Source organism: Chitinophaga nivalis (assembly GCF_025989125.1).
Classification (GTDB): Bacteria; Bacteroidota; Bacteroidia; order Chitinophagales; family Chitinophagaceae; genus Chitinophaga; species Chitinophaga nivalis.
In genome coordinates this window covers 7,295,305-7,756,677 of record NZ_JAPDNR010000001.1, presented here as the reverse complement: position 1 = coordinate 7,756,677, position 461,373 = coordinate 7,295,305, and the positions used below count along the sequence as shown (strand labels likewise).

315 protein-coding genes, 4 tRNA genes, 1 pseudogene and 1 riboswitch (1 of these 321 only partly in view) are annotated in these 461,373 nt (G+C 47.3%); of the genes and pseudogenes, 200 read left to right on the top strand and 120 right to left on the bottom strand.

The features are described 5' to 3' along the window. Window positions 1-41 precede the first annotated feature (41 nt). From OL444_RS28300 to OL444_RS28290, 3 genes are all read right to left on the bottom strand, one after another. On the bottom strand, window positions 42-269 hold the full coding sequence (locus OL444_RS28300) for a hypothetical protein (RefSeq protein WP_264727758.1): 228 nt from the start codon (window positions 267-269) through the stop codon (window positions 42-44). Between the two features lie 206 nt (window positions 270-475). Then, window positions 476-1,387: a 3-hydroxyacyl-CoA dehydrogenase family protein gene (locus tag OL444_RS28295; protein WP_264727760.1), complete on the bottom strand. Its 912-nt coding sequence runs from the start codon at window positions 1,385-1,387 to the stop codon at window positions 476-478. Window positions 1,388-1,569: 182 nt separating this feature from the next. Further along, a complete protein-coding gene (locus OL444_RS28290; RefSeq protein WP_264727762.1) occupies window positions 1,570-2,226 on the bottom strand; it encodes a carboxypeptidase-like regulatory domain-containing protein in 657 nt (218 codons plus the stop codon). Between the two features lie 128 nt (window positions 2,227-2,354). Here OL444_RS28290 and OL444_RS28285 point away from each other — a divergent pair, with 128 nt between their 5' ends. From OL444_RS28285 to pyrF, 3 genes are all read left to right on the top strand, one after another. Beyond that, the gene (locus OL444_RS28285; protein ID WP_264727764.1) at window positions 2,355-3,452 is read left to right on the top strand and encodes an Mrp/NBP35 family ATP-binding protein; all 1,098 of its coding nucleotides are present in this window, start codon (window positions 2,355-2,357) and stop codon (window positions 3,450-3,452) included. A 119-nt stretch (window positions 3,453-3,571) separates the two neighbouring features. Further along, window positions 3,572-4,198, top strand: coding sequence for an FMN-binding negative transcriptional regulator (locus OL444_RS28280; RefSeq protein WP_264727765.1), 627 nt, complete (start codon window positions 3,572-3,574; stop codon window positions 4,196-4,198). Window positions 4,199-4,404: 206 nt separating this feature from the next. Continuing rightward, on the top strand, window positions 4,405-5,229 hold the full coding sequence (pyrF, locus tag OL444_RS28275; protein WP_264727767.1) for an orotidine-5'-phosphate decarboxylase: 825 nt from the start codon (window positions 4,405-4,407) through the stop codon (window positions 5,227-5,229). A gap of 82 nt (window positions 5,230-5,311) precedes the next feature. Here pyrF and OL444_RS28270 read toward each other — a convergent pair whose 3' ends face one another. Next, window positions 5,312-5,767 carry a YciI family protein gene (locus OL444_RS28270; protein ID WP_264727770.1) on the bottom strand — a complete coding sequence of 152 codons (456 nt, stop codon included), beginning with the start codon at window positions 5,765-5,767 and terminating at the stop codon, window positions 5,312-5,314. Window positions 5,768-6,041: 274 nt separating this feature from the next. Here OL444_RS28270 and OL444_RS28265 point away from each other — a divergent pair, with 274 nt between their 5' ends. From OL444_RS28265 to OL444_RS28250, 4 genes are all read left to right on the top strand, one after another. After that, window positions 6,042-7,220 (top strand): acyl-CoA dehydrogenase family protein, encoded by a 1,179-nt coding sequence (locus tag OL444_RS28265; protein ID WP_264727772.1) that lies wholly within the window; start codon window positions 6,042-6,044, stop codon window positions 7,218-7,220. A gap of 57 nt (window positions 7,221-7,277) precedes the next feature. Continuing rightward, window positions 7,278-8,297, top strand: a complete 1,020-nt coding sequence (locus OL444_RS28260; protein WP_264727774.1) for an FAD:protein FMN transferase — start codon at window positions 7,278-7,280, stop codon at window positions 8,295-8,297. Between the two features lie 319 nt (window positions 8,298-8,616). Beyond that, window positions 8,617-9,396, top strand: a complete 780-nt coding sequence (locus OL444_RS28255) for a type IV toxin-antitoxin system AbiEi family antitoxin (protein ID WP_264727776.1) — start codon at window positions 8,617-8,619, stop codon at window positions 9,394-9,396. Beyond that, complete coding sequence (locus tag OL444_RS28250) at window positions 9,380-10,288, top strand: nucleotidyl transferase AbiEii/AbiGii toxin family protein (protein WP_264727778.1); 909 nt, start codon at window positions 9,380-9,382, stop codon at window positions 10,286-10,288. Before OL444_RS28255 ends, OL444_RS28250 begins: the two co-directional genes overlap by 17 nt. Before the next feature lie 157 nt (window positions 10,289-10,445). On the opposite strand, the gene OL444_RS28245 is transcribed toward OL444_RS28250, so the two are convergent. From OL444_RS28245 to OL444_RS28225, 5 genes are all read right to left on the bottom strand, one after another. After that, entirely contained in the window at window positions 10,446-11,066 is a 621-nt protein-coding gene (locus tag OL444_RS28245; protein ID WP_264727780.1) for an outer membrane beta-barrel protein, read from the bottom strand. A 32-nt stretch (window positions 11,067-11,098) separates the two neighbouring features. Beyond that, window positions 11,099-11,740, bottom strand: coding sequence for a DUF4136 domain-containing protein (locus tag OL444_RS28240; protein WP_264727782.1), 642 nt, complete (start codon window positions 11,738-11,740; stop codon window positions 11,099-11,101). Window positions 11,741-11,949: 209 nt separating this feature from the next. Continuing rightward, the gene (locus OL444_RS28235; RefSeq protein WP_264727784.1) at window positions 11,950-12,579 is read right to left on the bottom strand and encodes an HAD family hydrolase; all 630 of its coding nucleotides are present in this window, start codon (window positions 12,577-12,579) and stop codon (window positions 11,950-11,952) included. Between the two features lie 37 nt (window positions 12,580-12,616). After that, window positions 12,617-13,909, bottom strand: coding sequence for a DUF2130 domain-containing protein (locus tag OL444_RS28230; protein ID WP_264727786.1), 1,293 nt, complete (start codon window positions 13,907-13,909; stop codon window positions 12,617-12,619). A 492-nt stretch (window positions 13,910-14,401) separates the two neighbouring features. Next, window positions 14,402-14,557, bottom strand: a complete 156-nt coding sequence (locus OL444_RS28225; protein ID WP_264727788.1) for a hypothetical protein — start codon at window positions 14,555-14,557, stop codon at window positions 14,402-14,404. Between the two features lie 271 nt (window positions 14,558-14,828). Between OL444_RS28225 and OL444_RS28220 the strand changes: the two genes are divergently transcribed. Then, entirely contained in the window at window positions 14,829-15,728 is a 900-nt protein-coding gene (locus tag OL444_RS28220) for a hypothetical protein (RefSeq protein ID WP_264727790.1), read from the top strand. A gap of 578 nt (window positions 15,729-16,306) precedes the next feature. Here OL444_RS28220 and OL444_RS28215 read toward each other — a convergent pair. Together OL444_RS28215 and OL444_RS28210 are read right to left on the bottom strand one after the other, a co-directional pair. Continuing rightward, window positions 16,307-16,390, bottom strand: a tRNA-Leu gene (locus OL444_RS28215). An 80-nt stretch (window positions 16,391-16,470) separates the two neighbouring features. Beyond that, on the bottom strand, window positions 16,471-17,619 hold the full coding sequence (locus OL444_RS28210; protein ID WP_264727793.1) for a sensor histidine kinase: 1,149 nt from the start codon (window positions 17,617-17,619) through the stop codon (window positions 16,471-16,473). Between the two features lie 121 nt (window positions 17,620-17,740). Between OL444_RS28210 and OL444_RS28205 the strand changes: the two genes are divergently transcribed. From OL444_RS28205 to OL444_RS28180, 6 genes are all read left to right on the top strand, one after another. Further along, window positions 17,741-18,760 (top strand): glycosyltransferase family 2 protein, encoded by a 1,020-nt coding sequence (locus OL444_RS28205; RefSeq protein ID WP_264727794.1) that lies wholly within the window; start codon window positions 17,741-17,743, stop codon window positions 18,758-18,760. Window positions 18,761-18,867: 107 nt separating this feature from the next. Further along, window positions 18,868-19,068 (top strand): hypothetical protein, encoded by a 201-nt coding sequence (locus OL444_RS28200; protein WP_264727795.1) that lies wholly within the window; start codon window positions 18,868-18,870, stop codon window positions 19,066-19,068. A 165-nt stretch (window positions 19,069-19,233) separates the two neighbouring features. After that, entirely contained in the window at window positions 19,234-20,460 is a 1,227-nt protein-coding gene (locus OL444_RS28195; protein ID WP_264727796.1) for a PepSY-associated TM helix domain-containing protein, read from the top strand. A gap of 221 nt (window positions 20,461-20,681) precedes the next feature. Beyond that, window positions 20,682-20,757: transfer RNA gene (locus OL444_RS28190), tRNA-Gly, on the top strand. A gap of 25 nt (window positions 20,758-20,782) precedes the next feature. Next, a tRNA-Gly gene (locus OL444_RS28185) sits at window positions 20,783-20,858 on the top strand. 26 nt (window positions 20,859-20,884) lie between these two features. Beyond that, window positions 20,885-20,957 (top strand) — tRNA-Gly (locus OL444_RS28180). A 151-nt stretch (window positions 20,958-21,108) separates the two neighbouring features. Here the strand turns inward: OL444_RS28180 and OL444_RS28175 are convergent. Next, window positions 21,109-22,281 carry a hypothetical protein gene (locus OL444_RS28175; protein WP_264727797.1) on the bottom strand — a complete coding sequence of 391 codons (1,173 nt, stop codon included), beginning with the start codon at window positions 22,279-22,281 and terminating at the stop codon, window positions 21,109-21,111. Further along, complete coding sequence (locus OL444_RS28170) at window positions 22,268-23,248, bottom strand: DUF2157 domain-containing protein (protein ID WP_264727798.1); 981 nt, start codon at window positions 23,246-23,248, stop codon at window positions 22,268-22,270. Before OL444_RS28170 ends, OL444_RS28175 begins: the two co-directional genes overlap by 14 nt. A gap of 562 nt (window positions 23,249-23,810) precedes the next feature. On the opposite strand from OL444_RS28170, the gene OL444_RS28165 reads away from it, so the two are divergent. The 6 genes from OL444_RS28165 to OL444_RS28140 all read left to right on the top strand — a co-directional run bounded on the left by OL444_RS28165 (window position 23,811) and on the right by OL444_RS28140 (window position 32,756). Next, window positions 23,811-26,666 carry a glycoside hydrolase family 2 TIM barrel-domain containing protein gene (locus OL444_RS28165; RefSeq protein ID WP_264727799.1) on the top strand — a complete coding sequence of 952 codons (2,856 nt, stop codon included), beginning with the start codon at window positions 23,811-23,813 and terminating at the stop codon, window positions 26,664-26,666. Between the two features lie 404 nt (window positions 26,667-27,070). Beyond that, window positions 27,071-27,364 carry a GNAT family N-acetyltransferase gene (locus OL444_RS28160; RefSeq protein ID WP_264727800.1) on the top strand — a complete coding sequence of 98 codons (294 nt, stop codon included), beginning with the start codon at window positions 27,071-27,073 and terminating at the stop codon, window positions 27,362-27,364. A gap of 458 nt (window positions 27,365-27,822) precedes the next feature. After that, a complete protein-coding gene (locus tag OL444_RS28155; RefSeq protein WP_264727801.1) occupies window positions 27,823-28,401 on the top strand; it encodes an RNA polymerase sigma-70 factor in 579 nt (192 codons plus the stop codon). A gap of 10 nt (window positions 28,402-28,411) precedes the next feature. Beyond that, window positions 28,412-29,392 carry a FecR domain-containing protein gene (locus tag OL444_RS28150; RefSeq protein ID WP_264727803.1) on the top strand — a complete coding sequence of 327 codons (981 nt, stop codon included), beginning with the start codon at window positions 28,412-28,414 and terminating at the stop codon, window positions 29,390-29,392. Between the two features lie 16 nt (window positions 29,393-29,408). Continuing rightward, the gene (locus tag OL444_RS28145; protein ID WP_264727805.1) at window positions 29,409-31,544 is read left to right on the top strand and encodes an STN and carboxypeptidase regulatory-like domain-containing protein; all 2,136 of its coding nucleotides are present in this window, start codon (window positions 29,409-29,411) and stop codon (window positions 31,542-31,544) included. 78 nt (window positions 31,545-31,622) lie between these two features. Next, entirely contained in the window at window positions 31,623-32,756 is a 1,134-nt protein-coding gene (locus OL444_RS28140) for a hypothetical protein (protein ID WP_264727806.1), read from the top strand. A gap of 100 nt (window positions 32,757-32,856) precedes the next feature. On the opposite strand, the gene OL444_RS28135 is transcribed toward OL444_RS28140, so the two are convergent. Together OL444_RS28135 and OL444_RS28130 are read right to left on the bottom strand one after the other, a co-directional pair. Then, on the bottom strand, window positions 32,857-33,732 hold the full coding sequence (locus OL444_RS28135) for a hypothetical protein (protein WP_264727807.1): 876 nt from the start codon (window positions 33,730-33,732) through the stop codon (window positions 32,857-32,859). A 63-nt stretch (window positions 33,733-33,795) separates the two neighbouring features. After that, window positions 33,796-34,668 carry a helix-turn-helix transcriptional regulator gene (locus tag OL444_RS28130; protein ID WP_264727810.1) on the bottom strand — a complete coding sequence of 291 codons (873 nt, stop codon included), beginning with the start codon at window positions 34,666-34,668 and terminating at the stop codon, window positions 33,796-33,798. 287 nt (window positions 34,669-34,955) lie between these two features. Here OL444_RS28130 and OL444_RS28125 point away from each other — a divergent pair, with 287 nt between their 5' ends. From OL444_RS28125 to OL444_RS28115, 3 genes are all read left to right on the top strand, one after another. Next, window positions 34,956-35,369 (top strand): hypothetical protein, encoded by a 414-nt coding sequence (locus OL444_RS28125; protein WP_264727812.1) that lies wholly within the window; start codon window positions 34,956-34,958, stop codon window positions 35,367-35,369. 276 nt (window positions 35,370-35,645) lie between these two features. Then, a complete protein-coding gene (locus OL444_RS28120) occupies window positions 35,646-38,186 on the top strand; it encodes a phosphocholine-specific phospholipase C (protein WP_264727814.1) in 2,541 nt (846 codons plus the stop codon). Window positions 38,187-38,407: 221 nt separating this feature from the next. Continuing rightward, the gene (locus OL444_RS28115) at window positions 38,408-39,994 is read left to right on the top strand and encodes a L,D-transpeptidase family protein (protein ID WP_264727816.1); all 1,587 of its coding nucleotides are present in this window, start codon (window positions 38,408-38,410) and stop codon (window positions 39,992-39,994) included. 2 nt (window positions 39,995-39,996) lie between these two features. Here the strand turns inward: OL444_RS28115 and OL444_RS28110 are convergent, their stop codons facing one another. The 3 genes from OL444_RS28110 to OL444_RS28100 all read right to left on the bottom strand — a co-directional run bounded on the left by OL444_RS28110 (window position 39,997) and on the right by OL444_RS28100 (window position 42,489). Continuing rightward, entirely contained in the window at window positions 39,997-40,749 is a 753-nt protein-coding gene (locus OL444_RS28110) for a murein L,D-transpeptidase catalytic domain family protein (protein WP_264727817.1), read from the bottom strand. A 299-nt stretch (window positions 40,750-41,048) separates the two neighbouring features. Further along, entirely contained in the window at window positions 41,049-42,080 is a 1,032-nt protein-coding gene (locus OL444_RS28105; RefSeq protein ID WP_264727818.1) for a serine hydrolase domain-containing protein, read from the bottom strand. Window positions 42,081-42,165: 85 nt separating this feature from the next. Then, window positions 42,166-42,489 carry a Crp/Fnr family transcriptional regulator gene (locus OL444_RS28100; RefSeq protein ID WP_264727819.1) on the bottom strand — a complete coding sequence of 108 codons (324 nt, stop codon included), beginning with the start codon at window positions 42,487-42,489 and terminating at the stop codon, window positions 42,166-42,168. A 46-nt stretch (window positions 42,490-42,535) separates the two neighbouring features. Here OL444_RS28100 and OL444_RS28095 point away from each other — a divergent pair. Continuing rightward, window positions 42,536-42,745, top strand: a pseudogene (locus OL444_RS28095) (DNA-formamidopyrimidine glycosylase family protein); the annotation flags it as partial. Between the two features lie 63 nt (window positions 42,746-42,808). Further along, window positions 42,809-43,207, top strand: a complete 399-nt coding sequence (locus OL444_RS28090; protein ID WP_264731731.1) for an Fpg/Nei family DNA glycosylase — start codon at window positions 42,809-42,811, stop codon at window positions 43,205-43,207. A 135-nt stretch (window positions 43,208-43,342) separates the two neighbouring features. On the opposite strand, the gene OL444_RS28085 is transcribed toward OL444_RS28090, so the two are convergent. Together OL444_RS28085 and OL444_RS28080 are read right to left on the bottom strand one after the other, a co-directional pair. Beyond that, on the bottom strand, window positions 43,343-44,155 hold the full coding sequence (locus tag OL444_RS28085) for an SDR family NAD(P)-dependent oxidoreductase (RefSeq protein ID WP_264727821.1): 813 nt from the start codon (window positions 44,153-44,155) through the stop codon (window positions 43,343-43,345). A gap of 14 nt (window positions 44,156-44,169) precedes the next feature. Beyond that, window positions 44,170-45,063 carry a phytanoyl-CoA dioxygenase family protein gene (locus tag OL444_RS28080; protein ID WP_264727823.1) on the bottom strand — a complete coding sequence of 298 codons (894 nt, stop codon included), beginning with the start codon at window positions 45,061-45,063 and terminating at the stop codon, window positions 44,170-44,172. 412 nt (window positions 45,064-45,475) lie between these two features. Here OL444_RS28080 and OL444_RS28075 point away from each other — a divergent pair, with 412 nt between their 5' ends. Then, on the top strand, window positions 45,476-46,837 hold the full coding sequence (locus OL444_RS28075) for a sulfatase-like hydrolase/transferase (RefSeq protein WP_264727825.1): 1,362 nt from the start codon (window positions 45,476-45,478) through the stop codon (window positions 46,835-46,837). Window positions 46,838-46,890: 53 nt separating this feature from the next. On the opposite strand, the gene OL444_RS28070 is transcribed toward OL444_RS28075, so the two are convergent. The 3 genes from OL444_RS28070 to OL444_RS28060 all read right to left on the bottom strand — a co-directional run bounded on the left by OL444_RS28070 (window position 46,891) and on the right by OL444_RS28060 (window position 49,774). Beyond that, window positions 46,891-47,466, bottom strand: a complete 576-nt coding sequence (locus OL444_RS28070; RefSeq protein ID WP_264727827.1) for an SMI1/KNR4 family protein — start codon at window positions 47,464-47,466, stop codon at window positions 46,891-46,893. Next, window positions 47,453-48,679, bottom strand: a complete 1,227-nt coding sequence (locus OL444_RS28065; protein ID WP_264727828.1) for a tetratricopeptide repeat protein — start codon at window positions 48,677-48,679, stop codon at window positions 47,453-47,455. The genes OL444_RS28070 and OL444_RS28065 overlap by 14 nt, the downstream gene beginning before the upstream one ends. Window positions 48,680-48,796: 117 nt before the next feature. Next, window positions 48,797-49,774: a sugar phosphate isomerase/epimerase family protein gene (locus OL444_RS28060; RefSeq protein ID WP_264727830.1), complete on the bottom strand. Its 978-nt coding sequence runs from the start codon at window positions 49,772-49,774 to the stop codon at window positions 48,797-48,799. A 326-nt stretch (window positions 49,775-50,100) separates the two neighbouring features. On the opposite strand from OL444_RS28060, the gene lepB reads away from it, so the two are divergent. Continuing rightward, on the top strand, window positions 50,101-51,285 hold the full coding sequence (lepB, locus tag OL444_RS28055) for a signal peptidase I (RefSeq protein WP_264727832.1): 1,185 nt from the start codon (window positions 50,101-50,103) through the stop codon (window positions 51,283-51,285). Here lepB and OL444_RS28050 read toward each other — a convergent pair. Together OL444_RS28050 and OL444_RS28045 are read right to left on the bottom strand one after the other, a co-directional pair. Beyond that, window positions 51,275-51,865: an RNA polymerase sigma factor gene (locus tag OL444_RS28050; protein WP_264727835.1), complete on the bottom strand. Its 591-nt coding sequence runs from the start codon at window positions 51,863-51,865 to the stop codon at window positions 51,275-51,277. The genes lepB and OL444_RS28050 overlap by 11 nt on opposite strands. Before the next feature lie 90 nt (window positions 51,866-51,955). After that, complete coding sequence (locus OL444_RS28045) at window positions 51,956-52,861, bottom strand: YheT family hydrolase (protein WP_264727837.1); 906 nt, start codon at window positions 52,859-52,861, stop codon at window positions 51,956-51,958. A 310-nt stretch (window positions 52,862-53,171) separates the two neighbouring features. Between OL444_RS28045 and OL444_RS28040 the strand changes: the two genes are divergently transcribed. The 11 genes from OL444_RS28040 (at window position 53,172) to OL444_RS27990 (ending at window position 69,651) form a co-directional block, all read left to right on the top strand. Further along, window positions 53,172-54,335: a FecR family protein gene (locus OL444_RS28040; protein WP_264727839.1), complete on the top strand. Its 1,164-nt coding sequence runs from the start codon at window positions 53,172-53,174 to the stop codon at window positions 54,333-54,335. Between the two features lie 282 nt (window positions 54,336-54,617). Further along, on the top strand, window positions 54,618-57,977 hold the full coding sequence (locus tag OL444_RS28035) for a TonB-dependent receptor (protein ID WP_264727841.1): 3,360 nt from the start codon (window positions 54,618-54,620) through the stop codon (window positions 57,975-57,977). A 21-nt stretch (window positions 57,978-57,998) separates the two neighbouring features. Continuing rightward, the gene (locus OL444_RS28030; protein WP_264727843.1) at window positions 57,999-59,549 is read left to right on the top strand and encodes a RagB/SusD family nutrient uptake outer membrane protein; all 1,551 of its coding nucleotides are present in this window, start codon (window positions 57,999-58,001) and stop codon (window positions 59,547-59,549) included. After that, the gene (locus OL444_RS28025) at window positions 59,531-60,964 is read left to right on the top strand and encodes a glycoside hydrolase family 30 protein (RefSeq protein WP_264727845.1); all 1,434 of its coding nucleotides are present in this window, start codon (window positions 59,531-59,533) and stop codon (window positions 60,962-60,964) included. Before OL444_RS28030 ends, OL444_RS28025 begins: the two co-directional genes overlap by 19 nt. Window positions 60,965-61,349: 385 nt before the next feature. Next, the gene (locus OL444_RS28020; protein WP_264727847.1) at window positions 61,350-61,961 is read left to right on the top strand and encodes an HmuY family protein; all 612 of its coding nucleotides are present in this window, start codon (window positions 61,350-61,352) and stop codon (window positions 61,959-61,961) included. 11 nt (window positions 61,962-61,972) lie between these two features. After that, window positions 61,973-63,442: a S8 family serine peptidase gene (locus OL444_RS28015; RefSeq protein ID WP_264727849.1), complete on the top strand. Its 1,470-nt coding sequence runs from the start codon at window positions 61,973-61,975 to the stop codon at window positions 63,440-63,442. A gap of 11 nt (window positions 63,443-63,453) precedes the next feature. Further along, window positions 63,454-64,137: a hypothetical protein gene (locus tag OL444_RS28010; protein ID WP_264727850.1), complete on the top strand. Its 684-nt coding sequence runs from the start codon at window positions 63,454-63,456 to the stop codon at window positions 64,135-64,137. A gap of 10 nt (window positions 64,138-64,147) precedes the next feature. Continuing rightward, window positions 64,148-64,918: a hypothetical protein gene (locus OL444_RS28005; RefSeq protein ID WP_264727852.1), complete on the top strand. Its 771-nt coding sequence runs from the start codon at window positions 64,148-64,150 to the stop codon at window positions 64,916-64,918. 15 nt (window positions 64,919-64,933) lie between these two features. Then, window positions 64,934-68,149 (top strand): TonB-dependent receptor plug domain-containing protein, encoded by a 3,216-nt coding sequence (locus tag OL444_RS28000; protein WP_264727853.1) that lies wholly within the window; start codon window positions 64,934-64,936, stop codon window positions 68,147-68,149. 12 nt (window positions 68,150-68,161) lie between these two features. Further along, window positions 68,162-68,728 (top strand): HmuY family protein, encoded by a 567-nt coding sequence (locus OL444_RS27995; RefSeq protein ID WP_264727855.1) that lies wholly within the window; start codon window positions 68,162-68,164, stop codon window positions 68,726-68,728. Between the two features lie 365 nt (window positions 68,729-69,093). Then, complete coding sequence (locus tag OL444_RS27990; RefSeq protein WP_264727857.1) at window positions 69,094-69,651, top strand: DUF1543 domain-containing protein; 558 nt, start codon at window positions 69,094-69,096, stop codon at window positions 69,649-69,651. 62 nt (window positions 69,652-69,713) lie between these two features. Here the strand turns inward: OL444_RS27990 and OL444_RS27985 are convergent, their stop codons facing one another. The 3 genes from OL444_RS27985 to OL444_RS27975 form a co-directional block, all read right to left on the bottom strand. Continuing rightward, complete coding sequence (locus OL444_RS27985; protein WP_264727859.1) at window positions 69,714-69,971, bottom strand: hypothetical protein; 258 nt, start codon at window positions 69,969-69,971, stop codon at window positions 69,714-69,716. Window positions 69,972-70,138: 167 nt separating this feature from the next. Next, entirely contained in the window at window positions 70,139-71,710 is a 1,572-nt protein-coding gene (locus tag OL444_RS27980) for a PAS domain S-box protein (protein ID WP_264727861.1), read from the bottom strand. 46 nt (window positions 71,711-71,756) lie between these two features. Beyond that, window positions 71,757-72,152, bottom strand: coding sequence for a response regulator (locus OL444_RS27975; RefSeq protein WP_264727863.1), 396 nt, complete (start codon window positions 72,150-72,152; stop codon window positions 71,757-71,759). A 187-nt stretch (window positions 72,153-72,339) separates the two neighbouring features. On the opposite strand from OL444_RS27975, the gene OL444_RS27970 reads away from it, so the two are divergent. Further along, window positions 72,340-72,591, top strand: coding sequence for a hypothetical protein (locus OL444_RS27970; RefSeq protein WP_264727865.1), 252 nt, complete (start codon window positions 72,340-72,342; stop codon window positions 72,589-72,591). Window positions 72,592-72,629: 38 nt separating this feature from the next. Here OL444_RS27970 and OL444_RS27965 read toward each other — a convergent pair whose 3' ends face one another. From OL444_RS27965 to OL444_RS27955, 3 genes are read right to left on the bottom strand one after another with little or no spacing between them, the layout of a single operon-like run. Continuing rightward, a complete protein-coding gene (locus OL444_RS27965) occupies window positions 72,630-75,185 on the bottom strand; it encodes a M14 metallopeptidase family protein (protein ID WP_264727867.1) in 2,556 nt (851 codons plus the stop codon). 23 nt (window positions 75,186-75,208) lie between these two features. Continuing rightward, the gene (locus OL444_RS27960) at window positions 75,209-76,555 is read right to left on the bottom strand and encodes a RagB/SusD family nutrient uptake outer membrane protein (RefSeq protein WP_264727869.1); all 1,347 of its coding nucleotides are present in this window, start codon (window positions 76,553-76,555) and stop codon (window positions 75,209-75,211) included. A gap of 19 nt (window positions 76,556-76,574) precedes the next feature. Further along, window positions 76,575-79,625: a SusC/RagA family TonB-linked outer membrane protein gene (locus OL444_RS27955; protein ID WP_264727871.1), complete on the bottom strand. Its 3,051-nt coding sequence runs from the start codon at window positions 79,623-79,625 to the stop codon at window positions 76,575-76,577. Between the two features lie 336 nt (window positions 79,626-79,961). Here OL444_RS27955 and OL444_RS27950 point away from each other — a divergent pair, with 336 nt between their 5' ends. From OL444_RS27950 to OL444_RS27935, 4 genes are all read left to right on the top strand, one after another. Continuing rightward, window positions 79,962-80,834: an ATP-grasp domain-containing protein gene (locus OL444_RS27950; protein WP_264727873.1), complete on the top strand. Its 873-nt coding sequence runs from the start codon at window positions 79,962-79,964 to the stop codon at window positions 80,832-80,834. A gap of 58 nt (window positions 80,835-80,892) precedes the next feature. Next, the gene (locus tag OL444_RS27945) at window positions 80,893-81,627 is read left to right on the top strand and encodes a helix-turn-helix transcriptional regulator (protein ID WP_264727875.1); all 735 of its coding nucleotides are present in this window, start codon (window positions 80,893-80,895) and stop codon (window positions 81,625-81,627) included. A 72-nt stretch (window positions 81,628-81,699) separates the two neighbouring features. Next, entirely contained in the window at window positions 81,700-82,113 is a 414-nt protein-coding gene (locus OL444_RS27940) for a DUF6463 family protein (protein WP_264727877.1), read from the top strand. A gap of 136 nt (window positions 82,114-82,249) precedes the next feature. Beyond that, a complete protein-coding gene (locus tag OL444_RS27935) occupies window positions 82,250-83,392 on the top strand; it encodes a TlpA disulfide reductase family protein (RefSeq protein ID WP_264727879.1) in 1,143 nt (380 codons plus the stop codon). A gap of 59 nt (window positions 83,393-83,451) precedes the next feature. Here the strand turns inward: OL444_RS27935 and OL444_RS27930 are convergent, their stop codons facing one another. The 10 genes from OL444_RS27930 to OL444_RS27885 all read right to left on the bottom strand — a co-directional run bounded on the left by OL444_RS27930 (window position 83,452) and on the right by OL444_RS27885 (window position 100,195). After that, entirely contained in the window at window positions 83,452-84,714 is a 1,263-nt protein-coding gene (locus OL444_RS27930) for an acetyl-CoA C-acetyltransferase (protein ID WP_264727882.1), read from the bottom strand. Between the two features lie 59 nt (window positions 84,715-84,773). Continuing rightward, window positions 84,774-85,733 (bottom strand): 2-hydroxyacid dehydrogenase, encoded by a 960-nt coding sequence (locus OL444_RS27925; protein ID WP_264727884.1) that lies wholly within the window; start codon window positions 85,731-85,733, stop codon window positions 84,774-84,776. 158 nt (window positions 85,734-85,891) lie between these two features. Continuing rightward, entirely contained in the window at window positions 85,892-86,203 is a 312-nt protein-coding gene (locus OL444_RS27920) for a B3 domain-containing protein (RefSeq protein WP_264727887.1), read from the bottom strand. A gap of 491 nt (window positions 86,204-86,694) precedes the next feature. Next, window positions 86,695-87,243, bottom strand: a complete 549-nt coding sequence (locus tag OL444_RS27915; RefSeq protein WP_264727889.1) for a hypothetical protein — start codon at window positions 87,241-87,243, stop codon at window positions 86,695-86,697. A 68-nt stretch (window positions 87,244-87,311) separates the two neighbouring features. Beyond that, entirely contained in the window at window positions 87,312-87,866 is a 555-nt protein-coding gene (locus OL444_RS27910) for a hypothetical protein (protein ID WP_264727891.1), read from the bottom strand. A 55-nt stretch (window positions 87,867-87,921) separates the two neighbouring features. Beyond that, window positions 87,922-92,385, bottom strand: coding sequence for a DUF6443 domain-containing protein (locus OL444_RS27905; protein ID WP_264727892.1), 4,464 nt, complete (start codon window positions 92,383-92,385; stop codon window positions 87,922-87,924). A gap of 12 nt (window positions 92,386-92,397) precedes the next feature. Continuing rightward, window positions 92,398-95,745: a hypothetical protein gene (locus OL444_RS27900; protein ID WP_264727894.1), complete on the bottom strand. Its 3,348-nt coding sequence runs from the start codon at window positions 95,743-95,745 to the stop codon at window positions 92,398-92,400. Between the two features lie 353 nt (window positions 95,746-96,098). Continuing rightward, entirely contained in the window at window positions 96,099-97,070 is a 972-nt protein-coding gene (locus tag OL444_RS27895; RefSeq protein WP_264727896.1) for a hypothetical protein, read from the bottom strand. 28 nt (window positions 97,071-97,098) lie between these two features. Further along, the gene (locus OL444_RS27890; RefSeq protein WP_264727898.1) at window positions 97,099-98,208 is read right to left on the bottom strand and encodes a DUF5074 domain-containing protein; all 1,110 of its coding nucleotides are present in this window, start codon (window positions 98,206-98,208) and stop codon (window positions 97,099-97,101) included. Between the two features lie 10 nt (window positions 98,209-98,218). After that, a complete protein-coding gene (locus tag OL444_RS27885) occupies window positions 98,219-100,195 on the bottom strand; it encodes a TonB-dependent receptor plug domain-containing protein (RefSeq protein WP_264727899.1) in 1,977 nt (658 codons plus the stop codon). Window positions 100,196-100,320: 125 nt separating this feature from the next. Continuing rightward, a riboswitch (cobalamin riboswitch) is annotated at window positions 100,321-100,540 on the bottom strand. Between the two features lie 261 nt (window positions 100,541-100,801). On the opposite strand from OL444_RS27885, the gene OL444_RS27880 reads away from it, so the two are divergent. Both OL444_RS27880 and OL444_RS27875 read left to right on the top strand, forming a co-directional pair. Continuing rightward, window positions 100,802-102,427, top strand: coding sequence for a PAS domain-containing sensor histidine kinase (locus OL444_RS27880; RefSeq protein WP_264727901.1), 1,626 nt, complete (start codon window positions 100,802-100,804; stop codon window positions 102,425-102,427). 263 nt (window positions 102,428-102,690) lie between these two features. Further along, a complete protein-coding gene (locus tag OL444_RS27875) occupies window positions 102,691-104,067 on the top strand; it encodes a glycosyltransferase family 39 protein (RefSeq protein ID WP_264727904.1) in 1,377 nt (458 codons plus the stop codon). A gap of 73 nt (window positions 104,068-104,140) precedes the next feature. Here the strand turns inward: OL444_RS27875 and OL444_RS27870 are convergent, their stop codons facing one another. From OL444_RS27870 to OL444_RS27860, 3 genes are read right to left on the bottom strand one after another with little or no spacing between them, the layout of a single operon-like run. After that, window positions 104,141-105,412 carry an MFS transporter gene (locus OL444_RS27870; RefSeq protein WP_264727907.1) on the bottom strand — a complete coding sequence of 424 codons (1,272 nt, stop codon included), beginning with the start codon at window positions 105,410-105,412 and terminating at the stop codon, window positions 104,141-104,143. Window positions 105,413-105,466: 54 nt separating this feature from the next. Next, a complete protein-coding gene (locus OL444_RS27865; RefSeq protein WP_264727910.1) occupies window positions 105,467-105,694 on the bottom strand; it encodes a hypothetical protein in 228 nt (75 codons plus the stop codon). Window positions 105,695-105,741: 47 nt separating this feature from the next. Continuing rightward, on the bottom strand, window positions 105,742-106,332 hold the full coding sequence (locus OL444_RS27860; RefSeq protein WP_264727912.1) for a TetR/AcrR family transcriptional regulator: 591 nt from the start codon (window positions 106,330-106,332) through the stop codon (window positions 105,742-105,744). Window positions 106,333-106,585: 253 nt separating this feature from the next. Between OL444_RS27860 and OL444_RS27855 the strand changes: the two genes are divergently transcribed. Both OL444_RS27855 and OL444_RS27850 read left to right on the top strand, forming a co-directional pair. Continuing rightward, window positions 106,586-107,275 carry a hypothetical protein gene (locus OL444_RS27855; RefSeq protein ID WP_264727914.1) on the top strand — a complete coding sequence of 230 codons (690 nt, stop codon included), beginning with the start codon at window positions 106,586-106,588 and terminating at the stop codon, window positions 107,273-107,275. A gap of 6 nt (window positions 107,276-107,281) precedes the next feature. After that, on the top strand, window positions 107,282-107,671 hold the full coding sequence (locus OL444_RS27850; protein WP_264727916.1) for a hypothetical protein: 390 nt from the start codon (window positions 107,282-107,284) through the stop codon (window positions 107,669-107,671). Window positions 107,672-107,673: 2 nt separating this feature from the next. On the opposite strand, the gene OL444_RS27845 is transcribed toward OL444_RS27850, so the two are convergent. From OL444_RS27845 to OL444_RS27795, 11 genes are all read right to left on the bottom strand, one after another. Then, window positions 107,674-108,732, bottom strand: a complete 1,059-nt coding sequence (locus OL444_RS27845; protein WP_264727918.1) for a response regulator — start codon at window positions 108,730-108,732, stop codon at window positions 107,674-107,676. Between the two features lie 6 nt (window positions 108,733-108,738). Next, the gene (locus OL444_RS27840) at window positions 108,739-110,253 is read right to left on the bottom strand and encodes a sensor histidine kinase (protein ID WP_264727921.1); all 1,515 of its coding nucleotides are present in this window, start codon (window positions 110,251-110,253) and stop codon (window positions 108,739-108,741) included. A gap of 180 nt (window positions 110,254-110,433) precedes the next feature. Further along, window positions 110,434-111,147 (bottom strand): pirin family protein, encoded by a 714-nt coding sequence (locus tag OL444_RS27835; RefSeq protein ID WP_264727923.1) that lies wholly within the window; start codon window positions 111,145-111,147, stop codon window positions 110,434-110,436. Between the two features lie 83 nt (window positions 111,148-111,230). After that, window positions 111,231-112,124: a hypothetical protein gene (locus OL444_RS27830; RefSeq protein WP_264727925.1), complete on the bottom strand. Its 894-nt coding sequence runs from the start codon at window positions 112,122-112,124 to the stop codon at window positions 111,231-111,233. Between the two features lie 3 nt (window positions 112,125-112,127). Continuing rightward, window positions 112,128-113,582: a RagB/SusD family nutrient uptake outer membrane protein gene (locus OL444_RS27825; protein WP_264727927.1), complete on the bottom strand. Its 1,455-nt coding sequence runs from the start codon at window positions 113,580-113,582 to the stop codon at window positions 112,128-112,130. A gap of 44 nt (window positions 113,583-113,626) precedes the next feature. Beyond that, a complete protein-coding gene (locus OL444_RS27820) occupies window positions 113,627-117,277 on the bottom strand; it encodes a SusC/RagA family TonB-linked outer membrane protein (RefSeq protein ID WP_264727929.1) in 3,651 nt (1,216 codons plus the stop codon). 235 nt (window positions 117,278-117,512) lie between these two features. Beyond that, window positions 117,513-118,535: a FecR family protein gene (locus OL444_RS27815; protein ID WP_264727931.1), complete on the bottom strand. Its 1,023-nt coding sequence runs from the start codon at window positions 118,533-118,535 to the stop codon at window positions 117,513-117,515. 185 nt (window positions 118,536-118,720) lie between these two features. Continuing rightward, entirely contained in the window at window positions 118,721-119,305 is a 585-nt protein-coding gene (locus OL444_RS27810; protein ID WP_264727932.1) for an RNA polymerase sigma factor, read from the bottom strand. Window positions 119,306-119,534: 229 nt separating this feature from the next. Continuing rightward, on the bottom strand, window positions 119,535-121,136 hold the full coding sequence (locus tag OL444_RS27805) for a DUF6029 family protein (RefSeq protein ID WP_264727934.1): 1,602 nt from the start codon (window positions 121,134-121,136) through the stop codon (window positions 119,535-119,537). A gap of 66 nt (window positions 121,137-121,202) precedes the next feature. Continuing rightward, window positions 121,203-121,730 carry a TlpA family protein disulfide reductase gene (locus OL444_RS27800; protein ID WP_264727936.1) on the bottom strand — a complete coding sequence of 176 codons (528 nt, stop codon included), beginning with the start codon at window positions 121,728-121,730 and terminating at the stop codon, window positions 121,203-121,205. 106 nt (window positions 121,731-121,836) lie between these two features. Further along, window positions 121,837-122,775: an Omp28-related outer membrane protein gene (locus OL444_RS27795; RefSeq protein WP_264727938.1), complete on the bottom strand. Its 939-nt coding sequence runs from the start codon at window positions 122,773-122,775 to the stop codon at window positions 121,837-121,839. 382 nt (window positions 122,776-123,157) lie between these two features. Here OL444_RS27795 and OL444_RS27790 point away from each other — a divergent pair, with 382 nt between their 5' ends. The 3 genes from OL444_RS27790 to OL444_RS27780 are packed head-to-tail and all read left to right on the top strand — an operon-like array spanning window position 123,158 to window position 126,825. Then, window positions 123,158-125,221 (top strand): TonB-dependent receptor plug domain-containing protein, encoded by a 2,064-nt coding sequence (locus OL444_RS27790; RefSeq protein WP_264727940.1) that lies wholly within the window; start codon window positions 123,158-123,160, stop codon window positions 125,219-125,221. Between the two features lie 8 nt (window positions 125,222-125,229). Then, window positions 125,230-125,838, top strand: coding sequence for an HmuY family protein (locus OL444_RS27785; protein WP_264727943.1), 609 nt, complete (start codon window positions 125,230-125,232; stop codon window positions 125,836-125,838). 36 nt (window positions 125,839-125,874) lie between these two features. Then, entirely contained in the window at window positions 125,875-126,825 is a 951-nt protein-coding gene (locus tag OL444_RS27780; protein WP_264727945.1) for a DUF6607 family protein, read from the top strand. Between the two features lie 51 nt (window positions 126,826-126,876). Here OL444_RS27780 and OL444_RS27775 read toward each other — a convergent pair whose 3' ends face one another. Then, window positions 126,877-127,842, bottom strand: coding sequence for a YiiG family protein (locus OL444_RS27775; protein ID WP_264727947.1), 966 nt, complete (start codon window positions 127,840-127,842; stop codon window positions 126,877-126,879). A 189-nt stretch (window positions 127,843-128,031) separates the two neighbouring features. Here OL444_RS27775 and OL444_RS27770 point away from each other — a divergent pair, with 189 nt between their 5' ends. The 4 genes from OL444_RS27770 (at window position 128,032) to OL444_RS27755 (ending at window position 135,738) form a co-directional block, all read left to right on the top strand. Continuing rightward, window positions 128,032-129,579: a sulfatase gene (locus tag OL444_RS27770; RefSeq protein ID WP_264727949.1), complete on the top strand. Its 1,548-nt coding sequence runs from the start codon at window positions 128,032-128,034 to the stop codon at window positions 129,577-129,579. A gap of 194 nt (window positions 129,580-129,773) precedes the next feature. Next, window positions 129,774-130,154 (top strand): hypothetical protein, encoded by a 381-nt coding sequence (locus tag OL444_RS27765; protein WP_264727952.1) that lies wholly within the window; start codon window positions 129,774-129,776, stop codon window positions 130,152-130,154. 93 nt (window positions 130,155-130,247) lie between these two features. Continuing rightward, window positions 130,248-134,609 carry a CusA/CzcA family heavy metal efflux RND transporter gene (locus OL444_RS27760; protein WP_264727954.1) on the top strand — a complete coding sequence of 1,454 codons (4,362 nt, stop codon included), beginning with the start codon at window positions 130,248-130,250 and terminating at the stop codon, window positions 134,607-134,609. A 10-nt stretch (window positions 134,610-134,619) separates the two neighbouring features. Beyond that, window positions 134,620-135,738 carry an efflux RND transporter periplasmic adaptor subunit gene (locus OL444_RS27755; RefSeq protein ID WP_264727957.1) on the top strand — a complete coding sequence of 373 codons (1,119 nt, stop codon included), beginning with the start codon at window positions 134,620-134,622 and terminating at the stop codon, window positions 135,736-135,738. Between the two features lie 57 nt (window positions 135,739-135,795). On the opposite strand, the gene OL444_RS27750 is transcribed toward OL444_RS27755, so the two are convergent. Next, window positions 135,796-136,680, bottom strand: a complete 885-nt coding sequence (locus OL444_RS27750) for a helix-turn-helix domain-containing protein (RefSeq protein WP_264727958.1) — start codon at window positions 136,678-136,680, stop codon at window positions 135,796-135,798. A gap of 115 nt (window positions 136,681-136,795) precedes the next feature. Between OL444_RS27750 and OL444_RS27745 the strand changes: the two genes are divergently transcribed. The 13 genes from OL444_RS27745 (at window position 136,796) to OL444_RS27685 (ending at window position 147,913) form a co-directional block, all read left to right on the top strand. Further along, window positions 136,796-137,212, top strand: coding sequence for a hypothetical protein (locus tag OL444_RS27745; protein ID WP_264727960.1), 417 nt, complete (start codon window positions 136,796-136,798; stop codon window positions 137,210-137,212). A gap of 205 nt (window positions 137,213-137,417) precedes the next feature. Beyond that, entirely contained in the window at window positions 137,418-137,720 is a 303-nt protein-coding gene (ureA, locus tag OL444_RS27740; RefSeq protein WP_264727962.1) for an urease subunit gamma, read from the top strand. A 17-nt stretch (window positions 137,721-137,737) separates the two neighbouring features. Beyond that, window positions 137,738-138,112 carry an urease subunit beta gene (locus OL444_RS27735; protein WP_264727964.1) on the top strand — a complete coding sequence of 125 codons (375 nt, stop codon included), beginning with the start codon at window positions 137,738-137,740 and terminating at the stop codon, window positions 138,110-138,112. Continuing rightward, window positions 138,109-139,830 (top strand): urease subunit alpha, encoded by a 1,722-nt coding sequence (ureC, locus tag OL444_RS27730; RefSeq protein ID WP_264727965.1) that lies wholly within the window; start codon window positions 138,109-138,111, stop codon window positions 139,828-139,830. The genes OL444_RS27735 and ureC overlap by 4 nt, the downstream gene beginning before the upstream one ends. 10 nt (window positions 139,831-139,840) lie before the next feature. Further along, window positions 139,841-140,344: an urease accessory protein UreE gene (gene ureE, locus OL444_RS27725; RefSeq protein WP_264727967.1), complete on the top strand. Its 504-nt coding sequence runs from the start codon at window positions 139,841-139,843 to the stop codon at window positions 140,342-140,344. 8 nt (window positions 140,345-140,352) lie between these two features. Beyond that, window positions 140,353-141,042 (top strand): urease accessory protein UreF, encoded by a 690-nt coding sequence (locus OL444_RS27720; RefSeq protein ID WP_264727970.1) that lies wholly within the window; start codon window positions 140,353-140,355, stop codon window positions 141,040-141,042. Window positions 141,043-141,061: 19 nt separating this feature from the next. Beyond that, window positions 141,062-141,700, top strand: coding sequence for an urease accessory protein UreG (ureG, locus tag OL444_RS27715; RefSeq protein ID WP_264727972.1), 639 nt, complete (start codon window positions 141,062-141,064; stop codon window positions 141,698-141,700). A gap of 24 nt (window positions 141,701-141,724) precedes the next feature. Beyond that, entirely contained in the window at window positions 141,725-142,504 is a 780-nt protein-coding gene (locus OL444_RS27710) for an urease accessory protein UreD (RefSeq protein WP_264727974.1), read from the top strand. A gap of 10 nt (window positions 142,505-142,514) precedes the next feature. After that, window positions 142,515-143,216 carry a hypothetical protein gene (locus tag OL444_RS27705; RefSeq protein ID WP_264727977.1) on the top strand — a complete coding sequence of 234 codons (702 nt, stop codon included), beginning with the start codon at window positions 142,515-142,517 and terminating at the stop codon, window positions 143,214-143,216. Window positions 143,217-143,253: 37 nt separating this feature from the next. Continuing rightward, a complete protein-coding gene (locus OL444_RS27700; protein WP_264727979.1) occupies window positions 143,254-144,117 on the top strand; it encodes an urea transporter in 864 nt (287 codons plus the stop codon). Between the two features lie 28 nt (window positions 144,118-144,145). Continuing rightward, window positions 144,146-146,194: a TonB-dependent receptor gene (locus OL444_RS27695; protein WP_264727981.1), complete on the top strand. Its 2,049-nt coding sequence runs from the start codon at window positions 144,146-144,148 to the stop codon at window positions 146,192-146,194. Between the two features lie 122 nt (window positions 146,195-146,316). Continuing rightward, window positions 146,317-147,018, top strand: coding sequence for an NUDIX hydrolase (locus OL444_RS27690; protein WP_264727983.1), 702 nt, complete (start codon window positions 146,317-146,319; stop codon window positions 147,016-147,018). 163 nt (window positions 147,019-147,181) lie between these two features. After that, a complete protein-coding gene (locus OL444_RS27685) occupies window positions 147,182-147,913 on the top strand; it encodes a metallophosphoesterase family protein (protein ID WP_264727985.1) in 732 nt (243 codons plus the stop codon). A 59-nt stretch (window positions 147,914-147,972) separates the two neighbouring features. Here the strand turns inward: OL444_RS27685 and OL444_RS27680 are convergent, their stop codons facing one another. The 5 genes from OL444_RS27680 to OL444_RS27660 form a co-directional block, all read right to left on the bottom strand. Next, entirely contained in the window at window positions 147,973-150,519 is a 2,547-nt protein-coding gene (locus OL444_RS27680; protein ID WP_264727988.1) for an outer membrane beta-barrel protein, read from the bottom strand. 95 nt (window positions 150,520-150,614) lie between these two features. Next, window positions 150,615-151,325 carry a LytR/AlgR family response regulator transcription factor gene (locus tag OL444_RS27675; protein ID WP_264727990.1) on the bottom strand — a complete coding sequence of 237 codons (711 nt, stop codon included), beginning with the start codon at window positions 151,323-151,325 and terminating at the stop codon, window positions 150,615-150,617. 2 nt (window positions 151,326-151,327) lie between these two features. Next, window positions 151,328-152,365 (bottom strand): sensor histidine kinase, encoded by a 1,038-nt coding sequence (locus OL444_RS27670; RefSeq protein ID WP_264727992.1) that lies wholly within the window; start codon window positions 152,363-152,365, stop codon window positions 151,328-151,330. Window positions 152,366-152,532: 167 nt separating this feature from the next. Beyond that, window positions 152,533-153,825 carry an ABC1 kinase family protein gene (locus tag OL444_RS27665; RefSeq protein WP_264727994.1) on the bottom strand — a complete coding sequence of 431 codons (1,293 nt, stop codon included), beginning with the start codon at window positions 153,823-153,825 and terminating at the stop codon, window positions 152,533-152,535. After that, window positions 153,822-154,457, bottom strand: coding sequence for a TetR/AcrR family transcriptional regulator (locus tag OL444_RS27660; RefSeq protein ID WP_264727995.1), 636 nt, complete (start codon window positions 154,455-154,457; stop codon window positions 153,822-153,824). Before OL444_RS27660 ends, OL444_RS27665 begins: the two co-directional genes overlap by 4 nt. A 548-nt stretch (window positions 154,458-155,005) precedes the next feature. On the opposite strand from OL444_RS27660, the gene OL444_RS27655 reads away from it, so the two are divergent. The 8 genes from OL444_RS27655 (at window position 155,006) to OL444_RS27625 (ending at window position 162,245) form a co-directional block, all read left to right on the top strand. Next, window positions 155,006-156,406 (top strand): RtcB family protein, encoded by a 1,401-nt coding sequence (locus OL444_RS27655; RefSeq protein WP_264727997.1) that lies wholly within the window; start codon window positions 155,006-155,008, stop codon window positions 156,404-156,406. A 3-nt stretch (window positions 156,407-156,409) separates the two neighbouring features. Then, complete coding sequence (gene prfH / locus OL444_RS27650; RefSeq protein ID WP_264728000.1) at window positions 156,410-157,024, top strand: peptide chain release factor H; 615 nt, start codon at window positions 156,410-156,412, stop codon at window positions 157,022-157,024. Window positions 157,025-157,218: 194 nt separating this feature from the next. Then, complete coding sequence (locus OL444_RS32070; protein WP_371878149.1) at window positions 157,219-157,671, top strand: helix-turn-helix domain-containing protein; 453 nt, start codon at window positions 157,219-157,221, stop codon at window positions 157,669-157,671. 123 nt (window positions 157,672-157,794) lie between these two features. Beyond that, the gene (locus OL444_RS27645) at window positions 157,795-159,252 is read left to right on the top strand and encodes a hypothetical protein (protein ID WP_264728002.1); all 1,458 of its coding nucleotides are present in this window, start codon (window positions 157,795-157,797) and stop codon (window positions 159,250-159,252) included. After that, window positions 159,242-160,744, top strand: coding sequence for a hypothetical protein (locus OL444_RS27640; RefSeq protein ID WP_264728005.1), 1,503 nt, complete (start codon window positions 159,242-159,244; stop codon window positions 160,742-160,744). The genes OL444_RS27645 and OL444_RS27640 overlap by 11 nt, the downstream gene beginning before the upstream one ends. Window positions 160,745-160,831: 87 nt before the next feature. Beyond that, a complete protein-coding gene (locus OL444_RS27635; RefSeq protein WP_264728007.1) occupies window positions 160,832-161,104 on the top strand; it encodes a hypothetical protein in 273 nt (90 codons plus the stop codon). A gap of 525 nt (window positions 161,105-161,629) precedes the next feature. Next, complete coding sequence (locus OL444_RS27630) at window positions 161,630-161,902, top strand: hypothetical protein (protein WP_264728009.1); 273 nt, start codon at window positions 161,630-161,632, stop codon at window positions 161,900-161,902. Window positions 161,903-161,975: 73 nt separating this feature from the next. After that, window positions 161,976-162,245 carry a hypothetical protein gene (locus OL444_RS27625; protein WP_264728011.1) on the top strand — a complete coding sequence of 90 codons (270 nt, stop codon included), beginning with the start codon at window positions 161,976-161,978 and terminating at the stop codon, window positions 162,243-162,245. Window positions 162,246-162,339: 94 nt separating this feature from the next. Here the strand turns inward: OL444_RS27625 and OL444_RS27620 are convergent, their stop codons facing one another. The 4 genes from OL444_RS27620 to OL444_RS27605 form a co-directional block, all read right to left on the bottom strand. Then, window positions 162,340-165,021 (bottom strand): alpha/beta hydrolase family protein, encoded by a 2,682-nt coding sequence (locus OL444_RS27620; RefSeq protein WP_264728012.1) that lies wholly within the window; start codon window positions 165,019-165,021, stop codon window positions 162,340-162,342. Window positions 165,022-165,096: 75 nt separating this feature from the next. Then, complete coding sequence (locus OL444_RS27615) at window positions 165,097-167,364, bottom strand: glycoside hydrolase family 2 protein (protein WP_264728014.1); 2,268 nt, start codon at window positions 167,362-167,364, stop codon at window positions 165,097-165,099. Window positions 167,365-167,400: 36 nt separating this feature from the next. Next, the gene (locus OL444_RS27610; RefSeq protein ID WP_264728016.1) at window positions 167,401-168,732 is read right to left on the bottom strand and encodes a RagB/SusD family nutrient uptake outer membrane protein; all 1,332 of its coding nucleotides are present in this window, start codon (window positions 168,730-168,732) and stop codon (window positions 167,401-167,403) included. 112 nt (window positions 168,733-168,844) lie between these two features. After that, window positions 168,845-171,694 (bottom strand): SusC/RagA family TonB-linked outer membrane protein, encoded by a 2,850-nt coding sequence (locus OL444_RS27605; RefSeq protein ID WP_264752055.1) that lies wholly within the window; start codon window positions 171,692-171,694, stop codon window positions 168,845-168,847. Between OL444_RS27605 and OL444_RS32065 the strand changes: the two genes are divergently transcribed. From OL444_RS32065 to OL444_RS27590, 3 genes are all read left to right on the top strand, one after another. Then, window positions 171,638-172,060: a hypothetical protein gene (locus OL444_RS32065; RefSeq protein ID WP_264731748.1), complete on the top strand. Its 423-nt coding sequence runs from the start codon at window positions 171,638-171,640 to the stop codon at window positions 172,058-172,060. The genes OL444_RS27605 and OL444_RS32065 overlap by 57 nt on opposite strands. 214 nt (window positions 172,061-172,274) lie before the next feature. Further along, window positions 172,275-172,817: an RNA polymerase sigma factor gene (locus OL444_RS27595; RefSeq protein WP_264728018.1), complete on the top strand. Its 543-nt coding sequence runs from the start codon at window positions 172,275-172,277 to the stop codon at window positions 172,815-172,817. Between the two features lie 2 nt (window positions 172,818-172,819). Continuing rightward, a complete protein-coding gene (locus OL444_RS27590) occupies window positions 172,820-173,926 on the top strand; it encodes a FecR family protein (RefSeq protein WP_264728020.1) in 1,107 nt (368 codons plus the stop codon). Window positions 173,927-173,940: 14 nt separating this feature from the next. Here OL444_RS27590 and OL444_RS27585 read toward each other — a convergent pair whose 3' ends face one another. Together OL444_RS27585 and OL444_RS27580 are read right to left on the bottom strand one after the other, a co-directional pair. Beyond that, window positions 173,941-175,104: an MFS transporter gene (locus tag OL444_RS27585; RefSeq protein WP_264728022.1), complete on the bottom strand. Its 1,164-nt coding sequence runs from the start codon at window positions 175,102-175,104 to the stop codon at window positions 173,941-173,943. Between the two features lie 67 nt (window positions 175,105-175,171). Then, complete coding sequence (locus OL444_RS27580) at window positions 175,172-176,062, bottom strand: cyclase family protein (protein WP_264728024.1); 891 nt, start codon at window positions 176,060-176,062, stop codon at window positions 175,172-175,174. Between the two features lie 44 nt (window positions 176,063-176,106). On the opposite strand from OL444_RS27580, the gene OL444_RS27575 reads away from it, so the two are divergent. Continuing rightward, entirely contained in the window at window positions 176,107-177,405 is a 1,299-nt protein-coding gene (locus tag OL444_RS27575; RefSeq protein ID WP_264728026.1) for a polymer-forming cytoskeletal protein, read from the top strand. 1 nt (window position 177,406) lies between these two features. On the opposite strand, the gene OL444_RS27570 is transcribed toward OL444_RS27575, so the two are convergent. Then, window positions 177,407-178,003, bottom strand: coding sequence for a Crp/Fnr family transcriptional regulator (locus tag OL444_RS27570; RefSeq protein ID WP_264728030.1), 597 nt, complete (start codon window positions 178,001-178,003; stop codon window positions 177,407-177,409). Window positions 178,004-178,225: 222 nt separating this feature from the next. Here OL444_RS27570 and OL444_RS27565 point away from each other — a divergent pair, with 222 nt between their 5' ends. Then, window positions 178,226-179,998 carry a chloride channel protein gene (locus OL444_RS27565; RefSeq protein WP_264728031.1) on the top strand — a complete coding sequence of 591 codons (1,773 nt, stop codon included), beginning with the start codon at window positions 178,226-178,228 and terminating at the stop codon, window positions 179,996-179,998. A 119-nt stretch (window positions 179,999-180,117) separates the two neighbouring features. After that, window positions 180,118-181,134 (top strand): MBL fold metallo-hydrolase, encoded by a 1,017-nt coding sequence (locus OL444_RS27560; protein WP_264728033.1) that lies wholly within the window; start codon window positions 180,118-180,120, stop codon window positions 181,132-181,134. Here OL444_RS27560 and OL444_RS27555 read toward each other — a convergent pair. After that, window positions 181,125-181,961: a class I SAM-dependent methyltransferase gene (locus OL444_RS27555; protein WP_264728035.1), complete on the bottom strand. Its 837-nt coding sequence runs from the start codon at window positions 181,959-181,961 to the stop codon at window positions 181,125-181,127. The genes OL444_RS27560 and OL444_RS27555 overlap by 10 nt on opposite strands. Window positions 181,962-182,257: 296 nt before the next feature. On the opposite strand from OL444_RS27555, the gene acnA reads away from it, so the two are divergent. Then, window positions 182,258-184,987: an aconitate hydratase AcnA gene (gene acnA, locus OL444_RS27550; protein WP_264728037.1), complete on the top strand. Its 2,730-nt coding sequence runs from the start codon at window positions 182,258-182,260 to the stop codon at window positions 184,985-184,987. Window positions 184,988-185,044: 57 nt separating this feature from the next. Here the strand turns inward: acnA and OL444_RS27545 are convergent, their stop codons facing one another. After that, window positions 185,045-187,288 carry a cation:proton antiporter gene (locus OL444_RS27545; RefSeq protein WP_264728039.1) on the bottom strand — a complete coding sequence of 748 codons (2,244 nt, stop codon included), beginning with the start codon at window positions 187,286-187,288 and terminating at the stop codon, window positions 185,045-185,047. A 308-nt stretch (window positions 187,289-187,596) separates the two neighbouring features. Beyond that, window positions 187,597-188,490 (bottom strand): LysR family transcriptional regulator, encoded by an 894-nt coding sequence (locus tag OL444_RS27540; RefSeq protein ID WP_264728041.1) that lies wholly within the window; start codon window positions 188,488-188,490, stop codon window positions 187,597-187,599. A gap of 91 nt (window positions 188,491-188,581) precedes the next feature. Here OL444_RS27540 and OL444_RS27535 point away from each other — a divergent pair, with 91 nt between their 5' ends. Together OL444_RS27535 and OL444_RS27530 are read left to right on the top strand one after the other, a co-directional pair. After that, entirely contained in the window at window positions 188,582-188,980 is a 399-nt protein-coding gene (locus OL444_RS27535; protein ID WP_264728042.1) for a cupin domain-containing protein, read from the top strand. An 11-nt stretch (window positions 188,981-188,991) separates the two neighbouring features. Beyond that, entirely contained in the window at window positions 188,992-189,375 is a 384-nt protein-coding gene (locus OL444_RS27530; RefSeq protein WP_264728044.1) for a tautomerase family protein, read from the top strand. A 2-nt stretch (window positions 189,376-189,377) separates the two neighbouring features. On the opposite strand, the gene OL444_RS27525 is transcribed toward OL444_RS27530, so the two are convergent. Then, window positions 189,378-189,908 (bottom strand): dihydrofolate reductase family protein, encoded by a 531-nt coding sequence (locus OL444_RS27525; protein ID WP_264728046.1) that lies wholly within the window; start codon window positions 189,906-189,908, stop codon window positions 189,378-189,380. 58 nt (window positions 189,909-189,966) lie between these two features. Further along, window positions 189,967-190,782, bottom strand: coding sequence for a helix-turn-helix domain-containing protein (locus OL444_RS27520; protein WP_264731735.1), 816 nt, complete (start codon window positions 190,780-190,782; stop codon window positions 189,967-189,969). A 238-nt stretch (window positions 190,783-191,020) separates the two neighbouring features. Between OL444_RS27520 and tyrS the strand changes: the two genes are divergently transcribed. From tyrS to OL444_RS27480, 8 genes are all read left to right on the top strand, one after another. Beyond that, a complete protein-coding gene (tyrS, locus tag OL444_RS27515) occupies window positions 191,021-192,226 on the top strand; it encodes a tyrosine--tRNA ligase (RefSeq protein ID WP_264728048.1) in 1,206 nt (401 codons plus the stop codon). Window positions 192,227-192,230: 4 nt separating this feature from the next. Beyond that, the gene (locus OL444_RS27510; RefSeq protein ID WP_264728051.1) at window positions 192,231-193,166 is read left to right on the top strand and encodes a YihY/virulence factor BrkB family protein; all 936 of its coding nucleotides are present in this window, start codon (window positions 192,231-192,233) and stop codon (window positions 193,164-193,166) included. Window positions 193,167-193,353: 187 nt separating this feature from the next. Then, window positions 193,354-195,507, top strand: coding sequence for a TonB-dependent siderophore receptor (locus OL444_RS27505; RefSeq protein WP_264728053.1), 2,154 nt, complete (start codon window positions 193,354-193,356; stop codon window positions 195,505-195,507). A 1-nt stretch (window position 195,508) separates the two neighbouring features. Continuing rightward, the gene (locus tag OL444_RS27500; protein WP_264728056.1) at window positions 195,509-196,303 is read left to right on the top strand and encodes a DUF4198 domain-containing protein; all 795 of its coding nucleotides are present in this window, start codon (window positions 195,509-195,511) and stop codon (window positions 196,301-196,303) included. Window positions 196,304-196,405: 102 nt separating this feature from the next. Continuing rightward, complete coding sequence (locus tag OL444_RS27495; RefSeq protein ID WP_264728057.1) at window positions 196,406-196,948, top strand: TetR/AcrR family transcriptional regulator; 543 nt, start codon at window positions 196,406-196,408, stop codon at window positions 196,946-196,948. A gap of 216 nt (window positions 196,949-197,164) precedes the next feature. After that, window positions 197,165-197,557, top strand: coding sequence for a nuclear transport factor 2 family protein (locus OL444_RS27490; RefSeq protein WP_264728059.1), 393 nt, complete (start codon window positions 197,165-197,167; stop codon window positions 197,555-197,557). 89 nt (window positions 197,558-197,646) lie between these two features. Beyond that, window positions 197,647-198,549 (top strand): helix-turn-helix domain-containing protein, encoded by a 903-nt coding sequence (locus OL444_RS27485; protein WP_264728061.1) that lies wholly within the window; start codon window positions 197,647-197,649, stop codon window positions 198,547-198,549. A gap of 83 nt (window positions 198,550-198,632) precedes the next feature. Beyond that, window positions 198,633-199,472: an oxidoreductase gene (locus OL444_RS27480; protein ID WP_264728063.1), complete on the top strand. Its 840-nt coding sequence runs from the start codon at window positions 198,633-198,635 to the stop codon at window positions 199,470-199,472. A 47-nt stretch (window positions 199,473-199,519) separates the two neighbouring features. On the opposite strand, the gene OL444_RS27475 is transcribed toward OL444_RS27480, so the two are convergent. Both OL444_RS27475 and OL444_RS27470 read right to left on the bottom strand, forming a co-directional pair. Next, complete coding sequence (locus tag OL444_RS27475; RefSeq protein WP_264728065.1) at window positions 199,520-201,616, bottom strand: DNA topoisomerase 3; 2,097 nt, start codon at window positions 201,614-201,616, stop codon at window positions 199,520-199,522. A 118-nt stretch (window positions 201,617-201,734) separates the two neighbouring features. Continuing rightward, on the bottom strand, window positions 201,735-202,592 hold the full coding sequence (locus OL444_RS27470; RefSeq protein WP_264728067.1) for an SDR family oxidoreductase: 858 nt from the start codon (window positions 202,590-202,592) through the stop codon (window positions 201,735-201,737). Window positions 202,593-202,914: 322 nt separating this feature from the next. On the opposite strand from OL444_RS27470, the gene OL444_RS27465 reads away from it, so the two are divergent. The 11 genes from OL444_RS27465 (at window position 202,915) to OL444_RS27415 (ending at window position 221,635) form a co-directional block, all read left to right on the top strand. Continuing rightward, window positions 202,915-203,511, top strand: a complete 597-nt coding sequence (locus OL444_RS27465) for an RNA polymerase sigma-70 factor (RefSeq protein ID WP_264728068.1) — start codon at window positions 202,915-202,917, stop codon at window positions 203,509-203,511. Window positions 203,512-203,839: 328 nt separating this feature from the next. Continuing rightward, window positions 203,840-204,874 (top strand): FecR family protein, encoded by a 1,035-nt coding sequence (locus OL444_RS27460; RefSeq protein ID WP_264728070.1) that lies wholly within the window; start codon window positions 203,840-203,842, stop codon window positions 204,872-204,874. 351 nt (window positions 204,875-205,225) lie between these two features. Then, on the top strand, window positions 205,226-208,663 hold the full coding sequence (locus OL444_RS27455; RefSeq protein WP_264728073.1) for a TonB-dependent receptor: 3,438 nt from the start codon (window positions 205,226-205,228) through the stop codon (window positions 208,661-208,663). A 33-nt stretch (window positions 208,664-208,696) separates the two neighbouring features. Next, the gene (locus OL444_RS27450; protein ID WP_264728075.1) at window positions 208,697-210,421 is read left to right on the top strand and encodes a DUF4397 domain-containing protein; all 1,725 of its coding nucleotides are present in this window, start codon (window positions 208,697-208,699) and stop codon (window positions 210,419-210,421) included. A 35-nt stretch (window positions 210,422-210,456) separates the two neighbouring features. Next, window positions 210,457-211,635: a hypothetical protein gene (locus OL444_RS27445; RefSeq protein WP_264728077.1), complete on the top strand. Its 1,179-nt coding sequence runs from the start codon at window positions 210,457-210,459 to the stop codon at window positions 211,633-211,635. Window positions 211,636-211,671: 36 nt separating this feature from the next. Then, on the top strand, window positions 211,672-212,715 hold the full coding sequence (locus tag OL444_RS27440) for a fasciclin domain-containing protein (RefSeq protein ID WP_264728079.1): 1,044 nt from the start codon (window positions 211,672-211,674) through the stop codon (window positions 212,713-212,715). A 47-nt stretch (window positions 212,716-212,762) separates the two neighbouring features. Continuing rightward, window positions 212,763-214,022: a fasciclin domain-containing protein gene (locus OL444_RS27435; protein ID WP_264728081.1), complete on the top strand. Its 1,260-nt coding sequence runs from the start codon at window positions 212,763-212,765 to the stop codon at window positions 214,020-214,022. Window positions 214,023-214,058: 36 nt separating this feature from the next. Then, window positions 214,059-215,093, top strand: a complete 1,035-nt coding sequence (locus OL444_RS27430) for a fasciclin domain-containing protein (protein ID WP_264728083.1) — start codon at window positions 214,059-214,061, stop codon at window positions 215,091-215,093. A gap of 45 nt (window positions 215,094-215,138) precedes the next feature. Continuing rightward, on the top strand, window positions 215,139-218,423 hold the full coding sequence (locus tag OL444_RS27425; protein WP_264728086.1) for a TonB-dependent receptor: 3,285 nt from the start codon (window positions 215,139-215,141) through the stop codon (window positions 218,421-218,423). A gap of 12 nt (window positions 218,424-218,435) precedes the next feature. Then, entirely contained in the window at window positions 218,436-220,616 is a 2,181-nt protein-coding gene (locus OL444_RS27420) for an IPT/TIG domain-containing protein (RefSeq protein WP_264728088.1), read from the top strand. 122 nt (window positions 220,617-220,738) lie between these two features. Further along, a complete protein-coding gene (locus OL444_RS27415; RefSeq protein WP_264728090.1) occupies window positions 220,739-221,635 on the top strand; it encodes a carbohydrate kinase family protein in 897 nt (298 codons plus the stop codon). A 59-nt stretch (window positions 221,636-221,694) separates the two neighbouring features. On the opposite strand, the gene OL444_RS27410 is transcribed toward OL444_RS27415, so the two are convergent. Then, window positions 221,695-222,267 carry a DUF1579 domain-containing protein gene (locus OL444_RS27410; RefSeq protein ID WP_264728092.1) on the bottom strand — a complete coding sequence of 191 codons (573 nt, stop codon included), beginning with the start codon at window positions 222,265-222,267 and terminating at the stop codon, window positions 221,695-221,697. Between the two features lie 235 nt (window positions 222,268-222,502). On the opposite strand from OL444_RS27410, the gene OL444_RS27405 reads away from it, so the two are divergent. Then, complete coding sequence (locus OL444_RS27405) at window positions 222,503-223,930, top strand: phytoene desaturase family protein (RefSeq protein WP_264728094.1); 1,428 nt, start codon at window positions 222,503-222,505, stop codon at window positions 223,928-223,930. Between the two features lie 88 nt (window positions 223,931-224,018). On the opposite strand, the gene OL444_RS27400 is transcribed toward OL444_RS27405, so the two are convergent. The 3 genes from OL444_RS27400 to OL444_RS27390 are packed head-to-tail and all read right to left on the bottom strand — an operon-like array spanning window position 224,019 to window position 225,698. Next, window positions 224,019-224,738, bottom strand: coding sequence for a T9SS type B sorting domain-containing protein (locus tag OL444_RS27400; RefSeq protein WP_264728096.1), 720 nt, complete (start codon window positions 224,736-224,738; stop codon window positions 224,019-224,021). Between the two features lie 30 nt (window positions 224,739-224,768). Then, window positions 224,769-225,032, bottom strand: a complete 264-nt coding sequence (locus OL444_RS27395; protein WP_264728098.1) for a hypothetical protein — start codon at window positions 225,030-225,032, stop codon at window positions 224,769-224,771. 24 nt (window positions 225,033-225,056) lie between these two features. Next, complete coding sequence (locus OL444_RS27390; protein WP_264728100.1) at window positions 225,057-225,698, bottom strand: IPT/TIG domain-containing protein; 642 nt, start codon at window positions 225,696-225,698, stop codon at window positions 225,057-225,059. Between the two features lie 746 nt (window positions 225,699-226,444). Between OL444_RS27390 and OL444_RS27385 the strand changes: the two genes are divergently transcribed. Then, window positions 226,445-226,891 (top strand): DUF1801 domain-containing protein, encoded by a 447-nt coding sequence (locus OL444_RS27385; RefSeq protein ID WP_264728102.1) that lies wholly within the window; start codon window positions 226,445-226,447, stop codon window positions 226,889-226,891. A 52-nt stretch (window positions 226,892-226,943) separates the two neighbouring features. Here OL444_RS27385 and OL444_RS27380 read toward each other — a convergent pair whose 3' ends face one another. From OL444_RS27380 to OL444_RS27365, 4 genes are all read right to left on the bottom strand, one after another. After that, window positions 226,944-228,479, bottom strand: coding sequence for a calcineurin-like phosphoesterase C-terminal domain-containing protein (locus tag OL444_RS27380; protein WP_264728103.1), 1,536 nt, complete (start codon window positions 228,477-228,479; stop codon window positions 226,944-226,946). A gap of 105 nt (window positions 228,480-228,584) precedes the next feature. Continuing rightward, complete coding sequence (locus OL444_RS27375; protein ID WP_264728105.1) at window positions 228,585-229,622, bottom strand: MlaD family protein; 1,038 nt, start codon at window positions 229,620-229,622, stop codon at window positions 228,585-228,587. Between the two features lie 3 nt (window positions 229,623-229,625). Next, complete coding sequence (locus OL444_RS27370; RefSeq protein WP_264728107.1) at window positions 229,626-230,399, bottom strand: ABC transporter ATP-binding protein; 774 nt, start codon at window positions 230,397-230,399, stop codon at window positions 229,626-229,628. A gap of 1 nt (window position 230,400) precedes the next feature. Beyond that, complete coding sequence (locus tag OL444_RS27365; RefSeq protein WP_264728109.1) at window positions 230,401-231,195, bottom strand: MlaE family ABC transporter permease; 795 nt, start codon at window positions 231,193-231,195, stop codon at window positions 230,401-230,403. Window positions 231,196-231,439: 244 nt separating this feature from the next. Between OL444_RS27365 and OL444_RS27360 the strand changes: the two genes are divergently transcribed. Both OL444_RS27360 and OL444_RS27355 read left to right on the top strand, forming a co-directional pair. Beyond that, window positions 231,440-232,315, top strand: a complete 876-nt coding sequence (locus OL444_RS27360) for a sugar phosphate isomerase/epimerase family protein (RefSeq protein ID WP_264728111.1) — start codon at window positions 231,440-231,442, stop codon at window positions 232,313-232,315. Between the two features lie 31 nt (window positions 232,316-232,346). Further along, a complete protein-coding gene (locus OL444_RS27355; protein ID WP_264728113.1) occupies window positions 232,347-233,708 on the top strand; it encodes a Gfo/Idh/MocA family protein in 1,362 nt (453 codons plus the stop codon). Window positions 233,709-233,844: 136 nt separating this feature from the next. Here OL444_RS27355 and OL444_RS27350 read toward each other — a convergent pair whose 3' ends face one another. Continuing rightward, window positions 233,845-234,828: an aldo/keto reductase gene (locus OL444_RS27350; RefSeq protein ID WP_264728115.1), complete on the bottom strand. Its 984-nt coding sequence runs from the start codon at window positions 234,826-234,828 to the stop codon at window positions 233,845-233,847. A gap of 166 nt (window positions 234,829-234,994) precedes the next feature. Between OL444_RS27350 and OL444_RS27345 the strand changes: the two genes are divergently transcribed. From OL444_RS27345 to OL444_RS27295, 11 genes are all read left to right on the top strand, one after another. Next, window positions 234,995-235,912: a helix-turn-helix domain-containing protein gene (locus OL444_RS27345; protein WP_264728117.1), complete on the top strand. Its 918-nt coding sequence runs from the start codon at window positions 234,995-234,997 to the stop codon at window positions 235,910-235,912. Window positions 235,913-236,044: 132 nt separating this feature from the next. Next, on the top strand, window positions 236,045-238,135 hold the full coding sequence (locus OL444_RS27340; RefSeq protein WP_264728119.1) for a sulfatase-like hydrolase/transferase: 2,091 nt from the start codon (window positions 236,045-236,047) through the stop codon (window positions 238,133-238,135). A 127-nt stretch (window positions 238,136-238,262) separates the two neighbouring features. Further along, window positions 238,263-238,829: a GNAT family N-acetyltransferase gene (locus tag OL444_RS27335; RefSeq protein WP_264728121.1), complete on the top strand. Its 567-nt coding sequence runs from the start codon at window positions 238,263-238,265 to the stop codon at window positions 238,827-238,829. A 29-nt stretch (window positions 238,830-238,858) separates the two neighbouring features. Further along, window positions 238,859-240,028 (top strand): aminotransferase class V-fold PLP-dependent enzyme, encoded by a 1,170-nt coding sequence (locus OL444_RS27330; RefSeq protein ID WP_264728123.1) that lies wholly within the window; start codon window positions 238,859-238,861, stop codon window positions 240,026-240,028. Between the two features lie 600 nt (window positions 240,029-240,628). After that, on the top strand, window positions 240,629-241,255 hold the full coding sequence (locus OL444_RS27325; RefSeq protein WP_264728125.1) for a zinc ribbon domain-containing protein: 627 nt from the start codon (window positions 240,629-240,631) through the stop codon (window positions 241,253-241,255). Window positions 241,256-241,574: 319 nt separating this feature from the next. Further along, a complete protein-coding gene (locus tag OL444_RS27320; protein ID WP_264728127.1) occupies window positions 241,575-242,237 on the top strand; it encodes a sterol desaturase family protein in 663 nt (220 codons plus the stop codon). 22 nt (window positions 242,238-242,259) lie between these two features. Continuing rightward, complete coding sequence (locus tag OL444_RS27315; protein ID WP_264728129.1) at window positions 242,260-242,901, top strand: START domain-containing protein; 642 nt, start codon at window positions 242,260-242,262, stop codon at window positions 242,899-242,901. Beyond that, window positions 242,898-243,701: an SDR family NAD(P)-dependent oxidoreductase gene (locus OL444_RS27310; protein ID WP_264728131.1), complete on the top strand. Its 804-nt coding sequence runs from the start codon at window positions 242,898-242,900 to the stop codon at window positions 243,699-243,701. The genes OL444_RS27315 and OL444_RS27310 overlap by 4 nt, the downstream gene beginning before the upstream one ends. Window positions 243,702-243,710: 9 nt before the next feature. Continuing rightward, window positions 243,711-244,697, top strand: a complete 987-nt coding sequence (locus tag OL444_RS27305; RefSeq protein WP_264728134.1) for an NAD-dependent epimerase/dehydratase family protein — start codon at window positions 243,711-243,713, stop codon at window positions 244,695-244,697. Continuing rightward, a complete protein-coding gene (locus tag OL444_RS27300) occupies window positions 244,697-245,800 on the top strand; it encodes a sensor histidine kinase (RefSeq protein WP_264728136.1) in 1,104 nt (367 codons plus the stop codon). Before OL444_RS27305 ends, OL444_RS27300 begins: the two co-directional genes overlap by 1 nt. Continuing rightward, the gene (locus tag OL444_RS27295; RefSeq protein ID WP_264728138.1) at window positions 245,800-246,564 is read left to right on the top strand and encodes a LytR/AlgR family response regulator transcription factor; all 765 of its coding nucleotides are present in this window, start codon (window positions 245,800-245,802) and stop codon (window positions 246,562-246,564) included. Before OL444_RS27300 ends, OL444_RS27295 begins: the two co-directional genes overlap by 1 nt. A gap of 20 nt (window positions 246,565-246,584) precedes the next feature. On the opposite strand, the gene OL444_RS27290 is transcribed toward OL444_RS27295, so the two are convergent. Beyond that, on the bottom strand, window positions 246,585-247,049 hold the full coding sequence (locus OL444_RS27290) for an Lrp/AsnC family transcriptional regulator (protein WP_264728140.1): 465 nt from the start codon (window positions 247,047-247,049) through the stop codon (window positions 246,585-246,587). A gap of 149 nt (window positions 247,050-247,198) precedes the next feature. Here OL444_RS27290 and OL444_RS27285 point away from each other — a divergent pair, with 149 nt between their 5' ends. The 4 genes from OL444_RS27285 (at window position 247,199) to OL444_RS27270 (ending at window position 250,460) form a co-directional block, all read left to right on the top strand. Beyond that, window positions 247,199-248,347: a histidine decarboxylase gene (locus OL444_RS27285; RefSeq protein WP_264728142.1), complete on the top strand. Its 1,149-nt coding sequence runs from the start codon at window positions 247,199-247,201 to the stop codon at window positions 248,345-248,347. Between the two features lie 148 nt (window positions 248,348-248,495). After that, the gene (locus OL444_RS27280) at window positions 248,496-249,356 is read left to right on the top strand and encodes a class I SAM-dependent methyltransferase (protein ID WP_264728144.1); all 861 of its coding nucleotides are present in this window, start codon (window positions 248,496-248,498) and stop codon (window positions 249,354-249,356) included. A 96-nt stretch (window positions 249,357-249,452) separates the two neighbouring features. Beyond that, window positions 249,453-250,022, top strand: a complete 570-nt coding sequence (locus OL444_RS27275; protein ID WP_264728145.1) for a Crp/Fnr family transcriptional regulator — start codon at window positions 249,453-249,455, stop codon at window positions 250,020-250,022. Between the two features lie 108 nt (window positions 250,023-250,130). After that, window positions 250,131-250,460, top strand: a complete 330-nt coding sequence (locus OL444_RS27270; protein WP_264728147.1) for a DMT family transporter — start codon at window positions 250,131-250,133, stop codon at window positions 250,458-250,460. 70 nt (window positions 250,461-250,530) lie between these two features. Here OL444_RS27270 and OL444_RS27265 read toward each other — a convergent pair whose 3' ends face one another. Genes OL444_RS27265 through OL444_RS27255 form a run of 3 tightly spaced genes read right to left on the bottom strand, consistent with a single transcriptional unit; the run spans window position 250,531 to window position 252,348 of the window. After that, window positions 250,531-251,037 (bottom strand): NUDIX hydrolase, encoded by a 507-nt coding sequence (locus tag OL444_RS27265; RefSeq protein ID WP_264728149.1) that lies wholly within the window; start codon window positions 251,035-251,037, stop codon window positions 250,531-250,533. Continuing rightward, a complete protein-coding gene (locus OL444_RS27260; RefSeq protein WP_264728151.1) occupies window positions 251,030-251,653 on the bottom strand; it encodes a chloramphenicol acetyltransferase in 624 nt (207 codons plus the stop codon). The genes OL444_RS27265 and OL444_RS27260 overlap by 8 nt, the downstream gene beginning before the upstream one ends. Continuing rightward, on the bottom strand, window positions 251,650-252,348 hold the full coding sequence (locus OL444_RS27255; RefSeq protein WP_264728153.1) for an HAD family hydrolase: 699 nt from the start codon (window positions 252,346-252,348) through the stop codon (window positions 251,650-251,652). Before OL444_RS27255 ends, OL444_RS27260 begins: the two co-directional genes overlap by 4 nt. Before the next feature lie 101 nt (window positions 252,349-252,449). Between OL444_RS27255 and OL444_RS27250 the strand changes: the two genes are divergently transcribed. The 5 genes from OL444_RS27250 (at window position 252,450) to OL444_RS27230 (ending at window position 276,848) form a co-directional block, all read left to right on the top strand. Then, window positions 252,450-252,638, top strand: coding sequence for a hypothetical protein (locus OL444_RS27250; RefSeq protein WP_264728156.1), 189 nt, complete (start codon window positions 252,450-252,452; stop codon window positions 252,636-252,638). 885 nt (window positions 252,639-253,523) lie between these two features. Next, window positions 253,524-273,326 (top strand): DUF7927 domain-containing protein, encoded by a 19,803-nt coding sequence (locus OL444_RS27245; RefSeq protein WP_264728157.1) that lies wholly within the window; start codon window positions 253,524-253,526, stop codon window positions 273,324-273,326. Window positions 273,327-273,391: 65 nt separating this feature from the next. Then, window positions 273,392-274,369 (top strand): PorP/SprF family type IX secretion system membrane protein, encoded by a 978-nt coding sequence (locus OL444_RS27240; RefSeq protein WP_264728159.1) that lies wholly within the window; start codon window positions 273,392-273,394, stop codon window positions 274,367-274,369. A gap of 82 nt (window positions 274,370-274,451) precedes the next feature. Then, window positions 274,452-276,422, top strand: a complete 1,971-nt coding sequence (locus tag OL444_RS27235) for an OmpA family protein (RefSeq protein ID WP_264728161.1) — start codon at window positions 274,452-274,454, stop codon at window positions 276,420-276,422. A 114-nt stretch (window positions 276,423-276,536) separates the two neighbouring features. Then, window positions 276,537-276,848 carry a DUF6660 family protein gene (locus OL444_RS27230; RefSeq protein WP_264728163.1) on the top strand — a complete coding sequence of 104 codons (312 nt, stop codon included), beginning with the start codon at window positions 276,537-276,539 and terminating at the stop codon, window positions 276,846-276,848. A 1-nt stretch (window position 276,849) separates the two neighbouring features. Here the strand turns inward: OL444_RS27230 and OL444_RS27225 are convergent, their stop codons facing one another. Next, window positions 276,850-276,996 (bottom strand): hypothetical protein, encoded by a 147-nt coding sequence (locus OL444_RS27225; protein WP_264728165.1) that lies wholly within the window; start codon window positions 276,994-276,996, stop codon window positions 276,850-276,852. A gap of 43 nt (window positions 276,997-277,039) precedes the next feature. On the opposite strand from OL444_RS27225, the gene OL444_RS27220 reads away from it, so the two are divergent. Both OL444_RS27220 and OL444_RS27215 read left to right on the top strand, forming a co-directional pair. Beyond that, window positions 277,040-279,109 carry a heavy metal translocating P-type ATPase gene (locus OL444_RS27220; RefSeq protein WP_264728167.1) on the top strand — a complete coding sequence of 690 codons (2,070 nt, stop codon included), beginning with the start codon at window positions 277,040-277,042 and terminating at the stop codon, window positions 279,107-279,109. Window position 279,110: 1 nt separating this feature from the next. Continuing rightward, window positions 279,111-279,575, top strand: a complete 465-nt coding sequence (locus tag OL444_RS27215) for an MgtC/SapB family protein (protein WP_264728169.1) — start codon at window positions 279,111-279,113, stop codon at window positions 279,573-279,575. Between the two features lie 155 nt (window positions 279,576-279,730). On the opposite strand, the gene OL444_RS27210 is transcribed toward OL444_RS27215, so the two are convergent. From OL444_RS27210 to OL444_RS27195, 4 genes are all read right to left on the bottom strand, one after another. Next, a complete protein-coding gene (locus OL444_RS27210; protein ID WP_264728171.1) occupies window positions 279,731-280,285 on the bottom strand; it encodes an NADPH-dependent FMN reductase in 555 nt (184 codons plus the stop codon). Next, entirely contained in the window at window positions 280,282-280,911 is a 630-nt protein-coding gene (locus OL444_RS27205; RefSeq protein ID WP_264728172.1) for a superoxide dismutase, read from the bottom strand. The genes OL444_RS27210 and OL444_RS27205 overlap by 4 nt, the downstream gene beginning before the upstream one ends. Before the next feature lie 70 nt (window positions 280,912-280,981). Continuing rightward, entirely contained in the window at window positions 280,982-281,902 is a 921-nt protein-coding gene (locus OL444_RS27200) for an AraC family transcriptional regulator (protein WP_264728174.1), read from the bottom strand. A 97-nt stretch (window positions 281,903-281,999) separates the two neighbouring features. Then, a complete protein-coding gene (locus OL444_RS27195; RefSeq protein WP_264728177.1) occupies window positions 282,000-285,161 on the bottom strand; it encodes a TonB-dependent receptor in 3,162 nt (1,053 codons plus the stop codon). A gap of 179 nt (window positions 285,162-285,340) precedes the next feature. Here OL444_RS27195 and OL444_RS27190 point away from each other — a divergent pair, with 179 nt between their 5' ends. Continuing rightward, window positions 285,341-287,353: an amidohydrolase family protein gene (locus tag OL444_RS27190; RefSeq protein WP_264728179.1), complete on the top strand. Its 2,013-nt coding sequence runs from the start codon at window positions 285,341-285,343 to the stop codon at window positions 287,351-287,353. A 57-nt stretch (window positions 287,354-287,410) separates the two neighbouring features. Here the strand turns inward: OL444_RS27190 and OL444_RS27185 are convergent, their stop codons facing one another. Together OL444_RS27185 and OL444_RS27180 are read right to left on the bottom strand one after the other, a co-directional pair. After that, the gene (locus OL444_RS27185; RefSeq protein WP_264728181.1) at window positions 287,411-287,794 is read right to left on the bottom strand and encodes a DUF3037 domain-containing protein; all 384 of its coding nucleotides are present in this window, start codon (window positions 287,792-287,794) and stop codon (window positions 287,411-287,413) included. Continuing rightward, window positions 287,772-288,572, bottom strand: coding sequence for a HipA family kinase (locus OL444_RS27180; protein ID WP_264728182.1), 801 nt, complete (start codon window positions 288,570-288,572; stop codon window positions 287,772-287,774). The genes OL444_RS27185 and OL444_RS27180 overlap by 23 nt, the downstream gene beginning before the upstream one ends. A 268-nt stretch (window positions 288,573-288,840) precedes the next feature. Here OL444_RS27180 and OL444_RS27175 point away from each other — a divergent pair, with 268 nt between their 5' ends. The 6 genes from OL444_RS27175 to OL444_RS27150 all read left to right on the top strand — a co-directional run bounded on the left by OL444_RS27175 (window position 288,841) and on the right by OL444_RS27150 (window position 299,211). Continuing rightward, entirely contained in the window at window positions 288,841-290,034 is a 1,194-nt protein-coding gene (locus OL444_RS27175) for an efflux RND transporter periplasmic adaptor subunit (protein WP_264728184.1), read from the top strand. A gap of 42 nt (window positions 290,035-290,076) precedes the next feature. Continuing rightward, window positions 290,077-293,259: an efflux RND transporter permease subunit gene (locus OL444_RS27170; protein ID WP_264728186.1), complete on the top strand. Its 3,183-nt coding sequence runs from the start codon at window positions 290,077-290,079 to the stop codon at window positions 293,257-293,259. Between the two features lie 19 nt (window positions 293,260-293,278). Beyond that, on the top strand, window positions 293,279-294,697 hold the full coding sequence (locus OL444_RS27165) for an efflux transporter outer membrane subunit (protein ID WP_264728188.1): 1,419 nt from the start codon (window positions 293,279-293,281) through the stop codon (window positions 294,695-294,697). Between the two features lie 130 nt (window positions 294,698-294,827). After that, complete coding sequence (locus tag OL444_RS27160) at window positions 294,828-295,880, top strand: sensor histidine kinase (RefSeq protein WP_264752044.1); 1,053 nt, start codon at window positions 294,828-294,830, stop codon at window positions 295,878-295,880. 4 nt (window positions 295,881-295,884) lie between these two features. Next, entirely contained in the window at window positions 295,885-296,643 is a 759-nt protein-coding gene (locus tag OL444_RS27155) for a LytR/AlgR family response regulator transcription factor (protein ID WP_264728192.1), read from the top strand. 123 nt (window positions 296,644-296,766) lie between these two features. Then, window positions 296,767-299,211 (top strand): TonB dependent receptor, encoded by a 2,445-nt coding sequence (locus OL444_RS27150; protein WP_264728194.1) that lies wholly within the window; start codon window positions 296,767-296,769, stop codon window positions 299,209-299,211. Window positions 299,212-299,371: 160 nt separating this feature from the next. Here the strand turns inward: OL444_RS27150 and OL444_RS27145 are convergent, their stop codons facing one another. From OL444_RS27145 to OL444_RS27125, 5 genes are all read right to left on the bottom strand, one after another. Then, window positions 299,372-300,331 carry an endo-beta-N-acetylglucosaminidase H gene (locus OL444_RS27145; protein ID WP_264728196.1) on the bottom strand — a complete coding sequence of 320 codons (960 nt, stop codon included), beginning with the start codon at window positions 300,329-300,331 and terminating at the stop codon, window positions 299,372-299,374. A gap of 54 nt (window positions 300,332-300,385) precedes the next feature. Further along, on the bottom strand, window positions 300,386-302,023 hold the full coding sequence (locus OL444_RS27140; protein ID WP_264728198.1) for a RagB/SusD family nutrient uptake outer membrane protein: 1,638 nt from the start codon (window positions 302,021-302,023) through the stop codon (window positions 300,386-300,388). Window positions 302,024-302,051: 28 nt separating this feature from the next. Then, window positions 302,052-305,348: a SusC/RagA family TonB-linked outer membrane protein gene (locus OL444_RS27135; RefSeq protein WP_264728200.1), complete on the bottom strand. Its 3,297-nt coding sequence runs from the start codon at window positions 305,346-305,348 to the stop codon at window positions 302,052-302,054. Between the two features lie 245 nt (window positions 305,349-305,593). Then, on the bottom strand, window positions 305,594-306,784 hold the full coding sequence (locus OL444_RS27130) for a FecR domain-containing protein (RefSeq protein WP_264728203.1): 1,191 nt from the start codon (window positions 306,782-306,784) through the stop codon (window positions 305,594-305,596). Between the two features lie 108 nt (window positions 306,785-306,892). Further along, window positions 306,893-307,489, bottom strand: a complete 597-nt coding sequence (locus tag OL444_RS27125; RefSeq protein ID WP_264728205.1) for an RNA polymerase sigma factor — start codon at window positions 307,487-307,489, stop codon at window positions 306,893-306,895. 254 nt (window positions 307,490-307,743) lie between these two features. Between OL444_RS27125 and OL444_RS27120 the strand changes: the two genes are divergently transcribed. The 6 genes from OL444_RS27120 to OL444_RS27095 all read left to right on the top strand — a co-directional run bounded on the left by OL444_RS27120 (window position 307,744) and on the right by OL444_RS27095 (window position 312,086). Continuing rightward, window positions 307,744-308,712 (top strand): hypothetical protein, encoded by a 969-nt coding sequence (locus OL444_RS27120; protein ID WP_264728207.1) that lies wholly within the window; start codon window positions 307,744-307,746, stop codon window positions 308,710-308,712. Window positions 308,713-308,833: 121 nt separating this feature from the next. After that, window positions 308,834-309,415: a Crp/Fnr family transcriptional regulator gene (locus OL444_RS27115; RefSeq protein WP_264728208.1), complete on the top strand. Its 582-nt coding sequence runs from the start codon at window positions 308,834-308,836 to the stop codon at window positions 309,413-309,415. 217 nt (window positions 309,416-309,632) lie between these two features. Further along, complete coding sequence (locus OL444_RS27110; RefSeq protein ID WP_264728210.1) at window positions 309,633-310,082, top strand: MoaF-related domain-containing protein; 450 nt, start codon at window positions 309,633-309,635, stop codon at window positions 310,080-310,082. 3 nt (window positions 310,083-310,085) lie between these two features. Next, window positions 310,086-310,718 carry a DsbA family protein gene (locus OL444_RS27105; protein ID WP_264728212.1) on the top strand — a complete coding sequence of 211 codons (633 nt, stop codon included), beginning with the start codon at window positions 310,086-310,088 and terminating at the stop codon, window positions 310,716-310,718. A gap of 67 nt (window positions 310,719-310,785) precedes the next feature. Beyond that, on the top strand, window positions 310,786-311,625 hold the full coding sequence (locus tag OL444_RS27100) for an MBL fold metallo-hydrolase (RefSeq protein ID WP_264728213.1): 840 nt from the start codon (window positions 310,786-310,788) through the stop codon (window positions 311,623-311,625). Between the two features lie 71 nt (window positions 311,626-311,696). Continuing rightward, a complete protein-coding gene (locus OL444_RS27095) occupies window positions 311,697-312,086 on the top strand; it encodes a nuclear transport factor 2 family protein (protein WP_264728214.1) in 390 nt (129 codons plus the stop codon). Window positions 312,087-312,239: 153 nt separating this feature from the next. Here OL444_RS27095 and OL444_RS27090 read toward each other — a convergent pair whose 3' ends face one another. The 4 genes from OL444_RS27090 to OL444_RS27075 all read right to left on the bottom strand — a co-directional run bounded on the left by OL444_RS27090 (window position 312,240) and on the right by OL444_RS27075 (window position 319,366). After that, entirely contained in the window at window positions 312,240-313,601 is a 1,362-nt protein-coding gene (locus tag OL444_RS27090) for a RagB/SusD family nutrient uptake outer membrane protein (protein ID WP_264728215.1), read from the bottom strand. A gap of 29 nt (window positions 313,602-313,630) precedes the next feature. Next, on the bottom strand, window positions 313,631-316,591 hold the full coding sequence (locus OL444_RS27085) for a SusC/RagA family TonB-linked outer membrane protein (protein ID WP_264728217.1): 2,961 nt from the start codon (window positions 316,589-316,591) through the stop codon (window positions 313,631-313,633). 285 nt (window positions 316,592-316,876) lie between these two features. Beyond that, complete coding sequence (locus OL444_RS27080) at window positions 316,877-318,325, bottom strand: amino acid permease (protein WP_264728220.1); 1,449 nt, start codon at window positions 318,323-318,325, stop codon at window positions 316,877-316,879. Between the two features lie 150 nt (window positions 318,326-318,475). After that, entirely contained in the window at window positions 318,476-319,366 is an 891-nt protein-coding gene (locus OL444_RS27075) for an NAD(P)-dependent oxidoreductase (protein WP_264728221.1), read from the bottom strand. A gap of 388 nt (window positions 319,367-319,754) precedes the next feature. Here OL444_RS27075 and OL444_RS32060 point away from each other — a divergent pair, with 388 nt between their 5' ends. The 3 genes from OL444_RS32060 (at window position 319,755) to OL444_RS27065 (ending at window position 320,794) form a co-directional block, all read left to right on the top strand. After that, window positions 319,755-320,030, top strand: a complete 276-nt coding sequence (locus OL444_RS32060; protein ID WP_371879033.1) for a class I lanthipeptide — start codon at window positions 319,755-319,757, stop codon at window positions 320,028-320,030. A gap of 40 nt (window positions 320,031-320,070) precedes the next feature. Beyond that, a complete protein-coding gene (locus tag OL444_RS27070; protein ID WP_264728222.1) occupies window positions 320,071-320,277 on the top strand; it encodes a class I lanthipeptide in 207 nt (68 codons plus the stop codon). Window positions 320,278-320,569: 292 nt separating this feature from the next. Beyond that, window positions 320,570-320,794, top strand: a complete 225-nt coding sequence (locus OL444_RS27065) for a class I lanthipeptide (RefSeq protein ID WP_264728223.1) — start codon at window positions 320,570-320,572, stop codon at window positions 320,792-320,794. A gap of 67 nt (window positions 320,795-320,861) precedes the next feature. Here OL444_RS27065 and OL444_RS27060 read toward each other — a convergent pair whose 3' ends face one another. After that, a complete protein-coding gene (locus OL444_RS27060; protein WP_264728224.1) occupies window positions 320,862-321,707 on the bottom strand; it encodes a helix-turn-helix domain-containing protein in 846 nt (281 codons plus the stop codon). A 105-nt stretch (window positions 321,708-321,812) separates the two neighbouring features. Between OL444_RS27060 and OL444_RS27055 the strand changes: the two genes are divergently transcribed. From OL444_RS27055 to OL444_RS26995, 13 genes are all read left to right on the top strand, one after another. Next, on the top strand, window positions 321,813-322,418 hold the full coding sequence (locus tag OL444_RS27055) for an NAD(P)H-dependent oxidoreductase (RefSeq protein ID WP_264728226.1): 606 nt from the start codon (window positions 321,813-321,815) through the stop codon (window positions 322,416-322,418). 627 nt (window positions 322,419-323,045) lie between these two features. Beyond that, window positions 323,046-324,260 carry a lanthionine synthetase LanC family protein gene (locus OL444_RS27050; RefSeq protein ID WP_264728228.1) on the top strand — a complete coding sequence of 405 codons (1,215 nt, stop codon included), beginning with the start codon at window positions 323,046-323,048 and terminating at the stop codon, window positions 324,258-324,260. A gap of 318 nt (window positions 324,261-324,578) precedes the next feature. After that, window positions 324,579-324,764, top strand: coding sequence for a class I lanthipeptide (locus tag OL444_RS27045; RefSeq protein ID WP_264728230.1), 186 nt, complete (start codon window positions 324,579-324,581; stop codon window positions 324,762-324,764). A gap of 287 nt (window positions 324,765-325,051) precedes the next feature. Then, window positions 325,052-325,264, top strand: a complete 213-nt coding sequence (locus tag OL444_RS27040; RefSeq protein WP_264728231.1) for a hypothetical protein — start codon at window positions 325,052-325,054, stop codon at window positions 325,262-325,264. 19 nt (window positions 325,265-325,283) lie between these two features. Continuing rightward, the gene (locus tag OL444_RS27035) at window positions 325,284-325,457 is read left to right on the top strand and encodes a class I lanthipeptide (RefSeq protein WP_264728233.1); all 174 of its coding nucleotides are present in this window, start codon (window positions 325,284-325,286) and stop codon (window positions 325,455-325,457) included. A 44-nt stretch (window positions 325,458-325,501) separates the two neighbouring features. After that, a complete protein-coding gene (locus tag OL444_RS27030) occupies window positions 325,502-325,699 on the top strand; it encodes a hypothetical protein (protein WP_264728235.1) in 198 nt (65 codons plus the stop codon). A 77-nt stretch (window positions 325,700-325,776) separates the two neighbouring features. Beyond that, complete coding sequence (locus OL444_RS27025; protein ID WP_264728237.1) at window positions 325,777-325,971, top strand: hypothetical protein; 195 nt, start codon at window positions 325,777-325,779, stop codon at window positions 325,969-325,971. Between the two features lie 80 nt (window positions 325,972-326,051). Next, complete coding sequence (locus OL444_RS27020) at window positions 326,052-326,249, top strand: hypothetical protein (RefSeq protein ID WP_264728239.1); 198 nt, start codon at window positions 326,052-326,054, stop codon at window positions 326,247-326,249. A gap of 105 nt (window positions 326,250-326,354) precedes the next feature. Further along, window positions 326,355-326,540 (top strand): class I lanthipeptide, encoded by a 186-nt coding sequence (locus OL444_RS27015; RefSeq protein ID WP_264728241.1) that lies wholly within the window; start codon window positions 326,355-326,357, stop codon window positions 326,538-326,540. Between the two features lie 133 nt (window positions 326,541-326,673). Then, complete coding sequence (locus tag OL444_RS27010; RefSeq protein WP_264728243.1) at window positions 326,674-328,131, top strand: S41 family peptidase; 1,458 nt, start codon at window positions 326,674-326,676, stop codon at window positions 328,129-328,131. Between the two features lie 38 nt (window positions 328,132-328,169). Further along, complete coding sequence (locus OL444_RS27005) at window positions 328,170-329,327, top strand: sensor histidine kinase (protein WP_264728245.1); 1,158 nt, start codon at window positions 328,170-328,172, stop codon at window positions 329,325-329,327. Window positions 329,328-329,357: 30 nt separating this feature from the next. Further along, entirely contained in the window at window positions 329,358-330,083 is a 726-nt protein-coding gene (locus OL444_RS27000) for a LytR/AlgR family response regulator transcription factor (protein WP_264728248.1), read from the top strand. Window positions 330,084-330,176: 93 nt separating this feature from the next. After that, the gene (locus OL444_RS26995) at window positions 330,177-331,352 is read left to right on the top strand and encodes a lanthionine synthetase C family protein (RefSeq protein WP_264728250.1); all 1,176 of its coding nucleotides are present in this window, start codon (window positions 330,177-330,179) and stop codon (window positions 331,350-331,352) included. A 155-nt stretch (window positions 331,353-331,507) separates the two neighbouring features. Here OL444_RS26995 and OL444_RS26990 read toward each other — a convergent pair whose 3' ends face one another. Then, complete coding sequence (locus tag OL444_RS26990) at window positions 331,508-332,527, bottom strand: T9SS type A sorting domain-containing protein (RefSeq protein WP_264728252.1); 1,020 nt, start codon at window positions 332,525-332,527, stop codon at window positions 331,508-331,510. Between the two features lie 541 nt (window positions 332,528-333,068). Between OL444_RS26990 and OL444_RS26985 the strand changes: the two genes are divergently transcribed. From OL444_RS26985 to OL444_RS26930, 12 genes are all read left to right on the top strand, one after another. After that, the gene (locus OL444_RS26985) at window positions 333,069-333,800 is read left to right on the top strand and encodes a LytR/AlgR family response regulator transcription factor (protein ID WP_264728255.1); all 732 of its coding nucleotides are present in this window, start codon (window positions 333,069-333,071) and stop codon (window positions 333,798-333,800) included. Between the two features lie 96 nt (window positions 333,801-333,896). Next, on the top strand, window positions 333,897-334,349 hold the full coding sequence (locus OL444_RS26980; protein WP_264728257.1) for a GNAT family N-acetyltransferase: 453 nt from the start codon (window positions 333,897-333,899) through the stop codon (window positions 334,347-334,349). Between the two features lie 272 nt (window positions 334,350-334,621). Further along, window positions 334,622-335,146, top strand: a complete 525-nt coding sequence (locus OL444_RS26975; RefSeq protein WP_264728259.1) for an SRPBCC family protein — start codon at window positions 334,622-334,624, stop codon at window positions 335,144-335,146. A gap of 379 nt (window positions 335,147-335,525) precedes the next feature. Beyond that, window positions 335,526-336,239, top strand: a complete 714-nt coding sequence (locus OL444_RS26970; RefSeq protein WP_264728261.1) for a 2OG-Fe(II) oxygenase — start codon at window positions 335,526-335,528, stop codon at window positions 336,237-336,239. After that, the gene (locus tag OL444_RS26965) at window positions 336,223-336,522 is read left to right on the top strand and encodes an Ada metal-binding domain-containing protein (RefSeq protein WP_307735002.1); all 300 of its coding nucleotides are present in this window, start codon (window positions 336,223-336,225) and stop codon (window positions 336,520-336,522) included. The genes OL444_RS26970 and OL444_RS26965 overlap by 17 nt, the downstream gene beginning before the upstream one ends. 1,274 nt (window positions 336,523-337,796) lie before the next feature. Beyond that, window positions 337,797-338,765 (top strand): pyridoxal-phosphate dependent enzyme, encoded by a 969-nt coding sequence (locus OL444_RS26960; protein WP_264728264.1) that lies wholly within the window; start codon window positions 337,797-337,799, stop codon window positions 338,763-338,765. Window positions 338,766-338,788: 23 nt separating this feature from the next. Next, window positions 338,789-339,760 carry a 2,3-diaminopropionate biosynthesis protein SbnB gene (locus tag OL444_RS26955; protein WP_264728266.1) on the top strand — a complete coding sequence of 324 codons (972 nt, stop codon included), beginning with the start codon at window positions 338,789-338,791 and terminating at the stop codon, window positions 339,758-339,760. Window positions 339,761-339,911: 151 nt separating this feature from the next. Next, entirely contained in the window at window positions 339,912-355,511 is a 15,600-nt protein-coding gene (locus tag OL444_RS26950; protein ID WP_264728268.1) for a non-ribosomal peptide synthetase, read from the top strand. A gap of 2 nt (window positions 355,512-355,513) precedes the next feature. After that, window positions 355,514-378,841, top strand: a complete 23,328-nt coding sequence (locus OL444_RS26945) for a non-ribosomal peptide synthase/polyketide synthase (RefSeq protein ID WP_264728270.1) — start codon at window positions 355,514-355,516, stop codon at window positions 378,839-378,841. A 24-nt stretch (window positions 378,842-378,865) separates the two neighbouring features. Beyond that, window positions 378,866-402,040: a non-ribosomal peptide synthase/polyketide synthase gene (locus OL444_RS26940; RefSeq protein ID WP_264728273.1), complete on the top strand. Its 23,175-nt coding sequence runs from the start codon at window positions 378,866-378,868 to the stop codon at window positions 402,038-402,040. Between the two features lie 71 nt (window positions 402,041-402,111). Continuing rightward, the gene (ectB, locus tag OL444_RS26935) at window positions 402,112-403,398 is read left to right on the top strand and encodes a diaminobutyrate--2-oxoglutarate transaminase (RefSeq protein ID WP_264728275.1); all 1,287 of its coding nucleotides are present in this window, start codon (window positions 402,112-402,114) and stop codon (window positions 403,396-403,398) included. A gap of 73 nt (window positions 403,399-403,471) precedes the next feature. Next, window positions 403,472-405,256: an ABC transporter ATP-binding protein gene (locus OL444_RS26930; RefSeq protein WP_264728277.1), complete on the top strand. Its 1,785-nt coding sequence runs from the start codon at window positions 403,472-403,474 to the stop codon at window positions 405,254-405,256. A 91-nt stretch (window positions 405,257-405,347) separates the two neighbouring features. Here the strand turns inward: OL444_RS26930 and OL444_RS26925 are convergent, their stop codons facing one another. From OL444_RS26925 to OL444_RS26910, 4 genes are all read right to left on the bottom strand, one after another. Then, a complete protein-coding gene (locus tag OL444_RS26925) occupies window positions 405,348-406,763 on the bottom strand; it encodes a COG3014 family protein (RefSeq protein WP_264728279.1) in 1,416 nt (471 codons plus the stop codon). An 83-nt stretch (window positions 406,764-406,846) separates the two neighbouring features. After that, complete coding sequence (locus tag OL444_RS26920) at window positions 406,847-407,440, bottom strand: penicillin-binding protein activator LpoB (RefSeq protein WP_264728281.1); 594 nt, start codon at window positions 407,438-407,440, stop codon at window positions 406,847-406,849. Between the two features lie 27 nt (window positions 407,441-407,467). After that, window positions 407,468-407,917, bottom strand: a complete 450-nt coding sequence (locus tag OL444_RS26915) for a hypothetical protein (RefSeq protein ID WP_264728283.1) — start codon at window positions 407,915-407,917, stop codon at window positions 407,468-407,470. A gap of 239 nt (window positions 407,918-408,156) precedes the next feature. Continuing rightward, window positions 408,157-410,652, bottom strand: a complete 2,496-nt coding sequence (locus tag OL444_RS26910) for a DUF5686 family protein (protein WP_264728285.1) — start codon at window positions 410,650-410,652, stop codon at window positions 408,157-408,159. Window positions 410,653-410,936: 284 nt separating this feature from the next. Between OL444_RS26910 and OL444_RS26905 the strand changes: the two genes are divergently transcribed. The 4 genes from OL444_RS26905 to OL444_RS26890 all read left to right on the top strand — a co-directional run bounded on the left by OL444_RS26905 (window position 410,937) and on the right by OL444_RS26890 (window position 415,209). Then, window positions 410,937-412,217 (top strand): OmpA family protein, encoded by a 1,281-nt coding sequence (locus OL444_RS26905; RefSeq protein ID WP_264728287.1) that lies wholly within the window; start codon window positions 410,937-410,939, stop codon window positions 412,215-412,217. Between the two features lie 346 nt (window positions 412,218-412,563). Then, window positions 412,564-414,042 carry a patatin-like phospholipase family protein gene (locus OL444_RS26900; RefSeq protein ID WP_264728289.1) on the top strand — a complete coding sequence of 493 codons (1,479 nt, stop codon included), beginning with the start codon at window positions 412,564-412,566 and terminating at the stop codon, window positions 414,040-414,042. Between the two features lie 20 nt (window positions 414,043-414,062). Beyond that, window positions 414,063-414,608: a hypothetical protein gene (locus OL444_RS26895; RefSeq protein WP_264728291.1), complete on the top strand. Its 546-nt coding sequence runs from the start codon at window positions 414,063-414,065 to the stop codon at window positions 414,606-414,608. Window positions 414,609-414,657: 49 nt separating this feature from the next. Further along, window positions 414,658-415,209 (top strand): RNA polymerase sigma factor, encoded by a 552-nt coding sequence (locus OL444_RS26890; protein WP_264728293.1) that lies wholly within the window; start codon window positions 414,658-414,660, stop codon window positions 415,207-415,209. A gap of 148 nt (window positions 415,210-415,357) precedes the next feature. On the opposite strand, the gene OL444_RS26885 is transcribed toward OL444_RS26890, so the two are convergent. Beyond that, window positions 415,358-415,900 (bottom strand): coiled-coil domain-containing protein, encoded by a 543-nt coding sequence (locus tag OL444_RS26885; RefSeq protein WP_264752043.1) that lies wholly within the window; start codon window positions 415,898-415,900, stop codon window positions 415,358-415,360. 277 nt (window positions 415,901-416,177) lie between these two features. Here OL444_RS26885 and OL444_RS26880 point away from each other — a divergent pair, with 277 nt between their 5' ends. The 8 genes from OL444_RS26880 (at window position 416,178) to gcvH (ending at window position 428,714) form a co-directional block, all read left to right on the top strand. Beyond that, complete coding sequence (locus OL444_RS26880; RefSeq protein ID WP_264728297.1) at window positions 416,178-417,266, top strand: FecR family protein; 1,089 nt, start codon at window positions 416,178-416,180, stop codon at window positions 417,264-417,266. Window positions 417,267-417,441: 175 nt separating this feature from the next. Beyond that, the gene (locus tag OL444_RS26875; protein WP_264728300.1) at window positions 417,442-420,729 is read left to right on the top strand and encodes a SusC/RagA family TonB-linked outer membrane protein; all 3,288 of its coding nucleotides are present in this window, start codon (window positions 417,442-417,444) and stop codon (window positions 420,727-420,729) included. Between the two features lie 11 nt (window positions 420,730-420,740). Beyond that, window positions 420,741-422,150 (top strand): RagB/SusD family nutrient uptake outer membrane protein, encoded by a 1,410-nt coding sequence (locus OL444_RS26870; protein WP_264728303.1) that lies wholly within the window; start codon window positions 420,741-420,743, stop codon window positions 422,148-422,150. Continuing rightward, complete coding sequence (locus tag OL444_RS26865; protein ID WP_264728305.1) at window positions 422,150-423,163, top strand: cyanophycinase; 1,014 nt, start codon at window positions 422,150-422,152, stop codon at window positions 423,161-423,163. The genes OL444_RS26870 and OL444_RS26865 overlap by 1 nt, the downstream gene beginning before the upstream one ends. Then, window positions 423,160-424,179: an isoaspartyl peptidase/L-asparaginase family protein gene (locus tag OL444_RS26860; protein WP_264728306.1), complete on the top strand. Its 1,020-nt coding sequence runs from the start codon at window positions 423,160-423,162 to the stop codon at window positions 424,177-424,179. Before OL444_RS26865 ends, OL444_RS26860 begins: the two co-directional genes overlap by 4 nt. Window positions 424,180-424,400: 221 nt before the next feature. Continuing rightward, on the top strand, window positions 424,401-426,659 hold the full coding sequence (locus tag OL444_RS26855; protein WP_264728308.1) for a CocE/NonD family hydrolase: 2,259 nt from the start codon (window positions 424,401-424,403) through the stop codon (window positions 426,657-426,659). A gap of 462 nt (window positions 426,660-427,121) precedes the next feature. After that, complete coding sequence (locus tag OL444_RS26850) at window positions 427,122-428,015, top strand: M57 family metalloprotease (RefSeq protein ID WP_264728310.1); 894 nt, start codon at window positions 427,122-427,124, stop codon at window positions 428,013-428,015. Window positions 428,016-428,324: 309 nt separating this feature from the next. Then, window positions 428,325-428,714, top strand: a complete 390-nt coding sequence (gcvH, locus tag OL444_RS26845) for a glycine cleavage system protein GcvH (protein ID WP_264728312.1) — start codon at window positions 428,325-428,327, stop codon at window positions 428,712-428,714. A gap of 87 nt (window positions 428,715-428,801) precedes the next feature. Here the strand turns inward: gcvH and OL444_RS26840 are convergent, their stop codons facing one another. Further along, window positions 428,802-429,650, bottom strand: a complete 849-nt coding sequence (locus OL444_RS26840) for an NAD(P)-dependent oxidoreductase (protein WP_264728314.1) — start codon at window positions 429,648-429,650, stop codon at window positions 428,802-428,804. A gap of 388 nt (window positions 429,651-430,038) precedes the next feature. Here OL444_RS26840 and OL444_RS26835 point away from each other — a divergent pair, with 388 nt between their 5' ends. The 4 genes from OL444_RS26835 to OL444_RS26820 all read left to right on the top strand — a co-directional run bounded on the left by OL444_RS26835 (window position 430,039) and on the right by OL444_RS26820 (window position 434,749). Further along, window positions 430,039-430,761, top strand: coding sequence for a PLL family lectin (locus OL444_RS26835; RefSeq protein WP_264728316.1), 723 nt, complete (start codon window positions 430,039-430,041; stop codon window positions 430,759-430,761). A 664-nt stretch (window positions 430,762-431,425) separates the two neighbouring features. Then, window positions 431,426-432,820 carry a M57 family metalloprotease gene (locus OL444_RS26830; protein ID WP_264728340.1) on the top strand — a complete coding sequence of 465 codons (1,395 nt, stop codon included), beginning with the start codon at window positions 431,426-431,428 and terminating at the stop codon, window positions 432,818-432,820. Between the two features lie 673 nt (window positions 432,821-433,493). Continuing rightward, window positions 433,494-433,808 carry a M57 family metalloprotease gene (locus OL444_RS26825; protein WP_264728342.1) on the top strand — a complete coding sequence of 105 codons (315 nt, stop codon included), beginning with the start codon at window positions 433,494-433,496 and terminating at the stop codon, window positions 433,806-433,808. Between the two features lie 47 nt (window positions 433,809-433,855). Beyond that, window positions 433,856-434,749: a M57 family metalloprotease gene (locus OL444_RS26820; protein ID WP_264731737.1), complete on the top strand. Its 894-nt coding sequence runs from the start codon at window positions 433,856-433,858 to the stop codon at window positions 434,747-434,749. 94 nt (window positions 434,750-434,843) lie between these two features. Here OL444_RS26820 and OL444_RS26815 read toward each other — a convergent pair whose 3' ends face one another. Next, on the bottom strand, window positions 434,844-436,076 hold the full coding sequence (locus tag OL444_RS26815; RefSeq protein WP_264728343.1) for a TCR/Tet family MFS transporter: 1,233 nt from the start codon (window positions 436,074-436,076) through the stop codon (window positions 434,844-434,846). A 286-nt stretch (window positions 436,077-436,362) separates the two neighbouring features. Between OL444_RS26815 and OL444_RS26810 the strand changes: the two genes are divergently transcribed. Further along, window positions 436,363-436,941, top strand: a complete 579-nt coding sequence (locus tag OL444_RS26810; protein WP_264728344.1) for a PhnA domain-containing protein — start codon at window positions 436,363-436,365, stop codon at window positions 436,939-436,941. Between the two features lie 68 nt (window positions 436,942-437,009). On the opposite strand, the gene OL444_RS26805 is transcribed toward OL444_RS26810, so the two are convergent. Next, window positions 437,010-438,044: a putative glycoside hydrolase gene (locus OL444_RS26805; protein WP_264728345.1), complete on the bottom strand. Its 1,035-nt coding sequence runs from the start codon at window positions 438,042-438,044 to the stop codon at window positions 437,010-437,012. A gap of 339 nt (window positions 438,045-438,383) precedes the next feature. Here OL444_RS26805 and OL444_RS26800 point away from each other — a divergent pair, with 339 nt between their 5' ends. The 3 genes from OL444_RS26800 to OL444_RS26790 all read left to right on the top strand — a co-directional run bounded on the left by OL444_RS26800 (window position 438,384) and on the right by OL444_RS26790 (window position 443,404). Next, entirely contained in the window at window positions 438,384-441,611 is a 3,228-nt protein-coding gene (locus tag OL444_RS26800) for a TonB-dependent receptor (RefSeq protein WP_264728346.1), read from the top strand. 220 nt (window positions 441,612-441,831) lie between these two features. Beyond that, a complete protein-coding gene (locus OL444_RS26795) occupies window positions 441,832-442,665 on the top strand; it encodes a GNAT family N-acetyltransferase (RefSeq protein WP_264728348.1) in 834 nt (277 codons plus the stop codon). A gap of 175 nt (window positions 442,666-442,840) precedes the next feature. Next, window positions 442,841-443,404, top strand: a complete 564-nt coding sequence (locus OL444_RS26790; protein WP_264728350.1) for a peroxiredoxin — start codon at window positions 442,841-442,843, stop codon at window positions 443,402-443,404. A 54-nt stretch (window positions 443,405-443,458) separates the two neighbouring features. On the opposite strand, the gene OL444_RS26785 is transcribed toward OL444_RS26790, so the two are convergent. Continuing rightward, window positions 443,459-445,825 (bottom strand): TonB-dependent receptor, encoded by a 2,367-nt coding sequence (locus tag OL444_RS26785; protein WP_264728352.1) that lies wholly within the window; start codon window positions 445,823-445,825, stop codon window positions 443,459-443,461. A gap of 203 nt (window positions 445,826-446,028) precedes the next feature. Between OL444_RS26785 and OL444_RS26780 the strand changes: the two genes are divergently transcribed. The 3 genes from OL444_RS26780 to OL444_RS26770 all read left to right on the top strand — a co-directional run bounded on the left by OL444_RS26780 (window position 446,029) and on the right by OL444_RS26770 (window position 450,374). Continuing rightward, the gene (locus OL444_RS26780) at window positions 446,029-447,117 is read left to right on the top strand and encodes a sensor histidine kinase (RefSeq protein ID WP_264728354.1); all 1,089 of its coding nucleotides are present in this window, start codon (window positions 446,029-446,031) and stop codon (window positions 447,115-447,117) included. A gap of 19 nt (window positions 447,118-447,136) precedes the next feature. Beyond that, window positions 447,137-447,844: a LytR/AlgR family response regulator transcription factor gene (locus OL444_RS32055; protein WP_264728356.1), complete on the top strand. Its 708-nt coding sequence runs from the start codon at window positions 447,137-447,139 to the stop codon at window positions 447,842-447,844. A gap of 154 nt (window positions 447,845-447,998) precedes the next feature. Then, complete coding sequence (locus OL444_RS26770) at window positions 447,999-450,374, top strand: ABC transporter permease (RefSeq protein WP_264728359.1); 2,376 nt, start codon at window positions 447,999-448,001, stop codon at window positions 450,372-450,374. Window positions 450,375-450,428: 54 nt separating this feature from the next. Here OL444_RS26770 and OL444_RS26765 read toward each other — a convergent pair whose 3' ends face one another. Next, window positions 450,429-451,184 carry an SDR family oxidoreductase gene (locus OL444_RS26765; RefSeq protein WP_264728361.1) on the bottom strand — a complete coding sequence of 252 codons (756 nt, stop codon included), beginning with the start codon at window positions 451,182-451,184 and terminating at the stop codon, window positions 450,429-450,431. Window positions 451,185-451,240: 56 nt separating this feature from the next. Next, window positions 451,241-451,633 (bottom strand): helix-turn-helix domain-containing protein, encoded by a 393-nt coding sequence (locus tag OL444_RS26760; RefSeq protein ID WP_264728362.1) that lies wholly within the window; start codon window positions 451,631-451,633, stop codon window positions 451,241-451,243. 256 nt (window positions 451,634-451,889) lie between these two features. On the opposite strand from OL444_RS26760, the gene OL444_RS26755 reads away from it, so the two are divergent. From OL444_RS26755 to OL444_RS26745, 3 genes are read left to right on the top strand one after another with little or no spacing between them, the layout of a single operon-like run. Beyond that, window positions 451,890-452,141 carry a hypothetical protein gene (locus tag OL444_RS26755; protein ID WP_264728364.1) on the top strand — a complete coding sequence of 84 codons (252 nt, stop codon included), beginning with the start codon at window positions 451,890-451,892 and terminating at the stop codon, window positions 452,139-452,141. Next, entirely contained in the window at window positions 452,138-452,641 is a 504-nt protein-coding gene (locus OL444_RS26750; protein WP_264728366.1) for an RNA polymerase sigma factor, read from the top strand. Before OL444_RS26755 ends, OL444_RS26750 begins: the two co-directional genes overlap by 4 nt. A 4-nt stretch (window positions 452,642-452,645) precedes the next feature. Further along, window positions 452,646-453,302 (top strand): hypothetical protein, encoded by a 657-nt coding sequence (locus tag OL444_RS26745; RefSeq protein ID WP_264728368.1) that lies wholly within the window; start codon window positions 452,646-452,648, stop codon window positions 453,300-453,302. Window positions 453,303-453,640: 338 nt separating this feature from the next. Here OL444_RS26745 and OL444_RS26740 read toward each other — a convergent pair whose 3' ends face one another. Then, window positions 453,641-456,169: an Ig-like domain-containing protein gene (locus tag OL444_RS26740; RefSeq protein ID WP_264728370.1), complete on the bottom strand. Its 2,529-nt coding sequence runs from the start codon at window positions 456,167-456,169 to the stop codon at window positions 453,641-453,643. 635 nt (window positions 456,170-456,804) lie between these two features. On the opposite strand from OL444_RS26740, the gene OL444_RS26735 reads away from it, so the two are divergent. Continuing rightward, window positions 456,805-457,227: an NUDIX hydrolase gene (locus OL444_RS26735; protein WP_264728372.1), complete on the top strand. Its 423-nt coding sequence runs from the start codon at window positions 456,805-456,807 to the stop codon at window positions 457,225-457,227. Between the two features lie 57 nt (window positions 457,228-457,284). Here OL444_RS26735 and dapB read toward each other — a convergent pair whose 3' ends face one another. Next, on the bottom strand, window positions 457,285-458,100 hold the full coding sequence (dapB, locus tag OL444_RS26730) for a 4-hydroxy-tetrahydrodipicolinate reductase (protein ID WP_264728374.1): 816 nt from the start codon (window positions 458,098-458,100) through the stop codon (window positions 457,285-457,287). Window positions 458,101-458,285: 185 nt separating this feature from the next. Between dapB and OL444_RS26725 the strand changes: the two genes are divergently transcribed. From OL444_RS26725 to OL444_RS26715, 3 genes are all read left to right on the top strand, one after another. Continuing rightward, on the top strand, window positions 458,286-458,837 hold the full coding sequence (locus OL444_RS26725; RefSeq protein ID WP_264728376.1) for a GNAT family N-acetyltransferase: 552 nt from the start codon (window positions 458,286-458,288) through the stop codon (window positions 458,835-458,837). 600 nt (window positions 458,838-459,437) lie between these two features. Next, window positions 459,438-460,268 carry a siderophore-interacting protein gene (locus OL444_RS26720; protein WP_264728377.1) on the top strand — a complete coding sequence of 277 codons (831 nt, stop codon included), beginning with the start codon at window positions 459,438-459,440 and terminating at the stop codon, window positions 460,266-460,268. 196 nt (window positions 460,269-460,464) lie between these two features. Beyond that, window positions 460,465-461,373, top strand: the 5' portion of a protein-coding gene (locus tag OL444_RS26715) for a hypothetical protein (RefSeq protein ID WP_264728379.1). 42 nt of this gene lie beyond the right edge of the window; 909 of the gene's 951 nt are visible here — the first part of the coding sequence; it begins with the start codon at window positions 460,465-460,467; its stop codon lies off the right edge, out of view.

Here is a 461,373-nt window from a genome sequence, read left to right as displayed (position 1 = left end):
CAGCTTTACGCTATCGCCATGTTTCCCCACATCCAAAATACCTAACGCAGGTTTGCTTTGTTAAAAATAGTATGGATAAATGCCAGGGCTTCCAGGGCAGTGAAGTCTTTCGACAGCTGATCGGCCGGATGACAGCGGGAGGTACAAGGTTTTTCCACAGCAGCTGTTGGCGCAGTAGCAGGCCGGTAGTGTTTTGTCAGCAGGCAAACACTGAGTTCAAGCAGCAGGAGACAAACCAGGGGAAGCAATCTTAAATTTTTAGGTGACATGATAAGCACGTTTATGAGCACAAACAAATAGTTACTGAAAATATGCCAACAATAGGAAGTGTTGATTATCTGATGGTTAACGCAATATAGGGGCAGTTAATATGTCCGGTAACGGTGCAGGGTATCCGAAAATGAACAGTGGCAAAGGGAATAAAAGAGCGGAAAGGAGCGATCCGTCTCCGCTCTTTTGTTATTTATGTGGCAGATCAACCAGCTACATATTCCTGTGCCTGCGTGAATCTTTCGCTCACTACCAGGTCTTTGCTGCCTGCTGTGTATTTATAGAATCCTTCTCCGCTTTTCGCGCCCAGATAGCCTGCTGTGACCATGTTAACGAGTAACGGGCAAGGGGCATATTTAGGGTTACCGAATCCGTCGTGGAGTACGCGCAGGATGGAGAGGCAAACATCCAGCCCGATGAAATCGGCCAGCTGTAAGGGACCCATCGGATGCGCCATACCCAGTTTCATCACCGTATCAATTTCTGCTACATTGGCTACGCCTTCAAACAGGGAGTAGATGGCTTCATTGATCATCGGCATCAGGATACGGTTGGCAATAAAGCCGGGATAATCATTTACGACACAAGGTACTTTGCCCAGTTTTTCAGACAGGGTTACAATGGTGTTGGTAACCGCTTTGTCTGTCGCATAACCATTGATAATTTCTACCAGTTTCATGACAGGCACCGGGTTCATGAAGTGCATGCCGATGACTTTAGCCGGCCGTTTGGTGACTGCGGCAATTTTGGTAATGGAGATAGAAGAGGTGTTGGTAGCCAGGATGGCGTCTGCAGGCGCGTGTTGATCGAGGTCCTGAAATATTTTCAGTTTCAGGGCTACGTTTTCGGTGGCTGCTTCCACGACGAGGCCTGCCTCTTTTACACCGGCGGCGAGGTCTGTTTGCAGGCTGATATTAGCCAGCGTTTGGGCTTTTACCGCTTCGGTAATGGTGGCTTTGGACACTTGTCTGTCCAGATTTTTGGTGATCGTTTGCAGGGCTTTCTGCAACGCCGGTTCAGATACATCTATCAGGTTGACGGCGTAGCCATTCTGGGCAAAAACATGTGCGATACCATTTCCCATGGTACCTGCGCCAATTACCGCTATTTTTTGCATGGTGTAGTGATTTTTGGTACTTCTTATGGCAAGTAATAAAAATACAAATTACGAATTACGTGGTAAGAATGATGCATTTTCCGGAAGATATTCACGCAGAAGGGCTGTGCTGCGGGGAAAACAAAGCATAGGTATAAAAAAAGCGTTGGGGGAAGATCCGCACCAACGCTTTTTAAATGTTATTAGAAATCGTCTTTTCGTTTGAAATCACCGCGTTTCCACGCCTGAATAAACTGGGCCCAGGCAAGCGGATTAAAAATATTCTGCGGTGGTGGCTGACCGGCGTAGTACAGTGACTGCGCCTGTTTGTTGAGGTATTGTCCTACGGCTTCCCGTCCGTCTACCGGTGTATAGCGTGCCATGGCGCGGAGCCGGGCATTTTCCGTGTTTTTACGGGCTATTTCGAAAGCATCGTCCGGAACATCCATATTGGCGAAGGCCCGTTCGAATTCTTCTTTGGAAAGATAAGGTTTGATAATGGTGACCGGCAGATAGGTGGTATCTTCCACCATCAGCTGTATCATAGAAAAATTATTGCCTTTGATATCCAAAGGAACTTTGTAGTCTTTGCGTTTAAAGCCTACTGCGCTGAATGACAGGGTATCACCTTTGAATACCACAATGGAAAAAACACCTAACCGGTTGGAAATAGTACCTCTTCCCTGACCCCTTACCTTGATGCTCACAGCCGGGATGGCCCGCAGACTGTCCGCCGTCATGGTGAGACCTGAAATTTGTATAACGCTGTCTTTGAATGCTGTAATCTGTGCTTTCCCCAAAAAGGGAGAGAGGACGAAAATGATAAGCAATGACAGTATGTAGGATCTTTTATGATGCATGCGGCCCCTAAGATATAGAAATTTATTTTACGTGTTCCCGGGCAGTTCATCGCCGCAAAGGAGAAATTGTAAATTAAGTCTCAATTGGGTTAACTTTGCAGGCAGGAATCAAATTTTAACAACAATTTATGATCACGAAAGAGCAGGTTTTACAGGCCCTGAGCAACGTAGAAGAGCCAGATTTAGGGAAGGATCTGGTTACGCTGAACATGGTAAAAGATATAGAGATTGACGGCAATAAAGTTAAGTTCACCGTAGTGCTGACTACACCGGCATGTCCGCTGAAGGACCTGATCCGTAATGCCTGTGTGAATGCGATTCACATGATGGTAAGCAAGGAAGCGCAGGTAGAAGTGGTGATGACAGCTAACGTAAGTACAAAACGAACAGACGGTAAAGGCGTATTGGCCAACGTGAAAAATATCATCGTGGTAGCTTCCGGTAAGGGAGGTGTTGGAAAATCCACGGTAGCCGCCAATCTGGCCCTGGCACTGGGAAGAGACGGTGCCCGCGTAGGTTTGATGGACGCAGATATTTACGGTCCGTCTGTACCTATTATGTTTGGTTTACGGGGCGAAAGACCGCTGATGGTGAATGTAGACGGTAAAGGCATGATTCAGCCGATGGAGAAATTCGGTATCAAAGTGATGTCTATTGGTTTGCTGATCGATGAAAGACAAGCCGTGGTTTGGCGTGGGCCTATGGCCAGCAGCGCATTGCGGCAGTTTATTACCGATGTATACTGGGGCGATCTGGATTATCTGGTAATTGATATGCCGCCAGGTACCGGTGATATTCATCTGACGCTGGTACAAACCGTGCCGGTAACCGGTGCTGTGATTGTGACTACGCCGCAGGATGTAGCGCTGGCAGATGCCAAAAAAGGTATTGCGATGTTCCAGGGACAACAAATCAATGTACCGATCATCGGGCTGGTGGAAAATATGGCCTATTTTACGCCGGCAGAATTACCGGACAATAAATACTACATCTTCGGTAAAGAAGGGGGTAAACAACTGGCGGAAGACCTGGAAATACCATTCCTGGGACAGATTCCACTGGTACAAAGCATCCGCGAAGGTGGTGATGCTGGTGTACCAGCGATGGCCGGTGATGAAAAAATTACCCGCAAAGCATTCCTGGATGTAGCCGGAGCGGCTGCCCGCAGTATTGCGATGCGTAATGCCAACGTGGCACCGTCTAAAATAGTAAACATCGTCGTGTAAAATAATTCTCCCTGCAGGATGCGCTTTCCGGCATCTGCGCGAAAGCGCGTCCTGTAGCGGATCATATGTCTGTAACCCCGGTATTCCTTCGTATTTTCTGTTATTAAAAGAGCCTATTCATGTATATTGCCAAACTCCATCAGGAAACCGATCGCGCAATTATTACCCGCTTAATTGAAGAAAATGGTTTTGGATTATTGATCACTACTGACGATACCGGCACGCCGCATGCTACGCATATCCCCATGGTATTGGAGGAAAAAGCATCCGGAGAGCTGGTGCTGAAAGGGCACATTGCCCGGATAAATCCGCAGTGGCAATGGTTTTCAAAAGGCCTTTCCCTGGCAGTTTTTAATGCAGAACATGCCTATATTTCTGCATCCTGGTATGAAAAAGGTAAAATTCCTACCTGGAATTATATGGCTGTACACCTGCATGGCACGGTTCGTATTCAGGAAGAAGCGGAAGTAATCGCATCATTGGGTGGATTGGTGGATAAATACGAAGCTGCTTCTGCCTGTCCGGTGCATATCAGTGAAATCCCTGCCAAAGAGTTGGATAATAACGTAAAAGCCATTGTAGGATTTGAATTGACCGTTACGGACATCAATGCTACATTCAAACTCAGCCAGAATAAAAATGATGCGGATTATCAGAGCGTCATTACACATTTGCGGGAAATAGGAGATGAAAATGCCATAGGAGTAGTGGCAGCAATGGAAGCGCGCCGGCCGCAGATAAAATAAAAAAATATTTTTGTTTTTATGTAGATTGCATTCAGCGTAAAAAGAAATATCTTTAGTTCAATCCTTCTGAAATATGCCAGGATTGTATACCGGCACTACTAACCACAACGAAACTAAGACCAAATTCAATTACAGGTAATCATAATATGTTTAAACAGCTGCAATGCTTAAGTTTTCCTTAACTTTGCGCCCCAAATTAACCGACTATGAATCGACAGGAATTAGTGAATCTGATTAAGGAAAAACAATCTTACCTGTGTGTAGGATTGGATACAGACATACAAAAGATTCCAAAGCACCTGCTTTCTCATGCAGATCCGGTGTTTGCCTTCAACAAGGCAATTATTGATGCTACCAAAGATTTTTGTGTAGCCTACAAAATTAATACAGCTTTCTACGAAAGCATGGGTATCCGTGGCTGGGAGAGTCTGCAACGTACTATCGACTATATCCCATCCGGTATCTTCACCATTGCAGATGCCAAAAGAGGGGATATTGGTAATACCTCTACCCAATATGCAAAAACCTTTTTTGATACTTACAAATTCGACTCTGTAACCGTAGCGCCTTACATGGGTAAGGACAGTGTTACCCCTTTTCTGCAGTTCTCTGAAAAATGGGCGATCCTCTTGGGACTTACTTCCAATGAAGGCAGCCAGGACTTCCAGATGCAACAGATCGGAGAGGAGTTTTTGTTTGAGAAAGTATTGAAAGCCGGTAAAGAATGGGGGACACCAGATAACCTGATGTTTGTCGTAGGTGCTACCCAGTCTTCCCAACTGGCTTATATCCGTAAACTGGTGCCGGATCATTTCTTCCTGGTACCGGGCGTAGGTGCACAGGGTGGTAGCCTGGAAGAAATTTCCACACAAGCCATGAATAAAGATTGTGGCCTGTTGGTAAATGCCAGCCGTGCGATCATTTATGCCGGCAACGGAGAAGATTTTGCTGCGGATGCCCGTCGGGTAGCCCAGCAGTACCAGCAGGAAATGGCCGGATATCTGCGCCGTATCGTTGTAGAAACGGTATAGGATCATCCTGCTGATAAAAAATTACGCATGCCATCACAGTTTATTGCGCTGTGATGGCATGCGTTTTTTTATGCCTGATAGCTTATTTAAACACGCAGTTCTTTTCTGTCCACCAGGGCTTTACTTCAAATGAAAGTCTGCCGGCTGCTATAGCCGGATCGGTGTTGACCAGTTGTACGGCTTCCAGGCTGTCGGCACAGTCCATGATAAAGATGCCGCGGAGGGGACCATCATCGCCAAAAGGTCCGGCTACAATGATTTTGCCGGCATTGGCCAGTCGGGTGATATTTTGCAGATGCCCTTTTTGTATCTCTGCTGCCTGGGCAGCAGGCTGATTCCGATGCGGCCCTCTCTTCAGTAATACCATCCAGTAACGTTTAAGACCGGAAATAGTATCTGCACTGTGTGAGGTAACCGGTACTGCTGCCAATGCCGAAACATGCAAAGAAACAGCGGGTGATGGGGTGGCGTGAAATGAAAAAATTATAACAACCAAAAACCCCAACAGCAAAAGTGTAGGTATTATTTTGCTTGCCATAGCTCCCGATTTTATACCTAAATTACTAACTTGTTATGAATTGGTTTGTTAACGATTTGGAAATAGCCCGTTTACCCGGCTTCCTGGCCGATTCATAAAAAGATGGGTGAGCTGAATTTTTCCAACAGGCATTTTCTGCTTTTTGATAGCTGAAAACAGCGTATCATCGCGGAGCTGCTGCTTTTTATCTCCTGCTCCGTCGGCTCTTCTTTCAGGGTAATTTGTACTTACCCATATCGGATTAATTGTTATATTAGATCAAAATGTGATCAACATGCTCAAGGACCTGTTTCAGTCACCTGATTATTTTGCTATTGATGATTTATTGACGGAAGAACATCTGCTGGCCCGCGATGCGGTGCGGCAGTGGGTAAAGAAAGAAGTATCACCTGTAATTGAGGACTATTGCCAACGGGCAGCGTTCCCCACACAAATTATTGACAGCCTGGGTCAACTGGGTTGTTTCGGGCCCACCATACCCGTAGAATATGGTGGCGGCGGTATGGATCATATCGCCTACGGCCTCATGATGCAGGAACTGGAGCGCGGCGACAGCGGCATCCGTTCCACAGCCTCTGTACAGGGATCACTGGTGATGTACCCTATTTTTACTTTCGGCAGCGAAGCACAAAAGAAAAAATATCTTCCTAAACTCGCCACCGGAGAGTGGATGGGTTGTTTTGGGCTTACAGAGCCCGACCATGGTTCCAACCCGGCGGGTATGATTACCCATTACCGGGAAGAAGGGGACCATGTAATTCTCAATGGCGCCAAGATGTGGATTTCCAATGCACCTTTTGCAGACATCGCCGTGGTGTGGGCAAAAGATGAGTCGGATACCATCCGCGGCTTAATTGTGGAACGTGGTATGGAAGGCTTTACCACACCGGAAACAAAAGGCAAATGGAGTCTGCGCGCCAGCGCTACCGGCGAACTGGTATTCGACAATGTAAAAGTGCCGAAGGAGAACATCCTGCCCAATGTCAAAGGTTTAAAAGGGCCTTTAAGCTGCCTCTCTTCCGCCCGTTATGGTATTGCCTGGGGGGTGATAGGTGCAGCGATGGATTGTTATGATACTGCCTTGCGTTATGCCAAAGAAAGGGTACAGTTTGGCCGGCCTATTGCCGGTTTCCAGCTCACGCAGCAAAAACTGGCGGAAATGATTACCGAAATCACCAAAGCACAGTTGATGAACTGGCGGCTGGGGGTATTGAAAAATGAAGGTAAAGCTACGCCGGCGCAAATCTCCATGGCTAAACGTAATTCCTGCAGGATAGCCACCAACATTGCCCGCGAAGCCCGTTCCATACTGGGTGGTATGGGTATTACCGGCGAATTCCCTGTGATGCGTCACATGATGAACCTGGAAAGTGTTATTACCTATGAAGGTACCCACGAAATTCACCTGCTCATTACGGGCATGGATGTAACCGGATTGGATGCCTTTAAATAATCATCATTGTTTTATTTTGGCCTTTCGCCGGTTACCGGCGAAAGGCCTGATTTTTTTATGTACCGTTATCTTTTATTACTGATCGTATGGTGTCATACGCAGCCTGTCTCCGCACAATCACCAGCACCGGTGAAGCTCATCACCTGTGAAGGGAAAGCCCAGGGCACTTATTACATTGTTAAATATTTAGCGACAGATACCACATCATTACAAGGCGCTGTGGATTCCATTTTTCAGGTGATCGATCAGTCGTTGTCGTTATACCGGCCAGGTTCTTTGATCAATCAGTTTAATGCCACCGGCCAGGTGCAGCTGGATACTCATATGAAAGCAGTAGTCACTAAAGCACTGTTGACCAGCCGGGCTACTGATGGCTTGTTCGACATCACCGTGAAACCGCTGGTAGACCTGTGGGGGTTTGGGGTGCATAAACGGGCTTTTACCGGGGTGCCGCCGGCAGACAGTATAAAAAAAGCATTGACGTATATTGGTTACCGTTATCTGCGTATAAAAGGAAACCAGCTCCTTGCTACCCGGAGGGGCGTACAAATAGATTGTAATGGTATTGCCCAGGGGTATACCGTGGATGTACTGGGGCAGTTGCTGACGCAACGCGGCATCCGGAATTACCTGGTAGATGTAGGCGGAGAGCTGTGTGCCAGCGGGCACAATGCCCGGGGGGAAAGCTGGGGCGTAGGTATTGAACGGCCTACACCCGGTGATACCAACTATGAACCGGTACAGGGAATGGTGCGGCTGCCGGGTAAAGGCATCGCTACCAGTGGTAATTACCGCCGCTTTTTTGATCAGGGAGGTACCCGTTTTGCGCACACCATTCATCCGCTGACGGGTGAGGCATTGCATAATCATATCATCAGTGTAACGGTGATGGCCAAAGATTGTTTTACGGCGGATGCTTTTGATAATCCGCTGATATTAATGGGCGTGGAAGAAGGATTGCTGTATATCGAGCAGCATCCGGCATACGGACTGGAAGCCATGTATATTTACAAAGCGCCGGATGGAACGGTGAAAGAAGCCTGTAGTAAAGGTTTCAGGCAGTATATGGTGTACTGAAAAAAAGCCCGTTCTGTAGGAGCAGGGCCTGAAAAGATGTTTAACCGATTTGTGCAGGATTGGGTGGGTTGGGGGAATTGTAAAACCTGGCAATTTGCTAAGAAGGATTCCTGCAAATTATTCCGTCATATTTTATAATATGACGTTTATACAGGCAAAGATGGGCATAAATCCCATAACTTATTTGGTTAGGAAAACTTGATAATAACGACATTTATAAGTTTAAGATAGTATGAATAGTCGTACTTTAAGTACTTGAATTATGCTTTTATTAAACTATATACTTGGTAAGGTTTAAATTTTGTACTATATTAGTACTATGAGTACCGAAATGGGAACAAAAATAAACCAGCTATTTCACTTGCAACCACCGGGGGCCATTCTTCAATCTTCCTGGTTAGTTCGGCAGGGATATAGTCATGATTTACAGCAGCGTTACAAGAAAAGTAAATGGTTGCAATCTATCGGTACAGGTGCATTTATTCGCACTGGCGAGTCTGTTAGCTATGAAGGAGCTATCTATGCTCTACAAAAACAAATTGGCTCTAACATACACCCCGGTGGGCGCACTGCTCTATCCCTTTTGGGAAAAGCGCATTATTTAGAATTAGCAACGAAAAGAATTGTGTTATTTGGAGGAAGTAACGATAAACTTCCCGCATGGTTCAAAAATTATGATTGGGGATACAAAATAGCATATTATGAATCATCCTTTTTGCCCCTCGATTTGGGGTTTACCGAAATCGAAACGAAAAATCTTTCTATAAAAATTTCAGGGCCAATACGTGCAATGCTGGAATGCTTATATTTAGCACCCCAAAAACAAGAACTCATTGAATGTTTCGAATTAATGGAAGGTTTGAATAACCTTCCTCCCAAGCAAGTACAAATGCTACTTGAAAACTGTAATTCTATCAAAGTAAAACGCCTATTCCTTTATATGGCTGAAAAAGCAGCTCATAGCTGGTTTAACTATATCGATTTAAAAAATATAGATTTAGGAAGCGGTAAACGTAGCATCGTTAAAAACGGTGTTTATATTGAAAAGTATAAAATCACTATCCCGAAAGAGTTACAAGAATATGGAAGAAACATATAGAAAGCAAGTATCGCTTTTATTGACAGTATTGCCAGAGGTAGCGAAAGAGAAATGCTTTGCTCTTCATGGCGGCACCGCAATTAATCTCTTTGTACGTGATATGCCACGCCTATCTGTGGATATTGATCTTACTTACCTCCTTATAGAAGATAGGAGTAACTCACTTACACACATTGCCGAAGCGCTTGAAAGAATAAAAGCAAACATAGAGAAAGTCCTTCCCAATGCGAAAGTAAGCCACCGGGAGGATAACGCTAAACTTCAGATTTCAGCAAATAAGGTTGATATAAAACTGGAAGTTAATTTGGTTAACCGTGGTTCTTTATCCGAACCTGTGGAAATGGAACTATGCGTAAAGGCACAGAACGATTTCGAAGCTTTCTGCATTATGCCAGTTGTCCCAATTGGTCAGCTCTTTGGTGGTAAAATCATTGCGGCTCTTGATCGGCAACACCCACGGGATCTTTTTGATGTAAAACATTTACTGGAGATAGAAGGTTTTACCCAAGAAATAAAAGAAGGATTTCTACATTACTTGCTCTGTAGTGATAGGCCGATTAATGAAATTATTACGCCTAATTTTCAGGGCCAGCGTGCTGTTATGGAGAATCAGTTTACAGGCATGACAGACGAGGTATTTGACTATACAGAATTTGAAGATGTACGCAAAAAATTAGTTCAAACCATACATGCTAATCTCACCAATAGCGATAAAGCCTTTTTGCTGAGTGTAAAGAATGCCACTCCGGACTGGGAGATTTACGATTTTGAGAAGTTTCCGGCTGTCCGTTGGAAATTACAGAATTTACAAAATCTCAAAGACAAGAACCCTAAAAAGCACCGAGAACTATATGAAGCGCTGGAAAAAAAACTAATGATACCAATGGAATAAAATGATTGTTCAAATTATTATGCGAATGGTGCACTAAGAAAATGTAAATAAAACAAAAAAGGCTTTCAGGCACGTGCCTGAAAGCCTTTTTTCCGTTGTAGATAGAACGGGAGAACGGTTGTGGTTATCTGTTAGATAGAATATGGAAATAAAACAGTTAGTGAAAATGGTATTTTACACCGATATTTCCCTGAATAGTATTGTAACTGGTAATATCATTATACTTGTAAGGTGAGTAGTTATAGCGGATACCTGCATTGAACATCACCGGAGATGCCTGTCCTAGCGGCACATTGATGCCTATTTCAGGACTGATCAGGAATTGCCAGCTGTTATCTTTTTCTACAAATTCTCCCCAGTATTTTTCATAATTCATGTTGGCAGCACCAATGCCCAGATTGGCATATGGAATCACGGCTTTATCCGGTTTGGTAAACGCATAGCCTACGGTTGCCTGGATCGGAATGGTTTGCAGCGTACGGGATTGTACGGCTGATACCGCGCCTGATTTATCAGGGTATACAGCCCGGGGCAGTCTTTCGTAGAAGTCCTGGAACCCGCTGCGGATACCCACAGACAGCTGGTCGTTCAACATGTATTGTAATCCGGCGCTCCAGCCCCGGAAGCTTGTTTTATTGCTATAATCCTTCAATGATCCCAGTGGTTGCGCAATAGAATAATTGATATCCACAGACAAAGGCGGACGATACTGTGCAGATACTGCCTGAGCAGCGAAACATCCTGCAAAAATCATTATCCAGTTTTTTATCTTTTTCATCTTCCTTTCAGTTTTAATTGTCAATAACACCCTTATTTGGTTTTGGTCAGGTAGGGGGATTGTTCAAAAGATGCCTGTACCATCGCATTCACATTATTGATATCCCATACGCCAGAACCACGCCAGAGGGCATTCCATACAGCCGTGAATTTATCATTCTTCGGATTTTTCAGGTCAAATGCATCGATGGCAGTTTGTCTTTCGTTGACCTGATAAATGGTATAGTAAGAAGGCCAGAACCAGCCACCGCCCGGATAACCCCAGTAACCAGTGTCCCAGTACCCGATACCGCCCCACCAGCCCGGGTTCCAGGAGATATTGGTGAAGGAGTTATCAATACGGGTAAGGTTAATACCCAGGTCGGGTTTAGCTGCTTTATCCACCAGGGTATAGCCTCTTGCTTTCATGGAAGCCGTAACAGCTGCAATCAGTTGTTTGTCGTAATCCGTGAGGGCCTTTTTAGCTTTCTCATTTCTGTTGGTTAATACGGCCACGGAATCTACAATGCTGAAAGTATTATAGTTGCTGAATGTTGCGCTGTTGTCATGATTGGTAATGTAGATACGTGATTCTTCATTGGTCATATCTTTTAAAGGGTCTTTACGACAACTGCTAAAAGATAGCATGGCTACGGCCAGGGCGGCAGTGCTGCATAATAATATTGTTCTTTTCATATCCTCGCGTATTAATTTTTAAAAAATCTCCGTGGGAGAATTGGTCATGTAAACAAAAGCCGGCTGTTGGCATGACGGATACTTTCCGCGTTTTCCTTTAACGTTCAACGGATTAGAGAGGGGGATGTTACAAAAGGTTTAGCGACAGATTGTTAATTAATTCTTAAAATGAAATAAAGGTTAACAACAACAGGGAGAAACGATCGCGTTTAAAATAATATACATTTATTTATCAATTCATTTTTTAGTTGATCCGGATTGGTAAAGAGAATACTGTCGATACCACAGTTTTCGGCACCAGCCACATTACGGAGATTATCATCAATAAACAGGGCGGCTGCCGCATCTACCTGATACCGATCCAGTAACAGCTGATAAAAAGCAGGGTCGGGCTTGCGTTGTTTTTCGCGGCCGGATACAACAATGCCATCAAACAGTTGGAGGGAACGATATTGCATCAGGGCCAGGGGAAAGGTTTCGTTGGACCAGTTGGTTAATGCATACAGTTTGTATTTGCCGGTGTTTTTCAGCTGTTGCAGCAACTGTACGGTGCCGGAAATTTCTCCGCCCATCATTTCCTGCCATCTGCCATAGAAAGCGCGGATATTATTGGCTTGTTGCGGATGCGTGGCTATCAGCTGTTCGGTGCCTTCCAGCAGGCTTCTGCCGGCATCCTGTTGTTCATTCCAGTCGGCGGTACAGATGTTACGCAGAAAATCTTCGGTTTCTTCTTCCGAAGAAAAAATTTTCCGGTACAGATAACGTGGATTCCAATCGATCAATACGGCTCCCAGATCGAAGATGATGGCCTGATACTCTTTTTGCTCTTGGTTTTTCATAGGTTTGATATATGGAAAATTGATAGGTGCTTGTTGGCTATTCTGTTATTTCATCGGCTGCATCTTCCAGCAGCTTCAGGTCTACGGAATCACTGCCGGCAATCCCTTCGATAGATCCTTTGATATGGGCGGCATTCAATAATACTTTTTCGAGTTGTTTTTCGCGTGCTTTCCACAGTTTTTCCATGGCATCGCGTTCCCGTTGAATGGAAATCCGCATAGACATAAAGCCCTCCCGGATAGCTTTCCACTGCTCGGCAAATTCGCCACTGGTCAGGTAGGCGTAGAGCATATGCATTTTATCGCCTTTGTTTTCCTGAGAACGTACGGCGCCGGCGATTTTTATAATGCTGTCGCGCAGCACATAGGCAAGTGCTTTTGCTTCTGAGAAGGTACAAATCCAGATGCCCTCTTTTTCACCAAAGCGTTCCATATCTTTCGGCATGGTTTGCGTCACCAGAATGGCTACGTCTACACCCTGACTGCGCATATCGGCCTTGAGTTTTTCCACCCAGTCTTTCGCGAATTCTTTGGTACGCTTGCTTTCATAGATGATGCGGCCACACTCCTGGCCAAACTGGTTGCGGATCTGCTGGATGCAATCGGCGCCGCGTACGCCTTTTCCTACCGGTATGATTTCGTCGAAGGGGAAGGTCTGACGCAGCATTTCTTCCAGTATCAGTTCCTGTACTTCTCCCTGCAGCTGGGTAGAGCCTTGTTCGGCGCGGCGTTTCATTTCTTCTGCCAGCCGGCGTTGGTCTTCCAGTTGCTTTTCCAGCTCCCGTAAACGCAGCTGATGTTCGGTATCCTTCAGCAGGTTGCGGTCTGTTTCTTCCTTACGGATTTGTTCTGCTAGTTCGGAGCGGGCTTCCAGCAATTTTTTGCGGAGACTGATTTCCAGTTCCTGTTCTTTATTTTTTAATTCCTGTTCTTTCCGCAGGAATTCCAGTTCCTGCTGCCGGGCTTCTTTTAATTTCTCTTCCTGTTCCAGGTTGGCTTCTTTCAGTAAAGCCAGCTGGTTATTGAAATCATCGCTGATTGATTTGCGTAATTCTGTCGCCATGCTTTCCCGGAGCAGTTTTTTCTCTGCCTGTACCCGTTTATCCACTTCTTCCTCCTGCTGGCGGATCATCGTTTCCATTTGCTGGCGTTCCTGCGCCATTTTATTTTTTTCTGAGAGCAGGGTATTTTTTTCCGTTTGCAGTGCATCCAGGCGTTTCCGCCATTCAGACTCCATTTTCCCCCGCATCTCTTTTTCAATATCTGCCGCAAAGGCGTCTTCCATGACAAACTGGTGTTTGCAGTTAGGACAGGTGATTGATGTACCCATATTATCCGTAAAAAGGTGTAAAGATAGGGTTTAGCTGATTTTGTTGGAGAGAATAAAAAAAGGAAGGATGACCTGATCCTTCCTGTCAATCAAACATGTAAGCCACAAACAATAGTAAAATAGGTTTTTCAAAATAAGATAGTCATCATTTTCTGGGGTCGGATTCTAAATTCCTGAATTACTGTTACCTGGAGATGAAGGGAAGGTTAGGTAATTGTTAAGAGATACGGAATAGAAAGACAGGTCTGCCAATCTGCGAATGCTGTACCAGGAGACTTTCCTCATCCCGCAAAGCGGGTAGATACAGCAGAGGGCTGCGATCCAGACAACCGGTCAGGCGTATCGGAGGCATTCCTAATTGTTATGTAGATGTTATCCCGTTTTTTGCTGTAGCCCCGAAAGGGTTATTAGCGGCCTTTCCTTTACCTTCGGACTCTCATATAATAAAGGGAGGCTACGGGTGAAAAAGCCAGAACAGCTATAGCTTTGAGGCTAACTGAGGAGGCCATGGATGTGTTGCACATACCACAGGCACGTATGCAGTAAACCTTCGGCCAGACAAGTAATCTCCACCAATACCAGTAACACTTCAATTAATAATCGGAGGAGCTTCGATACAAACTGTGAAAATTGTTTAAGCCAATTCATGTTAAGGGTTTTGTGCTTTTACAAATCCACCTGTCTCTTGCCGGAGGGGGTGGATTTTTTGCGTATCAAAACAATCATATGATTAGTTTTTGGGTGGAAATGATTACATCGATGGAAGGAGTGGGGAGCTGGATTAACTAAGATTTAACGTGTGTAATAAAGCAGACTTATCAATCTATCCGGTTATTTGTTCCTACCCAATCTAGTCAGTTATTTCTGTTATAAATGCTGAATATATTCTGGTAATTTTGCCACCAGAGATACTATACTTATGAAAAAAAATTTGAAAGGGCTGTTATTCGCGCTGCTCCTGTTGCTGGTTGCCTGCGCCAAAAATGATAAAGTAACCCCGGAAACATCAGTCCCCCCTACTGTGGAAAAACAGCGACCTGGCATTTACCCGGAAACGATTATCGGTCAGGGAATCTCCTATAAGTTTATCTATAATCCGGATTACACGGTTAATTATATAGTCTTACAAAAATATTTTGAAAAAAAACATTTAGATTTTATTTATAAAGATGGAAAGTGTGTTTTAGTGAAGACTAGAAAGGAAGACGGATGGAGAGGGCAGATAGATAGTTTTGTTTATCGTGGTAATCAGGTGACACATTATAGATCGTATAGTGAGTTTGGAGTTATCGTGGTGACCGATACCCATTTATTGACCTATGATGACAATGCCCGGCTGGTGCAAGTTGGTACTAAAGATACCCTCTTTAGAGGAGGAAAGGATAATTGGTTATTGAAGTATACTACCTTTACCTATAAAGGCAACAATCTGGTGTACAGCTTTGATAAACATCATTTCAGCGCTCCTATGGAGGTCCCCAGCAATATGGATATGGAGTCAATCAATGAAATAACTTATGAGAATACACCTAATCCTATCTATCCTTTTTTATTGAAAAATCCTATGGCAGTATGGTGTTTAGGTTGGTACCCAACTATTAATACACCTGTATCTTGTTTTCCCACAGAGAATAATCCAGCTGCAGTAAGCCATACTTATTTCAGACAAAAATTCGCTGATTATACCTTTAAAAATGAGTTCGATGTGGAGTATAAAGCGGATAGTCCAACAATAAAAAAGCATGATTTTGTACAATCCGTTAGTTCAGGGAGTGCTGAATCCATTGTTTGGGTCTACAGTTTTCTGAAAGTGAAATAGTGGGTGCTTTACGGAAGCTTTTGTAACCAGGAGAGCTATTGGAGGTACAATTAAAATAATCAGGGGAAATAAAAAAACACCAGAGAGGGGATCTTTTTATCTCCCCCTGAAAGATGTAAATGTTAAAGGATATCCAAATTAGCAAGGATAGCATTAAAGCGCACATAACGCATGGTAACACTACATTTCACTGCGACAGGCTACGTGAGATTTATATGCAGAAATGGCCCGTAGTTTTGTAGAGATTAAGCTATCCGTTGTCCTTAAATTGACATCTATGAAACAGTTATCAAAACATCTTCGCTATTTAAACAGACATGAAATGAAAGCTGTAATAGGCGGCAGTTTGAATTATCAATACTGCATTCGAACCAATCAACCCTGCATTGGACCAATTGAATGTTATATCGGAGGAGATCCAAGATGTAAAAGATGGGAATGCAGGGCTTACAGTTTTTGTGTTGGATATGCATATTAGGCGGGATCTATTAATCAGATGTTGGAGATAATAAACAATCTTCATCCCTTATCCGGGAAAAAAGAAAAACCCGCTCGTCGAGCGGGTTTTAAAATTTCGGTGCGAAGAAGGAGATTCGAACTCCCAAGCCCTTTCAGGCACTACCACCTCAAAGTAGCGCGTCTACCAATTTCGCCATCTTCGCATCTGGTAGATTGGGGTGCAAAAATAATGGCTTTTTCAAAATAAGCAAATTTATTTATTTGTTTTTTCTGAAAATGCGGATTATTTCCGCAATAAAATACGGAAAACAGTGCCTTTGCTGGTGTCGGAAGATTTGATATACAGCCTTCCTTTGTGATATTCTTCGATGATGCGCCGCGCGAGCGAGAGTCCCAGGCCCCATCCGCGCTTTTTCGTGCTGAATCCGGGTTTGAACACTTTTTCGAAGTTCATTTTAGGGATGCCTTTGCCGGTATCTGCCACATCAATGGTGATAAAAGTAGGGTGGTTGTCGATGGTAATATCGATCTTCCCTTTACCTTCCATCGCATCCAATGCATTTTTTAATAAATTTTCCACTACCCAGTCAAAAAGCGGGGGCGAAATCATCGCAGGGAGCTCTGTTTCCTTGCTGTGAACGGCGAATAAAACCTTTTGCGGCGCCCTTTTCCGGATGTAGTTGGTCATGTTTTCAATCTGGAGTACAATATCTTTTTCTTCCAGTTTAGGCACGCTGCCTATTTTGGAAAAGCGGTCGGTGATGAGTTTGAGGCGGTCCACATCTTTGGATAGCTCCGTTACAATCTGGCCATTGGCTTCATTTTCCCGCAGTATTTCCAGCCAGGCTTCCATGGAAGACAGGGGCGTACCCAGCTGGTGGGCCGTTTCTTTGGCCAATCCTACCCATACCTGATTCTGGGTGGCGCGGTTGGTACTGGACAAGGCAAATAAAACAATGCCGATGAAAAGTATCACCACAATCAGCTGTACATAAGGGTAGTAGCGGATCTGTTTCAGGATAAGGGAGTCGCCGTAATAGATGAAGTTGTATTGTTTGCGGTGGGCATCTACTTCCATGATAAAAGGGGGATGTTGCCTTTTGAAGGCCCGTAGCTGTTCCCGGAGATAGTCGGGATGTTGGGCAATCCTGATGGAGTCGAGGTTACGGCTGTCCAGTATGGTCCCGTTTTCATCTGTGAGAATCAGGGGGATGGTGGTGTTGTTGGTAATGATTTCAATGGCCAGGTTCAGATTGGCGTCGGGACTGGCCCGCAGCAATTCGCGATTGGCCGCTACCCAGGTGGCTACTTTTTTTCGCTCTTCTGCCCGGATATTGCTGGATAAATTGCTGACGAACCATATCGTGGTAACGATAATAATCACTGCTATAGCCGCCAGCACAAACTTCCATCCGATATACTGTTTAAACATACTTCTAATTTAAGCCTTATTCCGCTTTGCTGATTCTGTAAGATGATTCGCAAATATTAAAATCCTTTGTTGCATATTTGCATCTCTAAAAATTATTATTCACGCATAAACGTAATATCAGTTGCCCGTATTGCCATCAGTAGCAGTTGTTATTTTAAATTGGAACGGAAAGACCTTCCTGGAGAAGTTTTTACCGTCTGTTTGCCGTTCTGTTTATGGTAATTTACAGTTGGTACTGGCAGATAACGCTTCTTCGGACGACAGTGTTGCCTTTGTAGCGGAACATTATCCACAGGTGCGTATTATCAGAAATGCCACCAACAGCGGATTTACGGGAGGCTACAATGAAGCGTTGCAGCAGGTGCAGGCGGATATTTATGTGTTGCTGAACCAGGATGTGGAAGTAGAACCCAACTGGATAGAGCCGGTGGTGGCGCTGATGGAAGAAGATCCGCGTATCGCCGCCTGTCAGCCTAAGCTGCGGGCATACCATCAGCCGGATGAATTTGAATATGCCGGTGCGGCAGGTGGCTGGATGGATATCCTTGGTTATACTTTTTGCCGGGGCCGTATTCTGTATACCACCGAAAAGGACCGGGGACAGTATGATGATGTGCAGGATATTTTCTGGGCTACCGGTGCAGCCTTGTTTATCAGGTCGGCCTGTTTTCATGAAGTAGGTGGTTTCGATGCCGATTTCTTTGCTCATATGGAAGAAGTAGACCTTTGCTGGCGTTTGCAGCGGGCGGGCTACCGGATCTGCTATTGCCCGGATTCACGGGTTTTTCATGTGGGAGGAGGCAGTTTGCCGCAGGGAAATCCGCGTAAGCTATACCTGAACTTCCGGAATAACCTGATGATGCTGTGGAAAAACCTGCATAGCGAAGACCGGTGGATTGTGTTGTCGCAGCGTTTCTTCCTGGATATCCTGGCGGGAGTCAAAAGTCTGGTGGCCGGAAAACCACGGGACATGACGGCTATTGTTCGCGCTTATAAGGATTACTACCGCTGGCGCCGTAAATATGTGAAAAAAGACCAGCTGCCAGAGAAAAAGCTGTTGAAGATGAAAGGGGTATTCCATGGGATCATGATCTGGCGGTATTATTTTTTAAGGCGGAAAAAATTCTCAGAACTCATCTGAGGGCCCTGGTGCCGGAAAATAAAATCAGGGGGAGAACAAAATATCTGCCTGCTTAAATAAAAAAATTCCAAAATATTAATTAGGTTTGCAACGGAAATAAACTGATTATGGAACAGAATACAGTAGAAAATAAGAATGATATCACCCTGGACAGGGTTTCCCGCTCCCGCTTCCTGTTTTATGTGCAATTATTTTGTTTGGTAGCGTTTATGCTCGGTGGATGCTACAATCTTTACAAGCACAAATATCAAGGCAAGCCGGATGTAAAAGTACAGGAGAGTTCCCTCTACAATCCAAAATATAAATAAGCGAACGCTTCAACATAATTATCCAGCCTCTTCCGTTTCCCGGGAGAGGTTTTTTTTATGCCCATCTTTTCCCTTTTGCGTAAATCAAATTCCGGATTCGAATAAGGGAACCCGTTATTTTCTGTGAATTTTGCAACGCAACACGTTGCAACGACTCAAACTCATATGATCAAACGGAAAGATAAGGCAAAAAAGAAACCGGCAAAATCCCTGTTCCGGACAGTTGTAGATAAGCTTCACCTCTGGCTGGGCCTGGGCTCAGGCATTATTGTACTGATTATCAGTATAACCGGCTGTTTATATGTTTTCCAGAAAGATATTACTGAAATGGTGTATAAACAGACCATGTTTGTTACACCGCAGGAAAAACCGGTATTACCCCTGAGTGTGCTGCAGGCAAAAGCACAGGTAGCCATCGGGGCCGATAAGCCGATTGTCAATATCACCACTTATAAAGATCCGGAGCGTGCCTGGGAGTTTATGACCTATAAAGGCAACGACACCGCACTGACCTATTTCGGGAGCCTGGAGTATTTCGAATCTGCCTTTGTGAATCCTTATACCGGTGTGGTTACCGGTAAGCTGGATTATAAATACAACTTCTTCAATATTGTCAAATTCATTCACTGGAGCTTACTGCTGAATACAGCCTATGGCCAGCCTATCGTTGGCTGGGGCACGTTTATCTTTGTGATCCTGCTGATTACCGGTTTGATTATGTGGTGGCCTAAACGGTGGACGAAAGCCACCCGTGATCAAAGCTTCAAGATAAAATGGAAGGCGAGTTTTAAAAGGGTCAACTACGACCTGCACAACGTACTCGGATTTTACAGTCTGCTGATTGCACTGGTGATAGCGCTTACCGGCATGACATGGGCTTTCACCTGGTTTCAGGCAACCGTATATGTAGTCGCCAATGGCAGCACTACGCCGCCAAAAGAGCTGAAAGTAGAGTCGGTAAAACCCAGTGTGGCGGTTACCGGCAATCCGCTGGATATTGCCTACAGCCAGGCTTTACCGGTATTAAAAGATGCCCGTCGTATTTTCGTATATCCGGCATCGTTTCCTGCAGGCGTGAATACCATCGGCGGATTAAAAGGTAAGGAAACTTACTATGGCGCAGATGAACTGCATTTTGATCAATATACCGGCAAGCTGCTGGGCCGACGGAATGATCAGCATAAGAACCGGGGCGAACGTTTACTGGAAATGAATTATGATATTCATGTAGGAGCTATCGGTGGATGGCCCGGAAAAATCCTTGCTTTTATCATCAGCCTGATTTGTGCTTCTTTACCGGTTACTGGTTTTTATGTTTGGTGGGGTAAACAAAAAAAATCAAAAAATAAGCCGGTGAAGGTACGTTTAACCCACGCAGAAAGCACTTTGTAAATAAAAAATATTACTTATTTTATTTTGCTATAATGCTTTGCCCGTTTGTGTTTCAGCGGATTGCAAAGAGTAGGTATCATGAAAATTTACAGAAAAATCGAAAAAAAAATTTGTGTTTTCAGTCCGTTTCCTATCTTTGCAATCCCAACGAAAAACGCAGCACACTAAAACGGTTCTTTTTTTGTTGGAAGTTCTTAAAATAACGAAGTTCTTAATACCCTGCGGAAGTAGCTCATTTGGTAGAGCACGACCTTGCCAAGGTCGGGGTGGCCGGTTCGAGCCCGGTCTTCCGCTCCATTTTTTATAAAGTTCTTAACACCCTGCGGAAGTAGCTCATTTGGTAGAGCACGACCTTGCCAAGGTCGGGGTGGCCGGTTCGAGCCCGGTCTTCCGCTCCATTTTTTATAAAGTTCTTAATACCTCTGCGGAAGTAGCTCATTTGGTAGAGCACGACCTTGCCAAGGTCGGGGTGGCCGGTTCGAGCCCGGTCTTCCGCTCTTAGAAGCCTGATTGAAGATGATTCAATCAGGCTTTTTTTATTTATACCTTTTTACAACAGCAAAACGCCTTGAACAGCAAATACCAGTGGTCATCATCCGATGCAGGTATCTTTCGTTCAAGGCGTTTTTTTAATTATCAGCAGTTACATTAGTAGCTATCACTCGCACCACCGCCACCACCGGAGCCTCCCCCAAATTTCATATCGTTGCCGGTCGCAGTTGGTGTGCCGGTGCCGAATGTTTGGGTAATGATGAGGGATTCTATTTTTAGCTTATCTGCCAGCGATGGTTCATCCGGTGTCAGATAAGTAAAACCGTTACGTGGTTCCCGCAGGTAACGGATCAGCGCCCAGCTGCCACCGGTAAGTACTATGCCGCCCAGCACCATCGCTGTTTCCAATGGTAATACACTATGATAATACCGGATGGTAAATACAATCATTGCCAGCAACAATAAACCGGTCCGTAACAACACGGCATCTTTTTTCCGTACACCCAGGTAAAGGTATACCAGTGGCACTATCACCGTGAAAGCCCAGAAAAACCAGCCACCGGAAATAGATTGCCCCGGAGCCAGCTCCATATCAAACATGGTATTGCTGACTTCCCGCACCACATAATAGTTGCCGCCCAGGTAAAAAGTAAGCAACGATAATACGGCAACAACGGTCAGGCAGGATTGATAATGTCTCATGGCATGTTTGGCTGCCAGCCTGTTGGCGGCCAGATACAGGAGCAGGGAAAAAAGAATAACTGCAAAAGGTATCACCATACGCGCCATAGTTCCGAGTTGTATCAGCCAGCTGAAAAGCAGGCCAATCAGCGCCAGGAAGGCTACAGCCGTCATGACCATACTGACAAACCGAAGGGCTGCCAGCGCGGAGAGTAGCAGTACGATGCCGCACCAGGTGGTGGTGGAGAAATGGGAGTTAAACGCCAGACCACCTAATAAGAGGCCTACTGCGCCCCATAGCAGGGCTTCATCTACACCGGCGCGGTATAATTTTTTCTCCTTGATAAACAGTTCCAGTGCACCATAACAAGCCAGTCCCATAAACAGGCAGATGCCTGTAATCGCGGATTCATCGGAGTTGCCACTGAGGATAATCAAGGCCACCAAACCGAGGGAAAAAGCGATGATGATCGCGGTAAGGAGGAATAAGCCGGTTTGTATCACCGGATTAGGCGTATAAAAATCAACGGGATGCGCTGCTTCAATCGCCTTGTATGTGGTAGTATTGATACAGTCTTTACGCAGCGCTTTTGCCGCTTCCTGCTGTATTTCCAGGTTGTCGAGAGTTTTGGTATTATACGCGATCATGCCTGATTTTTTTATTGAGATGAACTAACAGCAGAATAACACCGATCGCTGAAAAGATGATATAGAACAACATGGCATAGATGGCCTCTATATTATCCAGGATGATCAGCAGCCGGCCTAGCAGTATGCAACTGGCGAGATAGGTGTATAATACGGCAATCAGGATAAAGTAAAAAGAATGTTCCCTAAAGGCTTTCCGGAAAAGATACCAGGTAATGACCGCTATCGCCAGAAACCATTGCAGATACAGGTGTTCCTGTAAGAGCATACTTGAAACACAGGCAATATAAAAGATGTGTGCACCGAAATTCTGGTAGGTAAAAGCAAAGTGTGCTTTCCATTTTTTTCTGCCAGATAATTCCCCCAGGCATAACAGCAATAATCCTAAAACAAAGCCCGTCTGTATGATAAACAGGTTGCCGAAATCATTGCCGGATAATAATTGCAAGGGAGTGAGGGTGAGTCCCATCCAGGCAGCCAGGTTGGTGATAGCCATCGATAAAACACCCAGGTGATCGAAGTAGTAAGCGCTGAAAGTGAGTAGCAGTAATGGAATAAAGGTGGCCAATCCATATGCCGTACCAAAGGCGGTATACTGAAACTGCAGGTATCCGATGAAAGTAACAAAGGTGAGGCAGCCTAACAGTAACGCATAATCGAAGAAGGCATGTGGCGATTGTACCTGCTCCCACGAAAAAGGAGATTTCTGTTTAAAGCAATAGATAAAACAACCGGCACAGATCAATGCAATCACCAGCAATATTACCTGGTGACCAATGGTGTCAATGTTCTCGTAGACCAGTATCCCCAGCCCTCCGCTTAATAACAATACTCCCAGGTATAGGAGTGTTTTTATTTCCCAGTGCAGGGAAAATAGCCGCTTATCTTCGGCGGCTTTTACTGCAGCCAGGGAGGGATCATCGATCAGTCCTGTTGCATGTAATTGTTCAAATATTTGTTTGTTCATGGCGTAAATAAGTATCGGAAATTAGTACAATTACCCCGGATTATGGCAGTTTCCTTGATTTGTAGGGATGCCTGGCTTTATCATCCGGGTGGAAAGAAGCGGGAAGCAGCTCCGCGGAAAGCCGGGTAATCCTTTATCTGTAGATGCTTGGAGTGTAGCATGGGTGGCTGTGTCCGGCCATTCGCCCCTCATAAAAAAACAGGATATTTTATCGGAGAAGGATTATCTTTAAAAGCGTAAAGAACGTTGTGAAAGCGAGCAAAATTATCAACCTGATTTATTATTAATGCCGGAATGGGCCATACTGTTCATCAGTGGGCCGATCATTGACCGGGTGAACAATGAAAAATAATGCACGTGTAGTCAATAGCCGGGACACCGGTTTGTAGTTGTAATGACTGCTAACACCGATCCGCTTTATTATTGTTGAAGCCATCTATCTCCGGGCTGGGAGGAGATCTCCGTTTTTGTTGTGTATGGTGCACAGCAGGAAGTGTAGTGTGAATACCCATATCTGCCATCAGTGAACAAAAAATATACAAAGCCCTTTATAAAAACTGTTATGAAAAAGAGCATTTTATACGGATGGTTATTATTAACCGGAAATATATTACAGGCGCAGCTGCCTTCCCTTACACCCCGCCCGGTGATGGTGGAAAAAGTAGTACAGCCGCTGGTGTCGCTGAACGGCACGTGGCAATTTTCCAATGGCATGCAGGGGAAAGTAAGTGCCATTCAGGTGCCCGGCGAATGGGAAATGCAGGGGCATGTATTACAGGAAGGAGATACGGCAGTATATACACGTAACTTTACACTGCCGGCAGACTGGAAAGAACAACGCATAAAAATACGTTTTGATGGCATCAGTTCCCGGGGAGAAGTATGGATCAACGGACAACGGGTGACGGTCCATGAAGGCGGTTTTGTGCCTTTTGAAGCAGATATTACCACACAGCTACATGCCGGTGAAAACAAGCTGCAGGTGCTGGTACAGGCCTTGACGATCAGCGACCGGCTGGGATGTGTATCCCAGTATGCCGCGCATACCGTGGGAGGCATCCTCCGTAAAGTAACCTTGCTGGCCGTTCCGGCAACGCATGTCAGCCGGTTGTACATAACACCCCGTTTTTCAGATAGCCGTTACCGTAATGGAGCATTACTGGCAGATATAGCTGTCAATAACCAACATGACTATACGAAATTAAAATTAGTGCTATTGGATCAGCAGGGCAAACCGATTGTGGAAAAAACAACGGTGCCGGGTGCGCCGATATGGCTGAAAGCCCCGGGAATACTGCCCTGGACACCGGAAACGCCTCATTTGTATACCCTGGAGGTAAGCCTGTTGCAACAGGGAACCGTGATAGAAAAACTGCGGCAGCCGGTAGGTTTCCGGGAGGTGAAAATAAAGGAGGGTGTGCTGTTGCTTAATGGCAAACCCATAAAGCTGCATGGCGTTAACCGGCATGAAACGCATCCGTTGCTGGGACGTAGTATTACGCCGGCGCTATGCCGCCAGGATGCGGCCCTTTTCAAGGCTGCCAACTGTAATTATATTCGTACTTCTCATTACCCGCCATCAGAAGAGTTCCTGGAAGCTGCAGACGAGCTGGGGCTGCTGGTAGAGAATGAATCTGCCATCACCTGGATACAGCACGGTGCTTCGCCGGTGTGGCGTTTCTGGAATTACCGGGACGAAAAATTCCTGCCTTATTTTATGCAGGCCAATATTGAAAAGATACAGGCCGGGTACAATCATCCTTCGGTGATCATCTGGTCGCTGGCGAATGAATCGTACTGGAGTCCGCTGTGGGACAAGGTATTGGCGGTCGTAAAAAGTTTGGATAGCTCCCGGGTGACTACCTTCCATGACCAGTGCTGGGGTGGTTTTAATAATGGCGGTAGCCGGGCAGATATAGCCGTGTATCATTATCCGGGCATCGGAGGTGCTGCTGCTACGGATACGATGTCCAGGCCGGTATTGTTCGGGGAGTATGCCCACCTGTCTGATTATAACCGGCGGGAGCTGGCCACGGATCCAGGTATCCGGAGTGCCTACGGTGCGCCACTGGTGACATTTTATGATAGTATGTTTTATCATCACCGTTGTGTCGGTGGCGCTATCTGGAGTGGCATGGATGATATTTTTCACCTGCCGGACGGCCGTATCGTAGGGTATGGTCCCTGGGGGCCGCTGGATGGCTGGAGAAGACCGAAGCCCGAATACTATGGCATGAAAAAGGCCTATGCTCCGGTGGTGGTAAAGAATCTGGCCTCGTTGGAACGTACCAATAATGTAGTGACTTTACTGCTGGAAAACCGATTCGATTTTACCAACCTGGCGCAAACCACTGTTACGGTAGTTGCCGGCGGTAAAACGCAGGTATATCATCCGGATATAGCGCCACATCAACAGGGCAAGTTGTTGGTAAAAGTGCCCACCTCAGCGCCGGATATGCTGGTTACGTTTACAGATGTGGCTGGCCGGCCCGTGAATGAAGAAAGGATCCAACTACTGGATGATACCGATGGGGAGTTGCTGTATGGTCAGCCTTTATCGGTGACGGAGGGAGAAGATGCTTACCAGGTACATCAGGGGGCATATACCTATATTATTTCGCGGCTCACGGGCATGATCCTGTCTGCCCGGCAGGGAGGCCACGAAATCCTGGCGCAGGGGCCTGTTTTCGCCATCGTGCCCGCCAATGAGGAAGACGGTGGAAAACCCCATGTGGCAGGAGAAACCTATCAGAACAATATCTATCCTTTAAAAAACTACCCTTTGTATACCCTGTTTGCAAAGGAGCTGAAGATCCGGCAGGATAAGGAGCAGGTGGCGGTGGATATGGAGGTGACCTATACGGATGCGAAAGGAAAAATAGGCTATCGTTTTATGGCAGAAGGCAAGGTGACCGTGCAGTATGATCTGGTATATACGGGAAAAGATACGCTGCCACGGCAGTATGGCCTGCTGATGCAGTTGCCGGCTGCCTTTGACAAATTATCATGGTCACGTAAGGGTGCTTTTACCTCCTATCCGGCAGATGATATTTCACGGAACGAAGGTACCGCCAGGCTGAATGCCCGTACAATCGGGGCTGTGGAGGAATGGGGCGTACAGCCGGCGGGCGCCTGGAAGGACGATGCCAACGAGTGGGGCAGCAATGATTTCAGGGCTACGCGCCGGCATATTCGACAGGTGGTGTTGGAAGATACCACCGGTCATGGTATCCGGGTAAATGGTAACGGCAATGACCAGGCAGCCCGGTGCTGGTGGCAGGATGGCCGCTTACAGTTATTGATAGCGGATTATAGCAATAACGGATCGGAGCCTTTTTACACGACGCCCCATGCCAATGCACCCTGGAATATCAAAGGCAAAAGATTGCAGGGAGCTGTCTCCTTTAAGTTGTTTTAATGCGTCACTTCCCCACCGGCAGACTACCGGTGGGGAAGTGGTAGCCATACTGTAAAAGCGGAGCTTTTACCGGAATTGCGGCGGGTAAACGGTTTGGCGGGCAGGTAGTAAAAAAGGGAGAATGATAACCGAACTGTTGCGGGAATATCTTAGTGGTAGTATGTTTCACGTAGAGTATCCCTTTAAAGGCCTATCTGTCAATTATTTTAGATATTATGTATTCTTATATATTGATGTTTCACGGTTTTCTACCACATATTTCGTATATTTGCAGCCGGATCGGGCTATTTTAGGGTATTTTAATACCATCTCACTATCTTATCACAACTTCCCTTTTTTGCATAAGATACTTTCCCTTTTAGTACACTCTATGAGAACAACATCGTGTAAAAATAATTATGATCATGAAGGATTTTAAAATTATTGACAACAAGGAAGCCAGGCAGTTTGAAGCGCATATTGCCGGACAAATGGCCAAAGTGATTTATGAAAAAAACGGCAGCCGTATTTTCCTGACAGGTGCAGAAGTGCCTCCAACATTGGAAAAGCAGGGGGTATTACCGGTGATGTTGGGTAAAGTGATGGAAGAGATCTCTGCTCAGAACATCCGTATGGTGCCTTCCAGCAGAAAGGTAGCTGACTACGTGCGCAGTAATCCACAGTGGAAAACACTGCTGGCACACGGTCTGCATATTTAATTTTATTGTTTCTATTGATGATCCGGTTATTCATCTGATTGCGATAATACCCGACGGTATGGCTGCAGCCGGGAATAACCGGATAATAATCAATAACCTGCGATCTTTTCTTCCCGATAACAGTTGGTGATTATCCGCCCATACAGGCGTATAGTCTTTTTCGTTAGTTTTTTTGTATGTTGTACTGATCCGGTCTGTTGCCCGGATTTTTTGTCATTTATACTAAATGACAGGCCGGGCGTGGTGCGTATTGTCACATGTGAAAAAAATAAGTAACGTTTACCCGATAGTACGGCCGATCCGGTAATTTTATAATGGTTTGATTCTGATGTTAATAGCGAATGCGTGTAAAAAAAATAAGCGACGGCATAGGGGTATGTGTTCCATAGCGTGTCGTTTTAAAAAGCATTCAATTGACAGAAGGAATTATATTTGACGTCAGTTATCAATCCCTACGCATGGAGTTTAATCATCCAGGTAATACGACATTACTGGAAATAGAAGATACATTAACCTTTGAACAGGTATTTAAAGCCCATTTTAAAGGTTTGCATGCCTATGCCTACACTTTATTGAAAGATGAAATAATGGCCGAAGAGATGGTACAGAATGTTTTTTGCAAATTGTGGGAGAAGTCTGGTGATATTAAGATCAAACAATCTGTATCCGGTTATCTCTATCGTGCAGTATATCATGAAAGTATCAATTATTTGCGGCATCAAAAGGTAAAAGCAACCCATCAGGCACATACCAGGTATCAAATGACTAATGAACAAAGCAGCAATGGCAATACTTCCGGGAAAGTTATCCTGAAAGAGTTGCAGGAAAAACTAGATAAGGCTTTGCAGGACTTACCCGAGAAATGCAGAACTGTTTTTCAGATGAGCCGTTTTGAAGAACTGAAATACCAGGAAATAGCAGATCGCCTGGACATCTCTATAAAAACGGTGGAAAACCAAATGGGGAAAGCGTTACGGCTACTACGCCTGAATCTTGTTGATTACCTGCCTTTTCTATTAATATTGCTCCATCTGTAAACGCGCACAAGTGAAAAATAATAAGGAACATATAGCAGACGATTTACTGGTAAAATATCTCCTGGATATTACTACGCCCGGTGAAAAGGAAGAAGTGGCGCAATGGCTGACTGCAGACAAGGAGCATCAGCGTTATTTTGATCATTTCCGCCTTATCTGGGAGGAAAGCAGAAAACTGGCTGCAGTGACAACTGTAGATGAAAATGCAGCCTGGCAACGTTTCCAGCAGCGGGTAGGCACCAATGAAAATACCACACCCACCCGGGTTGTGAAAATAGATACCTTTTCCTACCGGCCACTGTTACGCATGGCAGCAGTACTCATCGTATTGCTGGGGGCGGCCGGATTCTGGTACATCTCTACCCAGTCAGCTCCCCTGGTGGTGCAGTCTGCCGGAAATGTCAAGGAAGAAACCTTACCGGATGGTTCCCAGGTGGTGTTAAACCGGCAATCTTCCATTACTTTCTCCCGCTCTTTCAAAAAAGAACGACATGTGGAGCTGGAAGGAGAAGCCTTTTTCAACGTAGCACAGGATCCGGGTAAACCTTTCGTCATTAAAGTAAATGATGTAGAGGTGCGGGTATTGGGTACCTCCTTCAATGTGAAAAGCAGCGCCGGCAAAACAGAAGTAATAGTGGAAACAGGTGCTGTGGAGGTGTCTAAAAACAATAACAGCATCCAGTTGAAACAACACGAAAAAGCGATTGTGGCAGCCGATGCAGCAGCGCCTGAAAAGCTGGATAATACAGATGAACTGTATAACTACTATCGCACCCGTACCTTCAACTGTAACAATACACCGTTATGGAAACTGGTGAACATCCTGAATGAAGCATATGGGGTTAATATCGTTATCGCCAACGAAAGTAAACGTAACATACCTATTAATACTACCTTTACCAACGATTCACTGGACGCGACGCTGAAGGTAATCAGCCTTACTTACGATATTGCCATAGAGCGTAACGGCGCTCAAATAATTTTGAAATAATACCGTTTGTACTATTATGTCGTTATCCAGATTATTCCTGACTTTGCTGGCCATAGGTATTTTTTCCCTGAATGTCACCGCCCAAAGTCTTTTAAATAAAACTGTCACTGTAGAAGTAAAGCAGCGGCCACTTTCCGAGGTATTAAAATTAATCAGCCGGCAGGGCAACTTTTACTTTTCCTACATCAGCACCATTCTGCCACAGGATAGCATCGTGACTGTCAATGCCCGGCAGAAGACCGTGCGACAGGTACTGGACGTTTTATTCAATGGTGATTATCAGTATAAAGAATCCGGCAACTATATCATTCTGTTGAAAAAAGCCGGGCAATCTTATTTCCAGGTGAGCGGCGTCGTCATGGATGTCCGCACAGGACAACGATTACCGAATGTGAGTGTGTATGAACGACAGCAACTCATTTCAACTTTAACGAACAACGATGGCTACTTCAGGCTGCGGTTACGGGATAAAAGTCCCACCGCAGCCATCAGCATTAGTAAAGATCTGTATACCGATACTACTTTGTTGATTCCTGCCAACCATGATCAGGATGTACAGGTAAGTATACGACCGGCTACCTATCAGCTCAAGATAGTAGAAGTAACCAGTCATCAGGTGGAAAAAACCTGGTTGGGCCGTATGATGCTTTCTTCCCGGCAACGGATGCAGAGTTTGAACATCGGTGGTTTTCTGGCCGATAAACCCTACCAGTTATCACTGGCGCCAGGCCTGGGTACACACGGACGAATGGGGGCACAGGTAGTGAATAAGTTTTCATTTAATATTCTGGGCGGATATGCCGCCGGTGTAGATGGGGTAGAGATTGCAGGCGCTTTTAATATTGTGAAGAAGGATATGCGCTACCTGCAGATCGCCGGTTTGTTGAATATGGTGGGCGGAAAAACCAAAGGGGTACAGATCGCGGGATTCCACAATAATGTACTCGATTCCATGTTTGGTGTGCAGATCGCCGGCGTAAGTAATATTACCCGGGGGAACCAGCGGGGGGTGCAGATTGCCGGTGCGCTGGAGACCGTACAGCAGAATATGACCGGCGTACAGCTGGCAGGGCTGCTGGTAGTAACAGAAGGTAATGCCAATGGCTGGCAGATAAGCGGCGCCGCAGCCTATGCCAAAAAAAATATGGAAGGCGTACAGTTTGGAAGCTTATGGAATCACGTGGGTGGTAATATGGGCGGCGTGCAGCTCTCCGGCGGTATCAGCACCATTAAGGGAAATCTGAAAGGGGTACAGTTTGACTTGCTGGCGGGTATCATAGAAGGCAATGCTAATGGCTGGGTTATTTCCGGTGGCGTGAACTACATCGGGAAAGATCAGTATGGAGTGATGGTTTCACCGGTAGGCAGCATCACCAAAGGAACCGGGAACGGCGCGCAGATAAGTTCCTTCCTGCATATCAATGGTGGAATGAAAGGGCTCCAAACGACGGGTGGTGGAAATATTACGCTGGGTAATCAGTCCGGTATACAGGTGGCCGGTGTAACCAACTTTGTAAAAGGAAATGTGCGCGGGTTACAGGTATCGTCCGCCCTCAACTACAGCAAAGATACTTTGCAGGGATTGCAGGTAGGAGGAATACTCAACTATGCCCGTTGTATGAAAGGCTTCCAGATTGGTCTCGTGAATATTGCGGATACCTCCACGGGGTATAGCCTTGGATTGCTGAACATTGTACGTAAGGGATACTTTAAAACTTCCTTGTACAGTACAGAAGTATTACCATTTAACGTAGCCGTAAAAAGCGGTACCAAAAAATTGTATAGCATGCTGTTGTTGGGCTTTAATCCTGATGAAAGCAGAAAAGCTATCTCTTTTGGTTATGGTATGGGACATGTATTTACCTTGAATGAAAAACTATCCATTGCAGCAGAAGTAACCGGACAAAATGTTTTCTGGAGCAACTGGAAATATGATACACAATTATATCGGTTCCAATCATCTTTACAACTACGTCTGGCTAAATGGGTAACGGTATTTGCTGGTCCGTCATTGGTTATTAATGTACACGGTGATATTTCCGATGTGCCGGGCCTGCAGGTACGTGTGCCCGGAAAGCCTTATTCATCCTTTAAATGGGACGATGATGCTTCCAGTTGGTTCGGATGGCAGGCGGGTATCAGTTTATTCTGATGATAGCATTTTTAATTTTACAATAGGGGTAAATATTTCATTAGGTGTCGTTATTCTATACGCATAACAAACACTAATATGAATACATATTCCTTACGTCACAAACTCATTTTATCCCTGATTGCCATCTTTTCAGCCACTGTCGGGACTTTCGCACAAACCGGCCCTGTTAGCCCGGCACACCTGGGATTTATATATCCTATCAGCTCCAACGGTAAAGATGCAGCTAAGTATACCAATCGTTTTTCTTTTCATGCATTGGCCGGACTTTCCAAAGCAGAAACCGGAGCTGCTATTGCCGGTATTTCCAATGTTATCAGAGATAGCGCTACCGGTTTTCAGCTGGCAGGTATCTCCAATCATACCGGTAATACTTACAAGAGTGTACAGGTAGCCGGCATACTTAATCATACTATACATAAAGGTAGTGGCGTACAGTTTGCAGGTATCGCCAACTATGCAGGTAGCTTTCAGGGGCTGCAGTCGGCAGGCTTTATAAATGTAGCCACCAAAGATGCCACGGGCCTGCAACTAGCCGGATTCATGAACCATGCCGGTGATTCCGCTATTCAGATCGGTGGGTTTATCAATACTGCCAAAAACGCAAATGTTCAGATTGCCGGTTTTATAAACGTTGCATCTTCCGCCAATACCCAGATAGCTGGTTTTATTAACGTCGCTAAAAAAGTAAAACACGTACAGATTGGATTTATTAACATCGCCGACAGTGCAGATGTACAGTTAGGAATTGTGAATATTAATAAGCGTGGTGAAAAGCAGATCAGCGCGAGCATAGACGAAAGTGCTACTACGATTGCAGCTTTTAAAACAGGTGGCCGTTATCTCTATGGTATACTGGGGGTAGGTTACAACTGGAAGAACAGCGACGCACTGTATGCCTTGCAGGCTGGTATAGGAGCGCATATCCCGTTACTGTCACACTTTCGTTTAAACGTGGAAGCTACACATACCACCCTGACTAAATTCAAAAAAGGATATTATGGTCGTTCTACTTTAGGAGTGTTCCCTGCCTATCGTTTTGGTAACAGGATAGAAGTATTTGCAGGTCCTACCATCAACTATGTGTTTTATTCTGAGGGGCTTGGTGCAGGACTGAACAATAACTTCATGTGGTCCAGGATAAGAGATAACAATAATTTTCAGGGTGTGTTCATCGGTGCTACCGGTGGCGTACAGGTGAAACTGTTTTAGGACCGGCATCCGGACAAGTTACGAATGACGCAGCAGGTTGCCGCAACAGATGGTTGCGTAAGCCTGCTGCGTCATTCGTAGTCAGTATAATCTTCGTATTTTATTTTACAAATTTCAGGATGTTTCCTTCCATCATCGCAGGGGTAATGATGTTGCCGGCATGATCTACCATGAAATCCGCCGGACCTGCAATAGGCGCCTTGTTGATCGTTGTTGTGGTACCGGTACCGGGATCGATGGACAGGAGGACGCCTTTCTTTTCAAAAGCCACCCAGTCAGATACCAGTAATTTCGTATAGCCATCTACGAGAGCAATCCCATCATAATGCCCCCGACGGCTGGTAACCGGTGTAAATACTTTTTCAGTGGCCTGCATATCAATATAACCTATCTCTCCGTCTGGTTGTTCCAGGTTGCCAAAGCCACATGCATACAGCCGTTTATGAGCCGGATCATAGATTAAGCCATTGGCGCCGGTGATAGGTTGATTTAATGGTAATACTTCCGCACGTGGATGTTTACCCAGATGAACCAGGATGATTTTATGTACATCGGTAGCGGAAATGGCCAGGGTGGAATCATCGATACGTGCAATGTCATTCAGGAAATGGCTGTACTGGGAAAGATCGATGCGGTAGCCGGGTTGTTTACCCGCCAGCGGGAAGCTTTTTACCTGATCAATATCTGTTACAAACAATTGCTGGCCGTGTATCAGCAGGCCTTTCGGCGCATCCAGCCCCTGCACGAAAACGGTGCCATTACCTTTCTTATCCATTTGCCAGATAATGCCATTGGTGTCTTTTTTGGTGGGATTTCCGCCAGCACCCAGGTCTGAAATATAATAGTGGCGACCCGATTCCACAATACTTTCCGGGGCATGGAGAAAAGCGGTGCGGTTAAGTGGTTGCTGTGCAAACGTGTAGCAGGCATTCAACAGGAAAAGGGCGCATAACAGGATTTTGATGAACTGTTTCATAGTGTCATTATTTTATGATATAAAGGTAGCTGGCGACGGCTCCTGCGGGATAGCAAAATCCGTTCAATAAATAGCAGTTTTGGTTCGTTGTGCGTTTTTAGGCGTAGTGCCGTATTGGGCTTTATATTGTTTGATGAAATAGGATACGTGTTCAAAGCCGCATTCGTCGGCAATCTCATTTACATTCAGCGGTGTGTGTTGCAGCAGGTAATGCGCATGTTTCAATCGTTCTTCATTGATCCATTTTTTCGGGGGCGCATTATACAGCCGGGAAAATTCACGTTTAAAGGCAGATAAACTCAGTCCGCACATTTTGGCATATTCTTCCAGGGTAATAGGTTTCAGCAGGTGGGATTTGATCGTTAATACGATACTTTCGGCACTGCTGTCGAACATGTGGTAAAGAAAGGAGAGGATCGGTTGCTGGTAGGAACCGGATAATAGTAACAATAATACTTCCCGTATTTTTAATTCGAGCAGTTTGGTAGTATTACTATGCGGATGTTCGAGATAACTGATCATGGTATCGCGTACCTGCAGGACGGCTGCTGTACAGGGTACAACCATGGGTGCCTGATGCGGTACGGGGGTAATGTTGGTGATGCCTGCATCATCCTGCAGAAAGGAACGGAGCAGGGCATCATCTGCACATACCATGAGCGCCTGGTAATCGGTTTCACCGGTCATGAAGGCCGACATGAAATAGGTGCCTCTTTTCAGGAGGATCAGGTCTCCGGCGTTGGCTGTCAGCTGCCGGTCGTGCAGGTGAATTTGTTTGGTACCCCGGATCACAAATACCAGGGTATTTTCGGTGAGAAAACCTTCGGCTTTTTCCTGCCGGTCCAGTAGTCTAAACCACACCACCACTGAATTGCCGGCATGTTTTAATTTGATGGAAGAAACCCCTTCAAATGCTTTTGGAAAACGATATAACATCCCATGAAAATACAAATTAACAGCTATCTGTTTTGAAAAAAAATTGCCTTATGCTGCTGGCAGCAAACATAATAGGCATCCACCTTGTTATAGGAAACAGTTGGTGGCAATAGAAATAGGGTAACGCTGTAAACAGGCTGTGAAGGCCGGCTGTAGCATCAATGATACCGCTGATTCTAAGTTGCTTAAATAATTTTTTCACATTCATATTTATTTACCCGGCATTGGTCGAACAATTTGCCAATTTATGGCATTGTATTTGGCTTGCATTTCAAAACGTATTTTATATGAAAACATGGTTATACCTGCCGTTCCTGTTACTGGGCTTTCTTTTTGTAGGCTGTACGAAAACCACGAATGAAGTGGTGATCCCCAATCAAACCATCAGCTATGATGTGGCATCATCTGCCTGGGAACAGGTGGGCTCCACGTTTGTGGTAGATTTCGATATACCACCACTGAATAGTAATACCAATCAATCCGATGGTGTTATTGTTTCCATGGCCCGTTATAACAATAGCGGAGTATTGTCCAGCACATTTGAGATGTTACCGGAGGTTTATGAGAATCAGGCCTACAGCGTACTGCATAATAACGGAAGGGTATCGATTGAAGTGAAAGGTGTGAACGGTGCGCCTACTTTGCGTCCTCCCGGTAAAGTAAGATTTAAGGTGGTGATTATTCCATCTGAACGGGTATAAGGCATCGCGCTTTACCATTTACTTCATATACAGGTAATCCTGCAGAGAAGGGTATATTTGTTGCATACAGGCAGCATGCCCCGTCTGCAGGATTACCGCTTTTATACCCCCTTTCCCGCCATGTACAGGATGCCCACTGCGGGCATAACAATCAGATAATACATGGATCTCTTGTGTTTAATTGCACACCACCATAGTTTTTATTATTTTGAACCGCCTTTTGGCAATACCCTGTTATACCAGGGTGCAGCGCGAACATGAAAAAATAAAAAGACGATGGACAACAGAAGAGATTTTATTAAGAAAGCAGCCCTGCTATCCGGCGCTGCCGGTGTTTTCAGTGCCTTGCCCGGCTCTATTCAGCGGGCATTGGCAATAGATCCCCGGCCGGGATCTACTTTCCTGGATGCGGAACATATCGTGATCCTGATGCAGGAGAATCGTTCTTTTGACCATTGTTACGGTACCTTAAAAGGGGTACGCGGATATGATGATCCCCGGGCTATCCGCCTGCCCGACAATAACCTGGTATGGCTGCAAAGCAACGGCCAGGGTGAAACCTACGCCCCTTTCCGCCTGAATATAAAAGATACCAAAGCCACCTGGATGAGCAGCTTGCCGCACTCCTGGACCAACCAGGTAGATGCCCGCAACAACGGCAAATACGATCAGTGGTTGCTGGTGAAACAATCCGGCAACAAAGAATGGGCGCCGATGCCGCTCACCATGGGCTTTTACAACCGGGAGGATATTCCGTTTTATTATTCCCTGGCCGATGCCTTTACGGTGTGCGACCAGAACTTCTGTTCTTCCCTGACAGGTACAACACCTAACCGCTTGTATCTGTGGACAGGTACTCTACGCGATGAACAAACGGCTGCGGCTAAGGCCAACGTCTGGAACGATGATGTGGACTACGGTGCAGAAGCCCACTGGGTAAGCTTTCCGGAACGTCTCGAAGACCACGGTGTTTCCTGGAAAATATACCAGAATGAAATCAGTGCCGCCGGTTTGGAAGGCGAAAAAGATGGTATGCTGGCCAACTTCACCGATAACCCGATAGAGTGGTTTGCCGCCTTCAATGTGCGGTTTGCCACCGGACATATACAATATCTACAACGACAGGTAGCGGCGCTTACTGCTGCTATTCTTGCACTGGAAGATAAATTGAAAACACTTACGCCGGGTAGTGAAGATGCCGTGAAGCTGCAGCGTGATCTGGAGAAAAAGAAAGCCGCACTGGAGAAGCATCAAAAAGATGCCACTACCTTTACGGCAGCCAACTTTGCCAAATTATCACCCCGTGCACAGCAGTTGCACCAGAAGGCATTTACCACCAACATCGGCGACCCGGATTATCATGAGCTGGAAACCCTGCAATACCAGGACGGGGCTACTGCCAGAACGGTGAACGTGCCTAAAGGAGACATCCTGCATCAGTTCCGCAAAGATGTACATAGCGGCCAGCTGCCCACCGTTTCCTGGCTGGTGGCGCCGGGTGAGTTTTCTGATCATCCGGGTGCGCCGTGGTATGGCGCCTGGTATGTATCTGAAGTACTGGATATTCTGACGAAAGAAGAAGCGGTATGGAAAAAGACAATTTTTATCCTTTGTTATGATGAGAACGACGGTTACTTTGATCACGTTCCTCCTTTTGTAGCGCCTCATCAGCCGGGTACCGGTAAAGTGTCTGCTGGTATTGATACAGGGGTGGAATATGTTACCAAAGCCATGGAGCAGGCGAAAAAACACGTAGGTGCTACAGAAGTGCGGGAAAGTCCGGTGGGACTGGGATACCGGGTACCCCTGGTCATCGCTTCTCCCTGGAGCCGTGGTGGATATGTGAATTCACAGGTATTTGACCATACGTCCATCCTGCAGTTTATGGAGCGTTTCCTGCAGCACAAAACCGGCAAACCTATTCAGGAAACCAATATTTCTGCGTGGCGCCGTACGGTTTGTGGGGATCTCACTTCGGTATTCCGTCCGTTTAACGGAGAAAAGATCACCGTACCTTTCCCGGAACGAAATACGTTTATTGAAAGTGTATACAATGCGAAGTTTAAGAAGTTGCCGGATGGTTTCAAGAAACTGACGCCTGCTGAGATTACGGCCATCAATACCGCACCGGCCACCGCGGAATGGATGCCGCGGCAGGAAAAAGGACAGCGTGCTTCCTGCGCCCTACCTTACGAATTATATGCTTCCGGAAAACTGCGTGCAGATAAAACGGCTTTTGATATCAGCTTTTCTGCCGCCAATACTATTTTTGGAAAACAGGCGGCGGGCGCTCCTTTTAACGTGTATGCCCCTGGTAAATATGTACAGGCCGACAGCGGAAAGATGGAAGCCGTGAGAACCTGGTCTTATGCCGTTACTGCCGGTGATCAGCTGAAAGATAGCTGGCCGCTGCAGGCATTTGCTGATAACCGTTACCACCTGTGCGTATATGGTCCCAACGGATTTTTCCGGGAATTTGCCGGTGATGTACACGATCCGCAGGTAGAAATAGTATGCGCTTATCAGCCTACTGCCTTGCACAGTAAAAAACTGACCGGCAATGTAGCCCTGCAGCTGATCAACAAGAGTAATCAGCCGGTAGTGATACAGGTAACGGATATGGCTTACGGAAAAGGTAACTGGAAAAAAACAGTAGCCGCACATGGCACCGTAACGTTGATCATTGACCTGGCTACCAGTCATGGCTGGTACGACTTTGCGGTGCAGGTAGCCGGACAGGCATCCTTCCGGCAGCGCTATGCCGGCCGTGTAGAAACGGGTAAGGAAGGCTTCAGTGATCCGGTGATCGGCGCGTAAATAAGCTTAATTTGATACGACGTGTTACGCATTTCAGCGCAGGAATCCGCATGGTTTCTCTTCTCTGAAATGCGTAATTCTTTTTGCACGAATCGAACCAAACTGCAGGCTTTTTGTTGCTATATATGCACAGTCTGTTCCTGGTGAACCACAACGAAAAAAGCAAGAATAGCTGTAGCAAATGATCTTTAAACCGGCGTTTGATTTGATAAGTTAATCATATGAAAAGGTTCGTTACTGTGATTGGGCTGGTCTGTATACTGATGATTAGCTGCGGTACGGCATCTGCACCAGCGCCCCATACAAACGAGGAAGAGCCACCGCCTTTACCGCTTACCCCGCGGAACCTCTCCATTACCCGCGCACATGCTTTTAATGATTTGTTTATAGACAGCAGCCAGGTGGAACAGTTTATTGTTACACAGGGATTGGATGATACGACCGCCTGGCGGTTGCGTAGCTTTTACAATGCCCGCAATTTTGAATTTGCCTGGATGGACAGTAAAGGTCCTACCGAACAGGCAGCTGCTTTTCGCAGTTTGTATAACTACAACAATGATACTGCCGGTAGTAAAGCACTGGACATCCGGTTGGATATGCTGATGGGGGAAGATGATTTACGGGTATCAGAAAAAGATCCTGCTATGATACAGGTAGAGTTGCAACTGACCCGCCGGTTGATTCAGTATTTTAATAAACGGCCTGCCGGCGTAACAGAGATTGAACATATGATTCCGGTATTAAAATATCCTGTGATGCAGCTGGCAGACTCGATGCTGCAGTTACCCGATAAAAATTATCCGGCAGCGGTAAAGATGAAACCCTGGCTGAAAATATACCGGAACTATGTAGAAAGTGGCGGCTGGCAGCCGGTGGCCATTTCGAAGAACGCATGGCAGAAAGGTCAGTCATCTCCCGAAATCATACCTGTGAAAAAAAGATTGTTGCTGACGGGAGAGTTAACAGATAACGATACGACTCCCTTATTCAATGATGCACTGGAAATAGCCATTAACCGATTTCGTAACAGTAACGGCTATACGGAAAATGGTGTGCTGAACGATACGGTTGTGCGGGCGCTGAATGTATCGGCAGCACAACGTTTACAGCAGGTACTGGTGAATATGGAACGGATAAAGTGGATGCCGGTATCACCTGCAGGTAAATGGATACTGGCAAACATCCCGGCATTTGAATTACATGTGCTGGATGGAGAAGCGAAAGTGTTTGATATGGATATTGTGGTGGGCAAGGAAGGGCATAGCACTACCATGTTTTCCGGCCGGCTGAACCAGATTGTATTCAACCCTTATTGGAATATTCCCCGCAGTATTGTGCGTAAAGAAATATTGCCTGCCATGCAACGGAATAGAAATTACCTGTCGGCCCGGAATATGCAGGTAACGGGGCATGTGGGCGGCATACCGGTGATCCGTCAGCTGCCAGGCCGCAGAAATGCATTGGGCCGGGTGAAATTTCTCTTCCCCAACAGCTATCATATCTACTTTCATGATACGCCGAATAAGCGCTTGTTTAACCGCGATAGCCGTGCCTACAGCCATGGGTGTATTCGTTTGAAAGAGCCCGCAAAATTAGCGAAGTTCCTGTTGGAAGACTCACCCCAATGGACCCACGAAAAGATAGATAGCGCCATGAATGGTGGCAAACAGCGGTATGTAACGCTGCAGCACCCCGTACCGGTTATCATTACCTATTACACTACCTGGCTGGATACCGCCGATCAGCTGCATTTCGCAGCAGACGTGTACGGGCATGATGAGAAAATAAAAGCCAAACTGTTCAGATGAAATCAGGAATCCGTACTGTCTTTCGCTAAGATACGGGTGTGTGCGGAATAGTATTTATCCGGACTGTAAAAGAAAAGACAGGTACCATTTCTGATCCGTTCAATTACTTTACGGTGCATGTTTTCCGGTATGGCGGGGCAGCCCAGGCTGCGGCCAATATATCCCTGACTTTTAATGAGACTTTCATTGACATAACTGGCGCTGTGCATCACAATGCCTCTGCTGAGTGCATTATCGTTGATGCCGGCTTCTTCTCCTTCCAGTCGCAGGGAATAACCGTGTTCGCCGTTGTAGGTATCACCGGTTACATAAAAACCCAGACTGCTTTTAAAGCTGTTGATTTTATTGGAGAAAGTATTGGCACTGGCGGTACCGGAATTTCTGCCGTGTGATACCAATGTATTGAAGAGTACCAGTTTATTTTTGACGTCAATCACGAATAATCGTTTTTTACTGCTGGGCAATGAAAAATCGATAATAGACAGTACATCCGGATTTTTGATTCTGCCGTTGTCTTCGAGATGGGCAAGACCCTGTAATCCATTGTCAAACGCCTCCCGTGATAAGCCGGTTGTATCCAGCCGCATCTGGTCATACAGACTGATTTCCTGTGCGGAATCCGCCGGTAATGAAAGCGGGGAGTGTTGTATCGCTGCAGTGGTTTTTTCTGTAGCTGTAAAGGTAGTGATCAGGAATACGAATAAACTTATAGTAAGTATAAAAATTAACGGCTTGATTATCTGCTTCTTTTCCACGTTCGCTCCGTAATGTTTATAGTTTTAGTAAAAATTGTACAAGCTACGAAGATAACGTTTTTAGGAGGGAGGAGGGGGCAAAACGGACTAGTTGTTGTCATTACAACGGTTTTTTAACAGGATGTTCACATAGAGGAAAAATGGTTATAAGTGCCAACAATCGTTAAATACTGGACAATATCAGCATATCATCTTATCAATAGGTTTTTATCTTTGAATAAACGTTTCATAAAAATAGAAAAGCAGCCATAAAACATGGGCCGGAGCACCACCGGCCCATTCTTCTTTTTAATACGGCCCTATATTTTTTGTAGTAACTGCAGCATCAACCGGAAGGGTAGCGCTGTTGCGCCAGCCTCATTCACGGTACCCGTGAGAAAAGCCTGTTTTTCCGGGCAATAAAAGGCAAAAGCACCAGATAAGCCTGCATGTCCTATCAGCGCCGGCGATGGCCGGAATAAGGTGAATATAGCCGGTAATTTAAACCGGGCAATGCCGGTACCATATGCCAACGGAAAATGGATCATTCGCCATTGTTGCATATCCGGCAGATAGGTCTGTGGAAATAACTGTCCGTTGAAAAATGCCTGGAGAAAAATCATTTGTTCCTGTGCGGTGGAAACGATGCCGCCATCGGCGCCGAAGGAAGCCATCGCCATCGGGATAGCCAGCGGCTTTTGCCGGTAAAAAATGAACGCCGGCCGCGTGTCTGCAGGGTTGGTGTATAAATAGGTGTTTTCGAGGCGGAGCGGCGTGGAAATCATTTTGTCCAGGGCGTGGGCGAGTGGTAGCCCGGTGATGCGCGTAATGATGTGTCCCAGTAGCTGGAAATTGGTATCTGCATAGCTGGCTTTGCGGGGATGTCCCGGTGCAAAAACCGGTTTCATTTTCTTAGCGGCATCGATGGCCATGTCAAAAGTCCAGGCCTGATCCTTACCGGAGAGGAGGTCTTGCAGCAAGGGGTGATGACTGCCGGTCGTTTGCGCGAAATAATCCGGTAATCCGGAAGTATGGGAGAGCAGTTGCCGGATGGTGATATCCTGTGAGTAGTTTTGCTGCCGGTAAATGTGCAGCCCGTTGATAACGGCATCCGGCAGGTAGGCCGCGATGCGATCGTGGAGTTGTAGTTTGCCGGCAGCGCGAAGTTGCATGATGAGGGCGGTGATATATAGTTTGGTCACACTGGCTATAAAGTAAGGGCTTTCGGGGCGCAGGTTGCCGGCAGCGCCGGTCCATTGCCGGCCGTTTGCAGCGATGCTTACCACCATCCCGGATGTTCGTTTATGCCGGACCGTTTTATCGAGCAGGTATTGCCACGTTGTTGTATCCATAGCTGAGGTATTGTTTAACTGACGCAGGTAAAGATCCGGCGACAGCCGGAAGAAAAAGTTACCATAGGGTAAAAAATGCGGGGCGTTACAATTTTTTCTTTCTGATTCTGCTGAAACTTTGTGGGGTAATGCCTAAGTAGGAAGCGAGGTGTTTCTGTGGAATGCGGCGAACAACAGCCGGTTGATGTTGTAGCAGAAAGGCATAACGTTGTGCGGCCGTCAGGGTGAGCAGATCTATTTGCTGTTGCTGTTTGGAGAGAAAAGATAGTTCCGCTGCCACCCGCATGAGTGCGGGGCCATGTGTTGTTTTTAAGAGGCCGAGGTACTGCTCCCTGGGTATTCTCAGCAGGCTGGAAGCTTCCAGCGTCATGGTTTGCAGCGGAGAGGGCCTGCCGGTCAGGATCGACATGTAATCACCGAAAAAATGATGTTCAAAAGCAAAATCGAGGCATACCTCCGCCGCTACGTTACAATCGGTGCTGGAAGGGCAGGAACTGGAACATATCCGGCGGGTGGGAAAAGAGCTGCATTTTGAGTTTTCCGGCGGGCATGTGCTGGGGATGCACCTGATGTTGCATGGGAAATTATATCTCTTTAAAAATACCAACGAAGAAAAATATACCATCCTGGAATTATTATTTGCAGATGGTACAGGACTGGCATTAACAGACTTTCAGGCGCAGGCTGCGGTAACCCTGGACCCGGCGCCTAAAACGGCTCCGGATGCCTTGTCGGATGAACTGACCATCGATTATCTGAAAACACAGCTGGCGAAGAAACGGATCACTATTAAAAAATACCTGATCGATCAGCAGTATGTGCTGGGTATCGGTAACGCCTATGCTGATGAGATTCTGTGGGATGCCCGGATATCGCCTTTTTCTGTCTGCAATAAGATACCGGCCGCCAAAGCAGCTACCCTGCTGAAATCCATTAAACAGGTATTGCAGGATGCCGAACAGAAAATCCTGAAGAATCATCCGGATATCATTAACGGAGAGGTACGGGACTTTATGCGGGTACATAATTCCCGGTTGAAGCAAAGCCCCGGTGGTGCTGAGATTCAGCGGGATACCAGCGGAGGCCGGAAGACTTATTTTACGGATGAACAGGAATTATTTTCCTGATGCCGGTCAAAGGTACAACATAGCGGTTCCTTTGATCCGCCATGCTGCACCTTTGCCGCGAACGATCTGATGACAAACGGGGGGAAACTGAAATTGATACAATGATGAAAGGCATAATGCCTGCATGTGAATACGTTACGATGCGCTAAGCACAGCTGCAGGTGTTTCTTCTTTGGGCTCATAGATGTTACCGGCAATCCTTTCTACAAAAGCTTTCGGGAAAAACTTCGGTAGCCAGGCATTGAGCTTGTTGGTGAATCCCGGAATGATTTCCGCTTTCCCTTTAAATAATCCGTCTACTGCAATTTTGCCAACGCTGGCTGCTGTCATGTTAAACCGGTTCGCAATACTACGGGTATGGGAACCCATGCGCGCGCGGTTGACAAAATCAGTATCGGTGCTACCCGGACTTAATGCACTGACAGATATGGTGGAGTGGCGCAGTTCATGGCGCAATCCACGGGTAAATGACAATGCAAAGGCTTTAGTGGAGGCATATATATTCAGATAGGGCACTGTCTGATAGGCGGTTGTACTGGCCACATTCAGCAGGTATGCTTTGGGGAACTGCCGCAATACCGGAATGTAGGCGTAGGACAATCCTACCTGTGCCTTAATGTTTACATCGATGACGTTGAACTGTTCCGTGAGGGACAGGGTTTCAAAAGCGCCGTTCAGGCCATAGCCGGCATTATTCACTACTACCGTGAGGTGGTCGTGATAGGGCGTACTCCAGGCAAGGACTTGCTGCAACACATCAGGATGCGACAGGTCCTGGTGTAACGTATGTACGTTTACGTGATACTGTGCCGCCAGTTCTGTGGCTGTTTCTCTGAGGTTGTCTGCGTCAATATCTACCAGCAGTAAATGATAATTCTTTTCTGCCAGCCGGGCAGCAATGGCTTTTCCGATTCCTTTTGCTGCCCCGGTTACTAATGCATATGACATACTGTTGCTGTTTTTTAGAGAGATGAACGGTTTACTTCTGCCAGGCTTTCTTCTTTAGCTTTTACATTTACCCATTGTGGTCTTCCTCCGTAGAGGTGTTGTTTCCAATGTGCCAGTTTATGATAGAAAGGTGTTGGACTATGTGCGTTTTTAGGCTGATAGGCGCCGGTGATGATGGGTATGTACATCACCCTGCGGCGGCTCTTTTCACCAATAAACGGTGATTGCTGTACGCGGTGCCACAGGCGGCCATCGTGTACGGTCAGGTCGCCGGCTTCGATGTTGAAGCCCACTTCTTTTTTATCGGGTTCATTGTCGATAAAGTATTTTTTGCGGAACAGCAGTTTTAGCAAACCTTGTTCGTGTGTACCCGGGAGTACGCGCAGACCGCCATTTTCAAGGGGGCAGTCATCCAGGTGGATGCCTACATTGAGCATGGGAAGTATGCGGGTGCCCAGGAACAGATCGCGGGGACTATCGGTATGCCAGCCCAGTTGTTTAAACTGGCTTTCGGCAGCATTTACATAATGATTGATCACCAGCCCGTCTTTTTCATTTTCACCAATACGGCCGGTATAAGGCCCTAGTAACCGGGTGAGTGACTGAAGCCTTTCTTCTTTCAGTAAAGCGCGTAAAACGGGGCTGTAATGAGAGGCAAAGGCGATGCGTTGAATGAGTGGACTGCCATCAATATCAGTACCGAATTTCAGGGGAATACCATTTACTTTTTCGATGTTGTTGCGCAGGAGCCATTCCTGGACCTGCTGTACTTCCTGCAAAATGGCAGCCAGTGTAGGTTTGTCCAGGAAATTTTTAAACTGGATGATCCCATATTGTTTGAAATGGGCAAGGTGTGCTGGGGTTACCGCCTCTTCCAGGCGGAACACGGGTTGGTTGTTCGTATTCATGACGAAAATAGGTTTGTGGCAGTGAAATAATACATTATACAGTTATGGGAAGCCCTATAGCTGTTAGCTGCAGCGGAAATTGGTGGGGTAACCGCAGGGGGGTGATAATGGCGTCAACAACAACAGTATCCGGCGATAGTAGTAACGCTCGATGATACTTTGTACTGGTGCAGGTGATTTTGATACTTTTTCATGGAGGATATTTTATTAGTCTACCATTTCTGTAGACAAATATAATATCTCTCCTTTTATTTACAAAAAAATAATTTTTCGGGAGATGACACAGCAGGCATCTGGGGTAAAATCCTGCTTTTTTAGACTATCTGCGAAGAATTTTGCTATTCCTGCCAATCATTTACTATCTTCCTGTTACTATAACTGTTAATTGATTTTTTGTAAAGTGGATTATTCCATGAAGAGACTGTTGTTCACACTTTTAATGTTGGTGCATACCCATGCCCTTTTCGCAGGCAACGACACTACCCGGCCCAACATTATTATTATTTATGCAGATGACCTGGGCTATGGAGATCTAAGTAGTTACGGTAGCGAGATACCTACCCCCAACATCGATCGTATTGGTAAATCAGGGATCCGGTTCACGGACTTTTATGCTGCGGCCCCTGTTTGTTCACCATCCCGTTACAGTCTGTTGACAGGGGGCTATCCGCAACGCAGCAAACATCATCTCAACACCGCGTTGATGCCGAATGATGAAAGCTATCTGGATACGACAGAAATCACGCTGGCCAACTATCTGCGGGCCAAACACTATCAGACTGCCCTGATCGGGAAGTGGCACCTGGGAGAAAAAGGGGGCGCTAAAATGCCTACAGCACACGGTTTCGACGTATTCACAGGTTTTCGTGGCGGCTGCATCGATTACTTTACCCACAGCTACGGCGGGCTGGAACAGGACTGGTATGTAAATAACCAGCCGGTGAAAGAAAAAGGATATGCCACAGACCTGATCACGCAATATGCCTTGTCTTATATTGGCAAACAAAAGAACCGGCATCCGCAGCAGCCCTTTTTCCTGATGATAGGCTACAATGCGCCGCACTACGGGAAAACAGCGCCGGATAGTATTACCGGATATACGTTGTCGCTCGGAAAAAACACCTACGGAGAGCAGGAAATGCTGAATACTTTACAGGTGCCTGCCCAATATCTGCAGCAATTCAGTTTTATTAAAGATGCCTACCGGCGGGCGTATGCTGCCATGGTATCCAACCTGGATGATAATGTAGGCTTACTGTTGCAGAAGCTGGCAAAAGAAAAGCTATTGCAAAATACCATCATCTGGTTTATGTCTGATAATGGCGGCTATGCGGTTTCCCATCATGGTCATGCCAGTAATGGCCGCCTGCGTGGCGAAAAGGGGGCTTTGCTGGAAGGCGGTATTCGTGTACCCGCACTCGTTATGTGGCCGCAAAGAATTAAGAAAGGACAGGTGATTCACACACCAGTATCAAACCTGGATGTATTACCTACTATCGGCGCGCTGACGCGGTTTACGCCGGTACTACCTACCGATGGAAAAGATATCCGGAATATATTGTTCCAGCAACCGGTGGAAGAACGGGACCTGTATTGGCAATACGGCCAACAAACTGCCGTACGCCGGGGTAACTGGAAACTGGTTAATAATCATGAATTGTATAATCTCAGCACCGATCCCGGTGAATCAGATAATGTAGCCGTGCAGTATCCGGAAAAAGTAAAAGAGCTGCAGGCAGCCTATGAAAAGGAAATGGAGCGGGTGGCACAGTAGTTATTCAGATCGCTGTTTATTGAAATGATGCAGCAGGCTATCTTTCTGCGCTTTTAAGGCATATATTTTTTGCCGGCATGTAGTGTCTCAAATGTTACTATCTCTTGTTGCAGTTGCCGCTTTTGCAGCAGGTAGGTTTTGAGGTCCATCCCTTTACTTTTCTCCGCTTCGAGTTTCTTCAACGCCAGGTGTAATGCCTGCCAGGCTGCTCTCAGCTGCCAGGTGTCTGATTGCCGGAAAGCAAGGATGTCCGGTGATTCACGGATGACATCGAGGGAGTATCCTTGTGCCACCCAGTCGGAAAAGTTATCGCTGAGTACCTGCAGTGAGCCGGTATCGAGGGCGCCATGCCCGGTAATGTATACTGTGGAATCTGTGGCGGCACAGTGCAGGCAGATAGCCTGTCCGCCGCTGTCATCGCCGATGGTGAGGTAGCCGGGGAGGTAGTGTTGTACTTCGTACAACGTGTTTTGTCCGGCCAGTTCGGCCAGGCCATAGAGATATACCAGGTCTGTCATGAGCCGGCCTTCTTCCATCAGCTGTTGTTGCCGGAGGAAGGTAACATAGGCACCTGGCAAAGTGATGCCAAGTGCCTGTTCTATTATTTGTAATGGATTATTGTCCGCCATTTTTCAGGTGTGCCAGCCATTGTTGTGCAAATTCATTATCCGGTTCCAGCGTCAGCAGCTGCTCAAAAGAAGCAATAGCTGCCGGTATCTGGTTCATGTGATAGTACAGGATGGCACGGTTGAGATGTACATAGGCATTGGTGGGTGCAATGGCCAGGGCAGCATCGTAACAAACGAGTGCTTCCGGATATTTTTCCAGCAGCATTAACAATGAACCTTTGTTGACCAGCAGGGCCGGTTCATTGGGCGCCAGTTCCAGTCCTTTGTCGGCGTATTCGATGCCCAGTTGCAGGCGTCCTTCCACGCTTTTTTGTATATCCTCATTAGGGCCGTTTTCTTCCAGGTAGGTGATGGCGTGGTTGATTTCCTGTAAGAGGTTGGCCACTTGCTGTTCATACCAGGCGGCGCTTTTTTCTACCTTTTCACTGAAAGGAACTGCTTCCAGGTCCAGCTTCTCTTCTTCTGCGCTCATTTCTGCTGCTGTTTTCATTTTATCTGCAGCGGGTGCATACCACCAGGTACAGAATTTACCCAGTTCACCTCCTTCGGGCAGCTCATCGGAAGGCGGCAGCACGGCTTCTTCAATGGCATCGTTGGCGGTTACCAGGTCGAGGATCGCTTCCAATGGTTTGTAATGAACGGGTTCACCTGCCTGTTCTGTATTCATCACGATGTAGGGAAGGAGCTGATACCAAAGTCCCAGCAGGCCTTTATCTTTTTGCTGGCCGGCAATTTCCGCTATTTCATGGGCCATGTTGAACACGTTGATGTGTTCCGGCGCCACGGCGTCTTCGCCTTGCAGCGTACCATTTTCCACGAGGCCGGCCCACAGCGTGGAACCTGCATCTGCATAAAGTATATATTGCTGGGTAGTATGGTCAAAGTTGGCGTAACCGGCTACAGGGTTGCTTTCTGCGTCCCATTCCTGGATGGGATTGACATAGATGAAGCTGAATTTTTTGCTGGCAGCCAATGCATCAAAATGGGCGGAATATTGTGTGTAAGCCGGATGTGCGGTTATCGGTAACGGATATACGAAATGATACTTGATCAGGATATCCATGACCCGGAAATGGGTAAATCCGGTATCGAACTGATTTTGCAAAAGATACAGGTTATAAAACAGACTTCTGCGGTCCAGCGGTTCTTCCTGGCTGTTGTCCAGGGCATAAACGGATAATTCCACCAATGATTCTACTTCATGCATCGACATAAGTAACTACGCTTTAATTTGTGGGCAAAGCTACGATGCTGCTGCGAAATATGAACAGGCGGGGCGGGGTAAATGATAGCAGGGTCCTGTTTTAAAGGGCCCTGCTGCCCGTATATTTTATTTCATTAATACATTTTTCAGATAGGTGTAGCTCTTGGTAATGCTTTCGTACGGGTCGATCGTAATTTTGTCCTGTTCTATAAACAAGTGTTTTACGCCGGCCTGTTTCGCTTTGGCAAATATGCTGCGGAAATCGATACTGCCGGTACCTACCTCTGCAAAGGTGACGCCGGTCAGCAGTTCCATCGACTTTTTTCCTTCGGTGCCGGCGGCGGTCAGACTGGCGGTATTGTTTTTATCCATGTCTTTCACGTGCCAGGCTACAAATCTGCCGGGAGCGGCCGCAAACAATTTTACCGGATCGAATCCGGATTTTACCGCCCAGAATAAATCCAGCTCAAAAGATACGAGTGCGGGGTCTGTAGCTTTCAGCAGGGTCTCATAGCCGGTAGTCTGGGTACCTGCCAGTTTTTTAAATTCCCAGTAGTGGTTATGATAGCCGATCTGGATTCCCGCTTTTTTGCAGGCTTCCCCGGCTTTGTTCAACTGGTCTGCCATGAATTTATAGTCATCCGGCGTTAGTGCCTGATCCCATAGATTGGGCGGCAGTACCGGTACGATGAAGTACTGTTGTCCCAGGGCAGCGGCCAGGTCTATCTGGGGTTGCAGGGCAGCTGCATTCCCGTTGCCGGGCGTTAAATATTCATTGAGCTGGTAATGGCCGCTGGGCGTGCTGAGGTGGTGCGATTGCAGCAACGATTGCAGCGCCGCAGGTTTGAGGCCCCAGAAAGTACCTTTGTCCTGTGCGCCCTGGTAGCCATAAAATGTTTCCACTTCATTATAGCCGATGGCCGCTACTTTGGCAATGGTGCCTGCTGCATCCTGTGCCAGCTGGTCGCGGAGGGTGTATAACTGAAGGCCTGTCTTTTTAGGTAAAGCCCCTGCTGCGGGCCGGGCGGACAAACTGCCGGGTAACAGCATACCTGCTGCCAGCAGGCCGGCTTGATGCATAAAGGAACGTCTGGACGTGTGCATACCTGATGATGTTTATAACGTGGATAATTGCATGTGCCGGGATGGCATTTCTGCGGAGTAAATTAATAAACGATTTTATCTTCTCACAAAATTTATCAAAAACAGGAAGCCGTTATCGTGATCATTCGCAGTAATCATCTGCCCGGAAATAACCGGCGGCAGCCGGCATGCATATTATTTTTACTATGCGTTTAATTCGTTGGAATGCTTTGCTGTAGCGAATTGGTGCGATTATGTAGCAGTGCTTTTTCTTTGATGGAATTGAAACAGATATAATTTTATTTAGTTAAATTGTTACGTACTAAATTACCCTAAACCGTATCTAAATGAATTTTGCATTCAGGAGGAAAAAGCAGGAGGAATCAGTACGGAAAAAATCAAGAATACGGGAATGGACAGAAGCGGCGCTTTTCGCAGTAGTGGCAGCCACTTTTATCCGCACTTTTATTTTTGAGGCGTATGTTATCCCCAGTTCTTCAATGGAAAGAACCTTGTTGGTTCACGATTATCTGTTTGTTAGTAAGATCAGCTATGGTCCCCGCATTCCCATGACACCGCTGGCCTGGCCTTTTACCCATCACACCTTGCCCTTTACCAAACAAACCAAAGCCTTTTCCACTGCGGTACAATGGCCGTATATGCGTTTGCCGGGACTAAGTGGCGTGCAACGGAATGACGTGGTGGTGTTTAACTATCCCTGTGGCGATACTGTGCTGAAAGACCAGCAGGGGAACGACGTTGATTATTACCCGAATATCAGGTCAGTAGGAGATTCTGCGCTGAAAAAGATATATCCGCTGCCGCCGGTGGTACGTCCGGTGGATAAACGGGAGAACTGGATTAAACGTTGTGTGGCGGTGCCGGGTGATTCCCTGCAGATTAAAGACGGGATGATTTATATAAACGGGAAAAAAGGATTTATCCCGCCGGCATCGATGGCGGAATACCTGGTGGTCATGCCCAATCATCATCCCATGAATGAGAAAAAGATGCTGGCATTGGATATCCATTCCGATGCCCGGCCAACGGGAGATTCCACCGAATTTATCTATAACCTTACCCAGGCCAATGTAGATACGCTGCGGGGATTGGGTGCGCGTATCAAACGCCGGTTGATGGATTGGTGGGATGGACGGGTATTTCCTTTTGATACGGACCGCTATCCCTGGAATCAGGATCAAATGGGACCGCTGTATATTCCGCAAAAAGGGGTGACCATTCACATTGATACCCTCGTTTTACCACTTTACCAGCGGATCATCGATACGTATGAACAAAATCAGCTGCAGGTAAAAAACGGTAAGATCTTTATCAATCATCAGGAAACCACTACCTACACTTTTAAAATGAATTACTACTGGATGATGGGAGATAACAGGAACGGCTCTACGGACTCCCGTTTCTGGGGCTTTGTGCCGGAAGATCATGTTGTAGGGAAAGCCTGGATTATCTGGCTGAGTTACCAGGAGAACCGGTTGAGATGGAGCCGGTTGTTTACGGTTATCCGATAGCGGTGACCAGGTAAAGCGCCACCATAATATCGCCATGGCGGTAAATATAATCGCGGATAAAACGCATACTGCTGACCATATGTTTTTTAACGGTATGGTGGGAGATGCCCAGTATGGCGGCGGCTTCCTCATAGCTTTTCCCTTCCTGGCGGCAAAGGCGGAATACCTTTAGCTGCTGGGCGGGCATCCGGGAGAGGGCTTCCGCGAAAAGCCGGTCGTATTCCTTGGTGCTGATGACCTGTTCGGTATGTGCAGCACTGGTGGCCTGCAGCTGTAACAACAGTTGTTCACGCATGTGTTCATCTGTTGCCAGCCGGGCAATCGTCTTGAACACATGGTTGCGGGCAATGCGATACAGATAACCACTGAAAGAAAGCTTTGGATTGATACGTTCCCGGATTTCCCAGATTTTAAGGAATACATCATGCACCAGGTCTTCCGCCAGGGACGGTACTTTACAGAAACGCAGCAGGTAAGTATAGAGGGAAGAATGGTAATGCCGGTAGATGCCGGAAAAGGCTGTTTCATCTCCCGCAATCATCCGTAGCAACAGTTCCTCTTCAGATGGCATACGCTCCATGTAAAAAGTTTAAAATACTTCCCGCCGGGGAGTCGTTAAATAAAGCAGTAAATATACAAATTACCCGGTCAAAGCATGGAAGCTTTGCCTTTATACCGACAGCGTAAAAGCCAGTGCCCTTTTCTCCGACCAGTAAAAATCTTCTCCGAATTTTACAAAGCCTACGTGTCCTCCGCTGTAAGGCGTTTCCAGGTGGAAATAAGGACTGTTGCCGGCGATGTCATAAGGAAAACAACCGCTTCCCAGAAACGGATCGTCTTTGGCATTGATCAGGAGGGTAGGGATACGGATATCTGCCAGGTATTTTTTGGAGCTGCAGTGTTCCCAGTAGGTCAGGGCATCCTTGAAACCATGTATAGGCGCGGTATAACGATCATCGAACTGCCGGAAACTTTTTATTTTATCATAATCTGCGAGATCGATGGTACCCGGAAACCGGGTTTGTTTCTGCAGGAGTTTATTACCCAGGTCCCGGATAAAACGCTGCATGTAAATCGTATTATGTCTTTTCTCCAGCTCACCGGAACTGTCTTTCAGATCTACCGGTACAGAGATGGCTACTGCCGACCGGATAACGTTCGACAAGGTATTGCCTTTTTCGCCTACATATTTCAGCGTTACATTGCCTCCCAGCGAAAAACCTACCAGGTGAATGGTTTTGTATTTATTCAGTGAAAGCAGGTATTGTATGACGGTATGCAGGTCGCCGGTTTCTCCGCTGTGATAAAAGCGGAGTTGGTGGTTGGGTTCTCCGCTGCAGCCCCGGAAATTTAATGATACCGTGTCGAATCCGGCATCATTAAAAATATGGACCATCCCCAGTACATATTTGCGGCCGGAATTTCCCTCCAGTCCGTGCAGGATGACTACGGCCCGGTCACTGTCTTTTTCGCTGAAATCCAGGTCCAGGAAGTCGTTGTCCGGGGTAGTAATACGTTGACGTCTATAGCTGGCCGGCCGGATACTCCGGAACAGGGAAGGGTAGATCGTCAGCATGTGGCGATTCTGCAATAAAAAGGGCGCTTGATAATCAGAATGATGTAAAACCGGCATATGGGGCAAAATTACGAATTACGCAGCAGGATTAACAAATGTTGCCGGTTCCGGCGCATGCCTCCTGGTTTGTTTGCGCTGTTGATAATGGCCCGGAAAATTTTTTTTCTGCGGAGGGTACCCTATTGGATCATTTTCGGATAGTATATCATGTGCGGTAGTGGTAAACCATGAAAGGAAAACATTTTGGGAAGATGTGGGCAGCGGAAAGATGCAGCAGACAGGAGGATCTCCCGTAATCCGATATTAACAGATGGAAGAACTTTTGCAAAAGTACCTGGACGGAGATTGTAGTGAAGCAGAGATACGCCTGTTGTATGAACAGCTGCAGGGGAAGGCCGCGTATCGTTCGTTGCTGACCGTGATGCAGGCGGATTTTGAGCGTATCCTGGCACAGCGCCCGGAGGTGCCGGCCGCGCTGAGTGATCGGATGGAAATGCGGTTGTTGCAGGCTATCGGACAAACGGACACAAAACAGCTGGGCGTATGGTATCGCTGGAAATGGATAGCAGCTGCGGCCAGCGTTGCGTTGCTAGTGACAGCAGGTACTTATTTTTTTATAGGCCGTAAACCGGCATCTCCGCTGGCTACCGGTAATATGGCCCTGCACGACATTGCGCCCGGCAGCAACAAGGCGGTACTTACCCTGGCAGATGGTGTGCAGGTAACGCTGGACAGCGCCGGCCATCAGGTGATACAACAAGGTAACACCACGGTGCAGCAAAAGATGGGACAGCTGCAATATGCAGCTGCGGGCAAAACAGCTGCCATTGGCTATAATCTGCTGACGGTACCCAGAGGCGGACAGTTTACCGTAGTACTGCCGGATGGCAGCCAGGTGTGGTTGAATGCCGCTTCCAGCTTACGTTATCCTACCGCCTTTACGGGGAAACAACGGATCGTGGAACTGCAGGGAGAAGGTTACTTTGACATCAAACCACAGGCACAGCAACCGTTTATCGTGCGTATCGTAGGACAGGAGATGGAAGTACAGGTATTGGGTACCCATTTTAATATTATGGCGTATACCGATGAGAAAGAAACGACTACCACGTTGGTACAGGGAGCGGTGAAGGTGAAAAAAGGTGCGGCCGAAAAATACCTGCAACCGGGTCAGCAGGCAGCCATGGATCATCAGACAGGTACTTTTACGGTACAGGAAACAGATGTCGCTGCCGTCACTGCCTGGCAAACCGGTTTCTTTGAATTTGATAATGCGGGCATCAGTGCTATTACCCGGCAACTGGCCCGCTGGTACGATATTGAAATAGATAATAAAACCGGTGACAGCCGGCAACGCTTTGGCGGCCGTATCAACAAAAATCTGCCGTTGTCTGAAATGCTGCATATGCTTGCGGCCAGCGGCGTAACGTATAAACTGGAAGGAAGGAAATTAACTGTTACAGCTACCCGGTAAATATTAAAACTGCTTCCACGGGCAGTCATCCACGTATTATGTATAAACTGAAAAACTGCACCCTTATGATAACAACTGAAACGGGTTAACCGCAGGATACCGGCATCCATAAAAAACCGGAAGTGCTCGCAACACTCCCGGCAATAAGTTGGGTGGCCGTTGATATCATTTGCTTATTAACGATTTCCTGTACTACCCAAACACTACAAAAGTATGCAATTAAACTTTAGTGGCAGGCTTTCCTGTGCCCGGAAACCACTGTCCGTTAAAATGTTCCGCGTTATGAAACTGACAGCCTTTTTGCTCCTCCTGGGATGTCTGCATATCAGCGCAAAAGGATGGACACAACAGATCACGCTATCTGAAAAAAATGTGCCGTTGAAAAAGGTGTTGAAAGAAGTAGCCCGGCAGGCGGGTGTTTCCGTTATCTACGACGAAGCCTTACTGGCAGCCACCCGGCCGGTTACCATCCGGCTGAAAAATGCCACAGTCAAAGAAGCCCTGGACGAATGCCTGAAAGGACAACCCATTACCTACATCATGGAAGGACAACGTATAACCCTTACCGATATTAAACCCGACCGGCTGGCAGCAGATACGGGTATCACCGTCACCGGCAGGATTATCAACGAACAGGGAGAACCGGTACCCGGTGCTACGGTGCGCATACAACATACCAATGCAGGAACCGCAGCAGATGTGAATGGCAGATTCACGCTCCGCGTGCCTGATAGCAAAAGCCTGCTGATCGTTTCTTTTATTGGGTATGACGCCCGTACACTGCCTATTACCGGCAGCACCCTGCAGGTGCAGCTGAAACCGGCGCAGACGGCGCTCACCGAAACGGTGGTAGTAGGATACGGTATTCAGAAAAAAAGTGTGGTCACCGGCGCTATCTCCAGTGTAAGGGCGGCGGATATTGCTTCACAGCCGGTAACCCGCCTGGAGCAGGTATTGCAGGGGCGTACCTCCGGATTAACTGTGGCCGCCAGCTCCGGTCAGCCAGGCTCCAGTGCTTCCGTCAGGGTGAGAGGAATCACTTCTTTCAACAACAACAATCCGTTGTGGGTAATAGATGGGGTAGTGGTAGATAATGGAGGAATCGGTTACCTGAATCAATATGATATTGAATCCGTGGAAGTGTTGAAAGATGCGGCTTCCCAGGCTATTTACGGGGCGCGTGCTGCCGCCGGTGTAATACTGGTGACAACGAAAAAAGGAAAGTCCGGCCGGCTTTCTGTTAACTATAACGGCTACTATGGCGTTTCTGCACCAGCCCGTAAATTGAAATTGCTGAATGCCACGCAATATGCTACACTTATCAACGAAGCGATGAAAGCAGATGGCAAAGCACCGGTGTATGATAATCCGGCTGCATTGGGAGAAGGTACCGACTGGCAGGCACAGATATTTAATCAACATGCTGTGCGGCAGAACCATGAAATCAGTCTCAGTGGCGGTAATGATAAATCCACTTTTTATACTTCCTTCGGATACCTGCAGCAGGAAGGCATTGTAGCGAGTGATATCTCCCGGTATCAGCGGGTAAACTTCCGGTTGAATACCACACATAAAATTACACCCTGGCTCACTTTCGGAGAGAACGTCGGTTATGGTTATGAAAAAACGATCGGTATCGGTAATACCAATAATGAATTCGGCGGACCACTCAGTTCTGCTATCAACCTGGACCCGATAACGCCGGTTGTAGAAACAGACCCGGCGAAAGCTAACGCTCCCCTGTATACGAAAAATCCGGTACGGCGCGATGCTGCCGGCCGGCCCTATGGTATTTCAGGTGTAGTAGGACAGGAGATCACCAATCCACTGGCCTATATTTCCACCCGCCTCGGTAATTACAACTGGTCGCATAATATTGTCGGAAATGCCTACCTGGAGATGGAGCCGGTAAAAGGGCTGAAAGTAAGATCCACCATCGGTGCTAAAATATCTTTCTGGGGAGAAGAAACCTTTACGCCGGTATCCTATCTCAATAGCTCTACGGTGAATTCCCGCTCTTCTTTCAAACGGGGAAATAACCAGGGGTATAACTGGAACCTGGAGAATATTATTTCGTATACCCGTCACGTTGGGTCGCACAGTTTTACCTTGCTGGGGGGCCAGGGCGCTTATATGGAGAACCGTACCAAAGCAACCGCTGTTACCTATTTTGATATTCCGGCGGAAAATTTTAAAGATGCATCACTCAATTTTAAAATAGCGGCAGCCGACAAAGTATCGGAAGGCAGTGAAGGGCTGGATCACAGAGTATCTTCTCTCTTTGGCCGCATCAACTATAATTATGCAGAGAAATATCTGGTGGAAGGTATCATCCGGCGTGATGGCTCCTCCCGTTTCGGACCCAATCACCGGTACGGCGTATTCCCTTCTTTCTCCGCAGGCTGGGTAGCCTCCAAAGAAAATTTCTGGCCGCAGAATAATGTGGTTGGATTCCTGAAATTCCGTGGCGGATATGGTGTTGTGGGTAGTGATGATATCGGGGATCTGGCCTATGTAGCTACCATCGGCAGCGGGCGTAACTATACTTTTGGTACGGAAGATAAACTGAGTGTAGGGTATAGTCCCAATGCGCCCTCCAATCCTGATCTGAAATGGGAATCTACCAGTCAGGCGAATATCGGGTTGGAAGCTACGTTATTACGTAATATCACGATTGCCTTTGACTGGTTTAATAAAACGACGAATGATATCCTGCAAAAGCCCCGTATTCCTTATTATGTAGGGGCTATTGACAATCCCGCGGCAAATATCGGTAGTATGAAAAATACCGGTGTGGAACTGGAAGTAGGCTATCATAATAAATTCGGAGAAGTAAATTTTTCTGTCAACGGTAATGTATCCTATCTTAAAAATACGGTTACCTTCCTGGGTACCGGTGTGACGTTGCTGGGAGATAAACAGGAAAGTTTTCAGGGAATGCCCCCTATTGTAAGAACAGAAGTAGGACAGGCCTTTAACTCTTTTTACGGCTATCGTTCACTCGGCATTTTTCAGACTCAGGCCGAAATTGATAGCTGGGTAGATGCCCGCGGCAAGAAGATACAGCCGGATGCGAAGCCGGGTGATTTCCGTTGGGAAGACATGAACGGCGACGGCGAAATCACGGATAAAGACCGCACTTTTATTGGTAACCCTACCCCTAACTGGACATACGGTATCACTTTCAATGTGGCTTACAAAGGATTTGATCTGATATTTTTCGGACAGGGCGCTGCGGGTAATAAAGTATTCCAGGGATTGCGCCGCCTGGATATTCCCAATTCCAACTGGCAGACCAAAGCGCTGAACCGCTGGACCGGTGAAGGGTCTACGAATGACTATCCCCGGATGACGATGGAAGATAAAAACAAAAACTTCACCAATCCATCCGGCTTTTATCTGGAAGACGGCAGTTATTTCCGGATCAAATCCCTGCAGCTGGGCTATACGATTCCTGCGGCCACCACCAAACGCATCGGATTACAACTGATACGCATATACGTCATGAGTGAAAACCTGTTGACCCTGACCAAATATACCGGCTATGATCCGGAAATCGGCGGTACCAATGCACTGAGCATCGACAGGGGTATTTATCCGCAGGCGCGTTCTTTTATGGCAGGACTGAATGTTACTTTCTGATCTTTTAAAACCGGATTAACAATGAGCAAAAAATACTTTACCTATATCACCGTGATGGCAGGCATGTGGTTGTTCGGCGCCTGCAGCGATAAATTCCTGGAAATAGAACCGAAAGGCAGTTACCTGGAATCCAACTATTACCGCAATCAAACGGAAGCCTTTAACGGCCTGGTAGCCGTGTATGATGTAGTAGGCTGGCAAGGCGGCGGATTCGTGACCAAAGTAGGGGCGTTGAATGCAGCAGCAGATGATCATTATGCGGGTGGCGGCGGATCATCGGATATGATGGCATTGCAGGTGATGTCTAACTGGACACTGACGCCGATTACCGGGCCGCAGGAGGAGTTGTGGAAAAAAGGATTTGCGGGCGTATTCCGTGCGAATATTATGCTGACCAAACTACCCGGTGTACCTATGGAGGAGCATATTAAAAAGCGTTATGAGGCGGAAACAAAATTCCTGCGGGCTTTCTTCTATTTTGACCTGGTACGGTTGTTTAAAAACATTCCGTTATTCACCAAACCGGTTACCACTGCTGAAATGTATGGTGTGGTACAGGCTACACCGGAAGCCGTATATGATCAGATAGAAGCGGATCTGAAAGCAGCCATTGCAGAAACGAATCTGCCGGATCAGGTGCCGCGGCAGGGAGAAGCCGGCCGTGTCACCAAAGGTGCGGCACATGCCCTGCTGGGAAAAGTATACCTGTACCGGCAAAAATGGACCGATGCAGCGAGAGAACTGGAACTGGTAAATGGCACTACCCCTGGCCAGGTAAATGCGGTGTATGGCTATAAACTGATTCCCCGCTTTGCTGATCTGTGGAAATCAGATGCAGTAAGTAAGTTCAGTTCGGAATCTATTCTGGAGGTGGCCTATAATTCCACCTCGGGTGGTGTATGGAGTGCAGTAGGCAGTACAGAAGGCAATCTGCTGAATATTATGACGGGACCAAGAGGTTACTCCACCCTGAAAGATGGCGCACCTGATTATGTTTCCGGCTGGAGCTTCCTGGTATTTACACCGGAGTTTTACCGGTTTATGCATGATGATCCGCGCTTTGGCGCTACCGTTGCAGACCTGGATAGTTTGAAGCGAAATGGCATTGCACGGTACGATGCCGGTTATATGAATACCGGTTATTTCCTGAATAAATTTGCCGGAAGGGTTTCCAATATTTCAAAAGGCGGCGGAAACCTGGAATTGAATTTTCCGCAGAATATGTATGAAATAAGACTGGCTGATACTTACCTGATGGAAGCAGAGGCGCGTATCAAAGCGGGAGAAAGTGGGGGCGCCGGCAGCCGCGCCTATGCCTTGCTGAATGCTGTGCGGGCGCGTGTAGGGCTGGGGCCTTTGCCTGCTACCTTTGATCATATTTTTAACGAGCGGCGGTTGGAGCTGGCCGGAGAAGGACATCGCTGGTTTGACCTGGTGAGAACCGGCAGGGCAGCGGCAGCATTAGGCAGCAGAGGTTTTATTGCCGGCCGGCATGATATCCTGCCGATTCCTTTGCTGGAAATGGAAAATACTAAACTGGAACAAAGCAAGGAATGGGGAGGAACGAAATGATGATGCGGATAAAAATAGGGACCTGTCTTGGCCTGCTGTTGATGATAACAGCAACGGCACAGCAGCAAAAACAACCGAAACCGGCAGCAGGGATACAGGTATGGCTCACCACACCGGACCGGTCTGCCCTGTTGCAGCAGCAGCCAGCATTGCGATGGCACAGCAAGGATAACGGTACACCTGTGATAACGATAGATCCGGCAATTACTTTTCAGCAGATGGATGGTTTCGGATTTACCCTCACGGGAGGTAGTGCCGATCTGATTCACAGCCTGCCGGAAAAACAGCAGGACGCCTTGCTGAAAGAGTTATTTCTGCCGGAAGGAAAGGGTATTGGTATCAGCTATATCCGCCTGAGTATCGGTGCTTCTGATCTCAGCGATACGGTGTTTACCTATGATGATATGCCGGCCGGACAAAGCGATCCGGATTTGCAGCATTTCAGTATGGCCCGCGAACAAAAGGCATTGCTGCCTGTATTGAAAAAAATAAGGACGCTCCATCCGGCAATAAAAATTTTAGGTTCACCCTGGTCGGCGCCTGTCTGGATGAAAACAAATTCCTCTTTTATCGGCGGTAGTTTGCAAGCGGGATATTATGCAGCATATGCCCGTTACTTTGTGAAATATGTACAGGCGATGCAGGCAGCAGGCATACGCATAGATGCCATCACGCCACAGAATGAACCGCTGCATCCGGGCAATAATCCCAGCATGTATATGGAGGCCGCCGCTCAGGGAACCTTTGTGAAAGATCACCTGGGGCCGGCTTTCCGGGCAGCAGGTATCACTACTAAAATCATCCTGTATGATCATAACTGTGACCGGCCGGATTATCCGTTGTCGATACTGAAAGATCCGGCAGCTTATCCGTTTGTGGATGGTTCTGCCTTTCATTTATATGCCGGAGATATCAGTGCGTTGTCGGTGGTACATGATCAGTTCCCGGAGAAGCATATTTATTTTACGGAACAATGGTCGGATGGAAAAGGTAGTTTTTCCGAAGAGCTGAAAGGCAATGTGAGTCGTTTGATCATAGGCGCCTGCCGCAACTGGAGCCGTAATGTGCTGCAATGGAACCTGGCGGCAGATCCGCAGTGGCATCCGCATACCGATCAAGGAGGCTGTACGCAGTGTTTAGGTGCGATTACGATTGATGGCACCACCATTACCCGCAATGTTTCCTATTATGTAATCGGACATGCCGCTAAATTTGTGCCGGCAGGATCAGTGAGAATGGCGAGTACTACTGTTCCGCAACTCGATAATGTGGCATTTCGTACGCCTGATCATAAAACGGTATTGATTGTTGTCAACCGGCAGGCGACCGTACAGTCTTTTCAGGTGCGCCTGAAAGGCCGGTGGATGTATGCCTCCCTACCGGCTGGTGCGGTGGCTACCTATGTCTGTAACTAAAGCATCACCCGTGATATTATTTGTTACCAGTGCTATAAAAAGCACTGGTATTTTTTTTCTGTTAAATAAAATTTACGTTTTGCGTAAATCTTACGCTTGTTTTTTAATGTTTTTTCATTTATGGTATATAGTTATGATACCGTATAACTGATGGCGTGGTGAAATGCAGTACGGATAAGGGTTGTGTTGATTTTTATCGTTGTTTGTGATTTTGTGAGATGATAATTTTTACGTTTACGGCAGATATTTTTACCGATTCGATCAATGAATGATGATCGTCCGTATTACTTTTGCCGTGTCAAATCAATTTTACTCCGCCAATAGATTTGTGAACAAGAGCATAAACATCCTTTCAATTTAGGTTACCTTACTGTTGCAGAATTTTATGAGAAAATCTAGCATTTTCCTGGCAGCATGCCTGTTGGCTATGGCTTGCCGGAAATCTGAAACCGCGCCGGATAGCGGACCTCCGGCGATTGCAAAAGAGCAATTTATTAAGAACATCGAGTCTTCCTATAGTAAGCAGGTGTTTATTAATTTCAAAACCGGGCAATTAACAACACAGCCCGAAGGCACCAACTGGGACCTTGGATTTTACAGCGCGCAGCTGAAAATAAACGGAGGCCCTATGACAAACCCCGTGCGTGATGGGAGGGCCCGTGCCGCTATTTTACCTGTAGCCTATAAAGACCTGAAAGAGTTGCCAGACCTGAATGGGCTGAAACAGGATATTGCCGGTGAAGACTTTGCACTCGGCTATCGTAGTGGTGGGAAAAGCTGGTATTATATGACCGATGAAATGGTATATATACCTTATCCCGGTAAATGTATATTCCTGCAAACCGCCGATGGGGAAGGGTTTGTAAAGATGGAAATACTCAGCTATTACCGGGATATGCCATCGCTGAAAGGGCAGACCTACAAGACCCTGAGCGAACGGGAAGGCTTTATTACCATCCGTTATCAATACATCGGAAAAAACGAAAAATTCCAGTAAACTACTGATACATGCGAATAATGAAACTGCCGGGCAGTGCTGCTATAGCATTGCTCTGTCTGACTATTGCCCTGTTTTCCTGCCGGAAAGATAATGATCCGTATAGTCGTTACCGTGACCAGGAACCTTTACCGGCGAAATACCGGAACCTGGTATTGGTATCTTTTACAGATAAAAAAACAACACCTTTTTCTTTGACGGCGCCACAGGCTTATCTGAGCCAACGTGCGATTGAACGCCGCCAACGGCAGCAAATAAAAATTGATTCCACCGATCTGCCGGTGGCCAAGCCTTACCTTGATTCTGTGCTGCGCCTGGTGAAAGGCCGGCTAATACATACCAGCCGTTGGCTGAACTATGCCGTGATACAATATCCGGATGATATGGATCCCAAAGTATTGTCTGCTCTTTCTTTTGTGAACGACGTACGCCCATGGGGGTTATATGAACCGGAAAGCATACCGGAGCTGCCAGGCAATGATATGATCGGTGGCGTTGCGCCGCAGGTGAAAACCGGAACCGATACTTTACGCGACCTGCCTGTCAGCGATAAAGGTTATGGTCGTACCTGGAAACTGATGAAGATGCATAAAGCCAAAGCACTGCATGAAGCAGGCTACCGTGGAAAGGGCAAACTGATAGCGGTACTGAGTGATGGCTTTGGTTATCTGCACGAAAAAAATGGCTTCAGTCATCTTTTCCGGGAAAATAAGATTGCTGCTACCTATGACTTTGTCAACAACCAGGAAAATGTTTACAACAGTGGAGATGGAGGTACCTATCTCACCGGTATCATGGCGGGATTGATACCCGGGGAGTATGTAGGCCTGGCGCCGGAAGCATCTTTTGCGCTGCTCCGGGTGGAAGCCAATGCTACCGAAGAGCCTGTGGATGAAACCAGCTGGATTGCTGCCATGGAATATGCAGACAGCATCGGTACTGATATCGTTTCTTCTTCCTCTGTATTCGGATTATATTTTGATGATCCGGCCTTTAACATCCGTCCGGAAGAAGCCAATGGTAAAACAGCGATGAGCAGCCGGGTGGCGGATGCCGCCTTTGCCAAAGGGATGCTCGTGGTGCAGATGCTCAATGGCGGCGGTGCACGTAAAATAGTGGCGCCACCAGCGGATGCCTTTAACGTCATTACTGCCGGCAACCTGCGGGAGTACAATGGCCGGGTGTTCGATGATTATAGCCCACTGAATACGCCTACTGCAGATGGTCGTATGAAGCCGGAGCTGGGCGCATTGTCCAGTGGGGTGCCTATCCTTGATTTCTATGGAGATGCCTATGATCTGGCATACAGCCCGCCTATTATAGCAGGACTGACCGCTTGTTTATGGCAGGCATATCCCAATAAAACAGCAACGGATATACGACAACTACTTTTCCGTGCTTCCGGCGACGGCAGCAAACCCAATAACATACGGGGATACGGTCTTACTGATTTTGAAAAAGCCCTGCTCTCCGGTAAATAAAACGTACATACATGAAATATTGGCTCATAGCAGGTTGTTTGTCTTTACTGATGACCGCCTGCAAAAAAAATAACGGCGACGAAGTAATGCCGGCAGCGGTAGTACCGAAAACAGTGGTAGACTATGTGTTGTGTAACGAAGGGATGTACCTGGTGAAATACAAACCGGTCTATAACCGCTATTACCAGGTAATCAGCCTCCTGAGAGGCGAACAGTTTGCCCCGGAATCGCAGCTGCAGCCGGTAGCTACTTTTTATTATTCCGATCAGCGGGAGGAAAGTATTCCCGATTCCGTACAGGTATATAATGTGCGCAGAAAAGTGGCTGGTGTCATTAAAGGTGATTATAACGTAGTGGTACATACGAAAAAAGATACTACGTATAATTATCCGGAAAGAAGAAACCGTTTCCTGGAAACTACTGGTGGCCGGACCCTGATGCTGATTGCCAATAAAGAAGTAGACTGGGGTGGTTCCGGCCACCTGGGTGGAAATAACAGTATTAAACTGATGAGCTACCTGCCCTATTTTAACAAACCTACGCTGCAGGACATGATCACCGGTAAAACGGATTATGGCAATGTAACAGGACTGCAACTACAGTTTACTGCAGCAGGATACCCGATACGGGTAGATTATACAGATAATTACAATGCGGCCTATACCCACATGATCGTAGCGTATCGCCAACCATAAATAATTTTACATGACACTTTATAGATTTCCGGCTATCGCTTGCCTCGCCCTTTTTTTTCTGATGGCCTGCGATAAAAAAACGGACCTCGACATAGCAGACCGTAAGGCAGTAGCAGCAGGTTTTCGCCTGAAAGCGGTGGTGAATAACGCACAGGATACCCTGGAGCAATATACCTATGATGCACAGCAAAGAATGGCTGCGGCTACGGTACGTGTGGCAGACAGATATGTATTTAAATATACGGATGGCGCCACCTTGCCGGCAGGAATGAATAATATCACCTTTACCTATGAACAGTCTAAACTGACAGCGGTGACAGGACCCAGAACAGTGACTGCTATTGAATATCCGGATGCCGACAGGATCGTTATACGCCAGACCCGGTATCCGCTGATTCCAAAACAACCACCGGTAAAAGATACACTGATACTATACCGTAATGCCAGCCGGGTGATTAACCGGGCTGCTTTATTACCGGAAGGCAGCGTCGCATCTTTTACCTATGATAATAACCCGATTGCCTATACGAATATTACAGATTATCTGTTGCCGGTATTGCTGCAATATCCTTTAAAGGAAATGATACCATCATTGGTGGCAGCCTATAGCGGGCATAACCTGTTGCGCTATACCCTGGGCCCAGGCATTACTGCCGGAGAAGTGCCGGTGATGAAAACAACGGATTACGCCTACCGTTTTGACCAGTTGTTGTTTGATGTACCTACGATGCAGGAACAACATAGTGTTACTACAGACAAGGTTTACTTTCTGTACTATTAAAATCATGCAATTATTATGAAGAAGATATTTTTTCTGATCAGTGTCTGTTGCGCGGGTTACACCGCTGCACAGGCACAGGAAGTGATCAGTGGTAAGATACAAAATCCGGCAGGGAAAGGCCTGGCTGGTATTGCGGTGGTAGCTGCCGGCAGCACGGATACTGTGCGTACAGGCGCCGGTGGTAAGTTTGCGTTAAACGTACCCGCCTTGCCGGTAAAACTATTATTACATGGCAACCACTACCTCTTTCAGGAAGTGCAGGTGACCAGCAATGATTTTCTCACCCTTATCATGAAAAATCAGGGACGGGAACTACAGGAAGTAAAGGTGAGCAGCCCCATCCTGAAACATGCCGCCAGTAATTTTGATGTGGTGGAAGTAGAAGGCGCCAAGCTGCAGTATACCTTTGAAGCCAACCCGGTTAATGCTTTACGGGCAAGGGTTCCCGGCTTGCAGATGAGTGCCACTGCCGGCGGTGTGACCTCCGGTACCAATATGGTGATCAGGGGAATGAAATCTGTAGTGGGTAGCAACCAGCCTTTGTTTGTACTGGATGGTATTCCTATTGAAAATGAAACTTCCGGCGCCAATCAGTTTGGCGGACAAGACTGGGGTAATAGCCTGAAAGAACTAAACGCCTATGATATTGCCAGCGTGACAGTGCTGAAAGGCGCTGCAGCGGTAAGCCGTTACGGCGCCCGTGGTTTAAACGGCGTGATCGCGCTCACCACACAAACAGCTACCGGTAATAAAGGCTGGCACTTTGAAGTGAATGGTGGCTATAGTATGGGAGAAGTGTACAGTGCGCCTTCCCTGATCAGCCCACAGGTGGCGAGAGAAAGCGGTGATCCTAAACTGGCATTCCTGGCCAATGCCAGCAATAACTACCTGCATTCCTTCCAGCGTGCAAATGCTCAACTGGGGAATGTGGTCATCAGCCGGGTAACGGATAAAGGAAAATACCGGTTATCCTATACCGGAGATTACAACAAAGGCACTTACTATGGTAATACCCTGGATAAGCACAATATTATGTTCCGTGCCGATAACCAATGGAGCCGGAAATGGCGCACACAGGCTGGTGTGATCTACAATCACAGCACCGCCCGTAATGCACCCAGTATCGGTGCGCAGAAATTTGCGTCGTTGGGTAATGCATTCATTGAGTATCCTACCGACTTTAATCCCGGCGCCAACCGCGATCCGCTGGAAAGCGAAACCGCCTGGTGGTTATACGGACAAAATGCCGCCAAAAAGAACCAGACCCTGCGCGCTTACCTGCAGTCTACCTGGGAGCTGTCTCCTTATCTGCAACTCGTAGCCAATGGCAGCTATTCTACTTATCGCACCCGTACCGACGAACATGCTACCGGTTATATGGAGCGGTTGCTGGGTAAAGAATCGCTGTATCATCAGGAGAAGGCCTATCGTAATAACGCCAAAGAATATACGAACGATTATCTGGCGAAGCTGCAACTGAACTATCAGCGGCAATTCGGGGAGATGGGTATAAAAGCCAGTGCTGCCTATGACTTCTGGCATACCAACGGTGGTATCCGTGGTACGGCATTTAATGCTGCCGATCCTAATGCAGCCCGTTTTGAAACCGGCAACGAATGGTTGACAATACAACGTTACAACGATGCCTCCGCTTTAAAGGAAGCCGCTTATTTTGATGTGCGCAATGCCAATCAGAAAACGATACATGGTGCTTTACTGGCATTGGAAGTGAGCTGGTTCAACAAATTATTCCTCACCGGTACTGCCCGGATGGATAACATCACCACTATTCCCGATCTGGACCCGGTAGGTAAGCTGAGATACCTGTATCCTTCCGTAGGCGCTTCCTATGTGATGCAGCAGGATCTCCGCCGCTGGACCGGCGCCGGCCTCCACTGGCTGGATGCCTTTAAGCTACGTGCCAATGCGGGCCGTACAGGCAATGTAACCGGTTTGTTTCATTATGCTTCCGCTGTTACCGGAGATATGGAATTGCCGTATCCTACCCATCGTACTTTGTATAAACCTTACTATACCAGCAATGGTAACTGGGGGATGCGTAACTACCAGACAGGTTTCTCCATTGAAAATGCCTGGGAGTATGAGCTGGGTGCAGAATTCAGTGTGCTGAATGATCGTATAGGCGGTAGCGTTACCTGGTATAACCGCAACACCGAAAATAAACTCTATGACATTGTAGCACCGCTATCTGTATATAACAAGCCACTCCGCTATGTGACTGCAGCAGTGAAAAACCAGGGCTGGGAAATACAGCTGAATGCGGTACCGGTATTAACCAAAGATTTCAAGTGGACCACTACGTTGAACTTTGCCGCCAACCGGAACCGTTTTGGAAAAATCACAGCATCCGGCAGCGATCAGTTGTCGCTGGGCGCCAGCCAGCAGGATGTAAGCCTGATGGGAACCCTGCAGGGAAGTTTTGGTACCCTGTTATCTTCTTATGCCCATAAGTATAACGGCGACGGACAGCCTTTGCTGGATGCTGCGCTGCAGTATGTGCCTTCCGGTGTACCGGTGAAAATCGGTGACGCTACCCCCAGCTGGATTGGTGGCTGGGAAAATAGTGTGGAGTTTAAAGGATTCCGCCTGAGCTGCCTGCTCGATGTGAAAATGGGAGGTGATGTGTGGTCTGGTACCTATGCCTTGCTGTATCAGCGGGGAGCGCTGGAAAATACCGCATTTGGTCGTACAGCAGGACTGGGTGGTATCCGCCGGATGACCAAAACCTGGCATACCGATCCTGAAACGGGTAAGAACGTGGTGGTGTATCGGGAAACCTATGATGGTATTGCACCTAAAGGCGTCTTTGACGGCGGTGTAACCCTGTATGGAAAAGATGTGAGCGGACTCACTTTTCAACAGGCACAGGAAGCTGTCGGCCGCGATGAAAAAGGAGAATACCGTTTGCAGCCACTGGCCGCCAGCGACTATTATGCCGGCTTCCATGACCGGGCGGGTGTAAAGGATGAAGCCGTGTTTGAAAACTCCTATATCGCATTGCGGGAAGTATCACTTTCCTACAAACTGCCGAATAAACTGGCGGATTGTCGTATAGGAGTTACCGGTAGAAACCTGGGATATCTGTACCGCAGTTTACCTTATGGTCTGAACCCGGATGGTAGTTACAACAACCGTAATGGCGGTGCATTTGAATATGCTGCTTTATTACCGGTACGTACCTGGGGAGCCTTTATTCAATTACGTTTCTAAAAAAGTATGATCATGAAAAAAATAATAATGTGGATGAGTGCTGCTGTTTTACTGGCAGCCTGCTCTAAAAAAGATGAACAACCGGAGCCTGCGCCGGCTCCCGGACAGGATGTGTGGATACGTGATTTGCCTGCAGGGGAAAAAGCGCCTGGTGATCCTACCGGTGGTAAACCGGATACCTTGTTTTTCAGTTTCCAGACAAATGGAAAAGTAGCGGGTACTGCGCAATGGGATATTGCTTTCACAGGTATTTACAACAGTACCATTATCTCCAATATACAGCGTAACAACTGGATGAGTATGCAACAGCAGGGATATGACGCCATTACAGGCCTGCCGGCGGCTGATTACAAGCTGTCTGCGGTGGGTAGCGGTAATGCGAGCCCTAACGGTTGGTTTAAGTATGATATCAATACACATGTGGTGGCTGCATTACCTGGCCGTACCATCCTGATCAAACAACAGGGAAAGACGGTGTACAAAATGGAGATGATCAGTATCTACAAAGGAAATCCAAAGGCGCCGACGGTGGAAACACCGGCTCCTTACCTGCATTTCAGGTATGCCATGTTCCGGTAGTAATGTTATGCTTATCTTAAGATAACGTCGTCCGCTTTCCATTCCGCAGCGCAATGCTTTAATTTGCGCAGTTTTTTCCTATATCAACAAACATAACGCGTGTATGCAATAAAGCCTCCTGTTTCGTCCGGGAGGCTTTTTATTTAATGTTTTTTTCTCCTTTTATAAGCTTCCTTTCTCATTTTTACAGAACCGTCGCAAAATTTTTTAACTTGTTGCCGCATATACAGGAATGTATGTATTTACAACAGTGAACAATGATTTTATAGTGCCTGTACCCCTGGCGAGCTGCTGTTAACCCGCTATCCGTCCATACTCCATCACTTCAAAATACTGTATCTTTCCGGCAAATTAATACAGGTTAAATGGCACAGTTAAAACTATTTATGCTATTGCTGGGTTGTAAACCAGCGGGGCGGAATACAGAGCAGCATGATGTATTTTTTGGCATTGCAGCACAGCTGCGGGACCTTATTCCGGATATTCAGGCTTTTTGGCCGGAAGCAGCAGAAAAAATACATATAGATGGCTGGCGGGAAGTGAATACGGTAGGTAATTACCGGGTGGAAGTAGTGGCGAAGGAAACCGTTGTTGCACAGGCAGAACAGTTATATTTTCTTAACCTGGGTGGTTATAAGCCCGGTGAAATGGAAGAATTTCATTATAAGATCATCAGTGTAAATAAAGATATCAGTGAAGCGATACAGCAGGCTAAACAAACAACATTCTTCAAACATACCTCAATGGATAGTGCACCTGCACATGTAGATGATAAGTATGGAGTGGATGTGGATGATGTGTTTCCGGTAACGGATATTTTGCCCGCACACTGGAAAGAAAAATACCGGTTGCAGCTGACGCCGGTAACAGCAGCGGAAGAAGATGCTTTGCAACTGGGTTATTTCCCATTAAGTAAAATATAACATGTTAGCGGGAACGCGTGATCACGCGTTCCCGCTAACATTGTACAGGCTTTTGCCGGAGATCAATAAGCATCGTCGCCGCCTGCCTTGTCTTCGTCTGTTACTTCTTCTTCTTCTTCATCTTCATCTGTGAAATCATCCTCATCTGGTTCATCCAGGTCAAAATCATCCTCATCTTCCTCCTCCTCCTCCTCTTCTTCATCTTCAGGACCATCTGTAAACAGGGCAGTATAAGTGTATATATTCCCCGCTTTTGTTATTGGCATATCAGATTCCAGTGCAGTACCAACTGCATAGGGAGCCAGTGTTTGCTTTTCCATAAGTTAAGATTTAGCACGCAGTGATTTAATGACAATATAGGCAAAACAAAGACTGCGCCAGCGGGATAATTGTTAATTAACAATGAGATAAGAAACACGTGCTGCGACATCGTTGCACAAACCGGGGCAGTTATGCACATGACCGCGTAAGTCCTGCACCAGTGTGGTTATTGACGCATATATAAGGGCAGACAGATATTAAAAACGGCGCCTTGTCCGGGTTCGCTGAGTGCGGTTATTTTCCCATGATGATTTTCCGTTATCTTTTTACATACGGCAAGGCCGATACCCGTTCCGCTATATTTATCATGCGTGTTTAATCTTTTGAAGATATTAAATACCTGGTCTGCATATTTTTGTTCAAATCCGATACCATTGTCCTGAATGGAAATATGCGTATAGTCGTTGTCGTTAGTGACGGAGATATGTATAGCAGGGTCTTTTTCCACAAATTTCAGGGCGTTGCCGATCAGGTTCCGGAACAGCTGGTGTAACTGAAGAGAAATACCGGGTATAACCGGCAGCGGATCGCAGGTGATACGTGCTTTTTTCTGTTCTATCAGTAGGTCAAACTCTGTCAGTACATTATTCATCACGGTTTCCAGATGAATGGGTTCAAATGGAATATCATGCGCCGACAGGCGGGAATAATTCAACAGGTCATAGATCAGCTGAGACATTTTTTCCGCTGACGCATTGATTTTGGGAAAATATTTTTCAATATTGGCGGGGTCCTGTGGTTTTTGCAGGATCAGGCCGGAGAAGGTTTGTATTTTGCGGAGCGGTTCCTGCAGGTCGTGGCTGGCGATATAGGCAAATTGTTCCAGCTCCTGATTGGACTTTTCCAGTTCTGCATTAAGGCGGGTCAATTCCCGGGTTCTTTCCTGCACGGTTTTTTCCAGCATTCCCCGGAAGGCCTCTTCTGTTTCCCGCAACTGTAATGCCGCCTGTTTGGCATCGGTGATATCGCGGGCTATTTTGGAGGCGCCTATGATTTTACCCTGACTATTGATGACAGGGGAGATAGTGAGAGATACTTCTATCAGTTCCTGCTTTTTATTGAGCCGCTGGGTTTCGAAATGTTCTACCCGGATGCCTTTTTTTAAATGAGCAATAATCTGCTGCTCTTCTTCCAGTTTATCCGGTGGCATCAGCCGGAGAATGGATTGGCCGATCATTTCTGCTGCACTATAACCAAACATTTTTTCCGCTGCCTTATTCCAGCTCACAATAATACCATCCAGTGTTTTACTGACGATGGCATCGCCGGATGATTCCACAATGGCCGCCAGCAGTTCCGCTTTTTCCTTGTCTGCTTTCTGAGTGGTAATATCTACCAGCATATTGATGGCTCCCTGGAACTGGCCATTTTTATCAAAAATAGGCTGTGGGTTAGGCAGGATATGTCTTCTGGTACCATCGGGTTTTTCGATGATGATTTCCTCCCCGGTAACAGCTCTTTGTTCTTTAAGTGCAACAGCCATAGGGCATAAATGAAGCGGCATCGGGTTGCCATCAGGATAGAATATCTTCCAGGAGCCGCACCACATATCTACGCCGATAACGGGTGTCCGACCCCACAGCAAGGTGGCGGCTTCGTTGAAGATGGTAATATGACCGGTGGTGTTGCAGGTATAGATAGCTGCAGGGAGCGAGTCCAATACCTGTTTGTACAATGATTCCTGTTCCCATCTGTTAGTTGCTGCCGGCTGTAATTCATGACGTGTATGCGGTTCCATCTTGCGCGGTTCGTTTTTTTGAGGGTATAGGAGATAGGTGTACTGATCAGCAGACCAGCAGAATGTCTTCCAGTTTCTTTTTCAGGTCATGAACATTGGGCTGTTTGACAATATAGCCGTTTGCTCCATGATTCCGGGTATCGTTCATATCTCTCAGATCGGTGGAGGTAGAATAAATCATTACAGGTACTGATAACAATCGTTCAATTTTCCGGATTTCATGCAGGCATTCTTTCCCATCCATGCGCGGCATGTTGAGATCCAGGAATATCATGTCAGGTAAAAAAGTATACTCTTTATAAAGCATATCCAATGCTTCCTGACCATCACCCGCCGTAATACAGGTAATATCCTGGCGGATTTCCTTCAATATGAGCATCAGCATTTCCTGATCGTCCAAATCGTCATCTATCAGTAAGCAGGTGAATGTGTTCTTCCTCATTGTTTAGTAAATTAGGTTTTTACATATGGTAGATATGCTGGTAAGCAGCAGGGAGTTATTACTAAAGTTAGGATAAAGATCCCAATAAACGGTCATTATCATGTGGTTATTATGAATGGTGCTGCCAGGACGGTGCACTACTGCCTTGCATAATGGCTATATTGGGTTGTAACATAATTATGATGTGGTGCCGGATTATCTGTGGGGACAACCGGTTGTCCCGCTGATACAGGCATTGACCGGCAATCGTCTCATCCGGGAAGCTCCCCGCCCCCGTTTTGTACGGATAGGTGCAATAGCCGGTCGGCATTTGTCGGTGCCTGCAGCCGCATTGCGCAGCTCCCGGCTGGAAATTTATGGCAGCGGTGGTGGCGGAGTAGCGCCAGACCTGATTTACAGCAGCTCCCAAAGCATAAACGCCTTATCCGGACATGCGTGATACCGCTGTTCCGGATAAGGCGCCTGCCTGTAACAGATTTATTGGATGTACTTCCCAAAGAAAATGGCATTCAACAGCAATCGGTCGGTGCCATGCCAGTAATGCCGGTAAGTAGGATCTTCTGCAAAAAGGGTGACTGTACCATCGCCGGTACTGCCGGTTATAATGGCAGCACTGTTACTGATTTGCGCGATGTTTTGTTTGGATACATATCCGCTCACATAGGAAGCGGGCAGGTATTGCGCTACCGTGGCATATTTATTCCGGCTGGGCCGCAGGATAGTATTGCCTGTTTTAGTGAAGAAAATACGACGGTCGTTTAAGCCGAATGCCAGCGGATGTGTGATGTCAATATCCGCTGTAAAGATGCCGCCATTAATTCGTTTAGCCGCTTCCGTTTCTTCCCGTGTGGCAAAGTCTAACCGCACCGTTTCTTCTTTTTTCCGGGTCGTATCTGTAAAAACCTGCTCCGGTAACAGGTTTTCCTGTATAGCCCATTCCGCTGCATTTTTGAAGGTGATCAGATTACCACCTGCCTGTACCCAGTTTTTAATGCTGCTGACAGCCGCTTTGCTGAGTGAGCTGTAATTGCCATTCACCAGAATGAGGGTGTTGTAACGCTCCAGCCGAATTTTGCCTACGCTGTTGACATCCAGCTTAGTAACCGGCAGCTGTAATTGCTGATTCAGCAGAAACCATACCTGGCCGGATTCTCCTACGCTGATACCATTGCCGGTCAGTAATGCGACGGTTGGTTTTTCTACCCCGACAATATTATTGCTACCCAGGTCAATCCCTTGCAAACTATAGCCGGTAGCGGTAGTGGTAATGGATACCTGTGCCTGTGTGGCAGCCCGTTGTACAATGGCATAGAGGGTATCCGGGCTGACAGTCTGCGCCGCCACCGGAATGACTAAGGAGCCATAGGAAAAATTTTGCCGGCCACCAGGCGTAGTGGCAGTAAATGGTTTAAATGCTGTTTTTACGTGTACGCCTTTTTCCAGCAGGTAATACAAGGCTTTGGAGGCATTGTAGTCCGACCAGTCCAGCAAATAGGCATACGTGGTGGCAGTAGCTGTAACAGTACCTTTTACCGGTGTAGCCGCTGTTACTGGTGTACCCAAACTGAATCCGGCATTTTTAATGGCGGCAAACTGCAGGCCGTAGGCATGTGCCACCGACCAGGAAGTATTATCATAGAAGGCGCTGTCGGTCAGTGGTGCTGTGGCTTCAAACAGCGAATGAATGATACGGAAATCCGGTTGTGCGGCAGGGATGATATAGGCTTTGCCCTGTTCAAACTTTTTGCCGTTGAGGGTGAGGTCACCGTTGAGGTTAAACACTTTGATGTGATGTGTTAACACCAATGCCAGTAGTTTTTGAGTAAGGGTCACATCCCGGCTGTCGCCGAATACATACGCTTTGGCAGCATGGCGGCTGCCTTGTTCTACGGCAGACCGGAAAAATTCTTTCTGCAGTTTGAACAGATAGTTTTTTTCGGCTACTGCTCCTCTTACCGTAGCAATACCATTCGTAACATGGTTGCGGATGGTGAAAGGAAAGGTGAGCAGGCCATTGCTGCTTTCCTGTACCAGTCCGCGGGAACTGCCCTGTTCGAAGGTAACGCCTACAGCCCCGTAGAAGTCGGGATAGGTAGAACCGTATATGGGTGAGAGGTTATCAAAAGCTTCTTTGGTAAAATACAGGGAACCTATTTTATCCAGCGCTGCTGCGTGGTATTTGGCCAGTACTGCATTGCCGTCGTAGGAAGCCTGTGGTAGAATCGGACTTTGACGACCAGCAGGTGATGGCTCAAAGTAATAGGTACTGTTGGTACCCATCTCATGAAAATCGATGTGTACATTCGGGTACCATTGATGAAAGAAATCGAGCCGGTGGCGGCTTTCTGTCTGAGTGGCAGCAAGCCAGTCGCGGTTGAGGTCTGTAAAGAAGTGGTTGGTTCTGCCGGCGGGCCATTGTTCATTGTGTTCCCGGTCTTCGGGATCTGCTACCGGTGGAAATGATTTATACGAATTGTGCCAGTTGGCAGCGCGGTCGCGGCCATCGGGATTGAGTGCCGGATCAATCAGGATAACGGCTTCCCGCAGGAAACGGGTAGTGGCGGTATCCTGATTCGCTGCCAGAAAATAAGCTGTGAGCAGTGCTGCTTCACCACTGGAAGTTTCATTGCCATGTACGCTATAACCCAGCCACACGACTACAGGCGCCTGGCCTGAAAGGGCGGGTTGAGACGGATCTCTTTGCCGGAGATGTTCCTGTCTGATCTGGGCGATGTTTTTATAGTTTTCGGGAGCAGTGAGGGTAGCGATGAGCTGCGGCCGCTCTTCATATGTTTTGCCGATTTCCTGGAGGTGTACCCTGTCGGATGTTTTGGCCAGTTCCCGGAAATAGGCTACCAGTTGATCATGGCGGGTATAGTGGGAACCGATCGGATAACCCAGGAATTGTTCCGGTGTAGGGACTTTCGGATCAAAGGTGACAGCATCCGGAAAGTAATAGGCCTGCTGCGTATAGCCGTTGAAGGTAGTTAGCAGCAATGCCAGTAAAAATAATGTACTAAGTTGCTTATGCATATCCTTTTTTTTATCGTAATAGGTTAGTAGCCTTCATTCTGTTGTACATCGGGATCTGATTTTTCATCAGCAAAAGGAATCGGGAATACCCATTTGCGGGTATCGGTTACACCCAGTACGGTACCTGCTCTTTTAGTACGTACCAGATCGAACCAGCGGTGTCCTTCAAAGGCAAATTCGATACTGTTTTCATTTTCGATGGCGAGCAATAAGGCGTCGCGACCGGTGATGGTAACAGGAGAGAGGTCTGCGCGTTCCCGCACAGCGTTGAGATCTTCTCTGGCTTCCGGGATTTGGTTGAGGTGTGCGCGGGCTTCTGCTCTGATCAGGTACAGTTCTGCTATCCGGATGATATAGACCGGGTCATCGCGGTCTTTGTCGCGGTTGTACAGGTTACCATAGGTAACGGTATTGCCGGCAATTGTGGTGGTGGCCACCAACGACTTCCGGGCGCCGCCGATAGCAGGATCATTCACCTTTGTCACAAAGCTGGCGGAAGGCCGCAGGGTAAAGGATCCGCCTAATGAACTGGGATACCAGTCGCTGTAATTATTGTTGGCATCACTGGAAGAAAAGGTGAGTTCCAATATAGATTCCTTGCTGAGGAAAGGCGCAGTAGAAAAGGACTGATAAGGTTTTACCAGTTCATAATTTTTGTTGCCGATCAGCAGGGAAGCATAGGTAGCTGCTTCTGTCCATTGCTCGCGATAAAGGTGCAGCCGGGCTCTCAGGGCACGTACTGTATTTTTACCGGCGCGGTTGCGTACATTGTTATCGGGGAGCAGTTGTTCTGCCGTGATGAGATCTGCCAGTACCTGATCGTATGTTTGGTTCAACGTACTTCTTTTGATGCCTTTCAGGCTTTGCAGATCGGTGGTCGGTTTCAGCTGTAGCTGTACGCCGCTCCAACCTCTTCCCAGGTCAAAATAGCCCAGAGCGCGGATAAAGTAGGCATCTCCCAATATCTGATTTTTTTCTGCCTGAGCGAGCTGAGGATCCTGTACGCCGGGTACTGCTGCAATGATATTATTCGCGCTGTTGATGGCTTTGTAAATATCCCGGTAAGCCTCTGATATAATCGGGTTCTCTGAGGTAATGGCTACCTGATCTGCCTGCAGGTACTGGCTCAGGGTACCATTGAAATCTACGTTGTCGCCGGTCAGAAATCCGAGTACCGGATAGTTGGAACGTTGATAGTCCTGTACGGCATCATAGGCGCCGTATACTGCCGCTCTGGCGGTGCCGGCGTCGATAATGGCTTCTGTGCCGGAGATGGCATTGTTGGGCTTCAGGTCCAGTTGTTTGCTGCAGGCCGTCAATAAACCCGCAGTGGTGATCAGTATTAAATGGAAAGCATATAATGGTTTCATGTTCGGATGACTTTAGTGGTTAAAAAGATACATTCAGGCCTACCTGCACAGTACGGGGCTGTGGTACGGTAGCCCAGTCGAAGCCCGGCGTGTTCTGATCGGCGCTCTGGGAGCTTACTTCCGGATCGAGGCCGCGATAACCGGTAATGGTAAACAGGTTGCTGGCCTGTACATATGCGCGGAGGGAGCTGATACCCCAGCGGGCAGTAACTGCCGTAGGAATGGTGTACCCCAGTGAAATATTTCTCAGCCGGATAAAGGAACCATCCTGCAGATAACGGCTGCTCAGGTTTTGTACATTACCGCCGTAGTTATTGGCTGGACTGTTATTCTGATCAATGTTACCGGAGTAGGATGTCATCCGCGGAATATCCGTGATGTCGCCGGGATGCTGCCATCTTTCCAGCTGACGGGGAATGAAACCGATATTACGTTGTGTACCGCCATGTACCAGGAAAAAATCATTCATGTTCATGATTTTGTTGCCCTGCTGGAAATAAATCAGGAAGCTGAGATCAAAACCTTTGTAGGAAAAATTGTTGGTCAGTCCTCCGGTGAAATCCGGCCATGCGCTGCCGATGATCTGCCGGTCGTCGAGGGTGATACGCTTGTCGTTATTCAAATCTTCATACACGGCATTTCCGGTTTGCGGATCTACATATTGTTGTTTGAATAACCAGAAAGAGTAGAGCGATTGTCCTTCTTTTAACAGTACGATATTGCGGGAGCCGGCCGGAATATCAGAAGCCAGTTTTTCAATCCGGTTTTTGTTGGCAGAGATATTAAAGTCTGTTGTCCAACGGAAATTTTTTCCGGAGATGTTAACGGAGTTGATGGAGAGTTCCAGCCCTTTGTTGCTCATGGCGCCATAGTTCTGCAGGTAGGACGTATAGCCGGAGCGGGTAGGTACGGGTACATTCAGCAACAGGTCGTAGGTATATTTGTTGTAATAGTCGAATGCTATATTCAGCCGGTTGTGTAAAACTGAAAATTCTACACCGATGTCTGTCTGCCGGGTAGTTTCCCAGGTGAGGTCCGGATTGGCCAGTTGGGAAGGCGCTGTGCCGGGTTGCTGCAGGTAGTTGCTACCTGAGGACCACAGGCCCAGGGAACCGTAGTTGTCGATGCCACTTTGATTACCTGATAAACCTACACTGGCGCGTACTTTCAGCTGATCAAACAGATGGAGTTGCTGAATGAATGGTTCCTGCCCGAGCTGCCAGGTGAAACCGCCGGAAGGAAAATAACCCCAGCGGTGATTGACGCCAAACCGGGAAGAGCCGTCTGCACGCAGACTTCCATCGATGGTGTATTTATTGTCAAAGGTATAGCTGGCTTTTCCAAAGAAGGAGAGCAGCAGGGCCGCTGACTGTTGGGAAGAACCGGTTTGTATAGCCGCTACTGAAATATCTTTCAGGGAGTTGGTGGCAAAGCCAGTACCGGAAGCACTGCTGCGCTGGTAGTTATCTTTTTTAATGGTGTTTCCGATCAATGCGTTGATGGTGTGTTTTTCTCCGGCACCAAACGACTGGATGTAAGTGAGTACCTGTTCATTCTGATAGGCGATATTTTTAGATACACCGGCATACGCTGATCCGTTGGGCGTGCCATCGCTGATGAGGGTATTGCTGTAATTATTTTCCGAGAGGTCGTTGTAATCGAGGCTCCAGCTGGAACGTAATTTTAACTGCGGCAGGATGGCATATTCTGCATAGAGATTGGTGATCACCCGCCAGGTAACCGCGTTGTTGTCGAGGTTATTGATCAGGGCGATGTGGTTATCGAAATTGCCGTATTTGGCATAGGTGCCATCGGGGTTATAGATACGCAGGTAGGAGCGGGGAAACAAGGCTGAATTGATCACGCCTATCGGGTTGTTATCGTTGCTGCTTACATTGCGGTAGGCGCGGGCTATGCTGGTACTGGTACCGGCTTTCAGCCTGTCAGTGATATGGGTGTCGAAATTAAACCGGCCGCTGTAGCGTTGAAAGCCGGAAGGTTTCACCACCGATTCCTGTTTCAGGTAACCGAAGCCGATATAGTAACTGTTTTTTGCAGTACCACCCGCTACGGATACCTCATAGTTGGAGTTGGCCGCTGTTCTGAACACATCACGGATACGGTCGTACGTAGGGAGCGTATCGTATCTGGGAAAAGGGAGTGTCACCGTGGCGGGGTCCTGTTTGTTATCAATAGCCGTATTGAGCGTATATTCATTTGTTAGCAGCCCAGTTTCAGGACCAGTGGTTACCTGGAATTTTTTAGGTGCATCGGCCCAGCCGTGAGAAACGTTTACAGCTACTTTTGATCTGGTGTTGAGTTTACCCCGTTTGGTAGTAACGAGTATAACGCCGTTGGCGCCCAATGAGCCATATATAGCAGTAGCATTGGCATCTTTCAGGATCTGGATGTTTTCAATATCAGCCGGATTCAGATCGGCGAGTGGATTGGAAGCAGCCTGTCGTCCCATGCCGGTACTAATCAGGTTACTGCTGCTGATAAATACACCATCTACAATGTATAAGGGATCGTTGCCGGCATTCACGGAGTTGGTACCACGTACCCGGATGAATACACCGCCACCGGGTACACCGGAGTTACCGCTTACCTGTATGCCGGTTGTCTTACCCTGCAGCAGCTGATTAAAACCCGCTGCGGGTATGTTTTTGATGGATTCGCCACTGACGGTCGAAATGGCGCCGGCAATGAATCTTTTATTCTGCGTACTGTAACCGGTTACTACAATTTCTGATATCTGCCGGTCATTTTGTGTTAAGGCTATATCGTAGGTGCCTGCCCGTGTGATTTTTAATTCACGGGAATGACTACCGATATGGGAGATGACGATGATGGAATCTGCTGGTGTCAGTTTCAGCCGGTAGCTGCCGTCTGTGCCGGCAGTTACACCGGTAGCTTTTCCTTTGATGGTAATGGTCGCACCTATGGCTGGTTCGTTGTTGTCTTTGCCTGTGACTTTTCCTGTAATAATAAAATCCCGTTGCTGGGCGCGCAGGGTATTGCCGTATACTGCCAGGCATAGCAGTACAGCAAATGAAGTAACGTTTTTCATTTGTGTTTTTTTTGTGAATACATGCATACCGGATTTACCGGTCATCAGTGCTGTGATTTGTCAGGTTTCCTGAAATGGTGGGAACAGGAGCGATTTATTGGTTTAATTAGTCTACTAAAATGGTAGACAAATATATAATATTGTCTTTTATATCTGACAGAAAAAAAATATTTCTGTGGTTTTTTGCGTTAGTGCCATCGCTGTAATCGGCTGCATCCTTTACTGATATTATATTTCATCGGTATGTTATGCTTTTGAAAAAGAAAGATGATTCCGGTTGAAGATTTTAATCTTATCTTTATACTCTACTTAACTAGTAGACTAATTGCGCTTCACATGTTTGCTATATATCATGAACACCCCGATTGGTTCCGGCCACTCTTTCAGGAGTTGGACAGGAGAGGTATCGTGCATATACCCATTAACCCGGTTGTGCACCGGTTTAACATTGCCGTGCCCCCCGCTCCCTACGAACTTTTTTTTAACAGTACACCGGCTGCTACCTTTGAACAGGCATACCGCTCCGGCATCTCTTATACATTAAACTATCTGGCACACCTGGAAGTAAACGGTATCCGGGTTATCAACGGATATAAAGCTTTTACCTATGCGGCTTCCCGGGCATTGCAATTGATTCTGCTGGAATCACTGGGTCTGGACTACCCGGCATCTGTGGTCGTGAATCAGCTGTCGCAGCTGACTGCCGCCGCGGGCACCTTACGTTTTCCGGTAGTGATTAAGCACGCTGCCGGCAACAGCATAGGCGGAGCTATTCCTTTTGATTCCGCCGCCGCCTTACAGGAAGCTATTGCCGCAGGCAGCGTAACATTAGGACCGGATCATACAGCCATCGTGCAGGAATTTATTCCCACCACAGATGGTTATGTAAACCGCGTCGTTATGTTGGGTGGTAAGTTTTGGTATGCCTTTCGTATAGCCGTTACAGATACCTCCCGCACAGCCGTGTTTTTTACGCCGCCACAGGCCGTGATAGCCGAAGCCGCCTATATTTTGCAGCATAGCAGCATCGACGTGGGCAGTGTAACCTGGCTGAATGATGAACGGGATGGTAAGGTATTGTACCTGGGCATACATACAGATATTACCTTCAACACCGCCACACCCATTGCTTCCTTTGCACCGCTGGCAGATTATCTGGTAGAGGAAGCTGCGAAGCAGCAACCGCCGGTATTTTCCACATCGGTATAGCTGACAGGAATAAATAAAGCGCAACAGGTGTATCTTTGTCTGCAACTGCTATATCGTTATGGATATCAGAGAATACCTGCCCTGCCCTAAATTATTGCCATACATCGATGCCTACTGGGAAGCTACCAGCGATAACAGTGGAGATAAGATGGAGAAAATTATACCAGACGGATGTGTAGACCTCCTCATTAATCTGGGAGAACGTTTTTATATTCCAGCTGCCGGCGTATGGCTGGAAAACGGGAAAACCTATCTGGGAGGTACCATTACCCGGGCCGTTTTTGCAGAACTACCTGCCGGGATGCACTTGCAGGGTATTCGGTTTAAGCCGGCTGCATTCCCTTATTTCTATGCATATGATTCGCTGCATATCACCACCAACCGGTTTGTCGATTTTGATGCAGCAGCGATGCCCGGTATGGCTGTCATGGCCGGTGAGCTGCCTGCAGCCTGTAATCGTTTGCTGGCAAACCGCTTTACAACGCCTGCTCATTCCTTATTGCCCCTGATGGATACGATCCGGCAGCATAAGGGCAATATGACGGTACAGCAACTGGCAGCCCTGCATTATATGACCGTACGGCAACTGGAACGGGGCTTTCGTACCTACGCAGGATTAAGTCCCAAGGAATTGATCAGTATCATCCGGTATCAATATGCGGCACAACTGATCAGTACCGCCTATCCTCACCGGTCTTTGCTGGACATTGCCCTGGAGAGTGGTTACTATGATCATGCGCATTTGAGTAATGAGATAAAGAAATATGCCGGTGTAGCACCAACCCGTTTGTGATTTTGTCGTGTTTTTCCAAACAGCAGATATCCTTACCGGATAATTTTGTGTTACCAAACATACCTGCATAACATGAAAACAATCACAACGAAACCTGCTTTCCGGAAGTATATCGGTTATTACATGATGGGTGTATCCATGCTACACCTGCTGGTTGGCTTTATCATCGACCCCACAGTTACTCTGGCCATCGTGGCTGCCGGCATATTTAATACAGCGGAAGCAACGCCCGCTTTTTTTGGTTTTTTCTGGTTTCAGATGGCGGGCCTGTTTATGTTACTGACCGGCAGTTTTATCCAGCATTATCTGCAAACAGTGCCTACTCCCATACCCCGTCGGTTCGGCTATTACCAGCTATTGATCACTGTTTGCGGCTGCGTGATGGAACCGGTATCCGGCTTTTATCTTTTTATACCCGCAGCGTTACTCCTGATCTTTCCGAGCCGACAATGCGATACATCGGCAGTGCATGGAACCCTTTCCTGATGCGGTGTTTCCAGGTTTCAGCTGCTGCCGGGCCGAAAAGTTTTATTTACCGTTTGTCATTCTTTTGATAAAAAAAGGCCAACATTTTAATACTTTTCTAACTGAATCCAATCATCAGCCAACCAACCAACCAACCATGAAAAGATTTTTTTTCAGCTGCTTTATATTGGCAGCATCCTGCAGTGCATGGGCACAGCAACAGGTAACTATTCAGGGAAAAGTACCTGCTTCCCTTGACCAACAGTATATTTATCTGTCTAAATCCGGTACCGGTACCTTGCTTGATTCCGCACAGATACAACGCGGCACTTTTAAAATCACGCGTGCACAGGAAGATACGGTATTGGCCGTATTACGCCTGTCGGTAAAAAACGGCGCCCGGTATCGCAACGGCTCCCGCGAACTGTATCTGTCTCCCGGAGATCGTATTACCGTTACCGTTAACCGGGAAGACACCACCAACCTGCTGAAAGGCGCTGTTGTAAAAGGTTCCCGGTTTACTGCACAGCTGGATGAACTCACCGCTTCCCTCGCTACCGTTACAAAAAGTATTGACTCCATGCGCGAGTTGAATATGCGGAGTATGGAACAAAAGAACTTCGACACCACCGGTTATTATGTGCGTAACAAAGCCTTTAAAGAGCTGTTTGCCGAAGACAAAAAAATCCGCGAAAACTACATTGCTGCGCATCCTGATTACTATGTCAGCCTGATTACTTTCAGTGTGATGCAAGGTCGCCGGGTACTGGATGTACCTGCCGCGCAGCAGGTATTTGACAAATTTCCCGCTGCTTTGCGTACTTCTGCACCCGGGCAGAAAATGGCTGCGCTGCTGAAAGCTTCTGCTACCGTATCACTGCAGCAGATTGCTCCTGATTTTACCTGTACAACGCCTACCGGTACGCAACTGAAACTGTCTGACCTGCGGGGTAAATACCTGTTGCTGGACTTCTGGGCAAGCTGGTGTGGTCCGTGCCGTGCAGAGAACCCTAATGTGGTAAAAGCTTTCCAACGGTTCAAAGACAAGAACTTCGACATCCTGGGTGTATCACTGGATCGCGAAGGCGACCATAACAAGTGGACTGCGGCTATTGAAAAAGATGCCCTGACCTGGCACCATGTGAGTGACCTGAAATGGTGGAAGAGCGATATCGCTAAATTATACCTGATCTCTTCCATTCCACAGAATTTCCTGCTGGATCCCAATGGCCGCATCATCGCAGTAAACCTGCGTGGAGAAGCACTGGAGCAGGAGCTGGAAAAAGTATTGGGTAAATAATATTTACATCAATGAAAAGCGCCCCCGCCTCAGCGGGAGCGCTTTTTTATGTATATCGATTATCGTTGTAAAATAGCAACTACGCCCATTCCGCCGGCGGTACAAATGGAAATCAGTGCTCTTCCGCTGCCCCGTTCCTGCAACAATTTGGCTGTTTGTGCCACAATCCGGGCGCCGGTGGCACAAAACGGATGCCCTATGGCCACACTGCCACCCCGGGTATTCAGTTTACTACGATCTATACTGCCCAATGGCGCATCATAGCCCAGCTTTTTACAATACACCGGATCTTCCCACGCTTTCAGGGTACAGAGTACCTGGCCGCAAAAAGCTTCATGGATTTCATAGATATCGAAATCCTGCAGGCGGAGATGCTGGCGTTTCAATAAGCGCGCCACCGCATAGGTAGGTGCCATCAGCAATCCCTCCCCATGCACATAATCTACGGCAGCCGATTCTGCATCCACAAAATGCGCCATCACCGGCCATTTTTGTTGCTGGGCATATTCTTCTGAGGCCAGCAGCATGGCTGCTGCGCCATCGGTATAAATGGTGCTGTTGCCCGCCGTCAGGGTACCCTGGCCGCTAAAATCGAAAGCCGGTTTCAGCTTCGCCAGTTTTTCGGCGGAGGTATCACTGCGCACAATGGTATCTTTGGTAACCCCTTTATACGGAAATACCAGGTCATCATAAAAACCGGTATCCCAGGCCTTAGTGGCATTCAGATGGCTTTGCCAGGCCAATGCATCCTGTTCCTCGCGGTGAATACCCCATTCCTTTACCATCCGTTCAGTATGCTGCCCCATTGATAACCCGGTACGGGGTTCTACTACTGCAGGATACACAGGCGCCAGCTCTTTCAGGCGGATAGAAGCCAGTATTTTCAGTCGTTCACCGAAAGACTTCGCCGCACGCAAGGCTGTGAGTTTCCAGGAAAGTTGTTGTGATAACAACAAGGGCAGATCACTATTGGTATCGCTACCACCAGCGATGCCGGTATCTATTTGTCCGGCTGCAATACGGAGGCTTAATTGAATCGTGGTATCCAGGCTGGTGCCACAGGCCCGTTGCACATTATAGGCCGGCGTATGTGGGTCCAGGTTGGTTCCCAATACACATTCCCGGGCAAAGTTCCATTCTGTAGACCGGTTCAGCAATGCCCCCAGGGCTACATCTCCCACCCGTTTACCGGCCAGCTGATAACGTTCCGTCAACGCCTGCAGGCAGGCCGTCAGCATTTCCTGATTGGATATCCGATTATAGTGTGTGAAGGATTTTACAAAAGGGATGCGTTGTCCGCCAATGATAGCCACCTTTTTCATACCAAGAGGATTTATCTAAAGTTACTGATAAAGTGGTTTGCACGCTTTCAGTATCCTTATTAGTTCACCTGATTAGGTAGCTTTTTTCCTTGCAGCGCGGCAATAATATTCTGTGCAGCTATCGTTGACATGGCATTCCTGGTTTCCACGGTAGCGGAACCGATATGCGGCAACACAGCCACGGTAGGCATATCCAGCAAAGGGTTGCCGGGTTGCATCGGTTCAGGATTGGTAACATCCAATCCTGCTCCCCAGATGCTGCCGTTTTCCAGGGCGGCAATCAGGTCGGTTTCATTATGAATACCACCTCTTGCTGCATTGATGAATATAGCGGAAGACTTCATCCTGTCAAAAGCAGCTTTGTCAAACCTGCCTTTGGTGTCGGGTGTAAGGGCGGTATGAATGCTGATGACATCACTTTGTGTCAGCAGCTCGTCGAAGGATACCGGGATGGCGCCCAGCTCTTTTTCAGCGGCCTCATTGCGGCTTCTGTTGTTGTAGATAATTTTCATGCCGTAGGCATCGCGGCAACGTTTGGCCATCACATAACCTATCTTGCCCAATCCCCAGATCCCCAGTGTTTTTCCCTCTAAGGATATCCCCAGGTTGGCAGTGGGATCTGAAAATTTCCATTCTCCGTTTATAATGCGTTTATGCATGTAAAACACTTTGCGGGATACCGCCAGCATTAACAAAAAAGCAATATCTGCTGTGGCATCACTGAGGACATCCGGTGTATTGGTTACCGGTATACCCAGGTCTGCGGCAGCCTGTACATCTATGTTATCATAACCGACGGATAATAATGCAATCACTTTCAAGTGGCGGCATTGCTCCAGGAAAGCCCGTTCTATCCGCTTCCCGCCGGCAAACAACAATGCATCATTTTCCTGGCAATGTGCTACCAGCTCTTCATCCGTAAGATTCCGCCTTTCTGTCCACTGGGTAACGGTAATCCCTGCACGTTGCAATAGTGTCAGCCCTTCTTCCGGGATGCGCCTGGTTGTAAATACCCGCATATGAAATTTTTTTGGATGTTCGTAAGGGGTAAAGGTACCACAAAATCGCTTGTGGTCAGGCAGTTAGATAGGTAAGCAGTATGTGGTGAAGGTAACTTGTTTGCAGCATTACCGAAGGATGCCTGCATCGTCTTTTGGGTGATCGTTTTATGGAAGCATTAGTAGCCGTCTTCCAATTCTGTTATTATGATTGCTGGTGTATCGACAGCATATCTAAATCGAATTGAATCTCCTTCCTGTAAGTTGTCCGGATTGTGATCCCATCCACCTTCATATTGATACATGTCATTTCCAATCTTGTATTTTACGGTTATACTATGACCTTTATAAGACCGTTTCTTCATAATAATTCCTTTACCATAGCCATCTTTACTATTGATGAGCGCCAGGTTTATGGCCTTCTTTCTTTCGGCGTTTTGGTTTATCAAAAAAAGCACGGTTCCCCAACCTATTACAAATAAGGTGAACATAAATACTAGTTTTTTCCTGTCTGTCTTTTTACTCATCTTTAACGGGAGTCGCTTTTTTATTTCAATTAATCCGGTGATAGCTTTATATTTTTACATCCTTAAACGATCAAATGGTTTTCATCATTTTTTGTATATTCTTGTTGTTTTTTATTCTACTGGTTGTTTTTTCAGGAAAGCTGGCTAATCATCTTATCCATCGTCGTATCAGTAAGCTATTAACCATACACAAACATACATTGGTTTCAATTACCCATACGCATAAAGCGTTCAAATATAAACCGGATATCAATAGAATAACCTGGAAGCGTTTTGTAAGAATAGGTAACGCGCCCGCCCAGACGACTATGTTTAAAGAAGTCGTTTTTTATACGGTTGATGGGGAACGGATCTCAACCCGGGTTGCCATCGATAGTTTTTTTATAATATTCCACGAGTTTTTTTTTGAGATAGATTTAGAGACGATGGTTGTTCGTTGCATAGCATGAGGTACTTTATTCATCCTTTCCGAAATACCAACCTGATTTGATACGATCGAATTGTGGCATTTTTTCTATCCAATACTCATTGGTTATTTTGGTTTTATCAGGAGCGTAGATTAAATAGGTTTTATCATTTAGATAAAATATCAACATTCCAGGGTTGCGTCCTAATACACTCCATACGTTCATTTTTACAAATGTTGATATTATGCTGTCTGCATAGCCTTTTGAGTAATGCAGCGCTTCTTCCAATGTTGAATGCCCAAAGTGTTGTCCATACTTAAATGCATCTAACATTTTCGGACTACTCATTAATGTATTAGTATACAGTGAAAAATTAGGTAAATAGAAATCTTCTCCATTCAACTCTTTTATAAAAGAGTAAGCGATAAACGTGTCATTTCTGATGAAGCGGGCTTCTATAAAAATATCATTGAAAAGAGCAATATTGAGCCTTTCCAGTTGCTGTACTTTTTCAATATAGTACGCGCGGGGCTTTTCTGTGTGGGCGCAGGAATGCAGGAGGAGTGAAAGAAACAGAAGGCGTAGATAGCTGCGCATATAATGTGGGGATTTACCTCATCCGATTCTCCCATGAGAAGAACCGGATGAAGTATGATTTGAAGATATTACTTTGGAACGCCACTCACTCTTCCATTATACCAGCCATATCTACCCTTGTTAAAAGGGAAATAAAATCCAATTTCCCCTTTTTTGCGACATTCATTGTACCATTCCTTATACTGCTTGTATACGATTTTAATCTTCGCAGGATTGTCGTTAATAGATTTATCTAGTTTGTTGTCGTACAAAACAGGAGAACAACTATATAACTCCATCCATCGTGGCCAACAGATACGATTAATAATATATAAAGCATCCACCTGAATAGGGTAGCGTGTTACTCCCCGGGGTTTCCCGCCACATCCTTCAATACCATTAAAACTGCTATTCACAACCTTCATGCAGCACAGGGAGGTATCATGCTCAAATGCCAGTAATTTCCCGATGAATCCGAGCTTAGTCGAATCCGGCAGATTAATAAATTCGTCTAACCAGTAGTCAACGGACGATTTTACGTCACTGGTATCAGACTTTAACCGAAGAATAATCTTTTCGCCTGTATATTTAGTATCGTAGTTACATTTTTCCTTTGTTACTGCTATCAGCCTATCCTGAGCCATACTGATAAAAGGACTTAAAAGTACGAGAACGAAAAAGAGTCTTTTATACTTACATTTAATTAGATAATTCATAAGCTGTTCTTCTAAATGTTCCCACTGCCTTATCGGTAGTTTTTAATTTATTGTCTTTTCGCACCTTCGTTGCTTCTTGCTGAGATACTGTACGAACACCATTAGATACCTTTCCTGCAGTGGTATTCACCTGTTTATTGGGTGTTTGTTTTTCATATAATGTTGTTCTGGTACCTGGTTGATAAGAATTTACTTTTTTATCGTTGTCCAGGGTTGATTGTTTTACTTTTCCTAAATCGTGATCTATGGTGGCACTACCATCCTTGTTTATTTTACCGGAATGGTAATCAACTCCTCCATAACTCATCACAAAAGCATCTGCATTATTTATGGATACTCCCTCACTGGTATAACCGTCTTCTCTCAATATGGTGTTAATACTTTCGTTAGCATCCGATCCGTCAACAATGACCAGTTTTCCTTCTGCAAAAGTAGTTCCATGGCAATTCTGGCATGCATCAACAGGAGCCGCAGTCGTAGGTGAAAATGATTTGTCTGCATTCTGCTGCTCCACATATTGGCTAACCATTTGCAATGCCCTGACAGGTGTACCCTGATCTGTATATATAAGTACCTCTTTGAAACTTGCACTGACTCTGTAAGTATTGCCATCCTGTCTTGTAATCTCATCATTTCTGACGTATTTATTGCCGGTAGATGTTGCAATAATATTTCCGTCCTTATCTCTTAATAAATGACCCCCTTCGTCAATTATTTTTACAGGGTTATTAGCTGTATACTGATAAGGAGAGAGGGAGATATATACCTCTGCATACTTATCCTGCGTATGCCACCTGCCGATTTGTGGATCCTGCATTCTGGCGCCATAATCATACCATTCCAACCCTACTCCATCACCAAACTCATTACGTTGTAACTCTTTCCCATTATACTTTATTTTATTCTCCGGATAGGCAGTCCCTTTTAAGATACTGGACGATAGTCCTGCCATCGTCAATCCAAACGGATAATAATGTGTTTCCTCCAGCACGGGGCCATTGGTCACACCCAATACGATATTATCAAAGAACACTTCCTGCGGAGTTTCATTGCTGGTGTATACATACAGGAAACCACTTTTCTTCACGGGCATTTTATCTACCGCCAGGGTTTGTAACTGATCTGGCTCCGCTTTCACCTGTTTTACGCCACTGTTCTCTTCAACTAAGTTAAACTGGTCGTCGAACAAAACAAAATTCAGATAAGCTTTAGGGCGGTCTTGTTGCTGCCGGTTCGGTTCTTTATCTTTTAAACGTTGATAGTCTTTGTTATAGAAATTCGTGTTAAAGGGTGTTTGATTGCCATTCGCTGCCATATCATGGGCGCCAGCCTCCGCGGCGGTACCACCGAATGCTTGTACCAGGGCTGCCAGCATATTTTCTGCAGGTAGTCCCGCAGTATTTTTGTCCTGCGGACCGGTAGATTTATAGAACGCTTTCGTGCCGATCTGGATGGAGTCGCCGGCCATCACGCGTAATACAATGGAAGGACCAATCTTTTTACCTCCATTTTTAGCGGTTAGCCTGGCAACAGATTCGTTTTGAGTGGTGGCGGCATCATCTGCCGGATAGCCTACCGGTTTGGGTACACGGGTGTCATCGATGTTACTGAAGAATTGAGATTCTTTGGCTGCTGCCGGTGTTTCCATCGTAGCGGCATAGATAGAAAAATCGCGTTGTTCGGTGAGTACCAGGCGCGTATTGTTCAGGTGATCTTTTACAAAATAGTCATATACATAAGCAGGTGCCTGCCCGGCTTTATACGCAAGCCGTATCCGGCCTTCTTCGTGACCAAAGAATTGTAGGGTATCATTCTGGTAAACGAAGCCATTGATGTAACTGGTGGTGGTGGTGGTAAAAGGTGATCTGGTTTTATCGGTAACGATCTTTTTTACCTTATTGCCGGATGCGTCGTATTGATAAGCCACAGTACCTTTGTTATCCATCGTGATCAGTACCGGAAGGTTCAGGTGATTATAGGCGATACTGGAAATGGCTTTATTAAGGTCTTTGGTGAGGTTACCATTCCGGTCATAGTCATAATCATTACCCGTGTTTTTTCCGTTCTTAAAATCGCCTAAGGTAGTGGTTACACCACTGGTGTCATATACGGTGGCGAGCTTATTACTATTAGGCAGATACGTATAGGTCAGCTGATCCAACGGCACAATACTGGTGCCATCCATACCTTTCTGCGCCATTTTGGTGATGTTGCCATTGGCATCATAATTAATCCAGGGTACAGAATAGTTTATTTTATGCTGTGACCAGGCAGTGCTACCGGCATCCTGTTGACTGAAATCAGCCTGGGATAAACGATTGCTCGCATCATAATTATAACCGTATGCTCTTGGCAACGGATCATTCCAACCTTTCCAACGGATACCGCTGATATTACCATTGAAGGACTTGTCGCGGAAACCATTATCATAGCTGAGTTCCTGGCCGAAGTGAGCGCCACTGCCGCCATTGTTCAGGTAATCTTTGTTGATGCTTTTTAACCAGCCCCGGATGTTGTATTCATAGGATAACTGTTCCAGTGGCGGACTGTTTTTCTGTATGCCCAGCTGTTTGGTTTTCATTTGTCCTAACTCATCATAGTCGTTGGTAGCAATGGTTCTTTCCAGGCTTTCGTTATCATTCACCCGTTTTTTGATTGTTTTCAACCGGCCGGCATCGTCATATCCCATCATGGTCAGCAACGTTGTTTGTGGCGTGGCACTACTGGCCGGATGGGTATGCCGTTGATAGGTACTTAATACCTTTCCATTGAAGTCATACAGGAACGTAAGTGTTTCTTTACCACCTGCAGCGTTATCGCTGATCGTTTGCAACACTTTTGCCTGATCGTTGTAATAGGTAGTAGTGGTGAGCCATTGGTCCGTATCGAGGATACGAACTTTAGTACCGGTGACGAGTCCGAATGTTTGATTGGAGGCGATCGTGGGCATGGCATAGGGATTCCCATCTGCCTGCGGTTTATTGTTATCTGCTGTTACTGCCGCCTGTACACCTGGATAATTATAGTGATCGTAGAAGGTATAGGTAAGGGGAATCAGATCCGCGGCAGCTATACCCGGTAAAGGATTAGAGACAGGCACAGTGGCCACCTCACCGGTTAGGGAAGGATTGATAAATGCCTCCATTTCGGTACTGGCACCCGTTTCAAAACCAGGTTCTATCCTGATGTTGTTGGTCGCTATATATTTATCACGGTCATGTTGATTCACCACCAGCTCGGAAATGCCGGGGAACGTATAGGAAGTACTGCCATTGGCCAACGCATTGTTCATACTGGTCTGTAGTGCTTCCCGGCGGATGTTGGATTTATAGAGTGCGGTTTGAACAGGTCTGTTGAGCGCATCGTAGAAGGTGGTGAGCCATTGCCCACTACCTGTGTTACGGAGTTGTCCGTCCTGTACAAATACCAACCGGTCACGTACATCGTATACCATATCGGTGGAATCGGCGCCCGGTATTTTTTTAAAGGTCATACGGTTACGTCCATCGTAACGATATTCAAAACATAATTCTGCTGCCAGGGGCGCTACATTCCAGGTAGTAGTAATTTTTTCCACGGCGAGTGGCGGGATAACAAAACGCAGGTTATTCCAGTCATCGTATACATAGTAGGTGCATAACCAACCCATGTGCCCATTGCCGGGCGTTGTGGCCAGTTGTACTTTTTTGAGGATGACCAGATCGCTTTTGTCTTTGTAGACGATTTGCTGATACCCATTTTCATCGATGGTGATATTTTTATAAAGCTGTCCGGCGCCATAGAGCGTAGCGCTGGTGGGCGTATTCCCCGTCATGCTCCAGCTTCTTACAGAATCCGTCAATGCATTGACCAGGTACTGTTGCTGCACAGGGTGGTTCCCGCCGGTTTTAGCCCAGCTATTACCTGGCGCATAGATCTTTGATACCCGGTTCAGCGGAGAGGCTTCAAAGTCTGTCTGGCTGTAATAGATGGTTTCATTTTTAGCGCCGGGGTTGAGCGTGTTATCTGCATAAAATGCCCGCTGACTATTAAAAGGATCGGTTTTGAAATTACCATCTTTGGCATTTGGCACATAGGGCAGGTATTTATACTGTTCTCTTCCCAATGCATCATACACTACCGGCGCTACCACATCATTCCCGTTTTTACTCATGCCTTTGGCGACGGTTTGTAATGGTCGTCCCAGCCCGTCGAAGTATTGGGTGGATTGCCTGACTTCTTTTACCGTCCGGCTGCTATTGATGATCTGCGCCACATCAGTCGAGGGCATCGCCGGCTCCCAGGTACGGATGTAATTAACAATTGTCGTGTTATAGGCGGCCGGTACGGCAACAGGTACGGCGGCTACACTACCGGGAGTGGCAGGTACATTCTGCGCACGGAGCGTACCCGCTAAAAGCAGGCATAGTGCTGCCAGGCAGCTGGTATAGGTACATGTTCGGGACATAGGGTACAGGTATTACCGGGTAATAGGTTGTTGATATTGATAGTCTATTTGTTTCAGTATATTTTTATCCTGATCCAGGATGGCTTTTAAACGGCTGTTGTTATCATATTCATAAAAGATAATGTTATCCTGTTCGTCACATTGGCTTGTCATGCCAACTCCCGGTTCATAGGTGTAGGTACGCATGGTACTATTGGCAGGGTATAACCGGAGCTCGTCGATGTTGCCGCTGCCGGTGATTTTAAGCGTATTCACGCCCTTTACAGTATGGGAGAAATAACGCCAGCCCCGCACGGTTTTATCCTGACTGGTACTAACGGTACCGGGTATATTAAAAGCTGTATTATTAGATGTCCAATACGAAACGGTATACGTTTTCTGGTTGTCGAGACCTGTTTTTTCAATACCGGCAGTCGTCATGATAAAGTACTTGTTACCACTGTAAGCTTTTCCGGTAGTAGCGGTGGTAGCTACGTTCCAGTTACCGTTGTCGGTTGTCTCAAAGCTGGTATACGCGACATCAGTACTGGCCGCATTTTTAATGACGGCCACCGGGAATGCCTGATTATAATTCCACAGCGTGGTATTGCGGATACCATCGCGGGAAAGACTTTCCATCACATTACCAGAGGAATCATATCGCAGGATGGTGGTCACTTTTTCCATCGGATCATTACCTGTTGATTCGTAAGTGGCTTCCGGTAATATCGGTGTATTGGGCAATGGCCAGGTTTTAAAAGCGATCATTTGTGTCGACAATTGCTTACCAGCGCGGGTTACCTGGGTCCGTAATGGAATACCGATCATGTGCTGATCGGACATCTTTTTATAGACACCGGTGCTATCCAGCCCCAGGCTGATGTATTCGTCCGGATAATCAATCTGGGTCCGGATGATATCGGCCTTACTGGTTTGTCGGGTGATCATCGTCGGAAATAAATGCCCTTGCGGTTTGTAGCTGAAATCCTGTATGGTGGTTAATGCTTCCTGGTTGTCGCCGTAGTGGGTAGTGGTGGTTTTTACCGGGCGATAGCACCAGGAGACGATATCTTTCTCTGTATAGGTAAAATAGAATATTCCTCCTCTGGTTGGAGCCTCTGGCAAAAGGCATCCTTTGCGGATCACCGTCATTTTAGGAGAAATCATGAGATCTGTACTGATTTGCTGCCTGAAAAAATTATAATCGTTTTCTATAGCTTTCACCAGTTTGAAAGTGTCTTGTTCCTGTTTATAATGCTTTTCGGATAATAAAGTTCCATTTTCCCATTCTTCATTGGCAATTGTATTCCGATTGGAGCTATATTCGTCGATATACATACTGGTTATAGGTACTACCCGGTAATTATAAATACTGAAGGCAGCATTGCGATTGTTTTTATAATCTTTGAAATTTTTTTTCACCTGACTATATACAATAGGGCTACCCTGAAAGGTGGCTATCGGAGAGATGCTATTTTCGGTGTAAATACGATTGGTAAGGAATGAAGATTCACAACTTAATTCATTATAAGGGAATTTAACTTCGAAAATTCTCTGGAAATAGTTTTCATAAATCCGGTGTTCTGGAAAAATTAATTGCCCTAGACCATCTTCTCTTGCCCCATATACATAGGACTCTTCATTGACTTTACTGCCATTTATATCATAAGAAGCGATGTTTTTTATCCGAATTCCGCCGCCATTCAAATAACCAGGTTGTGGGGTTTCATATTGCCAGGTGATACTAATATACGCTTGTACGGTATCGGTACCACAGGCTCGTGCCGTCAATTCATAAGTAGTTCCAGCCTGGATGTAGATTTCTTCTGTCAGTATAATATCTTTGGAATAGTCCCCCTGATGTACCCAGGAACGAGGCATTAGATCCGTGATTTCACCAAAGGTCACCTGAGGTGCAGGATCATCGCATATGAGGTTGGGAGGGTATTTACTTAGGCGGATGGTTATTTTTCCCATCCCTCCTTTATCTGCTGTAAATTGTTTTTTTACAATGTTAGGATTTATTTTCCCGCCTGGACCCTTTGCAATGACTTGTTCCGCAGTTTCTTCCATGATATTTTGGTTTCTTCTTATACGGTGTGGTTCAAATTCAAATTCTGTGTAACCCTGAGTGGGGTAGTGTACCCGTTTCAGCATGCCTGTCATCATATGATTGGGGGAAGGTGTTTTATTAGCTCCACCTACTTCAAAATCATAGCCTAGGAATTTTACCTTTTTCTTCTCAATCAGGTTACGATTTGCTTCCTGACCGTTGTAAAAACCAAAATAATCCTGTGCATTACTTTTAGTAGAAGGTAAATGATCACCTTCATATTCAAACCGATGTTTTTTTATCAGTGTATCATTTTGTCCGAATTCCTGTAATGATAACAGCCGTAAACGATAATTGAAAGTTAATTGAGGATCTGAATAAGGAGTGGTAAAATAATCATAGCTTAACTTGAAACTTTTTAATTGCTGCCAGTTGTCAGCATCCCTACTGTATATATCTATTTGTGTAAGTCTGGAATTGGGACCATCCTTCCTGTCGCTCAGGGGAACGAATACTACTTTGCCTGTTTTATAGGTAATTTCTTTCAGTATGATGGGCATAGAGGTGCCGTTGGTAACTGTTTCTGACTGGCTTTCCGTTCTGCTGGGTTCCTTACTGGTACCGGCGCCAACTATCTGAATAAAAGATGTATTGCCTACTTCCTGTGCATATTCATTGCTATAACTGAAATGGATAGTATCTGTTTTATCTGCAGAGATTATTTTAGAGACTAGCCATGCCGAAGAATAAGAGACAATGGAAAATCCGGTTTCATAGGTGGCTTTTTCTGCATCCTGGAAAAGGTATTCTACCCCATTTTTGTCTATCATTTGAAAAGAACGCCCATCGCTAGTGGAAATTTTGATATCATCATGCGGTATCAGCATGATTTCCTTATTCCGGTTGTAGGTGAATTTTCCGCTATAGCCACCTACATTGTAAACGTATAAATCAGGATTGGGATCTTTCTGACCAATGACAAGACTATTGAACTTGTGATAATCGTCTGGATTTTCTTTGAGTTCTTTCACAGTTGGCGGCAGGAACTTTAAATAACCAAACATATGATCATCAGGCAACCCTCTCAGCGATCTTGATATCATCCCCCCTGCATTCAGCGCCCATCCCAGGCCTACCCAGGAAGCTTCCTGGGGTACTTTAATACCAGACGTATGGTAGGAGATATCTATCGGCACCGATAAACTACCTTGTTTGATTTCGTATATAGGAATAGATACGTTCACAGTACCCGTAGCCATCGATACCGGGAAAAAGCCGTATTTCCCCAAGGAAAAAGCATTGGCCGTAGGAGGAATTACCTGGGGCAAATTAAGCTTACTAAAAATATCTGTACTCTGCGAAAAACCATGCAGACAACCTGCCAACAAGAAAATAAAAAAGCCTAACCGGCGACTTAACCAGCACATACACAATTACAATAGGTAAAGAAATAATCAGGTAGCTGTCAGGTGAAGATGCGCGGACAAGAAAAGATGAGCGAAGCAGCATTATGACTACAACGACTTATTTCATGAGGCAGCGGGTTTTCAACACTAAAAACTACCGTAAATGAAGTTGCAAATTAAAGACATTCGGACGAATATCGGGGCAGGAAACTGAGAGAGGGGTTGGCCCCGGATAGCTGACAGGCAGCCGGTCCGGGGCATCAAGGATAGATTAGTTATTTCTTTTTCACGTGTACATCAAAAGCACCGGAAATCTCCGTGGAAATTTCACCGACCAACCTGTCTGCTTTGGCAGGATCTGCGTTGAGACTACCATTGCAATTTTGTCCGGTGTATAATTTCACGAAGTCGATATATTTCAGGTTCACCTTTTCACCTTTGCTGTTCACCGCATTGGAGATATCAAAGCCGTTGTAACCGGTTTCTCCGTTATTGCGCATATCTATTAACTCTTTGGAACCATTATCCGCGTAACCCCAGGCAAGCGGGGTATTGATGAACAGGCCCTTTGGTTTTTGAAAAGTGTTGGCCAGCAGGGTACCTTCAAATACGATAGATTCCTGTCCGGCTGCAAATTCCGGGAAATAGGATTGAGGGTGGTACGTATTGGCTAATACGTATCCGCTCTTGCCCTGGTTATCTTTCCACAGTACATCCGTAGCCGTGGTGGTTTTCGGATTGTAATAGGTGATTTTATAGTTCTTAATTGTACTTGCTGCATTGTATTCACTGCCGGCGAGTTCATACCATTCGCCATCATCCGGTTTGCCATTACCATTGAGGTCCTGCATCACCATTACAATGCCGGGTTCAGACCATTCCATGCCGGTATTCACTAACGGATTGCCCACAGTGCCCAGGTCATATCCTGCTTTGTTTTCAATAGAGTGGTCGAAGCCAAAGGTAACATAGCCACCGAAGGCGCCTAATGATACCAACGCATCTGTACCGCCAATTAATTTTTTTGCACCTTCAGCGCTGCCAATAGTAGGGTCATTGGTAAACTGACCGGGCGCTGGTTTGTATTCAAATATCTGGTTGATGTACGCGTCGCTTTTGGCATTAGCTGGCCGGAAATAATCCGGTGTGGCAGGGCCTTCCGGTGTGGTGTCCTCTTTTTTACTACAAGCTGCCATCGTAACGGCTATGGCCAGACAGGTGATGCGCGCAGGTGTTGAAAATCGCATTGGGAATGATTTAAAAGAATGAAATAATTTATTGTTTTACAAAAGCAAAGTGTGCAGGAATATCACCAGTTCCCATCCGCCATTTCTTTTTTCCGTTCTTATCAAAACAGTACAGGAAACCAGGTGTCACATAATTCAGGGCATCCGTTACAAATACATCTTCTGTATCCGGATCTACCGCGATGCCATACGGAATGGTGATTTCCTTATCTGTGCCGTCGGTGATGAATTTTCTGTCGAGCAGCTGTTCTGTTTTTACATCAATGAGGGAATAGGTGATGGTATTTTTATGCGTGATATGGCTCCACTCCACACAGTAAATATAAGCCAGTCCGTTGTGGATGACCAGGTTGCTGGCGCCAATCGGGAACTCTTTTTTTACCTTATCTGTTTTAGTATCTACGACATACAGGCGGGAAGGGATGGTGTAGTAGTCGCCCCGGGAGGTAACATACAAATCTCCTTCCTCATCTACCGCCAGGCGATGCAGGTTGATCGCTACATCAATACGTTTCAGTTCCTGTCGCGTGTCGAGGTTGATCACCGAAACGGTGCGTTCATAGTTAGGCGGACTATACCCACCGGAGTTGGCCACATATAATCTGTTGCCGATAATCGCCATCTGTTCCGGATTGCGGCCGGTAGGAATGCGGCCGGTTTCGTTGAGTGTGGCGGTATCAATAATGGCTACGTAACCTTCATTGGAAGTAACGTAGGCATTGTCTTTATAAAATACCACATACCGGCTCTGGCGGATAGGAATCTGTTTCAGTACCCGCGTAGTGGCGGCATCCATCACTTCTACCTTATTGGAGTTGTTGATGACTGCATATAGTTTGCTGCCGTATATGCGAAGATCGTTGCCGACATCTCCCAAACCCTTTACGATAGTGGTATTTTTAGCTTCGTACATTTTGCGGATATACCGGCCATTGATGAGATCCACATAGTCCAGTGAGGATTTATTCATGTTCATGTTGCCTTCATTGAGCAGATAAAATCCTTTCACCGTGGTTTTTCCATCGGTATTCCGGGAGAAGCCCGGAATATCTTTGTAGGCGATGGTTGGCCTTGGCATATCCTTTCTGCAGCCGGCAGATAGTATGATGAGTAAGCAGCAGACCAGTAATCTTTGCATATGCATGATATTAAAAATGAACACTGAGCGTTACCCTGTAATTGCGTCCCGGCATGGGGAAGTTGGCAATTACATCGTATTGCTGGTTCAGCAGGTTATTTAATTCTCCTGTCAGTTTATATTGATACGCACCTTGCTGCAGTGACCAGGAAGCAGATATATCGCTGGTATACCAGGGCTGTACGTAATTATCTTCATTATTGCCTATCTGATTATACCGTTCGCCGGTATAGATAAAACTGTAGTTGAGGGTGAGTGCTTTCCAGTCGATGCCGGCGAGGAAAGTTCCGCTATGCCAGGGTGTGTAGGGAATCTGTGCACCATAGTTAAAGGCATTTTTACCGGTGGTTCTGTCCCGTGCATCCTGGTAGGTATACGTGAGTGCCAGGTTCAGCATCACGTCACGTATGGGCATCCAGGCACTGTTGATGTTCACATCGGTACCTTTGATGATGACCTGTCCGAGGTTCATCATCGACCATCCGAAGAGGTTGGCAGCAGGTACCGCCACAATTTTATCCGTTGCTTTTATATAGTAGGCATCTGCCTGTATGGACAGGTATTGCCAGCTGCCACGGAATGCTTTGGTATAGGTGAACCCGGCGTCATAGTGTTTTACATATTCCGGGCGCAGGTTGTTGTTGCCGATGTAGGTATAATACAGGTCGTTAAAGGTAGGCATCCGGAATATATTCTTATAGAACGCCCGCAGCCAAAGATTCTGGTGCGCCAATGGCTGCCAGGCAACCGAAATGGCAGGCGTATATTCTCTTTTATTGCCGGCGCCTTCGTAGGCTTTCACCGATTCATTCACGAGAGTAGCCAGGAGGTTTCCCTGCATTTCAAAACGTTTGAAGTGCCATCTGCTGGCGAGCGATACGAGCCCGGTATAGCGGGAGGGATAAGGAAACCGTTGGATGTTGGCGTTCAGGGTATTGACGATGACATCACCGGAGAGGGAGGCTTCCCACCACGGTGTAAAGGTATATTTGTTGGCGAGGGAGGCGTATACTTCCTGCTGCAGATAACGGTTCTGGAGAAACCCTGCTTCGTTCAGGTACTCCGGATCAGTATATACATTGTAGAAGTTGCTATACTTCACATTCGCCATAATGCTGTATTTGCGGCTTATTTTTTTACTCCAGGTACCCTGTGCGAACATGTCCTGGTCTTTCAGGTGCTGCCCATAGGTATAGTGGCCGGCTACTGTAGCGCCGGGCAAGCCGCGGGCGGAGCTATAGTAATAGTATTTCAGGTTCCAGGTGCTGCTATCGCGTAATACCCCATTGAGGGCGGCTTCTGCACGGAAGGCGTTGACGTTGCCGTTCTGGCGTACCAGGAGCGAGTCGTAGTCCGGACCGATGAGATGAAATTTATAGCGTCCATTGGCGTTGATCCATTCCGTACTAACGGTGGCGGTTATACGTTTATTGATCTTTTGCTGCCACAGAATGGCGGGATTGATCAGGCCGGAAGAACCGGTTTTAACGCTTACCTTACCGTGTATGGTTTCTCCTTCGTTAAACACAGGTATTTTGGATTGCAGAAAGAGTACGTTACCGGCGGAGAAGGCGCGGGCCGGCTGGAAGATGTTGTTTTTTTGTCCGTTGTATAAAGATATTTCCGCTATATTATCGAGTGAAAATTTGCTGAGGTCTACCTGTCCGTTCTGTACATTGCCGATCATCATGCCATCATAGAATACGGTAGTATGGTGACTGCCCATACTGCGCACGTTGATGGTTTTTAGCCCGCCAACGCCACCATAGTCTTTTAGCTGCACGCCGGAAAAATAACGGATAGCATCGCCTACGGAAAGGCTGTTGAGCCGTTCCAGTTTTTTGCCGGTAAGCGTTTGTACCGGCGTAACCGGGTTAATGTATGCCGGTATTCGTTTGGCGTCTACACGTACTTCCCGTAACGTGTCTTTGGTTGTTGTCTGCGCAACGGCGTTCCCGGCAATAAGCAAATATATACCTGAAGCCACAGGCAGAAATCTAAGTAAACACATGATGGATTATACTTCCAAAGCGCTTGGGGAGTGCGAATAATACAAGAAGAGAGATATGTCTTATAAAGACTTACATCCCCGGCCTTTCACCCGAAAGCGCTGATGAATAAATACAATTGGCAGGTCTTCTGGCTCTCCTGCTTTTCCGGTAGGCCTTCCCATGTAACGGACACACAGTGGCATAGTAGAATTCCGGAAAAACACTTCTTCGCACAGGTGGAAGAAGGCAGGATCACAGCTACGGGGATAGCTCCGGTTTTACACCGGATTCCCTTTTAATATATCTGCGGGGCAGACATAACCATTTGTGGCTGCAAACCTACGCTTTGTCAGGGGAATATCCAAAAGAGAAGGGGAAGCGGCATGATTCCTGAAAACTAATCCCTGGAGTCTTTTTACAGCCTGTTAATGGAATGTACTGTTAATACAGCTGGCGTTGGTTGTTGCCGCTGTCTGAGGAGGAACCGGACCGGGTATATGGTCTGAAAACGGGTATAAAATTCCCCGTTCCTGCTTAATCATAGAGGAATAGCCGCTACAAAGTATTTGAAATGATTATTCCAAGCATAAGAACTTAATTCGATGAACCTCCCATATAAAGTTCCCGAACCGTCACACTGGTTGCACTGCGATGATGAAACTTTTGTCTTACCGGATGGTACCGGAGAAAAATTCTATAGAGACTTGCTCATGGAGTCTCCCGTGGCGATGGCAATATACACTGGTCCTGAAATGTGTGTCCGGCTGGTCAATGAGGCGATGCTGGATATCTGGGATAAAAATAACGGTGTGATCGGTAAACCCTTGCTGGAAGCGGTACCGGAACTGAGCGGTCAGGTGTTCAGCACCTTGCTCGATGGTGTATTTACTACGGGGATACCTTACATAGGAACAGAAGACCCCGTGCGTATCCGGCGGAAAGGTCAGCCGGATATCCGCTATTATAAACTTATTTATAAACCGTTATATAACGAAAGCAAATTACTGTATGGGGTGATGAGTACAGCTGTCAATGTTACCGACCTGGTACTGGCCCGGGAGGAACTGCGGGAAACAGAAAAGCTGTACCGCAATGCGGTAGATGTGGCAGAACTAGGTACCTGGAGCAAGAACCTCCGGACCGGATTCGTTACATATTCTCCCCTGATCAGTGAATGGTATGGACTACCAGCAGAAGCCTGCAGTATGGCCGTATTCCATGGTTGCATACACGAAGCCGATCAGCAACGGGTGGCCGCCCTGCGGCAGCAGGCCATTGATACCAGCGGGTTGTATGACTGTACTTTTCGGGTGGTGAATAAAACACTGCAGAAAGAACATATCCTGCATGCAAAGGGCATGGTGATTACAGGAAAAGACGGACAGCCGGAATCTATTATGGGGATGGCACGGGATATCACACTGGACCGGATGACATCCATGCAGCTGGAAGAGCTGGTACAAACCCGTACCCAGGCATTGGCTGCTGCCAACAAAAGCCTGCGTCAGATCAATGACAACCTGCAGCAGTTTGCTTATATCGCCAGTCATGATTTGCAGGAGCCATTGCGGAAAATTATCACCTTCTCCGGTATTTTGCAGAAAACACAGGCACATCAGGATACATCCGGCCAGTTATATCTCGGCAAAATATCTGGTGCCGCGCAGCGCATGTCTCATCTCATCAGCGATCTGCTGGATTACTCGCGGGTGGAAAACAGTAAAGCGGTATTTATGCCCACCAGACTGCAAGACATTCTGCAGAATATTTATATTGATTTTGAAGTATTGATTCATCAGCAGCATGCCGTAATAGAGACGGCGCCATTACCGGAAATTGCCGCCTTACCGCTGCAGATGAATCAGTTGTTTTATAACCTCATCGGCAATGCATTGAAATTTACCCGGAAAGGCATTCCGCCTGAAATAAAATTAACGGCGGCGATGCTCACACCAGAAGAAGTACAAGAGTATTCCCTGCCTTATAGTACCCAACCTTATACACACATCGTTATACAGGATAATGGAGTAGGATTTGATCCGCAGTTCGCAGAAGAGATTTTTCTTATTTTTCACCGCTTGCACAATTATCAGGAGTATGAAGGTACCGGCATCGGATTGGCATTATGCCGGAAGATTGTAGAAAACCACGGTGGCCGCATCTATGCGACCAGTAATAAGGAAGAAGGCGCGGCTTTTCATATTCTGTTGCCGCTGTCAAGACCCTGAGGAATATTACTATAAATAGTGCGGATATAAAATTGCTTTTTTATTGATAGGGTGCGTAATTTTATACTTTCCGGACGATATCATCCGGGTGTCATATAGGAATGTATTTTTAGTCACCATTTTAATAACTGTCAGCATTGAGCAAGGGGAAATCAGCGTGGGTAAATGACTTAAAGGTGTACCTTTCTACGCATAAATGGATGGCGGCCGCGATCTGTTTTGTTACATTATTACGACTTTCTTTTATTGGTATAATGGGTCCTATGCCGCAGGATGCCTACTACTATTTTTACGGACAACATTTAGCCTGGTCCTACTTCGATCATCCGCCGGCGATAGCCTGGATACTCCGTGCCTTTACCGATCTTTTCGGACGACATGTTTTTGTGATCAAGCTGGCAGATTCCCTGATTACTGCCGGTACGTTGCTGGCGTTTTACCGGCTGGCCGGATGTTTTCTGTCTGTACACCGCGCGCGTAATGCGATGTTGCTGTTGTATGCCACATTGATGATTACCATGGTGTCGCTGATATCTACCCCTGATGTACCGTTGTTGTTATGCTGGAGCCTATCCCTGATTGCATTATACCGGGCCATCTTTGAAGGAAGGAAATGGTATTGGATATGGACGGGCATTGCGATGGGACTTGCATTCGACAGTAAGTATACCGCCGTGTTTTTGCCGGCAGGAACGGTATTGTTTTTATTGTTGTCTGCCAGGTATCGCAGGTATTTGTGGTCGCCGTGGTTTGCTGCCAGCATCCTGTTTTTCGGCATCACTATTTTGCCTGTGGTCTACTGGAATGTAGATAACCAGTTCGCCTCTTTTCGTTTTCAATCTTCCGGAAGAGTGGATGGCGCTGAATTCCGGCCGCTGGATTTTTTCGGTGTGATCGGACATCAGGCAGCAGCATTGATACCGGTGTTGTTAGGTGCGTTGTTGTATTATCTATATAAGTGTATCCGCCGGTACCGCCGGCGTATTGCGGGTATTCCGGAACCGCAGTTGTTTCTGCTGGTTTTCTTTGTACCCATATTTACAGGATTTTTTGTGTTGTCTCCTGTGTATTGGGTGAAGATAAACTGGATGATGCCAGCTTATATTACCGGTATCATCTGGGTGAGTAGCTGGCTGCGCGACAAATTTATTCGCTGGCAATGGATCGGTACCGTAATCATACATGCTGCCCTCGCCATAGAAGTGATTTTTTATCCGGTACCTATTCATTCGGATGATACCATGATCGGATGGGATGGATTGGGCCGTCAGGCAAAAGTATTGCGCACGCAATATCCTGATGATTTTATTTTTTCTGCAGATGATTATAAAACGAGTGCGATGCTGCATCTCTATCTCGGAGAGATGGTGTATTCCCGTAACATTATCGGGCAGCGCGCCTTACAGTTTGATTTCATTGGTACCAATCTGCAAACCCTGAAAGGTAGTAATGCCATCTTCATTAATTCTTTAACGGATGTAACAGATGATACGGATGAACAGGCGGATATTACCGCGTTGCAACCCTACTTCAGCAGTATACAACCGTTGCCGCCTATTATCGTTACCATGCAGGGACGGGTGGTACGGAAGTTTCTGGTATTCCGCTGTATGAATTATCATCCCGGTATACAGCCATAAAAAAGCCGTACACATTTTTTACGGATATACTCCTGAAAAATGTGTACGGCGGTATGCTTTAAACGGATGGCGTTTAGCTGGCTTTCACAGCTAACGGATCATCCGGGGTAGTGGCTGCGGAGGGGGGCGCAGCCACTTTCACCAGTTGGTTCACCCGGAATATCATCACAAGGGCAATCATGGTAATACCTACAATGATCCATCCTACGATATCATAATGCTGCAGTGGGCTGAACTCATCTTTCTGTACAACAATCAGTCCTGCAAAGGCAGCGGCAATGCCGCCGGCAATTTGCTGCAAGGAAGAGTTGATGCTCATAAAAGCGCCTCTGTCCTGCATTTCAGGTACCGCGGTGACCAGGGTAGTCGCCGGAATCATACGTCCCATAATACCTGCCATCATCAGTATATTGAGGAACATGATATACCACACCGGATGTGGTCCCAGGTGCGTATAATACACGATCACAATCAACATGAACAAGGACGAGAAGGCAAACAACCGAAACTTGTCCATCCGGTCGCTCAGGCGGCCGGCTATCGGCATGACGAATAAGGTGGCCACTCCGGTTATCATGAATAACAATGGTAGCTGATGTGAAGTGATGTGCAGGTTGTTGATCGCGAAGGCGCTACCAAATGGCATCATCATAAAGCCACCAAGCGATAATAATGCAGTAGCGGCAAAACCAATGCGGTAGTTCTTTTTCCGGATGGTATGCAACAGGTGGATAAAGGCGCTTTTATCGTGTTGCCAAGCCAGGTGTGCTGTGATCGGTTGTAATTTTACAGCGAGCATTAACATGATGATGAGGGCAATGCCTACGATCATAAAAAAGGGTGATTCCCATCCCCAGAGATTGGCCAGGTATAAGCCAATAGGGATACCCAGTACCTGGCTGGCGCCGAATCCCATTTGCATGTAACCCATTACCCGCCCGCGTTGTGTAATCACAAACAGGTCGGCTACGATAGCCATGGAAATGGAGCCGATCACGCCGCCGAATAAACCGGTAATAATACGGGCCGCTACCAGCAAAGGATAGGTGTGGGCAAATCCACAGCTTAAAGTACCGAGAATGAAACCCCCGTAAAAAAACAACAGTAATTTCTTCCGGTCGAAACGATCTGCAAAACCGGCAGTGAGTAATCCGGAAAGGCCGGCGCTGAATGCATAGGCGGATACTACGAGTCCGAATTGAGCCGGTGCGATGTGCATGGATTTCATCAATACATCACCCAATGGCGACATGACCATAAAGTCCAGTACGACTGTAAATTGTGTGAGTGCCAGCAACGCAATAATCGTGTATTGGTATGGCGAAAAAATGACTTTGTCTTTCATAAAATAAGCGTTAGTCGTAAGGGGATTTTAAGTGTGAAAAAAACAGTTTCCGTTTTAGTCAGGAAGTTCCATGCAGGCATAACCTGTTTCAGTAATCAGGTGAATAATACTATTGTAGGAAAAATGATGGGAAACAACCCGGAGTACACAATCAACATCCGTCTGATCGATGGTCCATTGTATGATCTGTTGTTGGGTATCCAACACTGGTTTCACTTTTTGCAGATCATGCGGGGTGGCAATGTTCGTTTTAAAAATAAGGATATGTGCTGGTATTTCCATAAAGCTATAAATGAGCATTCATTTACTGAATTGGTCTAAAAAAAAGGCTATTTTAATAAAGCCTTAATAACATAATCAAATGTCTGTTTCATCACATCTTCGGTCAATGTAAAAGGATCTCCGCCGATATTGTGTTTATCGTGGTGAAATCTGATCAGGGAATACAAAGGTGCAAAAGCGATAGACCAGTATACTTCCATAGACATCTGATTAATTTCTCCGCGGTTAAATGCATTCGTCAGATAGATTGTTATCGGTTTCCTGAAAGCATCTGCTACAGATCGGAGCATGGTTTCCTTGTAGGGAGAGTTCCGCAGCTGATCAAAAAACTGGGCGGCCTGGTAATTGTTCATGGAATACTTCGCGCGGTTTTTCCACTGTATCCACAGGCCTTCGGCAAATCTCATTTCCGGATCAAAGCCATCCAGACTCGAGTAACACATTTTCAATCCTTCTTCTTCACTGATACGGGTCAGCAAATCATCTTTGTCTTTGTAATAGATGTAAATAGTAGCCGGAGATACACCGGCTGCTTTTGCCAGCCTGTTAATTCCCAGGTTTTCCAGACCATCATTGGCAACCATTTCGATGGCTTTCGCCGTAATAGCCTGAATTTTACTTTCATCTCTTACTCTCATGGCCGCAAAAATAAGTGAATGATTGCTTATTTAAAAATTTATTTTCGATGACGGTCATCATCTGTATAGCTGACGACAATCATAAGGGGTATTAAGCAACGTCATTGCCGGGAAGTGGAGCTGCCCGTAATTTTGTGCTGATAAAATTCTGAGTGAACAATTCAGTAACAACAACGGGAATGTCCGGTCTAAATATGCAGTTCACTGCCATCTCCGGGCTGGGTGTTGTTTACCAACCTTAAATTAATGTGATATGTTTACGGGTATTTTTTCCACCTCTTTACAGCGCAAATTTTGTGAAGGATTTCTCTTTCACCCATTTAAACGCTTACGCCAGTCCGGCAATTTTATTTTTAAGCAGTACAGCCCACGTTCGGGCGTAAAGACCGTACTGGAACAACAGCGGCATGTCTACGATTTCAACGGGCACTTTGCCAGTGAAATAGACCGTAAAATTATGGATACAGCCATTCCGCAGCTTGTTGCCGTCATTAAAAGGATGGAAGCCCTTTACCGGGAAAGTAAAGAAGAAATCAAGGCTTGCCCGGATCTGACACCGGAGTTCAATGACACCATGCTTTACTATTACCGGGAAATCAACATCTATCAGTCTGTGGTGCTGGAAAACCTGCACCAGGAAATGAAACCGGTACTGAAAAAGAAAACGGCTGATATGCCCGGCAAAGAACCGGGTAGTCCGCAACATTTCAAAGTACAACGCCTGATCAAGGAATTTATCTCTCATAGCCGCGCTGTGATCGCATACCTGCAAACCTGCGTGGATAATGCCTATGGGTTTCCGGCCAGCTGCGACGTTGATGCACTGAAAGAACTGATCAGCGGTATCCGGCAACTGACAGGAGAGCAACGCCAGCTCATCGGATTGCTCGACAAATGGGAAGACAGTAAAAGACAGGAAGGACGGCAGATATATTATAACTAGTATCTTATGCTTATGTACAGACAGGAGAATGATGAGATAAAAGATCCGGAGAAGATACAACACTGCCGTTCCTGGTTAAAACTACTGGAAACATTACGGCAGGATAATTCATTGCTGATTAACCGGCTTGCGGAAGCATTGAAGCATCCTGCCAGTAATACTTTCCTGGAAAGTGCCGAAACGTTTCAGTCCAGTATGCTGCATAAGGAAGAAGCACTGGTACTGCTGCGTCACGAAATACGGGAACAAATGGACTGGCTGAATCGCCTGCCTGCTATCAGACAGCAGTCGCCGTACGAGTATGAAAACCTGTTCGAAGATGTACAACTGATGGTCATGGAATTCGATCGGATGAAAGCCTCTTTCTTCGCTTTCCTCGGCGCCGAAAACCGCTGACATCAATTAATCATATCGGCCAGCTTCTGTCGCGACAACAACGTGATATGTCCGTCCTTGACGGTAATGAGCGCATCATCCCGGAAATCGCCCAAGGTGCGGATCAGCGACTCTTTCGCTACACCTGCCACCGCAGCCAGGTTCTCCCGGCTGATATCAATACCAAAGGATTCGTTGCCGGCCGCATTGTATTTTTTATCGAGCGTCAGCAATGCTTCCGCTACTTTTTTTCGCAGCGAGTTATAGGCAAGACCTATCAGCTGCTGCTCCTTTTCGGTCATATGCCGCGCCAGTAACTGCACAAATTTATTCAGCACTTCCGGGTTGCTGCCAATCAGCAATTCAAAATCCTGATAAGGTATCACCGCCAGGGAAGTATCTTCCAGGGCCTCTGCATACTCTTTATACACGGCCCCTTCCAGTAAGGCATTATAACCCAGAAAATCTCCTTCATTATATAAACCAATGATCAGCTCTTTGCCGTCATCATTGCGTTTATACGTTTTCACTTTTCCCTGCAGCAGGTAGTATAAAGAATCCGGGCGGTTGCCCGCCATGTAGATATTCTGCTTTTTCTGGTAATGGTTTACATGCCGGTTTTCTTTCAGGTCTGCCAGCAGGTCGTGTCCGGAAGCATTGGATAACAACATGTCCAGTCCCGGCAGTCCCGTTATATTTTCCTGTTTTATTTCAGCGCATCTTTTCAGGCGGCTTTCGATGGCACTCAGCAACTCCGTGCCTTCAAACGGTTTGGTGATATAATCATCGGCGCCCAGCTCCATGCCTCGCCGGATATCTGCCCGTTCTGCGCGGGCCGTGAGGAAAATAAAGGGCGTACCCTGCAGGGCTTTGTTTTTATGTAACATGTGCAGTACACCGTAACCATCCAGTACCGGCATCATAATATCGCATACAATGAGGTCCGGTAATGCATCCAGCGCCAATGCCACGCCTTCTTTGCCATTGCTGGCGGTAATCACCCTGTAGTTGGCCAGCTCCAGTATTTCTGCCATGTTTTCGCGGATATCGGTATTGTCTTCTATCAGCAGTATTGTTTGCATTGGCATTTAGTTTTGAGGTACAGGAACAGACACCAGAAATTCGGTGCCTTTGCCAGGCTGACTATGACAGGTGACGGTACCATTCATCAGTTCTGCATATTTGGCCACAATATGCAAACCCAAACCAGTGCCCTGTACATTGGCGACATTATTGCCCCGGAAGAAACGTTCGAACAGGTGTACCCGGTCTTCTTCCGTAATACCGATGCCTTTGTCTTTTACTGATAATTCAAAGTATTCCTGGTCACATTGCGTGCGTACAGAGATCACCGATTCTTCCGGTGAAAATTTTATCGCGTTGGAAACGAGGTTCATAACAATATGTTTGAGTAGTGTGGGATCAAGGTATGCCTGCGCAATACCGTGGTGGGCGTAATAGATGTTTTGCAGTGGTTTTTTCAGTCCTTCCATTTCATTGATGATCGTTCCTACGTGTTTGCCGATATCAAAGGTAGTGATACGTACCTGTATCCGGCCTTCTTCAATGCGGCCTACAGAAAGGAAATCATTCAGGATGTCTGTCAGCATGTTGACAGATGAAATAATCCGTTGGATATGTTTGGTCCGTTTGGGTTGATCATGGGTGGTTTCATATTTTGATATCAGATAGGTGGAAGATAAAATAGCGCTTAATGGTGTCCGGAATTCATGGGACGCCAGGGATACAAACCTCGACTTCAGCTCATTGAGATCCCTTTCTTTTTCCAGGGCGCTTCTGAGTTCGGTTTCGGCCTGTTTTCTTTCCGACATGTCAATGGCAATGCCAATATAACCGGTAATGACCCCGGCCTCCCGGATCGCAGAAACAGTCAGGGATACGGGTAAACTGCTGCCATCTTTACGATAGTAATGCCATTCATGCTCATTGAGCAGATTCAGTTTAGCCTTGATCGTTAGGGTTTCTAATCCCGGTTCTACGGGCTGGTCCAGCTGCCGGGAAAATTCTTCTGCCCGCTGGGTCACTTCCTGTTTATCATGCAGGATCATCGGGGTATATACATCAATCACTTCTCCGGCCTTATAGCCCAGTATTCTTTCCGCTGCCGGATTAAACCATTGGATATATCCTTCGGGATTAATCACAATGATCATCGCGCCGGTATTGTTCCACAGGCTGTTGAGAAAACTGTTCATCCGTTGCAGACTGCCATCTTTAATCGCGGCTTCCTGCATCTTGATCTGTAGTTCCTTGCGGGTATTCTCAGAAGTCCTGCGGTCGGAAATATCGGTCACATAGGTAATGGTAAAATGGCCGTCGGCATTATGATGGGTACTGCCGTTGATTTCTACGGGAAATACAGAACCATCTTTCCGGATGGCAAAATGTTCTTCGAGGCTATGCCGGATAAGCTGCGACTGTTGCAGCTGGTTCACTTCTTCTTTTGCATAGCCCAGTTGCTGCAACAGGAATGGGTTGGCCATCAAAATCCGATGATTGCTATCCGCCACCAATATGCCAATGGCAGCATGATTAAAAAGTACTTCAAAGCCGATGTTATTACTAAAGTTGCCGGTACCCATAAATAGTCAGTGTTATTCGTTAATTGGCAGTTGTATAAATTTAATGATTCCGAACCGTATTTAACAGATGGAGTTATAAATTCAGCAAACAGTTTCCGGAGTATCCAGAGAAGAGCGGGGGGCCACATAACCGGTTTTTTTAAGGGAGATAACAAAAGCGGGTCAATACACCTACAGGAATTATTTCTGATTTACGGGCGTTTCAATGATCAGGAATTCAGCCTGTTCACTGCATTGCAACGAAATGTCGGCGGCTTCCCAGACGCCGATGGCATCCCGCTCCTGCAGCACCTGATCCTGTACTTTGAGGTTGCCGGCGATGGAAAAAATAAACAGACATTTGTTTAGCGGATTCAGCGTATATCGGATATGTTGCGGATGCTCATAATAGCCCAGCGATAGTTTGGTGTTCTGATTAATCCAGCAATGATCCGTACCTTCTTCATGAGACACGATGGTAGTCAGCCGGTTTTTTCTTTTTTCTTTGGGGAAGCTCCGTTGCTGGTAACGGGGATGGATATTCTGGAGTTTCGGTACAATCCATATCTGCAGAAAATTGACTTCGCCGTCGCCGATGTTGTACTCTTCATGCCTTAAGCCACTGCCGGCACTCATGATTTGTACGGATTCTGCTTCTATTTTGGTACTGTAGCCCAGCGTATCTTTATGGTTCATTTTACCTTTCAGCAATACAGAAATGATTTCTGTATTTACATGCGGATGAATACCAAAACCTTTACCGGGAGCAACGAAATCATCATTGAAGGCAATGAGCGTACCAAAGGCACTCCGCATCGGATGGTAATAATCGCTGAAACTGAAACAAAAGTTGCTTTTCAGCCAGCCTGCATCTTTGAGGCCTCTTTCAGTTGCGGGAAAATGCTGTGTTTTCATATATATGCAACAGTTAGCGATCTTCAATTGTTTAATAAAATTATAAATTGCCGCTGCTGCGCATTCTCCGCTCTCCCCCTGTATTATGCGGATTGATTACCGATTTGTTGCAGATCAATATGGAACTGGTTTTTGAAATAAGCCAGCAGGCAAGCATATTTTTTCCGGATCAATCCATTTTTATCTGTATGTGGTGAAAGCAAGGTGGCCTCCAGCACGGGGCCGGGCGTACTCACTACGGTATACAGAAAATACATAAAATCCATGTCTTTGACGGGTGCTGTCCATTGCCCGTTGTCCTTATCCAGATAAAGATAGCCGTACTGGTATTTGTTGGCGGGAGTCAGGTTGGTTTCCTGATAACGGCTGATGTCAAAGAAGGCCGGTGGGGGCGTGAGCTTCGGTGGGGTGAAGCCATCCACACTGAAAAAAAGAGATTGCAGAAAGGTGATGTGGAGGGCTGTTCTCAAAGCCTGCTTCCGGCTGGCAGATAGTTTTGGAAACCGGGCATCTATCTGCGGCACAACAATGTAATCCAATCCATAGAATGGAGAGGTAATAGGGGTATCGGTGGTATCGGCGCCATCGGAAGATGCCATGATGGTACCGGCGAGCAGTATTTTAAACGGCAGGAATTTCCGCAGAAAATCAACCGGATAATCATCAAACCAATATCGTTGCAAAAAATCAACGGCTGCCGGCAAGGCAGTGGTGTCGGCCGTTTGAACGATGATGGCATCCGGATAAATGCCGGTGAAACCATATTGATAATCTTTTTTACTGTAACGGTAAAGCACATAGGTACCATAGGTACGGTACCATTGCATGATCTGCCGGTCATAGGCCTGGTTGCCCTGTGGTAAGGGATAGAAGAGCGAATCTTTAGGCGTCGGCGACAAGGCAGCCTGTTCTTTTTTACAGGTAGTGCACAGGCAGGCGAACAACAAGGCCAGGTATAATCTGATGGAGCCGGTCATGATTTAAGGATTTTGTTCCAGGGAAGGATTTCTGGCCAGTGCCATATCAGGAATCGGTAATACATACCGCGGATTTTTTTCTGACAGATGATAGGCCAGGGGTTGTCTGTTTTTTTCCTGGTAATAGAAATGGGTAATAGCCGGCATACCATACCGGCGCAGGTCAAACCAGCGGTGTTCTTCAAAGCACAGTTCCCGGCGGCGTTCTTCGAGGCAGTACTGCAATATTTTCTTTGGCTGATGCAGGAAACCGGCAGCTGTGAGTGGCTCATAATAAGTGGTGTTGAAGCGTGCCTGCCGCAGGGTATTAAGGTCATGGATCGCCTGGTCCAGTAAGGCGCGGTTACCATTGAGGGCATAGGCCCTGCTGGCGGCTTCTGCCCGGTTCAGGTAGGCTTCGGAGAGCCGGAAGGATTTACCCATATGTGCCTGGCTGTTCACCTTGGAGAAGGCGCCGGTGATCTTCCAGATATTCAGGTAAACATCTGCCCGGAGATCCCCTTTTTCATAGAGTGCCGTCAGTTCATCTGTGGCGTAATAATAGGGAGCGCGCCCCATTTGATTTATCTCCAGTAAATTATATTCTTTCACGGAGCCAAATAAAAAGAGGACTTCCTTGTTACCCGGATTCAGAAAACATTGCTGGGAATCGACCGGCGATCTTTTAATGGCCCAGTAGCGCATGTTTTCCAGCTGACTTCTTTCTGCCAGCAGTTTGTTGTTGTACCGGATCACCTGATCCCAGTTTTCCATATAGAGGAAGATCCGGCCGGCGAGCAGCCAGGCGGCCTGTCTCCCGATACAAAATATACCGGCAGTATTGCTGCAGGCTTCCAGTAAGGCGCATCCGTTGGTAATGTCCCGGGTGATCTGTGCATACACTTCTGCCACCGTATTGCGATGGAGGCAGGCATCTGCTACTTTGCCGGATAACACCAGCGGCACCCCCGGCGACTGATCGGGAGAACATTGCCGGTCGTTATAGGGGCGGCCGTAGAGGTTGACCAGCATCAGGTAATAGTAAGCCCGGAGTACCTGCGCTTCTGCTGTCAGCTGATTTTTATCGGCTGTGGAGCCCTGTACCAGGGGAATATTGTCGAGTACCACGTTGCAGCCTTTGATTCGCTGGTAGTATTTGGCATAGCTGTCGGTATCGCTGTCGCCGCTGAGTTGCATTTCGCTGTACATGGTTTTGCTCCAGGTAAAAGCGGATTTGCCCTGTTTCCATTTGCCGGCATCCATATCTTCCCCTACACATTTGATATCATCATCGAGCAGGCATACATAGGGATGCAGCGAACGGTTGGCGGCCGGATACCCTTCCTGCGCCAATATCTTCCGCAGGTCATTAACGGTTGCCGGCACAAATTCATCCTGCGGATTTTTTTCCAGGAATTTGCGGCAGCCGGTAAAAATAAGCAGGCATCCCAACAAATAATATGAAGAAAGCTTTAGCATGTTATGGTAACAGTTATATGATGTGTGAATGATGCCGCTGCCGGTTACAACTGTACGTTGATACTCATAACATAGCTCCGGTAGCGGGGCAGTGCCGTGGTATTTTCGGTAACCGACATCCGTTGTATCTCCGGATCCTGTCCTTTTAATCTTTTATCTGCTATCAGAAACGGGTTGTTAACACTGACAGAAAGCCTTGCGCTGCGAATCGATTTAAACCAGGAAGTATTTTTAGGTACCAGTTCATAGCCCACCGTGATATAGTTACAACGCAAATGGCTGCCATTTACTGTTATCTGGTCACTATAATTATAGAGATCATAAGGGTATAAATTGGTACCGTCTTTACTCAGTGACAGGTCGCCGAAATATTTTCCTACCGAATACACGAAAGGATAATACTGGAACGAATAGATAGAGGGCACCGTTGTCCATTTTTCATCACCGGGATGTTGCCAGCGGTCAGCCAGCTGGCGGTCTACATTCCGGTCGGGGGCCGGTGGCCGGGCATATCCGGCGGAAGCTCCCTGCATCAGCGGATTAAGCCGGATGATATAGCCCAGCTGGGCGGTGAAGCTGCCAGCCAGCGACCAGCGGCCGTATTGCAGCTGTGTGTTGATGCCGCCGGAAAAAACAGGCTCGGTATTACCGCTGTACACCAGGTAGCTGGTAGGTTTGCCATGCAGTAACCTTTCCCGGTCAATATCCACGTCGAGATAACGAAAGAGCGGCTGCCCATCCCGGGGGGACAAGCCGGCATAAGGAAAGGACCACAGCCCGCCCACCGGTTTACCATTGACGATGGCGTTGCCGTTGACCAGCGATACGACCCGGGCATCTGAACGGGTGTTGCGTACTTCATTATCGTTACGGGCCAGTATCAGCTGCCATTCCCAGGTGATATTTTTACGTTGTACCGGTACCCAGTTGACGAGTAGCTCCCAGCCCCGGTTATAGATTTCCCCGCCATTGACAAAAGAATCCGGCAGCCCATATTCTTCGGGTACCTGTTGTTTCAGGATAACGTCGGCCGTGATTTTTTGATAATAGTCGAGCTGCACCCGGAACCGGTTGCTGAAGAAACCCATGTCCACACCTGCATTGATACTGCGTGTTCTTTCCCAGCGAAGGTCTGTATAAGGCAGGTTTTTGATACCCAGGTAATATTGGCCGGTATAGGGGTCAAAGGAAGGATTAACATTAGTAGCCACCAGGTGTGGAGAGATGGATTCCACGGTATTGCCCTGATAGCCGAATGAAAATTTCCAGGCCAGCTGACTAAGCCAGTGTTGTGTACGCAGCCAGGGTTCCTGCGACATATTCCAGCGCAACCCCGCAGACCATACAGGATTCAGCCGATACGGCGAGCCGGTGGCAAAACGGTTGGAGGCATCGGTACGCGCATGTACGCTCACCATATATTTCCGGCGGTAAGCATAGGCGATACTCCCATAAAATGAAAGAAAATTAAAAACGGAGTTGACGTTATTACTGAGTATACTGTCGGTGATAGCTTTTTTGGCATTGTACGATAAGCCCTCGTATAAGTTGGTGCGCATTTCAGTACCCGCCATGATGTCGATATCATGCCGGCCACCACCTGCCGGGAAATGGAAGTACAGGGTGTTGCGCCAGGTACTGCTTTTTTTCCGGACCGAATCTACCTGCCGGATGAGATAATCTGCTACCGGTGTATCGCTGCCGGGTACTGCTTCGTAGTTGGCGCCCCGTAAAAGTGCGGTGGCAAAAGCCTGTGCATCGGCATGCCGCCGGTTGATGGTGGCGTCATAGCCAAAAGCATACAGCGATTCCCAACGCAGCCATCGGGTAATTTTTGCCTTGATCAGTATCGAAGAATTTACGGAATTGCTGTTGCTGACATTACCGGTATGATTCAGTTCATGCAGAAAATTAAAGCGGAGTGGTTGTTTGCCAAAGGTGAATTCAGCCGGTTTATAAGCGGTGCCCATACTGGCATAGTAAAATTCGTCAGGACTGATGACGCGGTTGGTATTCCAGGCGTATTCATAGGGGTTTAAGCCATCGTAGAAACCATGGATACGATAGGTGGCCGTTTGCAGGTTGATGCGGGCTTCCAGGAATGACCAGGGTTTTACCGTGGCCTGAAAAGCAGTGGTAAGGCGGCGCATATCATTGCGGATGGCATTGCCGTTTTCTGCAGTATGCCCCAGGGAGGCATACCAGTGCAGGTATTTGTCGCCTCCTTGCAAACTCACATGCGTATTGTTGGATACCGCATTACGGAATAATACATTGAACCAGTTGGTATTATTGTTTTCCAGCCGGGTTACTTCCCGGTTGAAATCGGCCTGGCTGATATTTTTATGTAGTAATTGTAACAGGTAAGCTTCATAGCCGGTTGGCGGCAATATATCATCGGGGTATACGATGCCTTTGTCGAACAGCTCGCGGGATAAGGCAATCCGTTCAGTAGCATTCATCCGGTTCATGTGGCGGTAAGACGGTTTATCCGTTACCGTTATGTCGTTGCGTACTTGTATCCGGAGCGGGCCGGATTTGCCGGAATGGGTAGTGATAACGATGACGCCATTGCCGGCCCGTGTACCGTAGATGGCTGTGGCGGCAGCATCTTTCAACACAGTAATGTCTGCAATGTCGTCCGGATTCAGACCGGTGATACCGTTACCGAATACACTCAGTCCGGCTTGCATGGCAGCGCGGTCGGCTACGCTCAGCATGTCTGTTTCGGTGCCGGTCTTGTGCGGGAACGGCGACTCCCGGACAACGCCGTCAATAACCCACAAAGGTTCCCTGTCACCGAGTAGGGTAGTGGTGCCCCTGATTCTTATTTTGGGGGCGGTGCCCACTCCTCCGGAAGAAAACTGCACACTGGCGCCGGGAATACGGCCCTGGATGGCCTGGTCAATACGGTTGATGCCAGGCGTGCGGAGGGCCGCACCGGTAGTGGTATAAACAGCCCCTGTCATCTCCTGACTTTTCAGTTGCTGGTAGCCGGTTACAATCACTTCCGGTATGGTTTGCCGGTTTTTATTCAGCGATATGTTGGTGGGCATACCGGTTGTAATACGGAGATGCCGGCTTTCGTATCCCACACAGGTGATAGCCAGGAGGTCGCCGGGCGCCCCTTGCAGGGAATAAGCGCCTTGTTCGTTGGTAAAGGTACCCTTATGGCGTTTGGGTAGCGTGATACTTACAAAGGGGAGCGGTGTGCCATCGGGGTCTGTAACAGTGCCGGAAAGGGCAATAACCGGCAAGGGCACAGCGTTGCTGCTGTCGGCTGTTGTGGGTGGGGTAGCAGCCGGGCGGATGATGATCAGCTTTTTTTCCAGGTGGTATTCCCAGCCGGTTTTTTCCAGGGCTTTATCCAGCAGGGTGAAAAGTGATACCTGGTCGAGGTCGATGCTGATATTACCGGGTGGCGGTTGTGTGGTATTGCTGTAGATAAACTGAAAATCCACCTGCCGGCGTAATTCCTGTATCAGTTTATCCAGCGATACCTGGTGCAGATGAACCGATACGCGGGTGGCGGGCTGTGTTTGGGCGATGGTAACGACCGGGTACAGCAGGGTATACAACAGGCATAACCAGGCGGGTAGCACGGCGCCGGGTAAAAGCAGGTGCAGTGTTTTACAGCGGCTGGTAGCCGGTGCAGCCATGCCGGAAGTGTTAGTGTGTAGCAGGTTAACAGTCACAAGTTGGTTTTTCGCGATTTAGTTGATGGGCACACAAGCACGTGCGGCATGCCGTTCATGTTGGTTGGGTTTAATAAAAATCCTGTCTACGATTTACGCTCCGTTTTGGTTGTTGTTATGGCATATGATCAGTTACCGAATTTAGAAAGCTTGCTGCAGTTATCCAAATCGGATGTTCACAAAAGTTTATAATATTTTATCTTGTTCTGTAGGTAGATGATAACAGGGGATAGGATCAGGTATTTTTTTTCTGCAGGATAAGATTGTTGCCATCCTGGGTGATGTGAATATTGAGTGCATTCGACAGGATGCCGATCAATGTGCTGATATCGGGTATTTCCATGTCAGCAGTGGTTTTGTAGCTGGTCAGTTCCGGATCTTTGAAGATAACCTTGCAGCCATAAAAGTCTTCTATCACGCGGGCTACTTCCTGCAGTGGTGTATTAACAAAAACAAACCGTTGTTGTTTCCAGGAGGTATAACGCAGGGTATCTGTTACCTGTTGTAACAACGAATCATCACCGGTATGGTATGCCAGCATTTCACCGGGCCGGAGTTTGCTGACCGGGCGTGTTGTTTCCGTGAACCGGATATTTACACCACCATGGTTTAATACCACCCGGGTTTGTTCATGACGGGTGTATACATTAAAGGCAGTACCGGTTACCAATACATCCAGGTCGGGGGTATGTACGGTGAAGGCGGCAGCATCGGGGGCCGGTTTTACGGTAAAGAAGGCTTCTCCCTGTATCCACAATTCACGTTTATTGTGTAGCCCGAAGTGTTTGGCATATTTAATCGAAGAGTTGGCGTTCAGGATGACTTCCGAATTATCGGGCAGTACTATGTGAGAGATCTGGCTGTTTAAAGTGGCCAGGTGTACATATTGTTCTCTGCTCCATTGCCAGATACCGAGTGTGACGATCAGTATAATACTGGCAGCCACCAGTAGCCATTTGAGTTTTAGCTGCACAGAAATGGCGCGCACAGGCACCTGTGGGGTTTGTGCATCTATGGCCTGCCATAGATGCTGTACCCGTGTTTCGTCGGGTGTATGGGTTTTGAAGCGCAGTTTGCGCAGCAGGGCTGCGGCTTCCTGTACTTCTTTTTCCTTTTCAGGATGCTGCTCCAGGAATTGTTGCCAGAAAGTGGCAACAGCCGGTTGTTCGAACCTGACCCATTCCTGAAAATATGCATCTGCCAGGAAATCGTTCGTGCCGTAACGAAGGTATTCTGCGAAGGTGCGTTGCGCTGTCATAATATCATTTCAGGAGAAACTGGGACTATAAATATACTCCGGGCAGCCAACATCCCCAAATCATTCTCGCTGCCCGCCATCCGGGCCGGTGGTATTAACAGGTTTTGTTCTCTATATAATATACATCGATGGTGCATTTTACCCCATGTAATTTTTTATTTGTGACAACAACATATACTTGTCTGTCAGAATAATTTTAAAAAACATAAAAGGAGTATGGTAATAAGGGTATCCCGCAGGTGACTTAACGCCCGGAATACATGCTTATAGGTATTCTTTACCGTAGTGCCCATAATCCGGGCAATGTCTTCGTAGGACGCATTTTCATAGAAACGCAGGTAGACCGCTTCCTTCTGGCGCGGAGGCAGCTGCTGCATGGCTTTTTGCAATCGGGCTGTTTCCATCTGCTGGTGTTCTGTTTGGATATGCTGATCTTCAGCCGAAAGCGCTGCTTCCAGAAAGAATAGTTCAGGATCATACGCTGCAATTTTCTGTGATTGCGAGAGTTTTCTGAAAAGCAGGTGGCGGAATGCTTTTAAAAGATAGTTCCTGACGCTGGCCGGAACGGATAGTTTTTCCCGGGTTGTCCACAAACGGATGAATAGGTCCTGTATAGCATCTTCAATCAAATCTTCATCCTGCGTAAATTTAAATCCGTAATTATAAAGACTGCCTACAAACGTGTTAAAAAGATATGCCAGTGCTTCCTTATCACCCGTCCGGAAAGCTTGCCAACGTTCAGCATCCCCGTTGATTGGATTATTCTCCATTACTTTATGGCTGATTCACTCCTAATATACAATCAAAAAAATTAATAGGGAATTAAAATCACCTGAATGCAGCAGTCCTGCGTGAAAGAGCTGGCACTACTATGAAAATAACCCCTGTAGAAATACAGGGGTATCAATTTATAGTAACAGCATGAGTTCACTGTTTGGCTAACTACTTTGCCTATACGCTGTTACCATACCACGTAATTGTTGGATTTTGAACCGCGTCTTAAAAATTATAGGTAAATGATAAGCTTGCTCCGGTGTATGCCGGCACAATTCTGCAGATGCCGCCCACGCACAGTAAGCCTTCCCGTTGCCGGCCGTAGCTCAGGGATATACGGGCTGCTTTGTAGGCATAGGCGCCGCCGATGTTGTAATAGTGTATGCTTTTGGTTTGGTAGTTGAGCATATCGCCTGCAAAAAAAGACCAGCCGGGTACACAGCTGTATTCCAGCAACAGTGCCGCCCAGTTCTTTTCATCATCCGGCGTCCACAGGTGCTGTGCTTCTACCCGCAGGGCATGTTTCTTATCGAAATTCAGCAGCACATCCGCAATGGCGGCATTGGCGTGTACCATGCCATAGCCGGGCCCCAGCAGGTATCCTTTATTGTATAAAAGATTCATGTAGGAGAAGATCGTCTTCACCATAGGTGTCCATCTTTTCTCCATTGTGATATTTACATCGCGGTATAATTCCGTAGGACCAAAGCGCCAGAAACTGGACGTATAGCCCTCTTTGGATTTGACGCGGAAAGTATCCAGGTCGCGATAGAGGGAAGCTGTCAGAGAAAGCCGGGTCCCATAGCGGCCACCCAGCGGGGTATGTTTTCGGAAAGTATAATAGATATCTGCCTTACCACCTATTTCCCCCATCGTTTGCGCCGCATAGGGATACAGGTTGGGCAGGGAATAAGTATATAATTTGGTCAGTGCCGGCAGATAATTCAGGGTAGCGATATTATCTTTTTTCGATCTGTCGGAACGGAAGTCCATGTTTTCCAGGCGGCGGAAAGCCAGGTCAATGCCCAGCCCTTTGTTGGTGGTGATGGACTGTCCGATATATAAGGCCGATCCTTTTTTGTAAATGTCTTTGTTGATCAGGTTGGGATCTGCACTTTTTCCGGCATATTCTACCTGCAGCCGGTAGTGGGCATTGTCTAGTCCCAGTCGCGCGGAGTAGGCATTGACGGCGGTAGGGAAATCATCTGTTGCACCAGTATATTGCTGGAAACGGTTTACAATACTACCGCCGATGGTAACGCCCCATTTGCGCCGAACTTTCAACAGGTCCAGCAGATCGAGTTCCAGGTCGGCGCCCCGTACGGTACCTTCGCCATTTTCCATCAGCACCCGTTGCAGTCCGTAGGAAGCTTTAAAGCGAATACTGCTCAGCGGGGTGAAATGTACATTCACCCCATCCATGATATTATCGATACCGAGTTGTCTTTCTTCAAAAGAACGAAATACCAGCCCATTGCCGTATTGTTCGTAGAAGTTACCGGCGGTAATATCAATTTTGTCTGTCCGGTATCCTGCAAAACGATGGGTGAGTTTTGTACCTTTTAATCCATCGGGATATCCTACCAGTGCAGGCAGGTAGGATTCCAGCTGAATGCCGGCATAAAAATTCTTCAGCGTATAATTCAGGGTGAAATAGCTGTTACTGCCTATCTTATCGGTGGGTGCTTTGGCATCGGTGGCATTGTCGGTCACATAATACTGATGGTTCGACTCCAGTCCGCCGCTTAGTTTGCCGGGTATTTCCTGCGCGTGTAATGTAATGCTGCTACCTGTGAGTGCCAGGATTGTCAATAGTCTTTTGTTCATAATAATTGCCAGCTGATAGTGTGAAAGGATGAACGGTTGAAAGTGCTTTTCGGAAGCAGGTTCGGTTTATTTTGTCTGGGAAAGCTTTTTTACCTTTTCCAGCAGCTGATATTCATCACCCGGATTGTAGCCGGAATGTTTTTCTGCGATCTTGCCTTCTCCGTCGAGTACAATGGTATAGGGCACATTGGCGATGCCCAGGGCACGGCAAAGATCTTTGTTGTAGTCATTGTATATTTCGTATGTCCATCCCCGTGAGGTGACCATCGATTTTACACTGCCGTTGGTACGGGCGTCATCAATAGAAATAGCAATGACTTTGATACCGGTTGTTTTTTGCCATTCGTCATAGTTTTCGGCAATAGACTCCAGTTCGGTAATACAGGGCTTACACCAGGTAGCCCAGAAGCTGATGATGGTTGGTTTCTGATTGTTGGAGAAGGTAGTGACATTCACTAATTTACCTTCCAGGTCTTTGACCTGTACGTTGGGTAATTTGTTGCGGTTATCCTGTGCAATGACCGTGGTGATGGTTCCTATACAGCAACTCAGGGTAATGATAGCGGCCCTCAGCAGGCGGGTAGTTGATTTCATACGACAGTTTTAAGGCGATAAGATGCTCCGGCAGTCATGTGTTGCCTGAGTCCGGGCTATACCGGCTGCCGGAGCGTAAAAGATGGCAGCAATACTATATACAGGATCAATCAAATAACTGAGACTGACCGGCGAGTACAGATTGTGCGTTGAAGTTTTCTATAATTTTTCCTTCATCATCCTGACCAAATACCAGGGCTACAATATGTGTTTTGGCTGCCTGGTATTTGCTGATGTCTACAGTATATTGTTTGGTATAAATAGCGCCTTTCACTTTATAGTCAGCTGGTAATTCATCTCCTTTGGCATCTGTCAGCACTTTTCTGATAACATGGTTATATACATACCCGGTGATTTTAGTAGGTAACTTGGTCAGGTAACCTAAATCCGGATCATCTTTGTAGTCATCTTTTACGGATGCTTCTGCATAATAATTCGCCTGTGGAGCACCGGTCAGGCCATCTTCTACTACATACACCAGTATTTTTGCTTTGGAAACAGACAGGTTTTGTCCCAGTCCTACTTTAAGCGTAACGGTCAGGTTACCATTGCTGGCAGCGGTATTGAGCGAAACTCCCAGTACCGCAGGTTTAGCAAAAAAGGTGTTCACTGTTGAATCGGCCTGCCTGAAATTGATTTTATCTGATTTATCATACCAGTCGATGAAAGCCGTTCTTTCCAATACACTGGAAGGATAGCCCTGCACGCCCAGTTTATCGGATATTATCTTTAATACATCTTTGGTGATGGAAAATTCATCCGAACCATGAAAAGCGGTAACAATCAGGTTGGGGTACTTACTATGCAGTTTGTCCAGCAAAACAGGCATGCGGGGACACCATCCGCACCAGGTACCGGTAAACTCTTCTACCACTGCTTTTTTGGTGTATTTTTCCGGCGCGCCTTTTTCTATACCGCCACCAGGCCGGGTGGTGTCACCACTGGTGGGATTGTTGTTGTTATCTTTTTTAGAACAGGAACTGGTCAGGAAAATACTGAACAGGAAGCAGGCGCCAAACAGATAAGGAATGATTTTGGGTTGCATAAAATGGTTTTTGTTTAGTGTGATAGAATTAAAATTTGAATGGATTGGGTTTTACAAGGCAAAAAAATCCTGGCTGCAGTCCGAGAGGATTGCGGGTTAGAAACTTTTATTGCTGGTTGCTACATCGATGCTAAATAGTATATACACGGGGTTCACTTTTTTACCCCTCGCTCCGGAAATTTTTTTTTGTATCGATGGGAAACAGGGAAGGGGGGCACTGCAGATGCTTTATAGTAAGCATTTTTACTGCTACAGTCCGGCAGTATGAATTTCCGCATATCGTAAATAACTTTCCTTATTGCGTAAGTCTTCAACTTAGCAAGTCAGTACTTTTGCCCTCGCAATTTCAGACTACTATAAGATGTATAAATATTTATTGCTTTTGACCTGTGTAATGCGGGCAGGGGATTTGTTTGCCCAATCCGATACGACCGGCAGCAAAGCATTACAGGAAGTAGTGGTGACCGCTACCCGTAATGAACAGCTGGTAAATAAAGTACCTATACCGGTTACCATTATCAAAAAAGAACAGATTCAGTCTATGGGTGCCGTACTGCTACAGCAGGTACTGGCAGAACAAACCGGATTGTTTGTTACTGCCAATCATGGTACGGGTATACAAATGCAGGGACTGGAAGCAGAATATACCCTGATTCTGCTGGACGGCGAACCGATGATTGGCCGTACTGCCGGCACCCTCGACCTGTCGAGGATTGTAGTAAGTAATATAGAACGGATAGAAATTATAAAAGGACCCGTTTCCTCTTTATATGGCAGCGATGCAATGGCAGGTGTTATTAATATTATTACTTCTGCCAAAAAAAGAGAAGGTGTTACCAGTGTAACCGGCAGGTATGGTACTAATAATACCTATAACCTCGACGCGGGTACGAAAATACCTTTTAATAAAGGGTTGTTCTCTTTAAATGCCAATTATTATCACAGTGATGGGTATAGCCTGGTAAAGGAAAGCACCACGCCTACTGTATCTCCTTTTAAAGCACTCACGGTACAGTCGCGCTGGCAGCAGGACTGGTCAGACAAGTGGCAGAGCGTTCTTTCCGGCCGGGTATATGATCAGCGTTACACCAGTGTTTTCTCCGAGTCGAAAGGAATGGTAGATGATAAAGGAAAAGAGCAGGATGCGAATGTATCCCTGCATATCCGGAATACCCCCAACAAAAAATTCTCCCAGATACTGCGGTTGTACTATTCGCGCTATGCGACGAAAGAAGATATGTTGTATCAGCATGATCAAAGTGTGTATGATGCTTCTTATTTCACGCAGCAATACCTGAAACCGGAATACCAGGCAGACTGGCAGCTGCATCCGCAGCATCAGCTGACTGCCGGCGTAGGCTATGTGCATGAAACGCTGGAAGCTACCCGCTATGATGAAAAAATGGCTTTTAATACCGGTTACCTGTTCCTGCAGGAAAACTGGAAACCCGGCGATAAATGGAATATTTTATTGGGTGGCCGTTTCGATACCCATAATCAGTATCCATCTCAGTTTAGTCCTAAATTATCCATATCCTATAATTTCCTGCCCAACTGGCGGATACTGGGATCCGCCGGCCGTGGCTACCGGGCGCCGGATTTCCGGCAGTTATACCTGCACTTCAATAATGCCGCGGTAGGCTATACCGTGGCGGGAACCAAACTGGCCGCGGATATCCTGAAAGAAATGCAGGCAAAAGGGGAAATCAAACAACTGAACATTGACCCGCAGCAATTAAAAGACCTGGATGCAGAAAGTTCCTGGTCCTATAATCTGGGTGTACAGGGGAAGCCCTTCCAGACTACCACTGCCAAAGTGAATTTCTTTTATAATAAAGTAAATAACCTGATAGATACCCGCGCTATTGCGGAGAAAACCAACGGACAGCGTGTATTCAGTTATGTGAATGTGAAAAGCATCACGACTTATGGCGCAGAAGCGGAGCTGAGCCAGACGTTATTTAAAAACTGGCAGCTGTCCGGTGGCTATCAGTACCTGCGTACCCGCGACAATGAATTATTCGACAAGGTAAAACAGGGAGAAGTATATACGGTAGACGAAAAAACGAAAGAAACCCGTGCGATGGAACGCAAGGAATACTTTGGACTGTTTAACCGTTCACACCATACTGCCAATCTGAAACTGTCCTTTATCCAGTCCAGGCTAGGTATCGACGCCAATGCCCGGGTACTGTACCGCAGCAAATATGGTTTTACAGATGACAACGGGAATAATACCCCCGATGCCAAAAGCGAGTTTGTTCCCGGCTATACGACGGTGAACCTGGCTGCAGCCAAATCATTGTTCCGCAATCAGCTGCGCATACAAGGCACGATAGAAAACCTGTTTAATTATACGGATCCGCAGCATATTTCCACGTTACCCGGCAGGTTGTATTCCGTAGCACTTACCTGGACATTTTATCATTTAAACAATCATAATTAATAAGCTATATGAAAAAACAGTCTTTCTTTTTAGCGGCTTTCGCTTTGTCAGTAACCCTCTTCGCTTCCTGCAGTAAAAAGGACGATGATCAACCTGCACCTACGCCACCACCTGTTACGCCGCCTGCAAATACCATTGTTGCCAATACGTATAACAACCTGGATGCGGATGTTGCCGGTAAAGGAAGCTTTACGTTGTTCAGCATTGCAGAAAATAAAATTATTCCGAACAGTGACTCTGCTACTACCAAATGGGATATTGGTTTCCGGGCTACTACCATCATCGTAAACGGCGGTACCAGCGGTCCTGGTCAGGCAGCTGCACAGGTAACTACCGGCGTATACAATAACCTGTATATCGCACCGGAAGCAGGTTATGCAACAGATGGTCCTACAAAGGCGATCACCGGATGGTATTCCTATAACATGGATACCCATTTGATTTCACCGGTAGCAGGTAAGTTTTTTGTGATTAAAACGGCCAACGGTAAATACGCTAAACTGGAAGTATTCAGTTATTATAAAGACGCTCCTTCACCTGCAAATCCTACTGCTCCCAGCCGTTATTACAGTTTCAGATATGTATACCAGGCAGATGGTAGCCGCAATTTCAAATAATCGTTTTTTGTTTCACCAACTCAACTCAATATCGTCATGAACAGATTGATCACACTCACCATTGCAGGCGCCTGCCTTTCGTTTAGCGCCATTGCCCAGAAAAAGGGGAACGACAAATTACAACAGGACAAAGCAGCTATCAAAGATATGTGCGGCTGCCACGACGTTACTTTTGAATACACCGAAACGTTTCCGTCAGATAGCACCTACAAACCAAAAGGATACCACAAGATCATTGATGCGACCGAATACATTACTGTAGCCGATGAAAGCAACAACCGTATTGTACTGCAGCATCTGCTGATTGCTGATGGCGATGTCATCAAGCACTGGACAGAAGACTGGCAATACGAAAATCAGTCCCTGCTTGCTTATGAACAGGACAACCAATGGAAAAAAATACAGCTGCCGGCTGCACAGGTAAAAGGCCAGTGGACACAGAAAGTATTTGGGGTAGATGATGAACCGCGTTATGAAGGTTCTGCTACCTGGGTACATGCTGATGGCCGTCATTACTGGGAAAGCAGCAGCGATGCCCCATTGCCGCGCCGCGAATACACTACCCGTAAAGACTACAATGTATTGCACCGTACCAATCACCACGAGGTTACCGCGAAAGGTTCTGTACATGAGCAGGACAACCTGAAAGTGATCCGGGAAAATGGAAAAGACAGGGTACTGGTAGGTGAAAAAGGCGTGAATACCTATGCACGTATCGACGAAAGTAAATGTAAAAGTGCAAAAGACTGGTGGGAACAGAACAAACAGTTCTGGGCACTGGTACGCAAAGGATGGGATAAAGTCTATGGCACCAATACAACGATCAACTTACAAAAGAAAGTTAACAACGAACCATTATACAAAGTGATGATGACGTTGGAGAAAAAAGCATTCAACAAGGAATTAAGTGGCGAAGCGCTCGAAAAAGAGATTGCTGTTACCTTACAGCAATTTGCCACTAAGAACGATGTGAGTCTGAAACGATAAACGAGTTGATAAAAAAGAACCGCAGCTATTCCTGGCTGCGGTTTCTTTATTTTAACGATTGAAAGTATTATAGCGGGATACCTGGTTATCGTAACTCCGGCTGAGTTGTTCGACAATATAATCCGGCATACTGCCTTTCTCTTTGGCGTCGCGCATAATTTTACGTGCATCCAGCAGGAAAGTATGGAAGCCGTCATAAAAGCTGTTGTAGGAAACTTCTTTATGCGCTTTGGTGGCGTTGTCCATATCTATTTTCGCATGTGCGGCCTGTGCTTTTTCCAATGCATCATATGCTGCCTGCGCTTTGTCTGCCACTTTACCGTAAGAGGCAGCGCCATCTTCCATGATCGCTATAAAGTCGCTGATAGACTTCATATCTTCTTTCATGGCCAGGATATAGGTTTTCAGCGGACTATCCTTCAGGATGATGATTTCGCTGGCATCTGCCACTTCACTTACCTTTTTCATCAGTACCACCTTCTCTGTCTGTAAGGCTTCGGCATGGCTACGGATATCGCTGATCAGCGCATTGCCTTTCGCACCTTTGTCGTCTTTATAATCCTGCGCCGACAGATAGTCTTTCAGTTGTTTGTAACTGGAGTCCATTTGTTTATAGGTCTGGATATAGCTGGTGACTTTCTCTTTGAAGAATTGCTGATCGGCTTTGCTCAGGTCTTTCACAGGCTCATCTACCTTTACTTTCGAGTTTCTGTTGAAAGTCGGAAAGCTGTGTGGGGTCAGCATACCGGAGAAAGCAAAGGGATCAGATGGATTTTTTAATCCTTTTTCTGCCTTATCCACGTATTTCATTAAGGTATTGACGTAGTCGTTGTTTTTGTTGGACAGGTCTACAATCAGATTGGTATACTCAATAATGTTGTTCGCAGATGAAGAGGACTGGTCTTCATATTCGGCGGCGGTGCCGCTGGCATTGCCTTTTTTGCTGCTGTCGTTACAGGATACGGTTGCAGTCAGCAATGACATACAAACAGCGGCGCTCAATAATAATCTTTTCATGATGGTAACGGAGTTTTTTTCGGTTAAACAGTTCACATGCTACTGCGGGGGCAATATAACGTCCGCAAATATAGAAAAGAAAGCGGAATTGTATCCTGCCAGCCCATGATTTCACGGATGAGGCGCCGGGTGTGTGTATGATATGTCCGTTGAGATGAATACCTTACAGGTAAAATAAGTGCATTGGACATGAAAAAAAACGCGTTGCTGCTGCTGGGTTGTTGTCTGTGTATAAGCAGTTATGCACAGTTCAAAGATCCCCGGCCGGTTAAAAGGCCGCCTAATATTATTGTCTTTCTGGTAGACGATATGGGCTGGGAAGACTCCTCCGTTCCGTTTTGGTACCAGGTAACGGCAACGAATAAACGCTTTCATACACCCCATATGGAACGGCTGGCCCGCGAAGGAATGAAATTCACCAATGCTTACGCCACGCCGGTATGTACCCCCTCCCGGGTAAGCATGCTGACGGGGATGAATGCCGCCCATCATGGCGTCACCAACTGGACGTCTCCGCGTAAGGACGTTTCTTCCGATGTACCGGATGAAACCTTGCATCCGGCATCCTGGAACACCAACGGCTACAGTCCCGTACGGGGTATTGCCCATACCGTATATGCCACCCCGTTACCCGCATTGCTCCGGGAAGCGGGTTACTATACCATTCATGCCGGCAAGGCACATTGGGGCGCCATGGGTACACCCGGCGCGAACCCCTATAATATGGGCTTTCTCGTCAATATAGCCGGTCATGCGGCTGGCCATCCGCAAAGTTACCTGTCGGAAGAAAACTATGGTAACATGTCCGGGAAGGCTACCGCCCAGGCAGTACCTGACCTGGAAGAATATTATGGTACCGGCACCTTTCTCACAGAAGCCCTTACACGGGAAGCCATCAAAACACTGGATGAACCGATTAAGCGGAAACAACCATTTTACCTCTATCTCGCACATTATGCCGTACATACCCCGCTGCAGGCCGACCGGAAATACTATCAGCGTTACCTGAACGAGGGCCTGGACAGTACTGCGGCAAAGTATGCCGCTATGATCGAAGGAATGGATCAAAGTCTGGGTACGGTAATGGACTACCTGCGTACCCGGCAGATAGATGGTAATACCATCATCCTGTTTATGAGTGATAATGGTGGGCTTAGCCTGGCTCCACCCCGGGAAGGGCAGCTACATACCCAGAATGCGCCGCTGCGTGCCGGTAAAGGCTCTGTATATGAAGGCGGCATCCGGGAACCGATGCTGGTAAAATGGCCGGGTGTAACGGCTGCCGGCAGTACAGCCACCCAACCCGTGATCATCGAAGATTTTTTTCCTGCCATCCTGGAAATGGCGGGCATACAGCTGTACAACGCCGTACAATCGGTGGATGGCAACAGCTTCGTTCCCATATTGCGCAATCCGGCGTATACAGACAGTAGCCGCGCCCTCGTATGGCATTATCCCAACAAGTGGATTCCGGAAGGAGGGCCTGGCATCAACTATAAAAGCGCTTTGCGGCAGGGCCGCTGGAAAGTAGTGTATGACCTGCGCACCGGCGCGGCAGAATTATATGACCTGCAAACCGATATCGGCGAACAGCGAAACCTGGCTGCACAGGAACCACAGCGTACCACTGCTTTGGTGCGGCTGTTGTCGCAGCGGCTGCAGGCCTGGAAGGCGCCGATGCCTGTATTAAAGGCCACTGGCCAACCATTGCCATGGCCGGGCGAGAACAGGCCATAAGTAATTAAAAAACAGTGCTTTCCTCGGGGATACCACTGTACCTTGTTTGCCTGCCGATACTTACCTTTGTGACTTGTTACTAACAGTGTAACAGTTGTAGGTTATCTGATGACCGGCATAATCTTATCCGGTTCTAAAACAAAAAAGGCAGCGCTTTGGCACCGCCTTTTTTGTTTTATAGTATATTTGCCCCCGTGAGAAAGAAAGGAGTCTACATATTATTGCTTCTTTTTGTCCTGCACAATGCCGCTTTTAATCAATTGCTGAAGATTCCGCTGTTGTTCAGCCACTTCTTATATCACCAGCAGCTTAACCGCGATATTAGTGTGACAGAATTCCTGTGCATGCACTATTGGGGAGAAGATATGGATGATAATGATGAAGAACAGGATAATAAGCTACCTTTTAAGCAGGTAGATGCCCACACCATTCACCAGACATTTATTCCGCTGGCCAAGGCTGTCACCATCCGTTTACAGGAATGTAAAAATATAGTGATGGATTATCCGATACAGAAAGACAGCTACCTGCCCGATCCTGCCTTATCGGTATTAATACAACCTCCCCAGGCCTGAGCCTTTCATACCGCCTGATTTTATGGATCGTTTGCCGGCATTCACCAGCCGCATACGAATGAATTGTTTGATCCTATTTTAACGCAATAAATTATGCTGAACCGCATTATTGGCTTTTCTGTAAAGAATAAGCTGATTATTGGGCTTTTTGTGCTGGCATTGATCGGCTGGGGAAGCTTTGAAGTGACCCGTTTGCCAATAGATGCCGTACCGGATATTACCGACAACCAGGTACAGGTGATTACCGTGTCTCCCTCTTTGGGCGCACCAGACGTGGAACGACTCATCACTTTCCCGATAGAACAGTCCTGCAGTAATATTCCCGGACTGAAACAAATCCGGAGCTTTTCCCGTTTTGGCCTGTCACTGGTCACAATTGTATTTAATGATGAAACAGATGTATACTGGGCCCGGCAGCAGATCGCTGAACGGCTGCAACAGGTACAGCGCGAAATTCCTGCCGGCGCCGGTGCACCGGAAATGGCTCCCGTGACAACGGGACTGGGCGAAATCTACCAGTATGTGGTACGCCCGAAAGCCGGATATGAAGGGAAATACGGGCCGATGGAACTACGTACCATTCAGGACTGGATGGTACGGCGACAACTCCTGGGCACTCCGGGCGTAGCAGATGTGAGCAGTTTCGGTGGAGAGCTGAAACAATATGAAATAGCTGTGGTGCCGGAACGGCTGAAAGCCAGTAATACTACCATCGCGGAAGTATTTGACGCCCTGGAGAAGAACAATGAAAATACCGGTGGCGCCTATATCGAGAAAGGCCCCACGGTATTGTATATACGCAGTGAAGGCCTCACCGGCAGCATTGCAGACATTGAGAAAGTAGTGGTGAAAACACTGGATAACGGTATGCCACTGCTGATACGTGATGTAGCGACAGTACAATATGGTGCGGCCATCCGGTATGGCGCCATGTGCTTCAATGATAAAGGAGAAGTAGCCGGCGCCGTGGTGATGATGCTGAAAGGCGAAAATGCCGCTGCTGTCATCAAAAATGTGAAAAAGAAGGTAGCGGAAATACAACAATCCCTGCCCGAAGGTGTGGTGATAGAGCCTTTCCTGGACCGTACCAAGATGGTGAATAATGCCATTAAAACAGTGGAGACCAACCTGGTCGAAGGCGCTTTGATTGTGGTGTTTGTATTGGTATTCTTCCTGGGAAATCTGCGGGCTGGCCTGATTGTATCTTCCGTGATTCCCTTATCGATGTTATTTGCCATTATCCTGATGAATAAATTTGGGGTAGGTGGTAACCTGATGAGCCTGGGCGCCATCGACTTCGGTTTGATTGTAGATGGTACGGTGATCGTTGTAGAAGCTATCCTGCACCGGTTTTCCCACTCCCGTCATTTCCGGCAGGTGACAGCGGTAAATCAGGATACCATGGACGCCGAAGTGAATAACGCTACCGGTTCCATGATCCGTTCTGCTGTATTCAGCCAGATCATTATTCTGATTGTATACATTCCAATTCTCTCGCTGCAGGGTATAGAAGGGAAGATGTTTAAGCCGATGGCTTATACCGTCGCCTTTGCCATATTGGGCGCCTTCCTGTTATCCGTCACCTATGTGCCGATGATGAGCGCCTTGTTCTTAAGCAAAAAAATCAATCACCGGCCTACGTTGGCAGACCGCATCATGGTATGGCTGGAAAGGCGCTACCAACCTGCTTTGCAGCGGATGATGCGTTTCCCGGTACGAATTATCGCCGGTACGCTGGTATTGCTGGTGCTGGCTGTATGGTTGCTGGGCCGCATGGGAGGTGAATTTATTCCGGAACTGGAAGAAGGAGATTTCGCGGTAGAAACCCGTTTACTGACCGGCGCCAATCTGCACACCACTATTAATGCCACGCAACAAACCGCAGGCATCCTGCTGAAAAAATTCCCGGAAGTAGAAAAAGTCGTGACCAAAATAGGGAGTGCTGAAATACCTACAGACCCGATGCCGCTGGAAGCAAGTGATATGATGGTGATCCTGAAAGATAAAAAGGAATGGGTATCTGCGAAGAGCTTCGATGAACTGGCCGATAAGATGACGAAAGCGTTATCTGTAGTACCGGGCGTGAGTGTAGGTTTCCAGTTTCCGGTGCAGATGCGTTTCAATGAGCTGATGACCGGCGCCCGCCAGGATGTGGTGTGTAAGATATTCGGGGAAGACCTGGACTCGCTGGCTGCCTATGCCAACCGGTTGGGCGATATCATTAAAACGGTTGATGGTGCCGCGAACCTCTACGTAGAAACGGTAACGGGGATGCCGCAACTGGTCATTAAATACGACCGGGATGCCATGGCACGATATGGATTGAATGTAAGCGATATAAACCGCACCGTGAATACGGCTTTCGCTGGCCAAAGCACCGGGCTGGTATATGAAGGAGAGAAACGTTTTGACATGGTGGTACGGCTGGCCGGTGGTTCCCGGCAAAATATAGCAGATGTACAAAATTTACTGATCCCGACGGCACAAGGCACACAGATCCCTTTGTCACAGGTGGCCACCGTGGCGGCTATAGAAGGCCCTAACCAGATCCAGCGGGAAAACACCCGGCGGCGCATCATTACAGGCTTTAATGTAAATGGCCGTGATGTGCAGACCATCGTGAAGGAGCTGCAGCAGAAAGTACAGACACAGCTGAAATTGCCTGCCGGTTACACGATCGTATATGGCGGCGCTTTTGAAAACCTGACAGCTGCGAAACAACGTTTAAGCATCGTGGTGCCTGTGGCATTGCTGATGATCTTCCTGTTGTTGTATTTCGCTTTTGGTTCTGTAAAACAGGGATTGCTGATTTACACCGCCATTCCGCTGTCGGCCATCGGTGGCATACTGGCATTGTGGATACGGGACATGCCTTTCAGTATTTCTGCCGGCGTAGGCTTTATTGCCTTGTTCGGGGTAGCGGTACTCAATGGTATTTTACTCGTCACGGAATTCAACCGCCTGCAAAAAGAGGGCTGGACAGACATCCGGCGGATTGTCATACATGCTACTAAATCCAAACTACGGGCGGTATTGATGACAGCGCTGGTACCTTCGCTCGGGTTTATCCCGATGGCAGTAAGCCAGGGCGCGGGGGCTGAGGTACAAAAACCACTGGCATCTGTTGTCATTGGGGGATTGATTATCTCCACTTTACTCACTTTATTCGTATTACCTGTGTTATACATTTTGTTTGAAAAAGGATTCGGATATTTTAAACCGGGAAAGATAGCAGCCCTGGCTGTTATCGGTTTCGTACTGGCCATGCCGCAGCAATCGGCTGCACAGGTAGTTACCCTGCAACAATCCCTGGATATGGCTGTGAAGCAGAACCTGCATATGCAGGTATCCCGGTTGGAACAGCAGTACCATCAGGCACTGAAAAAAAGTTATCTCTCCATAGATAAAACAAATGTGGGGGTGGAATATGGTAAAGTCAACAGCCTCGCCAACGATAACCGTTTCACGCTCTCTCAGGGTATTCAGTTTCCAACGGTATACAAACATCAGCGGAATATCAACCTGCTCAATACCCGCATCAGCGAAGTAGCTACCCAACAGCGGGGGATACAACTGAAAGCGCAGGTAAAACAAACCTTTTATACCCTGGTGGTATTACAATACAAAGCGCAGCTGCTGCAGGAAGCAGATAGTATTTACCGTGCCTTCCAGCAGAAATCTGCCCTGCGTTTTAAGGCAGGTGATATTGATGCGCTGGAAAAAACAACTGCCGAAAACCAGCGTTGGCAGATTGCCAACCAGTTGTTAATGCTGCGCACAGATTATGATAACCTGCTGCAGGTATTCCGGATGCTTTTAAATACGTCCGATGCCCTGGTACCGGCGATGGATAGTCTGGTATATCCGCTCTCGCTGTTGCCCGATACCGCTGCCATGATACATACGCCGGCATTGGTACTGCAGCAACAGCAGCTCTTGCAGCGGGAAGAGGAATTTAAGCTGGAGAAAAGCCGGTTATTGCCCGACTTCAACCTGGGCTATAGTAATATGAGCATCATCGGTTATCAACGGGTAGGAGAGGAAGAGAAATATTTCGACGGCGGCCACCGTTTTTCTGCTGTGAGTGCGGGTATTGCTATTCCTGTTTTCAGCAGCGGACAACGGTCCCGTATCAAAGCGGCGAATATCCTGCTGCAACAACAGCAACAAGAGCTGGCTGCCACCCGGCAACAACTATCTACTGAGTTACTACAGGCTTTAAGTACGTATAACCGTTACCGTAAATTATTGGATACCTATCATACCACCTTGCTGAAAAATGCCGCTACCATTATGGAAGGCGCCGATAAAAGACTGAAAGGCGGTGATGCGGGCTATCTGGAATGGGTAATCCTGATTAATCAGGCCCTGGAAATACGCAACAATTATTTCGCTGTAGTAGAACAATTAAACCAGTCTGCTTTTACCATTGAAAAACTGAGTGCTACCAACTAATTTATTTTTTATGAGATTTATTATTATCACAGCAGCATATATCTTTTTACTGGCGTGTAATCCGGCTCCCGCTGCCCGGGAGGAAGCTGCCACTGCACCGGTAGTCGCCAACGAAGTACAGCTGACACCGGAACAGTTTAAGAACGGCGGCATTGCGGTAGGAACAGTGACGCAGCAGGATATGCATACCGTATTAAAAGTAAATGGTGTGGTGGATGTACCGCCGCAGAATATTGTATCGGTGAGCATTCCCATGGGTGGCTACCTGAAAGGGATGCAGCTGTTACCTGGTATGGAAGTGAAAAAAGGACAGGTGCTGGCGGTGATGGAAGACCAGCAATACATCCAGCTCCAGCAGGATTACCTGGTAGCTGCCAGCCGGCTGCGTTTCCTGGAAGCAGACTATGCACGCCAGCGGGAATTGAACGAAACCAAAACAAACAGCGATAAAGTATTCCAGCAAGTAAAAAGTGAGTATGAAAGCCAGCAGGTGATGTTGCGTTCCTTAGCGGAAAAGTTACGGTTGATCAACATTTCACCAGAGCGGCTTACGCCACAGCATATCACCCGTAGTATCGGTGTACCCGCGCCTATCAGTGGTTATGTGACGAAAGTAAATGTCAATACCGGTCGTTATGTAAGTCCTACAGAGGTGTTGTTTGAGCTGATAAACCCGGCAGACCTGCACCTGAGTCTCACCGTTTTTGAAAAAGATGTGGCCGGCCTCGCACCCGGACAAAAAGTAACCTGTTATGCCAATGCCGGTGAAAAGTATACCGCCACTATTCACCTCATTACCCGCAGTCTGGATAATAACCGGGCCGCGGAGGTACATTGCCACTTTGAAAAGTACGACAAGCGCCTGTTGCCAGGCATGTTTATGAACGGGGAAATCGCATTGGACAATGCACAGGTAATGGCAGTGCCAGATGATGCCCTGGTGAAATGGGAAAACAAATCCTTTGTATTTGTAGCGAAAACAGCAGATACATTTGTAATGACACCGGTGGAAACAGGCACTAACTATAACGGATACACGGAAATAAAAACAAACCTGTCCGGTAAACAGTTGGTAACAAAACAAGCCTACACTTTGCTGATGAAACTGAAAAACAGCGGAGAAGAATAGCCGGTAGGTTACAGGAAGCAGCGGGGTGGCCGGTCAGGTTACCCCGCTGTTTAATTTTCAGCTATGAGTGATTTTTTTCCGGTAATCTGATGGCGATACACCAGTGATTTTCCTGAACAGCCGGGTGAAATAGGAAGCAGATTGAAAGTTCATTTCAAAAGCGATACCGGCAATATCACGGGTGAGATCCTGCAGCAGGATCTGGCTGTGCAGGATGGCTATCTCATTGATCCATTGCTTGGGCGGCTTGCCGGTGGCTTCTTTCACACATTTGTTGAGATAGTTTTCTGAAATATTGAGTTGATGGGCATAAAACAATACCGACTTCTGGGTCAGGTGATGCTGCTGTACCAGCTCCCGGAAGTGAAAGGCAATTTCCAGGCTTCTGGTCAGTGCCTGTTCACCGGTGCGCTCCTGCCGGATGATTTTCGACAGCAGGGACTGAAACAATGAGATGGCAATGTCTATGGAACCATTAGCCAGGCTCAGTTCTGTTTCAATCAGCTGCAGCAGGCTGTCCAGCCACTTGACGGTAACAGCAGGCAGCACTGCAAAAGGGGAGGAGAAAAAGAAATGCCGGATATTGGTTTTGAGAGAGAGGTTGTTGATGATTTCATTTTCATATACCATAAAATATCCTGTGGCATCTGCAGATATTTCCAGGGTGGCGGTAATACTTCCTTGTTTGATCAGCAGCAGGGAATTGGCAGTGATGCTATGAGCAGCTGCTTCCAGTTGCTGCACGATAGTGCCCTGCGTAACAAATATCAGGAAGTTAAAAGAGGTACGGTAAGGCAATACCGGTATTACAATGTTCCTTAAATAATCTTCGATGCGGTATAGTTGCAATTTGGAATCATTCTGCAGTATCTGCCGCGAAAGCCCCGGCAGAAAAAGCTTTTTATATTCGTAGTTGGTGAATAATCTGACAGATGACTTCATATGCTTCCTCCCTATGCAGGCGTAATTTATGACAATAAATTCAGGATTTGTGCTATTTCAGGGTTTTGATAATAGCTACCTTGCAGACTCAATTTCCGCAGGTAGTACACAACGAATGAAAATATCCGCCTACCATATTATACTCACACTCTTACTGGCCGTCTTTTCTTTAGCAGGACAAAGCAATGCGTTTGCCGCCGTTTCGTGGCAGCATCAGGAAGACCGTGTGGCAGTATGGAATAGCCAGGATGCCAACTGTACACTCACTGCGATGGCGCCGGAAGATATCTTCGCTTTATTAGCCATTCTGAAAGATGCTGACAGTGTAGATGATACCGATACCGTGGCTACTACCTATCAGCTGAGCCGCCTTGCTGGCTTGCTGACGGCGTTTTACCAATCTTTATTCCTGTCTGCCGAAAAACCAATGCTGGCAGGTAGTATGTTCCTGGATACACATATAGCCGGAGAGCCTCCACCACGCTATATTCTGTTCCACACCATCCGTATTCCTTTTCTTCCCCTTTCTTAAGTTTTCTCTTTTTTCATGCAACAGCGCAGCACTTGGCTGTGGTCGTACTGCTGTTGTTACCTACGCTACTACTGCATGAGGTAACCGGCTCCCGTACTCCTGTTTATTGAAATTTCCGTCACAGATATGTCCATAAACGATGGCTTGCTCAGCCATTGTATGGGCCATCCCTGCACTGTATTTTGTTATTTACAAATATCATAGTATGCATTTAACTCCCCGAGAATCAGAAAAACTGCTGCTGCACCTGGCAGGTGAGCTGGCAGCAAAACGCAAAGCCCGCGGCCTTAAACTCAATTATCCGGAATCTATTGCCTACATCAGCAGCCACCTGATGGAAGCTGCCCGCGACGGAAGATCCGTAGCAGAGCTAATGCAATATGGCGCTACCCTCCTCACACGGGAAGAGGTGATGGAAGGTATCCCGGAAATGATTCATGATGTGCAGATCGAAGCCACTTTTCCCGATGGTACCAAACTGGTGACCGTACATGATCCTATTCGCTAACAACTAAATCCGCATACATGATTCCCGGAGAATATTTTATTGCTGACGGCGACATTATCTGCAATGCCGGTCGTACGCCTGTGACCATAAAGGTGGTGAATACCGCCGATCGCCCCGTGCAAATCGGCTCCCACTGCCACTTCTTTGAAGTAAACCGTAAAATGAGTTTTGACCGGGCCAAAGCATTTGGTACCCGCCTCAATATTGCTGCCGGTACTGCCGTGCGATTTGAACCCGGTGAAGAAAAAGAAGTAGAACTGGTGCCGTTGGCCGGCGCCCGCAAAGCCTTTGGTATTAATAATCTCACCAACGGCGATACCACTACTGAAGCCGATAAAGCAGCTGCTATGGCACAGCTGGAAGTACGCCACTTTAAAAACGAACAACGATGAGCCTCAGGATCAATAAAGTAAAATATGCCAATATGTACGGCCCTACTGTAGGAGACCGCGTACGGCTGGGTGATACCGATATTATTATTGAAATAGAAAAGGATTTCAACCATTATGGTGACGAAAGTAAATTCGGCGGTGGTAAAACCGTGCGTGATGGTATGTCGCAGTCCAGCACAGCTACCCGCGATCAGGGCGTACTGGATTTTGTGATTACCAACGTCGTACTGATCGATCACTGGGGTATTGTAAAGGGAGACCTGGGTATCAAGGATGGTAAGATCGTTGGTTTCGGCAAAGCCGGTAACCCCGATACCATGGATGGTATCGCCCCGGATATGATCATCGGCGCTTCTACAGAAGTACACGGCGGCGATGGCCTGATCGCAACAGCCGGTGGTATCGATACACATATTCATTTTATCAGCCCGCAACAGGTGGAAACAGCTTTGTTCAGCGGGGTAACGACTATGATTGGTGGCGGTACCGGCCCGGCAGATGGCACCAATGCCACCACCATCACACCCGGCAAATGGTTCCTGGAACGCATGTTACAGGCAGCCGATTCGTTTCCGATGAATATGGGTTTTTTCGGTAAGGGTAACTGCGCAACGGAGGCACCCATCGCCGAACAGATAGAAGCGGGCGCTTTAGGCGTTAAAATTCATGAAGACTGGGGTGCTACGCCCTCTGTAATAGACGCCTCCTTAAAGGTAGCCGATCAATACGATGTGCAGGTAGCCATTCATACAGATACGCTCAACGAAGCCGGATTCCTGGAAGATACCATGGCGGCTATTAATGGCCGCGTGATCCACACCTTCCATACAGAAGGCGCTGGTGGCGGCCACGCACCCGATATCATCAAAGCGGCCATGTATCCGAATGTATTGCCGGCATCTACTAATCCTACCCGGCCCTACACGGTTAATACCATCGATGAACACCTGGATATGCTGATGGTATGTCATCACCTGAGTAAAAATATACCGGAAGATGTGGCGTTTGCAGATTCCCGCATCCGTCCGGAAACCATTGCTGCAGAAGATATCCTGCATGATCTGGGCGTATTCAGTATCATGAGTTCCGATTCACAGGCCATGGGGCGTGTAGGCGAAGTCGTTACCCGTACCTGGCAGACGGCGGATAAAATGAAGAAACAACGGGGCGCTTTACCAGAAGATGCAGCTGGCAGTAATGACAACTTCCGGGCGAAACGGTATGTGGCGAAGTATACCATCAATCCTGCCATTGCGCATGGTATTGCCAATTATGTAGGTTCTGTGGAGCCCGGGAAGTTCGCTGATATTGTGCTGTGGAAACCGGCCTTATTTGGCGCCAAACCGGAAATGATTATCAAAGGCGGTATGATCATCGCCAGCAAAATGGGCGATCCGAATGCCTCTATTCCAACGCCGCAACCCGTGATCCTGCGTAATATGTTTGGCGCTTACGGCAAAGCCATTCATAAAACCTGTATCACCTTTGTATCCAAGGTATCCCTGGAAAAAGGCATCGTAGCGGAATACGGCCTGGAAAAAATAGTGCTGCCGGTGAGCGGCTGCAGAACCGTTGGTAAAAAAGACCTGATCCACAACGATAAAACACCGGATATCACAGTCAACCCGGAAAACTACGAAGTAAGGGTAGACGGTGAACTGATTACCTGTGAGCCGGTAGATACTGTGCCATTGGCACAACGTTATTTCCTGTTTTAATGCACCTGACATGATTATAGATACCATCATCGGTAACCTGGACACAACAGATACCAGCGGCCTGCAGATAGACCTGTTATCCCTGGAGTGGTTTGAAACCACCAAACGTATCCTGCGTAAGCATACACAGGGCGGTATGGAAATCGGTATTCGTTTTCTGAAAGAAGGACAACGGCTGAAACAAGGCGATATCCTGTATCGGAACGATACGAAAATAGTGGCGGTAGATATTTTGCCCAGTGATGCGATTGTGGTCACACCACGATCGCTGCTGGAAATGGGGAGTGTTTGTTATGAAATAGGGAACAAACACCTGCCGGTATTTATACAGCAGGACCAGGTACTGATTCCTTTTGAAGAACCGATATTCCGCTGGCTCATCGCCAGCGGATATGCTACCACAAAGGAACATACCCGACTGACCAATCTGCTGAATGCCAACGTACAGCCACATCAGCATGGTAGCGGCAGTTCCCTTTTTTCCAAAATCATTGGCCTGGCAGCCAGACAATAAGCACTCGTATGAAGCATCCTTTCTTAGGGCACCTGTTGCAGTTGAGCGATCCTACCTTACCCATCGGCGGATATTCCCATTCCAATGGACTGGAAACCTACGTGCAGGAAGGAATGGTAAAAGATGTAGCCACGGCACATGCCTATGTACAACAGATGCTGACGGCCAATCTGCAATATAATGATGCGGCGTTTGTATGTCTTGCCTATACCGCAACAACAGCGGCATCGCTGCCGGCATTGCTGACGCTGGATGAAGAAGTGACTGCGTTGAAGCTGCCCCGTGAAATCCGGGAAGCCAGCCAGAAGCTGGGTATCCGGCTGATGAAAGTATTCAACCGGCAACAATCCTATCCGCTGGCCATAGATTTTACTACCGCCGTGCAGCAGAAAAAAACAGCGGGGCACTATTGTATTGCCTATGGGATGTATGCTTGTTTACTGGGCATTCCATTGCCGGAGGCATTGTTCGCATTTTATTACAATGCCGCCGTAGGCATGATTACCAATGCCGTGAAACTGGTGCCCCTCGGGCAACTGGATGGGCAGGATATCTTGTTTGCCCTGCAACCGGTGATGCAACAGCTGGTAGAAAATACGCTGCAGCTCGACCGGGAGCTGGTAGGTATCTGCAACATCGGATTTGATATCCGTTGTATGCAGCATGAAAGACTGTACACGCGTTTGTATATGTCGTAACGATTAAACAATACTGAAAATGGAAGCAAGAAAATATGTAAAGATAGGCGTAGCCGGACCGGTAGGTTCCGGTAAAACAGCGCTGATAGAACGTTTGTCACGTGCACTCATGAATCATTATAGCATGGGTGTGATCACCAATGATATTTATACGAAAGAAGATGCGGAGTTCCTGACAAAAAACAGCTTATTACCCCGCGAGCGTATCATCGGCGTGGAAACAGGCGGATGCCCGCATACCGCTATCCGGGAAGATGCCAGCATGAATCTGGAAGCAGTGGATGAAATGGTGATCCGGTTTCCGGAAGTGGAGCTGATCCTCATTGAAAGCGGAGGCGATAACCTGTCTGCTACTTTCAGCCCGGACCTGGCAGATGTAACCATTTTTGTGATTGATGTGGCAGAAGGTGATAAGATCCCGCGTAAAGGAGGCCCTGGTATTACCCGCTCCGATTTGCTGGTGATTAATAAAATAGATCTCGCACCATATGTACACGCCGACCTGGGTGTGATGGAACGGGATGCTCGCAAAATGAGGACCGGCAAACCTTTCGTGTTTACCAACCTGATGTCATTGGAAGGATTGGATACTGTGATTGGCTGGATTAAAAAATATGCCTTGCTGGAAGAAGTGGCAGAACCGGCGTTGGTAAGATAATCAATAATTTTTCAAGCAAAGCGGATGATTAACAAGCTATCCATTACCAGTGGGTTTAAACAGGGAAGGTCTTATTTGAAAGATACTTTCTTTACCCGTCCGTTCCGGGTGGCTAATGTGGGAGAGCATAAAAGTGATCCTGCTTTATACCTCATGGTGATGAGTTCTTCACCAGGTATACTGGATGGGGATCATTATGAAATAACACTGACGGCAGAACCGTATAGCCGCTTCCAGTTACAGTCGCAATCGTATCAGCGTCTGTTTAATATGCGTAAAGGCGCACAGCAGGAGCAGTATATTCAGCTGCAGGAACACAGTACGTTCAGTTATGTACAGCATCCTGTGGTGCCGCATGAAAATGCCATTTTCAAAGGACGTAATATCATCCGGATGGCAGATGATTGCCGGCTGACGTTAGGCGAAATCATTACCTGCGGCCGCAAACATTCCGGTGAGGTATTCCGCTTTCAGCATTTTCAGAATGTAACGATGATCTATCATCACGAACAACTGTTGTTGAAAGACAATGTGCTGCTGCAGCCACAACTATTATCTATGGCGGCTGTCGGGCAAATGGAAGGCTATACGCACCAGGGTACTTTGTTTTATGTGGATACGGGTATGACCAATCTGGAAGCGTTACCGGACGACATACACGCGCTGCTGGAAGAAGAAAAAGACATCGCTGTGGGTGTATCTGCTGCCGGCCAGCGGGCTGTAGTAGTACGATTGCTGGGAAATGGCGGAGAACAGTTGTTCAACTGTTTGCGTAAAGTGCAACAATATTTATGGAAATTATAATTAGCGGAATATGGATATCGGATTAACCACCTTGTTATTGTCGGCCGTAACGATCAGTTGTTTGCATACGGCAACAGGGCCGGATCATTACCTGCCGTTTATTGTATTGTCCCGCTCCAAAAAATGGCGGTTGTCCAAAACTATTTTGTGGACCATCCTTTGTGGCTTCGGACATATTTTCAGCTCCGTGGTAATTGGCCTGATAGGCGTGTTGCTGGGATGGCAGCTGTCTAAATTAACCTGGTTCCAGGATGTGAGAGGCAATCTTTCCGGCTGGTGTCTGCTGGCATTCGGATTGATTTACCTGTTGTGGGGATTGCGCCAGGCCTGGCTGAACAAAGCACACAAACATTTTGATGTATATGAAGGTGGAGATATTTATGTGTATGAACATAAACACGGAGAAGTAGTGTATCCGCAACAACGGGTGAAAGTAACGCCGTGGATCCTGTTTGCCATTTTTGTGATGGGGCCCAGTGAACCATTGGTACCACTGCTGTTTTATTCCGGGGCGCATCGCTCCGTACTGGAAGTAGTGCTGCTGATCAGTGTCTTTGCCGTATTTACAACGCTGACGATGTTGGTGATGGTGCTGATAGGATGTTATGGTTATTCAATTATTAAAACAGATAAACTGGAACGCTATGTACATGCCATTGGTGGCGCAGTAGTTACGCTGTGCGGCATCGGTATGGTATTCCTGGGATGGTAATCAGCCATCTTCCTGCACTGGTTTAAAATATTTACAGATGAATGAACGGACTTTATTTCCCGGCGCCTCTTTTCTGAGAGGGGTAGGGCAGATCATGCTGCAAAGCAACGCCTGGACTGGCCTGCTTTTCCTGGTGGGGATCTTTTACGACTCCACCATTATGGGACTGGGGGCCTTGCTGGCTGTGGTAACCGGCACACTTACGGCAAAGCTGCTGCGTTATGATCCGGAAGCAATCAATGCCGGCTTATACGGATTCAGCGCTACCCTGGTAGGCGTAGCACTTACCTTTTATTTTCAGCCGGTAGCAGTTATCTGGGTAGCTATTGTTGTGGGGGCTATACTGGCCACGGTATTACAGCATCGCCTCATTACCTGGAACATACCTGGGTTTACGTTCCCTTTCATTGTCGTAACCTGGATCTGCTTATACCTGTTTCATCATGTATGGGTGGTGAAAGACTCCGCAGATATTGTGGCCAGCCTGCCGGTGAATGACGATTTTACCTTATCTACCCATGGTTTCGGAGAAGTGATTTTTCAGGGAAGCGTGCTGGCCGGCCTGATATTTTTCATCGCCGTATTTATCAATGCCCCTGTGGCAGCCTTGTATGGCGTAGTGGGATCTATTCTGGGAGCCTTTATCTCCCTGCAGTTTGCAGAACCTGTGCCGGATATCCACATGGGATTGTTCAGCTTTAATGCCGTGTTGTGTGCCATCGCTTTCTCCGGCAATAAGCCGCGGGATGGCATTTTTGTGCTGTTGTCGGTCGTGCTTTCAGTGTTGATAGATATACAATTGCTGAAAATGAATTTATCGGTGTTAACCTTTCCGTTTGTAGCCGCATCGTGGATCACGTTGCTGGTGAAACGGCTGTTGCCGGCATCCTGGCTGGTTTAATACAAATTATAAAATAATAGTAGAAGAGATGATGCATAAAAAACTTGCTTTACTGGGAGCCGGATTGGTGGGCTGTTCTGTGGCTTTTGCCCAACAGGCAGCACCACCGGAGGATACCAGTCATACCTGGGTGATGACAACACCCCTGACGCAAATTGTGGTGAATGCGCCGCGTATTGAAAAAGAAATCATGCACGTAGATCTGAAAATGACGCCGGTGAATACGGCGCAGGATCTGTTACGTAAAGTACCAGGATTGTTTATCGCACAACATGCCGGTGGTGGTAAAGCAGAGCAGATATTTCTGCGGGGCTTCGACTGTGACCATGGTACCGATATCAATGTCAGTGCAGACGGCATCCCGGTGAATATTGTATCCCATGCGCATGGGCAGGGATATGCAGATCTCCACTTTCTGATCCCGGAAACCATTGAAGGAATTGATTTCGGGAAAGGCGCTTATTATGCAGACAAAGGAGATCTGAATACCGCTGGTTATGTAAACTTCTCTACGTATAACCATATCAGTAATAATATGGTGAAGCTGGAAGGCGGCGCTTTCAACACCATGCGCGCCGTAGGGATGTTTAACCTGTTGGGTAATGAAGATGCCGGTAAACGAAATGCCTACATCGCTACGGAGTATAATTATACCAATGGCCCGTTTGATGTGCGGCAAAACTTTAACCGGGTAAATGTATTGGCAAAGTACAACCAGTGGCTGAATGAAAAGGATTACATCGGTATACAGTTTTCCACCTTTACTTCCGGCTGGAATGCCTCCGGACAGATTCCGGAGAGAGCCGTGAAAGATGGCATTATCAGTCGCTGGGGATCTATTGATCCTACAGAAGGAGGCAATACCTCCCGTTCCAATGTTGCGCTGACCTATAAGCGCCTGATCAATGAAACGGAAGACTGGCAGAGTTTTTTCTATTACTCCCGTTACAAGTTTAACCTGTATTCCGATTTCACCTTTTTCCTGCATGATCCGGTATATGGTGATGAAATACAGCAAAAAGATGATCGCAGTATTTACGGATTTGATCATACCTATACCAAACGTTTTAACCTGCCGCACAGCAATATTACCTGGCAAAGTGGTGCGGGGATTAGGTTGGATGATATCCACAACCTCGAACTGAATCATGTTTACCAGCGGGATTCCCTCTTGAACCGGGAGGCTTACGGTACGGCTATGGAAACTAACCTGCAGGCCTACACAGGAATAGAATGGCGGAAAGGCAAATGGATGATTAACCCGGCTGTACGGATCGATCATTTCATCTTTAATTACCACGATAAGCTGCAATCCATTCCTGCCGGACAGGATCAGGAGGGCACCCGGGTAAGTCCCAAGCTGAACTTTGTGTATACTGCCAGCGCGGTGGCGCAGTGGTATCTGAAAACCGGGATGGGTTTCCATTCCAATGATGTGCGGGTAGTGATGCAGCAGCAGGGGAAAGATATCCTGCCTTATTCGGTAGGCGGCGACCTGGGTGTTATCCTGAAACCGGCGAAGAATCTGATCATCCAGCCCGCGTTGTGGTACCTGTATCTGCAACAGGAATTTGTGTATGTAGGCGATGAAGCCGTGGTAGAACCTTCCGGCAAAACCAAAAGAATGGGTGCAGACCTGAGCATCCGTTATCAGCCGCTGTCCTGGCTGTATGTAGATGCTGACATTAACTATGCACATGGCCGGTTTGTGGATGAGCCGAAAGCTACTGCCTATATTCCGCTGGCGCCAGTACTCACCAGTACCGGCGGTATCGCGGTAAAGCTGCCCATAGGGTTTTCTGCCAACCTGCGTTATCGCTACATGAAAGAAAGACCTGCCATTGAAGACAACAGTGTCACTGCCAAAGGTTACTTTGTGAATGACCTGGCTTTGGCCTACACACAAAAACGCTGGGAGTTTACGGTGCAGGCGCAGAACCTGTTTAATGTGAACTGGAACGAAGCGCAGTTTGAAACAACCACCCGTTTGCGCAATGAGCAGGCGCCTGTTTCAGAGCTTTGTTTTACACCGGGCATGCCTTTCTACCTGAAAGCCGGCGTAGCGGTTAAGTTTTGAGCTAATCATGTCCCGCAAGCCGGAATACTGCTTGCGGGACGTGTGTTTTCCGGCATAATCATCTCCCCGGTACCTACAAAAAAATTGGTCATGTAACGAAAATGTAGTTCCTTCATGTTAATATGACGCAAACAAATCAAAAAGCTTTTCATGAATACCAAAATCCTTCCCTGGCAGTAGATCTGGTGGTATTTGGCTATCATGATAATACGCTCTCGGTATTGCTGCTGAACCGGAAGGAAGAACCGTTTAAGGATTGCTGGACCCTCCCGGGTGGTTTCCTCCAGATGGACGAAACCTTTCTGGATACCTGTTCCCGCATCCTGCGTACCAAACTGGGTATGGATGGGGTTTTCGTGGAGCAGCTCTATTCTTTTGATGCACTGAACCGCGATCCCCGGGGCAGGGTAATTGCAGTGGGATACTATGCGTTGATTAATCCGGCTAAATTTCAGGTGGTAGCCGGGAGTATGGCCAATGATGTAAAATGGTTTAATGTACGCAAGCTGCCGGCTATGGGATTTGACCACAAATCCATTTTTCAGCTGGCCCTGCAGCGGCTGCAGTCAAAGATCCAGTACGATCCGGTGGGGTTTGAGCTGCTGGATGAGTTGTTTACCATTACGGAACTCCACGAATTATACGAATGTATCCTGCATATCACGATTGACCGGCGTAATTTCCGGCGTAAGATACTGGATGCTGCCTATGTAATTAACACGGGCATGAAAAGAGAAGGGTTGAAGAACCGCCACCCGGAGCTATACCGGTTTAATAAACAATTAAAGAAACATAGCTTTCAGATCAGTATCCCGGCTGAATAAGGCTTTCCCCATATATCCGGTGATGAAATATTTGTAAAAACAGGCATAGCCCGTTTTTCGGGAAGAAGACATGTATTACCTTTATTCCCCGATAGCCTGCAGGTACCCGTATCTGCAGACAGCAAAAGCATACATCGTACGGATCTTACAAACATAGCAACACATGCCATCAACCTACGTTATTGGTGATATACACGGTGCCCTCAAAGCATTGCAACAACTGATCGGAAGAGTAGCGCCTGCAAAAGAAGACCAGCTGATATTTTTAGGGGATTATGTAGATGGCTGGTCAGAATCTGCAGGAGTCATTGCGTACCTGATGGAACTGGCACAGCAGCACCCCTGTATTTTTCTCCGTGGCAACCATGATGCCTGGTGTCAGGCGTGGATGAATGGTGCCAGCCCGGATCCTTCCTGGTTGATACATGGTGGCAAGGCTACTATCGCCAGTTATACCCCTTTATCGGAAGCCGCAAAAAAACAGCACTACGCTTTTTTTTATGATATGCGGAATTACCACATTGATGCGCAAAACAGACTGTTTATACATGCCGGCTTTACTTCCATGCATGGCCCTGCCCATGAGCGTTTTGAAGCAATGACCTATTGGGACCGTACATTATGGGAAATGGCACTGGCCATGGATAAACGTATAGAGCGGGATTCGGCCCTGTATCCCAAAAGATTGCGGCAGTTTGAAGAGATATTTATTGGCCATACGCCGACCCTCAATTATGATGAATACCTGCCTATGAAGGCCTGTAATGTGTATAATGTAGATACCGGAGCTGCCTTTACCGGAAAACTGTCTGCCATGGATATCGCTTCCAAAGAAGTGTGGCAAAGCGATACCGTACAGACATTGTACCCACACGAAAAGGGCAGAAACCAATAAAAATTACACACGCTTCCGGAAGGATGTTTTCCGGCAGCGTGTGTAATGGCTGAAAATGGTTACTGCATCACTTCCGACATACCCTGCATACCTGCCCCCATGTTTTTCCTTTTGAAAAGACTGGCATCCGTTTTACCAAACCGGTAACTGAAGTTGAGCCGGATCATCTGTGGATCCCGCAGCCGGTCAAAGGTTTGTGTAAAATAGGCGCTTTCCGCATATTGTTTGGATCGGCGGCTCCGGAAGATATCATTAAACGATAGCGTCACCGAAGCGGCATTGTCTTTCAGGAAGGTTTTTCTGATGGCGGCATCTACGGCATAAAAGGAAGCGATATAACCCTGAGAGGAGCTTTGGGCCTGCATGAGCGGGGCGCCATTGGGCCCTTTGTTTTCCGTGGCCGGCAGATTGGTTTTCGATTGATACATCGCTGAAAGCTGTAATTCAATACCAGCGGGCAGCCGGAACGTATTGTTTAACTTCCCGAACCAGCTCCACATGGCCGCCTGAGACGCCTGCTGTACATTATCCACATTGATTTGCGAATTATACAGATTGATATTGGAGGTAATACTCCACCATTTTGTGAAAGTATTCATGGTGGTTAGTTCTGCGCCCATCGTATAGCTGGAATTGGCGTTGATATAAGTGTTGATCAGTACTTCCTGTCCGTTCACCGGATTGATTTCTTTGGAAATATAGCCGGTGATCAGGTCGTTGGTATGTTTGTAATAGATGGAACCCAGAAAAGTATGTTTGCCTTGCAGTACTTTCTGATAGGATAATTCAATAGAATTGGTGAACTCCGGTATCAGATTGGGATTTCCTTTGGTGATATTGAGTTTGTCCGTAGAATCCGTAAAGGGCACCAGCTGGAAAAAGGTAGGCCGGTTGATCCGGCGGGTATAGCTTAATTGCAGCTCCTGATCATGTTTGAATTTCTGGCTTAAAAACAAAGAAGGAAACAGACTGATAGGATAGTTGTTTTTAAAATGTTCGCCGGTGTTCAGCAGATCGCCGCGGTATCGGGAGCTTTCGGCCCGCAGGCCTGCTTTATAGCCGAAATTACCGATGGTTTGTGAGAGGCTGGCATAAGCTGCATATACTTCATCCGTATTTTTATAGTTACTGGAGGCGCCGGGTATCCGTACATATTGCTGCGTAGAGGCGTCATAGTTATACGTATTGAAATCACTCCTGGTGTTACGTATAGCAGCCCGTAACCCTGTTTCCAGTTTCATCTTATTGGTAAAAGGCCGGATGTAGTCTGCCTGAATGGTGGTAAAACGGATATTGTTTTCACCCAGCATCTGTTGCAGCGCGGTATGAGGCGGCGTGTTATCCTTGTTGAAATAATAGGTTGTGTAATCGGAGTGGGTGGTGCCGGTACCATCAAAGTAGTTGAAGTCTGTTGTCAGTTCTTCTCCTTCTCTTGGAAACAGGTGTTTCATGCCAAGCACTACACCATTGGCATTGAAACCCATATCACCGATAAAATTGCGTTGACTGCTGCTGTTGCGGATGCCCTGTTTGTACAGGGTATCTGTATTGATATCAATGGTTTCTTCGGGCCGTACTTTGCCATGTACCTTCACGCCGGAAAGAGAGAGGGTGGTGCGGTTGGTAATAAAATAATCCACGCCCAGTTTGCCAAATAAAAAGCCGGCGTTATTCCGGTTGTTGTTGGATTGAAAGATGTTGGTCACAGGATTATCGGCGAAATTATTGCGTTCCGTAGTGCCGGTAGTGCGACTTTTTATCTGATTCCCCATCACGGAGGCCGCAATATTTATTTTACCCTGGCGGAGGTTAAAATCGCCGCCACCATTCAGCGCGCCGCGTTTATCCACACCTGCACGTACATTGCCATTATAGCCGGTTTTACGGTTCTTTTTCAATATGATGTTCAGGATGCCCGCATTACCACCCGATGCGTCGTATCTGGCAGAGGGGTTGGTAATTACTTCCACGCTTTCAATGGCATCTGCAGGAATCTGGTCGAGGGTCAGCGTGGTTGGACGTCCGTCTATGTACAATTGTGGCGTGCTGTTGCGCAGACTCACATTACCGTCAATGTCTACGTTAACAGAAGGAACGTTTTTCATGACATCTACGGCGGTACCGCCTGCACTGACGAGGTTCTTTTCCACATTGAATACCTTTTTGTCTATATCCAGCTGTAGAGCGGGCTTGGTAGCGGTTACCGTTACACCTTTCAGTTGGGTACTGGCGGCAGTCAGTTTAATTTTTCCAAGATCTTTGTCAAAAGGAGGGAAGGTTATCTGTTGATCGTAGGTATTGAATCCGGTGGCGCTGATCCTTAACCGGAGTGGTCCGCCGCCGGGAAGTTCATCGATGCTGAATTCACCATTGCCGGCAGTGAGTACACCTTTAAGCAGTATTTCCTTGTTTTTTTTAGTGAGGGTGTCCAGGCGGTTTTGCAGGACAATAACGGAAGCATTGCTAACTGATTTGCCGTCGGGGTCAACGACTTTTCCGTATATGTGTCCGTTATTGCCAGGCGGCATGCCCATCATGACCGGAGGTTGTGCTTGTATATGCCACGATAACAGAAATAAGGTAATTGTTAAGCAGATCTTTTGCATGTTGTGTTTATTCTGGAAACACAAAAATAGGAGGCCGGCGTTTCAGGTAATAAGCAAATGAGATGAGTCGCTCAATTATAACTACGAAAAGCCGTTTATAAAAGATTAGTTTTTCCGGCGAGCATATAAAGTATATCCCGATAGGTATCTCCTATTGGTAATTCCTGTTCTGCAACAAAGACGCAGTTCCTGCGGATAGCGGTAATAGCGGCGATAGCCACCATGTAGGATTTATGAATACGTATAAATCCGGCTGTGGGCAACTGGGCTTCCAGACTTTTAATACTCATCCGGGTAATCAATGGTTGCTGGTCACTGAACAAATGTATTTTAACATAATCTTTGAGTCCTTCAATCCAGCATATATCACTGAAAATAATTTTTACCAGGCTATATTCTACATTAACAAAAAAGAAGTCGGGTTGTTCTCTGATGGGTTTATTGCCTGTCTTAACCTGATGGCGTTGGAGGGCTTTATGGCAGGCTTTTGCGAAACGTTCTTCTGCCACGGGTTTGACGAGATAGTCGGTTACATCCAGGTTGTAGCCATCCAGTGCATATTTTTCATAGGCAGTAATCAGGATGACCAACGGTTTGTTAGGCACACATTGCAGCAATTGTAAACCGGTTAATCCGGGCATCTGAATGTCGAGAAAAATAAGATCAATGGATTGTTGCTGGATGGTTTCCAATGCATCAAAAGCATTGTGGCAACGGGCTGCCAGTTGCAGATAGGGTATTCTGCTGATATTGTCTTCCAGCAGATCCAATGCTAAGGGTTCGTCATCAATGGCTATACATTTCATGATCAATGTAGGTTAAGTGTGAGGGACACTGCAAACCAGGGGGCTTTCCGGTTAATCTGTAAAACATGGTCATCTCCATATAACAGGTTTAAACGCCTTTTGACGTTTGTAAGGCCGATGCCACTGGTTTTATCTTTTATTTCACCGTTATTGTTGAATTTATTGCGTACAGAAAAGAATAATTGATTTTTTGTTGTATACAGATGGATCGTAATTTGCGCGTCTGTAATAAGGCCGGTACCATGTTTGAATGCATTTTCCACAAAAGGGATCAGTAGCATGGGTTCAATTTCATAATACTGTTCCGGTAGTAACATAGAGACTTGTATCGCCACATTTTTTCCAAAGCGTTGCTGTTGCAAATCTATGTAGCTCTGCAGATATTCCGTCTCTTTTTCGAGCGGTACTTTATCCCCATCTGTTTCGTACAACATGTAACGCATCAGCGATGACAGCTTTATCAGCGAAGGTTCCAGCAGGTCTGATTTTTTACGGGCAAGCGATACCATATTGTTCAGCACATTAAACATAAAGTGCGGACTTACCTGTGAGCGGAGAAGTGATAATTCTGTTTTCAGGTTTTCATTTTCCCGGACGTTGCTGTTTCTTTCGGCGCTGATTTTGTCCCGGATCATCTGATAGGCCGTACTGCTGGAAACATTGAAGAGCGTTGTCAGAAAAGTATATAGGATGGCGGGTTTGATGTCTATCCGGCGATGAGGTAAGAAGATTTTTTCATATCCGTAACGCAGGCAACAGAAGGTGGTAAAAATCACTAAGAGCGATATGAAATAGGTAGTATACTTTTTTTTATTGATCAGTTGCGGAATGAGGTAACCGGCGTTCAGGTAAAACAGTCCTATCAGTATACAATAATGCAGGCTGAAATAAAAGTTCCAGATTTGTTTTTCGCCGGGATCCCTTGCGGCCTGCTTACCATAGGCAGGACTTAAAAGTAAAGGCAGTACATAAAGCAATACCCATACAAACAAATGGGCAAAGATGATAAATGCTTTATGACGATACCATTCCTGTTTCATGTCGGGAAATTAGGCAGAAATATCTTGTCCCGTCCGGACATTGCGACCAACGGGCATAATTATCCGACGAAAAGGACAGGAGAAAAATAAGGGACGGATAATAAGCAAACTGCCTGCAATGATGCTGTCAGCATAACATTACAGGCAGTTTTACAGCAGTAAAGCCATTAAAATTTTGTTACAATATTTGCTTTCAGGTCACTAAGTATTGAATATAATCCGAAATAGGTGCGGTTTACGTATAGACTATGCCGTGAGCCCCGGGCTACTTTGGATTCGCGTATTTCTTTCATATTGTACAACTCATCCATGTAAGCATAGATTTCATTGAAATAGGTATCGTTGCCAAAGTCGAAAGTAGGTACGGTAAAAGGAAGGGTGAGGAGGTCTATCATATGTTGAAAGAGACCAGAGAAAAAGGCTACTTCCTGGGGCGAATCCGTAGGATGGATCATTTCCAGGTTGGTGTAGATTTCATGCCGGCGTTGCGCGTCTTTCAATACTTCCTTGTCAATCAGCAGGAAATAGTTGGTATAAAAATCTTCCGGAATCTCTTTTACGCAGCCGAAGTCGAAGATGCCCACTGTGCCATCTGGCCGCATCAGGAAATTCCCGGGGTGCGGATCAGCATGTACCTGTTTGAGGCTATGCATCTGGAACTGGTAAAAATCCCACAGGGCCTGGCCGATTTTATTCCGGGCTTCCTGCGAAGGATTGGTCAGCAGGAATTCCTTTAAATGGAGGCCATCCAGCCAGTCCATGGTAATAATGCGGTCTGACGACAGTTCCGGATAATATCCCGGAAAGTGCAGGTTGGGAATATGGCTACAGGCGTTGGAGAGGGCGATAGAACGCTCCAGTTCCAGCTTGTAGTCGGTTTCTTCCAGCAGTTTGGAGGCTATTTCCTCAAAGTATTTATCCATATCTACCTCATTCATCCCTACAATACGCATGGCGAATGGCTTAACGATACGGAGGTCGGATTTAACGCTGTTGGCTACACCGGGATACTGGATCTTGACTGCCAGCTTTTTGCCGTCTTTAAAGGCTTTGTGTACCTGACCGATGGAGGCGGCGTTGCTGGCCTGCAGCTCAAACTGGTCATATAGCTGTGACGGGGATTTGCCTAAAGTTTTCATGAACGTATTCACGACCAGCGGGCCGGAAAGCGGAGGCGCGCTGTACTGCGACATAGCAAATTTCTCAGTATATGCCTTGGGCAGCATGCCTTTGTCCATGCTCAGCATCTGGGCTACTTTCAGGGCGCTGCCTTTCAGGTTGCTGAGGGTATCGTAGATATCGGCCGCATTATCCTGGTGAAGCGCCTCTTTGGTAATCGACGGATCTATCAGTTTGCGGGTGTAGTGTTTGATATAGTTGGTACCTACTTTTAGTCCGGTTGTCACAAACTTCCCTGCTCTTTCCACCTTGGTGGTGGGTATGTTGGATTGTTCTTTCATGATGCCTGGTTCCGCGTAAAGATGAATTTTCCAAAGTCCAGCAGACTGTCCAGCGTATTGGATCTGATCAGCTGGAAGCTGAGATTGACCGCTTTTTCGATCGCTGCGTCTGTCATTTCAAAGTTGGCGCTGTTGTCGTCCAGCCAGTATTTCAATACAAATAATGCCTGTATCCAGAACCCGTGAATATATTGATCGGAGATGTATTTTCTTTCTTTGATTTCGTTGGATTGATACCCTTCTTTTACCAGTTCGCCGACATATTTGTTAAAGGCCAGGCGGAAGGTTTCCAGCTTGCGGTGATGTAATTCCGGAAAACGGAAGCTGGCTTTTTGCAGGAGCAGGTAGCTACGGTCTTCCTTGAGTTTTTGCACCCACAGAAAATAGAAGGCCAGGAGCTTTTCCTGGGCGTTGTATTGCTGATAGATTTCATCTGCATGCAGCTGCTCCAACGTGTCTTGGAAGATCGCTAACCAGATGTCTTTTTCGATGGCTTCCGGGGAACTGTATACGGCATAAAAATCAGCCTCGGAAATGTCGAGGGTTTTGCAAAGTGCATATACGGATACGGGGGCCTTGCCGTTTTCCAGCCAATACACTTTATACGCATTACGGATAAGCTGTTTGTCCATGTGTGAAAGCATTTACTGTGTTGTGAAATACACTTCCGGAATGGTTGCCGGGGGTGTTATCTGCGGTGTCTACAAATTTACGTCACCCGGGGTTATAAACAGCAAATTTATCGCTGCGTAAAATGTTAAAAACACATGAGAAGAAATTTATTTGTGAAAGAATTTAACAAAATAAAAAAATAACTATACCTTTGCATCCGAATTCCTTATTCTTCACTTTTAAAACGACAAGGAATCATGACAGAACGTACTTACATATCGACCCTTTCGCTCCTTGCCTAACCAGCAAACACAGTGATTTTTTTCCTTTTTTTATTAATCGGATTCGTATAGGCTTTGATGTTATCAATGCCCGCTTCACCCTGTTTGCATATAAGGCTTATCCGCAGCTGCCCCACAGCCGCCAGGAGAGGGTATGTTCTTTACGTAAGGACCCGATCCCGCACTTTCTCTTTTATTATCAATCATTGATAGCACGATCCGTATAGATCTGTGCCGGTATGCCGCATGCCCGGGAGCATCGTGTCATACCAGTTTATATACCTTTTATGGGCCATTTAAGAACAAAAGAATTAAGTAAAATAGGCTACACCAATGACAGGACCAGAAGCCTGGTGGTAAATATCATGGCCAAACATTTTAAACACCATGATAAAGCCGACATCATTACCTTATTAACTAACATTAAAACAAATCCTGCAGCCTATGCCGACGATGCGGTTGTAGGACCTATCGCTGCCACTTTTATGGAGGCGCCGGTAGAATGTAATTTTCAGTCGTATGCGCTGCTGGAATCAACCGGACAACTGAAAGTATACGGCGCAAAAGAAATAGAACGTACCGCCCGGCAGCAGATGGAAATGGCCATGTCGCTGCCGGTAACACTGCAGGGCGCCCTGATGCCGGACGCACATACCGGTTATGGATTACCCATTGGTGGTGTATTGGCCACTGATAATGCCATCATACCCTATGCGGTAGGTGTGGACATTGGCTGCCGCATGGCGCTGACCATCATCGACGAAGGAGCCAGCTTTCTGAAACGTTATGCCTATCAGATAAAAGTAGCGTTAAAAGAATATACGCACTTCGGCATGGAAGGCGGACTTCCCTTTGAACAGGAACATGCCGTATTGGATGATGCCTTGTTTGATGCCATCCCCCTGTTGAAAAAGTGGCAGGGGAAAGCGGCGCGGCAACTGGGTTCTTCCGGCAGCGGCAACCACTTTGTGGAATTTGGCCTCATCACGCTGGAGCCAGACAATGCCTTGCAACTGCCGGCCAAAGAATACCTGGCTTTGTTGTCGCATTCCGGCAGCCGCGGACTGGGCGCCAATATCGCGCAGCACTATACCGGCATCGCTATGGATACCTGTAAACTGCCTCGCTCTGTACAGCAGCTGGCCTGGCTGGACCTCAACACGGAAGCCGGACAGGAATACTGGCTGTCTATGCACCTGGCGGGCGACTATGCGAAGGCATGTCATGACCGTATTCATGCCAACCTGTTGAAAGCATTGGGCTTGCAGGGACTGGCGACTGTGGAAAATCACCACAACTTTGCCTGGGAAGATCAGCTGGCCGATGGCCGCAAAGCGATCATCCACCGCAAAGGCGCTACACCGGCGCATGCGGGTGAGATGGGAATTATCCCCGGTAGCATGACAACGGCGGCTTACCTGGTAATGGGCAAGGGCATAGGCCAGGCGTTGTATTCTGCTTCCCATGGTGCGGGCAGAGCGATGAGCCGGAAGCGCGCCAAAGAAAGCATGACAGTGTCTCACTTGAAGAAGATGCTGGCTGCAGCGGATGTGACGCTTATAGGCGGCAGTGTGGAAGAAAATCCATTGGCCTATAAGGACATTGAAAAAGTAATGCCTGCACAGCAGGAACTGGTAGCTATCCAGGGGCGGTTTATGCCTTCAATAGTAAGAATGAACAAAGACTAATTTATGGAGAAGATATTAATACAGATTACCTCCGGCCGCGGTCCGGTAGAATGCAGCCGGGTAGTCGCCAGGATACAGGAGAAAATGCTGCAGCAGGCTAAACGCGAGGGCATTGTGATGGAGGTATTGGAGAATGTAAAAGGAGACCTCAATGGCACCTTATTGTCTGCTACCTTGCTGGCAAAAGGAACAGACCTGTCTGCCTTTAAAAAGGAGTGGAGTGGTACGGTGCAGTGGATTGCGCAAAGTCCTTACCGCAAGTTTCATAAGCGTAAGAATTGGTTTGCAGGCGTGGCCGTATTTGATGTGGCAACACAGTTGCAATGGCGGGTGCAGGATGTGGTATTGGAAACCTGCCGGGCTTCAGGACCTGGTGGTCAGCATGTCAACAAGGTAGAAACGGCGGTGCGGGGAACGCACCGGCCTACCGGGTTGCAGGTGCTGGCCATGGACAGCCGGTCGCAGCTGCAGAATAAACAGTTGTGTCTGGAACGGCTGGAAGCCAAGTTCCTGGCCTGGCAGACAAGTCAGCTGGTACAGCAGCAGCAGGACCGCTGGCAGGAACATAATATACTGGAGCGGGGTAGTGCAGTGAAGGTGATTGCCGAACGGTTATAGCAGCCTGGGTACCAGATGTGATAACGTGTATTCGTTATCGTTATATCGCAGTATGCTGCGGTTGATAAAACGGCTGAATAAGCCCTGGTAGAGATACCGGGGCTTTATTTTTGAACTGCATAGGGAATACAGCAGGATGTTGCAATTTGCTTTTACTCACCACCACATTTCCTCATACTGAAATCTTATTGACTATGCAACTGCCTGGTGAATCCGTTATTCATGATATACGCACCTATCTGGCTGTTAATCTGGATAAACCCTTTTCAATTTCGCAGCTGGCCAAAGATTATTGTATCAGTCCTTCTAAATTGCAGCATGACTTTAAAAAATGTTTCCAGGAGTCTGTCAGTGACTATGTACTGCGGATGAAGATGGAAAAGGGAAGAAGCATGCTGCACCATTCCGGTAAAAAAATTTCGGACATTGCCTATGAGCTGGGATACAGCCATAGGAGCAGCTTTACCAAGTTATTCAGGAAGTTTTATGGGTATTCCCCCCGGGAAGTTAAAAACATTTGCAGAACAGGCTTCCTTTTTATCGTTTTATTGTTTCAAATTTACAATAACTCAGAAAAACCGTCGAACTTTTTAAGATATATAGACACAGCATTGTTCCCCCTAAATCAACATCTTTTATACCATTAGTAAAGAAGTAAGAAATACAACAGCAACTTTTATTTTCTCAGATAGCAAATGCCTGGTAATGTTATGCCTGGTTGGCAGCCTAACATACGGGATGGAGAATTTATGACCCTAAAAACTCAGATCATGTATACTGAATTAAGGGAAGTAATAGTAAGGCATAAAAGATATGTGATCATTGCATTAGCTGGTGCTACCATATTGTTTGTCTTGTTTAAACTTTTTTACCCTTTTGCAGACTATTCCAATGACTCTTATACATATATAGGAGCGGCAGCGATGAATGATAATGTCAGTATCAGACCGATAGGATATTCCAAATTCTTGCGGGCATTCAGTGCCTGGTCTACTTCTGATATCGCATTAACCGCTTTTCAATATAGCCTGGTAACATTGGCTGCATTGTATCTTTTTCTGACGGTCATCCATTTCTTTCGGCCTGGTAAGGTGGTGTCTATTGTGCTCTTTGTTTTATTGTTATTCAACCCGGTATCCTTGTATATAGGCAATTACATTGGCAGTGATGCCTTGTTTGCGGGTCTTAGTCTCCTCTGGTTTACACACCTGATATGGATCATTAACAAACCTCAGCCTTATGATATACTGATACAGGCATTATTGCTGCTACTCATTCTAACGTTGCGTTACAATGCCTTGTACTATCCTTTTATAACTGCAGTTGCATTTGTTTTGTCGCGAAAAAAATGGTGGTGGCGACTGAGCGGTGCCTTTACAGGAATACTGGTCATAGTATTGTTTATATCGTTTGTGAGGGAACAAAACTACAAGACGTATGGCACCCGTTTGTTTTCCGCTTTTGGAGGCTGGCAACTGGCTACGAATGCCTTGTATGTGTATCAGGATGTAAAGGTGGATAGTAAGGATTTTTCACAGAAGGATAAGGCCATTGATGATGCGATGAAGGGGTTTTTAAAGGTGAATAAAATGAAGGAATTTCCGCCGTTGACCTCTTCATTTTTTTTATGGGATGATAAGGCGCCGCTGAAGCAATATTGGTTTAGCTATATGCGGAAATATCATACTTCCAAGGAAGATAGTATCAAGGTATGGAATACTATGGGGCCTTTGTTTGCATCGTATGGAAAGCATATTATTACAGACTATCCTTTTAGTTTTGCCAAGAATTACCTGTTGCCGAATGCGTGGGCGTATTGTTATCCTGAATTGGAAATTTTTCTACAGTATAATATTGGAATGGATAGTGTAAAGATGCCTGCAGTAGATTGGTTCCGTTATTCTACCGGAAAGATACACTTCTTCTCCAGGCGTGGACAAACCAGGTTGTTGCACCCATTCCCGGTCATTTTCGGAGTTGTTAATCTCGGGTTGATAGTACTGGCAATATGGATTGCTTTAAAAGGTCGTCGTTATCTGCGGAAAAGAAACTATTTACTTAGCTTTTGTTTGTTATACTTTTTTTGGATAGCCAATATCGGATTCAGTGTTTTTGCGGCTCCGATCGTATTTAGGTATCAGTTTTTTCCTATGCTGATATTTATTGGATTGGGTGGAGCTATTACGGCTGATCTTATTCGTAGAAAAAATATAGAATATGAAAAGTAGTATTAACAGGTGGTATGTGATAATATGGGCCGTGTTGGTGATTGTACAGTTTGGGATATTCAAAACGTATTATCCATTTGTGAATCTCACGCAGGATTCAGACAATTATCTGTTGACTGCTCATTTGAATCAGGATATTGGTACTTGGCCGGTTGGATACTCGAAATTCTTACGTTTCTTTAGTGCTTTTACTCATGCAGATATAGCATTGGCCGCTTTTCAGTATTTATTTTTACAGGTGGCAGGATTTTATTTTCTGGTAACAGTACAACGTCTCTTTACATTAGATAGATTACTATTTAGATTATTGTTTGTTGGGTTGACATTTAATCCACTGTTTATTTACTTGGCTAATTATATTTCTCCGGATGCTTTTTTTACTGCACTTAGTATAATATGGATAACTCAACTAATAATAATTTGGCAACGCCCTTCTTCGGTTTTGATTGCTTTGCATATACTGATAATATTGTTGGCATTTGCTGTAGGTTATCATGCTGTATATTATCCAGTGTTGAGTATAGGGATATTATCGCTTTGTAAATGGAATATATGGAAAAGAGGGATGGGGATATCAATACTTTTATTGACGATCATAGGGTATGCAGGGGATTTAGATAGACAACGTCATAAAATGATAGGAGAACATCAATTGATTCCGGCTGCCGGCTGGCAACTGGCCACAAATGGCATACGGATGTTCAATCAGCTTACATCTGCTGAAACCATTGTCGTGCCAAATCAGTTCAAAGCGTTGCATGCAGCAGTCGTAACACATAAAGACTCTTTATATAATGTTGATAATGGGAATATAAATTTACCTACAGCTTATTATCTGAATGATGTACATTCTCCTTTAATGCGGTATTGGAAGCAACAGGTAGATAAAGATACGAGCAACTATGCCGCTTCTCAATGGATGAAGGTAGGTGCCTTGTATGCGGATTATGGATGGTATCTGTTAAAGTTATACCCGGGATCTTATATGCAGTCTGTTATATTGGCCGATACAAAAGAGACATTATTCCCTTCTCCCGAATTATTAGCCGTGTATAATATGGAGGAAGATACGATTAGCCATGTAAGTCGGCAATGGTTTACACGGGAAAGAAATAAATATGCCTATCCTGCACATGATATTTTTCTTAGGGCTTTTCAATATTATCCGGTAATAGGTGTAATGATACAAAGTTGCTTATTGGTGGGAGTTTTTATCCTGTTTTTTGTGGGTGGTTTCACGAAATTGACTAATAGTTATACAGGGTCTGCTTTTATCATATTACTGTTAGTGTGGCTGTCGGATATGTTTTTTCTGGTGCTAACATCATCGGCTTTATTAAGGCACGAAGTATTTCTAATATTGATTAGTAGTGTTAACCTGGTTGTTTGTATAGACTATTTATTAAAAACGGAAGAATGGAAGAAGGAGACTGTATTATACCCATTATCGGTAAACACTTCTGGGAAATCAAATGAATTTATTGCGCAATAAAAAAGGGGCCGCCGAAAACCTTCAGAAAAGAGTAGGCAGATATAGAAACTCAAAGTTTAGCTTTTTGATTTAAAAGGCAACTATTTTATGAAAAGTACAAAAATCGTTTTAACTGCTCTGGCAGTTGTAGCTGTTATCGGTGGTGCATTTGCTTTTAAATCTGTTGGTTCTAATCCTCCAGAACAGATTTTCTACAAAAAAAGAGGTCAGGAAAAACTGGTTCTGTTACCTAATGCTACTTCAAAAGTAACTCCTACACTGGTTTCTACTCCTCTGGATCTTGAAAAAGGATTCTACACTACTACTGTAATCAGCTCAACTACTCCTACCATTGCTGCATATGTTGCAAATGCACAATAAGGTATAGTTTGACTAAGGCGCAGTGGCATTTCTGCGCCTTAGTCTTTTAATAATTGAAAGATTTTATCTAATATACTAAAGAAGTTTTATGAAGAGTCGCATTTTATATCTTATGTGCTTCCTTTTAATAGGAATCATTACAGCTACATTTGCGTTCAATTTTATTAAAACTCACCCTCCCGTTAGGCTTTATTATATAAACGTATAAGGAAGGATTGTTTTAGTAACAGATGCTACAACTTCTGTTACAGATAGGTTGTATCCTTCGCCATATGATTTTTAAAAAAGGATATTATACAACCACAACTATGACTGTTATTTCTCCAACATATAAAGCTTACGTTCCCAATGCACAATAATATTTTAATGTATGTTTTAATTGAATGAATATTTTATGTTGTTAGATGAATGAATATGTGTGGAGATTTTTGTTTGGAAATTACGCATTGATAAAATGATTAATAGACGCGGTTTGATTATCTAAATGTGCTTGATATTATTTGATTTTATCTAAAAATAAAAATTATGAAAAGAAATAAAATCATCATGTTATGTTTGATTGTTATTATTATTGCAGGAGGAGTAATTATTTATAAGCATACGGCCGCTTTTCCTCCTGAAAGGCTTTATTATAAAGTTAATAATGCTGTATATGCTAAGCCGGCTCCTAATGCTACCCGGTATCCGACTGGATTACCTTATACAAGGCCTACTGATTTCCAAAGTGGTTATTACACTACCAGTTTTGTTACATTTACAACACCTACTGTTGAAGTGTATGGTGCTAATGCTCAATAAAGAAAGATGGAGTAGGAAGGTGGATTTAAAGAATAATCAGGATAATTATTCATTCAATATAATAATTAATTATATGAGAAGGAAAAGAATTTATCTGATACTACTTTTTATTATATGCATTATCCCTGTAGCTATAGCATTTAAAGAAAGAGCGAATAATCCACCGGAGCAGTTGTATTATATAACTTTTGATAATAGAGTGAAAATTGCGCCGAATGCTACAAGAGTAAATACCTATACGGTTTTACCCTATCCGACTGAGTTTTATAAAGGCTATTTCACAACATCTGTTATCGTGCGTGGGCTTCCTCAGTTTACTGCATATGTAGCTAATGCTCAATAAGTATTTATACATAATCGGTATTGGCAGGTATTAGGTGATTAATTATTGGGCGTGGAGGTAGTCTGCGCCTTTTGTTATTTGTTAGTTTACTCAATTATAAGCCGCTTTGTTTAAGTTTCATTATGGCAGGAATACCTTTTTGCATCCATAGGGGAGCAGGTTTTCCTTTCAAAAAATGATCAAAGAACTGGGCCATGCGAATGGAATAGTCCATCTGATTATCATATTGAAGAAGTCCATGGTATTCACCATCATATTGTAATAACCAGACTTTCTTTTGCAACCGGCGAAGTGCAAGAAACCAGGATATGCCTTGCTCCAATAATACCTGCCGATCTCCTTTATTGTGCATGATAAGCAAAGGGGTATTTACTTTGTCAGCAGCAAAGATGGGAGAATTACTGATATAACCTGTTTTATCTTCCCATAATGTTTTTCCCATTCTGTTTTGAAATGTCTCATATAAATATTGCTGACTGATACCGCCAGAACGGATACTGTTATAGCCACTAACGAAATCCGTAACGCCTGCGCATTCTGCCGCTGCTGCAAAAAGAGAGGTGTGGCTAATCAGGTAATTTACTTCGTATCCTCCAAAACTAATGCCTTGTAACCCCATCTTACTGCTGTCAACCCAAAGCATAGCAGCCAGTTGTTGTGCACACGAAGTCACGGCATCAAATGAACTTTGTCCGGGACTACCTGTTTTATAGGTTATATCAGGGCTACATACAACGTATCCGTTACTGACAAAATAAGAGACATTAAGCGCGCCATTACTTGGAAGAGGTCTGTCAAAAAAATACAGTTCATTGGAATTTTTTTCATATAAATAGAAAAGAACTGGATATTTTTTTTGAGGATCAAAATCTGCTGGTTTATAAAGAATAGCGGTGCCAGTAGTGTTATCTGGCATCTTCCAATGAAATAACTCCTTTCGTAGCCAATTTACGCTTTCCTGAGGGGCAAAGTTTGTAAGTGGAGAGAAGGTCTTGAAATGGGTGGTGAAGAATAGATTAGGAGCTTCTCTATCTGACATTCTTACCAGTAGATAAGCTGTTGGATGTTTTGATTTTATAAGTGTATCAGGATATATTTTGTAGGAATTAAAAGGATAATAATATAGGTATGGACCTATAGTGAGTATACGGGACTTTGAAGGATGATTGAAGTCGATCTGATAAAACCCATTATATTTATTACGTGTATTGAAGGCAGTGACAATTAATTTTTGTCGGGTGTTTATATTCCCCATTTTACTAAATGGGTCCATTATGCGCAGAACTGTATGATTCATCCTGCCATAATGATTAGTAATGCAAGTATTATTTGCAGTGCGAGATTTTAATGAAAGTAGCCAAATGTCATAATTATCGTATACAAACACACCAGATTCGTCAGTAGTAAAAGCAGCAATACCATTGGAAGCGGGTAGGTAAGGATAATCATTTGTTTCATCATAAAATGGTACTTTGATATTCCCTGAAATATTTATCCGATCACCGGTAGTGGTATTATAGCTGAAATAGTGCATACTGTCACAATCATAATATACCAGATACTTGCCGTTGGGAGATAATTGATAATCATTGAGTGAATAATTGGAAATGTTTTGCTTGATCAGTTTTTTTTCTCCGGTCAGTAGTGATATTAAAAAAACACTTTCTCTTCCCTGTACATTCCAGTTTTTCTCACCAGGGTCTCCTTTTAGGATACTCATAAGAACGTAATCGCCTTTGCTCCTTATAGCTGGTTGTTGAGTATATTCATACTCGTTTGTTGTAATAGGTACAATATGTCCGGTTGCAAAGGAAAAAGCGGAAAGGTATGTTTTGGGAGCAAAGTTGGTTGCTTCTAATTGCTGTGATTGTAATCTGGTATCCTGGTAATGCCAGATATCTACCGCAACATTTGTTAAGGTGAGTGTTGTATCAGCTTTTTTCTTTTGATAGAAATAAAGGTGGGCTCCATTAGAACTAAAAAAGGGCACATCGAATCCATTATCAAGAATATATGAGGGATCTATCTCCGGAGAATGATCATTCAACAGTACTTTGGCAGAGGACATACCTTCTTTAAAATATCTTATCTGAGTAGTTGCTTGTTGAATATTGTTAGATGCTGTTTGAAATGCAACTTGTTTTCCTGTCGGATCAAAGCAAAAACTTAATACGGATAAGCTGTCCATCCATATTTGTTGTCGGGAATTATCTGATAGTTTATACCAATAGAGAGCATGAGCGGTATATTTTTCTTTCTTCGTACTGGTATAAAATAGTATGGTTTTTTGATCTGGGCTGATCAGATATTGGTTTACGCCAATGATCTCTTCCTGTTGTCCGGATGTGATTTTTTGAATAACACATCGTTTGAGGGAATCGTTTAACTGATATAATAGGTATTCTTCTTTATCTATACTGATGGCGTTAAAATTAAATACACCAGGAATTGCTTTTTTAGGTCCGTCTGGAATTTTATCCAGATAGAGGGTATCTCCTTTTGTTTTGTAAATGACCATTCGGCTATCTTGAGAAAATGCGGCCATATCACCGGATATTATTTCTTTTTTCCAGGTAGCTTGTGTAGCTTGAATCACCAGCTTTACTTCCCCGGAAGGTATCCTATAACTGTAGGCAATATATTTCCCATCATTACTGATTATTTTTAAGTCAATCAAAGGCCAGCTCTCCACATCTGTTAAGGTAAGTGGTTTTTTTTGTGCGATCGTTGCGACTGTGACAAGCTGTAAAATGAGAAAGAATATTTTTTTTTTCATGCGGCGATTATAATAATTGTCTTTTTGATGAAGGCTACTCATATCACTATGAGTAGCCTATTTATTGTAAACCGGTTATTCCGGCCATGTTTTTTCCCCTTTTTTCATTTTATTAAGAGTGTCTTCGTATATATCTATTGCTTTCTGATTATTAATGGCAACAGCAATGGCTAGCGCTTCTTCTTCCAGTTTAATAGCCTCGCTTTTGCGACGGAGCTTATAGAGCAGATTCGCATAGGTATCAATACTGTTTTTATCTCCTGGTTCGCGTAATAATCCAAATTTAATCCACTCCACTGCTGCATTAAGTGATGCAGGATCGTCACAATTCTGAAAAATTGCCCAGCTATACATGTTTAGTTCGGCGGGTAATACAATGGGGGCACATATTTTAATGTATTCGTCCACAGTATTAATCATTTTGGGCCAGTTTGCAGCCCCCTGATAGGTCAGAATTGATTTCCGGGCATCATTCTGGATACGTTCATATTTTTTAAAATGATCAGCAGTATCTGCTGTTGTGCAATGGAATGACAGATCTATAGGACTGGTGGCCGCTGTAATCATGCGGTTGATCATTCTGAGTGTATCTATTGGGATTTTAATGATTTCTCTATCATAGGTGATAAAGCCATTTTCTTCCGTTTCAACGTCGAAAGGCTCTGTGTAGATGGCCCCGGAAAGTCCCCCATCTTCTTTGTAGACTTTTAATAGTTTGGTCATCATTTTGTATTTAGATGGGAATTGCAAGGTAGGTATTTTGATATATCCCCAACTATCATAGCCTTTCCATTGGTGTTGCCATATTGAAACCCCGACGCCACCCCATTCACCTATTACCATCGCTTTGTTAGGCAGATAGGGGGGCATACCGGGACCTGGGTATTCATGGGTGTCTGTCAGGTCCCCATCCCGCCATTTCTCTTCGGCTTCGGTGATCTTATCGTAATTTTCTCCACTATGTGCATTAACAATACGTGATGGGTCTGTTTCTTTTATCCATTTTGCTAACCTTTTCTGATCATAGCGCATCCATCCTTCATTAAAGAGCACCCAGGTAATGATGGAAGGATAGTTATGTAATTGTAGTAGATTCTCTTTATTTTCTGCTTCAAATATTTGTCTGGCTGCTTTGCTGGTATCGGCACAGGTGGGCATATCCTGCCATACGAGTATGCCAGCTTTATCACAATGGTAGTACCATCTGTCTGGTTCCAGCTTTACATGTTTCCGGATAGTGTTAAATCCCATACTTTTGATGGCGGATATATCAAACATTAATGCCTCATCTGTCGGTGCAGTATATAATCCTTCTGGCCAGAATCCCTGGTCCAGTACGCCCAGATTAAAAGTGTATTGATTGTTTAAAAATATTTTTTCTTTGCCATCTGTATCTTTTTTTATCTCCACTTTGCGCATGCCAAAATAGCTCTTGATCGAATCCACCACTTTACCCTGATATAATAATGCAATATCCAGATCATACAAAAATGGTGTTTCCGGTGACCATAGCTGAGGGGACGGTACGGGCAAATTGTTAGACTGGTTAGGTAATAGTGTGTTACTGCTAACAATACTTCCATTAGACCTGGCGGTAGCCTGGATAGTATAGCCGCTTTCTTTAGTGTTGGTGTTAATGGTGAGCTGTAACTGACTTTTGTCTACATCCGGTGTGAGATAAATGCCACTGATATATACATCTGGCACCGTTTCAAGCCAAACAGTTTGCCATATGCCACTACTGGCCGTGTACATAATACCCTGTGGCCGGAGTACCTGTTTGCCATGTGGATTATTGCCTTGTTCGGAAGGGTCGAATACTTTCACAACCAGTTCATTTTTTCCGTTTCGGATAAGATCGGTGATATCAAATGAAAAATGTTGATAGCCCCCACTATGTTCTCCTAGGGTTTTACCATTCAGATAAACCGTTGCCTGATAATCAACTGCTCCGAAATGGAGCAATAATCTTTCTCCCTTTTTAAGTGTTGGTTTGGGAATATTTTTTTTATACCATAATAACTGCGTAGGAAGCAGGCTTTTTTTTACACCGGAAAGTGCTGATTCTATCGGATAAGGAACCAATATTTTTCCCTCGTAATTATCTGGTCTGGATTTATCTTTGGTGGTAACGGCGTATTCCCATAAACCATTTAAATTTTCCCATTTGCTTCGAACCATTTGAGGTCGTGGGTATGCCGGTAATGCGTTGGAAGGGGACACTTCTTTGGCCCATCGGGTTTGGATAGTGACTGGTTGTATTTGCCAGCCGGATTGTGCTTTCGATTGGTTGCTCCATATTAGTACTGCAAGTACTAATAGCAGTTGTTTACCTTTTTGCATAATTGTTTTTTAAGAAATATTTAGTGATAAGTATGATCAATAACCCGGATTCTGATGCCCTGTCAGACTGGGATTTAATTGAATAGTTTCTATGGGTAATGGAAAAAGTTGATGATAAGTTTGCCAGTTGCCTCCTTTAACAGGTGTGGCCTTGGTCATTACCGAATCAATGTAGCCGGCGCGCTTAAGGTCGAGCCAGCGATGTCCCATCTCTGCAAATAATTCTATTTCTCTTTCATGAAAGACAGCTTTCAATAGTTCCTCTTTATTATTAAAGGTCTGCTCAGATAACCGCGCCCGTTTTCGGATTACATTCAAAGCCCGCGTGGCCAGCGGTAGATTACCCTGCCTGACAGCAGCTTCTGCGAGGATTAGATATTGTTCTCCTAGTCTGAGTACCATCAGGTATTCTGTAATCGGATTTAGTATATTGTAAGTGCCGATTTTATATTTATTGGGATAATGGAATACTGTTCCGCCAACTGGATTGCTGTTCCCGACCCATTCTGTTTTTCGCTGATCTCCTGTTTCAAAGGCTTGATAGAGGTGATCACTGAGGGTGATGTATTTAATATTGTTAGGGCCATCCGGCATAACAAATAAGTATCCATCTAATGTATTATATCCCTGGTCAACAGGTTGTAGTTGCCAGATGGTTTCCCGGCTGTTTTTAAGGAAGATATTTGCCAATGCAATAGTATCGTATAATGCTTTGTTCTCGATAATGGAATTTGCCTGTATTTCAGCATTTTTCCAATCTCCGGTATATAGGTAGGTTCGGGCAAGTAATGCAGTAGCTGCCCATTTATTAGGCCGGACGCGTTCACTGGAAACGGAGGTAGCATCTGCATCTTTATATTCTTCCGACAACAATGATTGTGCGGCTGTGAGGTCACTGATGATTTGCTGATATACAAGGCTTACAGGAGAACGGGGAGCGCTGGCGTTGGTATTATAATTTGTACCTGTTATAAGTGGAACATCTCCGAAATAGTTTACGAGGTGAAAATAAATAAATGCCCTGGCAAACTTTGCTTCTCCTGTTAGTTGTGATTTGCCGTCATTTGTCATGCCGTTGGAGGCTGCAATCCCTTCCAATGCGCTGTTACATACAAAAATATAATAGTAAAAGGAATTCCATAAAGGTGTTTCCTTACTAAGCAGCGAATTAATATAGACTCGTTGGAGTAGTGTATTTAAAGAAGTATTTAAGGTGAGTTCATCGGCGGAGAGGCCTCCGATAACAGAAAGGCCAATATCTCCATTCAAGCCTTTCATTTTTCCATACAGGCCTCCTAAAACAGATGCGGCGGAAATGTCATTGGCATAGGCACTTTGGCTATCTACATTGGTTAGTGGTGGCCCCACTTCCAGTAATTTTTTGCAGGAGGAAAAGCATGTTAAAACTATACCAAAAATGAGGGCAGTATTTTTTTTAAAAAGAAATATATTGTTTTCGGAGAATTGCATATACTATGTTTTAGAAAGTGAGCTGAAAACCTATTGTCCATACTTTTAAGGGTGGAAGTTTGGTTGCGGACTGCGTTTCCGGGTCAGGTCCTTTGTAATTTGTAATGGTCAGCAGGTTTTGTCCTTGTATATAGACCCTGCCTTGTTGTAGGTGTAATGCATTTTTCCATTGGTCAGGAATCATATAAGTAAGAGATAGATTTTTCAACCGGATGTAAGAGGCATCGGAATAGGCCAGATCACTTTGTTGTGCGTATTGATAGGCGGTAAATGTTTCTCCGAATTTTTGCGTGTATTTCTGAAAATTAGCTTTATCTCCTGGTTTCTGCCACCGGTCAGTCACTTCTGCCGGTACATTATAAAAAGCAGACATGCCGGGAGCATAATAATTGCTATAGAGATAATTTTTTCCTGTTTGTTTTACAAACTGAAAGAGAAAGTCCAGCTCGAAGTTTTTATATTGAAGTGTTTGTTGAATCCCCCCATAAAAAACAGGATTGATATTGATAAATTTATATTGATCAGTGGAGATATCAGGCATACTAGTTGGGTTGCCTTTAAAATCAAGGAACTGGTAATTGCCAGTAGTTTCGTTTACGCCTGCAGATTGAAGGACTTTAATGGCGGATAGCGGCTGACCTATTTGCATGGTAGTGGCATAGGATGTTTTTTCCATACCTGGAAATGAGATCAGTTTGTTTCGGGGAATGGTAGCTTGAAAAGTAGTGGACCAGGATATTTTTTTTACTTGTTTGTTACCTACTTTTAAAAGTATCTCCCAACCGTTATTTTCTACAGTGGCAGGCAGGTTTTGAATCACGCTGGAAAGGCCTACTATATCGGGTAGTGGATAACTTAATAATTGATTGGAGGACCGGTTTCTATAGTAACTGGTGGAAAAAAAAATCTTATCCTTTAGTAATCCCAGTTCAATTCCTATTTCCATTTTTTTATTGACTTCCCATCCATAATCCGGATTATACAAAGAACTGGGAGTTAAACCCGGCGATCCCTGGTAAGGTGGTACATCGGAGGAGAACTGATATAAAGATAGAAAACGATAGTCACTGATTTGGTCATTTCCTGTTGTACCGTAACTAGCACGTATTTTACCAAAACTGAGGGCTCCTGCATTATCTTTCATGAAATTTTCTTCTGAAAATATCCAGCCCGCGCCCACAGCCCCAAAATTTCCAAATTGATTACCTGGCCCAAAGCGGCTACTGCCATCTCTCCGGGCTGTAATATTTAATAAATACTTGCCGTCCCAGTTGCAATTAATACGGGCAAAAATGGCGTTATACTTATAGAGAGAGTTGCTATTGTTGCCTTTAATAATAGTAGAAGCTCCCTCTATATTTTCCAATAACGCATCATTGTTATAGCCCAATCCTCTGACTTCTTTTGCGTTGGCGGTGCTTTGTTGAATAGTTGTACCAAGTAGTATATCAAAATTACCTGCTCTCCATTTTCGCTGATAGGAAATCTGAGGTTCTAAAATCCAGGATTGTATTTTTTTATCTGCAAAACTGGCACTACCGGTTTTTACTTTCAAGGCAGGGTCAAACATAGTGGTAGGCAACGTTGTGATTTCATTCATCAGCATATTGTTATAACCTCCGCTTAATTTTATTTTCAGTGCTTTTATAGGTTCATAACTAATCACGACATTTGATAACAGATTGTCTGTTTTAGAAGAGTAACGCGTATTTAATGGGCTGAGTGGATTTTCCCATGTTGAATTTTGCCAGTTAAGTGTACCATCTTTGTTGTATAACTGAGGTGCAACCGGGGGATAATAGATGTTGCCTGTCAAATCATAGTTAGGAAGTCGATTATCATCTACCATGTAATTACCGGATAACATAACCTGGATCTTTTGGTTGCGCGAGTTACTGGTTAAATTAAAGTGTACGGATCCCTTTTTGTCAGCGAATTTGCCTGAAAAAACAGTTGTTTCCTTACGGAGATTTCCGCCAATCAGATATTGTATGTTATTGTTGCCCCCTGAAATACTCAGCTGTACATCTGTAAAATGAGCCTTGTTACCTAATAATTCTTTTTGCCAGTCTGTGGACCGGGTTGTATCCCATTTGCCATTTAAATCATGGTCATATATGCCTGGTAATACACCATCGTTACGGAATGCCTCATGACGCATTTCAAGATATTGTTCTCTGTTCATTAGTTTTACTCTACTGGAGGCTATCCCAATACCGCCATAGGCATTTAATGATATTCTTGTCTGGTCTATTGTACCTTTTTTGGTGGTAATTAAAACGACTCCGTTAGCACCTCTGGAGCCGTAGATGGCTGTAGCGTCGGCGTCTTTCAGTACATCTATACTTTCAATATCTGCTGGGTTGATGAAATTAAGAGGACTCCCTCCTCCAATTAAAGTACCTCCCAGGGTAGTTGTTATTTGTGAGGAGTAAGGAACGCCATCGATAATATAAAGTGGATCGTTCCCACTCGCAATACTATTTTGCCCCCTGATTTGTACATTGTACCCTCCCCCCGGCAGCCCCGTCTGCTGCGTAATAATCATCCCCGGCACCCTCCCTTGCAAAGCTGCCAGCGGATTACTCACCGGCTGCTTTGCAATATCTGCGGCTTTCACACTACTCACATTCCCCGTGTTGAAACGTTTCGTCGTCGCGCCATACGCAATCACGACGGTTTCATCGAGATTACTCACATACTCCTGTAAACTGACGGGAATGTTTTTACGGTGGTTAACAGCCACTTCCTGGGAGAGATAACCAATCATGGAAACAGCTAGCTGGGCATTGGCAGGAACCTGTTGCAAGGTGAATTTTCCCTGACCGTCGGTGGTCGTGCCTACTGTGGTGTTACGGATGTGTACCGTAACACCGGTAAGCGGTTGTCCTTTTACATCTGTAATGATGCCGCTGACACGGAAGAGGGTATCCGAAGCCGGACTACCAGTTTTTTTTTCCGGATCTCCCATTTTTCGTATCAAGACAACATTATCACTATACTGCCAGGTAAATCCACGGGCACCCAACACCGTCCGCAGGATGTCGTTGACCGCTATACGCCGGAAATTTCCCCGGATGATTTCCTCCTGGTTGAGCTGTGCATTACTATAAGTGAAGAGCAGCCCGGTCTGTCTGGTGATGCTTTTGAAAAGCTCGTTGATGCTGATGCTTTTTTCTGTAATGGTCACTTGCTGATGCCCCTGCTGGAAAGCCCTTGCGGATAGGGCGCAGGTCAATAGCAACGTATACAGTATTACAGGCTTAATCATAATGTGGACGGAATTTATTAGGGGATAATATATCGTATACTATGTAGCAGAATTAACAGAAAGGTAACACGGGAAGCGGACTGATTAACAACTGCATAACATTTGAGTGAGAATTAACTTTTGCTTCCTTTTAAAATGATAGCTTGTTTGTCGAAGAAGAAGAAATGATATGCACACTTTTCAGGATGATATGTTACTGCAACAGTTGAAAGCAGGAGACGAAGCCGCTTTTATCGCCATTTACAACCGGTATCAACCTATGTTGCTCCTGGAAGCATATTACAAGGTACGTGACTATGCAGAAGCGGAAGATATGGTACAAGATATCTTTACCGCACTTTGGCAACGAAGAGAAACGATACTGGTAACTACTTCTCTTAAAAATTATCTTTTCAAGTCGGTACATTACCAGTACGCCGCGAAACTGAGAAAAAATGATAGCAGCAGAAAATTCCTCCTGCAATGGCTACATCAGGTGGAAAACAGCAGTGATGAAAGACCTATAGAGAATAAAGAATTAGGTGAACAAATAAACGATGCCATTAAAAACATTTCTGCAGCTGCCACCCGTAAGGCGTTCCAGATGTTGTATATTGATGGTAAAAGCCAGAAAGAGATAGCCATAGACATGAACATTAACCTGCAGGTGGTGAAAAACCAGGTAAGCCGCGCATTGAAAACCCTGCGCCAGCAACTGCGGAAAGCCTATTGATTATGGAAATGAACAACAGTAGAATTGAACAGCTGATAGTAGAAGAGTTAGCTGGTGTCATCAGTCCGGAAGACCGCGACTGGCTGCACCGGCAAATCGATATAGATGCCGATGCCCACACCCTTTATCAGCACAAAAGAGAAATATTACATACGGAAGCATTGAAACAGGTTATGCGCAACAGCCCCGCTGCCATTAACATTGTGCACAGGGAACGCCGGAGGAGAATACGGATACGTCGTATCGCCTCCTGGTCTGCCGCTGCCGCCATCCTGTTGCTGGCGGGTGCTTACTACTTTTCCAGCTCCTTCCGGCAACCAATACCGCCAGCCGCTTTAGCCAACAGTAAACACATCATCCTGCAATTATCCGATGGCCATAGCATCGATCTGTCGGAAGCGCCGCAACAGTTGAAACTGGGAGCCATGACCCTGCAGAACACCCAGGGATATTTGTCCTATCAGGCTGTTAGCAGCAATACGATGGCTACGCTACAGGTACCGCCTGGCAAAGATTACCGGCTCTTACTACCCGATGGCAGCGAAATAACCCTTAATGCAGCTTCTACCTTACAATTTCCGCTGACTTTCACCGGCAATACCCGGGAGGTGACGATTAACGGAGAAGCCTATATGAAAATAGCGCCCAATGCACAACAGCCTTTTATGGTACACTTACCTAACAGTACTGTGGAGGTATTAGGTACCGCTTTTAATGTCAATACCTACGACCGCGGGCATGTACAGGTGGCGTTGGTAGAAGGCGCCGTACGCATGAAAACAAATGACAAGGCGCAGTTGCTGCAGCCCGGCGAAGAAGCCATCTATAAAGAGGGTGAAGGCGTTATAGTACGTCCGTTCGATGCGGATTATACCCTCAGCTGGCGGAAAGGGAAACATATCTTCAACGATGTGCCCCTGGAAGAAGTGATGAAAGTATTGCCCCGCTGGTTTGGCGTACAGGTAGTGATAGATACGGCCCGGCATGCGGCCATGCGGTTTACAGGCGTAATCGACCGCTACCAGCCCGTGCGTATTTCATTGGAACGCCTGAAATATACCAGCGATTTCGACTTTTACATCCAGGATAATGTGGTGCATATCCGCTGAAAAAATATCCGTTGTTAAGGCGTTGTTGTTTTAATACCCCGTACCATCCCGATGATCAACACACCACAGATAGCCATAATAGCAAAAGAATAACGCAGACTGGTGGCTTGTGCCACAAAACCTACCAGGGGCGGTACTACCAGGAAGCCCAGGTAGCCGATGGTGGAAATCGCAGCAAGCGTCTGCCCGCCATTCGTATTTTTTGATTTACCTGCCAGACTGAATACCAACGGAACTACACAGGAAACGCCAAATCCGGCAAACACAAATCCAATACCGGCTGGTAACGGATACGGAAAGATAATGGCCAATGATAAACCTGTCAGTATCAGCCAGCCACTGTAATGCAGTATTTTTTTGATGCCTATTGTTGCTACCAGCTTGTCTCCGGCAAAACGTCCGGTGGTCATGGCAATCATGTAGATCACAAAAGCTGCTGTGGCAGTAGGTTTAGATGCATGTACTACTTTCTGGAAATAGATACCACTCCAGTCATACATCGTATTTTCAGTAGCCATACAGGCAAAACAGATGAGGGAATATTTAAGTAGAGATTTATCCGGTAAGGAGAAAACAGGCTTTTTGATATCGGAAACGATGGGCTGATCTGCGTAGGTTTTGGGATAATACACCAGGGTAAAGCCCAGTAACAGGATGCTTATAATCAGTAAATGATAGGACGGTGCTACATTCATGGTTACCATCAGGTAGCCGATAGCTGCGCCGGTAAAACCGGCAATACTCCAGATACCATGAAAGGTGGTGATAATACTCTGGTGATGCATATGCTGAATATGGACCGCCTGTGCATTCATCGACAGGTTCAGCAGATTGCGGGCCGATCCGAAACAGAACAGCACGAGCGCCAGTTGCCATACGGAAGTGGCAAATCCCGGTAAACTGAGAATCACGTTAAATACCAACGCCCCGTAGAGCATAATCTTGCGGCTGCTGAATGCGCCCAGCAGTTTACCGGTAACAGGCATGGTGAGCATTAAGCCGATGGGCAGGGCCAGCAATACTGCTCCCAGCTGCGCTTCGTTCAAATGCAGCTGTTGCTGAATAGAAGGTATCCTGGATGCCCAGGTAGAGTAACCTAGTCCGGAGATAAAAAAGAAGACGGAAATGGCAATCCGGTATTGTCTGGCGTTGGCGGCGGTGTCGATTTCTGCTAACATTTACAATGATGCATACCCTTTTGTGGTCATGAAGCACGCAAAATTAGGCAAATCCTACCGGATATAATTACCGTTGTTCCAGCCGTGCCATCGCTCTTACCGGAAAAGTGCCCGCTCCTTTGAATTTGGGTGGTACGGCACTAAAGGTAAACCCATCCTGTGGCAATGCTTCCAGGTTGCACAGATGTTCCACAATCAGTATTTCAGCGCCCAGCAGCGTACTATGTACCGGCCGGCTGTTACCACGGGTATCATCAATGTTATGCGAATCGATGCCTACCAGTTTTACGGCACAGTCACGGAGGTATTCCGCTGCATCTGCAGTCAGGTAAGGATGATTTTCATAGTAGGCAGGCGTATTCCAATGAGTAGCCCAGCCGGTATGGACTAGTACGGCCCGGTTGCGGATTTCATAGTTCCGGAGCAGGTCGGCGTTGATGGCAAGTGTATCGGTATAAGGCACGCGGATAACGGTGCCGGCAAGATCTGCAAAGGCTTCCAGCGCTACTTCCGACAGGTCTTTGCCATGTTCATAACGATGAAAAGGACAGTCGATGTAAGTACCGGTATTGGTCACCATTTCAATTTTTCCAATCTGGAAAGAAGTACCGGGTTCATAGAATTTTTTGGAGTCTTCCCGGCTCAGGTAATCACATACAATCGGTGCAGGCAGGCCTTTATAGGTCACCAGTCCGGCTTCAATCGTATGGCTCAGGTCTACGAGATAACTGCCGGCAGGCGTATCTACCGGTGTACGCTTATGTGGTTCGGTGAGGATTTCCTTGTTGAGAATTTTTACCGTACCTACCATCAATAAGCGCATATCTGCTACAATATAAGCTGCGAGGGCTTCGTCGGCGATATCATCTCCGGAAATATCCAGCCTGAAATCTTCTCCCTGGATGCCGCCACCATTGGTGAAGCGGATGTCAAAATCGAATTTTACTCTTTTATGCATACCTTTTGCTTGTAATAACGATAATAAATATACGAATCAGTCATATGGAAAAGAAGTTTCGCCTGATCTCCTGCAAAGATGCAAATGCGCAGTATCATATCGCTGCACTGATATATGAAAGTGAGGAGATGTTTTTTGATATCATCGCAGACACCGATTATTTTTATATACACGAAGGAGATCTGGCATTGACCGATCATTTAATACTGGATACAGACACTTTGCCGGATACACCAGATGGACAACGTATCCAGGGATACATCGTCACAGGTAACCTGACGGTAGCAGGTAGTATCCTGAATGAAACCGGCGATTACGGCCCGGCGCTGTATGTAGCGGGGGATGTACATTGCAGGAGTTTGCTGATCGGCGGTTCACCGGTGCATGTCACAGGGAATATCACAGCAGAAGAAATGATCCTGTTACACTATAACCATGGCTGGATGCAATGTGGCGGTACACTCACAGCACCGGTATTTATTGCAGAAGATTATCATTTTACACCAACGGTACCACCAGTCACTACTTTTTATTATCATGATAATGACCCGGAGATGCCGGCAGCGAATCATTGTACGGAGGGCGAAGAAGACGATGATGAAATAGCGGTGGGTTTACGCACCCTGTTACACAATCCGCTGACGACTACTTTTGAAGAATTGCGGCGTGACCTGGCAGCGGGAGAATATGTACTCCGTGCCACGGTACAAGATGCTGCCTACTGGCAACGCAAGGTGAAAAGCAATTGGCAAGACCTGAAACGGGTGCCACCGGAAATGCGCACCCACGAGCTTTGTATGATGGCGCTGCATGGTTATGTAGGCGCGCTGGCTTATTTCCCGGCTGCACTGCTGGATGCATCGCTGGTAGCCTATGCTGTGGAAAAAGATGGGAAAGCACTCCGTTATCTGCCGGAGGAATACATCACCCGGGAACTCTGTTACCTCGGGGCAGCACATGGCGCTATGTTGAAACACGATATCCCGGAAGCATTTTATGAGCCGGAATTATTGTTGCTGGCCATCCGCCGGGCCGATCATCAGATGGAAGCAGTGCCGGTACAATGGATCACGGAAGATCTGTTGGTAGAATATGTAAAGATAGGCCGGGGAGCATTCCTGGATCATTATTGTGAGAAAGCAGGCATCTCCAAAAAACGGGTGCTGGAGCGGGTGATCGCAGATGGCATACAATTTCTCGAGCCGGTATTTGGCTGGCATCTGTCGGCTATTACCTATCGCTACGCAGCAGATTTATATAACAACAATATCTTCCAGCCGGAATGGACGGCTATAACGGAAAAGCATGCACGAAAAATAGCGCGTTTGACTATTACAGAATAATTTAACCAGCTACCAGTTGCTGTAGTTGTTTTTCCTGCAGCAGGGTAATGGATTTACCTTCTGCCAGAATAATTTTTTGCTGAATAAATTCCTGCAGGATGCGGTATACGGTTTCATAGGTACTGCCGGTAAAGGAAGCCAGGTCCTGGCGGCTGATGGAGAAGCGGAGGTTATCATGTAGCCGGCTTATTTCCAGTAAGGCATCCGCCAGCCTGCTTTTAACGTCCATGTGCACGAGATTGCGCATCCTGCGTTCTGCTTCCTGTAGTTCTGCTGCAAAAAACTGCATCAGTTTATAGGTGAAGGCAGGATTTACTTTCAGGGAAGCCTCAAAAAAAGCAAAGTCAATAAAACACACTGTGGTATCTTCCAGGGCAGTAGCAGATACGGTATACACGCGCTGATCGCTGCCCAGTCCGCGGTGCCCCAGTATATCGCCTTTCCGGGCAAACCGTACAATCAGGTCTTTTTCCTCCCCCCACTGCTTGTGCACTTTTACTTTTCCTTCATACAAAAAAAAGATGCCGGTGGCAGTAGTGCCTTCGGTGAAGATGCCGGCTCCCTTTTTAAAGAACAGGTGCTGCTTGTGCTGGGCCACAGCCGGCCGCCATTCCGGTATACAGAACTGGCATAAAAAACATGTCTTTAAATCGCAGACCCCGGTCTTTTTCATGCCTGCAATACTAGTACTTTTTTGAGTTTTTGAAAGAAAAAACAACTTTTAATATGATTTGAATCATATTTTTGTGGTCAATTTGTGTTTTTAAAAGACGTTTTTTATAATATGAATCATAAAAAGAAGCGAGCATTCGCGGGAAACATGTCCGGAAGGGTATTTTACCTGAGTTTACAGGCATGTTTGAATGCCCTGGCAATAGGCGTGGTGGCCAAAGGGCTGGTATTATTGATCAGTTTATTTACCAACCTGGCCTTCTACGGCCGTTTTTCTTTTGCAGAAAATGGGCCGGCCGGTAATCAGCTGGGACTGTTTGTCATTGCCGTACCGGTATTGGGTAGCCTCATCGTGGGGGTGATGGCGCGTTTTGGCAGCAAAGCTATCCGCGGTCATGGCATTCCCGAAGCCATGGAAAATATTATCCTGCACCAAAGCCGGATACCACCCATAATAACATTGCTGAAACCCTTGTCTGCCGCCATTTCCATCGGCACGGGCGGCCCGTTTGGCGCAGAAGGACCTATTATTGCCACGGGAGGCGCCATTGGTTCCTTTACCGGCCAGGTGATTCATATTTCTGCGGCAGAACGCAAGGTGTTACTGGCGGCCGGCGCCTGTGCCGGGATGTCGGCTATTTTTGGCAGCCCGCTGGCGGCAATCCTGCTGGCGATAGAGCTGCTGCTGTTTGAATTCTCGCCGCGGGCAGTGATTCCGGTAGCCATTGCCTGTATTACCGGTGGCGGCATGCACCTGTTGCTGTTCGACAACCAACCGGTATTTGCTATGCCGGATATTCCGGCGGTATCCGACAAAGCCCTGCTCACCTATGTATTGATGGGAGCCGTGATCGGCGTGGTGGCCGCCGGCGTATCCCGCTCTGTATATTGGGTGGAAGACCTGTTTGAAAAACTACCGATACACTGGATGTGGTGGCCGGCAATCGGCGGACTGGCAGTAGGAGGAATTGGTTATTTTGCGCCACATACCATGGGCGTAGGGTACGATAATATCAAAAGTTTATTGACAGGACAGGTGCCTTTGTTGCTGATTTTATCACTATGTATCCTGAAATATCTTTCCTGGGTAATTTCATTGGGCAGTGGTACTTCCGGTGGTACGCTGGCGCCGTTGTTTACCATTGGCGGCGCGTTGGGAGCCTTGCTGGGCGCGGGAGTACTACACCTGTTGCCAGGCAGCGATATCAACATCGCCACTGCCGCTTTAATAGGAATGGCAGCCATGTTTGCCGGGTCTTCCCGGGCATTGCTTACCGCAATTGTGTTTGCGCTGGAAACAACCGGGCAGACACATGGTTTGTTGCCGCTGATCGGCGCCTGTACAACCGCTTACTTCGTTTCCTTTTTCCTGATGAAAGGAAGTATTATGACGGAAAAGATCCGGCGCCGGGGCGTGGCTACACCGGAGGAATATACCCCCGACCTGTTGCAGCAACTCAGCGCAACAGCAGCGATGCAGCCGTCATTAGTTTCTATACAGGAACAGATGACGTCGGCCACGGTCAGCCGGCTCCTGGAGCAACAGCCCTGTTATCAGGCTTATCTGCCGGTAACAGATGCTGGTGGCAGATTCAAAGGTTACCTGCACCGGGCCGGCCTGGCGGCAGATAACGCGCCTGCAGCCTTGCCGCTGATACCGGAGAAAAACCTGCCTTATGTGCTGGCCACAGATAACATGCAGACGGTGACCACTATACTGGGCAGCTACCCGATAGATGTGTTGGCTGTATTGGATAACAGCGATCATAAGCAATTGCTGGGGGTGATTACAGCTGCGGATGTACTGGCGGCCTATACCCGGCACCGGATAAAAGATGCGAAGTACCATTCTGCCTTTTATGGCAATATCCGCCTGCTGCGGGTGATGGCCCGGGGGAAAACCATATTGGCACGATCATAGAAGGGAATGGAAGATACCGGCCGGCTGATTACAATATTTTGCCGGCCGGTGCGTCTTCATAAAAGTCCCTGTTCCAGATGAGGAAAAGCAGGTCGTTTTGTAAGTACCAATTCATGCGTATGCAAAAAAAATCAATGACGGCAAAAGAGAAAATGCAACGGTCGGCCAATTTCAGCAATGGCGTATTTCAGAATTTATCGCTGACACCGATGAAGCTGGAAGATGTGACCTATTTCAGTATGCTGAAAGATGCCCTGAACCGGCCTGCTGATACAAAGCCGGCGAAACCGTTGCCCACCATAAAAACAGACCTGAAAAAACGGTCGTCCGAAAAGCCGGTGATTGTCTGGTTTGGCCATTCTTCTTACCTGATACAGGTGAAAGGCGTGAATATCCTGGTGGATCCTGTTTTCAGTGGCAGCGCATCTCCTTTTTCTTTTATGGTGAAAGCCTTCCCGGGTGCCGATGCCTATCAGGTGAAAGATATGCCCGATATAGATGCGGTGATCATCACGCATAATCACTATGATCATCTCGATACAAAAACAATTGCTCAGCTGAAATCCCGTACGGGCAGGTTTTATACGGCGTTAGGGGTAGGCCGCGATATTGCCGGATGTGCCGGTAATAATGTTGCCATTACGGAAATGGATTGGTGGGATACAGAAGCAGTAGCACCGGGTATAACGTTAACGGCTACACCGGCACGACACTTTTCCGGCAGAGGACTGAAAAGAGGTGGTAGTTTATGGGCTTCTTTTGTATTGGAAATTTTTGGCTACAAAATTTTTATCGGTGGCGATTCCGGCTATGACAGCCACTTCAAGACGATTGGCGACAAGCTGGGACCTTTTGATATTGCGTTACTGGAATGTGGGCAGTATAATGAAGCATGGCCTTTTATACATATGATGCCGGAGCAAACCGTACAGGCAGCCATTGACTTACAGGCGAAAGTATTAATGCCGGTTCACTGGGCCAAGTTTGCATTATCGCTACATCCCTGGAATGAACCGGCGATACGTGTCACGAAAAGCGCGGCGTTGCACCAGCTGGCTATTACTACTCCACGCATAGGAGAGCCGGTAGTGGTAGGAGAAAGTTATCCGCAGGACCCCTGGTGGAATCAGATATGAAAGAGTACCATCTCGAGCATGCCTTCACCGGGTACATGAAACACATGATTACTGCCGGTAGTTTTGTATTCTATCTCATTTAAAGGCTCCACCGTTTCACCGGATGCTCCCAGGGCAGCCAGCAGCGCGAGTATGTTATCGCGGCTGTTGGTGTTCAATGCCCCGTTGATATAGGTTTCCAATACCGTTAATGCATGGCTGTGGGCCGTTTTAAAGGCAGGGGGCACGGTAGCAGTGGTTAGAAAATAATCCATTGTTACAATGTTCCGCTGATCATTTGTTTTAAAGAGCAGCATCAGGTTGATAAATTCTTCATTGGTAATGAAATGAATAACCCCTTCGAAAATAATCAGCGTAGGCAGGTGAGCGTTATATCCGTTTTCTACCAGCTGTACGGCCAGTGTCTGCGTATCTGTAAGGTCGCAGCGAATAAAATGGATACTTTTCTGCCCCGGTAATAATTCTTCGTAAATCGCTTTCTTTTCAAAGATGTAACCATTATCTACTTCAAAGATATGTTTGATGTTGTTTTTGTAATTCTCCAGCAGATACAACGATAGCGGATCAAGACCTGCCCCCAGAATAATGACCTGTTGCTGTGGCTGTAACAGCAGCTGTTCCCGGAACATTTCCCGGATGCTTAATTTACGGTAGTAGATAGCATCGGGTATGGTGGGGTAAGCCTGCCGTAACTCCCAGGCGATGCGGCTTGTTTCGCTGAAATCAATGGCATCAATATAATGTTGTTGAAGGGGAGTGGTGTACAGGTCCAGTGCATATTCCAGAATAAATCGGGAAGTGGAGGGCACCTTTAATTTATAGGTCATGGTTAATGAGGGTTATTTCTTATAAAGCTAGGGGTTAGAAGTGCGTATTTACTGCAGGATAGCCCGGGTAGTATCGGATACGTAACAAAAATTTTATACCATCGGCCGGAAAAAGTGAGGGGAGATTATCTTGTTTTACCGGATGGTAAGTACAAAAAAGAGTATGCCGGCAACCGGAAAATCCATTGCCCCAATGAAATACAAAAGCCTGATGTAACCATGTTTTAACGCAAAGGCAATAAACAAAATTTTCTTTCCGTTGTTGAAGGGGTACCTCACCAACTCAAATGATGACTATGCAACAACGAATTGCTTCGCTCAGCAAACTGGAACAGGAAGGCAGGAAGATATCCCGGTTGCCCTTTTCCATCAGAATTTTGCTGGAAAATGTATTGCGCAACCATGATGGTTTTGCGATTACCGACGAACATGTAAATATCCTGGTAAACTGGGCGCCGGGAAGTACAGACCAGGAAATCCCCTTCAAACCGGCACGGGTGCTGATGCAGGATTTTACCGGTGTGGCAGCCGTGGTGGATATCGCCTCTATCCGTGCGGAGGTAATCCGGCAGGGGAGAGATGGGGCAAAAATCAATCCGGCTATCCCCGTGGATCTGGTGGTAGACCACTCGGTACAGGTAGATTTTTTCGGCACCGATTATTCCTATACGAAAAATGTGGCCTATGAGTATGAGCGGAATAAAGAACGGTACCAGCTCTTGAAATGGGCACAACAGGCATTTGATAACTTTACGGTAGTGCCGCCGGGAATGGGTATCTGTCACCAGGTAAACCTGGAGTACCTGGCGCATGGCGTTATCAGCCGCGATGGCTGGCTGTTTCCGGATACCCTGGTAGGAACAGATTCCCATACGCCCATGGTAAATGGTATTGGCGTGCTGGGATGGGGCGTAGGAGGAATCGAAGCGGAAGCCGCTATCCTGGGACAACCGATCTATTTTTCCTGTCCGCAGGTGATAGGTTTAAAGCTCACCAACCGGCTGACAGAAGGTGTTACCGCTACAGATATGGTGTTGGCCATTACGCAGCTATTGCGGAAATATGGCGTGGTAGATAAATTCGTGGAAGTATTCGGCGATGGGCTGGATCATTTGTCGGTGCCGGACCGGGCTACCATTTCGAATATGTCGCCTGAATTTGGGTGTACGGTGACGTACTTCCCGATAGACGCCCAGACGCTGCAGTATATGCGCCGTACCAACCGGTCGGAAGAACAGGTGACGTTGGTAGAAAACTACTGTAAGGAAAATATGCTGTGGCGGCACGGCAATGAAAATATTACGTATTCCGATATCGTAGAACTGGACCTGGCGCAGGTACAGGCGGCGGTGGCAGGTCCTAAACGTCCGCAGGACCGTATCCTGGTGCGGGACGTGCACAGTGAATTTGAAAACCTGCTGAGCAAAGAGTTTAAGCGGATGTATACGCCGGAAGGAAAACGCCGGGATACCGCGTGGCTGTCGGAAGGTGGTTCCGGTACTGCTTTCACCTATGAGATCCAGAAACAGACCGAAGAGGTAGCCGTAGAAGTGGAATACCTGAAATCGGTGCGCATCAAAATAAAAAATGAAGAATATGTACTGAGCGACGGGGCGATTACCATTGCAGCGATCACCAGTTGTACAAATACTTCCAACCCCAGCGTGATGATAGGAGCGGGACTGGTGGCTAAAAAAGCTGTGAGTCGCGGCTTGTCTGTGAAGCCCTGGGTGAAAACCAGTCTGGCGCCAGGTTCCAGGGTGGTAACCGAATACCTGCGCCGGTCAGGATTACTGACAGAGTTAGAAGCGTTGCGTTTCCATACTGTGGGTTATGGTTGTACTTCGTGTATTGGTAACAGTGGTCCTTTGCCGCCACACATTGCCGAGGCGGTAGATAAAGGTAACCTGGTAGTAGCATCGGTGTTATCCGGCAACCGTAATTTTGAAGCACGGGTACATCCGCAGGTGAAAATGAATTTCCTGGCTTCTCCGCTGCTGGTAGTGGCCTATGCCCTTGCCGGTCGTATTGATGTGGATTTGCTGACAGCACCCCTGGGCTACGATCCCAACGGAGAGCCGGTATATCTCCGCGATATCTGGCCTACCCAGGATGAAATCAATGAAGCCGTAGCTGCCGCCGTGAAACAGGAGGATTTTGAACGCATCTACCGTGTAATCTTTGATGGCGATGAGCAGTGGGAAGGATTGCTGGCGCCCACGGGGAAAGACTATCACTGGAGCAACGATTCTACCTATATCCGGGAAGCGCCTTTCTTCCGGGGACTACCGGAAGATGCCGGCCCATTGCAGGATATCCGGGAAGCCCGGGTATTGCTGAAACTGGGCGATTCGGTAACTACAGATCATATTTCGCCTGCCGGCTCCTTTAAGGCGGATACGCCTGCCGGCAAATACCTGCTGGATCATGGCATTGATCCCCGGCTGTTTAATTCCTATGGTTCCCGCCGTGGTAATCATGAAGTGATGATCCGGGGCACCTTCGCCAATGTGCGTATCAAAAATGAATTGTCGCCGAAAGAGGGTGGTTTTACGACACTGATTCCACAGGGAGTGGTCTTGTCGGTATATGATGCGGCCATGCAATATGCCGCTGCTAAAGTGCCATTGATCATATTGGCAGGCAGGGAATATGGCAGTGGTTCTTCCCGCGACTGGGCAGCAAAGGGTACGAACCTGCTGGGCGTAAAAGCTGTGATAGCAGAAAGTTATGAACGTATTCACCGCAGCAACCTGGTGGGAATGGGCGTATTGCCGCTGGAATATGTAGATGGACAAACAGCGGCGTCCTTGCAGCTGTCAGGTACAGAAGCCTTTACCATTACAGGTATTGCAGAGGGTATTACACCGGGTAAGTTACTAACGGTGAGGGCTAAACCGACTGGTGGAGAGGAGATTGTTTTTCAGGTGAAATGCCGGCTGAATGGGGCTATTGAAGTAGCGTATTATCGCCATGGCGGTATCCTGCAATATGTATTAACGGAGTTTCTGAAGAAGTATAAATAGTAAGTAAGATAATTTCCGGAAGATGATCACATCTTCCGGAAATTATAATGGATGATATTATTCTGCTCTACGGGTAAAGTCCAGTATTTTTTTCCGGTCGCCTACCAGCCATACCACATCTTCCCATTCGAATATTGTTTCAGAAGAAGGATTCAACATACGGTCGCCTCCGCGGGCGATGCCTACCACCAGGGCCTGGGTTTTCTCCCGGATGCCGGAGTGGCGGATGGTCTGTCCTTTCAGCCCGTTGGTTTCATCTACCACAATGCTGATGAGGCCAATGTTCTCATCCGTTTTTTCGTCGTGCCGTTCTACGTTCAGGGTATTGACAATCCGGTTAAAATCTTCGAGCTGGGCTTCAGTGCCGATGGCTGTGATTTTATCGTAAGGAAACAATTTTTCATCCCGTGTAGGGGCATAGATGGTCACATTGCCTCTTTTGATGGAGCCTACGTTGATACCATATTTTTCCCGCAGCTGGAGATTCGCCAGGGGCTTGTCTATCAGGGTAGACCAGGGATTGATCTCAATTTCTGACACCTGCGCATCCCAGGGCAGCAGATCTGCGGCTGTTGATCTTTTGGCGGCAGCATCGGCATTTTCGCGGGCATTCAGGTTGGCCAGGAAGCGATGTTCGATACGGTTGTAGAACTTCTGCAGCTGCTGGCGCAGTACCAGCAATACGATGAGTAATATCACCGCGGTACCCATCAGTGCTTGCCAGAACGGGAAGAACTGATTGACAAGGAAACCTACCAGTAATACCGCTATTACGTTACGGACCACCTCTACAACTACCAGCGGACCATGATTGTATTTGGAATCTAGCCACAGGGCTTTGTACGAAATGCTGGATATTTTCTGTATCATCAGGGCCCAGATGAACGGCGCCATCATGGCAATACCAATCACCACACAAAGTAATTTTACCCACAGTTGATTATCCAGATACTTCACCACAAAAGGACCGATATAGTATTTGTTCAGCATGATGATCGCCAGCATGATGACACTGTTCAGGATAATCACTTTCATATAGGACCGCAGTACAATGCGCCAGTCGCTTTCGCCCTGCAGGGTTTGAGAGCTGGCACTGTAGCGGTTGATGGCCTGCAGCCACTTTTTCGGCAGGCTCCTTTCTATCCAGTTATAGACCGGTCCGGAGAACTTGATCATATAAGGGGTGGTGAAGGTAGTGATGGCGGAAACGCCTACTGCTACAGGAAAGAGGAATTCGCTGGTGACGCCGAGGGTGACACCAAGTGTAGCAATGATAAAGGCAAATTCCCCTACCTGCGCCATACTCATACCTACCTGTACGGATTGTTTCAGCGATTGGCCTGATAAAAGCGCGCCCAGGGAAGTACTAAAGAATTTCCCGAAGATGGTTAACAAGGTTACCCATAATACCGGCCACCGGTATTCGACAATCATTTCCGGATTGATCAGCATTCCTACGGATACAAAGAAGATGGCGCCAAACAGGTCTTTCACCGGTTGGATCAGATGTTCTACTTTTTCAGATGACGTAGTTTCTGCAATGATGGAGCCCATGATGAAGGCGCCCAGTTCTGCGGAGAAACCGGCTTTGGTAGCCAGGATCACCATACCCAGACACAAGGCGATACTAAGAATCAGCAAGGTTTCACCATTCAGGTATTTTTCCATTTTTTTCAGGAAAGTAGGCAACAGGAAAATACCTGCCAGGAACCATAAAGCCAGGAAGAACAACAGTTTTACGATGGTAAACAACATCTGTGCGCCTTCAAACTGTTTGCTGACCGCCATGGTGGATAATAATACCATCAGTAATATCACCACAATATCTTCTACGACGAGTACGCCGAATACGATTTTGGTAAATGCTTTTTGTTTAATGCCCAATTCATCAAAGGCACGGATGATAATGGTGGTGGAGGAGCTGGCGAGTAAACCACCGAGGAATAAGCTGTCCATCATACCCCATCCCATTAGCTGGCCGGTAAAATATCCGGCCACGGTAATGCAGGCTATTTCCACAAAGGCTGTGATGGAAGCAGTACCTCCCACCCGCATCAGTTTTTTGAAACTGAATTCCAGTCCCAGTGAAAACAAGAGAAATATTACGCCGATCTCAGACCAGGTTTTAATCCCTTCTCCGTCTGAAATGGAAGGAAACAAATGAAAATTCGGACCCACTAAAAAACCGGCAATGATATAGCCTAATACCATGGGTTGTTTTAGTCGTCTGAATAATAAAGTTATAATACCTGCCGCTCCTAATATCAATGCCAGGTCAATAATCAATTGTGGTAAATGCATACAGAAATACTCGGTTTAAAGTTCGTGTGTTGTACCTTTATGACGATGATGAATCACCGCACATATGTGTCAGATGCCAGTTTCCGGATCTATCAATGTTCGCTAATATATCGTTTTTCCGCTCGGGGAACAAGCATTATAAAAGAAAAACAGGTATCATTTTTAAGATATTGCCATTGATAAGCTGTTTGTATTGTATATAACAGCACACTGTTAACTTCCTTTATTTTTTTCGTTAAAATCTTTAACACAAGTTTATAGATCCGCATATGCCCATGTCTGGAAAAACAACAGGCCGGTGCTTTTGTTTATACCCGGCGGGTAATTTTTCCTCCTTTGATATTTTTTATCTGTTCGGCAATGGTTTCCTCCAGGATGTGGGTGAGGCGTTGTACCGCTGGCGCCGGTGCTGCTGCCTGTGTTTGCAGCAATACGTGTACTTCCGGTAAGGGAGGTAATCCGGTGGAGATGATCTTACAACCGTCGGGTAATCCCAGTGCGGTGCGTACGGTAATGCCCAGTCCGGCTTTTGCGGCCGCCCACATACCAGTGATGTTGGCGCTGGTCAGCGCCGGGCGCCATGCATGGGAAACTTTATCCAGTGCCGCCAATCCGGTAGTGCGGAACAGGCAGGGTGCTTCAAATAACAACAAGGGCAGAGGGGATTGCTGGGCGATGGCCGGTGTTTCGCCGCCAATCCAGCGCATGGGCAGCTGGCCGATAGGGATGGCGGCCGCCGGCAGGTCGCTGCTGAAAACCGTGATTACATCCAGCTTGCCTGCCTGCAGCTGCTGTTGTAATACACCCTGCCGGTCGATGACGATGGTGATCTCTACTTGCGGATGTATAGCGGCAAAGCGGGCGAGTACGGTGGGCAGGCCACTGTCGGCAAAGTCGGCCAGCAATCCCAGTTTTACTTTGCCTGCTATATGCGTGGCCGTTAGGGCGGTTACGGCTTTGTGGTTGATGTCCAGTAGTTGCCGGGCATAGCCCAGCAGCATTTCGCCGGCAGCGGTAAGCCGCCGGCCCCGGCCCTGTTTCACGAAAAGCGGTTGGCCGGTCATTTCTTCCAGCCGCTGTATCTGCAAACTCACGGCCGATTGAGAGCGATTTACCTGCTCGGCGGCTTTGGCGAAGCTATCCAGTTCCGCTGCCAGCACAAACGTGCGTAAAAGCTCCAGGTCCAGCAACGCATGTATCATACTTTAGTTTTATTAAAGTGTTTGTTGAGATGTTTCAATATTGTAAAAGTATGAATTAGTCCTAGGTTTGCAGGTAAATAACGGGTCTTTTATGAAAATAATAGGGATATGCTGCCTGTTGCTGTTTTGGGGCCGTTTACAGGCGCAAACAAAACCTGTTGCCGGAGTAGGGCGTAAAACATTGCTGACGCAAATCCTGGCCCCGCAAACCGTGGAAGAAGTGAAGATGGAAGCAATCACGCTGGCCCCGGGAGCCGCCGCACCGGCACATTATCATCCGGGAGAAGTGTATGGGTATGTAACAGCGGGGGAAATCTGGTATCAACCGGCCGGGGACTCACTGGTACGGCTACACGCCGGCGACCCTTTCCGTGAAGCGGCGGGAAAACAAATCCTGGTATTTAAAAATGCACAGACCAATCAGCCGGCCACCTTCCTGGTCTTCTACCTGTTGAAAAAAAATCAGCCGGTCATCATCCTGCAACCATAAAATCGATTGATATGCCTTTTATACAAATCTATCTCGGTGATCATCTCACCGAAAAAAACAAAACAGACATTTCTTCCGCGGTACATAACAGCCTGGTAGCTGTATTTAAGATTCCGGTAGATGACTACTTTCATGTGATACATACCCTGCCGCCAGGCAGCATCCGGTATCCGGCATCGTACATGAACGTGCCGCATTCCCATCAGCAGGTATATATCCGGATTACAGCCCGGGACGGCAGAACGGTGGCGATGAAGAAAGAACTCTATCAGCAGATTGCTGCGGGCATTGCTGCCAGCACACCTGTGCCGGCATCGGATGTATTTATCGTGCTGGTGGAAACGGCGGCCGAAAACTGGTCGTTTGGTAACGGGCTGGCACAGATGGTACCCTAAACCTACACTTTTTGATAGTGCAGTTCCAGCACACTGTTGTCGTAGGCACGGGAATGTGTCAGCCGGAAAGTTTTCTCCAGCGCTATTCCGCTGAACAAGGGGATACCCGTTCCCAGTACTACCGGCATCATGTGCAGGATCATTTCATCAATCAGGTCATATTGTAACAGGGCCGCGTTCAGCTGTCCGCCGCCGATCAGCCAGATATCTTTACCTGCCGCGGCTTTCACCTGTTGTACAAAAGCAGGGATATCCGTGTGGATAAACTGTACGTCGGCGGTAGCAGTCCGGCCGGGCTGCCGCGTAAATACATAGTTGGTTTTGTCGCTATAGGGAAAGGTTTCGCTGAGCTTTAATACATCCAGGTACGTCGTATAGCCCATAAAGGTAGTGTCTGTGGTAGCCAGAAAATCGGCATAGCCATAATCGGTATTGTCGGGATTGGGAAATCCCGTGAGCCAGTCGATGCTGCCATTTGCGGTAGCAATGTATCCGTCCAGGCTGATGGCAATGTATACTTTCAGTTTTCTCATCTGTTATTTTTTACAAAGATGAATCAACCAAACCGGCAGAAATTGTACAAAATTCCCGTTAGCAGAAAATCGTATTCGGGAAATCCAGGTGTACTTTTCCTTGTTGTACGGCGCGCCGGTAGCCGGATGGCGTCATGCCGGCGAAGGAACGGAATACCCGGATGAAATGCGCCTGATCATAGAAGCCCAGGTCATAGGCAACGTGCGTCAGCGGCATATCAGGCGTAGTGGCGATTTGTGTAATCGCCTGATTAATCAGCTGCAACTGCATATACTTTTTTGGTGTTAACCCTACTGCCTGTTGATAATAGCGGATATATTTTTTGGGCGAGATGCCTGTGCTGTGTGCCTGTGTTTGTATATGTCCTTTCTGCAGCGATATATACTGCGGCAGAAAAATAATTTCGTCTGGAACTGATTGTGGGCGCGCCATATCCAGTAGCCGGTTTTCCAGTGCATATAATTTCTCCATCGGATCAGCGATGTTTTCCAGCTGCGCCACCCACTGCCGGCTTTGCGGTCCCAATACCTGTTCCAGCGTTAAGGGCCCCTGTTCCAGGCGTATGGCCGGAAATCCCAGCAGCCGGTATAACCCGAAAGGTTTGAAGATAATACCGATGGCTTTGTAATGTCCTTGCGTATGTGTGAGCAATGGGCCGGAAAAAATGCCGGATACGCCGCCATGCCGGGTATAGGAGAACGGCGCGTGGGAAGGCCCTGTCAGCGACAGATAGTCGCCGAAATTAATGATCAGCTCCTGGTGCAGAAACGGAATGCTGTAGGTATACGCTGGCTGTTGCGTGGCCTCGTGGTACCAGCAATAATCCACCGCTTCTTTCAGCGCGCTCTTAGGTGTATATACCATCGCATTCATCACGGCACAAAGATACCAAGGGTTGGGTATTTTTCGGCAGGAAGTTCGTACCTTGCTACCTGTAATGAACAAACGTCAGCAGTCATATCTCCCCTTTCCATTTTATACCACCTATTATACCATAGGGCTGGTCCGGAATGGCTGTTGTGATCATTATCATTAAATCTGCATGAGATAACGCACACCATATTTATAGCCCGGATCATCGTATCCGGGCTTTTTTTATTCAATTTTTTTTATGGGAACAACACAATTACAGGAACAGGTGGAAATTATTTTCCCCGAAAACGGCCTGGAGAAAAAGTTACAGACAGCTGCTACAGCAGGCCGGCAGCTAATCGTGAAATTAGGATTTGATCCTACGGCGCCGGATCTGCACCTGGGCCATGCCGTAGTATTGAAAAAGATGAAACAGTTTCAGGACCTGGGACATCGCATCGTGATTGTTATCGGCGACTTCACCGCCCGCATCGGGGATCCTACAGGGCGTAATAAATCGCGGCCGCCTTTGAGTGCTGCTGAGGTAGAACACAACGCGCAAACCTATGTACGGCAGCTGTCGAAAATACTGGATGTAAGTCGCTGCGAAATCCGGTATAATGCTGAATGGTTGGAAAAGATGGACATGGCAGCCGTCATACGCCTGTTATCGGGCACCACGCTGGCGCAAATCATGCACCGGACAGATTTTCAGCAACGCTTTCAGCAGCAGACGCCCATTGCCATGCACGAGCTGATATACCCGCTGCTGCAGGGTTTTGACTCCGTGCAAATAAAGGCGGACATTGAAATGGGAGGTACCGATCAGCTGTTTAACTGTACGATGGGGCGGCAGCTACAGGAAGCCCGTGATCTGCCGGCACAGATCGTGATGTGTATGCCGCTGCTGCGGGGTATAGATGGCACGGCCAAGATGAGTAAATCGCAGCACAATATCATCGGACTTACAGATACACCGGACGAGATGTTTGGTAAAATGATGTCGGTGCCGGATGCGTTGTTGCCCGATTACATCCGTATGACTACTGATTTCAGCCGGCAAGAGCAAGACCAGCTGCTACAGCAGCTGACTGCCGGAGAAAATCCGATGCGTATTAAAAAAGCAGTGGGTAGTAACCTGGTACAACAGTACCACAGCAAAGCCGCCGCTACTGCCGCACAGCTGTATTTCGAAAAACAGTTTCAGCAACAAAGCCAGGCAGATAAAGTGTTCGCACCTGTGTCATGGAATAGCTTGCCGGGAGTAGCAACGATTGGACTCATTGAGTTATGCAAACAGTTACTGCCGGCCGAAAGTAAATCGTCGCTGCGCAGACTGGTGTTGGCGGGAGGTATTCAGGTGAACGGGCAAAAATGTCTGGATATAAATACTACATTTACGCCGGACAATCTGCCATTGAAGCTGAAACTGGGCAAGCGATCCTATTTTGAAATTATTGCGTAATTGTATGGGAGATACTACTACGGAAAAAAAGATACCTTACTGGCTGCACTTTTTCCTGGCATTTAAGGATGCCTGGAAAGAGCTGCAGGCAAATGATCCGCTGCGGATGGCCGGCGCAACGGCCTTTTTTACCACGTTTGCCTTACCGGCTATCCTGGTAATCATTATACAATTGTTGCGACTGATTTTCCGTATCCAGCATGTAGGTAAGCGGTTATTTGCACAACTGGAAGGCGTTTTCGGTAAAGAAGCCACGGAGGCCTTAACCGGTACCCTCAAGGCTTTCAGGAGTATTGCCCAGAACTGGCTGATCGCCATAGGTGGTTTTCTTTTCCTGTTATTTGTAGCGACTACGCTTTTCAAAATCATCAAGAGTTCACTCAATGAATTATGGAAGATCAAACCGGTACACAAAGCCACGGTAGGACAGATATTATTATCCCGGTTAAGAGGCGTGCTGGTGATCTTTTTTGCAGGCGTGTTATTTATCATCGACCTGGTGGCGGATGCGGCCAAAGCCTTTCTGGGAAAATATATCGATGCCTGGCTGCCGGCCCTGGCCATGTATTATAACAGTGCGTTGAACTATGTGATTTCCGTGGTGATTGTCACTATCTGGTTTTTCCTGGTGTTTTATTTTCTGCCGGATGGCCGTCCACGCTGGAAAGCAGGACTTACCGGCGCTTTGGTTACCAGTATCCTGTTTAATATCGGAAAGCTGATCCTGAAAGTGATGCTTACCTATAGCAGTATCAACAGTATTTACGGCGCTTCTGCTGCTATGGTATTGTTACTGCTGTTTATGTTTTATTCTTCCCTGATCTTTTATTTCGGGGCTGCTTTTACCTATACCTGGAGCGCCCGTATGGATGCGATGATACAACCCTTGCCGCATGCCGGCCGGTATCAGGTCACAGTAGAGGAAGACGAAACCACCTGACGCGTACCGGGCATTTGGTTTTTATGACCTCATGCCGTAGGTTTGCGCCACAGTATACCCGCCAGCTGTTTATCCCGTATTGTATTCCGGTAAGATACGCGTTTACCTTGTTGCCGTCGGAGCAGCGTTTACAGGCAGTAACTGTAAAGGATCGTACTATTTTTCAAACTGTATTTGTTTAATTGTCATGTATTGTAATAAAAAGCTGTTCCTGTTGTGGATAGGGTACCTGTTACCGGCTGTAGGCCTGGCACAGGATAAGACTTCCCGGGATACCGTGGCCCACCGCCGCGATCTGGGAGAAGTAGTGATCGCAGGTCAGCAGGATGGATACCGCACACCTGTTTCTTCTATTGCTACGAGAACTGCCACATCACTGCTGGAGACACCGCAATCGGTGCAGGTGGTAGGACAAGCGGTGATCAAAGACCGGCAGGCAGCCACCCTCAATGAGCTGGTGCCTTTAATGACCGGTGTAAAAGCCAATAATGGCATGGGTGGATTCAGCATGCGCGGATTCAGTGGCTATAACCCGGCAGAAGGTAGTTTTATTATGTTCAACGGGGTGCGGGGTAACCTGTATCTGTGGAACCAGCCATCGCTGTTGTATAATATTGAAAGGGTAGAAGTGTTGCGGGGACCGGCTTCCGTGCTGTTCAGCGAAGGGATGCCGGGCGGCCTTATTAATTTTGTTACCAAAAAACCACAGGCAACAACCGGACTAAGTGTACATGCTTCCTATGGCAGCTGGGATTTTGCCCGTTTTGCGGCGGATGCTACCGGCGCTTTATCAGCCAATAAAAAATGGCTGTACCGCGCCATTGCAGGGTATGACCGCAGCAACAGCTTCCGTGATCAGCAGCATACCGAAAATATTTTTCTGGCGCCTTCCTTTACCTGGCAACCATCCGTGAAAACGGCTGTCAACCTGGAATTGAACTATGCCCGTACCAATGCGGTGCATAGCTACGACCGCGGTACGTTTGTGAAAAAACTGCCCGATGGTTCCTACGACTTTAATGCCTATCCGAAAGAGCGGACGGTACAAAGTCCGGATGATTACGGAAAAAATACCAATACTTCCGCTACACTTACCCTGAACCATACTTTCAATGATCGTTTATCCCTGACCGTTGTACAACGGTATGTGCGTAACCAGTTTAATTTCGCAGATCATTTTGTGGCGGGCGCTATTGTCAATGATTCCATTAACCGTACCTATTCTACCTGGGATAACGACCAGTTTAACTGGCAGACCACGGCCTATGCTGGTTACCGGTTTCATACCGGCCGGCTGGAACACAATATCCTGACGGGCTTCGACTATAACCGTTTCGGCTGGACGAAAAACTTATATCGCAATTATAGCAGTACGCGTATCGGTATCTGGCATCCGGATTACCGCAACGATGTGCCGCCGGTGGATGCACCTACCAGCAGCTACGACGACAACAAACAGGTAACGAACCTCATTGGTGGGTATGTGCAGGATCAGATCGGATTGCTGCATAACCTGAAAGTGTTGCTGTCACTGCGGTACGATCACTACAAAATGGTGCAGACGCCTTTGTCGGATAAAGACGATGTGCAGGGAGATCATGCGGAAACAGGCGCCTGGGTACCACGGGCGGGCATTGTGTATTTGCCGTTGCCGAATCTGTCTGTATACGGTAGCTTTACCCGTTCCTTTAATCCGCACTTATCCAGTGCCACTGCCAGTGGGGGGCCTTTCCCTCCTAAAACGGCTACGCAGTTTGAAGCAGGCGCCAAAGGTGATTTCTTCCGGCAGCGGCTTTCTGCCATGGTAGCAGTGTACCACATTGCTTACCGCAATCTGCTGGCGCCGGACCCTACAACAGATAATCCCCGCAGACAGGTAACGGTGCCGGGTACACGTAGTCAGGGCGCAGAAGTGACCTTGCAGGGAAATCTGAAAAATGTGAACATCATCGCCGGGTATGCGTATAATGATCATCAGCTTACCAATAAAAGCACGATTGGGAAAAAGGGAGATCGTTATGTGAATGCGCCGCATCATATCGCGAATGTGTGGGTGAAGTATAACTTCACACAGAAGTGGCTGAAAGGATTTGGTATTGGCGCCGGTGGCCGTTACGTGAGTGATCAGGTAGGGAATATGGCGACGCAGGATTTTGTATTGCCGGCTTATACCGTACTGGATGCGGCGTTGAACTATGATATCCGCCGGTTCAGTTTTCAGTTTAATATCAACAACATTACCAATACCCGTTATTTCAACGGGGGCATATCCCGTAACACCGTGGCTTCTCTGGGTAATCCATTGAATGCACGGATAGGCGTTAATTTCTTAATTCTCTGATATGAAAAAAACAGCGCTGGCTATAGGCATACTGTTCATCAGTGCACTGGCTTTCGGACATGAATTCTGGCTGCAGCCGGTAAAGTTTATCCTTGGCATCAACGAACCGGTAAATGTGCGGGTGATGGTAGGAGAAAACTACAAAGGAGAAAGATCCGATGGCACGAAATACCGCATACAACAACTGAAACATTTTGCGGTAGGGGTGGCAGAAGATTATACCGCCCACGTGAATGGCAGCAAAAGTGCCAATATTCATGCGGCTTTTGCTACAGCAGGCAATCACTTGCTGGCATTCAGCAATACCGGTAAATACATCTCGCTGGAAGCGGAAAAATTCAATGCTTATCTATTGGAAGAAGGGCTGGATGATATAGCTGCATTACGTAAAGAACGTGGTGAAACCGGGAAGCCGGGTAGAGAGTACTACCAGCGTTGCGCCAAAACCTTGTTACAGGTGGGCGAGGGGCAGGACGATACCTATGCGCTGCATACCGGTATGCGGATGGAACTGATTCCCGGTAAAAATCCCTATGCGTTGAAAGAGGGGGAATCCGTCACTTTTAAAGTATTGTTTGATCAGGCGCCTGTGAATAATGCATTGGTGCTGGCATGGAATGTATACAAGGGGAAAACATCGGTTACCAAATACCGCAGCAATGCTGCCGGCGAAGTAACGTTTCCGGTACAGCGCCGGGGCAGGTGGATGATCAGCAGCGTGCATATGATTCCGTATACAGATGCCGCCGTGGCCGATTGGAACAGCTTCTGGGGTAGTTATACCTTTGGATACTAAGGAGAGATAACTGTGTTGAAAATAATAAGACGTTCCGCTTCGGTGGGGCGTCTTTCTTTTTAGAAGTAGGTGTAATTCTCCGGTAGTTCGTAATTTTGCGGGATGAAAGCAAAGATAAGCGACCCAAGGCAGCGGTTATTGGACACTGCTACTGAGCTGTTTTATAACCAGGGCTATCGTGCTACGGGTATCAACCAGGTGATCCGGGAGGCAGGGGTGGCCAGAGCCAGTTTGTACCTGCATTTTGCCTCTAAGGAAGCTTTGCTGATTGCTTTTCTGCAGTACCGGCACCAGTATTGGTTCGATGCGCTGAAAACCTGGACAGAGAAGACGGCCAAGCCCAAAGAACAAATCATGGCTGCTTTTGATTTTCTGCACGACATCAATGAAAAAGAACATTTCCGCGGTTGTGCCTTTCTCAATATCCTCTCTGAAATGACCGACAAAGATGCGGCGGTGTTGCAGGTGATACAGGAACATAAAAAAGACCTGCGGGCTTACCTGGGGCATATTCTGGTGAAAGAAAAGCAGGCATTGAAAGACCAGGTGTACCTGTTGTTTGAAGCGGCGATGATAGAAAGTCAGCTTTACCGTCATCAGTGGCCGGTACAGGAGGCCAGGAAGGCCGTGAGTGGCTTGTTGTAGTATTTCCAGTTACTTTTTATTTTTAGCAAGATATACCTGTTTTACTTTTCTTGTAAAAATAAAGACAGACTGATCTGTCTATTTTGAGATTTATTCCTACATTTGTGGTAACAGGAGGTTGAACCGGTAGGGTACTGACTATCCTGTATGTATTGGTTTGTTTTTAAAAAGACAGGTTGACTTGTCTGTATTAATGTTCATTAAAACTTCATCATCATGGAAAAAAGATTACCTGTTCCGCCATTTACCTACGAAACCGCCCTGCAGAAAGTACAGTTTGCAGAAGATGCCTGGAACAGCCGCGACCCGCAAAAAGTAGCCCTGGCCTATACGATAGATACCGAATGGCGTAACCGCGATCAGTTTATCAATGGCCGCGAAGCGGTGATCAGCTTTCTGACTGCTAAATGGGAGAAAGAGCTGGACTATAAATTAAAGAAAGAGCTGTGGAGCTTTCATGATAACCGCATTGCCGTACGTTTTGAATATACCTGGACGAATAAGGAGGGTAAACATTTCCGTTCCTACGGTAATGAGATGTGGGAGTTTAATCCGGAAGGACTGATGCAGCGGCGCTATGCTTCTATTAATGATGTGGCGCTGGATTAAGGTGTAATAGGGTGGGAGCCGATGCCGGATTGTGCGGGGCTCCTGCCAGTGCTGTTTGCTGCATTGGTTTGAATTTTGTAATTTTAGGTATGCCGCAAACAGAGTCACTACAGGAGTTCTACCAGCAAAAGCTGAATCAGGTACCGGAGAACCTGCAACAGGAGATCGGACATTTTAATGTATTCCGGATGAAGGATTGTGTGGTAGACAATCACCTGACCGTGAATTACAGCCGCCGTGATTTCTATAAGGTCAGCCTGAACACCGGGCATTACCTGTTTCACTACGCCGATAAAACCCTTGAAGTAAAGGGGCCTACGCTGATGTTTTTCTCTCCGCAGGTACCGTATTCCTGGGAAGCATTAACCCCGGACTATGAGGGCTTTTTCTGCATCTTCCGGGCGCCCTTCCTGACAGAGCGCATGCGGATGAACATCAATGACCTGCCGATGTTCAGCACCAGCGGCAAACCGGCTTTTAGTTTAACTGCGGAACAACACGAGGAAACAGCGGTTATATACCGTAAAATGCTGGCGGAAATCGCCTCAGACTATCCTTTTAAGTATGACCTGCTTTGTAACTACCTGAAAGAGATTTTTCATGTGGCGCTTAAAATGCAGCCGTCTGAAACCTTGTATCCGCATGCCAATGCGAATGCCCGTCTGACGGCGGTTTTTTCTGATCTGCTGGAACGCCAGTTCCCGATTGAATCACCGGCGCAGCGTTTTACCCTGCGTTCCGCCAGCGACTATGCACAGCAACTGGCCGTACATGTCAATCACCTCAACCGGGCTATCCGCGAAACTACCGGTAAAACCACTACCAGCCACATTGCCGAACGGCTGGCTGCAGAAGCCAAAGCGTTGCTGAAGCATACCAGCTGGAACGTAGCAGAAATCAGCTATGCCCTGGGATTTGAAGAACCGGCCCATTTCAATAACTTCTTTAAGAAACAAACAAGCCTGACACCCACTGCCTACCGGGATGTTTGAATTTTGCAATCATTCGTTTGAATGGCGTAATAATGGGCAAGGAAGGCCGCCCTACTTTTGTAAGACTAAAAACATACATGTTTATGAGCAACACAAAAGTTTGGTTTGTTACCGGCGCCTCCAAAGGTTTAGGACGCATTCTCGTATTACAATTATTACAGCAGGGATATAAAGTAGCAGCTACTTCCAGAAATATAGCAGACCTGCGCAAAATTACCACAGCAGATAGCAGTAGCTTCCTGCCGCTGGCGGTAGATCTCATCAGCGAAAAAAGCGTGGAAGATGCCATCGGTGAAACGGTAAAACACTTTGGTCGTATAGACGTTATCGTGAATAATGCCGGATATGGACAAGTAGGCGGTTTGGAAGAAGTATCAGATACAGAAGCCCGGACTAACTTCGACGTAAATGTATTCGGGAGCCTGAATGTGATCCGGAAAGCACTGCCTTATCTGCGGGAACAAAAATCAGGACACATCCTGAACATCTCCTCCATCGCTGGTTTTGTTGCTTTCTTCCCCGGTTTCGGTATTTACTGCGCTACTAAATTTGCGCTGGAAGGACTGTCAGAATCCCTGGTTACAGAAGTAAAACCGTTCGGTATCCACGTAACCCTGGTGGAACCTGGTTATTTCAGAACTGAGTTCCTTTCTTCTGGTTCTTTGGCGGTACCTGCCAATGAAATAGCGGACTATGAAAATATACGGGAAGTACAAAAAGCACATCAGTTCGATATTCATGGTCAGCAGGCCGGTGATCCGGAGAAAGCAGCTGCTGCAATGATTCAGGTAACAACAACACCGGAACCACCGGTACATCTGTTCCTGGGACAGGATGCCTATGACCTCGCATACGAGAAAATAGCTACTGTGAAAAAAGACCTGGAAGCCTGGAAAGCAGTGACGGTGGCTACCGGTTTCTAATCATCATCATCAGGAGCAGTAATAACACTGCTCCTGATGATAAGGTATTATGCTACTACGAGGTTGAAATGCTCATCCAATGACAGTTTGTTGTTTTTGGATGAGCTTTTTCCTTTCGTGAGTAAGTCGTGGAGTTGTTTATCGGTAAGTTTTTTATCGGCTACAGTAAAAGGAATCTTGAAACCGCATTGGTTGAAATTGCTGCAGCCGTAGGCGGTGTTGCCTTTTTTCAACAAATGTGTTTTACATTTCGGACAGGTCAGCTGTTCAAGCACAATAGGCGCTTTCGGCGCTTTGGGTTTTGCTTCTTTTTTGGTTTTCCCTTTTTCCTTCTCCTTTTCTTCCGGTGGTGTTTCCGGTGCGATGGTGATGAATTTATAACTCGCTGTTTTTACTTCGGCAGTCAGCGCGGTTACCATTTGAATCAGCTCGTCCTTAAAGGTATCCGGTGCATATTCTCCTTTTTCAATGAGCCGGAGTTTACGTTCCCACTGGCCGGTGAGTTCCGCACTTTTGAGCAACTCGGATTGTATGGTATCAATGAGGTCCATACCCGTTTGGGTAGCGTAGATGTTTTTTTTCTTTTTCTCGATATATTTTCTGCGAAAGAGGGTTTCAATAATGTTGGCACGGGTAGAAGGCCGGCCAATACCATTGTCTTTCAGCAGCTCGCGCATTTCTTCATCGTCTACCTGTTTGCCGGCCGTTTCCATGGCCCGCAGCAAAGACGCTTCTGTAAAGGCTTTGGGTGGAGAGGTTTTCCCCTGGTGTATGCGGGGCGTATGCGGACCACTTTCACCCACTTCAAAAACCGGTAGTATTTTTTCCTCTTCTTCTCCTTCCTTTTTTTCTTTTACATCATTGGCATATACTTCTTTCCAGCCGGGTTCCAGTATTTGTTTACCGGTTACTTTAAAAGGTACCTGACCTACTTTACCCAGCACTGTGGTATTGGAAATTTTACATTCCGGATAAAAGGCGGCAATGAAGCGCCGGGCAATCAGATCGTACAGCCTTTTTTCTTCCAGGCCGATACCGCCGGGATATACGCCGGTAGGGATAATGGCATGGTGATCGGTTACTTTTTTATCGTCGAAAACTGTTTTCAGTTTAGGAATAGGCTTGGCCAGTACAGGAGCGGTGAGTGCGCTGTAGGGCGTGAGATCCTGCAGGATACCCGGCACTTTGGGGTGCAGGTCTTCCGACAGGTAAGTGGTATCTACCCTGGGGTAGGTGACGAGTTTTTTTTCGTATAGGCTCTGTACGTGTTTGAGGGTGTCGTCGGCAGTATAGGCATATTTTTTATTGGCTTCCACCTGCAGACCCGTGAGGTCAAACAGACGGGGATTGCCTTCCTTGCCATCTTTCTTTTCAAAGGAAGTGACTTCAAACAGATGCTCCTGCAGATAGGCCAGGCCTTTGGCTGCTTTCTCCGGACTTTTCAACCGGTCGATGGTAGCGGTGAACTCTGTTTCGCGATATAACGTTTTTAACTCCCAGTAATCTTCAGATACAAAGGCGTTGATTTCTTTTTGTCGTTGCACAATCATGGCCAGGGTAGGTGTTTGCACCCGGCCGATAGACAATACAACTTTCCCCTGCGCAAATTTTTTGGTGAAAAGGCGGGTGGCATTCATGCCTAACAGCCAGTCGCCGATAGCGCGGGCGCTGCCGGCAGCATACAGGTTGTTGTACTGGTCTGCTTCCCGTAATTGCTGGAAACCGTTGCGGATCGCTTCTTCTGTCAGGGAGGAAATCCAGAGTCTTTTGATCGGCGCAGTGCATTTGGCTTTTAGCAATACCCAACGCTGGATCAGTTCTCCTTCCTGGCCGGCATCCCCGCAGTTGATCACCTCTTCGCAGGCTTGTACCAGTGTTTCGATGACTTTAAACTGTTTTTGTACGCCGGAGTTTTCAATCAGTTTGATCCCAAAGCTGGAGGGGATCATGGGGAGATCTTCCAGGCGCCAGTATTTCCATTGTTCAAAATAATCGTGGGGTTCCTTTAGGGTACAAAAATGCCCGAAAGTCCAGGTTACCTGATAACCATTGCCTTCATAGTAGCCATCCTTGCGTTGTTTCGCGCCGATCACTTCTGCAATGTCTCTTGCCACACTTGGTTTTTCAGCAATGCAAACTCTCATATTACGTGTTGAAATTGGGGAACAAAGGTCGGAAAAAAGAATGAGGAATACCCTGTTTTCAGCCAGATATCTGGCCGGAAATCAGGTGTTTTTTTATCAGATACTCGTCGACGGGAGGTTATAAAAAGGTAGTGCCGGTAATCGTTTCACAGGCTGTCCAGATTTTTTCCCTGTTTTTAGCTGTGTTATGTCTGGGGGCTACTTTGGCGAGTTTGCTTTTGACGAAATATTGTCCGCTGTATTGTTCCCCTTCACGGGAAGTAGCGAGGAAGATAGTGGTGGCAGCACCTTTTTCCGGCGACAGGAAAAACAACGGTTTCAACAGATTGGTGAGCCGGTTGGAGAAGGTACTGTTGTCTTTACCGAAAGTGGTCGCTACGGCGCCAGGGTGAAGACTGTTGACCACTACATTTTTGATGCCACTGTCGGCCATGCGGCCGGCCATTTCTTCCGTCAGCAGGATCAGGAAAAGTTTGGAATTGCTGTAGGCACGTATGGCATGGAAGGAACGGGTGGCCTGGAGATCATTGAAGTCGGGCCGTGCCAGCGAATGCATGGCAGAAGATACATTGATGACCCGCGCTTTATGGCTATGCTGTAGTTGGTCAAACAGCAGTGCGGTTAAAAGATAGGGGGCCAGCACATTCACGGCAAAGGTATTTTCATAGCCTTCTGCTGTGGTTTCCCTGCGGGTGGCAGCCAGTATGCCGGCATTATTGATCAGCACATCCAGGTGGTTGTAGCGGTTCCGGAAAGTATGGGCGATCTTTTTTACGTCTGTCATCAGCGACAGATCGCCGGTAAGGGTATCAATAGCTGTATTGCCTGTGAGGTGGATGATTTCCTGTTGGGTTTGTATGGTCTTCGCTGCATTTCTGCCATGAATGACAACGGTGGCCCCGGTTTTGGCCAGGTGTATGGCGGTTATTTTTCCAATGCCGGCAGTAGCACCTGTGATCAAAAAAATCTTTTTCATACAACAGCTTAAGATGATAAAAGTGAGACTGATAATTTACGGAAGATGAACAGCAAAACAACAGCCGGCGTATCGGGGTTAGTAATGCCGGTAACCGGTAACTTTTCGGATAACTGGCTGATCATGTTCACAGGATAAAACGGATAAGAGCAATGATTTCTTATGTGGGTGGATGGTTTTCAGGCAACAGGACCGCAGCGACATAAACCAGCTGTATCGCTTTACTGGCCACCAGCTTGGGTTATCAAAAGTTAATGTTTAGATAATATAACTGCTGATTTTTTGCGCTTAAGTTTGTTGTCAGAAAAATAGTGACGAAAATATGGGCGAAGCTTTACAGGACTTATCAGATTATTTACTGTTGGAACAATGCAGGCTTGATAATGTGAAGGCGTTCGATGTATTGTTTGACCGATACTCCAAAAGACTGTATAATTATGCGCTGAACTATCTGCAGGACAAAGATACGGCAGAAGAGATCATGATGGATCTGATGGTGTGGATCTGGGAAAAAAGACAGCAACTTGATCCGGAAGTGAAGCTGGCGCCGTATTTATTTCGTGCTATTAAAAACGCCGTGATCAAGGCGATGAGTAAAAAATCATTTACTACAGTACCTATTGAACAGGTATATGATGATGAATCCCTCACTACTGCAGCAGCAGACACGAAGATCAATTGCCATGAAATTACGCAGGTATACCTCGAAAAGTTGGATGAACTGAGCCAGCAACGTCGCCGCGTGTTTAAGATGAGCCGGCACGAACAGCTTTCCCATGCTGAAATTGCCAAAGAACTGAACCTCTCCCTGTTCACGGTGAAGAATCACATCAAAGCATCACTTACCCATTTCCGGCAGCACCTGAAAGACTATGCCGACATTACCATGTTACTGTTGTTTTACATCTCCATGATGTAAGTGATATAGTGGTAGCTATATCATTTGATTGTTATGGCTTTTGCTGTTTATATCTCTTTGATATAACGGTTGCTATGTTATGTAAATGTTATCAGCTATTGCCAGGAGGTAAGTAATATAGCTGTCGCTATGTTATGTAATTGTTACCAGCTTTTCGTACAGGCGTTTTAGTTTGCTTATAAGTAATTGTTTGTTAGTGACTTGTAATCATTTTTTATGCCCTTTTGATGCCGTAAAGTTTTTTAATTCTCCATTAGCCCCTCGGGTTATTTTTCAGCTCTTATATAGTGAGCGGCCATACAACAGAATGGGCTTGCACGTACAACACATGGCAAACACGATCACGAAAGCATTAATGAATAAATACCTGGATAATACCTGTACCGCAGCAGAAAGGCAGCTGGTAGCAGATTTTATTCAGGAACCGGAAGGGCGGCTGCTATTGGATGAAGTGCTTACAGAAAGATTACCGGCGGATATGCTGTTGATGGAACAGATCAGAGTGGATGAACAACAGGTAATGGGCTGGAAATCCACCTTGCAGCAACGCATGCAGGGAATGGTACCGGAGCAGGAGCCAGCAGTCATCAGGCCGGTGAAACGATTCTCTTTTTTACGTCATGCTGCAGTGTGGGCGGTATTAGTATCGGGTTTGGGAACGTTTGGTGTATATCAGTACCGCAAGAACAACAAGGCCACCACTACCTTGGTGAGCCTGGAGAAAAGTAACCCCAGGGGGCAGCGTGCGGTGATTACTTTGGCAGATGGATCTGTTATTCACCTGGGTGCAGACAGTAAACTGGAATATCCGGAACACTTTAATGGAAATACCCGTGAAATAACATTAACCGGGGAAGCTTTTTTTGAAATCAGTGAAGATCCTGCACATCCGTTCATTGTGCATACAGGAAAGGTACAAACAAGGGTATTAGGTACCTCTTTTAAGATCAATGCTTTTAATGGTACGCCGCTCACCATTGCGGTAGCTACCGGAAAGGTAAGTGTAGAACACGCCGGCAATGATTATAAAGGAAGCAGACCAATGGCTGTACTCACGCCGGGGCAACAGGTTACCTGGAATCCGGAAAGCCGTCGTTCCTCTATTGCACAGATACCGGTGGAAGATATTGCGGGCTGGAAAAGCGCGCGGCTTACTTTCAACAACAATACGCTGAAAGAAGTAGCGATGGAACTGGAACGCTGGTATAATGTAAGTATCGAATTTAAACAATCACATACCGCGCAGAAGCGGATCACTGTTACACTGTATGCTAATATGCCTTTAGAGCAAACACTTCGTGTGTTAAGCGCCGGTAGCCGCTTTAGCTATAAAATGAACGACCGGCAGGTAATTATTCACTAACGTATAAAAAAGACACATGAATTAATAGTACACAAAAAAAACGTTCCCGATAGCGGAAACTATACGGGAACGCCTGAAATGATTTCATCTGCCTGATAAGTTTTGGACGACGAACAGGCATCATGAAAATAAATAGCCGGTCAGTAAATGACCGGTAGCTAACAGATTTTCCCGGCAAGCCGGGATTAACCAGTAACATTCAAATGTATGGAAAAAGGATTAAAAACGAATCCTTTAAGATTTAACATGAATCCCACTTTCGCCTGTCGGCGGGCCCACCCGGGTAAAAATAACGTGTTGGGTTCTCTGCTTAGGGAAAGGGAAGGCCTCAGGCCCTTAATTTATTTCCTGATGAGATGTTCATTTATTCTGCTGGTATTGCAGCTCACTTGCGCGGGCCTGCTCTTTGCAGCACACGTAAATAGCCAGGATCTGACCCGCAAAATAAACCTGCGACTGGACAAAGTTGCGCTGAAAGCAGCTTTATTGACCATTGAAAAGCAAAGCGAAGTTAAATTTCTGTTACCAGATGAATTGCTGGCTAAAACCAACAAACAGGTAACCCTCAACAACCCGGATATCCGTATTCAGGATGCTTTATACAGCATGCTGGAACACACCGGGCTGGAGTATAAGCTGGTAGACGGTTATGTAGTCATTGCACAACAACCGGTACCCGTAAAAATCAATGGTAAAGTTATTGACGGCAAAACCAAAGACCCGATTCCAGGTGTATCTGTACGGGTGAAAGGTACTGCCAGTGGTGCTTCTACAGATGCAAACGGTATCTTCAACGTAACCGTTCCGCAAAGTGGTGGCGTACTCGTAGTAGGTTACATCGGTTATGAAACAAAAGAAGTGAGGGTAAACGCTGCCAGTGGTACTATCATTGTAGCATTAACGGTTTCCAGTAAACAACTGAGCGAAGTAACCGTAAACGCACGCCGTAAACTGAATACGGAAATTGCGGTACTGCAGGATCGTAAAAATGCGGCCATTGTACAGGATGCGATTTCTGCTGCACAGATCGAACGTACCGGTAGTATCACCACCACCCAGGCGTTACAGAAAGTATCCGGTGTAACTATCACCGATGATAAATTTGTAGCGATCCGTGGTTTGGGTGATCGTAGTGTAATCGGACAGCTGAATGGTGTACGTCTCGCTTCATCTGATCCCGACAGAAGTTCCATTCCTTTGGATCTGGTGCCTGCGTCCCTCCTGGATAACATCACCATCTTCAAAACCGTTACGCCCGATAAACCGGCAGATGCTGCCGCAGGTATCGTGGAGCTGAAAACGAAATCCGTTCCGGACAGTGCGATCTTCAACATCATTGCACAAACCGGTTTTAATACAAACGTTGGTATCAATGGTAATGTGAACAGTTTCTATAACAGTGAACTGGGCTTCTTTGGTACCAAAGTAAACAACAAAAATCTTTCCGGCGAATTCCTGGACCTGTCCAAACAATATCCCGGTGGTTTATCCCAGATCCAGAAAATGATCGCCAACAGCAACAACAGCCCGGCGATGCAACAGGAAGCTGCCCGTATCAATAACCTGATGCACAGCTTCGATCCGGTGATGACGACTAAATATCGCAAAGCGCCGCTGAATCAGTTGTTCTCTGCTACCTATGGTAACAGTTTCAAAATATTCCGCAAACATACATTGGGTGTTATCGCAGGCGCCAACTACTATAGCCGTACTACGGATATCTATGGTGGCGACCTGACACAGTATAGCATCTACCAGGGTGTTATCACTGGTAACAAAGATGTGTACAGCCCAAGAAATATCCCTAACTATATTACCCCGAACAACCTGTTCATGGGTAAATACCAAAGCTATAAAGAGAATACCGGTACGCAGACGCTGAACTATGGTGCATTGGGAGGCTTAACCTACAAGTTCAATCCCCGCCATGAAATCAGCATGCAATACCTGGGTAGCTGGGGTAGTGAAGCGCAGGCAATCAATATGTATGGCCAGTACCAGTATACCGGTCTGCCAGGCGATGTAGCCAGCACGATTTATTCCCTGAAACAAACCTATCGTACCCTGCATACCTATAACCTGCAAGGGGAACATAAATTCCTGAAAGGAGAGTACAGCCCGCGGCTGAGTTACAACATCGCTACTTCCTCTTCTTCCCAGAATGATCCTGACTACCGTTTCATTACCCTCACGGATTATACACCCCGTGGTGGCGCATGGTATCTGAGACCAGTCGTTACTTCCCAGAATCCTTCTTCCGGATATGTTTATACAGATCACCTGTATGCACTGAACTCCGGTTATGTAAATGGATATGGTACCTATGGCATCATTCAGGCAGAACCCAACGGCCGCCGTTGGAGAAACCTGACGGAAACCAACTATAACTACAAGGCAGATGTAGCCATCCCATTCCCGTTATTCGGTAAGAAACAGGAATTTAAAACCGGGGTGAACTACCTGAACCGCGATCGTAAGTTCCGTGAGAATATGTTCTTCCTGCCAGGTTCCAACTTCTCAAAAAATGGCGCTGTGCCGTTGTATGATGCAGAAGGTAACCTCGACAGGCTGGTAAGCCCGGAAATGATTGGTATTAAAATGCCAACCGGTAGCACCGGCGAAGGCGCTGGTCCTATTGGCGGGTTCCTTTATAACAGCCAGAAATCACCGAACAACTATACCGGTTTCTTCGAAACCAACGCTTTCTATGGTATGCTGGACTTACGTTTACCTGGTAACCTCCGTTTAACGGGTGGGGTACGTGTGGAAAAAACCAATATCCAGTCAGCAGTAGATACTTCAGACGTATACCTGGATCCTTCCCTGACGGCAAAGGATAGCGATGGTAAAACCGTACCGGTAGCGCTGATCAATCCTAATACCGCTTACAAAACCGGTTACAAACCTTACTATTCTGTGAATATGACTTATATCTACAAGGAGAATATGAACTTCCGCGTAGGATATAATACAACACTGGCCAGACCTGAGCTGCGTGAGATTACCAACGTATTCGAATTTGATGCTTTCCAGATGGGTCTCGTAGTAGGTAATCCTAACCTGATTAACCAGCATACAGAGAACCTCGATTTCAGATGGGAATGGTTCCCTAACAGAGGAGAGGTAATTTCCGTTTCCCTGTTTGGTAAACGCATACAAAACCAGCTGGTAAAAGTATTCAGTCTGAAAACAGACGGACTGGCAGCAAAATATCCGGAGTATCCTACCATTCAGTTCCAGAACGATCCTAACGTAGGTAACGTATGGGGTGTGGAATTGGAAGTAGTGAAAGACCTGGGCCTCCTGTATGATCCGTTTAAAAACTTCTTTATCGGTAGCAACCTGTTACTGGCACAGAGTAACATCAAGAAAACAGCAGAAAGATTTGCAGCCAATAAATCACTGGATCGCCATACACCGGAAAACAGTCCGCTGTTTGAACAGGCGCCGTATTCTGTGAATGCCTGGCTGAACTATAACAACAAAAAAACAGGAACAGACCTGACGGCCACATTCAACATGGTAGGTGAACGCCTGGTACAAATTAACCTGACCGGTGAACCCGATCTGTATACCCGTCCTGTACCGGTATTGGATTTTGTATTCAGTCAGCGCCTTTCCAAACGTTTGTTGTTCAAAGGTTACGCGAAGAATATACTGAATCCTGCTATCGAAACAGTATATGCCAACCCGGGTACCGGTGGTCTTTGGTATGGTAACAAATATACTAACCGCAGCTACAAACGTGGCAGTGAAATCATGTTGGGCTTTACCTATAACCTGTTTTAATAGTAACGGGCATCCGGAACAAAAAAAATGAAAATGAAACGCATTTCCATAATGGCAGGTATGTTACTCGCTTTTGGCAGTATCATTACATCCTGTAAGAAAGATAAAACAGACCATCAGTACGATAACAGGATTATCCAGGATACCCGCAGTAATTCGGGTATCCGGATAGTGAACATGGCTAATCATAATCAGGTGATCGTTAATGGTGACACCCTCACCAACTATCAGGTATTCGGACCAACGGACCCCAACTGGAAACTGTATGGTACCAAATATTTCCCGGAAAAAGGACAGCTGAGTACTACCTGGTATGTACCGAAACACTTCCTGAATGCAGCCGGTAAAGCGACTTTGAAAACAGAAGCAAGAAGCTATCAGTCAATTCCCGATCCTGCTGTATTTGAAGTAGCCGAAAACTACAGTCAGCCTGCCGATTATTACATTGTACGCAGTAGCATCTATACAACCGGAGAAATTCCACAGGTAAACAGGATTCCCCGTTCTGTAGAAGCACCGGCTAAAGCAGATCATTTTAAGATTCGCATTGTGAACCTGAGTGCAGGCATTAAATCACCAGATGCGACACAGGAAAAAATTGACGGGCCAATGAGTCTGGCATGGGCAGATGGTACGCCGGTAAACACTGCTACCTCTAACGTTCCTGCGGGTAAGTATTCTGACTATATTGAATTACCCTATGGTACCTACCAGTTTAAAGTCATGTCAAAAGCAGGTACACAGGTAAGTGCCTTCGGAGGTAACAACGAAGAAAATACCAAAGTAATAGATCCGGCCACGTCTACCATGACGAAAGGAGCCATCGGTATTCCTCATACCGTTAGCGTAGGTATTACGTATGCGCCTATACGTACCTATCAGCCGGGAGGAATTTATACGATCGTTATCGCGCCGTTTATATTTACAGTACCCTACTATCTGGGTGGATCCGGAGAGGAAACGACGATCAGCCAAAATGGTTTCCAGGTGGTGACAGACATTTCTGAGCCGATGAATATTACCTATGCCCGTATACATGGTGTGAATGCACTGCCGGGAAGCAATGCTATCCGGTTAAAAGTAAATGGCCGGCAAGCAGGTAATGACATTAACTATGCTACTGCAGGGGAATACATTACTACCGTAACTGGTATGACAACGATAGAAGCAACAGATGCTGCGGGTAAAGTACTGGCGGCACGGCAACAGTTCCTGACAGCAGGCCAGAATTATAGTTCCTGGGTATATGCAGACGCAAATGGTGCTGCACAGATAGCGGTTGCTGCCAATAACCTCAGCGGCAACCTGTTTAACCCAGGTGAAGACGGACAGGATGGTACATACCAGCGCCGTCAGTATAAACTGCCGTTTCAATATCGTTTCCTCAACTTCTGTCCCGATTTCGCCAATGTCAACTTTACCGGTGATAACGGCCAGTCAATAGGCGGTTCAGGTACCAAAAACCTGCAACCAGGAGTGATCCCACAGGAAACATCGAATGCCATAAAGGGAGCGACAATCATGAACTTTAAAATGATGGCTTTCCAGTCTCCTGCGAATGTCTTCCCCGGCACCTGGTTGACACAGATACCACTATTGAAGTCTTCGGACTTTATCGCACGTAAAGAACTCTATACACGTGCTCCCATGCCGGAGACCGAACCCGGTTTCTTTACGGTGGCCCTCATCGGCAGAAATGGACCTAACGTGCCCGCTGCTGCAAAGGCAAGGATGATTATTGTAAAACATAACCGGTAGTGGCATTGAATGCTGAACCTTTAACAGTCATAAGCATGAAACTGAAGTATCCGATCATAATATTAAGCCTCCTGTTCAGCGTTTACGGCTGCAGCAAGGTAGAATATACTAAAATAGACAATCCGGCTTATCTGCGGGTATTCAATAACCTGAACTATAAGATAACGCTGGGTAATAAGGATCAGGAACAACCGTTCCTGACCATGCTCATCGACCCGGTGACAGATGCCTCCGGTATGCCCCTGAGTGCTGCCATTACCGGCGATTTCCTGGATAAGCGGGACCCATATGCACCGCCATATCCTTCACATGCCGGTAGCAGCAACTCCTATAAGAATCCGGAGTATCCAGGTAAGGAAAATGTATTGGTAGGCCCCGTGTTGAATGGTTTCGACCTGTCCAGCTGGGCACAGATCCCTGCGGGTAAACACCGTATTATGTTTATGTACCGTCCGATGAATAATACGCCTTTCTTTAGTCTGGAAGAAAGACTGAAGAAAAAAGTACTGGTAGATACCCTGATTGAGCTGGGTAGCAGGGAAGTATATACGCTGCACATCCTGCAAAAGAACTACAAAACCAAGGAAACCGGGATGTTGCTGCGTCAGGAAAATTTCCATAAGCAGGCTTTATCTGACTCCATGGTATATGTCAACTTCTATAACATGAGTGCAGAAGGTTTTGCAGAGGCGCCAAACGATAAGAAGGATGATAATTATGAGGCCGGCTATTTGGCAAAAGGAATCAAAGATGAAATGAATATCTGGTTCTCTTCTTTTACTAAAGATGATCTTAGGAATGCAATACCCGGGTTTTATCACAGATTTCTGATGACAGTGCGCCGTAACAATACCAGCGCTGCGGTAAGCCCATATTTCAGCTTCCCGCTGTTTGCAGATCCGAAGTCAAATCGTATCCATACCACCGCATGGCAACGTTTCAATTTAATGGCGCCAGGGATGAACCCGGAAAATAATCCCTATAATGATGGTAACTCAGAAACCTTCAATGACTATGCGCTCATCACTTGTTACGGAAACGGTACCAAACCGGCGTTTGAAGGAGCCAGCTGCGTCCTGCCGAATATGATTGTGAATATTCACTCCGGAAGAAATAATCCACAGTCTTTCGCTACGGTAAATACCATTGAAATTGTGAACGGTAGCGCCTATTTGACAACGGTACAACGTAAATATCCAACACCTATTTATTAAGCATGCACGGATACGTTGCGTTTTAAATAATCAGTTATGAAGTATATTATTCCATTAATAACGGCCATCATACTCACTTTCAGTTCATGTAAACACGATGACCTGGAATTATATCAGGAAAACAAAAACTACCGTGCTGCGGCAGATTTTATCCGGAATAACTACGATCTCACGCTTTTTTATGCGGCGTTGGAGAGAGCAGGTATGATGGCGGAATTGAGTGGTTCGGGACCTTTCACCATACTGGCGCCCAGCAATCAGGCGTTTAATGACCTGGGTTTTCTGAAAGCGGAAGATTTTCAAAAAGTATCGCCGGAAACCCTGAAGCTGATGCTTGGTATACATATCATCCCCCGGAAAGTGTCATCAGCAGAAGTGCAGGATAACTCGATCGATGTACGTTTCACGGCGCTCAGCGGAGTAAGACTGTATGTTACACTGGCAGGTAATGTGGGCAAGGAAAATCACCTTTATTTCAATGGTAGCGAGGCGATAGAGAAAGATGTGGTACTGTCCAATGGCGTGTTGCATGTGTTGGATAAAGTGATTAAATATACACCAGGTACAGTACAGGATATCCTGAACCAGCATCCGGAGTACAGCACTTTTGTAAGTGTACTGAAACGGTATGGCTTATGGGAACAGCTGGCCAGCGAAGGGCCATGGACCGTCTTTGCAGTCCCTAACAAGGTATTTGAAGAGAATGGTCTGGATGAAGCCGGCCTGGCCCGGATTAAACCTGATCAATACATTATCCCCCGGTTATTCGGGATTTACCTGATGGCTAAGCAACACTATTTCCTTTCTGATATTGCTTCATTTAAATATCTCACCGGGGAATCCGGTGTATCGGCACCTATTCCCGATGATTTCTATCTGATGTCTATCCTGTGGGAATCGATGTGGGTAGGTGACAAATTGGTATCAGTATTTAAAATAGGGTCAAGAGAGAGCCGGATTCACTATCCCAAACATGAGGTGATCTCCGCACGGAAGGCTTTACAGGACTTTAAAGCTGATAATGGTATTGTACATGACCTGCAAGGCATGATAGTAACCCCGGAGGAAGCAAAGAAATAACCATCGTTGCTGATTTGAATCCGGATTAACAGTTAATGACAATCATTATGAAAAAGAAAATACAAAGTTTTATAAATGTGAAGGTGATTTGTGGGGCGCTGATTGGTATTTGTTTATTCAATACCGCCTGCAAAAAAAAGGAGTTCATGCCGGAGCCGGAAGGACAGCAGGTTCCTTATGTGGACAGTGTGCAAACCAGCATGCAGGCGCTGTTAAAGACGTCTCCCTACAAATTGTTCTATGCAGCCTGGCAACGCAGTCACATGGAGCAGTTTATCATCGAAAAAGGTGAAAAACGCCTCATGACCCTGTTCGTACCGGATGATGCGGCTATGCGGGCAGCCGGACTGGATGAGGCGGGGATCAATGCCCGTACACCGGAACAACTGGACTCTCTCGTGATGTACCATTTGCTGCGGGATAAAATGGAGGTACTGGGGTTGCAATCACAATTAATAAGCGTATCACATACGACCTTTTTAGTGCACCCTCAGCTGAAACAGTATTTAATATTGCCAGGAAATGCTGGCGGAAATATAGTGGCCTATGAATACCGGCATTATACCATGGTTGGTAAAGATGGTGGTTTGGTGATCAATGGTAACCCCTGTGGCAACTATAAACCTACTGTAGTGCTGAATGGAATACTGTGGCCGGTGAATCGGGTATTACTACCCCCAACAAAGCATATCATAGATTACATCAATGAGGACCCACGGTTTTCTTATCTGAAAGAGATAAATGAAATCAATAAAGTCATCTGGGACGGAATCGTATTTGGAAGTTTTCCACGTCTTGCAGATCTCGACCTGGGGCCTGCAGGGGATGTGGTAACATTCAACGCCTTCCTGGCGCCTACAAATGAGGCCTTTCATAAGGCAGGTTTTAAGGACCTGGCAGACCTGGAAGCTGTTAGCAACCGCTTTACGCCTGAACCGGACTGGGATAATTACAAGATAGATGCCCTTATCCCAACAGATAGCATCCTGGCTTATCATAACTGGGGGCGCATGTATGCACAATACGGTAACTATGGCAGAGGGCCAGCTAAGCCATCTGTGTTTTTTACCGCTGATATGCGGAATGAGGCGATTGGCAACTATCAGTTGCATACGTCCGGATGGAAGATAGATGAATACCTGATGCCACTGTATTTCATTAATGAAGGAAATACGGTCAGCATTCAGGTGAAAGGATCCAAAGCGCCACCGGTTAAAATTATTGAAGCCAATATCAATACGTTTGAAGGACCGCTACATATTGTGGATGGCTTGCTTATTCCGGATGGATTCAAAGTACACTACTAATTTTCCGTTAATAGCAAAAGGTTAATGATGAACAACATGAACACAGCAACAACGCTTTCTGCCTGCCGGAAAAGCAGTAAAAAATATTTCACTTGCGGCCTCTCTGTCATCAGTTTTTCTTTATTGATGCTGACAGCCTGTAAGAAGAATGATGATATGGATGTCAACGCGGGCAACCAAAACCGTATCCCGCAGATAGTAGCCGATAACTTCAACCTGAAGATGCTGCATGCATCCATTGGCCGCAGTAATCTTAAGCCTTTGTTATCAGGTGATGGGCCTTTTACATTATTGGCGCCTTCTGATGCCGCTTTCAAAGAGGCAGGATACGGTACACCGCTATCTATCGCTACTGCCAGCCAGTCGCTGATTATCAATACCACTGCCTATCATGTACTGAACGGTAACTATGACCTGAACAGAATGCCTTTCCTGTTTAACCAGGAAATACGTTCACAGGGTGGTGGTAAGCTTTATGTAACCCGCTGGGTGAAAGGCAATGATACCGTTATCACAGTGAATGGCAGCCGCGTGCTCGCACAGGGTATTAAAGCTACCAATGGTCAGGTACAGGTAATCAATCGTTTACTGGAGCCTTATCTCCATGAAACCGTCACAGATGCAGTAACGGCAGAAACCAGCCTGACATTATTCAGCCAGGCATTACAAAGATCAGGTTTGTCCACTTTGCTGAAAGGCAAAGGTCCCTATACCGTTTATGCTCCTTCCAATGAGGCCATGGCTAAATATGGTTATCAGACAATGGAAGATATCGAAAAAGCAGACCCTGAAAAACTGGCTGTTGTACTGCGTTACCACATCGCGGCAGACCGTCGCTTTGTGTACGATTATATCCTGAGTACCAACGCTACTGTCACCACACAGGGAATGATTGATAATAACACCGTGAAAGTGCAGCTGGTACCAGATGCACAGGCGCCTGGCCTTTACAAAAGTATCACCCTGCAGGGAACGGGTAACACGCTGGTGTCCAATCTCGTGCGTCAGAATATCATTACAGGCAACGGCGTATTACATATAGTGGACCAGGTACTGAAAATAACACAGTAAAACATGTACAGGAGCGCTACTCATCATCATTTACAATTAAAAGTAATGAACACAAAAAAAATAGCTACAACGATATTTTCTCTTTTGCTGTTGCTGTTACTGTTGCCATTCTCCTTTACCGTGATGGCACAGGAAACTTCCGGCGGTCTGGCAGGGAAGGCACAGGACGGTCAGGGACAGGCATTACCGGGTGTTACCATCATTGCGGTACACGAACCTTCCGGAACCCGTTACCCGGTCGTAACAGATGGAGGCGGCCGTTACCGCTTACTGGGCATGCGTATCGGCGGCCCCTATAGCGTAACCGCTACCATGATGGGTATGGCGCCACAAAAACAACAGAACATAACTGTGCGTTTGGGCGAACCGCAGCAACTGAACTTCGTGATGGCAGATGAACGTAAACAACTCTCTGAAATCGTGGTGAAAGGCGCTAAAAAAGGACCTAAAGCCAATAACTATGGCGCCGGTCAGAACATCAGCCGCAGCCAGATCAACAATATGCCTACCGTAAGCCGCAGCATCCAGGATATCACCCGGATGGTGCCTCAGGGTAGTAAAGATAACAGCTTCGGTGGTTCCAACTTCCGTTATAACAACGTCACAATTGATGGTGCCGTTAATAACGATGCGATTGGTTTTAGCCCTTCTATGGGTGGTCAGAGCGGTACTTCCGGTCAGCCGGGTAGCAGTACCCGTACCAACCCCGTATCCCTGGATGCGATTGAAGATATGCAGGTATACCTCGCACCTTTCGACGTGAAGATCGGTAACTTCACCGGTGGTAGCGTGAATGCTGTTACCCGCAGTGGTACCAACACCGTAACCGGTTCGGTATATGGCTTTGGCCGTAACGCCGCCCTGATCGGTAAAAACAAAATTGGTAACAAAGAAAAAATGAACAGCGATTTTCAGGACTATCAGGTAGGTGTACGTGTAGGTTTCCCGATTATCAAAAACAAATTGTTCTTCTTCACCAACGAAGAAATCACCCGCAGAACCGACCCGGCACAGCTGCTGGCAGGTAAGGAAGAAACAGCCCGTATCCTGAGTGAGAAAGATGCAGAAGATATCCGCAATGCCACTATCAAAAACTATGGCAACATCTTCGATCCGGGAACCGCAGGCGTATACAATTCTTCTTCCGAATCCAACAAATTCTTTAACCGCATCGACTGGAACATCAACGATAAACACCAGTTGTCTGTACGTAACAATACCATCACTTCCAGTGCTGTCAACCTGGATCGTGACCAGCAGGACTTCCGTTTCAGCAGCATGGCATTCAAACAAACGAATAACCAGAGCAGCACCGTAGCGGAACTGAAAAGCCGTTTCAATAACAAATGGTCCAACAGTTTTGTAGCTGGTTTCACCACAGTGCATGACTACCGTGATCCGTTGAGCGATCCTACTTTACCGCAGATCCAGATCATGGGCCGTACCCCTGGTACTACCATCTACCTGGGTACCGACAGGGAAGCGGCGATCTTCAACATGAAACAACGTACCATCGAAATCACGAATAACCTCACCTGGAACAAAGGCAAACACACCGTATTGTTTGGTACGCACAATGAATTGTACCACATCGATTATGGTTTCGTGAACAGCTGGAACGGCAGGGTAGATTTCCTGAGTATCGATGATTACATGAAAAACACCCCTTACCGTGTAAGAGGTAGCTACAACTACAACAATAACAGCCGTGATTATATCATGAGCAATCCCGGTGCTGTATTTAATGTGAATCTTTACAGCGTATATGTGCAGGATGCGATCCAGGTAACGGATAAACTGACCGTTACACCTGGTTTACGTGCAGACTATACACACCTGCCTACCAAACCTGAACTGAGTGATAAAGTAACCAATGCGATAGCAGATCCATATTTTGGTTCCACTTATCATTATACACCACTGAACCGTATCAGCAATAAATACTTTGGTAAAGTGCAGATATCGCCGCGTTTAGGTTTCCGCTACGACTGGCTGGGTGACCAGAGTCTGATTGTACGGGGTGGTATTGGTATGTTTACCGGTAGAATACCATTTGCGTGGCTGGCCTATGCCTACTACAACAATGGCGTCAACTATGGTTCATTTGACCAGAAAGCAGACCAGAAACCATTTGCACCAGGCAGTGATGCGATTAAACCAGGTAAGAATGGTATCGCTGATTTCATTGAGCAGAACGGTACCATTACCAACAACGGCAACGCCGGTAAAACACAGGTGGATCTGATCGACAATAACTTTGTAATGCCGAAGATCCTGCGTCTGAGCCTCGCGGTAGACCGCACTACTGCCAGCCAGTGGAAATTCGGTGTGGAAGGTATGGTCACCAAAAGTATCAAGGAAGTATTCTTCCAGCAGGTAAACATTACCGATAATCCGAGGTATTATGCTTACGATAAAGATAGGCAGCAGCCAATCTACTCCGGTAGCATTGATCCGCATTTCTCCAATGCTTATCTGTTGACTAACACCAATAAAGGTTACCGTTTCAGTATTACAGGTACTGCCAGCAAAACCTTCAACTCCGGTCTGTTTGTATCCGGCGCCTATACCTATGGTGAAAGTAAGGATGCATTCAACGGTATCCGTAACTCCATGGAATCCAACTGGCAGCTGAACCAGGCTTTAAGTCCGAACAGCGCGCCATTAGCTAACTCCAACTTCGATATACGCCATCGTATCGTGGTAAATGCCAGCTACCGGAAAGCCTGGAACGAAACCTGGGTGAGTTCCCTCAGCCTGTTCTTCAGTGCACAATCCGGTAGTCCGTTTACCTATGGTGTGATGAACAACAGCGTACAGGGTTTACCACAGCAGGTAAGTCTGGCCTACATTCCGCAGGCAGCTGAAAGCATCAACTTCTTCAAGGATCGTGAGATCAACGGAACAACCGTAACAGCCGCAGAACAAGCCGCTGCTTTCAACCAGTTTATTGATGACAACAAATACCTGAGCTCCAGAAGAGGCAATTTCACAGAAAGAAATATGGGCAGAACACCTTGGAATGTACAGGCCGATCTGCACTTTGCACAGGAATTCCACCTGCGTAAATTAAAGACGCACTACATCACCTTCACCGCCGATATCGTGAACCTGACCAATATGCTGAACCGTAACTGGGGTGTAAGCTACTTCTCGCCTAATACTTTTAACTCTACGGCGAGTGTTGGTTTAACGCCAACCCTGTTCCCTCCGGAACAAAATAAAGGCGGTTATCCGGTGTATACCTTCTCTGATCCCGGAACACCTTATTCCATTGATTATTTCGGTTCCCGGTATCAGGTACAGCTGGGCTTGCGTTACACATTCTAAACAACTGACCATATGCAAAAAATAACACTTTACATACTTACAGGATTAATGGTCTGCCTGCTGGGCATCATGCAGGCCTGTAAAAAAGATAAGATCAACACGGAAGTACCGTTTCTGGTAAATAACTTTTACCCGAACAGTGGTAATGCCGGAACACTGGTAACGATTACCGGTAGCGGCTTTAGTGCGGATGCTTCCCAGAATAATATTTCCTTCAACGGCACAGTGGCAGAAGTGATCAGTGTGGCGGATACTATATTGGTAGTACGTGCGCCGGAAAAAGGACAAAGCGGTACCATTACTTTTTCCAATGGTTCAAAATCCGTAAACGTAGGTAGCTATACCTATCAGAAACTGAGTTTGCAAAAAATAAACCCTGTCAATGGTCCTGCGGGTACGCAGATCCGTATCAGCGGTACAGGTTTCAGCAGCCTGAGTGCCCCTGCGACGGTAACCATCAATGGCAAGGCAGCCACCGTGGTAAGTGCCACGGATACATTATTGGTGGCTGAAATCCCGGATGCCGCAGGTAGTGGTCCTGTTATCGTAAAAGTAGACGGTAACACCTCTACCGGGCAGGCATTCCTGTACCAGGCAGTCACCTCCATCAAACCAAGAACAGGTGCGGCAGGTACCCGTGTAACCATCAATGGGGAAGGATTTGCAGCACTGGCTGCGGGCAACGTTGTTGATTTCAATGGTAAAAAGGCAGAAGTAAAAGAAGTGAGTGGTAAGAAACTGGTGGTAATAGCGCCAGCAGAAGTAACCACCGGCCCCTTGTCTGTTACCATCGATGGTCAGAAAATAACCGGTCCTTCATTTACCCTGGTAGCAGCGCCACATATCCGCCTGGTAAGCCCGCTCAGCGGCCCTGCCGGTGCTGAAATGGTCATCAATGGTCTTAACTTCAGCGAGGTGGCAGATGAAAACGTGGTAACCATCAACAATGTACAGGTGCCTGTGAAAAAGGCTACCGGTGCTGAACTGACCCTTACTTTACCTGCCGGCGTAGGCAAAGGCGACGTGATGTTATCCGTAAACGACCAGGTAATAAAAGGTCCTGAGTTTACAGAACAAAGCCTGGGTATCCAGAAAGTGGAACCTTCCATGGGCCTGGCTGGTACCAAAGTAATCATTACCGGTACCGGTTTCAGTCTGAATGCTGCTGAAAATGAAGTGAGCTTTAATGGCGTTTCCGCATCTGTGGCACGTGTTACCGCAACAACGCTGGAAGTAGTGGCGCCGGAAGGCTTCACCTCCGGACCAATAACCGTGAAGAGAGCGACTTTAAAGGCACAGAGCCCTACCTGGTTTAACCGTGCAGGTATCATTACCATTGCTGGTGGCCCGACATCGGATGACCTTTCCGGAAGTATAAATTCCATTGTGATGGATAATCAGGGTAACCTGTTTGTGGCAGATAACCGTAAATATTTTATCTACAAGATTACACCAACCGGACAGGTGACCGTTTTTGCCGGCAAGCCGGATGAACCCGGATCTGTCGATGGAACAGGCACGGCTGCCCGTATGGGAAACATCTATGGAATGGTAGTAGATATCTACAACAATATTTATGTGTCAGATCAGTTTATGAGCGGTACCATACGTAAAATCACGCCACAGGGTGTAGTGACCACCACCTATAAGACCTCGGAGCGTGTGGGGGCTATCTCAATGGATCGTGTCGGAAATCTGTATGTTACCAATGAATATAGAGGTATCACCAAAATTTACCCGGATGGTGCATCTGAAAAGATATTCAATTTTACGGCTACCGAGACTAAAATGGCAATAAACAAACAAGGAGATATCTTCTTTGGAACAGATAATTATGAAGGCAACTTCAAGCGCCTGAATGCGGGGTCAAAAACACCCATTCAGATAGGTAGCGACTATGGATATCAGGATGGTCCGCTGGCGGCAGCGAAGTTCGGATATGGAATGCCCGCATTCCTGATAGATCAGGACGAAAATCTGATTGTCCTCGATAAAACCAACTTTGCCCTGCGTAAAATAGAGTTTGCAACAAACACCGTGAGTACCCTGCTGAAGCTCGAGAGAGGTTATGTGGATGGCAGCTTTGAGAAAGCTAAAATGGGTTGGCTGACTGACTTTGTGATGGATAAAGATGGTAACTATTATGTAGTGGATCCAAATAACAAAGCCATCAGAAAAATAGTATTAAGATAAACAGGTATAATACAAATACAAAGGCTGAGTGCAATTAAAAACGGGAAAGGCTGCCTCTTTTGGGGCAGCCTCTTTATTTTATATATTTAGGAAGATTTTGACCTTACTCAACCTTTTTACTGATGACAACAAACAGGGAAACACCCGGCATCATCTGTTTTGGAGAAATGTTATGGGACCTGCTGCCAGATAAGGCATTGCCGGGTGGCGCTCCGATGAATGTCGCCTATCACCTGCAGCAACTGCAGGAAAAAATAACCATGGTATCCCGTATCGGTAACGATGAGCGGGGGTATGCGCTGCTGGATATTGTCAGTGGCTATGGCCTGCGCACGGAAGGGATACAAACGGATGACCGGCACGAAACCGGTAAAGTATATGCCAATGTAAATAACCGGAAAGAAGTAACCTACGATATCGTATATCCGGTGGCGTGGGATTTTATTGCGTGGGAATCTACCCTGGCACAGTTACTGTCAACTGCCCGGTATCTGGTATTCGGCAGTCTGGCTTCCCGGAATGAAGTGTCCCGGCAAACCCTGGAAAAGGCATTGGAAGCGGATATCATTAAGGTACTGGATATTAACCTGCGTGCGCCACATTATACACAGGGGCATATTGCCTGGCTGCTTACACACGCCGATATATTGAAACTAAACGAAACAGAACTGCGGCTCATCAGCAATTGGTACGATGGATTTGAAGATAATGAGGCCGCGATGCGGGCGTTATCTACCCGCTTTAATATTCCTGTGGTGGTAGTGACCCTGGGAGAAGCCGGCGCTATCCTGTACCGGGAGGAACGGTTTTATTATCAACCTGGCCTGCCGGTAGTGGTGGCGGATACGATTGGCAGTGGCGATGCTTTTCTGGCGGGATTGTTACATAGCTTTATACAACAACGGCCGGATCAGGAGAGCCTGGCTTTCGCCAATGCGCTGGGTGCGCTTGTAGCTTCCCGCTCTGGTGGCTGTCCGGCCTATGAGGTGTCGGAAATAACAGCCTGGCTGACATTATAAAATAAATACGGCAACAGGTGAGTGACCTGTTACCGTATATACATTCACGTTAGTGGGTATTATTTCCGGGTGAATTTAATTTCCATATCCTTGAATTCCTTGCCATCCACTTCGCGGAACATCTCCATGCTGTGATGGTTGTTGTCCTGCCATTTCAGGAGTTCCTTTACCACCATTGGTTTGCCGGAAATAGGATCCTGGCATTTTCCCTTTAACACGACGGCTTTCTCCGCTTCTTCCCAGTTGCCTTCCAGTACAATGATGCCGGTACCCATGTTATCCATCCAGGTACTGATAAATAGTTTCCGGGCATTATCGTAGGCCATGGTGCCGATGCCTTCGAAAGGCATGCCCATAAAGTCGCCGAGGAAGCGGCTTTCCTGGTAGCGTCCGCCGAGGATCATTTTGTAGCTACAGTTGCCGGTAGAGGTTTGTGGTGCGGCGCCGGGGCTTTCCCAGAAAGTCATCGTGGAGCTCCAGTCGCCATTGGTAGCGGCCATTTTTTCATGCATGGGACCCGGTGTCATATAGGCCGCCCAGGCTTTCTGGGTGGCGGCAGCATCCTGCTGTGCCAGGGCTGCAGTGGAAATTAACAGGCATAACGCAGCTGTTAACAGGTGAAGTGTTTTCATTTTGTGCAGCTGTTTAAGTGTGGTTAGAAATAAAGTGTGTTACAGTTAAATATAGTATCTGTCAGTAAGTTACCAATTTACCGGCAACCCACGAAGATATGAGTGTTGCACCGTGTAATAAAGAAGCGGGCAGCCATTTAAATTTGGCGGCTTACCCGGGCTGTGGTAACTTAGGGAACGATCAGATATACCCCAAAAAGGATACGCCTGTTTACTGCAAAAGCGACCAAACACGATGGAGAAAAACGTATTTGATGCCATTGTTGTGGGCGCCGGTCCCAACGGATTAGCGGCGGCCATTACCTTACAACGGGCCGGTTTATCGGTACTATTACTGGAATCAAAAGACACCGTAGGTGGTGGCATGCGTACGCAGCAACTCACGCTGCCCGGCTTTTACCACGATGTATGTTCTGCCATACATCCCATGGCCATGGCATCGCCTTTCTTTGCCAGCCTGCCGTTGCAGGACTACGGACTGGAATTTGTGCATTCCCCGCTGGCAGCAGCCCACCCGTTCGACGATGGGCACGCGGCTTTTTTATCCCGCTCCCTGGAAGATACCGCTGCCGCATTAGGCGTCGATAAAAAAATATATACTTCTCTTATTGCGCCTATCAGCAGGCATTGGGAGGCCATTGCGGCCGATAGCATGGGACCGTTCCGCCTGCCCCGGCATCCGCTGATCATGGCCGATTTTGGCCGGAATGCGTTATTGCCGGCGGCTGTTGTGGCGGCACGTTTTAGTACACCGGCTGCAAAAGGGCTATGGGCAGGCATGGCAGGTCATGCCATCCAACCGCTTACCAACTGGACAACCGCCGCCATCGCCCTGGTACTATGTGCCGTGGGTCACCGATACGGCTGGCCTGTGCCCAAAGGCGGTTCGCAGGCCATCGCCCAGGCGATGGCAGCTTATTTTACGGCCCTCGGTGGTGAAATTCGTACCCGCGTGCACGTAACGGCTCCGGAAGACCTGCCATCTCACCGGGCGGTCCTATTCGATGTAACCCCGCGGCAGCTGTTGGCCATTGCCGGCGACCGGTTTACACCGTTGTATCGCTGTCAGTTGAGCCGTTACCGTTATGGTGCAGGTATCTTCAAAATCGACTGGGCACTGCAGGAACCCATTCCTTTTAAAGCGGCCGCCTGCCGCCAGGCCGCCACCGTGCACCTGGGCAATACCTTCGAAGAAATTGCCTTCGCAGAGCAACAGGTACACGACGGAAAACACCCGGCCAATCCCTTCGTATTGCTGGCGCAGCAAAGCCTGTTTGATCAGCGGGCGCCGGCAGGCCGGCACACGGCCTGGGCCTATTGCCACGTGCCCAATGGTTCCGTCACCGATATGACCAGCATCATCGAAAAACAGGTAGAACGTTTTGCACCGGGCTTCCGCGATATCATCCTCGATAAACACACCATGAATACCCACGAGATGGAAGCTTACAATCCCAACTACGTAGGGGGTGATATCAATGGAGGTATCATGGATATCAGGCAGCTGTATACACGGCCGGTACTCAGCTTATCGCCGTACCGTACTTCCGCCAAGGGGATGTATATATGTTCGTCTGCAACGCCGCCGGGTGGCGGCGTGCATGGGATGTGTGGGTATCATGCGGCAAAAGCGGTGTTGAAGGATTTGAAGATTGATAATTAAGCGACCGGTGTTATTACTGGATGCTTAAGTTTTGGTTTTGTTGAGAATTGGCATTAATAGAGGTCGATTGCATTGCTAAGACTGGATTTTAATAAATGACCTGTATCCAGCCTTTGAACTCTTTTCCGCCGGGATACGTACAACTATAGAAGGTGATGATATAAAAATAGGTATCAGGAGGCACCACTTCTGTTCCATTATACCGGTATCCGTTCCAATAGGTTATACCGCTTATCAGACCTGTATTCAGGAAGGCATTGCCCCAGCCATTTACGCCAACAGTATTTTCATTATCCAGATAAGTAGCACCGTTTGAATTGGTAATAAGCACCTTGTATTTATAAGCTCCGATAGGTACCTGCGCACTGTAAGGGTCTTTATTCGCATTTCTGATTTCCCAGGTATCGTTTTTTCCATCTCCATTTGGAGTAATGACGTTAGGGATAAAGAGGTTTAAATCTCCTGATGCTAAGGGTGGTACTGTTACTGTAGAACGCCCGAGTGCTCCGGTAGCGTTATCATATACTATAACCGAATAGGTAGTTGCAATAATAGGTTGGGGATCTATAATTATAAAAGGTTTATTTTCCGATCTTATAGATCCAGCACCAATAATCCCATAATTATATTGAAAATTACCTGATCCACCAGTAACAGTAGTTGTTAACGTTCTGGATTCACAGTTGGTTATACCTCCGCCGTTGGTTGTTAGCTTTACAGTAAGTTGAGCTTGAGCAGGGTTTAAGAAAGATAGCATAATAAAATGGCAAAAGAGGTATAATGGGATGTATCTTTTCATGGTTAACATGTGTATGAGGGTTTAAACTTGATATTATGACTATTGTGCAGAATTAGAATGGAATATAGCTTTAGCATTTAACTTGTCCCTAAACGTTTTTGATTCTTGATAATGATGAATGAATTTCAACAGTGTTGGGTCTTCGTGTTTATCAGATATGCTTTTAAATTCAATTCCAGGAACCATGTTGACTGGTGTTTGTGGTACTTTTGTTTTAGGTTCCTGCAATGCTTCTTTTTGACAGGAAAAATAAAACATTACCAGTAAGATGCTTATAGATGTGAGTCTGTTTTTTTTGCCCATATTGTTATATTTTATTTTTGAAACTTATGGTATTACTGTGATAGGATAACGCCCCCCAATATTGTTCCCTATTATAAATCTATTAATCGGTGTGAAAAATACAAGTTCGCCCGAAACTACTTTAGGAGGAACAACTAGCTTGATTAAACTATTATTGATAAATGTGACTTTGCCTATTATTCCAAATCCTTGATCACCGGGGGGAATAAATATAATTGCCTTTCTATCTCTGGGATCTGCAAATCCTTTTCCCGTTATAGTAATCGTATCGCCAATGTGGACAGTTAGAGGGGCCATAGAATAGACCCTGGGGGTCAAATTTGAATAAAAATAGGTGGTATCCTGTTTTTGAAATCCGGTTACTTTGAGGATAAGTTCAGCAACTAAAGTTGTATCATCAGGAAAAACTCCCTTAGGCAATTTAGCACGGATACTATTACCTGTGACTGCACCGGTGACAGGAATCCCGTTTATTTTTATGTCATTGTTTTCAGCTATCGGGCTGAAGTTTTTACCATAAATGTTGAATGTTTCTCCTTCTGCCACAAAAAGCGGTGATATGGAATCAATAATGGGACTGTTGTCATAGAGGTTGGCTGCATTTTTTTTGCAGGCGCTAATAGTTAGTAAAATGGCGAGGAATGGTAAATAGCAGGTTTTCATCATGGTTTGAGATTTCTCCGTATGTAACAATAATGTAGTGAGGAAGCTAAATCATCGATATTCTCGTCTTTCTTTTATTTCCTGGGCCGTAGGTATCAGCGGTAATTGGTTTTGCCTTATAACGTATAATATAGCCAATTGTTTTCTTTTTAACCTTAAACGTGAGATTGTTATTTTATAATAGTACTTAATAACTATAATGGAAGATACATTTGTGTCCCTATTCTTATACTAATCAAAGAATCGGGAAAGAATACAGCAGGGAGGATTTTACATTCCATTGCTTCAAAAGGTTGATATATGAATGGTTTGCCTTTTGGAGATTGGTCAGGTGTGAAAGGTACCGGGCGACCAGGCCGTCGAAAAAGTAGTTTACCTCAGCCTGATGCAAGCTCAAAAAAATGGATCATGCCTCAAAGAGACTGGCCCATTATGTTAATACAGTTTATAAATCTTTTGGGTCAACAGCGATGCAGCTTACTGTTATGAACAGAATACAGTTTACACAGTTATCTTAACACTCCTATTTTGTATGGAGGTTTCTATACCGATTAACGCTAGAGCGTCGTTACCTTTTTCCATCCAGCCGCTATGCCATTCAGTTGATTCCTTTTCAGATTTATCAAGATGATAACCCGTACTATCTTTTTTCTTATATCTTTTTTCTTGCCGGAATAATGTTCACCAACAAGGTAATTTATCGGATTTTTATGAGATACGTTATTTTTGTCTCTTAATTTATTCCCGCTATGATCATCACCCCCGAATCCTACATCGCCGCTTTACCGGAAGACCGCAAAGCACCTGTAAGCCGGTTGCGGCAGGAAGTATTACAACATTTGCCGGCTGGTTTTGCAGAAACCATCGGATATGGTATGCTGGCCTATGTGGTGCCGCACACCTTATACCCGGCCGGTTATAAATGCGATCCGAAACTGCCGTTGCCGTTTATGAACATTGCATCGCAGAAAGGGCATATCGCCGTATATCATATGGCATTGTATGCCAGCAGTAGTCTGATGGATTGGTTCCTGGAAGAATGGAAGCAGGTGTCTGCTAAAAAACCGGATATGGGGAAGAGTTGTATCCGGTTCAAAAAACCGGAAAATATTCCGTTTGAACTGATCGGCGCACTGGCCGGAAAAGTAACGCCGCAGGAATGGATTGCCATCTATGAAACGGCATTTACAAAATAAGCGGATATGACTACCGTTGATGACTATACGTAATCATATCCGCTGTAGTTAATTATTCTGTGTAGAGCACCTTATAACTCACGGCATCCAGGCCGCAGGGGTCTGTAGCACGAATTTTCAGCCGGTGTAATCCTGGTGTCAGCTTTGCCGGTACGGGCAGGGTCCAGATATGTTGGGATGTTTTCAGGGAAGCAGCTTCCGCATCGCCATACCCCGACGACATTTTGGTCGGATAATAACCTTTCTTTTCCTGCGCGATGATATACGCAAAGTAAGGGTCAGCCTGTTCTGTACGTTGCATAGGGAGCCAGTTGCCTTCGTCTATCTGTAGTTGAACAGTCGTTTTTTCACTGCCGGCAAATACATTGGCGATAATGGTGTTGGCGGCAATCTGGGCCGTCATGTTACGGAGGGTATCCCACTCATATTTTTGCTCCGGCGCCCAGATATTCATTTGATAATCTTTACCGTATTGTGACGCTTTAAACTGCAGCTGATAATCATTCCCGCTGATGTTGAGCCACCAGTAACCTTTGGGGCTGCCGCAGGCCATCATTGCCTGTGGAATGCCCATGGCATCGTGTTCGCCCTGCCACCAGCTGCCGCAGGTGGCGCCGGCTACCAGCAGTTGCAAAGGGTATTTTCCTTTCCAGCCCTGGGCACGGTCGTAATAGGTGCGGTAGTTGGTATGTGTATGACCGGCTACACATAATACCCGGTCATGTCCGGCCAGCAGGTCAAATAATTCCTGTCTGTTTTCCAGTTCGTCGATGGGTATATGCATATACAATACTACCAGCTGTTCGCGGGGTACTTGCTGCAGGTCATTTTTCAGGAAGGTCAGGTTTTCGGGAGATAACCGCCCGGTATAATTTTTCTGGCCGAGGTAAAACACATCATTGAGGGCAACGAAATGCGCAGGGCCTTCATTAAAGGCATATACCGCCGGACCGAACACGGCTTCATAGCCGGCAGCGGCATCTTTATAATCTGTTTTTTCGTAGCTGATATCATGATTGCCGATGCAGTTGTAGACGGGTTTGCCGGTTACGGCGAGGGCGGCTTTAAAGGCCGGCAGGATTTCCTGTCCGTCGAAACAAAGGTCGCCGAGTGTGATGATGGCATCCGGATTTTCGGGATACAGCTCGCGGATCACCAGGTTTTGGAAGTGATTGATGTCGTCGGAGGCATTTACCTGCGGATCGCCGATGAGAGCCATGTGGAGGCTCTTTTTCACGGGTGTTGGGTAAAGGGCCATATCATATCCGCTGGTTTGTGTCGGTTGTATCGGCTGGTAAAAGGCGGGCATACCGTCTTTACGGGTAGCGGTTTTATACGCAGCAGGTTTGATAACAAATACGTGCCGGCCGGTTGCTGGCAGTTGATACTGGCCATTGTTGCCGGTAAGGGTAATATCGGTACCGTTGGAAACAGTGATACGTGGTAAACCAGGTTCGCCGGCATCGCGTTGGCCATTGTTGTTTTTATCCAGGTAGATGGTTCCGGTAAAGAAGGACTGTGCCGACAGGTAGCTGCTGAAAGACAGCAGGAGCGCGCAACACAGGCCTTTTCTGAAAAGTGGCAGCATGGTATCGAAATAGTTATGGGCAAAACGGCAAATGTAAGGCGCGTTTGCCTGTCTGTTCCGTTGCTGCCGGAATTTAACAGACGGATAATATACCGGCGGTCTGTATTAAGGCCGTTGTTGCCGCAGGGAATCCTGCAGTGCTTTTTCCGCGGCCGCCTGTTCTTTCTTTTCGCGTTTGGCTTCCTTGCGGAAGAATCCCCGCAGGAGGAAATTATGTTGCAAGGCTTCCATGTTCCGGTCCAGTTTCGCCGTGCTGCTTTCCAGGTTGCGGATGGTCTGTTTGATGCCTTCGGCGGTAGCGGCATCGTGCAGCAATACGCCGGCAGGAGAGGTGTTGCTGTTCAGGTTTGTATTGAGCTGACTGGTAGTGGTTTTCAGATCCTGTACCACACCATTGGCCTGACTGGCTACTGCATTCAACGAGGTGGCCGTGGCTCTCAGTTTGCTGAATACAACCGTATCCGTTACCAGGTCATTTGCCAGCGCGCCTTTGGTCTGCAGCTTGGAGGCATAATCGGCCAGGCCATCGGTGAGGCGTTGGGTGTTACTGGCCGTTTTCCGGAGGGTAGCCATGGTAGCTTCCAGGTTGTTGTATACCGAGTCGTTGGTCAGCAGTTTGCCCAGCGTACCTTGTCCGTCTACGAGGTTTTTGGTAATGATTTTCAGGTTGCCGGTAATCACTTCCAGGCTTTTATTGTTGACCTGGAGGGTACGCATGATTTCATCTGTGCTGAGGGCATTTTCCACTTTCAGGAAATCACCGTCTTCCACGGCAGGGGTAGCGGTGGTACCACCGGAGAGTACTACGATTTTATTACCTACAAATCCGTCGGTACTTACTTTTACCTGTACATCTTTATGAATGAATTGCCGGGTGCTGTTTTCGATGTTCATCACCACTTCAATCTGATTGTGCTGGAGGAAGGTGATTTTTTTGACGGTACCGATTTTTACACCGGAGTACCATACGTTGTTACCGGCGGCGAGTCCATTTACATCGTTGAATACAGCATTCACTTTTATCGACCGCACAAATATTTTCCGTTGTCCCCCGAGGGCCAGTATGGCTACAGTAAAGATGGCCAATCCCACAAAAATAAATAGGCCTACAATAACGGATCTTCTGTTGTTGGTTGTTTGCATGTCTTACTGTATGAAATTATATTGATAGAATTCTTTTATCAGGTCATTGTCTGTACGGAATACTTCATCGAAGGAGCCCTGTGAAACAAATTTTCCTTCCTGCATCACGGCAATCCGGTCGCCGGTTTCTTTGGCGCACGTGAGGTCGTGGGTGATGATGATAGAGCTGGTGTTGAATCTTCTTTGTACCTCGTTGATGAGGTTATTGATTTCCGTACAGGTGATAGGATCCAGGCCGGCAGTAGGTTCATCGTACAACATAATCTGTGGCCGGAGAATCAGCGTACGGCCGATACCGATACGTTTGCGTTGTCCGCCGGACAGCTCAGACGGATACTGGTTAATGGTTTGGGTGAGGCCTACCGCATCCAGTACAATGTCCACCATTTTATCGATCTGTTCTTTGCTGAGGCGTTTGTTGTTGCGTTTTAGCGGAAAGGCCAGGTTTTCCCCTACGGTCATACTATCATAGAGGGCACTGCTCTGAAAGGAGAAACCTACTTTCAGGCGTAGCTCCCGCAGTTCGGCATTGCTCAGTTGATCCACTTCCTGCCCCAATACATTCACTGTACCGGCATCCTGTTGCAGTAATCCTACAATAATTTTTATCAGTACGGATTTACCGGTACCGGAGCGTCCCAATACCACCACATTTTCCCCTTTGTGTACATCCACATCCACACCCCGTAATACGTGGTTGTTGCCGAAGGATTTGTATAAATCCCTGATGGAGATCACCACTTCATTCGGGTCAATATCCGGGTTGATTGTTTTCATATTATCTGAGCCAGTTTACGATGGTAACAATGATAATCTCTTCAATAAAAATGAGGAACATGGAAATCACCACCGAAGTATTGGCGGCTTTACCCACGCCCTGTGTGCCTTGTGTGGCATGATATCCCTGGTAGCAACCCACGATGCCGATGGTGAAGCCATATACCATCGCTTTAATGGTAGAAGCAAAAAAATCGAGGAAGGTGATGTTTTTAAAGGCATCGTGAAAAAAGGCGACCATGCTGAGTTGTTCGTTGGCGTGTATATCCAGGTAAGATCCCAGCAGCCCTACCATACCGGTATATGCCATCAGCAATGGTAAACACACTGTGGTGGCCATCACCCGCGTTACCACCAGGTATTTAAACGGATTGATGGCAGAAACCTCCATGGCGTCTATTTGCTCCGTTACCTTCATAGAGCCCAATTCTGCCCCGATGCTGGAACCTACCTTACCTGCACATATCAGCGCGGTTACCAGGGGCGCCAGTGCCCTGACAATTGCAATGGCTATCAGGGAAGGAAGCCAGGAGGTAGCGCCAAATTCGGAGAGGGAGGGGCGCGATTGTTTGGTAAATACCAGTCCGGTAATAAAACCGGTTAAACTGATTAACGCCAGTGATTTGTAGCCTACCTGGAAGCATTGCCGTATAAACTCCGACGTTTCCAGCGGTGGCCGCAGCGCTTCCCGGAAGAAGCGACGCATAAATACATACACGTTGTATACACCCAGAAAAAATGCATCTGTCTTTGCCGAAATCAATGGTTTGTCGGGTTGCCCGTTGTTTGCATCCATTTGCCTTGTTTAAACTGAAATGCTAAGTTGCGTATTATCTGCTAATAATCTTCTTTAATTGTTTATTACAATTATTGTTCTCGTTTTGTTACCGTTCCTTATTTTCCCCGGTACTATTACTTTTCTTTTAATCTTATCTTGTTTGGGGAGATGAAAAGCAATATTTCCCGGCATGTTTTGATATTCCATATTTAGTGATTAACTTAAACGGAGTTCCCGATTCGTTTACCGCTGTAAAAACGTTATGAAAATGAAGCTGCTGCTGACTTTGACCGTTTCTTTAGCCTTATTTTTGCAATCGAATGCACAAACGCGATGGCCGAGGATAGGCATCGCCACCATGGTGGAAAATGATAGCCTCGCCGCCGCCGCCGGTTTTGTTTGCCTGGAGGAAACCGTCAAAAAAATATTATCCCCTGCCGTCAGCGACAGCCAGTTCCGGGCGCAGCTGCCACGGCTCTTGCAAGCCCGCTGCCGCCTGCAATCCTGTAATGTATTTATTCCGGGCCAGCTGAAACTGATAGGCCCCGCTGCAGACGAACCGGCCGTTTTACAGTATGTGGAAACTGTGATGGAGCGCGCAGCAAAGGTCGGCATACAACTAATTGTACTGGGTAGTGGGGAAGCCCGCCGTATTCCGGCAGGTACAGATAGTACCGCCGCCGTACAGCAGTTCATACGCCTCGTCCGGAAAATGGCGGATATCGCCGCCCGGCATCATTGTACCATCGCCATCGAAAACCTGAACCGCTCCGAAACCAATTTTATCAATACCGTGGCTGCGGCCAACGAAATCGTACAAGCAGTCAATCATCCTGCTTTTAAACTAACGGCAGACATCTACCATATGCTCAGAGAAGAGGAGCCGGCTGCGATCATCGAAAAAACAGCGGGTAACCTGGTGCATTGTCATATTGCAGAAAGAGAAAAGAGAGCGCCGCCCGGCGTGGGTAAACAAGACTTCCGGCCCTACCTGGCCGCGTTGCATAAAATAGGTTATCAGGGTCGTATCATGCTGGAATGCCGCTGGGAAAATCCGGCTGCGCAGTATCTGCCCGCACAGCAATACCTGCAGGCACAGATCCGGGAAGTCTGGTATACTACCGGCATAAAAAAATAATCACATCATCATCAACCGAAAAAAACTGCACATGTCATCAAAAAAAACAAGAAGGGAATTCCTGCAACAGTCCGTACTGGCAGGAGCGGGGATTGCGGTCAGCGCCATGGGAATGCCGGCTGCCAGCTATGCCCGTATTATGGGCGCCAACGACCGGGTAAATGTGGGATTGGTAGGTTTCTCAGACCGGGCCCGCCAGGCGTTGCTGCCCAGCTTCTTTAATAACAATAAGGAACTGAACTTCGATCTCATTGCGGTATCGGATATCTGGAACCGCAGAAGGGAAGAAGGTAAAGCGTTTTTAGAGCAGCAAACGGGCCATAACGTACAGGCCTGTATGAATAATGATGAGTTATACCGGATCAAACACCTCGATGCCGTGTTTATCGCTTCCGCCGATTTCCAGCACGCCTGGCATACGATAGAAGCGGTGAAGAATAACTGCGATGTATATAGTGAGAAACCCTTTGCGGAGACCATGGAAGATGCCCGCAAAGCCTTAAAGGCGGTGAAGGATTCCAAAAGAATCATGCAGGTAGGCACGCAGCGCCGCAGTGGCAATAGCTACCGCCTCGCAGCCGACTTTATCCATGCCGGCAAATTCGGGCCGATCACAATGGTGGAAATGACCTGGAACGTGAATCAACCAGGCCGGTGGCGCCGTCCGGAACTCGTGAGCCAGATCCGCGAATCGGATACCGACTGGCAACGCTTCCTGGCCGGCCGCCCGAAAGACAGCTGGGACCCGCGTAAATACCTCGAATACCGCCTCTTCTGGCCCTATTCCTCCGGTATCTTCGGGCAGTGGATGACCCACCAGATCGACACGGTACATTGGTTCAGCGGATTGAAACATCCCCGCAGCGCGGTCGCCAACGGCGGTATCTACATGTGGAAAGATGGCCGCAAAAATCCGGATACCCTGACGGCCGTTTTTGATTACGGTCCGCAGGATGATCCTACCAGCGGTTTTCAGGTAATGTACAGCAGCCGTTTTCATAATTCTGCCGGCGGCATCAAGGAAATCTACTATTCCAACGGCGGTACCATTGATATGGCTTCCAATAAAATCAGCGCCACCGGCGGCCTGAAAGAAAAAGAAGCACAGGAGATGGGATTACATGCCAACCTGCTCTCCGAACAAACCTTGAAATCCACGGAAGTAGCAACTACCAGCGCCAATACAGGCGCAGATCAGCTCACCAATGCGCACGTGCGCAACTGGATGGAATGTGTGCGCAAACGGGTACAACCCAATGCACCCATTGAAGCGGCTTATTCACATGCCATTGCGCTCATCATGGGTAATGCGGCCTATCGCACCGGTATGAAGGCCACGTTTGATGAAGCCACGCAGGAGGTGATGGTAGGAGGAAAGGTATTTACCCTCTGAGAAAAAAATATTTTCTTCTTTCCGGTGCAAAATGTCCGGAAAGAAGAAAATATTTTTAATATAGGCGTTAACGTTATATTACAACAGAACGATGGCTATAATAGGAAAATAGTCAGACCTGATGGCGTGTAACGCTTTATCTGTCTACGCTGGACTGTAAGTGGGCAGGATATCTGTCGCCTTGTACCGTTATATCCGCCGCCGCTTTGTCTATTTTTACTACATCCGCAGGTGTCAGTTCAATGGCAGCGGCGCCCAGATTTTCCTGCAAGCGGTGCAGCTTCGTCGTACCCGGAATAGGAACAATCCAGGGCTTTTGTGCCAGCAGCCAGGCCAATGCAATCTGTGCCGGTGTTGCCTGTTTCTCCGTAGCGATGTTTTGCAACAGCGTAACCATTGCCTGATTGGCTTTTCGGTTCTCTTCAGCAAGACGGGGTAACGAGTTTCTGAGATCACTGCTGTCAAACTGCGTATCTTCTTTGATGGCGCCGGTTAAAAATCCCCTGCCTAAAGGACTGAACGGTACGAAGCCAATGCCTAATTCCTCCAGTACCGGCAGTATTTCCTGTGCCGGTTCCTGCCACCACAGCGAAAACTCACTTTGTAAAGCCGCTACCGGCTGTACGGCATGCGCCCGGCGGATGGTTTGTACGCCTGCTTCGGAAAGACCAAAGTGTTTCACTTTACCCGCTTGTATCAGGTCTTTTACGGTACCGGCTACGTCTTCAATCGGCACCGCAGGGTCTACCCGATGTTGATAAAGTAAATCAATCACATCTGTCCGTAACCGGGTTAACGCTTCATCTACATAAGCCCTGATATGCTCTGGCCGGCTATCCATGCCCTTGCCCACGATGCCATCTTTGAAACCAAATTTAGTGGCAATCACCACCTCTTTTCTGAAAGGTGCCAGGGCTTCTCCCAACAAGGTTTCGTTGTCATAAGGGCCATATGCTTCTGCGGTATCAAAAAAGGTAACACCGCTATCAAAGGCTGTCTGCAACAGCCGGATGGCTTCCGTTTTATCAGTGGCGGGGCCATACCCGAAACTGAGGCCCATGCAGCCCAATCCCAGCGTAGATACTTCCAGTCCGCTGTTGCCAAGTTTTCTCTTTTTCATGCTATATTTTTTATAAAAAGCTGATAAATGACCACAAAGGTCTGGCGGAAAAACAGGTGTTTGTGTAGACAGATTACTGTTTTAGGTACCATTATTACTGATAGGACCAAAATAACAGTTGAGCGGCCAGACAATAGTTTAAATTTGTGGTACAAATCATTTGCGTATGGATCCCATCATCACCTTTGATCGTGTGGCAGATTACAATGCTTTCAATAATAATGACACCTTACATCCGTTGGTGAATGTTGTAGACTTTGCCAGGGCGGCGCCCCGGCGGCAGTATAAAATGCACTTCGGCCTGTACTGTATTGTATTGAAGCAGGTAAAGTGTGGGGACATCAAGTATGGTAATAACGCCTACGATTATCAGGATGGCACACTGGTATTCTTTGCGCCCGGACAGGTAGCTGCCGTAACAAGTAAGGAATATTATCAACCATCCGGTATGGCATTGGTCTTTCATCCTGATTTACTGCATGGTACGGCTTTAGGGAAGCATATGTCGGACTATAGCTTTTTCTCCTATGATACCTATGAAGCATTGCACCTGTCTGAAAAAGAGCTGAAAATGGTGACGGATTGTTTTGACAAAATAGCCTATGAATTACAACAGGCGATTGATAAACATAGTAAAAAGCTGATCGTATCCAACATAGAATTGTTCTTAAATTATTGCAGCCGTTTTTACGACCGGCAATTCATTACACGGGATCATGTACACAAAGGCGTATTGGAAAAGTTTGAACAACTACTACAGGATTATTTCCGATCAGATAAACCGCAGCTCAATGGTTTACCCACAGTCGCCTGGAGTGCAGACCAGTTACATCTTTCCGCCAATTATTTTGGAGACCTGATCAAAAAAGAAACCGGCAAATCAGCGCAGGAATACATACAGTCAAAAATAATCGAGGTGGCCAAAGAACGTATTTTTGATGATCGCAAATCCGTCAGCGAGATAGCTTATGAATTGGGATTCAGGTACCCGCAACATTTTACCCGCTTATTCAAACAACGGGTAGGCCACACACCGAATGCGTATAAATTCCTGAATGGAATGGATGGCTCCTTTTCAGCGTAGAGCGTTATAATCGTTCCCTTTTTATCAGCACAGACATTTGGATTTCCCCTTTTTATTGAATTTATTTACAGGATGAACAATTACATAGTCTGGCTGTAAAAGGAATGGCTATGTGCATAAATACAGCGTACAATGAGAAAAATAATCCGTCGTATGCCGGCAGTAGCGGGTATACTGTTAGGGCTGTCTGCACAGGCGCAGTTATCTCCTGCCGCGCCAACGGTGAAAAAGCCGAACATTATTTTCATACTTACAGATGACCTGGGATTCGGGGATATTGGTGTCTTTTTTCAGCAACAACGGCAACGGCAGCACGATAAAAGTGAACCCTGGCAACTGAGTCCGCATATAGACAGCATGGCTGCCGGCGGCGCCATCCTCACCCAGAGTTATTGTAATGCGCCTGTATGCGCGCCTTCCCGGGCTTCCTTGTTGTCTGGCGTACACCAGGGCCATGCCCAGGTAAGAGATAACCAGTTTGATAAAGCGCTGGAAGCAAATTATAACATCGCCAATGTACTGCAGTCTACCGGCTATACGACCGCTGTTATTGGTAAGTGGGGCCTGCAGGGAGACGGGGAAGGACCCGACTGGCCTGCACATCCGCTCAACAGGGGCTTCGACTATTTTTATGGATATATGCGCCATGCAGATGGGCATGAACACTATCCCAAAGAAGGTAAATACAGAGGCGCCAAACAGGTATGGGAAAACCGTACGGAAGTGGCAGCCGGACTGGATAAATGTTATACAGGCGATCTGTGGACCGCCGCCGCCAAAAACTGGATCATCCGCCAGCAGCAGCAACCAGCCGCCAAACCGTTTATGCTATACCTGGCCTACGACCTGCCGCATGCCGTACTGGAACTGCCGGCACAGGCTTATCCGGCCGGCGGAGGACTTACTGGTGGCGTACAATGGGAGGGCAAACCGGGCCGGATGATCAATACTGCCGGCGGTACGATCGATAGCTGGGTACATCCAGACTATGCTACCGCTACCTGGGATCATGATAAAAATCCGGCAACGCCGGAAGTGCCCTGGCCGGATACCTATAAAAGATATGCTACCATCAACCGCCGCCTCGACGATGCAGTAGGGGATCTGCTGCAGCTGCTGAAAGACCTGCATATCGGGGATAATACCCTGGTGGTATTTACCTCCGATAATGGCCCTTCCATAGAATCGTATCTGCCGGCGGGTTATGCCCCCAACTCACCGGAGTTCTTCAAAAGCTTTGGTCCTTTCGACGGTATCAAACGCGATTGCTGGGAAGGCGGTGTACGTATGCCCGTAGTCGTTAGCTGGCCGGGACACATTGCAGTGGGTAAGACAATATCAACGCCCAACAATTTTTCCGACTGGCTGCCCACCTTCCTGGCCGCCGCCGGTACGCCGCCACCGGTGCGTACAGACGGCGTTTCCCTGTTGCCGGCATTAACCGGCCACGGCACGCAGCAAGCCAGTAATATATACGTGGAGTATGCCTTCGAGGGCCGCAGCCCCGGTTTCAGCAGCCTGGAGCCGGCCCGTCGCAACCGTGTTCGTAATCAGATGCAGCTGCTGCGTATCGGCGATCATGTAGGCGTAAGATATGATATCAAAACGGCAGCAGATGATTTTGAAATTTATGACATCGTAAAAGATCCGAAAGAAACCACCAACCTGGCCGCCAATGGTGGCATGGCTGCTTTGCAGGCACAGTTGAAGGCTAAGGTGCTGCAAGGCAGGATGCCCGACAGCACCGCCCCGCGGCCTTATGATACGGCGGGGGTACCGGCGGTAGCAGTCAGCCATCCGGTGAAAGGTGTCCGCTGGAAAACATATGCCGGGCAATACCCCTGGATTCCGGCCACGGGTGCACTGACGCCGGCGCTTACCGGCCACGCCTCCCGGATGGCAAAGGAGCAGTTGCATGCTAAACAAACCCTTTGTTATGAAGGCTACCTGCATATCCCGGCGGATGGCAGGTATACTTTTTATGTGCAGGCGGCGGCAGGCGCTTTCCTGCGTATACATGATGCAGCGGTCATAGATGCCGACTATGGCTATACACCAGGAACGGTGAAACAAGGCGCCATGCACCTGAAAAAAGGATTACACCCTTTCCGGCTGTATTATAAACAAACCACTGCCCGGAAACCGGTGAGCAGTTTGCAATGGAGTGGCCCGGGTATCCCGCGGCAAGATATCCCGGCAACGGTTTTTTATCAGGAACCATAAATGCATTTCCCCCGGAGGGGAACGGCCGCCACTGCAAAGTGGCGGCCGTTCCGGTATTATAGGCAGGTGTTGGTTTATCAGCATTATTTACCCTATATTTATCCGTATGAATGTTAATCAGGATTTTATGCCGACAGCACCTACCCCTTTCCCGTTATTAAGTACAGACAGGCTGGATCTCATCGAAATAAAAGATACGCATGCCGCCGACCTGCTTCGTTTGTTCACGAATCCGGAGGTGACTGCTTTTTATAATGTGGTACCGCTGCATACCACTGCCGATACGTTACGGATTATTGGCATGTTCCGGGAACGGCAACGGGAAGAAGCCGCGATACGCTGGGGAATTGCATTAAAGGGCCAACAGGAAATGATTGGTACCATTGGCTTCAATAGTTATACAAAAGGACGCAAAGGAGTAATCGTATATGCATTGGAGCCTGCCTACTGGGGAAAAGGATTCATTACGGAAGCGCTGACAGCCGTCCTGGCATATGGGTTTCATACGCTGGCAGTAAACCGGATAGAAGCAGAGGTGATGCCGGGTAATGTGGCCTCCGAAAAGGTGCTGGAAAAAAGCGGATTCCTGCACGAAGGGCTGCTGCGGCAATGGTTGTACTGGGAAGGGAAATGGTATAACATCAACATGTACGCCCTGTTGCAGGCAGATTTTTCCACACGCCACACAGCATAACACGATTGTAAATTATATCAATATCTATTATGGACATTCATCAGATCAGACAGGACACAATAGGGCTGCAGGGAAAATTATTCATGAACAGTGCAGGATCTTCCCTGATGCCGAAACCGGTAATGGCGGCTATGACCAACTATTTACAGGAAGAGGAAGTGTGGGGCGGTTATGAGGTGTCGGATAAACGGCAGGCGGATATAGGCGCTTTTTATACGGAAGTGGCCAACTTGCTCAACACCCGGCCGGCCAATATTGCCTTCACCTATAATGCCACGGATGCCTATGCCAGGGCTTTATCAGCCGTTCCTTTCCGGCAGGGCGATGTGATACTGACCACGGAGGATGATTATATCTCCAACCAGATTGCATTTCTGGCATTGCAGAAACGCTTCGGCATACAGCTGGTGAGAGGTACCACCTTGCCTAATGGCGACCTCGATCTGGATCATTTCGAAAAACTGGTGCAACAACACCGCCCCGTACTGGTGTCGATGACACATATCCCTACCAACTCCGGACTGGTACAGCCTGCAGAAGCAGTGGGGAAAATATGCCGCCAGTATAACTGCTGGTACCTGCTGGATGCCTGTCAGTCGGTAGGACAGCTGGTCGTGGATGTACAGGCCATTGGCTGCGATTTCCTGGCTACTACGGGCCGGAAGTTTTTGAGAGGTCCGCGGGGCACCGGTTTCCTGTATGTATCTGACCGCGTATTATCCGAAGGACTGGAACCCCTGTTCATTGATATGCGGGGCGCTGACTGGACTAACGTAAATGAGTATACGATTCAGGCTACGGCCCGGCGTTTTGAAATGTGGGAATTCTCCTATGCTTCGGTAGTAGGGCTGAAAGAAGCCGTGAAGTACGCGAATACAGTTGGCATACCAGCTATTTATGACCGCAACCAGTTTCTGTTGCAACAGCTGCGCAGAGGCCTGGAAATCATTCCGGGTATGCAGTTGCTGGACAAAGGCTCGCAGCGGGGTAATATCCTGACGTTCCGCCTGGAAGGACTGGACCTGGAAGCCACCAAAGCAAAACTGCAACAGGGACAGATTATGTTTTCTGTAACAGGCAAAAGCTCATCCCTCATCGACTTCACCAAAAAAGGCGTGGATTGGGCCATCCGGCTTTCGCCGCATTACTTCAATACCCCGGAAGAAATTGCGGCGGTATGTGATATCCTCTCACGTTAATATATCCTGGAATCGTCCTGAAGCGTTAGAATACAAATGTCTATAACGAAACCTTGTAACAGCAACTGTTACAAGGTTTCGTTTTTTTTAAGGATAAATAGATGGCTAAAGTGCTTCTGGTATGCGAGGGATATACAGCAGATTTTTGAACCAGCATATAGGGTAATAAAAAGGGAGTATATAACCTATGTAAAGAGAAAAATGATGCCTGAATGATACTATTTTACCAGAAATGCTTACCACTACCTTAGTAAAACGAATGCAAAACCTAAGCAAAACAAAAGCGACCGGATTTTTTGGGTAAAATAATATCAATAGCCTTACCTCAGGAGGAAAATATAGCGTGCGGAGATAGTATACGAAAATAAACGTTTTTTTATTCCCAGGAAGAAAATAATGAGGTTGGCATCTGATATGGAGCCCGGTTTGAGTGTCGTATAGGAGGAAGATACCTGCCATATTTGTTCTACGGAAATTCTCACATAAGTCACATCCCGTATAGATTATAGCCGAATAAACTTGTTTTCTGCTGATAGGTAGATTATTTTTATAGTTGAATATTTACTAATATATTAGTGCACTAAAAGCGAATATCCACCTATGTTTATCATTTACGGTAGAAAGATAGCCAACATTAAAACAGATACCAACCAGGCGCATGATTGTAAAAGTTGCCATGATTTTGATCTGGAGATTAAAGTATATCGGGAATACTTCCATGTATTCTTCTTGCCGGTTTTTCCCATCGGCTGTAAGGAAGTAAAAATACGTTGTAATAATTGTGGAGAGCCCAAATGGATAGCCAGCCTGCAACAACAGTATGAAAAGTCGGTCAGAACCCCATTCTACCTGTATACATGGTTGATAATGCTGGCTGGATTAGTTGTTTTTGCAATTGTCGCGAATCTTAATACACAAAAAGAAAAAGCACAGTTTGTGGCAGACCCGCATGTAGGGGATGTCTACACCATTCAACAGGATGAAAAAGGAGTGACAAATTATTATTTTCTGAAAGTAAGTAAGATGAATGGGGATACTATTTGGACTTATCACAGTAACCTGGTATATACCCGTTATGTAAGCCGGTTTAGTGAGGACGATTTTTTTGTGAAGCAGGAGGAAATCAGGTTGACAAAAAAAGAGTTGAAAGAAATGTTGGATAAAGATGAGATCAATGGGGTGGATCGTGATTATGGTATAGATGAGGGCTTTAACCGGGTACAGTAATAAATGATAAAACCCGTCGTCTATTTATACGCATCATTTCTCCCGCCTATATAGATCCTGCGTAATCAGCCTGCTTTCACGGATAAGTGAAAATAATGCTTCAAATCTTCCTGATTAAATTCAATCATTTACAAAGGCAGTTACTGCTGTCTTTGTAAATGGTGTCCGTAAAGTCGCCTTCGCTGCTACAACATAGCACTTCCTTTTCTACAGTTCAACTACCTGAACCGACAGATCAATGGAAATTGGTTTGCCCGGAAAGATTCCCGCTGCACTTTTGTACCGGCATTACCTTATGCACTGTCACAAAACTTTTTATATGGGAAGCGAGAAAATACATAACAAGGGACAAGCCCGGCTTTTTAAAAGCCGGTACCTGGAGGCACTGACCAAAACGCATCCGTTAATTATTTTCGGCATCTACCTGCCAATCATTGCGTACATGCTCTATTACAGCCATACAACCTTACTGTATGCTTACTGGCGTATCGCGCTCACTTATGCCGGCGCTGTTTTTTTCTGGTCTTTTTTTGAGTATATCGCACACCGCTATGTTTTTCACTGGGTGGGCGAAAAGCCGGCCCTGCGGCGGATGGCATATACCCTGCATGGGAATCATCATCATTATCCGCGAGACAAACAGCGGTTGTTTATGCCGCCGGTACCCAGCCTGATTATTTCCGGATTTTTATTCGCCCTTTTTTATAGTGTGATGCGGCACAATGCCTTTGTGTTTTTTCCGGGCTTTATTTCCGGCTACCTGGCATATGGCAGTATGCATTATGCCATTCATGCCTGGGCGCCGCCTTTCCCGTGGATGAAGCCCCTGTGGCGGAATCATCATCTGCATCATTATAAAGATGAAACAAAGGGCTTCGGGGTAAGTTCTACTTTATGGGATATCGTATTTGGTACGTTGTTCAACCTGGAAAAAGAAAAGGAAGATCAGGCTGCCGTGCAGCAACTGATGTTTGAACAATAACCGGCTGTTAAAACTGTGTCACATGAAAAAATGGATGGTATTATTTTATCTGTTATGCATCGGTCTCCCGGTAGTATATGCGCATCAGGCCGGGGAAGATATCTTCCGGCTGGTAAAAAAGGATGCGATCATTTCCCTGTATGAAAGATGGATCCCTGCTGCATCCGGAGAGCAGGTACGGGAAATAAAAGCCGTCTTTTCCGTGAAGGCAGATGTAGATGGCGTAACCAGATTACTCACCAATCAGCGCCAGGGCACCGTATGGAACACCAATGCCAAAGAATACCAGGTACTGCAGTGGGAAAATACGGATAACTGGATCACCTATACGAAGTATGGGATACCCTGGCCTTTCGGCGATCAGGACTGCTGTTTGTTATATCATCTGTATAAACAACCGCAGCATACCCGTGCCGGTGAGATTACTTTTGAAAGCACCCTGCATAACCGGTTCCCGGTTTCCGGCAGTATCACCCGCATTACAGGTACCAGAGGTAAATGGCTGATGGAAGACGAAGGGAATGGCGCCATGCGGATTACCTATATCATCTCTACCAACCGCAGCAAAAAAATTCCCCGCTGGGTGTCAGACCCGATTGTACGGAATAACCTTTTTGCTACGATGACGACTTTCCGAAATATTTTAGAAAAACAAAGTTTATGAGCGAGTTGCATTATACATTGATTACGGGCGCCAGCTCCGGTCTGGGAAGAGAGTTTGCCATTCAGGTGGCGAAGGCCGGCCGCAATATTATCCTGATTGCCTTGCCGGGGGGCGCTACCCGTTTGCTGGCCAGAAGCCTGGTAGCAGAATGTGGCGTGGATGTAAAGGTATTTGAGTTTGATCTTACCGACAGTATTGAACTGCGGTATCACATTAACTATATTATACAGCATTACCGGATAGATTTTCTGATCAATAATGCCGGCGTAGGCGGTACATCTGCCATGATCAATACTTCGCTGGAACGTATTGATCAGATCATCCAGCTGAATGTGCGGAGTATGGCATTACTCACGCACCTGCTGATACCGCATCTGCTGAAAAATGAGCGGAGCTATATTATGAATATCTCCAGTATGGCTGCTTTCACGCCTATTGCCTATAAAACAGTATACCCTGCATCCAAGGCATTCATTTCCTCCTTTTCACTGGGATTACGCGAAGAACTGGCCGGTACGGGGTTATCGGTGAGTGTCGTGTACCCGGGGCCTATTATGACCAATTCCAATACCACCCGCCGGGTGATCAGTCAGGGACGAAAAGGGAAAATAGGTTTGTTGTCTACCACCCGTATCGCCAGTATTGCGCTCCGGAGAACATTGCAGCAGCAGCCGACTATTATCCCCGGATTTATGAACCGGTTAAACCATTTGCTGATGGGCATTTTGCCGATGCGGCTGAAACTGCGCATTGTATCGCGGGAGGTGAAAAAAGAGATTCCCTATACGTTTTCTGTTTAATATAGTACTATGAAAAAAATTCTGGTAACAGGCGCCAATGGTTTCCTGGGCTCCAATCTTACAAGAGAATTGTATCGCCTGGGATATGATGTGCGGATATTGGTCAGGCGGGGTGCAGATCTCACCGGTGTAACCGATATTCCCTGTGAAGTATTTTTCGGTAACATCGATAACAAAGCCGATGTGATGCTGGCAGTAACCGGTTGTCAGGCTGTAGTGCATACGGCGGCCATCACCGATCAGTGGGCGATTTCTTTTGAAGCCTATGAAAGAATTAATTATATCGGCACACAGTATATTGTGGAGGCTTGCCTGGAACAGCGTACAGAGAAGCTGATTTATGTTAGCACGGCCAATACCATGGCCCCTGGGAGCAAAGCACAGCCGGGCAATGAGCTGAACGGATTTACCTTGTTCCATGCCAATTCCGGTTATATCAATACCAAATACCTCGCCCAGCAATATGTACTGGAACAGGTAGAAAGGAAACAATTGCCTGCTGTAATTGTTAATCCTACCTTTATGATCGGCCCCAATGATATAAAACCCAGTTCAGGTAAACTGCTCTTGTATGGGCTGCATAAAAAGGTATTGTTTTATCCGCCGGGAGGAAAGAATTTTGTTTATATTAATGACGTTTGTCAGGGAATTGTGAATGCATTGGACAACGGAAAGGTAGGCGATTGTTATTTGCTTGCCGGTGATAACCTGAGTTACAAAGAGTTTTTTCAATTGTTGGGAAAGGTGGCAAAAGAATCCCGGTTGATGATCCGGATACCGGTATGGGTATTGAAGCTGGCAGGATTGCTGGGATCCCTGAAAGAAAGGATGGGCGGCCGTTCCGGTAAACTCAACTACACAGCTGCGTATTTGATTTGTCTGGATAATTATTACACCGGCAAAAAATCGGTGCGCGAACTGAAAGTCACTTATACACCCATGGAAGATGCGGTCAGAAAAGCGCTCACGTGGTTTAAAGAGCACAATTACTGCTAATGGTAACAGAAAAGAAAGCGGAAAGCAGGTATGATTTTTTTATTGATGGCAATTTATTTGGCAGCAAGACGATCCGGTATGTATCCCGGATATTGATCCTCTATATCTTCAGTGCAATATTCCGGTCGTTTGATCTTTCCTTTATAGATAGTGTACGTGGATCTATCATCCGGTCGCAGGCATTCAGCCTGTGTTATGTGGTGTTTGGTTTGCTGGTCTGGGAGGGCGCTGTATGGCTGGCCCGTAGTGTGGAAAAGTGGATCGGGAAGGAACAGGCCTCTATCCGGCTGCTGGTACTATGCAGTACACTGGTAATATACGGTGGCCTGGCAGCATTTACCTTTGGGTTGCTGTATGCCGTTATGGACATCTGGTTGTTTAACCGGTATGAAGCCTGGATCAGTTTCCGGGAGGTGAGTTATAATATGAACTTCGGCCTCTTTATGTTTTATCTGCTGATCCTGACCTTCAACGGCATCATCTTTTATTACAAGGGATGGAAAGAATACCAGATAAAAACAGAACGGCTGATGCGGGAAAATATACAGGCCAAATATGATGCGCTGCGTAATCAGATCGATCCGCATTTCTTTTTTAATTCCCTGAGTGTATTAACCAATCTGGTGTATAAAAGTGCAGATCTTTCTGCCGAATACATCACCCAGCTGGCCAAGATTTACAGGTATATCCTCGATAAAAAATTTGATAACCTGGTAACGATAGAAACGGAACTGGACTTCCTGGATTCCTATCTTTTTCTGATTGGTATCCGGCATCCGGACAGTATCCGGTTTGTAGCGGAGGTAGAAGAAAAAGTAAAAGACAGGGGTATGATTCCGCCGGCTACCTTACAGATGCTGGTAGAAAATGCAATTAAACACAATCGTTTTTCTACCAATGAACCCTTGTTGATTAAAGTGAAAAGTGAGGGCGGATTTTTACTGGTCTCCAATCCGCTGCGGAAGAAAACCATTCCGGAAATATCTTCCGGCATCGGCCTGGATAATATCCGCAAACGATACGAGCTGGCCAGTAATATGAGTATTGAAGTGCAGGATACAGATGAGGTATTTGTTGTTAAAATTCCAATTATCACACAATAATGAAAGTAGTCATTTTTGAAGATGAACCGCATAATTCAGAACGGTTAATACAGTTGTTGCTGAAATGTAATCCAACGATTGAGGTAGTGGCGATCATTGCTTCGGTATCGGAAGGCGTACAGTGGCTGGCCAAACAGGAACCGGTAGACCTCATGATGATGGACATCCAGTTATCTGACGGCAACTGCTTTGAATTATTCAAACAGGCAAAAGTAAAAACACCGATCATCTTCACCACTGCCTATGATAGTTTTGCCTTGCAGGCTTTTAAAGTGAATAGCATCGATTATTTAATGAAACCTATTGACGCAAAAGAGCTGCAAAGTGCGCTGAAAAAATATGAAGAATTAAAGCCGGTATCCAATCATAGTATTGATATTGCCCGCATTGCGGAGGAGTTCCTGAAAAGAGACAGTACCCGTTTTATTGGCCGGCTGAATAACCAGCTGACCTATGTCAAAGCAAAAGATATTGCTTACCTGCATTTCGTGAAAGGCATCACTTATGCCGCCACTAACAGTAATCAGAAAATGCCGCTGGACTATTCACTGGACCAGATCGAAAAGCTGCTGGACAGGAATGTATTTTTCCGCATCAACCGGCAGTTTATTGTGCATATCGATGCCATTAAAAAAATCACAACGTATTATAATAGCCGATTAATCCTTCAATTAAATCCTCATGTTGATACTGATGTTATTATTAGCCGCGAGAGAGTATCTGATTTCAAAAACTGGCTGGAAGGGAAAGAGCTGGACCGCTAAAAAATCGTCTGCGCGATAACCTATAATTCCAAGGCTGTTTCCCGTTTGATTTCTTTCAGCACAAAATTGCTGCTCAGATTGGAGATGTTGGGAATGGAAGACAGGTGTGTCATCACAAAGGTGTGGTAGTCATTCACATCATTTACCACCACTTTAAGCAGGTAGTCATGACTGCCTGCAATACACATCACTTCCAGTACTTCCTTGAACCGGATAATCGCCTCTTCAAATTGCTGGAGCGTTTCTACCGACTGTTGCTTGAGGGTAACGGTACAAAGTACGAGCAGTTGTTTGCCCGTTTTCTCGCGGTTCACCAGAGCCACATATTTCTCAATAATGCCTTCCCGTTTGAGCCGTTTAATGCGTTCATGCGTGGGAGAGGGACTGAGTCCGATCTGTGCGGCAATTTCCTTAATGCCCAGAGAAGCATCCTGTTGTAACAGATTGAGGATGCGGGTATCCATTAAATCTATTTTTTCTGCCATATTATTTTCCTGAAATTTACCCTGCAAAGGTAGGTGTTTGGGATAATATCCTGTTTTGATTAGCTAATCAGGATAAATTACTGTATTTTATAGTAGTCAAGGATTATATTTTGCGAGATGATAATTTTGTAGAAATTAATCCTTTGGATATGAGTCAAATGAGCATAGCAGACAGCCAGCGCTTACATGCGTATATGGAAAAGGCTGAAGAACGTTCCAAATACTTTATTGGTTACCCGATTGCACAGGATTTTGATTATTCAGAACTCTATCCGCTCCTCAGATTACCGTTAAATAACGTGGGCGATCCCATGGTAGAATCTACCTACGACCTGAACTCCCGTTCCCTGGAACAGGAAGTCCTGCAGTTTTTTGCGGAACTCCTGCGTGCACCGGAAAATAACTGGTGGGGATATGTGACCAGCGGCGGTTCAGAAGGTAACCTCTATGGCCTCTACGTAGCCCGGGAACTGTATCCCGAAGGCATCGTCTATTATTCAGAAGCCACCCACTACAGTGTACAGAAAAATATTCAGCTGTTAAACCTGCGCAGCATCGTGATCCGTACCCAGGAAAACGGGGAAATGGATTATAACGACTTGCGGCAGATGTTGCAGATGCACAGAGACCAGCCGGTAATTATCATGGCTAACATTGGTACTACCATGATGGAAGCCAAAGATGACCTGTCTAAGGTGAAACAGATATTACGCGACCTGGCTGTGAAAAATTATTACATCCATTGTGACGCCGCCCTGGCAGGCACCTACAGCGCATTGCTGGATTTAAAGCCTGGTTTTGATTTCCAGGAAGGTACCGACAGTCTTTCCATCAGTGGTCATAAATTTATTGGCTCGCCTTTCCCCTGTGGCGTTGTGATGGTAAAGAAAAACTATAAAGAACGTATTGGTAAGGCCATTCCTTATATCGGTACGGTGGATACCACTATCAGTGGCAGTCGTAACGGTCATAGCCCTGTGTTTTTATGGTATGCCATTAAAAAGCTGGGTCGTGATGGGCTGAGACAACGCGCCCAGGAATGCCTGGATATGGCCGCCTACACCGAACAGCGCCTGCGTGATATAGGTGTAAAAGCCTGGAGAAATCCGGCTGCGTTGACAGTGGTGTTTCCCGCTCCATCCTGGGAACTGCGCTGGAAATGGCAGATTGCTACGGAAAACGGCCATAGCCACATTATCTGTATGCCGGGCGTAAGCCGGGAGCAGATCGATGAATTTATCGGCGATATAGAAGCAGAAATGAAGCAACGCGTGCAGCTGTCAGAAGTGTCAGCATAGCTCGCTGCGCATTAGGATATAGAGAGCCAGCTGTTGTAGTCAATAAGCCTCAAACGTACCCCCGTTTGGGGCTTTTGCATTGCAGTATAGTTTCGTGGCAACCCATTATCTTTAGGGAACCATTTCATGCTTGCCTAAAACCTCTCCGATGGATCGCGATTTTAATATGATTAGCCCTTCTGCGAAAGTCCTGTTATTATTGAAAGGACATACCAATATCCCTTTTGCCCGTGCCGCCGCTACGGTAAGTATGCTCCCGGAAACGTATACCCCCGATTTCGATAATGACAGCGTCGATTTCTGGAAACGGGTGGTACATTTTGAGTTGCGGTACTGGAGTATCGACCAGCTGCTGGCGCCATTGCCAGGTAAAAACATCCTGGAGTTGTCTTCCGGTTTTTCCTTCCGGGGCCTGGAGAAAGCAAAAGAAGCCGGTATCTGCTATATCGATACGGACTTGCCTGATCTGTTGCTGAGTAAAAAAGCCGTCTTCGCAGCGTTACCGGACCACCAGGTGCAGGCAGAGAGCCATTACGAAATACTGCCACTGAATGTACTCGATGACGATCAGTTTGCGGCAGTTACTGCCCGTTTCCCGCCAGGGCCACTAACCATCGTCAACGAAGGTTTGCTGATGTATCTCGATGAAACAGAAAAAGCCCGGTTATGCAGCACCATTCGCAAGGTTTTGCAGCAACGCGGCGGATACTGGATTACGGCAGACATCTACATAAAAGAAGCCTTCAAGGATATGCCGCCAAGAAGTAATAACTGGCTGGATCAGTTTTTTGCCGACAACCATATCCGGCAAAATATGTTTGAAAACCGGGAAGCGGCGGCCGCTTTTTTTGCGGAACAAGGTTTTGTGCTGGATGCGGAATCAACGCCGGACCTCAGTAAGATTGCCAGCCTCCCATATCTGCTGAAATATGCTTCGGAAGAACAGCGGAAAAAACTGCAAAATGCCAGTAAAGCCCAGTTTACCTGGCGGTTGAAGCTGGCGGAGTAACGGATATGATCAGCCGTTACAGCGGGATATCTCCGGCCTGGTAGTATATGTTTCACAAAACTGTGCTATTTTAACGCCGGCAATGAGCCGCTGTACATGAAACATACGATTAACAGAATAAAGTCCGTATATCCGTTGTCGGAAGACAGGGTCGATATCCTGTGTACCCTACTGGAAGCCGTTGAATTAAAAAAAGGACATTTATTGTTCAAGGAAGGCCGTAATAACCGGGACCTCTACTTTCTGGAGAAAGGCGTAGCCCGGGCATATTGCAGCCAGACCAAACACCACGACCTTACTTTCTGGTTCGGCATGGAAGGAGATATCCTCATTTCCTATAATGGTTATATCAACAACAGCACCGGCTATGAAACCATTTCTCTGCTGGAAGATGCGCTGGTATACAAAATACCGATAGCTGCCCTGGAAAACCTGTATAATACCGATATCCATTTTGCCAACTGGGGGCGTAAGCTGATGGAGAAAGAAGTGATTCTCACAGAAGAAAGGTTTATTTCCCGCCAGTTTAAAACGGCCACGGAGCGCTACAAAGAACTGATGGTGCAAATGCCGCAGCTGGTACAGCGGGTGCAGCTGGGCTATATTGCCTCCTATCTGGGCATCACGCAGGTAACCCTGAGCCGTATCCGGGCTGAGCTGCGCTGATATTTTTAACATTTGTAAAATTTTCCTACCCGGAGAATGCAGATCTTTGCACCGGAAAGGCAATCTGATAGGGATTGCCGGTATCTGTGATTTTTTAAATACAATCTTATGAACTGGATTTTACTGATCCTTGGTGGTTTATTTGAAGTAGGTTTTGCTTCCTGCCTGGGTAAAATGAAGGAAGCAACCGGTACACCTTTGATCATGTGGGGGATAGGGTTCTTTACCTGTCTGACCATCAGTATGCTGTTGTTAATGAAGGCTTCCCAGACACTGCCTATTGGTACTGCCTATGCGGTATGGACAGGTATTGGCGCGGTAGGCACTGTACTCGTCGGCATCCTGGTTTTTAAAGAACCGGCTACGTTCTGGCGTATCTTTTTTATCACTACGCTCATCGGTTCTATCGTCGGACTTAAATTCGTTTCTTCTCACTAAGGCAGATACAGCAACAAAGGGCGGGATAACAGCTATATGGCTGTTGTCCCGCCCTTTTGCTTTAATACCATTATGGCTGGCGGTATACCACAGTGCTGGTAGGCTCATCTGTCATGTGCAGCAGGGTGAGGGCTGCGTCATACACGGCGTTAAATACAAAGGTTTTACTGTCGCGCAGGTATTGATAGATGTACCAGTCTGACGTGGGCGTAGGAAGATCCGGAATCTGTTCATAAGAGATCCACTCCAGGGTGCCTTCGTTGCAGGGCGGGGCTGGTTGATCTGCGATATCTGCTACATACACAAAACTGACCCAGTTGTATGCTACCGGCGATGTTTCGGCCAGTATACCACAATATTGCATGGTGTCCACACGGATGCCGGTTTCCTCCCATGTTTCGCGGATGGCTGCATCCAGCGGCGTTTCATAAGGGTCCAGTTTACCACCTACAGGGGTGTATTGGTCTTTATTTGGTGCTTTTAATCGCTTCAGTAATAAAAAACGGTTCCCGTTTCTGAGTATACAAAGGACGGCTGTTTTTTTCAGTCCTTCGGGAAAAGTAGGGCTGCTATTCATGCATTAATTGTTGAAAAAGGTCTGCAAATTGCCCGACATGGTAACCATCCATTAAAGCATGATGAACATGTATGGATACCGGCATGATCTTCTTCCCGTTTTCTTCCTTCATTTTGCCAAAGGAGATTTTCGGGCTGCAATCTTTAAAAGAAAAACTCCGTGCATGGGAAATAGACGTGAAGTCGAGCCATGGCAGGGAAGAATAGTGAATCACATTTTCACCGGAGACTGCGGGTATCAGGCCGGTACTGTTTTGTACCCGGTCAATTTCCTGCTGGGCAGCGGCGGAAAAAGCGGTGAAATCTGCATGATAGTCCATATAGGCGAAGCCAAAAGTGCCATCCGGCCGGTTGATGGTAGGCGAGGCGTGAACGGCATCGTATATGAACACGTTGTCTTCGTGTATCCGGTACCGGAAAGGAACGATGGTATTGGCTGCTGCCAGTGACCGGTGCAGGTAATACAGGAAAAAGGACGCACCTGCTGAGCGGCTGCGTGTGTAGGCACGGGTGCAGTCTACAGGTATGCATACGCCAAAGAAAGGCTCTTCGAATTGCCGGAAGAATTCAAAATGGGCTTTGCGGGCCCAGGTAGCGATATCTAATGTTGTTCTCATGGCAACAGGTAAGGCAGAATGTCGGTGATTTTTTGTACTTGTTTGAATTGAGGATGCTCAATCGACTGGGTAACCTGTTCGTGGGCCCAGGTGGTATGGTAAGGAATATGAATGCCATGGCCGCCGATTTCCAATACCGGAATCACATCAGACTTCAGGGAGTTACCCAGCATGAGAAATTCTCCGGGGGTAATATCCAGGTGGCGGATGAGTTTATGGTAGTCGGCCTGTTGTTTGTCGCTCATGATTTCAATATGATGAAAATAATGCAGCAGACCGGATTTTTTCAGTTTCCGTTCCTGGTCCAGCAAATCTCCTTTGGTAGCTACTACCAGGCGGTATTCCTGTTTTAGGGCCTGTAGTACTTCTTCCACGCCATCTAGCATTTCGATGGGGCGGGCCAGCATTTCCTTACCATATTCAATGGCTTTTTCAATGACATCGGCACTCACTTTTTTGTCGGACAGGGTGAGGGCGGTTTCGATCATCGACAGCATAAATCCTTTTACACCATAACCGTATAAAGGAAGGTTGTCCATTTCTGTTTTAAACAAAGCCTGTGCTACGCTGTGGTGTGGCAGGAAGTCTTCCAGCAATGCGCAGAATTTCTTTTCTGTTTCCTGGAAAAAGGGTTCGTTTACCCACAATGTATCGTCTGCATCAAATGCAATTACTTTTATAGGATGTTGCGCCATAGTGCTGCTTAGTAAAGTGAACGTGTATATATTTCTTTATTGCCGGGAATGAAATTGTACGGGCGGGTGCATGGATTGACAATGGGCTGTACAGCATTCCTGTGGCGCCTTACAAGTCTTCCTTTAATTGCCAGGTAGGTAAGGATGTAAAGCGGCGTAAAAGTAGTGTTTTTCTGGAAAAACAGCAATATGCTGCCGGGAAAATTAAGCGTGATAATGGTTTGATGGCGATCCTGGAACAAGAGGGCGTTATATTGCTGCGGCCGGAAGTGAGTAAGCGTGTTGTGTAGAAAGATAACAGGTGCGGATTGTTGTTGCCTGTGCCGGAAAAGGGATACGATGCAGAACATTCCGATAAATGTAATAATAACCTTATCGGATATACGTAGATGTAGGGATGATTATTTTCGTATGTACGTATAGGTTGTATTGAGGTTGTAAAATGAAGGATAATGGCTTTTTAGATAGATATATAAGTGTGTGATGTGATATGTCATTTTTGCTGGTTTTAGGTGGTTATATGGTTAGGACTACGATGTAATAATTTATTACTGACCGGGAAGATGTATGGCTGAAGGAGTAAAGGGGGAGAAGGGATGTGTTGCATTGTCAAATATTATAAAAAAATATCTGAGTGACCCTGAGCGGAATGTTATACAGTTTATTTACTTTCGTTTCAGGTGCATTGTGAGCAGATATCTTTATAATATAAGTAAACTGCTATCAACTGAAATTTAGTTATGTGAATTTTTCTGAATCAAAAACAATTCTTCTTTTTTTTTGTTTGTCTGTTAATAGATTATAAGTGAAAGCTTATCCGGTTAACCATTAAAGCAGGCCGATAATTGGATTCACGCTTGTGGGTATACGTCAGTCTGACCCCAGATGATGTGTATTTGTCGTATTGATTTTGTGTTGTTTTATTTTTTTATTTTTTCTGGACCCTGAAATCCAGTGTGATGTGTATTGCTGCAAGAGCAATACAGGAGTGTCATGTGCATTAAATAGTATACGAAAACCAGGATAAAAAAACCAAGAGGCGTATGAGAAAATTTTTTACGCTAGGCAATTCTACTACACACCGTTGCTTACCTATGATGCTGCAAAACCGCGGCGTGAGATGTTACAGATACGTTTCACGTTTATTGCTGCTGTTACTGTTTTGTGGTATAGGTGTGAAAAGCACATCAGGACAGGGATTTGGGTTCTCATACTCCTACAGCACCACCAACATTGTACGCATTAACAATGCTACCGGCGCCCTGACGCCGATATTCACCTTTTCTGCCGGTACTATTATCAGTGCCACTGCGTTGGCGGTAGATCTCAACGGTGATATCTATTTCACCAGTGATCAGGTGGCCGGTGCTATCCTGTATAAATTTGTACCCAATGCACCACCGGCAGTCGGTGGTACACTGTCGATAGTTGGTAGTATCACGCCTACATTTGTGGATGGAAGTGGTTTTTCAAGGAATATACAATTCGGGAAACTGGCGTTTAATACCGCGGGGGCCCTTTTTACTATTTGTAATTACAATACTGTTAACGCCGGTAATTTACCGGCGCGACCTTATATCGTTAACCTGAATAAAGCCACTGCCGCGGTAGTATCTACGAATGATATTCCGGTACCCACCGGCGGTCTGGTCGACTTACCCACCAGCGGCGGAGATCTTGACTTCAGTCCTACAGGCAGATTGTTTGTAAGTGGTTCTATCACTGATCCATTTGGTGCTGGTATTGTTTCCATTTGGGAACTGAATGTAACCACAGGTGCGATACTGGGATATAAATCAGTACCGGCGCCTATCCCGGGGTCATTCTCGAATATGTCCGGAATAGGATTTGATTTGCAGGGAAATGTGATTGGTACGGCTACCACTAACAGTTATATTATTAAGATAAACGCTTCGGAATTTTCCGGAGCTACCTGGTCGGGTAACAGCAGTATACCTGTCACCTCAGTAACGGCGCTGAATGGCCCTTTACCCACTTCTTTCGGTGATCTGGGCTCCAATGCCTTCACCATACTGGGACGGGTATACGAAGATGTAAATTATGGTGGCGGCGCAGGCCGGCCATTTGGTACAGCCGGTACGGTAGGCATTCCGAACGCCAGAGTAGAGGTGTATGATGCCTCGGGCTCATTGGAGAATTTCACCAATACATTGGCAGATGGTTCCTATTCAATAGGGGTGAGCAGTAATGGTATTTTCTATATCAGGGTGGTCAATAGTACCGTAAGGTCTACCAGGCCAGGTAATAATGGAACAGAGTTAGGTGTGCAAACATTCAGAGGAGAACGGGTCGTATCCACCACTTTGGTGAATATTGTCAACGAAGTGGGCGGACGAAGTCCGGCAACAGCAGATCCTGGTACGGGTACGATCGGCGGAACTACTTTAAATACCACTACGTTTGCCCTGAGCGGAAGCGTAACAGGTAATGCACAATCTGTATCACAAGCCACCATCAATGCCGCTAATATTGACAATATAAATTTTGGATTTAACTTTTCTACGATTGTCAATACCAATAATACCGGTCAGGGATCATTGCGGCAATTTATTGTCAACAGTAATGTATTGACCAATGCCGGTTTAGATCAGGTAACCAATAGTGTTTTTGATCCGGCGGCGGGCGTGGAAACCAGCATCTTTATGATACCGGACGGCGCTGCTCATCCGGGTATCAACAAGCCTACACAGCTGACGGCAGCCGGAGGCGGCTCCACGGCGCTCTTTAATATCACAGCTTTATTGCCGGTAATTACCGACGCCAATACCAGTATTGATGGCCGTACACAAACGGCGAATATTGCCAATAGTCAGACAGGCGTAGCCGGTAGTCCGGGTACCCAGGTCGGAGTAGACCTGATTGCTTTACCAGGTGTGCAAAGACCGGAAGTAGAAATCCGGTGGAACGGTGCGGCGGGTACTGCTGCCTATGGGCTGCAGACAACCGGCGCCAATGATATTATCCGTGGCATTGCGATCAATCGTTTTGGTACCGGCGCCTTTACCGGCGCCAACATTATTGGGGGTAGCAGCAATGGATTGATTACTGAAAATATAGTGGGTGGTTCTGCCGTATCTACCAATACAGAAGCGGCAGGTAGCAACCCGGGTAGTAACATCACTTTTGCTACCGGTGCAAATGGAACCAGCGTTACCAATAATATTATTTCCAGAGCCGATTTCTTTGGTATACATAATAATACCACTTCCACGGCCAGAAGCCTGACCATCAGTGGTAATGAAATCCTGAATAACGGTAACGGCAACAACACGGCCGGTGCAGTGGGTAACAGTGGCGCAGGGATAGAACTGATACATACAGCGTTGCCAGGTACGCCTGATAATAATATCATTATCAATAACAGTATCGCCAATAACGGGCAGCAGGGTTTGCAGGTGAACTTTGGCAATATACTGACCATTACCAATAATACTTTTTCCGGTAATGGTATCTTGCCATCACCCATTGGTACACAATTACTGGAACTGGACAATATAGGACTGCTGTCTACCACCAATGCAACGCTCACGAAAAATGTGATTACCGGTGCGGCTTCTTCCGGTGTGGCAGTGATTTTCCCCACATCTGCCAGTAACAAAATCTCACAGAATAGTATTTATAATAATGCCGGATTAGGGATAGATCTTGATCCTGCCAATGGGGCAACAGATGTAGTAACACCGAATGATAACGGTGACGGTGACGCGGGCCCCAACGGATTACTCAACTTCCCCGTGGTCACTTCTGCGGTGATTGTAGGTACCAACCTGGTTGTGACCGGCTTTTCCGGTCCGGGTACTACCATCGAATTGTTCCGGGCCGACCGGGATGGTAGCTTTTCGCCTACACCACCCCTAAGCCCTAATCCATTACCTGGTACTTTCACCAACCTGAGAGGGTTTGGTGAAGGACGTACGTATCTCCTTACCTTACAGGAAGGAGGCACGGTTTCCGGTATTACAGACCAGGATGCAACAACCGGTGTGTATACAGATGATGGTACCGGTGTGATAGGTAACAGAACAGAGAACAGGTTCCGTTTCGTTATTCCATTGGCCAGCATACCGGGAGTGGCGTTGAATGCCTTACTCACGGCTACGGCTACGGATGCGAGCAACAATACTTCTGAATTCAATGGCGTGATGCCGGTGGTAAACGGAGATATGGGGGATGCGCCTAATAGTTATGGTACCCTGGCAGCCGCCAATGGTCCGGTACATCCTTCATCGCCGAATCTGCGTATCGGTGCTACCATCGATGTCGAAGCAGATGCCGCGGCAGTAGCAGCGGGTACGGATGCCAATACGCCAAATGGTGATGGGGCAGATGAAGATGGTATCACGGCGCCACTGCCGGCATTGAATGCAGCCAGCACCACGTATAGCCTTACCTTCCCGGTGACCAATACAACTGGACAAACCGCCAATGTAGCCGGCTGGATCGACTTTAACCGCAATGGTACTTTCGAAGCGGCGGAAGGGATATTAGGCACCGTGGCTAATAATGGAACCAGCGCTACTTTAACCTGGAGTAATACCAATACCCTGATTACCGGCGCCGGCTTAACAGGTGGTATCACCTACGCCCGGCTGCGTATCACCACAGATCCGCTGACAACCGCCGATTTTGTGGGTATTAAAGTAGGTGGGGAAGTGGAAGATTACAGCCTTACCATGAGCCGCGCCTATGATCTGTCTATTACCAAAACAGATAATCCGGATCCGGTAGTAGCAGGCCAGGCATTGACCTACACCCTCACAGTCACTAATAATGGCACGTCTGCAGTAGCGCCGGCGGATATTATAACGGTAACGGATAATCTGCCTGCAGGTTTTACCGCCAATACCTATACGCCAAGTGCAGGTACCTATACCAGTGGTACAGGCGCCTGGACAGGCCTGACGCTGACCACCGGTCAGAGTGCAACGATTGCCATTGCTGGTACTGTATCTCCAACCGCTACAGGTACCCTGAATAATACGGCTATCGTTAAAACACCTGCCGGCGTGGTAGATCCACAGATCACCAATGATACGGCCAGACAAAGTACTACTATCAGCAGAGTGGTAGACCTGGCGCTGGCGAAAACGGCTGCACCGAAACCAGCGGTAGCAGGTCAGGCATTAACCTACACCATTACGTTAACGAATAATGGTCCGAGTTCCCTGATACCAGCAGATATTACTACGCTGACGGATAATCTGCCTGCAGGTTTCACAGCCACCACCTTTACACCGAGTGCAGGTACATATACCAGTGGTACCGGCGCCTGGACGGGACTGAGTCTCGCTACCGGCCAGAGTGCAACGCTCACCATTGCCGGTACGGTAAGTGCAACGGCTACGGGTACCCTCACCAATACGGTAACGGCTACACCGCCGCCGGGTACTACCGACCCAACACCGCCAACCGCAACGGATAATACCCCGATCGATCGCGTCGTGGATCTGGCATTGGCGAAAACCGCTTCGCCGAAACCAGCGATTGCCGGTCAGACCCTGACTTATACCATTACTTTAACCAATAATGGCCCCAGTGCCCTGGTACCGGCAGATGTCACCACGCTGACGGATAACCTGCCTGCGGGCTTTACGGCTACGACGTTTACACCAAGTGCAGGTACCTACACCAGTGGTACGGGCGCCTGGACCGGCTTAAGCCTGGCTACCGGCCAGAGTGCTACCCTGACGATTGTTGGCACAGTGAGTGCAACGGCTACGGGTACCCTCACCAATACGGTAACGGCTACACCGCCGGCAGGTACAACGGATCCGACACCACCAACAGCTACAGACAATACTACTATAGACCGGGTGGTAGACCTGAACCTGGCTAAAACCGCCAGTCCTAAACCAGCAGTGGCCGGACAGGCATTTACCTATACGATTACTTTATCCAATGCAGGCCCGAGTTCCATACTGCCTGCAGATGTAGTGAGCATCACCGATAATTTACCCGCCGGATTTACGGCCAGCACCTTTACACCAAGTGCAGGTACGTATACCAGCGGTACCGGCGCCTGGACTGGCTTAAGTCTGGCTACCGGCCAAAGCGCTACCCTCACCATTGCGGGTACCGTCAATGCAAACTTCACCGGCACCAGCTTAACCAATACGGTAACAGCTACACCGCCTGCCGGCACCACCGATCCAACACCACCAACGGCAACGGATAATACTACCGTAAACCGGGTAATGGACCTGGCGCTGGCTAAAACGGCATCGCCGAAACCAGCGGTAGCCGGTAATGCCTTAACCTATACGATTACCTTAACGAATAATGGTCCGGCAACACTGTTACCGGCCGATATTACTACGCTGACAGATAACCTGCCAGCAGGTTTCACGGCTACCTCCTTTACACCGAGTGCTGGTACGTATACCAGTGGTACCGGCGAGTGGACAGGCCTGACGCTGACAACCGGCCAGAGTGCTACTATCACCATTGCAGGTACCGTAAGTGCCAGCGCTACCGGTAGTTTAACCAATACGGTAACGGCTACACCGCCTGCTGGCACCACCGATCCAACTCCGCCTACCGCTACAGACAATACAACGATTGATCGTATTATAGACCTGAATCTGGCGAAGACCGGTAGTCCAAAACCTGCCGTAACCGGTCAGGCATTTACCTACATCATTACCCTGTCTAACGCAGGACCTGGTACCGTGTTGCCGACCGATGTGGTAACACTGACAGATAATTTACCAGCTGGCTTCACCGCCACTACCTTTACGCCAAGTGCAGGTACCTATAACAGTGGTGCTGGCACCTGGACGGCGCAGACACTGGCCGCTGGCCAAAGTGCAACCCTCACCATTGCGGGTACCATCGATGCAGGCTTTACCGGCACCAGCTTAGTCAATACGGTAACGGCTACACCACCTGCAGGTACCACCGATCCAACACCACCGACGGCAACGGATAATACCACCGTAAACCGGGTAATGGACCTGGCGCTGGCGAAAACCGCTTCGCCGAAACCAGCAGTGGCAGGACAAACCCTGACTTACACCATCACTTTAACCAATAATGGTCCGGCAGCCCTGTTACCGGCTGACGTAACCACCCTGACCGACAACCTGCCTGCAGGTTTCACCGCTACTTCCTTTACGCCGGCTGCAGGTACCTATACCAGCGGTACAGGCGAATGGACCGGGCTGAGTTTAACTGCCGGACAAAGCACTACTTTAACCATCGTGGGTACAGTGAGTGCAACGGCTACGGGTACACTGACCAATACGGTAACGGCTACACCGCCACCGGGAGCTACCGATCCAACACCGCCAACGGCCACTGATAACACCACGATAGATCGTATCGTGGATCTGGCGCTGGCGAAAACCGCTTCACCGAAACCAGCGTTGGCAGGTCAGGCATTGACTTATACGATTACGTTAACGAATAATGGTCCTGCTGCGCTGTTGCCGGCAGATATCACCACATTAACGGATAACTTACCGGCAGGCTTCACAGCTACCACCTTTACGCCAAGCGCTGGTACCTATACCAGTGGTACAGGCGAATGGACCGGCTTAAGCCTCGGTACCGGCCAGAGTGCCACCCTCACCATTGCAGGTACCGTGAGTGCAACGGCTACGGGTACACTGACCAACACGGTAACGGCTACACCGCCGGCAGGTACCACCGATCCAACACCGCCAACCGCAACCGATAATACCCCGATCGATCGCGTCGTGGATCTGGATCTGGCAAAAACTGCTTCGCCGAAACCGGCTGTGGCAGGACAAACCCTGACTTACACCATTACTTTAACCAATAACGGACCTACGTCTTTACTGCCGGCAGATGTGACGACAGTAACCGATAACTTACCAGCCGGCTTTACGGCCACTACCTACACTGCCAGTGCAGGTACCTATAATAGTGGTACCGGCGCCTGGAGCGGCTTAAACCTGGCCACCGGTCAAAATGCAACGCTCACCATTGTGGGTACCGTAAGTGCCACTGCTACGGGTAGTCTGACTAATACGGTAACGGCTACACCGCCAACCGGCACCACCGATCCAACACCACCTACAGCAACCGATAATACACCAATAGATCGTGTGCTGGACCTGGATCTGGCGAAAACCGCTTCACCAAAACCAGCGGTAGCAGGTCAGGCATTGACCTATACCATTACCTTAACGAATAATGGTCCTGCTGCGCTGTTGCCGGCAGATGTAACCACTGTGACGGATAATTTACCAGCTGGCTTTACCGCTACTACCTACACGCCAAGTGCAGGTACTTACAACAGTGGTACGGGGGCCTGGAGTGGTTTAAGCCTGGCAGCGGGTCAGACAGCTACCCTCACCATTGCAGGTACTGTGGATGCTGGTGCTACAGGTAGTCTGGCCAATACGGTAACGGCTACACCGCCAACCGGTACCACCGATCCAACACCACCAACCGCTACAGATAATACACCAATAGACCGTATCCTTGATCTGGGACTGGCGAAAACCGCCTCACCAAAACCAGCGGTAGCAGGTCAGACATTGACATACACTATTACCTTAACGAATAATGGTCCTGCTGCGCTGTTGCCGGCAGATGTGACCACTGTAACGGATAATTTACCGGCTGGCTTTACCGCTACTACCTACACGCCAAGTGCAGGTACTTACAACAGTGGTACAGGCGCCTGGAGTGGTTTGAGCCTGACAGCAGGTCAGACCGCTACGTTGACGATTGTAGGTACCGTGAGTGCCACCGCTACGGGTAGTCTGGCCAATACAGTAACGGCTACACCGCCAACCGGTACGACCGACCCAACACCGCCAACCGCTACAGACAATACACCGATAGACCGTATCCTGGATCTGGGACTGGCGAAAACCGCCTCACCAAAACCAGCGGTTGCAGGTCAGACATTGACCTATACGATTACATTAACGAATAATGGTCCTGCTGCGCTGTTGCCGGCAGATGTGACCACTGTAACGGATAACTTACCGGCTGGCTTTACCGCTACTACCTACACGCCAAGTGCAGGGACTTACAATAGCGGTACGGGCGCCTGGAGTGGCTTAAGCCTGGCAGCAGGTCAGACGGCTACGTTGACGATTGTTGGTACCGTAAATGCCACCGCTACGGGTAGTCTGGCCAATACGGTAACGGCTACACCGCCGCCCGGTACGACCGATCCTACACCGCCGACTGCAACGGATAATACGCCGATAGATCGTATCCTGGATCTGGGACTGGCGAAAACGGCATCGCCGAAACCAGCCATTGCAGGTCAGGCATTGACATATATCATCACACTGACGAATAATGGTCCTGCCGCACTGTTGCCGGCAGATGTGACCACAGTAACGGATAATTTACCAGCTGGCTTTACGGCTACTTCCTACACCCCAAGCGCAGGTAATTATACCAGCGGCACAGGTGCCTGGAGCGGATTAAGCCTGGCAGCCGGTCAAACAGCTACACTGACTATTGCAGGTACAGTGGATGCCGGTGCTACGGGCAGCCTGGCCAATACGGTAACGGCTACACCGCCACCCGGTACTACTGATCCAACACCGCCAACTGCTACAGACAACACACCAATAGACCGTGTGCTGGATCTGGCGCTGGCGAAAACCGCTTCGCCGAAACCGGCAGTAGCGGGTCAGGCATTGACCTATACGATTACGTTAACGAATAATGGTCCTGCTGCGCTGTTGCCGGCAGATGTGACCACAGTAACGGATAACTTACCAGCTGGCTTCACCGCCACCACTTATACTGCCAGTGCAGGTACCTATAACAGTGGTACCGGTGCCTGGAGCGGCTTAAGTCTGACTGCAGGTCAGAGCGCAACCATTACCATTGCAGGTACTGTCAGCGCTACTGCTACCGGTACTTTAGCCAATACGGTAACGGCTACACCGCCAACCGGTACCACCGATCCAACACCACCGACTGCAACGGATAATACACCAATAGATCGTGTGCTGGATCTGGGACTGGTGAAAACGGCATCGCCGAAACCAGCGGTAGCAGGTCAGGCATTGACCTACACCATTACCTTAACCAATAATGGTCCTGCCGCATTGTTGCCGGCAGATGTGACTACGGTTACCGATAATTTACCGGCAGGTTTCACCGCTGATACCTACACCGCCAGTGCAGGTACCTATAACAGCGCTACCGGCGCCTGGAGCGGTTTGAGCCTGGCAGCAGGTCAAAGCGCTACGATTACTATTGCAGGTACTGTGAATGCAACGGCTACCGGTAATCTGACTAATACGGTAACGGCTACACCGCCAACCGGTACCACCGATCCAACACCACCTACCGGCACAGATAATACGCCGATAGATCGTATCGTGGATCTGGCGCTGGCGAAAACCGCTTCACCAAAACCAGCGGTGGCCGGTCAGGCATTGACTTATACCATTACATTAACCAATAATGGTCCGGCAGCCCTGTTACCGGCTGATATCACCACTGTTACAGATAATCTGCCGGCAGACTTCACGGCAGATACCTATACACCAAGTGCGGGTAGCTACAACAGCACCACCGGCGCCTGGAATGGATTAAGCCTGGCAGCAGGTCAAAGCGCTACCCTCACCATTGTAGGTACTGTGAATGCGGATGCTACGGGTAGTCTGGCTAATACGGTAATCGCTGTACCGCCAACCGGTACCACCGATCCGACACCGCCTACTGCAACAGACAACACACCAATAGACCGTGTACTGGATCTGGTACTGGCAAAAACTGCTTCACCGAAACCAGCAGTGGCCGGTCAGACATTGACCTATACGATTACCTTAACGAATAATGGTCCTGCTGCGCTGTTGCCGGCAGATGTAACCACCGTGACGGATAATTTACCAGCTGGCTTTACGGCTACCAGCTATACCCCAAGTGCAGGTAACTACAACAGTGGTACCGGCGCCTGGAATGGTTTAAGCCTGACAGCAGGTCAGAGCGCTACTATCACTATTGTGGGTACACTGGCAGCTACAGCTACCGGTAATATCACCAATACGGTAACGGCTACACCGCCGCCGGGAACCACCGATCCGACACCGCCTACTGCTACCGATAATACACCGATAGACCGCGTACTGGATCTGGGTCTGGTGAAAACAGCTTCACCGAAACCAGCGGTGGCAGGAGAAGCATTGACGTATACCATTACCTTAACGAATAATGGTCCAGCCGCACTGTTACCGGCAGATGTAACCACCGTGACCGATAACTTACCGGCAGGCTTCACAGCCAACTCCTATATTACCAGTGCAGGTACCTTTAACAGTACTACCGGCGCCTGGAGTGGCTTAAGCCTGGCAGCAGGTCAGAACGCAGTGCTCACCATCGTGGGTACTGTGAATACCAATGCTACCGGTAGTCTTACCAATACCGCAACGGCTACACCGCCGCCGGGTACCACCGATCCAACACCGCCATCCACTACGGATGTGACCAACCTGGATCTGGTGGCAGATCTGGCTGTTACCAAAACAGATGGCGTTACAACCTATACGCCAGGTACCGATGTGGTATACACCATTGTGGTGAGCAACAACGGACCTTCTGATGTAACCGGTGCAACGGTGAGCGATCCGCTGCCAACAGGTATTACCGTGGCCAACTGGTCTGCGGTACCGGGTGCCGGCGCAGCCGTACCAGCCAATAGTGGGTCTGGTGGCATCAATCAGACGGTAAACATACCGGCCGGCAGTAAGATAACGTATACGCTTACACTGACAGTACCATCCGGATTTACCGGTAACCTGAGCAATACCGCCAGTGCTACCGTACCTACGGGTGTAACTGATAATACGCCTGGTAATAATACCATCACCGATACAGATACCTACGATCCGCAGTATGACCTGAAAGGGGTGAAAACAGCACCTGCCAGCGTAAGTGCGGGTACAGCTATTCAGTTTACTATTACATTTACCAACAACGGTCCTTCCGATGTAAATGATGCTGTCATTACAGATAATGTACCGGCACCGATCAGCGGTGTAACCTGGACCGCACAGGTAGAAGGTGCGGCCACGGTAGCTACTGCAAGCGGCGCAGGTAATAACATCAGTTTCAACGGTGATATTCCGGCAGGTGCCGCCAATAAAATTGTACTGACCATCAACGGTACGGTACAACCTGGTGCTACCGGCGTATTGAATAATGAAGCAGCTATCACACCAACCGGCAAACCACCGGTGCCTACCAATAAAACCAATACCACCATACTGAATACCACCGGTATCAATGTGGTGAAAACAGGACCGGCCTCCGGATCTGTATCTGCTGGTAATACCATTACCTATCATGTGCTGGTAACCAATGCCGGCCCAAGTGATGCCGTAGATGTGGTGATCAGCGACGTGGTTCCTGCTACTATTACAGGTGTAACCTGGGTGGCTACGCCAGGTGGTGCAGCTACTATCAATAGTGGCAGCCCGCAGAACGGCACAGGTAATAACATCAATCTCACCGCTGGTATTCCGGCAGGAACCGGCAATCAGATAGATATAACGATCACCGGTACGGTGCCGTCATCTACACCGGCAGGTAGCGTTACCAATACCGCTACGGCTACTGCCGCAGGTGGTAATCCGGTTAGCAGCCAGGTACAAACCAATATCACCAACGATCCGGGTCTGGTAGTGGTGAAAAAAGGTCCGGCTGTACTGGATGCAGGTGAAAACATTACGTACACCATTGAAGTCACCAATAATGGTCCTTCTGATGCAGTAGGCGCCATTGTTACAGATAATATTCCTGCACAGGTACTGAACACTGCCTGGACCAGTTCCGTGGTAGGTGGTGCTACCATTACCGCCGGCGGCGCAGGTACAGGTAATAACCTGAACCTCACAGCCAACATCCCGGCAGGTGCAGGCAACGGTATCATCATTGTAGTAACCGGCAAAGCCGATCCGGCCATCAGTGCTACGCTGCGCAATACAGCTCATGTACAGGTGCCAGGTAAACCGGCTATACCGTCCAATGAAATTACCACAGTAGTAAGCCTGAATCCGTCCCTGCAACTGACCAAGGCCGGTCCGGCTACCATCAGTGGTGGTGAACAGCTGACCTACACCCTGGTATTATCCAATGCAGGTCCGAGCAATGTAACAGGTGCCGTGATTGCAGATGCAGTACCAGCTGAACTGAGCAACATTGTTGTCAGCACAGCCACCTCCGGTGATGCGCAGGTAAGCAGCAGCAGTGTAACAGGTAATACCGTGAATGTCACCGGTAATGTAGCCGCTGGTAGTGGCAATACCATTACGGTAACGATCTCCGGTAAAGTAGCAGCTGACTTCAAAGGTCAGATCACCAACACCGCTACGGTAACACCGCCAGGTTTACCGGTGGTGACCAGTAATCCGGTAACAACTACGGTTACCAATGATCCGCTGGTACAGGTGAAGAAGAGCGGACCAGCCAACCTCAGTGCCGGCCTGCCAATCAGCTACACGATTGAAGTAACCAATGCCGGTCCGTCTGATGCGGCGGATGTGGCCATCACAGATAATATTCCTGCGGGTATCCAGAATGCTACCTGGACAGCTACGGCTACAGGTACAGGTACTACCGTGGGTACGCCTTCCGGTACTGGTAATGTAAGCCTCACCGGCAATATCCCGGCAGGAAGCGGCAACAAGATCACCATCACGGTAACAGGCCGGGTGGATGCATCCTACAGCGGACAGCTGGTGAATACGGTAACAGCAGGCGTACCAGGTGGCACACCGGCAACTGCCAATGCTACCACCAACATCACCGTAGATGCGGGTATAAATATCAGTAAGAGTGGTCCGGCTGCGATCAGCGCAGGACAACAGATTACGTATACTGTACTGGTCAGCAACAGTGGTCCTTCCAATGCGACCAACGTGGCCATTACCGATAATGTACCGGCACAGATACAAAATGTTACCTGGACAGCCGTACCATCCGGCACAGGTACCAGTGTAAGTGCTACTACCGGCACAGGTAGTGTGAACGTGACTGGTAATATTCCGGCAGGTGGTGGTAATACCATTACCATTACGATACATGGTACCGTAGATCCGGCCTTCACCGGTACGGTCAATAATATCGCAACGGCTGTACCTCCGGGAGAACCACCGGTAGTAACGCCGCCGACAACAACTGAAGTGACGAAAGATCCTGCTATCAGGATTGCGAAGAGTGGTCCGGATAATATCAGTGCAGGGGCACCGGTAACCTACACCATTGATGTGACCAACAGTGGCCCATCCAATGCAACAGGTGTAGTCATCGCTGATAATGTGCCGGCTGGTCTGCAGAATGTAACCTGGACCGCTGCTACCAATGGCACCGGTACTACAGTAAGTGCTGCCAGTGGTACAGGAAGCATCAATATTACCGGCGATATTCCGGCAGGTAACGGTAACAGTATCCGACTGACTATTCAGGGTACCGTTGATCCGGCCTTTACCGGTACGCTGGTGAATACCGCTACTGCTGCTGCACCAGGTAAAACACCGGCTACCAGCACCAAGAATACAACCGTTACCAACGATCCGAATGTTAGGATTACGAAGAATGCACCGGCTGCCATAGCTGCCGGACAACCGATCACTTACACCATTGTGGTGGAAAATGATGGTCCGTCCAATGCTACGGGTGTGGCCATCGCAGATAATATTCCAGCCGGAATACAGAACGTAACCTGGGTAGCTAATACTACCGGTACAGGTACGATTGCCAGTCCGAACAGTGGTACAGGTAATGTAAATATTACCGGAGATATTCCTGCCGGTGCAGGTAATGTGATTACGATAGAAGTGAAAGGCACCGTGAATCCTGCCCTCACCGATGCTACCCTGGTGAATACCGCTACGGCTACCGTACCAGGTAAAACACCAGCTACCAGCACTACTAATACTGCAGTGGATAAAGTGAGTGATCTGAAGATTGTGAAGAGTGGTCCGCAGCAGGTAGTAGCCGGCCAGCAGGTAACCTATAACATTACAGTGACCAACGATGGTCCGGGTGATGTGGTGGCCGCCACCATCAATGATGTGGTACCAGCTGCTATCCGTAATGTCACCTGGACAGCCACCGCTAACGGTAGCGGCACTACGATCAGTGCAGCCGCCGGCAACGGTAACAATATTGCCCTCACCGGTAATATCCCGGCCAGTGATGCCAACAGCATTACGCTGGTGGTAACCGGTCAGCTGGATCCTGCCTTTACCGGTACGCAGATCAGTAATACCGCAACGGCTACACCGCCGCCAGGTACCGACGATCCGACACCGGCTACCAGCAATGTCACCAGCAACGTCACCAAAGAAACCGACCTGGTGATTGTGAAAACAGGTCCGGCTAATAAAGGTGCTGGTCAGGCAATTACCTACCGGCTGGAAATTACCAACAACGGATTGTCTGATGTAACCGGCGCTACTATTCAGGATATCATTCCTGCAGCGATCAACGGTATTACCTTTACCACCGCCACCAATGGTACGGCATCGGTAAGCAACAGTAACCTCAGCGGCCATACGTTGAATATCACCGGTAACATTGCGGCCGGCACCGGCAACAGTATCATCGTGGATATCAATGGTACCGTGGATGCGGGTACACCTGCAGGCGATATTACCAATACCGCTACGGTGACACCACCAGCCGGTGTGACAGAAACCATACCGGGTACCAATACCAGCAACATTACCACCGCTATCAATACAGACGTTGGGCTGCAGGTAAGTAAGAGTGGTCCGGCTATCGCCAACATCGGTGATAAGATCACCTATACGATAGAAGTCACCAACACAGGTGCTTCCGACGCAACATCGGTAGACATCACCGATCCGGTGCCTGCAGAAATAACCAATGTTACCTGGACAGCCGTAGCTACCGGTAACGGTGGTACAACTGTCAGCACACCAGGCGGCAGCGGTAATAACATTGCCTTCACCGCTAATATTGAAGGTACTACCAACGGTCCGGGTAAGGTATTACTCACCATCACCGGTACCATATCACCAGCCAGTGGTTCCAGTATTGTAAATACGGTTACCGCAGAATTTAATGGTGAAAAACAAAGCACCTTCACGACAGCAGTCAATAAATCTGCAGATATCAGAATTGCGAAAGCAGGTCCGGCGCGTATCAGTGCAGGCCAGCAGATTACCTACACCATTGATGTCACCAACGCAGGTCCTGCAGATGCTGCCGGTGTAGTCATCGCCGATAATGTACCGGCACAGATACAAAATGTAAGCTGGTCTGTAGTGGCCTCCGGTGGCGCTAATACGCCGGTAGCTACAGGAACAGGCAACGCTATCAATCTCACGGCTACCATACCGGCGAAAGCAGGTAGTGTAAGGGTAACTGTTACCGGTATCGTAGATCCGGCTTATACTGGTACCCTGATCAATACGGCTACTGCTACACCGCCGGCCAGCACACCGGATCCGTCTCCGGCTACCAGCACGGTAACCACCAATGTGGAAAATGAACCAGGACTGGAAGTGGTGAAGAGTGGACCAGCCACGCTGGCATCCGGACAAACCATTACTTACACCGTAGTGGTAAGAAATACCGGCGCCTCCAATGCAACAAATGTGACCATCTCCGATGTGGTACCGGCAGCAATAGAACAGGTGAGCTGGAAAGCCGTGGCCAACGGTGCAGGTGCTAACATCACCGGTGTAGACAATGGTACCGGCAATAATGTAACGGTAACCGGTAATATCAACGCAGGTGGTACAGACGAAATACGCATCGTCATCACGGGTGTGGCAAATCCGTCCTTCACAGGTACGCTCACCAATACCGCTACTGCTACACCGCAGGGAGGTACAACCGTAAGCAGTCCGCCGGTAACAACGGTAGTAAGCAGCCAGTCTGCCCTGCATATGACGAAGAGCGGACCAGCGAAGATTGCCGCCGGCCAGGATATTACCTATACCCTGGTAGTGACCAACAGTGGTCCTTCCAATGCAGGTAATATCAACATAACAGATAATGTACCGGCTGCGGTGACGAATGTGAAATGGACAGCTGTTGCTACGGGCACAGGTACCAATATCACCGGCAGCAGCACTGGTAGCGGCAATAACATTACCATTACCGGCAACCTTGCAGCAGGTGCAGCCAACAATATCAGTGTAACCATTACCGGTACCGTAGATGCTTCCTTCAACGGTACGCTGGATAATACGGCGGCTGTCAATACACCTGGCGGTACACCGGTAACCAGCAAGGTAACAACTACAGTAGGCAACACCTCCGGTATACAGGTGATTAAGAGCGGACCATCCGCAGTGAATGGTGGTGAACCGATTGTATACACCATTGATGTCACCAATGCAGGTCCTTCCAATGCGACCAACGTGAATATTTCCGATGCAGTACCGGCACAGATACAAAATGTAACCTGGACAGCCGCAGCTACCGGCGCAGGTACCAGTGTGGTAAGCGGCGGTAGTGGCAGTGGTAATAATGTACAGCTGACTGCCAACATACCGGCAGGTACCGGCAATAAGATCACGATTACCATCAGTGGCCTGGTAGATCCTGCCTTCAGCGGCACTATCAGCAACAGCGCTACTGCAGTGCCTCCGGGAGAACCACCGGTAACCAGTGTACCGGTAATTACCAAAGTAGGTAATGTACCAGGCCTGCATATCAGTAAGAGTGCACCATCGGCTGCACTGGCGAGCGAAGTGATTACCTACACCGTTAAGGTAACCAACAGTGGTCCGGGCAACGCCATCGGCGCCGTGATTACCGATGCGGTATCGGCAGCACTCACCAATGTAAGCTGGACAGCGACCGCACAGGGTGCTGCTACGATTACAGCAGGTGCAAATGGTACCGGTAACAACGTATCTGTAACAGGTAATGTACCGGCGGGCGCCAATGATGCCATCATCGTACTCATCACAGGTAAAATTGATAACAACTATAGCGGACCACTGAAAAACGTAGCCGTGGTAACACCTCCGGGTAAACCACCGGTTCCGACAGATACCAGCACTACCCAGGTACAACGTTCCTTCGACATACAGGTCGTGAAGAGCGGTCCGGCCCAGATAGCTGCAGGTGGTAATATCACCTACACAGTAGATGTAACTAACCAGGGTCCTGGTAATGCAGATGCCATCACGATCAATGATGTGGTACCTGCGGATATCACGGTGCAGAACTGGAGTATCGCTACCATCAGTGGTACGGCTACTGTCACCGGCCCAACCAGCGGCACAGGTAATAATATCAACATCCAGACATCCCTGAGCAGTGGTGGTCAGGTACGTGTAACCATCACCGGTATAGTGAAACAAACGGCTAACAGTACAGTAACCAATACCGCGAACGTAACCCTGCCGCCAGGTGTGGTAGATCCGACACCGGATAACTCCAGCACCGTGGTAACGAAGGTGGTACGTGAGCCAGGAGTAAGACTCAGCAAAACAGGACCAGCTACCGTGCGTGCAGGGGAAACCTTCAGCTACGTGGTAGAAGCTACTAACCTGGGACCAAGTGATGCAACAGGCGTACAGATCACCGATGTGGTGCCGGCTGACCTCCAGCAGGTAACCTGGCTGGCAACTGCTGCAGGCAACGCTACGATCACCAGCGGCGCCAATGGTACCGGTAATAATGTAAGCCTCACCGGTAACATAGGAGCAGGCACCGGTAATCTCATCCGCATCCTCATCACAGGTAAAGTACCGGCTGATTTCGGAGGTACCTTAAGCAATACGGCTACCGCCAATGTACCGGGTGTTACACCGCCGGTTACTACACCACCGGTAGTGACTACCGTGACGAAGGAAGCAGATCTGCGGATCACCAAAACAGGTCCGGGCACTGTTATCCAGGGTAAGAACATCACGTATGTACTGGTAGTGGAAAATGAAGGACTGGCTACCGTGAATGGCGCTACTATCCAGGATATCGTACCTGCCGGCATCGGTAATGTAACAGCAACTGTTGCAGCACAGAGCGGCGGCGCGAGCGGAACGGTACTGCAGGTCAATAACAACACAGTGAGTGGTACCATTGCCAATATACCGGCAGGTGGTGCAGTGAATATAGAAATCAAAGGGGTAGTGAACGATATCAACACCCTGCGTAATACAGCTACGGTAACACCACCGGCAGATGTGAAAGATCCGGTGCCAGGCAATAACACCAGCACTACCGTAGAAACACAGGTGATACCATCCGCTAAATTACGTATACGCAAATCCGTTAGTCCGGCAGGTCCTTACAGTGCAGGTCAACAGATTACCTACACCCTGGATATCCAGAATGACGGTCCGGGTGCAGTGAATCCGGTGAAAGTAACGGATGTATTGTCTGGTGCAGCTACTGGCGCAGTAGTATTGGGTACGCCATCGAAAGGTAATGCTACCTATGATGCCGCTACCGGTACCATCAGCTGGAACGCCGGTCTGCTGACTAACGGACAAACCGCTACCCTCAGCTATAATGTAACGCTGAAAGCAACCGGTAACCTGAATAACGTAGCCATCGTAGCTGGTCCACCGGATGTATCTACACCGGATACAGCGAGGGTAACCATCCCAGTCAGGAAATATGCTGACCTGGCCGTTACGAAAACAGGTCCGGCGGGTGTGATACAAGGTAAAGGCATTACCTACACGGTAGAAGTGAGGAACAATGGCCTGTCTGATGCAAATGGTGCGACCATACAGGATGTGGTACCGGCAGGTATCAGTAATGTAGCCGCCACCATCATCAGTGAAACAGGCGGTGTATCCGGCACAACGCTGAATGTAAATGGTAACACGGTGAATGCCGCAGTAGCGCAGTTCCCGGCAGGAGGTATCGTCAACATCGCTATCACAGGTATTGTAACGGGTACAACTACCCTGAGCAATACGGCTACGGTAACACCACCGCCAGATGTAACGGATACCGTACCAGGCAACAACGTGACGCCACCGGTAGTAACACCGGTAACGCCAACGGCTAAACTGCAGATCACCAAAGAAGTAACACCGGCAGAAGAAAGCTACAACCCGGGACAACAGATCACGTATACCCTGAAGGTCACCAATACCGGTGCAGGCAATGCGGATCAGGTACTGGTAACAGATGAGCTGCCAGCCGGCATCCTCTCTGCTCCAACACTGGGTACACCAGGTAAAGGAACGGCCAGCTACAACACGGCGAACCGCGTCATCACCTGGACCATAGGTGACCTGGCGAATGGACAGTCAACCACCCTCACTTACCAGGTGACAATTCTGGAAACAGGTAGTGTGAGAAATGTGGCCATCGCCAAAGGCAGACCAGATGTGGTGATTCCTGATACCGTGGTGAATATCATCAGTGCAGGTAAAGCTGCCGATCTCACCATCGCGAAAGGTATCACTACCAATACACCATATACTGTCGGACAACGTATAGACTACAGCGTTACCATCAGCAACAAAGGACCGAATACCGCTACCGGTGTACTGGTAACAGATGCACTGCCGGCCAACCTCGGTGAACCATCCAGTATCCTCGCTGATAAAGGCAATGCCGTATACGATCCGGCTTCCAGAACCATCCGCTGGAATGTGGGTAGCCTGACTAATGGAGAAACAATCCGGTTGACCTTCCATGTACAGATTACCGGTGGCGGGGACCTGATCAATACCGCTACGGTGAAAGGTAACGAGCCTGATCCGGATATGTCATCCAATACCGCTACTTCCAGAGCAACCGTAGGAGGTGACCTGTTCATACCAAATGTGATCACACCTAATGGCGACGGTAAAAATGATCGGTTTGTCATTCCGGGACTCAACAAATATCCGGGTAGCAGCCTGTTCATCTACAACCGTTGGGGTAACATGGTATACCAGAGCAAAAACTACGATAACAAGTGGGATGGACATGAACTGAATGAAGGTACCTACTACTACATACTGAAACTGAATACACCGCAGGGAGAAAGAAATTATAAAGGCTGGATTGAATTGTTGCGGTAATAAACTTAATAGTAATGAATAAAAAGAATCATATGCATGTACCTGTTAGATTAAAGTTGGCACTAATGCTTGGCTTGTTGGGCATGGTACCTGGCTTAACAAGCGGGCAGCAAAATATACAGTTCAGCCAATATGTGTTTAATATGCTGGGAGTAAATCCGGCGTATGCGGGATACAAGGAAGATCTGTATATGAATGCGATCTACCGCCATCAGTGGGTCAGTTTTCCGGGAGCACCGCAAACCGGCGGTATCTCCCTGGATGGAGTGGTGAATTCGCGCGACGAACGGGTAGGGTTGGGGTTGCAGGCGATGTATGATAAGCTGGGGCCGCAGGATGCGTTGTCTGTGTATGGCATGTATTCCTATCGTATTCCGCTCGATGAAGAAGGTACCCGTCGTTTGTGCCTGGGAATCGGCGCCGGTTTTACGCAGTATTCCATTGATGGTACCGCGTTGCAATACAATGACGATGGAGATCTGGGACTACCGGTGGCCAAGGTATCTTCCTTTGTGCCGGATGCACGTTTCGGTATTTACTATTATACGCCCAAATTTTATATCGGTGCTTCCGTGATGGATTTGTTTTCACTGTATACAGACAATACGCGGTATTACTGGAAGACGTATAACTACAAAGTAATCCGCAAAACACAGCACGTGTATTTAACTGCAGGTACGCTGATCAACCTGTCTGAAAACGTGAAGCTGAAACCCTCCATCCTGTTGAAGGAAGATTTCAAAGGTCCTACCAACGTAGACCTGAATGCCTTCCTCCTGATAGCAGACCGGTTATGGGTAGGTGCTTCCTATCGCACGGGCGTGAAGCTGTGGGATAAGCCGGCACTGGCCAACGACCTGGATCCGCTGGATGCTGTGAGTGCCATTGTGGAGTTGTATGCAACAGAGAAATTCAGGATCGGATATGCTTATGATATTACCATTAGTAAGCTGGCTTCTTCACAGAGCGGCTCGCATGAAATATCACTGGGCTTTTTATTCCCGAACAAAAAACGCCGTATCACCAGTCCCCGGTATTTCTGATCAGTTGTATGGTTAGGATAGCTGACAGGGATGAAATAAATAACAGGTATACAGGTATTTTATTGGCATTTATATCGCATTTATGAAAAAAATAGGGATCATATTAATGTTTTGCTTGCTGGCACAACCGCTATGGTCGCAGGAACAGAAATCTGTAGCCCGTCAGGCAGAAGAGTATTATCTGAGATATGAATATGCACGGGCAGCCGGCTTATATAAAAGGCTGGCAGCAAAGAAGAAGGTGGATATACTCACCCTGGAGCGGCTCGCAGATTCTTACCGTAAGATAAATGCTTATGAAGAAGCTGCCAACTGGTATGCGAAGCTGGTAGCGATGCCGGAGGCACAGCCGGAAGATGGTTTGTACTACGGTGATATGCTGAAAAGCCAGGGGAAATATGAGGCGGCGAAGGCAGCCTATACGCAATATGCACAAAAAACCAACCAGCAACAACAGGTGGCTGACCGTATTGCAGGTTGTGATATTGCAGCACAGTGGATACAAAATCCGACAAGGGATTATATCGAAAATGTGTCCTCCCTGAATACTGCACGCTCCGACTGGGGCGCTACCTGGTATCCGGGTGGTGTGGTGTTTATGTCGGATTCCTTGCGGCGTGGAATATTGGATGCGGACAGCAGGGTCAATAAAAACCTGTATGGACGTAGCAAACGGCCCTATTACAAATTATATCTGGCAGATAGCAGCAACTATGGCCATGTATATATCAGTGATCTTTCCGCTGTATTTAACCAGTATCGTTATCATATCGGCCCCGTTGCTTTTGATGCGGGCTACAACACAGCCTATTTTACGGTAACCGATCCTGATCGCCGGATCGCTGTGCAGAAGGAAAAGTTCAAGCGTGGCATTACCATTTATGGGAACCGCCGCCTGGAACTGTTTATCAGTCATAAGAACGATAAAGGAAAATGGGAGGCGCCGGTAGCTTTTGCCTATAATAAACCGGCAGCATACTCGCTCGGCCATGCAGCATTAAGTCCGGATGGGCATACCTTGTATTTTGCCAGCGATATGCCCGGTGGTCAGGGCGCTACAGATATCTGGTACAGTGAACAGCAGTCAGACGGAAAATGGGGCGTGCCGCAGAACTGCGGGGCCGCCATCAATAGCGCAGAAGAAGAAGCTTTTCCTACCATTGGCCCCGATGGTGCTTTGTATTATTCCAGCAAAGGAAGGGTAGGTTTAGGTGGGTTTGATATATTCAAGGCAACCGGTGCAAAGGCGCAGTGGAGTAATCCGGAAAACCTGCGTTATCCGGTTAATTCAGCCGGGGATGATTTCTATCTCGTGAGCAAACAAAATGGCAGTGGATTTTTATCTTCCAATCGCATTGGCGGACATGGAGATGATGATATTTACCGGTGGGCATCTCCGGAACAAACCATCACACCTATTCCGATTCCTGTTTTGCAGATTCCATTGGAAGCCACCGTATGCCCGCCATACCGCGAAAGTTGTATCTACCTGTATAACAAACAGCGGGGAATTGGCTGGTGCTTTACTGCCGGACCGGATGGGAAGTTCACGACTAAACTGGAGGCAGAAACCGACTACGTCATCCGGCTTACCCGCGGACATCAGCGGGATAGTATTGAATTTAATACACGTGGCAAAAAAGGACCCGAAGTACTACAACTGGCAGTATGTCCCGAAAAACAATATAAAACAGGTACTACCTTCATCCTGAAAAATCTGTATTACGATTACGATAAATCCAACATCCGGCCAGACGCGGCGAGGGTGCTGGACAGCCTGGCGGGTATCCTGCAGGCGCATCCGACCATGCGGATAGAATTGAGTGCACATACCGATAGCCGGGGTAAGAGCCGCTATAATCAGCAGCTGTCTCAACGGCGTGCAGCCGCTGCCGTTAACTACCTGGTACAGGCGGGTATTGCCCGCAACCGGCTGGTGGCAAAGGGATATGGTGCTGCACATTTACTGAATCATTGCAAACCGGGTGTAAAATGTACAGATGCAGAACATGAAGAAAACAGAAGAACAGAAATAAAAATACTCCATGAATAAAAGACCATCACTGTTATACCGCCATTGGCAATTACAACGGAGTTGCAATCATTTTTATGTACGTCGGGAGATGATTGCTTAAATTTGTGCTATACAAAAAAGTATAGCATTTACATGAAGTGGGTGGCTTACATAATGGTCGTACTGGTATTTATGCTGAACTGCATTCCTTGCAGCGACAGTATGGCTGCTCCCAACAGGGGCGCCGGTACGGTTGTGCAGGCGGCTTCATCAGCGCGAACCATTCATATGGATAGCTGTACCCCTTTTTGTACCTGTACCTGCTGCTCCAGTATACAGGAACCTGTTTCCATCATTGTATATAACTGGTTGCCGGTAGCCATGGCTGCCGTTCATGCAGATTATACTACTGCCGTTACCCGGTATATTCCCTTTAAGATCTGGCAACCGCCCCGTTTAGGATAAGCTAATCGTCTTGTTTACAGTTGAACTGTTTTGCCCGCAACTTGCATACCTGTGTAAGTGCCTGTTGTGCATCCCGGAAAGATACGGGTGTGATGTTCCTGTAAATACCATTGTTGCCATCAATAAGCCGGCTGTTGCCTGATGGCATATGAAACGCCGGTAACATTTACCTACTTAAATATTTTTAGTCTATGATACAGCCTTCAGCAGATCATCAGCATTCCACAGAAAAAAATACAGCTGGATCTCAGCATACGCATACCGCTGCTGAAAACGGACATACAGAAAATGCTTCTGCCGCTGCGGAGCACGAACATGCGCACGGCGGTGTTTTCGGGAAGAATACAGAACTCTTGTTCAGCCTGATCTGCGGCGCTTTGCTGGGCATAGGATTCGGCCTGTCTTTTATCAGTAGCATCCCTTCCTGGGTGAGTTTATCCCTGTATATAGGCGCTTATTTTTTTGGCGGATATTTTACCGCAACAGAAGCTGTGGAGTTTGTACGCAAAGGTAAATTTGAGATCGACTTTCTGATGTTGGTAGCCGCCATCGGGGCGGCGATCCTGGGCGACTGGGCAGAAGGTGCTTTATTGCTTTTCCTCTTTAGTATGGGACATGCACTGGAACATTATGCCATGAACAAGGCACGTAAATCGATTGCTGCCTTGGCCGACCTGGCGCCTAAAACAGCTATTGTAAGACGCAATAATGAAGAAAAGGAAATAGGCATCGAAGCACTGGTTGCCGGTGATATTATCATTGTAAAACCCAACAGCAAAATATCTGCCGACGGCGTGGTGGTGAAAGGCAACAGCAGTGTAAATCAGGCGCCGATTACCGGCGAAAGTGTACCGGTAGATAAATCGCCTGTAGCAGATCCCGGAAAGGACTACAGCCAGATAAAGAACATTAATGCGGAAAATAAAGTGTTTGCCGGTACCATCAATGGTAGTCAGGTACTGGAAGTGCAGGTAACGAGAGTAACGGCAGATTCCACCCTGGCAAGACTGATTAAACTGGTCAATGAAACAGAGGCACAGAAATCGCCCACCCAATTGTTTACCGATAAATTCGAACGCTATTTTGTTCCGTTGGTATTACTGTTGGTGGTACTGTTGTTATTTGCTTTTCTGGTGATTGATGAACCTTTCAGCAAGAGCTTTTACCGGGCTATTTCCGTACTGGTGGCAGCAAGTCCCTGTGCCCTCGCTATTTCTACGCCAAGTGCGGTGTTGAGCGGTATTGCGCGCGCGGCAAGAAGTGGAGTACTGATCAAAGGAGGCGGTCCGCTGGAGGAATTGGGTAGCTTAACAGCCCTTGCTTTTGATAAGACAGGTACACTCACCGAAGGTAAACCCCGGTTAACCGGCGTTGTGCCGTTGAATGGCATAACAGCGGAAGCCTTACTGGAAGCCGTGATAGCCGTGGAGAAACTAAGTGATCACCCGCTGGCAGCAGCGATCGTCAAAGGTGGACAGGAACGCCTGAAAAAAGAAGTGCCGGCAGCGGAAAACCTGCAGGCTGTCACCGGCAGGGGCGTACGGGCTACCTATAATGGTAAAAAAATAGTGATCGGTAACCTGGCTTTATTTGAGCAGGATAACGCCGCCATCGGAGATAATATCTACCAGCAGGTGGCACAGCTGGAAAAAGAAGGGAATACCACCATGCTTGCCCAGCAGGATGGTACACTTATCGGTATTATTGCCCTGATGGATATTCCGCGGGAAGAAGCGGCAGAGACACTGACCCGGTTAAAGGAAATCGGTATCCGTAAGATGATTATGCTGACCGGAGACAATCAGCAAGTAGCGGATGCGGTGGCGCGGCAGATCGGCATTACAGAGGCCTGGGGCGGACTGTTGCCGGAACAGAAGGTGAAGGCGATACAGGACCTGAATCAGCAGGAGGGAAAAGTAGCGATGATCGGAGATGGGGTGAATGATGCGCCGGCGATGGCGAAAAGTACCGTTGGTATTGCGATGGGAGCAGCCGGCTCAGATGTGGCGCTGGAAACAGCCGATATTGCCCTGATGGCAGACAAACTGGATAACCTGCCTTTTGCGATTGCGCTGAGCCGGAAATCCAAAGGCATTATCCGGCAAAATCTTTGGATGAGCCTGGGGATGGTCGCGCTATTGATTCCACTCACGATTGCAGGTATTGCTTCTATCGGTGGCGCGGTCATTGTACATGAAGGATCTACCTTGCTGGTAGTATTTAATGGCCTGCGTTTACTGGCATTCCGTTTAAAAAAATAATATGGGAACAATGGATATCAGTAATGAATTGATCATTGTAGCTAAACTGCTGGTAGCCTTACTACTGGGTGCTTTCATTGGTTTCGACCGCGAACGGCATGGCCGGGATGCAGGTATCCGTACCTATGCGGCCGTATGCATTGGCGCGGCGCTGTTTACCGCTGTTGGAAAACACCTCACCGACCTGGCGGCGGCTTCCAGGATCATTGCCAATATTGTAGTGGGCGTAGGCTTCCTGGGGGCGGGCATTATTTCCAGAAACGGGGGCAGCAGTACCTCGCATGGGTTAACAACTGCCGCTACGATCTGGTGTACAGCGGCTATTGGCGTAGCAGTAGGACTGAATATGTTTATCATTGCTGCAACAGCGTCGCTGGCCTTGTATTTTCTGTTGTCTTTGCATCACCAGCCCTGGTATATCCGGTGGAAGCAACGCATCAAAAGTACAGATGATACGATGGTATAACATATATGAATATACGAAAAAAGGACTGCCGGATAGGTAGTCCTTTTTTTAGGTAGATAATTGAATCCGGATATCAGCATGGGGGAATGAAAGAGCAGCCGGAACAGGAGTGCCCCGGCTTATCAAACCTACAACTGTTACATGAAACGTAACGATTATCTTATAGCTGTAACAGGATGTACCGTGTTGGTTAACAACTGTACCATCGTGTCAAATTTATTTTTATAGCCGGATGATATGACGCCGTTTTGTGGTGCATCGTATAGCTGGCTCTTAATGATGGGAATGGTGAGTGGCAATGTCCAGGCACGCAATGATTTGGCCACCGCGTCCATCGTAACAATACCATTCAGCGCATGACCGCCATCGGCCCAGCAAACCATACCTACCACTTTATTGGTCAGATAGGGCGGTGTTGCCGTGGCACTCAGTTCCAGCCAGTCGAAACAATTCTTCATCATACCGGGAATACTGCCATGGTACAACGGCGCGAGCCAGATATGCAGATCGGCTTCCCGGAACAACTGTACCATCTCCAGCGTGGCGGGTGTTGGCGGCGTACCGGATAACTGAAACGGGGGAACGAGGCAATTAGCTACCTGAAAGATGCGGGTATCGATCCCTTTTTCCTGCAACAGGCTGGCAAAGGTGTTGGCAATATTTTGCCCGGTATATCCTTCCAGGGCGCCATTGATGATCAGCGCACTCATTTTACGGCGTTTTCGTATAGGCTTGTTACGGCTTCCCAGTTTACCACTTCCCAGAATTTAGCCACATAGTCAGCGCGTTTGTTCTGGTATTTGAGGTAATAGGCATGCTCCCATACATCCAGTGCCAGGATAGGAATACCTCTGTTGGTGGTATTGATATCCATCAGCGGATTATCCTGATTAGGGGTGGACGTGATTTCCAGGCTTTGGTTAGGTTTTACGATCAGCCACACCCAACCGGAGCCGAAGCGTTGCAGGGCTTCTTTGGCGAAAGCCTCCTTAAAATCGGCGATGCTGCCCCAGCGGCTTTCCAGTGCAGTTAACAGGGTGCCTGCTGGTACCTGGCCGGCTGCTGGTATCAATAAAGACCAGAAGAGGGAGTGGTTGTAATGTCCACCGCCGTTATTGCGCACTGCCGGGCTGTATTGGGAAATATTGGCCAACAGACCTGCGAGGTCTACGGAGGCCCCGGCAGTATCTTTCAGCGCGTTATTGAGATTGGTTACATAAGCCTGATGGTGTTTACCATGGTGTATTTCCATGGTGGTCTGATCTATCACTGGTTCCAGTGCATTGGTAGCATAGGAGAGCACTGGTAATTCAAAAGGAAATTTTTCTTGTAACATGATACTGTTTTTTTAATGCACCAAAGGTATCATGCACTTGTTTGCAGAAAGAACCAATATTACGGGAGTCCTATCCAATTTTTCGTGTCTGCCGGTAGTCGATCGGGCTTGTTCCCAACTTAAGCCGGAAGAACCGGCTGAAATGAGAGCTGGAGTCAAAGTTCAGGTAGGCCGCTATTTCCTTGATACTGAGGGCAGAATATTCCAGAAGAAACTGGGCTTCCCGTAAAATACGCTGATGGATAAACGTAAGGGCGGTATCGCCGGTTTCTTGTTTGACGGTATCGCTGAGGTGTTTGGCGGTGATATGCAGCAGGGCAGCATATTCTTCTACACGGTTATGTACCGTAAAATATTTTTCCACCAGTTTACGGTATTCATGTACTACCTGGAAGCGGCGGTTGGATCGTTTCGGGGTATTTTCCAGACAATGCGTGCAAACCCGGTTGATGCGGAACAATAATTCCAGCAACTGACAGCGGATGATCTGCAGGAAGAAGGGGGCATGGGTTTCCTGTTCCTGCTGCATGCCGGTAATCAGCTGCAACATGGCTTCCATACTGGCGGGATCGGTGGTAAACAACGGCGGGTGTTCCGGATTTACCAGCAACAGCTGATCTGTTAGTTCAGCAGCTACCTGCAGGTCGTCCAGGAAGGAACGTTTGAAGAAAATCATTTTCAGGGTCAGGTCCGGTGAGCGGTGGCTGTAGGAACTGAGTTGCCCGGGCGCTACGATGTGAATAGAGTGGGGGATTACTTCAAACGGGTGGTGGTCTACTATTTTCCGGCAGGTTCCCTTCATGCAAAAAATCAGGGCATAGTGATCAGTACGTACCGGCGTTCCTTCGTCTTTGCTATCCTGGTTATCCAGGATCAGCAAGGTACCGTTACCTAAAGTCCGGGCAGCGTATCTGGCCGGATCAGTAATGGCGGCATCATCAACGGTATATAGTTTTACCGTGTCGTGGATATTTAATATCGGTTGTTTCATGTAGTTGTCAGGCAACTGCAAATTTAACGGAATTAAACATTACAGGCCGGCCCGAAAATCTCCGGACCGGCCTGTATTAGAGGAAAGCGTATGTTGCTTAAAATCCGTATCTCAGCCCAAACTGTATCTGCCAGGGATTCGCATAGGGAATGAGTGCGCCGGCATTTGTTTTAACGTTGTATTTGTAAGTGGAAGTGGCGTCATCAAATCCACCCAGGGAATAGAGGTTTTGTTTACCCAGGGATTTGGAAGTACCCCATTCTTTGTTAAACATATTGGCCAGGTTAAAGATATCGCCGGAGATTTCCAGGTGATGTGTTTTAAACAGCTGGATTTTTTTGCTGATCCGTATATCCCAGATGCCGGTGAACTGATTGATACCGCCATTGCGCTCTGCAATTTTTCCGCTGCTGCTGAGGATATAATCCTTCATGCTTTGGTCTGTTTTTGGATTATCGAGGATCGCCTGGATCCCTTTCCTGATTTTTTCCGGTACGTTTTTATCATTTACATCAAACACATAGGCGAGGTCATTGGAGTTGACAAAGTCGCCATTGACGTTGCCATCCACACCCAGGGAGTAACGGGTACCGCCTATACCGGAAAACCGGATACCTACGCTGAAACCATAGAAAGTAGGCAGGGTACCATAGAAGACCACTTTATGCCGGAAATGGTTATCGGAATAAGTCATTTCTTTCAGGTTGCGCGGATCATCTTTCACCATCAGGGATAAAGTAGCAGAATTGGCTACGTTACCGTTGTAGGAAGTATTGTCTTTGGTATCATTCCAGGTATAGCTGAAAGCAATTTCACCATCTCTGAAATAACGATAGGTACCATCCAGTACCACGGCAAACTGGTTCACTTTACCTTCGCTGTTGAGCTCCAGTACACGGCCTATACGATTGCTTTTGCGGCCCTGCATCCAGTCGGTGGCACCGTTGTCGGTTTTGATGGATTTAGCCGGTACGTATACCCCGCGGCCTCCTTCGTTGGCCAGGGTGAAGAACGGTGTTTCCACCATGTTCCGGTCTACGTACATATAGTTGTTGCGACCCAGGCTGGCGAATACGCTGATGCCCATTTTCAGTCGTTCGGTGATAAAGCGGTTGTAGGAGATATTGGCTTTATATACCACCGGTATTTTGGCGTCTTTTCCGTTCATGTTGATGGTCGCCAGTTTCGGTATACCAGGCTGGTTAAATAGCTCCGCACCGGGTGCTGTAGCCGGATTTTGCCGGTAGCCGGGGAAGTTGGGCACTGGTACGCTGCTACCCTGTACATCTACGGATAATACTTTGGTGCCATCAAACAGCATGTTGTTGATCATTGCATAGTTGTTGATGTCTGAACCAAAAATACCGGCGCCGAAACGCAGGTAGTCCCTGTGTTTTTCATTGATATCCCAGTTGAACTGGATACGTGGCTGCAGCTGGAAACTGGCCAGTGAGTTATCGGTACGTAATCCCAGGTCTTCAAACACGATCTGGTTGAAGTTGGGCTTGTTCATATAGGTGGTGTAATCTGCGCGGATACCGGCGATCATTTCCAGGCCCGGGAACAATTTGGTTTGCATCTGCGCATATAAGGCGCTGTTCAGGATATTTTGTTTAACGCTGTGATCTTCATTCAGCGCCACTTCCCGGGCATAGCGATAGGGCTTCCTATTATCGAAGTTGTCCAGGCCGGTGAAGAAAAAACGACCATTCATTTCACTGCCATACAAAGAGTTCATATGACTGTACATAAGGTCAGCGCCAAAAGTAAAGTTGATTTTATTGGTATTGTAGTAGATGTTATCCACCAGATGTACCACGTTGTTGTAGAAGTGTTCCGGTGAGTAACGCTGGCCACCCAGCTGTATGTTGGTGAAAAGGGTATCGGTACCGGTAATGGATCTCACCCGTTCTACAATGGCTCTGGGGATATTGGCGCCGGGAAGCTGATTGCCCGGCGTACTTTGTTCCAGGGTATAGAGATGTTGCAGTTTCAGTTCGTTGGTCAGACGTGGCGTCACTACGGTACGTAAGGAGGCCAGGAGACTGTTGTCTACAGACTTTACATTGCCGTATACTTCATAGAGGTTGATGGAGGTATTGTCATCCAGCCCCAGGTTATTGCGGTCATTCACATAGTTGTCGCGGATGGTCAGGAGGTTCTTTTCATTCAGCTGCCAGTCGATACGTGCGAATACGGCATCGGTGCCTCTTTTTTTATCGAATGATCCGAATTGCGGGGTGCTGGCTACGCCGTATTTACTACGGGCAATCTGTACGTAACGGTCCAGGGAAGCCTGGTTCAGGCCCAGTCGTTTTTCGTCTTCCAGTGTTTGTATGTCTGCAATCTGCAGTGGGCGGGCATCCGCCTGATGATCCCAGGTAACGAAGAAGTGCAGTTTATTTTTAATGATCGGACCTCCGAGTGAGAAGCCATACTGATAGGTAGAGAAATCATTCTGACGTCTGTTGCCGCGGATATCGTAGTTGCTGGAGAGCCAGTTGGTTCTGCCGAAAGTAAACGCGCTCCCGGAAAAAGTATTGGTACCTGATTTGGTAACCGTACTCACGGTACCACCACCACTGCGGCCATAAGTAACATCATACTGGTTGGTGACTACTTTGAATTCCCGCACAGCTTCCATGGAGATCGCGTATGGGCCGCCGTTACGATTGGTAGTACCGCCGGAGGTAGGATTCTTGGCGGTCATCCCGTCGATGGTGAAGTTGGTGGAAGAAGCCAGTTGTCCGGATAGGTTACCACCGCGGCTGAGCGGGGATAAGTCGATCAATGAGGTAAAGTTTCTGCCGTTTACCGGTAACCGGGAAATATCGCGTGCCGTGACAGTGGTGGCGGCGCCGAAGTTTTCGGTTTTGTTTTTCAGGCCGGAAGCAGTCACTTTTACTTCATTGATACTGAGTGCCGTGGTTTTTACTTCGATGTTTACCCGCAGCAGGTCGCCCTGATTCAAGGCATAACCGGTTCTTTTTTGTTCACCATAACCAATGTAATTGGCAATAATGGTATAGGGGCCGCCCAGTGGCAACTCTTTGAAAGTATATTCCCCTTTGGCGTTGGTAATGGTTCTGGTAGTAAATCCGGTGGATTCGTTCCGCACCAGAATCGATGCACCGGGAATCATTTGTTTGTTTTCATCGGTCACTATCCCGAATACAGATGCCTGGGTTGTTTGTGCGAAAGTGGGTTGTTGCACAAGGGCACATAGGAATAACAGCAATGCTACAAAGACTTTTTTCATGGCTAAATTTTTCGTGGGGGCTAAATTAATCTCCCGGCAGCACCCATGCATGTATCATGATAAATGATAACCTTAAATTCATCTTGTGGGGAGGGGTGGATATTCTTATCAGCTGGTATTTTCATGCCCCTTTGTTGCCTTAAATTGATTACTTTCCGGTACAGCCAAAAATGAGCATTATGTTCCCGACTAAAAAACCTGTTGTACTGTTTCTATTGTTGTGGTTACCCGCGTATGTGTTTTCCCAGGGGAATGATACCCTTCACTATTCGGTGATATTGAGCGGAAATATAAAAGGTGCCAAAAAAATACTGCAAAAGCCCGATGGTAGCTATGAAAGCTGGTATCACTATAATGACCGCGGTCGGGGTGATAGTAATCACATTGAATACCGTTTGGATGCTGATGGTATTCCTACGTATATCCGTATCCGTGGTAACGACTATATGAAAAGTCCGGTATCCGAAGATTTTTCGTTGACGGGCCAGACGGCAGTGTGGAAAAATAATGCGGAGTCGAGCCAGAAAACGATTGCCGGTAAAGCTTTTTATCAGAGTCTGTACGGAGAATGCGGCAACCTGGTGAAAGCGCTGCACGCGCATAACAACCGGTTAGTGCTGCTGCCTTCCGGCGAAGCTTCTCTGGAAGTATTGCAATCACATACCGTTGGGAAAGGTGCTGCTGCCAGAAAGCTGGTGTTATGCAGTGTGAAAGGCCTGAAGCCTACACCGGTCTACCGCTGGGTAGATGAGCAGTGGAATACTTTTGCGACGGTGGAAGACTGGAAAACGGTGATCAGAAAAGGCTATGAAGCAGCAGGTCCGGCATTGCTGGCGATACAGAAAAAAGTGGAACAGCATTTTTACCGGCAGCTGGCACAGGCACAGCGAAAAAAAATAACCGGTCAGCTGCTGATCCGTAATACTACTTTGTTTGATGCGGAGCAGGCGCGCCTGTTGCCCCATACAGATGTGCTGATACAAGACGGTATCATCAAAGCGGTATCTGCCGGTAAGCCACTTACAGTAAAGGGGGCGGAAGTAATTGATGGCAGCGGCCAAACGCTGTTGCCCGGATTATGGGATATGCATGTTCATTTTTCTGATAACCTGGACGGTATTATGCATATAGCCGCCGGCGTTACCCACGTCAGGGATATGGGCAATGATGCCAATTTGCTGGTTCGCATGGCCCAGGTAAAAAGTGGGGAACTGATAGGTCCTGCCGTAGAAATTGCCAGTGGATTTATTGATGGCGCCGGCCCTTATGCCGCGCCTACCGGTGCGTTGATCAACAATCCGGAGGAAGGTATTGCAGCTATCCGCGAATATGCGAAAAAAGGGTATCAGCAAATCAAATTATACAGTTCGCTGAAACCAGCCTGGGTGAAACCGCTGGTGGAGGAAGCCCGGCGGCATCATATGCGGGTATGCGGCCATATCCCTGCTTTTATGACGGCTGCCCAGGCCATCGACGCCGGTTATAATGAAGTCACTCACTTGAATATGCTGGTGTTGAATTTCTTTGGAGATACCATTGATACCCGTACGCCACAACGGTTTGCCATTCCGGCGCAGAAAGCCGCAGGCATGGATTTGCACGGGGCAGATATGGAAGCATTTATTGCCATGATGAAAGCGAAGGATATTACGGTAGATCCTACCGTCAATATTTTTGAAGCCCTGTTTACCGGAAAGAATGGAGAAACATTACCGAAAGACCGGTATATGGTAGACCATTTGCCGGCCGTGATGCAGCGGGAGTTTCGTGCCGGTGGTGGCGGACTACCGGTGTCGCCGGAGCTGGAAGCTACCTATAAAAAATCTTTTGAGGTCTTCCTGCAGCTGGTTAAACTGCTGTATGATAAGGGTATCCGGATTGTACCCGGTACGGATGATGTTCCCGGCTTCGACCTGCATTATGAACTGGAGCTATATGTGAGGGCGGGTATTCCTGCGGAGAAAGTATTGCAGCTGGCTACGTGGGGGCCTGCCGGTTATACCGGTAACGGCAGTACGTTGGGAAGCATCAAAACAGGGAAAAAAGCGGATATGATTTTAGTGGGTGGTAATCCGGTGAGTAATATCCATGATATCCGCAATACGCGGCTGGTGATTACCGGAGGAGCTATATACCGGCCGTCTGCTTTGTATCCGGCTATTGGTATCACCCCTTTTAGTGAGGGAAAATAACTACGTAAAATATAGCAGAAACGGCCTCCTGAGTCATGACTCAGGAGGCCGTTTTATTTAGAGGACGAGGTGTTGCTGGAGGCGTTCCAGGGTACTGCGGGCATCTGTAGTCAGGCCCGGATGTACTTTGGAACATTGTAGTATGCTGCTGCGCGTAGCAGTGAGCCAGCGGAAGCGGGAGGCCATATCCAGTGCGGAGATCGGACCACCGGCGGCCTGACCCTGGCAGATATGCTGAAAGGCGCAAAGGTAGGCTTTGAATGAAGCAATATCTGTTTCCGGATACAGTGCATAAATCCTGCTTTCATCCAAAGTAAAGATGGTTTCCAGGAAACGTTGTTGTTTGCAGTAGAGAATGACACCTACATTGAGAAACTCTTCTCTTTCCACCCGGGGCACTATGCGGATAACGGCATACTCAAATAAGTGATTTTCTGGCATCTTGTGCGGCTTTTACAAATATATCGGATGCGGCGATCCGGGATGTTAAAAATTGAAAGTATACCTGGCGGCGTTCGGCAGCAGTGCCATCTGCAGCACCGTCGGTCAGCCATTCATCGGGTATCAGGTGCACGATGGCCTGGATACGTGCGGGGGTGAGCAAAGCCTGGAACTCTTTGTCTACGGCTTCGAGTTCGGCTGCCTGCCGCAACAGCACATGGTCCTTTATCTGTACAAATGGCCGCCGGGATTGTTCTTCCCAGTTCTGCCAGGAATGATGGAAATACAGGGAGGCGCCGTGATCGATGAGCCACAGCTCCTGGCGCCAGGTGAGCATATTGGTATTCCTGGGCGTACGGTCTACATTGGTCAGCAGACAGTCCAGCCATACAATTTCAGATGCGAGGCGGGGTGCAACGGTGGTCACCGCCGGATCATACGTAATGGCGCCAGACAGGTAGTGCAGGGCCAGATTGAGTCCTACGCTGGCTTTCAGCAGATCCTGTATTTCTTCATCCGGTTCTGTTCTGCCGAAGGCAGCATCCAACCGGGCAAATACAATCTCAGGTATCTTTAAACCCAGGGTACGGGCTATTTCTCCGCCAATCAGTTCTGCAATCAGGGCTTTTACCCCTTGTCCGGCTCCCCGGAACTTAAGGGCATACAGGAATCCGTCGTCTGCTTCCGCAATGGCCGGCAGCGAGCCGCCTTCCCGCAGCGGTGTCACATAGCGGGTGACCTGTACGGTCCTCGGCTGGTGTTGACTACTATCACTCATAAATACGTATTCGAAAGGTTTATGGCCATTCCCTGCCACCAGGTGACAGGGTAAAAATGGCCTGAAAAATAGGCCATTTTTTTAAGAAAACAGGAGATGGATTGTTTTACGGGACGCGGTAAAGTGCACGATCCCTCCATTTCTTCGGTATGAATGTAAGCGGTTTCAGTTCCTGAAATAGCAGCTTCGGTCATTTAAGAGTGGTACAGGAATAGTTTCTGATAGAAATTTGGCCTATTCTATCTACAAAATAATTAAGCTGAAAGCGATGAAGCATTTTAAAAGTATGAAACACCTGGTGAGTCAATTTTCAGGACTATGGTTACTCTCTATAGTCGTGGTTGTTATATATGGTTGTGGCGGTGCCGCCGGTGAAGCAGCTGCCGGAAACCCGGCAGCAGCGATACCGGAATTACCGGTCATGACTGTTGATACAGCCAGTACAATTACTACCCGTGATTACGCTGCACAGCTGGAAGGTAAAGTGAATGTGGATATTCGTACCCAGGTAGATGGTTACCTGGATAAAATATTCGTGGACGAAGGAGGATTTGTGAAAGCCGGCCAGCCCTTATTCCAGGTAAATGATAAACCTTACCGGGAACAACTGAATAAAGACATAGCGAATCTGCATGCGATGCAGTCTTCCCTGGCTGCCGCCACCCTCAATGTAGAGAAAGTAAGGCCGCTGGTAGAAAATAAAGTAGTGGCAGACATGCAGCTGAAAACTGCACTGGCAGAACAACAAACTGCCAAAGCAAATGTAGAACAGGCCGAAGCAGCTGTTGCTGCCTCCCGCATCAACCTGGGCTTTACCCTGGTGAAAGCGCCGGTGAGTGGCTTTATAGGCCGTATTCCCAAAAGAGTGGGTAACCTGGTGGGTAAAGGCGATGCTGCTCCGCTGACAACGCTGTCTGATATCAGTGAAGTATATGCCTATTTCTCCATGAGTGAAAATGACTTTATGGATTTCAGCGCGGGCGCCACTGGCAGCAACATGGAGCAACAACTGAAACATATGCGGCCGGTATCACTGATATTATCTAACGGTAACGTGTATACGCACAAAGGTCGTATTGAAATGGTAGACGGTCAGTTTAATAAAACCACTGCCGCCATCAGCCTGCGGGCGACCTTCCCGAATCCGGCGTCTATACTGCGTTCCGGCAACACCGGAAAGGTAAGAACCTCTCAGGATTATCAGGGCGCTTTATTGATACCGCAGGCTGCTACACAGGAACTGCAGGATAAATTCTTTGTATATGTGGTAGGCGACAGCAACATTATCAAACGTCAGATCATTCAGATTGCAGGTAGTGTGGATAACCACTTTATTGTAAGAGAAGGATTAAAACGTGGGGATAAGATTGTAACAGCCGGTATAGAAACACTGGCAGAAGGAACCCCCATTAAACCAGCATCCGGCGCACCCGCAAAGGATACCACAGGAACACAAAAATAAACAGCATAGCTATTTGCAGGCTATAAAAAACGAGAACAAACCATGCTAAGTAAAATTATACAAAGACCGGTACTGGCCACTGTCATCTCCGTGATCCTGGTGATCCTCGGATTAGTAGGGCTGTCCCGGTTACCGATCACCCAGTTCCCGGATATCGCACCACCCAGTGTGATGGTATCGGCTACGTTCCCTGGCGGTAACGCCGCTACCGTACTGCGTTCGGTAGTAACGCCACTGGAAGAAGCCATCAATGGGGTGGAAAACATGACCTATATTCAGTCGAATGCTTCCAACGATGGTTCGGCGATCATTAACGTGTATTTCAAGCTGGGCACCGATCCCGACCAGGCTGCCGTAAACGTGCAGAACAGGGTGGCGCAGGTAACCAGCCAGATGCCCGCAGAAGTAATACAGGCAGGTATCACGACTACCAAACAACAAAGTGGTATGATCATGATCCTGGACGTATATAGTGAAGATGCCAAAAAATACGATGAGGCTTTCCTGCAGAACTTTACCAAGATCAACGTGATACCTGAACTGAAACGTATTCCCGGTGTGGGACAGGCGCAGATCTTTGGTATGAAGGATTATTCCATGCGCGTATGGCTGAACCCTGCAAAGATGACGGCTTACAATGTTACGCCGGGTGAAGTGATGGCCGCTATCCGCGACCAAAGCCTGGAAGCCGCTCCCGGTAAGTTCGGAGAAGGATCGGAAGAAGCATTATCTTATGTAATTAACTATAAAGGAAAATTCAATCAGCCGGAACAGTTTGAAAAAATTGTGATCCGCGTAGCGCCGGATGGATCTGTGTTGTACCTGAAAGATGTGGCCCGGATAGAGCTGGGCGCTGCGAGCTACGCTACCGATAACCGTGTAAACGGCAATGAAGCGGTAACGATGGCCATCTTCCAGACGAATGGTTCCAATGCGAATGAAATACAAAGCACGATCAGCAAGGTGATGGATCAGGCATCCAAAACCTTCCCCAAAGGCGTGAAATACCAGGTAACCATGAGTACCAAGGAGCAATTGGATGAATCCATTGCACAGGTAAAACATACCCTGATAGAAGCCTTCATCCTGGTGTTTGTGATTGTATTCCTCTTCCTGCAGGATTTCCGCTCTACCCTGATACCTGCCATTGCGGTACCGGTATCACTGGTAGGTACCTTTTTCTTCCTGCAGCTGCTGGGCTTCTCCATCAACATGCTGACGTTGTTTGCCCTGGTGCTCGCGATCGGGATTGTGGTGGATGATGCCATTGTGGTAGTGGAAGCTGTGCATAGTAAAATGGAACGCACCCATATGCCGGCACGTTCGGCTACCTTGTCTGCGATGAGTGAAATTACCGGCGCCATTGTATCTATTACGCTGGTGATGGCGGCAGTATTCTTGCCGGTTGGTTTTATGGAAGGCCCTACCGGGGTGTTTTACCGGCAGTTTGCCTTTACCCTGGCTATCGCGATCCTGATCTCTGCGCTGAACGCACTGACACTCAGTCCGGCTTTGTGTGCCTTGTTCCTGAAAAACACCCATGCGGGTGAAGGAGAGGATGCCCACAAACCGGTGAAAGCAGGATTCTCCCGTCGCTTTTTCACAGCATTTAACGCGGGCTTCAATGCCATGACCAGCAGATATACCCGTGCCATTAAATGGCTGATCCGCTTCAAATGGATTAGTCTGGGTGGGCTGGCAGCTATCATCGCCGTAACAGTATGGCTGATGAACAGCACGCCTAAAGGGTTTATTCCGAATGAAGACGGCAGCTTTGTGGCCTACTCGCTGGCATTACCGCCGGGAGCCGGTCTGGATCGTACTTCTGCTGTATTGAAACGGGCAGATAGTATCCTGAAAAAATTCCCGGCAGTACAATCCGCTACCAACATCTCCGGTTATAATATCCTGAGTAATGGCGCCAGCCCTGCCTATGCGATGGGCTTCATGAAACTGAAACCGATCCGCGAACGGGGTGAAATACAAAATATTGACGAGATCGTAGCTGTACTCTCTGAACAGCTGAACACTATCAAGGAAGGTACTTTCAGTGTATTTACTTTCCCAACGGTACCGGGCTTCGGTAACTTCAACGGTCTGGAGCTGGTGCTGCAGGATCGTACCGGCGGCCGCGTAGAGGTATTCAGTGAAACGGCCAACCGGTTTATCGGAGAGCTGATGCAACGCAAAGAAATAGCTGTGGCTTTTACCATGTTCAAGGCAGACTTCCCGCAATACGAAGTACAGGTAGATGCTGTCAAAGCCAAACAACTGGGCGTAAGTGTGAGTGACCTGATGGGTACCCTGCAAACGTACTATGGTAGCAACCAGGCGTCTGACTTCAACCGCTTTGGTAAGTATTACCGGGTGATGGTACAGGCAGAGGCAACGGCACGTAATACACCGGAAAGCCTGGAAAACATCTTTGTAAAAAATGACCAGGGACAGATGGTACCGGCCAACAGTATTGTGACGCTGAAAAAAATATATGGTCCTGAAATGATGAACCGTTATAACCTCTTTAATTCTATCTCTATCAATGCGATGCCTAAACCAGGCTTTAGTACGGGAGATGCGATGAAGGCGGTGGAAGAAGTAGCGGCGTCTAAATTACCGACTGGTTTCAGTTATGAGTGGACCGGTTTAAGTAAGGAAGAAAAGAGTGCAGGCAATCAGATGGTATTGATATTTGGTCTGGCCCTGGTGTTTGTATACTTCCTGCTGGCCGCACAATATGAAAGTTACCTGTTGCCGCTGGCGGTGTTGTTATCTATCCCTACAGGTATCCTGGGTGTGTTCCTGGCGATCCGGATAGCGGGTATTGACAATAACATTTATGTACAGGTAGGGTTGGTGATGCTGATCGGATTGCTGGCAAAAAATGCCATCCTGATCATCGAGTTTGCGGTGCAAAGAAGAAGAGCCGGTAAGACCTTGTTATCTGCTGCTGTGGAAGCTGCCCGGTTGCGGTTACGGCCTATCATCATGACATCCCTCGCATTTGTGGCAGGTCTGATACCATTGATGGTAGTAAAAGGATCTTCTGCACTGGGTAACCACTCTATCAGTATTGGTACGGCAGGCGGCATGTTGTCGGGTGTTATACTGGGGGTATTCATTATACCGGTATTGTTTATTGTATTCCAGTACCTGCAGGAAAAGGTATCTATTAAGAAACCTGTTGTTGCAGCAACGGAACCGGAAATGTCTGTCATGCACCCCTAATTTTTTTAATCAGATGAAGATGAAACAACATAATAGTTTATTAATCGCATTATTCCTGCTCTGCGGCGCCGTAACGGCGTGCAGGGTAGGAAAGGATTTTGTGAAACCCACGGCGGCATTGCCCGAAAAATTCCGGAATGCTCCGGCGCAACAAGACAGTAGCAGCATCGGTAGTTTATCCTGGAAAACGTTTTTTACGGATCCGGTATTACAAGGGTTGATCGACAGCGCTATTGTCAAAAATTATGATGTGCAGCTGGCGATGAAAAATGTAGCCATTGCCGCACAAACGGCGAAAGTGGCCCGGATGGGTAATCTGCCGGACATCAACCTGCAGGTGAGCGGTAACCGTAACTGGCCGTCTAAGAACAGTATGAATGGTTCTTTATCAGAACAGTTTATGGGTACCCGTTATATGGACGATTACAATCTAAACCTGGGACTTACCTGGGAAGTGATTGCCTGGGGTAAGATCAGCCGGTTGAAGGAAGTAGCCCTGGCAGAGTACCTGAGCAGCGGAGAAGCTTCCAAAGCGGTACAAACCCGGGTAGTCAGTGAAGTGGCGCAGGGATATTACAACCTGCTGATGTTGGATGCACAGCTGGTGATTGCCCGTAAAAACCTGCAGCTGAACGATAGTACTTTACAGCTGATGCAATGGCAGTATAATTCCGGTCAGATTAATACTTTGGCCCTGGAACAAACGCAGGCGCAACGGCAGGTGGCTGCAGGGCTGGTGCCTAAACTGGAACAACAGATTATCCAGCAGGAAAATGCCTTACGTATATTAACCGGAGAGCTGCCGGCAGGTGTTGCCCGTCATGCTGCCTTAAGTGAATCCCGTTTCAAGGAACAGCTGTCTGTTGGTTTTCCGGCAAGTATGTTAACTTACCGGCCGGATGTACATGCCGCGGAACTGGCCGTAAAAACAGCCAATGCCCGTGCGGGTATTGCCCAGGCAGCGATGTATCCGGCATTGAATATTACGGCTGGTGTAGGATTAAATTCATTCCGCTCCTATAACTGGCTGAATATACCCGGCAGCCTTTTTGAAACCGTTGGCGGTAGTATTACCCAGCCGATATTCCAGCGGGGTAAGCTGAAAGCAGATTATGAAAAAGCAGTGATTGAAAGGGAGAAGTCTATCCTGGAATTCCGTAAAACAGTGCTGACGGCAGTAGGAGAAGTGTCTGACGCCCTGGTGAAAGTAGATAAACTCCGGGAGCAGGAAGCGATTACCCGTACACGGGTAGACAAGCTGCAAAGCGCTACCCGTAACGCCGGATTGCTCTTCCAAAGCGGTATGGCAACTTACCTGGAAGTGATTACCGCACAGAGTAATGTATTGCAAAGTGAATTGGATCTTGCATCTTTGCAGCGGGAACAGCTGGGAGCTGTCGTAGAGTTATACCGGTCGCTGGGTGGTGGCTGGAAATAATAAACAGATAACACTGAAATATTTATATTTAACCGTTGCCTTACTTACAATGTGTTGAATGAATAAGATGAAAAGTAAAACTGCACAGGAGAAACTGTATAACAGGTATTACAGGCTCTTTATCATTCCAATGATATTCCTTTTATATTACCTGCTGTCATACCTGGTAAATCCGTTTAGTCCGTATTGGTCGTCACTGAGCAGCTCTAATCTCAAGGAGTTGCTGGTGGAAGGCACGATTATGATGTGTAACTGCTGGCTTATTACGGAATTAAGCCTGATACTGGCCAGGTGGATGGATCAGCTGATCCCGTGGGAAAAGCGGCCATTGGGCCGCTTTGTAGTACAGTTGTGCTGCCAGCTGATTGTCGTATTTGTGGTACTCAGTATTCTTTTTCTGCTGGTATTGCCCCTGATATTCGGACGTGAAGTGGTGGAACCGGCGGTAACAACGGTAGAAAAAATCGATGAGTGGCAGTTTGTATTTGTGTGCGTGATGTTATCTATATTAATCAGTGCCGTACATACCGGTAACTATTTTCTGAAACGCTGGAAGACCTCCATGCTGGAGGCCTCCCAGCTGAAACTGAATGCGGCGAAGCTGAAAGAAATTGCGATGCAGGCACAGCTGCAGTCCCTGAAACTGCAGCTGGACCCGCATTTCATGTTTAATAACTTCAGTACCCTATCGGCCCTGATTACAGAAGACAGCCGGACAGCCCTCTCTTTTCTGGAAAACCTTTCGCGGGTATACCGGTACATGATCATCAACCTGAATAATGATATTATCACCCTGAAAGAAGAAATAAAATTCATACAGGCCTATATCTACCTGATTAAAATCCGCCATGGGGATCATGTGGATATTGATATACAGATTCCGGAAAACATTATGTCGATGGGTATACCGCCTATTACCCTGCAGCTGCTGATTGAAAACGCTATTAAACACAATGTGGCTTCCGGCGCCCAGCCGCTGCATATACGTATTTACCAGGAAGGAGCCGGCACCATTACTGTCAGCAATAACATACAGCTGATCTCCTACAATATACCTTCTACCAAATTAGGATTGGAAAACATTCGTAACAGATACCTCATATTATCTGATCACACTTTAGAAATAAGAAAAGAAGCGGGGGCATTCCTCGTTACATTACCCTTACTGGAATTTAAAAAATGATGTTATGCGTGTTGTGATTATTGAAGACGAAAAACTCAGCGCTACCCGGTTGAAGAATATGCTGTTTGAAATATCTCCGGATATAGAAGTACTGGCCATGATAGATACCATCACCGACAGTGTGGCCTGGTTCCGGGAGCATAGCCATCCTGATGTGGCATTAATGGATATCAGGCTGGCAGATGGATTGTCTTTTGATATTATGACCCAAACAAAGCTGGCCTGTCCGGTTATCTTTACGACCGCCTATGATGAATACGCGATCCGGGCCTTCAAGGTAAACAGTATCGATTACCTGCTGAAGCCCATCGAAAAGGACGACCTGCAACAGGCACTGGAAAAGGTAGGCTCCCTGCAAAGTCAGGCCGATCCGAATACCGTAGTACAACAGTTGCTCGAATTTTTTAAACAGAAAGATATCACCTATCGCACCCGTTTTTTATTGCCCTTCCGGGATGGTTATAAAACAGTGTTGGTAGAAGATATCGATTTTGTTTACTCCTCGTTTAGAATTACCCATCTGGTATTGAAAGATGGCTCCCAGGAAACGGTAGCCCAAACCATGGACGACCTGGAAGAACAGTTAAACCCCGCCAATTTTTTCCGTGCCAACCGCCAGCATCTCATCAGTATACAAAGCATTGGCAGTATCCACAATTATTTCAATGGCAAGCTGAAAATAACGCTGAAACGCGATCCTGAAAGAGAGTTGCTGATCAGCAAAGAAAAAGCGCCTGCTTTTAAGCAATGGCTGGACCGTTGATTTCAGTTTCCCGCCCGGCGGTTTCAGTACGCGATACAGCCGTTCCGGTTAATTCCTTTTATAAATAATCATTTTTACAGGCAATTTTGTACCGTATAAAATATATAAACAATCTAGTACGGTATGAAAAAGTATGGGTTACTACTCATCGCAACGATAGGAATGCTGACGCAGGCACTCGCCCAACAACCGGTTACCGTGGGTGGCGTAGTGACCAGCACCGATAATACACCTTTGCAGGGAGCCACGGTATTGCTGCGGCAACCTGCCGATTCACAACTGGTAAAAGGCGTTACCACAGATCCGGCCGGCCGTTTCCACCTGGATCAGATCCGGCCGGGTACTTACCTGCTCCAGGTATCTTTTATTACTTATAAAACAGTATATCGTCAGCTGTTGCTGCCTCCGCCACAGTCGGCGCATCCTTTGCTGAAAATAACGCTTTCTCCGGCAGATACCCGGTTGAAAGGCGTGACCGTGGAAGCCCGGAAACCAGTGGTCACCAACAATAGCGAAAAACAAACACTCAACATAGAACAAAGCGCCGTGGCTAAGACCCGGAATGCTTTTGAACTGCTGAAAAACCTGCCGGGTGTGGTTGTCAATAAAGATGGGGATGTAAGTATCAGGGGGAAAAAGGGCGTAACAGTCATGATCGACGGCGAAACAGTTACCATGAGCGCCCAACAGCTGAAAAACCTCCTGAAAGCAACTCCCGGAAGTGCTTTGCAGTCGATGGAAGTGTATAACAATCCTCCTGCAAGTATGGATGGCGCCGGGAATGCAGGCGTTATCAACATCGTATTCAAGAACAGGAAAGCGGCAGGTTTCAGCGGTTCCGTATCAGCAGCCGGCGGATGGGGTAGTTACGGTAAAACAGACCAGAGTATATTGCTGGGGTATGGTACCAGTAAGTGGAATTACTCGTTGAACTATGCCCATAGTTATGACCGTACCTGGTTCCGCGACAGCAGCTACCGTACCTATACCGGCGAACATCAGGAACCGTTGCAGATGAATCAGTCGCAATACTCTCCGGAAAAGATCCGCTCTCACCTGGTGAAGCTGGGTATTGATCATTACCTGGACAGCAAAAATACGCTGAGCCTCAACCTGTCGTTTACCGACAGTAAAGATAACTTTACGGGTTACGGCTCTTCGCGTTATTACGCCAATCCTTTGGTACTGGATACGCTTACGCATCAGACCAATACTTCGTATAGTAATCAACGTGAGATCAATGCTACGCTGCGCTTTAAACGGAAAATCAATGAAGGCAGCGGCCTGACAGCCAGTATTCACACTGCGCAGCAACGGCTCCGCTCCGGCGACGACTTCCGCATACATAGTATTTATCGGCAATGGCCGGCAGGGTATCAGCAATACCGCAACGCCTATCCCGGCGATGTACAACAGTATATAGCCAGAACGGATTACTATCGGGCATTACCTTTCCCGGGTAAGTTTGAAACCGGCTTCAAAAGTAGTTTTACCAAACTGGATAACCGCCAGCAGTGGGACGATTTGCGCGAAGATAAATGGCTGACCAATACCGTTAAAAGCAATCGTTTCCGCTACCAGGAACAAATTCATGCGGTCTATGGTATTGTTTCCAGCAAAGGGAAGAAGTGGGAGCTGTCTGCCGGGTTGAGAGCGGAGTACACCATTTTACGCGGAGATACGGCCAGTTACAAGTCGTTGGTAAAACAGGACTACCTGTCTTTGTTACCGAATGTTCGTGTAGGCTATCAGGTGAGTGACAAATACAAAGTAGCCTTTCAATACAACCGCCGGATTGAAAGACCGGACTATCAGCAGCTGAATCCGGCCATACGCTACCTGGACCCGCTGACGATTGAAACCGGTAACCCGGATCTGAAAGCGCAGTTGTCGCACAACTTTGAAGTGAATCAGCAGTTCCTGCAGTTTATAGACCTGGCAGTAGGGTACAATCTGGCGAGCCGTCCATTGCTGTTCAGTATCGTGCAAAAACCAGGCAGCCCTTATACGCAGCTGGTTACGCAGAATGCAGAAAATCAGCATACAGGATATGCTTCGTTGTCTTTCCCGATACCGGTTTTCAAATGGTGGGAGAACTACCAGAGTGTGAATGTGAGTACTTCCCGGTATCAGGTTGCTGCCGGCGCCCTGCTGGAAAATGAGCGGGCTACGAGTATCGGATTTTCTTCTAACAATACTTTCTTATTACCGCATCAGATCAGCCTGGAGTTAAACGGATGGTACCAGGGCGGGGGCTTATACGGGAACGTCCGTTTCCGGCCGATCGCGGAAATAAATGCAGGTATCAGTAAAAAGCTGTGTAATGACCGGTTGAATGTAGGTGTAGCAGTATCTGATATCTTTTTTACCAACAAATTTCGTACAAGTGTAAATACCCCTGAGAGTAGCAACCTTTCCTTTATCACGTATGAATCAAGGGTCGTGAAATTTACGGTCAACTGGCAGTTCGGCAGGAAGAAAGCTAAAACTGAAACAACAACAGACGAGGATGCCGAACAGGAAGAGAAAGGGTTGCCTCAAGGGAAGTCTTTACGAAAGAGAGACTAACAGCATGGAATAGTTACAAGCGAAAGAACAAGTGAACAGCGGCATTGGAATGGTTACGAAAAATGACGCATTTCCCCGAAGGTAATAAAGGATAATCCGGTTGGATGATTCCGGTACTATCTTCGGGGAAATGCGTTATTTAATGGTCGTATGGTGGTTATCAGGGCGTGTAGGTTACACTGCTGCCATACAGGATATTGGACACGCCGGAGAAGTAGACGTGTTTATCTGTACTGGTGAGGTTGTACCACAGGTAAACGCCATAACCATTGTTTTTGGTTTGGGTAGCGAGGGAATTGGCTGTACTCTGACTGGTACTTTGGATATCCACTGCTGCCGGCGCCAGTTTGCTTTTAGGCAGGCCTGCTACATTGGGTACGGAATAAGAACCATATATCGCATTCCAGCTGTAATCCACCATATCGCCTACCCGTTTGCCACCCCAGGATAACCGGGAAGCGGCAGGACCATAGTAGTAGAAAGAGATGATTTTGGTGGGCATCAGTTTACGGAGTTCATCTACCAGTATCACAAACGAACTGTCGTTGGGCTGGGGCGTGTTGTTCACGCCATATTCCGCATATTCATCATCAAAGTCGATACCATCCAGGCCATAGTAAGTAACCGTGTCACTCAGCTGTTGGGCGAAAGCTTTGGCAGCTGCGCGGCTGGTGAAGTTACAGAAGCCGGCGCCCTGGTGGTTGCCGAGAATAGACAGCAACACCTTCATACCCTTGTTTTGCAGGGGTACAATCTGGGTGGCTCTGTTCACCAGTACACTGGTTACATTCGGGTTGTTGGATAACACTGCTTTTTTAGTAGTGGTATTGTAGTTGATATTGGCCGCAAAGATGATGGCAATATCAAACAGCTGCTGGCCGCCGGTGGTAAGGGTATACTTACCGGTGTTGGCCAGACTGTTGCTGTTTACTTCTACATAGCAGACAGATTTGCCGCCGCTTTTGGTAACGCTTTCTACGTGGGCATTGTTGCGTTCCGTGCCGGCGGTTTCATTGTTGGGGTTGTTGGATTCTTTCTGGCAGGAGGTTGCAAACAGCAAAGCAGCTCCTGTTGTTAACATGGCGGCCGTGGACCGCAGGAAATGGAATGTTGGGTTCATACCTGGAATTTTAACCTGTTAATAATGGGATGATGAATAGTTATAAAAACCGATTTACTCCCTGTCCCACCAGAGTCTGGTGCCGGCATTGTCTGCTCCTCCCAATAATTTAATAGCGTTGTTTACTTCCGTGGCGTTGGTATTATATTCATTCTGTGGAAAGGGTAATCTTCTTATTTGTATGTTAGTACTAATGGTAGTGCCGCTGTTGTTGTTGACCACCGGAAACAGTCTGGGATAGCCGGTGCGGCGGAATTCTGTCCAGGCTTCCTGTCCTTCCGGGAACATGGCCAGCCACTTCTGGGTCATGATGCGTTCCCGCTGTTTAGCTTCGGCGGCGCCGTCTTCCCATCTGATGGTAATGTCGGATGGTGCGGATGCATTGTTGGCAGGTCTTTTGGGATCTACATATGCATCCGGTTTAAAGGTGCTGTTGGTGGCATACGCAGCATCCGGTACGCCCCATTGTTCCAGGGAGATATTGATACCCCGCTCATATAACTGTTGTACCGCGCCGCCTGCATTCCAGCCATTCAGGGCTGCTTCCGCCCGCAGGAAGTATACTTCGGCGGCGGTCATGAGCTGCACGGGTGTATTGAGGGTAAAGGTGCCTCCTTTGTAGTTGATGCTGGAATAACCTTTATAATCATCTTTGGCATTGGAACCGGTAATACTGCCAATACGGATACCAATATACTGTGCAGGAAAACTGGTATCGGTGGATTTATCCAGGTACTTCGGGGTACGCGGATCATGATAGCCGGTCAGGTAGCATTGCAGCGATGCGTTGATGCTGATATCGTTCCAGTTTTTGGCAAGGAATACCAAAGGATTGGTCAGTCCGTTGCCGGTTACTTTCACGTTCATGTTGCCGCTGTTTTCTGTGATCACGCCACCATTGGCAGGGTTGACCGCTTTTTCCGCCTGCAGCTTTGCGGTAGCACGATCTGCTTTGGAGATGTGCATGGCCAGGCGTAAGCGCAGGGAGTTGGAGAACTGCAGCCATTTGTTGAAGTCGCCGTTGTAGACAAGATCGAACTGGGAGAAGTCGAACGGTAATTTGGTACCGTTGCTGATCTGTGCCCGGAGACTGGTATTGGCAGAATCCAGTTCCAGGAAGAAACGTTTGTAGATATCTTCCTGACTGTCGTATGGAATGTCTGCTTTGCTGCTGCCGGCTTTGCTGTAGGGGATGGGGCCATAGATGTCTGTAACGCGGCTCATGCCGGTGACTTTGATGATCTGTGCTACTGCCCATACCGCAGGGAAGGATTGATCAATCCCGTTTCTGCGCAGTTTATCCAGGGGCGCCATGATATTGAGGTAACCTACTTTAAAGGCTTCTCCGTTCCAGCCGGTCATCATAAAGTAGTTCAGGTTGTTTCTGCCGCCGTTAAAGGGAGTGGCAGACATCATATAACCGGAAAAACAATCTGCATTCAGGTTCTGCTGTACCTGAAAGGAGTTGGGATCGCCCCCGCCGGAGAAGTTGTAGATCGCCATCTGGGCGGTTTTCAGGTAGGCGCCCAGGTCATTGAAATCTGCTTTCAGGTCGGCATTGGATACGCCGGTATTGTCGGTATTATATCGTTCAAAGTTTTTGGTGCAGGAAGCAGCGCCTATCAATAACGCCGCAACGGCAACGTATACACGACATTTATTGGGAAGCATCTTTTTTATGTAGTGGTTCATTTCTTTCAGTTTTACGGTAACGGATGATTTAAAAAGAAGCATTCAGGGTCAGGCCATAGCTACGGGTGGCAGGCAACATAAAGATGTCCACACCGGAAAGGCCGTTGGCGGTTGACATGGTTTGTTCCGGATCAAACGGTGCTTTTTTAGAGAAGTAAAGCAGGTTCCGTCCTGTCAGGGAAAGCTTCAGTGTTTTAACGACCGTGTTTTTTATCGGAATGGTATAACCCAAAGCTACTTCACGGAGGCGCACAGTAGTTGCACTATAAATATATTCTCCGGATACGGCTTCACGTCCGCCTATGGTACCATACCATTTGGCTGCGTCAACGGAGGTCACCGGATTACCGAGCGGATCTACACCGTTTATTTTTACGCCGCCTGCATTACGGGCTTCGCCGCTGGCTTTTGAAACGCCGTATTGATCCATCATGGATTGGGTGATAGACATCACCTGGCCACCAAATTTGCCATCAATCAGGAAAGAAAGCGTGAAATTGTCAAAAGCCAGGTTGTTGTTCCAGCCCAGTTGCCATTTGGTATTGGCGTTGCCAACATATACCTGGTCGCCGCCTTGTTTGATGGGATTGCCTTTGTCGTCGATCATGATGCGGCCCTGTGCATCCCGTTGTAAAACGGTACCATAGATGTCGCCGAAGGAACCACCTGCTGCAAACCGCGATACATAGTTGGCGCCGGAAGCACCGCTGATGGTGAAGCTTTTTACATTCGGCGCCAGTTCCACAATGCGGTTGTCGTTAACGGAATAGTTCAATGCAGTATTCCATTTTAGTTTGCTATGGCGTAATACCTCATAGCGGATAATGGCTTCTACGCCCTGGTTCTGGATATTACCGGCATTGATATAAAAGGACTCAAAGAAGGAAGCTGCGCTGGCATCAATCTTCATGGTCTGGTTACGGGTATTGGTTTTGTAATAGGTAACATCTGCACTCAGGCGGTTATCAAAGAAACGCCATTCGGTACCTACTTCCAGTGATTTGGTTTTTTCCGGTTGCAGTTCGCGGAAAGGCGCTGTTTTGTTGATATCGATATTGCCGGCGCCCCCTGCTCCAATGGTGTTTTCTGCCGGGTTGGTCTGATAGGCCAGCGGCGCATTGCCTACGATCGCGTAGGAACCACGGACTTTAGCAAAGCTGACAGCCGTAGGGAAGTGTACGATCTGGCTCAGGATAAAGTTTAACCCTACGGAAGGATAGAAGAAGGATTTGTTAGGTGTATAGGCCAGGTTGGAAGCCCAGTCGTTACGACCGGTGAGGTCCAGGAATGCCCAGTCTTTAAAGGAGATATTGGCACTGGCAAATACAGATTGGTATTGTTCGTGCATTTCCTGTAGCGTACCGGAGTTGCGGCCGTTTACTTCGGTGATGTTCTGTACGGTAAAGATGTTGGCATATTTCAGCCCATCCTGTGAGGAACCGAATTTTTCACCGGTGGTTTTTACATCGCGGATGCTACCGCCTACCAGACCTGTGATGCGGATATCCTTATTCACCGGCAGGTTGAAGTTGGCCAACAGGTCGCCGTATTGCTGGGTGATAGTACCGTTGTTGTACAGGTAGGAACCGTTGGCGGGTACCAATACTTTGTTGGTGCCGGCATAGTTTTTTTGTTCGTATCTGTCGTTGATCCGGTCGATGCTACCACGGCCCTGGATATTCAGCCAGGGAGTCAGTTCATATTTCAGGCTGGCGTTGAGTAATATACGGTTGCGGTTAAGGCTGTTGAGGTTCCTGTTGATGATCCACCACGGATTTTGCTGGATGTCTTCATCGAAGGGCCACCGTTGTACCGGCAGGAAGTTCCGGGCAGGGTCCGGGGCTTCAAAATTATTTTTATAGGGTTGCAGGTCCAGGCCACGGGGGAAGAGATACAGGCCGGTGAGCGGATTGTAGTACAAGCCGGTTAACGGCGTGTTGTCTATCTGCTGCGTCATGTAGTTGACATCTGCTTCCGCGGTCAGTTTATTATTGAGGAAATGCCCTGTTTCCTTGAAGTTGATATTGTGGCGGCCGAGTTTATTGCCGGGTGTAATGCCTTTGGCGGAAGTATTGGCATAAGAGAAATACGTCTGCATTTGCTCTGTACCACCGGATAAGCTGATGGCATTCGTCCAGGTCTGGCCGGTCTGGTAAAAAGACGACAGGTTGTCTGCGGCGCCATTGGCCAGTTGTGGGCCCCAGCTTTGTGTTTTGCCGGCGCCGGTTTGGCCGTAGTTGTTTTGAAAATCGGGTTTATAGGCTGCCTGGGAGATATTCAGGCCGGAGGAAAAATTGATTTGCGTACGTCCGGATTTACCGCTTTTGGTGGTGATGAGAATCACCCCGTTGGCGCCCTGGCTACCGTATAAAGCAGCTGCGGAAGCACCTTTCAGCACAGATATGCTCTCGATGTCTTCCGGGTTCATATTGGAAATAGGATCGCCGCCATCGTAGGCATTGCTGCCGCCATATGCACTGGTGGGCTGATTGGTCACGGTATTGTTCATGGGCACTCCATCTATCACATACAGCGCCTGGTTGTTGCCGAGGCCGGATTTATTACCGCGCAATATTACCTTGGCAGAACCGCCTATTCCGGATGCACTGGAAGAGATAGACAACCCGGCTACTTTACCGTTCAGGGTATTCATCAGGTTGGGATCTTTGGCTTTGGTGAGTTCCAGTCCGTTCAGTTGCTGCGAAGCATAGGTGATGGACTTCTCCGATCTTTTGATACCCAATGCGGTGACTACTACTGCGCCCAGCTGGGTGTTGGCTTCTGTTAGTACTACCTGCAGGGTGGTGTTATTGCCCACGGGGAGTTCTTTGGTTTCGTAGCCAAGGTAGCTGAACACCAATATTTCTTTGGGTTCTGCCTGCAGGGAGAAGGCGCCTTTTTCATTGGTGAGGGTACCTCTGTTGGTACCTTTTACCTGTACGCTTACATTCGGGAGCGGTTGCCCGGTAGCGCCGGTAACAGTGCCCTGGATAACGGCTACGGGGCGGGCGGTGGCAGTTGCTGCCGGGGCAGGCCTGGGTGCAATGACGATGATCTTATCGACGATGCTGTAGCTGAAAGGTTTATTTTTCAGGCATTTGTCCAGTACTTCGGGCAGCGAAGCATTGGAGACATGGATGTTTACGAGGCCGGCGCTTTGCAGTTGTTTTTCATCAAATACAAATTCATAACCGGTCTGGCGGCTGATCTGATTAAATACATCATATAATGCCAGGCGTTTACCGGAAAGGGTAATGTTCTGGGAATACGTTTTGGCGCTCAGGTGTAGGGAGATAGCCAAAGTCAGGATGGCAGTTAATTTCATAACCAACGGTAATTTTCTTCGCAAATACCCGCATCTACTGCGTTTTTTGCAGACAGTAAGTAGTTCCATACTTTTGTTGCTTGGCTGTTTAAGTTCAGTTTTCTAATGTCAAAGGGAATTGGATGGCCAATTTTTATAACCGGGTCCTGACGGCAATCAGGCCCGGTTTCTTTATTGGAATAGTGGAATCGCGTGACTAAGTCTTTTTCATAACTGCAATATTTTGATGATGACACAGGTATATACTAATGCTGTTTATAAGGCATCACTTTGATGGTGCTGCCGGTAACAGTAAACTGTACTCTTTGTGTTGCTTCCAGTGCTTTCAGCAAGGCGCCGGCATCTGCGCGGCGGGATATAACCCCGGTAAGGTCGATGTCTGACAGGTTGCCTTCAAAGGCAATAGAAACGTCATACCAGCGGGCCAGTTGCCGCATAATGACTTGTATATTGGTATTGCGGAAGCGGAATTTTCCTTCTTTCCAGGCCAGTGTTTGTTCGATATCGGCAGGGCTGATGGCAAAGGCGGGTGTTTCCGGCGACAGGCTGGCCTGAAAGCCGGGTTGGAGCAGGCTGCGGTAGTTGCCGCTGGCCAGTTGTACGGCTCCTTCCACCAGGGTGGTACGGATACCCTGTTCATCCGGATAAGCCATAATATTGAAGCTGGTACCCAGCACCGTAACGGTTAGCGGATCGCGGCTGCCGGCGCCATTGACTTTTACCCGGAAAGGCATGGCCGCATTTTTATTGATTTCAAAATATACTTCACCGGTTACTTCCACCAGTCTTTCCCTGCCTTTGAAGGCAGTAGGGAAACGGATGCTGCTGGCGGCATTCAGCCATACCTTACTGCCGTCGGCCAGCAACAGCTGGTATTGGCCGCCTCTGGGCGTGGCTACGGTATTGTAGAGTATTTTGCTATTATCGCCTGCGGCCTGGTAGCTGAGTGCGCCGTTGGTATTGGTGATCTGCGTATTGCCTTGCACGGCCAATGCCCCGTTGTTGGTGCTGTCCAGGGAGATGGTGGTATTATCGCCCAGGGTGAGGATGGCTTTGTTGCTGCCCGGTGCCAGCGGATTTCGTTTCACAGCGGCTACGGGTGCAACCGGCGTAGGTTTGGCGTACCAATACATCCCGGCTGTTACGATAGCGGTGATCAGTACAGCGGCAGCCACGAACTGGCGCCAGTAGAGGCGGATTACCGGTTTGGCTGCCGGTGATGGTGCGTGCAGGATGTCCTGTAAGATGGCCTGCAAGGCGGCAGGATCGGCGGAATGGCCAGGTGTGGTACTTTGTAGCGTTTGCAGGATATCTGCTTTAATATCGGCTTCATATTCACCGGAAGCGACCAGCTGTTGCAGCAGTTGCAGCTCTTCACCACTCAGCGTGTGGTGTTTGTATTTCTCCAGCAATTGTTGAAAATCAGCAGTGGTCATAACGTGGATGTATTTTAAATCAAGCCTGATAATGGTAAAGACGATCGGGGGATGCCAAAGGAGTATTCCGGTTGAAAATATTTTTTTGAGGGAGAGAAGGGGTGGTCACTAACCACGGAAAGAGAAGAGCAGTAAGAGGGTCAGCAACCAGCTTTGTAGTTGCCGCCGGATGAAGGTGCGTAAAAACCGGGTGGCCAGCTGCAATTGTTTTTTAACAGTATGTACCGATATATTCAGTTGCCGGGAAATTTCTTCGTTACTGAATCCCTGTTGCCGGGCCATATATATTTTCTTCCGGCCGGGTGGCAGGGCCGAGATGGCGGTATGGAGCAATGCTTCATATTGGTGTTCCTGTAGCCGGTGATCGGTGTCGGCGATGTGCTCCGGTTCCTGGGCATGCAGGTAGGCAATGGCTTTTTGTTTGACCAGCTGCTTTTTAAAGCTGTCGTAGATATGATTGCGGGTAAGAATGAACAGGTAGTTGGGGAAGTCTTCCACGGTGGCCATCACCGCCCTTTTTACCCATATTTTCAAAAAGATTTCCTGCACGGTTTCCCGTGCGGCGATCTCATCTTTTAAATACAGCATGGCTACTTCAAATACCCGCTGGCTATAAGTATTGAAGAAAACAGTATAGGCTGCCCCGTTACCGGCGGCAACCTTGATGAGTAGCTCCCGCTCATCTGGCAAAGACAAATTTGACAATATACTATCGTTTAAAATACCGGATAAATGTAAAACTAAATTGTAACCGGGAAAAAAAGAAACTGTCCTGTCAGGGGAGTGCAGGGGGCAGACAAACTCAGCCCGCGGCCGGGTTGATAAAGTAAACCGTAGCAGTCCCGTGTTGACGGATCCCGATAAAATGACCGTAATACCAACACAGTATGCGGTTTTATCTGTTACATTTGCAACCGCATGTGATGCCTATTCTCTTTATATATTAATATCAACAATCAATGAAGTACGCCTTTGCCTGTTTGTTATTTAGTTCTTTTCTGTCCACTGCAGGTTATGCACAGTCCACTGTCACAAGTGATCTCCTGAAGAAAAATGTAAGCGATACCATTCTGCAGCCCCGTACGCTGTTCCTGCCGGAACCTTTTGATGGTTCCAAAGCGTTGTTAAAGCTCTTCCCCGGAAAACACTACAAGTTCCCCGAGAAAAGTTACAATAGGGAGCTGATTAACTGGGAGTGTAAAACCTGTCCGCGGGTGGCTTATCCGGATGCGAATGAAGATGCGGTAGATGCATTTCCCTACGCCGAAGGCGTAGCTACCCGGTTGATGAATGTCATGGACTTTAAGGATGCTGACAGTGTACCCTATAAGGTCATCAGCTTTAATCATTCGGCCTATGACCCGGATGGATTGCAGGTATCCCGTTTTACCGGCGGTTTACTGGGGCTGGCAAAATTCATGCTGACCAAAGACGGCTGGCGGTTACGGATGTTCCAACCGGCGATAGCGGCCTATGGGGCCTTTTCCCAATGCCCCAAAACAACGCCGTTACTCATCGGAGACGGACAATATGCTTTTATGATCAAGCATATGAATGGCGGCGCGGGTGGTCCTTTCTATGGCGTGTATTTTATGATCGCCGGTACCAACGGCGCCTATCAGCAGGTAATGGCAGCTTATGTCATTGAGAAAACAGCCATGGCCGAGGAGGAAGGATTGTCTTACTGGAACAGTGAATATAGTGTGCCGGCCAGCGATAAAAAATACTTCCGGGATATACTCATTACCACCGACGGTGTTTGCAGGGCTACGGATCTGGAAAGCCTGCCGGATGCGGTGAAAACATTGATGAAAGGCCGGAAGCAGGCGCATTTCAGAATGGTACAGCGTTATGTGTATAAAGGCAGTAAAGGATATCAGCAGGAAGGCCCTGCTACCGCCACACTGACATCTCCGGCTAAAAAATAATTAAATGGTATTTGTTTTCCGGAAGATGATCAACGCGTACATCTTCCGGAAAACAGTACGGTATAGTTGCTTGTTTCCCATTCCTGCACTTTCTTTTTGATACGTACTTTATATTTGTAGTATGTATACAGCACTCCGCAATAACATCAATAAACACATTCGTATTTCGGACGAAGACTTTGCACAGTTTGCCGCTCCTTTTTATTTACAAAAGGTCGCCAAAAAACAATTCCTGTTACGGGAAGGGCAGATATGTAAGTTTGAAGGCTTTGTGAATAAAGGTTGTCTGCGGGTGTATTACCTGGATGAAAACGGGTTTGAACGGATCTTATATTTCGCCATCGAAGACTGGTGGATAACAGATATCGACAGTTTTACCAACAACATTCCGTCTATATTAAACATTGAAGCGCTGGAAGACAGTGAAGTACTGTTAATCACCCAACCCTATAAAGAGGCGCTGTATGAACAGTTGCCGATTGTAGAGAAACTGTTCCGTATCATGACCCAGAAAACCCATGTGGCGCTGCAACGGAGAATGATCTCTTCGCTGGGTAAAACCGCGGATGAACGTTATGTGGAATTTATTGAAAAATATCCGCAACTGGAACAACGGCTAACGCAGCAGCAGGTAGCCGCCTATCTGGGTATCTCTCATGAATTTCTTAGTAAAATCCGGAAAAAACTAAGCCGGCATAAATAATTCCTTTTTTGCACCCTGTAACAGCAAACTCAACTCCCGTACTTGTATACAATCTCTTTTTGCAGTCGTTTGGCTGACGAAGATATTCCTTTTTTGTGATCGGAGAACAGGGAGCGTTTGTTAACGCCACCGGAAATGAAATGATCCCCTTTTTGAACTAGTTCAACTTTTTTCGCCATCCGGTGTTCTAGTTTTGTTTTCATAATAAACGACTATTATGATGAAAACAAATACACGTTTATACATCCGCCGGAGCTGGCCGGTGTTATTCCTCGCAACAGCTGTGATATGCTTGCTGGCAGCCTGTACGGATCGTTCTGCCGGAAGCGCTGGTGCGGAAGCTATCACGCTCCTGGGTAAAACCGGACGTATCACTTACCCGGCATTTACAGCGGACGTAAAATACCTCAACGACACCCTCCTGCATTGGAAAACAACTGATACTACCGGTAAGGTTACGGAGGAAGATGCCCACATTGCTTATCAGCCGCTGAATGACCATCTCTATTTTTTAAACTGGATTGAAGCAGATGGGCTCACGGTTAGTCAGGTGATCGATACCGAAAAAGGAACCGTTACTGCTTATCTCAGCTATGGCAATACCCAGGTGTCTTCCGGTCGGTCCGGTGAGCTGGTGAAAGGAAAATTTGAATTTATAAAAAACTAAATAATGAAACTGATTTATATCATGGACCCGCTTTGCGGCTGGTGTTACGGTAATTATCCGAATACCCTGCGCACAGCAGAAAAATACCAACACAGTATTCCGATGGAAATAGTACCGGGTGGTATGTGGGCCGGTGCCAATGTGCGCCGGCAAAGTAAACAGATGGCGGCTTATTTCAGAAAACACGACGAACAGATTGCGGCCCTCACAGGTACTGCATTTGGTGAAGCCTACTTTCAATTCATCACGGATGAAAACATTTTACTCGACAGCGAAGTGCCTTCCCGGGCTATTGTAACCGTGCAGCAGCACTGGCCGGATAAAAGCGTGGCTTTTGCTGCCGCAGTACAAAAAGCCCGCTATGCAGATGGAAAAGACCTGAATGAAACGATGGTGTATGAAGATATCTGCACGGCATTGGACATAGATACCCCAGCATTCCTGTCGCTTTTCCCCTCTGCGGAAATGAAGGCTGCTACACAGGAAGCCTTCCGCCGCGCCGCCGGTTATGCGATGTCATACCCGACACTGCTGCTGGAAAAAGACGGCAAAACATTTTTAATAGAACAAGGCTATTCCACTTTTGAAGAAGTGGTGGGCCAGATAGAAAAACATCTTTCCAACGTAATCATCTAACTAATACTATATGAAAAAGCATGCTTTATTGATAACGGCTGTTTTAATCATTTCAACTTTATTCAACATGACAACAAACGCACAGTCTTTTAAAACCATTGATGCCACTCCTTTACAGCTGCAGGTATATGCAGCGCCGGAAACCAGTTTTGGGGTAGCTTCCGTGATTGTCAGCGGTAAAACCGATGCCATCCTGATAGATGCGCAGTTCACCTTGCCGGAAGCCCGTAAAGTGGTAGAAGCCATCAAAGCCAGTGGTAAAAAACTGACAACGATTTTTATCAGTCATGGTGACCCTGATTTTTATTTCGGCCTGGAAGAATTTAAACGGGCTTTCCCGGGTGTAACCGTATATGCAACGGCTGCCACTGTGGATCATATCAAAGCTACTGCCCAGAAAAAACTGGAAGTATGGGGGCCGCAGCTGGGTGAAAATGGGACTAAAAACGTAGTGCTGCCACAGGTATTGAATGGCAACAGCCTGGAACTGGAAGGTAATAAACTGGATATTGTATCAGTACCGGAGGTGCCTGGCAGAACGTTCGTATGGATTCCTTCTATTAAAGCCGTTGTGGGTGGTATCAATGTATTCGGCACCGGCTTCCACCTGTGGGTGGCAGATGCGGCTTCCGCAGAGAAACGTCATCAGTGGGTGACCGTGCTGGATAAAATCGAATCCCTGCACCCGGCTATTGTTATTCCTGCGCATTTCAAAGAGGGCGCTGCCCTGGACATCGCTTCGGTACAATACGACAAGGCTTACCTGAAAACGTATGAAGCAGAACTGGCCAAAGCAAAAACTTCCGCAGCGCTGATTGCCGCCATGAAAAAACATTACCCGGCAGCTACTTTTGAAACCGCGCTGCAACTGGGTGCTAAAGTGAACACAGGAGAAATGAAATGGTAATAAGAACAATCACCTTTATCAGCTGGCTGGCAGTTATCTTACTGTCGGCCGGCTGCCAAAAGCACCCGCATATGACGAATAAGGAAATCGTTCAAAGTACGTACGAAGGAAAAACATCTGAAGAAAATGGTAAAAACCTGGCAGCCGCAGTAGCGCCGGATGTACGCTGGACAGAAACCGCCGGTTTTCCTTATGCCGGCACCTATACCGGTATCACAGAGATTACCCGGCACGTTTTTGACCGGCTGGCTACGGAATGGATCGACTATAAAGTAACTATCGATAGTTATGTAGCGGAAGGGGACCAGGTGGTCGCCTATGGTACCTATTCCGGTATCTGGAAAGCAACGGGTAAGCCGATGAAAGCCCGGGTAGCACATCTATGGACGCTGAAAGCAGGTAAGATTGTTAGTTTTGAACAGTTTGCCGACAGCAAAAAAGTGGTGGATGCCATGCATTAATCAACTGGGTTATTAAAATATCTTTCCGGTGTCCGGTAATACAGCCATACTGATTATTGTATGCCGGCAACTAAAAACCGCCGCCACTGTTCTCCTGAGAGAACAATGACAGCGGCAGGCAGGGATAGTGCTTATCTTCAACCGGTTTCCCGGCTATTTGTTACCCTTGTAAATATCCCAATTCTGTTCATTGGCAGATCTTTCCAGCTGTGTGAACACACTGCCTTTATCACCTGCTACCGGAATCTCCTGTAAACGATTGTAACGACGTGCGTCGATCCAGCGATGTCCGGAAGGCTCAAACCACAGGGAATATCTTCTTTGGAAAAGGATTTCTGTAATCAGCGCATCTTTGGTAAGGGCCCCTGTGTAAGGAGGGAGCCCCGCCACACTGCGAATGCGGTCGATGGCTTTTACGGCATCTGCTGTTTTATTCAGCTGGGCAGATGCTTCTGCATAGATGAGTACCAGCTCTTCGTTACGCAGGTAGGGGATAGGGCTGGTATTCTGTGCCCAGCGTTTATCCTGGTATTGGCTGGATAAAGGTACTGCTCCTACGGTATTGATCAGCGGCGCTTGCCGCAGGAAGAATTTTTCCTGTACGCGTTTATCGCCCGGCAAGGCGTCCGTAATCATGGACGGATGTACCACGGGCACGTTGCTGAAACTACCATCCGGCACATAATACAGCGGGTTGAAATCATCCGGAGGCAGGCCAAATACATGGGCCGGACCTACATTCAGATCACCGTCGATGTTAAAGAAAGAAGCTGGTAATACATCCAGTGCTTCCTGCCAGTGTTGCTGATAAATGGCTACGCGGGCGGCCAGTGCGCGGTTGACCTGTATCAATCCTGCCGGCGTACTGAATCCGCTGTAACCGGCGGTGAGGCGGAAAGGCAGGGTATTGCCAGCCTGTTTCAATGACTGGTAGCCACTGTCCAGCACCGCCCGGATAGTTTTCAGCGCTTCCTGATAACCTACAAACCCTCCTGGATTTAATTCATCCGATACACTGATACGGATACCACTGTTGTATTGTGAGTTCGCCGGTATCAGGTACTGATATCCCTGCAGGGTGAGGGCAAATCCGATATAGGCATTTTTTTCAACCGGCGTGACGGCATCGGTGTTGTTAACGGCACTGATGAGTACATTGGCTTGTTTGATGGTTTGATACGGCGCAGCATAGGCTCTGTCGATACCATAGAAGTTAGCATCCGGTTTGCGTCCGCCCTGACCCAGCCAGAACTGAACGTTCCGGGAATCGGACGAGTTGAAATACCATATTTCCCGGCCAAAGGTACCGAAGGCGGTAGCTGCGGTAGAGATGTATTCCCGGCTGCGTGCTTCTGTACCGGTGACCAGGCTTTGCAGCTGCGTTTTAGAGGCGTTATTGGTAACGCTGGCGATAGATGGGTTATTGGGATCTATCACGGGATCCAGCTTGCAGGAGCCCAGCGAAAAAGCCAGTAACGTTGATAAAAGTATGGTGGAAGAATGTTTGTGTGTCATATGCTATAATTTTTAACCTGATACAGGTACTAGAAATCAACTTTAACGTTAAACAGAATCCGTTTGGAAGAAGGATACTGGAATAGATCTGTTCCGGTATTGATTACCTGTGTACCAAAACTGGATACTTCCGGATCGTAGCCGGGGTAGGAAGTAATGGTGAACAGGTTGGTGGCAGAAACACCTACCCGGATATTTTCTATGACGTTGTGGAAGGTACGGCTGATCAGCGTTTTCGGGAAAGTGTAGGAGAGGTTTACTTCTCTCAGACGCAGGTAGCTGGCATCCTGTACGTATACGCCGGCAGAACCTGTGTGTCTGTCTTTACCGTTGGGAACGCCGTTGTTATTGTCATCCCCATTCCAGTCTTTCGTGGTACCACCGTTATCGGTATTATACAGGGTGATGTTCAGCAGGTCGCCACCTTTTTTCCAATGCAGCAGGAACGAGAAGTTGAAATCGCGCAGGAACCTGATCTCATTGTAGAGGGAACTTTGAAAATCGGGTTGTGAATTACCGAATACGGTATATTGACCGGGCGCTGTTTGCGGAATACCAACGATGGTAGTCGGAGAGTAACCTTCTTTCACCAGGTAGGTACCGAAGGTCGGACCATAAGAACCACTGGTGTAGGAGGGCACATTCAGCCGGGTAATTTTCGTGGTGTTTTTCCAGAAGAGGGCGCGGCTGGTCCAGGTAAAGTTTTCCCGGGATACCGGTACACCCGTAATCGCCAGTTCCACCCCGTTGTTCACCAATTCAGCAGCATTGATTTTTTTTGTACGGATACCGGTGGCATCAGATAAAGTAAGATCCTGAATGAGGTCTGTTACTTTTTTATGGTAGTAGGTACCTTCAAAGTTCAGGCGGTTGTTGAACAAACCGATGTCTGTTCCCAGTTCCAGCTCACCGGCGCGTTCCGGTTTAATGTTCGGGTTACCGGCGGTAGCAGAAACTTTGGAGCCGATGAATCCGCCGTTTACCGCAGGCAGCAGGGAACTGTAGGTATCACCAAAGCTGGCCAGGCCACCGGTTTGGCCGTAGGCCGCCCGGAGTTTTAACTGTGATACCGTAGGCAGTTTCCAGAAATCAAATTTGGTCAGGTTCACCGCCACGGATGCTTTGGGGAAAGCATAGTACTGATTGGCATCACCATTCAGGGTAGACTTATCGAAGCGTACGCCCAGGGTGGTAATCACTTTATCGTTGAAGTTGATTTCTTCCTGTCCGACGATACCGGCGTCTTTCACCAGCTGATCGTGCTGTTGCAGCAATTGTTGTACAGCGGCCTGTGAAATATTCTGCTGGCCGGCTACCAGTCCGCGTCCTCTGTTGAGTACACTGTTGGATTTCGTTTGCAGGAACACGGTTCCTACCTGGGTGCTGAAATTGATTTTATTCACAGTCTGCTGGTAAATCAGGAATGCCTGCAGGTTGGTGTTGATTGCTTGCTGGGTACCGATCACAATATCACCGGGATTGGCTTCGCTACGCTGGGCCTGCAGATCGTCGGGGAAATATACTTTGGTACGGCTGCTCAGGTAATCAACGCCTCCTTGTAAAGCCACGCTCAGACTGGATTTTGGCGTACTGAGCAGGTTGATGTTTAGTTTGGCCGATTGAATGAACCGGTTTACGCCCGTGTTGTTGATGGCTCTATCGCGTAATGCCAGCGGGTTTTCTGATTCCGAATAGGGATTATCCGGGTAGACACCTTTGGCATTGGGATAAGGATTAAAGTAAGAAGGCGTGTAACCGATAATATAACCGAGACTGGCGCCGGGATTGTTTTCATTACCCGTAAATCCGCGATCCGTATTACTGTTGATGTAATTGGAGTTGAGGGTAAAATTGATACGGGAATTGAACGCATGGTCCAGGTTGAGCCGGATGGATTTACGTCCGAAACCTGTGTTTTTGATAATACCATCTTCGCGGGACAGGTTACCGGATACATAGAACCTGGTTTTTTCTGTTCCGCCGGAGATGTTGATATGAGAATTGCTCAGTAATGGCGTACCGCCGTACAGCATTTTTTCATAATCAAAAATACCGTTGTTGGCAACCGCTTCTCTGTATCGTTTCAGTTCCAGCTCGTGCCGGGAAGCGGGGAAGAACAGTTTTATCTTGTTTTCATCCCATGGTGCGCTGCCCATGTAGTGCTGGATTTTAGCGAAACCGGTTTCCTGGGAGAGGCTTACGCGGGTGCGTCCTGCCTTTCCTTTTTTAGTGTTGATGATGATAACCCCGGCGTTCGCACGGGTACCATATATGGCAGAGGCAGAAGCACCTTTTAATACTTCTACGGATTCCACATCATCCGGGTTGATATCCGCCAGCCTGTTGGATGCATCGTCTTCTTCTGCACCACCGGCACCTGTGATTGTAGATCGGCCGGTACGTATGGTCGTATTGTTGACATACACCCCATCGATGATATAGAGGGGCTGGGAAGCGCCTTGCAGGGAGCTGATACCTCGCAGCTGTACCGATAAACCACCGCCGGGTGCACCGCTGTTGGTTTTGATTTCCGCACCGGGTATTTTACCATAGAGGGCATTATCCAGTGTTTGCGGTGTAGCCGTTCCCGTTAGTTCCTTGGCGGAAATGGAGGTAACGGCATTGGCGAGGTTGGCCCGTTTGGTAGCAGACGCAAGACCCGTTACCACTACAGCATCCAGGGCTTTGATGTTTTCCGTCAGCTGTACCTGGATGTTTTTATTGCCGGTGATTTTTATTTCCTGCGGAATAAATCCGATATAATTAAATACCAATGTGCTGGCATCCGTTGGCAGTGCCAACCGGAAATTACCATTGTTATCTGTAATAGCGCCGGTGGTTTTACCTTTTACGGCAATACTCACGCCGATCAGGATGTTCCCGTCGGTGGCTGATTTTACCTGGCCGGTGATGATGTTTTCCTGTGCAAACAGGGCCGGTGAGGTAAATAAGAATACGAGTAAAAATTGTGTGAATTTTTTCAGATACATAATAATGACCATCAGGTGTTAATGGAAGGTAATAAGCATAGCATTCCCTGTTGCCGTTGCTGGCAAGGAAACAGAACAGACACGAAGTATAGTGCTGGAAGTAGGTTAGTGGCGGCTACAGCAACAGGAATTATTTACACTGGTAAAGCGTGTTGGGGACGCCGTGTAATGCATGCATGGTTTGAATAGTTGGTTTGGCATAATGTTGTTTTGGTATACGTTTGAAAAGCAAAATTAGGATAAACTAATTAGTCCACAAAATTAATGGACTAATTAGTTGTATTATTATTTTTTTGCCGCCCCACGTATCTTGCTATGATGTCTGCTGTAGGCGAAATAAATAATCACGCCGGCAGCCATCCAGATAAACAATCGTCCCCAGCTGGCCAGTGGCAGGCCTGACATCAGGTACAGACATACCAGAATACCCAATGCCGGGATAACAGGAACTCCTGGTGTTTTAAACGGCCGGGGTATATCCGGACTGGTATATCGTAATACAACTACACCTACAGATACGAGTATAAAGGCAAACAAGGTACCGATGCTGACCATATGTCCCAGGTCGGAAATCGGTACAAAGCCCGCCAGCAGCCCAACAAATACCATAAAGAAAAGGGTGGTTTTCCAGGGCGTACGGAATGTTGGATGTACGGAAGAAAAGAAGCGCGGCAATAAACCATCATTGGACATGGTATAAAAAACACGCGACTGCCCCATGAGCATCACCAGTATTACCGAGGTATAACCCGCCAGGATGGCTACGATCAGCCCGTCCTGCAGGAAGTGATAACCGGTAACGGCAAAAGCAGTGGCAGCAGGGCTGGCATCTCCGGCGAAATCTTTATAATTCACCAGTCCGGTCATAACATGAGAAAACAATACATACAATAACGTACATATCAGCAAGGAGCCGATAATGCCGACCGGCATGCCTTTCTTCGGATTAACGGCTTCCTGTGCAGCGGTAGATACGGCATCAAAACCAATGAAGCCGAAAAAAACGATTGCCGCACCCCGGGTAATACCAGAGATACCGAATGACCCGAAAGTGCCGGTGTTATCAGGAATATAAGGGGTATAGTTGGCAGGGTTGATATGCGACCAGCCTAGCGCAATAAATACCAGTACCACCGCAATCTTCAGGGCTACCAATACATTGTTCATGGTGGCAGATTGTTTGGTGCCGCGTACCAGTATCAGCGATAATACCACTACAATAAAAATAGCGGGGAGGTTAACAATGCCGTGTAATACCTGTCCATCGGGGAGTTGAATGGTTTGAAACGGCGAGATGGTGAGGGCAGGAGAGAGGTTTATATGGAAGCGGGCCAGTAATTTAATGACATAGCTGGACCAGCTGACAGCCACGGTGGCCGAAGCCAGGGCATATTCCAGTACCAGATCCCAGCCGATAATCCAGGCCATAAATTCTCCCATGGTAGCATACGCATAGGTATAGGCCGATCCTGCCACAGGTATCATGGATGCCAGTTCTGCATAGCACAGGGCACAGAATGCGCAAGCTACTCCTGCCAATACGAAAGATAGGGTAACGGCCGGCCCGGCATTTTCTGCGGCTACAATGCCCGTCATAGAAAAGATACCTGCGCCTACAATGGCGCCAATGCCCAGCATGATCAGGTTAAAACTGCTTAAAGTGCGCTTGAGTTGCTTTGGTTGATCGCCATCGCTTTCCGCAATCAGCGAGTCGATTGATTTTTTGTGCAGCATGGATTTGGTGTATGTTTATTAGTCTACAAAACTAATAGATTAAATTAAGAACTGACATTAAGAATTATAAAAAAAACAAGGGAGCAGGTAACAGCGACGGCTATCCGCTGTTACCTGCTCCCTTGTTACGTAAGGCGCCGGCAGTAATTATTAGTCCTTTTGTCGCAGCACTTCAAAAATGCTTGCCAGGCCGTCTTTACCATGACCTTTGGCAACGGTACGGTCAAAAATATCCTTCACTGCGGCGGGGAGAGAGGTGTTGACCCCGGCATCCGCGCTGGCATCGGTGATGTGGTGTATGCCTGCTGTCATCATCAGCATATTGTTGTGGGAGCCATCGTAGCTGCCTTTATCTGCTTCCTGTGCCATCTGTAAATCTGATACCAGCTGTCGCAGGAATACGAGGAAATTATCTACATAAGGGGCAAAGGTGGCTGCCGGAATGTTGGCCGATTTAATGAGCGCCATACCATGCATGATACCGGCTACGCTGGTAAACATGATATCCAGCAATGCCTGATAATAGAGTGGTGCCAGGCCGGGATCACTGCCACGATAATCGGTATCGCCGATGATAGACAAGATCGGTTGGTGTGCTTCAAATAACTCCTGTGGTCCGCTGAAAAAGGCAAAGGAACCAGGATGGCCTACCTGTTGCGGGGTTACCATAATACCGCCAGCCAGAAACTGCGCACCGTTTGCGGCGGCCCATACAGCAGCTTCCCGGGCTTTTTCCGGGGTGTCGGAGCTGAGGTTTACCAATACCTTGCCTGCCAGTGCCTGTGCTGCGGGTTGCAGGATATCATACATCGCCTGATAGTGTGTTAAGCTGAGCAGCACCAGTTCGTTGGCTTGCAGGGCATCGGCTACCGTAGCAGCACGCAGGGCGCCGGCAGCTACCAGGTCATCTGCTTTGGAGGCGGTACGGTTCCATACGGTAACGGATATACCTTTTTGTAATAAAGAACGGGTGATGGCTTGTCCCATGGGACCCAGGCCTATAACGGTAACGCCTGTAGTATTTTTATGATTTGCAGTCATGATGTAGTAATGTTAAAAATGAAAAAAAATAACGCAGTCGTTTGTTATCAGCCGGCTTCCCGGGTTATCACCGCTGTAGCAGTACGCGTTTTTGATGCAGCAAATGTCTGACTTCATCATGGGGTGGGCAATAAGGGAAAAAAGATTCAGGCAGGGAAAAATTATTCCCTATCAGGAAAAGTATATATGCCGTTCGTGAAAGAAAAACTACCTTTCCTGAATTATTCTGAGGATATCTTCCTGAATCTGGTAATTTCAAATCGTTGGTCAGTACTGTCTGGCCGCCGTTAACATCAACACATCAATAACCTGTAATACATACATAACAGGGCCGGCTATCCGAAGAAAGTATTTTCCCTGCTATGCTTATCATGCCCGCTGGCGACTGATGTGTCCCGTTGGAAGGGGCACTGAACCATTATTCCATACTTCAATTTTCTCCGCTATGAAGCAGCAAAAAATCGCTTTAAGCAAAAAGCTTTTTCTGAACAGATCCGTAATAGCAGCCCTCAGCAGCAACGATCAGGCTGCACTGGCCGGTGGTTTCGTCCCTGTTTCAGGAACAGCAAATATCCAGACTGTCTGTTTTTGCCCGCCCAGTATGAATATGTCGGAAACTATTTCTGCTCAGATACCCGTCAGGGAGTGTTTATGCTGCGCCTGATAAGGATCGGGCAGGATGTCTTACCAAAAAAATGTATCATATGAAAAAGAAAACCATTCAACTGGGGAAAAAATTATTCCTGCACCGGGATGTGCTGGTGGCGCTGAATGACGATGCCGCACAGATAAACGGTGGTTTCCCGCCGGCATCTATGGGCTGTACTAAAAATCATACCCCCACCTGGGTAACGGCCCAGGGGCATGAGTTCTGTATGTGTTGCCTTAGCCTGCCGCCTGATCCGCTGTGAGTGTATAACGGTCAGGTATATGTGAAAAAATAACGCCTGGTGTCTCATCTTACCTGATTGTTATGATCCGTTTGCACATCACTTTTAATACTGCTTTGGAACAGTGAACAAACCGCATGGGGGCGGAGGAAATCCTGCTGTCAGGAGATGCTCCTGCATAAGAACAGCGTACCGGAAGTATGGTGTATTCCCTGCGGTACCGGATAATTTATCCGGAAAAAAGCTTGTTGCCGGATGCATCATGATGAGGCTTCGGCAAACATGGTTTTCATCATCATTCTTAAAATCTATTATGAAAAAAGAAAAATTATCACTCACCAGAAAATTATTTCTGAGAAAGGAACCTGTAGCTAACCTCAGTGTCGCCGTGCAGCATGCACTGGTAGGCGGTGTGCAGGAAACCGTGAACCGGCCGTATACCATCCCTTCTAAAATGTCACCACAGCAAGAGTGTATTTGTTGTTACGACAATACCAGACCCGGTAATACGCTGATGATAGATTGCACACAGCAATAGCGGTGTGCTGCTATGATACGTAAGTGTAACGGCACTTGTTTTCTTCGGAAAACAGGTGCTTTTGCGTTTAATAGTATTTGCCAGGCTGGCTGATACAGAACCCGTTTGCCCGGATCTGTGTTACGAAATGCTGGGGAGTTGTACCGAGGAAATACTGGAAATCTTTGATCAGATGGCTTTGATCATGATACCCGAAGTCGTGAATGATGTCATACCAGTCTGTATCAGTATGGGGCTGCTCCTGTAACCGTTGCAGTACCTGCTTAAACCGGATAAAACGCAGCAATGATTTAGGGTTGTAGCCGACATATTTTTTGAATCTGACCTGTATTGTTCTTGCTGATAGTTTCGTATCCAGGGCAATGGCCTTTACCGGTTGTATCAGCGGGTTGTCGAAATAGGCAATGCTGTCCAGCAGCGGATTGCCGGCAGGGTCGCCGGGACGGATCACGGATTGAATATAATTTCCCAGCAACTGTACTCTGTCTGGTAACCGTGCCGTGCTTTTCAAGGTAATCCATAAATCATGACAAGCGGCTTGTTGCAACAGGGTATCCGGATCTGTTATTTTTTCACTGTCGGCATCGTCCGGCGAAGTGCCAAAGAGCCGGTAGAACCCATCCAGGTGAAAGACGACCACCAGGATATCCGTGTGGGGTAATATTTCATAATTCAACATGCGCTTCAAGGGGCCTGTCACCGCTACCTGTGGTACAACTTTATCTGCCAGAGGTTCTCCTGCGAAGGAAATCCGGAAGGGGGCGCCAAAATTGAATACCAGCAACATATCGAAGTTGGGAGAGAGGTGTGCGATCTCCTTATCTGCCGCAGCATCCGACTGTATGCAGTAAAAATGTTTGATAGCGTCAGCCAGCGCAGGTGGCGGATCGTAAGGTATGCTCGTTGTAATCATGATAACCTGGGCTTCGTTTTCTTACAATGCCGGGCTTTTATCTTACCGGAATTTTGTGTTGTTGAAGGAACATACGAACCATTTACAACATCAAAAATTAAAGATATGAAGAACTTAATTATTTACTGTCATCCCAACCCATCGAGTTTTAATCACGCCATATTGGATACCGTAGTAGCCACAGCGGAGGCCGCGGGCCATGAAGTGCGGATCCGCGATATCTATGCACTGGATTTCCAGCCGGTACTCTCCGCTGCCGATATCGTTGCTTTTAAGTCGGGCGTTACGCCACCGGACATTGCAGCCGAGCAGGCGCATATTACCTGGGCCGATACGATTACGCTGATACATCCGATATGGTGGTCTGGTATGCCTGGCATACTCAAAGGGTATGTAGACCGGGTATTGAGTTATGGTTTTGCTTACCGTTATGGCGCAACCGGATTGGAAAAATTACTGGCAGGCAAAACCATGTTTATTGTGAACACGGTAGGTTCAGAAGAAGATAACTATGTAGCGAAAGGTATTTTTCATGCCATGGAAGTATTGGCAGATAATACTTTTGGTTTTACCGGCCTGGAAATTCTGGCGCATCGTTTTTTTGCAGCAGTTATCCGGACGACAGCGGCAGAGCGGCAGGCATACCTGGACTCCCTGTGTGACCTGTATGCAGTGGGTACCCCGGCGCTTATCAGCGTTGATACCTATTGATATCCAACAAAATATTGATCGTGGGTAGGATATTTGATCTACCGATTTTGCCGGTTCGTTTCTTTTCCGACCGGTTTGGTCCCTAGAAATTATAAGTTGGTGTAATGGTTTTTTCAAAATGTAATACTCATGCTATGTTTATACCGGCAAATCAACGTAAGGTTTCTTCCGGATGAAACCGATTTATGCCGCAGTGTTGCAGAAGGGGCGCCCTATAACGGTCACACCAGGTTAAAAGGCTTCACTGCAACACTGTTATTAAACCTAAAACCCGATTGATGCGTGATGATAAAATTATAGAAAGAAAAAGTTGCCAATCCAAAAGAGAAGAATAGTGAACTGTTGTACCAACCGTCACCATGTGCGGGATGGTAATGCCCGGCACCCGGACTAAGATATTGTTTTATCCCGGTACCCATTTTGCAGCAGTGTGGAGCGCTGCCAATCAATCTGATAAAAATCAGTTCATAACCTACCCTTGCTGCCATAAGGCGTTCATTATTTTTGCAGATAGTGACAGACACAGGGTTCTTTGGCGGAATCCTGTGTCTTTGCCTTCCTTCGGTTGTGATGATGTTATAGTGCAGACAAACTGAAGGTGGCATTATTCAATTAACGCTTGATAACATGAGTACAATTGAATTGGCTGGGCAGAAGGTAGCCATGCTTGAAAAAGATCTTTTTAATCGCAGCGCCGGTGAGATGTCTGTTTCCCTGATGTCGGGAAGTGGCGGCCTGGCTTTGCTATATTATAATCTGTACCAGACAGAAAAGCTGGAAGTATACCGCGAAAAAGCCGCTGGTATTATGACGCAGATAGCGGGAAAAACGAAAGGCAGGTTAAGTACGCTGGCCTACGGTGATGGCCTGACGGGTATTGCGGCGTTGTTTTCTTTTTTCCGGGAGAAAGGATTTACCGATAATCGTTACGATCCTTACATCCAGCAATGGGATGGCATGGTATATCCTGCTTTTTTCCGGATGATCGATCATGACAACCTCGATTATCTGCATGGCGCATTGGGGGTGGCTGCCTATTTGCTGGACCGCTACCGGGCAGGTCAGGTGAGGCGGGAACAGCTCATCGCAGCTGGTACGGCTATCACGATGCACCTGAACAGTATAACCGGACATGGCGCGAGCCGGATGCGATATATGCCGGCGCCGGAAAGCGGCGCGGTAACCAGGTATATCAATTGTGGAATGGCACACGGACTTGTGTCTGTGATGATATTTCTTTCGAAATACTATGAAGCGGCAGACAATCCGCCAGCCACCCGGGAAGCAATCCGGTGGGCTACCGACCTGCTGCTGACGTTTCGTTCCAAAACGGAGGATATGCAATTATCTGTGTTTCCTGCGATTGTAAAACTGAACGGACAAACATTTGACGCGTCTTACGATACCCCGCTGGGTTGGTGTTATGGGGATGCTGTGGTAGCGATGGGGTTGTATCACGCCGCCAGGGTTTTGCGGGATCATGCCTTGTCTGATCTGGCGATCAGGCTGGCCATGCAAACCACCTTACGGACTTCCCGCAAAGCGGCTATCATTCAGGATGGGGGCTTTTGCCATGGGAGTGCGGGGTTGGCACATATTTACAAAAAGTGGTTCCAGTGGACAGGGATGGAAATTTTTAGGGTGAGTTATGAACACTGGATACACGAAACATTGAGGCTCACTTCTTTTGAGCGGGGAATTGGCGGTTTTCTGAAGTATGACAGTGGAGATTACAGACCGCAGTTTGGTTTACTGGATGGCGCCTGTGGCGTTGCGCTGGTATTATCAGATTATGTGCATGATGGATGGGAAGAGTGGGACCGTTTTTTCTTATTGTCTTGAATAGGCTAATGGTTTATATATTTTAACAGTCCGCCGTTTTTTAACGGTGGATACTTTTTTTCTTCTTGTCTGAGTGGTCGCTAGTACTGTTTTAGTCATGCTTAACCTATACTGTACCGCAGTAGCCGTAGGCTAATCCGCGGTAGTGCCGGCTTTTCCTGTGAAGTCGTGATAAAGGGTCTCCTGATTTGGTACCTTTAATGGCTTGTTTCGTGTAATTTATTTCAACAGGCCTCTTCTAACAGATAATTTTATGGTATCAGATTGCTGAAATACAAAGCAAGCCGGCATGAAGTTTAACCACCTTCAAATATATTTATGAAAAAGAAAACCGGATGGTCAGTTAATAAAAAACTGCAACTCAGTAAAAAAACACTTATTAGCTTAAATACAGCTGCGCAGAAGCATATCCTGGGAGGAGTAGATGTGATGGAAAGACAATCTTCCCGGCCACAATGTGATATCACTTCTTCTGTTTCTTTTGAGGGAGAGCTGAACCCATAGCTATACCGGGTACTTTACTGGTTAGGTTTTCATCGCCTTCATTTTTTATGAAAAAGAAAACCAAAAATCTGTTAGCAGAAAACTGCCATTCAATAAAATGGCCATTAGCATACTCAGAATGGACGAAAGTAAAGCCGTAAGAGGCTGTGTGCAATTCATAGCAGGAAATGAAAAACAATCAACCCGTCCGCTATGAGAAACAACTACCACGACTCTTATGATGTAACCGGCTGGAAAATAGATTTATAGGAAGGACTAAATTTTAAGCACCCTCTAAATCCTTAGTTGTGAAAAAGATCACCCAACGTACATGGAAAAATAAAAAACTGCACCTGAACAAAAACACGATTATAACACTTAATATCAAGGACCTATATACCATTAAAGGTGGCCTGCGGATGGTAGAAGCCGAATCAACCCGGCCAGACTGCGATACGACTTTCCCGACCAATACCTTCGGACGTTTTTCTAATGAAAATAATGCAATTTTTGATTTATAATCACTAAAATTGATGTTCTATGAAAAAGAGCAAACCGCAGTCGAAAGACAAAAAACTCAAGCTCAATAAGCTGGCGATTGCCAGGCTGAATGTCCAGGAAATGAATACCATCCAGGGTGGTGTCGTGTATAAGCTTGAGCCGGCCCAGTCATCCCGTCCGGAGTGTGATGTAACCGCAACCGTTTGGAATTAAGAATCAGCAGCGCTGTTTATTACCCTTTAACCCTTCGTTATTTTATGAAGAAACGAAACGAGCGAGTGGTCAGCAAGAAAATAACATTTAACAGGATAGCCATTGTAACACTGAGTAAAGCAGATAAAAACAGTATTGTCGGCTGCTATCGGCTGAACCCGCAGGAGGAAGCCTCTTCCTGGCCTCCCTGTGATATTACTTCCAAAACATTGGTAACCTATAGTTGTGAAATGCAGTATTGAGTTGTGATGTAACCGCTATCGTTTGGAATCAGGAATCAGCAGCGCTATTGATAACCATTTTAATTCTTCGCTATTTTATGAAAAAGCGAAAAGAGCAAGAGATCAGCCAAAAAATAACACTTAACAGGATTGCCATTGTAACACTGAGTGAAGCAGAAAGAAACAGTATTGTTGGTCGCCGCCTGCTACACCCGGAGGTTGGCCCTTCTTCCAGGCCCTTTTGCGATCCATCTTCCAATACATTGGTCTCCATTGAGTGTGCGGTACAATAGTGAGATGTGATGAAACCGCAACAGGTTGGAATCAGGAATCAACAGCACTATTGATAACCCTTTTAATCCTCCGTTATTTTATGAAAAAGCGAAAAGAGCAAGAGATCAGCAGGAAAATAACACTTAACAGGATAGCGATTGTAACACTGAGTAAAGCGGAAAGTAACCATATTGTTGGTCGCCACCTGCTGAACCCGCAGGTAGGGCCCTCCTCCAGACCAGCTTGCGATCCTGTTTCCAATACTACATTAGTTACCAATGGGTGTGAGGTACAATAGTGAGCTGTTTTGCAGTAGCTCCCCGAACCCCTTTCAGTAACCACAACAGGTTGGAAGCAGCCATCAGCGGCGTTATTGATAACCCTTTTAATCCTTCGTCATTTTATGAAAAAGAGAAACGATCGAGTGATCAACAAGAGAATAACACTTAACAAGATCGCCATTGTAACACTGAATAAAGCAGAAAAAAACAGTATTGTTGGTCGCCGCCTGCTGGACCCGCAGGTAGGCCCCTCTTCCTGGCCTCCCTGTGATGTCAGTAATACCAAACGTTGTGAAGAAACATACTGAGGTGACTTTTCAGGAATAATCAGCTCCCCCGGAAACCTTTCCATTGTTGTATGACTAAATTTCTCCGGCCAGCAACTTTTTCATACCCGGAAAAAAGATATCTTAGACGAAGCGATAACCCAAAAATGGATCTATGAAGTACCTAATTGTATTAATGTTATGTTGCTGGTGGATAAAAGGAAATAGTCAGCAGTGCGGATGTGAAGCGAATTTTCGGCATATGGTGGCCAAAGTCAAAACAAACTATGTGGGATACCAGGATAAAGTGTCCCCACAACAGGAAAAAAGATTTCTCCAGTACACTGACAGCCTGCAGCAGGTAGCCGCCATTACCGGCTGGCAGGACTGTTTTCTGCTACTCCGTTCCTGGCTGCTTTTTTTTAAAGATCAGCATATGAGCCTCACTTTTAGCAGGAATGGGGCTTTAAATAAGGACAGTATCAGAGCCATTTTTGCCGGTGCTGAAAAAGTGGAGATGACAGCACCGGATTTTAAAACCTACATCAACCAGGACCCCGGTACCCTGGATTCCATAGAAGGAATATGGACCGATGAGTTCCAGAGTGTACAGATCGGTTTTATGCGTGATAAAGTAAAGAAAGATGAGTTTATTGGTGTGATCCTGAAGGCGGATAGTGTATTATGGCTGCCAGGGCAGATAAAGGCGCGGGTAAGGAAAAAAAGAGGGGCGTATGAGATGCTGTATCTCTACAACCGGGAGCATGTACCCATTCAATCACCCCTGGCCCTCAATAATCATATGATGAATGTGGGGATCGCGGGTATACTGAATAAAATATATCCGGAAGGTACACAGCCGGTTTCGGCGGCAAAAGTGAAGTATTATACCCCTTCCTTTAAAGTGTTGGATGAGCAAACCTGTCTGTTGGTGATGCCCAGCTTCCGGTTGGAAGCAAAGCCATTGATCGACAGCCTGATAGATAATAATATGGATATCATCCGGAGAAGTAAAAATTTTATTCTTGACCTCCGGAATAATACAGGAGGGTCTGTCCTTTGCTTTGAGAAGCTGTTACCTATCATCTATACCAATCCTATTATCACCAAAGGTGCTGCTGTATTGGCTACCGAAGATAATATCCGGGAATACTATTCCATTACCGACTATCCCAATATTTCAGATAGTATGAAGGCCGTATTCAGACAGGAACTGGAAGAATTGAAAGCCCATAAAGGAAGTTTGTATAACCTGTGGAAAAACGATACGCTGGTATTGAATGAAATAATGCCCACCCCTCAGAAGGTATCGGTCATTATCAATAGAAACTGCGCCAGCAGTGCAGAAATATTTCTGCTGAAAGCCCGGCAAAGCAGTAAAGTAACAATTTATGGTAAAAACAGTATGGGAGCTGTGGATTATTCAGATGTAGCTACGACCAATATGCCTTGCAACTATTTTATTTTAAGATACCCTACTTCCCGCACCAATCGCCTGCCGGAGGAGCCAATTGATAATATTGGTATCAAACCCCATGTTAAAATCCCGGATAATGTTGTAGATTGGGTAGAATTTGTAAAAATAAAGGTTGCAGCAGAAAATAGAAAACCATCAGGCCGAACCAGACTCTAATCGCAAAAGATTCGCTTATATGCCAAATAACCCGAAGCATGGCTTTTATTAGCTTATGGAGAAAATATAAATTTGTTTGTTTACACGTTGTGGCCTGGGTAGTATACATGGCGATAGGCACACTGAACAAAGTTAGTGCGGGGAAACAGTCGATACATCTGCTGGATATATTACTGACCCAACTGCCGGGGATTTATGTCTTTTACGGTAACTCTTTCTTGTTTTTCAAGCTGTTATCTCCACGTAAATTTGTGTGGCTGCTGATTGGGGAGGTGTTGTTCTTTCTGTCTTATCTGCTGTTTTTTTATTTTATCGGAGATGTACTTTCGCCTTTGTTGGCGCCATCGGTGGCTATTCCACCGCTGGTACTCAAATCGTTTGTCATTTCAGGGTTCTGGATCTTTATGATCTACTCCTTTTTTGGCTTCGGGTACTATTTTGCCCGGCGATCATTTTTGAATGAAAAAGAGATTGGCCGGATACAACTTGATAAGCTGGCAGCAGAACAGGGGAAACTGGAAGCAGAATATGCTTTTCTAAGGGCACAGATCAACCCGCATTTCCTGCATAATACCCTCAATTTTTTTTATGCCAAATCATTGGGGTATTCAAAAGAATTATCAGAAGGTATTCTCACGTTATGCGAAATTATGCGTTATTCCCTGAGCAGCGGAGAAGATGAAAGTGGTACGGTATTACTGGGAAAAGAGGTAGAACATCTGCATCATGTCATCAAAATTAATCAGCTGCGTTTCAGCAACCGGCTGCAGGTAGATTTTGAAATAACCGGTGATGTCTGGGCGGTGCGTATTATTCCACTGGTGCTCATTACCCTGGTGGAAAATGCCTTCAAGCATGGAGAGCTTACCCGGAAAGAACATCCGCTTGTTTTCAGGCTGGAGGTAACCGAAGATAACAACAGTCTCTGTTTTTCTATTCAGAACAAAAAGAAAAACGGCCCCAAGGAACTATCGCATGGCATTGGTATGAGCAACATCAGACAACGATTGTCTGCTACCTATAAAGATCGTTACCGCCTGAATATTAAAGATGAAGAAGAGTATTATGCAGTATCGCTTGTAATCAATTACGAGAAGAACGAGATGGAACACCCGCCGGCCCCTGACCCGGGCGTCGGTAAAAGTAATGCCGGGGAACCCACCGGACGTATCAGCTATAACCAAAATATTAATTGACCTGCAGATAATTTTTTAAACCCAGAAGCTATGATCAATTGTTTAGTAGTGGATGACGAACAACATGCCATAGATGTGTTGGTGCACTATATCAGCCAAACGCCTTACCTACATCTCGTTAAATCAACTACGAGCCCGATAGAAGCTATGCAGATCCTGAATATGCAGAAGATAGACCTGGTATTCCTGGACATACAGATGCCGGAAATATCCGGTTTGGATATTGCCCGAACCATACAGGGCAAATCAAAGGTAATTATGACTACAGCTTATAGTGAATTTGCTGCAGAAGGGTTCGACCTGGAAGTGGTGGATTACCTCCTGAAACCTATTCCTATGCCCCGCTTTTTCCGGGCGGTACAACGGGTGTTGAATATGATTACAACTTCCGTTACGATCTCCCGTCAGGAAGAAACCATCGATGATGACTACATCTTTGTAAAAACGGAGTTTAAGGGAAAGATGTTAAAGATCAACCTGAAAGAAATTGAATATATAGAAGGCATGAAAAACTATGTAGCGATCTATCATGCGGGTCAGAAAACCATGGCGCTGCTGAACATGAAAGACCTGGAAGAACGGTTGCCTAAAAAGTATTTTTTCCGCGTACATAAATCCTATATTGTTTCTGTAAATAAAATTACCGCTGTAGAAGGTAATCAGATTGTCCTCAAAAATGTAAAAGCAGAAATCCTGCTGGGAGAGACCTATAAGAGCGGGTTTTTCGATCTCATGAAACATAAACTGATGGGGTGATTTTTTCGTCCCTGAAATATGCCGGTTGGTGTATAAAACTATTGCATCGCTACGCCGGACGTTAACTTTGTCGCAGAATAGTTAATATAAGCAATGCGACAATTAGCTAAAAGACAACTGGAAATACTCAATGAGCTGCTGGAAGGTTTTTCCTGCAGCAATGATACTTTTCTGGAAGGCAAGTTAGGGCAGCTCTTTTACTATTATCATCTCTATACTGTAACTGCTGCACCGGGACTCAGACAAAGAACTGAAGTGATGCTGGACGAGGTGCTGAATAATATCAGCGCTGTCAAACCAGGTCTGGATGGCGCTGCATTAAGTTATGGCGGGGCCGGATTGGGCTATGCTATTAACTTTATGAGTCAGCGCGGATTCCTGAAATTTGAGGTAGACAATGAGTTTGATAAACTCGATCGTTTTTTGTTTTATTCCGCTGAACATTTTATTGAAGAAGATAACACCGACTTACTACATGGCGCTGCCGGTATCATTCATTATTTTACCGAAAAAGCCAATGCTTCTGTCGTAGTAAACGAATACCTGGATATCCTGATAGAAAAATTGTGCAACAGCGCCGTGACGGAAGATTCGGGTTGTTGGTTCAGGAATGCCCCCGCCAGAACAAATGGGCGGCAATTAATTAACCTCAGCCTCCCGCATGGATTATGTGGGATTCTGTTGGTACTGATAAAGGCTTATGAAAGGTCCGGCCATAAAAATCTGATCCGCAACACCGTGGAAGAAGGTATCCGGTTTATCCTGAAACATAAAATGGATATTGATTTCTCCCGCGGTGAATACTCTTTCTTTCCGGTAATAATAGACCGCGATGCAGATGGTATATCTGCTCCCAACATGTTAGGCTGGTGCGCCGGTGACATCAGCATGGTGCTGCTGTTATACAGGGCCGCAAAACTATTGCGGGATGCCAGTTTATGTGAACTGGCAGACCTCATTGGTATGCAAACAATGATGCGCCGGGACGTAGCTTCTACCCTGGTTACTTCCGCCAATTTCTATCACGGCGCCGCCGGCATTGCCCAATGCTGCCATGCCCTGTATGAAGAAAGCGGCAATATTACCTACCACGAAAGCTATGAGTACTGGATCGATAAAACCATCCAGCTGCTGGAAGAAGAAATGGAATGCGATATCTATAATGGGAAGGAAAATGATGTACTGGAAGGCGTACCAGGCATTGCCATGGTATTGCTGTCTTACGTTTCCGCAAAGGAACTACATTGGAGCCGTGCTTTCTTGTTATGAGCAAATCCCTCATCATATAGGGAAAGGACCGGCGGATACCGCTACCGTGGAGGCGCCGGGGAATCGTGTAAACAGGCATGTCCTCCACCAGGTTATGAAACAGGCGATATCCCTATACGGATACCGCCTGTTTTTTATGAAAAATACCAGTCTTATTAACCTTTCGTCAGCACCATTTTCTTGGTGTCTACTTTATTGCCATCTACTATCAGGGAATAATAATAGATGCCTGGTGTAAAGCTGTTTTGCACTGTTAACTGTTGCTGTCCGCGACCCGTGAGTACAGCCGTACTGATGATTTTACCGGTATTGTCATAGATCATGATTTTCGCATTTTTCACTTTCTCCGGCAGATAATAGGCAATACTGGTGGTGTTGGTGTAGGGGTTGGGATAGTTGGGGAAAAGCACTGCTTTGCTGCTTTTGAATGCCGTACTATTCACCTTGGTCTGTAACTGATTTATCAGTTGTTTCAGGGTATTGATCTCTTCTTTCAGCTGTAATATTTCCTGCTGTGTGGCATCCGCTGATTCCCGGCTCAGGGGAGTGGAAGATCTGCGGATATTACCATTGGCATCAATGACCAATGCGGTACCGGCACCGCTGGGCAGGTTTTCAAAACGCACCGACCCATTTACATGGAAGTTGGCTGTAGGCGCAGCGGTTTTGTTGATACCTACCTTGTCACCGGCCAATGTCAATGGGTTGCTAAAGTCCAGGCAGGAAGTGGTGGTGTTGGGATAATAAATAAAGTTCAGGTCATCACTAACAGTACCACAATTGTAGCCCTGGATGATTTCCCACTTTTTGTTGTTGTTAACATTCACGATACTGTACTTGCCACCGGCATTTAAGGCAGGAACGGTTTCCAGTAATACTTCTGATACCTGCAGCGTGTTAGCGCCGATAGCATGTAACCGGATACTACCGAATACTTCCAATGGCGCGCGGGGGGTAGTGGTACCGATGCCCACAAAGCCGGAACTGTTGGCAATGGTCAGCCGTTGGATATTGTTGGTACGTATCCGGAAGTCCTGGGCATTGGTGGTACCAATAAATTCGCTGCTGCCCGGAGCATTACCGGTCGTGAGCCAGGATTGGGAACGGGCGTTAATAAAACAACAAAGGAATAATGGCAGCAATAAAGTGCCTGTGCGCATAGATTTGGATGTCATAGTTTATATTTTGGTGAAAAGAAAACAATAGGATAGTAATGTTGTGCCGTGATACAGCAGTGGGTTAATCAACTCAAATCATGATAAATAGGTCGTGTTAACAAATCAATTTTTTTCCCCGTATTACGTATCGGCAGGCAGACAGTGGATAGCAATGATCGATGCTTGCAATAACAGGTGTCTGCAAGACAGGATACCTTGCCCCAAAGCTATGCTGGTGCTAACCTGCGTATTATTCCGTAACTGTGGCTGTCTGCTGTTCACCGGTATCTGATGCATATTATAAAAGATCGCCGGAATAGAGAGGGGGCATTACATCAACCTGCTTATTTGATAGATATAAAGTGATATTCGGTATATTCGTATAGCCATTTAAAGCCCTAATCTTTTTTGTTATGCCCGGTCTTGTTTTCCTTAACCCTTATCCATAACCATTCCACTTTATTAGTTGCCACCTATCGGTTGTATCGCCTGACTGAATGCGCTTTTTCTTTATATATACTTTCAGGTGGCAGCAGGTAGTATTAAATCCCCTATCATCATGTTTACTTGTTTAATCATCAGTAACAGCGAAGCTGTTATCAGATTATTGTGCGCCTATACAAAGCAAACAGCCGGGCTTACCCTGTATCACATGGTTACCTGTTTACAGGACGCTACAGCGGTGATGGAAAATCGCCCGGTTGCTCCGGATATTATCTTGCTGGATATAGATGAAGCATTAACTACAGCTGTTGCTGCTTTTGCCACTATTCATACCAATATTGTCTTTATTTCAGCACATCGCGAGTATGCGGTGGATGCCTTTGATGAAAATGCCCTGGATTATCTGCTGCTGCCGTTTACTTATGAAAGATTTCTGAAAGCGATTCATAAAGTAAAAGAACGGGCTATCGTGAAGTCTTTATTAACAGGACGGGGCATGACAGACAAGTATTTTTTTTCACAAAGCGAAGTAAAAGGGAACATGATAAAAATTGTATACGATGACATTGTTTATATTGAAGCCCGCGCCAACTATCTCAAGGTGCAGCTGTGGGAGGAATCACACCTGATCTATTTCACGATGAAGGAAATGGAATCACAGCTATATCCCCGGGCATTTATCCGGGTGCATAAATCCTTTATCGTGAATATAGAAAAAATCAAGGTGGTAAAAGGCAATCTTGTGCTGCTTGAAAACGGGATGACCGTTGCCATTGGGGCCAGCTACCGCCAGCCTTTAATGGAAAGGATCAGTGCTCAGCTGGTCAGTAGTAAACGGCTGGGTTGATTTATTATGGCCGGATAACCGTTACGTCCGTATAAAATAGTACATTTATACTGCAGCTGTCTACCGGAACAGCAAGTACTAATTAATTTTCAGGTTATGAATACCGACATCGAAATCAGACCATATACGGCAACCGATAAATTTGATGTACTCACCTTACTACAATTAAACACTCCTCGTTTTTTTTCTCCGGAAGAAGAAGAAGACCTTATTCATTACCTGGATCATGAGGCAGAACAATATTTTGTGGTCACACGGCATTATCAGATTATTGGCGCGGGTGGTATTAACCTGACAGATAACAATCAGACCGGCAAAATCAGCTGGGACTTCCTCCATCCTGATTTTCAGGGAAAAGGAATCGGCAGCAGGTTGTTGCAGTATCGGATCGAAAAGCTGAAAGCTGTGGCTGGTATCAAAACCATTCGGGTGAGAACTTCTCAGCTGGCTTACGGGTTCTATGAAAAGAACGGTTTTGTACTGCAGGAAATTACGAAAGACTACTGGGCAAAAGGATATGATATGTATGATATGATCTATCGCCCCTGATGCTATTCCCCTCTCCCCGCTGGTAAATACCCGTTGCTGCTCTGGTTGTAAGGCCGGAGGAGCGCAGGTAATGTATTATTTCCCCTTTTCGCCGCCGCCAATGTTTTCCTCTTTTAACGTTTACGCCCTCTTCCTGTGGCGTATAGCGGTCAGTACGTTTGCTTCGTTTTCTTACAATGCGGATGGCCCACCGGATGCTACTTTTACATCATGAAGCAGGATAGAGGTAGCTTCATAGATACCATCAGCTTATTCACCTTAAAACCCAGGAAATGAAAAAAATATTATTAGGTGCCGGTTTGTTCATCGTATTACTGGCATTGATGGCAGGAGTATTGGAATTATCCAGTAGCTATCAACCATCTGTAACTATACATGAAAATGCGCCGGCGAAAACCCGGTTAAAGATAAATATACAGGCCGATCCTGAAAAGATATGGGCCATTATGAGTGATGTAGACCATTGGTCAGTATGGAATACAGATATACAGGATGTGAAATTAAACGGTGCATTTCAACAGGGAACTACATTTGATTGGAAAACGGGAGGACTCAATATTCATTCAACACTCCACACGGCAAAGCCCTACCATCAGATTGGCTGGTCCGGAACCGCTTTCGGGGCCTTTGCCATTCATAACTGGACTTTTACCCCGAAAGGTGGTTATACAGAAGTGACTGTGGAAGAAAGTATGGAAGGGTGGCTGGTGGAACTGCTGCCAAAGAAATTTCAGTCAGTACTTGAAAAAAAGCTTCACAGCTGGCTGCAACAGTTGAAAAAAGAAGCAGAAAAATAAAATCATTGCAACGATCATTTTTAATCATGTTTTAATAGTATGTCAAATGGAAAAGACGACCAGCAACACATGGAGGTACCGTTCTTATATTTCCGGTACCTGCAGGATCATCCAAAAAGTATTGAAATATAGTTTTTACGTGGCATTGTACTACTTCGCCTATGAAGGATTTATGGCCTGGAAATAAAATGTGTTGATAGTACCAGTGTAAAACGGGTGTCTTACAGACATTCGTTTCCTGTTTTTAGAAAGTGGTACCGGAACAGCTGCCAATTCAGCAAGAACCGGGTTGCTGCGCGGTACAGCCGGGGTACCTTTGCTATATAATAGTGACTCATTCTGCCACTACAAAAGATGCAGGAACTTTAAACAGCATGTGATGAAAAATGTAACCGAACGCCTGGCTGCCAGGAACTGGGGAGATGTAACCTCCGCTATGCACGAACAGGGATTTGCCCTGTTGCCACAGGTATTAACAGCGGAAGAGTGCCAAACGCTCATCGCTGCTTATGAGGCAGATAATACCTATCGGAAAACGATTAAGATGGAACGTTATCGGTTTGGCGCCGGAGAGTATAAATATTTTCGTTATCCCTTGCCTGAGCTGATCACCGACATTCGTCAGACGGTGTATCCTCATTTGATGGAAGTGGCGAATAAATGGATGGAAGTATTAAATATACCAACCCGTTTTCCGGACACCCATGAAGCCTTAAAGGACCTTTGCCATGCGCATAAACAAACACATCCTACGGTGCTTATCCTGAAATATGGAAAGGGCGGTTTTAATACGTTACACCAGGATTTGTACGGAGATATTTATTTCCCGTTGCAATTGGTGCTTTTTCTCAATGAACCGGGAGAAGATTATACGGGTGGAGAATTTGTGCTGACGGAACAAATTCCCCGGGCGCAGTCCAAAGCTAATGTGTTGCAACCCCGGCGGGGCGATATGCTGATATTTACCACCAATTTCCGGCCGGTGAAAGGAACGGGACGTTACTACCGGGTGAATATGAAACATGGGGTAAGTCCATTGCATAGTGGTCATCGCCATACGCTGGGAATTATTTTTCATGATGCCCTCAGTTGACAATCTACGGATGATCAGACATATAACATTAGGGCGTACTGACTGGCAACGTAGCAGGCGCATTCAGGAAGCTATTGTATCAGGCCAGATTTCTTTAGGCGGAAATCGTCCGCTAAAAATATATGGTTTGTTATCCTGCAATTCCGGTAAAAGGATGAAAATGGAAAACCGGGTTTTTTTTCGGGATCAGCAGGAGGCGTTATCTGCCGGATACCGGCCTTGTGGACATTGTATGCGGGATGCTTACCGGTTATGGAAGCAGGGGCGTTGTGAAGATGATTGATATTTCGTGTAACCTTTTAGGTTAGTATGTTGAAAATTAGTATGGTACTGCATGAGGTAATGTTTGATGTATTATGTATGCAGTGGTGAAATATATTTGCAGTGTGAAGTGGGTGTGGGTGGTGTAATTGTTGGTGGTATTGTGTTTCAGGGTTTTTGTTGTGGCGTTTGTGGTGTTGAATTTATCTTGTGTGCATGTGTTTGGTGTAGATAGGATAGCTTACCATTTTGTAATATATTGTATGCGGATCCGGAGATGTATTGTCTCCGGATTTTTTATCAATATAGATAAATAGCAGCATGTTCAGCCATGTATTTTTAGTGAAAAATACCTGAATATAGGTATTGTTTTAAGTGTATAAACAACTCAATTTTGCGTTGTTGCTTTTTTTATTTGCAACGAAAGAGTCTCTAAAGTGGCTATGGTAGCCGATTTTGTATCTTAAGTCTTGTTAAAGGTCCTATTTGGAAATAATATTTTTGTTAACTGGAAATGTATTTTACCCAAGGGTGTTAAGTTTATTTTAACTATCTGAAATGAAATGTTTTGATAAAAAGGAATACACTATTTTGCACCTGAAAATGAAAATACCATGCAGGAATACTTCTGGCGGACATGAAAAATTTGTTTTGTAATTGTTTTTTGAAAGAAAAAACATGTATTTTTACCGAATATCTTTCATGTTAACTATAGGTAAACACCCCGTAATTGAAATATTGAAATGATGGACCCTATTGATAATTGTTATGACTTCCAGAGAAATTGTATGTTTTAAAGAACCCGATTCATGTATGATTTTGCATGACTCCCCATATCTGTAGCCGGTAAGGCTGAATACGGATTTCTTTTAATTTACAGACTGAAGACCCATGATCATAAGAAATAATCATTGTTGCAGCAGATGTCATTTATGACCCAAATAGTGTTTGAAGGTTCAACATTTTTTATTGAAATAGCTTAATAAAGACAATATTACAATATGCCGTATGAAAAATTTATAACCCTGTGTTAACTGTCTGAATAATATTTTCTGAGCGTTGAAGTGGCGCGGATACAGCATTGTACCGGTCTACAGGGAATTGTGTGCGCTGAAATAGCTTTAGTCTGCACGCGCAACAAGTGACGAAACTTTTTTTAACTATTTATAATGTCCTCTGCGGAGGGTAAGCTGTTTTTTTGCCAGTATGATTGTAAAGGATGTGTCTCTATTGCATTTGCCCAACGTATGTCACAAAAAAAACGTTGTGGTTTACTTGTCCATTAAACCATGAATTATGTTAGAAGAACTTAGTAAACTGTCTGCTTTTATTGGCAATACGCCACTTATTCGCTTGAATAACGAAAAGAACAATTTGTTCGCCAAGTTAGAGTATAATAATTTTTCAGGTAGTTCCAAAGATAGGGCTGCATATAGTATTATATACCATGGAATAAAGTCAGGTGCCATTAATGAACAGACGACCATCATTGCCTCCAGCTCGGGGAACTTCGCTATAGCAGCGGCTTCTATTTGCAGACGGCTTAATATCAAATTTATTCCGGTTATTGATCCTAACATTAATCATTCGTATGAGCTGTTACTGAATATGCTTGCCTATAAGGTGGTGAAAGTAACAGAACGTGATTACACCGGTGGTTATTTGCTTACCCGCATTGATACGGTAAATTCATTACATGCATCTACTGAAAATTCCTTTATTGCGGATCAGTATGCTGATCCCAATAACTTTAAAGGGTATTACAACCTGAGTAAAGAAGTGTTGCAGGTATTTGACCGGCTGGATTATATATTCATTGCCGTTAGTTCCAGTGGCGCCATCACAGGGATTTCCAAGAGTATCAAACAGGAAAGACCAGATGTGAAAATAGTAGGAGTAGACGTAGAAGGTTCCGTTATTTTTAACCAGCCTCCGATGAAACGGTTTATCTCCGGTATTGGTGCCAGTAAGGTGCCACCTATCATAGAGCATGCTATTATTGACGATGTGGTCATTGTTTCACAAGCAGATATTATTAAAGGTTCGTTTGAACTGTTGCATGACCAGGCCATATTTGCCGGCGCCTCTTCAGGTGCAGTATATCTAGCCGCCAAAAACTACAGCTTCCCGGATGAATTGGAAGGAAACGCCAATTCGTTGCTGATTTTCCCGGATAAGGGTCATACCTATTTAGATACTATCTATAATAAAGAATGGGGAATTCAACTGTCACAGAAGCTACAGGAAGCTGCTTCCCTGCAATGATCAAATACAGAAAATAAAGAGTTATGTTATACTTGAATGCCGACAACATTAAAGCCGCGGGGCTTGATTGGGAACAATTGATTGCTGTTATCAGAAATGCAGTCACTGTACTGGGTACCAATGATTATGCACAGCCGATAAAACCTTATTTAAGATATGGTGATCCCAAAAACAGGATCATCGCTATGCCGGCTTACGTTGGTGGTGAATCTGCTTACGCAGGTATCAAATGGATTGCCAGCTTCCCGGATAACATCCACCAGAATAAATTAAGAGCGCATTCTGTTACCATCCTGAATGAACATAATACCGGCGTACCGTTGTGTGTGATCAACACCGCCAGCATCAGCGCCATCAGAACAGCTGCTGTTTCAGGGCTGTTAATACAGGCCTATCTCGAAAAGAGAACAGATGACAAACCTTTGAAAGTAGGTATCAATGGTTTTGGCCCTATTGGCAGAACACACCTGAAAATGGTGCAGTCTGTATTGGGTAGTCGCCTGGAAAATATTACCTTATTTGATCTGAAGCCTATTGATTTACAACAGGCGGAAATTGAAAACACAGCTAATATCACCATCGGTGAATCCTGGGAAGCTGCCTACCAGGACGCAGATATTTTTATCACCTGTACCGTATCATCTGCTCCCTATATTAACCTCCCCCCGGTAAAAGGCTCACTGCAACTGAATGTATCATTGCGGGATTATAAAGTGGAGATGAAAGATTATATGGATGCCATTATTGTAGACGATTGGGAAGAAGTATGCCGTCAGAATACGGATATAGAGAATATGCACAAGGAAAAAGGACTCCAAAAAGAACAAACCTTATCAATAGCAGATATTGTTTGCCAGGATGCATTGCGTCAATACAGTGATACAGATACTATTATGTTTAATCCTATGGGAATGGCCATCTTCGATATTGCAGTAGGTGGATATTACTATCAGAAAGCGCAGCAGGACAGTATCGGTTTTGTGCTGCCTGACTAAATAAATCAGATTACAGTAACGCCAGTATATAAATACGGGAAATCATCACAATTGTAGTAGTAGCCCATTCCATCCTTGTGAAAGGGTGCTACTATACAATTGTATTTTACTCATTTGTTCGATGTTTAAATAAACGCTAATACATACAGATATGTCACACCGTGCTGTCCCTCTGCACCCTGCACAGCAGGAGGTTTATGTAGATCAGTTGATTAACCCTGATGTAGTATACTATAACATTGGTGGATACATACAACTGGTGGGAAAACTGGATAAAGAGAAATTGCTGGAAGCAGTGCGTTCACTGCCACAGATATTCGATGTGCTGAAAATGCGTTTCGATTTATCCGATCCTGTACCTACGGGATATGTTGTGGATGATTATACTGAGATGGAATTACCCGAACTGGATTTTCATGCTAAAGGTATGAGCCGGGAAGCATGTGACCAGTGGGTCACTGAACAATTAGCGACACCTTTTACCTTCGATAAATCAAAATTGCTGATAGACCAATACCTGATTAAAATATCAGAAGAAGAACATTGGTTTTATCAGAAAACACACCACCTCGTATCAGATGGTTTTGGTACCTCTGCACTGAATCAGTATGTAGCGCAGCGATATAAGGCGCTGATGGCCAATACGGAATTGAACATTAAACTTCCTTCTTATCTGGAAGAAGCAGTACGGACATCTGACTACAATCAAACGCCTGCCTATGAAGCAGAAGGTGCTTACTGGAAGGAAAAGCTGGGCACCAAACCCTCACCGGTACTGCAACGAAAAGCGCGTTCCCTGGATCAGTCACGTAACCAATTTGATAACCTGGTACTGGAAATAGACGGCGCGGAAAGAAAATTGCTGGATGCATTGCAGGAGCGTACCAAAGGTAATCTGCAGCAGCTCACCATTGCTGCCTTTATCATCTATTTTGCCAAAACAACAGAACATACTGATTTTGTATTTGGTATACCGCTGCATAAAAGACGTACCAAGCACTTACGTATGATTGCCGGTATGTTTACCGGTATTATTCCCTTTAAAGGAGAGTACGATCCGGAGATGAAACTGGTAGACCTGGTGCGTCGCATTGCTACCTCGCAGCGGGAAGACTATCGTTATCAAAACTATATGCTGGCTGATCTGAGCCGGCATTTTAAGATAAATACAGCAGAAGAACAACTGATCGAAATCCTGGTAAACTATGCGCCGCTGAACTTTGAACTGGATTTCGGAGAGGGCTTAAAAGCGCGTACCTACAATATTCCGAATGGCGCTGCACCGGTGCCGCTGGAATTATTGTGGTATGACTATGGTGAACTGCAGCCCATGGAAATGAGAATAGATTTCCGGGAAGATTATTTTACAAAAGATGAAATCCGTTTATGGGCACAGCGGATATTATATATCCTGCATCAGTTCCTGGAAAATCCGGAACAGTCGCTGCAGGAAATTAAAATTGTACCGGAAGCAGAACAGTCGCTGATCAATACCTTCCATCATTGTGCAGCCGGCTATCCGGAAGCAGCGACCATCACGTCGCTGATTGATGCACAGGTACGGCAAACACCGGATGCGGTGGCTGTTACCAGCGAAGGCGTACAGCTCACCTATAAACAGCTGGATGAAAAGGCGAATCAACTGGCGCATCTCCTCATCAGCACAGGGGTAACAAAAGAACAGCTGGTGCCGGTATGTGTGGAACGTAATGAATGGATGATCATCGGCATACTGGGCATCCTGAAAGCAGGTGCCGCTTATGTACCGATAGATCCTGCCTATCCGGAAGAACGCATTTACTATATGCTGGAAGATACCGCTGCTGCAGTTATTGTTAGCAGCAGTGCCTGTGCCGGTATATTTGAAAAAACTACCGCGCAGCTGGTCATCATGGATGATGCAGCCGCCACGGAGAAACTGCCTGTGACGCCGGTAGCCATTGCCCGGTTGCCCCATCAGGTAGCCTATGTGATCTTTACCTCCGGATCTACCGGTAAACCCAAAGGGGTGTTGGTGGAAGACCGGAATGTGGTGCGCCTCTTTGAAACAGACAAACCTTTATACGATTTTAACCGGCAGGATGTATGGACCATGTTCCACTCTTTCTGCTTTGACTTTTCTGTGTGGGAAATGTACGGCGCCCTCTTCTACGGCGGCCGCCTGGTGATCGTGCCTAAGCAGGTAACTCAGGATACTGAACTGTTTGCGGAATTGCTGATAACAGAAAAAGTAACTGTCTTAAACCAGACACCTTCTTCTTTTTATGTATTACAGGATTACATGACCGGCCGTACCACTACAACGGCTATACGGTATGTAATTTTCGGGGGAGAAGCCCTCAATCCGGCTAAATTAAAACCCTGGCAGCAACAATATAAAAACAGCCGCCTGATCAACATGTACGGGATTACGGAAACCACCGTACATGTTACCTACCAGGAACTGGATGAAACACATGTAGGCAGCAGTGCCAGTGTAATCGGTAAACCTATTCCTACTTTAAGCGCCTACATCCTGGACGAAAACCTGGTACACCTGCCGATAGGTACTACCGGTGAATTGTTTATCGGTGGCGCCGGGGTGGCAAGAGGTTATCTCAACCGCCCGGAACTGACCAGCGAAAGATTTATTGCCAGCCCGTTTGAAGCGGGTGAACGCCTGTATCGTACCGGTGACCTGGGGCGTTGGTTAACAGATGGTACCATTGAGTACCTGGGGCGTATAGATGACCAGGTAAAAATCCGGGGTTTCCGTATTGAGCTGGGTGAAATTGAAAATGTATTGCAGCAAAGCGGTCTGGTACAACAGGGCGTAGTGCTGGCAAAAGCAGATTACAGCGGCAATAAGAACCTGGTGGCCTATGTGGTGCCGACGGATGATTTTACAAAAGAAGCCGCGAAAAACTGGCTTAAAACACATTTGCCGGATTATATGGTGCCGGCATTGTGGGTGATCATGGACGAGATTCCGTTAACCGCCAATGGGAAGGTAAACCGCAAAGCGTTGCCGGAACCGGATGCGGGTGAACTGGTAACAACCGTATATGAAGCGCCCCGTAATGAAACAGAAGAAAAACTGGCAGCCATCTGGCAGGAACTGCTGGGAATAACACGTACAGGGATACACGATAACTTCTTTGAACTGGGAGGTGACTCTATCCGTGTAATCACAGTAGTGAGCCGCATCCGGCATCAGTTTAAGAAAGAAATCAGTGTATTTGAAGTATATGTAGCCAATACCATTGCGCTGCTGGCTGAGCTGATTGATAGTCGTGGCGCCGCAGCGGGTGAACAACAACGAAAAATTTACCGGGAGATAAAAGCGGAAATAGCCGGCATTGCAGCCGACGTATTGCCGTTGCTGCCCGATGCAGATAGCATCGAGGCGGTTTACCCCATGAGCGATATTGAACACGGGATGGTATACATCTCCCTGTTGAATCCGGAAGCCGCGCTTTATCACGATCAGATCGTGGTGCGGCTGCCCTTGAAATTTGACGCGGCGCTGGTAAAACAGGCCATGCAAATCATCGTGGAAAAGCATGCTACTTTAAGAACGGCTTTTGCACTGGATGTAGCCCAACATAATCTGCATATCGTTTACCGCTCCGTAGCAGTGGCAGTAGATTATTTTGATATCCGCCATGCCAGCGAGAAAGCGGCGAAAGGTATTGTAGAAGCCTATCTGCAGGAAGAACGCGCCCGTCCGTTTGATATTACGAAAGCACCTTTGTGGAGAACCGCCCTGTTCGGCTGGCAGGATTACCAGGTTTTTGTATTGCAGGTGCATCACGCCGTGCTGGATGGCTGGAGTGTGGCCTCCCTGCACGCAGAACTCTACCAGCTCTGCACACAGCTGCAGGCGGCAACGACGGTATCCTGGACGCCCCTGAAATGTTCCTATGAAGATTATATCATTGAAACACTGGCAGCCAAACAAGATGATGAAAATAAAACTTTCTGGAAGCAGGACCTGGATGATTATAAACGCCTGAATATCTTCTCTACGGAAGATGATTACCAGGTATTTGATCACCCATATGAGGCGGCCTTCCTGGAGAAACTGAAAATAAAAACAAAACAGGATAACCTTACCCTGAAAGGCCTTTTCCTGGGTGCCTGCGCCTATGCATTGGGTATGCTCACCTACGAAGAAGAGGTGACCATTGGTCTGGTAACAAACAACCGCCCGGTGATGGAAGACAGTGATAAACTGCTGGGCTGTTTCCTGAATACAATTCCTTTCCGCTTTGAAACAGGTAAACAACATGGTACCTGGAAAAACTATTTTGAAAAGATAGAAGAGAAACTCCTGCAGATGAAACGCCGGGAGAAAACCAGTCTTTTCGAAATCACAAAAATTACGAAAGAACAGACAGGTGATGAGAATCCTTACTTCGATGTGATTTTCAACTTTGTGAACTTCCACGTATACGAAGAAGGTGTAGCGGATATCTCTCCCTTCATGAATACAGCGGCGATATCGGATGGTACCTTTATCAACGATTTCACCGTTACCAATACCTGGCTGGACTTCTCTGCCAGCATCACCAATGATGTTTTTATCCTCCATTGTGTACTCCGTAAGAAATTCAGGTCCGGCAAAACACTGCAGGACCTGCAGTTATATTTTGATCAGATTATTCATGCCTACCTGGATGAGTATGAAGGTCGTTTAGTCGATAGCGTTATATTGCCGTCTGCGGAACAACTCCGCCTGCTGCAGGAATCTGCAGGCCCGGCAGTAGATTATCCGGCAGACCGGACAGCCGTGGCTGTATTTGAAGAGCGGGCATTGATCACACCGGGCGCTGTGGCCGTGAGATGTGAAGACAAAATACTCACCTACGCAGAACTGGATGCAGCTTCCAACCAGCTGGCGCATTACCTGCGCAGACTGGGCGTGGAACAGGATACCCTGATACCGTTGTGTATTGAGCGTTCTGCCGATATGCTGGTGGCTATTCTCGGTATCTGGAAAGCAGGGGGCGCTTATGCTCCTATTGATGTTACTTATCCGGAAGAACGTATCAGCTACATCGTGGGTGATTGTGAAGCGCAGATCGTGATATGTACAGCTGCTACAAAAGCCAATATTCCTGCGGTTACCCACCTGGTAGTATTGGATGAAGACCGGAAAGAAATTGCCCATGCGCCGGTAAAAGCATTACAAACCCAACCATCGCCGGATGACCTGGCGTATGTGATATATACTTCCGGTTCTACCGGAAAACCCAAAGGGGTAATGGTAGAACATAAGGGAATGCTGAATCACCTGTATGCCAAAATCAATGACCTGCAGATGAATCATCATACCGTACAGGCCTATACAGCGTCCTATACGTTTGATATCTCTGTATGGCAGATGTTCTCCGCCTTACTGGTAGGTGGGGAAACCATTGTGTTTACCGATCAGCTTATCTTCCAGCCAGCCGTACTGATGGACGCTGTAGAGCAGCACCAGGTAAGTATCCTGGAGCTGGTGCCTTCTTACCTGGCCTCCGTATTACAGGAAGAAATCAGCATTCCGCTGCCACGTCTGCAGTACCTGATGGTTACCGGTGAGGTGATCAGTCAGCATGTACTGGCACAGTGGTTTGCTCATCCGGTATACGGACATATTCCGGTGGTGAATGCCTATGGCCCTACGGAAGCTTCTGATGATATTACGCATTACTTCATGTATGAAACACCTGATACCAGCAATGTGCCATTAGGTAAAACCATACAGAATCTTTATATCTATATTCTGGATAAATCCCTGCAGCTGGCGCCTGCCGGCGTAGCAGGTGAAATCTGTGTGGCGGGTATTGGTGTATCACGTGGTTACCTGAAACGTCCGGAACTGACGGCAGACCGGTTTATCCGCAATCCGTTCAGCACAGATCCTGGCTCCAGAATGTACCGTACCGGTGACCTCGGACGCTGGCTGCCGGATGGTAATATTGAATACCTGGGCCGGATAGATGAACAGGTGAAAATACGTGGCTACCGGATCGAGCTGGGAGAAATTGAAACCGCAGTAAGACAAAGTGGCCTGGTACACCAGGGTGTGGTGATGGCCCGTCCTGACGAAAACGGCAATAAGCGCCTGGTAGGATATGTAGTGCCTACGGAAGATTTCGACCGCGAAGGTATCCGTCATTACCTGAAAGATAAGTTACCGGAGTACATGGTGCCCACGCTTTGGGTGATCCTGGAAGAAATGCCGCTTACTCCCAATGGTAAGATCGACCGTAAGGCGTTGCCGGAACCGGCAGTAGCGGAGTTGATAGATGTGGCCTATGTGGCGCCGCGCAATGAAGCCGAGCAGGTACTGGCCGATATCTGGCAAACCCTGTTACGGATAGAACGGGTAGGGATCAACGATAATTTCTTCGGACTGGGAGGCGACTCTATTATCACCATCCAGGTGGTAAGCCGGGCAAAAAGACTGGGCTATGAATTACAGGCCCGTGAAATCTTCCAGTATCAGACTATTGCGCAGCTGGCGGCAGTGATTGCCCTCCGTAAAGGCGCAGTGGCTGCAGCAGGAGAACAAGGTACCCTGGAAGGAGCGGTTGGTCTGCTACCTATACAGCAGGCATTTTTTGAAGCCGCGGCACATATGCCGGCGGTGCCTCAACACTATAATCAGACCTTATTATTTTCACTCGATAAACGCGTAACTGCCGGCGACCTGTCTGGTATACTGATGCAGCTGCAACGGCAGCACGATGCCTTACGGATGGAGTACCGGCAGGACGCAGGGAAATGGATACAAACTTACGGTAACCGCTATACGGAGCTGGAAACGGCAGACCTTTCTGCGGTGGCGCCGGATGAATTGTCTGCGCAGATCACCGCCTGCTGCCGTACTTACCAGGCCAGCCTGGATATCAGCAGTGGTGCATTGATCCGGATGGTGCATATACAAACACCTGCTGCGGATAGTCATCACCGTTTGCTGATAGTCATCCATCACCTGGCAACAGATGGGGTTTCCTGGCGGATACTGCTGGAAGACCTGGAACGTTTGCTGACAGCCCGCGCGAAAGGAACCGTGGCCGCAGCGGAAGCCAAGAGCTGGTCTTACCGGCAGTGGTATACACAGCTGGAAACCTATAGCCGCAGTCGCCGGTTATTGACACAGCAACGTTATTGGGAAAATGTCACGGCAGCAGCCACCACATTGCCGGTAGATAAAGCCACTACCACAGTGGTAAGGAAAAAAGATACGGCTGCCTACAACAGCAGACTGGATGCTACCGCTACCCGGTTGTTGTTGCAGGAAGTACCAGCTGCCTATCATACCGAAATCAATGATATCCTCCTGGCAGCACTGGCACAGACTTTATCAGCCTATAGCGGGCATACCTCCGTGGTCATTGGTATGGAAGGACACGGCCGGGAAGCAATCAGCCGCGAAGCAGATATCAGCCGTACAGTGGGATGGTTTACCAGCCTGTTCCCCGTTTGGTTAAATACCGAAAATGTACACACATCAGGTGATCTCATTAAAAGTATCAAAGAACAACTGCGTAATATCCCTGATAAAGGTCTGGGATATGGCGTATTAAAATACATACACCAGCTGCCGTCACTGGCGGGTCAACAACCCTGGGAAATTGAATTCAACTACCTGGGGCAGCTGGATAATATTACAGCACAAAGCGAATGGCTGGAAACCGCTGCGGAATATGCCGGTGAAGATGTGCAGGAAGATTGGATCGTGGCCGAAAAACTGGCGATCAACAGCCGGATACAGGAAGGCGTATTACAGGTAGAATGGACCTACAGCGGTTTGCATTTTGAAGAAACTACTATCGCCACATTGGCGGAAGCCTATCTGCAACAGCTGACTACACTCATCACACATAGTGTGGAACAAGCTGGCAAAGCTGCCATATTTACTCCGTCAGATTATGGTCTGGAAACAGCGGTGTCTTATCAGCAACTGGATGCATTCCTGTATGGCAGCAACCAGTTGTCTGCACAGCTGTCTGCTGTATACCGGCTGAGTGGCCTGCAGGAAGGGATGTTGTTCCACGGATTGTATGATGCGCATGGCGGCGCTTACGTAGAACAGCTGATCTGTGAAGTGTCCAACCTGGATATACCGGTCTTCCGGGAAAGCTGGGCAAAGGTATTGCAACAGCACAGTATCCTGCGTAGCAGCTTTAACTATGAAGCGTTGTCGGTACCGGTGCAGTGTGTACATCACCATGTAACCCTGCCGTTTGAAACAGCAGATTATCGTCACCTGTCTGCAGCTGACCAGGAAGTGGCTATTCAGGCATTGATGAAAGCCGACAGAAACCGCGGCTTTGATTATGCTGCACCACCGCTGATGCGTATTACGCTGATGCAAACCAGTGACACAACATACCGCATGCTGTGGACATTCCACCACCTGTTACTGGATGGCTGGTCTGTACCGGTGTTGTTTGAAGAACTGTTTGGCTACTATGAAAATATCCTGGCCGGTAAACCGGTGGTAACAGGCACAGAAGATCTTTACCAGGATTATATCCGGTATATCGAAAACCGCGATAGTGAAGCAGAAGAAAACTACTGGCGCGGCTATATGCAGGGAACTACAGCCGGCACCTTATTGCCGTATGTACCGGTGGCGGCAGACCGTACCCGGAGTGCAGGTGAATATCTCCTCAAGAGCTTTACCCTGGATGCAGCTACTACCAGCGCTATCCAGGCATATGCACAGCAAAATAAACTGACGGTAAATACCATCATGCAGGGTGTCTGGACCTGGATACTGCAGCAGTACACTGGTCAGGATGCGGTGACCTTCGGGGTAACTGTATCTGGTCGTAACGGCGCATTGCCGGGTGTAGAGCAGCGGGTAGGGTTGTATATCAACACACTGCCACTGCATGTACAGGTGGACCGGAATATGGCCGTAATACCTTGGCTGGAAACCATCCAGCAGCGGGAGATGCAGTCCAGGGAATATGAATATACGCCTATCAATACCATCCAGCGCTGGCTTGGCCTGTCAGGCGATCTGTTCGACAGCATCATGGTATATGAAAACTATCCGGTAAGCGAAGCCGTAAAAGCCAAAGGATGGAGTGTGCAGATTGACCAGGTGAAAGTACAGGAACAAACCAACTATCCGTTGAGTATCCTGATTGCGGCCGCACAGGAGATTTATGTACAGTTTGGCTATAATACGGCTTTACTGGAAGAAGTATATGTAGCGCAGCTGGCGGAGCATTTCAGAACAGTCCTGTTACAGATTGTTTCCGGCGCAAAACATAAACTGGCGGATATTACCTTGCTGACAGCAACGGAATATGACCGGCTGGTGAATACCTTCAATGAAACGGATATGGAACCGGTAACGGATACGACTATACCGGCTTTATTTGAAGTACAGGCTGCCCGTACACCAATGGCTACTGCTGTTGTTTTTGAAGATAAAGTACTCACTTACCAGGAACTGAATGATCAGGCAAACCGGTTAAGCTATTATCTGACTGATAAAGGGCTGAATCCGGGCGATCTGGTACCTGTTTGTATAGACAGATCACCGGAGATGATGATTGCCCTGTTGGGTATCCTGAAGGCCGGTGGCGTATATGTACCAATCGATCCATCCTATCCGGCAGATAGAATCAGCTATATGCTGGAAAATAGTGGCCGGGAAAACCGCATCGTGGCTACCACCGCTTATCGTGCGATGCTTACGGAGATTTCACCGGAGCGCACAGTGGTATGTATCGACGAACTGCTTACAGCGGCTACACCTGCCCGTTCCTGGGATAACCCGATCACAGATATTACCGGCAGCAGCCTTGCTTACATCATTTATACTTCCGGTTCCACCGGTAAGCCTAAAGGGGTAACCATTGAACATGCGGCTGTTATCAACCTGATACGTTATCAGACCCGGAAATTTGGTATAACTGCGGAGGAACGTATCCTGCAGTTCTCCAGCTACGCCTTTGATGCGGCAGTGGAGCAGATGTACCTGGCTTTATTCAACGGAGCCGCACTGGTGCTGATACCGGATCGTATCCGCCTGGATAAACCAGCTTTTGAACAGCTGTTGCAGCAGCAACAGGTGACACATCTGCATGCCACACCAGGATTCCTGCAGACCATTACACCAGGAGGTTACAGCGCATTGAAACGCGTGATTGCCGGTGGGGAAGCCTGCAGCATACAGCTGGCGAAAGAATGGGGACAGTATGCAGTGTTCTATAACGAATACGGCCCTACGGAAACAACCGTTACGGCGACGGAGTATTTATATACCGCCACCGCTGCAGGCAAACAAGACATATTACCTATTGGTAAACCACTGGGTAATACCCGTGCCTACGTATTGGATGCTTTTGGCAATCCGCAACCGATAGGTATTGCCGGCGAATTATACATCGGAGGTAAACAGGTGAGCCCTGGCTACCTGCACCTGCCGGAACTGACAAAAGAAAAGTTTGTAACGGATCATTTCACCAAAGATCCGGCTGCAAAATTATATAAAACAGGAGACCTGTGCCGGTGGTTACCGGATGGTAATCTCGAATTCCTAGGTCGTATAGATGACCAGGTAAAAGTGAGGGGTTACCGGATTGAACTGGGCGAAATTGTACATGTGCTGGAAGCCAGCCCACTGGTGAAACAAGCGGTAGTACTGGCGTTGCCAGGTGGCGCCGGTGCAGATGCGCCATTGCGCCTGGTAGCCTATGTGGTACCGGAAGGTGCATTCGATAAGGAAGGTATGGTAGCCTGGCTGCAACGTGCTTTACCAGACTACATGATTCCAGCATTGCTCATCGAATTGGATCACCTGCCATTGACTGCCAATGGTAAAATAGACCGCAAGGCATTGCCGGACCCTGTAGAAGCAGTAACGAATGTATATGTGGCGCCACGTAACGAAACAGAACTTACACTGGCCCGCATCTGGCAAACATTGTTAGAGACAGAACAGATAGGTGTGCACGATAATTTCTTTGAAAGAGGCGGACATTCTTTGCTGGCCATCCGGCTGATGGCCGCTGTTCGCAAGGAGTTGTCAGCGGAACTGGTGATGAAGGACATCTTCAACTACCCCAGTATCGCTGCCCTGACGGATTATCTGCAGGAAAAAGGCCAGACGGCACTGTTGCCGGCGATTACACCGGTGGTGCCTAAACCACAGCATATCCCACTGTCGTTCAGCCAGGAACGTTTGTGGTTCATCGATGAACTGGAAGGTAGTTTACATTATCATATTCCGGCCATACTGAAATTAAGTGGTCCGCTCGATCAATATGCCTTAAAGGCGGCGCTGCAGGAAATCATCAACCGGCATGAAGTGCTGCGTACGGTGATCCTGCATGCGGAAGAATTTGAAATGGCGCATCAGCAGTTGTTACCGGAAAACACCTGGCAGCTGGAAACCATTTCTACGGAAGATACGGCAGCGGCTATACGTGAATTCATTGACCGGCCGTTTATCTTAGCGGCTACACATATGCTGCGGGCAGGCCTGATCCAGGTAGCTGCCACAGAACACCTGCTGGTACTGACGATACATCACATTGCATCCGATGGCTGGTCTGTGGGTGTTATACTCCGGGAGTTATCGGTTTTGTATAATGCTTACGCACAGGATCGTACACCGGTATTACCTGCATTGCCGGTACAATATGCCGACTATGCCTTATGGCAGCGTGCCTATGTAACCGGAGAAGTACTGACCCAACAGAAAGATTACTGGATCAGACACCTGGCGGGATTGGAACCACTGCAGTTGCCAACAGATTTTCCAAGACCTGCGATCCAGAGTACACGCGGTGCTGCGATCCGCGTACCGTTGCCGGCTCATCTGGCAGGAGAGCTGCAGCAATTGAGCCAGCACCTGGGCAGTACCTTGTTTATGACCCTGTTTTCTGCTTTCCAGGTATTGCTGTATCGCTACAGCGGTCAGGAAGACATCTGCGTAGGAACGCCTGTAGCCGGTCGCCGGCAACAGGAAGTAGAAGGACTCATCGGGTTCTTTGTGAATACACTGGCTTTACGCAGCCAGCTGCAGGGAGATATGTCATTTACTGCTTTGCTGCAACAGGTAAGAACGAATCTGCTGGATGCCTACAGTCACCAGGATATTCCTTTTGAGAAGATTGTGGATGTAGTGGCCAAAGACCGCGATATGAGCCGCTTACCGGTATTCCAGGTGATGTTTGTATTGCAGGAAGCTGCGGCTCATGCAGCTTTACAACTGGATGGTATCACCGTGGAACTGGAAGAAGTGGAACACACCACTGCCAAGTTTGACCTGATTTTTGAACTGGAAGAAGGAGCGGATAGTCTGGCATTGCGGGTGGAATATTGCAGGGATCTTTTCCGGGAAGAAACGATCCGGCAGATGATCGGACATTATGCACAGTTGCTGGAAGCCATCGTAACGGCTCCGCAGCAACAGATAGGATTACTGCCTATGCTGGCGCCGGCAGAAGAACACCGGTTGCTGCAGGTACTGAGTGGTGCGCCGGCAGGATATCCGGAAGATAAAACGATAACAGATCTGTTTGAAGCACAGGTGCAACAAACACCGGATGCGATAGCAGTCGTATATGAACACGAACAACTTACCTACCGCCGCCTGGATGAACTGGCGGTGCAGCTGGGTCATTACCTCCGCCACAAAGGAGTGGTGCCGGGCATGCTGGTACCGGTATGTTTGAACAGAAGTGTGGAGATGATTGTGGGGATCATGGGTATCCTGAAAGCGGGTGCAGCTTATGTGCCGATCGATCCGGTATATCCGGAGGACCGTATCCGTTATATGGTGGAAGACACCGCATCTCCTGTAATTGTTACCAGTGCAGTCTGTGCAGCACTTTTCGAAGGAATGGAAAAAGCAGGCGAGCTGGTATTACTGGATGCCGATGCACCACAGATCAGCAAAATGCCGCAGGAAGCCGTGCCGGTTACCAGGTCTCCGAAAGAGGTAGCTTACGTCATCTACACGTCCGGCTCTACCGGTCGTCCGAAAGGCGTGCTGGTCACCCACGAAAATGTGGTGCGGTTGTTTGAAACAGATGCGCCGTTATATGATTTCGATGAACAGGATGTATGGACCATGTTCCACTCTTTCTGCTTCGACTTCTCCGTATGGGAAATGTATGGCGCATTATTCTATGGTGGTAAACTGATTGTAGTACCACGGCACGTAACACAGGATGCGGTATTGTTTGGAGAACTGCTGATAAGGGAAAGAGTAACAGTACTGAATCAGACCCCTTCTTCTTTCTATGTTTTACAGGACTACCTGACAGAACGTACCGCCACTTTGCCTGTGCGTTATGTGATCTTCGGTGGGGAAGCACTCAATCCGGGTAAACTGAAACCCTGGAAACAATTATATAAAGACTGTCGCCTGATTAATATGTACGGTATTACAGAAACCACCGTGCATGTGACCTTCCAGGAACTGGACTGGCATCATTTGCAGCAGAGTGCCAGTGTGATCGGTAAACCAATACCAACACTGCGCGCCTATATCCTGAATGCACAACAAGGCCTGGTGCCGGTGGGCGTTGCCGGAGAACTGTATGTGGGAGGTGCTGGTGTGGCGAAAGGTTATCTCAACCTGCCGGGACTGACGACAGAAAGATTTATCATGAATCCATTCTCACCGGAAGAACGGTTATACCGTACCGGGGATCTGGGTCGCTGGTTGCAGGATGGTAACATCGAATACCTGGGCCGTATAGACGACCAGGTAAAGATCCGCGGCTTCCGTATAGAATTGGGCGAAATAGAAAATGTATTACAGCAAAGTGGCCTGGTAAACCAGGGCGTAGTGCTGGCAAAAACAGACCAATCCGGCAACAAGCGGCTGGTAGGTTATGTGGTGCCTGCTGCAGGCTTTAGCCGTGACGCCGTGATGGCCGCCTTAAAAGAACGTTTACCGGATTACATGGTACCGGCATTATGGGTAACGCTGGAGGAAATACCATTGACATCAAACGGAAAAGTAAACCGTAAAGCTTTACCAGATCCGGATGCAGGTGAGTTATCTGATACCACCTATGTGGCGCCGCGCAATGAAACAGAAGAAGACCTGGCAGATATATATGAACAATTACTCAGTGTATCACGTGTAGGTATACACGATAATTTCTTTGGCCTGGGAGGAGATTCCATTATCACCATCCAGGTGGTAAGCCGTGCGAAAAGACTGGGTTATGAAGTGCAGGCGAAAGATGTGTTTATGCATCAGACGATTGCACAGCTGGCCGCCGTATTACAGACACGCAAAGGCAAAGGGGATGCGGTAGTAGGAGAACAGGGCATACTTTCCGGTACATCCGGTCTGCTGCCTATCCAGCAATGGTTCTTCGAAGAAGCACAATCAGCTGCGGCGATACAGGATCACTTCAACCAGAGCGTATTGCTCGCGGTAGATAAAAACGTGGACGAAACCATATTGGCTGGCGTACTGCAGCAACTGCAGACGCACCATGATGCCCTGCGTTTTACCTATCACCATCAGGAGAATAGCTGGCAACAGGAATATGGCGCTCATTACAGTACACTGGAAGTGACTGATCTCACAGGTGAAAATGAACATACGCTAACGGAAGCGATTACACGCTGCTGTCAATATCATCAGGGCAACCTGGATATCCGGCATGGAGACCTGATCCGTATGGTGCTGATCCGCACCCCGGATCATGAACTGCAACATCGCCTGTTGCTGGTGATTCATCACCTGGCAGTAGATGGCGTTTCCTGGCGCATACTCCTGGAAGATACCGAAAACCTGCTGCAGGCGGCCATGAAGGGCGCACCGGCAGACCTGGGATTAAAGAGCACAGCTTACCGGCAGTGGTATGATCAATTGGTTACCTATAGCCAAAGCCGTCGGCTGTTATCACAGCAACGGTATTGGGAGAGTGTGAATAACACCACCGCTCACTTACCAGTGGATGTTACTTTCGATCACCCGGTATGTGTAAAAGACAACGGACAATATATCAGTCAGCTCGATGCGGTGTATACCCAACGCTTGCTGCAGGAAGTTCCCCGTGCCTATCATACAGAAATCAATGATATCCTGCTGGCAGCACTGACCCGTACCCTCACAGACTGGAGCAATACAGAAAAGGTGGTGATAGGATTGGAAGGCCATGGCCGTGAGGAAATTGGCGGCGCCTATGATATCAGCCGTACGGTAGGATGGTTTACCAGCCTGTATCCTGTGCAGCTGCGTGCCACGAAGGAAGAAGATGCCGGTAACCTGATCAAAAGTGTGAAAGAACAACTGCGTCAGATACCAGACAAAGGACTGGGTTATGGCGTGTTGAAATATATCAGCAAAGTACCTGCTTTACAAGGTGCACAACCCTGGGAGATTGTTTTCAACTATCTCGGCCAGATGGATAATGTGGCAAAATCGAATGGCAGGATCGGCCTGGCACCGGAATCTACCGGCCAGGAAGTACATGCCGATTACCACACCCGTGAAAAACTATCCGTTAACAGTATGATACAGGATGGCGTGTTATCCCTGCACTGGACATTTAGCCGTAAGCATTACGATGCGGCTACTATTGCCCGGCTGGCAGATAACTACCTGCAGCAACTGATCGCATTAATCACGCATTGTGTAACACAGGGCGAACAGGAACAGGTATTTACACCATCTGACTATGGCTTGTCTGCAACAGTGAGTATTGAACAACTGGATCAGTTCCTGAATGGAGAAGCCAACGGTAATTCAACTGAATTAGAAGATATCCTAAACTTTTAAGAATGAGTATCAAGGAATTTGTTACGAAACTGCAACGTGCGCATTTTATACTGGCAGTAGAAGACGGCCGGCTGATTTTAAGAGGAGATAAAACCAAACTGGGAGAGGAACAGATTGCAGCGATTAAGAAAGATCAGGAAGTCATTAACTATATAAAAGCTAACCGGAATGAGCTGGTGAGCTATATCTCCGGCCTGGCCGGCGCCACGCCGCAAAAACGTGGCGATAAAATAGCGGCGATCTATGCATTGAGTGGCCTGCAGGAAGGGATGTTGTTTCATGGATTGTATGATGAAGCCGGAGGTGCTTATCTGGAGCAGTTCAGCTGTGAAGTAAAAAATGCAGACGCAGCGGCATTGCGTAAATGCTGGGACCTGTTGTTACAGCAGCATAGCATCCTGCGCAGCAGCTTCAACTATGAAGAGCTGGGTATGCCGGTGCAGTGCGTGTATAAAACAGTAACCCTGCCTTTTGAAATACTCGATTACCGGGATATGTCGCCTGACTATCGGGAACAGGCTATACGGGAATATATAAAAGCAGATGAACGGAAAGGGTTCAACTATAATGAACCACCATTGATGCGGGTAACCCTGTTACAGACGGCTGAACGGGATTATCAGATGATATGGACATACCACCATATTTTGTTGGATGGCTGGTCTATTCCGGTACTGATCGAAGAGTTATTACAACACTATGAAGCATTAACCGGTGGGCAACCAGTGGTGAATGCGGAAGAAGATCTTTACGAAGATTATATCCGGTATATAGAAAACAGGGATAAAGAACAGGAAGAAAAATACTGGCAGGGATACATGGCTGGTCTGGAAACAGGCAGCCTGTTGCCGTTTATTTCAACTATTGCTGATCGTACCAAAGGAATTGGTTCCTACAAAGCAGAGTGGCTGCGACTGGATGAAGCTACCAGTAGCCGTATCCAGCGATATGCCCAGTCGCACGGTGTGACGGTAAATACGGTCATGCAGGGTGTATGGGGACTGTTGCTGCATCACTATACAGGTGCGCCTTCCGTTACCTATGGTGTTACGGTATCCGGCCGTCCGGCAGACCTGCCAGGTGTGGATCGTAAAGTAGGTTTATATATCAATACCTTACCGGTGCATGTGAAGGTAGATCGTCAAACCCCGGTAGATAAATGGTTACAGCAGATCCAGCAGGACCAGATTATATCCCGGGAATATGAATACACACCACTCAGCACTATTCAACGTTGGACGGGCATTACCGGTGATCTGTTCGACAGTATCCTGGTATATGAAAACTACCCGGTGAGTGAAGTGGTGACTTCCGGTCGCTGGAAGCTGGAGTTGCAAAATCCGGTAGTAAAAGAACATACGAACTACCCGCTGAGTATTATGGTCGGCGCAGCTGCGGAGATCACCTTACAATTCAGCTATAACACAGCATTGCTGGAAGAAATATATGTACAGCGTCTGGCCGGACATTTCCGGGAAATACTGTTGCAGCTGATCAGCCTGGAACAACCGGTGCTGGCAGATCTGCGTTTACTGACCGCCCAGGAAGAACAGGTACTGTTATATGAATTCGCAGGTAAAAGAACTGCGGAGTATCCTCATCAAACCTTCCCGGAGCTGTTTGCTGCGCAGGTAAATAATACACCGGATGCACCGGCAGTGGTATTTGGTGGAAAACAACTGACTTATCGCGAACTGGATACACGCGCCAACCAATTGGCGCATTACCTGCAGGATAAAGGCGTACAGCCTGGTATGCTGATACCGGTATGTATACACCGTAGCCTGGATATGCTCATCGGCATAATGGGGATATTAAAAGCGGGTGCTACATTCGTTCCCATTGAACCGGTATATCCGGCAGACCGTATCCGGTATATGCTGGAAGATACGGCAGCTACTTTTGTTGTTAGTAGCAGCGATAGCGTGACAGCCCTGGAGACTATCACCGGCATCAAAGAGGTGGTATTACTGGATAAAGCCGCTGCAGCAATTGCACAGTACCCGGAAACAGCGCTGGCCGTACCACCGGCGCCAGAACAGGCTGCCTATGTGATCTATACTTCCGGGTCTACCGGTATGCCTAAAGGGGTGATCATTGAACACAGGTCATTACTGAACTTCCTGTATGCGATGCAGGAAACACTGGCTGTATCTGCTGATTCCAGCTTACTGGCCGTAACTACCTATTGTTTTGATATTGCTTACCTGGAATTCTTCCTGCCGCTGACCGCCGGTGGAAAAGTAATTGTTGCTGCCCGCGAGCAGGCAATGGATGCTTTCCTGCTGATGGAGCAGCTGACACAGCACCGCCCTGCTTTTATGCAGGCTACGCCAGCTACCTGGCAGATGCTGATAGATGCTGGCTGGCAGAATAAAGAAGGCGTAACCGTCCTGACAGGAGGGGAGGCCATCAAGGAAGAGCTGAAAGATAAACTGGTGGCACTGAGCGATCAGCCGGTGTGGAACCTCTATGGTCCTACAGAGGCAACGATATGGGCTACCGTAAAAGAATTAAAGGCTGCTGAAAAGATAACGATCGGTCAGCCGTTAAATAATACAGACATCTGCATACTGGATAAAAATGGTCAACTGTGTCCAGTGGGTGTTATCGGAGAATTATGTATCAGCGGTATACAGCTGGCACGTGGATACCTTAACCGGGAAACACTGACAGCGGAAAAATTCATTCCGCATCCGTATAAATCCGGAGAACGCCTGTATTACAGCGGCGATCTGGCCCGTTGGTTACCGGATGGAAATATTGAATGTTTAGGTCGTATCGATGACCAGGTAAAAATAAGAGGTTACCGCATTGAGTTGGGCGAGATTGAAAATGTGTTGCAGGAAAGTGGACTGGTATATCGTTGTGTGGTGGTAGCCAAACCGGATAATACCGGTAATAAACGGTTGGTAGGCTATGCTGTACCAAAAGGTGAATTTAATGAAGAAACAGTACAAGGCTGGTTGAGTGCCCGGCTACCGGATTATATGGTGCCCGGCATCTGGATCGTGCTGGAAGAAATTCCGCTGACGGCCAACGGAAAAATTAACCGTAAAGCCTTGCCGGACCCGGATATGAGTGTTGCCCTGACGGCGGATTACGTAGCGCCACGAACAGCTACGGAAGAAGCGGTAGTGCGTATCTGGCAACAACTGCTCGATATACCACGGGTAGGCATACACGATGAGTTCTTTAAACTGGGAGGTCACTCGTTACTGGCTATGCGCCTGGTAGCAGCTATCCGGAAAGAACTGTCGGCAGAGATTACCGTGAAGGATGTATTTGTTCACCGTACGGTGGCAGCTATGGCACAGGTGATCACGGGTAACGCCAATACGGCGTTATTGCCACCGCTCACGATACAGGAGCGGCCGGAACATATTCCGTTATCTTTCAGTCAGGAAAGATTATGGGTAATTGATCAGCTGGATGGCTCCGTACATTATCATATTCCGGCAGTATTAAAATTAACAGGTCAGTTACATCATGCTGCCCTGCAAACTGCTTTGCAGCAAATTGTGAACCGGCACGAAGTGCTGCGTACGGTAGTACGGCCCACTGCCGGTGCAGATACCGCTTACCAGCAGATACAGACAGCAGATAATTGGCTGCTGGATACCCTGGAGACCAGTGATGCGGAAGCAACGATTGCGGCTTTCATCAACCGTCCTTTTAACCTGCAGCAGGATTATATGTTGCGTGCAGGCGTGATATCCGTGACAGCGGAAGAACATATACTGGTGTGCATCGTACACCATATTGCAGCGGATGGCTGGTCTGTTGGTATCATGATCCAGGAACTGTCTGAGTTATATGCCGCAGCAGTTGCCGGCCGTGCGTCGGCATTATCACCGTTACCGGTGCAATATGCAGATTATGCGTTGTGGCAACGTGGGTATATGTCCGGTGAGCGGCTGGAACAACAAAAAGCCTACTGGATACAGAAGCTGAGTGGTGTAGCACCATTGGAGTTGCCGGTAGATTATCCGCGGCCTGCGGTGCAAAGCACGAAGGGTGCTACTACACAGGTATTACTGGACCAGGAATTACTCAATGCGCTGCATGGGTTTAGCCGGAAGGAAAATGTAACCCTGTACATGACATTGCTGGCCACCTTCCAGGTATTATTATACCGCTACAGCCGGCAGGAAGATATCAGCGTGGGGATTCCGGTGGCGGGTCGTCGTCAGCAGGAAGTAGAAGGGTTGATTGGTTTCTTTGTAAACACGCTGGCTATACGCAGTGACCTGAGTGGTACGCCTGCTTTCTCCGCTTTCCTGCAACAGGTAAAAACGAACTTACTGGAAGGGTATGATCACCAGGATCTGCCTTTTGAAAAGATAACAGAAACGGTTGTAACAGAAAGAAACCCGGCCTATAGTCCATTGTTCCAGGTATTGTTTGCGCTGCAGAATACCCCGGAAGAAACCGCCTTATCACTGGGCGATCTGACGGTAACTGCACAAACGGTGAAACAAACCGTAGCCAAATTTGACCTGAGTGTTACTGCCGTAGAACAGGCAGATGGTTTGCTGCTTTCACTTGAATATTGTACAGACCTGTTCGCGGAGCAAACCATATTGAATATCATCCGTCATTACGAACAGTTGCTTCGTTCTGTGCTGGTAGCGCCTACCCAATTAGTGAGTGTATTACCAATGCTGACGGTAGCAGATAAGGAACAGTTGCTGCAAGTGTATGCTGCTGATCCGGCTGCTTATCCGCTGGATGCACAACACAACCTGGTTTCCCTGTTTACCGCACAGGTACAACGTACACCGGATGCTACCGCGGTAGTAAGCGGTGATACGGTATGGACTTATCGCCAGCTGGAGGAACAAGCGAATCGTGTGGCGCATTACCTGATTGCACAGGGTATTCAGCCAGGTGCATTGGTGCCTGTTTGTACCGATCGCCGGCCGGCATTGCTGGCAGGTATGCTGGGTATCCTGAAAGCCGGTGCGGCTTATGTACCGGTAGATACGACGTATCCTGCCGATAGGATCGCCTATATGTTGTCTGATGTAAAAGCGGCGCTGGTACTCACGACAACGGATTATGCACACCTGATCGCCGATGTGAATACGGTGTCGCTGGATGATAACACACTGTTGGCAGAAGTAGCCACCACCGCGGTAAATGTAGCCATTACACCTGCCGACCTGGCGTATGTTATTTATACCTCCGGTTCTACCGGTCGTCCGAAAGGGGTGATGGTGACGCATCACAACGTAGTAAACCTGACTCACTGGCATGCCTATACGTATCAGGTAACCGCAGATAGCCGTGCTACTGCCATGGCCAGTATTGGCTTCGATGCCTTTGGCTGGGAGGTATGGCCTTATCTGCTGAATGGTAGCAGTATCTACCTGGTAGATGATGATACGCGTTTGTCTCCGGACAGACTGCCGGCTTTTTATCTCGCAGCTGGTATTACCCACAGCTTCGTAGCTACGGGCCTGGTACCAGCCGTGATCAGCAGTCTGCGTGGCCAGGAGGCTTCCTTAACTTACCTGCTGACAGGTGGGGATCGTTTGCCGGCAGTAACCCTCGACGGATTAACGTTTAAACTGGTGAACAACTATGGTCCTACAGAAAATACTGTGGTGACCAGCTATTATACATTAGCACATCATACAGGAGCCGGCGCACCGCCTATCGGTCGTGCCGTATCCCATACAAAAATATATATCCTCGGACCAGGCGGAGAGCCGGTACCGGTGGGTGTTGCCGGAGAATTGTGTGTAAGTGGTGTACAGGTAGCGCGTGGTTACCTGAATATGCCGGCACTGACCGCAGAAAAATTTGTAACTAATCCATTCAGTGATCAGGCAGGCGACCGGATGTACCGCACAGGAGATCTGGCCCGCTGGCTGCCGGATGGTAATGTGGAGTACCTGGGCCGTGTGGATGATCAGGTGAAGATCCGTGGTTACCGTATTGAGCTGGGTGAAATAGAAAGTGTACTGCAACAGAGTGGGCTGGTGAAACAAGGCGTAGTACTGGCGAAAGCAGATGCCAACGGCCATAAACGCCTGGTAGGTTATGTAACTGCCAAAGACAATTTTGATCAGGCGCTCGTAGAAACCACGTTGAAAGCACGTTTGCCGGAGTACATGGTACCTGCTATCTGGGTGGTATTAGACGCGATTCCATTAACATCCAATGGTAAGGTAAACCGGAATGCATTACCGGAACCGGATACCACAGAGTTGTCCGATACAGTATATACCGCGCCTCGTAATGCTACGGAAGTATTGCTGGCAAATATCTGGCAGGATGTGCTGGGCGTAAAACGTGTAGGTATACACGATAATTTCTTTAAACTGGGTGGCGATTCCATTATCACCATTCAGGTGGTAAGCCGGGTAAAACGCGAAGGTTACAGCCTGCAGGCACGGGATATTTTTGTGTATCAGACCATCAGCCGTTTGAGTGACGTATTACAGTCACGCAAAGAAACAGGCGGTACACAGGGCGAACAGGCAGAATTGTCTGGCGTAGCCGGCCTGTTGCCGATTCAGCAATGGTTCTTTGAACAAGCACCGGTGCAGGATCATTTTAATCAGCATGTTGTATTATCCATCGATAAAAAAATACCAACGTCATTATTGTCAGATGTATTGCACGAGCTGCAGTTACATCATGATGCGCTGCGTTTCCGTTACCAGGAGGTAAATGGTAACTGGGAGCAGTTGTATACGGCACAGTACAGTCAGCCGGAAATTGTTGACCTGTCTGCCACAACAGACCTGCAGCAAGACATCGCTATATATGGTCAGCAATACCAGGAAAGCCTGCAGATCCGCAAGGGTGAGGTATTCCGTGCGGTATTTTTCCGCACTGCTGACGCAGAGACCTACAACCGTTTAGTGCTGGTTATTCATCACCTGTCAGTAGACGTTGTGTCCTGGCGCATTTTGCTGGAAGATTTATCCCGCCTGCTGGAAGACCGGTTAAAAGGTATTCGTACAGGCCTGGGCGTTAAAGGTACTTCTTACCGGCAATGGTATGCCACCCTGGCGGCTTATGGACAGCGACCCGATGTATTGTCGCAGCAAAACTACTGGGAACAGGTGATGAAGGCCGGCTATCAGCAGCCGGAAGCGGAAGAGATCACAGAGCAGGCCCGTCTGAAAGATACCGGACACTATACCATTGAACTGGATGCCGCACATACCCGTCAGTTATTGCAGGAAGTGCCGGCAGCTTACCATACCGAGATCAATGACATCTTACTGGCAGCATTGGCCCGCGTATTAAGCACCCGCAGCGGCAAAACAAAAGTAGTAGTCGGACTGGAAGGACACGGCCGTGAGGAAATCAGCAAAGAGGCAGATATCAGCCGTACCGTAGGATGGTTTACGAATCTCTATCCGGTGTTGTTGAACACCCAGGATAGTGCCACCGCAGGAGATCTCATCAAAAGCATAAAAGAACAGTTACGCGAAATTCCGGACAAAGGCCTGGGTTATGGCGTATTGAAATATATCAACCGTTTGCCAGCCCTGCAGGGTGTACAGCCCTGGGAGCTGGTGTTCAACTATCTGGGTCAGCTGGATGGCGTAACACAGAACAGTGAACACTTACATGTTGCCGGAGAAGCAGCAGGCAGGGAAGTGAGTGCGGAGTACGTATTACGGGAACGCATCACCGTAAACAGTATGGTACAGGGCGGCGTATTATCGCTGAACTGGACTTTCAGCACCCTGCATTATGATGCGGCTACTGTGGCGGGTATGGCGGATGCCTACCGGCATGAGCTGGAAACACTGATTGCACATTGTGTGCAGCAGGCAGGAAAAGCGGCGTTGTTTACACCATCCGATTATGGTTTAACCGGCGTAGTACCTTATCGCCAGCTGGATCAGTTCCTGTATGGTCCTGATCAGCTGGCCGGAAAAGTAACGGCGATCTACCGCCTGAGTGGTTTGCAGGAAGGGATGTTGTTCCATGGGTTGTATGATGATCATACCGTAGCCTATATCGAACAGTTTGTATGCACGGTTAGTAACGTAGATACTGCCTTGTTACAGCAAAGCTGGGAGCATGTGCTCTCCCGGCATAGCATTCTGCGCAGCAGCTTTAATTATGAGGCGCTGTCGGTACCGGTACAATGTGTATACGAAAACGTTACCCTCCCGTTTGAAGTGCTGGATTACCGGCATGCTGGTAGTGATACGGCTATTGCAGCCTATATCCGTGCCGATCAGGCAAGAGGTTTTGATTACACCGTACCGCCACTGATGCGGATCACATTGCTGCAAATCAGCGATACGGCGTATCGTATGGTGTGGACGTATCATCACCTGTTACTCGATGGCTGGTCATTGCCGGTATTGATAGCAGAACTGTTACAGGCATACGAAAACCTGTCGGCAGGTACACCATTGGTGTTGGAAGAAGAAGATCGTTATGAAGATTATATCCGTTATGTGGCCCGTCAGGACAAAGCTGCAGAAGAGCAGTACTGGCGCGGTTATATCGGCGGACTGGAAAATCCGGGTCTGTTACCGTTTATCCCTGCAGGCGCCAACCGTACCAAAGGTATCGGCGTGTATGAAAAAGAACACCTGATACTGGATGCCACCATCACTACAGCTATACAGGCATATGCACAACGCCACGGATTAACGGTGAATACCCTCATGCAGGGCGCCTGGGGCTGGATCCTGCATAATTATACCCGGAGTGAATCCGTGGTATTTGGTGTGACGGTTTCCGGCAGAAACAGTGCATTACCCGGCATCGAACAAAAAGTAGGGATGTATATCAACACCCTGCCATTACACATACCGGTAGACCGCGAACAGGAAGTAGCGATTTGGTTGCGGCAGCTGCAGGAAGAGCAGATCCGTTCCAGAGAATATGAATATACCCCGTTGAATAATATCCAGCGTTGGTCTGGTATTTCAGGAGACCTGTTTGATAGTTTGCTGGTATATGAAAACTATCCGGTAGGCGAAGCCGTAAAATCTGCTCATTGGAAAATGGCCATCAGCGATATTCAGCTGAATGAGCATACCAACTATCCGTTGAGTATTGTGATTGCCGCCGCCGCAGATATTCACATACAGTTCAGCTATAACAAAGCTTTGCTGGAAGAACAATATGTACGGCAGCTGGCCGGACATTTCAGCCAGGTATTGCAACAGATGATTGCCAGTGAAAGTGCGAAGCTGGGCAGCCTCTCTTTACTGACGGCGGAAGAACGTATCACTTTACAGCAACATTTACCAGCTACACAGGCAGGTTATCCGTTGGATACCACGCATACACTGGTGGACCTGTTTGCTGCACAGGCACAACGTACACCGGATGCTACAGCAGTAGTAAGCGGTGATAGGGTATGGACGTATCGTCAGCTGGAGGAACAAGCGAACCGGGTGGCACATTACCTGATCGCACAAGGTATTCAGCCAGGAGCATTGGTACCTGTTTGTACCGATCGCCGGCCGGCATTGCTGGCAGGTATGCTGGGTGTGCTGAAAGCCGGAGCGGCGTATGTACCGGTAGATACGACTTATCCTGCAGACAGGATTGCCTATATGTTATCTGATGTAAAAGCAACACTGGTACTGACAACAACGGATTATGCACATCTGATCACCGATATCAATACGGTTTCGCTGGATGATAACACGCTGTTGGCAGCAGTAGCAACCACCGCGGTAAATGTAACTATTACCCCTGCGGACCTGGCGTATGTTATTTATACCTCCGGTTCTACCGGTCGTCCGAAAGGGGTGATGGTGACGCATCACAACGTGGTAAACCTGACTCACTGGCATGCCTATACGTATCAGGTAACCACAGATAGCCGCGCTACTGCTATGGCCAGTATTGGCTTCGATGCCTTTGGCTGGGAAGTATGGCCTTATCTGGTGAACGGCAGCAGCGTATACCTGGTAGATGACGATACGCGCGTATCTCCGGATAAATTACCGGCTTTCTACCTGACGGCAGGTATCACCCACAGCTTTGTGGCTACGGGCCTGGTACCGGCTGTAATCAGCAGCCTGCGTGGTCAGGGTGCTTCGCTGACTTACCTGCTGACAGGTGGGGATCGTTTGCCGGCAGTAACCCTGGATGGATTAACATTCAAACTGGTGAACAACTATGGTCCTACGGAAAATACAGTGGTGACCAGTTATTATACATTAGATCATACTACGGGAGCAGGTGTGCCGCCTATCGGTCGCGCTGTATCCCATACAAAAATATTCATCCTGGGACCAGGCGGAGAGCCGGTACCAGTAGGTGTGGCGGGTGAGTTGTGTGTAAGTGGTGTACAGGTGGCACGTGGCTACCTCAACATGCCGGAACTGACCGCAGAAAAATTTGTAACTAACCCATTCAGTGATCAGGCAGGCGACCGGATGTACCGTACAGGTGACCTGGCCCGCTGGCTGCCGGATGGTAATGTGGAGTACCTGGGCCGTGTGGATGACCAGGTGAAGATCCGCGGTTACCGTATTGAGCTGGGAGAGATAGAAAGTGTACTGCAACAGAGTGGTCTGGTAAAACAAGGCGTAGTACTGGCGAAAGCAGATGCCAACGGTCATAAACGGCTGGTGGGTTATGTAGCCGTGACAGACCGTTTTGATCAGGCATTGGTTGAAACTACGTTGAAAGCACGTTTGCCGGAGTACATGGTACCTGCTATCTGGGTAGTATTGGATATCATTCCATTGACTGCCAATGGTAAGGTAAACCGGAATGCATTGCCGGAACCGGATATGGTGGAACTGTCTGATACCGCTTATGCGGCGCCACGTAATGCTACCGAAGTATTGCTGGCAAATATCTGGCAGGATGTGCTGGGCGTAAAACGTGTAGGCATACACGATAATTTCTTTAAACTGGGTGGCGATTCCATTATCACGATCCAGGTGGTAAGCCGGGTGAAACGCGAGGGCTACAATTTGCAGGCGCGGGACATTTTTGCTTATCAGACCATCAGCCGTTTGAGTGAAGTATTACGGTCACGCAAAGAAGCGGGTGGTATACAAGGCGAACAGGCGGAACTGGCTGGAGTAGCAGGCCTGTTACCGATTCAGCAATGGTTCTTCGAACAAACACCAGTACAGGATCATTTCAACCAGAGTGTTTTATTAACGATCGATAAAAAAATACCGGAATTATTGCTGACAGATGTGCTGCACACCCTGCAGACACAGCATGATACACTGCGTTTCCGCTATCAGTTGACAGATGGCAACTGGGAACAGTTGTATACGGCGCAGTACAGTCAGCCGGAAATGGTGGACCTGTCTGCTGCCAAAGATCTTGCAGCAGAACTTACAGCACACAGTAAAGCATACCAGGAAAGCCTCGATATACAGGAGGGTAGTCTATTCCGCGCCGTATTATTCCGGACGCCGGATACTGCCACCCATAACCGTTTGTTGCTGGTTATACATCACCTGGCAGTAGATGCGGTGTCCTGGCGCATTTTGCTGGAAGACCTTTCCCGCCTGCTGGAAGACCGGTTGAAAGGTGTTCGTACAGGCCTGGGCGTTAAAGGTTCGTCTTACCGGCAATGGCATGCCGCATTGGCTGCCTATGGACAAAATCCGGCAGTGCTGGCACAGCAAAGCTATTGGGCTTCGGTAGCACAGGCAGATTTCCGTTTGCCGGCAGACCGTAGCACCACAGAGCCGGCCCGTTTGAAAGATACCGGACATTATACTACTGCACTGGATGCGGCACATACGCGTCAGCTGTTGCAGGAAGTGCCGGCCGCTTACCATACCGAAATCAATGATATCCTGTTAACGGCACTGGCGCGTGTATTAAGTGCCCGCAGTGGCCAGACAAAAGTGGTGATCGGACTGGAAGGTCACGGCCGCGAGGAAATCAGCAGAGAGGTGGATATCAGCCGCACAGTGGGATGGTTTACCAACCTGTATCCAGTGTTGTTAAATACCCGGGATAATGATAGTGTAGGTGATCTCATCAAAAGTATAAAAGAACAATTACGCGAAATACCCGACAAAGGCCTGGGTTATGGCGTATTGAAATACATCAACCGTATACCGGCATTACAGGGCGCGCAGCCCTGGGACCTGGTATTTAACTACCTGGGACAGCTGGATGGCGTAACACAGAACAGTGAGCTTATTGCCGTGGCAACAGAATCAGCCGGCCGCGATGTAAGTGAAGACTATATACTACGGGAACGCATCACCGTAAACAGCCTGGTACAAGGTGGGGTATTATCACTTCACTGGAGTTACAGCAGCCTGCATTTTGATGCAGCAACGATTGAAGCGATCGCAGACAGCTACCGCCAGGAACTGGAAGCGCTCATTGCACATTGTGTTCTGCAGGGTCAGCAAGCGCCTTTGTTTACACCATCTGACTATGGTTTAACCGGCATCGTGCCTTACCGTCAGCTGGATCAGTTCCTGTATGGTCCGAATCAGTTGTCTGAAAAAGTTACCGCGATCTACCGCCTCAGTGGTTTGCAGGAAGGGATGTTGTTCCATGGCCTGTATGATGATCATGCAGCGGCTTACATTGAACAGTTTGTATGTACCGTGAGTGAGGTGGATACCGCCTTGCTGCAGCAAAGCTGGGAGCACGTATTAAGCAGCCACAGTATCCTGCGCAGCGGATTTGATTACGAAGCGTTGCGGATTCCGGTGCAGTATGTTTACCGCCAGGTAACATTACCATTTGAAGTACTGGACTACCGGCAGCAGTCAGCAGATGCGCTGCAGGCATTTCTCCGGAGAGACAGTGCCACCGGCTTCGATTATCAGCAGCCGCCACTGATGCGCATTACCCTGCTGCAAACAGCGGCAGACCGTTATCAGATGGTATGGACTTTCCACCACTTGTTACTGGATGGCTGGTCTATTCCGGTATTGATAGGAGAACTCCTGGAGGCATACGAATCGCTGGCAGCAGGTGCAACACTGGTGCTGGAAACAGAAGACCGTTATGAAGATTATATCCGTTATATAGATGCAAGGGATAAAGCCGCAGAAGAAGCTTACTGGCGCGGCTATATGAAAGGGCTGGATGCCGGCAGCCTCCTGCCGTTTATTCCGGCGGCAGCAGATCGTACCAAAGGTATCGGCGCTTACAGTGATGTACTGTTGTCACTGGATACCACGCTGACAGAACAGGTACAGACGTATGCACAGCAACAGGGCATTACAGTAAACACGCTGATGCAGGGCGTTTGGAGCTGGATATTACATAAATACACAGGTGCAACGAATGTGGTGTATGGGGTAACCGTATCCGGTCGTAACGGCGCATTGGCTGGAGTAGAGCAACGGGTGGGTTTATACATCAATACCCTGCCGCTGCATGCGCAGTTCAATCAGGGACAGGAAGATATTGCTGCCTGGCTGATGGCACTGCAACAGGATCAGATCCGTTCCAGAGAGTATGAATATACCCCGCTGAATGTGGTACAACGCTGGACCAATACTGCCGGTGAATTGTTCGACAGCTTGTTGGTATATGAAAACTATCCGGTGAGTGAAGTGGTGAAGTCGGCACAGTGGAAGCTGAAAATAGGAGAGGTAGCCGTACATGAACATACCAACTATCCGCTGAATATTATCATTGCCGCTGCACAGCAGATCACCATCCAATTCAGTTATAATACCACGTTGCTGGAAGCCACCTATGTGGAAAAACTGGCGGCGCACTTTGAAAATATTTTACAACAAATCACGATAGCTGGTGTGGCTACGCTGGATCAGCTTAGCCTGTTAACCACCGCAGAACAAGAGGAATTGCTGACGCTGGAAGGAGCGCCAACAGGCCTCTTGCCGCAGGAGCAGGAAACGATGATGTCGTGGCTGGCGGTACAGGTATTGCGCACGCCGGAGGCTATTGCCATCGCCGGTGTGAATGGTACCCTCACTTACCACGAACTGGATGAACGTACCAATCAGCTGGCCCGCTACCTGCGTACACTCGGTGTACAGGCAGAAGTACTGGTACCGGTTTGTATAGAGAAGAGTCCGGAAATGCTCGTCGCTATCCTGAGTATTCTGAAAGCAGGAGGCGCCTATGTACCTATTGATCCGGCTTATCCGGAAGACAGAATCCAGTATATACTGGAAGACTGTAAAGCGACCATCCTGTTAACAAGTACCGGTTGCAAACAACTGATACCAGCCATAGCAGGCCTGCAGCAGGTAGTACCGGAAGAACGCGTGGAAGAGATCCGCGAGCAGGAGACTGCGGTATTGCCGGTAAATCCTTTGGGTAGCCAGCTGGCATACATCATCTATACTTCCGGTAGTACCGGTAAGCCTAAAGGGGTGATGATTTCGCACGCGGCCTTGTTACATTATATCCGCAATAATCAGACGAAGTATATGAATGCGGATGATAATCCATCCGGTAGTTTTATACACTTCTCCTATACGTTCGATGCCTCTCTTACCGCGATGTTTATGCCGCTGCTGGCAGGTAAAACCGTGGTGATTGGTTCCCGTCATGGTGCAGAAGTATTTGAAGATCCTTTACTGCTGCAATATGCGCCGTACGATTTCATTAAACTGACGCCGGCGCACATGCAGCTGATTGAACAGGAGCAGTTCTTCAATGAACAGTTTGCCGTGACAAGAAGACTGGTACTGGGTGGAGAAGCATTACAGCTGAATCACGTACAGTACTGGCTGGATAGAAAGCTGGATGTAGAGATGATTAACGAGTACGGACCTACGGAGTCAACAGTGGGTTGCAGCGTGTTTACCTTCAATACCATTGATGGTATGGAGCCGCTGGCACGGGGTATTTTAATAGGCCGGCCAATAGAAAATGTACAGTTATATATAGTAGATACAGCGTTAAATAAAGTGCCGGTAGGCGTGGCCGGAGAATTGTGTATCGGCGGCGCCGGACTGGCACGGGGATATCTCAATCTGCCGGAATTAAGCAGAAGCAAATTTATCAGACAACCTTTCAATGGCAGCCAGGAACGTATTTATCGTACCGGCGACCTTGCCCGGTGGTTACCGGATGGTAATATCGAATACCTGGGTCGTATAGATGACCAGGTGAAGATCCGCGGCTACCGTATTGAGCTGGGTGAAATTGAAAGCGTGTTGCAACAGAGCGGACTGGTACAGCAAAGTGTGGTATTGGCTAAAACGGATGCACAGGGCACCAAGCGCCTGGTAGGCTACGTGGTGGCAGATAAAGACTTTGACCAGGAAGTAGTAGAGAAGTGGTTGAAAGCCCGTTTACCGGAATATATGGTACCGGCTTTATGGGTGACGCTTGACGCGATTCCTTTAACGTCTAATGGTAAGGTAAACCGCAGGGCATTACCGGAACCAGTGGCAGCAGAACGTACCGATGCGGCATATGTAGCACCACGCAACGCAGCAGAATTATTACTGGCAGGTATCTGGGAAGAATTATTGGGTGTGCCACGGGTAGGGATACACGATAATTTCTTCCGTCTCGGCGGCGATTCCATTATCACCATTCAGGTGGTAAGCCGCGTAAAACGCCAGGGCTATGCCCTGCAGGCGCGGGATATTTTTGCACACCAGACCATTGCCCGTTTGGGAGATATATTACTCAACCGCAAACAGGAAGGAGGCAACGACGGAGAGCAGGGCGAACTGTCCGGAACAGCAGGCCTGTTACCGATTCAGCAATGGTTCTTCGAACAAACGCCGGTGCAGGATCATTTTAATCAGCACGTATTACTCGCCACAGATAAATCCATCACCACGGAAGTATGGCTGGATGTACTGCATACCTTACAATCGCACCATGATGCGTTGCGTTTAGGTTACCAACAAACAGCTGACGGATGGGAACAATTATATAGCACTCATTACAGCGGACTGGAAGTAAAAGACCTCACTGCTGAGAAAGACCTGGTACAGGCGATCGCACAGTATGGTCAATCCTATCAGGAAGGTTTAAATATCAGGGAAGGGGATGTATTCCGCCCGGTATTATTCCGGACAGCCGATACGGCTACCCACGACCGGTTATTACTGATTGTGCATCACCTCGCGGTGGATGTGGTATCCTGGCGTATTCTGCTGGAAGACCTGGCCCGCCTGCTGGAAGACCGGATGACCGGACAGCGTACAGGCCTGGGCGTTAAAGGCACTTCTTACCGGCAATGGTATCAGGCACTGGCAGCCTACGGACAACGTCCGGGAGTGCAGTTGCAGCAACACTACTGGGAGAAAGCCATACAGGCGGATTATCAGTTACCGGTAGACCGGGAAACCACTGCACCGGTATATTTGAAAGATACAGGCGTCTATACGATCGGGCTCGATGAGAACCGTACCCGTGAACTGTTGCAGGAAGTACCGGCAGCATACCATACCGAAATCAATGATCTGTTATTGGCAGCGCTGGCGGCTACCCTGAGTAACCGCAGCGGTCAGACAGATGTGGTGATCGGACTGGAAGGCCACGGTCGGGAAGAAATCAGCAAAGACGTGGATATCAGCCGCACCGTGGGTTGGTTTACCAATCTCTATCCGGTGTTACTCCATACCGGTGATAGTGATACGGCAGGTGATCTCATCAAAAGTATTAAAGAACAATTACGCGAAATCCCGGACAAAGGGCTGGGCTATGGCGTATTGAAATATATCAACCAGGTACCGGCTTTACAGGGCGAACAACCCTGGCAGCTGGTGTTCAACTACCTGGGTCAACTCGATGCCGCTGCACAGGGTAATACCTGGCTGCAGGCAGCAGCAGAAGCCGCCGGAAAAGACGCCGGCGATACCTACCGCCTGAGAGAGCAGATTACGATCAACAGTATGGTGCAAAATGGCGTGTTATCGCTTCACTGGAGCTATAGCACCCTGCACTATGAAGCGGCTACCATTGCAGCGATTGCGGATGCTTATTGCCGCGAACTGGAAACGTTGATCGCACACTGTGTACAACAAGTAGCGTCGATATCAACACCTTCTGATTATGGTTTAACCGGTCAGGTACACTACCGCCAGTTGGATCAGTTCCTGTATGGCCCTGCCGGTGTAGCCGCAGCCGTATCTGCGATCTATCGCCTGAGCGGATTACAGGAAGGGATGTTGTTCCATGGTTTGTATGATCATCATACCGCTGCCTATGTAGAACAGTTTATCTGTACCGTACATGATGCCGATACGGCCCTGCTGCAACAAAGCTGGGAACATGTATTAAGCCGGCATAGTATTTTGCGCAGCAGCTTTAATTACGCCACGCTGGGCATACCGGTACAATGTGTACATCATAAAGCCGCACTGCCGTTCCAGGTACTGGATTACCGGCATATGACGGCCGCAGAACAGGAAAAAGCCATTGCACATTTTATCCTGGCAGATCAGTCACAGGGTTTTGATTATACGACTCCGCCATTAATGCGCGTAGCCTTACTCCGCACCGGCGATGCCAGCTACCGCATGATCTGGACTTATCATCACCTGTTGCTGGATGGCTGGTCTTTACCGGTGTTGCTGGAAGAATTGTTGCAGGCGTATGAGCGGTATGCAGAAGGTAAAACAGTATCGATCGGAGAAGAAGATCGTTATGAAGATTATATCCGGTATATCAATGCACAGGACAAAGCTGCAGAAGAACAATACTGGCGTAAATATATGGAAGGTCTGGAAGCAGCCAGCCTGCTGCCTTTCATTCCGGTAACGGCAGATCGCACGAAGAGTGCCGGCCGCTACGAAAAAGAAAACCTGTTACTCGATGCTGCATTTACAACCAGCCTGCAGGCTTTTGCACAGCAAAACGGGCTGACAGTAAATACCGTGATGCAGGGCGCCTGGGCCTGGATATTACACCATTATACCGGTCAGGATTCTGTGGTGTATGGTGCTACGGTATCTGGTCGTAACGTGGCTTTACAGGGTATTGAACAACGGGTGGGATTATACATTAATACCCTGCCGCTGCATGTACGCATCAACAGAGACATGCGCGTAACAGACTGGTTGCTGCAACTGCAGGAAGACCAGATCCGCTCCAGGGAATATGAATATTCTCCGCTGAATGATGTACAACGCTGGGCAGGATTATCAGGCGACTTATTCGACAGTATCCTGGTATATGAAAACTACCCTGTGAGTGAGGCCGTAAAATCCGGTCAATGGAAATTAACGGTAGAAGACGCAGGTCTGCAGGAACATACCAACTATCCGCTGAGCATCATTGTGATTGCCGGAACAGAACTACAGATTCAGTTCAGCTACAATGCCGGCTTACTGGATACGGTATATATACATCAGCTGGCGGCGCATTTCCGGCAGGTATTACAACAGCTCATCTCCGTAAAACAAGCGAAGCTGGGAACAGTTTCCCTGTTAACAGATAATGAACAGCATACGCTGTTACACGAGTTCTCTGGCACGATGGCCGGTTATCCGGAAGATAAAACCATTATAGACCTGTTTGAAGCACAGGTACAACAGACACCGGATGCAACCGCCGTCACCTATGAAGCAACACACCTGACCTATCGCGAACTGGATGAACGCGCCAATCAGTTAGGACATTACCTGCGTAGCAAAGGCGTGGATGTAGAAACGCTCGTGCCTATCTGTACAGAGCGTAGCCTGGAAATGATCGTAGGTATCATGGGTATCCTGAAAGCGGGTGCTGCGTATGTGCCGATTGATCCGGCTTATCCGGAAGACAGGATCCAGTATATGCTGGAAGACACCGCCGCAACAGTAGTCGTATGTGATAACAGTAGCGCACATTTATTTGAACAGATAGCTAACCGGGTGGTAATAGATGCAGATGCTTTGATTGCGCAGCAACCTGCTACTGCCGTGCCGGTAACACGTTTACCACATCATGTGGCTTATGTGATTTATACTTCCGGTTCTACCGGTCGTCCGAAAGGCGTATTGATAGAAAACGAAAACGTAGTACGCCTGTTTGAAACAGATGCGCCACTGTATGATTTCAACAGCAGCGACGTATGGACGATGTTCCACTCTTTCTGTTTCGACTTCTCCGTATGGGAAATGTATGGCGCGTTATTCTATGGTGGCCGCGTAGTAGTGGTGCCGAAGTCTGTGACGCAGGATACCGGCTTGTTTGGTGAACTGCTGATCAGCGAAGGGGTAACAGTACTGAACCAAACACCTTCTTCCTTCTATGTATTGCAGGATTACCTGACTGCCCGTACCAGTACCACTACCATCCGGTATGTGATCTTTGGTGGAGAGGCATTGAATCCAGGTAAGCTGAAACCATGGCAGGAATTGTATCCGGCCAGCCGCCTGATCAACATGTATGGTATTACAGAAACCACCGTACACGTAACCTATCAGGAGCTGACGGCGGCACATCTCAGCAGCAGCGCGAGTGTCATCGGTAAACCTATTCCTACTTTAAGTGCTTACATCCTGGATAGTAACCAGTCGCTGGTACCGATGGGTGTAGCCGGAGAATTATATATCGGTGGCGCCGGTGTAGCACGTGGTTACCTGAACCGCGACGAGCTGACGGCTACCCGCTTTATTGCCAGTCCGTTTATCCTGGGCGAAAGGTTGTACCGTACCGGTGACCTGGCCCGCTGGTATCCGGATGGTAACCTGGAATACCTGGGTCGTATAGATGACCAGGTGAAGATCCGTGGCTACCGTATTGAGCTGGGTGAAATAGAACATGTGCTGCAGCAAAGTGGTCTGGTAAGCAGTGGCGTAGTACTGGCGAAAACGGATCATGCGGGTATCAAACAGCTGGTAGGATATGTGGTACCGAAAGAAGGATTTAGCCGCGAAGCCGTACAGAGCTGGTTGAAAAGCCATCTGCCGGAATACATGGTACCTGCCTTGTGGGTAGAACTGACTACCATTCCGTTGACATCCAATGGTAAGGTAAACCGTAAAGCCCTGCCTGATCCGGTAGCAGCTATGTTGCAGCAAAGCAGCTATGAAGCGCCGCGCAATGCTACAGAAGAAAAACTGGTAGCTATCTGGCAGGAATTGCTGGGTGTACAACGGATAGGTATATACGATAATTTCTTTGCACTGGGAGGTCACTCCCTGCTCACCATGCGGTTGATGTCTGCTATCCGGATACAGTTGGAAACAGAGGTGTCTGTGAAAGCCATCTTTACCCATGCTACCGTAGCACAGCTGGCCGCCTATATACAGGAAACAAGCAGCGGATTATTACTGCCAGGTATCGAAGCCGGCAGCAGACCTGCGCTGATTCCACTTTCATTCGGACAGGAACGGCTGTGGTTTATTGACCGCCTCGAAGGCAGCGTACAATACCATATGCCGGCTGTTTTAAGACTGAAAGGACAGTTACATACGGATGCCCTGACCACGGCTTTACAAACCATCGTACAGCGGCATGAAGTACTGCGCACCGTCATGGTGACCGTACAGGGGCTGGCTTACCAACAGATACGGGAGGCAGACCAGTGGAAACTGACCGTCATTGACGGAGAAAGTTTTGCAGCAGATCATACCGCCCTGATGGCTTATGTGACAGAGCTGGTAGCAGTACCATTTAACCTGTCAGATGACTATATGCTGCGGGCACACCTGCTGGTGTTAAATGAAACAGAACATGTATTGGTGTTGACGATGCACCATATCGCCTCAGATGGCTGGTCTTCTTCGATCCTCGTACAGGAAATAGCCACGTTGTATGATGCCGCTGTTAACCACCAGGCAGTTGTATTGCCGGTATTAACGGCCCAGTATGCAGACTACGCGGTATGGCAACGCACCTACCTCAAAGGCGCCGTACTGGAACAAAAACTGGACTACTGGAAACAACAGCTGAGAGGAGTTGATACCCTCAACCTGCTGACAGATTATCCGCGTCCGGCTATTCAAAGCTCCCGTGGTGCCGTATACTGGTATCGCCTGGATAAACAACTGACAACAGCATTGCAGCAGTTATCCGGTGAACAGGGCGTGACGTTGTTCATGACATTATTATCTGCCTTTAAAATATTATTACATCGCTATACCGGACAGGATGATATCTGTGTAGGTACTTCCATCGCAGGAAGAACCCAGCAGGCAACAGAAGGACTGATCGGTTTCTTTGTGAATACACTCGCACTCAGAACAGATGTGGGCAATGATCCTGCTTTCAGCGCGTTGCTGCAACAGGTGAAGGCCATGTTACTGGAAGCATATGATCACCAGGATATACCATTTGAGAAAGTAGTGGAAGCCGTGGTGAAAGAAAGAGATCTCAGCAGGAATCCATTATTCCAGGTAATGTTTGAGCTGCAGAATGCACCAGACACCGACACCTTTACCTTAAAGGACCTGGAGTTATCAATGGAGAACGCTGCACACACCACATCCATGTTTGACATGAGTGTGTCGCTGAAAGAAGATGAAGCAGGATTGATCGGCTATGTGGAATATTGTGTAGATCTGTTTAAGGAAGAAACCATTGTGCGGATGATCACACATTTTGAACAGTTACTGCGCGCAGTAGTGGCTACACCTGCCAGCACCATTGGTTCCCTGCGGATCATGGAGGCTGCGGAAGAACAAACCCTGCTGCAGTTGTTCAGTGGTCCTGAAATTCCTTATCCGACAGGTAAAACCTTCGTACACATTTTTGAAGAGCAGGCTGCACGTACACCGGATGCGATCGCATTGGTGTATGAATCCACACAGCTGACCTATGCAGAACTCGATGCCCGTGCCAATCAGCTGGCCCGTTACCTCATCGCCAATGGTGTAGCGGCAGATAGTATGATACCTATCTGTATCGAAAGAAGTATAGCGATGATCCTCGGTGTAGTGGCCATCTGGAAAGCGGGCGGTGCTTATGTACCGGTAGATCCGGCCTTCCCGGCAGACAGGATTACCTACATCTTCGAAGAATGTAAAGCGACTATCGTATTAGCTGATATTAACAGTAAAGCAACGATGCCGGATACCGGCGCCACCATCCTGGCGGTGGATGGTGATGAAGAGTTATGGCAGCAACAGCTGACTACTGCACCATCACCTGTAGCAGGACCGGAACATCTGGCTTATGTGTTATATACCTCCGGTTCTACCGGTAAGCCGAAAGGGGTGTTGGTAGAACATGCCGGCTTATTGAACCACCTGCTGGCCATGGTGGAAGAATTCAATATGAATGAAGCAACGATACTGGCATTTACCGCGCCGTATACGTTTGATATTTCTGTATGGCAGATGGTGAATGCACTGATCTGCGGCGGAAGAACCATCATTTATCCGAATGAATTAATACTCCGTCCTGATGCCCTGATCAGCAGGGTAGACAAGCAGGGCGTTACCTTATTACAATTAGTACCTTCTTATCTGACAGCGGCATTGCAAGGCAATGTGCCTGTTACGCTCGAAGCGCTGCAATACTTGCTGGTAACTGGTGAAGCCGTACAACGGCAGTTGCTGGAGCAGTGGTTTGGGCATGAGCACTTCCGCAATATTCCGGTAGCAAATGCCTATGGTCCTACAGAAGCATCCGATGACGTGAGCTTCTTCTTTATGGAAGAAGCACCGGCCAACGTGAATGTACCGGTAGGTAAACCTATCCGTAACCTGCAGCTGTATGTATTGGATGCACATGGCAGATTGTGTACCTATGGTGTACCGGGAGAAATATGTGTAGGCGGTATCGGGGTAGCGAGAGGATATCTCAACCGGCCGGATCTCACAGCAGAAAAGTTTGTAGCAGATCCTTACCATCCTGGTCAGCGCATGTATAAAACCGGTGACTTAGGTCGTTGGCTGCCGGATGGCAATATTGAATACCTGGGCCGTATGGATGATCAGGTGAAGATCCGCGGCTACCGTATAGAACTGGGTGAGATAGAAACGGTACTGCAACAGTATGACCAAGTGAGTCAGGCGGTGGTAGTAGCAAAAACAGATCACAATGGTATGAAGCGCCTGGTCGGATATGTAGTGCCGAAAGCAGGCTACAATAAAGAAGATGCCATTGCCTGCATGCAGGGTAAGTTGCCGGAATACATGATACCGGTACTTATTCCGCTGGAACGTTTACCATTGACACCTAACGGAAAGGTAGACAAGAAAAACCTGCCGGACCCGGTAGGAGAAGCCCTGGCAAAAAATGCCTATGTCGCGCCGCGTAATAAAACAGAAGAAATACTGGCCGGTATCTGTCAACAATTATTGCAGTTGGAAAAAGCAGGGGTGGAAGATAACCTGTTTGAACTGGGGATGCACTCACTACTGGTGATGCGCCTTGCTGCTGCCATCTTTGATGAGTTCCGTATGGAAATACCGGTAAGAACATTCTTCCAGCTCACCACCATTGAAGCCCTTGCGCAACATGTGGAAGCTATACAGGCAGAAGAAAAGAAACGTAAGAGAATCGTATTGTAATATCAGTCTTAATAACCCTATAGTATGTCCGATTTTAATTTGTCCGAAATAAAAGCACTGTTACAGAAAGCTGATGAAAATGGAATTAAAATATTCCTGGATGATGATCAGCTGATCGTTGAAATGCATGAGGATACAGAAATAGATGATGTTTTTCTGGATGAACTGAGAAACAATAAAGCATATCTCATCACCTATTTCCAGGATAATAAATCGCAGGATAATGCGCAAACGCATAGGATTACTGCGGTGCCCCGCGATGGCGATACCCTCTTGCCGTTGTCATTCAGCCAGGAAAGGCTGTGGTTTATAGATCAGCTGGAAGGGAGTGTGCATTATCATATTCCGGCGGTATTAAGACTGAAAGGTACATTGAACAAAGCGGCCTTACAGCAGGCATTGCAATACATTATTAACCGGCATGAAGTATTGCGCACCGTGATTCGTTTATCTGAGCAAAGCAAGAAGGCTTACCAGCATTTGCTGGAGCTGGATAGCTGGCAGCTGGATAACGTGGAAATCACGGATACGCTGGAAGAAACCGTAGCAGCATATATAAGAACACCCTTTGATCTGCAGGCAGATCATATGTTGAAAGCGGGATTGATAAAGCTCACGGAGCAGGAGCATGTACTGGCTATTAACGTACATCACATTGCTGCGGATGGCTGGTCCCTGTCTGTAATTGTAAATGAGCTGATGGCATTGTATGCGGGTTTCTCTGCAGGAGAAGCACCGGCATTGCCACCTATGGATATACAATATGCCGACTTTGCCGTATGGCAACGGGAATACCTGAGTGGCGAAATCCTCGCAGGTCAGCAGGCATACTGGCAGCAACAGCTGGCAGACCTGGAGCCGCTGAATTTACCCGGTGATTATCCGCGTCCTGCCGTACAAAGTACCAATGGTGCTGCTATCAGTCGCGTACTCGATCGTACATTGACCGGTGCATTGAATAAACTGAGCCAGCAGGAAGGTGCTACCCTGCACATGACATTGCTGGCTGCTTTTGAAGTATTGTTGTATCGCTACAGCGGACAGGAAGATATTTGTGTAGGTACACCACTGGCCGGCAGACGGCGTCGTGAGCTGGAAGACCTGATCGGGTTTTTCATCAACATGCTGGCCGTAAGAAATCAGCTGGGTAACAACCCCACCTTTATCGGCCTGCTGGCACAGGTAAAAGAAACGTTGCTGGCAGCCTATGATCACCAGGATATACCTTTTGAAAAGGTGGTGGAAACGGTTATGAAAACGAGAGACCGTAGCCGCAGTCCTTTATTCCAGGTGATGTTTACGTTGCAGAATACACCGGCAACACCAGATCTGACATTAGGCGATCTCACCTTGTCTGTGGAAAATACCGCACATACCATTGCCAAATCAGATCTCTCTTTCATGCTGGGAGAAGCCGATGGTGAGCTGGTACTGAACGTAGAATATTGCACCGACCTGTTTAAGGAAGCGACCATTATACAAATGATGGGACACTACGAACAACTGCTGAAAGCAATCGTTGCACAGCCTTCCCAACAGATCGATTTCCTGAATATGTTACAGGAAGGAGAAGCGAATGCTTTGCTGCAACTGGCAGCCGGCGTAACCACCGCTTATCCGGACAACAAAACCATTACCACCCTGTTTGCAGAACAGGCGCTGATCAGACCGGATGCGGTAGCAGTGGTATTTGAAGATGCCCAGCTGACCTACCGGCAACTGGATGAACTCTCGAATCAGCTGGCACATTACCTGCTGGCAGAAGGGGTTACCACGGGCATGATGATTCCTGTGTGTATCGACAGAAGCGTGGATATGATGGTAGGTATTCAGGCCATCCTGAAAGCGGGTGCGGTATACGTGCCGCTGGATCCTGCACATCCGCCTGCACGTCTTCGTTTTATACTGGATGATACCAGCAGCAGTGTGGTCTTAACAACATTAGACTACTGGCAGGATTTGTTTGAAGCGGTAAGTTTTGCAGGTAAATGCATCTGTATTGATATCATGGCAGATGTGATTGCGCTGGAAAGCCCGGTACAGCCAGTGGTAGCGCTTACAGCAGATGATCAGGCCTATGTGATGTATACCTCCGGTTCTACCGGTAATCCGAAAGGTGTGCTGGTAAATCACCGCAACGTAGTGAGCCTGGTGAAAGACACGGCTTACTTCCCATTCAATGAAAACAGCATTGTATTATCTACCGGTTCCACCTCTTTTGACGCGGTAACCTTCGACTACTGGGGTACCTTGCTGAATGGTGGACAACTGGTGTTGAGCCCTGAGAAAAAATTACTGGACAGCAGCCTGTTAAAACAGCTGTTAATAGATAAACAGGTAAATGGTTTCTTCATCACTTCCGGTTGGTTTAATCAGCTGGTGAATACGGATGTGGAAATCTTTGCCGGACTGAATTATGTACTTACAGGTGGAGAAAAAGTATCGGTAGAGCATGTGATGAAACTGCGCCATGCTTATCCTGCCTTGAATATTGTGCACGTATACGGACCTACGGAAAATACGACGTTCTCCCTGTATTATCCGGTAACAGAATTCGCTTATCCGGGTACCATTCCGATTGGGCGTCCGTTGTACAACCGTGGCGCCTATATCCTCGATAAACACCAGCAGCTGGTACCAATAGGGGTACCGGGTGAAATCCTGGTGAGCGGTTCCGGTCTGGCCGCAGGTTACCTGCATCTGCCGGAAATGACGGCGGAGAAATTTATCGTTGATCCGTTTAATCCGGCTGCACGGGTATATCGTACCGGTGACCTGGCTCGCTGGCTGCCAGATGGTAACATCGAATTTGTGGGTCGTGCGGATGACCAGGTGAAGATCCGTGGTTTCCGTATTGAGCTGGGAGAAATTGAGAATATACTGCAGCAACACCCACAGGTGAAACAGTGTGTGGTGATTGCTAAAGTGGGCAATAGCGGCAGCAAATACCTGATCGGGTATGTGGTGCCGGAAGAGGAGTTTGATAAAGCCGCTGTACAAGCCTGGCTGAAAGACCGTTTACCGGATTACATGGTGCCGGCCCAATGGGTAACCATGAACGAACTGCCACTCACCGTAAACGGTAAAGTAAACCGTAAAACACTGCCTGATCCGGAAAGTGAGGAATCTGCTACCGTAGCTTACGTAGCGCCGCGCAATCCCGTGGAAAGTACGCTGGTAAACATCTGGCAGGATATCCTGGGAGTAGAACGGGTAGGCATATACGATAATTTCTTTGAACTGGGCGGACACTCCCTGCTGATCATCCGTTTGCAGGTAGCTATCCGCGAACAGCTGCAGGCGGCCGTAGAAATCAAAGACCTCTTTGTATACATGACCATCGCCGAGCTGGCAGCGTATGTAACCCCGTTACAGTCAGCAGGTGGTATATTACCCGCTATCACAGTACAGGAGAGACCCACGCATATTCCGTTGTCTTTCGGACAGGAACGCTTATGGTTTATTGATCAGCTGGAAGGTAGCACCCACTATCACTCTCCGGCGATCCTGAATTTAACCGGTGCTGTCAGCCGCGAAGGCCTCGCTTATGCCCTGAAATATATCGTGGAACGTCACGAAGTACTCAGAACCGTTATCCGTCAGACAACCGACGATGGTAATCCTTACCAGGAAGTTATTGCAGCAGATAGCTGGCAGATGGACACCATTCATACCGGTACGGAATTACGGGAAGATATTACTGCTTATATCAATACGCCTTTTGATCTGGCGAACGATTATATGTTGCGGGCATCGCTGATTTCTTTATCGGAAGAAGCGCACATGCTCATCGTTGTGGTACACCACATCGCCTCTGATGGCTGGTCTACGGCAATTGTGATTAAAGAGCTGAAAGAATTGTACAGTGCGTATATCCATGCACGTACGCCTGTGCTGGCGCCATTGCCGGTGCAATATGCCGATTACGCTATCTGGGAAAGAACACACCTGGATGACGCATTGCTGGCGAAACAGGAAACCTACTGGAAGCAACGCTTAGCCGGTGTGCAGGTGCTGAACCTCTCTACCGACTACGTACGGCCGCTGTATGAAAGCAGAAACGGTACGGTGCTGGTATTCTCCCTGGATAAGGAATTAACCGGCGCCCTGAATCAGTTTAGCCTGCAACAGGGAGCTACGTTATACATGACGTTGTTGTCTGCCTTTAAGGTACTGATGTACCGCTACAGTGCCCAGGAAGATATCTGTGTGGGTACACCGGTAGCCGGTCGTAAACAGGCCGAAGTAGAAGGCCTGGTGGGCTTCTTTGTAAATACGCTGGCTGTCCGCAGTGACCTCAGTGGCACGCCTTCTTTCCAGCAGCTGTTACAACAGGTAAAAGCAAACTTACTGGAAGGATACGCACACCAGGATATGCCATTTGAAAAAGTGGTAGAAACCGTAGTGAAAACACGTGACCTCAGCAGAAGCCCGATCTTCCAGGTAATGTTTGAGCTGCAGCAATCACCGGATAAATCTCAGGATGAAAACGATGATTTTGCTTTCTCCCTGGAAGAAACGCAACATACCACTACTTTATTTGACCTTACTTTCACGCTGTCAGAAAATGGTAATGGCCTGTTCCTGAGCGTAGAGTATTGCACCGATATTTTTGCGGCCACCACCATCGAACGGATGGCCCGGCATTATGAGCAGTTACTGCGCACAGTGGTAGCTGATCCGCAGCAACAGATCGATGTACTGTCGATATTGGCGCCGGATGAAGCGGCCGCATTGCTGCAACAATTCAGTGGTCCGGTAGTGCCTTATCCTACTGGCAAAACTTTTGTGCAGCTGTTCGAAGAACAGGCACAGCTGACACCGGATGCGATTGCGCTGGCATTTAATGAAACCACATTAACATACGGTGCTTTGCTGGCGAAAGCCAATCAGCTGGCGCATCACCTGATACAGGCGGGTGTGAAGGCAGATACGCTGGTACCAATCTGTATAGAACGTTCCCTGGAAATGATCATCGGCGTTGTCGGCATTATGAAAGCCGGCGGTGCATATGTACCGATTGATCCTAAATTCCCGGCCGAACGTATCGGTTATATTTTAGAAGATAGTAACGCTACGATACTGGTATCCTCAGAAACCAGCCGGGAAGTGATTCCTGCCGGTACGGCCATCATTTCTATGGATGGCGATCAGGAGATACTGGCACAGTATCCGATAACGAATCCGGTTATCACTACTACGCCGCAACAACTGGCGTATGTGATTTATACTTCCGGTTCTACGGGCAAGCCGAAAGGCGTACTGGTAGAACATGCGGGGCTGCTCAATCACCTGTTGGCGATGATCACGGAGTTTGAGATGAATGCAGCCACTTCCCTGGCATTTACGGCGCCATATACGTTTGATATTTCTGTTTGGCAGATGATCAACACGTTATTATGCGGAGGTTGTACGGTGATTTATCCGGAGTCGCTGATTCTGCGTCCGGATGCAATGATCCGCGATGTAGAAGCACGTGGTATTACCTTACTGCAGCTGGTACCTTCTTACCTGACGGCGGTATTACAGGATGATGGCGGCGTACAGCTGTCGGCGCTGCAATATTTGCTGGTAACGGGAGAAGCGGTATCACGGCAGCTGCTGGAACAATGGTTTGCGCATCCTGCGTTTGGCCGTATTCCGGTAGTAAATGCCTATGGTCCAACGGAAGCTTCTGATGACGTGAGCTTCTACTTCATGCGGGAAGCACCGGTATCGGCGAATGTACCGGTAGGTAAGGCGGTGCAGAACCTGCACCTGTATGTACTGGATGCAGGCCATGGTTTATGCCCTTATGGCGTACCGGGAGAAATAGCCGTAGGTGGTATCGGTGTAGCGCGTGGTTACCTGAACCGTGATGCCCTGACGGCAGAAAAATTCATAGCCGATCCATATCACGGTGGCCGTATGTATAAAACAGGTGACGTAGGTCGCTGGCTGCCTGATGGCAATATAGAATACCTGGGTCGTATAGATGACCAGGTGAAGATTCGTGGTTACCGCATTGAGCTGGGTGAAATCGAAAATGCGATGCATTTACATGAGACAGTAACCGGAGCAGTAGTGGTAGCGAAAGCCGATGAAAGCGGCATCAAACGCCTGGTGGGTTACCTGGTGGTAACACCGGAGTACAAACGCGAGGTGTTGCAGGCATGGTTACAGGAGCAGCTGCCGGAGTATATGATTCCTGTGCTGGTAGAACTGCCAGCTTTCCCGCTGACGGCGAATGGAAAAGTAGATAAGAAAGCGTTACCTGATCCGGTAGGCGATGCCATCCAGCAACGTACGTATGTAGCGCCACGCAACGAAACAGAAACGCAACTGGCGGCTATCTGGCAGCAACTGCTGGGCGTAGAACGTGTAGGCATATACGATAATTTCTTTGAGTTGGGTGGTCACTCCCTGCTGGCGATCCGTTTGCTGTCGCAGTTACGGAAAGCGTTGTCAGTAGAGCTGACGGTGAAAGAAGTATTCCTGTATCCGACGGTAGCCACACTGGCTGCGCGGGTATCCGGAGACACGGGTCAGACCTCCTTACCACCGGTAACAGCAGTACAGCCACGTCCGGAACGTATCCCATTATCGTATAGCCAGGAACGTTTGTGGTTCATCGATCGCCTGGAAGGTAGCACCCATTACCATATTCCGGCGGTATTAAAACTGAATGGCGCCGTAGATGTAGCGGGACTATCGTATGCATTGCAGCAGATTGTGGTGCGCCACGAAGTATTACGCACTGTGATTATAGAAGAAGACGGTACGGGTTATCAGCAGGTATTACCGGCAGATAACTGGACCTTATCGATACAAGATGCCGGTACGCAACCGGAAGTACTGATTGCTGCGCTGGCAGAAACACCGTTTGATCTGGCGCGTGACTATATGCTGCGTGCAGGTTTATTACGGGTGTCTGCTACCGAACATATCTTGGTGATCAATATGCACCACATTGCTTCTGATGGTTGGTCATCTTCCATCGTAGTAAGTGAGCTCACCGCTTTGTATAGTGCGTATATGGATGGCCGTGAGGCTGTGTTACCGGAGTTACCGGTTCAATACGCCGACTTTGCCATCTGGCAGCGTAACTACCTGTCAGGTGATGTGTTGGCGCAGCAACAGGCTTACTGGAAACAACAGTTGTCCGGTGTGGCTACGCTGGACTTGCCAACAGACTTTACGAGACCGGCTATTCAGGGTAGAAATGGCGCTGCTGCCAGCTTCCACCTCAACCTGGAACTCACGGAGCAATTGAACCGTTTGAGTCAGCAACAGGGTGTTACGCTTTTCATGACGTTAATGACTGCTTTCCAGGTGCTGTTGCATCGGTATAGCAGCCAGGATGATATCTGCATAGGAACGCCGATTGCAGGCAGAAGTCAGCAGGAGATCGAGGGCCTGATCGGGTTCTTCATCAATACGTTGGCTATCCGCAACGACCTCGGTGGTGATCCTGTATTTACGGCTCTCTTACAGCAGGTGAAAGAAACCTTACTGGCAGCTTATCAGCACCAGGATACGCCGTTTGAAAAAGTGGTGGATACTGTGGTGAAAACCCGTGACATGAGTCGCAGTCCGCTGGTACAGGTGATGTTTGTGTTACAGAACCTGCCGGAAGAAGCGGGTGATGCCGGTTTCAGTCTGAACATCCTGGAAGAAGAAGCGGCGCATACCAACGCTAAATTTGATCTGACCTTCCTGCTGGAAGAAACAATAAACGGATTGGCGCTGTCAGTGGAATACTGCACGGATTTATTCCGTCCGGATACCATTGAGCGGATGGCCCGTCACTATGAGCAATTGCTGCAGGCTATAGTAGCCGCACCGGTACAAAAACTGAGCGAGCTGCGGATGTTGTCTGCGGCAGAAGAAACACAATTACTCAACGTATTTAAAGGAGAAACCGCTGGTTATCCGAAAGATAAAACCATTGTAGACCTGCTGGAAGCGCAGGCTTTACGTACACCTGATGCGGTAGCGGTAGTATATGCCTCCGAAAAACTGACCTATCAGGAACTGGATGCCCGTGCCAATCAGCTGGGCCATTACCTGCGCAGCAAAGGTGTACAACCGGAAACCCTGGTGCCTGTTTGCGCAGAGCGCAGCCTGGATATGATTGTGGCTATGTTAGGTGTCCTGAAAGCGGGTGGCGCCTATGTACCGATGGATCCACTGTATCCGGAAGATCGTATTCATTACATGCTGGAAGATACAGCTGCACAGGTAGTAGTATGTCAGCGCAGTAATGAACACCTGTTTACGCACATCGCCAACCGGGTAGTGATAGACGGAGAGGCCGCAGCCATCAGCGCGCAGCCGGTAACAACGGTGCCGGTAGTACGTTTACCGCAACACGTAGCGTATGTGATTTATACCTCTGGTTCTACCGGTCGTCCGAAAGGCGTACTGATCGAACACGAAAACGTAGTACGTTTATTTGAAACAGATAAACCGCTGTATGATTTTAACAGCAGTGATGTATGGACGATGTTCCACTCTTTCTGTTTCGACTTCTCTGTATGGGAAATGTATGGTGCCTTATTCTATGGCGGTCGCCTGGTGGTCGTACCGAAAGCGGTAACACAGGATACCGGCTTGTTCGGTGAATTGCTGATCAGCGAAGGGGTAACCGTATTGAACCAAACCCCATCTTCCTTCTACGTAGTACAGGATTACCTGACCGCGCGTACGAACACCACTACCATCCGGTATGTGATCTTCGGTGGGGAAGCGCTGAATCCGGCGAAGCTGAAGCCTTGGCAGGAGCTGTATCCGGCCAGTCGCCTGATCAACATGTATGGTATTACAGAAACCACTGTACACGTAACCTATCAGGAACTGACAGCTGCGCATGTCAACAGCAGTGCCAGTGTAATTGGTAAACCTATTCCTACTTTAACGGCCTACATCCTGGATAGTCACCAATCACTGGTGCCGGTAGGTGTAGCCGGAGAATTATATATCGGCGGCGCCGGCGTAGCGCGTGGTTACCTGAACCGCGACGAGCTGACGGCTACCCGTTTCATCGCCAGTCCTTTTGCAGCGGGCGAGCGTTTATACCGCACGGGTGACCTGGCACGTTGGTATGCCGATGGTAACCTGGAATACCTGGGTCGTATAGATGACCAGGTGAAGATCCGTGGTTTCCGTATTGAGCTGGGAGAGATTGAACATGTGCTGCAACAAAGTGGTCTGGTGAGCAATGGTGTTGTACTCGCAAAAGCAGATCATACCGGCACCAAACAGCTGGTAGGATATGTGGTACCAAAAGAAGGATTCAGTCGTGATGCGGTACAGGCTCACCTGAAAATCCATCTGCCGGAATATATGGTGCCTGCCTTGTGGGTAATACTGGAAGAAATTCCATTAACCACCAATGGTAAGGTAAACAGGAAAGCATTACCAGAACCGGATGCAGACCTGCTGACAGACAACGAATACGTAGCGCCACGCACAGAAACAGAACACCAGCTGGTGAATATCTGGCAGGAGCTGCTGGGCATACAACGGGTAGGGATACACGATAATTTCTTCGCGTTGGGCGGTGATTCCATCCGGGTAATTAAAGTAGTGAGCAAAATAGCCAGCGTCCTGGAAAAACAGGTAAAAGTATTTGAAGTTTACCAGGCAGCTACGATTGCACAACTGGGCGCCTTGCTCGATGAAAAAACAAAAGCCGACGATACAGCCAGATTATATGAAGCTGTAAAAGCAGAATTGGAAGAACTGCGTAACAAGGTGTTACCTCAGCTGGCAGATGCAGCATTGGTAGAAGATGTATACCCCATGAGTGATATTGAAAGGGGTATGATCTATGTGTCGCTGGTAAATCCGGCAGATGCCTTGTACCACGATCAGTTCGTATACGAAATGACGGCGGCCTTTACGCCGGAAATCCTGCAGGAAGCTTACCGGTTATTAGCCGCTAAACACAGCATCCTGAGAACCGCTTTCCACATTGGAAAGGATGAACAGGATCTGCAGGTAGTATACAGCAAGGTAGATATACATATTGATTGGTTTGATTTGCAGGATGCCTCCGGCAACCTGGTAAAACAAACCGTAGAGGAATACCTGGCGGAAGAAAGAAAAACACCTTTCGTGGTGGATAAAGCGCCGTTGTGGAAAGCCAGCGTGTTCCGGCTGAAAGAGCATAACCTGCTCGTATTCCAGTTCCATCACGCCATCCTGGATGGCTGGAGTGTGGCGTCCCTGAATACAGAATTATTTACGCTGTGTGATATGTTGCTGGAGCAACAGGCTGCCATACCAGTGGTACCGCTGAAATGCAGCTATAAGGATTATATCATAGAAAGCCTGGTAGCAAAGAGGAATGATGCTAACCTGGTATTCTGGAAAAATGAACTGGCAGATTACAAACGCCTGGATATCTTCTCCAGGGAAACTGCCGCGGAAGCCATGACTTACCGTTATGCACCGGCTTTCTATCAGCAGCTGAAAGAAAAGGCGCAGCGGGATAAAATATCGATGAAAGGACTTTTCCTCGGCGCTTATCTGTTTGCCCTGAACCTGCTGACACATGAAGAAGAGGTGACTGTTGGTCTGGTTACAAACAACAGACCGGTACTGGAAGATGGCGACCGCCTGCTGGGCTGTTTCCTGAACACCATTCCGCTGCGCATGCAACTGGAAAGACAATCCACTACCTGGAAAACTTATTTCGCACAGATAGAAGATAAACTGGTACAGCTGAAAGAACGCGATCGGACCAGTCTCTTTGAAATCACCAAAATAACCGGTGAACAAACAGCGGAAGAGAATCCATTCTTCGATGCCATCTTCAACTTTGTCAACTTCCACGTATACGAGAAACTGGGTGAAGACGCTACTGCTGCCGGACAGCTGGAAAGTCAGGAGGAAGTGAAGATCCGCGACCATGAGTTAACCAACACCTTCCTGGATTGTACGGTAAGTATTACCGGTAATCAGTTACAGGTAGAATATTCACTCCGGAAAAAACTGAAATCAGGTAAACACATACAGGACTTGCTGGATTATTCCAACCTGGTACTGGAAGCTTTCCTCCATCAGGATGAGGCGCTGATGCATACGAGCTTCCGCTTACCGGAAGCAGAACTGGCGCAGCTGTTGCCGATGTTCGCAGGTACCGTGGTAAGTTATCCGAAAGATAAAACCATGGTGGCCATCTTTGCAGAACAGGTAGCCGCCAGACCAGATGCGATTGCCCTGGTATACGAAGATACCCGCCTGAGCTATCAGGAACTGGATGAACAGACCACCCGTCTGGCCCATTACCTGCATCAGCAAGGCGTAACAACAGGTATGCTGATACCCGTGTGCATGGACAAGCATATTGACATGATGGTATGTATCCTGGGTGTGCTGAAAGCGGGTGCGGCTTATGTTCCCGTTGATCCGGCCTATCCATTGGAACGTATCCGGTTCATCCGGGAAAATGTGGGCAGCAGCCTGATATTAACCACCAGCGATTATCAACAAACAATATTTGCCGCAGCAGACATCACCGGTAATATCATCTGCATTGATCAGCTGCATGAGTTGGAGAAATTGGATATAACGGCATGGACGGCACCTGTGTTATCACCGGAAGATGCGGCTATCATCGTGTATACTTCCGGATCCACCGGTACGCCCAAAGGCGTGATCCTTACCCACAGGAATGTGGTGAGTCTGGTGAAAGAAGCAGATTACTATCCGTTTGCACCAACACAGGTACTGTTATCTACCGGTGCTATTTCATTTGATGCGGTAACCTTCGAATACTGGAGTATGCTCCTGAATGGCGGCCGTCTGATCCTGAGCCCTGAGAAAACCCTGCTGGATAGCGGCTTACTGAAACAGTTGCTGCAGGAGCAAGCAGTGAATACGCTCTTCTTAACAACGGCCTGGTTCAATCAGTTGATCAACACCGATATTACTGTTTTTGAGAGATTAACCTATGTATTCACCGGAGGTGAAAAAGTTTCCGCAGAACACATGGTACGGTTAAGAGCTGCTTATCCTGCATTGCACCTGCTGCATATGTATGGCCCTGCTGAAAACACTACGTACGCTTTATATTACCCGGTAACAGGAACAGATTATCCGGTTACGGTGCCAATAGGGCGTCCGTTGAGTAACCGCGGCGCTTACGTAGTGGATAAACACCTGCAACATGTACCGATAGGCGTACCGGGAGAAATATTGGTGAGTGGAGATGGTTTGGCAAAAGGTTATCTGCATCTGCCGGAAATGACGGCGGAGAAATTCATAGAGAATCCTTTCCAGCCCGGACAACGGGTATACCGTACCGGCGATATCGGTCGCTGGCTCCCGGATGGTAACATTGAATTTGTGGGTCGTGCCGATAATCAGGTGAAGATCCGCGGTTACCGTATTGAGCTGGGAGAAATCGAAAACGTACTGCAACAATCCGAAGGAGTAGTACAATGTGTGGTGCTGGCCAAAGCAGATGCCACCGGCGGTAAACGTCTGGTAGCCTACATCGTGGCGGCGCCAGGATTTGATAAGGAAGGTATACAGACCTGGCTGAAAGCACAGCTGCCGGATTACATGGTACCTGTTTTATGGGTTACCCTGGATGAAATGCCGTTGACGGTTAACGGAAAAGTCAATCACAAGGCTTTACCGGATCCGGATGCCGGCGATCTCATTGGCCGCAGCTATACTGCTCCCCGCAATACCATTGAAAATACCCTGGTGAATATCTGGCAGGAGTTGTTAGGTATCCAACGGATAGGTATATACGATAATTTCTTTGAACTGGGTGGACACTCCCTGCTGGCGATACGCCTGATGGGAGCTATCCGCAAGGCCTTATCTGCAGAGCTGATTGTAAAAGACCTGTTTGTACATACCAATATTGCCTCACTGGCAGCTTATGTACAACAACAGCAAGGCTCCGGTACCTTATTGCCGGTGATCAGCAAACAGGAAAGACCTGCCCGCATTCCATTGTCTTTTGGTCAGGAACGTCTGTGGTTCATTGATCAGCTGGAAGGCAGTGTACACTATCATATTCCGGTAGTGCTGAAACTGGAAGGTGATGTAAACCGGGATGCATTGCAGTATGCATTGCAATACATTGTAGAACGACATGAATCCCTGCGTACCGTTATACGGCAGTCCGCAGAAGAGGAAACAGGCTTCCAGGAAATATTGCCAGCCGGCAACTGGAAGATGTTAATTGCCGAGGGTGGGGCACAGCCGCAACAACGGATGGCTGCCTTTATCCAGCAACCATTCGACCTGTCAGCAGACTACATGATGCGCGCTGCATTGTTCAGCTTATCCGGCGATGTACAGGCATTGGTGATTACCATGCACCACATTGCTTCCGATGGCTGGTCTATGTCGGTAGTGATTCGTGAACTGACGGCTTTGTACAGTGCCTATGTAACGCAACAGCCAGTAGAACTGGAGCCGTTGCCATTGCAATATGCTGATTATGCCATCTGGGAACGTGCTTACCTGCAAGGGGATGTACTGGCCCGTCAGATCGCTTACTGGCGCAAAAAATTATCCGGTGTGGAACCGCTTAATCTGCCAACAGATTATGTGCGGCCTGTACAGGAAAGCCGTAATGGCGCCGTGTTACAATTCCCGCTGCCATTACCACTTGCGGCATCACTGAACCAACTGAGTCTGCAACAGGGGGCTACGCTTTATATGACGTTGCTGGCTGCCTTTAAAGTATTGTTGTTCCGCTACAGCGCGCAGGAAGATATCTGTGTAGGTACACCGGTAGCAGGTAGAGGTCAGCAGGAAGTAGAAGGACTGGTCGGATTCTTTATCAATACCCTGGCAGTACGCAGCGACCTGAGTGGTGCGCCTGCTTTCGTGGAATTGTTGCAACAACTCAAAACAACGTTGCTGGAAGGATATGAACACCAGGAAATGCCTTTTGAAAAGGTAGTGGAAGCGGTCGTGAAAACCCGTGACCTCAGCAGAAGTCCGATCTTCCAGGTGATGTTTGAACTGCAGCAGGCGCCGGAAGTATCCCGTGCTGCCTGGAGCGAAGCCGCCTTCCTGGTAGAAGAGCCGGAACAAACTACTGCCTTGTTTGACCTGACATTCACCCTTTCCGAAGGTCCGCATGATTTATCACTAAACATTGAATATTGTACCGATCTGTTTGCAGCAGCTACCATCAACCGTATGGCTGGCCACTACGAGCAGCTGTTACAGGCGATCGTAGCCAATCCGCAACAACAGATCAACCAGCTGTCGATACTGGCACAGGAAGAGGCTACCACCTTACTGCAGCAATTCAGTGGTCCGGTAGTTCCTTATCCTGCCGATAAAACTTTTGTGCAGCTGTTTGAAGAACAGGCACAGCTGACACCGGATGCGATTGCGCTGGCATTTAATGAAACCACACTGACATACGGTGCTTTGCTGGCGAAAGCCAATCAGCTGGCACATCACCTGATACAGGCGGGTGTGAAGACAGATACGCTGGTACCGATCTGTATAGAACGTTCCCTGGAAATGATCATCGGTGTTGTCGGCATTATAAAAGCCGGTGGTGCATATGTACCGATTGATCCTAAATTCCCGGCCGAACGTATCGGTTATATTTTAGAAGATAGTAACGCTACGATACTGGTATCCTCTGAAGCCAGCCGGGGAGTGATTCCTGCCGGTACGGCCATCATTTCTATGGATGGCGATCAGGAGATACTGGCACAGTATCCGATAACGAATCCTGTTATCACCACTACGCCGCAACAACTGGCGTATGTGATTTATACTTCCGGTTCTACGGGCAAGCCGAAAGGCGTACTGGTAGAACATGCGGGGCTGCTCAATCACCTGCTGGCGATGATCACGGAGTTTGAGATGAATGCAGCCACTTCCCTGGCATTTACGGCGCCATATACGTTTGATATTTCTGTTTGGCAGATGATCAACACATTGTTGTGCGGAGGTTGTACGGTGATTTATCCGGAATCGCTGATCCTGCGTCCGGATGCGATGATCCGCGATGTAGAAGCACGTGGTATTACCTTACTGCAGCTGGTACCTTCTTACCTGACGGCGGTATTGCAGGATGATGGCGGCGTACAGCTGTCGGCGCTGCAATATTTGCTGGTAACGGGAGAAGCGGTATCACGGCAGCTGCTGGAACAATGGTTTGCGCATCCTGCGTTTGGCCGTATTCCGGTAGTAAATGCCTATGGTCCAACGGAAGCTTCTGATGATGTGAGCTTCTACTTCATGCGGGAAGCGCCGGTATCGGCGAATGTGCCGGTAGGTAAAGCAGTGCAGAACCTGCACCTGTATGTACTGGATGCAGGTCATGGCTTATGCCCTTATGGCGTACCGGGAGAAATAGCCGTAGGTGGTATCGGTGTAGCGCGTGGTTACCTGAACCGTGATGCCCTGACGGCAGAAAAATTCATAGCCGATCCATATCACGGTGGCCGTATGTATAAAACAGGTGACGTAGGTCGCTGGCTGCCTGATGGCAATATAGAATACCTGGGTCGTATAGATGACCAGGTGAAGATTCGTGGTTACCGCATTGAGCTGGGTGAGATCGAAAATGCGATGCATTTACATGAGACAGTAACCGGAGCAGTAGTGGTAGCGAAAGCCGATGAAAGCGGCATCAAACGCCTGGTGGGTTACCTGGTGGTAACACCGGAGTACAAACGCGAGGTGTTGCAGGCATGGTTACAGGAGCAGCTGCCGGAGTATATGATTCCTGTGCTGGTAGAACTGCCAGCTTTCCCGCTGACAGCGAATGGAAAAGTAGATAAGAAAGCGTTACCAGATCCGGTAGGCGATGCCATCCAGCAACGTACCTATGTAGCGCCACGTAACGAAACAGAAACGCAGCTGGCGGCTATCTGGCAACAACTGCTGGGCGTAGAGCGTGTAGGCATATACGATAATTTCTTTGAGTTGGGTGGTCACTCCCTGCTGGCGATCCGTTTGCTGTCGCAGTTACGGAAAGCGTTGTCAGTAGAGCTGACGGTGAAAGAAGTATTCCTGTATCCGACGGTAGCCACACTGGCTGCACGTGTATCAGGAGACACGGGTCAGACCTCCTTACCGCCGGTAACAGTGGTACAGCCACGTCCGGAACGTATCCCATTATCGTATAGCCAGGAACGTTTGTGGTTCATCGATCGTCTGGAAGGTAGCACACATTACCATATTCCGGCCATATTGAAACTGGAAGGAACGGTGAATACCGTGGCATTAGAGGCGGCGTTGCGGGAAATTGTAGTACGCCATGAGGTATTACGTTCTGTGATTATAGAAGAAGAGGGTATCGGTTATCAGCAGGTATTACCTGCTGAAAACTGGACCTTAACCATACAGGATGCCGGCGATCAGCTGGAGTCCCTGATTGCTGCGCTGGCAGAAACACCGTTTGATCTGGCGCGTGACTATATGCTGCGTGCAGGTTTGTTACGGGTAGCTGCTACCGAATATATCTTGGTGATCAATACGCACCACATTGCTTCCGATGGCTGGTCTTCCGGTATTATCATCGGTGAGCTGACAGCGTTGTACAGTGCGTATATAGGTAACCGTGAGGCGGATTTACCGGCGCTGCAGGTACAATACGCCGACTTTGCCATCTGGCAACGTAACTACCTGTCAGGAGAAGTATTGGCGCAACAACAGGCTTACTGGAAACAACAGTTATCTGGTGTGGCTACGCTGGACCTGCCGACTGATTTCACCAGACCAGCTACCCAAAGTACCCGCGGTGCTATGATGAATTTCCAGCTGCCTGTTTCCTTAAACACACAGCTGAATGAACTGAGCCGCCAGGAAGGCGTTACCCTGTACATGACGTTACTGGCAGCCTTCCAGGTGTTATTACATCGCTACAGCGGACAGGAAGATATTTGTGTGGGTACACCGGTGGCCGGCAGAAGCCAGCAGGAGATAGAAGCGCTGATCGGGTTCTTTGTCAACACCATCGCCGTACGTAACGACCTGGGTGGCAATCCGGCCTTCACCGCTTTACTGCAACAGGTAAAAGATACCTTGCTGGCCGGTTATCAACACCAGGATACGCCGTTTGAGAAAGTGGCAGACCTGGTTACTAAAAACCGTGACCTCAGCAGAACACCCGTGTTCCAGGTATTGTTTGTGTTGCAGAATACGCCGGATATCGAAGAAGGAGGTGCATTCTCCCTGGATGGATTAACCTTGTCAGAAAAAGAAACACCACATACCACCGCCAAATTTGACCTGAGCTTTGTAATAGAAGAACAGGCAGATGGATTGGCATTAAGTGTGGAATACTGCACGGATTTATTCCGCGAAGAAAGCATCGTGCGGATGGCTGCGCACTATGAGCAATTGCTGCAGGCTATCGCCGCAACACCGGCACAATCACTCAGTGAATTACCGATGTTGTCTGCTGCAGAAGAAACACAATTACTTACCGTATTTAAAGGAGAAACCGCTGGTTATCCGAAAGATAAAACCATCGTAGACCTGCTGGAAGCACAGGCTTTACGTACACCTGATGCCGTAGCGGTGGTATACGCCTCCGAAAAACTGACTTATGGTGAACTGGATGCCCGTGCCAATCAGCTGGGACATTACCTGCGCAGCAAAGGTGTACAACCGGAAACCCTGGTGCCTGTTTGCGCAGAACGTAGCCTGGATATGATTGTGGCGATGTTGGGTGTCCTGAAAGCAGGTGGCGCCTATGTACCGATGGATCCACTGTATCCGGAAGATCGTATTCATTACATGCTGGAAGATACGGCTGCACAGGTAGTGGTATGTCAGCGCAGTAATGAACACCTGTTTGCACATATTGCCAACCGGGTAGTGATAGACGGAGAGACAGCAGCGATCAGTGCACAGCCGGTAACAACGGTGCCGGTAGTACGTTTACCGCAACACGTAGCGTATGTGATTTATACCTCCGGTTCTACCGGTCGTCCGAAAGGCGTATTGATCGAAAACGAAAACGTAGTACGTTTATTTGAAACAGATAAACCGCTGTATGATTTTAACAGCAGTGATGTATGGACGATGTTCCACTCCTTCTGTTTCGACTTCTCTGTATGGGAGATGTATGGCGCCTTATTCTATGGTGGTCGCCTGGTGGTAGTACCGAAAGAAGTGACGCAGGATACCGGCTTGTTCGGTGAATTGCTGATCAGTGAAGGTGTAACGGTATTGAACCAAACCCCATCTTCCTTCTACGTAGTACAGGATTACCTGACCGCCCGTACAAACACCACTACCATTCGGTATGTGATCTTCGGTGGTGAAGCGCTGAATCCGGCGAAGCTGAAGCCTTGGCAGGAGCTGTATCCGGCCAGCCGCCTGATCAACATGTATGGTATTACGGAAACTACCGTACACGTAACCTATCAGGAACTGACAGCTGCGCATGTAAACAGCAGCGCCAGTGTAATCGGTAAACCTATTCCTACTTTAACGGCCTACATCCTGGACAGTCACCAATCACTGGTGCCGGTAGGTGTAGCCGGAGAATTGTATATCGGCGGCGCCGGCGTAGCGCGTGGTTACCTGAACCGCGACGAGCTGACGGCTACCCGCTTCATCGCCAGTCCTTTTGCAGCGGGCGAACGTTTATACCGCACGGGTGACCTGGCGCGTTGGTATGCCGATGGTAACCTGGAATACCTGGGTCGTATAGATGACCAGGTGAAGATCCGTGGTTTCCGTATTGAGCTGGGAGAGATTGAACACGTGCTGCAACAAAGTGGCCTTGTGAGCAATGGGGTTGTACTCGCGAAAACAGATCATACCGGTACCAAACAGCTGGTAGGATATGTGGTACCAAAAGAAGGATTCAGCCGCGATGCGGTACAGGCTCACCTGAAAATCCATCTGCCGGAATATATGGTGCCTGCTTTGTGGGTAATACTGGAAGAAATTCCATTAACCACCAATGGTAAGGTAAATCGCAAGGCATTACCGGAACCGGAAACCAGCATCTTAAAAGACAATGCATACGAAGCGCCGCGTACGGCCACAGAATATCAGCTGGTAAGTATCTGGCAGGAACTGCTGGGCATACAACGGATAGGGATACACGATAGTTTCTTTGAACTGGGAGGCCACTCCTTACTGGTGATCCGGTTGATTGCAGCCGTGCGTAAAGCACTGGCGGTAGAGCTGACCGTGAAGGATGTATTCGTACAGCTGAACATTGCTGCATTGGGTGCGTTTATTGACCGCCAGGGTAATAAAGTAATATTACCGCCAATAACTGCCATCACCGACAGACCTGCGCAGTTGCCGTTATCATTCAGCCAGGAACGCCTGTGGTTCATCGATCAGCTGGAAGGTAGTGTACACTATCATATGCCGGTGGTATTGCGCTTAAAAGGTACCATCAATACTGCAGCACTGGAATATGCCATCCGTGGCGTAATAGCACGCCATGAAGTGTTGAGAACCGTTATCCGGGAACAGGAAGGACAAGGATATCAACATATATTAACTGCCGACAACTGGCAGCTGGCACTCACAGATAAAGGAGATGATGTACAGGAAACCATCGCTGGTTTCATACAGCAACCATTTGATCTGTCGGCAGATTACATGCTGCGTGCCGGTGTAATAGCCCTCGCAGAAAAAGAACACCTGCTGATGATCGTGATGCACCACATCGCATCCGATGGCTGGTCGATGGCTATCATTGTAGAAGAACTAACTGCATTATATACTGCTTATGAGCACCAACAGCAACCGGACTTACCGCCACTGCCAATACAATATGCAGACTATGCATTATGGCAACGGTCTTACATTACCGGTGAGGTGTTAACACAACAACAGCATTACTGGCGCCGGCAACTGGCCGACCTGGAACCGTTGGATCTGCCACTGGATTATCCACGTCCGGCTGTACAAAGTACAGAAGGACAGGTATTACGGTTCGACATGGATCGTTTACTGGTAGATAAAATCAACCATTTCAGCCAGCAACAGGGCGCCACCCTTTTCATGACTTTGCTGGCTGCCTGCAAAGTGTTGTTGCACCATTACAGCCGTCAGACAGATATCTGTATCGGTACACCACTGGCAGGCAGAACGCAGCAGGAAGCAGAAGCACTGGTCGGATACTTCATCAATACCCTGGCCGTGCGTAGCAACCTGGAAGGTAATCCTGCCTTTACCAGCCTGTTGCAACAAGTGAAGGAAACCATGCTGGAAGGATATGCCCATCAGGATATGCCTTTTGAAAAAGTAGTGGAAGCCGTGGTGAAAGACCGCGATATGAGCCGCACGCCATTATTCCAGGTTATGTTCTCCTTACAGAACATGCCGGCTGCTACCGGCCTGGCATTAGGTGAATTGGAATTATCCGTGGATGAACCAGCCGCCGTAAGTGCCAAGTTCGAACTGAACTTCACGGTAACAGAAAACAACGGCGACCTGGAACTGAGCATTGAATACAGAACAGACCTGTTTGCAGCAGCCACCATCGAACGGATGGCCGCTCACTACGAACAACTGTTATGGTCCATCGTATGCCAGCCTTCCCAGGAAATAGGCGTACTGCCACTGCTCACAGCAGAAGAAGGATATGAAAAATTACATGTATTCAATACGATCTCTCCTAATCAACATAAACAGGAGGCTGCAACAATCGTAGACCTGTTTACCGCACAGGTAGCCAAACAGGGCGCTGCGACCGCAGTAGCGTATGAAGGAACGGTATTAACGTACAAAGAGCTGGAGAAAAAATCGGATCAGCTGGCGCACTACCTGAGAAAGAAAGGCGTGAAAGCAGAAAGCCTGGTACCGGTATGTATGGAGAGAAGTACCGAAATGCTGGTAGCTATACTGGGTATCTTGAAAGCAGGTGCGGCCTATGTGCCGATTGACCCGTCTTTCCCGTCAGACCGGAAAGCGTTTATACTGGCAGATACCGCCTGTCGCGTCGTACTCGCGGATACGGCTATACGTGAACAAATACAACAACCAGATGATTCCCTCACCTGGATCGATATCAAGGCAGAGTGGCCAACAATTGGCAAACAGAAATCGGTGCCGGCCAAAATTAACTACAGCAGCGCAGATGGACTGGTTTATGTGATCTATACTTCCGGTTCTACCGGCCAGCCTAAAGGGGTAATGATTGAACATCATAGCCTGGTGGATTACGTGAACGGTTTGTGCGAAAGAATTGATATCGCTGCCTGCCGCACCTTCGCCCTGATTCCAACAATTGCTACCGATCTGGGTAATACCGTAATATATGGCTCATTGGCCACCGGTGGTGCTTTACATATCATCTCGGAAGAAAGCATTAATGATGCGGCACTTCTGCAGGATTACTTTAATGCACACCCGATCGATTGTTTGAAAATTGTACCATCCCACTGGAAAGCATTGTGTACAGATACAGCGCTGTTGCTGCCGAAGCAACTCCTGATCTTTGGTGGAGAAGCATTACAGCAGGATGTGATCACGGCGGTAAGTGCCGCCGGAACTGCGTGCCGCATTGTGAATCACTACGGTCCTACAGAAACCACCATTGGTAAATGTATGCACATCGTAGATGTGAATCGCACTTACCACGGGGTACCGGTAGGTACTACTTTCTCCCGCACCACTGCTTATATCCTGAATCCTTATGGCGGACTGGTGCCGGTAGGGGTAAGTGGCGAACTGTGTATCGGCGGAAATGGGGTAGCGAGAGGTTACCTGAATCAACCGGAACTGACGGCAGAAAAATTCGTTCCACATCCTTTCAGCACCGCAGCAGGCAGTCGCTTGTACAGAACCGGTGACCTGGCGCGTTGGTTGCCCGATGGAAGTATTGTGTATATGGGTCGTATCGATGATCAGGTGAAGATTCGTGGATACCGCGTAGAGCTGGGCGAAATAGAACGTGTGCTGCAGCAAAGTGGTCTGGTAACACAGGGTGTGGTACTGGCACAGACAGAAAGCTCCGGTAATAAACGCCTGGTAGGTTATGTCGTAACTGCCGGCGAATTTGATAAAACAGTGATACAGGAATACCTGCGCAGCCGCCTGCCGGAATACATGGTACCAGCTATCTGGGTACCACTGGCGGAAATGCCATTGACTGCCAATGGAAAAATCAACCGGAAACGTTTACCGGCCTTAACACAGGCAGAGGAGTGGCTGAGCCATACCTACACCGCTCCGCGCAATGCGATCGAAACAAGTCTGGCAGCTGTATGGCAGGAATTACTGGATGTACAACGCGTAGGCATATACGATAATTTCTTTGAACTGGGCGGACACTCTCTCGCGGCCGTGCGTTTGCTGGCCCGCATCCGGAAACTGGGTTACAGCATCCGGTTGAGTGAGCTGATGTTGTTCAAAACAGTAGCAGAACAGGCTGCGTTGCTGGCAGATCAGTCGGAGGATGCTACGACCAACCGTAATGAGCATATCGTATTACTCCGGAATGCACCGGGTAATCAGGCGGTATTCATTGTGCCGGGTGGTGCTGGTATCACTGACGGTTACGAAGAACTGGCCAACCAGCTGGATGCTGCCGGACCGGTATACGGATTGAATATGATGGGCGTGCTCGAAGGAGAGACGCCGCTGGAAACCATCGCTGGTATTGCAGCGCAGAACATTCACTGGATGAAAGAAGTACAGCCTGTTGGGCCTTACCAGCTGGTAGGACACTCTTTCGGTGGTAAAGTAGTACATGAAATGATCCGGCAGCTGGAAGCGCAGGCAGAACAGGTACACTTCGCCGCTATCCTGGATACTGTAGCGGATGCCGGCAATATACCGGTGACTGCCGCGGGTATGCTGGGCGATATGGCGGACTACCTGGAAGAATACGGCTTGTTACAGCAACCGTATCCGGAGTGGATGGCCACCCTGCAGGCAGCAATGGAGCAATTACCGGAGGCAGACATGCGCGCCTATATGACAGCAGTTATTACCGAAAAATGCTTCACTGAATTTGGAGCGCAGGATCTGCAGGTACGTTTGTTCCGTTTACTGGCAGCAAATTCGACTATGCGTTATGCGGCTACCGGAAAAATAACAACACCCGTGACGGTGATCAGGGCAGCAGAACAGGACTGGGCAGCATTAGGCTTCGATGATACCCTTGGATGGACGGATTATATCCAGACCATTCATACGCACACAGCGCCGGGTAGCCACGATAATATGATCAGGAAAGAGAATGCTGCAGCACTGGCTGCTTATCTGAATAAGCAGTTGTTACAGGGCTGATAGCCTCCAGGTACACACACTTTTTTTTAACAATTATATCACTATTAAAAACGATTATTAAAACGGTTTGTATGTTAACACAAGTTTTTGAAACAATGGAATCCAATGTGCGCAGCTATTCCCGGAGTTTTCCGGCGGTATTCCGGAAAGCAAAGGGCACTTTATTGTATGCGGATAACGGTGACGCATATATTGATTTCCTGATGGGGGCCGGTGCACTTAATTATGGTCATAATAATGACTTCATCAAAGCGCAGCTGCTGGAATACATGGCAGAAGACTACATCATGCAGGGGCTGGACATGTTTACCGTAGCGAAAAGCGAATTTATTACGACTTTCAATGACTTGTTGTTAAAACCACGAGGCCTGAATTACAAATTTCAGTTCTGCGGACCTACCGGTACCAACGCCATTGAAGCCGCGCTGAAACTGGCACGTAACTATACCCGCCGTTCCAATGTGATCTCCTTTATGGGTGGTTACCATGGCCTGTCTCAGGGTAGTCTGGCACTCACCAGCAACCAATACAACAGACAGGTAGCCGGTGTTGGATTACATAACGTAACATTCCTCCCTTTTGAAAATAATGCGGCAGGATTTGATAGCCTGGCATATTTTGAGATGATTCTCGAAGACAGCCACTCCGGTATCGAAAAACCAGCAGCAGTAATATTGGAAACAGTACAGGCAGAAGGTGGTATCAACGTAGCTTCTCCCGAATGGCTGGCTGCTTTGAAAGGAATTTGTGAAAAACATGGTATCCTGTTTATCGCAGATGATATCCAGATCGGCTGCGGCAGATCCGGTAACTTCTTCTCTTTTGAGCGTGCAGGTATTGTACCGGATATCGTGGTATTATCCAAATCCCTGAGTGGTTATGGTTTACCAATGGCGATGCTGTTGTTCAAACCAGAACTGGATATCTGGCAACCAGGCGAACACAATGGTACTTTCCGTGGTTATCAGCTGGCTTTTATAGGTGGTAAGGCGGCCCTGGAATTCCGGGAGCAAACCAACCTGGATGCAGCGGTGAAAGAAAAATCAGCCTACATCAATCGTTTCCTGCACGAAGAAATTAAAGGGGATGATGAGCGTATTTCCATCAGAGGTTTAGGTATGATGTGGGGTATTGATTTATCTGCTTATGACGATGTTTTACTGGCGAAAAAAATAGCACAGGATTGTTTCAAAAAACAACTGATCGTAGAATGTGTAGGCCGTCATGACAGAGTAATCAAACTGTTGCCACCATTAACTGTAGAGCAGGATGTACTGGATAAAGCCCTTACCATCGTTCGGGATACCATTCAGCAGCATACTGGTAAGAAAGCAAACCTGCAGACGTCCGTGGCGTAATAACCGGTTACAAAACCGGTTTAAAGCGTGCTGTCATCTCAGCCATCATTGAACTTAAATAAGGCATTTTATCATGCAGTCGAATGAAGTAAAGAAAAACCAGTCTGCTGGTGCTGGTACATTTAAACAGACCTTACGTTTATACAAATATGTGAAGCCTTTCTGGATCGAGTTTACCATTGGTATGGTCCTGTTGCTGGCTTCCAGTATATCCAGTCTGTTTATTCCTGATCTGTTGGGAAAGCTGGTGGATTCCGGACAAAAAATGCGGTTAACACCGGAAATTAACCGCCTGGGATTTATACTCGTAGCGGTATTGATAGGACAAGGTATTTGTTCTTTTTTCCGGGTTATCTTCTTTGTGAATGTAACGGAAAAGACCCTGTCCTCTTTGCGGCAGCATATCTATAATCACCTGATACAGCTGCCGATGAAGTTCTTCCTGACCAGAAGGGTAGGGGAACTGAACAGCCGTATATCAGCGGATATTTCCCTGTTGCAGGAAACGTTTACGACTACCATCGCAGAATTTATCAGGAATTTGATCGTCCTGGCAGGCGGTTTTGTGTTGTTGCTTACGACTTCTGCAAAGCTCACTTTTTTTATGTTGATGCTGTTGCCGGTGATCCTGGTGGTTGCTTTTGTTTTCGGAAAATACATCCGTAAATTTTCCAAAGCAGCGCAGGATCGGGTGGCAGAAGCCAATACCATTCTGGAGGAAACATTGCAGGGCATTCTCAATGTGAAGGCTTTTGCCAACGAGTTCTTTGAGATGAGACGTTACGGGAAGAAAATCAATGAAGCCGCAGAAATTGGCATGAAAAGCGGTATTTACCGGGGTGCTTTCCTCTCTTTCCTGATGCTGTGTATCTTCGGTGCGATGGTAGCAGTGATCTGGAAAGGCTCCCTGCTGATTGCCTCCGGCGAAATGCAGTCGGCTGGTGAACTGGTTTCTTTTGTGATTTATTCTGCTTTCATTGGCGGAGCGGTTACGGAACTGGCGGAAGTATATTCCAACCTGCAGAAGAGTATCGGTGCTACCGAGAATCTCCTGGAGATCCTGGAAGAACCGGCAGAAGAACTGACTGCACCGGCAGCGATAGCACCGGAACATGAACTCAATGGCCTGATCACTTTTGAGAATATCTCTTTTCATTATCCTTCCCGCAGCGATGTCAGCGTATTGAAGGATATTTCCTTTTCGGTGGAAGCTAATCAGAAAGTGGCCCTGGTGGGTCCCAGCGGCGCCGGTAAAAGTACCATCGTTTCTTTGCTGTTACGATTCTACGACCCGGTGAACGGTGCGATTAGTTTCGATGGAAGAGATGGAAGAGATTTCCCTTATTCTGTTTTGAGAAACCAGATGGCCGTTGTATTACAGGATGTTTTTCTCTTCGGTAGTTCCATCCGGGATAATATCGCTTACGGTAAACCGGGTGCTACAGAGGAAGAAATTATCTATGCTGCTAAACAGGCCAATGCCTGGGAGTTTATACAAAACTTCCCGGAAGGTATGGATACCATGGTGGGCGACCGCGGCGTACAGTTGTCCGGCGGACAACGGCAACGTATTGCCATTGCCCGTGCCGTGCTGAAAAATCCCCGTATCCTGATACTGGATGAAGCTACTTCTGCATTGGATGCAGAATCAGAAAAACTGGTACAGGATGCCCTGGATAAGCTGATGGAAGGACGTACTTCCATCATCATTGCACACAGGCTGGCAACTGTTCGGGAAGCAGATAAAATTGTTGTACTCGACGATGGTTATGTAGTAGAGGAAGGTACACATCATGAGTTGCTCACTGTAGATGGCGGTATTTACCGTAACCTGAGCACGATGCAGTTTACAAACTAAGCATTGTAGTAACAAAGAAGCAGGCCACATATATCGGATAAGTAGTAGCGCGAAGCGCCTCCGGTATATGTGGCCTGCTTAATTTTTTTTATCAGGATTTCTGCAGCGAAGAGTAATGAATGGTTTGCAATCCGCCATTGCCGGCTACATCCAGCGTAACGGTTTTGTTACCATGTGCACCGCTGAGGGTAAGTGATAATTTATTGGCTCCTTTTTTCAGTGGAACACGGGAATAATAAATGGTGTGAGGCAGGCTTTGCCAGTTGCGGGTATCTGCTTTCTCTGTCAGTAATCCGAGCAGGTTAACGGCTTGTCCCAGGGATTCATTATCTTTCTTCACTTCATGTTCTGCCAGCTTTTTTACGGCCATCCGGGCGAGGGTTAATGCCATCTCTTTCAGGAATCTTTCCTGCAGGGTACTAAAGGCCAGCTGGTTTATATTTTCCACCTGTTCCAGCGGAATGGGAATATTGTTGGTATCGTTCACCTGCACATGCCCGCCGGTGTAATAAAGCGGTTGTTCTTCATACTTAGGGAAGGCAACGCGGAACGCTTCCAGGCCTTTCAGGCGGTTGCCTGCGTCACTGGAAGTAAGTTTGAAATCAAACGGGATAAAGATGGTTTGATCAGGATTGGTAAACATAAAATTACCAGGTCCTCTTTCCGTAATGGTAAAGAAGAAATTATTTTCCACTTTTACCGGAGCCAGTCCGTTTTCCCAGAAAATGACCACTTCGCCGCCATCACTTTCTTTCACCGGGCTGTATTTGCGGCCCAATTCCTTTTCGTAATAGCTCAGTTCAGTGGTAAAGCCCAGCTGATACGCAGTGCGTAGCAGGTCTTCCTGTAATTGTCCGGGTATCGGGGTGTTATAGTAGGTTTTGTCGGGTTGCCGCAGAAAAACATCTGTAGCATTGCGGTAGGAGATAAAAGCATTGTTTTTATCGCCGGCGCTTTCGTAAATGATGCCTTGCATAATCAGGGCAAATGCATCATTGGAGTATTTGTTGGTTTTGTCTTTTTTGCGGTCATTGAGTTCGTAGTTACTCAGGCTGATGCGGCGGGCTTCTACTACAGCATCTTCTGTCTGATGCAGCTGCAGGTAGTTGAGCGCTTTATAATAGTGGATGAGCAACTTTTCAAAGTCTTCTCCGGCATATTGCTGCATCGCGGGATTAACGAGAATACCTAATGTCTGATCCCATACTTTATTACGGCGGCCTCTTTCGAGGAAGGAGTCGGCCTCGTTGAAGTAGAGATTACTTTCCTGGTAGCGTCCCTGTAAGAAGGCAGTTTTACCTTTCTCCATGAGGAGCAACAGTTTGTTACGTCCGTAACGCAGGAATTTATTCCTGTCGAGCTGGGTCGCGGCCTCGTCAAAACGCCCCTGAGAAAGAGCACCATAGTATTGACCGATCGCATCGTTGTAGGTCCGGCAGGAAACAGGTATAGTGATTAGCAGCGCATAGCCCAGGACCCACTTCCATTGATTCAATATCTTGCTCATGAATTATTCCATATCTTGTGCAGTCATCTTCGTATATACTTATTAGTGAGTATATACGAAGATGTATAAATGTCAACCGACGACTAATTCTTTACGTATTTGGCTATTTTCTTTTCGCCTATCCATACTACTTCGTTGGTTTGCAGGTCAGTCAGCTCCATGTTTACCTGATAGTAAACTACTTTTTGTCTTTTGTGGGAATCCACAATGGAGTTGATACTTCCCTGCATGATGTAATCAGCGCCTACTTCCAGACCCCATTTTTTCATGGTGGAAACAGAGGAGTTTTTTTGCTGGTCTGCTCTTTCGCCTCTCAGCTCTTCTCTTTTGGCGCCGCCTTGTACTACCCTTACTTTCTGCGTAACAACAAAGGCACGTTCTATATCTTTGGTGAAGGTTTCTGCATCGATGTGTTCATGGCTCTTGTTGGCGACTAATCCTACAATTACAACTGGTTTTTTACCTTGTTGCTGTTGCAGGAAGTTGCTCAGCCAGTTTTCAGACAATACGTTTTTAGTCAGTTCTTCTGCTGCCAGGCGGGAGTCGGTGTTATTCCAACGGCCACTGATGTCGATTTGCTCATTCTCGCTTACCCGGGTAACTTTATGGGCACATGATTGTAATAAAATACCTGCGGATAATAATCCGATAAATGCGAATGCATTAAGTTTAAGCATGGATTGTTGTGTTTATTATGGATTGTTTTATCTTGAAAGCCAATAGATGCCCATTCCTATGGACGTTAAAGCAGCTACATTCCCCCAGTTGACACCGTTGTTGTGACGATAACGGTAATGTCTGCCGTAGTAGGGATAACCACCCCCGAATCCGTAGCCATACCCCAGGCCGGGATATCCGAATCCGGGATCGTAGTAGGAATAATTGTTGGCATTGGCCATCCGCCATTCATGACGCCATTGACGGCGTTGATCGCGTCTTTCTCTTTTTGCCTCGAAAAAATCGTATGCCTTATAGGTCTGTTGTACGGTCGTACTTTGCTGTCTCGTCAGTGAATCTTCTTTGAGCAGGTAGTAATCCATACTTTCCCGGTAGCGCGGATTCTGATCCGGTAATAATGCCTGTTGGGCTTTTACAGACATAGTCGTTGCCAGGGAGATGCCAACCAGTAAAGAGCGGTATAAGCGTTGTTGCATAAACCAGAAGTTTTTGATCAGATCATTTACGATAGGATGCGTTGCATTTCTCGTATATATTAAACGCTCGTGCAACGGTTTTCCCCTATGTGAATTACGCAAATTATATGTTAATTGCCTGTTAAAGGTAGTGAATTATACTGTGATAACCACTACTGTCAAGCTTTACAGCGTATAAGCCTTATCCTGTAAACAGATCGCATGCTTCCTGTAAAGTACTGGATAAGTTCATCGTATGTTTAAAACTGCAGCCGGAAGCTGCCAAAGAGGCTAAAGTGGCCTGTTTGCGAAGCAGCTGTATGATAAGGTGAAAAACGCCATACCCCATCTATCCGGAAAAACCTGAAAATATTATCGAATCCGGTACCTACTTCTGCATAAACCTGACCATTCAGGGAGCGCATGCCATATTCGCTGTATTCGAGGCGGTTATACCGCTTGTTTTCGCGCGAGAGGCTACCAACGACCGCCTTGGCATGCCAGAACTGGCGTACGCCGGTTTTTCGCATAAATGGCAACAGGTGCAGCAGTTTGCCATCGAAGTTGTGTTCTATATTGACGCCGGCATACTGATCGCTCAGCAACTCATACTTCTGCAGCAGGTTAAATGCTTCCCGGTTATAGTAGTAGGTTTCATTGCCCGGGTGTACCTGGAGCAGCATAAACGGCAGCTGGTCCGAAAATATTTTCCCGGCATAGGCCATATAACTGATCTGGCCCCAGCGTGGAATCCGGAAGCGTTGCTGGAGGCTCATGGTTATCTTCTGGTAATAGTATTTGCTGTCGGCGACGCCGGCAGGAGCTAGGGTCCACGCTACTTCTGCCACCGGCAGGTTACTGCGTATCCGCCGTGTTTTCCGGAAGGTACGGAGTTCCTTTTCGCCTGGCGCATAGCGGGCTTTCAGCTGAAAGGAGGTATTTACCACTTCCTCGTAGATGTCGCCGGGTTTCCGGAACAGCTGATGGGGTGGTAGCGGAGCATAGGTCGTATATTCGTTCCGGGCTACGGTTCCCTGAAGGGAGAAGTTGAAAGGCAGCTTCCGGGTAACAGAGAGCTGTATTTCCTCTTCCCGGATAAATTTCTGGGGAATGCCCTTTCGCCGGATGGCCTGCCCGAAAATATTATCCAGGGTTACTTCTTCCCCGTTGAATCCCCGTTGTACGTTGTCGAGATCGTCTTTATAGGAGGCCATGAAACGCCAGGGGGTACCCGGCTTTTCGTAGCTGGCGGCTATTTTACCTTTAACGGCTTTGTCTTTAGTGCCATAGGCCAGGTAACCGTATAGTCGCCATGATTGGCTGAAAGCAGCTGTGGTACCCAGGTCGAAACGCAGCCGGAGGCCTTCTGCCTGGTTGTAACTGAGCCATTTGTACCAGGGGCCAATTTCCAGTTTCCCCATTTTAATATGTCCATCGAAGAGGAAGGTAACCGTATTGCTTAATTTTTTGAATGCCGGCATTGATTTTAGTGTATCCACTAACGTTAGTGCCACCTTTTCGTTGGCGGTTAATGATTCCGGGCGATGCTGGTTCCAGTAGTCAGGCGTAGTGCTACGTGCGCTGTCGGCGATGACTACCTCTTCCCGTTTGGTGTTGGCATCCAGTCTGGCGCCGATGTAATCTTCGTTGACATGGATGTTTTGATACAGGGTTGTTTTCCGGGCAATGAAGGAGGTTTTGTTTTTCCCCAGCGGACTGAGTTCCACGATAAACCGGTCTTTCGTCACAGCCCATTCTTTCTGGTTCAGCGGAGAAAATTCCTGTATGATGTCCAGCCGTTTTACAAAGTTGATATTAACAGCGCCGGTAACGGTCATGCTGATTTTCTGCAACGCCCAGGTACTGCTTTGTATCCAGCAGTCGCCGGAAAAGAGGTTTTCGCCTTCTCTTTTGGGGGTAAAGCTGAGATGGAAATATTGTTCACCGTTCTGTTGTACTGTATCGAGTCCTTTGTAATGATAGTATTTGTCGCCGGCTACACTGACAGGGCTGATGAATTCTCTGCCCAATATCTGCATGTAATCCGCATAGGTATTGATTTTCTGATTGATACCGCCCAGGTATTCCATGACGGATTCATTTTTAACCCCGCTGGCATGCAAGGCTTGTATTTCTTCCCGTACCCGCAGCGGGGTGGCGGAAGTGTAGTAGTCAGACAGGGTTTCGCTGAGGAAAACCGGCAGAAAAGGATGTTTTTCTGTAGTGCTGTCTATTTGCTGCAACGCAAAGGAAAACGGCCGCATGAGTCTGGTGTGTTGCCAGCGTGTCTGATGCAGGTTGGCAACATCTATCTCCAGTTTATTGTATAAACGGGCATGGTAGTTGTTATAGTGGCCCGGCGCATTCTGTGGTTTATGTTTTACAATCTGCCGCCACCATACCTGTCCTTTGTTTAGTTTGCTTTTTACTTCTACCCCGTCCCGCAAGGCAGTTGTCAGTTCTATCTGCAAGGGGGCAGACAGGTTCCAGTCACCGGCAGGGAGTTGTTTTACGATATAGCCCACATACCGGATCATCAGGGTATCCGCCGCATGGTGGCTTTTCCGGATGCTGAAATGACCGATACTATCTGTCATACAACCATATCCCCCCGTTTTCCAGTATAATGTGGCGTAGGGAAGCGGTTCCTGGGTAAAGCCAGATACTACTTTCCCGGTAACATTGATCACCCCCTGCGATTGCGCCTTCCATACAAAACCAAGCAGGCACACAAGTACAGTCCATTGTTTTCGCATATGGTTCTATCGTCTCCCCTTATTAAAAATATTTATATAAGCCTCACAGATTGCTACAGTAAAATATTGTGAGTGTATTCTATCAATGAAACGGGAAATTGTGTTTTCCCCTCCATCGGGTTGCCGGAAAAGTTCCGTTTATTTATCCGTGGTGAATGAAAAATGTCCGTCTGTAAAAGAAAAGGCCGGAAAACGGATAAATTGGGCTAAAAATTCTTTAGGTTATTTTTAACATATGTACCTTGCAATGACTGAAGCATTTCTTCCAATCTAAAATCTGTCAGATGAAAAAGTTAATAATCTTATTGATTGCTGGCATAACCGGTACCAGCGTTCATGCCCAGTTTCTCGACCGCATCAAAAACAGGGTACAACAGAAGGTAAATGAAAAGGTAGACAGAACGATCGACCAAACCATTGACAAAGCGACTGAACCTAAGAAAAAGCCGGTACAAACAGGTGATACTCCCACAGATGGACCAGTCGGTAATCAACCGGATATAACTAACGGCAACGGTACTACGAATGTTGGTATTACTGCCTATTCCCGTTTCGATTTTGTACCGGGAGAAACGATTATCATGCAGGAGAGTTTCGAACAGGATGCCGTCGGAGATTTCCCCGGGCAATGGAATACCCGTTCCGGTGCGGAGCTGGTAACGGTCAGCAACCGGCCAGGTAAGTGGCTGGCACTCAAACAGGATGGTATCTTTTATCCGGAATATGTGAATAAACCACTGCCAGATAATTTTACACTCCAGCTGGATGTAATGGCTCATAACAATATTGCCTCGATATCAGAACTGACAATCAGCTTGTTAAATGCTGCCAGTACCGATGAAAAATTTGACAATGGCGCCGCAGGTGGTGCTTCCATTCCGGCGTTTAAAATACAGCTGAATCCCAAATCCAGCGGCTACGGTACTTTCAGTTATTACTCCAGTATCATTGGCAGTAACTCCATTGGTAAAATGCCGGAGTTTCATGTACCGGAGAAAAATACGGTAAGGGTATCGATCTGGCGGCAGCAGCAAAGGGTACGCGTGTACCTCGACAGTACCAAAATCCTGGACCTGCCCAGAGCACTGGAGGCCGGCGCCCGTTTCAATTCCCTGGTATTTGGTGCATACGCCCCCAACTTTGATAACAATGACGGCGCTTTCTTTATCAGCAATATCCGGCTGGCTGTAGGGGCTGCAGATACCCGCAACAAATTGCTGACCACCGGTAAATTTGTTACCCATGGCATTCTGTTCGATCCGAACAGCGATTACATCAAACCGGAATCTTACGGTGCCCTGAAAGATATTGCAGCAGTATTGACAGAAAACCCTGCGGTACGCGTGAGAATTGTAGGGCATACGGATGCAGATGGGAATGATCAGTTGAACCTGGACCTGTCTAAACGCCGGGCAGCAGCCGTAAAAGCCGCTCTTGGCAAAACCTTCAGTATTGCGGAGAATCGCCTGGAAACCGATGGTAAGGGCAAAACACAGCCCCTGGGCGATAATACCACGACCGTGGGAAAAGCCAATAACCGCCGGGTGGAATTTATTAAACTATAGCCCTGCCTTATAAAGGGAACTTGCGGTCTGTTGTTTGTACTACCAGGAGAATAGTACAGACAGCAGGCCGTACGTGTTTCTACGGATGTTTGACCACCTGCTTTCCGGTTCCGTTTATTTTTTTTACATTAGAAGTATAGGAAGTAATTTGCTGACCCCGGAATTACTGTTGTCATAAACTGTTATGATGGCATACTATGATAAAACCTGCGTGCTTCCTGTGGTTATGTCTTATCCAGCCCCACCACCTGCTAATGGAGCTGCAACCAATTGTATCGATGATCGGATCCTCTTACCGGGGAGGAGGAGATTTTAATCCATATAAATCCTTAAATACCTATTGAAGATGGAGAAAATTGTTCAGGAGTTTATTACAAAATCAGGGGCAGATCAGGTCATTACAGACCTGCAGGCCTATCTGAAAGATCATCCGCTGGATGTCTCTGACGTACACGATGAACAGGGCCACCAATACGTGGACCTGGTGCAGGAAGGCGGGGGCGTATGGGGGATTGCCCTGGTAGGGTATACCTACGCCCTTGAAAAAGCTGGTATCCGTTTTTTTAGTCTCGCCGGTACCAGCGCAGGTTCTATCAATGCCATGTTACTGGCCTGCACAGGCAATAAAGAAGATACTAAATCTGAAAAAATCATCCAGCATTTCCTGGAACTGGAGCTGTTCAAAATTGTGGATGGAAAAAGTACCAACTGGAACTTTACGAAACTGGTTAAACGCCTGATACAGCGGGCTATTGTGGAGCAATATTTTATCAGTAACCTGGTAGGCTTTTTTCACTGGACCTTGTTGTTTTTATTGTGTTTTTGTCTGACCTCATTTGCGGCCAATTTTTTTTATGATGATGCGCGTTGGATTGGATTGGGAGCAGCCATTTTAATAGTGGCGCTGATTACTTTCGGCGTCTATGTTTTTTTTCGGTTCAAGGATTTTACCCGAAACGGATATGGTTTGAATGAAGGGGTGTTTTTTCATAACTGGATAAAAAAGCGGATCTCAGAAAATGATATTGAATCGAATCCGGCATTAGGAAAAATCAATGACCTGGAAGATTTTGAGAAACACTTTAAACGGGTGCCGCCGGGGCTTCGTGTGCGACCGGATGCCAGCCGTGTGGTGGCCAGTCCGCCGGCCAATCCGATGCTTTCTATTATCACCTGCGATGTGGTAACCGGCCGGAAGATAGAATTTCCCCGTATGTGGGACTTATATTGGGCAAAGATGAAGGACATCCATCCCGGTGATTTTGTACGTGCCAGTATGTCTATTCCGCTTTTCTTCCAGACTTTTACCCTAAGTGGGGTGAATAAAAAAAGTAACCTGGAAATATGGCAGCAGGAACTGGATTGGAAAGGAGTCGTATTGCCGGGAAAGGCCCAGTTGGTGGATGGAGGTACCTTATCTAATTTTCCGATCAGTGTATTTTCCAACCCGGCTTATCCGGTTCCGCGTATGCCTACCTGGGGTATCCGGCTGATGAGCAGTTTACCGGATGTGGTAAGCTACCGCAAAAGCAGTCTGGTAAGCTATGCCAATGCAATCATTGGCGCCATGCGCGCCAACTACGACCGGGATTTCATCAGCAAAAACAGGGCCTTCGACCTGGGGGTGAAAGCCGTATACCTGAAAGGACATAACTGGTTGAATTTCTTTATGACCACGGAAGAAAAATGTGAGATCTTCCGGAAAGGAGTAGAAGCAGGTGCGGAATTCCTGCGGGAGTTCAATTGGGAAGATTATAAAAAAGCCCGGTTGGCAAACTGGAAGAAACAGCATGCACCGGAGCAGAATCCCAATAACTTCTATTAATCCTGTTAACGTTTATCCATATGCAGCAACTGATCAGGTTTCGTCGGGAAATTTTTGTTTTTTTCTTTGGCATCGCACTTTTTACAACCGGCTGGATGAGTGCATTAACCCGGGATATACAACACAAAGGTGTTACCGGTTTTTCCATTATGCAACTGGAGCTGCCTGGTGATGAGGCACATTTGTATGCTACTGTGCAACAGCTGACCACACATGAGGCCATCCCGGAGGTGATCAGACATCTCCGGGTAGATTACTTTTTTATGCTGGGTATTTATCCTTTGATAGCCGTCTGGTTGCTGATCCTGCGGATCAATACCCGCCCGTTGTTATCCGGTATCTTGCTGATAGTAGCCCTGTTACAGGTATTGCCCTGGGTGTTTGATGTCATGGAGAATAACCGGTTGCTGCAGGTGGTACAGGGTGGTCCGCTGGGAATGTCGATGACGCTTTGGGAAACGATGGTATATGCGAAGTTTGTAATAGCAGTAAGTGCAGGTGTACTGGCCTTGCTGGTGGTTGTTTTTAAGCTGCTGGCTGCCCCGTTGGTCAATAAAAATACCTGACGGAAAAATAGAGCAGAATATTTTTAATGGTTTTTTTATTTTAGCCGGCATGTCTCAGGAAGAAGCAAACAGGTTATATTGGGAGCAAATCCGGCAAGGCGATAGGGAATCCCTGTTTGCGTTGCACCATAACAGTTATTTTCATTTGTTGCGGTTCGGCCTCAAGACCTGTGGTGATCATGAGCTGGTAAAAGATTGTGTCAACCAGTTATTTTTGCAGTTATGGGAGAAGCGTACCGGCTTGTCGCCGGTAACGAATGTACGGGCCTATCTTTTTACGGCCCTGCGGAGGCTCATCCTCGATCAGCTGGCCGTTGATGCCCGCACGGATGCGGCAGTCCGTAAAATGGCGGAAGAACACGAATGGAGTGAGTTGTCCTATGAAGAAATGATGATCCGGGTTCAGCGCGATGAAGAACTGAAACAACGATTACACCATGCCATGCGGCAACTTACTCCCCGGCAGATAGAACTGGTCAGACTGAAGTTTTTTGAAGGGTTGAGTTATGAACAGATTGCCTTGCAGACTTCACAAACCATCAAGACGGCCTACAATACGATTTATGATGCAATTAAGGTACTGCGGAGTATCCTGAAATAAGGTTATAATTCTGCTGCCTGTACGTATATTATATGGACGAACTTCCAGAGAGATATTATCATGCCTCTCTGAAAGTTCATGAATAGGTTTATAAAAAGAGCTTACCTGTGGGTAAAGCATCTTTAGCGAAAAATCAGGTGGTTATTGTCTAAGCCGTCACTTTTTCAGGTTGACCATTAACGACAGGTAACGTAGGATCAGCTCTGTAACCTGTCCAGACTTCAATCTTATCGAGATCTGTTTCAATGTTGGTCAGGTGTTTATCAATGGAGTCGAGTCGGAGATCTGCGATATCGAGTCTTTCTTCAATGGTATCCAGTCTTTTGTCCATGATATCGAGTCTTTCTTCAATGGTATCCAGTCTTTTGTCCATGATATCGAGTCTTTCTTCAATGGTATCCAGCCTTTTGTCCATGATATCGAGTCTTTCTTCAATGGTATCCAGCCTTTTGTCCATGATATCGAGTCTTTCTTCGATGGTATCCAGCCTTTTATCAATGATATCGAGTCTTTCTTCGATGGTATCCAGCCTTTTATCAATGATATCGAGCGTACCCAGTCGTTCTTCGACTACATTTAGTCTTTTGTCAATGATGGTGAGTGTCCCCAGTCGTTCATCGACTACATCGAATCGCTTGCCAAAAGCATCTAATTTTGACACAATGGATGTTAATAATTCTCTTTCAGACATTATTAATTATTTTAAGGATTAAAAAAGCTTAAAAATTAAAGTAGTGACTATTTAAAGATCTGACAGCGACAGCTTTTTTTGGGGGGTACACGAAGGTAATTCATGTGGATATGCTGACCAAAATAACCTTATATCATTGTGATACAGAGAAGATCGGTTACCTGCTAATGGTTTGTCAGGCTGTAGACAGTACGCGGTTTTACAGCACTTGAAAAAATTTTTTCCCTCCGCTTAGGAAAAAAATACTTTTTCCCCGTCTGTATATAAAAGTACCTGTATGGACTTACGGGATTATCAACCGGAAGATTTCGTTTGTGATGAAAGTTTTCAGCATTATTGTACCGGCGCCAATCTGGCCGATGTACTGCGCTGGGAACAGTGGCTGCGTGAAAATCCGCAACAGGAAGCCAATGTCGCCGCCGCCCGCAGACTGATTCAAATACTCAGCGCCGAACAGGGCAACCGGTTGGAACAACTACAACAACTACGGGAAGGGATACAACAGGGTATCCGGTTACAGCAGGATATTGCACAGCAACCGGAAATTGAGTTACCGCCTGTTCGCAGGGAAAGACAGCTCCTATCCCGCTACGCAGCAGTTGCTGTGTTAATGTTGCTCGTAGTGACAGGCCGCTATTTTTACCTCCGGCAGCCAATTCCGGATAAAATGATGCAGCCCCGGCAAACAACTACCACCTATGCAGCGGGCAACCAGTCGCGTAAAACGGTGATCCTCCCCGATGGCACCGTGATTACCCTGCGGCGTAACAGCACCCTTACCCTGTCGCCGGAATATCATATTGGCAACCGGGATGTAACCCTGGAGGGAGAGGCTTTTTTTGATGTTACACACGATGAAAAAAAACTGTTCCGCGTACATACCAGCCAGGCACTGATTACCGTAATGGGTACCGTGTTTAATGTGGCTGCCTGGGCAGGCAATGGAAAAACGGAAACAGCGCTGTTTCGTGGCAGCGTATCCGTTATACCTGCCGGCCGCCCTGCAGAGAAAATCATCTTACAACCAAATCAGAAACTCGTGATTGCTGCAGATACCAACCCCGCCCAAAGCACGCGGTCTTTCCGCGTTGTACCGCTGGCGGCCGATCCGGCCAATCACAAAGCCCGGGAGATTGCGTGGGTACGCAACCGCCTGGAAATAGAAAATGAATCACTGGAAGAAATCGCCGGAAAACTGCAGCAATGGTATGGTATCTCTGTAGTATTTACGGATGATACGGTAAAACAATACCGCTATAGTGGCACTTTTGAAAGTGAAACCATTGTGAAAGCACTGGAAGCATTGCAGTTATCTTATCCTTTTAACTTTAAAATGACGGGAGAGCAGGTGATTATCAGTAAGTAAAACAGCCAATGGACTAAACCAAAAAGGGAAAGTGCGGCAAACACCTTCCCTTGTAACAGGTTTTTGAAAAATGTAGGCAAATATCATTTAACTAAACCCAACCAAAATTATGTTAAAAATCGCTTGGGGGCGCAGGGAACATTATGTCCGTTTGGCCTGGCAATTCCTTTTTACTATGAAACTAATAACACTACTGCTTTTGATAGGCGGCATGCAGGTATTCGCTACCAGCTATGCACAGGAAAAAATCAGTTTACAGCTGAAGGAAACTACGATGAAACAATTACTGAAAGAAGTGGAAAAACAAACCGGATACCGTTTTGTATACCACAACAAAACCCTGCCGGAAGATCTCAGGGTATCAGTAACTGTTTCCCAGGCATCCCTGAAAACAGTACTGGCCAATGCTTTTGCGGGTACGCCGCTTGCCTGGTCGATGAAAGATAACGGGTTGGTAGTGATATATGCTGATAAAACCGCCACTGCTGCGGCCATCACGGTAAAAGGTAAGGTGACGGGTGCGGATAATCTGCCGCTGCCGGGTGTAACCGTACGTGTTACAGGTACCAATACGGGTACGCTCACCGATGCAGCCGGACAGTATACATTAGCAGTACCGGAAGGCACTGCCACCCTGGAATTTTCCCTGGTAGGATACGTAAAACAGAAAGTGGCGGTGAGCAACCGCCAGGTCATTAATATTGTACTGGAAACGGATGTACAGACGCTGAACAGCGTTACGGTTACCGGCTATACGAATTATACCCGCGATCGCTCTGCCAGTGCTGCCAGTGTAGTGAGCGCCGAAAAAATAGGACAGATCCCAATGGCTACCTTTGACCAGGTATTGCAGGGACGCGTGCCCGGCCTCAATGTTTCTGCCGGCTCCGGTCAACCCGGAACCAGCGGTACTGTCGTATTACGTGGTATTGGTACGCTCAACGGCAGCTCTGCCTTGTTGTATGTGGTAGATGGGGTGCCGGTAGAACCTAACTATCTGCAGGCCATCAACCCTGCTGATATTGCATCGGTAACTGTGCTGAAAGATGCGGCTTCCAAGGCGATGTATGGTTCCCGGGGAGCCAACGGGGTGATGGTGATTTCTACTAAAAAAGGTACCAAAGGAAAACTGGCGGTAGAATATCGTTCTCAATACGGTTTTTCTGATCTCACTACGCCTAAGTATACCATGATGAATACCCGTGAACGGCTGCAGTTTGAGGAAGAAGTAGGACTGGAAACAGGGGTAGACATCGGACCAGGCTGGGCATGGTCTAAAAAGAATCCGGCATATGCAGCGCTCCCCCTGGCCGAACAACAGCAGCTGGATCACCGGCTCGACAGCCTCGGACAGCTGCAAACCAACTGGCGCGATATCCTCTTACGCCGGGGTAAATTCATGGAACAGCAAGTCAGTGCCAGTGGTGGCAATGATAATGTCCGTTTTTACACCTCCCTCAATTACTATAAACAGGATGGTATCGTGATGCGTTCCGGCCTGGAACGGTATACGCTGAAAAATAATATGGACTTCAATTTCGGCCGCCTTACCGGTAATGTAAATCTGGGGCTGGGATATGCAAAATCTAACTTTATTGAACGGGAAGGTTCCAGTAAAATAGGCAACCCGATTGCTGCTTCTTTTTATGCATTGCCTTATGAATATCCCTATGCACCAGACGGTACCCTGATTACTTCCGAAAACAAAGAAGATTATGGTGCGCCCGGCGACCGGGAAGGAGGCGATGCCCTGGAAGGAATGTTGCATACCTATTGGAAAAGCAACCAGGTAAAAGGGATGCTGAGTACTTCGCTCAATTACGCTATTCTACCTGGTCTGACCGCTAAAACAAGATTAGGTGTCGACTTCCGCGAAAATACAGACGAACGCTTCATAGATCCGGACTCCTATTCCGGCCGTAAAGTAAGTAACGGTAGCCAGGGTAGTTTTGGAGAGGAAGTGGTACGTAATACAGCCATCATTTCTACTTCCGGTCTGACCTATGCCAACATCTTTGCTAAAAAACACGATGTGGAAGTATCCGGGTATTTTGAATATATCCGTAATCACCACAAAGGCCTGAAATATACGGGTTATGGCCTTGATGGCCGCCTGCCCGGCACGCCGGCAGGTATCCCGGGGGGAGCCTTGATGCCGGACCTGCAAGGTAAACGTACCGGCAATAGCATGAACTCCTATATTTTAGTAGGCCGCTATACCTACGACAACCGTTATTCACTCAATGCCAGCTTCCGTTATGATGGTTCTTCTACTGTGCCACAAAATAACCGCTGGCATAGTTTCTATTCCGTTGGGCTGGGCTGGGAAGCAAAGAGAGAACGGTTTCTGCAGGATGTAGCCTTTATCAGTAACCTGCGTTTCCGCGCAAGTTATGGTACTACGGCCAGTCCTTTCGGCAGCGACTTCGGTTATGCGGCTACCTATGCGCTTACACAGTATGCCGGTAATGCCGGTATCATCCCCTCCAAACCTGGTTTCAGTGGTTATGACTGGGAATATGCGAAGGAATTCAATATCGGTTTTGACTTCGCAGTGCTGGAGAACCGTATCCGCCTGGTAGCAGATGTGTATAACAAGGTTACCAATAACCTGTTCATTAATCAGCCGGTATCGTATACGTCTGGTTTCTCGTCTTTACTGCTCAATTCCGGTGCGATGCGTAACCGCGGTATAGAAGTAGATCTGCAGGGTGATATCTTACGTCGTAAAAACCTTACCTGGACTGTAGGCGTCAACTTCGCCTATAATAAAAATGAAATCACCGATCTGGGCGCTTCTTCCGAATTTCCCCAGGGGACGACCAGTATTGCCCGGGTAGGATTGCCTTATGGCGCCCACTTTGCCCCCCGTTGGGCAGGTGTAGATCCCGCTACCGGTGATGCGCAATACTACAAAAGGGATGGCAGTATTACCACTACCTATAATGAAGCGGCATTAAGTGTCGCGGAATTTGGTACCTATATTCCGCCGTTTACCGGAGGTATTATCACGGCGGTGAATTACAAAGGCATCTACCTGAATGCATTATTCTCTTTTGCAACAAATACCTATCGTTATAATAATGAAGACTATTACAACGAAAATCCCAGTCTCACTTTTATTACCAGCAATCAGTCCGTGCGGATGTTATATGACCGCTGGAAGAAGCCGGGGGATAATGCACTGTTACCACGGATAGACAGCAAGCGGGGGTATTCCTCCCGCGATATCCAGGATGCTTCGTTTATACGTTTGCGTAACCTGAATATCGGATACCGTATTCCGGAAAGCTGGCTGGCCAGACAACGTTATGTAAAAGGTATTCAGGTTTTTGTACAGGGCCAGAACCTCATTACCTGGACAAAGTGGAAAGGAATGGATCCGGAAGACAACAACGGAGAGGGCATGTTTGATTACCCCAATGCCCGTACCTATACGGCTGGTATTAATGTAAACTTTTAATGCGGAGAAAAATGAGAATTCAATACCTGAAAAATATATTGGCCGGTCTGGCGTTATGTACTGGGTTCAGTGCCTGTAATAAAAAACTGGACCTGAAAGCAACGGATACCATTGATACGGAAAAAGCTTTCCGCAATGTGGCAGACATCAATCTCGGAATTATCGGTGCTTATCAGGGCGTGAGCTTTACGTATATCCGCAGCAGTGCCCTGATGTCTGATGAGTGTATGTTGCCGAAAGATAATTCTATTGGTAAGTATGTAGCTACCTACCGGTGGCAGAATGATCCCAGTAATAGTACCATTACGGATCCGTTTCCGGAAAACTATGTGGTGATCAACCGGGTGAATAACGTGCTGGGCGCGATTGATATCGTACCCACCAAACCTGCGGAAGCAGCATTGAAAGAACGTTACCGGGGGGAGCTGCTGGCATTGCGCGCTTATTGTCACTTTGATCTGTTACGCAACTTCGCGGCGAAATATGAAGCGGGTGCCATGGGAGTACCTTATATGGAACAATCGGTGATAGGCTCACCTGCACGGGATAATTATGAAGTGGTGCTGGGAAATATCAACCGGGATCTGGCGGCTGCTAAAAAACTGTTGCCCGAAGACTTTACAGACCGTACGCGTATCACCCGTACTGCTGTCAGTGCTATACAGGCACGGGTAGCCCTGTACGAAAAGAAATGGCCGCAGGCCGCAGCCTATGCCACGGAAGCCATCGATGCGGTACCGCTGACGAATCAGGCGGAATTCCTGAAAATATGGACAGATAAGAGCCTGGAAGAAGTCATCTGGAAAAATGTGCGGATGGTGGCAGACAATGATGCGGATATTCCTTTTATCGGCGACTTCTTTTATGATGTGCGTGGCCGCGCGTTGTATGTACCTTCATTTGAGTGGACGCGTCTTTTTGACCAGCAAAAAGATATCCGCTTTGAAGCGTATGTGATGAAGAATCCAAGAACAGAAACCGGTTATGCTCCTTTTATTGTCAATAAATACAACGTTACAGCAGATACCAAAAATCTGTCGGATCATAAATTGTTCCGGACAGCAGAAATGTACCTGATAAGGGCAGAAGCACGCGCGCAGCAAGATAACCTGACAGGTGCCGCTGATGACCTGAATGCACTGAGAAACGCACGTATAACAGGATATACCGCTGTTACTTTCAGTAACAAGACAGCAGGGCTGCAGGCCATTAATGAGGAACGGTTTAAGGAATTGGCGTTTGAAGGTCACCGTTACTATGATTTGCGCAGAAACAATCAATCTGTTACCCGCGAGCCTGCAGATGCCGTAAACGCGATCGGTAGTGTGTTATTGCAGCCGGATAATTATCTGTATGTGTTTCCGATACCGGACATGGAAGTGAAAGCAAACCGTAATATGAAACAAAACACCGGATACTGATGAAACAACTGATAGTAGCAGCAGGAATAATGATGGCAAGCATCGGAGTTGCACAGGCACAAACACCTGGCCGTCCGGCTTCCATCGGTATTACAGGAGATACCGCTAATGTAAATACACCGGTACAGGGCGGCGTAGCACTTATTGGTGGCGGTGGCAATGTAGATGGTGCTTTCCGTTGGATGATCAACAGAAGTGGTGGCGGTGATGTGGTAGTGTTGAGAGCTACCGGACCAGATGATTACCATACTTATATTGGTCAGCTGGGAAAAGTACATTCAGTGGAAACACTGCTTATCGACAGCCGGGAGTTGGCCAATAATGATACTGTGGCTTACATCATCCGTCAGGCAGAAATGTTATTCATCTCCGGAGGAGATCAGTCGAACTACATGCGTTACTGGCGGGGTACCAAAACAATGGATGCCATTAATTACCTGCTCAATGTAAAGAAGGTACCTGTAGGCGGAACGAGTGCCGGATGTGCGGTGTTGAGCGGTTTCTATTACAGTGGGGAGAAAGGAAGTGCTGTTTCCGCAACTGCATTGGCTAATCCGGACGATTCGTTGGTGACGGTATATAACAATGATTTTCTGCAACCTCCGTTTCTGCAGCAGGTCATTACTGATCAACATTATCTGAAAAGAAAACGCGAAGGCCGGCACATCACTTTTATGAGCCGTATTATCCGCGATTGGCATATCTTCCCGAAAGGAATTGCACCAGACGAACGTACCGCAGTTTGTATTGATGAAAAAGGAATGGCAACGGTGATTGGCGAAAGCAAAGCCTGTTTTATTGTTACCTCACCAGACAAGGCACCGGAACAGGTAATAGCAGGTAAACCGCTGGTATGGAATCATCAACGACAGGCATTGCAGGTATATGAAATACCAGGCACGCCCGAAGGGAATGGCCATTTCAATGTAAAGGACTTTACCCCTTCCGATGCGAGCGGTGGCCAATGGTACTGGTGGTGGGTGGATAAAGGCATAAAAAAACAAAAACAATGATACAACGATTACTACTATTCATGGTATTGGTACTGTGCTTTGGAGAAATGCAGGCGCAGCAGGGAAAGTATGTGCTGGTGATACATGGGGGCGCCGGTACTATTCTGAAAAGTCAGATGACACCGGAAAAAGAAGCGGCTTACAAAGCTGCACTGGCGAAGGCTTTGCAGGCAGGATATGAAAAGATACAAGGTGGTGCTTCCAGTTTGGATGCTGTAGAAGCAGCCGTGCATGTGATGGAAGATAGTCCTTTATTCAATGCCGGTAAAGGCGCTGTATTTACCCATGATGGCCGTAATGAACTGGATGCCGCTATTATGAACGGAAAAACCGGACAGGCAGGCGCTGTGGCAGGTGTAACGACTATTCGTAACCCTATCAGTGCAGCCCGTGCGGTGATGGAAAAGTCGGAACATGTGATGATGGTGGGGCCGGGTGCAGAGCAGTTTGCCAAAGAGGCCGGCCTGGAAATCGTAGATCCTGCTTATTTCAGAACAGAAGAACGCTGGCAGGGATTACAGAAAGCCCTGCGGGAAGATTCCCTGAAAAGTAAACTGGATCATAGTTATAACAATGGCCGGTTAGGTATACAAAACATCGATAATAAATTTGGTACGGTAGGTGCCGTAGCATTGGATAAAGCGGGCAACCTGGCAGCGGCCACTTCTACCGGCGGCATGACCAACAAAAAATATGGCCGTGTAGGCGACTCACCTATCATTGGTGCAGGTACCTATGCCAACAATAAAACAGTAGCTGTATCCTGCACGGGGTGGGGTGAGTTTTATATCCGTAATGTAGTAGCGTATGACCTGTCTGCTTTGATGGCTTATAAAGGGTTGTCAGTAGCGGCGGCGGGTAAAACCGTTATCGAAAAAGTGGGTGCTGCCGGTGGTGATGGCGGGTTGATTGCGCTGGATAGCAAAGGTAATATGGCGATGCCGTTCAATACAGCTGGTATGTATCGGGCAGCTATTACCAGTGATGGCAAAACGGAAATATACATTTATAAGTAATTGTGGTGGCTGATACGCTTCGGAGCCTAGAGGGGGACAACCGGAGAGTGAGCTGGCCGAAAAGCTGAACGCTTTTCTGGTCAGCTCTTTTTTTATCCTTATCCCGCATTCATCACCCGGACGATTGCGGTCATGTACTTTGCTTTGTTGTAGTAGCGGGGATGTTGTTCCTTTGTTTTGTTACACCGTAAAGCCGGTATCTCTCTTCTAAAAACATACCCGTGAAAAGATACGCACTTGTATTGCTGCTGCTCTTATGTATATCTGTGAGTAGCACCGCACAACAGTTTTATTTCCCCCGTACTGCAGCACACGACAGCTTGTTGTTGCAGCGGCAGTTGCCATTGCTGGCACGCCATGTTTTGTTGCAGTATACACAGCAAGGCCCGTTGAAAACATACCTGAATAATCTGTTCCGGCTGCAGACCATCGCCGGTGACTATGTCGGGGCAAATAAAACCATCTCCCGGCTGCGTACTGTTGTAGCAGCAGAAGGACAGACTTATCCTGCCTTGCAATACCTGCAGTTTGAATTATATAATCAGACAAAACTGGTTACGGGAAAACCTTTCGGAAAAACATTTGCCGGTTTGCTGCATACAAAGTTGCAGCAACTGGATGATAAAAGTGCGTTGTCGATTGCCACTGCTTTTAAACCCAGGAATGGGTTAGCGGCACTGCAGGCTGATATTCCGGCTGCTTTAGAAAAAATAACTGACCAGGATAGTATCAGTGTGGAAGATGCCATCAGGTTATGCAGTCATTATCATCTGTGGCAGGTGTATTCGATGATAACGACGCCGGCGGCGACAATGATGAAAACAGATGATGCGCGGCGGTATCATATCACAGACAGTATCCTGATCCGCACGCCGGCCGGAGCTACCCTGACGGCGCTGGTGGTAAGGCCCCGTAAAGTTATTGCGCCATTACCGGCAGCATTGTTCTATACAATTTATGCTAATCAGGAACAACATTTGTATCGGGCTAAACAGGCGGCTGCACATGGTTATGCCGGTGTAGTGGTAGATGCCAGGGGGAAACGTTTAAGCCCGGATGAACCAGCACCCTATGAGCAGGAGGTACATGATGTGCCGGCAGCGATAGATTGGGTCAGCCGGCAGCCTTGGTGCAATGGAAAAGTTGGGATGTATGGTGGTAGTTATTCCGGTTTTGCCCAGTGGGCAGCTACCCGGCATTTGCATCCGGCGCTGAAAACCATTGTACCTTATGTAGCGGCTATTCCGGGGCAGGGAGTGCCTATGGAAAATAATATTTTCCTGACGGTCAACTATCAGTGGGCATTTTATGTGACCAACAATAAATACCTCGACGATGCTGTGAATGATGATTGGCAACACTGGCGGCAGTGGCGCAACACCTGGTATGAAAGCGGCGCAGCTTTTCGGAAAATAGACAGTATAGATGGCCGCCCCAATCGCTGGTTACAGCGCTGGTTGCAACACCCGGCTTATGACCGCTATTGGCAGGATATGATACCGGATGCAGCTGCATTGGCGAAGCTAGATATTCCGGTGCTAACGATTGAAGGATATTATGACGACGGACAGATATCCGGATTACAATATGTAAAAGACCATACAGCCAGTAATCCACGGGCGAATCATTACGTCATCATTGGACCCTATGATCATTTCGGTACGCAAACCGGTGGTACACCCGTGTTGCGGGAATACACCGTTGATCCGGTGGCCCTGATAGACACCCGGGAAATTACTTTTCAATGGTTGGATTATGTGATGAAAGACAGTGCTAAACCTGCCTTGCTGCAGGATAAAGTGAATTTTGAAGTGATGGGTACCAATACCTGGAAACATGCGCCTTCCCTGGAGAAAATGAGTGATACCGTTTTACGGTTTTATTTATCGGATAAAAAAAGCGGCGTAGATTATTTGCTGACGCCACAGCTGCCGGCAGTCAAAGCGGGTGTTCCGCAGGAAGTGGATTGGACAGACCGGAAATCCGCTAATGGTGATTATTATCCCGACCCGATTGTAAAAGACACGCTGGATCGTAGCACAGGGGTGTATTTCATCAGTGAACCATTGGATAAGCCAATGATGGTAAACGGTATGTTTTCCGGGGTGTTAAAAGCGATGATCAACAAAAAAGACATGGATGTAAATGTGGTGCTGTATGAAGTCATGCCGGATGGCAGGTATTTTCATCTTTCCTATTATCTGGGACGGGCCAGTTATGCAGCGGACAGGGGAATACGACATCTGTTGACGCCAGGTGTGACAGCGGAGATTCCTTTTTCCCGTACCCGCCTTGTCAGCCGTCAGCTGCGTAAGGGCAGCCGTTTGCTGGTAGTGGTGGATATCAATAAAAACCCGTTTGCAGAGATTAATTATGGTACTGGTAAAGCGGTAAGTGATGAAACAATAGCCGATGCCGGCGTACCCTTACAGATCAAATGGGGGAATGATAGCTACGTTGATGTTCCTGTTGCCTATTGATGCAGACAGTATATAAGACCAGGCGTAAACGTAATGCTCACCATATTCCATTAAGGACATGGTGAGCATTACGTTTGGTATCCTGCCATAATTTTTTTAAAAATGTTGGTGGTTATTTATTTTTAGTTTAGTTTTAAACTTATTGCAGTGGCAATGAACCAAAGTCGGAATTGTATAGTAAACCATCAGAAGAGCACGAAGTATTCTTAAACAAAGTCATGAGCAGAAAACCATGGTAGATGTGAACAATACACAACGATACCCTTGTGTCTATCATCAGTCAGCCATCATTTAATGATATAGGATCACCGCCGTAAAAGGCAGGATATTGTATTGTTTTGACCTTCATCAGTTACCTGATGCCATTTTTTAATCACGCGAATCTGTCTGCGCACCTGCCTGCGGGTATGCGCTATATTCTTCTTAACCCAAACCCAATTTCTAAAAATGATTGCTATGAAAATGAGCGCATTAAAGCAAATCGTGTTCCCCTTGTGCTGTACTGCAGCCCTTCTCAGTGCTTGTAACAAAAAAGATGCTGCTGTTTCCGGATCTGAAACCACAGCGAACAAGTCTGAGCTGACACTGGATCAGCAGATTGTCATTGCCCGTGCAGGTTTTTCACCTACTTATGCTGCCAAAGTAAATGGCGGTTATCTCGTGGAAGGAGATATCCTGTTATCAGATGCCCAGCTGGCAGGGTTTACCAGAGAATTGCAGGCTTTCCGGAAAGCGGGACCTATAACAGAACAGTATCAATCTACCTACAAAGTAGGTAGTTTGCCCAGGATTGTCCGGATAGCCGTAGATGCCGGTACGTCCGATCCGTTGTTTATAGCCGCTACGGATATTGCCATTGCCCGGTATAATGCGCAGGGGCTTCAACTCACGTTTCAGCGGGTAGACAAAGCCGTGGCAGCAGATATTAAGATACTGGGAGAAGACCTGGGTACTTCCGGTGGATCTACTATTCTGGGAGTATCAGCAGGTTTCCCTGATTCAGCAGGTAATCCGGCTACGCCTATTAAGCTGAATAACAAATACTACAGTAATACTTACAAAGATACCCTGACTTTTGCGACCACCATTGCGCATGAAATAGGTCATGCTATTGGTTTCCGGCATTCAGATTATATGAATCGCGGGTATAGCTGTGGTTATACTCCGTGGAATGATTTCCTGAAAAAACTGGGTATTGATAATTACAATGAAGGCGACGGTGGCGTAGGGGCTATCCATATTCCGAATACGCCGGTAGATCCGGAAGCGCGTTCGTGGATGTTGGCCTGCAGTGATGGAACCGATCGTCCTTTTACTGCCAATGACTCTATTGCACTCCGGCAATTATATCATTAATAACGGGTAACCCGTTATCATTTATTTCCGCTTTTCAGGGACGAAGCTGCAAACAGGCAGCTACTGGTTAATGAGCTGGAAAGCCGTGGCATATCTATGCCACGGCCATTGCCATTCTATATAGTTGATATCATCTTTTCCGTTGCTCCGCTATAATATTTCCTTCAGTAACCTGTTTGTTTTTCTGACCACTAAACAAACAACAGCCTTCGTTGTTGTATTTGCTTATGCTGATACCGGAGTGAAAAACATTTTATTGGCTCCGCGTGATATATCCTTCAAATTACCATCACATAAAATCCATTAATCATGGCTACTCCCACTAACTTACGTTACTCCGAAGATCATGTCTGGGTACTTTTAGAAAATGGCATTGCTACCATTGGCCTTACTGACCACGCACAGAAGCAATTAGGAGAAATTGTATTTGTAGAGCTATCGGAGGTTGGTAAGGTACATGCACGACATGAAGAAATAGGCACTGTTGAATCGGTGAAGGCGGTTTCAGAATTGTTTATTCCGGTGAGTGGGGAAGTGGTGGAGCGAAACGAGGCGGCGACGGATGACCCTGAGTTGCTGAATGATGATCCGTATGGTGAAGGGTGGCTCGTTAAGATCAAACTGTCCGACAGTAAGGAAGTGGATGCTTTACTGGATGCGGCGGCATATGATAAGTTATGCAACGCAGAGAACGAGTAACCGCAGATCTTTTCATAGCGATGAATGTTACAGCGCATACGGCAGATGCAAAATATTTGCTGTATGCGCTGTAGTATTTTATAACCCTCAGATACTGTCTTTGGCAATGACAGTCCAGTCGTCGTTGCCATGACCTTTGGCAATCCAGCGGTCCATTTCGGTGGCAATAGCCGGAATTACGGCGAGTGGGGTGTTGGTTTTACGTGCTTCCTCCAGGAAGATGCCCGTATCTTTTCTAGCCATGTTCAGTTCCCAGGATGGATCGCTGTAATGACCACTGGTCATACGTTTTAGCCTGGCGGGTAACATCGCTGCCGGATTCCAGGTGCCGAACAAGGCATTGATTTCATCCAGGGAAATATCCAGGCCTTTGGCAAAAGACAAGGTATCTGCCAGGCCGGCCGTGAAGGTTATCAGGAATAGATTTCCCAGCAGTTTCATACCAGTGGCTTTTCCGGTGGATTCCCCAAAGTTGAGGACTTTACCTGTCATCGTCGCTAATATAGGTTCGTATTCGCTGATCACCTGTTGGTCGCCGGATACCAGAATAGATCCGGTGCTCTCCAATGCATTCTGCGGACCCATAAATACGGGTGCATGCAGGTAAGTGAATCCGCGTTCCTGCCATTTCTGCGTACGTTCAATCGCGCCAGCTACCGACGTGGTGGTGTGGTCAATGATGATCGCACCGGCTTGCAGGCCGGGAGCCGCTTTGTCTAATACTTCATCTACCGTGCTATCATCTTTCAGGGTAAGATGAATGCGTTGTGCACCTGCTACGGCAGCAGCAACCTCGCTGAATGCTTTGGCGCCATAGGTTTCCAGTGCTGTAGCCTTGCTGGCTGTCCGGTTCCATACCTGTACCGGAACATCCTTTTGCCGTAGGGCCCGTACAAAATTTGACCCTAAAAGGCCCATACCCAGGAATGCTATCATGTCTTTTTTTTCGGCAAAGGTAAGGAATTGTAAGCCGATGAGAGCAGGTGTACTACAGTAGGAAAGTATATAATAACGTTAATGTATATACGCTTTTTGATGCGGTGGAGATATAATTGGCAATACTATTAAGGCTGCATTGAAAAGGGGGGTAGTATTTTCCCGGATCTATCCTTCTTGCTGCAGTAAATGTTGATACTTTTATAAGAATGATGGATGGCTGAATACCTATACCTAAAGCTCCTTCATTTTATCAGAAAACCATTGCTGAGTGGTCATACCTGGTACTACCACTCTATTTATCTTATCGTATTATTCCTATACTGATTCATGCCGGCAAGACATGATATTATTTTAAATGCATCTTCAAAAAAAAACTATGAAAGTGTTGAAAACATTACTTATCGGGGTGTTATTATGCTCCTTATCCCTTATTTCCTGTAGAAAAGACAATGCAGATATCGCCAGGGAAGAACCCGTTGCAGCAGATATCCGACAAAATACCGCTGACTCAAAATCAAAAAACAGTATTGATATAATTGATGTAGTGGTAGCAAGTAACGGAACTATCATTGGGGTCGGTCAGGATAAACAACTGTATAGAAAAGCGCTCCTCACAAGCCCGTGGGTATTGGTGCCTAACAGTGGCGATGTAACAGCTATTGGATTACAGCCCAATGGCGCCCTTATAGGGGTAGGCACTGATCAACAACTTTATACCAGAGCCACCTTGAACAGTAACTGGGTACTCGTACCTAACAGCGGTTTGGTGCTTGATGTGGCATCACTGTCTAATGGTACTATTATAGGGGTGGGAACCGATAAATACCTTTATACCAGAGCGGGCCTGAATGGCAGCTGGGTAATCGTTCCTAATAGCGATATCGTGTCTGCCGTGACTGTATTACCCAACCAGGAGATCATAGGTGTGGGTACCAGGCTGGACTTATGGAGCCGTAAGACGCTTACCAGTACTTGGGTAAATATACCTAACAGTGGTAGTGTGACAGCAATAAGCGCCTTCCCTAATGGAAGCCTGATCGGTGTTGGTACTGATAAAAGGATCTATACCAGGGCCTCTTTGAACGCTACCTGGGTAGTGGTACCATAATACATGCATGTAGTCAGTATAGGAATAATCGAGGGAAGTAGATACGTGATTTATCTATGTGATAAGATAAGCAATCATGTATGCAAGCGGGAATAAATGTGACGAATATTGTCCATTTATTCCCGCTTGTTTATCCGAAAAAAATAAAATGACCAGAGAAATATATAAATGGAAGTATTGTATGAAGTGCCTATAGTAAAGGTATTGGGTATAGAAGATAACGTGATATCATATGTGTGGTTTAAAAAAAAGAGATGGAGGTGAGGGGTGGATAGTGAGGGTAAATAATTGTTTGGAGATGAGAAGGGGTGTATAATACTTCATATACCATGATGCTAACTGTAATGTATACACGTAAAATAAAAAAATAATGGCTGCTGTTAATGAATAAAGATAGAGGTGCTGTGGAGAAAATATATTTTCGGATATACCTGTTCTGGTAGCAGTAGATCTTGATAATTTTATTCGCATAAATGATTGCTGAATGTCTGAAGCCATAGCTCCTGATCAACCTATTGCACAAAGATGAACTATTGCTAAGCAGTTATGTCACATGTATGATCACCCGCTTAACTGTTGCTGAAAAATTGCAGCGCCCCTATAAAAACTAACCCCGTAGCAGAAAATCTACGTTTAAACTAATCTTTAAAGAAAAATTACTTTTATGAAAGTCTTAACTACATTGCTTTGTAGCATATTATTATGCTCCCTCTCTTTTATGTCCTGCAGAAAGGACAACAATGATACCGCCGCCGATCAACAGGCGGCCACCGCAGATATCCTGCAAAAGATCAAAAACCTGGGATATAATACAGCTGATATACAGAAAACGGCCGACGGATATGTAGTGGAAGGAGATATTCTGCTGACTGCAGAAAATATACAAAACCCGGCGACTTCACCGACGCTGAAAGTGGCGGGAACAGAACAATACAGAACGAATCATCTGATTACTGGTTTGCCCCGCGTGGTGACCGTGTCTATAACAGGATTGCCAGGCGCCTACAGTGCAGCACTGGACGAAGCCATTGCCCGTTATAATGCATTGGATCTCCGTTTGTCTTTTGAACGGGTAAGCAATGATGCACAGATCGTGATACAATATGCCGACCTGGGAAAAGGCGTTGCAGCCCGGTCTGCCGGATTTCCTACCAGTAAAGGTGAACCTGCCAGCCCTATTAAATTGAATGCCGGCGTAATTGGTAGTAATCCTGATAAAGGATACCTGGCTACCCTCATTGCACATGAGTTAGGACATGCTATTGGATTGCGGCATACTGATTATCTCAATAATGCCTATAGTTGCAGTAACAGTACACCAGTAAAAGATGCAGTAGCCGATGCGATCAAAATACCGGGAACACCTTCCACGGGAGATCCCAATAGCTGGATGCTGGCCTGCAACGACGGTAAAGACCGTCCTTTTACAGCCAATGATGCTATTGCACTGGCTAATCTCTTTGGATCAAGGTATAGCGGCGATGTAGTCAATACAACCGTAACCGCAGACGGTACTATTATTGGTGTAGGAACAGACCATCAGCTGTATACCCGTGCTACCCTTGTAAGTCCGTGGGTACTGGTTCCCTCCAGCGGAGCTGTTATTGCAGTAACCATACAGGCAAGTGGTGCGTTCCTGGCTATTGGTACCGATAATCAACTTTATACCCGTGCTACGCTTACCAGCAATTGGGTACTGGTACCCAACAGCGGCAGTGTGATTGATATCGCCGTACTTTTCAATGGAACCCTGGTAGCGGTAGGAACAGACAATCAGCTGTATACCAGAACCACCCTTTACAGTGCGTGGAAACTGGTGCCAAACAGTGGCTCTGTAATCGCGTTGAGCAATCATCCGAATGGATCCTATGTAGGGGTTGGTACCGATAACCTGCTCTATACCCGCGCGACGCTGACCAGTAACTGGATACAGGTACCTGGCAGTGGTAGTGTGATTGCGGTGACTGTATTACCTAACGGTGCGCTGCTGGCTGTGGGCACCAATAATCAGCTTTATACGAGGGCTACCCTCACCAGCCCGTGGGTACTGGTGCCATAATGTAGTTGTATGGCAAGTACAGCGTGTAATCAACAGCACAGTTGATGGAGTGTATAGGTAACAAGATAAGCAATCATGTATACAAGCGGGAATAAATGCGACTGATGTTGTCCATTTATTCCCGCTTTGTTTATCTGCAAAAATCAACTGATGTAAGCAAGATGTAAAAGAGAATATCCACATAGTAGCGGCTGTAGTAAAGGTGTTATATATCTATGGTAACGGTATCGCATATATGTAAAATAGTCTTTGGCAAAAATAGGCTGCTGCTTGTAGTAGGTGTATCCGATGTCAATATATGGTTGTGTGTTTTTGCAGCAGCAGCAACCAATACATTTATAAGTGCCGATGGCCTGATAAGGCAACCAATGCCTGTAACCCGGTATGATATAACAGTTTGTAATAACCCACATGAAGCCATAGCATTGCTTCGTATGATTTTATTCACAAACACAATACGCCTTTTAAAAGCGGGTAATACCCATTGTTGCATGTTTACCATTTATTATCTAAAATCAGACGCTATGAAAGTTTTCATGACATCGTTATGTAGTTTATTGTTATGTTGCCTGTTTTTCATCTCTTGTAAAAAGAAGATAAAAATACAAATGGAATACAGGAGGAAATTTCTCAAACAGTATTAGACAAGATTAAAAAAGCGGGATTCAGTACAGTGGATGTAAGAAAGACAAAAGAGGGATATGTGGTGGAAGGAGATATACTATTGACAGCAGAAAATTTAGCATCCACTGCTTCGTCACTTACCTTACGGATAGCCGGTACAGAACAATACAGGACCACCAATCTGGTGGGGAGCCTGCCGCGGGTAATTACTGTATCCACATCCGGATTACCAGCTACCTATACAGCGGCCCTGGATGAGGCCATTGCCCGTTATAATGCCTTGAATCTCCGTATTACGTTTCAACGGGTAGGCAGTAATGGTGAAATTGGTATTGAGTATGCCAACCTGGAGCTGGTGTATTAGGGCAGTCTGCGGGGTTTCCTTCCAATGCAGGCAATCCGGCCAGTCCTATCAAGCTTAATTCCAATGTGATTGGAGGTACCCCCGATCAGGGATACCTGGCTACCATCATAGCACACGAAATAGGCCATGCTATCGGGTTGCGCCATACCGATTATTTCAACAGAAGTTATAGTTGCGGTTTCAGTAATCCCAACAATGAAGGAGATGGTGGTGTAGGGGCCATCCTTATTCCCGGTACGCCCACGGCAGAAGATCCCAACAGCTTTATGCTGGCCTGTAGTAATGGTGGTAATCGTCCCTTCAATGCTAATGACGTGATCGCGTTGAAACAATTGTATGGTAAATCCGGTACCAGTGGTGATGTGATTGGTGTAGCGGTATTTCCCAACAGTGCCATTCTGGGTGTAGGTACCAATAAACTACTATATACCCGTGCTACGCTCACTAGCCCGTGGATACAGGTACCTGGCAGTGGTGATGTAATTGCGGTGGCAATATTGCCCAATAGTACTATCCTGGGCGTAGGCACCAATCATCTGCTGTATACCCGCGCCACGTTAATCAGTCCATGGGTACAGATACCCGGCAGTGGTGATGTAATTGGGGTAACTGTCTTGCCTGATGGTACGATCCTGGGGATAGGTACCAATAATCTGCTGTATACCCGTGCTACCCTTACCAGCTCCTGGGTGCAGGTGCCTAATAGCGGTGATGTGATTGGTGTGGCAGCTTTGCCCAATGGCAATATCATTGGAGTAGGTACCAATCATTTATTGTATACCCGTGCTACGCTCACCAGTCCCTGGGTACAGATACCTGGCAGTGGTGATGTCAATGCTATCGCGCTGTTCCCCAATGGTAGCCTCCTCGGTGCCGGTACTGACTATCAGATGTATACCCGGGCAACGCTGACCAGCCCCTGGATACATGTAGATGAATAATGATCCTGCATATATTTCAGGCGATTGCTATTATATCCATCAGGCCATCAGCAAGGGAATAAATGCCATCCGGCATTTATTCCCTTTTTAGCATTCACACGGTTTTACCGGGAGTAACCGGCGGAGTACGACTATTTTTTCTTAATAAAACAATACTGAGTAATACCGCGGCAGCAGCTATCAGAAAGGGCATTCCCGGAAAATAAAACCAGGTATGTTGCCCTGTGGATACCGCAAACGCATGAGCGAGGAAGGGAGGTGCGATGACGGTGATAATGCCTTTTAAAGCCCCGGCGCTGCCTTGCAGCGCCCCCTGCTCACTGGCGGGTGTCTGGTTGGATAACATGCCTTGCAGGGCTGTTTCTGCAACGCTGCCGATGGCCATCAGCAAAATGCCGATAAACAGACCTCCCTGCCAGGAGCATAATGCAAAACACAGGAAAGCCGCACAGGTAAAGATAAGCCCGGTGAAAGCAGTCCGGGTGTCTTTTAGCCGGGTGAGCATCCTCCCTACCAGCCACGCTTGTGACAATACATATAAGACGCCCAGTATACCCAGTGAAAGGCCGATCAGCTGTATCGTCCAGCCAAATTTTTGGATGGTGAAATAAGACCAGATAGTTTCCATACTGTGCTGGGCAAAAGACAGGCATAATATAGCGGCCAGCAACCAACGGATGCCCGGAAATTGCCGCAGGTGCTGCAAGGCCCCCAAAGGATTGGCTTTTTTCCAGGAGAAAGGCCGCCGGTTGGCAGGTACTAACGATTCCGGTAGTACGAAATATCCCAGAATGAAATTCAGCAGGCCCAGTGCGGCGGTAGCAATGAAGGGAAGGTGCGTACCATACTGGCCGAGTAATCCGCCAAGGGCAGGGCCTACAATAAAACCTATGCCCATGGCGGCATTCAGGATGCCGAAGTTTTTGGTCCGGTCATCTCCCGTACTGATATCGGCCATGTAGGTGGCGCCGGTAACATAGCTGGCACCGGTGATACCGGAAATAGTCCTGCCGATGAACAACCAGTAAAGGTTGGGCGCAAATGCCAGTAAAAGATAATCCAGGCTGAATCCCAGGAGGGAGCATAATAACACCGGGCGCCGGCCCCAGGCATCACTCAGGTTACCCAGTACCGGGGCAAATACAAATTGCATGGCAGCATATACAAAAGAGAGCCATCCGCCGTAACTGGCAGCAGTACTGATATCGGTATGTCCCAATCGGGCAATGAGGCCGGGTAAAACAGGGAAGATAATGCCCAGGCCGGCAGTGTCAATGAGTACTGTGAGCGTAATGAAAACAACAACAGATCTTTGGTGGGTGGTCATAAAAAAACAGCGGTATGGCACAAATCCCTGTATGGGTTGTAGCGGATCAGTAAATAATAGATAATGCAAACAGGTTCAGACCAGAGCGGTTTGAACGGATATGGGCCGCAGGAGCCCCCAGAGAGAAAGTGATTCGTTAGCGCATGGCTGCTAAGGTATTAAAAAATGCCAGGAATAACGCTGACGACGCTGCTTTTTTTAACGGTCAATCCTGTAGCATGGCAACCAGGCCGCTGCTCCCCATAAAAAAGATTATCTTTGCGCACATTTTTATATACAGCCTATCATGAAACTGGAAGAACAATTATTGAACAGGAGCGGCCATAAATGTGAGTTGTGCCAATCCGCGGACACGGTGAAATTATTTGAAGTGTTGCCACAATCCGGCAATGATGCAGACAACTGTATCATGATCTGTGATACCTGCCGGACGCAGATAGAACGCAAAGCAGAGCTGGACAGTAATCACTGGCGCGGTCTTGCCGAAGTGATGTGGAGTGAAGTACCGGGCATCCAGGTAGTGACCTGGCGGATGCTGCACCGCCTGAAACAGGAAAGCTGGGCTATGGAGAGTCTGGATATGATGTACCTGCCGGATGAAGTGCTGGACTGGGCCAAAGCAACCGGTGATCATGAAAATGATGCGGCCGTGGAATTACATAAAGATTGCAACGGCAACCTGCTGCAAAACGGAGATGCCGTAACATTAATCAAATCCCTGGATGTAAAAGGATCTACCTTAAATGCCAAAATGGGTACGGTCGTGAAAAACATCCGGTTAGTACCGGATAACACCGAACAGATTGAAGGAAAAATAGAAGGACAGTTAATCGTGATCCTCACCAAATATGTAAGAAAACAATAGTTTTTTGATAAGACGGCTCACTTGTCTGATGGCATTATATACCTGCTGTCAGACAAGTGAGCCGTTTTTTATTGCCTTTTTCCTTCAAAATACTCAAAGGCATCGATCAGATCCAGGTAGGCGCCATCAAAATGACTATCCAGTATTTTTTTCAGATAGGAAGTGTCATTACCATAGATGATGTGCTGCCAGTCGAGGTTCCAGTAGGCTGCATAGTAGTTGCCTTTCCAGTTTGGATCTTTTTCGCGGATGAAAGGCGGGTTGCCCGGCTTCCAGGTAGCGCCCCAGTAGTAGCGGTAGCTCTCCGCTTCTCCGATAGACATATAACTCACCACCAGCCGTTTGCCGCCATTGGCCTTGCGCTTTAGCCGGTCGATGTCTGCAGCCGTAAAGATAGTCGCCGAGTCAAAATACAGATCCATGATAATCAGGTCGTAGTTGGTAGCAGCAATGTCATTCAGGAATTTAGCTTTGGTAGCACTTTCCGGATTAATGATATACAGGAAATTTTTTGCCTGCATGATCTGGGTGATATCGCTGTTGTTAACACCGTAAGGCGTAGCGGGGTAGGCGGGAATATGATTCAGTTCGCGCTGGTCGGCAGCAAAAGAAATATAGCCGTTCCCGTTATTGGTACGATATGATTTATCCATATTGGTTTTTCCGGAACAGTAATCGGTGATCAATACTTTTTTAGTTGTCTTGATCCTGTTCAGAAATGCCTGCATCGTTTGTGTTTCGGCGGCTGGTGTGGCTACATTGTCGTTGTCGTAACCAAATAAAAGATCTTCCCTGCCTACGCCATCAATAGCCTGCAGGTAGCTGGTGGCCAGCGGACCGTTGGGTTCTCCGTCCGTGGTTACCAGGTCATGCCCGTTTTGCGGGATGATGGCAAATTGTGGTTGCCTGGATTTGGCATATTGGCTGATGCCGATAACAAAGTTCCGCATTTCCTGCCGGTAGTCTACCACGGCGGCTTGCTGCCGGTTTGCCTGTGTGGTGGAATCCTTCAACGAAAGGGTAACATTTTCTTTAGACGTACAGCTGGTTAGGGTGCCATACATCAGATAGGCGAAAAGTAGTTGGCTACGCATGGTTTTCATTGCCTGTAAATTATGGTGTGAAAAATAAAAATCGGGTGTATAGGATACACCGCGTGTTTACTTGTTTTGTAGCGTGGTTGCCTGGTTACGATAGCAGACAACGGGTTGTTCGGGTATGGTTTGTTTGGTTTAAAGTATATGGTTCACTGCCGGGCATAATGCAGCATAACGGCAGTAAATGTAGATAATTATTTTTATTTATAAGGGTAAGATGGATGAAAGGTAAGGGCTGGTTGGCGGGTGTTGTATTGCCAGATATAATTTTTATAGTATCTTTTCCGGATTGTTTGAAAGAGCGCGTTGTGTTTATAGTTGCTTTTTATCACCAATTCCATAAAAATGTATCAACCAAATCGAACCAAAGTATTATTATGCTTATTGACGACCTGTTTTTTTACGTTCCTGCACACCTATGCCCAGGTGACCACGGCTACGCTGAGTGGCGTAGTTAAAAATGAAGAAGGCCAACCCTTACCGGGAGCCACCATAAAAGTGCTGTATGAAGATGCGGGGATCAACAAAGGACTGGTGACCAAATCCGACGGTAGTTTCCTCGTACCTAACCTGCGGGTAGGCGGGCCTTACACAGTTACGGTTTCTTTTACCGGTTTCGCGGTAAAAACAGCCACCAATATCTACCTGAATCTGGGTCAGAATACGGCACTGGACCTGCGTTTGTCGGCATCGGTGGGGAAACTGAATGAGGTGGTAGTCAGCGGCCGCTCTACCATTTTCAATGACCAGCGTACGGGTGCTTCTACCAACATCGGCGCTTCCCAGATCCGGCAGTTGCCCACTATTTCCCGTTCTGTAGATGATTACCTGCGGCTGGCGCCTTCGGCCTCACCAACGTATAATGGTATTTCCTTTGCCGGCAGAAACGGGCAATACAACAATTTCTCCCTCGACGGGGCGGTATTCAATAATCCTTTTGGACTGGATGCCCCGGCGCCCGGCGGCCAAACCAATTCACAGCCTATTTCGCTGGATGCCATCGATCAGGTACAGATCAACGTAGCACCTTATGATGTTACCCAATCCGGCTTCACCGGCGCGGGCGTGAATACGGTTACCAAAAGCGGTAGCAATAAGTTTACCGGTACGGTGTATGCCTTTTTCCGTAATGATGCCCTGTCCGGCAATAAAATAGACGGCCAGAAGATACCGGTGCCTACCCTGGAACATTTCCAGGCGGGCTTTTCACTGGGTGGTGCCATCAAAAAAAATAAGCTGTACTATTTCATCAACTTTGAATCAGAGCAGCGGAAAGATGAAGCCAGCGCCTATGTGGCGGCCAATGCCGGCAATAAGGGCGATGTCACCACTTCCCGCGTACTGGAGGATGATTTGCTGGCAGTAAGTGCCGTATTGAGCAAACGATATGGCTATGAAACCGGACCATATCAGGATTATAACCTGAAACGCAGCAACTATAAATGGCTGGCGAAACTGGACTGGGTCATCAACAGTAAACATGCCCTTTCCTTTACCTATAATGGTCTGCAAGGTTCGCAGGACAAAGGCGCCCATCCCAATGCCATCAACCGTCGTGGCCCGGATGCCATTACCCTGCAGTTCCGCAATGCCGGTTATGAAATGGTGAACCAGCTGCATTCATTCGGGCTGGAATTAAAATCCAATTTCAGCGATACCTATGCAAATAAATTCCGTGCGGTATATACTTCTTTCCGGGATCGGCGGAATCCTTTTTCGGAACCTTTCCCCGTGCTGAATATCACGAAGTTTAATGTGCCTTATATCGTAGCGGGATATGAACCTTTTTCCATCAATAACCGGCTTAACCAGGATGCATTGCAGCTGACCAACAACTTCAATATTATCCTGCCTAAACATACGATTACGGTGGGAGCTTCCTACGAGCAGTTTAAATTCGGTAACTCTTTTAACCTTACCGGTTTCGGCTATACGATCTTTTCCGGCATCGATATCAATACTTTCCTGACGACGGCTGCAGCCGGCGGCTATGATGCCAATGTCACCTATGCCCGTAACCGGGCGGCGGCCAATCAGTGGACCTGGTATTACCTCACCGTGGGACAGTTGTCTGCCTACGTACAGGACGAATGGAATGCTGCCAATAACCTGAAAATTACCTATGGGGTGCGGGCAGACAAGGCATTGTATTTCCCTTCCAAAGCCAGCTATAACAGTCCTAATGTGAATCCGGATGGTACGCTTAGCGGTACCTATCTAACGGGTACGCCTACTGTGCCGAATAAAGATAACCTGGTATTGTATGATGAAGCCGGTAACCGGGTGAAGAATGGCCCGGGAGAAGCCATCGATAATACCCGTATGCCTTCCGGCAAGATCCTGATATCGCCCCGTCTGGGTTTCAACTGGGATATTAATGGCGATAAAAAAGTACAGCTGCGTGGGGGAACCGGTATCTTCACCGGCCGCTTTCCGTTTGTATGGGTAGGTAATGCCATCGGTAATCCGTTTACCGGATATTACAACGTGACGGCGCATGACTTTAAATGGCCGCAGATCTGGCGTTCCAATATCGGCCTGGATTACCGGCTGCCGGTAGGTACCATCCTTACTGCTGATGTAGCCTATTCCAAAGACCTGAATGCCATGATGGTACGTGATTATGGATTAGGTACACCCAATGGCCGCTTAAATTCCGGTACCGGCGATACCCGCAGCGTATACCTGCCGGGAGATAAAGGCAATACCGGTACCTATGTGTTTACCAATGCCAATGTAGGCTACTCTTTCAATACCTCTTTACAGGCACAGCAAAACTTCCGGAAAGGATACTTTTTAACTTTCGGTTATAACTACCTGGTGGCAAAAGATGCCAGCTCTATTTCCGCCGAAATTTCGGGAGATGCATTTGACCGGAATCCTGTATTGGGGAATGCCAATAAAGCCGTGGAATCGGCCTCTTTATACGGTAATACACACCGGTTTACGCTGGCTGGTATCAAGAAGTTTGAATATGGTAAAGGTAAATACGCTACCACCATTTCCTTCTTTGGCAGCTGGACCAGCGGTAACCGCTTTTCATATGTATATGGCGGAGACATTAACAACGACGGTTCTCCGTCGAATGACCTCCTCTATGTACCTACCCGTTCAGAAGTGGGTAATATGAATTTTGCCGCCTATACAGATGCGGCAGGGCGTTTACAGGATGCTGCAGCGCAGGGCGCGGCACTCGAAGCCTTTATAGACCAGGACAAGTACCTGCGTCAGCACAGAGGACAATACACGGGTAAGTATGAAGGTACTACTCCCTGGTTCAGTCAATTGGACCTGCGTATTTTGCAGGACTTTAATTTCCGGACCAAAGAGCACGTACGTACGCTGCAACTCAGTATTGATGTCGTGAACCTGGGTAACCTGCTGAACAGCAGCTGGGGCCTCCGTAAATATGCAAGTCCGACGGGTTATTACCAGCCGCTTACCTACACCGGTAAAGATGCCGGCGGCAAAGCCGTTTATCAGTTTGATCCGTCACAGACATCCACCTTTATTACCAGCCCGGATCTGCCATCCCGCTGGCAGCTACAGGTAGGATTACGTTATACTTTCTAACTTTGATATAGCCGGGTAACACAGACTGGATGCATTTACAGGTCATTATCTGCCTGAAAAATTGCTTGTCTGTGTTACCCGTTTTTTTAGGAAAAAATAATCAGCAACAGGTTAACCCAATTCCTGTTTTTATGTTTGTTGATGTCCCGATGTGTATCTTTAATACGGATAACCATGTAGTCACACTGCAATCCCATTGTTTAAATTTAAAAAATCAGGCATGATACTTTTAGCACCAACACAGTATTACAAATTAACGGCACCCATCCAACAGGTTACACTCAATTATCTTTTTGCCCGCTCTATCATTGAACACCAGGTAGCTGGCCGCGTGTATGCAGACCAGGAAGAAAATCCAACTACTTTTTACGTATGCCATCCTTACGGATTGTGCCTGTTATTTGGCGATTGCAATAACCCGGTTTTTAATGAAGCTTTCCGGAACTATGCACTGAATACAACTAAAAGCAGGCAAACACCAGAGTGGATGATCGCCGCTCCCGATGCGTGGCATCCGGTATTGGCAGCGCTTTTCAAAGATTCGTTGGTAAAGCTGGAAGACAATCCGCATGACGCACAGGATGTCATTGAGTTAAATGCCCGGGTGAATTTCCGGTTTAATAAAACAAAATACCTGGATAGTATCCTGCAAAACAGGCCCGAAAATCCCCTCATAAAAACGATTCCTACAGACGAGTATAGTTACAATGCCATGAAAGGAAATGTAGTACCAGCCTATTTCTGGAAAGATGCCGCTGATTTTGTAAAAAATGGCGCCGGATGCAGTGTGTATTACAATAATGAACTGGCTGCCACTGCTTATGCCGCGGGTATTTTCGACGGACAGCTGGAGCTGGGCATTGAAACCCAGGCGGCCTTCCGGGGCAAAGGCCTGGCTTATCTCGCTTGTGCCGGTTTGATCGATTACTGTCTGGAGAATGAGCTGGAACCCGTGTGGGCCTGCCGGCTGTCGAATACAGGGTCTTACAGGCTTGCCCTTAAACTGGGTTTTGAACCGGTACAGACATTCCCTTTCTACCGTCTGATCAGCTGATAAAAGTCGCGTAAAAAATTACTGGTATAGTTTATCCAACCGGCCGGCAACGGAGATGTCCTGGCATGTTTTCATCTGTTATAGTAAAATATGCTGTTTCTGTATCTGTTACAGTTTTCTAAAGCTGCTTAGTTTTGGAGCATAAACAGTAGGCATCAACATAAAAGAAAAACAGATGATAACAGACCTGACTTACTTACTACCGGATTTACCGGTACCTGAAGATGACGGCGCCTGTGCGCATTTAACCGGTATGGCATTGCCGGATATTGCCTTAATGGCCACCAGTGGAGCGCTGGTACGATTGCAGGATATCAGCGGCCGCGTAGTGATTTATTGTTACCCGATGACAGGGCCGGCAGAAGTGCCTTTACCGGCAGGATGGGATGAAATCCCCGGCGCCCGCGGATGTACGCCACAGGCTTGTTCTTTTCGTGATCATTACCGGGAGTTGCAGCAACTGAATACGCAGGTATTTGGCATGAGTACCCAGATGCCTGCGGTACAACGCACCGAAAAAGAGCGTATCCATCTGCCATTTGATCTGCTGAGTGATGAAGCCTTGTTGTTCAGTCATGCGCTGCAGTTACCCCTGCATTATGTGGAAGGACTGGTATTACAGAAACGGGTGACATTGATAGTGGAAGGAGGAAAGATCCGTAAATATTTCTATCCGGTATTTCCACCCGATAAAAACATTGATGTGGTATTGGAATATTTAAAGGAGTACTGTTTGTAAAAAGCTGCATTTCCGGGAAGAGATACCGGAAATGCAGCTTTGTTATTCAGGTATTTATTTTTCTTTAGGTAGACGGTCTGCCTGATCTTTTTTCCGGTTGAAGCGGTATACCACTGTGCCGGTAAAAAAGCGGCCGTTGACCCGGAAGGTATCATCCAGAAAATAGGTGTCGGTGCTGGTTTGTTGTTGTCTTACCTGCGAGTCGAACAGGTTGTTGACGGTAAAAGATAAGGTCATTTTATCGTGCCAGAAATCTTTTGATACGCCTATGTTGGCGCGGTATTGTGCTTTGGTAATCGTTTGTACATTCTTTTTCTCACCGCGGTAGTTGACGCTGAAATCCACTGCCAGTATCTCCGGAAATTTAAAACCGGAGCGAAAAGTAGTGAACCAGCTTTGGTCAGAGACCTGGTAGGAAACGCCTTCAAAAGATCCTTGTTGCGTGAACCGGAAATAGTTAATGTCCAGCGATAACCGCCACCAGGCGAAGGGATTATAGGTAGTCGCCAGCTCGGCGCCATAGCGGTTTTCATTACTGAGGTTCACCGGCGTACGTACAAAATAACCGGCTTCCGTTTGCCGGAGAATATAGTCGAAGTAATTGGTGGTGTATTGATAATAAACGGCCGGATTAAAGCTGAAAGGACCTGTTTTTTTCAATAAGCCTAATTCAAAGGAATTGGTATACATCGGGTCGAGATCCGGATTTCCTACTGTGAGGTTACGGGTATCGGAAAGTCCGCCAAATGTATTCAGCTGCCAGAATTTAGGCCGGTTAATACGGCGGCTGTAGCTGAGTTGCAGGTCGGTACCTTCCTGCAGGTGGTATTGCAGGTGTACAGTCGGAAAGAGGTTGATGTAGTTCTTGGTTTTGTCCAGGGTTTGCTTTCTATCGGAAATATGGATGTTGGATAGTTCGGAACGCAGGCCCAGCAAATAATTGAAACGTTTCAGTTTATTACCATACTGTATATATCCGCCGTAAATATTTTCATCATAATATAGTTTGTTCGTATACTGCTCCTGTGCAATATTGTCGATGCTGGCAGAATAGTCGCTTCTGATGGCCCGGATATTGGCGCGTAGCCCCATTTCCAGCCGGCCGCCTTTTTTAACGGGCGTTACATAATCGCTTTGCAGGTAGAAATCATTGCTGCTTTCCAGGTCTCTGGTTACCTGCCGGGATACTGCGGGGGTATAAGGATGAAGGCTTTGCTGCCGGATATCCTGGTTTTCATCATCATGCCAGAAATCATACTGAAGGTTGGTGGTCCACTTCCTGCCGGGCTGCCGGAATGTTTTTACGTAGTTCAATTCCAGTTCATTAAATACCTGAGGCTCGCGGTAGTCTTCCCGGCGGGAGAGTATACTATCCGGTTGTTGCAGCTGATTAAGATAGAAATAATCATAGGAAGACGTGTTTTTATTCTGGATAGTGGTGTGGTAATAACTACCTGTCAGCGTGTTTTTATCGTTGATGTAATAATCGCCGCCGATATATACGTTCACGTTACCATCGGTGTTGGAAGACGCGTTGTATTGCCGGAGTACAGGGGATTGATCTTTGCGGTAATTGGCCCGGTATATATCGTTGTTCAGGTCAACTGCGCGGTATTGATAGCCGATATTGCCAAAGAGATTGATCTTTTTTGTTTTGTAACTCAGGTTGGCATTTATACTATTGTTCGCCGGACTACCCAGGCCTGCCTGCAAAGAACCATTGAACCCGGTCTGACTGTTTTTTTTCAGGATGATGTTGATAATACCTGCACCGCCCTGCGCTTCATGCGCAGCAGAAGGATTGGTGATCACTTCCACTTTTTCAATACTGGCGGCGCTGATCTGCCGGAGTCCATTATTGACTGTGAGCATAGATGGTTTGCCGTTAATAAGGATTCGTACATTCTCATTGCCCCGCAGGCTGACGGCGCCGGCTATATCCACACTGACGGAAGGAACGTTGTTCAGAATATCGTTGGCATTACCGCCTTTGGAGATAATATCTTTCCCGACATTGAATACCTTTTTATCGGTTTTTAGTTCTATATCTGATTTGGCCGCTGTGACTGTGACAGTGTTCAGTTGTTTGGTATCTTCTTCCAGGTAAATATCCCCGAAAGTGGTATCGCGGGTCAGGTACAGGGAGGGGAAGTACTGTGTTTTAAAGGTTAATGCTTCCAGGGTGACCCGCCATTTACCGGTAGGAATGCGCAGGGTAAAAGTGCCCGTAGCATCAGTTGTCACCGGCAATATATTACTGGTAGTGTGTTGTTGAAACCGGACGATAGCCCCGGGTATGGGTGCTTTGGTGGGGGCGGCGAGGAGCTTCCCTTTGATGGTAATAGTGGACAGGGATTGGCTGCTGACATGGAGGCTGCAGGTGAGTAATAGCAGCCACCAAAGCATATTGGTTGTTTTCATTTTTCGGTGTTTTCTGCAAATATTGGCGACTTTACGATGCTAAAAACGGGGAGGTGACAGACAGGAGGTAAAGTGGTACGAAAAGGTATTTTACGGGGATAAAACCATGTTTATGGGCTGAATGCCCATTTTTATCTGCGATCAGGTGTTGTTTGTCGTATCGGCTGGTATTTTCCGGGAAAAGATTTTAGCTTTGGAGGGTTATGCCTTTCATTGAAAAAATAGTATCCTTTAGTACGCGTCACAGAGTGCTGGCCCATCTGTTGTTCTGGCTTGGGTTTTACATGCTGTCTATTTCCCAGTTTGATCGTTGGGACCCGTCCCATCCTTACGGAGAGTCATTCCTGAAACCGTGCATCGATGGCCTGTTTTATCTCACGTTTTCGATGATGGCGACTTATTTTCTGACTTACCGGATATTGCCGGCGGTATTGAAGTCGCATAACTATATATTGGTGACGCTGGAGTTGATTGTTGGGAGTTATCTGATTTGCGTGTATCAGCGGATTGTGGTGGTACACGTTATGGAACCCATCGTAAGAACGCCGCCATTCTCACAGGAATCAATAGGAGAAATCCTGATAGACCTGCCTAAATTATTCCGGTCTTATTTTCTGCATACTTTTTCCATCTCTATTATTTTTATTTTTATCAAATTAATCAAAGACCAGTATCTCGCCAATAAGCTAACGCTGGAGCAGGAAAAACAAAAAGCAGAAATCGAACTGAAATCATTGAAAGCGCAGTTGAATCCGCATTTTCTGTTTAACACACTGAATAATATCTATTCCCTGTCATTGATGAATTCTCCGCAAACATCTGCCTCCATCGCCCGGCTATCTGCCATCCTGGATCATTTGTTATACCGGTGCGGAGATTTGCTGGTACCCGTTTCGCACGAGATTACCTTGCTGCAGAATTATATCGAACTGGAAAAACTGCGGTATGATGACCGGTTGCTGGTTAGTTTTCAGCATGAAATGGATCGGGATGCCCGCATTGCACCACTCATCCTGTTGTCGCTGGTGGAAAACGCGTTTAAACATGGTGCGGGGGAAGATATAGGGAGCCCGTTTATCCGGATTGAATTGTCGCTCCGGGATCATCACTTTCATTTCAACATAAAAAATACTTTCTTAGCAGTAAGAGAAAAAGATGATTCCTTAAAAATAGGGCTGGCCAATATACGCAAACAACTGGAGCTGATTTATCCCAATGCCCACCGGATAGAAACGCGGGCGGGGGAAGGCATTTTTACCGTAGATCTGCAATTGTTTTTAAAGGATGCCTGAAAAAATGTAACTTATATTCGTGAAAATAAAGTGTTTAATAGTAGATGATGAGCCTCTGGCGAGGCAACTGTTGCAGAACCATATTGCGCAGATGGACATGCTGGAAGTTGTCGGGCAATGTTCCAACGCTATCAAGGCAGCGGAGATGCTGCGTACTACTGCGGTAGATTTATTATTCCTGGATATTAAGATGCCGCAGATAACCGGTATTGATTTTTTAAAGACCCTCAAAAATCCGCCCTGCGTTATCTTTACCACCGCTTATCGGGAGTATGCCCTGGAAGGGTATGAACTGGATGTACTGGATTATTTGCTGAAGCCCATTACCTTCGATCGTTTCTTTAAAGCCATCGAACGTTATTATGTCCGGATGTCGCCCCGGGAAACGGTAGTGCGGCCGGCTGCTGTACCGGAAGAATCCATTTTTATTAAAACGGGTACCCGGTTCCATAAGCTGAATGCGGCGGAGGTATTGTACATTGAAAGTATCAAAGACTATATTGTTGTGCATCGGCAGGGAAAGGAGAAATTATCTGCCAAATACAAAATCGGAGATCTGGAAGAAGACCTGAAAGACAAAGGCTTCCTGCGTATTCACCGTTCCTTTATCGTCAACCTGAATAAGATCACTGCCTTTTCTGCACAGGATGTGGAAATAGGCGCGGTGCAATTGCCGGTGGGCAACAGTTATAAAGAGTATGTTTTTAAAGTGTTGAAAGTTTCCTGATGAACAGATAGCTGTTTCATTGTCCGAAACCGGACACGATGATCCTGAAATCGGACAGGGCTTATATCTTAACTCATTTATTATCAATGTTATATTCCATGGCATTATCTTGGTCACCACAGCATTGCACCTATCATAAAAAGTGTCACATTTCATGATGTTTAAGAATTACTGTAAGCTTACTTACCGGACGTTGTTAAAAAACAAAACGTATAATTTCCTGAATATTTTCGGGTTGGCAATCGGGTTGGCCTGTGCTGGTATTATTTTTTTGTGGGCAGAAGATGAAGTAACCTTTAATCGCACACATGTAAAGAAAGACCGGATTTACCAGGTGATGGCTAATTGGAAATTTGATGGGAGCGTACGTACCTTTTCTTCTTCAGCAGCTCCGATGGCTGCTGCCATGAAGGCTAATTTACCGGGTATCAGCCAGGTTTGCCGTACTACAGAAGGCACCAGCAATACCTTGTTTGCCATCGGTGATAAAAAAGTATATGCTGCCGGGATATACGCGGATCCCAGCTTGTTTGATATCTTCACACTGCCCTTTACGGCAGGCAGTGCAGCGACGGCATTTCCTCAGTTGTACTCCGTTGTGATCACGGAAAAAGCAGCCATCAAGTTTTTCGGCACTACCACACAGGTACTGGGTAAAACCCTGGTGATGGACAATAAACAGCCCTATGTCATATCTGGTGTAATAAAGGATATGCCGGAAAACTCCAGTGTCAGGTTTGAGTGGGTGGCGCCATTTGAGATTCCTTACCGGCGTTATCCCCATGCGGCGCTCTGGGGCTCCAATAGTTTTAATACTTACGTGGAATTGGCTGCCAATGTGGACGTAAAAGAGATCAACCAGAAGCTGTACAATTTTGTACAGCAATATGAACCAGAGGCTATCAATCATGCATTTTTATACCCTATGCGTGACTGGTATCTGCGCAGTAACTTTGAGGATGGACAACCAAGTGGTGGCCGTATTGAATATGTACGCCTGTTTTCCCTGATAGCCTGGATCATTCTGTTTATTGCCTGTGTGAATTTCATGAACCTGGCTACCGCCCGCAGTGAGCAACGGGCGAAGGAAGTAGGCATCCGGAAAGTCATGGGAGCGGGTAAAGGGAAACTGATTGTTCAGTTTATCAGCGAGTCATTGCTGATGTCTGCCATCGCGGCTATCATTGCTGTAGGGCTGATATATATACTGCTGCCCGGCTTTAATGCGATGGTGAACAAACACCTCAGTGTGGGATTGGATAAGCCGTTACACATCATTTGTCTGTTAGGGATCATTGTATTGTGTGGCGTAGTGGCGGGCAGTTATCCGTCGTTGTACCTGTCTTCCTTTCATCCCATCACGGTGTTAAAAGGACTGAAACTGAAAACCGGTAAAGCAGCCTTTGTCCGGAAAGGGTTGGTGGTAGCACAGTTCAGTATCTCCATCATATTAATCATCTGTACAGTAATCATCTACCAGCAGATACAGCATGTAAAAAACCGGAATCTGGGATTTGATAAAAATAACCTGATTGTTGTACGGGCTGAGGGAGATATCGTGAAACATTTCGCGGCTATAAAAAATACCATGCTGGCCAGCGGCGCCATACAACAGGCTGCTTTGACCGATCATGTGACCCTGGAAGACGGCAATAATACCGATGGGCTCAGCTGGCCGGGCAAACAGGCTACTGATAAAATTCTGGTTTCGCAGCGAATGGTTAGTCCGGAATTTATTGCTACTTCCGGTATGGAGATAGTAGCCGGCCGTGATTTTAAACCGGCTGCAGCAGCTAATGCCAATGATGTACTGATTACTGAATCTATGGCAAAGCTGATGGGGAGCGGTAGTGCGGTGGATAAAATCATTACTGTGCCTTTGCCGGATTCGATGTTATATTTCAGGGTGGCTGGTGTAGTGAAGGATTATGTGTATGGCGATATGTTTGGTAAAGCTGATCCGGTGGTATTTTACTGTATGCCGGAAGAAGCCCGGTGGTTGTATATCCGTTTACATCCGGGTATGGATCAGGAAACGGCGCTGAAGCATACCGGAGATATCCTTAAACAATATAATCCGGCATATCCGTTTAGCTACCGCTTTGTAGACGATCAGTTCAATGATCGGTTTGCCAATGAAATGCTGATGCAGCAGCTTTCGCGCCTGTTTGCCACACTGGCTATCGTGATCAGTTGTCTGGGGCTATTCGGGCTGGCGGCTTATACCGCAGAGCGCAGAACCCGGGAGATCGGTATCCGCAAGGTATTGGGTGCCAGTGTTACGGGTATCACCCGCCTGTTATCGGCCGATTTTCTGAAACTGGTGGGAATTGCCACGCTGATTGCTTTCCCGGTAGCCTGGTATACGATGGATTCGTGGCTGGATAAATATCCCTATCGGGTTACCATACACTATTGGGTGTTTATGCTGGCAGGCATAGCAGCGATGCTCATTGCCTTGCTGACGATCAGTTTTCAGTCGGTAAAAGCAGCGTTGATGAATCCCATAAAGAGTCTGAAAGCAGAATAGTATACAGGCATCTTCCGGAAGAATGAGGATTGTCCGGAAGATGCCTGCTGTTTATTATCGGGTGGTATAACCGCCGTTGGCGAAGATGGTTTGTCCGGTGATCCACCAGCCATCTGTTACCAGAAATTCTACCAGTGGCGCAATATCCTTTATATCTGTAAGGCCGCCGAGGGCAGATGCCGATTTGTGATAAGCAACGGCATCATCGCTTTCCTGGCCGTAAAAGAAAGGCGTATCCATCGGGCCGGGCGCCACGGCCGTTACAGAAATTCCACGGGGACCAAATTCTTTGGATGCCGCACGGGTAAAGTGTTCCACCGGCGCTTTGCCTCCTTCATAGGTGGAGTAGTAGCCGGTAAATGCCGCCAGCAGTGAGGTCACAATCGTGCATATCTTTCCTTTGTCGTTCAGTTGTTTCCCTGCTTCCTGTATGAAAAAGTAAGCCACTTTGGAATTGATGTCGAACATACTGTCGTATTCAGCTTCCGTGGTATCTACAAAAGGTTTTTTCAACACTTTGCCTACTGTGTTGATGGCGATATCAATATGCCCATAGGTAGATTTTGCCTGATCAAATAAGTCTTTGATATGAGCAACCTTGGTCAGGTCGGCCTGGAAAAGTGTGGCTGTACCTCCCGCTGCTTTAATATCCGCCAGTGTTTTCTCTGCATCTGCTTTCGTAGCGCTGCTGTTGTAGTGAATAAAAACCTTTGCTCCTTTGGAGGCGAGGTTTCGGCTGAGTAATCCTCCCAGATTTTTGCCGCCTCCGGCTATCAGCACTACCTTATCCTTTAAGTTGTTTCCGGACATAAAATATCAGTTTTTATTAAACAATGAAGTAAAGTTGCCTATTTCTGTTTAACCGCTTATGGTGAACTTTTCGGAATTTTTCCGGAAGATGCCGGCCGATGTTTTTGTCTGAACTGACCGGGTGTTTCACCGGTATATTTTTTAAAGAATTTATTGAAATTGGAAGGATCGTAAGTCAGGCGGTCTGCGATGGTGGCAACGGGCCAGTCTGTTTCCAGTAATAGTTGACGCGATACCTCCAGAATTTTGTTGTCATAGAAATAACAAGGATGCCGGCCTTTTGTTAACCGGATGGTCTGACTGAGGTGTTTGGCGGAGATATGGAGGGCAGCGGCCATTTCGCTGAGGGTAAGCATGTGAATCGCTTCTCCGGCCACGAGGGCAGCCAGGTGTTGGTCGAGCAGTGCAAAATAGGCAGTGGTAATGGTTTCCGGGCGACTTTCTTTCATTGTTATATGTCCGTTTAAAACAGTAGTCAATGGTGCTGAAAAGCAACGGAAGAATCCGTATGGGGCTGATTTTCAGCTGGATTGAAATTAAGTAGTTTATCTGATGCTGCGAAATCCGGGTAGCTGGGAAGCACGCTTGTGGGTAAAAATGCCGTATTTTATAATAAGCGGAAAAAATCAGCTGGCCGGTGTGATATTTTAGCGATACCTGCGAATAATGATATAAACATATTTTATACATTAAAATCATGCAGTCATGAAAACAATCACCACAGGGAATAGCCGGCAAACACCGGCATGGGCAGTGTCGATGACGGGATGTTTAGTTGAATGGGGTGGGCCGAATGTAAACGAGGGGCAGGCTAAAGGGAATGATGATGAGTGCTGCCTGGATAATAATATAGCGGGAAGGTGGCCAGGTGCTTTGCCGCAGCCGGTGTATGGCATTGGCGGGGCACAAAGGAAGCAATCGGATAAATTATCAAATTTTAAAACAGGCCGGATTTGAAAAGAGATATGGATCCCTTTCTGGCCGTTATAGCGGCACATAAAGGCATTATTTATAAGGTGGCTAATCTGTACTGCCGGGATGAGGAAAACAGGAAGGATCTTATTCAGGAAATCCTGATCCAGCTATGGTTGTCATTCCCTAAATATAATGAACAGTATAAGTTGTCCACCTGGATGTACAGAATAGCTTTAAACGTAGCGATTTCATTTTATAGAAAAGAAAATAGCCGGCATCCCATTAATCACCCGTTACCTGAACAGGTATTGTATCTGCAGGAAGAACAGGGGGGCGGTAACAGGGATACGGACCTGGACCACCTGCATCGGTTTATAAAAGAACTGAAGGAAATAGACCGGGCGGTGATTATACTCTATCTGGAAAAAAACAGTCAACAGGAAATCAGTAAAATACTGGGATTAACGGCTACGAATGTCGCTACCAAAGTCGCCAGAATCAAGCAACAGTTGCAACAAAAATTTTCAGGTCTAAGCACTTAATAGCATGGAAAATACAGACATCTTACAAATCTGGGATAGCTACCATCAAAAGCTGGAAGCGTCCCTGCAATTGAACAGGCAAAATGCCGTCGATATCACCCGGTTGAAGGTCCAGTCACTGATAGCATCCATGCAACCCATAAAGATATTCGCGCTACTCACCGGTGTGCTGTGGGTACTGTTTGTAGACGGACTTATTATTACGCTTTACCCGGTAGCCAACGTTTGTTTCCTGGTATCTGCCGTGATGCAGGTGTTACTGACAAAACTGGCGATCGGCATTTACCTGTATCAGCTGATCCTGATCCGGCAGGTAGATATCAGTGAACCCATACTGGCAACGCAGGAAAAGATAGCGCGTTTGCAATCGACGAGTTTATGGGTGGCCCGTTTACTTTTTCTACAACTACCGGTATGGACTACCTTTTATCTGAATGCAACGATGCTGGCCAATGGGCACTGGTTGCTATGGTTGTTGCAGGGAGCAGTCACCATTGGTTTCACGGTACTTGCCATCTGGTTGTTTGTCCGGATCAGATTTGAAAACCGTCATGAAAAATGGTTCCGGTGGATTTTTGGGGGCAAAGAATGGCTGCCGGTGATAAAATCATGGGATCTCTTACAGCAGCTGGCGGCGTATGAAGAACCGGTTGAACAATAATCTGCCGCTGGCAAAACAGAGAGTGGGAGGCCGCGGATAAACAGTAGCAGCGGGAGAGGGAAAAAGGAAAGAGAACGAAAAACGAAACGGGAAGCGACGATGCAGGAAGTGGTGTAGGGAATAGCCTGTTGTTATGAGCAGATATGATCAACTGTTCGATACACCAGGTATAATGGTGTAGCACGAAGGAAATCAACATCGCGCACACATTGTTGTCACCATAGCTGGTAATGTATCATGGGTGAATAAGATTCTGGTGTGCAACAACCGGGATTAAAAAGAGTCGCCCTTATTGAAAAGGGCGACTCTTTTTTTAAACGGGCAGCAACTGTGTCGGATTATAAGCGGATAATTTTGGTCGTACGCACTTTGCCGGTTCGTTGATTGGTCGTGCTGATCAGCCAGGTACCAGCAGGTACTTTGCTGACATCGATGCGGATATTTTGCGTAGCACCTTTGTCAGTAATTACCTGTGTCTGACGAAGAATCGCCTGATTACCTTTGATATCCCGTACTTCTATGAGCAGCTGTTCGCCGTGTTCGCCGGATACCTGTAACAACAGTTCAGCACCTGTTACCGGATTCGGATATACGAACAGTTTGTCCTGATGGGAATCTGCTAATGCTTTGCTGGCATTGGCAACGGTACTGCCGGAGCAGGGGCCTAATGAATTCCACCACCACCAGGCGGTACCAGGGGTAACATTATAGATACCATCTACCAGGCATTCATACAGCGTGTTGTTATAGACTGCCCGGTCACCTTTGTAATAGATCTTCGGATAAGTTTGATAAGCGGCTACACCTGCGCAGGTACCACCACCAGAGGTAACTTTAATGGCTACTGGTGAAGATGTGGTGATGGCGCCCTGGTTATCGGTTGCTTTGGCGGTAAGCGTGTAATCGCCGGCCGGTGCATTGTTCCAGGTAACACTGTAAGGAGCCGTGTAAGCGGTGCCTAAGGAAGAACTGCCGTAGAAGAATTGCACGCTATAAACACTACCATCCGGATCGGCTGCATCGGCCTGAATGGTAACCGTGGCGGGTGCCGTGAAGGTAGCATTATTGGCAGGTGAAGTAATACTAACAGTCGGAGACTGATTACCACCGGTTGTAGTGACGGTTACGGTTACAGGAGCAGAGGTGGTTTTGGCGCCTTTATCATCCGTAGCAACCGCTGTAAGCGTATAGCTGCCAACAGGTACATTGTTCCAGTTGAAATTGTATGGAGCCACTGAAACAGTACTCAGTGAAGTGCTGCCATTCAGGAATTCCACACTGGCAATCGTACCATCCGGATCTGAGGCAGTCGCCTGTATGGCAATATTGGCCGGCGCAGTATAGGAACTGCCGGTAGTCGGAGCGGTGATACTAACAACCGGTGATTGGTTGCCATTTCCCCGCGGAATAGTACCGGTAATGGTGTAGGGCCCGAGTGATCCATAATTGGAATAACCATCGGTAGAAGGGTTGCCCGCACCGGTACCGGTAATGGTTAATACATAATTACCGGCGGCCAGGTTAGTAGTAATCGTGGCTGCAAGATCAGCCGGGTTGGCGGTAGTTACCACTGTGCCACTACTATTGTACAAGGTAGCCAGTACATCCAGGTCCGGATGCCGGGGCGCCGGGTTAATGTTAATCGTTACATTACCGCCGGCAGTGCTGAAAGAAAACGCATCAATATCACCGGTACGTTCTATCAGCCCAGTGGTATTTACTGTGCCGGTACCGCTGATGGTGAGCGGAGAGGCGGTACTGGTGGTGTTGCCGTAATCATCCGTACGATATCCCAGGCCATAGAGCGCACTGGTGATAATCGCCAGATCGTTTTCTTTATTGTTTGCATTGGCATATTCGCCCTTGCTCCATTGGCCGACCGGTTTGTAATAACTTACGCCCATGATAGGCGCCCAGTTACCATGACCGGCATAATATGCTTCAGAAGGACTGGTTCTGCCATCGTGGTTGAGACCCAGGGTGTGACCTGCTTCATGGGTGCCGGCATCACCTGCACCTTTTACACCACTGTTGAATACCCAGCAGGGGGTATCATCATTCCAGCTGAAAGACTCCAGATAGGCTACACCACCGGCGCCGGGAGCAGCGGTATTGGTAGGCGTGAAAATGCAACGTATCCGACGGTTCTTGGCATAAGTGTTGAAAACCGTTTCGTTGGTAGTTACATTTACATGGAAAGGTTTGTAGTCTTCGGCGATCAGTTCCCATGCTTCCTGTATCTGTGGATCTGTCAGTACGGATGGCTGCGCATTGATGGGGTTCCCGTTATTCCAGGGAGTACCGGAAACATATTGTCCGTCAAAGTCAAGCAGGATACAGCCATTAGCGCCCGGAAAACTTTCCAGTTTTAACAGGTTCGGATCAATGGCGGCACGGGTACCTTTGATAGTGCTGTTGCCAGCTCCATCCGGACCGGGAACATAGTCAATACACAATACTTCATTGATATCGACTTCTTTCACATAGGCGTTGCCGTTACTGTCGGAATAGTATTTATACGCTTTTTTTGTCTGTCGGAAAACAATATTACCATTCAGTGTTTTGCCGGCAATCCGGATGTAAACGGAAGACTGGGGTACACCGGCAATTTCACCGATCAGCTGTTCGCTGTCGCTGCCTTCCGGCTTACGTACATTTATTTTGGCAAAAAGCGTAGAAGAGGGGGAAACCTGTAACTGAACACCGGATACCTGTTGATGTTGGATAACTTTGGCTGCCGGTTGTTTTAATTGTTGCAATAGGGTCTGGGTAGTGCCGAGAGAGAACGATTTGACCTGCCCGGACATCTGTATACTGATTAATAGCATAAATGTCACGCAGATAATACGTGTTAAATGTGTTTTCATACCTAAGTGTTTAGAATTTTTTCATGAAAGAGATCTTTGTGTTCGACTAAGGTTGCTGCAATGATGATCTTTGGGACAAAAGATTGCTTTACAGCTGTAGGACAGCTGTGGGTGATGATGGATATATAGTGGTCTGATACCCGTAAACTCGTTATGATGACAAACGTATTTATTGTGTGTTCAAGGCCGTACAAGATTTGTGGGTGAAAAAAGAAAAGTGACAGGGAGTTGGGTCCTGGTTCATCGTATGGTGGCTAATTATTACAGCTGTGAGTTTGCATATACCGGTAGACGGATGCACAGGGTTCATTACCGGCCGGAGCTTTCTCCTGGTTGACATGGCACATAAAAGTGCAGGGTAGCTGTAGCTGCTTCGTTGGTGTCCAGTTTTGGTTGTATTTGCTGCTCGTTCCCCGGATAGAAAGGGTATCTTACATATATGCATCACAGTTAGGTGCACCTGCGCTCAAAACAGTCGTATAACTGCTATACATATACTGAGAAAAAAAATGACCACTATGAATATTTCTCCGTCAAATAGCGCTTCATCCCGAAGACATTTTCAAATGTAATAGTAATGAGTGCAGAACAAATGCGGTACTGTTTTTATCTTTATCCTTTATTATTTTTGCAGTATGAATTATATAGATTGTGTAGGACTGATCGTTGTAGAAAACAGGAAACTATTGCTGGCATTCAGTAAAAACAAAAAAGCCTGGTATCTGCCCGGCGGAAAAGTAGATGCCGGAGAGTCCGGTGTAAGTGCCTTACAACGCGAAATCAAAGAAGAGCTGAATATGGAGCTGGCAGCAGAAGAGCTGCAATGGTACTACTACATCACGGCCCCCGCCTTTGGTGAGCAGCAGCTATTGATGAAACAACATTGTTACCGGTACGAGCTGCGGCAGGTGCCACAGCCCACCTCGGAAATAGAAGCGATCCATTATTTCAGCCTGGCAGAATACCGGAAAGAAACGCACCAGGTACCCGGCGTACTCCTGGCGTTTGCAAAGCTGCAGGAAGACGGTCTGGTAGATGGCGATCCGGCCGGCGTATAAGCTGTAACAGCGTGGACGATCTCCGGGATAACCGGCGCAGGCCGGGATGAGCAGTACTCAGAATGTCATCACCTGGTCCAGCCCTCTTTTCAACCCGGTAAGGGTATGTACCTGCCGTATAGCCAATAGTGCGCCTTTCACATACGGCACGGCACTGGTACCAGCTTCGTGTTTCAGTATCAGTTTTTCACTCTCCTGTCCAAAAATGCTTTCCAACGCAATAACATAACCCGGCAGGCGTACGGAGTGTACCTGGGTATGATTGATCGTGGCACCCCTGGTAGCTTTATAGCCTTGTGTAGCTTCCACAGGAATGGTATATGCCGGCTGTCCCACTTTCGCCAGTCTGTTAGCCAGTTCCAGGGCACTGCCACTGGGACTGTCGGGTTTCTTATCGCTGGCATAGTCAATGATTTCCCATTGCGGCATATACCGGGCAGCGATTTCAGAAAATTTGTTCAGTAATACTACACTGATGGCGAAATTCCCTACCGCCAGTACGGCCCGCTGTTGTTCAGTAGCCACCTGTTCAATTTCCCGGTAGTCATCATCGGTAAGCCCGGAGGTACCTACCACTACATGTAGTTGGTGGCGGAGTGCCGTGATAACATGGTGTTTGGCAATATCCGGTGCTGTGTAGTCGAAGAAAACATCGCAGGGAATCTGTAAGGCTTCTTCCACGGTGGCAAAGATGGGAACAGGCGTTGGTGTATCCAGTGAAAGCACTTCCTGCAGGTTATCGCCGGCATGTTTCCGGGAAATAGCGGCTACCAGCAACAGGTCGTCTGTTTGTACAAGGGCCTGGCAAAGCGCAGATGCTGCCCAACCTGTGGCGCCTGCCACACATACCCGGATTTTAGCGGATGTAGTCATTTCTTTTAATTAGCAGATGAGTAAATGGTTGTGATGATAGGAGCTTAATAAAGTTATTATTATCGATGCGAATTACCAATATCTTTTCCGGGATGATGTAGCGGTGTATTAACGACGAGCCGTCGCCCCGTTGCAATAAAAGAGATAGCCGCGTGATAAATTTTATCCGGTGTATATTTACGGTTATGTCAACAATATTGAACGATATCACTACCCCCAGATTAGTATTGCGGCTGATGAATAAAGCCGTTATGGAAAGTTGTCTGGCAGGAGAGCTGGCTGTTGCAGGAAATCTGCTGGGCGCCGTGATTCCACCGGCATTATTGCTGCATCCCAGTAGTCTTACCTACAGTTTGAAAGCATTGGCCCATGATCCTTTGTATGCACCCTGGTCTGCCCGGGCGATTATATTGCCGGATAAAGGAGAGATGATCGGGTTGATCCGGTTTCATGGAGCGCCTGGCGACGCATCGTTACTAAAGTATGCCCCGCATGCGGTGGAAGTCGGGTATGAAATTTATCCGCCATATCGCCGCCAGGGATATGCGAAGGAAACGCTGGGTGCTGTGATGGCGTGGGCACAGGCTACCTACGATGTACATGCGTTTGTAGCATCGGTATCGCCCTCAAATATTCCTTCCCGGCAACTTGTAGCCGGATTTGGATTTGTAAAAACAGCAGAGATAATGGATGATGTAGATGGACTGGAATATGTATACCTGCGGTATACGGAGTAGTGAGCTGTTTTATGGCATGCGGATCATTTCCGGGATAGTGGCTTATACGTACTTCTTTTAATCTGTATATCCGGTAAGAAAGGATTGATACGGGGGGACCCCATACCGTAATTATTGGCTGCTTTGGCATAAAAATATGTATTTTCGTAAGCCATCTCCACGCGATATTTTTTCCTCCTGACTTATAGCTGCTGATATTATTTTAACCGAAAAATACAAAGGCATTCATTGTGCTAAGGTGGATCATTCGTTGTAGTAAGGTAGTAGTAAGCATATTGGGTAATATCGTATCATTAACACACTTTTCCCGCTTACATGGGTATATGTTCCCTCCTTTCATGACCTTGCATACCTGTGCGCAGGTTTGTTTTACAGGAATGTAAACATGGTTAAAGAAGATACAGGATAATTTGATGGGAGTCCTGACGGATGGAATGTCTTGTCGGGGCTGTTTATTGAGCGGGGATACCAACTTCAGGCTGTCTGGATCTGGTAGGATATTTCCCGATTGCGTAAATTTTTTTTCCGATTGAAGAAGTGCCTGGGCCAGGTTCCTCCGATCTTTATGTTCGCTGATTTATTGAACATAAAAACAGGACTATGGCAACAACAGTAGTAAGAACGGCCCCCGCAGTGATTTGTGAAATACTGAAGGTAGTACGGAAGCAGCACATAACCCCTGGTATGTTACGTGTGGTATTAGGTGGTGAAGGGATATTAAAATTTGCTGGTGTAAAACCTGGCTTCAATAATAAAATTTATATACCACCGGCAGGTGAAACCACGATCGTGTTTCCGGTTTATGAAAACGGAGCATGGGTATCGCCACCGGGAGCCGTGAAGCCGGTTGTACGTACCTATACGCTACGTGCACTGGACCTGGAAAAAAAAGAAATGTATCTCGACTTTGTCGTGCATGGCGACAGTGGACCCGCTTCGGCATGGGCGCTGAAAGCTGTGCCGGGAGACATATTGGGAGTTGCCATGAAAGCGGAAACTCCCGCGTTGTATCCGGAGGCGGATTGGTTCCTGCTTGCCGGCGACCAGACCGCCCTGCCGGTACTCAGTGTAATCCTGGAAACATTACCGGCGCACGTAAAAGGCGTTGCACTGCTGGAAGTGCCCGGCCAGGCGGAAGAACAGCCTATTCAAACAAAAGCAGATATGATTATTTCCTGGCTGCATAATCCGCATCCGGGTACCGGTACCCTGTTGCAGGATATGGTACGCAACGTGATTATACCGGATAGAGGTACCCAGCGCCGCTTTATATATGCTGCCGGAGAATCGGCTGCCATTAAGGCTATCCGTCAGTACCTGCGTAAAGAGCAGGATATCACCAGTGACGAGTTGGATGCCTATGCTTACTGGAAGTATGGTACTGCTGAGGAGCTTTCCGCGATGGAGAGACACCAGGAAGCCCACAGCTAAGCAGCTGTTTTTCTCCTATGTTCCATTTGTAACGTAACAATAAGTGTAATGCTTTGGTGTGTAACAATTTAACCGATAGCATATCGAGGCCTTTCCATATGGAAAGGCCTTTTTTGATGGCCCTTTCTACTTGAACTTTATAAGGGGTACCGTGTTATAGGCAATAACTATTCGCATCAGATAAGCATTGCAAGGCATGAGAAGTATCCTGATCATACTGCTGCTCGTAAACAGCATGGCATGTGTTACCGTACATAACAAACGGCACGCTGCGGCCGTACTGACACTGCAGGACAGCTATTGCAAACCACCCGGTACGGTTGTCGCAGCATCGGTGCCTATCTCCGGTAATGCGGATACGATACTGGCTGCTAACAACGATCTGCGTAGCCGCTTTTCCGTTCCGGGTATATTGATGTTACATGCTTTGGGCCTGACGGCAGATATCCACCGGTTGTTACGGCTGCAGGCAGATACGGACCTGGCTTCCCGGGTGCAGGTCCTGGAAATAAAGACACACGTGAACAGTCAGCTGCTAGGGGCGATGGCAGACATCAACGCCACTGCAGCGGAACTCGACTGCGAAGGCGAAAGGGTGGATCAGGTGGTGAGCTACATTGATAGCAGGAATGCCGCCAGGAATAATAAGCTCGTAGTGGCTTCTATCGCATTGGGAGCAGCAGCAGCTATCGCAGGGGCTTTAATCAGTAATGATGACCTGAATAAAGGGGTAGCCATCGGTGCTGGTGGGATTGGTGCAGGTTTAGGCCTGGCGACGCTGAATCCTAAAGGGAAAAAAATGGCGTTTTATCATCACCGGAATTTACTGCGGGCTGTCTGGACAGGCAAGGTAGATAGCTGTTTCTCTCCTTTCATCGGCTATATGCTCACAGAAAAACATTTCAGCAATAGCGGTACCGCTTCTCTTTTACAAAACCTGAAAAAAAGATGGATCGCCTATCAGTTTGAAGGCGATGAACAACAAGGCGCCCAATCAGTAATTTTTACGGATGGGGGTATCTACCGCTCCGACGATTTACATGCGCGGGCAGCCATGACCAACCAGTTGCAGGCGGTCATCCGTGCAGTGAGCCAGCAGTTGCAT

Excerpts from the sequence above, each read along its gene's own strand:
- OL444_RS28300 (WP_264727758.1), bottom strand. The coding sequence starts at position 269 with ATGTCACCTAAAAATTTAAGATTGCTTCCCCTGGTTTGTCTCCTGCTG.
- OL444_RS28295 (WP_264727760.1), bottom strand. The coding sequence starts at position 1,387 with ATGCAAAAAATAGCGGTAATTGGCGCAGGTACCATGGGAAATGGTATC.
- OL444_RS28290 (WP_264727762.1), bottom strand. The coding sequence starts at position 2,226 with ATGCATCATAAAAGATCCTACATACTGTCATTGCTTATCATTTTCGTC.
- OL444_RS28285 (WP_264727764.1), top strand. The coding sequence starts at position 2,355 with ATGATCACGAAAGAGCAGGTTTTACAGGCCCTGAGCAACGTAGAAGAG.
- OL444_RS28280 (WP_264727765.1), top strand. The coding sequence starts at position 3,572 with ATGTATATTGCCAAACTCCATCAGGAAACCGATCGCGCAATTATTACC.
- pyrF (WP_264727767.1), top strand. The coding sequence starts at position 4,405 with ATGAATCGACAGGAATTAGTGAATCTGATTAAGGAAAAACAATCTTAC.
- OL444_RS28270 (WP_264727770.1), bottom strand. The coding sequence starts at position 5,767 with ATGGCAAGCAAAATAATACCTACACTTTTGCTGTTGGGGTTTTTGGTT.
- OL444_RS28265 (WP_264727772.1), top strand. The coding sequence starts at position 6,042 with ATGCTCAAGGACCTGTTTCAGTCACCTGATTATTTTGCTATTGATGAT.
- OL444_RS28260 (WP_264727774.1), top strand. The coding sequence starts at position 7,278 with ATGTACCGTTATCTTTTATTACTGATCGTATGGTGTCATACGCAGCCT.
- OL444_RS28255 (WP_264727776.1), top strand. The coding sequence starts at position 8,617 with ATGAGTACCGAAATGGGAACAAAAATAAACCAGCTATTTCACTTGCAA.
- OL444_RS28250 (WP_264727778.1), top strand. The coding sequence starts at position 9,380 with ATGGAAGAAACATATAGAAAGCAAGTATCGCTTTTATTGACAGTATTG.
- OL444_RS28245 (WP_264727780.1), bottom strand. The coding sequence starts at position 11,066 with ATGAAAAAGATAAAAAACTGGATAATGATTTTTGCAGGATGTTTCGCT.
- OL444_RS28240 (WP_264727782.1), bottom strand. The coding sequence starts at position 11,740 with ATGAAAAGAACAATATTATTATGCAGCACTGCCGCCCTGGCCGTAGCC.
- OL444_RS28235 (WP_264727784.1), bottom strand. The coding sequence starts at position 12,579 with ATGAAAAACCAAGAGCAAAAAGAGTATCAGGCCATCATCTTCGATCTG.
- OL444_RS28230 (WP_264727786.1), bottom strand. The coding sequence starts at position 13,909 with ATGGGTACATCAATCACCTGTCCTAACTGCAAACACCAGTTTGTCATG.
- OL444_RS28225 (WP_264727788.1), bottom strand. The coding sequence starts at position 14,557 with ATGAATTGGCTTAAACAATTTTCACAGTTTGTATCGAAGCTCCTCCGA.
- OL444_RS28220 (WP_264727790.1), top strand. The coding sequence starts at position 14,829 with ATGAAAAAAAATTTGAAAGGGCTGTTATTCGCGCTGCTCCTGTTGCTG.
- OL444_RS28210 (WP_264727793.1), bottom strand. The coding sequence starts at position 17,619 with ATGTTTAAACAGTATATCGGATGGAAGTTTGTGCTGGCGGCTATAGCA.
- OL444_RS28200 (WP_264727795.1), top strand. The coding sequence starts at position 18,868 with ATGGAACAGAATACAGTAGAAAATAAGAATGATATCACCCTGGACAGG.
- OL444_RS28195 (WP_264727796.1), top strand. The coding sequence starts at position 19,234 with ATGATCAAACGGAAAGATAAGGCAAAAAAGAAACCGGCAAAATCCCTG.
- OL444_RS28175 (WP_264727797.1), bottom strand. The coding sequence starts at position 22,281 with ATGATCGCGTATAATACCAAAACTCTCGACAACCTGGAAATACAGCAG.
- OL444_RS28170 (WP_264727798.1), bottom strand. The coding sequence starts at position 23,248 with ATGAACAAACAAATATTTGAACAATTACATGCAACAGGACTGATCGAT.
- OL444_RS28165 (WP_264727799.1), top strand. The coding sequence starts at position 23,811 with ATGAAAAAGAGCATTTTATACGGATGGTTATTATTAACCGGAAATATA.
- OL444_RS28160 (WP_264727800.1), top strand. The coding sequence starts at position 27,071 with ATGAAGGATTTTAAAATTATTGACAACAAGGAAGCCAGGCAGTTTGAA.
- OL444_RS28155 (WP_264727801.1), top strand. The coding sequence starts at position 27,823 with ATGGAGTTTAATCATCCAGGTAATACGACATTACTGGAAATAGAAGAT.
- OL444_RS28145 (WP_264727805.1), top strand. The coding sequence starts at position 29,409 with ATGTCGTTATCCAGATTATTCCTGACTTTGCTGGCCATAGGTATTTTT.
- OL444_RS28140 (WP_264727806.1), top strand. The coding sequence starts at position 31,623 with ATGAATACATATTCCTTACGTCACAAACTCATTTTATCCCTGATTGCC.
- OL444_RS28135 (WP_264727807.1), bottom strand. The coding sequence starts at position 33,732 with ATGAAACAGTTCATCAAAATCCTGTTATGCGCCCTTTTCCTGTTGAAT.
- OL444_RS28130 (WP_264727810.1), bottom strand. The coding sequence starts at position 34,668 with ATGTTATATCGTTTTCCAAAAGCATTTGAAGGGGTTTCTTCCATCAAA.
- OL444_RS28125 (WP_264727812.1), top strand. The coding sequence starts at position 34,956 with ATGAAAACATGGTTATACCTGCCGTTCCTGTTACTGGGCTTTCTTTTT.
- OL444_RS28120 (WP_264727814.1), top strand. The coding sequence starts at position 35,646 with ATGGACAACAGAAGAGATTTTATTAAGAAAGCAGCCCTGCTATCCGGC.
- OL444_RS28115 (WP_264727816.1), top strand. The coding sequence starts at position 38,408 with ATGAAAAGGTTCGTTACTGTGATTGGGCTGGTCTGTATACTGATGATT.
- OL444_RS28105 (WP_264727818.1), bottom strand. The coding sequence starts at position 42,080 with ATGGATACAACAACGTGGCAATACCTGCTCGATAAAACGGTCCGGCAT.
- OL444_RS28100 (WP_264727819.1), bottom strand. The coding sequence starts at position 42,489 with ATGTCGATCCTGACCGGCAGGCCCTCTCCGCTGCAAACCATGACGCTG.
- OL444_RS28085 (WP_264727821.1), bottom strand. The coding sequence starts at position 44,155 with ATGTCATATGCATTAGTAACCGGGGCAGCAAAAGGAATCGGAAAAGCC.
- OL444_RS28080 (WP_264727823.1), bottom strand. The coding sequence starts at position 45,063 with ATGAATACGAACAACCAACCCGTGTTCCGCCTGGAAGAGGCGGTAACC.
- OL444_RS28075 (WP_264727825.1), top strand. The coding sequence starts at position 45,476 with ATGAAGAGACTGTTGTTCACACTTTTAATGTTGGTGCATACCCATGCC.
- OL444_RS28070 (WP_264727827.1), bottom strand. The coding sequence starts at position 47,466 with ATGGCGGACAATAATCCATTACAAATAATAGAACAGGCACTTGGCATC.
- OL444_RS28065 (WP_264727828.1), bottom strand. The coding sequence starts at position 48,679 with ATGTCGATGCATGAAGTAGAATCATTGGTGGAATTATCCGTTTATGCC.
- OL444_RS28060 (WP_264727830.1), bottom strand. The coding sequence starts at position 49,774 with ATGCACACGTCCAGACGTTCCTTTATGCATCAAGCCGGCCTGCTGGCA.
- lepB (WP_264727832.1), top strand. The coding sequence starts at position 50,101 with ATGAATTTTGCATTCAGGAGGAAAAAGCAGGAGGAATCAGTACGGAAA.
- OL444_RS28050 (WP_264727835.1), bottom strand. The coding sequence starts at position 51,865 with ATGGAGCGTATGCCATCTGAAGAGGAACTGTTGCTACGGATGATTGCG.
- OL444_RS28045 (WP_264727837.1), bottom strand. The coding sequence starts at position 52,861 with ATGCTGACGATCTACCCTTCCCTGTTCCGGAGTATCCGGCCGGCCAGC.
- OL444_RS28040 (WP_264727839.1), top strand. The coding sequence starts at position 53,172 with ATGGAAGAACTTTTGCAAAAGTACCTGGACGGAGATTGTAGTGAAGCA.
- OL444_RS28035 (WP_264727841.1), top strand. The coding sequence starts at position 54,618 with ATGAAACTGACAGCCTTTTTGCTCCTCCTGGGATGTCTGCATATCAGC.
- OL444_RS28030 (WP_264727843.1), top strand. The coding sequence starts at position 57,999 with ATGAGCAAAAAATACTTTACCTATATCACCGTGATGGCAGGCATGTGG.
- OL444_RS28025 (WP_264727845.1), top strand. The coding sequence starts at position 59,531 with ATGGGGAGGAACGAAATGATGATGCGGATAAAAATAGGGACCTGTCTT.
- OL444_RS28020 (WP_264727847.1), top strand. The coding sequence starts at position 61,350 with ATGAGAAAATCTAGCATTTTCCTGGCAGCATGCCTGTTGGCTATGGCT.
- OL444_RS28015 (WP_264727849.1), top strand. The coding sequence starts at position 61,973 with ATGCGAATAATGAAACTGCCGGGCAGTGCTGCTATAGCATTGCTCTGT.
- OL444_RS28010 (WP_264727850.1), top strand. The coding sequence starts at position 63,454 with ATGAAATATTGGCTCATAGCAGGTTGTTTGTCTTTACTGATGACCGCC.
- OL444_RS28005 (WP_264727852.1), top strand. The coding sequence starts at position 64,148 with ATGACACTTTATAGATTTCCGGCTATCGCTTGCCTCGCCCTTTTTTTT.
- OL444_RS28000 (WP_264727853.1), top strand. The coding sequence starts at position 64,934 with ATGAAGAAGATATTTTTTCTGATCAGTGTCTGTTGCGCGGGTTACACC.
- OL444_RS27995 (WP_264727855.1), top strand. The coding sequence starts at position 68,162 with ATGAAAAAAATAATAATGTGGATGAGTGCTGCTGTTTTACTGGCAGCC.
- OL444_RS27990 (WP_264727857.1), top strand. The coding sequence starts at position 69,094 with ATGGCACAGTTAAAACTATTTATGCTATTGCTGGGTTGTAAACCAGCG.
- OL444_RS27985 (WP_264727859.1), bottom strand. The coding sequence starts at position 69,971 with ATGGAAAAGCAAACACTGGCTCCCTATGCAGTTGGTACTGCACTGGAA.
- OL444_RS27980 (WP_264727861.1), bottom strand. The coding sequence starts at position 71,710 with ATGGAACCGCATACACGTCATGAATTACAGCCGGCAGCAACTAACAGA.
- OL444_RS27975 (WP_264727863.1), bottom strand. The coding sequence starts at position 72,152 with ATGAGGAAGAACACATTCACCTGCTTACTGATAGATGACGATTTGGAC.
- OL444_RS27965 (WP_264727867.1), bottom strand. The coding sequence starts at position 75,185 with ATGCATAAGCAACTTAGTACATTATTTTTACTGGCATTGCTGCTAACT.
- OL444_RS27960 (WP_264727869.1), bottom strand. The coding sequence starts at position 76,555 with ATGAAACCATTATATGCTTTCCATTTAATACTGATCACCACTGCGGGT.
- OL444_RS27955 (WP_264727871.1), bottom strand. The coding sequence starts at position 79,625 with ATGAAAAACGTTACTTCATTTGCTGTACTGCTATGCCTGGCAGTATAC.
- OL444_RS27950 (WP_264727873.1), top strand. The coding sequence starts at position 79,962 with ATGTTTGCTATATATCATGAACACCCCGATTGGTTCCGGCCACTCTTT.
- OL444_RS27945 (WP_264727875.1), top strand. The coding sequence starts at position 80,893 with ATGGATATCAGAGAATACCTGCCCTGCCCTAAATTATTGCCATACATC.
- OL444_RS27940 (WP_264727877.1), top strand. The coding sequence starts at position 81,700 with ATGAAAACAATCACAACGAAACCTGCTTTCCGGAAGTATATCGGTTAT.
- OL444_RS27935 (WP_264727879.1), top strand. The coding sequence starts at position 82,250 with ATGAAAAGATTTTTTTTCAGCTGCTTTATATTGGCAGCATCCTGCAGT.
- OL444_RS27930 (WP_264727882.1), bottom strand. The coding sequence starts at position 84,714 with ATGAAAAAGGTGGCTATCATTGGCGGACAACGCATCCCTTTTGTAAAA.
- OL444_RS27925 (WP_264727884.1), bottom strand. The coding sequence starts at position 85,733 with ATGCGGGTATTTACAACCAGGCGCATCCCGGAAGAAGGGCTGACACTA.
- OL444_RS27920 (WP_264727887.1), bottom strand. The coding sequence starts at position 86,203 with ATGTTCACCTTATTTGTAATAGGTTGGGGAACCGTGCTTTTTTTGATA.
- OL444_RS27915 (WP_264727889.1), bottom strand. The coding sequence starts at position 87,243 with ATGCGCAGCTATCTACGCCTTCTGTTTCTTTCACTCCTCCTGCATTCC.
- OL444_RS27910 (WP_264727891.1), bottom strand. The coding sequence starts at position 87,866 with ATGGCTCAGGATAGGCTGATAGCAGTAACAAAGGAAAAATGTAACTAC.
- OL444_RS27905 (WP_264727892.1), bottom strand. The coding sequence starts at position 92,385 with ATGTCCCGAACATGTACCTATACCAGCTGCCTGGCAGCACTATGCCTG.
- OL444_RS27895 (WP_264727896.1), bottom strand. The coding sequence starts at position 97,070 with ATGCGATTTTCAACACCTGCGCGCATCACCTGTCTGGCCATAGCCGTT.
- OL444_RS27890 (WP_264727898.1), bottom strand. The coding sequence starts at position 98,208 with ATGCAAAGATTACTGGTCTGCTGCTTACTCATCATACTATCTGCCGGC.
- OL444_RS27880 (WP_264727901.1), top strand. The coding sequence starts at position 100,802 with ATGAACCTCCCATATAAAGTTCCCGAACCGTCACACTGGTTGCACTGC.
- OL444_RS27875 (WP_264727904.1), top strand. The coding sequence starts at position 102,691 with ATGCCGCAGGATGCCTACTACTATTTTTACGGACAACATTTAGCCTGG.
- OL444_RS27870 (WP_264727907.1), bottom strand. The coding sequence starts at position 105,412 with ATGAAAGACAAAGTCATTTTTTCGCCATACCAATACACGATTATTGCG.
- OL444_RS27865 (WP_264727910.1), bottom strand. The coding sequence starts at position 105,694 with ATGGAAATACCAGCACATATCCTTATTTTTAAAACGAACATTGCCACC.
- OL444_RS27860 (WP_264727912.1), bottom strand. The coding sequence starts at position 106,332 with ATGAGAGTAAGAGATGAAAGTAAAATTCAGGCTATTACGGCGAAAGCC.
- OL444_RS27855 (WP_264727914.1), top strand. The coding sequence starts at position 106,586 with ATGTTTACGGGTATTTTTTCCACCTCTTTACAGCGCAAATTTTGTGAA.
- OL444_RS27850 (WP_264727916.1), top strand. The coding sequence starts at position 107,282 with ATGCTTATGTACAGACAGGAGAATGATGAGATAAAAGATCCGGAGAAG.
- OL444_RS27845 (WP_264727918.1), bottom strand. The coding sequence starts at position 108,732 with ATGCAAACAATACTGCTGATAGAAGACAATACCGATATCCGCGAAAAC.
- OL444_RS27840 (WP_264727921.1), bottom strand. The coding sequence starts at position 110,253 with ATGGGTACCGGCAACTTTAGTAATAACATCGGCTTTGAAGTACTTTTT.
- OL444_RS27835 (WP_264727923.1), bottom strand. The coding sequence starts at position 111,147 with ATGAAAACACAGCATTTTCCCGCAACTGAAAGAGGCCTCAAAGATGCA.
- OL444_RS27830 (WP_264727925.1), bottom strand. The coding sequence starts at position 112,124 with ATGACCGGCTCCATCAGATTATACCTGGCCTTGTTGTTCGCCTGCCTG.
- OL444_RS27825 (WP_264727927.1), bottom strand. The coding sequence starts at position 113,582 with ATGCTAAAGCTTTCTTCATATTATTTGTTGGGATGCCTGCTTATTTTT.
- OL444_RS27815 (WP_264727931.1), bottom strand. The coding sequence starts at position 118,535 with ATGACAGCGCAACGCACCTTCGCAGAATACCTTCGTTACGGCACGAAC.
- OL444_RS27810 (WP_264727932.1), bottom strand. The coding sequence starts at position 119,305 with ATGGAGAATAATCCAATCAACGGGGATGCTGAACGTTGGCAAGCTTTC.
- OL444_RS27805 (WP_264727934.1), bottom strand. The coding sequence starts at position 121,136 with ATGAACAAAAGACTATTGACAATCCTGGCACTCACAGGTAGCAGCATT.
- OL444_RS27800 (WP_264727936.1), bottom strand. The coding sequence starts at position 121,730 with ATGAAATCAACTACCCGCCTGCTGAGGGCCGCTATCATTACCCTGAGT.
- OL444_RS27795 (WP_264727938.1), bottom strand. The coding sequence starts at position 122,775 with ATGCAACCCAAAATCATTCCTTATCTGTTTGGCGCCTGCTTCCTGTTC.
- OL444_RS27785 (WP_264727943.1), top strand. The coding sequence starts at position 125,230 with ATGAAAAAACAGTCTTTCTTTTTAGCGGCTTTCGCTTTGTCAGTAACC.
- OL444_RS27780 (WP_264727945.1), top strand. The coding sequence starts at position 125,875 with ATGAACAGATTGATCACACTCACCATTGCAGGCGCCTGCCTTTCGTTT.
- OL444_RS27775 (WP_264727947.1), bottom strand. The coding sequence starts at position 127,842 with ATGAAAAGATTATTATTGAGCGCCGCTGTTTGTATGTCATTGCTGACT.
- OL444_RS27770 (WP_264727949.1), top strand. The coding sequence starts at position 128,032 with ATGAAAAAAAACGCGTTGCTGCTGCTGGGTTGTTGTCTGTGTATAAGC.
- OL444_RS27760 (WP_264727954.1), top strand. The coding sequence starts at position 130,248 with ATGCTGAACCGCATTATTGGCTTTTCTGTAAAGAATAAGCTGATTATT.
- OL444_RS27755 (WP_264727957.1), top strand. The coding sequence starts at position 134,620 with ATGAGATTTATTATTATCACAGCAGCATATATCTTTTTACTGGCGTGT.
- OL444_RS27750 (WP_264727958.1), bottom strand. The coding sequence starts at position 136,680 with ATGAAGTCATCTGTCAGATTATTCACCAACTACGAATATAAAAAGCTT.
- OL444_RS27745 (WP_264727960.1), top strand. The coding sequence starts at position 136,796 with ATGAAAATATCCGCCTACCATATTATACTCACACTCTTACTGGCCGTC.
- ureA (WP_264727962.1), top strand. The coding sequence starts at position 137,418 with ATGCATTTAACTCCCCGAGAATCAGAAAAACTGCTGCTGCACCTGGCA.
- OL444_RS27735 (WP_264727964.1), top strand. The coding sequence starts at position 137,738 with ATGATTCCCGGAGAATATTTTATTGCTGACGGCGACATTATCTGCAAT.
- ureC (WP_264727965.1), top strand. The coding sequence starts at position 138,109 with ATGAGCCTCAGGATCAATAAAGTAAAATATGCCAATATGTACGGCCCT.
- ureE (WP_264727967.1), top strand. The coding sequence starts at position 139,841 with ATGATTATAGATACCATCATCGGTAACCTGGACACAACAGATACCAGC.
- OL444_RS27720 (WP_264727970.1), top strand. The coding sequence starts at position 140,353 with ATGAAGCATCCTTTCTTAGGGCACCTGTTGCAGTTGAGCGATCCTACC.
- ureG (WP_264727972.1), top strand. The coding sequence starts at position 141,062 with ATGGAAGCAAGAAAATATGTAAAGATAGGCGTAGCCGGACCGGTAGGT.
- OL444_RS27710 (WP_264727974.1), top strand. The coding sequence starts at position 141,725 with ATGATTAACAAGCTATCCATTACCAGTGGGTTTAAACAGGGAAGGTCT.
- OL444_RS27705 (WP_264727977.1), top strand. The coding sequence starts at position 142,515 with ATGGATATCGGATTAACCACCTTGTTATTGTCGGCCGTAACGATCAGT.
- OL444_RS27700 (WP_264727979.1), top strand. The coding sequence starts at position 143,254 with ATGAATGAACGGACTTTATTTCCCGGCGCCTCTTTTCTGAGAGGGGTA.
- OL444_RS27695 (WP_264727981.1), top strand. The coding sequence starts at position 144,146 with ATGATGCATAAAAAACTTGCTTTACTGGGAGCCGGATTGGTGGGCTGT.
- OL444_RS27690 (WP_264727983.1), top strand. The coding sequence starts at position 146,317 with ATGACGCAAACAAATCAAAAAGCTTTTCATGAATACCAAAATCCTTCC.
- OL444_RS27685 (WP_264727985.1), top strand. The coding sequence starts at position 147,182 with ATGCCATCAACCTACGTTATTGGTGATATACACGGTGCCCTCAAAGCA.
- OL444_RS27680 (WP_264727988.1), bottom strand. The coding sequence starts at position 150,519 with ATGCAAAAGATCTGCTTAACAATTACCTTATTTCTGTTATCGTGGCAT.
- OL444_RS27675 (WP_264727990.1), bottom strand. The coding sequence starts at position 151,325 with ATGAAATGTATAGCCATTGATGACGAACCCTTAGCATTGGATCTGCTG.
- OL444_RS27670 (WP_264727992.1), bottom strand. The coding sequence starts at position 152,365 with ATGAAACAGGAATGGTATCGTCATAAAGCATTTATCATCTTTGCCCAT.
- OL444_RS27665 (WP_264727994.1), bottom strand. The coding sequence starts at position 153,825 with ATGAAAGAACAATCCAACATACCCACCACCAAGGTGGAAAGAGCAGGG.
- OL444_RS27660 (WP_264727995.1), bottom strand. The coding sequence starts at position 154,457 with ATGGACAAACAGCTTATCCGTAATGCGTATAAAGTGTATTGGCTGGAA.
- OL444_RS27655 (WP_264727997.1), top strand. The coding sequence starts at position 155,006 with ATGGGCCATTTAAGAACAAAAGAATTAAGTAAAATAGGCTACACCAAT.
- prfH (WP_264728000.1), top strand. The coding sequence starts at position 156,410 with ATGGAGAAGATATTAATACAGATTACCTCCGGCCGCGGTCCGGTAGAA.
- OL444_RS32070 (WP_371878149.1), top strand. The coding sequence starts at position 157,219 with ATGCAACTGCCTGGTGAATCCGTTATTCATGATATACGCACCTATCTG.
- OL444_RS27645 (WP_264728002.1), top strand. The coding sequence starts at position 157,795 with ATGTATACTGAATTAAGGGAAGTAATAGTAAGGCATAAAAGATATGTG.
- OL444_RS27640 (WP_264728005.1), top strand. The coding sequence starts at position 159,242 with ATGAAAAGTAGTATTAACAGGTGGTATGTGATAATATGGGCCGTGTTG.
- OL444_RS27635 (WP_264728007.1), top strand. The coding sequence starts at position 160,832 with ATGAAAAGTACAAAAATCGTTTTAACTGCTCTGGCAGTTGTAGCTGTT.
- OL444_RS27630 (WP_264728009.1), top strand. The coding sequence starts at position 161,630 with ATGAAAAGAAATAAAATCATCATGTTATGTTTGATTGTTATTATTATT.
- OL444_RS27625 (WP_264728011.1), top strand. The coding sequence starts at position 161,976 with ATGAGAAGGAAAAGAATTTATCTGATACTACTTTTTATTATATGCATT.
- OL444_RS27620 (WP_264728012.1), bottom strand. The coding sequence starts at position 165,021 with ATGAAAAAAAAAATATTCTTTCTCATTTTACAGCTTGTCACAGTCGCA.
- OL444_RS27615 (WP_264728014.1), bottom strand. The coding sequence starts at position 167,364 with ATGCAAAAAGGTAAACAACTGCTATTAGTACTTGCAGTACTAATATGG.
- OL444_RS27595 (WP_264728018.1), top strand. The coding sequence starts at position 172,275 with ATGCACACTTTTCAGGATGATATGTTACTGCAACAGTTGAAAGCAGGA.
- OL444_RS27590 (WP_264728020.1), top strand. The coding sequence starts at position 172,820 with ATGGAAATGAACAACAGTAGAATTGAACAGCTGATAGTAGAAGAGTTA.
- OL444_RS27585 (WP_264728022.1), bottom strand. The coding sequence starts at position 175,104 with ATGTTAGCAGAAATCGACACCGCCGCCAACGCCAGACAATACCGGATT.
- OL444_RS27580 (WP_264728024.1), bottom strand. The coding sequence starts at position 176,062 with ATGCATAAAAGAGTAAAATTCGATTTTGACATCCGCTTCACCAATGGT.
- OL444_RS27575 (WP_264728026.1), top strand. The coding sequence starts at position 176,107 with ATGGAAAAGAAGTTTCGCCTGATCTCCTGCAAAGATGCAAATGCGCAG.
- OL444_RS27565 (WP_264728031.1), top strand. The coding sequence starts at position 178,226 with ATGTCCGGAAGGGTATTTTACCTGAGTTTACAGGCATGTTTGAATGCC.
- OL444_RS27560 (WP_264728033.1), top strand. The coding sequence starts at position 180,118 with ATGCAAAAAAAATCAATGACGGCAAAAGAGAAAATGCAACGGTCGGCC.
- OL444_RS27555 (WP_264728035.1), bottom strand. The coding sequence starts at position 181,961 with ATGACCTATAAATTAAAGGTGCCCTCCACTTCCCGATTTATTCTGGAA.
- acnA (WP_264728037.1), top strand. The coding sequence starts at position 182,258 with ATGCAACAACGAATTGCTTCGCTCAGCAAACTGGAACAGGAAGGCAGG.
- OL444_RS27545 (WP_264728039.1), bottom strand. The coding sequence starts at position 187,288 with ATGCATTTACCACAATTGATTATTGACCTGGCATTGATATTAGGAGCG.
- OL444_RS27540 (WP_264728041.1), bottom strand. The coding sequence starts at position 188,490 with ATGATACATGCGTTGCTGGACCTGGAGCTTTTACGCACGTTTGTGCTG.
- OL444_RS27535 (WP_264728042.1), top strand. The coding sequence starts at position 188,582 with ATGAAAATAATAGGGATATGCTGCCTGTTGCTGTTTTGGGGCCGTTTA.
- OL444_RS27530 (WP_264728044.1), top strand. The coding sequence starts at position 188,992 with ATGCCTTTTATACAAATCTATCTCGGTGATCATCTCACCGAAAAAAAC.
- OL444_RS27525 (WP_264728046.1), bottom strand. The coding sequence starts at position 189,908 with ATGAGAAAACTGAAAGTATACATTGCCATCAGCCTGGACGGATACATT.
- OL444_RS27520 (WP_264731735.1), bottom strand. The coding sequence starts at position 190,782 with ATGAATGCGATGGTATATACACCTAAGAGCGCGCTGAAAGAAGCGGTG.
- tyrS (WP_264728048.1), top strand. The coding sequence starts at position 191,021 with ATGGGAACAACACAATTACAGGAACAGGTGGAAATTATTTTCCCCGAA.
- OL444_RS27510 (WP_264728051.1), top strand. The coding sequence starts at position 192,231 with ATGGGAGATACTACTACGGAAAAAAAGATACCTTACTGGCTGCACTTT.
- OL444_RS27505 (WP_264728053.1), top strand. The coding sequence starts at position 193,354 with ATGTATTGTAATAAAAAGCTGTTCCTGTTGTGGATAGGGTACCTGTTA.
- OL444_RS27500 (WP_264728056.1), top strand. The coding sequence starts at position 195,509 with ATGAAAAAAACAGCGCTGGCTATAGGCATACTGTTCATCAGTGCACTG.
- OL444_RS27495 (WP_264728057.1), top strand. The coding sequence starts at position 196,406 with ATGAAAGCAAAGATAAGCGACCCAAGGCAGCGGTTATTGGACACTGCT.
- OL444_RS27490 (WP_264728059.1), top strand. The coding sequence starts at position 197,165 with ATGGAAAAAAGATTACCTGTTCCGCCATTTACCTACGAAACCGCCCTG.
- OL444_RS27485 (WP_264728061.1), top strand. The coding sequence starts at position 197,647 with ATGCCGCAAACAGAGTCACTACAGGAGTTCTACCAGCAAAAGCTGAAT.
- OL444_RS27480 (WP_264728063.1), top strand. The coding sequence starts at position 198,633 with ATGAGCAACACAAAAGTTTGGTTTGTTACCGGCGCCTCCAAAGGTTTA.
- OL444_RS27475 (WP_264728065.1), bottom strand. The coding sequence starts at position 201,616 with ATGAGAGTTTGCATTGCTGAAAAACCAAGTGTGGCAAGAGACATTGCA.
- OL444_RS27470 (WP_264728067.1), bottom strand. The coding sequence starts at position 202,592 with ATGAAAAAGATTTTTTTGATCACAGGTGCTACTGCCGGCATTGGAAAA.
- OL444_RS27465 (WP_264728068.1), top strand. The coding sequence starts at position 202,915 with ATGGGCGAAGCTTTACAGGACTTATCAGATTATTTACTGTTGGAACAA.
- OL444_RS27460 (WP_264728070.1), top strand. The coding sequence starts at position 203,840 with ATGGCAAACACGATCACGAAAGCATTAATGAATAAATACCTGGATAAT.
- OL444_RS27455 (WP_264728073.1), top strand. The coding sequence starts at position 205,226 with ATGAGATGTTCATTTATTCTGCTGGTATTGCAGCTCACTTGCGCGGGC.
- OL444_RS27450 (WP_264728075.1), top strand. The coding sequence starts at position 208,697 with ATGAAACGCATTTCCATAATGGCAGGTATGTTACTCGCTTTTGGCAGT.
- OL444_RS27445 (WP_264728077.1), top strand. The coding sequence starts at position 210,457 with ATGAAACTGAAGTATCCGATCATAATATTAAGCCTCCTGTTCAGCGTT.
- OL444_RS27440 (WP_264728079.1), top strand. The coding sequence starts at position 211,672 with ATGAAGTATATTATTCCATTAATAACGGCCATCATACTCACTTTCAGT.
- OL444_RS27435 (WP_264728081.1), top strand. The coding sequence starts at position 212,763 with ATGAAAAAGAAAATACAAAGTTTTATAAATGTGAAGGTGATTTGTGGG.
- OL444_RS27430 (WP_264728083.1), top strand. The coding sequence starts at position 214,059 with ATGAACACAGCAACAACGCTTTCTGCCTGCCGGAAAAGCAGTAAAAAA.
- OL444_RS27425 (WP_264728086.1), top strand. The coding sequence starts at position 215,139 with ATGAACACAAAAAAAATAGCTACAACGATATTTTCTCTTTTGCTGTTG.
- OL444_RS27420 (WP_264728088.1), top strand. The coding sequence starts at position 218,436 with ATGCAAAAAATAACACTTTACATACTTACAGGATTAATGGTCTGCCTG.
- OL444_RS27415 (WP_264728090.1), top strand. The coding sequence starts at position 220,739 with ATGACAACAAACAGGGAAACACCCGGCATCATCTGTTTTGGAGAAATG.
- OL444_RS27410 (WP_264728092.1), bottom strand. The coding sequence starts at position 222,267 with ATGAAAACACTTCACCTGTTAACAGCTGCGTTATGCCTGTTAATTTCC.
- OL444_RS27405 (WP_264728094.1), top strand. The coding sequence starts at position 222,503 with ATGGAGAAAAACGTATTTGATGCCATTGTTGTGGGCGCCGGTCCCAAC.
- OL444_RS27400 (WP_264728096.1), bottom strand. The coding sequence starts at position 224,738 with ATGTTAACCATGAAAAGATACATCCCATTATACCTCTTTTGCCATTTT.
- OL444_RS27395 (WP_264728098.1), bottom strand. The coding sequence starts at position 225,032 with ATGGGCAAAAAAAACAGACTCACATCTATAAGCATCTTACTGGTAATG.
- OL444_RS27390 (WP_264728100.1), bottom strand. The coding sequence starts at position 225,698 with ATGATGAAAACCTGCTATTTACCATTCCTCGCCATTTTACTAACTATT.
- OL444_RS27385 (WP_264728102.1), top strand. The coding sequence starts at position 226,445 with ATGATCATCACCCCCGAATCCTACATCGCCGCTTTACCGGAAGACCGC.
- OL444_RS27380 (WP_264728103.1), bottom strand. The coding sequence starts at position 228,479 with ATGCTGCCACTTTTCAGAAAAGGCCTGTGTTGCGCGCTCCTGCTGTCT.
- OL444_RS27375 (WP_264728105.1), bottom strand. The coding sequence starts at position 229,622 with ATGCAAACAACCAACAACAGAAGATCCGTTATTGTAGGCCTATTTATT.
- OL444_RS27370 (WP_264728107.1), bottom strand. The coding sequence starts at position 230,399 with ATGAAAACAATCAACCCGGATATTGACCCGAATGAAGTGGTGATCTCC.
- OL444_RS27365 (WP_264728109.1), bottom strand. The coding sequence starts at position 231,195 with ATGGATGCAAACAACGGGCAACCCGACAAACCATTGATTTCGGCAAAG.
- OL444_RS27360 (WP_264728111.1), top strand. The coding sequence starts at position 231,440 with ATGAAAATGAAGCTGCTGCTGACTTTGACCGTTTCTTTAGCCTTATTT.
- OL444_RS27355 (WP_264728113.1), top strand. The coding sequence starts at position 232,347 with ATGTCATCAAAAAAAACAAGAAGGGAATTCCTGCAACAGTCCGTACTG.
- OL444_RS27350 (WP_264728115.1), bottom strand. The coding sequence starts at position 234,828 with ATGAAAAAGAGAAAACTTGGCAACAGCGGACTGGAAGTATCTACGCTG.
- OL444_RS27345 (WP_264728117.1), top strand. The coding sequence starts at position 234,995 with ATGGATCCCATCATCACCTTTGATCGTGTGGCAGATTACAATGCTTTC.
- OL444_RS27340 (WP_264728119.1), top strand. The coding sequence starts at position 236,045 with ATGAGAAAAATAATCCGTCGTATGCCGGCAGTAGCGGGTATACTGTTA.
- OL444_RS27335 (WP_264728121.1), top strand. The coding sequence starts at position 238,263 with ATGCCGACAGCACCTACCCCTTTCCCGTTATTAAGTACAGACAGGCTG.
- OL444_RS27330 (WP_264728123.1), top strand. The coding sequence starts at position 238,859 with ATGGACATTCATCAGATCAGACAGGACACAATAGGGCTGCAGGGAAAA.
- OL444_RS27325 (WP_264728125.1), top strand. The coding sequence starts at position 240,629 with ATGTTTATCATTTACGGTAGAAAGATAGCCAACATTAAAACAGATACC.
- OL444_RS27320 (WP_264728127.1), top strand. The coding sequence starts at position 241,575 with ATGGGAAGCGAGAAAATACATAACAAGGGACAAGCCCGGCTTTTTAAA.
- OL444_RS27315 (WP_264728129.1), top strand. The coding sequence starts at position 242,260 with ATGAAAAAATGGATGGTATTATTTTATCTGTTATGCATCGGTCTCCCG.
- OL444_RS27310 (WP_264728131.1), top strand. The coding sequence starts at position 242,898 with ATGAGCGAGTTGCATTATACATTGATTACGGGCGCCAGCTCCGGTCTG.
- OL444_RS27305 (WP_264728134.1), top strand. The coding sequence starts at position 243,711 with ATGAAAAAAATTCTGGTAACAGGCGCCAATGGTTTCCTGGGCTCCAAT.
- OL444_RS27300 (WP_264728136.1), top strand. The coding sequence starts at position 244,697 with ATGGTAACAGAAAAGAAAGCGGAAAGCAGGTATGATTTTTTTATTGAT.
- OL444_RS27295 (WP_264728138.1), top strand. The coding sequence starts at position 245,800 with ATGAAAGTAGTCATTTTTGAAGATGAACCGCATAATTCAGAACGGTTA.
- OL444_RS27290 (WP_264728140.1), bottom strand. The coding sequence starts at position 247,049 with ATGGCAGAAAAAATAGATTTAATGGATACCCGCATCCTCAATCTGTTA.
- OL444_RS27285 (WP_264728142.1), top strand. The coding sequence starts at position 247,199 with ATGAGTCAAATGAGCATAGCAGACAGCCAGCGCTTACATGCGTATATG.
- OL444_RS27280 (WP_264728144.1), top strand. The coding sequence starts at position 248,496 with ATGGATCGCGATTTTAATATGATTAGCCCTTCTGCGAAAGTCCTGTTA.
- OL444_RS27275 (WP_264728145.1), top strand. The coding sequence starts at position 249,453 with ATGAAACATACGATTAACAGAATAAAGTCCGTATATCCGTTGTCGGAA.
- OL444_RS27270 (WP_264728147.1), top strand. The coding sequence starts at position 250,131 with ATGAACTGGATTTTACTGATCCTTGGTGGTTTATTTGAAGTAGGTTTT.
- OL444_RS27265 (WP_264728149.1), bottom strand. The coding sequence starts at position 251,037 with ATGAATAGCAGCCCTACTTTTCCCGAAGGACTGAAAAAAACAGCCGTC.
- OL444_RS27260 (WP_264728151.1), bottom strand. The coding sequence starts at position 251,653 with ATGAGAACAACATTAGATATCGCTACCTGGGCCCGCAAAGCCCATTTT.
- OL444_RS27255 (WP_264728153.1), bottom strand. The coding sequence starts at position 252,348 with ATGGCGCAACATCCTATAAAAGTAATTGCATTTGATGCAGACGATACA.
- OL444_RS27240 (WP_264728159.1), top strand. The coding sequence starts at position 273,392 with ATGCTTGGCTTGTTGGGCATGGTACCTGGCTTAACAAGCGGGCAGCAA.
- OL444_RS27235 (WP_264728161.1), top strand. The coding sequence starts at position 274,452 with ATGAAAAAAATAGGGATCATATTAATGTTTTGCTTGCTGGCACAACCG.
- OL444_RS27230 (WP_264728163.1), top strand. The coding sequence starts at position 276,537 with ATGAAGTGGGTGGCTTACATAATGGTCGTACTGGTATTTATGCTGAAC.
- OL444_RS27225 (WP_264728165.1), bottom strand. The coding sequence starts at position 276,996 with ATGCCATCAGGCAACAGCCGGCTTATTGATGGCAACAATGGTATTTAC.
- OL444_RS27220 (WP_264728167.1), top strand. The coding sequence starts at position 277,040 with ATGATACAGCCTTCAGCAGATCATCAGCATTCCACAGAAAAAAATACA.
- OL444_RS27215 (WP_264728169.1), top strand. The coding sequence starts at position 279,111 with ATGGGAACAATGGATATCAGTAATGAATTGATCATTGTAGCTAAACTG.
- OL444_RS27210 (WP_264728171.1), bottom strand. The coding sequence starts at position 280,285 with ATGAGTGCGCTGATCATCAATGGCGCCCTGGAAGGATATACCGGGCAA.
- OL444_RS27205 (WP_264728172.1), bottom strand. The coding sequence starts at position 280,911 with ATGTTACAAGAAAAATTTCCTTTTGAATTACCAGTGCTCTCCTATGCT.
- OL444_RS27200 (WP_264728174.1), bottom strand. The coding sequence starts at position 281,902 with ATGAAACAACCGATATTAAATATCCACGACACGGTAAAACTATATACC.
- OL444_RS27195 (WP_264728177.1), bottom strand. The coding sequence starts at position 285,161 with ATGAAAAAAGTCTTTGTAGCATTGCTGTTATTCCTATGTGCCCTTGTG.
- OL444_RS27190 (WP_264728179.1), top strand. The coding sequence starts at position 285,341 with ATGTTCCCGACTAAAAAACCTGTTGTACTGTTTCTATTGTTGTGGTTA.
- OL444_RS27185 (WP_264728181.1), bottom strand. The coding sequence starts at position 287,794 with ATGCCAGAAAATCACTTATTTGAGTATGCCGTTATCCGCATAGTGCCC.
- OL444_RS27180 (WP_264728182.1), bottom strand. The coding sequence starts at position 288,572 with ATGAGTGATAGTAGTCAACACCAGCCGAGGACCGTACAGGTCACCCGC.
- OL444_RS27175 (WP_264728184.1), top strand. The coding sequence starts at position 288,841 with ATGAAGCATTTTAAAAGTATGAAACACCTGGTGAGTCAATTTTCAGGA.
- OL444_RS27170 (WP_264728186.1), top strand. The coding sequence starts at position 290,077 with ATGCTAAGTAAAATTATACAAAGACCGGTACTGGCCACTGTCATCTCC.
- OL444_RS27165 (WP_264728188.1), top strand. The coding sequence starts at position 293,279 with ATGAAACAACATAATAGTTTATTAATCGCATTATTCCTGCTCTGCGGC.
- OL444_RS27160 (WP_264752044.1), top strand. The coding sequence starts at position 294,828 with ATGATATTCCTTTTATATTACCTGCTGTCATACCTGGTAAATCCGTTT.
- OL444_RS27155 (WP_264728192.1), top strand. The coding sequence starts at position 295,885 with ATGCGTGTTGTGATTATTGAAGACGAAAAACTCAGCGCTACCCGGTTG.
- OL444_RS27150 (WP_264728194.1), top strand. The coding sequence starts at position 296,767 with ATGAAAAAGTATGGGTTACTACTCATCGCAACGATAGGAATGCTGACG.
- OL444_RS27145 (WP_264728196.1), bottom strand. The coding sequence starts at position 300,331 with ATGAACCCAACATTCCATTTCCTGCGGTCCACGGCCGCCATGTTAACA.
- OL444_RS27140 (WP_264728198.1), bottom strand. The coding sequence starts at position 302,023 with ATGAACCACTACATAAAAAAGATGCTTCCCAATAAATGTCGTGTATAC.
- OL444_RS27135 (WP_264728200.1), bottom strand. The coding sequence starts at position 305,348 with ATGAAATTAACTGCCATCCTGACTTTGGCTATCTCCCTACACCTGAGC.
- OL444_RS27130 (WP_264728203.1), bottom strand. The coding sequence starts at position 306,784 with ATGACCACTGCTGATTTTCAACAATTGCTGGAGAAATACAAACACCAC.
- OL444_RS27120 (WP_264728207.1), top strand. The coding sequence starts at position 307,744 with ATGAAGTACGCCTTTGCCTGTTTGTTATTTAGTTCTTTTCTGTCCACT.
- OL444_RS27115 (WP_264728208.1), top strand. The coding sequence starts at position 308,834 with ATGTATACAGCACTCCGCAATAACATCAATAAACACATTCGTATTTCG.
- OL444_RS27110 (WP_264728210.1), top strand. The coding sequence starts at position 309,633 with ATGATGAAAACAAATACACGTTTATACATCCGCCGGAGCTGGCCGGTG.
- OL444_RS27105 (WP_264728212.1), top strand. The coding sequence starts at position 310,086 with ATGAAACTGATTTATATCATGGACCCGCTTTGCGGCTGGTGTTACGGT.
- OL444_RS27100 (WP_264728213.1), top strand. The coding sequence starts at position 310,786 with ATGACAACAAACGCACAGTCTTTTAAAACCATTGATGCCACTCCTTTA.
- OL444_RS27095 (WP_264728214.1), top strand. The coding sequence starts at position 311,697 with ATGACGAATAAGGAAATCGTTCAAAGTACGTACGAAGGAAAAACATCT.
- OL444_RS27090 (WP_264728215.1), bottom strand. The coding sequence starts at position 313,601 with ATGACACACAAACATTCTTCCACCATACTTTTATCAACGTTACTGGCT.
- OL444_RS27085 (WP_264728217.1), bottom strand. The coding sequence starts at position 316,591 with ATGTATCTGAAAAAATTCACACAATTTTTACTCGTATTCTTATTTACC.
- OL444_RS27080 (WP_264728220.1), bottom strand. The coding sequence starts at position 318,325 with ATGCTGCACAAAAAATCAATCGACTCGCTGATTGCGGAAAGCGATGGC.
- OL444_RS27075 (WP_264728221.1), bottom strand. The coding sequence starts at position 319,366 with ATGACTGCAAATCATAAAAATACTACAGGCGTTACCGTTATAGGCCTG.
- OL444_RS32060 (WP_371879033.1), top strand. The coding sequence starts at position 319,755 with ATGTGTCCCGTTGGAAGGGGCACTGAACCATTATTCCATACTTCAATT.
- OL444_RS27070 (WP_264728222.1), top strand. The coding sequence starts at position 320,071 with ATGAAAAAGAAAACCATTCAACTGGGGAAAAAATTATTCCTGCACCGG.
- OL444_RS27065 (WP_264728223.1), top strand. The coding sequence starts at position 320,570 with ATGAAAAAAGAAAAATTATCACTCACCAGAAAATTATTTCTGAGAAAG.
- OL444_RS27060 (WP_264728224.1), bottom strand. The coding sequence starts at position 321,707 with ATGATTACAACGAGCATACCTTACGATCCGCCACCTGCGCTGGCTGAC.
- OL444_RS27055 (WP_264728226.1), top strand. The coding sequence starts at position 321,813 with ATGAAGAACTTAATTATTTACTGTCATCCCAACCCATCGAGTTTTAAT.
- OL444_RS27050 (WP_264728228.1), top strand. The coding sequence starts at position 323,046 with ATGAGTACAATTGAATTGGCTGGGCAGAAGGTAGCCATGCTTGAAAAA.
- OL444_RS27045 (WP_264728230.1), top strand. The coding sequence starts at position 324,579 with ATGAAAAAGAAAACCGGATGGTCAGTTAATAAAAAACTGCAACTCAGT.
- OL444_RS27035 (WP_264728233.1), top strand. The coding sequence starts at position 325,284 with ATGAAAAAGAGCAAACCGCAGTCGAAAGACAAAAAACTCAAGCTCAAT.
- OL444_RS27030 (WP_264728235.1), top strand. The coding sequence starts at position 325,502 with ATGAAGAAACGAAACGAGCGAGTGGTCAGCAAGAAAATAACATTTAAC.
- OL444_RS27025 (WP_264728237.1), top strand. The coding sequence starts at position 325,777 with ATGAAAAAGCGAAAAGAGCAAGAGATCAGCCAAAAAATAACACTTAAC.
- OL444_RS27020 (WP_264728239.1), top strand. The coding sequence starts at position 326,052 with ATGAAAAAGCGAAAAGAGCAAGAGATCAGCAGGAAAATAACACTTAAC.
- OL444_RS27015 (WP_264728241.1), top strand. The coding sequence starts at position 326,355 with ATGAAAAAGAGAAACGATCGAGTGATCAACAAGAGAATAACACTTAAC.
- OL444_RS27010 (WP_264728243.1), top strand. The coding sequence starts at position 326,674 with ATGAAGTACCTAATTGTATTAATGTTATGTTGCTGGTGGATAAAAGGA.
- OL444_RS27005 (WP_264728245.1), top strand. The coding sequence starts at position 328,170 with ATGGCTTTTATTAGCTTATGGAGAAAATATAAATTTGTTTGTTTACAC.
- OL444_RS27000 (WP_264728248.1), top strand. The coding sequence starts at position 329,358 with ATGATCAATTGTTTAGTAGTGGATGACGAACAACATGCCATAGATGTG.
- OL444_RS26995 (WP_264728250.1), top strand. The coding sequence starts at position 330,177 with ATGCGACAATTAGCTAAAAGACAACTGGAAATACTCAATGAGCTGCTG.
- OL444_RS26990 (WP_264728252.1), bottom strand. The coding sequence starts at position 332,527 with ATGACATCCAAATCTATGCGCACAGGCACTTTATTGCTGCCATTATTC.
- OL444_RS26985 (WP_264728255.1), top strand. The coding sequence starts at position 333,069 with ATGTTTACTTGTTTAATCATCAGTAACAGCGAAGCTGTTATCAGATTA.
- OL444_RS26980 (WP_264728257.1), top strand. The coding sequence starts at position 333,897 with ATGAATACCGACATCGAAATCAGACCATATACGGCAACCGATAAATTT.
- OL444_RS26975 (WP_264728259.1), top strand. The coding sequence starts at position 334,622 with ATGAAAAAAATATTATTAGGTGCCGGTTTGTTCATCGTATTACTGGCA.
- OL444_RS26970 (WP_264728261.1), top strand. The coding sequence starts at position 335,526 with ATGAAAAATGTAACCGAACGCCTGGCTGCCAGGAACTGGGGAGATGTA.
- OL444_RS26965 (WP_307735002.1), top strand. The coding sequence starts at position 336,223 with ATGATGCCCTCAGTTGACAATCTACGGATGATCAGACATATAACATTA.
- OL444_RS26960 (WP_264728264.1), top strand. The coding sequence starts at position 337,797 with ATGTTAGAAGAACTTAGTAAACTGTCTGCTTTTATTGGCAATACGCCA.
- OL444_RS26955 (WP_264728266.1), top strand. The coding sequence starts at position 338,789 with ATGTTATACTTGAATGCCGACAACATTAAAGCCGCGGGGCTTGATTGG.
- OL444_RS26950 (WP_264728268.1), top strand. The coding sequence starts at position 339,912 with ATGTCACACCGTGCTGTCCCTCTGCACCCTGCACAGCAGGAGGTTTAT.
- OL444_RS26945 (WP_264728270.1), top strand. The coding sequence starts at position 355,514 with ATGAGTATCAAGGAATTTGTTACGAAACTGCAACGTGCGCATTTTATA.
- OL444_RS26940 (WP_264728273.1), top strand. The coding sequence starts at position 378,866 with ATGTCCGATTTTAATTTGTCCGAAATAAAAGCACTGTTACAGAAAGCT.
- ectB (WP_264728275.1), top strand. The coding sequence starts at position 402,112 with ATGTTAACACAAGTTTTTGAAACAATGGAATCCAATGTGCGCAGCTAT.
- OL444_RS26930 (WP_264728277.1), top strand. The coding sequence starts at position 403,472 with ATGCAGTCGAATGAAGTAAAGAAAAACCAGTCTGCTGGTGCTGGTACA.
- OL444_RS26925 (WP_264728279.1), bottom strand. The coding sequence starts at position 406,763 with ATGAGCAAGATATTGAATCAATGGAAGTGGGTCCTGGGCTATGCGCTG.
- OL444_RS26920 (WP_264728281.1), bottom strand. The coding sequence starts at position 407,440 with ATGCTTAAACTTAATGCATTCGCATTTATCGGATTATTATCCGCAGGT.
- OL444_RS26915 (WP_264728283.1), bottom strand. The coding sequence starts at position 407,917 with ATGCAACAACGCTTATACCGCTCTTTACTGGTTGGCATCTCCCTGGCA.
- OL444_RS26910 (WP_264728285.1), bottom strand. The coding sequence starts at position 410,652 with ATGCGAAAACAATGGACTGTACTTGTGTGCCTGCTTGGTTTTGTATGG.
- OL444_RS26905 (WP_264728287.1), top strand. The coding sequence starts at position 410,937 with ATGAAAAAGTTAATAATCTTATTGATTGCTGGCATAACCGGTACCAGC.
- OL444_RS26900 (WP_264728289.1), top strand. The coding sequence starts at position 412,564 with ATGGAGAAAATTGTTCAGGAGTTTATTACAAAATCAGGGGCAGATCAG.
- OL444_RS26895 (WP_264728291.1), top strand. The coding sequence starts at position 414,063 with ATGCAGCAACTGATCAGGTTTCGTCGGGAAATTTTTGTTTTTTTCTTT.
- OL444_RS26890 (WP_264728293.1), top strand. The coding sequence starts at position 414,658 with ATGTCTCAGGAAGAAGCAAACAGGTTATATTGGGAGCAAATCCGGCAA.
- OL444_RS26885 (WP_264752043.1), bottom strand. The coding sequence starts at position 415,900 with ATGTCTGAAAGAGAATTATTAACATCCATTGTGTCAAAATTAGATGCT.
- OL444_RS26880 (WP_264728297.1), top strand. The coding sequence starts at position 416,178 with ATGGACTTACGGGATTATCAACCGGAAGATTTCGTTTGTGATGAAAGT.
- OL444_RS26875 (WP_264728300.1), top strand. The coding sequence starts at position 417,442 with ATGAAACTAATAACACTACTGCTTTTGATAGGCGGCATGCAGGTATTC.
- OL444_RS26870 (WP_264728303.1), top strand. The coding sequence starts at position 420,741 with ATGAGAATTCAATACCTGAAAAATATATTGGCCGGTCTGGCGTTATGT.
- OL444_RS26865 (WP_264728305.1), top strand. The coding sequence starts at position 422,150 with ATGAAACAACTGATAGTAGCAGCAGGAATAATGATGGCAAGCATCGGA.
- OL444_RS26860 (WP_264728306.1), top strand. The coding sequence starts at position 423,160 with ATGATACAACGATTACTACTATTCATGGTATTGGTACTGTGCTTTGGA.
- OL444_RS26850 (WP_264728310.1), top strand. The coding sequence starts at position 427,122 with ATGAGCGCATTAAAGCAAATCGTGTTCCCCTTGTGCTGTACTGCAGCC.
- gcvH (WP_264728312.1), top strand. The coding sequence starts at position 428,325 with ATGGCTACTCCCACTAACTTACGTTACTCCGAAGATCATGTCTGGGTA.
- OL444_RS26840 (WP_264728314.1), bottom strand. The coding sequence starts at position 429,650 with ATGATAGCATTCCTGGGTATGGGCCTTTTAGGGTCAAATTTTGTACGG.
- OL444_RS26830 (WP_264728340.1), top strand. The coding sequence starts at position 431,426 with ATGAAAGTCTTAACTACATTGCTTTGTAGCATATTATTATGCTCCCTC.
- OL444_RS26815 (WP_264728343.1), bottom strand. The coding sequence starts at position 436,076 with ATGACCACCCACCAAAGATCTGTTGTTGTTTTCATTACGCTCACAGTA.
- OL444_RS26810 (WP_264728344.1), top strand. The coding sequence starts at position 436,363 with ATGAAACTGGAAGAACAATTATTGAACAGGAGCGGCCATAAATGTGAG.
- OL444_RS26805 (WP_264728345.1), bottom strand. The coding sequence starts at position 438,044 with ATGAAAACCATGCGTAGCCAACTACTTTTCGCCTATCTGATGTATGGC.
- OL444_RS26800 (WP_264728346.1), top strand. The coding sequence starts at position 438,384 with ATGTATCAACCAAATCGAACCAAAGTATTATTATGCTTATTGACGACC.
- OL444_RS26795 (WP_264728348.1), top strand. The coding sequence starts at position 441,832 with ATGATACTTTTAGCACCAACACAGTATTACAAATTAACGGCACCCATC.
- OL444_RS26790 (WP_264728350.1), top strand. The coding sequence starts at position 442,841 with ATGATAACAGACCTGACTTACTTACTACCGGATTTACCGGTACCTGAA.
- OL444_RS26785 (WP_264728352.1), bottom strand. The coding sequence starts at position 445,825 with ATGAAAACAACCAATATGCTTTGGTGGCTGCTATTACTCACCTGCAGC.
- OL444_RS26780 (WP_264728354.1), top strand. The coding sequence starts at position 446,029 with ATGCCTTTCATTGAAAAAATAGTATCCTTTAGTACGCGTCACAGAGTG.
- OL444_RS26770 (WP_264728359.1), top strand. The coding sequence starts at position 447,999 with ATGATGTTTAAGAATTACTGTAAGCTTACTTACCGGACGTTGTTAAAA.
- OL444_RS26765 (WP_264728361.1), bottom strand. The coding sequence starts at position 451,184 with ATGTCCGGAAACAACTTAAAGGATAAGGTAGTGCTGATAGCCGGAGGC.
- OL444_RS26760 (WP_264728362.1), bottom strand. The coding sequence starts at position 451,633 with ATGAAAGAAAGTCGCCCGGAAACCATTACCACTGCCTATTTTGCACTG.
- OL444_RS26755 (WP_264728364.1), top strand. The coding sequence starts at position 451,890 with ATGAAAACAATCACCACAGGGAATAGCCGGCAAACACCGGCATGGGCA.
- OL444_RS26745 (WP_264728368.1), top strand. The coding sequence starts at position 452,646 with ATGGAAAATACAGACATCTTACAAATCTGGGATAGCTACCATCAAAAG.
- OL444_RS26740 (WP_264728370.1), bottom strand. The coding sequence starts at position 456,169 with ATGAAAACACATTTAACACGTATTATCTGCGTGACATTTATGCTATTA.
- OL444_RS26735 (WP_264728372.1), top strand. The coding sequence starts at position 456,805 with ATGAATTATATAGATTGTGTAGGACTGATCGTTGTAGAAAACAGGAAA.
- dapB (WP_264728374.1), bottom strand. The coding sequence starts at position 458,100 with ATGACTACATCCGCTAAAATCCGGGTATGTGTGGCAGGCGCCACAGGT.
- OL444_RS26725 (WP_264728376.1), top strand. The coding sequence starts at position 458,286 with ATGTCAACAATATTGAACGATATCACTACCCCCAGATTAGTATTGCGG.
- OL444_RS26720 (WP_264728377.1), top strand. The coding sequence starts at position 459,438 with ATGGCAACAACAGTAGTAAGAACGGCCCCCGCAGTGATTTGTGAAATA.